A 461,373-nucleotide genomic window follows, 5' to 3' on the forward strand; every position below is an offset into this window, starting at 1 on the left:
TTGAGCTTGACGATATGGAAGCCCGCCGGACTTTGCACCGGATCCGCCACCGCACCGGTCTTGAGCCGCGACACGGCGCCACGCACCTCCGGCAGCAGTTGCTGCAGCGGTTGCAGACCGGCATCGCCACCGCGCTTGGCGCTGTCGCGATCCTGGGAATACTGGCCCGCCAGCGCGGCGAACTCGCCCGGTGCGGCCTGGGCCCGACGACTCAGTTCCACCGCCTGTTTACGCACGCTTTCCAGCGACTGCTGATCCGGCACGGCGAGGAAAATCTGGCTGACCCGGTACAACGGCGGCGTCTGCCAGGCCGATTTGCCGCTGTCATAGGCCTGTTGCAGCTCTTCGGCGCTGGGGTAGTCCGCCGGCACCTGGCTGACCGACGCCAGGTAGCTGCGAAAGACGATCTGCTCGGCGGCGGCGCGGGTCTGCTGCTCGATATCCGGGCGCTGCGGCCAGCCCTGGGCATCGGCCTGTTCGATCAGCGCCTTTTCCGCCAGGCGCGTCCGCAGCCAGCTTTCCAGGGCTGCACGATTGCCACGCAGTTGCTCACGGGAATCGGCCGGCAGGGCCGCAAACACGGCTTTCAGTTCCTGGGCATCGACTTGCTGGTTACCCAGGCGGGCCACGGCCGGGGCGTTCGACGTCGGTTGCAGCGTGGCGGTTGCCGGCTGCACCGCCGCCACCGGATCGCTGCCCGGGCGCATGACCAGGGCCAGCACACCGACCAGCACGGCCAGCGCACCGGCGCCGGCCAACAGGTTGCGTTTTTTCACAGGGTCGCCTCCTCCTCATGGGCCACAGGCTCGACACCGGCTTGCGGTTGGGCCTGCAACTGCGCCGCCCGCTGGCTGTAGTCACGCAGGTAGACAATGAACTCCTGCAGCAGGCGATCCCAGAGTTCCAGGTTGCCGCGCAGGTAGTTGGCGCTGACACCGGCGGCCACCACCACATCCATTTCCATCACCAGGAACTCGCCCTGTACCGACATGCGGGCAAAACGCCGCGAAGCATTCCACAACTCGGCCAGGCCGGCCGGCAGCTCACCTTGCACCCGCAGGGCACAGCTGTAGGTGAAGTCGACATAACCCCCCTCGCCGGCCGCTGGATTACCGAAGCGCACGGCGTAACCGATGCCCTGGCTGGCGCTGAGCAGTTGCACGATACCGTTCTGCTCGGTGCGATTGACCCGGTAGCCGGCGCCTTGCAGCAGTTCGGTCAGGCTGTCCGGGGTCACGTGCTCGATCAATTGTTCGCTCATAAATTGTTCTTCCTTGCAGGTCATTGATTGACGGATACGTGGGTCGCATCGAACTGGTTCTTGTAGAGGTTGTCGCCGAAGGTCTGCGCCATTTCCTCGAACTTGACCCGGGCCCCGCCGGCAAACGGCTGGCGAATCTTCATCACCTCGGCCACATCGATTTTTTCGTAGGCGGCGAGGATCTCCTTGGCGACCCCGTACATCTGTTGATTCTTGACCGAACATTGCTGCACTTGTGTGTCACGCTCGGTCAACTGCACCTGCAAGCGCGCGCGCTCGGCCTCCTTGGCCTTGGCCAGTACCAGCAGGTCGTCATAGGCTTTCTTGAACTTGCCCAACTGTTCGTTGCTGGCGGCGGCAAACGCCTGGGCCTGGTTTTGCAGGTTCTGTTGCTGGCCGGCCAACTGCTCGCTCAACCCCTTGGCCTTGGCCAGCTCTGCTTCGAGCTGCTTGATCTGCGCCTGGGCCGCCTTGGTCTGGTTTTCGGCGGCGATCCGTGCCGCGCCGGCCTGGGCCTGTTCGCTCTGCAACGCTTGCAATTGCTGGGTGGTGCTACGCAACTGGGTGCGCAGGCGCTCTTCCATGCCTTCGGCGGACGCGCCATTGGCCAGCGCCACGCCGACCAGCAGCAACAACGTCGACCAACGCACCTGGGCTCGCATGTTCATGGGGTCTCCCTCGCGCTTAGAAGCGCGTGTTGATTTCAAGCTGCATGACATCGATATCGAACGGCGCGCCATACACCGCCTCCGAGTTGAGCCAGCGCGCGGTGGCGATCACGTTCTTGTCCAGGCCGTAGTTGGCCCCGAGGAAGAAGCCCTTGGCGTTGGTCCCGCCGAGGTGGAACGAGTTGTCGTTGAAACCGTCGGGCAAGGCATCCGGCTGGATGTACTTGTAGCCGCCGAAGACGTTCCAGTCGCCCTGGCGCTTGAGGTCCAGGGCGTTGCCGAGGGTGAACTGGACCATCATGGCGTTGGCGCCGCTCTGGATTTTGCCGTCGTTGTCCAGGTTGTTGACGACCTGGCCCGCGGCTCGTCGGTTCATTTCGCCTTCGTCGTAGCCCAGGTTGTGCACGTAGTCGGCCTGGCTGCGCAGCTTGAAGTCTTCCGGCAGGTCGCTGTCGAGCACCAGGTTCAGGTCCAGCAGATTGAACTTCGAGGCCAGGCCGACGAATTGCGGTTGTGCCGTGGTGGTCGGGGTCAAAGGGTTGATGGCGATGTCCCGCAGCAGGAACACCGTGTTGCCCTTCTGCATGAACGCGGCGCGGGTGCCGTCGGAGCTGCAACCCGGGTCCCCGGCCCAAGGTCTACAGGTGTCGGAGCGCTGGCCTTCGATGTCGTCGAAACGATAGTAGGCCAACGCCCCCTTGAGCTTGTTGTGCTCGCTGAACTGCCAGGTCGCCCCGGCTTGCAGACCGTAGAGCCACTTGTCGGCGCTTTTTTGCTTGTCGTAGCCGTTGCTGCTGGCGGTGTCGGAGCTGTACTCGATGGGGAACGCGCCAACGGTGCCGAACACACCCCAGTCGGCGTTGAGCTTCTGGTTGAAGATCGCCGCCACACCATCGAAGTTCAGGTCGGGGGAATACAAGATGTCGGTGGAGAAGAACGGGTTGGCGATACGCCCGCCGGTCAGGCTCAAGCGGTCGGAGTACTTCCAGGTCAGGTAGCCCTGGTCGAGCCAGAGGTCTTTCTTGGCGAAACCACCGCCGAGCACCTGGGTGGTCGAGACCGGGTTGTTGTCGGTACCGGTGCCGATGCGGATGCCAGCGGTCCAGTCCGGGGCGACAACCGCCTTCATACCCAGCCGGGCGCGGATGCGCAGGGAGTCGCCGCGGTCTTCGCGGGTGTTGAGCAACGGCGGCAGGCTGGTGCTGGTTTTCGGGTTGACGTCGTAGGGGCCGCTGGCATTGAGCTTGGCGAAGTCGACGATCTGGTTGCTGTTGCCGCTGGAGTAATAACGCGACTCGTCGCGCAGGCGCAGGTCGCCGTCGAAGCTGATGCGCGAGACCCAATCCGGGAAGGTATTGGGCTGCGCCCAGTTTTCCTGCTTGGCGGTGGCCATGACTTCGGCCTTGACCTGGTCGCGGATCTGATCGCGGACAATGGCCGGGACGTATTGCACGCGAACCTCGCCTGGCGTCGCAGGCGGCCCGCTGGCGGCAACGGCGCTGGCCTGGCGCGCCTGGACGGCTTCTTTCTCGGCCTGGGCGATCAGCCCGTCGGCCTGTTCCTGCTTGAGTACGCCCTGCTGCACCAGCAGGCGGATCAGGTTGATCGTGGCGTTTTCCGACGGCGCCGCGGGCGTTGCCGCTGCCGCCTGGCCGACCAGGGTCGCGATGACCAGGCCGACCGCCAGGCTCAATCGATTCACATTGGAAATCATTTGCACACAACTCCTATGACAAGACTGCGAATGGGGTGAACTAGCCGGGACGCCGGCCTTGCAAGGCAATACGCACCGGCAGGGTGATCGACGCCGGCGGCCGTTCGCTCAAACGCGGCGCGGCGCGCAGGGCGGCCAGTACCTGGGCATCGAGCTTCGGATCGCCACTGGACTTGACCAGCTCGGCCCGGGTGATCTCTCCGGCCGCGCTCAGCCAGATATCGGTCTGCAGCGCAAAAGCCAGGTTGCGCAGTTGCGGGTCTTCCTTGAGCAAACGCTGGAAGGAATAAGCCAGGAACTGGCTGTAGGTGCCGTTACCCAGCCGCCCTCCTCCGGCTCCGGCCATGCCGCCGCCCTTGCCCGCGCCGATGTTGAAGGCGTCGCCGCCAGACTGGGCGTCGCCGTCGATCTGCATCGGGTTTTCCAGGTCGTTGACCGGTGACGGCGGTGCTTCCTCCTGGGGCTTGACCTGTTCCGGTTCCGGGGTCGGTTCAGGGATCTTTTCTTCCACCGGGGTTTCCGGCTCCTTGGGCTTTTCCGGCTCGGGTGGCGGTGGCGGTGGCGGCGGCAACGGAATCAACATCGGCACCTTCGGCGCTTCCCGGCGCACACCACTCATATCGTGGGCCCACTGCCACAGGAACCAGGCCGCGACGGCCCCCAGCAGCAGCCCCGCGCCCCACTTCAACAGGCGCAACGGCGACTTCTTCAAGGGGTCGGGGCTGATCGGTAATTTCGCGGTCATGGTCAGCCCTGGGTCGGTTTGCCGGTGACCAGCCCGACCTGGGACAACTCCAGGCGCCGCAGCAGGTCGAGCACTTCGATGACTTTCTGGTACTGCACCGTGGCGTCGCCGCGCACGATGATCGGAAAGTCCGGACTCTGGGCCTTCTCGATGCGCAGGCGCTCCTCCAGCTCCGGCAGCGTCACCGGATAGGCGTCGAGAAACACCTGGCCACCGTCGTTGACCGAGATGGCCTTGGTCTTGGCCTGGGACAGCGACACCGAGGCGCTGGCCTTGGGCAGGTGGATCTGGATGCCCGAGACCTGGGCGGTGGCGGTGAGGATGAACATCACCAGCACCACCATCAGCACGTCCACCAGGGGCGTGATATTGATACTGTCCACTGGCGCGTCATCGTCATCGTCGTGGGAGGCATTTACGCTAGCCATGGCTGTTCCCCTCAGGCCGGAATCGACGTGGTTGGTTGATCGGCATGCAGGCCACGGCGCTGGGCGTTTTCGTGGGAGTGGCTCTCGCCGTGCATCTCGGCCAGGCGGGTGATGAACTCGTCGACGAACACCCGCATGTCGGCGCTGACTTCCTTGTTGCGGGTGATCAGGCGGTTGTAGCCGAACAGCGCCGGGATCGCGACAAACAGGCCCATGGCCGTGGCCAGCAAGGCCGCCGCCATGCCGGGGGCGATGGCGTTGATATTCACGTCACCGGCCATGGCCGTGCCGAGGAACACCACCATGATCCCCAGCACGGTGCCGAGCAGGCCGATATAAGGGCCGCCGGCGATGGCATTGGACAGGGTCGACAGCTTCGAGCTCAGTTGCTGGTTTTCCCGGGTGCGCACGCCGTCCATGGAGCAGCGGATCGCCTCGATGGTCGCCGCCGAGACCGTCGAGGTATCGGCGCCCTGGGCACGGCGAGTACGGATCTCCTTGACCGCCACCAGGTACAGGCGCCACAGCGAGGAATGCTCCAGGCGGCGGGCCAGGTCCTGGTCGTCGGCAAACATTTCCAGGCGGGTACCGATCTGGGCGAATTGTTCGCGGAAGATCTCGTTGGCCCGGCTGACCCGGCCCAGGGCGCTGTTCTTGCGGATCATGATGAACCACGACTGGAACATCATCAGCACCAGGACCGCGATGATCACCCAGGCGTCCGCCGGCACCGCCTTGAGCAGGAAGCCCAGGCTGCCGAAGCCGAAGCCCGACTGCTCTTCGTCTGCGCCATAGGCCACCAGCTTCGATTCGGCCCCCTGGGACATGGCATCGGCCAGCAACGCGGCGGCCGGACGCACGACCTTGGACAGGCGCAGTTCGTCGATGGCGCCCTGGAAGGGTTGGTAGAGCGCGGCGACCGGAGCCGCCGGATCGGCGGCGGCGACCGGCAACTCGGCACCCACGGCGATCGGCGAGTTGAACGCGGGGACTTCCTGGGCCAGGCTCGCGGTCTCGCGACCGTTGACGAACAGCGTCACCTTGCTGCCCTGGACGGTGACGGCCAGGTGCTGCCATTGCCCCGGGTTCAGCGCCTGGGTGGAAACCCCGCGCTGGCCATTGACCTCCACGAATGGCGTGCCCTGGCTGACACCGAGCACAAAGGCATGACCGCCTTCACGGCGGGTGATCACCGACTGCTCGCCCGTGGCCTGGTCCAGGCGCACCCAGGCGCTCAGGGTCAGGGCACCGCCGGCGCTGTATTGCAGCGACGGGCTGGCCGGCAGCGACAAGGCCTGGCCGCCCAACTGCAAGGCACCGCCGATCACGCCGTCGATACGGCTGCCAGTGGCGTTCTGCGCGTTGTTGGCGAAAGCAGTGGCATCCTTCGGCGGCGTGCCCGCTGCGCCGTCAAAGTGATAGACCGCGGTGTAGTTGGGATCGAACGCCAGTTGGCCGTTGCTGACCGCCGGTGCCTTCGCGTTGCCGTAGTACATCCACAGGTCCTGGCGTTGGCCCCCTTCGACCTTGGGCACATCGACCCAGATCAGCGCCATGCCCATCAGCGGGTCGAAGCTTTCGATCTGGTAGTTGAGCTGGGTCTTGTCGTCCGCCGCGACAAAGCGCAGGTCCGAGCCGTCCTCCTTGACCCCGTCGAAGGTGAAGTTGCCGGTATGCAGGCGCACCAGCAGGCTGCTACGGCCGGGAGCGTCGTTGATCGCCGCGCCTTGTGCCGTGGTGTCGACGGTAATCTGCTTGCGGTAGTGCCAGTCGTCCTGCCACCAGGCATTGGCGGTCGCCGGGAGCGCGAGGCCCAGGCAGATCAACAGGGATATCATCAGGCGCTGCATGAAAATTGCTCCGTAATTAGGTTCAGAAAGTCGCTTGCAGGCTGAAATGCAAACGCGAGTCCTGCTTCTGCGTGTTCGGTCCATTGACCAGCGGGTAGCCCCAGTCGAGGCTGCCGGACAGCCATTTGCTCAGGCTGGCCCGAGTGCCGAGACCGACACTGGCCAGGCTGTAATCGGCTTTCTGTTCAGGCAGCGGCTCGCGCAGGTACAACTGGGCACCCTCGGCGAAGGCATACAAGCGCCACTCCTGGACATAGCTGCCCAGGTACTTGGCCAGGGACGGCGTGCGCAGCTCCTGGGAAAACAGAAAGCCTTGATCGCCGGTGACTTCCGCGGCGAGGTAGCCGCGCACCGAGGTGGCGCCGCCGGCGGACATCTGCTCGTTGGAAATCAGTGGCCCGGAGGCCAGTTGGAACGAGGTCTTGGACGCGCTCTGCCACTCGCCGAAAATGTCCTGGGTGTAACTCAGGTCGCCTTTGAGCAGGGCGAAACTGGGGCTGGCGCGATAACGCTTGTTATCGAAGTCCTGGTCGTTGCTGCCGTAGCCGAAGAACGCCCGGGTGCCGACCACCAGGCTCAGGCCAAGGCCCAGCTGGGATTTCTCGGTGTAGCGGTAGCCGTTGTAGCCGAAGGTCAACGGCGCGTACTTGAGCGGCACGGTGTCGCTGCTGCCGCCGAGCTTGAGCTGTTCCTTGAAGTCCTTGAAGTCCACGCCCAGCGACAGCGAGTTGGACCAGATGCCGCCCCCCGGCACGGTGTAGATGCCCGAGACGCCATAGGAATGGCCCTTGCCCAGCACGTTGCTGCCGCCGATGGTGGCGACGTTGCTGTCGGACTGGTAACCGGAAAACTGCACGGCCCAGCGGTCGTTCAGCGGCGCGCTATAGGAGCCGGACCAGACCTTGGCGTTGCTCTGGTCCTCCGGTGCGGTGAAATAGGTCAGGGAGATGCTGTGACCCAACTGCCAGAGGTTGTCGTAGCCGATCGAGGTGACGGCGCGCAGGTCCTTGGTGTCGGCGCTGTGGTCGTTGTTCAGGCCGACACTGCCGTGCCAGGGGTTCTTGTCGTCCACTTGCAGGTCGACGTCCATGGTCCCCGGGCGCTGACCTTCGCGGACCAGCGGCATGACCTGGCGACCGGGGCTCTTGTTCAGCGCCGCCAGTTCACTCTGGACATGGGCAAAGTTGGGGACGTCGCCTTCCTTCAGGGCCGGGACATCGTCACGGATCTCCACGGGCGAATAGTGCTGGGCACCGACCACCCGGACCCGGCCGACCTTGGTTTCGCTGATCTGCAGGTAGACAATGCCGCCCTCGACCTTCTGCTCCGGCAACTCGACGTACACCGACTGGTAACCCTTGGCCTGGTAGCTTTTCTGCAAGGCCTCGCGGGCGCCCTCGATATCGCTCAGGGCTTTTTGCGGACCGAGGAACGGGTACACCGCCTCCTCGATATCCCGCGCTTGCAGCACGGTGTTGCCACGCACGACATATTCGTTGACGTCGACCAACTTGGCCGGCGCCTCATCGGCCAGCAGCGGACGCCCCAGCACCGCCAGGACCAGGCCGCCACACACCGGCAGCCAGTGCCCGGCCAGTCCCGGTCGTGCCCTTTTGAAGAACAAATGCTCCACACCGCCCCCTTGATTCAAAATGGCCACGAACGCAGTCGAGGCCGTATGGGCCCGGGTCAATACCCCGGGCACTTCAGTTATTCACGTTCGATATCGACGGGTGCCGGGCCAGCCAGGTATGCAGCTGGGCGAAGTTCAGGGAGAACTCCGGCATCTGCAGCAAGGCGCCGCAGAACACTTCACCGATGATTTTCTGGATCAGCAGCACCGCCTGCGGGTGATCCAGCAGCGTGGCGATGTCCTTGCTCAGCACACTGAAGTTCCAGACCTTCTGGTTCAGGTCGAGGCCGACGAACCAGCGGAACAGCAGGTTGTAATTGAGCTGCTCGTAGAGTTGCTGCTCGCTGGGTACCGAATACAGCAGTTGCAGCAAGAGAATGTGCATGACGGTCTGGGGGGCGATCTGCATGCCGGAGTCGGCATTCAGCGAGCGCAGGAATTCACGATCGTCGTCGAGCAGGTCGTCGATCTGCGGACGCAGCAACACCAGGGAATGGCCGGGCGGGATATAGCTGGAGACTTCCTTCAGGGCGCCCTGCCAATCGTCCTGGGAGACAATCCAGACCCAGGGCGCACCGTAGCGATAGACCGAGACGGGCTTCTTGCGTGCCGCCTCGACGATCTTCGACAAACGCTGATCCAGTTCCTGCATGCCTACCTTCGAGTAACGTTCCATAGTTCTCCTCGTCTCTCTGCCGGCCTTGCCATGGCATGGGGACAGGTCCCCTTGCGTGCCCTTGACCGCTTCACATATCCATGACCGGGCTGGCCTTGTGCTACCGAACTTTTGTCATAAAAGCTTCATTCCATGGCGGCGTTCGAGGTGTGTGGAAGACGGTCTCGCAGGCAAAAAAAAGGCGGCCATTACGGCCGCCCCTGAGGAGAAACATCAGTTGATTACAAGGTCAGATTGCCCCGCTCCTCCTCGGTCAGGCGGGCCCTGGCCTGCTCGCTCAACGTCCCGGCACCCAGCACCTGCACCGGGCTGTCGGGGTTGTAGCTCGGCGTGCCGCGGCTGGCACCGTCGCGCGAAGGTTCCAGGCGTTCCTGGCCGAAGCTCAGGACCTGCACGCTGAACACCGACGGTTGGTTCTGCCGCGCGCTGGCCTGCTGCTGGCGTGCAACGTTGTCGGCAGCCTGGACCGCCGAGGTGGCCGCGGCGCTGGCCGAGGTGATCGCCCCGGTATTGACCGAGGCCACCACCGGCACGCCCGAAGACTTGCCCTGCACCTGGATATTCGCCGCGTTCACCACCTGCAAGGCGGCGATGTTGACGTTGCCCGAGACGCGGATCCCCGCCTCCCCCGCATCGATGGTGCCCAGTGGCGCGATCAGGTCGATATCCCCCGGCAGGACCTCGGGAATCGGGTTCAACGTGGCGATACCGGCCCCGGTGCTCGGCACCGCCGGCGACAGGCTCACGTTGCCCCAGGAGTCATAGACCCGCTTGGGCGGCGTATAGACCACGGTGGTCTTGGAACCGCGACCGGCGTTGATGTCGCCGGCGGCCGACCAGGCGGTGATCGAACCGCCGAAGGTGGTCATGACCCGGCTCTGGCCCAGCAGGATGTTGTTCTGGGCAAACAACTGGATGTCGCCCTGGCCCTGGGTGATGATCCCCGCCGTGGACGGCGGTGCGGCGCCTTCGATACCGAACACCAGGCCGCCACCGGGGGCAAGCATCTGGATATCGCCGCCGAAGTTGGTGTGTACGCCCGATGGACCATAGAGGGTGATCGCGCCCTGGTAGAGGATCGGGTTGCCGGCGACGTCCTTCTCCGGGAACAGCGCGGCAATCGCATCTCGACCGCGCAGGTAGCTGCCCTGGCGGATACCACCGACCAGGTTGTATTCGCGGCCGGCGGCCTTGAGTTCGGCGAAGTAGACGCTGCGGGCGAAGATGTCCTGCTGCTGGGGCGGTAGCGCGGCGTAATAGGCTCGTGCTTCGTCGACGCTGCCGGTAAAGCCATAACGCTCGCCGAGCCAGGCCACCAGTTCGGTGTCGTAGGTCTTGGCCACCTTGCCCGGCTGGCTGGCCAGCGGCGTTCCGGCCTGGGCCTGATTCGACGGGTCCAGGTAGGGGGCGATAAAGGCCTGGTAGTCAGGACCGTTGGGGCCGACGCCGGCCTGCATGACGATGCTGGCGCCCGGGCGGGAGTCGCCAGGTACCACGGCGCCGAGGCTGGTGATGCTGGTCTTGTCCGCCATCAGGACATTGCGCCCCGCACTGACCACCAGGGTGCCGGGACCGGCGACATTGAAGTTGCTGTAGAGGATGTCGCGACCGGCCGAGACCAGGGAGATATCGGTGGGGTTGTTTTGGACGAAGAGGTTGCCTACGGTCAGGTAGTCGCCATTGGAAGGCTGTTGTGCTTCCCCAGCAGGGGAACTGCCACTGCTGACAATATCTCGCCCAGCCTGCATCCAGACCGGCCCTCCCCCTTCATACCAAGTCTGACCGTTACGAGAGTCGAATGCATAGGTATAGGTCACGGTACGACCACTTCTTACCCCGATCAGGTCTCCGCTCAGCGCATAGAAGCGTGCAGGTTCGGCATCCGCGTTCCACTGTCCAGAAGCGCTATCGGGACCGAACGCGAACAAAGGCCCGACGCTGCCGAAGAAGAGCCGGTTGCCATCCGCCGATAGATTGCTACTGCCAGCAATTGGAAGACCGCTTGACGATTGTGCAACAAATGCAGGCCGTTCAGGCGTGGCCGTTGCGTCCGGGTTTGCGCTGGATTGGCTGATCGTCAGATTACCGCCATAGATCGAATTGGCGGCCAGAAGCTGCAACTGCCCTTTGTTCGAGGGCGCCAGGGTTAGTGCGGCGGCAACGGTAGCAGCAGAGTTGCTGTTGGCCGCATCACCGTAATAAATACTGCCGTTCGCGGCAATGGTATTCAGGATAGAAGGATAGACCACGGCATTGTCGGAGGCCGCCCCTGCGAACACTGGCGTCAGGTTGCCGCCCGCTGAGAACAGGTTGATGGCCGTGTGGTCGGTCCACAGCGAGAACCAGCTCAGGCCATTGCCATGGCTGCCATCGCTGGCCAGGTAAGGCGACGCATTCAGCGCAACGACGCGCCCTGGGTCGCTCACCGTTTGTACGACCAGATCGCCCAACGTCGACAGGTCAAAGGTTGCATCTCCCGGTACCAACGTCAGGCCCCCGCCTGCAAGGCTTCGCGTTGAAGTGAAGGCTGTGTAGCCACGGGTTTCTCCCGGCGCCTGCTGTCTGTCGTTACTGCCATACAAGAGTGTCAATGCGCCAACAGTGGTGCTGTCCAATACGACGTGACCACGCAAGTTGGTAATTACCCCGTTCTGATCATCGGTGGCCTGATTGTTGATGGCGGCGCTCGCTGCCGGGTTCAGATCCCCCCCCACCCGCAAGGTCAGGTTGCCGCCCCCGGTCACCTGCACGCTGCCGTCTGCCGCGACCCGTCCGGTGCTGCCTACAGCCAAAACCAGCCCCTGAGTACGTGGATTGACACTGCTGGCGCCGATGGCATTACCAGCCAAGCTTTCCAATACCCCCGCATTGCCGGTGACCTGCACGTTCAGGTTGCCACCGCCAAGGGTACCGAACCCGGTGAAGCCGAGCATCTGATCGGCACCGGAGGTCATCGATGCGGCATAGGTTCCGAAATTGATCCACCAGGCCGTTGGTTGCGGCGAGGTTCCCGTGTTGACCGTGCCGCTGCCCTGGCGCCAAAGCCAGTCGGCGATATTGGCCGAATCATGGTCAGTGTCGCCGTTGGGTTTATTTATCCCGTTACTAGTGGGCAAGACAATATTCCCGCTCAAATCACCGCCGACCTTGAGCGTAAGGTTGCCTCCGGCCTCGGGATACCAGGCACGATATACACTGTCGGTGCCGCCATTGACCAAGCTCTCACTGCCACCGAACAAGGCATTGAGCACGGTTGTTCCTCCTGCAACCAAGGCCCGTGGTTGATTATAAGGATCATTGGCCGAGGTCGCGGTGGAAGACGTACCGGCCGTGTAGACGCCAAACAACGAATCCATGCTCAGATTGCCGCCGGACACCAGTTCAAGATCAGCGGCCCCTGTACGGATGACACTGAAGCGCGAGCTACTGGCCTGGACGGTGTAGGCTGAGCCCGGAATTGTCGTGCAAACTCCGGCATAGTCAGTACAGAACGTTGGACCTGTGTCATTGAAATTAATGGGTTGACCAGCATGGCTGAGGTCACCCCAAAAAAGAATAGACCCGTCTGCTGTGTAGACAATTGCCCCAACGCCATACATCCCATAGTGACTGTCGGCAAGGTGTATATCGCCATGGGCAGGGCTGACCTGTACAACGCGATTGTCCGCCGCCGAGGTATCCGCGCCTGCCACCAAGCGCAATGACCATGACTGTGACCCTTCGGCGAGCATCGGAGCAACCCCCCAGAGCTCGCCTTGACGTCCACCGACTTCAGGGCGCAGTTGCACCGAACCCACGCCGCCCGGCAGCAGCACATTGGTCCCTGAAGGAATCAGTGCGCCGCGGGCCAGGGCCAGATCACCATTGAGTGTGAGCACATTGGTTGATGACTGGGAACTGCCGGCGATGCTCGGCAACGCCACGCCCTTCGGCCAACTGAATGCACGCAGGGCGGTATCGGCGCTTAGTAGCGTGCCGGCATCCAGTTGTGTGCCGGCCGGCAGGTTTTGTGCCTGGGTCAACAGCGTACCGGCGGCGAACAACAGGTTGCCGTTGCTGTCGCGTACAGCGGCAGCCAGCACGGTGCCGGCGGGCAGCGACAATGGCTGGTCCAGGGTCACGCTGACGGGCAAACGCGTGCCCGACACCAGGGTCACGGCCCTGAGCGGTACATCGTAGTTCAGCGTCGAGCCCGCCGGGAAACGGGTACCGTCGGCCAGGGTCACGCCCGCCCCGGGCACCACGATATTGCCACCCGAGAAGTCGATCCCGGACAACAGCAACCAGCCTGTGTCGTCATCGGTCTTCGGGGGCGGCGCAAAGCCGTCGGTGATACTGCCGTAGATATTAAGGTCACCGCCGGCGCGCAAGGCCAGCTTGCCCACTTCGCCAGAGCCGTACACCCCGGTTTTCTGGGTGAAAGGGTTGAGGCTGGCGTAACGATAACCCGACAGGTCGATATCACCCTGGACCACCAGGTCGCCACCCGGCGTGGCACTGACAATCTCTACTGCAGGGCGCAGGTGCAGAACATCACCATAAGTGGCGTTATACAAACCCGCTAGTTTGTTCTGCAGCAGATTGTTGTTAAGCAGCGCCGCATCGACAAACGCGCTGTTTTGCCGGTCGATGCCATCCAGGTAAGACTGGGTGATCACCTGGTAAGGTCGGCCGCTGGCCGCAGGGTCGGTTCCCAGCGGCGCATCGCTATACTGCCAGGTGCCATTGACCGCGATGGAGCGCGCCCCGCGAATCGCCAGGTTACCGCTGGCATCGATGGCGATATCGCCGGCCGAGACCCCGCCCAGGCGCGGTGCATCGAGCTCCAGGGTGCCGCGTGCCCGGCCATCGTTCTGGCCCGGCCCGCTGCCCAACGCCACGCCAGTGCCGGCCCTTAGGTCGATGGTGGCGCCACTGGCCAGAGTCAACAGTCCCTGGCCGGAATTCAGCTCGACCATGGCGCGATTCGGCGAATCGATGATCTTGCCTTGGCTGTCGACTTGCAAACCGCTGCCGTGGGCATCCAGAACTGCGTTACCGGCCAGAGTCAGACCCTGGCTGGCCGACAGGTTGATACTGCCCACCTGAACGCCACTGGCATCGACCTTGCCGTTGACCAGCAGGCTGCCGTTATCCAGCGAAATCACAATGGCATTGGCCTTGAGGTCATTGCCGATGGTCAGGTTGCCCTGCTTGATCTGGAAGGTACGGGCGCCATAGACCTGCCCGGCGTTCAGGCGTTGGTTGAGGGCGGCGAATGAAGCGTCTTCAGCGCCATTTGCCCCCAGACGCTGCGCCTGGATATTGGCAAAACCGCCCAGGTAAGGCAGATAGGTACCTCCGGCATCGTAGAAGCCGCTGCTGCTGCCAAGGATGCTGCCCTGCAGGTCGACCAGTCCTTCCGCCGGGGCCACGGCCTGTGCGGTGAATTGACCGGCACGGTTGTTGTGCGCCGACAAGTCGATACGCGAACCTGCGGCCTGGTAGATATTGCCGGTGATGCTTTTGAGGGTGACATCGCCGCCCCAGCTGTATTGGGTCACATCATTGAATTTGATCGCACGGCCGGCCATATCGATCTGCGCGCCATCACCCAGCGTCAGGTCTTGCGTAGCGGTCAGGTTCAATTGACCGCTGGACAACACCACCGCTGTGTCGAGGAGCAAGCTGTTGGCGTTCAACGAGAGTTTTGCCCCCTGGCCGCCAGTGCGGGTCTGGATGCCGGACATTGTTGTCACGTTGAGCGCGCCACCGACATTGATGGTGTTCACCGAACCGGCCTCCCCCGTCAGCAAGGGGGTGGAGATATTCAGATTGCCACCGCTGTAGGCAAAGCCCGAGCCCGCCTGATAAGCACCCTGGCCCTGGTACACCGACAGACTGCCCTTGTGGTTGGCGGTCACCTGTTGGCTGGCACTGATATCGACTTGGGAAAAGCCAAGAAGCAGCCGGTCCAGGCTGGCGACCGAATTGGGTTGTGCGTACGGACCATAGCCGAACTCCAGGGTTTCGGTCTGCAGATTCAAGTGTCCGCTGCCTGTGCCAGCACCGCCGGCGACCACATTGCCGGCCGGGTTGGCCGCACCATTCCAGATCAGATCAGCCGTGTGGATGGTCGCTACATCAGCCGTACCGCCGGCGCCATAAATGGCCGGGGTACTGAGGATCAGATTGTTGAGCAGCGATTTGCCGGTCAGCGCGTCATAAGTGTCGAGAGTTGCGCTGCCATACATATTCAAACCGTCATGAGCAGCCAGTTCAAGGGTTTCCAGGGCCGGAGCGCCGTATTGGGTATCGCCCTTGAGCAAGCGTGTCAGCACGCTCTGGTTCAAGCTCAGGCCGGCCGGCAACAGGTTGCGGCTGGCGGCATCGGCCAGGGCCTGGTCGCTGCCCAGGTTGATGGCGCTCAGGGCCAGGGTCAGATGGCGTGTGCCATAACGCACGTTATCGGCAAGCACGAAATCATTGCCCGTGCCCACGACGATAGAGCCCGAGGAATACAACTCGGTCTGGCCCGTGCAAGGTGTCGAGTTGCAGACACCGACATGGATGCCTGCGGCACCTGCCGATGAAGGTGCCAGAACCTGAAGCAAGCCATTGGAAACCCCGAGGAAGTTGTAGCGCGCGGTGCTATTCGCCGGAGTCGTCAGATCGTAGATATAACCCTGGGTGGCATCGTACGCCGTGGGGCCCATGCTGAGTGTGTTGATCGAGGCGCCCTGCTCGACCGTGATCGCACCACCGCTGGACACCAACAACACCTCTGGAGCAGCCAGTTTCACGCCGCTACGCAACACCACGCTGCTGCTGAGGTTGGAGCCCAAGCCGATATAATTTCCTCCCTGTCCATAGGCGATCGTCGGCATGCCCCCAATCATCAGGCTCGCGGCACCCAAGGCATTCAGACTACGATCATCTACCGTGACACCGACAAAGGCTGTCGGAGCAAGTGTTCCTGCTGATACCACCTCAATTGCGCCTCCCGAACTGATCACCCCGACCGTCCCGGCATGGCCGCCTTCGGCGGCACCGAAGCGCCCGATACCGTCGAACGAAAAGGCGCTGCCAGTCGCACCTTGCACCAGGTTCAGTTGCAGGCTTTTCGCATCTGCTTCGATCATCGGGCGCGGTACGCCCAATCTGGCGGCATCGGCGATAGCAAACTGGTCGTAGCTGGTTTCGTTATATTGCGAATAGGTGCGCAATACATTCGCCGATGTCAGGATGACCTGGCTGGCAACGCTGTTGCGAATGCCAGTATTGGCGATCGACAGTTGCCCGGCAGTGCTCCAGGAACCGCTGCGCATGGCCTGTGCACCAGCCCCCGTGCCAACACCCGCCAGACCGTTCAATTCAACCCTGAAAGCGCCGGGCAGCAGTGCATAGGTGGAAGGCAACAGCGTATAGGTACCCGGCGCCAACCCCGGTACCCCGGCGCCAATGGTGATTTGCTGGCCGAGCACCGGATCCTGCGCGCCGGACTTGCCCGCCGACGGCGCATACACCTGCTGCACGCCAGGCACGATGGCATACACCGGGTTGGTCGCCAGGCCCGGCAAGACGAAGGTGCCGTTGGGGTTGACTTGCACCAGCGGGTTGTAGCGCGCGTCGGTGGAGCCGCCACGGCCGGAAACGAATCCGGCGCCAAGCAGGTCGCCACCACCGGAGAGGTCCAAAGTGGCACCGGCCGAAACCACGACCGATTGGCCGCCCATGACCACGCCGATCCCGCTGCCACCACTCAAGCCAGTCTGCCCATACAAGGTGACGTTCTGACCGTTGTACAGATAAGTCTGCCCGTCCGAGGTGCCGCCGTAAGGCATGATCAGGCCGTTGCCGCTGACGGAAGTGAGACTGCCGGGCAGCAACTCCACGCGTTTGGTGCTGCCATCGCCGAGTTGAATCAGCCCCAGCGGCGCGCGCACCACACCGCCTTGCTCAATATCGGGGGCAAGCAGGGTCAGGCTGCCAAACGCCGAATACGGCATTTCAGAAATAGACTGGGTGGTACGACCGATGGTCAGGAGGCGCGTCCCCAGAGTATCCCCTGCCCCTGCAATCACCCTCGCGATGCTGCCCGTGTCGGGATACAACTGCGCGGCGTTCAAATGCAGATCGCCAGCCGTGATCAGTTGCGTCGATGGAGTCGCGGTCCCTGTTGGTATACCCGCCAAAAAGCGCAAGTCACCCTGGCTTGTAAGATTCACCTGATCGAAACCGCGTCGCTCGACCTGCTGCACCACTGGGGCCCGGTCATCGCGGCTCTTGACAAAGGAGCCTTTGGAACCGAACACCACATTGTTGCGCAGGTCGATCACCGCCCCCTCGGCAGAAAAATCAGCTTGGCTCGGTAATAACGAACTGGAAAAACCTCCTGTGGATACGGGGGATGTATCGTATGAGAGGATTGGAGGCTGGACCCCAGCGAGCAGCAGGGAAGGCGCGGCAACATGGACGTGAATATTGTCCGACACATTTTCCGGCAACGTGAATGCACCAGCATAGAGTTGCAGGCTCTGGCCCAAGCGAAGGTCCAGATTACCGTTGAAGGACAGGAAACCCTGACTGTAGAGGGAGAGATTATCGAATCCACCCGTCTGGACCTGATCGGCGGCCAGTTGCCCGTGGCCGTAGACCAGCGCATTGAGGTCTGGAGCGAGGCCGGAGTCGGCGGTTTGCCCCAGTACCAGTTCTCGAACCTGCAACACGCGCTCGGTCGCTATCGGGACTGTGCCGCCAGTGAGCGAGTAAAGCGGCGTCTGCAATACCACCGACAGACTGCCGCCCGCCGCCCCCTGGCCGCCGGCACGGGCGGTGAAACTGCCCAACAGATAGAGGCCATTGTTGGACCCCAGGGAAATGCTGCCGCCATTACTGGCCACCAGCGTGCGGCCCTGACCGGCGATATCCAGGTTGGCCTGGGTGCCCGAGGCATCCAGGCGTGCACCTTTGCTCACCACGATAAAAAGATCGGCCGCCGTGGCGGTGCCGGCCGCCGCATTGATTGCACCGCCGCCGATGACAATGGAGCCGCCGCCGGACACCTGGCCGTAGACTTGCCCACGCATGTCCACCGCGGTGGCCGCCCTTGCCGCGACATCGATCAGCGCCTCATCGCCGAGTAGGATAGAGCGACTATTACCTGTGCCATTTACATCCTGCGAAGGGTCCACGGCACCGACTTCATTGAGGCTGACTTTCCCGCCCCAGGCATTCAGAGTGCCGTTCACGGTCAACTGGCCAATACTACCCAGGCTGATGGCCTGACCTGGATCGACAGTGATGACCGCGCCGCTACCCACGGTCAGTACAGTGGTCACCCGCTGTGCATCCGTGGGGTTGAGCGTACCGGCCTTCAGGCTCAAGCCGGCGCCGCGCCGTTGAGTCAGCACGCCCTTGAGCGGATCCTGTTGATAGAGGTCAGGTGTCCAGACTTGCAGCGCCTGCGCCGGGTCGCTACCGGAAGCGAGGGTGGTGGCATTGTCGCCCAGGCGATAAACCGGTTGGCTCACGTCCACCTGGGTACCGTCGGCGACGGTCAGCCCCTCGTTACCCGTGATGTCGTAGGCCGAGAAACCTTGCTTGAAGAAGTCACCGTCCAATTCGACCGCACCGCTTACCGGTGTTGTCGGCGTACCGATCACCACCTGGCTGCTTTGCAGGGTCAAGGTGCCGCCGCCGTTGACACCCACGGCACGAATATCGCCGCCCAGGCTCAGCACACCGCCCACGCCGAAGCCCCCGGCATTGGCCGCCAGGATCAGGCTGCCCCCCTTGCCGCCGAGGAGCTTGCCATTGGCCTGCAACGCCGCGCCGGACGACACATCGATCAGGCTTCCGGCCTGCAGGCTCAGATTGCCGCTGCTGCGCAGGGAAACCAGGCCGCCGTTGACATAGGGCAGGCCCTGGTTGTCGGTCGAGTCCAGCAGCTGGTTGGTCCACAGACCCGCGGTGTTAAGCGTTACACCCGCGGCCACGGTGGTACTGGCCACTGAACTGCCGGGGGCTGCGATCAACGTGTCTTGCAGCTTGAACGACTGATTGGGGTCGATCTGATTCAACACGTTGCCCAATTGCAGCGTACCGCCACGGGCCGTCAGGTCGGCATTCACCGTGACTTGCGGGCCATACAGGGTGATGGTGCCGCCATTGGTGACACTCAGGTTGTTATCGACCTCGATCTGTTGTTTGGCGGCGACCTTGATTGCGCCCAGTTGGAAACCGTTGAGCTGGTTGGTGTCCAGCACCAGCGTGCCCTGCCGGCTTATCGGGACCACTGAACTGAGGTCCACGCCCGCAGCGATGGCAGTCGGGTTGGCCGCGAAGCTGACCCGATTCAGGCTGGCGCCGAGGTTGTAATTGACCACCCCCGCGATCGGGTCGTAGATCGGTGTGTAGGTGCCGGCGATCAATTGCGCGCGGCGAGCCACCGCCGTCTGCGATTGCTGATAACCATCGAGGGTCGGATTGGCGGCCTGGTTCTGCTGCGGCCCGCGATACACCTCGCCGATCACCTGACCTTCAAGTACCGCGCTGCTGGTCGAGACCACCAGGTTGCCGGCGTCGCGACCCACGGTGTAACCCAGCTCGTAACGCTGGCGTGGAGCGATCAACGGATTGTAGTAATAATCCGTCTGCCCCCAGCGCACGCTCGTCTCGGCGAAACCCTTGTAGACCCCGGTGTAGAGCAGGTCGCCCGGGGCGCTGGACAACTCATACAGACGCCCGTCGGAGCCCGTCAGCCAGGTCTGCTTGATATAGCCACTCTGCACATCCAGGGTGCCACCGGACAGATTGATCTGGGCGCCCTTCTGGGTGACCACATCCTTGCCGGTGAAGGTCAGGGTACCGCCCTGGGCCATCCACTCACCGACGCCATGCCCTTGCGTGCCCAGGTAACCGCTGACTTCCAGCAGGCCACCGGCGGTATACCAGCGCGCCGTAGGGTAGCCGTCGGTGCCGGCCGGTACATAGACCAGATCACGCACATCGACCCAGACATCGCTGCTGCTCAGCTTGCCTGCATCACGGTTGCCAGAAGCGTCACGCAGTTCGTTGCCCTGCACGTTGACCTTGATCGAGTTGGCCTCCATGAACACCTTGACTCCGACCGCACCGGATACATCGATGATCGAGCCGTCGCGCACCAGGCTGCGTTGCCCTGCGCTGACCGCAACCTGTCCGCCGGTGGCGAGGGTCAGCGAACCGTTCTGGAAATCCACGGTACCGCCGCTGACGATCTCCACCCGAGACTGCTCGATGCGGTCGACCACGCTGCTCAGGTTATCGAACTTGCCGGTGATCAGGTTGCTCGGGCTACCGTTGAGTGCGGCCAGTGCGGCGGCGCGCTGGCTGTCCAGGCCGGTCGTGCTGGCATCGAGCAGGATAGCGGTGGTGCTGCCCGTGCCCAGGGTGATGCTGCCGGTACTGTCGCCCGCCGAGTTGAGCAAGTGCACCGTGCCACGGGTATTGGTCGAGGTGCTGCTGGCGATCACGCCGTTTTGCAGCACCTGGTGGCCGGTCAAGGTGATATCGCCGGTGGACGCAGTGATCAAACCGCTGTTGATCACCGTCCCGGAACGGCTGCCGCTGTTCAGGGTGCTGACCACCTCGTTTCCACGGGTGGTCGAACGCGGGTTGCCGGCAGTGGATAGCCCTTGGCGAATATAGAAGTTGTCGCCCGCCGCCAGGGTGACCTGGCCGTTCGGGGTAACCAGGCTGCCGTCGTTGAGCACCTCGCTGCCCAGCAGCAAGGCATAACCGCCCGAGTCGGTGGATGTCGCGGGATTCAAGGTCTGGACCTGCGCCCCGCGCTCTACCTGGATCTGCCCCACGGCATCGGTAAAGGTCGGTTGTGTGCCGGTGCTGTCGACATACAACCCCTTGCTGAACTGGGAGTCGCTGATGTTTGCGGCGGCGGCCACCAGGTTACGCACGTTGACCTGGCTGGTACCGCTGAAGATTACCCCGTTGCGGTTGACCAGCATGACCGTGCCATTGCCCTGGATCTGGCCCTGGATCTGGCTCGGTCGGGCCTGGGGGTCATTGATCCGGTTGAGCACGGCCCAGTTCGACTGCTGGGAGAAATCGACGGTGGTATTGCGCCCGACGTTGAAGGTTTCCCAGTTGAGAATGGCCTTGTCGGCAGTCTGGGTGATGGTCACGGTGGTCTTGCCATCGGCCTGGGTCTGCACCGGCGCCTTGGCATTGAGCCAGCCCTGGGTCAGTCCGGTATCGACCTTCAGGCCGCCCTCCCCCAGGCCGTCCGGCACCGTTGGCAGCCGAGCCAAGGCAGCTTGGCGCCCGGCCGCCTGCGCGGCCTGTTGTGCGGCAATCGCCGCAACGCTGTTATTGAAGTTGGCCAGCGATTGTTGCAACTGCTGATTGGCCTGCTGCTGTTGCGCCAGCGGCGGCGGCATGCCCGGCAACTGCACACCCGGCTGGCCAGCGTTTGCCGCCTGGGCGGCGCCCTTGTCGGCAAACCAACTGGCACTGAATGCAGTCTGCGCCTGGGCACTGCCGGCCACCAGCAACAGGGCAATCGCCTGGGCCACGGGCTTGAGCGCCAATATCGACGGTTCGCCATGGCGCGCTTGAGCATTAAGTCTTGCCGGAGGTTTGCAGCGGAGCATCACTACCCTTCCTTAGTCTGTTGCACAGTGGGCTGCCACACCAGCCTGTCGCAGGCCGGTGTCGCTTATATGACTAAGGCGGATACCGGGGATCAGGACCGAACCTTTGTCATGGAATATTCATCTGGGCGATATCGAGTTGTAGGCATATGCAAAAAATCAGCAACGGCTTGCACCGTTGCTGACCGGGTATTGCGCTACGTTGACGCGAGGGTTACAGCGGACGGCCGATAGCGTTGCAGACGCTGGTGTTACCTACGTACTGAGGGCTGGTGGAGGTCAGGAAACTGCCACGCAAGGCCAGCTTGAAACCCGACGACAGCGGAACGAAACGGTTGGCCGTTACAGCTGCATCGTTGGCACTGGTACCAGCGCCATATTGCTGAGTCAGGAACGAACGCACCAGACCAGTCTGGGTTGGATCGGCATAGCACTGGCTGAAGATCATGTTGGTGAAGCCGATGATCGGGTAGCCGGTCGTTGGGAAAGCAAAAACGCTTGGATCGCTAGGGTTGGTCGTTGCAGCGAAAATCGGTGCCCAAGCGTTAGGATCGGCACGGTTGGCCGCTGGAGGTGGAGTGACACCGGAGACGGCGGTACCGACGTTGGCGAGGTTGGGGGCAACGCTGTTGATGGTGGCGATTTTGGTCGCATCGTCCAGACCGGCCGTGGTGGTCACTGCAACGTCTGGGCTCATGTAAGTAATGGCGCCATCGGTGCTGTTTACCAGGGACATGACAGCCGGGCTGCCCTTGGCGGTGATGACGGTTGGAGGGTTGACGCCTTTGGCGGCGGTGTGGCTGCCAGCAAAGGTCGTGGTGATTGCGAAAGAACCATCAAGCGGATTGGTGCACTTGGCGTTCAGGTAACGGGTGAACAGTTCAGTGGTACCACTGCTGTCACTGCGATAGGCCACGGTGATGGTGCCGGTACGACCAGAACCTGTAACGTTGCTCCAGTCCGCCAGACGACCAGAGAAAATACCGCACAGTTGGTCAGTGGTCAGGTTCAGGTTGCCACCGGCCTTGTTGAATGGAATCGTCACCGCAGTCGCCATTGCAGGCACCTGAATCAGTGGGCCCCAGGCCGCGCCGTGGTTGGTATTGTAAGTGGAGATATCGGTAGTCGCGAGTTTCGAGTCGCTACCAGCCCAGTGCACGTTGGTGGTGGCGGGCAGGCCGAACTGGGTTGCATCGTTGTTCAGAAACGCGAGTTTACCCGCGCCGCTACCAACACCGATGTAAGCGGCAAAACCGGAAGGCAGAACACCGGAAGTGTTGTAGAACGGAGCCGCGAGAGTACCGCCACCGCCGTTGACAGCGGCCATGGCCGCTTGTGCGGAGCACAGGGCAGCGAGGGTCAGGGAAACCGCGAGAACATTGCGCTTAAACATGAAGAATCTCCTTTCGTCGTGTTCGTACGTTGAGTGACTTGCTCGTTCTTGACGCCATGGCGCTCGAGGCGTCGCCTTAGTTCCAGACGACTTGAGGGGTGAGGCCATGAATGAGAACTTCTCAAGTTCCGGTGACAGATAAAGGAAAAAACCTCGGGTGAATCTTATTGATTTTTAAATAAATTCTCGGGTGTTCGCGACGCTTTCACCACGTAATACCGGCACTTTTACGGGAGTGGCAAAGAGCCTTGCGCTGGAGGCGGCGAGACACGGGGCCGGGTCGCCGGGATATGACAGAACGAGGAACCCGAGTTCTTCGAACTCACTGCACGGGGGCGCGGCGATTCTGTATGACGAGGTCCATGTTAAGGTGCGCGAATACTTGAAAACAGAGCGCGCCAATGCCCCATCTCGCCCGAACCCATCCACGCTTGACCCTCTCCGCCCTCCTCGGCCTGGCCGTCGGCGCACTGGCTCCGGTCAGTCCGGTACTGACCAAGATCCTGATCGGCTGGAATGCCGGCGTCTGGGCCTATCTGGCCATGATGCTGTGGCTGACCGTGCGCTCCCGACCCGAAGACGTGCAACGCTTCGTCGAACGCGAAGACGAAAATGCCGGGACAGTCTTGCTGATGGTATCGATTGCCGCGATTGCCAGCCTGGCGGCGATCACCGTCGAACTGGCGGGCAGCAAGGACCTGGAGATGCACACGCGCCTGCTGCATTACGGCTTTACCGGGCTGACGGTGATGGGCTCGTGGCTGCTGATCGGGGTGATTTTCAGCGTGCACTACGCGCGGCAGTTTTATCTGGGCGAACCTGAAGAATCGCCCCTGCGCTTTGCCGATGGCGAGAAACATCCGGACTATTGGGACTTCCTGTACTTCTCTTTCACCATCAGCGTAGCGGTACAGACTTCGGACGTGGGCGTAGCCACCAAGGCATTGCGCAAGGTGGTGCTGGCGCAATCGTTGATCGGCTTTCTGTTCAATACGGCGATTCTGGGGTTTTCGATCAATATTGCGGCGGGGTTGTTTGGCTGAGCCAGAACACACCGTCCTGTAGGAGCTGGGCTTGCCCGCGAAGCTTTTAGCGTCCTTGAGAACGCCTTCGCGGGCAAGCCCTGCTCCTACAGGGGTTGCGTATGCCTTTAGAAAACGGGGCGTTACTCGGTCGCGAGTACACCACGGCGAACCTGGTCTCGCTCGATCGACTCGAACAGCGCCTTGAAGTTGCCCTCGCCGAAACCATCGTCGCCTTTACGCTGGATGAATTCGAAGAACACCGGCCCCATCAGGGTTTCCGAGAAGATCTGCAGCAGCAGGCGCTTGTCGCCTTCCTGGGAAGAACCGTCCAGCAGGATCCCGCGCGATTTCAGTTCGTCGACCGGTTCGCCATGGTTCGGCAGACGGCCTTCGAGCATCTCATAGTAAGTCTCCGGCGGCGCGGTCATGAAGCGCATGCCGATCTTCTTCAACTGATCCCAGGTCTTGACCAGGTCGTCGGTGAGGAAGGCCACGTGCTGGATGCCCTCGCCGTTGAACTGCATCAGGAACTCTTCGATCTGGCCCGCGCCCTTGGACGATTCTTCGTTCAACGGGATGCGGATCATGCCGTCCGGCGCGGTCATGGCCTTGGAGGTCAGGCCGGTGTATTCGCCCTTGATATCGAAGTAACGGATCTCGCGGAAGTTGAACAGCTTCTCGTAGAAGTTCGCCCAGTAGGCCATGCGCCCGCGATAGACGTTGTGGGTCAGGTGGTCGATGATCTTCAGGCCCGCGCCCGGAGGATTGCGGTCGACGCCATCAAGGTAGACGAAGTCGATGTCATAGATCGAGCTGCCTTCGCCGTAACGGTCGATCAGGTACAGCGGCGCGCCGCCGATGCCCTTGATCGCCGGCAGGTTCAGCTCCATCGGGCCGGTGGCGATATGGATCGGCTGGGCACCCAGCTCCAGGGCACGAGCATAGGCCTGCTGGGCGTTTTTCACGCGGAAAGCCATGCCACATACCGAAGGACCATGCTCGGCGGCAAAGTACGACGCCACGCTGTGGGGTTCGTTGTTGAGGATCAGGTTGATCGCGCCCTGGCGATACAGGTGCACGTTCTTGGAGCGGTGGGTCGCGACCTTGCTGAAGCCCATGATCTCGAAGATCGGCTCCAGGGTGTTCGGGGTCGGCGATGCGAATTCAATGAACTCGAAGCCCATCAGGCCCATCGGGTTTTCGAAGATATCGGTCATGGTGACGCCTCATCATTTTTATCAAGTAACGGTCAGTTAGTTGCTATCAATGCGGACGTCGGCGGGTGGCGCACAGGAAATGCCCCGCACACTGCGGGCCAGGAAATCGCCGTAGATCAGTTGGAACCCAAATATCTTCATGTCGACCCAGTCTCTCAGGGCGAGGCTTCTGCTGCCAGAAGACGTTATTCTTATATGCGTAACCAGATTCTACATGGCGTAACCCGGTTTGTCCGTATCCCTTTTTTATTTCGACCCGGGCAGCCGCAAAGCCGGTCGGTTGCACAGGTAGATGCCGCCCAGGATCAACCCGCCGCCCAGGCACATGATCAGCGTCAACTGCTCGCCCAGCAATAGCGCGCCACAGATCACCGCGGTCAACGGATTGAGGCCGATAAACACGCCAGCACGCGTTGCACCGATATGCTGGATGCCATCGTAATACCAGATATAGGCCAGCGCCGAACCTAGGCCGCCGAGGTAGACCAGGCTCATCATCTGTTGTGGATTCAAGGTTTCGATGAGCGCAAGACTCGCCTCCCCGCGCAGCCAGGTGGCCAGCCAGAGCATGGCCGTACCAAGCCAGATCGAATAGGTCACGGTGGTCAGCGGGCCCAGCACCCGGGTCAGGTTACGGGAGAACAGCGAGTAGACCGCCCAGGACAGCACGCAGCCGAAGATCAGCAGGTCACCGATCCAGGTCTGGGCCGCGCCATCGAACAGGCTGCGGTTGCCGCTGATAATCACCAGCCCCGCACCACACATGCAGACCAGGATGCCGAGCACCTTCGCTACGTTCAGCCGCTCCTTGAAGAACAGCCATGAAGCCAGCCCGAATACCGCCGGATTCAGCACGACGATCAATGACGCCCGCGAAGCATTGATGTAGTGCAGACCATAAAAGAAGCAGAGGTTGTAGAGAAAAATGCCGAAAAATCCCAGCAGCGCCAATTGAGCCAATTGTTTCCTGTCCGGCAGCACCAGCGTAATACGCGTCGCCACGATAAACACCAGCAGGATCACACTGGCCAGGAGAAAGCGCAGGCTGGCCAGCAACAACGGCGCGATATCGCTGGACAGGAAGCGCCCGGCGACAAAGGTCCCGCCCCAGATCATCGAGACTCCGGCAAGCTTGAAGTAGACCCGCAGGTCGCTGCCTGCGGCGAAGGTGGACACCTGTGTGTGCATGGTTTCTCCTGCTGATCGATTACGAGGGTTGTCAAACTGGCTGCATTATTTTATTTATGTCGACTCATCGTAAAATGAGTAAAAGCTCATGACCCTGACCCAGCTGGAAGTGTTTTCCCAGGTCGCCGAACTGCGCGGCTTTACCAGTGCGGCCCTGCGCCTGGGGATCAGCCAGTCGGCGGTTTCCCATGCCCTCAAGGGGCTTGAGCAGGAGTTGGGTGTCGAGTTGCTGCGTCGGCACCAGGGCCAGGTGGAACTGACGGATATCGGCGCACAGTTGCTGCAACGGGCCCGGGCCATGCTGGGCCTGGCGGACACCTTGCGCCAGGAGGCCGCCGATGCCCGAGGCATGAAACGCGGGACCCTGCGTATCGGCTCGTTCGGGCCCACTTCCTCGACCAAGCTGCTGCCGACGCTGCTGGCCCGCTACCGGCAGGCACATCCGGGTATCCAGGTGCAGGTCGACGAAGGTCCTGATCGACAGGTACTGCAATGGCTGGAAGAGCGGCGGATCGACGTGGGTTTCGTGGTGCTGCCGCAGGAGCGCTTCGACACCTTTGCCCTGGTGGAAGACCAGATGGTCGCCCTGCTCCCCGTCGGCCACCCGTTGTGCGAGCAGCCGGCCATTGAACTCAAGGCGCTGTGCCAGGATCCGTTCATTCTCACCGGAGCCGGTTCCGGGGAGTTGGTGTCCCAGCTGTTCGCGGCCCAGCGACTGGTTCCGGACATTCGCTACCGTACCGCGCAACTGCTCAGCACCCTGGCGACCGTTGCCCGTGGTGAAGGCGTGACCGTGGTGGCCGAACAATCCCTGCCGGAACACCCGGCCCCCGGTTACGTCAGCCGGCCGTTGTCGCCGCCGGTCATACGCCAGATCGGGATCGCCGTGCTCGACCGACGCCAGGTCTCACCGGCAACCCAGGCTTTTATCGACCTGGCCAGTCGATTCGAATATAGATAGCCTGTGGGAGCGGTGCTTGTCTGCGAAGCTTTTGGCGCTCTTACGGACGCCATCGCCGGCAAGCCAGCTCCCACAAGGTAGGTACTCAAGATTAAGTAAGTGAGCAGCATTACTCTTCCAGGCGCCCTTGCCCCTACAGGTTCCCTTCAATGCCATTGACCGCCAAAGGTTCTCGCTCCTGGATCGCCCGTTACGCCTTGAGCCTGCTGATCGGCCTGCTGCCGATTCTCTCCGGGATCGCCATCCTGCATTGGCAAGCCGGTCGGACCTTGAGCCAGAACGCCGGGAAAACCGCCGGCGAGGCCCTGAAACAGTTCGACCTGATGCTCGACAATGCCGCCGAGTCGGCCAATGTCATCCTGCCCCTGGCCGGCCAGCCCTGCGACGACGTCAAGCTGGCCCTGCGCGAACAGGTCACCCGGCGGCCCTTTGTCCGGGCCGCGAACCTGGCCTGGAACAACAACCTGTATTGCACTTCCTTGTTCGGGCCTTATCAGGAAGCGGTCGACCCGGCGGACTATGTCGACGGCACGCTCTGGTTGATGAACGGTAATCCGGTCACCCCCAAGTCCTCACTGCTGGTCTACCGCCTGCAGGACGGCAAAGGCGCTGCCATGGTCAGTATCGACGGTTATCACCTGGCCAATATCCTGCGCCTGATCGGGCGTGAGGCCGGCTTGTGCCTGCAGGTCGGCAATGTCTGGATCTCCGGCCAGGGCCAGGTACGCGAGGGTGAAGCCCCCGGGTTTGCCGTCGGTCAGGCGAGCTTGTCCTCCAGTCGCTTCCCCTTCAGCGTCAGTTCAGGCTTCCCGGCGGGAGAAGCCTGGCGTTACGTCGGCAAGGAATACCCGGCCCTGATGGTCTTGCTGCTGGTATTTGGAGTGCTGGCCGCGGCCACGACGCGCTGGTTGCAAAATCGCTCCAACGCACCGACCCACGAGCTGCGGCGAGCCCTCGAAGCCCGCGAATTCATTCCTTATTTCCAGCCGGTGGTGCGCAGCGATAGCCGCCAATGGGCCGGGGCGGAAGTGCTGATGCGCTGGCAGCATCCCCGTGAGGGGTTGGTGCGCCCGGACCTGTTCATTCCCCTGGCCGAAGACTCCGGCCTGATCGTACCGATGACCCGTTCATTGCTGCAACAGACCGCCACCCTCCTCGCCCCGCACGCGGCGGCCTTTGAACCCGGCTTTCACGTCGGCGTGAATATCACCGCCCGACATTGCCAGGATCTCGCACTGCTGGACGACTGCCGTGACTTTCTTGCCGCCTTTGCTCCGGGCCGGGTGCGCCTGGTATTGGAATTGACGGAACGGGAACTGATCGAACCCAGCGACGTTGCCCGGCAATTGTTCGCCCAGTTGCGTGAGATGGGCGTGATGATTGCCATTGACGACTTCGGCACCGGGCATTCAAGCCTCAGTTATTTGCGCCAGTTCAATGTCGACTACCTGAAAATCGACCAGAGCTTCGTCGCCATGATCGGCGCCGACGCGTTGTCCGGGCATATCCTGGAGAGCATTATCGAATTGAGCGCCAAGCTCGAACTGGGCATCGTTGCCGAAGGTGTCGAAACGCCACTACAACGCGACTACCTGAGCGCCCGAGGCGTCGAGTTTCTCCAGGGCTACTTGTTTGGTAAACCATTGCCGGCGGAAGACTTTCTTAACAATTTCAAACGACAGATCAGCGTGCAAGAGGATAAAGTCGCGCTGTCAGAATAAGTCACTGACACTTGTCTATCGGTATTTCTTCAACGTCTAACCCTCGTTATTTACTCTTGGCCTGATAACTACTACACTTTTTCATGCCTGCAGTAAATTGATAGGAAGCCCCCAGGCTTATAAGTAACTTTCCGCACTGCCACACCCAGGTGCATACGCGTGACGAAAGCCGTTGCAAGCATTGGCTTGTCGTTTTGTTTTAGGTGGTTGGCAGCCGAATACAACTCGTGGAGATAAACATCTTGTCCAAACTCGCCGTATTTCGTGCCGCAGAACAGGCCCTTAAAGAACAACTCGCCCAGCTGGAAGCCCTGAAGAATGACGCCGGACTCAAAAAGGAGATCGAGTTCGAGGAAAAACTCAAGGGCCTGATGAAAACCTACGACAAGAGCCTGCGCGACATCGTCGCGATCCTCGACCCGAACCCAAGCAGAACCGGCGCCGCGGCGCCCAAACAGCGGCGCGCCCGCGTGGTCAAGGTTTACCAGAACCCGCATACTGGCGAACTGATCGAGACCAAGGGCGGCAATCACCGTGGCCTGAAAGCCTGGAAAGAACAATACGGGGCAGCGACCGTTGATTCCTGGCTGCGCGGCTGACTTCACGCTTGAACGCGAAAGCCCTGCCCAGGCAGGGCTTTTCCTTGCAGCCCAAAAATCATACCGACCGGTATCATGATGGCGACAATCGGCGTCTGTCGGGGACAACTCTTTCAGGCAAGAGTTCCTACTCGGCGACAAACGTCGGAAATGCAGCACTCAAAAACGACACCGCGCCCGTTATTCACCGACCCCAAGCGTTCCGACTGTTCTTAATTGCATGTAAAAAATCTCTCACAGCCAGCGGAGGGAATGCGCTACCTCTATTACGTCTGTCGGATGAAAAACAAGCCATTCACGTTCTTCACACATTTTTCACATCGATTCTTACAGGATGCAGACTGCTAAAGGATTAGCGCCCCATGCCCGCTTCGGCGGGCTTCTTTATGCCTCTTCGGCAAGTTTTATACACTTCGCTATAACTTCCCGACAAAATCGAAGTAGCCCGCTATTACCCGGCATATCTGTGCCCGAGTCTAAAATCCGTCCGTCCGAATTTGGCGCCCGCGCCCCGCTTCAGTATGATCCTGTCCCACAGGATCGGAATCGGCGAGTCTGCCTGCCGCGTCCATGATCGCCCGCTTTTTTTCACCTGCTTTGCGGAGAGCCCATGAGCCTGCAAGACCTGAACACCTTCCCCGGCGTTACCGCCCAAACCGACGCCGCCACCCAGGGCTTCGTGTTCAACCACACCATGCTGCGGGTCAAGGATGCCACCCGGTCCCTGGACTTCTACACCCGCGTGCTGGGCTTCTCCCTGGTGGAGAAACGTGATTTCCCGGAAGCCGAATTCAGCCTGTATTTCCTTGCCCTGGTGGACAAGGCGCAGATCCCGGCCGACGCTGCCGAACGGACCCAGTGGATGAAGTCGATTCCCGGCATCCTGGAACTGACCCACAACCACGGCACCGAAAGCGATCCTGATTTTGCCTACCACAACGGCAATACCGATCCACGGGGCTTCGGCCATATCTGCATTTCGGTGCCGGATATTCGTGCGGCCTGCGCGCGCTTCGAAGAATTGGGCGTCGAATTCCAGAAACGCCTGACCGACGGTCGCATGAAAAGCCTGGCCTTCGTCAAGGACCCGGACGCCTACTGGGTGGAAATCATCCAGCCGGCGCCGCTGCAAGACATCTGATAGCGCCCGGTCAAGAAAAAGCCCCATGAATCAAGGATTCATGGGGCTTTTTAATACGCTTCCATATCAAGCCGGAGCGGAGCTGCGGATCAGATGGTCAAAGGCGCTCAGGGAGGCCTTGGCACCCTCGCCCACCGCGATCACGATCTGCTTGTACGGCACCGTAGTTACGTCACCGGCCGCGAAAATGCCAGGCAACGAGGTTTCACCACGGGCATCGACGATGATCTCGCCGCGCGGCGACAGCTCGACACTGCCCTTGAGCCAGTCGGTGTTCGGCAACAGGCCGATCTGCACAAAAATGCCTTCCAGCTCGACGGTGTGGAACTCACCCGAATCACGGTCCTTGTAGACCAGGCCGGTGACCTTCTGCCCGTCGCCCTTGACTTCACTGGTCAGCGCGCTGGTCACAACGTTGACGTTCGGCAGGCTGTAGAGCTTGCGTTGCAGCACGGCATCGGCGCGCAGCTTGCTGTCGAACTCCAGCAGCGTTACATGGCTGACGATACCGGCCAGGTCGATGGCCGCCTCGACACCGGAGTTTCCGCCACCGATCACCGCGACACGCTTGCCCTTGAACAGCGGGCCGTCACAGTGCGGGCAGAAGCACACGCCCTTGGCCTTGTATTCCTGCTCGCCCGGCACCCCCATTTCTCGCCAGCGGGCGCCGGTGGCAAGGATCACGGTCTTCGCCTTGAGGCTGGCACCGCTTTCAAAACGCACCTCGTGTAGTTCACCGGCATTCTTCGCCGGCACCAGGGCACTGGCCCGTTGCAGGTTCATGATATCGACATCGTACTGGCGAACATGCTCTTCCAGGGCGCTGGCCAGTTTCGGCCCTTCGGTTTCCTGGACCGAGATAAAGTTCTCGATCGCCATGGTGTCCAGCACCTGGCCACCGAAACGCTCCGCCGCGACACCGGTACGAATACCTTTGCGCGCAGCGTAGATCGCCGCCGCGGCACCGGCCGGGCCACCGCCGACCACCAGGACATCAAAGGCGTCCTTGGCGCTGATTTTTTCCGCCTGTTTCTCGATGGCGCCGGTGTCGAGCTTGCCGAGGATTTCCTCGAGGCCCATGCGGCCCTGGCCGAAGTTCACACCGTTGAGGTAGACACTGGGTACAGCCATGATCTTGCGATCGTTGACTTCGTCCTGGAACAGCGCGCCGTCGATGGCGACGTGGCGGATGTTCGGGTTCAGCACCGCCATCAGGTTCAGCGCCTGGACCACGTCCGGGCAGTTCTGGCAGGACAGCGAGAAGTAAGTCTCGAAGTTGAACTCACCCTTGAGCGAGCGGATCTGTTCGATCACTTCGACACTGGCCTTCGAAGGGTGGCCGCCGACTTGCAGCAGGGCCAGCACCAGCGAAGTGAATTCGTGGCCCATGGGGATACCGGCGAAACGCAGGCTGATATCGGCTCCCGGGCGATTCAACGAGAACGATGGCTTGCGCGCATCAAGGCCGTTGTCCAACAAGGTGATCAGGGTGGAAAGGCTGGCGACTTCTTTGAGCAGTGCGAGCATTTCCTGAGATTTCGCGCCGTCATCAAGGGAGGCGACGATCTCGATCGGTTGCGTAACCCGTTCCAGGTACGACTTCAACTGGGCTTTAAGATTGGCGTCCAACATGCGGGCGATTTCCCTTTTTCAATACTGTAGAAATAACAACGCCCAGGTGATTACCACCCGGGCGTTATGGGGCGGTGCGGCTGACTTATGAAGTGCGGATGACCGCCCTTGAATGACTCACGGACTTAGATCTTGCCGACCAGGTCCAGAGACGGAGCCAGGGTGGCCTCGCCTTCTTTCCACTTGGCTGGGCAGACTTCGCCTGGGTGAGCGGCAACGTACTGAGCGGCCTTGATCTTGCGCAGCAGCTCGGAAGCGTCACGGCCGACACCGCCATCGTTGAGTTCAACGATTTTGATCTGGCCTTCCGGGTTGATCACGAAAGTACCGCGGTCGGCCAGGCCAGCTTCTTCGATCAGTACGTCGAAGTTGCGGGAGATGGTCAGGGTCGGGTCGCCGATCATGGTGTACTGGATTTTGCCGATGGCTGGCGAAGTGTTGTGCCAGGCAGCGTGGGCAAAGTGGGTGTCGGTCGACACGCTGTAGATTTCAACACCCAGTTTCTGGAACTCGGCGTAGTTGTCAGCCAGGTCTTCCAGTTCGGTTGGGCAAACGAAGGTGAAGTCAGCTGGGTAGAAGAACACGACCGACCACTTGCCTTTCAGGTCAGCGTCCGAGACTTCGACGAATGCGCCGTTTTTGAAAGCGGTTGCTTTGAACGGTTTAACTTGGCTGTTGATGATAGGCATCGTTGACTCTCCGTCAGGGGTTAAGAAGTTGATGGGAGAATCCTAGCCATTCTTTTGCGTTCTGGCTCATTGGCAAAGCTGATGCTCGCGATTGGTTTTCGCTATGAGCAGACACTATTAATAGAAGAAATCTTATGCTCCTTGATCCACCGGCTTTTCGACGATGAGCCCCATGCCCGGAAACGGGCTGGCCTCTATATAACGCATGGCCGATTTCATGTCCTTCCAACCGACATAACTCATCAGCGACTTCAGGTCCCAGCCGCTGCGGTGCGCCCAGGTGGCGAAGCCACGGCGCAAGGAATGGCTGGTGTAGTGCTCGGCGGCAATCCCGGCGCGCTCCAGGGCCTGGCGCAGCAAGGGGATGATGCTGTTGGCGTGCAAGCCCTCCTCGCCCAGGTGCCCCCAACGGTCAATGGCGCGAAACACCGGGCCGCGCACCAGCGCGGCGCTGTTGATCCAGTCGATATAGGCCTGCACCGGGCACAGGCGCTGCAAGGCCGGGGCCTGGTAGGTCTGGCCGAGGTTGTCGCGGTCGCTTTTGCTGCGCGGCAAATACAGCGTCATGCCGGAGCCTGCGACAGCTCGGACATGCTCGATTTCCAGGCGACAGAGCTCGTCGCTGCGAAAGCCCCGCCAGAAGCCCAGCAGGATCAGCGCCTTGTCCCGTCGGGCGCGCAGCAGCATCGGCCGATCATCGGCGGCCAGGGCCAGGGTCGCTTGCCCATCGAGATGGGCGACGACTTGCTCCAGATGCTGCAACTGCAGCGGTTCGGCCTGTTTCTCCCGCGCCGGGTGCAGGGCGCGAATGCCCTTGAACACCTTGCGTACCAGAGGCGCCTTGGTCGGATCGGCGAAACCCTGGCTGTTGTGCCATTGCGCCAGGGCTGACAGCCGCAACTTCAGCGTGTTGATCGACAGTACGCCGGCATGGGCCATCAGGTAGCGCACCACGCTGTCACTGGTGGCCGGCAGGAAACCGCCCCAACTCACTTCGAAATGTTCTATGGCGGCCTGATAGCTGCGACGGGTGTTGTCCCGCGTAGCCGCCTGCAGGTAGCGGTCCAGCTCGTTCATGACCTCGATTCCCGGCATTCGTACTGATTCCCCGGGCAAAATCGCGAAAGCGGCTTATCACGCGGGGTAATACCAGTATATCCCGTGTGAATAATTTCAAATATCGGCTTTTTGTTTTTATCTATATGCTATGTAAATACATGGTACGTACCACAGTACGAAATCGTAGGAGAGAACATGGCTCGCGGCGGCGTAAACAAGGCAGTGGTGCAAACGGCACGCTTGGCGATCCTCGCCCGCGGCGAGCACCCGAGCATCGATGCGGTACGTATCGAAATGGGCAATACCGGGTCCAAAACCACCATCCATCGCTATCTCAAGGAGCTGGATGACGGTGATCTGCGCCGTGTGGCGCCCATGGAGTCAGTCGACGAAGAGCTGGGCGAACTGGTTTCGCGTCTGGCACAACGCCTCCAGGAACAGGCTCGGGAACCTGTCGAGCAGGCCCGGGCACAACTGGCGGCGGAAAAAGCCGAATGGCAGGCACAATTGGCCGAGATGGCCCGGCAGATGGAGCAACAGCAGCGCCAGTTCGAGATCCAGGCCGTGGCCCTGGCCGATGAGTCGCGCAACCTGCAAACCACCCGCTCGATGCTGCAGACCGAACAGACCCGCAACGCCGGGCTGAGCCAGGCCTGTAGCGATTACGAATTGCGCCTCAAGGACAAGGACCAGCAGATCCGCTCGCTGGAGGACAAGCATCTGCACGCCCGCGAAGCACTGGAGCACTTCCGCAGTGCAGCCAGCGATCAGCGCGACCAGGAACAGCGCCGACATGAGACGCAGATCCAACAGGTACAGATGGAGCTACGCCAGGCCCAGCAAAGTGCGCTGGTGCGCCAGGACGAGATCACTCAACTGAATCGTGACAATGAGCGGCTGCTGGCCGAGAGCCGGGGAACCGCGAAGGCCCTCAAGCTGGCGCAGGAGCAGTTGGATAAAGAGCAGCAGCGCACGGAGCGGCAGCTTCAACAGGCGCAAACGCTGGAGAATGCCGGCACCCTGCTTCAGGAACGCCTGCGGGTGGCCTTGGCGGAAAGTGAGTCGCTAAAGCTTGAACTGACGGATCAGCAGGGACGAAGCCAAGCGCTTGAACGCAAGCTGGCTGAATCCGAAACCGCACTGAAAGAGCTTCACGCCCCCCTGTAGCCCGACTGGCGATACGGCCTCAACAAGAAGCCGTATCCTCGCGAATCTATACGGATTCACCCCCTCATCCCCCCGCAAATCCCCACTCCCCTATCTCGATCGGCGGTTTCGCCGACCTGCGACATTCTGCCCCAGTGCAAAAAAGTACCGAACGAAGTGTCGTCAAGGATTTGTCAGGACGGCGTTTGAAGGCTGTAATCAATGCCAGATTCTTCCTGGACACCGGAAGACACAACAACAATAAACTGACCTTCAGCGCCTCCGTGCGTAATGAAGAGGAGTGTTCGATGAAAGCCATTGCCACCGCACTGCTTGTCACCACCGGTCTCACCCTCAGCGGCGTCAGTCTTGCCGCCCAGACCCTGACCATCGCCACCGTCAACAACAGCGACATGATTCGCATGCAGAAGCTGTCGAAAACCTTCGAAGCCGAGCACCCGGACATCAAGCTCAACTGGGTGGTCCTGGAAGAAAACGTCCTGCGCCAACGCCTGACCACCGATATCGCCACCCAGGGCGGCCAGTTCGACGTGCTGACCATCGGCATGTACGAAGCTGCACTCTGGGGCGCCAAAGGCTGGCTGGAACCGATGAACAACCTGCCCGCCGCCTACGATATCGATGACGTATTCCCGTCGGTACGTGACGGTCTTTCCGTCAAGGGCACCCTGTTCGCCCTGCCGTTCTACGCCGAAAGCTCCATGACCTACTACCGCACCGACCTGTTCAAGGACGCCGGCCTGACCATGCCCGAGCGCCCGACCTGGGAACAGATCGGCGAGTTCGCCGGCAAGCTCAACCACCCCGACAAGGAGCAATACGGTATCTGCCTGCGGGGCAAGGCCGGCTGGGGCGAGAACATGGCCCTGATCACCACCGTCGCCAATGCCTACGGCGCGCGCTGGTTCGATGAGAAGTGGCAGCCGGAATTCAACGGCCCGGAGTGGAAGAACGCCCTGAACTTCTACGTCGACACCATGAAAAAAGCCGGCCCGCCGGGCGCTTCGAGTAACGGTTTCAACGAAAACCTGGCGCTGTTCAACAGCGGCAAGTGCGCCATGTGGGTCGACGCCAGCGTGGCCGGTTCCTTCGTCACCGACAAGACCCAGAGCAAGGTCGCCGACCACGTCGGCTTTACCTACGCGCCGCATCAGGTCACCGAGAAAGGCTCGGCCTGGCTCTACTCCTGGGCCCTGGCGATCCCGACCAGTTCCAAGGCCAAGGACGCGGCGAAAGTCTTCAGCAGCTGGGCCACCTCCAAGGAGTACGGCGCGCTGGTGGCCAAGGAAGACGGCATTGCCAACGTACCGCCAGGCACTCGCGCCTCGACCTACAGCGATGCCTACATGAAGGCCGCGCCGTTCGCCAAGATCACCCTGGAATCCCTCAAGGCCGCCAACCCGAAAGACCCGAGCGCCAAGCCCGTGCCTTATGTCGGGATCCAACTGGTGACCATTCCCGAGTTCCAGGCCATCGGCACCCAGGTCGGCAAGCAGTTCTCCGCCGCACTGACCGGCCAGACCACCGTCGACAAGGCCCTGGCCGATGCCCAGACCTTCACCGAACGCGAAATGAAACGCGCGGGTTATCCGAAGTAACCCCATTCAGGGACAACACACCGTCCCTGTAGGAGCAGAGCTTGCTCGCGAAGCTTTTGACGGCCTCAAAGCCGTCATCGCCAGCAAGCCCGTCCTCCCGAACCCGCGCAATACCTGTTCGCTATTTGCCTTCCATTGGTTCTGATCACCATGAATACCTCCACTGCCAAAGCCCATATGGATATACCCCAGCCGCTGCGCAAAAGCCGTTTGCGCAACCCCGGCTGGTTTCTGGTCTCACCATCAGTCGGCCTGTTGCTGCTGTGGATGATCGTGCCCCTGGGCATGACCGTTTACTTTTCGCTGATCCGCTACAACCTGCTCTATCCGGGCGAGAACCAGTTTGTCGGCCTGGAAAACTACACCTACTTCCTGACCGACTCGGGCTTTCTCCCGGGCGCCACCAACACCCTGCTCCTGGTGGGCAGCGTGCTGCTGATCAGCGTGGTGTTCGGCGTGCTGATCTCGGCGCTGCTGGAAGCCAGTGAGTTCTTCGGCCGCGGCATTGTCCGGGTCCTGTTGATTTCGCCCTTCTTCATCATGCCCACCGTCGGTGCGCTGATCTGGAAAAACCTGATTTTCCACCCGGTCTCGGGGATTCTCGCCGCGCTGTGGCGAGTGTTCGGCGCACAGCCGGTGGACTGGCTGGCCCATTACCCGCTGCTGTCGATCATCATCATCGTCTCCTGGCAGTGGCTGCCCTTCGCCATCCTGATCCTGATGACCGCCATGCAGTCCCTCGACCAGGAACAGAAAGAAGCCGCGCGCCTCGACGGAGCAGGTCCCGTGGCGATCTTCTGGCACCTGACCCTGCCGCACCTGGCCCGGCCGATTGCCGTGGTGGTGATGATCGAAACCATCTTCCTGCTCTCGGTGTTCGCGGAAATTTTCACCACCACCAACGGTGGTCCGGGCTACGCCTCGACCAACCTGGCCTACCTGATCTACAACCAGGCCCTGGTGCAGTTCGATGTCGGCATGGCTTCGGCCGGCGGCCTGATCGCCGTGGTCATCGCCAATATCGCCGCGATCATCCTGGTCCGGATGATCGGCAAAAACCTGACAGACAAGCCTTGAGGCCCGCGCCATGACCCTCACACTCAAACAATCCCGGCGCCTGCAAAGCGTTCTGCTCGGCACCCTGGCCTGGGCCATCGCGATCCTGATCTTCTTCCCGATCTTCTGGATGGTGCTGACCAGCTTCAAGACCGAGATCGACGCGTTCGCCACGCCGCCGCAGTTCTTCTTCACCCCGACGCTGGAGAACTACCTGCATATCCAGGAGCGCAGCGACTACTTCCACTTCGCCTGGAACTCGGTGGTGATCTCCTTCAGCGCCACCTTGCTGTGCATGCTGATCGCGGTGCCGGCGGCCTACTCCATGGCGTTCTATGAAACCCAAAGGACCAAACGCACCCTGCTGTGGATGCTCTCTACCAAGATGCTACCGCCGGTGGGCGTGCTGATGCCGATCTACCTGCTGGCCAAATCCTTCGGCCTGTTGGACACGCGCCTGGCGCTGATCGTGATCTACACCCTGATCAACCTGCCGATCGTGGTCTGGATGATTTACACCTACTTCAAGGACATCCCCAAGGACATCCTCGAGGCCGCTCGCCTCGACGGCGCGACCCTGTGGCAGGAAATGGTCCGGGTGCTGCTGCCGATCAGCAAGGGCGGGCTGGCCTCGACCCTGCTGCTGTCGCTGATCCTGTGCTGGAACGAGGCTTTCTGGTCATTGAACCTGACCTCCTCCCAGGCCGCGCCGCTGACCGCATTGATCGCCTCCTACTCAAGCCCCGAAGGTTTGTTCTGGGCCAAATTATCGGCCGTTTCGACCCTGGCCTGTGCGCCGATCCTGATCTTCGGCTGGATCAGCCAGAAGCAATTGGTGCGCGGTTTGTCCTTCGGCGCTGTGAAATAAATACTTAAAAGGAGCCTCACCATGGCCAACCTGAAAATCAAGAATCTGCAAAAGGGCTTCGAAGGCCTGTCCATCATCAAGGGCATCGACCTGCAAGTGAACGACCGCGAGTTCGTGGTCTTCGTCGGCCCGTCGGGCTGCGGTAAATCGACCCTGCTACGACTGATCGCGGGTCTCGAGGAGGTCACCTCCGGCACCATCGAGCTGGACGGTCGCGATATCACCGAAGTCAGCCCGGCCAAGCGCGACCTGGCGATGGTCTTCCAGACCTACGCCCTGTACCCGCATATGAGCGTACGCAAGAACATGTCCTTCGCCCTCGACCTGGCCGGCGAGGCCAAGACCGAGGTGGAACGCAAGGTCAATGAAGCCGCGCGGATCCTGGAGCTCGGCCCGCTGCTGGAGCGCAAACCCAAGCAACTCTCCGGCGGCCAGCGCCAGCGCGTCGCCATCGGCCGCGCCATTGTGCGCAACCCGAAGATTTTCCTGTTCGACGAACCGCTGTCCAACCTCGACGCCGCCCTGCGGGTACAGATGCGCCTGGAACTGGCGCGCCTGCACAAAGAGTTGCAGGCCACCATGATCTACGTGACCCACGACCAGGTCGAAGCCATGACCCTGGCCGACAAGGTGGTGGTGCTCAATGCCGGGCGCGTCGAGCAGGTCGGTTCGCCCCTGGAGCTCTATCACGCACCGGCCAACCTGTTTGTCGCCGGCTTCCTCGGCACGCCGAAAATGGGCTTTCTCAAGGGCAAGGTCAGTCGCCTCGACGGCCAGGGCTGTGAAGTCGAACTGGAGGCCGGCACCCGCATCAGCCTGCCGCTGAGCGACCCCGGCCTCAGCGTCGGCAGCCCGGTGACCCTGGGGATTCGCCCGGAGCACCTGGAACTCGCCAAGCCCGGCGACTGCACCTTGCAGGTCACCGCCGATGTCGGCGAGCGCCTGGGCAGCGACACCTTCTGCCATGTGCGCACCGCCTCCGGCGAAGCCCTGACCATGCGTATCCGCGGGGACATGGCCAGCCAGTACGGGGAAACCCTCAAGCTGCACCTGGACAGCAGCCACTGCCATTTATTCGATGCCAACGGTGTAGCGGTCGCCCGTCCGTTGCGCGCTGCCGCCTGATTGCCGAGAGCCTTAGCCATGAAACTGAACAAGCAGAATCTGCATCGACTGGCCCCTGAAGTGCGCCTGCCCCTCTACAACCTGGCCGATACCCGCCAGGGCATCGTCCATATCGGCGTCGGCGGTTTCCATCGCGCCCACCAGGCGTACTACACCGATGCCCTGATGAACACCGGCGAGGGCCTGGACTGGGCCATCTGCGGGGCCGGCCTGCGCAGCGAAGACCGCCGCGCCCGGGATGACCTGGCCGGGCAGGACTACCTCTTTACCTTGTTTGAGCTGGGCGACAGCGACGACACCGAAGTCCGGGTGATCGGCGCCATCAGCGATATGCTGCTGGCCGAGGACGACCGCCAGGCGCTGATCGACAAGCTGGCCTCGGCAGAGATCCGCATCGTTTCGCTGACCATCACCGAAGGTGGTTACTGCATCGACGACAGCAACGGCGAGTTCATGACGCACCTGCCGCAGATCCAGCACGACCTCAGCCACCCCGAGGCGCCGCAGACCGTCTTCGGCTTTCTCTGCGCGGCCCTGGCCAAGCGCCGGGCCGCCGGTATCCCGGCCTTCACCCTGATGTCCTGCGACAACCTGCCCCACAACGGCGCGGTGGCCCGCAAGGCCCTGCTGGCTTTCGCCGCCTTGCGCGACGCCGACCTGCATGACTGGATCGCCACCCATGTGAGCTTTCCCAATGCCATGGTCGATCGCATCACGCCGATGACCAGCACCGCCCACCGCCTGCAACTGCACGACGAACACGCCGTCGACGACGCCTGGCCGGTAGTTTGCGAACCTTTTGTGCAATGGGTGCTGGAAGACAAGTTCGTCAACGGCCGCCCGGCCTGGGAAAAGGTCGGCGTGCAGTTCACCGGCGACGTCACGCCCTATGAAGAGATGAAGATCAAGCTGCTCAACGGCAGCCACCTGGCCCTGACCTACCTGGGTTTCCTCAAGGGTTACCGGTTTGTCCACGAGACCATGAACGACCCGCTGTTCGTCAAGTACATGCGTGTCTACATGGACCTGGATGTCACCCCGCAGCTGGCGCCGGTGCCGGGTATCGACCTGACCGAGTACAAGGACACCCTGGTGCAGCGCTTCTCCAACCAGGCGATTGCCGACCAGTTGGAGCGGGTCTGCTCCGATGGCTCGTCGAAGTTTCCCAAATTCACCATCCCGACCATCAACCGGCTGATCGCCGACGGTCGCGAGACCGAGCGCGCGGCGCTGGTTGTGGCGGCCTGGGCCCTGTACCTCAAGGGTGTCGATGAAAACGGCACGACCTACAGCATTCCGGACCCACGGGCCGAGTTCTGCCAGGCACTGGTGGCGGATGACACCTTGATCGTGCAGCGGCTGTTCGCTGTCGAGGAGATTTTCGGCACCGCGATTCCCCAGTCCGCCGAGTTTATCGCCGCTTTCGAACGCTGCTTCAACAGCTTGCGGGAAGTGGGCGTGAGCAAGACGCTGGAGCGTTTGTTGGCCAAGATTACGGCCTAGAGATCGAAACATGAACCTGTGGGAGCGGAGCTTGCCCGCGAAGCTTTTGGCGGTCTCACGGACGCCTTCGCGAGCAAGCTCAGCTCCCACAACGATGCAGTGATCCAGTTCCAACTCCGGGCACCGTCATGAATCAGAAACTCTATCTCGGTATCGATTGCGGTACCCAAGGCACCAAGGCCATCGTCCTCGACAGCGTCAGCGGTCAGGTGCTGGGCCAGGGCTCGGCACCTCATACGATGATCAGCGGCGCCAACGGTCGCCGCGAACAGGACACCGGGCAATGGCTGGACGCTTTCGTCCAATCCACCCGGCAAGCACTGGCCGCGGCCAGCGTCGACGGCCAGGCAATCCTCGCTATCGGCGTCTCCGGCCAGCAACACGGCCTGGTCCTGCTCGATGAACAAGGCCAGGTCCTGCGCCCGGCCAAGCTCTGGTGCGACACCGAAACCACCCCGGAAAACCAGCGTCTTCTGGAACAGCTGGGAGGCGAACAGGGTTCACTCGAACGCCTAGGCCTGGTCATCGCGCCCGGTTATACCGTGTCCAAGTTGCTCTGGACCCAAGAGCAGCACCCGCACCTGTTCGCCCGGATCGCCCATATACTGCTGCCCCACGACTACCTCAACTACTGGCTTACCGGCCGTAGCTGCGCGGAATACGGCGACGCCTCGGGCAGCGGCTATTTCGATGTGCGCAAGCGCTGCTGGGACCTGCCGCTGCTGCACGAGATCGACCCCAGCGGGCGCCTGCAAGCGGCCTTGCCGGAGCTGATCGAAGCCCATCAGCCGGTGGGCCGGATCCTTCCCGAGATCGCCGGGCTGCTGGGCATCAACCCCAACGCCCTGGTCTCCAGCGGTGGTGGCGACAACATGATGGGCGCCATCGGCACCGGCAATATCCAGGCCGGGATCATCACCATGAGCCTGGGCTCGTCCGGTACGGTCTATGCCTATGCCGACCAACCGCTGATCAGCCCCCACGCCTCGGTCGCGGCCTTCTGCTCCTCCAGCGGCGGCTGGCTGCCGCTGATCTGCACCATGAACCTGACCAACGCCACCGGTGCCGTGCGTGAGCTGTTCAATCTCGGGCTCGACGACTTCAATGCCCGGGTCGAGCAAGCCCCGATCGGCGCCGAAGGGGTCAGCATGCTGCCGTTTCTCAACGGCGAACGGGTCCCCGCCCTGCCACAGGCCACGGGCAGCCTGTCAGGCCTGACCCTGACCAACCTGACCCAGGCCAATCTCTGTCGCGCGGTGGTCGAGGGCACCACCTTCGGCCTGCGTTACGGATTGGACCTGCTACGCGAAGCCGGCCTGCGGAGCCACGGCATCCGCCTGACCGGTGGCGGTTCGAAAAGTCCGGTGTGGCGGCAGATGGTCGCCGATATCATGGACACCCCGGTGGTCTGCACCCGCCAGAGCGAAGCCGCGGCCCTCGGTGCGGCGATCCAGGCGGCCTGGTGCGAGTCCGCCGGCGTGCAAAATCTGGCCGAACTGTGCGAACGTTGCGTCAGTCTCGATCTGACGAGCGAAACCCGGCCAATCGCGGCCAACGTCGCCGCCTACCAACCCGTTTATCAGCACTACCGCCAACAGGTAGCGGCCCTTCAAGAGTGAGTACCCATGTATCTGGTCTGTGGTGAAGCGCTGTTCGATTTTTTTAGTGAGCCTGATGCGAGCGGGCAAACCTCGAAAGTGAATTTCAAGGCGATTGCCGGCGGTTCGCCGTTCAACGTCGCGGTCGGCCTGCGCCGTCTGGGGGTCGATGCGGCATTGTTTGCCGGGCTGTCCACCGACTACCTCGGGCGCCGCCTGCAGCAAGTCCTGCAGGAAGAAGGTGTACGCGCGGATTACCTGCTGGACTTCGACGCCCCCACCACCCTGGCGATGGTCGCCGTGGGCGCCGACGGCTCGCCCCATTACAGTTTCCGTGGTGAAGGCTGCGCCGACCGGCAGTTGCTACCGGGCCACCTGCCGAAACTCGGCGACGAGGTGCGTGGGTTGCATATCGGCTCGTTCTCCCTGGTGGTGCAACCGATTGCCGACACCCTGCTGACCCTGGTACGCCGGGAAAGCGGGCGCCGGCTGATCACCCTTGATCCCAATGTCAGGCTCAACCCGGAACCGAATATCGAACTGTGGCGCCAACGTATCGCGGCCCTGGCCGAACATGCCGACATGATCAAGGTCAGCGACGAGGACCTGGGCCTGCTCTATCCGGATCGCGACCCGCAGAGCATCGCCCAGGAATGGCTGGCCCAGCGCTGCCAACTGGTGTTCCTGACCCGTGGCACCCAGGGCGCCAGCGTCTACAGTCGCCGGCATGGTCACTGGTCGGTGCCGGCCCGTGAAGTCATCACCGCCGACACCGTCGGTGCCGGCGATACCTTCCAGGCGGCCCTGATCGCCTGGTTGACCGAGCAGCAGTTGGACTCGGTGCAAGGTCTGGAACGCCTGGACAAGCCCCAGATCGACGCGATGCTGAACTTCGCCGTCAGCGCCGCGGCCATTACCTGCAGCCGCACCGGACCGGACCTGCCCTATCGCCATCAGGTGGTGTAACAATGCCCCTGCCCAAGACTGCCGCCCTCGTGACCAGCAATAACGGGGGCTGCCGAAACCTGTCAGTCACGTCGGGACAAAGCATTCCAATCCGGCAACAGATTCAACCGCGCGGAGAGTTGCCATCCTCCACCAACCCCCAATCCTTGGCGTCCAGCTCCTTCGCCGCGACCGGCGGCGCGGGAGGCGTCTTCTGCACGGTGAGGGCCGCGGTATCCTGATGCAGTTTCAGGCGCAGGCGCAGGTTGTTCACCGAATCGGCGTTCTTCAGCGCCTCTTCCTCGTCGATCGCCCCCTCCACCACCAGCTCGAACAGCGCCGTATCGAAGGTACGCATGCCGATCAGCTCGGACTTCTCCATGATGCCCTTGAGCTCGGAGAACTCGTTGCGCTTGATAAAATCACGCACCGTCGGCGTGCCCAGCATCACTTCCACCGCCGCCCGGCGCTTGCCGTCAAGGGTCGCGACCAGACGCTGTGAAACGAAGGCCTTGAGGTTGTTGCCCAGGTCGTTGAGCAACTGCGGCCTGCGGTCTTCCGGGAAGAAGTTGATGATGCGGTCCAGCGCCTGGTTGGCGTTGTTGGCGTGCAGGGTGGAGATCGCCAGGTGCCCGGTATCGGCGAAGGCCAGGGCGTGTTCCATGGTTTCGCGGTCGCGGATCTCGCCGATCAGGATCACATCCGGGGCCTGGCGCAGGGTGTTTTTCAGCGCCGCGTGGAAACTGCGGGTGTCGACCCCGACTTCGCGCTGGTTGATGATCGACTTCTTGTGCCGATGGATATACTCCACCGGGTCTTCGATGGTGATGATATGGCCACTGCTGTGGCGGTTGCGGTAATCGATCAACGCCGCCAGCGACGTCGACTTGCCCGAACCGGTGGCGCCGACGAACAGCACCAACCCGCGTTTTTCCATGATGGTATCGAGCAGGATCGGCGGCAGCTTGAGGTCTTCGAAACGAGGGATTTCCAGCTTGATATTGCGCGCGACGATGGACACTTCGTTGCGTTGCTTGAAGATATTGATCCGGAAACGGCCGACACCCGGCAAGGACAGCGCCAGGTTCATTTCCAGTTCGCGCTCGAACTGCAGGCGTTGTTCGGCGTCCATGATACCGTCGGCAATGGCCGCCACTTCCCCGAGTTTCAGCGATTCACCGCCCAGCGGCTTGAGCACGCCGTTGAATTTGGCGCAGGGCGGCGCACCGGTGGACAGGTACAGGTCCGAACCGTCCTGGGCGGCCAGGGTTTTCAGCAGTGCGTGGATATCCATGGCAAAGGTGTCCGCAATACAGTCAAAAAGAGGTTTAGCGATTAAGCTTGTGTCATTTCAATGTGACGAATGTCTACAGCTTGGCGGGATAATAAGCCGCGGCGCAACCCAAAGCTTCACCTTCAAGGCAGGTTTATGAACGGATCTCAAGGCGACACCGCCACCCGACTCGGTACCTGGGACTGGGATATCGACCAGGATCTTTTTGTCGCCGATGCCCACTTCGCCCAATTGCACGGAGTCGACCCGGCGCTGGCCAGCCAGACGCCCATCAATGTCTACTTGGACAGTGTGCACCCTGAGGACCGTGCCCTGGTGGCCCACGGCATCAAGCAGTGCCTGGAGCAGCACACCGAGCACGCTGAAGAATACCGGGTATTGCAGGCCGACGGCCAGGTGCGCTGGGTCTTTGCCCGGGGCCGCTGCCACCTCGGCCCCCATGGTCGGGCACAGCGCTTTGTCGGTGCCGCGCTGGATATCACCGAACACAAACGCACCGAAGAGGCCCTGCGCAATCTCAACGAGACCCTGGAAGAGCGCGTCGCCCAGCGCACCCGGGCGCTGGCCGAGTCCAACCAGCGCTTGCAGAACGAGATGTTCGAGCGCGAGCGGGCCGAAGAAGCCTTGCGTCATGCGCAGAAAATGGAAGCGGTGGGACAACTCACCGGCGGCATCGCCCATGACTTCAACAATATGCTCACCGGCATCATCGGCAGCCTGGATCTGATGCAACGTTACATCGCCGCCGGACGTAGCGACGAAATCGGCCGTTTTGCCGACGCCGCCGTGAGCTCGGCGCAACGGGCCGCGGCCCTCACCCACCGGCTGCTGGCGTTTTCCCGGCGGCAATCGCTGGACCGCAAACGTATCGACCCCAACCAACTGGTGCGCTCGCTGGAAGAGCTGTTCAGTCGTACCAAAGGGGCCCATATCACCCTGAAAGTCGAGTTGGGCCAGGACGTGTGGCCGGTCAACACCGACACCGGGCAACTGGAAAGCGCCCTGCTCAACCTGGTGATCAATGCCCGCGACGCCATGCCCGACGGCGGCGAGCTGCGCGTCGTGACCAGCAACAGCTACCTCGACGGCGGCGATATCAGCACCCTGGAACCGGTCAAGGCCGGTGACTATGTGATGATCGGCGTCAGCGACAACGGCACCGGCATGAGCCCGTTGATCCTGGCCAAGGCGTTCGACCCGTTCTTCACCACCAAACCCATCGGCCAGGGTACGGGCCTGGGTTTGTCGATGATCTATGGCTTTGCCCAGCAGTCCGGCGGTCACGTCACCCTGGAAAGCGAGCCGGGCAAAGGCACCTGCGTACGCTTGTACCTGCCGCGCTATCACGCGCCGCAAACCGAGACGCCGCGACCGGCGCTGCAACCCGCGGAATCGCCGCTGGCCGAGGTCGACGAGTCGGTGATGGTGGTGGAGGATGATCCGGCGGTACGGATGCTGGTGCTCAATGTCCTCGACGAGCTGGGTTATACCGTGCACCCGGCGGCGGACGCGCGGACCGCCTTGCCGCTGCTGGAGTCGAGCCTGCGCATCGACCTGCTGGTGACCGATGTCGGCCTGCCGGGGATGAACGGCCGGCAACTGGCGGAAGTCGCCCGCCAGCACCGGCCGGGGCTCAAGGTGCTGTTCATGACCGGTTATGCGGAGAAGGCTGCCGAGCGCCAGGGTTTTCTTGAACCGGGCATGGATCTGATCGCCAAGCCTTTTACCCTGGATGCACTGGCAAACCGAGTGCGCGACATGATCGGGCAAACGTCCTGATCTTCGGGCATAATCCTGCGCCCGCCGCATGCCCCAAGGTTTCAAGGTAACGAATCGATGAAAGCCCAAGCCCGTCATATCCTGGTCAAGACCGCCGAGGAAGCCGAACAACTCAGGCTACGTATCGTCAAGGGCGAAGCCTTTGATGTGCTGGCCAAGAAGTACTCCACCTGCCCGTCCGGCAAGCGCGGCGGCGACCTGGGTGAAGTCCGTCCGGGGCAGATGGTCGGGGCTATCGACCAGGTGATTTTCAAGAAGCCGCTACGTACCGTGCATGGACCGATCAAGAGCAAGTTCGGGTATCACCTGGTGCAGGTTTTCTATCGCGATTGAACCGGGGGACCGCGTTATCGTTCTTCGCGGCGGTGCGGCGATCCGACAAGCCCTGCTCCTACAGCACTGCGTCGATCACAAACTTTGTGTACGACACCAACCTGTAGGAGCAGGGCTTGCCCGCGAAGAGGCCCGCAAGAACACTGTATTTTCCCGATCAGTCTCGCGGAATCAGCGCCCCACGCACCTGAATCACCCGACTCGCCAGCCGATGCCCGGCCAAGGCCGCCTCCTGTGGATCACCGCCCGTCAGGCGACTGGCCAGATACGCCGCACTGAACGAATCCCCCGCCGCCGTGGTATCGACCACCGTCTCGACCTTCTGCGACGGCACCTCGAACGCCGCGCCCTCGCAGTGAATCAGACAACTCTCCGCTCCCCGCTTGATCACCACTTCCGGGATGCCGATATCTTCATAGGCACGGAACACCGCCTCGCCATCGGCATAGTCGAACAGCGCCTGCTCGTCCTCCAGGGTCAACAAGGCCAGGTCGACATAGGGCAATACCGAGCGATACGCCTCGCGCGCCTGCTCGACATCCGCCCAGAGACGCGGCCGATAGTTGTTGTCGAAAACCACCCGGGTATCGCCCCGACGGGCCTCTTGCAGCACGGCAATCAGCTTTTTCCGCCCGAGCTCGCCCAGCACCGCCAGGGTGATACCGCTGAAATACAGCACGTCGTAATCCGGCAAAGCCGCCAGCACCGGGGCCGCTGTCGGCGCGGTGAAGCAGTCGCGCACGGCCGCTTCGTTGCGCCAGTAGAGAAAGCGTCGCTCGCCCTTGGCGTCGGTCTGGATGCAATACAACCCGGGCAAGCGCCCCGGCAGGCGTTGCACCAGGTCCAGGCCGATGCCTTCCTCGCGCCAGATCCGGCACATGCTGTCGCTGAAGCTGTCATCGCCCAGGGCGGTAACATAGTCCACCGAAGCCCGTCCGCCCAGTTCGCGGGACAGGTAGACGGCGGTGTTCAGGGTGTCGCCGCCGAAGCTCTGGTGCAGGCTGCCATCGGTGTGTTGTTGCAGTTCGATCATGCATTCGCCGATCAGGGCGATGCGCGGTGGGGGCAGGTTCAGGGTGGTCATTCGGAAAGTCTCGTGGTGTCAGGGCGGGCCTCTTCGCGGGCAAGCTCCGCTCCCACATTAAATCCAGGTTGAGCCGCAATGTTGCGAACAACCGAAAACCTGTGGGAGCAGGGCTTGCCCGCGAAAGCAATATCCGCTTAGAAACAGGTCTCGAAGGTTTCAATAACGCTCATCTGCTCATCGACAATGCAGCCGACCCGCCACTTGTCGAAGGTCAGGCACGGATGCGAAGTACCAAACGAGACGATATCCCCGACCTTCAGCTCACAACCCGGCGCCACCGTCATGAACGCATGCTGGTCCATCACCGCCGTGACCTTGCAGGCGCTGAGATCCTCGCCCACCGCCGGCAACACCCCCGGCTGATAACGCAGCAACGGCACCGGCAACCCGGCATCGAACGCCACATCGCGCTTGCCCAGGGCGATCACCGCAAACCCCGGCTCTGGCATCGATTGCACATGGGCCCAGACCTCCAGCGCCGGACGCAAGCCTCCGCTCAGATCACCCCGGCGATGCAGCACGCAGCACTGGGCATCCTTGTAGATGCCATGGTCGTGGGCAACATAACTGCCCGGGCGCAATACACTGAGAAAACGCCCATCGGCGTCCTGGGCCTCGAACTCCTCGGCGATCAGGTCATACCAGGCCGACCCCGAGGCGGTGATGATCGGCTTGCCGATATCAAACGCGCCGCTGTTCTGCAGGTCCACCGCCAGCCGCACCAGGGAACCGGCGAAAGCCCGGATCCCGCTCTCGGCCTGATCGCCGTGAATCACCCCTTCGTAACCTTCGATACCGGTCAGGGCCAGTGCCGGCTGGGCCTTGATCGCCCGGGCCAGGTCCAGCACCTCCTGTTCGCTGCGGCAACCGCAACGACCGCCGACCACGCCATACTCGATCATCACGTTCAAACGCAGGCCGCGTTCGGCGAAGAAAGCCCCCAGGGCCGCAACGTTGTCCGGGTGATCGACCATGCAGTAAAACTCGAACTGGGCATCGGCCAACAACTCGGCGATCAGCGCCATGTTCGGCGCGCCCACCAGTTGGTTGGCCATCAGCACCCGGCGGACACCCGCCGCGTAGGCGGCACGGGTCTGCACGGCGGTCGCCAGGGTGATGCCCCAGGCCCCGGCGGCCAGTTGCCGAGCGAACAGCGCCGGGACCATGCTGGTCTTGCCATGGGGCGCCAGTTCGGCACCGCTACGGCTGACGAAGTTCTGCATCCAGCGGATATTGTGCTCCAGGGCGTCGCGGTGGAGCACCAGCGCCGGCAGGCTGACATCGCTCACCAGTTGCGCGCCGACGTTGGCGGCGCCTTTTTCCACGGCGGCGAAGTTCAAGGCAGTAGACATTCCAAACTCCTTATCGGCGGCGCCCTTGGCGGCCGCGCTAGTCGTTGATGCGACGGGCCAGGTTGTTCGCGCTCTCGATCAGCACCCGGCGATAGTCGTTGTAGTTGGTCTTGGCATCGGCCCTTGGGGCAACGATGCACAGGGTCGCGATGCAAATACCCCGCTCGTCCTTGACGGGCGCGGCGAAGCAATGAGTAAAGGTGTCGGCGACGCTGTCGAAGGAAAAGAACCCGTCGATCCCGGCCTGGCGGATTTCCTTGAGGAACACCTCCAGCGGCAGGCGCTGGCCGTCCGGCAGGATAAAGTCATCGTGGTCGATCAGGTCGATGATCTGCTGGTCGCTCAGGTGCGCCAGCAGCAGGCGCCCGGAAGCGGTCCAGGGGATCGGCGCGTTTTCGCCGATATCCGAGGAAATCCGGAAATGCCGCTCCCCCTCCTTCATCAGCGCCACGGTGTACTTGCGCCCGTTGAGCAGGCACATCTGCGCGGTTTCCCGGGTCTGGCTGACGATTTCCTGCAAGGCGTGGTCGGCCTCGCGGGTCAGGTCGAAGTGCCGCAGGTGCGCCTGGCCGAGAAAATACAGCTGGCGGCCCAGGTAGACATGGCCCTCCTTGCCGACCGACTCGAGGATGCGCCGCTCCAGCAGTGATGCCACCAGCTCGTAGACCGTGGATTTGGGGCTGCCGATACCGCTGGCAATGTCGTTGGGACGCAGCGGCTGGCCGACCTCCTTGAGGTAATCGAGGATATCGAACGCCCGGTCCAGCCCTTTGGCCCGGCGCTTGATGGTGTCTTCGGTCATGTCAGTGCCATCCCATTGGAAAAATTGCCGGGGAGTTTACCCATTCATCACTTCTTCTTGTACGCGATGCAATCGATCTCGACCTTGCAGTCGACCATCATATTCGCCTGGACACAGGCCCGCGCCGGAGCGTGCTCGGGCGTGAAGTACTCGGAAAACACCTTGTTGAAGCTCCAGAAATCCCGCGGATCTTCCAGCCAGACACCGGCGCGGACCACATCTTCCAGGCCATAACCGGCCTCTTCGAGAATCGCGATCAGGTTCTTCATGGTCTGGTGAGTCTGCTCGACGATACCACCAACAATGATTTCGCCATCCAGCGCCGGTACCTGGCCGGACACATGCAACCAACCGTCGGCTTCGACGGCCCGGGCGAAAGGACGCGGCTGACCGCCACCCGCGGTGCTGCCGGTGCCATAACGAGTAATGCTCATACTGTTCTCCTTGAATAAAAAATTAAAAGCGGGTGTTTTTCAGAAATTCCGCGAGACGCGGCGACTGCGGGCGCTCGAACAGTTCTTTGGGTGGCCCCTGTTCTTCAATACGCCCCTGGTTCATGAACACGATCTTGTCCGAGACCTCAAAGGCAAAGCGCATCTCGTGGGTGACCAGCAACATGGTCATGCCCTCTTCCGCCAGGCCCTTGATCACCGCCAGCACCTCACCCACCAGCTCCGGGTCGAGGGCCGAAGTCACTTCGTCGAACAGCATCAGGCTGGGGTTCATCGCAATGGCCCGGGCAATCGCCACCCGCTGCTGCTGGCCGCCGGACAACTGCCCCGGAAAGTGATTACGCCGCTCCAGCAGGCCGACCCGCTCCAGCCACTTCTCCGCCAGCGCGACGGCCTGGTCCTTGGGTAGCTTCTTGACCTTGAGCAGGCCCAGGGTCACGTTCTGCAAGGCCGTCAAGTGCGGAAACAGGTTGAACTGCTGGAACGCCATGCCGGTCATGGCCCGGTGCTGGGCAATGACTTTTTCCGGGTGACGGACACGCTTGCCGTTCACTTCGCTGTAGCCGATGGACTCGCCGTCCAGGGTGATCTGGCCGCCCTGGAACTCTTCCAGCAGGTTTACGCAGCGCAGCAGCGTGGTCTTGCCCGAGCCGCTGGAGCCGATCAGCGTGACCACGTTGCCGCGCTGCATGTCCAGGTCGACGCCCTTGAGCACTTCGAGCTTGCCGTATTGTTTGTGCAGCCCGCGAATGCTGAGCAGTGCTTGGGAATCAGTCGTCATGGCAAGGCCACCCGCTTTTCAATATGCCGACCGAGCAACTCGATCGAGTAGTTGATGATGAAGAACAAGAAACCGGCGAACAGATAGAACTCCAGGGTCATGAAGGTCCGGGCGATCACCTGCTGGGTGCTGAGCAGCAGCTCGGCGACACCGATCACCGAAAGCAGGGTCGAAGCCTTGACGATCTCGGTGGACGAGTTGACCCAGGTCGGCAGGATCTGCCGCAGCGCCTGGGGTAGCAGCACATAGCCGAGGGCCTGGTGGAAGGTCAGGCCGATGGCCTTGCTCGCTTCCATCTGCCCGCGGGGGATGGCCTGCATCGAGCCGCGCACGATCTCCGCCACGTGGGAACCACAGAACAGCGTCAGGCCCAGGGCACCGGCCTGGAAGGCGCTGATCTGCCAGCCCAGGGCCGGGGCCATGTAGAAGCAGGCGAGGACCAGAACGAACACCGGGGTGCCGCGGATCAGGTCGACATACAGACGAAACGGCGCGCGCATCCAGAACTTGCCGTAGGTCAGCACCAGCCCGGCGACAATGCCGATCAGGGTGCCGCAGACAATCGCCAGGAGCGAGACCGCGACACTGGTCTGGAATCCCTCCCAGAGGGTTTCCCGGGCGATCCACAACTCATGCCACCAACTTTGCGATTCGTACATGAGTGCCTCCTATCGGCGGATCGCCAGACGCTGCTCGAGGTAACGCAGCATCAGGGCAATGAGGTAACAGGCGACCACATAGAGCGCCGTGGTGACCATCCAGGTTTCGATCACCCGGTAGCTTTCCACGTTGATCTTGCGGGCGTGATAGGTCAGCTCCGGCACGGCGATGGCCGCCGCCAGGGAGGTGTCCTTGAACAGGGAAATAAAGTTGTTGGACAGCGCTGGCAGCACGTTGCGCAACATCACCGGCACGGTGACATAGGCCCGCACCTGCCATTCGCCGAGGCCGATGGCCAGCCCGGCTTCGCGCTGGCCCTTGGGAATGCTCAGCAGGCCGGCGCGGAACACCTCGGTCAGGTAGGCCCCGGCATACAGCGACAGCGTGACGATAAACGAGGGAATCTTGTCCAGCCGGATGCCCAGGCTCGGCATGGCGAAGTAGATCAACAGGATCAACACCAGGATCGGCGTATTACGGATCACCGTCACATACACCGAGGCCAGTGCCCGCAATGCGCGATGCTTGCTGAGCAAGGCAAACGCCATCATCAGGCCGATCACACAACCGATGGCGATGGACACCAGGGCCAGTTCCAGGCCCAGGCCCAGTCCCGCCAGCAAGGTGTCGAAATCGCGCCAGACGGCGGCAAAGTTCAACTGATAGTTCATGGTTCGCAGTACCTTCGACGGGGCGCCGAGTGCGGCGCCCTGCCCTTAACGGATCACTTGAATTCGACAGGGAAACCGATTTCCGGCGAAGGAAGATCGACGCCGAACCATTTCTTGAAGGAGGCTGCGTAGGTGGGGAACTCGACGCCGGTCATGGCCTCATGCAGCGCGGTGTTGACGAAGTTCAGCCAGTCCTGGTCGCCGCGCTTGACCGCGCAGGCATAGGTCTGTGGGCTCCAGGCAAAGGCCGGGCTGCGATACATGCCAGGTTTCTGCACCATCAGGTACTTGACCGAGGACTGGTCGGTGGCGGCGGCATCGGCGCGACCGGTGCTCATGGCCTGGTACATCAGGTCAACGCTGTCGTACTGGTCGACCTTGGCCTTGGGCAATGCCTGGTGCACCAGTTCCTCGGCGTAGACGTTCTGCAGCACGGCCACGGTAACGCCGTCGCCGGCGGCACGCAGGCTGTCGATTTCCTTGTACTTGCTATTGGCCGGCAGCAGCAGCGCGACACCCTCGCGGTAGTACGGCAGGGTGAAAGCAACCTGCTGGGCACGGCTCGCGGTGACGGTGATGAACTGGCAACTGATATCGACCTTGTCGGTCAGCAGGTTGGGAATCCGCGCATCGGAAGACTGCACCACGTATTCGACTTTGCTGGCGTCGTTGAACAGCCCCTTGGCGATCATGCCGCCGATATCGATATCGAACCCCTGCAACTTGCCGTCGGCGCCCTGGAAGTGCCACGGCGCGTTGGTGCTGCCGGTGCCTACAATCAAGTGACCGCGTTTGAGCACGCTATCGAGCTTGCTGTCCGCCGCTTGCGCAGCAACCGCCGCCGAAGCCGCCAGAAGAAAAACACAGGCTTTAAACAAGGAAAGTCCACGCTGCATGACGTTGCACTCCGATGATGTGTATTCCGCTATAACGGAATCTAGTATGTAACAACGGAATAGACAGCAGAATCTGTGCCAGCAGATTCAGCGCACTGCAATCGAGGCTATAAACTCAATAAAAATCAATGAGATAAAATTTTCCGAAAAAGCAATGTCACAGGCGGTAGCACAGCATGGTGCTACGGAAGGCTACGAGGGTGTGGGTGTGAAGGCCCCAAGGCGGTGCGGGGGTGGGTGATTTGGGGGCGGCCTTTGGCAGTTCCGTTAGCAAGCTAATAGAAAGCCCAGCACTTAATTCCGCGTTAATCCTGCAGACGGAAAGTGAAATTGACCGCGCTCGCGCAGGCTTGCCCTGACGCCCTCCGCGGCATACCCCGCGCCACTCGTGGTGCCGGGGTGAACGCTCAAGCCGCTCAGGAGAAACACCATGAAACTACGAACCCTGTTGGTGATGGGTGCCCTGGCCCTCTCGACCTTCGCCGGCCTGGCCCAGGCCGACACCTCCAGCACCAGACAACCCGTGCCTTATCACTACGGCATGCCCCTGAACATCGCCAAGGTCACCTCGATGACCGAGCAACCGAGCCAGGACTGCAAAGTGGTTACCGCCGATATGAAGTTCATCGACACTGCCGGCAAGCCCGAGAACGTCAGCTACCTCAAGCTGTCGGACGCCTGTAACTTCAATAACTGATTCCGCCTGCAAAGGTGGCCTTGAAGACGCCACAAGCTTCGCGGGCAAGCCCTGCTCCTACAGTGCGACGTCGAATACAAAGCTTGTGTCCGACATAGGCCTGTAGGAGCAGGGCTTGCCCGCGAACCGCTGCAAACGGCCATTCACCATAGACTGCGGCGCCAGGCAATCGCTTCCGCAGACATGCCCGGCCCACGGAGTCGCGTCAACTCCTGCTCTGACATAGGGCACGACCGCTGGACAGCAATCACTTGCTGCATACACGGCATTCCCTCTTCTACCCCTCTCGTTCAGACACCATTCAGCAATTGGTAATCAAAACTGTTTAGTAATGAGTATCATTATGTTACAAATTACCATCTTCTCTAACAGTGGTGCGTTGCCGAATGCTGGTTCCCTTCCTGATCATGCTGCGCGAAGGCATTGAAGCCGCGCTTATCGTTGGCATTATCGCCAGTTACCTCAAGCAGACCGGCCGGGGTCAGTGGATGCCGGCGGTGTGGATCGGCGTGTTTCTCGCCGCCGCCCTTGCCCTGCTGGTCGGTGGTGGCCTGGAGCTGGTCAGTGCCGAGTTCCCGCAGAAACAGCAGGAACTCTTCGAAGGCCTGGTCGGGCTGGTCGCCGTCGGCATCCTCAGTTCGATGGTGTTCTGGATGCGCAAGGTCGCCCGCTCCATCAAGCACGCGCTGCACGAATCCCTCGACCAGGCACTCGCCGGTTCCAAACATCAGGTCTGGGCGCTGATTGCCATGGTGTTTTTCGCCGTGGCCCGCGAGGGCCTGGAAACCGTGTTCTTCCTGCTGGCGGTGTTCCAGCAGAGTGACGGTCCGGGCGCGCCCATCGGCGCCCTGCTCGGCCTGATCCTGGCGATTTTCATCGGTTTCGCCATCTACAGCGGCAGCATGCGCCTGAACCTGGGTCTGTTCTTCCGCTGGACCGGCCTGTTCATCCTGGTGGTCGCCGCCGGCATCCTCGCCAATTCGGTCCAGGCCCTGCATGAAGCCGGCCTGTGGAACCACCTGCAAACCGTGGTCTTCGATATCAGCGCCACGCTGCCGATGGACGGCCCGGCGGGCTCGGTCCTGGCCGGCATGTTCGGTTACCAGGATGCGCCGACGGTCAGCGTCCTCGGCGCCTACCTGCTGTACCTGGCGTTCACCCTGGTGCTGTTCTTCCTGCCGAGCACGGCACCGGCACCCAAGCACACTTCTTCCGTTCCCAACCAGTAAGGTTACCCATGTCCAACCCTGCAACTGGCAAACCGCCCCAGGCCCTGCGCTGGGCGGTAGCCGGCTCGGTGATCGTGATGATCGCGGCCGGTGGACTGTTCTATTACGCCTCGCAACTGGCCGCGAGCAAACGCCAGGCCCATCACAACGAAATCACCGTGACCATCCAGGCCCACGGCTGCGAGCCAAATGCCCTGAGCGTGCCGGCTGGGCAGAACAGCTTCCGCATCCTCAACAGTTCGCAACGCGCGGTCGAGTGGGAGATCCTCGACGGCGTACTGGTGCTCGAGGAGCGCGAGAACATCGCCCCGGGCCTGAGCCAGGTGATCAATGCCAACCTGCAACCCGGCGACTACGCCATTACCTGCGGCCTGCTGAGCAATCCGCGCGGCACCCTGCACGTCACGCCTACGGCGGCTTCCGAGGCCGCGGCCAAGGCGCGTCCGTCAATGACCGCCTTTATCGGGCCGTTGTCGGAGTTCCGCGTCTACCTGAGCAGCCAGGGCAACGCACTGATCAAGGCCGTCGATGCACTGGAACAGGCGATTGCCGCCGGTGACCTGACCCAGGCCCAGGTGCTCTATGCCCCGGCCCGTGCCGCCTATCAGCGCCTGGCCCCGGCCGCCCAGCGGCTCGCCGAACTGGATAACGCGATCAATGCCCGCGCCGACTATTACGAAAAACGCGAGCAGGACCCCGGCTTCGGCGGCTTCCACCGTATCGAGTACGGCCTGTTCCAGCAACGCAGCGTCGACGGCCTGGTGCCGGTCGCCCAGCACCTGCAAGCCGATGTCGCCAACCTCAAGCAGCAACTGCTGGCCCAATCGCTGCCGCCGGAACAACTGGTCAGCATCGTCGTGCGCAGCCTGCGCAGCATGGCCGATACCCGCGCCAGCGGCGGCGAAGAAGAGCGCTACAGCCACGTCGACCTGGACGGCTTCGCCGCCAACCTGCAAGCCGCACAAAAGGTCATCGACCTGATGCGACCGCTGCTGCTCAAGTCGTCCGGCGAGCTATTGGTGAAGATCGACAGCGCCGCCACGGCCCTCGACGCCGAATTCAACGGACTGCGCAACGCCGACGGCTATGTCACCTACGACACCGTAAGTGCCGCGCAACGCCAGCAGATCAGCAACAAGGCCAAGGACCTGGCCGATGCACTCGATGGAATCGATCCCGCCCTCAGCCTTTCCGGCCTGTAACCAAGCAGACGATACGAACATGAGCGACTCAGAACACAACAACGCCAAATTCTCCGCCCAACGCCGTCGCGTCCTGCTGGGCATGGGGGTGGCCGGTGCCGCCCTCGCCGGCAGCGCCCTGAGCTGCCCGGCCATGGCCGCCGGCCAGGCGCAAGCCCAGGTCACCGAAGCCCCGAGCAGCGACAAGACCGAGGACCGCCACGACTTCCACGGCAAGCACCAGACCGGGATCGTCACCCCGCGCCCGGCCGCCGGCATGATCGTCTCCTTCGACGTCCTGGCCAGCGACAGCGAGGAACTCGAACGCCTGTTCCGCACCCTGAACAAGCGCATCGCGTTCCTCATGAGCGGCGGCCCGGTGAAACAGGTCGATGAAAAACTGCCGCCCCTGGATTCCGGGATTCTCGGCCCGGTGGTCACCCCGGACAACCTGACCATCACCGTCGCGGTGGGCGAGTCGCTGTTCGACGAGCGTTACGGCCTGGCCGGCGTCAAGCCCAAGCACCTGATCCGCATGGTCGGCTTCCCCAACGACGCGCTGCAAGCGGAACTGTGCCACGGCGACCTGAGCATCCAGTTCTGCTCGAACACCCCGGACACCAACATTCACGCCCTGCGCGATATCGTCAAGAACACCCCGGACCTGCTGCTGGTGCGCTGGAAACAGGAAGGCACGGTACCGGCCCAGGCACCGCTCAAGGCCGGCGAACCGGCCCAGAGCGCACGCAACTTCCTCGGTTTCCGTGACGGTTCGGCCAACCCGGACTCCAACGATGGCAGCGCCATGGACCGTATCGTCTGGGTCCAGCCCGGGGCCAACGAACCCGCCTGGGCCGTGGCCGGCAGCTACCAGGCGGTGCGGATCATCCGCAACCTGGTGGAGCGCTGGGACCGCACGCCGTTGCAGGAACAGCAAAGCATCATCGGCCGGGTCAAGGCGACAGGCGCGCCCATGGGCGGCCAGAAGGAAAGCGATATCCCCGACTACAGCAAGGACCCGGAAGGCAAGCTGACCAAGCTCGATGCGCATATCCGCCTGGCCAACCCGCGCACCACCGAAACCCAACGCAACCTGATCCTGCGTCGCCCATTCAACTACTCCAATGGCGTGAGCAAGAACGGCCAGCTGGAAATGGGCCTGCTGTTCATCTGCTACCAGGCGGACCTGGCGCAAGGCTTTATCGCCGTACAAACCCGGCTCAACGGCGAGCCCCTGGAGGAATACCTCAAGCCTATCGGCGGCGGTTATTTCTTCACCTTGCCGGGGGTCACGGGCGATCAGGACTTTATCGGTCGCTCACTGCTTTCAGCTGCAAAACAAAAAACCACCGCTTAATCCTTAACTCACCAGGAAACGCCCCATGAAGAAGTCGCCTCTTGCTTTGTTGTTGGCCCTTGGCTTGCTCCACACGCCGCTTTCGGCTTTCGCGGCCACCGCGCCGCTGGATCTGGTGGGCCCGGTGTCCGACTACAAGATCTATGTGACCGCGGAGATCGATGATCTGGTCAGCAAGACCCAGCAGTTCACCGACGCGGTGAAAAAAGGCGACCTGGCCACCGCCAAGAAGCTCTACGCACCGACTCGCGTGCACTACGAGAAGATCGAGCCGATCGCCGAGCTGTTCAATGACCTGGACGGCGCCATCGACTCCCGCGTCAACGACCATGAAAAAGGCGTGAAGGCTGAAGACTTCACCGGCTTCCACCGCATCGAATACAGCCTGTTCTCGGAAAACACCACCGACGGCCTGGGCGCCCTGGCCGACGGCCTGAACAAGGACGTCAAGGACCTGCAGACCCGCGTTGCCGGCCTGACCTTCCCTCCTGAGAAAGTCGTCGGCGGTGCCGCCGCGCTGCTGGAAGAAGTCGCCGCAACCAAGATCTCCGGTGAAGAAGACCGTTACAGCCACACCGACCTGTATGACTTCCAGGGCAACATCGACGGCGCGAAGAAAATCGTCGACCTGTTCCGGCCGCAGATCGAGAAGCAGGACAAGGCTTTCGCCGCCAAGGTGGACAAGAACTTCGCCGCCGTGGACAAGATCCTGGCCAAGTACAAGACCAAGGATGGCGGTTTCGAAACCTATGACAAGGTCAAGGATGCCGACCGCAAGGCCCTGGTGGGTCCGGTCACGACCCTGGCTGAAGACCTGTCCACCCTGCGTGGCAAGCTGGGCCTGAACTGAGGCCGGTGGTTATCCCGGGGGATTGCGATCGCCCGGGATGACCTCATCCGCGCTTTACAACATCCGATACAACAACCGCTCGATCCGCACCCGACTGACCCGCCGCAGGAACTTGCCCACCGCTTCCGGATAGTCCACCAGGGTTTCCAGGCTCTTGAAGCTGTCGATCCGCTGGGTGTTTTCCATGATCAGCGCCAACTCCTCGGCCCGCACCTCGCACAACTCGCGACGTGGATCGTCGATCAGCAAGGCATTCTCCAGATCCAGCCGGAACGCCCGTGGATTGAGGTTGTTCCCCGTCAGCAAGGTATAACGCTCGTCGACCCACATGCCCTTGAGGTGATAGGTGTTGTCACCGTCACGCCACAGGTGCAGGTTCAACTGCCCGCTGTCGATCACCGGCTGGTGACGCTTGGCGAAACGCCGCAGGCTGATCTCGTAGAGATAGGGCAAGGCGGCGATCACCTTGAACGGCTGGCTCGGCGGGATATAGAAGTCGTTGGCGGTCTTGTCGCCGACGATGATATCGATCTTCACCCCACGCTCCAGGGCCCGGTTGATTTCCCGGGTCACCGCCAGCGGCATGTTGAAATAGGGCGTGCAGATAGTCAGTTGCTGCTGGCTGGAGGCGATCAGTTCGCAGACCAGGCGGTTCAGCGTATTGTTCTTGCCCAGGCCCATCACCGGGCTGACCGACAGGCCGAAGGTCGGCTCACTGCCGGCCGTGGTGTCGTAGCCGGCTTTCTTCAAGCGGCTGCGCAAATCGCCGATGTCGCCGCGCAGGCTGCGGGTCGTCGGCAGTTCCGGCACATCGAGACGGCGCACCGCCCGGGAGGCCAGCAGCTCGTTGCGTATCAGCCCCTGCATCGAGTCGGCCAGCGCGGCGTTTTGCAGCACGTGGTAACGGTCGAAGCGGTATTTGTCGAACTTGTGCAGATAGACGTTGTTCAGGCTGGCGCCGCTGTAGATCACGCAGTCGTCGATCACGAAACCCTTGAGGTGGAGCACGCCGAACAGTTCGCGGGTCTGCACCGGCACCCCGTAGATCGGCACTTCAGTGGTGTGGTCGCGGGTTTGCGCCTGGTACCAGGCGCTGTTGCCCGGCTGCTTGCCGGCACCGATCAAACCGCGCTGGGCCCGTAGCCAGTCGACCACGACGACAATCTCCAGCTGCGGATGGGCCGACTTGGCCGCATGCAGGGCATCGAGGATTTCCTGGCCGGCTTCGTCTTCCTGCAGGTACAACGCCACCAGCGTGATGCGCTGCCGGGCACCGGCGATCTTCTCCAGCAGGCAACGCCGGAACTCGGCGGCCGAAGGGAGGATGGTCAAGGCCTCGGCAGCCAGCGGGAAGCTGCGCAGTTTGGGCAACAGGGAGCGTTTGAAGAGCGACGGCATAGGGCTCGCTAGGGTCGAATGCGAAGGATCGCTGAGTCTACACCATGCGCCGCTCTCGGACGCGCCTTCGAAGAGGGCTTTGCTGCCAACCTGGAGTCGTTCCCCGATGCGCCCCCTGCCCGTCCTCCTGTCACCCGCCATGGATTTATTTGAAAAAGACGATTGACCATGGAGAACGATCGTTCTACTCTCTTTCCCATGAACGAAATCACTCCGAACCAGACCCGCGAAAACCTGCTGGATACCGCCGAGCAGTTGATCTATCAAGGTGGCATCCATGCCACCGGCATCGATCTTCTGGTGCGCACTTCCGGGGTGGCACGTAAAAGCCTCTACAAGTACTTCGGCACCAAGGACGATCTGACCCTGGAAGCCTTGCGCCGCCGGGATATCCGCTGGATGCAGTGGTACCGCGGCGAAGTCGACCAGGCCGAAAGCTCCGGTGCCCGCCTGCTGGCCCTGTTCAGCGTGCTCGGCGGCTGGTTCGCCAGCGAAGGCTTTCGCGGCTGCGCCTTTATCAACACCGCCGGCGAAACCGGCGACCCCCAGGACCCGGTGCGGCAATTGGCCCGGGAACATAAACAGAAGTTGCTCGACTATGTGGTCGAGCTCTGTGAAGCACATGGCATCGCCGATCCCCTGGCCACTGGCAAACAGTTGCTGATCCTGATCGACGGCGCCATTACCGTTGCACTTGTCATGGGCGACCCCGGTGCAGCCGATAATGCGCAATGCATGGCGCGAACGTTATTGGCGCTCTGAGTCGTGCCCCGAACCGCCATTACGCTCCGGATGAGCGAGTGGCGGGCGGGCCACCCACCGCTTGACCCAAGCGCGACAACTTGTCTGAACCCTACTCAATTGGAGACATTGCCATGTCATCTGACGCTGACGTTCGCCCGCCGCTTCCCCCCTTCACCCGTGAATCGGCGATCCAGAAGATCCGCCTCGCCGAAGACGGCTGGAACTCCCGTGACCCGCAGCGCGTGTCCCTGGCCTACACCCTGGACACCCAATGGCGTAACCGTGCCGAGTTCGCCCACAACCGTGAGGAAGCCAAGGCGTTCCTGACCCGCAAATGGGCCAAGGAACTGGATTACCGCCTGATCAAGGAACTCTGGGCCTTTACCGACAACCGCATCGCTGTACGTTATGCCTATGAGTGGCATGACGACTCGGGCAACTGGTTCCGTTCCTACGGCAACGAAAACTGGGAATTCGACCAGAACGGCCTGATGTCCAACCGGCATGCCTGCATCAACGACATGCCGATCAAGGCCGAGGAGCGCAAGTTCCACTGGCCGTTGGGGCGCCGCCCGGACGATCATCCAAGCCTCTCCGACCTGGGGCTGTAACCCCTCCCTCGATCATTCCCGCCCCGGGTGGGAATGATCGCCTTTGCAAAAAATCGCCTGATGGGCGATTTTTTTCTGCAGCCTTGAATAAATTCCCAACATCAGGTGTTCAATCCATAACAAGCATTGCGATCGACAGGCGACAGGCGTCGCAAATAAATTTCAGTGGCCACGAATAAAACCCGACGCATCAGTGTTTACTAGCCAACAGATACCGGAGCATTACCGATGAGCATCAAAGCCACCTTCGCGGTTCCTTTCCTGATGGCCAGTTGCATGGCCGCGACCCTGTCGAGCACGCCGGCATTCGCCTCGGGCGAAAAACCGGAATCGATGCCGCCGACCTGCCCCAAGGGGCAGGTGTGGAACAAAGCCAAAAAGGCCTGCGTGCCGTTTGTCAGCAGCCTGACCCCCGACGAAGACCGCACCGACTACGCTTACCGCCTGGCCAAGAACGGGGACTATCAAGCCGCCCTGGACCTGCTCGACACCCTCAAGCAGCCCAATACCGCCAAGGCCCTGAACTATCGCGGTTACGCCACGCGTAAACTGGGCCGTACCGACGAAGGCATCGGCTACTACCTGCAGGCCCTGGAGCTGGACCCGAACTACGCCCAGGTCCGCGAATACCTCGGTGAAGCCTACGTGATCAAGGGCCGCCTCGACCTGGCCCAGGTGCAGTTGCAGAGCATCAAGTCGCTCTGCGGCACCGGTTGCGAAGAATATGAAGACCTGGCCGACGCCATCGCGCACCCGATTCCCAGCTGATCACCGTTAAAGACGGAGGTTGTCATCGCCAGCGACAAGGAAATACGCACCGAGATGGGACAGCACCTGCCGCGCCTGTGGCGTTACGCGCTGGTGCTGTCCCGGCAACGCCATATCGCCGAAGACCTGGTGCAGGCCACCTGCGTCCGCGCCCTGGAGCGAGGCGATCAGTTCGTCTCGGGCACGCGTATGGACCGCTGGCTGCTGAGTATCCTGCATTCGATCTGGCTCAATGAAGTGCGCTCCCAACGGGTTCGCCGCGGCCAGGGCCTGGTGGATGCCGACGAAGCCCTGAGCTTCGACGGCGAACAGGTGGTGCAGACCCACGTCCTGGCCTCCCAGGTGATCCGGCGCGTCGACGCCCTGCCCGACGCCCAGCGCGAAACCGTATTTCTCGCCTATGTCGAAGGTCTGTCCTACAAGGAAGTGGCCCAGATCCTCGAAGTGCCCATCGGAACGGTCATGAGCCGGCTGGCCGCCGCACGGGTGAAGTTGGCGGAACATCCGCCCCTGCGTGCCGTGCCCAGCGCCAACAGCGGAGAACGGCGATGACCGACCAACTCTCGCACTACACCCCGACCGATGAACAGTTGGTGGCCTTTCTCGACGACGAAGTGGACGCCGAGGAGCGCAGCCGGATCGAAGCTGCTCTGGCCCGTGACGAAAGCGTGGCCGAGCGTCTCGAGTGGCTGATGCGCAGCGAACTGCCGTTCCAGCAAGCCTATGACGAACTGCTCGAACAGGCGCCCCAGGCTCGACTGGAGACCATGCTGCACAGCCTGCCGACAGAAAAAAAGGCCGCGACGCCGATGAGTCGACGCCGTTTCCTCACCGTGGCCGCCAGCTTCATGGTCGCGGGGATTGCCGCGGATCGACTGTTCCAGGTCTGGCAGACACCCCCGCCGTCGAGCGAAATCAGCTGGCGTGGGCTGGTGGCCGACTATATGGCGCTGTACACGGCACAGACCCTGGAGAACCTGCCCGGCGACGACGCCACTCACCGGGCCCAGCTGCAAAGTGTCCAGCGGTACCTCGGGCTGGCGCTTGACCCCGCCCAGGTGCAACTGCCGGTTGTGCAACTCAAACGCGCGCAGATGCTCGAGTACGAACATATACCGATTGCCCAGATCAACTACCTGGACCCGCAACATGGGCCGCTGGCGTTGTGCATCACCCACTCGAAAACCGGGACCCGGGCCATGGCCCAGGAAGTGCGCCATGGCATGAATGTGGTGTTCTGGTCCGGGCCGACCTATGCCTACATGTTGATCGGGCGCAACTCGGTGGCGGAGCTGAACGATATGGCCGACCTGCTCAGGCGGCGTTTCGCCAGTTGAACCAGGCGATGTGGCCGGGCGCCTGCCAGGCCAATAACCTACCCGCCTCGCGGCCGACCACCGACGGTCCGAGGCGGCGCCTGGCGCAAGCACAACGACTAGACTGTTCGAGGCCGAACCCAATTTCCAAGGAGGTCCCATGTCCCCGTCTCACAACCTGCCGCCCCTGAACGACCCGCGTTGCGCCCTGGTCGTGATCGATATGCAGAATGACTTCATTCCCGGCGGCCAACTGGCGGTCCAGGGCGGCGACGAGATCGTGCCACTGATCAACCGCCTGGGCGCCCGCTTTCGCAATGTGGTCATCGCCCAGGACTGGCATCCCCGCGGCCATGTCTCGTTCGCCAGCAGCCATCCGGGCCATGCGCCCTTCGACAGCGTGCAACTACCCTATGGCACGCAAACCCTCTGGCCGGACCACTGCGTGCAAGGCAGCCACGGCGCGCAGCTGCATGCGGACCTGGACCTGCCCCATGCGCAATTGATTGTGCGCAAGGGCTGCAACCGCGAGATCGACAGTTACTCGGCCTTCGTCGAAGCCGATCGGCGTACGCCCACCGGCCTTTCCGGTTATCTGAAGGAACGCGGTATCGATACGGTCTATCTGGTCGGCCTGGCGTTGGACTACTGCGTCGCCTGGTCGGCCCTGGATGCACGGACGGCGGGCTTCAGCACCCTGCTGATCGTCGACGCCTGCCGGGCCATCGACCTGGACGGCTCACTGCAGCGTGCGCTGGGAGAGATGGAAACCGCCGGGGTGAAACTCATCGACTCGATGGCATTGGCGGCCTGAGCCAACAGGTTGGAGACCCTGCGCCGGCGCGCAGGGCCCCACCCCGCAAGGATCAGCTCGTGACACCCGTGCCTTGGGGCTGATTGACCTCCTGCACCACCGCATACACGCTCAAGTCACTGAGCGTCACCTGTGCCAACGTCTCGCTCGGTAGCGCCAGCAGGGCCTGATGCGCCTCGTGCTTCAAGCGTGCGATCAGCAGCCGCTTGCCCTCGGTCGGGAAACGCTTGATGAAGTCCTGCAGGGCTTCGAGGCTGGTGCCGTCCAGGTCCGGTGACTCCTCCAGGCTGAGAATCACCGAATGCACGGCCTCACCTTGCTCGCGAACCCGCCGCGAGACGCTGCCAAGGATGCGTTCGGCGTTGGCGAAGAACAACGGCTCGCCCGGGCGCACGATCAGCACCCCGGGGACTTCCCGTGCCTGGGGATGCAGCTGGCAGTCGACGAAATCATGGCCCTCGGCAATATGCCCGAGCACCTGGACCGAGGCTGAAGACATCTGCCTCAACATCAGCATCAGGCTGATCGCCACCGCCGCCAGCAGACCGTCCAGCACCCCGAGCAGCAGCACCGCGGCCACCGCGCAGATCGCCAGGACACGGTCGCGGCGCCAGACGAAGTAGCGATGCAAGGGCTCCAGGCTCAGGGCCCGGGTCAACGCATGAATAACGATGGCCGCCAGCACCGGCTCCGGCGTCAGGGCGATCAGCGGCAACAGGGTCAGCACGATCACCAGCACCACCAACGCCGCGACCACCCCGGCCAACCGTGAGGTAGCACCCGCCGCATCATTGGCCGAGGTCGCCGAGTAGCCGGCACCGGCGGGCATGCCATGGAACAGGCCGGACAACAGGTTGGCGCCGCCCAGTACCAGCAGGTCGCGGTTGGAGTTCACCCGATCGCCGTGCTTGAGGGCAAAGGCGCTGATGGAACCATAGGACTCGGCGTAGAGGATCATCACCATGGCAAAGCCCAGTTCCACCAGCTTCAGCCAGTCGGAGAACGCCAGGCGCGGCAGCGACGGCACCGTCAGTTGCAGGTCGATCACACCGATCAGGTCGACGCCATAGCCGGGCAAATCCAGCCATTTGCCGGCAGCCACACCGAGCATCACCACCAGCAAGCCGCCCGGCAGGCGCCGGTAACGGCCCAGTACCGAGAGCAGCACCAGGGCGACCACCGCCACCGCGACCCCGGCCCAGTTCCAGCGCGGCAACTGGCTGAGCAATTCGGGCACGAAGCGGATCAGGTCGCTGTGGGCGGGACTCACATGGACGATGCTCGCGACCTGCTTGAGGATGATGGTCACCGCCAGGCCGAAGGCAAAACCGCGTAGCACCGGCTTGGCGATGAAGGACGTGACGCTGCCCAGCTTGAACAAACCGGCGAGCAGGAACATCAGGCCGGTGATCATCACCAGGCCGATGGCCATGGTCAGGCGCAGCGCCATGTCGGGCCCCGCCACCGAGACCGTCGCCGCCGCCAGCACCGCGGCCGACGAGGAGGTGGCGGAGACGATGGCGTAACGGCTGGTGCCGAACAGGCCGTAGCAGAACAGCCCGGCAAACAACGCGATAACCCCGGCCTGGGGTGGCACGTTGGCGATGCTCGAATAGGCGACCGCTTCGGGTAACAGCAAACCGGCAATCGACAGCCCGGCAATCAGATCCGCCCAGCCGCGTTTCGGTTGCGCGGCGGGCATCGGGGTGGGCAGTGCGGACGGCTCAGGCATCGATCGGACCACTCCAACCCGGCAGATAACGCGCGGCCTGACTGCGAGCCAGCTTGAGGGCGGTTGCCTGCAGGTGCTCGCTGGACGCATTGAGTTCAGCGACTGTGATCCGCGTGCGGAAGAAGTCGGCCCAGAGAAACTCGCTGAAGGGCGTGACATCCTTGGCGAACCCACCGACCCGGCGCAAGGCGCCGGCAAGGCTGCGATAGGGGTCGTCTTGCAGTTCGCCGATAGACCCGGGCACTTTGTCGTAACCGCGGCGAATGCCCTTGGCATCGTAGGGATGGACCCACTGGTGGAAGTCCATGATGGTCCAGAAGCTGGCGGGTTCGACGAACGAGAGGTCCTTGAGCACCACCAATGAGACCTTCTTCACCTCCTCCTGCATCAGCGCCAGGCCGAAGTGGTGGTGATCGACGATGTAGTGCCGGCCTTCAGGCCCGAGGACGCAGGGAAACCAGTGATTATCGAGGGCGGCTTCGCGCTCCTTGCGCTTGAGGGTCTGCCATTGGGCTTGCTTGAGGGCGACCTCTTGCAGGCCGACGGTGACTTGGGTGGGGTGCAGTTTTGCAAGCTTTGCGCTGATCAGTTGCGGGCGGGCACGAGCCATTGAACATCTCCGGGCAGACAAGTCCGAAACCTGGACTGATCGCAAGCTTAGCCCTGAATGGCCCGAGGAGACACCGCGCATTATCATTCTTCACGGACAGGCCCTGCCGCCAGCTTCCAGACCCGGGCAATGTCCCCGGCTCGCGCGCTCAACAGCCGTGGCGCGTCACGACAGGCCTGCTCCAGGCTCATCGGCCCGGACACCAGGGCAAAGGCCGCGTCGACCCCATGGGCGTACATCTGCTCATAACCTTCACCGAGGGTCCCTGCCAGCACGACCACCGGCACGCCCTGCTCCCGGGCAATCCGCGCCACGCCGAACGGGGTCTTGCCGCGCAGGGTCTGGGCGTCGAAGCGACCTTCGCCGGTAATCACCAGATCAGCGCCGCGCACCGCCTCGGCCAGCCCCACCAGTTCCGCCACCACCTCCACACCGGGACGAAAGCACGCCCCGAAGAAGGCCTTGGCGGCAAAGCCCAAGCCGCCCGCCGCACCGCTGCCCGGCTCATCACGCACATCCTGGCCCTGCACCTGCGCGCACAGATCGGCAAAATGCCCGAGGGCCGCGTCCAGTTCACGCACCTGGGCCGGTGTCGCGCCTTTCTGCGGGCCGAAGATCGCCGAAGCGCCCTGCTCGCCGCACAAGGGATTGTTTACATCGGCGGCGATCTCGAAACGCACCCGGTCGAGACGCGGGTCCAGCCCCTCAAGGGTCACCCGCGCGACACCGGCCAAGGCCAGGCCACCCGCTTGCACCACCTGTCCCCGGGCATCGAACAGCCCTACACCCAAGGCCTGCAAGGCACCGGCACCGGCGTCGTTGGTGGCACTGCCGCCAATCGCCAGGATGATCCGTTGCGCACCGGCATCCAGGGCCGCGCGGATCAACTCGCCGGTGCCGAAGGTGCTGGTGATGCAGGCATTGCGCTGTTCGCTCGGAACCAGCTGCAAACCGCTGGCCTCGGCCATCTCGATAATCGCCGTGGCGCTGGCCGGCAACCAGCCCCAATGCGCGTCCACCGGCGTGCCCAGGGGGCCGTGCACCCGCTGCTGGCGCAACTCGCCGTTGCACACGGCCAACACCGCCGCCACCGTCCCCTCGCCGCCATCCGCCATCGGGCATTCAATCAGCTGCGCCTCGGGCAGTACCTGGGCCAGGCCTTCGGCAATCGCTCGGGCCACACCTTCGGCGCTGAGGCTGTCCTTGAACGAATCGGGGGCGATGATGATTTTCATGGGGACGATCTCCAGTTCTTGTGGCGTCCATGCTGCCAGTTGAAACAGGGAATGACGCCGGTCTGCTGCACAAGCCCGGGAGGGCTTTATTGTTCATTCCTACAAAGCGCCCCCAGCGGCCGGCACCGGCGATTCGCTGTGGGGCAACAATTGCACCCCCAGGTACAACGCCAGCATCCCGTCCAGGCGCAGCGGGTCGACACCACTGATCTCGGCAATCCGCTCCATCCGATAGCGCAGGCTGTTGCGGTGAATCCCCAGCGCCTCGGCACAGCCCTGGCTCTGACCGTCATGCTCGCACCAACTGCGCAAGGTGGCGAGCAACTGGCCGTTGCTGTCCTTGGCGATCACCTTGCGCAGCGGCTTGAGCAACTCTTCCAGCGCATCGTCGCTGCGATGCCGCCAGAGCATCACCGGCAGGCGATAGCGATTGAGGTGCAACAAACGACTGTGGGGCAAGACCTCCCGGCCATAAGCAAGCAAATCACCGACCCGACGATAGCAGCGGCGCAAACCCTGCAAACCGTCAGCCTGCCCACCCGCGGCGACTCGGGCGATCTTCCAACCCAGGCTGTCGAGCTTCTCCAGCAGACGCTGATCGTCGAGGATCGCCGTCGCCGGCCGACACCACAGCAGCGAGGCGGTCGACCCACTCACGCACCAACTGTCGGGATAACGCGACTGCAACCAGGCCATCAGCGCTTCGGCACTCTGCCCCGGGTCCAGCTCGAACAGATAGGGAATCCGTGACAACTGCGGCTTGAGCCCCATCTGCCGGGCCTCGTCGATCAAACGCGGCGAATCGCCCTCGTCACTGAGCAACAAGGCCAGCAGATCATCACAGCGCTGGCGCCGCCACTGCTGTTCAGCCTGCTGATGGCGCTGGCCGACCAGCATTTCGGCGGTCATGCGCACCAGCTCGGCGTAAGTACGCAATTGCTCCGGCTCACCGGTAATGCCCAGCACGCCGATCAGCCGCTCATCGTGCATCAGCGGCAGGTTGATCCCTGGCTGCACGCCCTTCAGGCACTTGGCCGCCTGCTCGTCGATCACCACCACCCGGCCATTGGCCAAGACCAACTGCGCACCCTCGTGGCGGGTATTGATCCGCCCCGGCTCGCCACTGCCCAGGATCAGGCCCTGGCTGTCCATGACATTGACGTTGTACGGCAGAATGGCCATCGTACGATCGACGATATCCTGCGCAAGGTCATGGTCCAGTTCGAACATAGCGGTAGGGTCCTTGGTTCAGGGGGATCAACGAACGTTTGTTCAGCAGCACAGGGTACACCGGCAAACCCTGTGCACTGGCACAAAGACAGCAAGACCGGGGTGACCGAGACTCACAGGGCGATCAAGTTACCCTTGCCTCGCAAAAAATCATAATAAAGAGAGACCGCCATGTCACAGAGCGCCGCGATATCCCAGGCCACCGCTGACTTGAAAAACGCCGTATACAAGCGCATCACCCTGCGCCTGATCCCCTTTATCTTCATCTGCTACCTGTTCAACTACCTCGACCGGGTCAATGTTGGATTTGCCAAGCTGCAGATGCTCGACGCGTTGAAATTCAGCGAAACCATCTACGGCCTCGGGGCCGGGATTTTCTTTATCGGCTACGTGCTCTGCGGCGTGCCGAGCAACCTGGCGCTGAGTCGCTTCGGTCCGCGGCGCTGGATTGCCCTGATGATGATCACCTGGGGCGTGTTGTCGACCTGCCTGCTGTTCGTCAGCACGCCGATCCAGTTCTATACCTTGCGCCTGTTCACCGGGGCCGCCGAAGCCGGCTTCTTCCCCGGCGTGGTGCTGTACCTCTCGCAGTGGTTCCCGAGCTTCCGCCGTGGGCGGATCATGGCCCTGTTCATGTCGGCGATCCCGGTCTCGGGCCTGCTCGGCAGTCCTTTCTCCGGCTGGATCCTCAACCACTTTGCCGCCGGTCAGGGCGGCCTTGCCGGCTGGCAGTGGATGTTCCTGTTGCAGGGGATCCCGACCATTGCCCTGGGCATCGCGGCGTTTTTCCTGCTGGCGGACAAATTCGCCAACGCCAAGTGGCTGACTACCGAGGAACGCGCCGTACTCGAAGACGACCAGGCCGAGGATGCCGCGAACAAACCCAAGGCTGTCAGCGACTCCCTGGGTGAAGTGTTCAAGAACCCGGCGATCTGGGCCTTTGGCCTGATCTATTTCTGCATCCAGAGTGGCGTCTACGCCATCAACTTCTGGTTGCCGTCGATCATCAAGAACCTGGGTTTCAGCGACAACCTGGTCATAGGCTGGCTCAGTGCGATTCCCTACCTGCTGGCGGCGGTGTTCATGTTGCTGGTGGGCCGCTCCGCCGACCTGCGCAAGGAGCGTCGCTGGCACCTGGCGGTACCGATGCTGATGGGCGCCGTAGGCCTGTTGATCGCGGTCAATTTCGCCACTTCGCCGGCCATCGCGATTCTCGGCCTGACGATTGCGACCATGAGTGCCCTCACCGGCCTGCCGATGTTCTGGCCGGTGCCCACCGCCCTGCTCAGCGCCGGCGCGGCCGCCGGTGGCCTGGCGTTGATCAACTCCATGGGCCAGATGGCCGGTTTCCTCAGCCCGTACCTGGTGGGCTGGGTCAAGGATGCCAGCGGCTCCACCGATGCGGCCCTGTATGTGCTGGCCGCGGTGATCGTCGCCGGCAGCCTGCTGGCCCTGCGCATGACCCGCACCTTGCGGGCGGCGTGAAACAGCGGCCATAAAAAAGCCCGAGGCTCGACATTACTGTCGCCCTCGGGCTCGTCGCTCCCCCCAATGAATAAAATCAGGCGGTAGCGTTCACACTCACGCTTTGAGTCGTGGAGGTCATTGCTTTCTTGTGGTGTTTCTTTTTGTGGTGCTTTTTCTTGGCTGCCAACTGCATATCAGCCTTCTCGGAAGTGACCTTCTGGGTCTGAGTCGTTGGCGCAACCTGCGCCTGCGCCATCACCATCGGGACCACTCCCGCCTGGGCAACGACGATCGCCATGGCCAGCGCCTTAAGACGTTTCGAATTAAGCATCATCTCTCTCCATATTGAACGGGGTTATGTCCTGATGGCCTTTACAACTGTACCCGCCGGACAAGCGGGTCTCTTGGCTATATATGACTTTAGTTCGGGCTACTGTAACAACCTGTCAGAATTGACAGTTCCGACGAACGGTCAAGTAGTTGACATTGCCGTGCCCGTTCCCTGGAGAGCAGCGGACTACATGAAACTTTTGCGCAGTTTCCCCTGACAAGGCTGTCGGATATCGGTGAGTTGATTGAGGGATTGCTCAACAGCGGCATTCTGGTATCTGATGAACACCTTCTCTTTCGTGCAAAAGGATGTTGTTCATGAGTTACCGCACCCTCGGCCATTCCGGATTGCAAGTCAGCACCTTGACACTGGGCAGCATGATGTTCGGTGAACAAACCGACACCGAAACCTCCTTGCGCATCATCGACAAGGCCTGGGACCAGGGCATCAACTTTATCGACACCGCCGACGTCTACACCGGCGGGCGCTCCGAGGAAATCGTCGGCGAAGCGATTGCCCGCCATCGCCATGAGTGGATCCTCGCGACCAAGGCCGGTTTCGGCCCGGTGGACGGCAAGCCGAACCGCAGCGGCCTGAGCCGCAAGCACCTGTTCAATGCCATCGAAGCCAGTCTCGGACGCCTGGGCACCGACTACCTGGATATCTACTACCTGCACCGCGAAGACCACAGCACCCCGCTGGAGGTCACCATATCGGCCATCGGCGACCTGTTGCGCCAGGGCAAGATCCGCCATTGGGGCCTGTCCAACTATCGCGGCTGGCGGATTGCCGAAGTGATCCGCGTGGCCGAGCGCCTGGGAGTGGACAAGCCGGTGATCAGCCAACCGCTGTACAACATCGTCAACCGCCAGGCCGAGACCGAGCAGATCACCGCCGCTGCCGCCTACGGCCTCGGCGTGGTGCCCTACAGCCCGCTGGCCCGTGGCGTGCTCAGCGGCAAATACGCCCCGGATGTCGCGCCGGATGCCAACAGCCGGGCCGGACGCCAGGACAAGCGCATCCTCGAGACCGAATGGCGGGTGGAATCATTGCGCATTGCCCAGCAGTTGCAGGCGTATACCCAACAGCGTGGCGTCGGCCTGGTGGAGTTCGCGATTGCCTGGGTGCTGAACAATACGGCGGTCAGCTCGGCGATTGTCGGCCCGCGCACCGAGGAGCAATGGGACAGCTACACCAAGGCACTGACGGTGAAGATCAGCGCCGAGGACGAAGCCTTCGTCGACTCGCTGGTGACTCCGGGGCATGCGTCCACCCCGGGTTTCAACGATGTCAGTCACTTTGTCTCCGGACGCGTGCCACGGGGCGTTTGAAGGCGGGCCTCAGCCCGTCTTCAGGGGGAACCGATCCAGTGCCGCCTGCTGGAAATACAGTGCCTCTTCGACCGGCCTGGAAAGAAAGTAGCCTTGGGCCTCGTCACAGCCGAAGTGCTTGAGTATTTCCAGGCAGCCGAAACTTTCCACGCCCTCGGCCACCGTCCGGTAGCCCAGGTCGCGGGCCACGCCGATGATCGACTTGGCCACCCGCTGATGCTGGGCACTGTGCTCCAGGTCGAAAATCATCGACTGGTCGAGCTTGAGGATATTGGCCGGGATCTTGTGCAGATAAGAGAAGTTGCTGTAGCCGGTACCGAAGTCGTCGATGGCCACATCGACGCCCATATCCCTCAGTTGCTGAAGTTGCTCGATCACCCCGGCGCTGGAACGCAGCCACTCGCCTTCGGTGATTTCAACCTCGAGCATTGCCGGGTCGACCCCATGGGCCCCACAGCGCTGGGCAATGACATCGGCGACGTTGCGCCCGTAAAAATCCCGCGAGGACAGGTTGAGGGATATTTTCTTGTCCCGGGCATAACCGGTGTTGGCAATCAGCGTCACAACCCGCTCGATCACCCAATCCGTCACCGAATGGATCAGCGAGCTTTTCTCGACAATCGGAATGAACTCCGCCGGCGAAATAAAGCCATGTAACCGATGGTTCCAGCGAATCAGCGCCTCGGCACTCAGGTGCGCGCCATCGCGCAACGAGAAGCGCGGTTGATAGACCAGGAACACATCATCGGCCTTCAGGGCCGGCGTGATATCCGGCAACAGGCTGAACAGACGGCGGAAGGTCACGTCGTCCTGATGGTTGTAATAGGCATAGGGCTGGGCTTTCTGCCGGGCGGTCTCCAGGGCGAACAAGCCCTTGCGCAGTAGCTCCCGGGCCGTTTCCGAGCCCCCCTCGAACTCCAGCAACCCCGCGCAGACCGTGGGTACCATCGGCAGATTCTCGCTGATGGGCGCCCGGCGCAGCCAATCCACCAGCCGCGGTAAAAAGCCCCGCGCCTCGACGGCGTCCATCTGCATGGTGAAGGCAAAGCCCTTGACCATCACGTGATAGATCTTGATCCCGGTACCGATAAAGGCCTGGATCCGTGAGGCCATATCCCGCAGCACCGCTTCGAAGGGCACCATGCCCTCCGCCACGGTCAAACGGTGCGCCCAATCGGTGTCCAGGGCATCGACCGTCACCAGAACCCTCTTGCGGATCTCGCCGGCCTGGATCAAGCCCTGCAGGTCGGAGAGAAACTGCGTACGGTTGGGCAGGCCGCTGACCGCGTCCACACGCTTGAGCAGGTGCTGGCGTTCGATCAACTGCATGATCAGCGCGGCGAAATCTTCCAGGGCCGCGTGGTCTTCCGGCGTCAGGTCGTGGGCAACCGTATCGAGGATACACACGCTGCCGATGGCATAGCCGCCGTCGGTACGCAGGGGCGCGCCGGCATAAAACGTCAGCGCACCGTCGCCCTGGACCAAAGGGAAGTCGGCAAAGCGCGGGTCCAGGCAGGCGTTGTCGACCACGAACACGCCGCTTTGGCGGATCGTGTGGGCACAGAACGACAACTCCAGCTCGGGCGCTTGTTGAGCGGAAAAGCCGGTGGTGGCGAGGAACCACTGGCGGTCCTTGTCGATCAGGCTGACGATCGCCACCGGCGCTTGAAAGCGCGAGGCGACCAACCGGCAGATCCGCTCGAAACACTCTTCGCGGGCAACATCCATCAGGTCGAAGGCATGCAGGGCGGCCAGCCGCTCCTCTTCTTCGCGATCACGCAACAACATCTGCTCGACTGTCGTGAGTTTTTTCATCAGTACCTGTTGTCGTCAATCCGAGTCGTTCAGTCGGCCGGGGAAGATGGCCTTTTGCCGCTAATCATTGCGCGGGCACCGAATAATATCCAGAAAAATGCGACCAGTGTCTGACAGAGAGCAGAAAGCCGTGTACCCGATCGGTTACAGACGCCCCTCCTCACGCAGACGTCGACCGATATGGAGAATCTCGGCCTCGCCCCGGGCCAGCGCCGCGGCGCTGGTATGCACCGAATAATTGCCCAGCACCAGTTCATGGGGATGCTTGTACGCTGAGCCTAGCACGAAGGTGGTATCACCCCGGGCCACGAGATCGATGACCTCCTCGCGCTCCTCGAAAATCGCCAATTCACCCTCACCGAGCGGCCCGCCAGCGTCACCGGCGTCAAGCTGGCCGATATCGACCGCCAGCCAACCCACGCTGTGACCGGCCGGTGGTGTGTAGGTCCAGCGTTCACCGTCTTTCAAGTGCACGGCCAGGTAGTTCATCGGCGCGGGGACCGCGATCAGGCTTTGCGCCGCACCGTAGCGCCCCAGCAGCACCCGCGCCGGTCCTTCCTGTGGCACCTGCGACGGGGTCAGGTACTGGCTGCGTGCCAGAGCATTCTCATCGGCCGCCGGCAACGCCACCCAGAGCTGAAAGCCGCGCACATGGCTGACCTCTGGCACGATCGAACCTGTGTGCCAGACACCATTGCCGGCCTGCATCCATTCAACACCACCGGCCAGCAGGCGGCCTTTTTCGCCGGTGCTGTCTTCATAGAAAAACTCGCCTTCGCTCAAATAGCTCAACGTGGCGATGCCGGAATGCGGGTGCATGCCAAACCCCGGCTGACCGGCTTTCGTCTGGAAGCTGAAACGATCGAGGAAGACGAACGGTTTGAGCCACGCGCCCAGGTCGCCGGGACTTACCAGGCGCGTAATCGCCCCGTGGGTACTGCCGTGGGTCCGATGAACAATGGCCCGCCGCTGCGGGGTACGGGCAATGGCGGTACTTGCCAGCATGGGGAATGCTCCTGAAATATGATCGGATAAATCCCGGGACGGCAATCAATGCAAACGCGGTCCCGGGCCAGTTGCGACGCAGTATGGATTGCTCTCTATTACCGGACTAGATGGCATAATTGGATTTCACTCATCCATTTATGTGAGTAATTTCGCCATGCTCGACCTGAATGAAATTGCCATGTTCGTCCAGGTGGTACGCTACGGCAGCTTTGCCGAGGCCGCTCGGCACCTGGGTGTACCGGCCAATACCCTGAGCCGGCGAATCCAGCAGCTCGAAGCCCGGCTCGACACGCGTCTGATGCAGCGCTCCACCCGCAAGCTGACGCTGACCGGCGCCGGCCAGGCCTTCCATGCCCGTTGCGCCGGGGCCGTCGACGGTCTGCTCGACGCCAGCCACGAGCTGCAAGGCGGCAGCCAGGTTCCCAGTGGCCTGGTACGGGTGGCGGCGACCGCCGACTTCTTCGAGTTTTTCCCGATGGACTGGGTCGCCGAATTTCTCGCCCGTTACCCCCAGGTCAAGCTCGACTTCGTCCTCAGCGACGCCAAGGCCGACCTGATCGCCGAACAGATCGACGTCGCCTTTCGCGCCGGTCCCCTGCAGGATTCGGCCTTTGTCGGACGCCAACTGCTGGGGCCCCGTAGCGACGGCCTGGTGGCCAGCCCAGCCTATCTCGCGACGCATGGCGTGCCGCTGACCTTGCAGGCGCTGGTTCAGCATGACTGCATCAGTGCCCCACACCCCGGCGGCCACGCCACCTGGCGTCTGAGCAGCCCGGCCGGCGTCATGGAGGAAGTACAGGTCAGCGGCCGCTTCAGCGCCAACACCGCCCAGGCGCTGCGCAAGGCCGCCCTGGCGGGCCTGGGCATCGTCCTGTTGCCGCCGACCATGGCTCGCCTCGATGTGCAGGCCGGCCTGCTGGTGCCGGTATTGCCCGGTTACCAGCGCAAGAGCCAGGGCATGAACGTGATCTATCCGAGCCGGCGCCAGTTGCCCCTGGCGGTGTCGACGTTTATCGACACCTTCAAGGACAAACTCCATGGGCAGGATGGATGGCCTAAGCCTGTCCCTGACCTTGAGTGATATCCATCGTTCGCCGAAAGCCTTTTCCGTGGACATAAAAAAACACCCACTGGCCGGTCGCATGAGCGGGCAATGGGTGTTCTTCGGTTTACAGCGCCTCGCCGAAGCGAGGCCAGGTCTTTACAGCGCCATGTCAGCCGCTGGAGTGTCGGCTTTTGGCTTGTCAGTCGCAGCCGGTGCGGCTGGCGCAGCGGCGGTCTGACCGATCACCGGAGGCTTGGTCAGTTGCAGGATTTCAGCGGTGTAGTCCCATTCTTTCTGGACCGCTGCAGGGTTGCCGTTCAGCTTGGTGCCGTAGCTCGGCACGATCTGGTGCAGTTTTTCCTGCCAGGCAGGCGTCGCAACCTGGTCCTTGAAGACCCGTTCCAGAATGGTCAGCATGATCGGCGCGGCGGTGGAAGCACCTGGCGATGCACCCAGCAGGCCGGCGATGCTGTTGTCCTTGGCGGTGACCACCTCGGTGCCGAGTTTCAGGACGCCGCCCTTCTCTTCGTCACGCTTGATGATCTGCACGCGCTGACCGGCTTGCCACAGGCGCCAGTCTTCTTTCTTCGCTTCAGGGAAGTATTCTTTCAAGGCGTTGAAGCGGTCGTCATCCGACATCATCAACTGACCGGCCAGGTACTCCACCAGCGGGTACTGCTCGATCCCGACGCGGGTCATCGGCCAGACGTTGTGGGTGGTGGTACTGGTCAGCAGGTCGAAGTACGAACCGTTCTTCAGGAACTTGGTGGAGAAGGTCGCGAATGGCCCGAACAGGATCACGCGCTTGCCATCCAGCACACGGGTGTCCAGGTGCGGAACCGACATGGGTGGCGCGCCGGTCGAAGCAATACCGTAGGCCTTGGCCATATGCTTGAGGGCAATGTCCTGGTTATCGGTGACCAGGAACGAACCGCCGACCGGGAAGGCCGCGTAGTCGTTGGCTTCAGGGATACCGGACTTCTGCAGCAGGTGCAGCGCACCGCCACCGGCACCGATGAACACGAACTTGGCGTCGGCCGCGGTTTCGCTGCCGTCCTTCAGGTTCTTGTAGGTGACGCGCCAGGTGCCGTCGTCATTGCGCTTGATATCCTCGACTTCGCTGGACAGCTTCAGCTTGAAGTTAGGCTGGGCCTGCAGGTAAGCGACGTACTGGCGGGTGATTTCGCCGAAGTTCACGTCGGTGCCGATAGGCGTCCAGGTGGCCGCGATCTTCTGCTTCGGATCACGCCCTTCCATCATCAGCGGGACCCACTTCTTGATCTGTTCCTGATCTTCGGTGTACTGCATGCCGCTGAACAGCGGGCTGGTCTGCAGCGCCGCGTAGCGATCCTTGAGGAACTTGACGTTGTCGTCACCCCACATGAAGCTCATGTGCGGCGTCGAGTTGATAAACGAATGCGGGTTCTTCAGCACGCCCTGACGGACCTGCCAGGACAGGAACTGACGGGTGATCTGGAACGACTCGTTGATCTCGATCGCCTTGGAAATATCGATCTTGCCGTTCTTGTCGTACGGCGTGTAGTTCGACTCGGCCAGGGCGGAGTGACCGGTACCGGCGTTGTTCCAGCCATTGGAGCTTTCTTCGGCGACGCCATCGAGGCGCTCGACCATTTCCATCGACCAGTCCGGCTGCAACTCATTGAGCCAGATCCCCAGGGTCGAACTCATGATGCCCCCGCCGATAAGCAGCACATCGACTTTCTTTGTCTCGGCCGCGTGTACGGACATCGCGCCCATCGTCACTGCCAGCCCCAGCAGTGCTGTGTTCAGTTTCTTCAACATTCGGTAATACCTAGGATAGGTAGACATACAAGGCCCATGAAAAACCACCGGCCTCACGTTCATGTCCCTCCTGCGCTGACTTTTTATTAGTCATTGGCTTCAGCTACGTTGGGTGACACTCATTTTGTTTGCCTCTGCCCGGACCTGGTCGACAAGCGCAATCTGTCAGCTCATACGACTCAGCCAGTAAGGCTTTTTTCTCGATTCCTTCGACGTCCGGTCACCTCGGATAGGCACGCTAGACGCTTCCGTGCTGCGACATAATACCTCAGCTACGTGACTGGATGAAAATGCCTCGCCTTTACACAGAGAAAACCTACCGAAATTGTAGGATAAGCCGGCCAAGGTTCAAGTGCTCCTGCAGTGGGAAATCCGGCATGATGGGCGCAGTCCGTCCCAGGGAGATGCCCATGCGCTTCATACCATCGCTTATCGGTCTGGCCACGCTGACGCTGGGCCCGGTGTTCGCGGCCAACGCCGCCCCTGTTGATCAGGTGCAACTGGTTGACTCGATCAACCACTACCGCAGCCAGGTGCAGCGCTGTGGAAGCCAGGCCTCACTGGAGTTGCCGCCACTGGTCAGCGATCCCCGCCTGGTGTTGCCCATCAATAACCCGGGCGACTTGCAGCAGGCGCTGAGTGCCAAGGCGTATCCGATGGTCACCGTGCAGGCGATCAGCCTCTCGGGGCCACGTGACGCGGCGGCGGCGATGAAAGCGGTGGAGGAAAGTTTCTGCCAGGTGGTGCTGAACCCGCAGTTCGTCGATATCGGCGTCAACCGCGAGGGACGCGAATGGCGCATCGTGCTGGCGCGGCCGCTGCTGAGCGCGCGCCTGGGCGACTGGCAGGCGGAAGGCCAGAAACTTCTCGAGCAGATCAACAGCGCCCGCACGCAAGCGCACCAATGCGGCGGCCAGGCGTTCGCCGCCACCACGCCCCTGGCCTGGAACGCGGTACTGGCGAGCGCCGCTGAAGGCCATAGCCGGAATATGGCCAACAACAACTTCTTCGATCACAAGGACCGTGACGGACGCATGCCGGGGGATCGGGCCGAGCTGGCGGGCTATAACGGCCAGATGATCGGCGAAAATATCGCCGCCGGCCAGGACACCGTACGCAAGGTGGTCGACGGCTGGCTGGCCAGCGCCGGTCACTGCGCCAACCTGATGAATCCACGATTCCGCGAGCTGGGCGCGGCCTACGTGGTGGACCCGAAGAGCGATTCCGGGATCTACTGGACCGCGATGTTCGGCACCCCGTAACTATCAATGGTCGCCCAGCCGCTCCAGGACAAAAGCCCTGGCGTGGCGGGTCATCTGGTCGAGCTGGCGGTCACGCTGCTTCTCGGCGTCGACCATCGCGCGCTTGCCGTGTTGTTGCAACAGGTAGGCATGAATCTGTCGCACCTCCAGGGAACGATAGATCGGCGCGATATCCAGCACCGCCACCAGCCCGTCCGTACCGTGGTCACGGGTATTCATCAATACCTGCGGCCCGCGCACGGCCAGCACCTGGAAACCCAGGGCCTCGAACACTGGTACCTTGCCGACGACACAGGCCAGTTCCGCGTGGGGATAGCGCTGGAGCATCGGTTGCAACATCGCACGCGCCACACCCTGGCGCCGATGGCCTTCACGCACCGCCATATAAGCGATCGAGCAGGCTTGCGGATCATCCTTGACCGGTAAATACAGCAGGAAACCGATGACCTTCTCGGGATCCCGGGCATCGGTTGCCACGATCAATTCGACGGCCAGGCCCTTGGAGCCGTCCATCGCCTGCATATAGAGATGCACCTCATAACCGACGCCATACTGATACAGGTTGTAGAGCGGGTTGCTCGGCGCAATAGCCACCTGACTGACGTCGGTGACGTAATCCACGACCATCTGCTGGATCTGGCTATGGATCGACTCCGGGGGCGGGGTTTCAAACAAGGTGATCGTGGACATCGAACATCGGGCTCCGAGGGTTGAGGCGCACCCTCGGCAGTCGGCAGCGAAGGGCCGCGCATGATAACCGGTCTTGCCCGGGTCAGGCGGTGTGTCAGTTACCCCGCCCTCCCGCAAACGACCACTCATCGGCCTGGGTGGTGCTGATCACCACCATGACATCCTCAGGATCAATCCCCGGCGCCACACTCAGCCGCTCTACCAACCGCCGATAAAAGCACTGTTTCGTCGTGGTATCCCTGATGCGCCCGGCGGTAATCGCAATCAGCACAAAGTCCTCGCTGCGCGGCCCGCCCAGGTAGTCGCGATCGAAGATCAGCTCGCCCACCTCGTGCTGATGAATCACCTGGAAGCGATCGGTAGGCGGTACCTCGAAACTTTCCACCAGGGCCTCATGCAGCTCCTCGGACAATCGGCGAAGGTACTCGGGGGACTTGCCCCGATGCAGGGAAATACGGGCAAAAGGCATACAACCTCCAACAAAGCGTTGATTTGACGGAGGCAGGTTAACCAGCGACGATAGTTCCGAATATCAGATTAGATAGAACCCACAATCCCGAATAAGTGGATGATTACTCGTGCGTCACCCCACCTTCGACCTGGATGTACTGCGCACCTTTGTCACCGGTGTCGAGCTTGGCAGCTTCGCCAAGGCCGCCGAACGCCTGGGGCGCTCGACCTCGGCGGTCAGTGCCCAACTGAAGAAGCTCGAAAGCCAGGTCGGCAGCGCCGTGCTGGTAAAGTCGGGGCGCGGCCTGATCCTCTCGGCGGCGGGCGAATCCCTGCTCAGCCATGCCCGGCGTCTGCTGGAACTGAACGACGAGATCTTCAGCCGTCTGCAAGGCGCCCGTATCGAAGGCACGGTGCGCATCGGCTTGCAGGATGATTTCGCCGAACATCTGCTCAGCGACGTGCTGCGGCGTTTTTCCAGGGTCCACCCACTGGTCAGCCTTGAGGTCAGCATCGCCCGCAATGCCGAGCTGTTATCGATGATCGAGAATGGCCGCCTGGACCTGGCGCTGGCCTGGGAAGCCGGCGCCAGCACCCCGCACGCCACGCGCCTCGGTGAAACGCAGATGCACTGGATCGGCTCGCGCGAGTTGCCGGCGCCCTCTCCTGCCGACAGCCTGCCTTTGCCCCTGGTGGTCTTCGATGCGCCATGCATTTTGCGCAGCGCGGCAACCAAGGCCCTGGACCAGGCGCGTATCCCCTGGCGAATGGTGCTGACCAGCCCGAGTGTCAGTGGCATCTGGGCCGCCGTATCGGCCGGACTCGGTATCACTTTACGTACCCGCATCGGCCTGCCCCCTCAGCTTGCGCTGATTGAAAGCCTGCCGGCGCTGCCCACGCTCGGTTATGTCCTGCACCAGGCCGTGGCGGCGCCGACAGCGGCGGTACGACAGCTGTCCGAGTTGATCCAGGCAAGCCTCGCCGAACTGCGCTAACTGGCCGCCGCCCATTCAATTGCGTACCATCCGCCCCCTTCTTTTCGCCGCCGGTGCTGCCGGTTCGTCTTTCAGGTACGCCATGAAACCCCAACGCCTGCGCGCCGACGCCCTGGCCGGACTGACCACCGCCTTCGCCCTGCTGCCCGAATGCATCGCCTTCGCCCTGGTTGCCCACCTCAATCCGCTGATGGGCTTGTACGGCGCCTTTATCATCTGCACCCTGACCGCCTTGTTGGGTGGACGTCCGGGCATGATCTCCGGCGCCGCCGGGTCGATGGCCGTGGTGATCGTCGCGCTGGTGGTGCAACACGGCGTGCAGTACCTGCTCGCCACCGTGCTGCTGGGCGGGCTGATCATGCTCGCCTTCGGCCTGCTGCGGCTGGGCAAGCTGGTGCGCATGGTGCCGCACCCGGTGATGCTCGGTTTCGTCAACGGCCTGGCGATCATCATCGCCCTGGCCCAGCTGGAACACTTCAAGAGCGGCGAAACCTGGCTGAGTGGCAAGCCGCTGTACCTGATGAGCGGGCTGGTGCTGCTGACCATGGCCATCGTCTACCTGCTACCGCGCCTGACCCGCAGCGTGCCGCCGGCACTGGTGGCGATCCTTGGCGTGGGCCTGGCGGTGTACCTGCTCGACCTGCCGACCCGTACCCTCGGCGATATGGCGCATATTGCCGGTGGCCTGCCGGTGCTGGCCCTGCCGCAACTGCCATGGAACCTGGAAACCCTGCGGATCGTCGCCCCCTACGCGTTCCTGATGGCCATGGTCGGTCTGCTGGAAACCCTGCTGACCCTGAACCTGACCGACGAGATCACCGAAAGCCGCGGCTACCCGGATCGCGAGTGCGCGGCATTGGGCGTGGCCAATATGGTTTCCGGCCTGTTCGGCGGCATGGGCGGCTGCGCCATGATCGGCCAGACCGTGATCAACCTCAGTTCCGGTGGCCGCGGCCGGCTGTCCGGGATCGTCGCCGGGGTGATGATCCTGCTGTTTATCCTGTTCCTCTCACCCTTTATCGAGCGTATCCCGCTGGCGGCCCTGGTCGGCGTCATGTTCGTGGTTGCGCAACAGACCTTTGCCTGGGCCTCGCTACGGGTCCTGAACAAGGTGCCGCTGAATGACGTGTTGGTGATCCTCGCGGTGACCGTCATCACCGTGTTCACCGACCTCGCCACCGCCGTGCTCTGCGGGATCGTCGTCGCCGCGCTCAACTTCGCCTGGCAGCAGGCCCGGGAGCTGTACGCCGACAGCCATCTGGAGGCCGACGGCAGCAAGATTTACCGCCTCCATGGCACCCTGTTCTTTGCCTCCACGGCGCCCTTTCTCAATCAGTTCGACCCGGCCAACGACCCCGCCCAGGTGACCCTCGACTGCCGCCACCTGAACTTCGTCGACTACTCGGCCATTGCCGCCTTGAAGACCCTGCGCGAGCGCTACGAGAAGGCCGGCAAGCACCTGCAGGTTTTTCACCTGTCCGAACGTTGCAAGCGCCTGCTCAAGCGCGCCGGCGCGCACCAATAAGCCCCGCCGCGCAGCGCTGAGGCTCAGCGCTGCGCGATCAGGTGCTCGAGAAACAGTCCCGCGGCGACCGACAGCGCCTCGCGCGACCTCACACAGACACTGAGTTCACGGCAGGCCCAGGTCTCGTCGAGTCCGACCACCCGGGTCCCGCTCAGGTTGTAAATCCCCACGCTGCCCTGCGGCATGATGCCGATGCCCACCCCGGCCTGCACCATCAGGCACAGCGCGTCGTAGCTGGACACTTCCATGCGGATTTTCAACGAGCGGCCCAGGTCGTTGGCGGCCTTGATCAGCTGGAAATTGAGGTGGGTGCCGCTGCGCAAGGCGACGCATTCATAATCCAGGGTCTCACCGAAGCTGACCGACTCCCGCGCCGCCAACGGGTGATCGTCGGGCACCAGCAGCACCAGCCGGTCGCTGCGGAACGGGAAGACTTCGATATCCGCGCCATGGGGAAGACGGGTGAAAATGCCGATCTCGGCACGGTTTTCCGCCACCGCCTTGGTAATCGCCAGGCTCTGCTGTTCTTCCAGGCTGATATTGATCAGCGGGTACGCGGTCATGAAGGACTTGACCAGCCCCGGCATGAACTGGGTGATGGCCGAGATATTGGCCAGGACATGCACCGAGCCACGCCGACCATGGGAGTAATCGCGCATCTGCACGACGATTTCGTTGAGGTTGTTCAGCGCACTGCGGGCCATGAACAGCAGCGACAGCCCGGCGTCGGTGGGGGTGATGCCCTTGTTGGTGCGATTGAGCAGTTTCGACTCGAGCAGCTCTTCCAGCTCGCTGAGCCGCTTGCTCACCGCCGCCGCGGCGATATGTTCGCGCTTGGCGGCGGCGGCAATGGTGCCCTCTTCGATGACACTGACAAAGAGTCGCAAGGAGACGGGATCGAGCTTCATGGGCGGTACCGGGGCATACGGGCCTGAGTGGCGCCCATAGTACCCCGTCCGCTGCCGACTCAGAACGCCCCGGACAACAGATGCCCGGCGTTCGGCACCTGGGCCTTGAGGCCGAGATGTTTCAGCATCTGGTAGACCGTTGCCACCGACGCCGACAGCACCGGCTTGTCGAGACGATCCTGGACGATCTGGATCGCCGGCAGCGAGGGCATCTGCACGCAGCACGACAGCACCACGCCGTCGGCCTGGCCGATATTCAGCTTGTCGGCGTGGGCCACCAGGTTCATCGGGTCCAGGCGACCGACCGCCAGGTTATCGGAGACTTCCAGGCTGATGGAGTCGACCACTTCGATCCCGGCCGCCTCGATATAGTCGATGACCTGCTGGGTCAGGGGCTTCATATACGGCGTGATGATCGAGACCTTCTTGTATTCGAGCAGGTTCAGGCTGTCGATCAGCGCGCCGGCGGAACTCAGCACCGGGGCGTTCGAGTGGTTGCCGGCGACGGTCTTGCCCAGGCGCTCCTGGGAGACTTTGTGGTAACCCGCGCCCTGGCACATGATCGCCACCAGGCAGGCATAAGCCATGACATCGACCCGTGCATCGCTGAGCTCCAGCGCGCAGCGATCGCTGTCGATATCCATCTTTTTCAGCTCTTCGGGACTGACGTGCATCATGCGCATACGCGAGGAGTGGAACGTGAAGTGCTCCTCGGGAAACAGCGAGTAGCGCGAGGTCAACATCGCCGGGATCTCGGTTTCCATGGTGGTATTGGAACTGGGCACAATCTGGCCGATTCGGAAGTTTTTCATGGGTCGGTTCTCTATCAAGGGGGCGGATCAGTTGCCGCTGGTAAGTTGGACGCCTTTGGTTTCCTGCAGCGTGAACACCATGAGCGCGGCGATGGCATAGGAAACAGAGGCGAGAGAAATGGTCGCGGTGAAGCCGATCTGCGGAATCAGCACCGGCACCAGCTTGATCCCGGCAATGGCGCCGACCCGACCGAAGTTGAAGCAGAAGCCCGAGGCGGTGGAGCGGATGCTGGTCGGGAAGAGTTCCGAGTACCAGGCACCGAAGCCACTGAAGTAACCGGTGAAGAAACCCAGCAGTGCCGCCAGCGAACCCAGGGTAAGCACGTTGCCACTGGTGAACAGCAGCTTGCCGTCGGTCAATGGCATCAGGGTCGCCGAGTAGGCGAACACCGGCACCATGATCGCCATGCCGGCAAAGAAGATCGCGAATGCCAGGCGGCGGCCGATTTTTTCCGCCAGATAGCCGTAGGCCAGGTAACCGATGGTCGCGCCGATACCGATCCAGATCACGAACACCGGCGCCTGATCGATGCGCACGTTGAGGATGTTCTGCAGATAAGCCGGCATGAAGGTGGTGATGATCCAGTAGCCGTACATGCCCAGCACCGAAATGCTCAGGCCCAGCAAGGTCACTTTCAGGTACTGAGCCCCGAAGATTTCCATCAGGCGGCCCTTGTCGGCGTTACGCCGCATGAACTCGCGGTTGGCCAGCCAGACCGGCGACTCCTTGACGAACAGCCAGATGAACACCAGGGTGAAATAGGCCGGGATCGAGGCATAGATAAACAGCTTGCGCCATGATTCGGGGTTGCTGGCGTCGAGAAAGCTCCAGGCAAAAATCGCCGCCAGCAGGCCGCCGGCCGACCAGCCGGTCTGCATCACCGCAAAGGCCTTGGCGCGCCCGGCCGGCGGCCAGATTTCCGAGACCAGCGCCGCGGCCGCGGACCACAGGCCGCCGACGGCGATGCCGACGCAGAAGCGAAACAGGTTGAGTTGCCAGAGACTGTCGGCAAAACCGCAGAGCAAGGTGCCACTGCCATAGACGAACACCGAGAGCATCATGGTTTTCTTGCGGCCGATCTTGTCGGAGATATTGCCGAGGAAAAAACCGCCGATCCCGGTTGCCAGCAGAAACCAGGCCACCGTGGAGACCACGTCGTTCAGGCCGACGGAGAAGGTCTTGGCGATCGCCAGCAGCACAAAACCGAAAACCGTCGCATCCAGTGCATCAAACAGCCAGGCGGCCCATGAGCCACCCAGGGTGACATAGCGCTGGGAGCTGCTGAGCTTACCGTCAGCGTCTACCGGAACAGCATCGGCCGTGACCGTGGAAGCCAGGTTTTTCATGGAGGAACCTCATGGAGCCAATTTATTATTTTTAGAAGGTCGTCCACCAACAAACGACTGTTCAGGTGAAGCCGATCTTAATAAGGGCCCATTGAGGCGTATATCAGGCATTGGCGAGCCTGCCATCGCGGATGGCGATGGCAGATCGAAGCAGGCAGCAAGGGTCGTTTCATGCGGCACAACGTCGCTGAACGGCACACCGGCGTGGCAATACGCTACCCTCGGCGCTCTTGTGAATGTGGCGGAGCACGCAATGACTGACCGTGAAATCATCATCCCGGAATCCATGACCCTGATTGCCGAACGCGCGGGTTATGCACCTGCCGTAAAGGTCGGCGCCACGCTCTACTGCGCGGGCCAGGTGGGCCGCACGCCGCAACTGGAGGTCATCGAGGATCCCGCCCGGCAGTTCGCGGCGGCCTGGGAAAACCTGCGCCTGGTGCTGGCCGCCGGCGGTTGTACCTTCGAGGATGTGGTCGAGATGACCACCTACCACGTGCACATGTCCCGGCACATGGCGGTATTCCGCGAGGTCAAGAACCGGGTGTTCCCCAGGGGCCGGTGCGCCTGGACCTGCGTCGGCGTAACGGAGTTGGCCCACCCGGGGCTGCTGGTGGAAATCAAATGCGTGGCGGTACAACCCACAGCGAAATAGACGGATAGGGTTAGAATGCCGGCCCTTTTTCCTTGCCGGCACCGCCTGATGAACCCCGACGCCTTGTCCACCCTCCACACTCACCTGCTCACGGCCCTGGCGGCCGCCCCCGCGGAAACCCGGCGCCTGTTCCACGGCCGGGGCCGCTGCTGGCCGGGACTGGAGCAACTGACCGTCGACTGGCTGCAGGGCGTGGTGCTGGTGTCGCTGTTCAAGGAGCCGGAGCCCGAGCAACTGCAGGCCCTCAAGAACTTGCTGATGGAGATCAGCCAGTCACCCACTTGGCTGGCCAGCGGTGCACACACTTTATTGCTGCACCATCGTTACCTGCCCCTGAGCCCCGCCGAATGGCTGGTGGGCCAGGCCATTGAGGAATGGGTCATTACCGAAGGCGGCCTGCGCTATCAGGTCGACCTGGGCAAGAAACAGAACAACGGCCTGTTTCTCGATATGCGCTTCGGCCGCGACTGGGTGCGGGCCAATGCCCAGGGCAAGCGGGTGCTGAACCTGTTCGCCTACACCTGCGGTTTTTCCGTGGCGGCGCTCGCCGGCGGGGCCGCCCATGTGCTCAACCTGGATATGTCCCGCGCGGCCCTGAGCCGTGGGCGCGACAATCATCGCCTGAACGGCCACGACCTGGGCAAGGTCGGCTTTCTCGGCCACGACCTGTTCAAGTCCTGGGGCAAGGTCATCAGCAGCGGCCCGTTTGATCTGGTGATCATCGACCCGCCGTCCTTCCAGAAAGGCAGCTTCCTGTTGAGCAAGGATTACCAGCGGGTCTTGCGCCGTCTGCCGGAACTGCTCAGCGCCGACGGCCGGGTCCTCGCCTGTATGAACGATCCGGCCGTGGGTTCGGACTTCCTGATCGATGGCGTGACCCGCGAAGCGCCGGGCATGCTGTTCGAACGCCGCCTGGACAATCCGCCGGAGTTCCCCGATATCGACGCTGAAAGCGGGTTGAAGGCCTTGTTGTTCAAGCAGGGTGCTATCCTGCCGGAAAAAACCGAATCCACCGTTGCGTGAGGCTGTTGTGTCCAGAGGTATCGTTTTATCGGTGTTGGCGTCCTGCCTGTTCGCCATCATGTATTTCTATACGTCTCTGCTCGCGCCCCTCAACGGCGAGGAGATCTTCGGTTGGCGAATGCTCCTGACCGCGCCTTGCATGACGGTGTTCATGCTGGTATCCGGAGACTGGAAGCTGGTCCCCGCGATCCTCGTCCGAGTGCGGCAGCAGCCACTGCTGCTGCTCAAATTGCTGTTGTCTTCGGCACTGCTCGGTTTACAGCTTTGGGTGTTCCTCTGGGCACCGCTCAACGGGCATAGCCTGGATGTATCCCTGGGCTACTTCCTCTTGCCGCTGACCATGGTGCTCACCGGCCGCATCGTCTACGGCGAACGCCTGTCGCGGCTGCAGACCGTGGCCGCCCTGCTCGCCCTCTGTGGCGTACTCAACGAGTTGTACCGGGTCGGCAGCTTTTCCTGGACCACCCTGCTGGTAGCCATCGGCTATCCGATCTACTTCGTGTTGCGTCGGCGCAACGCCACCCACAACCTGGGCGGACTCTGGTTCGAGATGATGTTGCTGCTGCCGGTGGCGTGGTGGTTCGTACAACACGGCGAACAGGGCTTTGCCGTGGTCAGCCAACGGCCGGTGCTGTATGCCCTGATTCCCTTGCTGGGGGTGATCAGTACCGCCGCACTGATCTGCTACCTGTTGGCGAGCCGGATGCTGGCCTTCGGACTGTTCGGGCTGCTGGGGTATGTGGAACCCGTGCTGCTGGTGATCGTCGCCCTGTTGCTGGGGGAAAGCATCGGACCGGGAGAATGGTTGACCTACCTGCCGATCTGGCTGGCGGTGGCGGTATTGGTGCTGGAAGGGGTAAAGCGCCTGGTCAAGCAGCGGCGCAAGTAATCCAGCCGCAGCAGCGAAGCTGCTCTAGCAGGCCACGGTCGGCAACCACAAGCGGAAACGCGCCCCACCCAGCGGCGATTGCTCAGCGGTCAGGGTGCCGCCCTGGGCTTCCAGCGCCCGCCGGCTGATGGCCAGGCCCAGGCCAAAGCCGCCGGTGGCACGATCGCGACTGCGGTCCAGGCGATAGAACGGCTCGAAAATCCGCTCCCGATCCGGCTCGGGAATGCCAATGCCGTCGTCATCGACCCACAGCTCGCAACCTTCCGGGTTGACCCTGACGCCAATCTGGATCCGCCGCTCGCAATAACGCATGGCATTGCGCAAGAGGTTCTGTACCGCCCGCGCGGTCAGGCGCGGGTCCAGCACAAAACGGTCCAGCGAACCGTGCATCAAGACGTCCAGCACGGTGTCCGGGGCTTCCAGCTCCTCGTCGAAACTGCCGAGGATACTGTCGACGAACTCGTCCAGCGAGACCATGACCCGATCCGGCAATCGGGCCGGGTTCTGCAAACGGCTATAGGACAGCAATTCCAACACCAGCTCGTCCAACTCGCGGATATGCGCCACCAGCCCTTGCAGGCGCTCGCGGGACGCCGGCGGCAGATCCTCGGACAAGGCCAGGGCCAGGCCGAAGTCGAGGCGGGTCAAGGGTGTCCGCAGTTCGTGGGACACCGCGTTGAGCAAATCACGCTGCTGGTTGAGCAGGCCTTCGACATCGCCGGCCATGGTGTCGAACACCGCCGCCAGCTCGCCGATATTGGAGCGTGGCGGGATATTCGTGCGTTCGCTCAACTGCCCCTGGCCAAGGCGCCGAGCGGTCTGCTTGAGACGTTCCAGGTCGCGCCAGTGCGGGCGCAGCCAGAACAGCAGGCAGGCCAGCAACGCGGCACCGATCAGTACGTTCATGCTCCAGTACAACAGGTTCACGTCCAGCGGGTCGGGCGGGACTTGCAACGCCACCGCCCATTGCTCATCCAGCGGCGACACCGCCAGGGTCCGGGTGCCCCACTCGCCGAGGCGAAGCACATCCTCACCGCCGTGCAGGCGCTGTTGCTCCGGCGCGCTGAAGCTCGGGTCATCGACACGGGTCAAGCTGACCTGCAAGGGTCCGAAGCGCTGGTCCAGGCGCGTGGCCATTGCCGGCCACTGTTCTTTCGGTACCTGGCGAAACTGTTCGATCAGCAGGCTCTGCAAGCCCCGCGACTGGTCCATGTTGTAGCGCATGAAACGTTCGTGGAAGACCCCGATCACCAGCTCGGGCACCAGATAGATCGCCGCACTGAAGGTGACGATGGTGATCAGGTACAGCCGCACCAGGATCTTCAGCATGGTTTCAGTACTCCCATTCGGAGCGGCTGAACAGGTAACCCTTGCCCCAGACGGTCTTGATCTTGCGCGCCTCGCCGGCATGGTCGTCGAACTTGCGGCGCAACTTGGAAATCGCCACGTCCACCGAACGGTCGGTGCCGTTGAACTCGATGCCGCGCAGGCGCTGGAGGATCTGGTCGCGACTGAGCACTTCGCCGGCATGCCGGGCCAGCACCACCAGCAGGTTGTATTCGCCGCTGGACAGCTCCACCGGCTGTTCGCGCCAGGTCACGGTGCGTTCCGAGAGGTCGATGCACAGGTTGCCCATCAGGATCCGGTCGCTGGCCACCTGCGGATCGGCCAGGCTGCTACGGCGCAGCAGGGTCCGTACCCGGGCCAGCAATACCCGGGGTTCGCAGGGTTTGGTCACATAGTCGTCGGCGCCCATCTCCAGGCCCAGTACCTGATCATGGCTGTCATCACGGGCGGTGAGCATCAGGATCGGCAGCGTCGCCGAATCGGCGCGCAACAGGCGGCACACCTGCAGGCCGTCGAGGCCCGGCAGCATCAGGTCGAGGATCACCAGGTCCGGCGGGGTCTGTTTCGCCCGCTCGCGCACCTGGTCGCCACGGGCCAGCACATTGACCTGGTAGCCGTTGCGCTCCAGGTAGCTGGCGATCAATTCACTGAGGGCGCTGTCGTCTTCGACCAGCAGAATGTTAGGCATAGGTAAATTTACGAAGCGGAAAACCGTGAAGGATATACGCCTACGCACGTCCGAGAGCAGAAGCTTCACACTTTTTCACCAACGCCCTACATAGCTTCACAGCACCGCTTGACCACGGCCCTTAGCATGCGGGGGCCATTATTGGGACTCTGTTATGTTGAAGAAGCTGCTTGCCCCGCTCTGCCTGTCAGCCCTGGCGCTGGCCCTGAGCGCCTGTGACAAATCCGCGAATGCCCCGCAAACGCCGCCCCCGCCCAAGGTTCGGGTCGAGATCCTCAAGAGCCAAAGCCTGTCGATCAATAGCGAACTGAGCGGACGCATCGCCGCGCCGCGCATCGCCGAAGTCCGCGCGCGGGTGGCCGGCGTGGTGCTGCAGCAGGTGTTTCGTGAGGGCAGCGACGTGAAACAGGGCGACGTGTTGTTCCGCATCGACCCGGCGCCGTTCAAGGCCGACCTCGACAGTGCGGTTGCCAGCCTGCAAAAGGCCGAGGCCAATGCCTTCCAGACCCGCTTGCAACACCAGCGCTACCGCGATCTGGTGGAGAGTAACGCCGTCAGCCGCCAGGACTACGACAACGCCGAAGCCGCCGCGCGCCAGAGTGCCGCCGATGTCGCCGCGAACAAGGCCGCCGTGCAGCGGGCCCGGCTCAACCTTGGCTACGCCACCGTCACCGCGCCGATTTCCGGACGTATCGGCCGTGCGCTGGTAACCGAAGGCGCCCTGGTCGGCCAGAACGAAACCACCGCCCTGGCGCTGATCCAGCAGTTGAATCCGATCCACGCCGACCTGACCCAGTCGACCCGCGAACTGAATGACCTGCGCCGCGCCCTGCGCGCCGGGCAGTTGCAGCAGGTCGGGCAGAACCAGGCCAAGGCTACGCTGATCCAGGACGACGGCAGTGCCTACCCGCTGCCGGGCAAGTTGCTGTTCACCGATATCAGCGTCGACCCCGGCACTGGCCAGGTGATCCTGCGCAGCGAGTTCCCCAACCCGGACCTCGACCTGCTGCCCGGCAGTTTCGTCCGGGTCCGCGTCGAGCAAGCGGTCAACCGCGAAGCGATCACCGTGCCGCAACGGGCCATCCAGCGTGACAGCGCCGGGATCGCCCAGGTGCTGCTGGTGGATGCCGAACAGCGGATCAGCCAACAGCCGGTGCAGTTGGGCGCGGTGCAGAACGATCGCTGGATCGTCACCGACGGCCTCAAGGCCGGCCAACGCATCGTCGTCGAGGGCCTGCAACACGCCCGGCCCGGCGAGCGGGTGCAGGTCGACGACAGCCCTCTTCCCCTCGCCCAGTCCAAAGGACAGTGAGCATGCCGCATTTCTTTATCGACCGGCCGGTGTTCGCCTGGGTGGTCGCCCTGTTCATCCTGCTGGCCGGTGCCCTGGCCATCCCGCAGTTGCCAGTGGCCCAGTACCCCAACGTCGCGCCGCCCAAGGTGGAAATCTACGCCGTCTACCCGGGCGCCTCGGCGCAGACCGTGGATCAAGGCGTGGTCAGCCTGATCGAGCAGGAGCTCAACGGTGCCGATCACCTGTTGTATTTCGAGTCCCAGAGCAGCCTGGGCAGCGCCACCATCACCGCGACCTTCCAGCCCGGCACCAACCCGGAAATGGCCCAGGTCGATGTGCAGAACCGCCTGAAAGCGGTGGAGCCGCGCCTGCCCGCCGCCGTGACCCAGCAAGGCTTGCAGGTGGAAAAGGTTTCCGCCGGCTTCCTGCTGCTCGCCACCCTCACCTCCAGTGACGGCAAATACGACGAAAGCGCTCTCAGCGACTACCTGGCGCGCAACGTGATGAACGAGATCAAGCGCCTCGACGGTGTCGGCAAAGCCCAGTTGTACGGCGCCGAACGGGCCATGCGGATCTGGATCGACCCGCAGAAGCTGGTGGGTTTCAACCTGACCCCGGCGGATGTCAGCGCCGCCGTGGCCGGGCAGAACGCCCAGGTCTCGGCGGGCAGCATCGGCGCCCTGCCGGCGCGCCCGACCCAGGAAATCAACGCGGCGGTGCTGGTCAAGGGCCAGCTGAGCACGCCGAAGGAGTTCGCCGATATCGTCCTGCGGGCCAATCCCGACGGTTCCAGCGTGCGCATCGGCGATGTCGCCCGGGTGGAAGTCGGCAGCCAGGACTACCAGTACGGCACCCGCCTGAACGGCAAGCCGTCCACCGCCTTCAGCGTGCAGTTGAGCCCCGGAGCGAATGCCCTGCACACCGCCACCCTGGTGCGGGCCAAGCTCGACGAGTTGTCGCGCTACTTCCCGGCCGGGGTCGAATACAAGATCCCCTACGACACCTCGCCCTTCGTCAAGGTCTCGATCACCAAGGTGATCTATACCCTGGGCGAAGCCATGCTGCTGGTGTTCGCGGTGATGTTCCTGTTCCTGCAGAACATCCGCTACACCCTGATCCCGACCCTGGTGGTGCCGGTGGCGCTGATGGGCACCTTCGCCACCATGCTGGCCCTGGGTTTCTCGATCAACGTGCTGACCATGTTCGGCATGGTCCTGGCCATCGGCATCCTGGTGGACGACGCCATTGTGGTGGTGGAGAACGTCGAGCGGATCATGGCCAACGAGGGGTTGTCGCCACGGGACGCCACCCGCAAGGCCATGGGCCAGATCAGCGGCGCCATCGTCGGCATCACCCTGGTGCTGGTGGCGGTGTTTATTCCCATGGCCTTCATGCAGGGCTCGGTGGGGGTGATCTACCAGCAGTTCTCGCTGTCCATGGCCACCTCGATCCTGTTCTCGGCCTTCCTCGCCCTGACCCTGACCCCAGCCTTGTGCGCCACCCTGCTCAAGCCGATTGCCCCGGGCGAACATCACGCCAAGGGCGGTTTCTTCGGCACGTTCAACCGGCGTTTCGAACAGCTGAGCAATAAATATGAAGGCTGGGTGGTCTATGCGCTGAAACGCAGCGGCCGCTACCTGCTGGTCTACGGCCTGTTGCTGGTCGTGCTGGGGTTGTGCTTCATGCGCCTGCCCGCCTCGTTCCTGCCGGTGGAGGACCAGGGCTACACCATCACCGATATCCAGCTACCACCGGGGGCGAGCCAGAACCGCACGATCAAGGTGGTGGAGCAGATCGAGGCGCATAACGCCACGGAACCGGGCGTCGGTGACACCACCATGATCCTCGGCTTCAGTTTCTCCGGCAGCGGGCAGAACGCCGCCCTGGCCTTCACCACCCTGAAGGACTGGTCGGCGCGTAGTGCCAAGGACTCGGCGCAAGCCATTGCCGACCGCGCCAACCTGGCGTTGGGCGAGATCAAGGACGCCGTGGCCTACGCCATCCTGCCGCCTCCGGTGGACGGCCTCGGCACCTCCAGCGGTTTCGAATTCCGCTTGCAGGACCGCGGCGGCGTCGGCCATGAGGCGCTGATGAAGGCTCGCAGCCAGTTGCTGGAAGCGGCCGAGAAGAGCCCGGTGCTGGCCAATGTCCGTGAAAGCGCCCTGGCCGAAGCGCCACAGGTGCAGTTGGAGGTCGACCGCCAGCAGGCCAATGCCCTGGGGGTGTCCTTTGCCGATATCGGTGCCCTGCTCTCCACCGCCCTGGGCTCGAGCTATGTCAACGACTTCCCGAACCAGGGGCGCATGCAACGGGTGGTGATCCAGGCCGAAGGCGACCAACGCAGCCAGGTGGCCGATCTGCTGAAAATCAATGTGCGCAACAGCAACGGAAAAATGGTGCCGTTGTCGGCCTTTGTCCAGGCGCAGTGGACCCAGGGCCCGGCGCAACTGACCCGCTACAACGGTTATCCGGCAATTGCCATTTCCGGCGAGCCCAAGGCCGGGCGCAGCACCGGGCAGGCAATGGCGGAGATGGAACGGCTGGTAACGCAGTTGCCGACGGGGTTGGGCCTGGAATGGACCGGCTTGTCGTTGCAGGAGCGTTTGTCCGGTTCCCAGGCAACCACGCTGCTGGGGCTGTCGCTGCTGGTGGTGTTCCTCTGTCTGGCGGCGCTGTATGAAAGCTGGTCGATCCCGACTTCGGTGCTGCTGGTCGTGCCCCTGGGGGTGCTTGGCGCGGTGCTGGCAGTGACCTTGCGCGGGATGCCCAACGATGTGTTCTTCAAGGTGGGGTTGATCACCATCATCGGCCTGTCGGCGAAGAACGCGATTTTGATCATCGAGTTCGCCAAGAGTCTCTACGACGAGGGTCATGATCTGCTGGATGCGACGGTGCAGGCAGCGCGCCTGCGCCTGCGCCCGATCATCATGACGTCCCTGGCGTTTATCCTCGGCGTGGTGCCGCTGGCGATTGCCACCGGCGCCAGCTCGGCGAGCCAGCAGGCCATCGGCACCGGGGTGATCGGCGGGATGATCACGGCGACGCTGGCGGTGATGTTTGTGCCGGTGTTTTTTGTGGTGGTGATGAAACTGGTCAGCGGCACCACCACCACCACCACCACCACCACCCCGATCAATCCAGAGTGAAATCAATCACCACTCTGGCGGCCACATCGCCCTTTTCCAGCCGCTCGAAGACCTGGTTGATCGCCGACAGCGGCTGGCGCTCGATATCCGCCTTGACCTTGCCTTGGGCGGCAAATGCCAGGGCCTCGGCCATGTCCTGGCGATTACCCACGAACGAACCGCGTACCGTGATGCAATTGGCGACCACCCCGAACAAATCCATGGGAAAGTCGCCCGGCGGCAGGCCGACCAGGACGCAGGTGCCGAGCTTGCGGGTCATCGCCACCCCCTGCTTGAACGCCCCGAGCGACGGCGCGGTGATCAGCACCCCATGGGCGCCGCCGTCAGTGGCGGCAATCACCGCGGCCACTGCATCGTCGCCCTTGGCATTCACCACGGCGTCAGCGCCCAGTTCGGTGGCATGGGCCAATTTGCGCTCGTCGATGTCCACGGCACACACCCGCAGCCCCATGGCCTTGGCGTACTGGACCGCCAGATGGCCCAATCCGCCAATACCGGAAATAACCATCCACTGCCCCGGACGGACATCGGCCTCCTTGATGCCCTTGTAGCTCGTCACCCCGGCACAAATGATCGGTGCCGCCTCACAAGGATCCAGCGACGCCGGTATATGCGCGACATATTCCGGATCCGCCAGGATGTACTCGGCGAATCCGCCGTTGCGTGTGTAGCCACCAAACTCGGCTTGCGCGCACACGGTTTCCCAGGCCTGGAGGCAATACTCGCAATGACCACAGGCCGAATAAAGCCACGGCACCCCCACGCGCTCGCCCAATTGTACCGCGGTGACGCCGCTGCCCAGCGCCACCACCGTGCCGATGCCCTCATGCCCGGGGGTAAAGGGCAGCCCTGGCTTGAGTGGCCAATCGCCTCGCGCCGCATGCAAATCGGTGTGACACACACCGCAAGCTTCGACCTTGACCAGGATCATCCCCGGTCCGGCTGTCGGGACGTCCAGATGCCGGATAACCAATGGTTTTCCAAACGCTTCGACAACAGCCGCCAACATTTTACCTTCCATCGGACGCCCCTTCTTCAGAGTGGTGGTTGCTCGTCTGGCCGCTGCCAGGCAAACAGGAAAACAAATATCGACCGATCACTCAGGCCAAGCCCCTGACCGCCTCGATCATCTTGACCAGCACGGCCTGTGCATCGCCGTAAACCATGTTGCAGTTTTCTCCGTAAAACAGCTGATTCTGGATACCGGCATAGCCCTTGCCCTCCCCGCGCTTGACCACGTAGACATGATGGGCCTTATCGACATCGAGAATCGGCATGCCATAGATCGGCGACGACTTGTCGCTGCGCGCGGCGGGGTTGACCACATCGTTGGCACCGATCACCAACACCATATCGGTGTCGGGAAAGTCGCTATTGATATCTTCCAATTGGAAAATCAGATCGTAGGGCACCCCGGCCTCGGCCAGTAACACGTCCATTTGTCCCGGCATGCGCCCCGCCACCGGGTGCACGGCGAACTTCACCAGCACCCCGTGCGCCTGCAGCAATTTCACGAACTCATAGAGCTTTTGTTGGCCCTGGGCGACCGCCAGGCCATAGCCCGGAACGATGATGACCTTGTTCGCGTAACGCATCGCCACGCCTGCATCGCTTGCCGCTGTCGGCTTGAGCTCGCCCGAGATGGCGGTTCCCTTGCGAGTGGGCTGGTCGCCAAAACGGGCAAAGAGCACATGAGCGACCGAGCGATTCATCGCTTTTGCCATCAGCAATGTGAGCAGCACGCCAGCGGCGCCGACCAGCATGCCGGCGATCATCATCGCCGGGACCTGCAACACGAAACCCTCGAGGCCGACCGCCAGGCCGGTGAAGGCGTTGTAGATGGAAATGACCACCGGCATATCGGCACCGCCGATGGGCAGTGTCATCAACACGCCGAACAGCAAGGCACAGCCGAAGAACACGCCGATCAACCAGAGGACATTGCCCGGCGCACCACCTGCGTCTTGCATGAGCAGCATCAACCAGGCGCCCACCCCCAGGGTCACCAGCATCAACAGGGCGTTGATCAGTTGCAGCCCTTTCATGCGTAATGGCTTGTTCAGGCGACCGTCCAGCTTGGCCCAGGCGATCAGGGAGCCGGACAAGGAGATCGCACCGATCAGGGCGCCAAACAAGGTGCCCGCCAACGACGAGAGATCGAAAACCCGATGCCCGAACAACTCCATGGCGGCAATGGCCGCCGCTGCCCCGCCGCCCATGCCGTTGTAGATCGCCACCATCTGCGGCATGGCGGTCATGGCCGCCTTGCGTCCACTCCACCACGCCGCCCCGCCGCCCAGCAACAGGGCAAGGAGCGCCAGGCAGACGTTGACCGGCAGTTGCGGCCTGGCCGCTTCACTCACGGAAAATACGTAGAGAAAACTCACTATCACCGCGGCCAGCATGCCCCAGCCGGCCACATGAATGCCGCCCGCTGCCGTGACCGGCGAGGACATCCGCCACAACCCGAAGATCAATAAAAAGGCCGCGCCGAGATACACCAGCCCGATCAGCCATTGCGAAGTCATAATCAGCATGCTCAAGCCTCAGGCCTTTTCAGGCTTTCTGGTCGCGGAATGATGGGCCTTGCGCCGCTTGGGCTCAGGCGCGCTGGTCTGGAACATCGCGAGCATTCGGCCGGTTACGGCGTAGCCGCCTGCCGCGTTACCCGCCCCCAGCAAGACCGCGACAAAGCCTGCCGCTTGTTCGGCGACCGTCACCGCATCGAGTAATCCGATCAGGCCACCGACCACAACGATGCCATGGACAAAGTTCGAGCCCGACATCAACGGGGTATGCAAAATGGCCGGGACCCGGCCGATAATGACCCAGCCGGCGAAAGCGGCCAGCATGAAGATATAAAGACCGACGAAGCCAACACTGTTCATGAGCGCGTCTCCCTGGCGGCGTGGTCCGGTTCGGCATCGGCGTGGCTCGCTGGATCCATGAGCTGGCCGGCATGGGTCAGCACGGTCTGCGCCAGGATCTCATCGTCCCAGTCGATGTCGATGACATTGTTCTTCAGCATCAGCGCCAGCAGGTTGAACTGATTTTTCGCGTACAGCTGGCTGGCGTCCTGACTCAAGGATGAGGGCAAATTGAGCGGCGCCATCAAGGTCACCCCACCGACCATGACGGTCTGTCCGGGCACGCAGCCTTCGCAATTGCCTCCCCCTTCGGCGCCAAGATCGACAATCACCGCCCCGGGTTTCATCCCGGCCAGTTGCGCGGCGCTGACCAGGCGTGGAGAGGGTCGTCCCGGTACCGCCGCCGTGGTAATGACGAGGTCGGCCTGCTGGATATGTTCGGTCAGGACTTGCGCGACCTGGGCTTTTTCCGCTTCACTCAACTCCCGTGCATACCCGCCCTTGCCGCGCGCATCGATGCCGACATCGACGAAACCGGCCCCCAGGGATCGCGCCTGCTCCGCGGTTTCCGGGCGGACGTCGTAGCCTTCCACCACAGCGCCCAGCCGATGCGCGGTAGCAATGGCCTCCAGTCCGGCCACGCCCAAGCCAAGGACCAGCACATGTGCCGGACCGACGATGCCGGCCGCCGTGGTGACCTTGGGCAGTATCCGCGACATGTGCACCGAGCCCAGTTGTACCGCGTAATACCCGGACAACGCCGACTGACTTGAAAGCGCGTCCATCGACTGGGCCCGGGTGATGCGCGGCAAGCGCTCCATGGCAAAGCAGGTGATTTGTCGCTCCAGCAAGCGTTGCACCAGGGCCGGATTCTTTTGTGCATAGATGAAACACAGGAGCACCGCACCGGGTTTCAGCTTGCCGATGAGCTCCAGGGAAGGTGCCTGCACCGCCAGGACCACATCGGCCTCATGTACCAGTTGCCCGGCGCTGCTCAGGAACACAACGTCCGGATAGGCCGAGTCCGGGAGAAAACTCGCCTCGCCGGCCCCCGCCAGCATATGCAGCCTGGCGCCGAGTGCGCGCAATTTTGCACAAAGGCCCGGCACCAGAGCCACACGTCGCTCGTGCGGATGGGTTTCTTTCAGCACAGCCAGATTGACGTACATCACGCGCTCCATTGAAGGCGCCCGACCTGTGCCGGGCGCCGGTAATGTCTCCGGGCCAGGACTTCAGACGGGGGCCTGGGCCGAGACGTAGCGCACGAGCTTTTTATTGACGAACTGCTGGATGCCCATATTGCCGAGCTCACGGCCGTAGCCTGAGTTCTTGATGCCACCAAACGGCAGTTCGGCATCGCTCCAGCTGATGCTATTGATAAACATCATGCCGGTCTCGATGCGGCTGGCGACACGCTGCCCCCGGGCCAGGTCACGAGTGAACACCGAGCCCCCCAGGCCGAAGTCGGAGTCGTTTGCCAGGGCAATGGCCGCCTCTTCGTCAGGCACCCGGAAAAATAGCGCCACGGGGCCGAAGAACTCGTCGCGGAACGCCGGGTTGTCGGGTGCGATATCAGTGAGGATGGTCGGCGCCATAAATGCGCCGGGCCGATCGATCCGTCCGCCGCCGAGCAAAACCTTGGCACCGTGGGCAATCGCCGTCTGCACTTGCTCAAGCAGTTGCAACAACGCGGCTTCCGAGGACAACGGGCCCAGGGCGGTCTTTTCATCCATCGGATCACCGGGGAGCATCGCCGCGAGCACCGCCTGGAATCCCTCGAGGAACGCATCGGCCAGTTTGTCCACGACGATAAAGCGTTTGGCCGCGCAACAGGTCTGCCCGCAGTTATACATCCGCCCCCAGATTGCCCATTTGATCGCCAGGTCCAGATCGGCATCTTCGAGCACAATAAACGCGTCGCTGCCACCCAGCTCCATGGACGACGGCTTCAGGTTCTGTCCGGCCCAGGCCGCCAGGCTGCGTCCGGCGGCGACACTGCCGGTCAGGGCGACACCGCGGATACGCTCGTCGTCGACCACCTGCCTGGACTGCTCATGGGAGATCAGCAGGTTGGTGTACAACCCCGGGGGAGCTCCCGCATCGAGGAGAAGCTGCTCAAAGGCAATCGCGCATTGGGGCACGCAACCGGCATGCTTGATCACCAGCACATTGCCCGCCATCAAATGCGGACCGGCCACGCGAGCCAGCTGATAGAAGGGAAAATTCCACGGTTCGACGCCGAAAACCACACCGATGGGACTGCTCTCCATATGCGCTTCCCCCTCGACCGGGTGAAGGGCTTCCGGGGCCAGGAAGCGTTCGGCGTTTTTCGCATAGTAGGCCAGGATGTCGGCGCTGAATTTCACTTCGCCCCGGGCTTCATTGATGCGTTTGCCCATCTCCAGGGTGACCTTGCGGGCCAACTCGTCGAAGCGCGCATGCATCAGTTCGCCGGCCTTGGCAATGATCGCCGCGCGCTGGGCATAGGAGGTGTTTTTCCAGGTCAGGTAACACTGCGCTGCAGTGGCCAGCTTTTGCTCCAGTTGCTGATCGGTAAGCGTCTCGAATTGCGCGAGCAACTTGCCGTTGTAAGGGTTGATCGTCGTATAGGCCATAGCGGTTGCCTTCAATGAGGTTGAGTCAGCCAACGCATAACGGATCGGAACCATCTGTCACGCAGATCGAACACGCCGATACGATGTACCGTCTTGGCGGTGGCTGACCAGCCTCGGAATCTACCCATATGCCATTCACTCATCAGCGGCGTGTCTCCTGGAATAAAACCGCAGGGCGCCGGGCGTGCTTAAAGACGATCTAGATCGGTAGTTCTTTACATAGGTCAAATAAATCCCATCCCGGGCGGCGTAGCATCGAGAAATCGGTCCCTCAAAAACACCTCCTGTCGGGAATGTCAATCATGCGAGTAAGCCGATCGACCCAGGAACAATCATTGCCCCCATACCCTTCCAGCGCAGTACGTTGGCGCTGTCGTCCAGTCGTGTACCTGGTGGACGCCGACCTTGTTTTGCGCCGCAGCTTGCGCGCGGAGCTGGAGGCCCACGGCTATGCAGTCCAGGACTATTGCAACTGCGAAAGGTTTCTCGAGGGTTACGCCGGAGAGCAGGAGGCCTGCCTGATTGTGGATACACACCTGCCGGGAATAAGCGGACTTGAGGTGCTGAGCCGGCTCAGGGCCGAGGGTGACGAACTACCGATTATCATGACCAGCAGCAACAGCCGTGTTGCCACGGTCGTAGAGGCCATGAAAATTGGCGTCTGCGACTTTCTGGAAAAGCCGTTTCGTTACCAGGACATCCTGACCAGCTTGAACACGGCTTTGGTCATTCACAGGAAAACCGCCGGCGCCAAGGCCCGCCGCCAGTCCGCCCTTGAACATATTGCCACCCTCACGACACGCCAGCGTCAGATCATGGCCCTGGTACTGGCCGGCCAGCCCAGCAAAAATATCGCTGTCGACCTGGGGATCAGTCAACGGACCGTTGAAAAGCACAGGGCCTCGATCATGGACAGGACCGAGGCAAAATCCATTCCCGAGCTGGCCCGCATCGCCTTGGCAGCGGGTGAGCCAATACTTTGACCGCCGCGGGCCAGGCGGGCATGAAGCGCCCGCCGCCCATGTGAAAACAGCGCCTGCCGGCACCTGCCGCCGTTCTATATGCCTGGACTCTCGCTGGCCGCCGAGACCACCAGGTTATCGACAACCTTCAGCACTCCCGCAGTACCCGCCGCCGTCGAGCGGGCCATGTCGCGCTCGAGGAGCGATCCCACGGCGCCGGAAAGCGTGACCGCGCCGTCCTGCACGCGGACCTCGATCCCGTGGGCATCGATAATTGCCTTGCGCCTGAAGGCGGCTTCAATATCGGTCTTGATCGTATCCGAAGAGGCATGCGGCTTGACCACTATATCGTTGCTGATCCCCTTGATCCCCTGCAGATAGCGCACCGCATAGCCTGCCGTCTGGCGCTGATGCTCCGAATCCACTTCGCCGCCAAGCACCAGCCAGCCATCCGCCACACTGACCTTGACCTGCTGGTCGGCCAGCGACGTGTTCCATTGCAAGGCCGAGACCGCCGCCGCGACGAGATCACTGTCCGTACGCACATGCTGCGACGGCAGAACAACCTCGATATTGTTGATCAGATCCACCACCCCTGAAACATGGGTGACAGCCTGTTCGGCGTGCCATCTTTCGGCGTGGCTGGCGACATGGCCGGAAATCGTCACGATCCCGTCGGACACCTGCACCAGGATTTGCTCGGCCTTCAATGCCAAATCCCATTTCAGTTCGTCAAGTACCTGCTCTCGCAGTTTTTCATCCGTATCCATGTGACAGTCTCCGGATTTTCCAAGGAATTCACGCTGCTGGTCCGCTCGATAGTATCCCTTTGCAGAGTTCCCCAGCAGGTTCGGAAAATACCCATCCGTGGGAATACCGCCAGCAGTCCTTCGAAGCCCATCGCTTTCAGGCGTGCGTTATCCAGGTGGATCCGTGGCGGGTCACGACATCAGTTACTGCACCAACTGATTGATCTCGATGATCGGCAGCAACACCGCCATCACGATCAGCAGCACCACCGCCCCCATCACCACGATCATCAGCGGTTCGAGCAGCGCGGTCATGCCCATGGCCCGCCGCTCGATATCCCGCGACAGGGTCTGCGCCGCCCGCTCCAGCATCGGCGGCAACGAGCCGGTCTTCTCCCCGCTGGCGATCAGATGGATCAGCACCGGCGGAAACACCTTCTCCACCTTCAACGCCGCCGCCAGGTTCACCCCTTCACGGACCCGCGCCGTGGCCTCGGTCACGCTCAGGCTCAAACGATCATTGGACACCGTCTGCCGCGCCGCCTCCAGGGCCCGCAACAACGGCACCCCGGCACCGCCGAGAATCGCCAGGGTCGAGGCAAATCGCGCGGTGTTCAGTCCCAGCACAAAGCGGCCGATCAGCGGCAGACGCAAGATCCGACTGTGCCAGCCCAGCCGCGCCGCCGGATTGCGCAAATACAAGCGCCAGCCCCACAAACCGCCCACCAGGACGCCAAAACACAACCAGCCCCAGGCGCGGATAAAGTCACTGGCATTGAGCATCGCCACCGTCAGCCCCGGCAGATCCTGGCGCGCCTGGGAAAAAGCGCTGACCACCTGGGGCACCACATAACTGAGCAGGAAAATCACAATGGCCACCGACACCAGTCCGACCACTCCCGGATAGATAAACGCAGTGAGAATCTTGCCCCGCAGGTTGTTGCGTTCCTCGATGTAATCCGCCAACCGCTCCATTACCTGGGCCAGGTCGCCGGACTCCTCGCCCGCCGCGATCAGCGCCCGGTAGATATCGGGAAAGTCCCGTGGTCGCTTGGCCAGTGCTTCGGCCAGGCGCATGCCGCCGCGCACATCGGCGCGCACCGCGCTCAGGGTCTGGGCAATGTGCTTGCGCTCGGCCTGCTCCACCGTCGCGCTCAACGCGGCTTCCAGCGGCAGGCTGGCGCCCAGCAGGCTCGCCAGTTGCCGGGTGGCCCAGGCCAGGTCGTTGTCCGACAGTTTGGCGCTGAACATCCCGCTGGCGCTGCCACCGCCCTGGACGCCGTCGGCCTGGACCAGCAAGGCGGTCAACCCGCGACTGCGCAGCAGGCCCATGGCCGCGCCCTGGCTGTCGGCTTCCAGATGGCCGGTTTCGATCTTGCCCAGGGCGTCGGCGGCTTCGAAGCGATAGCGATTCATCAGGCGTCCCGTGTCACGCGAAGGATTTCTTCCGGCGCGGTGGCGCCGCTGCGTACCCAGCGCTCGCCGTCCTCGCGCATGCTCAACATCCCGGCGGCACGGGCGGCCAGGCGCAGGGCCTGCTCGCCGGCACCCTGGTGGATCAGGCTGCGGATATCGTCGTCAATGCAGAACAGCTCGTGGATACCGGTGCGGCCGCTATAGCCAGTGTGATTGCACACGCTGCAGCCCAACGGACGCCAGGTGCCGGGCGCGGCCGGGTCTTCCTGGCGACAGTGCTGGCACAGGCGCCGGACCAGGCGCTGGGCGAGCACGCCGAGCATCGACGAAGCCAGCAGAAACGGTTCCACGCCCATGTCGATCAGGCGGTTGACCGCCGATACCGCGTCATTGGTGTGCAGGGTCGCCAGCACCAGGTGCCCGGTGAGCGAAGCCTGCACGGCAATCTGCGCGGTCTCAAGGTCGCGGATCTCGCCGATCATGATGATGTCCGGGTCCTGGCGCAGGATCGCCCGCAAGGCCAGGGCGAAAGTCATGTCGATCTTGGCATTCACCTGGATCTGGCTGATGCCCGGCAGGTCGTATTCCACCGGGTCCTCGACGGTGAGGATATTGCTGGTACTGGCGTCGAGCCGCGCCAGGGCGGCGTAGAGGCTGGTGGTCTTGCCGCTGCCGGTGGGCCCGGTGACCAGCACGATGCCGTGGGGTTGACGGATCAGATGGTCGAGCCGGAACAGCACATCGGGGTCCATGCCCAGGGTTTCCAGTTGCAGACGCCCGGCCTGCTTGTCCAGCAGGCGCATCACCACCCGTTCGCCATGGCCGGTGGGCACGGTGGAAACGCGGATATCGATAGGGCGACCAGCCACGCGCAGGGCGATGCGACCGTCCTGGGGCAGGCGTTTCTCGGCGATATCCAGCTGCGCCATGATCTTGATCCGCGACACCAGCGCGCCATGCAGTGCCTTGCGCGGCGAGACCACGTCGCGCAGGGTGCCATCGACCCGGTAGCGCACCACCGAATGGGTCTCGAAGGGTTCGATATGGATATCGCTGGCCTCGTCCCGCGCGGCCTGGGTCAGCAAGGCGTTGATCATGCGGATCACCGGGGCGCCGTCCTGGGTGTCGAGCAGATCGGTGATTTCCGGGATGTCCTGCATCAGCCGGTCGAGGTCCACCTCGTTTTCCGCCGCACCGACCACCGCCGCCGCACTGCCGGTGTCGGCATAGGCGCTGGCGAGCAGGCCGTCCAGTTCCTCGTCGCGGACCTGTTCCAGGCGGGCCGGACCGAACTGTCGGCGGACTTCGCTGATGGCCCAGCCCGGGGTCGAGGGACAGGCGGTCAATACCGCCCCATCCTCACCGTCGCGCAGCAACACCCGCTGCGCCTTGGCCCAGGCGTAAGGCAGCGCACTCATGGCTGGGCACGCTCGTTGACCGACAACGGCACCGCGCGAATCGCCGCCCGTGGCGTTTGCGGGGCCGAAGGCGCGGAACCCGGGATCGCCTGGGCCGCATTCGGCAACTGCGGGGCCTGCATATCCGGCATGGCCCAACTGCGATCCGGTTGCAGGCTGCCCTGGGCCCGGCGAATAAAGTCATAACGGTTCAGGGTGATGCTGCGTCCCGCCGCACCGTCGCGAATGATATAGGGCCGCAGGAACACCATCAGGTTGGTCTTGTTGGTCTCGCGCCGCTCATGGCGAAACAGCGCACCGATCCCGGGAATACTCGACAGAAAAGGCACGCCGTCATTGGTCTGGGTATAACCGTCCTGCAACAGGCCACCGAGAACCATGATCTGGCCGTCATCCAGCAGGATGCTGGTGTCGATCGCACGCTTGTTGGTCACCGTGCCGGCCGCCGCCGCCGAAGCCCGGTCGTCCACCGTGCTGACTTCCTGGTAGATATCCAGCTTGACCGTGCCGCCTTCGGAAATCTGCGGCCGCACATTGAGCTTGAGACCGACCTCCTCGCGCTGGATGGTCTGGAACGGGTTGTTGCTGGAGCTGCTGCCGTTGGTAACGTACTGGCCGCTGACAAAGGGAATGGTCTGGCCGACGAAGATGCTCGCCACTTCGTTGTCCAGGGTCAGCAGGTTCGGCGTCGACAGTACGTTGGAGCCGCTCTTGGATTTCAAGGCCCGGGCCAGCACCTTGAGGTCCATGACCTGCCCCACGCCGGGGATATTCACCGATCCCTTGACCAAGCCGAGGCTCAGCCCCTGGGGCAGTACATCAATACTGTTCTTCGCGGTGCTGACCAGATTGGTGCCGCCCAGGTTGACCCCACCGATCACCCCATTGCCGGCCAGGTTGCCGGCTTGCCATTGCACGCCGAACTCATTGGCATCGTCTTCGCTGACTTCGACGATCAGGCTTTCGATCACCACCTGGGCGCGGCGCTGGTCCAGTTGGTCGATGACCTCCCGCAGGTTGCGATACAGCGGGTCCGGCGCGCTGATCAGCAAGGTATTGGTGGTGGCATCGGCCTGGATGGTCACCCCGCCTGCCGAGAAGGCCACGCTCTGGTCCGAGCCCTGATTTGCACCGCCCGCCTGCGAGCCCCCGGCGCGCGCGCCCTGCCCATAGGACGAACCGCCCGTGGTGCCGGTGCCACTGCTTGTGGTGCCGCTGCTGCTCTGCGTGCCGGCCTGGCCGTTCTGGCTGCCGCTGTTGCTGTTCATCCCGCCATTACTGAGCATGGCCCGGGTCGGGTCGCCCTTGCCATCACCGCTGTCGCTTTCCCCGGTGAGCAGCCCGCGCAGGGCCTGGGCCAACTTGCCGGCCTGGGCATTGCGCAGGTACACCACGTGCAGGTTGCTCGGGTTGCTCTGGGCATTGTCCAGCTTGTAGATCAATTCCCGTGCAAGCTGCGTGCGCTCCGGGCTGCCGGAGCGAATGATGATCGAATTGGAACGCGGGTCGCCGAGCACGATGATCTTCTGGGTCGGATCATTGCCGGGGCTGTCCAGCAATTCGGAGACCATGCTGGCGATATCGCTGGCAATGCCGTTCTGGATCGTCACCACATCGGTGTCGATGGCACTGGGGGTGTCGATACTGGCGATCAGCGTGGCGACCCGATCCAGGTTCTGCGCGTAATCGGTGATCACCACGGTGTTATTGCCCGGGTAGGCGTTGATCGGATTGTTCGGCGAGACGATGGGGCGCAGCACCGGGATCAGGTTCACCGCGTTTTCGTATTGCAGGCGGAAGGTCCGGGTCAGCATGCCGCCCTGGGCCGGACGGTCGGCGCTGTAGATCGGCCCACCGAGCAGCTTGGCATCGGCTTCCGGCACCACCTGGCTGACCCCGCCGACATCCACCACGCTGAAACCCTGCATGCGCAAGGCCGCCAGCAACATGTCATAGGCCTGATGGGCCGGTACTTCGCCTTCGGAAACCAGGGTCAGGTTACCCTTGACCCGTGGGTCCACCAGGAACTGTTGCCCGGTGGAACGCGACAAGGCACGGACCACCGCCTGGATATCGGCATCGACGAAATTCAACTGCACCGGCTGGTTGCCCAAGGGGCTGGGCGCCGGACTGCCCTTGGCCGCGCCCCGGCCCGCTGCGGGACTGATCGGCGCACGGGGCTGGCGATGTTGCTGTTCCACCTGGGTCTGGAGCCGCTGCCGATCGGCCACGGCATCGCCATTCTTGACCGTCGAGGCCAGGGGCCGGCCCAACTCGCTTTCCACCAGCAAGGGTGGCTGCGACTCCGGTGGGCTATTGCTGCAGGCACTCAAAGCCATCAACAACCAGGGCGCCGCGGCCTGCCGACAACGCAAGGCCGATAAAGAACCTGACCACTTCATGAAGCTTCCTTAGCGCCAAGCGCCTGATCCATGCGAACGGTTCCGGACAGTTTGCCTGCCGTGTCATCGGGTTCGGTCGTGCCTTTGCGCCGCAAGCGGGCCTCGACCACTTCCAGGGTGAATAAAGGGGGGGTGCCCAGCAGCCAGCCCACCAGGCCATCCGCCGGGACATCGTCGAAGGTCAGTAGCCAGCCGCCGCCGACACCTTGCAATTGGTAATGTCCGGCCAGCCCTCCAGCGTCCAGGCTGCTGCGCAATCCGGCCTCGACATTGCCGGCATTCGGGCCGGCAAGCCCGTGCAGCAGGCCGTCGAGGGTCTGCGCCTGGGTCCGCAACCTGGGCGTTTCCAGGCGCCAGAAGTCGATCTTCTGCAACGGTGGCTGGATCAGCACGAACCACACCAGCAGGCCCGAGACTCCCACCGCCATACCCAGCACCAACTGTCGCTCGCGCGGGGCCAGGCTTTGCCAATACAGACGGGCCTGGCTCGAAAGCTGGCGCCAGCGGTTTCGATAGCGATTGATAAAGGCCTTATTCACTGTCGTTCTCCGCCAGCGGTTGTGGGCCGGTGGTTTTCAGGACCCAACCATCGGCAACGGCCGTCGCTTCCACCCCGGCCTGGGTCAGGCTGAGTTGCCAGGCCTTGTCGCGACCGCCGCCCGGCGTGCCCGGCAGCGGGCTCAGGTGCAGTTCGCCGTGTTCGAAGACCAGGGTTCGCAGGCTGCCGACCATAAAGGGCATGGCACTGCCGGCCTGCTGGACCAACCGGGTAAAACCGCTGTCACCGGGCGCGCCGTTCTCGCGCAAGGCCAATTGCTGACGGGCCTGTTGCAATGGATTGAGGATCATCGGCAAGGCCGGGAATGCCTGCTTGACCCGTTGGGTCATCCAGGCCTTGAGTTGCTGGCCTTGTTCCACCTGGCGAGCGGCATAGAGGTTGAGACCCACGGCCCAGACCGCCACCGCAAGCACCATGCAGGCAACCGCGCGTCCCCAACCACCGGCGTTGCCGGCCATCGGCTGGACCGCACCGTGCAAACCCCAACCCGGCGCCTTGCCAGACCAGGCCCGGTCTTCGGGCAGGCTCTGGACCAGCGCGTTGTCCGGCGCCGCGGCACCGACCCAATGCACCACGCCACCGCTATTGAGCAGCTCCGTCAGTGCCGCGTCGACGGCCGGATGAACCTGGGCCTGGTCCTGGCTGCGGCGCATCAGCAGATGCTCGTCGCGCACCGCCACCACCGGCGCTTGGGTCGCGTCCACCGGCAAGCAGTAGGCCGCCGGGTACAGGCCACGCAACTTGAGCCCGGACTGACGCAGCACAGCGCCCAAGTGCTCCAGCAGCGCCCGTTGCAACCAGGCGACCTGCACCTGCCCTTCGGCATCCCGCGGGCTGTGGACGATATGCATCGACTCGCAACCGCCAAGGATCAGCGCCTGGGCCGCACAGCCCACCGCCGCCTGGATCCTGGCCGGCGGCAGGTTGGGTAATTCGAGACTGGCCAGCAGACTGTCGCGCGGATGCAGGTAACACTCTACGGCGACGCCTTTGTGCACCTGCCCCAACTGCGCCAGGCTGCCGCGGCCCTGGTCGGTCAGCTTGCCCTGGCGATCCAGCCAGGCAAACTCCAGCGAACTGTCCAGGGTCAGCGTCTCCAACGGCGGCAAGGCCAGGCGCAGGGCAGTCATACGCCCACCCGCGACCAGATCACCTGAGGCATCTGCAATTCCTGGCGATATAACAGCACCGCCAGGCTGACCCGGCGGCTGTCGCTGTGTGAACGGGCATTGAGGCGGAACCAGTCGCTGGTGATGCCGACCTTGATATCGCTGACTACCAGCTCGGGCATCCGCAGGCGATTGACGAAATCGCCCCGGTTGATAAACCAGCGTCCGGCATCACGCTCAGACACCAGATTGCGTGCACGCGACAACGACAGCCCCGGCACCTGGGAAGCCAGGACTTCGGCGCTGGCGGTATTGCCGTTGACCCAGGTGTTGGCCGGCAGGATCGTCACATGGGGTGCCAGCAGCGCCAGCACCGCGTCGTCCACACCCGCCAGGGCGCCGAGGTCATCCAGGCTGTGCAACATCGGCCGGGTCGCCGGCAGCGGCTTGAGCGCGGTTCCCGGAGAGGTCAGCCGACCGCTGTCAAAGCTGCCCTTGACCGGCGGCGCGACGGGCGCGTTATCCGGCAGCAACGCGTAAGCAGCGGTCACCCGCAGGACAATCCGCTGGCCCACGGCAGGCTTGACGCCGATCGACTCGCACAACTGCTGGAAAGCCCGCACCTGATCGGGATCGACCCGGCTGTCGCGGACCAGATTGCGCAGGTTGAACTTGCCCTGCTCGTCTTCCAGGCGCCCGCTGAAGTGCCCGCCGCGCTCGCTCAGGCCGGCGGCGGACAGCGGCTGGGCCCAGGCCTGGTCAAGACGGGTCAAGGGATCGTGCTGGCGGGCATCCCAGAGCAATTGCCGACTCAGCTCCAGGCCGCCGCGCAATAGCCAGGTGCCCTGGACCCGCGACTGCTCGGCTTCGAGGCTACGGGTGAAGACAGTCTGGCGCGCGAGCATGCCGCCGGCGATCACCGCGACCACGGCGGCAATCAGCAAGGCGCTGATAATCGCCATGCCGCGTTGCCCGGCGGCTGTCAGCGAAGGATTGGTCATGGCCCGGACTACAACTGCCAGGAGCCGATATCAGCATCGGTGCCTTCGCCGCCCGGCTTGCCGTCGGCGCCCAGGGAGAACACATCGACTTCACCGTTGGCCCCGGGGTTGAGGTACTGGTAAGGACGCCCCCACGGATCGTTGGGCAGGCGTTCGAGATAGGAGCGCCAGGTGCTGTCCTTGGCATTCGCCGGGCGCTCGGCCAGGACCTTCAGGCCCTGGTTCTGGTTCGGGTAGGTGCCGTGGTCGAGGCGATAGAGCTTGAGGGCCTGCATCAGGCTGCCGATGTCCTGCCGGGCGGCGGTGACCCGGGCCTGGTCGGGGCGGTCGAGAACCTTGGGCACCACAATGGCCGCGAGGATCCCGAGAATGACCACCACGACCATGATCTCGATCAGCGTGAACCCTTTCTGGGCGCCGATCCGCGAGCGGGAACTGATGTGCGCGATATCCATCTCGACATTCCTTGGCTTGATTCGATTCGCCGCGGATTGTTGCAAGAAGATATGTCACCGGTATTGAAAATCCTCGGGAGGAAATACCTGCCGCCCCGTTGCGCGTTTCTACCGCCAGCATTCAGTCTCGCGAGGCCCGGCCAGTCGTTTGGCGAGTGAAATCGCCACAACCTGTATATACAGCATGAATTTTCATCATTGCTTCCCCGCCTTTATCTCCCCGCGACACCTTGCCGGCCAAAGCGACCATCCGTTGCTCGCAAGCCTTGCTTCGCGAAAAACCCTACTGCCATTGGTTTCAATTCGCCCCAACAGTGTGCGAGAGGCGCAGTTTTGGTGCGGCTTTTGGTTACACATTCAAGATTCAACAGCCACTGTCATTTTTTCGCAAGCGACGGGAATCGGGTCTGAAACGCCACTCTCTGGGCGGAATAGCAGTTCTGGCCCGCATATTGCTCATCATGTATATACAGGAACATATAGCCACCTATTCCACCCACCCTCCGCCTTAGGACACTGCCATGCCCGCACCTCTGCAGCTCAAGCCCGGTCAACTCACCCTGGATCAACTGCGCGTCATCTATCAGAAGCAATGCGCGATCGAGCTAGACCCCGCCGCTCGCGAAAACGTCGACGCCAGCACCCGCACGGTGAACGAGATCATCGCCAACCAGCGCACCGTGTACGGCATCAACACCGGCTTCGGCCTGCTGGCCAGGACCTCGATTGCCACCGAGTCGCTGGCCAAGCTGCAACGCAACCTGCTGCTCTCCCACTGCACCGGCACCGGGCCGCTGCTCGATGATGCCAGCGTCGGCCTGATCATGGCATTGAAGGTCGGCTCGCTGGCCCGTGGTTTTTCCGGGATCCGCTGGGAAGTGATCGAAGCGCTGGTCAAGCTCTATCACGCCAAGGTCTATCCGTGCATCCCGTCCCAGGGCTCCGTGGGCGCCTCGGGCGACCTGGCACCGCTGGCCCATATGTCCGCCGTGCTGATCGGCGTTGGTCGCGTGCGCCATGAAGGACGGGAGATGGATGCCGTCGAAGGCCTGGCGATTGCCGGCCTGGAACCCATGGTGCTGGGGCCGAAGGAAGGTCTGGCGCTGATCAACGGCACCCAGGTCTCCACCGCACTGGCGCTGCGCGGGCTGTTTGCCGCCGAGAAGCTGTTCAGCGCCGCCGTGGTGGCCGGCAGCCTGTGCGTGGAAGCCTTGAAAGGCTCGGATGTGCCCTTCGATCCGCGGATCCAGGCGGTACGCGGCCAACCCGGACAAATCGACGTGGCCCAGTTCTATCGTGAACTGCTGGCTGACAGCGAGATTCGCCGATCGCATATCGACTGCGCGCGGGTCCAGGATCCTTACTCGCTGCGCTGCCAGCCACAGGTCATGGGCGCTTGCCTGGATCACCTGCGTTTTGCCGCCGGGGTGTTCCTGCGTGAATCCAACGCGGTTTCGGATAACCCATTGGTGTTCAGCGCCGACGGCGACGTGCTCTCGGGTGGCAACTTCCACGCCGAACCGGTGGCGATGGCCGCAGACGTGCTGGCCCTGGCGATTTCCGAAATCGGTGCCCTGTCCGAACGGCGGATCGCGCAACTGGTCGACCCGGCGCTCTCCGGTCTGCCGGCCTTTCTGGTCCGCGAAGGCGGCCTGAACTCGGGATTCATGATCGCCCAGGTCACCGCCGCGGCCCTCGCCTCGGAGAACAAGACCCTGGCCCACCCGGCCTCGGTGGACAGCCTGCCGACCTCGGCCAACCAGGAAGACCATGTGTCGATGGCGACCTTTGCGGCTCGCCGCTTGCTGGATATGGCCGGCAACAGCAGCGCCGTGGTGGCCATCGAACTGCTCGGTGCCGCCCAGGGCGTCGACCTGCATGCCCCGCTCAAGACCTCGGAAAAACTCGCTGAAGTCCTGGCGATGATTCGCCGCGAGGTCGCGCACTACGACGAAGACCGTTACTTCGCGCCCGATATCGCGGCGGCCAGGAACTGGGTCGAGTCCGCCGCCTTCGAGAGCTGGCTGCCCGCCGCACGTCTGTATGCCTGATTGACACCGGGTTGGCGCAGCCCTGCTGCGCCACTTTCTTCACGCCATAGGGATCGCCATGCGTCGCTACTATTCAGGGCCGGATTTTCACCGGGCACAGAGCATTGCCGAACTGGCCGTCATGGCCCGGCAACGCCTGCCGCATTTCGCCTGGGAATACCTGGAAGGCGGAGCGGAGGAAGAGCTGACGCTACGCCGCAATCGCCAGGCGTTTGCTGATATAGCGCTGTTACCGCGCACCCTGATGCCCTGCTCGGTGACGCAAACCCAGCGCTCGCTGTTCGGGCGAGAGCTGCCGCTGCCCATGGCCATCGGCCCCACCGGCTACAACGCGATGCTTTACCGCGATGCCGATATTCACTTGGCCCGCGCCGCCACGGAGCGCGGCCTGCCCTTTACCTTGAGTACCGTGTCCACCAGTTCCCTGGAGCAACTGGTCACGGCGGTGCCCGAGGTCAATCTCTGGTTCCAGCTCTATTGCCTGCGTGACCCCGCCGTTGGCGCGGACCTGCTGCAACGGGCCGACGCGGTCGGTTGCAGGACCTTGCTGCTGACCAGCGACGCCGTACTGCTGGGCAATCGCGAATGGGATCGGCGCAACTTCGTCCGACCCCGGCAACTGAGCCTGCGCAACAAGCTCGACGTGCTCTGTCATCCCCGCTGGATGGCCCAGGCGCTGTGGCCACGGGGCCTGCCGACCCTGGGCAATATCGAGCGCTATCTGCCGCCCGGACAACGCACCATCGAAGGCGCCGCGCACTTTATCGGCAGCCAGATGGACACCGGTCTCGACTGGGACGCGCTGGCCCGATTGCGCGAGCGCTGGCCCCATCGGCTGCTGCTCAAGGGCGTGCTGCACCCGGCGGATGCCGAAAAAGCCGTGGCGTTGGGACTCGACGGGTTGGTGGTCAGCAACCATGGCGGCCGTCAACTCGACGGGGTTCCCGCCAGCCTCGACTGCCTGCCGGCAATTGCCGCCGTGGCCAAGGGCAAGCTCGCGCTGCTGCTCGACAGCGGTATCCGGCGCGGCAGCGACATTCTCAAAGCCTGTGCACTGGGTGCCGACGCGGTGTTGCTGGGGCGATCTACCCTGTATGGAGTCGCCGTCGGCGGACAGGCAGGCGCCGGCCATGCCCTCGATCTGCTGGCGCAAGAGCTGCGCCTGGCCCTGTCCTTGCTGGGCACTGCGAACCTGAACCAGCTTGATCGTCGTGCCCTGGTCACGACGCCTTCTACCCTTTCCGACCGTGAGTTGAGCCGATGAGCGATTTACCACAAACCCTCGAACTGCTGCGCCAGGCGCTGGGGAATGACGCCGTTGTCACCGGCGCCGATATCAGTCAGCGTCACTACAGCGACTGGACCGGCCATGCGCCGGCCTGTCCCGCCGCGCTGCTGTTGCCACGAACCACGGCGGACGTGGCGAGTGCCTTGCGGATCTGCAATGGCGCCGGACAATCGGTGGTTCCCCAGGGTGGCATGACCGGGCTGGCGGGCGGCGCTGTACCCAGGGCCGACGATATCGCCCTGTCCCTGGAACGCCTGCGCGGCATTGAAGAGATCGACCCGGCCGCCGCCACCATCAGCGTCCTGGCCGGCACCACGCTGGAGGAAATCCAGCAGGCGGCGCTCAACGCAGGTTTTGTCTTCCCCCTGGACCTGGGCGCTCGCGGTTCGTGCCAGATCGGCGGCAATATCGCCACCAATGCCGGTGGCAATGCGGTGATCCGCTACGGCATGACCCGCGACCTGGTACTCGGACTGGAAGTGGTCCTGGCCGATGGCCGGGTGCTCGATCTGCGCAACAAGATGATCAAGAACAACTGCGGTTATGACCTGAAACAGTGCTTTATCGGCAGCGAAGGCACCTTGGGCGTGATTACCCGCGCGGTCCTGAAGCTCGCGCCGCAACCCGGCCAGACCAGCACCCTGCTCTGCGCCCTGCCCGACTACGCCAGCGCGGTCAGCCTGTTGCGGCGGATCCAGCGCAGTGTCGGCACGCCACAGGCCTATGAGCTGATGTGGCAGGACTTCTTCCGCCTCGGGGTGAGCTGGCTGGAAAACGCGACGGCACCGATGTCGCTGGAGCATCCGCTGTATGTGCTGCTGGAGTCCGCCGGTTCCCAGGAGCAGCTGGAAACCTCACTGGAAGAGGCGTTCGCCGCCGGTGAGGTCCTTGATGCGGTTCTCGCCAGCTCCCAGGCCCAGGCCCGGGGACTCTGGAAGATCCGCGAAGCCACCGGTGAGTTTCCTGTCCGCATGACCCCATTGAATTTCGACGTCAGCCTACCCATCGGCCTGATCGGCGACTTCGTCGAGCGTTGCCGCATACGCCTGGAACAGCACTGGCCGGGCAACCACAGTGTGTACTTCGGCCACATCGGTGACAGCAACCTGCACCTGACCCTGGACTGCGCGTCCCTGCCCCAACCCGCGCCGATCCTGGCCATCGAGGAGCTGGTCTACAGCGCGGTCGGCGAACTCGGCGGCTCGGTGTCCGCCGAACATGGCATCGGACTGCTCAAGCGCGAGTTTCTCCATCACTCGGTCGGCCCCGAGGCCCTCGCCGTGATGCGCCAACTCAAGGACTGCTTCGACCCCAACGGCATTCTCAACCCGGGCAAGATTCTCGCCTGAGGGCTGTATATACCGCAATGGCACGTTAACTGCTGTTACCAAGCTGAATCACCGCAGGAACACACACTCAACCTCGCTGCATCCCCTGAAGGAGTGACACCATGCAACTCGATTCTCTATTCAGTAAACGATTCAACGGCCTGTGCCTGGCGCTCACCCTGAGCGTCGCTTCCCTGGCGGCACATGCTGATCAACTGGCGGACGTCAAGAAAGCCGGTGAACTGGTGGTAGGTACCGAGCTGCAATTTGCGCCTTTCGATTTCACCGACAACGGCAAGCAGAAAGGCCTCAACTCCGAGCTGTTCGAGCAGTTGGGCAAGGAACTGGGGGTCAAGGTGAAATTCCTCGACCTGCCGTGGCCAAGCGTATTGCCAGGGCTTGAAGCGAAGAAATTCGACGTGGTCGCCGGCCCGATCATCGTCACCCAGGCCCGTAAAGAGCGTTATCACTTCATGCTGCCGATCGCCGAAGCCACCGTGGCCTTGATGATTGGCGCCAACGACAACAGCATCACCAAGCCGCAAGACATCGCCGGCAAGGCCGTGGGCGCGGGCAAAGGCTCGGCGCAACTCGAGGAACTGAAGACCTTCGCCGCGACGCTGCCGCAGAAGGTCACCATCCGTGAATACGTCGACAACAACCAGGCCTACGCGGACCTGGCGGCCAAGCGCATCGTCGCCGTCGCCAACTCGCTGCCGAACATCTCCTATGTCGCCGCCCAGCGCAGCAATGCCTTCAAAGTGGTCCAGCCACCGTTCGGCAAAACCTCCTACTTCGCCTACCTGGGACGCAAGGATGACGACGCCAACAGCCTGATCGCCGCACTCGATGCCGCCCTGCTGAAAATGCATGGGGACGGGCGCCTGGCGGCCTTGCAGAAAAAGTGGCTGGGTGCCGAGATGAATGTGCCGCAAGCCGACTTCACCCCAACCTGGTAAATCCGCCCGCCCATTGGAGGACCTGATCGCCGGCCAAGCCTGGCCGGCGATCAGCTGAGTTGGAGTCACTGCAATGTTCGATTGGCCTTTATTTTTGCAGAACCTGCCGTTGCTGCTGACCAGCCTGCTGGTGACCCTCGAGGTCTCCACCGCGGCCCTGGTGATCGGCTTTTTCATCGGCATCCTGATCGCCAGCCTGCGCCTGTCGCCGCTGCCGTTGCTCAGGCGCCTGGGGGGCGGCTACATCTTCGTGTTCCGGGGCATTCCGCTGCTGGTGCAATTGCTCTTTGTCTATTACTTCCTGCCACGGGTCGGGCTGCCCAATGTGTCGCCGCTGACGGCCGCGATCATCAGCCTGTCGTTGTGCGCCGGGGCTTATATCGCTGAAATCCTCCGGGGCGGCTTTCTCGCCATCCCCGGTGGTCAGCTGGAAGCGGCCGGGCTGCTGGGCCTGAGTACCCGGCAGATGCTGGTCCGCATCCGTGTGCCGCAAGCCGTGCGCCTGACCCTGCCGGCCCTGGTCAATGAAATGATCCTGCTGATCAAGGCGTCCTCGCTGGTGTCGGTGGTCGGTCTCGCCGACCTGACCCGTACCGCGCAGAACCTGGCGGCCAGCGACTACCTGTTCGTCCAGGACTATCTGATGCTGGCCGGTTTCTATTGCCTGATCAATATCCCACTGGCGTTCTGCGGCGGCCTGTTGGAACGACGCATGAAGGAGCAACAGACATGATCTTCGACTACCGGGTCATTACCGAGCACCTCGACGATATCGCCCAGGGCTTCACGGTCACCCTCGGCACCTGGTCCGCCGGGGTGGTCCTGGGGTTGTTCCTCGGCTTGCTGATTGCCGTGGCCCAATTGTTCGGCAACAACCTGATTCGTGCACCGCTACGGGCGTTTATCGAGGTGATTCGCAGCACGCCGTTTCTGGTCCAGCTGTTCCTGGTCTATTACGGCGGGCCGTCCTTCGGCCTCAGCCTGGACCCTGTTCCCGCCGGGATCCTCGGGCTGGGCATCTATGGCAGCGTGTACTTCGCGGAGATCTTCCGCACCGGCTTCGAGTCGGTGGCCCGTGGCCAACTGGAGGCGGCCGACTGCCTGGGCATCACCCGCTGGCAATGCATCCTGCGCATCCAGTTGCCGCAGATGCTGGTGATCATCCTGCCGGCGCTGGTCAACCTGGTGACCATCCTGTGCAAGGAAACCGCGGTGCTGTCGATCATCACCATCCCGGAGCTGACCATGGTCATGACCGGTATCGGCTCGCAAACCTTCGCCTTCGTCGAAACCCTGCTGGTGCTGTGTATCGGCTATCTGCTGCTGGTGGAGTTCTGTTCACGCCTGGGCATGGTCCTGGAGACCCGGGTCGGCCGCTTTATGAGCAGGCAGCCGCAATGACTATCCAACAACGCCCCCTGCCACCCATTGTCCCGAAACAAGGTGACCCCATGAAGACCTCCGAACAACTCCCCGGCGACTCGCAACCCATGGTGCGCCTGCACAATGTCGGCAAGAGCTTCGGCGCCCTGCGTGTACTCAAGGGGATCGACCTGCAGGTCCGGCATTCCGAAGTGGTGTGCCTGATCGGCCCTTCCGGCTCGGGCAAAAGCACCCTGCTGCGGAGCATGGCCTTTCTCGAAGAGTACGACGAAGGCGAGATTCATATCGAAGGCCAGTTGCTCGGCTATGTGCCGGACAACGGCAAAGGCCGCAAACGCGCGGCACAAGCCCAGATCAATCAGGTCCGGCGCAATGTCGGCATGGTCTTCCAGCAGTTCAACCTGTGGCCGCACATGACCGCGTTGGGCAATGTCAGCGAAGCCCTGCTGCGGGTGCGCAAGCTGCCGGCCGCCGAAGCCCGTAAACGCGCCCTGGCGATGCTCGACAAAGTCGGCCTGGCGCACAAGGCCGATGTCTATCCGATCCAGCTCTCCGGCGGTCAGCAGCAGCGCGTGGCGATTGCCCGGGCGCTGGCCATGGAGCCGCACATCATGCTGTTCGACGAACCGACTTCGGCCCTCGACCCGGAGCTGGTGGGCGAAGTCCTGCAGGTCATGAAGACCCTGGCCAAGGAAGGCATGACCATGGTGGTGGTCACCCATGAGATGGGTTTCGCCGCCCAGGTCGCCGATTCGGTGGTGTTCCTCGACCAGGGTCAGGTGGTGGCCCAGGGCACCCCGCAGCAAATCTTCCACAACACCGAACACCCCCGTCTGCAGCAATTCCTGCAGAACTATCTGGATCGCAATGCGTTCTGGCAAGACAACAAAGAGGCTTCCCCGGTATGAACGCTGCTGAACTGCAACTCCTCGCCCGCCCCCAGGTGCGTGATCTGGCCAGCTACAACGCCGGCCTTGGCACCGAAGCAGTGCGCAAACGTTTCGGGCTGACCCGGGTGGCCAAGCTGGGTAGCAACGAAAATCCCCTGGGCCCGGCACCGGCGGTCGCCGCAGCCATGACCCTGGCCTGTTCCAGCATCGCGCTGTACCCGGATGCCAGCTGCCTGGAACTGCGCGCGGCCCTCAGCGCCAAGCTCGGCGTACCGGGCAATCAGCTGGTGTTCGGCAACGGTTCCGAAGATTTGCTGAGCATCATCAGCCGGGTGTTCCTCGACCATGGCGATGAAGTGGTCACCGTGGTGCCCTCGTTCGGCCTGCACTTTATCTACCCCATCGCCGCCGGGGCCCGGGTAACGGGCGTGCCGATGACCGATGAAGGCCGTTTCGACGTGCCGGCAATGATTCAGGCGCTGACCCCGAAAACCCGTCTTCTGATGTTTTCCTGCCCTTCCAACCCGGTCGGCTGCACCCTCGATGCCGACGAGCTGCAACGCCTGTTGGCGGCACTGCCGGCCCAGTGCCTGCTGGTGTTCGACGAGGCTTATTACGAGTACGCGCAATTCGAAGAGGGTTATCCCGATTGCCTCGGTCTGATCCAGGCCAGCGGCAAGCCCTTTATCCTGCTGCGGACCTTCTCCAAGGCGTATTCCCTGGCCGGTTTGCGGATCGGCTACGGCATCGTCAGCGACCCGATGCTGGCCGACCTGATCGACCGCCTGCGCACGCCATTCAATATCAATCGCGTGGCCCAGGCTGCGGCGATTGCCGCACTGGCGGATGAAGAGCACCTGCAAGCCACCCTCGCCCACGTCGCCCATGAGCGCCGGCATATGGTGATTGCCTTGCAGAACATGGGGCTGGACACCGCGCCGTCGCTGGCCAACTTCCTCTTCTTCAGCACGCCCTATCCCGCTGAAACCATCAACCAGGCCTTGCTGGGCAAGGGCATTATCGTCAAACCCTGGCGTGAAGACGGCTACACAGAGTACTTGCGTGTCTCCATCGGTAGCTGTGAGGATAACGACCTTTTTCTCAAAGCCCTGGCAAGTGTTCTTGCCGCTCAAAAAGATGCGGACTGACCCATGATCAAAAATGCACCGCAAGCCCTCTATCGGCGCGCGAAGGACTTTGTGCAAGACAAGCTGCGCAGCGGCGAATGGAAGCCTGGCGACTTGATCCCCTCGGAAAACCGCCTGGTGCAGGAACTGGGCATTTCGCGCATGACCGTCAACCGGGCCTTGCGCGAGCTGACGGAAGAAGGTCATCTGTTACGCATCTCCGGCGTCGGCACCTTTGTCGCCGAAAGCAAGCCGCAATCGAACCTGCTGCGCATCACCAATATCGCAGATGAAATCATCGCCCGCGGGCACAGCTATTCCTGCCGGGTCCTGCACCTGGGCCGCGAGGCGGCCTCGATGCCGGTGGCCGCCGCGCTGGCGCTGCCTACCGGCTCGTCGGTGTTTCACCTGATCTGCGTGCACAGCGAAGAAGGCGTGCCGGTGCAGTTCGAGGATCGCTATGTCAATCCCGAGCTGGTGCCGGACTTTCTGCAACAGGAGTTCGGTGAACAACTGCAACCGGCACGCTACCTGTTGCAGGTCATTCGTCCCGACGAGATGGAGCATATTGTCGAGGCCGGTCACCCCAGCAGCGACGAAAGCCGGCATATGCAGATCGACGCCCTGGAGCCATGCCTGATCCTGGTACGGCGGACCTGGAGCCAGAACAAGATTGTCACCTACGTTCGCCTGACCCATCCCTCGTCGCGGTATCGCCTCGGCAGCCGCCTGCCAGTGAGTGGCGCCCACAGGGACAGTTAAGGGAAGACCTGTCATCGGCTGAAGGCGAATCAACGGCAAGCCGTTGCGAAAAGCTCGGGAGCTTTGGTCAGCAGGCGGTCAAACAAGCCCCCTAGTCTTGAGCCCGGGTTCCCCTCTCGAGTCGACTTGATGCCCCGTCCACACCACCAAGGTGGTTTCACCCTGATCGAAGTGCTGGTGGCCCTGACAATCATCGCCGTCGCGCTGTCCGCCGCCGTGCGCATGGCCGGGGTGATGACCCAGAGCAACGGGCTGTTGCGGGACAAATCCATCGCCTTGCTGGCGGCCCAGAGCCGTCTGGCGGAATTGCGCCTGGAAGGACGCCTGCCCGTCGGGCGCAAATCCTTCGAATGCGATCAGGGCCGGCTGATGTTGCGCTGCGACCAGATGATCGGCGCGTTCGGCGCCGGTCTGTTCAAAGTCGATATCCTGGTCCTCGATCGCAGCCGCGAGGCGCCACCGCTGGCCCAGTTGGAAACCGTGCTGAGCCCGGCCCAACCGGCACTCAAGGGCGGGTCAGCTTCGGCAGGAACGGCGCAGCACTGAGGCGGGTCACGTTCAGGTGGAGTTTTTCCGTGCCGCGTTCGACAACAATGCCCTCGGGCTCGATGGCCAGCAGGCGCACGCCCTGGCTCAGGGTTTCGCCCGCCAGGAAACTGCGCGGAGGGCCGTCGTTGAGACTGAGGATCGCCACCGCCCCGTGCACTCCGGCCATGACCCCGGAGACCTTGATATCGAGCACCGCCGGCTGGTTGGAAAACCATTCCAGGGCGGGGTTGTCGCTGCGGGTGCCGGCGGTTTGCGGCAGGCCTTCGGGTAACAGCGATGGCGCGGGCTTCAGCAACAGGCTGGACCAGGTCAGCGCACCGGCCAGGGCCGCGAGCAAGGCCAGCGCCTGAACGAACTGCGGCGGGGAAAAACGGTGACTCCATTGCATGCTTGAGGTCCTTCTCGACAGTGATCCGAAACAGAGGCTGCGCCGCAAATCCCTGTGGGAGCTGGCTTGCCAGCGATAGCGATGTATCAGGCGACAACGATGTCGACCATGAATTCGTATCGCCAGCAAGCCGACTCCTACAGAAACGCGCTCCCATCAGACTACCTGTCAATTCTCACGTTTTTATTTCACATGCTCATCATCTTCGCGGCGCAGCCTGTATCAACCCCCAAGGAGCCCTTGTCGAATGGATGTCGTGCGCCCCCAAGCCGGTTTCACCCTGATCGAACTGATGGTGGTGCTGGTCATCATCGGTATCGCCAGTGCGGCCATTGGCCTGAGCATCAAGCCGGACCCGTTGCACCTGCTGCGCAAGGACGCCGAGACACTGGCCCAGGCCCTGCAGGTAGCCCAGGCCGAGGTCCGGGCCGATGGACGGCCGATTCGCTGGCTGAGCGACAGCAAGGGTTATCGCTTCAGCCGCGGCGACGACCAGGGCGGCGTCGAGCAGTTCGCCCAGGACCCGCAGCTGCGCCCCCGCGCCTGGCAGAGCACACCGATGCAGGTGCGTATCGACCCGGGCAAAAGCCTGCTGTTGACCGCCGAGTGGATCGGCGTGCCGTTGCGCCTGTCGCTCTCCGACGGCCAGCACAGTATCAGCGTGCTGCGTAGCGCCACCGGCGAGGTGAAGGTGCAATGAACAGGCGCCAGCAAGGCTTTACCCTGATCGAAGTGATGGTCGCGATCATGCTGATGGCGATTGTCAGCGTGATCGCCTGGCGCGGGCTGGACAGCGTCAACCGCGCCGACGAACACCTCAAGGCCAGCGCCGGACAGACCCGCGAACTGCTGGCGGCGTTGGGGCAGTTGGAGCGTGATGTGGCGCTGCGCGCCAGCATTGAACTGGTGGAACCGGTGGTGGTGGATACCGAACACGAAGCCCCGCCCGCCCCCGTGGCCCTGAGCGTACGCAGCGCCGAGGGCAAGGGCTTTCGCCTGGAGCTGATCCGCGCCGCGCCGCAGCAGGACGGCGCTCTGCAACGGGTGCGCTGGTGGTTGCAGGGCGGCACTCTGTATCGCGCTGCTGGACCGGCGCGCACGCAATTCCCGTTGCCGGCGGCCAAGGAGGGTGTCGCGGTACTGGCTCAGGTGCGGGAAATGGACTTGCGGGTCTGGCAACCGGGCAAGGGCTGGCGCAACCTGGGCGGTAGTCATCAGGATAATCCCCAGGGTCTGGAAATCACCCTGGTGCGCGACACACCCCAGGGGCCGGAGCGTTATCGCCAGGTGCTGGGCCCGCTGGAATAGCGGGCCTCGCTAGCTCAGCAACACCACGCCACCCGGCAACTCGGTGCACTTGGCTCCGTAGGCATCGCGGATCAACAACGCCACCCCCGCCAACTGATCGAGACTGAAACGCGCCTGGACCTTGCGTTTGCCCAACTCGGCATTGAGCAACACCAGCATGCCCGGGCGATAGCGGTTGATCTCGTCGATCACCGAGGCCAGGGTCGCATCATTGAACACCAGCATCTTGTTACGCCAGGCGATCACGTTCGCCGCATCGACCGTTTGCGGCTCGCCGGTATGCTGGGCGTCATAGGTCAACTGTCGGCCACTCTCCAGACGAAAGCTGCGGCCCTGCACCTGTACCGTCAGCAGACCTTCGATACAGGTCACACAAACGCTCTGGTCAATATGACGCACGTTGAAACGCACCTGATCGGCATGCAACCAGCCCGGACCGGCCTGGACGCTGATCGACTCCCGTGAACGTGTCACCACCTCCACTTCGCCGCTGACCAGTTCGATCTGCGGGCTGCCGCCGACCGCCGCCAGACGATTGATCCGGGTCTGGGTGTTGAGCTCCAGGCGGATATCGCCGCTCAGGTCGATGCGCCGCTGCTCGCCGACTTCGGTGACGTAATCGGCACCCAGCCCGGAAAAACCGCCGGGTATCGTTTCGCGCACCAGGAAAAAAGCCGCCGACGCCGCAATGGCAGCGCCGAGAAAAGCCCTTCGGCCAAACTGCCGGGCACGGGGCGGATGCTGCAATTGCAAGGTGGCCGGCTTGAGGGAGTGCCACATCGACTTGCTGCGTTCGAACGCCTGGGCGTGTTCCGGGCTCTGCGCGCACCACTGGCGCAAGGCCCGGGCATCGCCGGCGGTGGCCCGCCCCGAGGTCAGGAGGATCAGCCAATCCTGGGCTTCGCTGTGCAATCGAGCGGTCTCGCCGGCCCGGGAATCAGTCATGGAAGTCGTGTTCAAGCGCGCAGGTACTCAAGAAAATTTTGCTGGTCTATTACCTAGACGGTTTTCCCGCACCGGGACCGAACCGCTGAATCACTTTTCTTTCAAGGCGTGCCGCGCAATGCCCCAGGGCGGCCTTCAATTCCTTTTCGACCATGCGCGTGGAAATCCCGAAACGTTGGGAAATCTCCAGGTGCGGCGCTTCTTCCAGACGCGCCGCGATAAAGATCCGCCGTCGCCGTGGCGGCAGTTCATACAGGGCGCTGAGCAGCAACTGGATCTCCTTCTGCCCCCCCACGACCCGCTCCGGGTCCTGGGATTCGTCGCTGACCTGCAACAGTTCCTCGATTTCCTCACCCGTCAACAAGCGCGCGTCGGCCTGACGGCGATCGGCGGCGATATTAAGCGCCATGCGGTACAGATAGGCGTTGGGCTGGGTGAGGTTGAGCGGCGCTTCCATGCGGTCGACCCGCAGATAGGTTTCGTGCAGGACGTCGTTGGCCAGATCCTCGGAACCCAGGCGTCGGCGCAAGCGCGCCTTGAAGTCGTCATAGGAGGTCAGGAACAACCGGACCATAGGACTCTGCCCGATATTCTTCATACTTATCAGGCTCCTTCCCGCTCTGTGCATTCCATGCTGCTTCCTGCTGAGTTCGGCGTTATTAGAAGGGTTATCGGTTGATGCAGCGACGTCGGCGCGGGACGCCTGACACGCACACCACTCAACCGTGCCACCAGCGCCCCGTCGCGCTGAATATCTCCGGTGGAACTGACCAGGCGGCTGTACTGGACATCACCGGCACGCCCGATCCACACCTGCAACACCGCCCGGTAAGTCCCCGGCCGGGTCAGCGGCAACGCACACAAGGCCTGCTCGATCGCCACCTGGATCGCCTGGGCATAACTGCTTGCCATGGCTCTCGCCGCCGAACCCTCGCTCCCCTTGCCCGTCGGCCGCTCGTTGACTTGCGCCACTTGCAGGGTGAAGGCATCGGCCCGGGCGTAACGCGCCATCAGGCCAGTGCCGGTGAGCAACAGGCTCAAGGCTTCGCTGGCCCGATAGCGACCCTGCACGGCAAAGGATCGACGTGCGCGGGTCAGGTCGCGGTCCACCAGCACCGCCATGCCGGTCAGGCGACTGAAGGTATCCAGTGCACCAGCCAGCTCCTGGGCGGCAATGTCCAGGTCCAGGCGCGCCTCGGGATCAAGCTGGACCGGTTCCGCCGCCAGGCACGAACAAATCCCGCCCAGCAGCCAGCCGGCCAGGACCAGGCTCGCCAAGGGATAGCGAAAGAACGACAGACGCACCGCCACGGATCGAAGTCCCTGCACAGCTGACGTGTTCCTGAAAATCGTCATCCTGAGGGCTGTTTATGAACCTGATGTTACGTTCACTGCAAAAAAACCATCACCTGGTGGCGAACGGCTTTGATCTAGACTAAAGGACCAGAGAAACCCTTCTTCCAGGGTCGCCAGGAGGCGTCAATGAAATGCTCATCAACCCTTACCGCGCTGTTGTTGCTCGCGCTATCGGGCTCGGCGCTGGCCGCTGAGCCGACCGCGCAACCGGTCGGTTGCATCGACGTCAGTGTCGGCGGCTACAAGGCCCCGGACTACAACTGCCTGAGCCAGCAGATGAGCGACCCGGAGCAGACCCAGGCGCGGCAGAAGAACCAGGAAGCACTGAACCCCGACATCAGCAAAAAAGCCCCCAACAAACTGGGCCTGGCGACGCCGGCCGCCACCAGCGTACGCATGGGCAATACCTTCGGCACCTCGGTGATGCCGCAGCGGCCACCAGCGGGCCAGTGACCCCTGGCCGCCCTTGTAGGAAATTCGAAGCCAGGCGCGGTCCTTGTAGGAGCCTGGCTTGCCAGCGAAGGGGTCCTCAAGATCGCCAAAAGCTTCGCGGGCAAGCCCTGCTCCTACAGTGCATTGTCGGCCACAGATTTTGTGTACGACACAGACCTGTAGGAGCCTGGCTTGCCAGCGAAGAGGCCCTCAAGATTGCCAAAAGCTTCGTGGGCTGGCCTTGCTCTTCCAGAGCATCAAGGCATGCCCAACCAGTGCGGCAGCGTCAACGAGATCATCGGCACGTAGGTCACCAGGATCAGGAACGCCAGCAGGATCATCAACCACGGCAACGCCGCACGGATAGTCTGTCCCAGGGTGAGCCCGGTTACCGCCGAGGTCACGAACAGGTTCAACCCCACCGGCGGGTGTACCAGGCCGATTTCCATATTCACCACCATGACGATCCCCAGGTGAATCGGGTCAATCCCCAGCTTCACCGCAATCGGGAAGAAGATCGGCGCCAGGATCAGCACAATGGCCGACGGCTCCATAAAACTACCGGCAACCAACAGCACCACGTTGACCATCATCAGGAAGCCGATCGGCGTCAGCCCTTCGGACACCACCCAGTTGGTGATCTGCTGCGGGATCTGCTCGGTGGTCAGCACATGGGCGAACAGGATGGCGTTGGCGATGATGAACATCAGCATGATCGCCAACCGGCCCGACTCCATCAGCACCTTCGGGCAATCGCGGATCTTCATGTCCTTGTAGATGAACAAGGCGACAAACGCCGAATACACCGCCGCCACCGCCGCCGCTTCGGTCGGGGTGAACAGGCCGCTGTAGATCCCGCCGAGGATGATCACCAGCAACAGCAACCCCCAGAAGGCACGGCGCGCCGCCGTCAACCACTCGCGGAAGGTCGCCCGTGGCTGCGCAGGTAATTTCTTGATCCGCGCAACAATATAGATCGCCACCATCAGCATCAGGCCCAGCAGCAGCCCGGGAATCACCCCGGCCATAAACAGCTTGCCCACCGAGGTTTCCGTGGCCGCCGAGTACACCACCATGACGATCGACGGCGGAATCAGGATGCCCAGGGTCCCGGCATTGCAGATGATCCCGGCACCGAACTCCTTCGGATAACCCGAACGGACCATCCCCGCCACCGCGATGGAACCCACCGCCGCCACCGTCGCCGGCGAAGAACCGGACAAGGCGGCGAACAACATGCAGGCCAGCACGGCGGCAATCGCCAGGCCCCCACGAATATGCCCGACACAGGCGTTGGCGAAATCGATCAGGCGCTTGGCCACGCCGCCGGTGGTCATGAACGCACCGGACAACAGGAAGAACGGAATCGCCAGGAAGGTGTAGGCGTCCGAGGTCTCGAACAGCTTGATCGCCAGGGAACTGAGGGAGTCCTGGCTGAAGATCAGGATCGACACCGCGCCGGACAGTCCCAGGGAAATCGCAATGGGCACGCCGAGGAACATGAAGGTGAACAACAGCAGAAACAGACAGAGAACGGCCATCAGTGCTGCTCCTTGTGTTCACTTGCCAGCTTGCTCGCTTCGCCGGCTTCATCGGCCAGGCCCAGACCGGCCTGGCGACGGGTGAAAATGCGGTAGAAGATTTCCAGGTAGCGGATCAGCACCAAGGCAAAACCCACCGGCACGATCACCACGATATAGCCGACCTTGATCCCATACTGGTCGAGGTCTTCGGCACCGATCCCGGCGGCGAGCACCGCGCTCAGCCACTTGTAGCTGGCCACCATGAACAGCCCGGCGTAGGCCAGGCAGCAGGCGCAGGCGAGCAGCGCCAGGTAGCGTTGCACCGGACGCGGGGTCAGCTTGACCAGGGCGTCGACCCCGAGGTGGCCGGCGGTGCGCACGCCGTAGGAGATACCGAAGAAGATCAGCCAGCCGAACATGGCCTTGGTCAGGGCCACGCTCCAGGTCATGTCCTGGGCCACGGTCATGGTGGCGTCGCCCAGGCTGTTGAAGAAGGCGCGGCTCCAGGCCCAGCGATCAGCCAGGTTGAAGAACAGCGTGTAGATGTTGTTGGCCATCACATAGACAAAGGTCACCAGCGTCATGGCCGCCAGCAGGAAAGCGATAAAGCCTTCCTCGAAATGTTCCCAGATGCGCCGCAAGGGTTGCGTTTGCATGGACAGGACTCCGCGAGAGGGAAAAGGAGGTATCAGGGCTGGTTGGACTTGTCCGCCGCATCGATCAGGTCGGCACCGATCTCACCCTCGAACTTCTTCCACACCGGCTTCATCGCCTCACGCCATTGCCCGCGCTCTTGGGGGCTCAGCTCGATGATTTCGCTGGTCTTGGCGTCGATGATCTTCTGCTTGGCGCTCTGGTTCAGCGCTTCGGCCTGCTTGTTCACCTCGACGGTGACCTCGGCCATGATCTTTTCCAGCTCGCTGCGAATATCCGGCGGCAGGCCATCCCAGAACTTGCTGTTGGTGATCACCATGTAGTCGATCAGGCCATGGTTGGACTCGGTGAAGTACTTCTGCACCTCGTTGACCTTCTGGCTTTCATAGTTCGACCAGGTGTTCTCGGTGCCGTTGACGGTGCCGGTCTGCAAACCCTGGTAGACCTCGGCGAAGCTCATCTTGCGTGGATTGGCGCGGATCGCCTTGAACTGCTCCTCCAGCACACTGGAAGCCTGGACGCGGAACTTCAGGCCACGGGCATCGCCCGGTACGTGCAGCGCCTTGTTCGCGGAAATCTGCTTCAGGCCGTTGTGCCAATAGGCCAGGCCGAGAATGCCCTTGCCCTGCATCGCAGTCAGCAGCGCCTTGCCCTGGGCCGCCTGGAAGCGGTCGACGGCGGCCATGTCGTTGAACAGGAACGGCAGGTCGTAGATCTGGATCTGCTTGGTGTACTGCTCGAACTTGGCCAGGGACGGTGCCAGCATCTGTACGTCACCCAGCAGCAGGGCTTCCATTTCCTTGCCGTCACCGAACAGCGACGAGTTGGGATAGACCTCGACCTTGACCCGGCCCGGCAGGCGTTCTTCGGCGAGCTTCTTGAACAGCAGCGCGCCCTGCCCCTTGGGTGTGTTTTCCGCGACGACGTGGGCGAACTTGATCACGATGGGCTCGGCCGCCTGCGCGAGGCCCACGGTGAGCAAGGTGGCGGCGCAGAACAGCGCCCGGGTCAACTTGAACATGTAAGTCACCTTCTTATTGTTGTGTTGTAGGCAGGTTGCCTAAAGCCATGCGTATAGAGAATTTCGAATTCTGAGTACCTGCGTTCGGCTCAGGTGAACGCTCCGTAAACTCTGGGTTTATTGCCGAAGGCTGAGTACGACGCGGTCTCCGATCAGCGGCCAAGGATCGGCCTGTCGAGCCTGCGGTGATGGCCTACACCAGCGCCAACAAGCGGCGGGCCCGCAACAAGACCGGGGCGTCGACCATCTGCCCGTCGACCTGATAGGCTCCGGCGCCGTCACTGCCGGCGTCCACCACGCGGCGGGCCCAGGCCAGGTCTTCGGCACTCGGCGCCAGGGCCGCGTGGATCACCGGCACCTGCCGGGGGTGAATGCACAACGCACCGGCAAAGCCCATTTCATAGGCATGGCGGATTGAGCGGCGCAGGCCCTCGGGGTCGTCGATGGCCGGATGTACGCCGTCCAGCGGAGCGACCAGGCCGGCGGCCCGTGAATGCACGATCACCGCCAGGCGTGCCTGGTCGAGGGCGAACTGCGCGGCGTCCGAGCCGCTGCTCAGGTTGAGGTCAAGGGCCAGGTCCAGGCCGCCGAAGGACAAGCGCTCGACGCCGGGGGCGCTGGCGATTTCAGCCAGGCTCAACAAACCGCGGGCACTTTCGATGATCGGCCAGACGGGTTTGCCGGTCGCCGCCACGGCGCCGACCTGGGCGGCGTTCTCAACCTTGGGCAGCAGCACGCCGCTGACGCCAGGGTGTTGCTTGCAGAACGCCAGGTCAGCGCTGTGTTCGGTGTGGTCCGGGCCGTTGATGCGGACCAGGACCCGGGCCTGGGGATTGGCGGTAAGGAATTGGCCGAGGTGGTCACGGGCGATTCGTTTGAGCGGTTCTTCGACGGCATCTTCGAAATCGACGATCACGGCATCGGCGCCGCTGGCCAGGGCCTTGGCGAAACGCTCGGGACGACTGCCGGGCACGAAGAGCGCGGAGCGGGCAATGGATGAAGACATGTTGTGTTCCTTGTTTTTTGGTTGCGCGGCCTGTCTGGGGGGACCGCGTTATCGTTCTTCGCGGCGGTGCGGCGTACCGACAAGCCCTGCTCCTACAGTCCTCTGTCGTTCCCCATATTTGTGTACGACGCCAAACTGTAGGAGCAGGGCTTGCCCGCGAAGGGGCCCTTGAGAGCAGCCCATTCTTTTCAAACCACCCCATCCACCCGCAGCCGCTCCACCGCCTCCGCGGAAAAGCCCAACTCACTGAGGATCGCCCCGGTGTGCTCGCCCAACCCCGGCACCGCCTCCATACGCGGCTCAAACGCCGCATTGCGCGCCGGCGGCAGCAACGCCGGGAGTTTCCCCGCCGGACTCCCGACCTCGCGCCAGCCATCCCGGGCCTTGAGCTGCGGGTGGTCCCACACACCCTGCATGTCGTTGACCCGGGCATTGGCGATCTGCGCCTCTTCCAACCGGGCAATCACCTGCTCGGTGCTGAGCCGGGCAAAGCTGTCGACGATGATCTGACGCAACACCTCACGGTTGGCCGAACGCTTGAAGTTGGCCGAAAAGCGCTCGTCCACCGCCAGCTCGGGGGTCAGCAGCACCCTGTCGCAGAACGCCGCCCACTCACGCTCGTTCTGCAACCCGAGCATCACGGTGCCGCCGTCGCCCGCCGGAAACGGCCCGTAGGGATAAATGGTCGAGTGCGCCGCACCGGCCCGTGGCGGCGGCGGCGCACCGTCGAAGGCGTAATACATCGGGTAGCCCATCCACTCCACCAGGCTTTCCAGCATGCTGACGTCGATGCGGCTGCCCTCCCCGGTTTTCTCCCGCAGCAGCAACGCCGAGAGAATGCCGCTGTAGGCGTACATCCCGGCGGAGATATCGGCGATGGAGCAGCCGGCCTTCGCCAGCTCTTCCTCACCCGGCCCACCGGTCACCGAAAGAAAGCCACCCTCGCTCTGGATCAAAAGGTCGTAGGCCTTTTTCTTCTCATAAGGACCACCTTCGCCATAACCGGAAATATCGCAGACGATCAGCCGTGGAAAGCGTTCATGCAGCGCCTCGAAGGACAAACCCATGCGCGCGGCAGCCCCCGGCGCGAGGTTCTGCACCAGTACATCGGCCTGCCCCAGCAGATTTTCGAGAATATCGCCGGCCTGCTCCTGCTTGAGGTCCAGGGTCAGGCTTTCCTTGGAACGGTTGGTCCAGACGAAGTGCGAGGCCAGGCCGCGAACACGTTCGTCATAACCACGGGCAAAGTCGCCGCTGCCGGGGCGCTCGATCTTCACCACCCGTGCGCCCAGGTCCGCCAGTTGCCGCGTACAGAACGGCGCGGCAATGGCGTGTTCGAGGCTGATCACCGTGATGCCGTCCAACGGGCGCGGTGCCGGGGTATTGCCTGCTGCCGTATTCATCAGCGCAGCTCCTTCAAGTCAGTGGTATTACGCAGGTCCCAGACCTGACGGATCAAACCCTCGGCCTGCTCGGCCGAGCGCGCCCCGGAGAACTGCAGCAGACGGCGGAATTTGTCTTCCAGCTCGGCCCGCGACAGGCTGTTGCCAGGATCACCCTTGGGCTCGTCGATGACGCCGTACAGGGTGCGCCCGTCAACCGTGGTGACCACCACCCGGCCCAGCCAGCGTTGGGGATAGGCGCCATCGACTTCCGGGTCCAAGGTCATGCTGACCTTCTCGCGAAACGCCGATACGGCCGGATCGGTCAAGGACAGTTGGTGGAACTCCGGCAGCCCGGCCTTGCCATGCACGGCGATCAGGCCCAGCACGGTGCCCATGGAGAACTTGGCCTGGTGCACCGTCTGCGGCACCTTGACCCGTCCGAGCACATCAATGGCACCCTGATGCACACGGGTTTCCACATGCCGAATATGTTCATGACTCAAGCCTTCCTGCCACATCAGCTCCAGCAACGCATCAGCGGCCGGATGGGTGTGGCGACAGGACGCGTGGAACTTGAACGAGGTTTCCACCAGCGCCCAGCGGCTGCCCAGGCGATCGGACAACTTCGTCGGATCGGCATCGCTGGACATCCCGGCGGCCAGCCCCTGGTCACCTTCGAGAATATTGCGCGCCCCGGTCAGGCCATCCGCCGTCAGGTAGGCGGCCAATAGGCCGTCCGCCGCAGCCTTGGCGGTGTGCAACTGCTTGGAATCGGCGGCATCCCGGAGGAACTCCCAGAGCCCGGCGGCCTGGGTGCCGGCGCTGCCCAGCAGGTTGCTGAACTGTCCCTGGTCGAAGTCCATCAGCTTGCCCACGGCCACGGCCGCCGCCAGGGTGCCGACGGTGGCCGTGGTGTGGAAGATCCGATAGTGCGAACGCCCGAGGAACTCGCCGATACGAATGCCAGCCTCATAGCCGGCCAGCGAGGCCAGCAACAGCTCGCGGCCGGACTTGCCGAGATCCTGGGCCGCCGCCAGGGCCGCCGGGAACACCACCGTGGCCGGGTGCAGCACGGAACTGTTGTGCAGATCGTCCTGCTCCACCAGATGGGAGGACGCGGCATTCACCAGGGCGGCGAAGTACGCCGAACTGCCCTGGCCATTGACCAGGATCCGCGCCGGGCCGCTTGCCGGGCCCATCTTGCGGGCATAGGCCTCGAACAACGGAATCGGATGGGCACCCTGGCTGGCCAGGGCCGAGGCCAGCCAATCGAGGAACAGATCTTCGGTGCGCTCGAACACCGCTTGCGGTACCTGTTCGTAACGCAGGCCGGCGAGGAATTCGCAGAGGGCTTGGGTATGGCTCATGCGCGGCGCCTCAGAAGCTGCGTGGCAGTTCGAGCAGATGCTCGGCCACGTAGGACAGGATCAGGTTGGTGGAGATCGGCGCCACCTGGTACAGGCGGGTCTCGCGGAACTTGCGCTCGACGTCGTATTCACAGGCGAAACCGAAACCGCCGTGGGTCTGCAGGCAGGCGTTGGCCGCTTCCCAGGACGCCTTGGCCGCCAGGTACTTGGCCATATTGGCGCTGGCCCCGGCGTTCTGCCCGCTGTCGTACTCCTCGCAGGCGCGCCAGCGCATCAGGTCGGCGGCCTCGATCTCGATATGGGCTTCGGCAATCGGGAACTGCACGCCCTGGTTCTGCCCGATGGGGCGGCCGAACACCACCCGGTCGCGGGCATAGGCACTGGCCTTTTCGATAAACCAGCGGCCGTCGCCGATGCACTCGGCGGCGATCAGCGTGCGCTCGGCATTCAGGCCGTCGAGGATGTAGCGAAAGCCCTTGCCCTCTTCGCCGATCAGGCTGTCGGTGGGGATTTCAAGGTTGTCGAAGAACAGCTCGTTGGTCTCGTGGTTGACCATATTGGCGATGGGCTGCACGGTCAGGCCGTTGCCGATGGCCTCGCGCAGGTCCACCAGGAAAATCGACATGCCTTCGGATTTCTTCTGCACCTCGGCCAGGGGCGTGGTCCGGGCCAGCAGGATCATCAGGTCGGAATGCTGGACCCGCGAGATCCAGACCTTCTGGCCGTTGATCACGTACTTGTCGCCGTGCCTGACCGCGGTGGTCTTGATCTTGGTGGTGTCGGTGCCGGTGGTGGGCTCGGTGACGCCCATCGATTGCAGGCGCAACTCGCCGCTGGCTAACTTGGGCAGGTAGAAACTTTTCTGTGCTTGGCTGCCGTGGCGCAACAGGGTGAACATGTTGTACATCTGGCCGTGCACCGTGCCGGAGTTGCCGCCGCAGCGGTTCACTTCCTCAAGGATCACTGAGGCCTCGGCCAGGCCCAGGCCGGAGCCGCCGTATTCGGCCGGAATCATCGCCGCCAGCCAGCCGGCATCGGTCAGCGCCTTGACGAAGGCTTCGGGGAAACCTTTTTCTTCATCGACCTTGCGCCAGTAGGCAGCATCAAATTCAGCGCACAGGGCACGTACGCCCTCGCGAATGGCATTGAGTTCTTCGTTGTTATTCGGATTCATCGGGTGACGGCCTTTTTATTGTTAGTCGAAGTGCACTTCAGCCTGCTGGGCCAGGCCGGCGGCGTTGCCGGCCCAGAGCTGGGCGACGCCGGGACTGAGGATCCGTCCGCCGACTTCGAAGGGTTGTGGTGCGATCAGCGGGCGCACGCCGCGATAGGAAAAACGCCGCAGGGTTGCCTGGGGATTGGCCCGGCAGAACGCCCGCAGGTTCAGGGTGGCGATCATCGGACCGTGCACCACCAGGCCGGAATAGCCTTCGGTGCCGGTGACATAGGGGTAGTCGTAGTGGATGCGGTGGCCATTGAAGGTCACGGCGCTGTAGCGAAACAGCAGGGTCGGCGTCGGCTCCACGGCTTCGCGCCAGCCGCCCTCGATCAGGGCTTCGCCGCTGCTCTGCTTCGGGGGGGTGGGCTCGCGGTAGACGATGTCCTGTTCTTCGCGAATCGCCAGCCGGCCGTCCTGGGAGTATTCATGCCGCACGGTGACAAACAGCAAGGCACCGCTACGCCCCTGTTTTTCCTCGATATGGCTGATGGTCGACAGCCGGGTGGCATCGTGACCGGCACGCAGGTGCTCGAAGAACTCCAGGCGCCCGCCGGCCCACATACGGTTGCGATTGTCCGCCGGCGGCAGGAAGCCGCCACGGGCCGGATGCCCGTCGCCGCCCAACAGGCTCTCGGCCAGCGGTTCCTGGAAGAAACACCATTGCCACAGCGGCGGCAACGCCTCGCCATGGGCCGGAGCCGGTTCGCCGAAGGTCGCGGCGATACGCTTGAGCAGGTTGCGGCTCAATTGGTCGTGGGCTTCTTCGGTCCGTCCTAGCCAGGCACTCAGATCCGTTGCACTCATGGAAGGTTTTCCCCTTGCCGGTTGTTGTCATGAACCGATGATGCAAGGTGCAGCCCGTTCCGAGAATTTGCATTTCTATAAGCCGGCGTTCAGTTATGCTGAACGCCAACGTCCTACCTGCACGCAGCCCCTGACCGGAGTCGCCCCATGCATTTCGACCTGGCGGATCTACGCCTCTTCATTCATATCGCCGAATCGCCGAGCCTGACCCAGGGCGCCCGGCGCGCCTTCCTCTCCCCGGCTGCCGCCAGCGCGCGGATCAAGGCCCTGGAAGCGCAACTCGACACCCGCCTGCTGTACCGCGACAGCCGTGGCGTGGAAGTCACCCCGGCCGGCCAGCGCTTGCTGCAACATGCGCGGCTGATCATGCGTCAGGTCGACTATCTGAAGAGCGAGTTCACCAGCTACGGCGGCGATTCGGCCGGGCATATCCGTATCTTTGCCAACACCACGGCGGTGACCGAGTTTCTCCCGGAGGTGCTGGCCGGTTTTCTCTCCCAGCGTCCCGGGGTCACGGTGGACCTGCAGGAACGGCTGTCGCGGGATATCGTTCGTGGCGTACTCGACGGCACCACCGACATGGGCATCATCGCCGGTCCCGTGGAAGCCAGCGGCCTGCAGGTGATGCACTTCAGCACCGACCGCCTGGTGCTGATCATGCCGGTGGACCATCCATTGGCGGCGCAGCCGTCGGTGACCCTCGGCCAGACCCTGGCGTTCCAGCATATCGGCCTGCATGAAGGCAGCACCTTGCTAAGCTTTCTGCGCGAGCATGTCGAACGGCTCGGCAAGACCCTGTCATTGCGTATCCAGGTCTCCAGCTTCGAAGCCATCTGCCGCATGGTCGAGGCCGGGGTGGGCATCGGTATCATTCCCGAGTCCGCCGCCATGCGGCACAGCCGGACCATGGAACTGGTGACCGTGGCGCTGGACGAGCCCTGGGCGATTCGCGAGCGTAGCATCCTGGTGCGCGAACTCGAAGCCCTGCCCGGGACCATCCGCGCCTTGATCGCCACGCTGATGCCCAGTGCACAAACCTGAACCGCCCGACAGTTTGGGTTGCACAAACCCCTGCTTCGGCGGCATTCTTGATGACATTCGACTGACCGAACTTTTCACCGCAGCCGCACTCAATCAGTGCATGGATCCACGCCCTTCCCGACAGAGACGCTCATGACTTCGAAGCTTGCACAACTCAAGCAATTCACCACCGTGGTCGCGGACACCGGCGACCTCGACGCCATTACCCGCCTGAAGCCGGTCGACGCCACCACCAACCCTTCGCTGCTGCTCAAGGCTGCCGCGCTGCCAGGCTACGCCGACCTGCTCAAGGCCGCCGTGTCCCACGCCAAGGGCGATGTGGGCCTGGCCTGCGACCATTTCGCGGTGTCCGTGGGCAGTGGCATTCTCAAAGTGATTCCAGGGCGGATTTCCACCGAAGTCGACGCACGCCTGTCCTTCGATGAAAGTGCCCTGCTGAGCAAGGCCCACCAATTGGTCGAGCTGTACGACAAGGTCGGCGTAGGCCGTGACCGCGTGCTGATCAAGCTGGCTTCGACCTGGGAAGGCATCCGCGCCGCCGAAAAGCTGGAAAAAGAGGGTATCCAGACCAACCTGACCCTGCTGTTCTCCTTCGCCCAGGCCGCGGCCTGCGCCGATGCCGGGGTGTTCCTGATCTCGCCGTTCGTGGGCCGGATCTACGACTGGTACAAGAAGTCCACCGGCAACGAGTACAGCGGTGCCGACGATCCGGGCGTGCAGTCGGTCACCCGTATCTACAACTACTACAAGTCCAACGACTACAAGACCGTGGTCATGGGTGCCAGCTTCCGCAACCTCAACCAGATCGAACAACTGGCCGGTTGCGACCGCCTGACCATCAGCCCCGACCTGCTGGAAAAACTGGGCCAGGACGAAGGCCAGCTGGAACGTCGACTGGTGCCGGGGGCCGCCGGTGAACCACGCTTGAACCTGAACGAGGCGCAGTTCCGCTGGGCCTCCAACGAAGACGCCATGGCCACCGAGAAACTGGCCGAGGGTATTCGTCAGTTCGCCCGTGACCAGGAAAAGCTCGAAGCCCTGCTGGCTCACTGATACGCCAATGACAACCCGGGCAGTCGGTTACTCCTCTGCCCGGGACAACGCTCTTTTCGAGTCCTCCTGCCACACGGCTAGTCAGCGACTCGCTTGATGCCTTTTCTCTCCTGACCCGGCCCGCCTCACCAGGCGTCAAACGCCTGTGGGGCGAACCGCTGGGCTGCTCGACCCGCACCGTCAGTTGGTGCGTTCGACGCTATCGGACGCCTGCTTGCCGGCCGCCACGGCCTGGGCCTTTTCAGCCTGCTGGTAATAGGCCATGGATGTATCACGGGCCGCGTCCATGCGGGCCATGACTTTATCACCGCCGCCTTCGGCCATCGCCGCGACGGAGGCGGTCATCAGGGTTACGATCAACAACGCTTTAAGGGATTTCATCAGTCACTCTCCAATAGTTTGAGTTCGTCAGCACGGGTTCCGGCTGACTTGGGCTCATCCTATCGATCGGTGCATTTCAGCCTGTTCCCCGCAGGATGAAATTTTTTACAGGAACATCAATTCGAGACGCGCCATCCCCGGAGCTGGATAAGCTCAAGTCAACGCCCTAGAATCGGCAAAGCATTGATTCTGGAAAAGAGACAATATGGATCGTATCGACTGCATGCGCGCCTTCGTCGCCACCGTCGGCGCCAATGGCTTTGCCGCGGCGGCCCGGGCCATGGATGTGCCGCGCTCGAAAGTCAGCAAGCAGATCCAGGCGCTGGAAGAGGCCATTGGCGTGCAACTGCTGCAACGCACCACCCGCAGCCTGCACCTGACCGAAGCCGGCGCGGAATACTACGAGGCGGCTCGCGAGCTGCTGGCGTCCCTGGATGAAACCGAACAACGGGCCCGCGACGGCGTCGGCGAACTGCGCGGCGTGCTGCGGGTCAACGCGCCCATGTCCTTCGGCCTGCGGCGGTTGGGGCCGTTGATCCCACTGTTTCACCAACAGCATCCGAACGTGGAACTGCAACTGGTGCTCAGCGACCAGCAAGTCGACCCGGTGCGCGGCGGCTTCGATGTCACCATCCGCATCGCCAGCCTGCCAGACTCGTCCCTGGTCGCCCGTTTGCTCGCTCCCGCGCCGCGCATCATGGTGGCCTCGCCGGCCTATCTGGCCCGAGCAGGCACACCGCAAACACCCAAGGACCTGACGGCCCACCAATGCCTGAACTACGGCTATCTGCAAAGCGGTGTCAGCCTGCAACTGAGCAATGGCAAGGAAACCCAGCGGGTCAATGTCACCGGCCCCCTGCATGCCAACAATGGCGACCTGCTGGCCCAGGCGGCACAAGCCGGCATGGGCATCGCCCTGCTGCCGGACTTTATCGTCGAGGACGCCCTGGCCGCCGGTACCCTGGTGCCGGTGCTGTGCGAGTGGCAAGCCCCGGCGATCAGCATCAACGCGGTCTATCCCTCGGCGCGCCGGGTGCCGCAGAAGACCCGGGCGTTTATCGAATTCCTGGTCAAGGCACTGGCGGTGGAAGTCACCGCCTGACCCCTATGCGGTACTGAAGATCGATTGCTTGCCGATGGAAATACCCGACCACAGTTCGTCCAGGTGCTTGAATCCCCACTTCTTGACCGACTCCAGGCTGACAATCGAGTCCTGTTCGCTGACAACGGCAAGATCGATAACACTCTGGGCAATGGGCATTCGCAGCTTCGCGGAGTAGAACACCTTCACCCGGGGCGTCAGCAATGAATGCTCGTGTTGCTCCAGGACGATCCCCAGGCGACCGCTGTGCAACAGCACCAGGGCTCCCACCGGATAGATGCCGATGCAGCGGACGAAGGCATGGAAGATCTGCTCATCGAACTGGCCTTTCCAATCGGCCATTTTTCGAATGGCCTCGGCCGCCGTCCAGGCCTGCTTGCCATGTCGCTCGGAGGTCACCGAGTCGTAGCTGTCACACACCGCGGCCATCCGCGAAAACAGGCTGATCTGCGTGCCGCAGAGTTTGTGCGGATAGCCGCTGCCATCGATTCGCTCGTGATGATGCAGGCAGACATCCACCACCCTCGGGCTGAAATGGTGGGTGTCGAGAATCATCTTCGCGCCGATCTCCGGATGGTGGCGCAGGATATCGAACTCGGCCTCAGTGAGTGGCGAGGTTTTACCGAGCAACTCGGCAGGCACCATCATCTTGCCCACTTCGTGCAGGATGCCCGCCATGCCGGCCTCCTTCACCAGGCCCTCGGGCAGGTTCAGGCGGTAGGCCAGGCTCATCATCAGCGCGCACACCGCCACCGAATGCATGTAGGTGTATTCATCGCTGGTCTTGAGCCGGGCCAGGCTGATCAAGGCGTCGGGATGGCGCATCAATGAATCGGAGATTTCCGCGATCAGGTGGGAGATCTGCTCGGGATGAACCGCCCTGCCCATGCGCAGGTCGCCGAACAGGCTCAGCACCGCGGCCTTGGTCCGGGCGCACAGATTCAGCGCATGGACCACTTCGTCGCTCATGGCAATCCGTGGGCGATTGCGTGGCCGCTCCTGCGCCGGAATCGCCAGTGCCTCGAGCTCCGGCGCAGCGGGTTCCTCGACCTCGACATCCAGACCCTTGTCGGTATCTATCCAGAGCGCGGCGAGGCCGGAAGCACGAATCTTTTGCAGATCAGCTTCATCATCCAGCAGAAAGTGACTGCGCCAGAACGGGTGGTCCATCCAGGAGCCACAGAAGGATTGCACATACATGCCGACACGAAGCTCGCTCACCTGTATCTGTCTTAGCATGATGGACATCCTGGTTTCTTGTCACACTCAAGCGCCTCCCCCCAGGGGCCTGGCTACAGTGAAAACCGCGCAATCAGGTGATTCAGGCCCCCGGCCAGTTTGGACAGTTCGCTGCTGGCAATCGACGTCTGGCTGGCGGCCGATGAACTCTGGATGGACAGATCGCGAATGCTCACCAGGTTGCGATCAACCGACCTGGCCACCTGCGCCTGTTGCTCGGACGCCGTGGCGATCAGCAGGTTCTTGTCATTGATATGGGAAATCGACAAGGTCACTTCCTTGATTGCCAGGCCCGTCTCATGGGCCAGCGAGCGGGTCACCCGGGTTTCTTCGCTGCTGTGGTTCATCGATTCAACAGCCTTCTTCGAGTCGACCTGGATGCCCTTGACCATCTGCTCGATTTCCTGGGTCGACTGCTGGGTCCGATGGGCCAGCGCGCGCACCTCATCCGCCACTACCGCAAAGCCACGGCCCTGCTCGCCGGCCCGTGCGGCCTCGATGGCGGCGTTCAACGCCAGCAGGTTGGTCTGTTCGGCGATGGAGCCGATCACGTCAAGCACCTTGGCAATGTGCAGGGCTTGCCCGGCCAGGCCTTCTATATCGCTCTTGGTCTGTTCGACGCGGCTGCTCAAGCGCTCGATGGAGTCGATGGTCTCGCCCACACGGTCCTGGACGACCCGCGCCGAGCGCTCCGAAGCCTGGGTCGACTCTGAGGCCGAAACGGCATTCCTGGCCACTTCTTCCACGGCCGCGGTCATCTGGTTGACGGCAGTGGCCGCCTGATCGGTTTCGATGCTCTGCTGCTGAATACCCGCCGTCGACTCGTGGGTAATCGCGCTCATCTGCTCCGCCGCGGAAGCCAGTTGCCGGGATGAGTCGGAGATATGTTCGATGGTGTTCTTCAGACTCGAACGCATGGCGGCGGCGACGGTCTGCAAGTCGGTGATTTCATCCCGTCCGCTGATCTCCACCTTGCTCTTCAGGTCGCCGTCGGCGATCTTCTGCATCGACAGGCGCAAGGCATTGATCGGCTGCGCGATGCTGCGGGTAAACAGCAGCGCCACGACGCAGGTGACCACCAGGGCCAGGACAATGAATATCAGCGTCAGCAGGAACGCACTGTTATAGCTGGCATTCGCCACCTGCCCCGAGCGCCCGGCGCCCTCCTCGTTGATGCTCATCAGCGCTTCAATCGACGTCTGCAGTTTTTTCGCCGCTTCGCTGCTGGTGTCACGAATGAAATGGGTCATGGCCTCGAAGGACGCGGTCTGGCTCATGCCCACCAGTTGATCGAGCAGGTCCTGGTAAGTGCGCACATTCACGATCACCTGGTCATAACGCTGTTTTTCCTCGGGGCTGGAAACCATCGATGCGTATTTCTCGGTTTCCTGGCTCAGGGTGGTTTTCAGCGCGGCCAGTTTGTCGAGGGAGCTTTTGCTCAGGCGGTCTTCATCCATGACGAAGCGGCGGCCATCGAGCCGGTAGAGCAACGCGGCATTCTGAATACGGGCGGCCTGGCGCACACTCGGCAACCAGTTCGTTTGCAACTCCAGGGAGGCATCGTGGATTTCTTTCATGCGGTACAGCGAGGTCAGCCCGAGGCTGATCAGCAGCAGACAGATCAGCCCGAAACCGAGCAGGGATCTGGAAGTCAACCTGATGTTCCTTGTTTTCATGAAACTACTCCGAGGCCAGGCTGCTTGAGCGTTCAAATGCGGCGGACGCCATCACTCCACCAGTGTAGTACGTCCCCCGCAAAAGATCGGTCTCAGCGCTCGCGCGGCATCAGGTCCCGATCAACAAGTTTACGAAACTCTATGGACAGGCCTTTGTGCCCATTGCCATCCAGGTTAATCCCCATACTTCCGACATGAGTGATCTGATCTTTCTGGTAAGTCTCACCTGACAATTGATAGACATGCCCTGGCCGAACTTGACAGTGGGCGTATTTTATTTCGAACTGACTTCCTGTTTTTCGACTCATGTCCATAATGATCGGCTGTGCGGGATCAGTGACATCCATCAGTTTGACCACCGTCACCCGATCTGGATCACGAGCTTCCCGGGTTGTCCAATCGCCAGTGCCCTCAAGAACCACCAGCCGGGTAACTGCAACGGGAGGCGGACTGGTCCTGGGATCCACGCGAATGACGATATCCCTTTGATCCTGATCGCCCAGTGTCACCGGGTGGTGTCCCTCATGGGTAAGCGTGTCGCCGAAATACACTCGGCTGAACAGTTCATAACGGCCCCTGGCCTGTCTTTGGCACAACGCGTATTTGACACTGAACAGCACGCCCTTTTGCCGGCTGGTATCCAGCGTCACCGGTTGATCGGGGTGAGTCAGATCGCGCAGGGTCACTACCGTAACAAGATCGGGGGCGGGTACTTTATGAGTGGCCAGGTCGCTGACGCTGGGGATATCGTTCCTGCCCTCAAGCAGGATAAGCGCGTTGTTGCTGACGGGTGCGTCGGTATTCATAAAACGACTCTCGATAAATAGAAAAACCGGTTGATGACCTAACGACAAGTCACAAAACTTGCGTTCGAGAGATCACTGTAACAACGGGTAATCGAGGAAAAGTCGTAGCGGGATAGTGCACGTCGAACGGAATGTTGAAGAGTGCGCAACAACTGACTTGCGACCCTGGACAGCGCCAGGATCAACAAGCCGGATAACAGCGCGACTCGCGGGCGACCTTGCGCCACCCGCGAGCCGACGGACTCAGGCCAGCAGCTTGCGCTCGGTCTTGCCGTACTTGATCGATTTCTCGTCCGGGATCATCAGGCCGGTCTGCTCGTCGCGGCCCTGCAGGATGAACCGCGCATCGGCCTTGCCCAACTGCTCGGCGGCCTTCTGGCTGTCGGCACCGATCTCGCCCTTTTTCATGCGGTTGACGATCACGCCCACGGCGGTGTCCTTGAAGTCACGCAGCATCCAGGCATCGCCGTCGCTGTCACCGGCCACCAGCACCGGGCCATAACCCTTCTTCGCCACCAGGATATTCTTGATCCCGATGGTCTTGCCCGGGCCGTAGTTGAAGTGCCAGTTCGGCAGGTAACTGCTGTCGTACTTGCCGTCGGTCATGGACAGGCGCAGGCCGATCACGTTTTCCGGCGGTACGCCGTAGCCGTAGTTGGGGTTGCCGGCGAACACCCGGACCACATCGTCGATGGACGCGGTGCTGACATACACGTCAATGCCGTTGGCCCGCAGCGTGTGCATCAAACCACGGATTTCCTCGTGGATACGGATACCGTGGAAGTGCGTATCGGCGACCACCCCGGCCTTGCCCGGCAGGCTGCTCGGGCTCTCGTACTTGACCTTGCGCAGGCCATCACCCAGGTCGTGGTTATTGGACGCCTCGGCCATCGCCTGCAACTCGGCGGTGCTCATGTTCTTGTAGAAGTAGATGATCCATTTGTAGCCGATCTCCACCGGATAGCTGTCGCAGATCGCGTCATACATGAAGTAGAGCTTGGTGAAAAAGTCCTTGAACTGGTCGGTGGCGTGGATTTCTTCCAGGCTCTTGCTGCCGGCCAGGCCCTTGTAGTTGGCGTGCAGCCAGCGGTAGTCGGCTTCGACGTCGGCGGCGATGTCTTCCATGTTCACCGGCTTGCCGTCGACCGTGAGGTAATCCTTCATGAACGGACCGTTGGGTACGTCCTGGCGCAGCACGGCGGCAAACTCGTCGGGGCTGAGTTTGTACTGCAAGTTGTTCATCTGGTAGACCAGCAGCGCCTCTTCGCAGTCGTTCATGATGCAGGTGTTGTCCCAGTCGAACACCGCGTACGGACGCTTGTCCGGGTGATAGGACGCACTCTTCACGCCATGCTGGTCAATCACCGCCTGCAGGCGCTTCTGGTTCAACGGCGACCAGCGTGCCGGGTCCAACTCGCTGGGCACGGCCTTGGTCGTCGCGGCCTCGGCAAGGCGGCCGCTCAACAACAAGGGACTGACAACGGAAACGGCGGCAAGGGTGTTCAGAAACTGGCGACGCTGCATGGCATAACTCCTGGAATTAGAAGAATGGTCGCAAACGGAGGCGACGGCGAGTGCGTGTTTCAAGGCAAGGGCGCAGGGGAACCGGCCGCCCGGCAATGAGGCTAACGCCAAATACACATAAATACAACAATGCCACAATATTACACATTTATGGCACATCGACACTTTCTCACCGATGGTGATGGGCCGCCGACTTGACAGCGCTGTCCCGTCTCCCACAATGCGTGCTCGGATACTGATCCCAACAGCAAGGACATGAGGTATGTGGCAAGAAGAGCGTTACCAGCGGATTCGTGCACTGCTGGCAACCTTGCAGCGCGTGACCACCGACCGCATCGTCACGGAACTGAATGTTTCCCGCGAAACAGTGCGGCGTGATCTGGTGGCGCTGGAAGCCCTGGGCGAGCTGAAACGCATCCACGGTGGCGCGATCATGGTCGAGGACGAGGCGCCGATAGCCGAGCGCGCGCATATCAACGTCAAGTTCAAGCGTGACCTGGCCCGTGCCGCGGTGGGTTTGCTCAGCCATGGGCAGACGATCTTTATCGACGCTGGCACCACCACTGAAATTCTTGCCCAGGAACTGGCCAAGCTGGGTGGGCTGACGGTGATTACCAACGCGTTCAACGTCGCGCTGCACCTGCGCGGCAGCGCACCGGGCAGCCTGCATAACGAAGTGATCATCCTCGGCGGTTCCCTCGGTGACCGTTCACCGGCCACGGTGGGCGCAACCACGGTGGCGGAAATCGGTCGCTATCGCGCCGACCTCGCGCTGCTCTCGCCGGTAGGCGTGGACGCCCACCACGGCGCCAGCAACTACGATCACCGCGAAAGCGAGGTGGCCCGGGCCATGGCCGAGCACGCCGAACGGGTGGTGATCCTTGCCGACTACAGCAAGCTCGGCGTACAGAGCCGTATCAGCTTCTGCCCGCCGGAACGCATCGATGTGCTGGTGACCAATCAGCGGGCCAGCGAAGAAGTGGCGTTCGAGGCACTGAAGGCCCGGCTCAAGGAAATCATCCTGGCCTGAGGGCCCAGGTTTCGCGCACGTTTGAAAGCAGCCAGGCTGCCCTACCAGCGGCCGGCGAGCTTGCCAGCGATGGTGCCCAAACAGGCACCACCGGCCTCGCTGGCAACCTTCTGTTTATCGGGGTCGACGGACAGCCCGGATCTTCCCACTGTTTCCGCCACCACAAAAAAACCGATCCTGGCCATCGGACTCAAGCCCCGACACCCCCACGCCAGCCGGCATATCGATCCGCTCCAGCAGCGCGCCCGTCTGCGGATTCACCCGCCGAACATCGCTCTTGTCGTCTTCCCAGGTACCGTGCCAAAGCTCGCCATCAACCCAGGTCACCCCCGTGACGAAACGCTTCGATTCGATAATGCGCAGAACCGCCCCGGTTTCGGGATCGACCTGATGAATCCGACGCCCCCGATGCTGCCCGACCCAGAGCGTTCCCTCGGCCCATGCCAACCCGGAGTCACCGCCATCGCCGGGGGCCGGTATGCTCGAAAGCACCTCGCCGGTCTTCGGATCGATCTTGCGGATGCGCCCCTCGGCAATCTGGAACAGGTACCGGCCATCAAACGCGGTGCCGGCCTGCGCGGCGACATCGATCGAGCGCACCACCGCCCCGGTTTCCGGGTCAAGGGCATTGAGCCTGTCACCCGAGGCAAACCAGACGTGCTGGCCGTCATAGGTCACGCCCGCAACCGAGTCGGCCCCTGGAAAAGGCCCGTATTCACGAAGAATTTCAGCTTGAGAGTTTTTCATGAGCTCAGTCTAGTCGCTGTCCAGCGGCCCCGGGAGTAACAACGTTGACGGGAACCCCGGCACGGACGGGAGCGTCCAGCGGCAGGCCGGCCCACGACCGAAAGCTTGCACCCTGCCTGTCGTCGCCAGGGCTTCGAGCGCCCGCTGCACCGTGCGCGGGCTGCTCCCCAACGCAATCGCCAGGGCCGAACTCGACCACGCTTCACCATCGGCCAAAAGGGCGAGCAGCGAACCATGCCGCTCCTCGACAGGCGGTGCCAGGATAACCACCTCATGGGCCTGTCGCGGCATGAGCACAAAGCCCTCGCCGGTCGCCCTCACCTGCGCGAACCCGCGAATCTCACCCCGCAACCGTCCTATTTCGACCCGCAGCCGGACCCGGTGCGATTCATCGGCCTCCTTGCCGCGAAATGCCCGGGCGATCAGCACCTGCCGCGAGACCGCACCCGGCCAGCTCTCGGCGAGGGCACGGAGCAACGCGAACAGGACCGGTCGCGTCGTCAGCGATACCTGGGTGTGACCTTCAACCACAGCGTAGCGGCAGGCATCCACCACCAACGCCGCGGAGGCAAACAGTTGCTCGACTTCCTCCAACAGCAGCAAACGCGCCTCACCCCCCGTGATCAGACGTGCCGCAGGTATCTTCAGGACCTGCGAGGCGCTTTCGACTTCAGCCGCCAATACGCCGATACCCGCCTCATGGGCGGCATTTTCCGCCCGCTGCAACGCAGCGCGTGCCGCCGCCGTGTGCAGGCGCCGGATGGCGATCCCGGCGCAGGCCAACTCGTAAGCGGCCCTCAAGGGCGGCGCCAGCAATCTCGGTTCAAGCGCGTCCAGCAGACGTTCGGCCTGGCCAAGATGACCGGTCAACAGCAGGCGCCGGGCTTCGAGATGACGCGCATGCGCGGCATTCAAGCGATCGCCATACCCCTCGAGAACCGCCCGCGCGTCGGCGAGTGCCTTGACCGGCCAGGCCAGGTCACGGGAGACCAGTGCAATCTCGGCTTCGGCGACAATGCAGCGCGCCCTCGCCACCGCCTCTTGCGGCCCGAAGGCACGGACTGCCAGCTTGAGCAGCGCCCTGGCACGCACCAGATCACCCAACTGCGCCATGGCAATACCGCGCAGCGCAAGCCCGGGCCCGTCGTCGCGCAGGGCCACCCGCTTCAAGGCGCCGAGGACATCCCCGCCGGCAAGCAGCCGCGCCGCCGCCGTGATCATCGCGTCCATGGGCATCCCGTCACACTTGTCACTCCCGCCATCTGCCAGGCCCGTCCTAGTCTGTTAACGACCACCCCGTAACCGCTCGCACAACCGATGGTACGACGAGCACTGGCAAATGGAGAACCCTGATGACCACACAGAAGATTGGCACACGCGAAGAATGGCTGGCGGCGCGACTCGACCTGCTAGCCGATGAAAAGGAACTGACCCGGCGCGGCGACGCCCTGGCCCGGCGACGCCAGGCACTGCCCTGGGTACGGATCGACAAGGCCTACCGCTTCGACACCCCGGCGGGCAACGTCTCACTGCTGGAGCTGTTCAAGGGCCGCTCGCAGCTCCTTGTCTATCACTTCATGTTCGGGCCTGACTACAGCGCCGGCTGCCCGTCCTGCTCGTCGATCGCCGATGGTTTCAATGGCATCGTTATCCATCTCGAACACCATGACGTCGCCTTTACCGCCATCTCGCGGGCACCGCTGGCCAAGCTGCAGGCGTTCAAGCAGCGCATGGGCTGGAGCTTCGACTGGGCCAGCTCGTTCGGCAGCGATTTCAACAGTGACTTCAATGTCTGGTTCAGCGAGGAGCAGCAGCGCGAAGGCGGCATCGTCTACAACTACCTGCGCGAGGCGCCTTTGGCGGGGCCACAGAGAGGCCAGACCGTCAAGGAGTGGCAGTTGCAAGGTAGTGAAAGTCCGATTGCCCGGACCGCCGCCGCCACCGGCACCGACATAGCCACCTTCATTCGCGAACGGCCCGGTCTCAGCGCCTTCGTGCTTGAAGAGGGCGAGATCTACCACACCTACTCCAGCTATGCCCGTGGGTTGGACGGTATCTGGGGCATGTACCAGTGGCTCGACCGCGCGCCCAAGGGCCGCAACGAGCAGGGTATCTGGTGGCGCCGCCACGACGAATACGATCAGGAGTAAGCAGCATGCTCTTGTCCAGTCGAACAAATGAAGATCGATCGAACGGAGCGCCAGCCGGCAATGCGCTGAGCATTGCCGACTGGATGTGCCTGGCCGCGGCCCCAACCTTCGCCGGCATGGCACTGCTCACGGCCCTCAGCCCGGGCACGCAGATGGCCTGCTCGTCGATGCAGGGAACCTTTGCCCTCGACGGCATGGTGACGATGTACCTGATCATGGGCGCCTTGCATCTACCGCCCTGGCTACGGCTGCTTTCCGGACGCTCCCGTTGATTCCACGACGGCGAACAGCAAGGATTCCGGCATCGGTGGGGACTACAGAATCCTATTGCTGTTTTATTATCATCATATGTTAATGTTATGCACATGACCCCCGTGGAGCAAGCGTCATGATCGCGATACGAGAAGCGTGGAAATCCGGATTGCTGGGGCGCAAGCACTGGTCTCGCAACCTGGTCGCGGGCGTCATCGTGGGGATCGTCGCGCTACCGCTGTCCATGGCCTTTGCCATCGCCTCGGGGGTCAAGCCCGAACAAGGCATCTACACCGCCATTGTCGGCGGCCTGCTGGTGTCCCTGTTCGGTGGCAGCCGGGTACAGATCGCCGGCCCCACCGGTGCCTTTATCGTGATCCTGGCCAGTATCAGCGCCCGCTACGGCATTGACGGCCTGCAGATAGCGACGTTCATGGCCGGGGCGATCCTGCTGCTGCTCGGGATCACCCGGCTCGGCGCCATTATCAAGTTCATCCCCGACCCGGTGATCGTAGGCTTCACCGCCGGTATCGGCGTGATTATCTGGGTCGGACAATGGAAAGACTTCTTCGGCCTGCCGAAAGTCGCCGCCGGTCATTTTCATGAACAGCTCTGGCACCTGCTTCAAGCGCTGCCGCAGCTTCACCCGGCGACAACCCTGCTGGCATGCCTGAGCCTGCTGCTGGTATTGCTCACGCCCAGGCTCCCCGGTATGAAACGCGTGCCCGGGCCATTGGTCGCGATGGTGGTCGCCACCGTCATGCAGTCGTTTTTCCAGTTTCCCGGAGTGGCCACGATCGGCAGCGCCTTCGGCGGGATCCCCCAGGGGTTGCCGACCTTGAGCCTGCCGGAAGTGACCCTGCCGCGAATCATCGAATTGATCGGCCCGGCGTTCGCCATCGCCATGCTGGGCGCCATCGAGTCGTTACTCTCGGCGGTGGTCGCCGACGGCATGGCCGGCACCCGGCATGACTCCAACCAGGAATTGATCGGCCAGGGCATCGCCAACCTGTTCAGCCCCTTGTTCGGCGGCTTTGCCGCGACCGGCGCCATCGCCCGAACGGCGACCAATATCCGCAACGGCGGCAACAGCCCCCTCGCCGGCCTGGCCCATGCGCTGACCCTGGTGTTGCTGATTTCCTTCCTGGCGCCATTGGCTTCGAATATCCCGCTGTGTGCCCTCGCGGCCATTCTGTTTGTCGTGGCCTACAACATGAGCGAGCTGAAGCACTTCAAGCGCATGCTCCAGCGGGCGCCACGGGCCGATATCGCGATATTGCTGATCACCTTCCTGCTGACGGTCTTCAGCGACCTGACCATCGCCGTGAATATCGGCGTCATTCTCGCCATGCTGCAATTCATGCGGCGAATGGCGTCTTCGGTGGAAGTGCAGAAAATGGTCGGCAAGGACCTGGAGGTCGAGCTGCGCCTCAACGGCCAGCTCGAGTTACCGCCCAATGTCCTGGTGTATGGCATCGAGGGGCCGCTGTTCTTCGGGGCGGCGGAGACCTTCGAACGGGTGCTGGCACAGACCCACACCGATCCCGGGACCCTGATCATTCGCCTGAATCACGTGCCCTTCATGGACATCACGGGTTTGCAGACCCTGCTCGAAGTCATCGAGCAGCTACATGGCCGAGACATTGTCGTGAAGTTGTGCGAAGCCAACGAGAAAGTCCTCGGCAAGCTGCGCAAGGCCGGGATACTCCAGGCACTGGGGCCTGGGCACTATCATGCCGACTTCAATTCGGCACTGACCGCAACCCGTGAACCCGGGCAGTAAAGCCTGTCTGCCCGGCGTCGAACGGCCGTGTCATTGCACCTTGCCGGCGGTCTTGCTCTGGGTCGAATAGGAAACACCGTGGGTTTCCAGGTAGTCGCGAATCAACTGGCGGACCACCTGGGACGGCGTCAGGTCCTGGGCAGCGCAAAGCTCCTCAAGGGCCTTTTTCTTGACCGGGTCAATGAGTACGGTCAAGCGTGCAGTCTTGCTTTCCATGGAGATACCGACACTCTGAAGCGGCTTATGATAATCAAATTATAATAAGCACGCTCCAGCTTGTCACGTCCTCACCCGGGCGGCCAGCGCACGCCACCTCATCATCTTGCTTAGACGCCGCTATCGACAGGGTTACTCGCTCGCAACAGCCAGCTTGTCCTGGGTGCGGGTAGCGAAATCGCTGGCATCGTGGCGCTCGCGCAACTGCCCGGAGAGCTCCCCGGACACCCGGTTGACCATGCGCCCACGCTGCACGGCGGGCCGTGCGTCGATAGCATCGGCCCAACGCTGGACATGCCGGTAATCCTGCACCGAAAGAAATTCCGCCGCCTCGTAGAGCCGACCTTTCACCAGACCACCGTACCAGGGCCAGATCGCCATGTCGGCGATGCTGTACTCGCTGCCCGCGATGTATTCGCTGACCGCCAGTTGCCGGTCGAGCACATCGAGCTGACGCTTGGTTTCCATGGCAAAACGGTCGATCGCATATTCGATCTTGGTCGGCGCATAAGCATAGAAATGCCCAAAACCACCGCCCAGGTACGGCGCGCTGCCCATCTGCCAGAACAGCCAGGACAGGCATTCGGCCCGGGCCGCGGGATCGGTCGGGAAGAACGCGCCGAACTTCTCGGCGAGGTACTGCAAGATGGCCCCCGACTCGAAGACGCGGATCGGTTTTGTACCGCTGTAATCCATCAGTGCCGGAATCTTCGAGTTCGGATTCACCCTGACAAAACCACTGCCGAACTGCTGGCCTTCACCAATATGGATCAACCAGGCATCGTATTCCGCCCCTGAGTGACCGAGGGCCAGCAGCTCTTCGAGCAGGATGGTGACCTTCTGGCCATTGGGCGTGGCCAGGGAATACAGCTGCAGCGGGTGACGTCCGACCGGCAGGTCCTGGTCGTGGGTCGCACCGGCAATCGGCCGGTTGATATTGGCGAATTTCCCGCCATTCTCGGTGTGCCAGGTCCAGACCTTGGGTGGCAGATACTCCGATGGGTTCGTCATGCTCGATAGACTCCTTGGGTTCAATGAGGTGCCGTGGTGCTGCCTGCTGCAGCCTGATTGACTGCAACCTCGGGCTTGCCGTTCAACTGCGTGATGTTCCAACCACCGCCCAGCGCCTTGATCAGGCCGACATTGGCGCTCAACTGCTGGGTCTGCAGTTCCAGCACCGAACGCCGCGCTTCCAGCGAGGCGACCTGCGCCGTCACCACATCCAGGTAAGCCACGGCTCCCTGACGGTAGCGGGCCAGGGACAGGTCTTCGGAATACTGTGCGGCCGCCGCTGCGTCTCGCTGATCGACCAGTGCGTTGTCGAGCCCGGCGATGGTCGAAAGGTTGTTTTCGACCTGTTCGAAGGCACCGAGCACCACGCTACGGTACTTGGCCGCCGCTTCATCGGTGGCCGCCTTGGCGATATCCACCTGGGCCTGGCGCGCACCACCGTCGAACAGGGTCGCCACCAGCGAAGGGCCAATCGCCCAGAACAGGTTCGGGGCCGTCAGCAGGTTGGCGAACTCGTCACTCTGATAGCCCCCTTGGGCGCTCAGGGTAATCGCCGGGAACCAGGCGGCCTTGGCCACGCCGATACGGGCGTTGGCAGCGGCGATCCGACGTTCGGCGGCGGCGATGTCAGGACGCCGTTGCAACAGCGTCGAAGGCAGGCCCGTGGGCACACTGGGCAAGGCAATCGGCGCGGTGTTCGAGGCAATGGCATAGGTCGACGCCGACTCCCCCAGCATCGCGGCAATTGCATGCTCGATCAGCGCCCGCTGGACCCGGTTCTGGCTCAACTGCGACTTGACCGACGACAACTGGGTACGGGCCCGCGCCACATCCAGGCCGGAGACGATCCCACCACTGTGCAGCCCCTCGGTCAGGCTCAACGCCTTGGTATAGGCATCGCGGGTTTCGCTCAGCAACTGGTTCTGCCAGTCGAGGCCGCGCAGGTGGATGTAGTTGTCCGTCAACTGGGCCTGCAGACTCAAGCGTACCGAGGCCAGGTCGGCCTGTGACGCCTGGGCTTCGCTGACACCGGCCGCGACCGTGTCGCGCACGCGGCCCCAGAGGTCGACTTCATAGTCGACCTCGATACCCAGCGTTGCCGAGTCGTAGACATTCGGCGACGTGGCCGAGCGCAACGGGCGCGTATCCGACTGGCGTATACGCTGGCCATTGCCGATCGCCTCGACCTTGGGAAACAACCCGGAGCGGGTCTGGTCGACGAACGCCCTGGCCTGGACATAATGCGCCAAGGCAGCACTCAGGTCCGGGTTGTTGACCAGCAACTGCTGCTGCATCGCATCCAGTTGCGGGTCCTTGTAGATCCGCCACCAGCCTTCCCGGCTGGCCTGATCGTCGGGCGTGGCCAGCGTCCACGGGCCCTGGGTATGGAACTGCCCGGGCTCCGGGGTCTTCGGCACTTTCAGCTCCGGCGCCAGCGAGCAGGCGCCCAGGCCAAGGCTGGCGATCAGGTACAGGCCCAATGGCCACAGCAGGCTGCGCTTAGCCATGGGGCTTGGCCTCCACCCGCACCGCATCGTTGTCGCCCAGGCCATCGGGCGGCGTGTCGATCACCCGGTCGCCGGCGTCCAGGCCGCTGCCGATTTCCACCGTATCGCCGAAGTCGCGGGCGATGCTGATGGTCTTGAACAGCACATGATCGTTCTTGTCGAGGGTCGCGACCCGCATGCCGTGCTCATCGAACACCAGGGCACTGGCCGGCAGGCGCAGCACATCGGCCTGGACCGGCAGGTCGAACTGCACGCTGGTGTAGCCACCCGGCAACAGGCGACCGCCGGGGTTGTCCACCAGCAGTTGCACCAGGGTGCTGCCGGAAGCCGCCGTCACCGCGTCGGCGGTGGCGATCACCCGGGCGTTGAACGACTCCTTGCGGTACTCGGGCACCGTGAGCCGGGCCGTGGTGCCGATGCGGATCTGCGGCGAGAAGGTCTGCGGCACTTGCACATAGACCCGCAGGCGGCTGACATCCGAAACGGCAAACAACTCCCGCCCGGCGCTGCCACCGGCGCTGATCAGGGCGCCGACATCGGTGGAGCGCGCGGTGACCACGCCGTCGAAGGGTGCCGTCAGGCGCTGGAAGCCCTTGGTCGCGACCAACTGCTCGACACTGGCCTGGGCCGATTTGACGTTGGCCAGTTTCGCCGCCAGGTCGCCGGTGCGCTCATCGACATCCTGGCGCGACACCGAATCGGACGCCAGCATCGCCTGCCAGCGCTTGGCCGTGGTTTGCGCCAGCGTGGCATTGGCCTGGGCCGAGGCCAGGTTGGCACGGGCCTGTAGCAGTTGCTGGTCGAGCTCGGGGGTATCGATCTCGGCGAGCAGTTGCCCGGCCTTGACGTGGGCCCCGATATCGACCTTCCAGGACTTGAGGTAACCGTTGACCCGGGCAAAGATCGAGGCCCGCGAATACGCCTCCATCCGCCCGGGCAGATTGAGGACCGGCCCCTGGGGCTGGACGCCCGGGGTGATCAGGTTGACGCTGGGCAGCGCCTGGGCGTTGGTCCAGGTTTTCAGCTCCCGCGACTCGTTGGCCCGCACGCTGATGCCCAGCACCACGACGGCGACCAGCAACGCCAGTCCCAACACAAGAGCGATCAAACCACGGCGTGAGCGTGTGCGAGGGGGCGGATTGGGTACGGTGGTATCGGTGGACATGTCAGACCCCTTGAGCAGCAATGGCAGGCGATGCGGCGCGCGCATCGCGCCCATGGACAAGACTGAAAATCAGTGGAACCAGGAACAGCGTGGCGATGGTGGCGAAGCCCAGGCCGCCGATCACGGCGCGGCCCAGCGGTGCGTTCTGCTCACCGCCCTCCCCCAGGCCCAGGGCCATCGGCGCCATGCCGATAATCATCGCGATGGCCGTCATCAGCACCGGGCGCAGACGGGTAAAACCGGCTTCCAGGGCGGCCTTGAGCGGATCGCCGTGTTCGGCCAGGCGTTCGCGACAGAAACTCACCACCAGGATGGCGTTGGCGGTGGCCACGCCCATGCACATGATCGCCCCCGTCAGGGCCGGCACCGACAGCGGCGTGTGGGTCACGAAGAGCATCCAGACAATCCCGGCCAGGGCCGCCGGCAAGGCGGTGATAATCACGAACGGATCGCTCCAGGACTGGAAGTTGACCACGATCAGCAGGTAGATCAGCACCACCGCGCCGAGCAAGCCGAACAGCAGGCCGTTGAAGGCCGAGTTCATGGTCTGCACCTGGCCCTGCAACTGTACTTTCGAACCGGTGGGGATGTCGCTGGCATGGGCCGCGATGATCTTCTGGATATCCGCGGACACCCCGCCCAGGTCACGGCCCTGGATCGAGGTCAGGATCTCCACCACCGACTGGATATCCGACTGGGTCACCACCGAATTGCTATGGCTGCGCTCGATCGACGCCAGGGCGCCGAGGGTCTGGTCCGCGGCGGCGCTGGCGTTACCCGTCAACGGCAGGTTGTGCAGGGCTGCCAGGCTGTCGAGGCTGTATTGCGGTGTCTGCAGGACGATCGGGTAGGACACGCCGTTGGCCGTGTTGAGCCAGAACGTCGGCGCCACCTGGCTGGAACCGGCGAGGTTGACCACCAGGCTGTTGGTGACGTCACGCTCGGTCAGGCCGACCAGTTGCGCCCGGGTCCGGTCGACATCGATCTTGAAGGTCGGCAGTTGCTGCGACTGCTGAAGACGCGCATCCACCACGCCGGGGACCCGGCGGATATCACGCAGCAGGCTGCTGGCATAGGTGAAGTTGGCCGCCAGGTTGTTACCGCTGATCTGCAGGTCGATCGGCGCCGAAGAGCCGAAGTTGAGGATCTGCCCGACAATGTCCGAGGCCGGGAACGAGAACACCGCATTGGGGAACTCACGGGGCAGGGTCTCGCGCAGTTCCTTTATGTACTCGGCGGTTGGCCGATGTCCCTCTTTCAGGCTGATCTGGATATCGCTGTCCTGGGAGCCCACGGTCCCGGTGTTGTTGTAGGCGGTGTTGATACCGCTGATGGGCAAGCCGATATTGTCCACCAGCGCGGCCAGTTGCTCGGGCTCGATTATCGTGCGGACCGACTTCTCGATCTCGGCAATCAGCTGCGCGGTGCTCTCCACCCGTGTGCCCACCGGAGCGCGCACGTGCAGCAGGATCTGCCCGGAGTCGACCTCGGGAAAAAAGTTGCGCCCCAGGAACGGCACCAGGGCGAACGAGGCCACGACAAAGGCCAGCATCGCCACCACGACCGTACGCCGATGCTGCAAGGCACCTTCCAGGGCTGCGTGGTAATGCCCGCGAAAGGTCTCGAAAGCCGCCTCGAAGCCGCGCTGGAACTTCACCAGCGGATTGTTCGACGGCGCTACATGGGGCTTCCCGTCATCCCCATGTACATGGGGTTTGAGCAGGTAGTTGGCGAGGGTCGGAACCAGGGTCCGCGAGAGGATGAACGAGGCGATCATGGCGAAGATCACCGCTTCGGCCATCGGCACGAACAGGAAACGCGCAACCCCGTCGAGGAAGAACATCGGTACGAATACGATACAGATACACAGTAGCGAGACAAACGCCGGCGTGACGATCTGCGCGGCGCCATCGAGTATCGCCGTCTCCACCGGCTTGCCGTGCTCCAGATGCCAGTTGATGTTCTCGATGGTCACCGTGGCATCGTCCACCAGGATCCCCACCGCCAGCGCGAGCCCGCCCAGGGTCATGATGTTGAGGGTCTCGCCGAGCATCGACAGGGTGGCAATCGAGGACAGGATCGCCAGCGGAATCGACACGGCGATAATCACCGTCGAACGCCAGCTGCCGAGGAACAGCAGGATCATCAGGCTGGTCAGTGCCGCGGCAATGATCCCTTCGCGAGCTACACCGCTGATGGCCGCACGGACGAACAGCGACTGGTCGCCGATCAGGTCGATATTCAGGTTCGGCGGCAAGGCCGCCTTGGATTCGGCCAGCTTGTCCTTGATCCCGGCGATCACCCCCAGGGTCGAGGCCGAACCGGTCTTGAGCACCGGGATCAACACCGAGCGGTTGCCGTTGACGTGGACGATATTGGTCTGCGGCGGGTTGCCGTCGCGCACCGTCGCCACGTCACGAATCAATACCGTGGTACCGTCTGCGGTCTTGATCGGCAGGTTTTCCAGGTCGCGGAAGTCCGAAGGCGCGTTGTTCAGTTGCAGCATATATTCGTAGCTGCCGATCTTTTGCGTGCCCACCGGGGTGATCACGTTCTGCGTCGCCAGGGCGGTGGCGACGTCCTGGGCCGAAAGCCCGCGGGCCTGCATCCGCGCTGAATCGAGGTCGATCTGCACCTGGCGGGTTTTACCGCCGAACGGATAAGGCACGGCCGCACCGGCCACCGAAGTGAGCAACAGGCGTACGGTATTGAGCCCCAGGTCGCCGAGCTTCTGTTCGCTGAGCCCGTTACCCGATAACGCCAGTTGCACGATAGGGACCGTCGAGGCGCTGTAATTGAGAATCAAGGGCGGCACGGTACCGGGTGGCAGGTTGCGCAGGATCGCCTGGGACACCGAGGTCAGTTGCGCGTTCGCGGTGCTGATATTGACCCCCGGCTGGAAGTACACCTTGACGATGCCGAAACCGTTCAGCGACTGCGCCTCGATATGGCGGATGTCGTTGACCGTGGTGGTCAGGACCCGCTCGAAGGGCGAGGTGATACGGCCGGCCATCTGATCCGGTGGCAACCCGGTGTACTGCCAGATCACGGCAATCACGGGGATGCGGATTTCCGGAAAGATATCGGTCGGCGTACGCCAGGCGGCCAGCGGCCCGACGATCAGGATGAAGATAGCCAACACCAGGAAGGTGTAGGGGCGCCGTAATGCAATGCGCACAAGGCTCAGCATAGGTGTGATCCAGACAGGGGATTGAACACGGAAGAAGGTACGTGATGCAGGCGAGAGGGACGCTGGCCGTAGCGCCCTGCTTCTGCCCTGTCGCCTTTTCCACCCGGGCAAATTGCCCTGACATCCAGGTCATAAAGAGGTATATGCCACGATATAGATCTTAGAGGCATACGCAAGTATATTTCTTGTCAGATAGGCCGTTTTCGGCCATGACCTGAAAAAACCTTGTTCTCGAGGCGGTCACAGGCATAATTACTGGCTCGACCTTTGCATTAGAGAGTGATCAGTCCTTGAAATGTGCGCCACCCAGTCTTGACAGCCCCCAGACCAGCAGTTGCGCGAACGGTGCTGTGCGCCGTGCGTCCCGGCGCCTGGGACAAATCTATGACGAAGCGTTCGCAGCCTGCGGCCTGAAAGCTACCCAGTATTCCCTGCTGTCGCATATCGCCCGCGCCGACCGGCCGAAAATGCGTGACCTGGCCCAGTCCCTGGTGATGGACCTTTCCGCACTCGGCCATACCCTCAAGCCGCTGGTGCGCGACGGGTTGGTGGTGTTGCAGGTGGACGAGCTCGACCGGCGCAGCCGGCGCGTGCTGCTGACCGAGGAAGGCCAGCGCAAATACGAAGAAGCCCGGCAGATCTCCCAGCGGATGTCGTGCCGTTTCGAGCAGGCATTCGGTGCAGAGGAATCCCTGCAACTGCGCAAGACCCTGGATTTTATAGCCTCGGATGACTTCGCCCGCTCATTGCTGGAAAGCGATTGACGCCCAGGATCAGCGCTCAACCACCCTCGCGAGCCAGCGGGCTCTCGCTCCTGCGGGCATAGAGACACTCCTGCGCGAGGGTCGCACGCAACTGCACCGCCTCCTGCTCCAGCCGCTCGCACATGAAGTCCACGAAGACGCGAATCTTGCGCGACAGCTGGCGGCTCGAAGGCCAGACGATGCTCATGCTGTCCGGAGGGATCAGATAGCCATGCAGCAGGCAGCGCAACGAACCGTCGGCCAGGGCCTCGCGGGCGAGGAAGTCCGGGATGGTCCCCAGGCCAAAGCCCTTGACCAGTGCCGCAAGCACCATTTCCATATTGTTGCTGATCATCACCGTGCGGGTCCGTGGCTCCCGCGCGCCCTCCTCGCGCATCAACGGAAAGTCCAGCAGCTTGCCATTCTTGAAATAGCGAAAACGCACCGCCAGGTGATCGTCCAGTTCAGCCGGGGTCTGCGGCGTGCCATGGCGTTCCAGATAAGCCGGCGCAGCGCACAGCACTGGTTGCACGCCCGGCAACGGTCGGCTCATCAGCCGCGAGTCCGGCAGTTCGCCGCTGCGAATGGCGATGTCCACGCCTTCCTCGATCACATCCACCAGTTTGTCGCTGAAGTCGAGGTCCAGTTCGATATCGGGATATAGCGCCATGAACGCCGTCAGTACCGACTGGAACAGATGATAGCTGGCCGCCGGCATGCTGATGCGCAAGCGCCCACGGGGGATTTCCGTGGACTGCGACAAGGTCGCCTGGGCGTCGTCGAGGTCATCGAGGATGCGCCGGCAACGCTCCTGGAACACCCGGCCCTCGTCGGTCAGGCTGAGGCTGCGGGTCGAGCGTTGAAACAGCCGCACGCCCAACTGCTGTTCAAGCCGGGTCACGCCCTTGCCGACGGCCGAAGCCGACAGCCCCAACGCCCTGCCCGCCGCGACGAAACTGCCCAGTTCGGCCGTGCGGATAAAGGCCATCAAGCCACTCAGTCGATCCACCTGCCGCCTCCTATTCGATCCTTTTATTCCGATATGGGCGGAATTTTTACCGCTTTTTGCCAGATTACCCGCTCATTAAAATCCTTGCATGTTCCGACAGCCCGGACAAACCAGCAAATCGCGGCCGTCGTCTCGCTTACCCAGGGCAGATACACCCGCCCGCTACAAGGATCTCTCAAGATGCCCACTCCACTCTTGCTTCAACAGAGGCTGATACTGCTGGCCGTCTGCATCACGGCCATCACCATGCCCTTCAACTTCACCGCGGCGGCCGTGGCCCTGCCTGCCATCGGCCGCACCTTCGGCGGTTCGCCGATGGAACTGAACTGGGTCACCAACGCCTTTATGCTGACCTTCGGCAGTTGCCTGATGCTGGCCGGCGCGCTGGCGGACAATTATGGCCGCAAGAAAGTCTTTATCGGCGGCGTCAGCGCTTTTGCCCTGCTCGCCGCGGCCTTGCCCTTCGCCCCGAGCCTGACGCTGTTCGACGTCCTGCGCGCAGCCCAGGGACTGGCCGCCGCGGCCGCCTTCTCCAGTGGCATGGCCGCCCTGGCCCAAGTCTTCGAAGGCCAGGGACGCATCCGGGCGTTCAGTTTCGTCGGAACCAGCTTCGGTATCGGCCTGGCCTTCGGCCCCGTGGCCGCCGGCGCGATGATCGAGGCGTTCGGCTGGCAGGTGATCTTCCTGCTGATCACCTTGCTGGCGGCGATTTCACTGATCCTGGCCACGCGCTATATGAACGAGTCGCGCAACCCCGAGGCGGCCGGTATCGATTGGCCCGGTGCGATCACCTTCACCTGGGCGCTGGGGATCTTCACCTTTGCCATCCTCAAGGCGCCGGAAAGCGGTTGGGCCGATCCGCTGGTGCTCGGGTTGTTCGCCGTCGCGCTGCTGTCCTTCGCCGCCTTCGTCATCATCGAACAGCGGGTCGCCCAGCCGATGCTCGACCTGACGCTGTTCCGCTTCCCGCGCTTCGTCGGCGTGCAGTTGCTGGCGGCCGCACCGGCCTATTCCTTCGTCGTGCTGCTGATCCTGCTGCCAATCCGCTTCGTCGGCATCGAAGGCATGAGCGAGGTCGCCGCCGGCTGGTTGCTGGTGGCGTTGTCGGCGCCACTGTTGGTATTGCCGATTGTCGCAGGCTACCTGACTCGCTGGCTGTCGCCCTCGACCTTGTGCGGCAGTGGCTTGCTGGTGTGTGCCGCCGGGCTGTTCTGGCTGGGCCATGTACCGGTGGGCAGCAGTACCACCGCGCTGGCCTGGCCCATGTTCGTCATCGGTGTCGGCATCAGCCTGCCCTGGGGCTTGATGGATGGCATGGCGGTCAGCGTGGTGCCCAAGGAGCGCGCCGGCATGGCCACCGGTATTTTCAGCACCACCCGGGTGGCCGGTGAAGGGGTGGCCATTGCCGTCGTCATGGCGCTGCTGTCGGCCTTCACCGCCAGCCACCTCGGCGGCACGGCGACACCCGATATCGTCGGCGCCGCACAGCATCTGGCCACCGGCGATCTTGCCGGCGCCATGCAATTGCTGCCCGCCGCCGGACGCGCGGCATTGGCCGAGGGCTACAGTGCCGCGTTCAGCACCTTGCTGTGGGTACTGACGGCTATCACCGTGCTGACGGCCGCCGTGGTGTTTCTGTTTCTCGACCGGAGCTCGGTCGAGAATAACAGCGATACCGAACGGGATGACCAGGTGCTGGATCAGGCGGCCTGATCCGACGAGGGCTGTCAACAGTGTCCGAGGCCTCGCAGGTAGGCGCAAAACATGTCGGCCATGGCATCCGCATAGGTTTCGATCTGCGCCGGGGTCCGTGGGCTTTCCGAAAACTGCTTGCCCACCGAACTGAGCGTCACCTTGATCAGATCGCCGGCCACGGCCCGGGTCGCGTCCGAGGCCTCGGGCAGTACCTCGCGCATGAACACTTCGACAGCCTGTTTGCCCGCCGCCCTTACCTCCTGCGCCTCGGGTGCATCGCGATAAAACGGCGCGGCGTCATCCAGTGCCACGCGCACCTCGGCCTCATCGCATTCGGAGCGGATAAAGACGTGAACCAGCAGACGCAACCGTTCCAGCGGCGGATTACGGGTGTCTTCAAGGATGCCGCGCAGCATCTCGCTGGTCTCGCGCCACTCATCGCTCTGCAGGCGAAAGAGGATCGCCGCCTTGTTCGGAAAATACTGATACACCGAACCGACGCTGACCCCGGCCCGTTCGGCCACCCGCGTGGTGGTAAAGCGGCGCATGCCCTCCTTCGCCAAAACCTGAATAGCCGCTTGCAGAATCGAATCGACCAGGTCATTGGAACGAGCCTGCTTGGGCTGTTTGCGTGAGGTAATCCGCGTACTTGGGTGATCGGTCATGGGCAAGGCTCGCAATGCGAATAGAAAACATGAAGGTTTATTCGCATTATAAACCCTCACCGACCCCACTTGGAAAACCCCATGAAAACCCTGACCCAAGCCCCCCTCGCGCCCCTGCTCGACCGCCTGTTCGCCGAGGCCGATGAAACCTGGCCAACCCTCGTCGCCGCCGCCGGCAATATCTCGGAAGAAGAGCGCGTGCGCCTGATGTGCAGCAAGACTGACTACCTCGAGTTCTATACCCGCCTGAAGGATTTTCCCCTGGCGGTCTCGCGAGAGACCGGGACACTCCTGTATATGCTGGCGCGCAGTTGCACGGCACGGACCATTGTCGAATTCGGCACCTCGTTCGGCCTCTCGACCCTGCACCTCGCCGCCGCCCTGCGGGACAATGGCGGCGGCCGCTTGATCACCAGCGAATTCGAGCCATCCAAGGTGCTACGGGCACGGAACAACCTGGCGCTCGGCGGGCTGCTCGACCTGGTGGATATCCGCGAGGGCGATGCCTTGCAAACCCTCAGTGTCGACCTCCCGGAAAGCATCGACCTGGTCCTGCTCGACGGTGCCAAGGCGCTCTACCCCGAGATCCTCGGCCTGCTGCAGAGCCGCCTGCGGCCTGGCGCGCTGATCATCGCCGACAATGCCGACCATAGCCCCGAGTACCTGGCACGGGTGCGCAATCCTGCCGAGGGTTACCTGTCCACGCCGTTCGCCGAAGACGTCGAACTGTCCATGTGGCAGGGCTGAACCAACCGGGGGGCTTGCGGACACGGATAGACCGGCTTGTCCCCCTGTCTCAGGATCGTCATCCGCTTGAACGATTCAGTGGCTATGCTGGTCAAGTTATTTCCTGCCCCATGAAACCCAAGGTGACGACGCCATGACCAAGACGTATAGCTACGCGGCCCAAAATCCCAAGGATTCACTCAAGCCTTTCACCTTCGAACGTCGCGCTCCCGGCGCCGACGATGTGCAGATCGAGATCCTCTACTGCGGCGTCTGCCACTCCGACCTGCACACCGCGCGTAATGAATGGCACAACACCTTGTACCCGTCGGTACCGGGGCATGAAATTGTCGGCCGGGTTACCGCAATCGGTGCCAATGTCAGCAAATTCAAGGTCGGCGACCTGGCCGGTGTCGGCTGCATGGTCGACAGCTGCCAGCACTGTGCATCCTGCGTCGAAGGTGAAGAGCAATATTGCGAGAGTGGCTTCACCGGCACCTACAACGGCCCGGTGTTCGGCGGTGAAAACACCTATGGCGGTTATTCGGACAATATCGTCGTCAAGGAAAAGTTCGTCCTGCGCATTTCCCACGGTGAAGCCAATCTGGCAGCCGTCGCGCCGCTGCTGTGTGCCGGCATCACCACCTATTCGCCGCTGCACCACTGGAAAGTCGGTCCTGGCAAAAAAGTCGGGGTGGTCGGTCTCGGCGGCCTGGGGCACATGGCGGTGAAAATCGCCCATGCCATGGGCGCGCATGTGGTGCTGTTCACCACCTCGCCGAACAAGCGTGAAGACGGCCTGCGCCTGGGTGCCGATGAAGTGGTGGTGTCGAAGAACGCGGATGAAATGGCCGCGTTCGCCAACACCCTGGACTTCATCCTCAACACCGTGGCCGCGCCCCACGACCTGGACGCCTTCCTCGCCCTGCTCAGGCGCGACGGCACCATGACCCTGGTCGGCGCCCCTGACAGTCCGCACCCTTCGCCTTCGGTGTTCAACCTGATCTTCAAGCGCCGCAGCCTCGCCGGCTCCCTGATCGGCGGCATCCAGGAAACCCAGGACATGCTGGACTTCTGCGCCAAGCACGGACTGGTCTCGGATATCGAGATGATCGATATCCAGGACATCAACGAAGCCTATGGCCGCATGCTCAAGGGCGACGTCAAATACCGTTTCGTGATTGACATCAAGAGCCTGAAGAAAGAAGCCAACGCGGCCTGATCGAGCCCTTCCCCCCGGCACCGCGATGACAGCGCCGGGCGCGCTGTCATCGCGGGCTTCCGAAGCCGACTATCCACTCCTGAACCTGGTGAGGTACTGTAGGAGCACGACGCGTGATCCATCGGTGGCTGCAAGAGCGAAAGCGAATGCCGGTGGCTAAGCAAGACAGGGTTGAACCGAAAGGCAAATCCCTAAATTCAAGATGAGATCAGAATGTTCAAGAAAGCTGTTTTTTGCCTGTCCCTCCTGGCAACTGCAAGTTCCGCCTACGCCAACGACGCCATTGCCTACAAAGACGAGTTCGAGAACCAATACAGTCAGTGCATTGAAAACAAGTTGGCCTCGGATTGCTGGAGCAAGGCTTTTTCCGGACACTTTGACAAGTGGCAAACCAAGGAGAAGGATCTCATCTCCAAAAGCCAGAACACACTTTCCGCCTGGCTCGGGAAACATGAAATATACAAAATACACTTGACCCCCAAAGAGACCAAAGGTGAAGTGTTTGAAAACAGAGCCTATCTGATCGAACGCGATGACGGGCAATTAATCGGTATTCATATCGGTTTCAGGCAAGTCCAAGGCCAGTGGTACGTGTCTGAACTCCTGGCCAACGCCGACGACGCCTTTATCAGATCCATACTGGATATGCCCAAGATAAAATAAGGCGGAAAAACAGGCCCCGTATGACGCTGAACTTCGTAAAGATGCATGCCCACGGCGACGATTTCGTTATTGTCGACCTGCGCGGCAAAGTCGATCCGATCACTCCCGAGGTGGCTCGTCGCCTCGGTGATCGGAATCGAGGCATCGGTTTCAATCAGTTGGCCGTGGTACTCGACTTCGAAGAGGCGGCGGCACGCTTGCTGTTCTGGAACGCGGATGGTTCCAGGCTCGAAACCTGCGGCAGTGCAACCCGTGGCGTGGCGGATATGTTGATGCGTGAGGCGAATAGCACTTCGGTTCTGCTCAGGACCGACCGCGGCTTGCTGACCTGTGTCCGCGAGTCGGATCAGCGGGTGTCGGTGGACATGGGCAAACCTTCGCTCGATTGGCAGTCGATCCCGCTTGCCGAAGAGGTCGACACCAACCGCTTGCCGCTGCCCGGAAGCCCCACGGCTTGCAGCATGGGCAATCCGCACTGCACCTTCTTTGTCGAGGATCTGGCAGCGGTCGACGTGGCGGCTTTTGGCCCCACGGTCGAAACCGATGCGTTTTTCCCCAAGAAGACCAATGTGCATTTCGTCCAGGTCATCGACCGTGGCCATATCCGTTTACGCATCTGGGAACGTGGCGGCGGTATCGCCCTGGGCTCGGGTTCCTGCTGCTGCGGGGCGGTCGTGGGCGGGATTCGTCGTGGCCTTCTGGACAATGCCGTCGAGGTGGAATGTGACGGTGGAACGGTGCGGGTGAAATGGGATGGCGTCGGCGGCGTGGTCCTGACCGGATCGGTTGAACCGATTTGCTCCGGAACCATTGCGAGCCATTTTCTGCAAACCTAGGTCCCTCTACTGATCATAGGGGCAAACACAATACCTGTGGAAGCAACTGTCTTGAGCTTTTTTTGAAAGTCATTTCAAAGGACGGTCAAGCTCCCACATTTCTAGGCCATGTAATTTCTTAAGGAAATAACCGCCGTCATATTAAACGACGTGCTCAGTCCACAATAAACAACTTGGCCCCGCTGGTAGTGGATGAGCGATGCCCCTCGTTATTGTTGCCGACCTGATAGCTCATCCCCGCAGACAGGATGAACCGACGGCCATCTTCCAGTTCGGTCTCCAGCTCGCCCTCCAGGCACAAGAGGATATGCCCTCTCCAGCACCAGTGGTCGGCCAGGTATCCGGGACTGTACTCGACCATCCGCACACGGGTAGCGCCAAACTGACAAGTCCGCCAATAGGCGGTGCCTGTCTGGCCCGGATGGGCGACGGGCTCGATAGTCGACCAATCAGTCGTACCGAAGGGGATAGCAGTCAGGTCCATGGAGCAGTTCCTTGCCGAGAAGAGCCTCAAACTCTATCAAGCCACCAGGGCGCCAGATAGATACAGATGAACAGGATCGCAGGCATACGCACCTCGAATACTGACGAGACACGAAACCTGTAAAGACTCATTCATCATCCCTTCTGGCGACTTTCCGTCCGCGCCCTTTTAGCCGCCACAAAAGCGACGATCTCTTCAACCTCCCGGGGTGTCAGGGTTCTCTTCAAGTACAACTGCGCAACCTCACACATCCGCTGGACCTCCAGGGCTTCATCGTTATCCGGTGTATTGGCCATCATCTGCTCCTGAGTCCAGCATCCTCGCGATGCCCAAACAGATAGCCTGTTTCAACCCAAGGCGCCAGCCCTGGACGGTTGGCGCCCTGCGCTTCCTGGTCGGCCTACACCGTCAAAAACAACGCCGAAGTCCAGACCCTCGACTGATCCCGCTGCCGTGCGCAGATGAACAACGGATGCTCGCGCCCCGCTTCCAGCTGCAACGCCGCCAGCTCGATCCGCCCTTGTACCTCTCGCGGCAACAACGCATCGGTGGTCCGCTCCAGGGAGACCTTCAACTCCGCCCCCGGCAGTTCCTCGATTACCTGCCCCTGGGCCAGCAGTTGCTCACCGGACAACTCCATCAGCACCGTCGGCGCATGCACATAAGGTTGTGGCTCGGACGGGTCGCCGACCTTGATGTAATTATCGATACGGCTGTGAATCTGCAAGGTCGCCCCCGCCAGTTGCGACAGGTCGATCTCGATGCTGTCGGTATCACCATTGGTATCGGTGCGAAACGCCAGTGTCGTTGCATCCTTGCGCCACACGGTCTGTTCGGGATGATCGAGACCCAATGCGCGGAAGCCCTTGATCACCGCGCCGGTGACCCGGATCTCACCCGTCCAGTAGGCACCGCGATAACGGTCCTTGATCCGTGCACCCCCCAACCGCAGGCGAATGCCGTGCCCCGAGAAACCCAGTTCCTCATGCAGGTTGCGCGACCAGACCCGCTGCTCGCCGTCGAACAACTCGACCTGCTCCCAACCCGCCTCCCCCAGCAAGCGATAATCCAGGCTCGCATCCGCCCGTGCAGTGAACACTTCACCCATAAAGTGCGCACCCTCGCGCAGGCTGGCGAACGAGCGCTCGCCGGTGGTGGCAAAGGTCCGACGGGCACGCAATGCCTTGCCGACGCTGTCACGGTCAAAGCTGTCGGCAACCACCCCGGTCAGCCCGCCACGGGAACCGAACACCGCCGTGGCTGGTACACCGCCACCGCAACGGCCCTGGTGTTCATCGCTGTTGGCGGCAGCTCCCACCCGATATCCACGTTGCAAGGCTTCGGCGTAGACCCAATGGAACTGCCCCCACGCCGAGCCCACTTCAATCAGACGTTCCAGCTCCGGATGATGCCAATCCAGGTTGCAACGACGCCCACCCACGTGCGGCATCATCAGATGGCCTTCGGGGTCCTTGGCATAGGCGGCATACAGCTCGTCCACCGGCCAGGCGCCGGGCTTGATGGTCCCGGCGGTAAACTCGTTCCATTCGAAGGAACGAACCAATCGCCCCTGGTTGTCGAAAGGAAACTCCGGCTTTCGACCGTGCAGGAACACCACATTGCGGTCACCGCCGGCGCAGGAATTGCCGCACCATTCGGTCCCGGGATAGCAGACAAAGCGACCCGGCTCATTGAGCTCGTGGATCAACTTGACCGCCTGGTCCCAGCGCTGCTCGGTGATATTGAAGTCGTTGGCGGTATAACCAAGCACATCGAGCCCGGCGACGTCACGGCCATAACTGAGGTTGTACAAGGTGTCATTGGTGCCCACGGTGTCGTCGGAATGCACATGCAGGTCCGCATAGAGCGGACGCAATGCCGTACCCGCCGGGTCGACCGTCACAAAGGCCCGGGCCCCGCGCACAAACGCCCCCTGCACCTCCGCTGACAAGCGCCACTCGCCTACCGCGCCGAACTTCAACCCCTCAAGCCGGGCAATCGCCCAACCTTCGGCCGCCAGGCGGAACGGCTGTTGCCGCTGTTCGCCTTCAGGACCGGTCAGGGTCAATAGCCCTTCCAGTGGCAGCTGGCGACAGGTATTGCCCCAGGCATCGTCGACCCGCAGCAGCACGTCGAACGCTTCACCCGCGCTGATCAGCCGCGGCACGATCAGTTGCACGCTTTGCGCCGGTCCCGGGACGATATCCAGCAACGGATCACCCGGCACTTCGGCAAACTTCGAGCTGCCCAGCGGGTCGATAAACAAGCGGAAACGGAAGTCCTTCTCGACGAAACTCTGCACCCGCGTACCCGCGCCGCCCTGGCGTCGGTCACCAAGGCGGATGACGATACGGTCGCCAGGATTGAGGTAGCCGTCGACGATATCGATGATCACGGCTTTCTGGAACGGCCGCTCATGGCCCTTCTGGTCAAAGCGCACCTTGAGGTGCTGCACCGTGGCCTGGCTCTGCCCCGGCACCAATTCACCGGCCTGATATTCGGCACTGACGTAGTTGGGACCGGCCGGGTTCGAGGTCTGGAACAACGCCCAGTCGGAGTAGAACTTGAACGCCAGCTTCAACCAGGCACCGTCCGCCAGCCCGCTGCCACCGACCTCGTAGACCAGGGTGATCTCGTCCCATTGGCCGGCCACCAGGGTCTGCCGATCACAGCTGATCGCCCCCAGGAACGGGCGTTGCTTGTTGCGTTCATACAGGCCTTGCGGGGCAATATAGTGCCCGGCTTCGCGGGGATCGAACTGATGACTCACATGACACCTCGTACGGGTTCATTGAAGGTTTGAAGGGGGCACCGGCGACTTATTGCTCGCGCCATTGCTGGTAATGACGCTCGATGCGCCGGAACACAAAGCTCTCCATCAGCCAGGCGGTCAGCCCGATCAGGACAATGCCCAGCAGCACCTGGCTGCTGTTGCCGATCTGGCCACCGGTGGAAACCATCCAGCCGATGCCCCGGGAGGCACCGATCATTTCCGCCGCCACCAGCGCCCGCCAACCCTGGCTGAAGCCGATGCGCAGGGCCGCCGTGACAAACGGCAGCGAGGCCGGCAGGTAGACATGGGCCAGCAACTGCCAGGGGCTGGCCCCCAGCGTGCGGGCCGCGCGGACTTCCCCGCCGCGAATGCCCTGCACGCCCTCCTGGATCGTCACCGCCATGGGGAACACCGCGGCGATAAAGATCACCAGCACGATGGACACATAACCCAGGCCAAAGATGATCATGATCAGCGGCGCCCAGGCGATCGGCGGGATGGCCATGAACAGGCTGTTGAGTGGCGCGATGAAGTCACGGAAGCGCGAAGACAGCCCACCCGCAGCCCCCAGCAGTACGGCGACAATCACCGCCGCGCAGAACCCGCCAAGCTCTTCCAGGACACTGGCTTGCAGGTGCTGCCAGAGCGAGCCGTCGCCCAGCCAACGCAGGGCCTCGCGGGCGACGTCCCAGGGTTGCGGCAAAATGTAGGTGGGAAAACGACTGGCCAGGGCCACCCAGATCAACAGCAGGAACGGCAGCGAGGCCCATCCCCAATTCGGTTTTGGCAAGGACATGGGCTGACTCAGCGCGAAGCTTTTTCCAGGTAGGAGGTGTCGACGATCTGCTCGGTCTTGAGCGTGGTGTCGATAAAACCCAGGTCATGGGAGTAGTTCATCAGGCGCTGGATAAACTGGATGTCCGTGGCCTCCAGGTCCGCCGACCACCCCAGCCGGGTACGGGCCTGGGCAACGATGGTTTCCGGGGCGATGGTCTTGCCGTCCGGCCCTTGTACCGCTTCAAGCTTGAATGCCTCGGCGATGATCCGGTTCGACTCGTCAGGATGTTCGTTGAGAAAGGCAATGGCCTTGCGATGCGCGCGCAGCAGTTTGACCACATCGTCCGGGCGCTCCTGCAAGGTTTTCGGCAGCGCGATCACCACGTACCAAGGGTACTGGGGCAAGGCCTGGTTGACATCGAACAGGACCCGGCTCGAACCCCGCAGCAAGGATTGGCTGACAAAGGGTTCCCAGGAGAACGCCGCATCGACGATGCCACGCTCCAGGGCCGCGTTCATATTGCCGGGGGGCATGTCGATAATATCGAGATCATGGTCAGGGTTGAGCCCGGCTTTTTCCTTGAGCACATAGCCGCGCAGCAGCACGTCCATGCCGCTGCCCTTCTTCACCCCGGCAAGTTTTTTACCCTTGAGCTCGGCCAGGGCGTTGATCGGACTTTTGCTGTCGACGATCACCGCCGCCTGGCCGTAATTGACCTTGGCCAGGATCCGGCTCTGCAAGCCTCGGGAAAACCACTGGTACACCGGTGGCGTACCGACATAGGCCACGTCCAGCTCACCGGCCGCCAGCGCCTGCTGGATCACCGGACCATCACCCAGCGCCCGGAGATCCACGTTCAGGCCTTCGTCACGGTAGTACCCCTCCTTGTCCGCGATCAATGCCGGGGCGTTGGCCATGGCAAAGACATACCCCACCCGTAGCGGCTTGGCTTCCCCAGCGACGGCCAATGAACTGCCGGCCATGGCGGCAACCGACAATGAAAGGGCAAGCAGCGTACGTTTGATCATCGGATCGACTCGAGTTCAAGGCAGGGAGAGGGAGAGGAAACACGGGCCTCGGACAGCGCCATGACCTGGGAAATACGCTCCATCAGTTCATTGCGGTAATCGAGGAAAGCCGGCAGGCGGCGGGTTTTCAGATTGGAGCGTGGCCGTGGCAGCCGGATCTTCAGTTCGCTGTGAATACCGCCCGGGGCAATATTGAGGACGATGACCCGGTCCGCCAGGAACACCGCTTCGTCGATATCGTGGGTAATGAACAATACGGTCTGGCCCAGTTCGGCCCAGATGCGCAGGGTTTCTTCATTCATGTGGTTACGGCTGATGGCATCCAGTGCGGCGAACGGCTCATCCATCAGCAAGACCTCCGGCTCCAGCGCCAGGGTACGAGCCAGCGAGACCCGTTGCTGCATCCCGCCGGAAAGCTGATGGGGCAAACGTTGCGCGGCCTGCTCCAAGCCGACCAGGCGCAGGTACTGCATGGCCTGTTCGCGCTGCTGCGACTCGCTGCTATCAGCGGCCATGCGCAAGCCGAAACGGACATTTTCCAGGGCTGTCAGCCAGGGAAACAACTGCGGCGACTGAAACACATAACCCAACTCCGAACGCTCCGGGCTCACCGTGGCCTGGTTCAAACGGATCTGCCCCGCCTGCGGTCGGACAAACCCCGACAACAGGTTCAGCAAGGTGGTCTTGCCACAGCCGGACGGCCCGAGAATTGCGACAAACTCACCGGGGGCGGCACTGAGACTGAAGGAGGAAAACACCCGATGACCATTGGGGTAGCTGAAGCTGATCTGCTCGACGCTCAATGCATCGGCTGGCTGCGGCGCACAAAGGAAGGTTTCTGGCATGGCAAGTGTCGTCAGGTCGTCTACAATGGGAATACATGACATAATACGTATTAATACAAGTCATCCCAATAACCGATTTTTATAACCTTAGAAGTGAAGGCTCCGCCGGGCGCCAGGCTTCTCAGATCACGGAACCCCGCAGTGTCCACGCCCATTCTTCGTGACAGCACCACCTCGCTCTACGAACAGATCGCCCATCAGTTGCTGGAAGAGATTCAACGCGGCGCCTACGAACCCAGTGGCAAGCTGCCCTCGGAGGCCGAGTTGGGCCAGCGCTTTGCGGTGAGCCGGGTGACCATCCGCCTGGCCGTGGGCAAGCTCAGCGACGACGGCGTGGTGGAACGCAAGCAAGGCAAAGGCACCTTCGTCGCGGCCAAGCAGGTTCGCCATGGTCTCGATGCCTTGCGCAGTTTTCATGAGGCGCTGTTGTTGCAAGGCCTCAAGCCGAGCATGCGGGTCCTCGATCATCAGTTGCAGCCGGTGCCCGAGGCGCTGCACGCCCTGTTTGCGGAGACCGACCAGTGCCTGCTGCTGGAGCGCCTGCACTTTGTCGACGACGACCCCATCGCCCTGGGCCGCAGCCATCTGCCGGCCGAACTGGCGAATGTAGTGTGGACGGCTGTCGAGAACCGCCCGATCTATTCGATCCTGGAATCGATCACCGGCGCCCCGGTCACCCGCGCCGATATGGCGATTCGCGCCCAGGAAGCCGACAAGCACCTGGCCAATACCCTGAATGTGAAACGTGGCGCGGCGCTGCTGGTGATGGAGCGCACCTCGTATTTTGCCGATGGCCGCTGCTGTGACCGGACCACCTTTTTTATCCGTCCGGAGCGCTATGCGTTTGTCCTCAGCGGTGTATTCAAATCCAGCCCCGCTTCTTGAAAGCAGAGCCTGGCAATCGACTTCGGTCTCCCCACTCTGCCCTCTCGGACCACCAGGATGCAGTCGCCGATCTCAAGGAATCAGGACTGAGCAAGCGGCTCAGCGCCGATGCGCCAGGGAACGTACCAATCGGTCACCCAGGCTTTGCACGCCCTGCACCAGAATCACCAACACGATCACCGTGGCGACCATCACCTGGTTGTTGAAGCGCTGATAACCATAACGAATCGCCAGATCCCCCAAACCGCCACCGCCGATGACCCCGGCCATGGATGAAAAGCCGATCAGCATCACCAGCGTCAGGGTGATCCCCGCCAGCAAGGCCGGCAGGGCTTCGGGCAACAGTACTTTGAAAATCACATGGCGAATGTCACCGCCCATGGACAGGATCGCTTCGATCCGTCCCTTGTCGACGTCATCCATGGCGTTCTCGACGATACGGGCAAAAAACGGAAAGGCACCGATGGTAATCGGCACCACGGCGGCGGTGCTGCCCAGGGTGGTGCCGACAATCAGCCGGGTCAGTGGAATCAAGGCGATCAACATCACCACGAACGGCAGCGAGCGGCCGAGGTTGACCAGCGCGCTGAGGCTGCTGTTCAAGCGGGGCATGGGGTACAGGCCACGGCGGCGGCTGACAAACAGCAGGACGCCGAGCGGCAAGCCGATCAGCAAGGTGAACAATCCCGCCAACAGCACCATATAAAGCGTTTCGCCCGTGGCATTGAGCAGCAGTTGGAAAATCTCGTTCCAGTCGACGGTTCGATTCATGACGGCTCAGCCCTGCCCCCGCGCTGCTTGAGAAAATCCACCACCTTGGCCAGTTTCAGCGCTGGGACGGCCCTCTTGAACGGCAGGTTGTAGCTCGACAGCAAGGAGCGATCGCGAGACGAATCCCGCTCGGCCGGTAATCTTTCCAGCGGCCCGGACTCCAGCAGCCGCCCCTGATCCAGCACAGCCGCGTGATCGCAGATCGACTTGATCACGTCCAGCTCATGGGTGATCAGCACAATGGTCAGCCCCAACCGGCGATTGATATCGCGCAACAGCTCAAGAATCGATGCCGTGGTTTCCGGGTCGAGGGCGCTGGTGGCTTCATCCGAGAGCAGATAGGCCGGCCGCGCAGCCAGGGCCCGGGCGATGCCTACCCGCTGTTTCTGCCCGCCGGACAGTTGCGAAGGAAACGCCTCGGCCTTGCCCCCCAGGCCGACCAGATCCAGCAGCTCGCGCACCCGCGCCTGGCGAGCGGCCTTGGGGAGACCGGCGATCTCCAGCGGCACGGCGATATTGTCGAAGACATTGCGCGAATGCAGCAGGTTGAATCCCTGGAAGATCATGCCGATGCGCTGGCGCTGTTGGCGCAATGCCTGGTCGGACAGCAGCGTCAGGTCCTGGCCGTCGATCACCACGCGTCCACTGCTGGGACGCTCGAGCAGATTGAGACAACGCAGCAAGGTCGACTTGCCGGCACCGCTACGCCCGACAATCCCGTAGATCGCACCGTCCGGAATGCTCAGGGACACCTGGTCGAGGACCGGCGCCTGTCCTTCGCCGTAGCTTTTGCTCAACTGCTCGACGCTGATCATGGCTGGCGGTCCGCGACCGTCACCGGAATCACAGAGCCCGAGTAAGTGTCGGTGATGAACTTCGCCACCTGGGCTGAGTTGAGGTCCTTGGCCAGCTGTTTGATCCGAGGGTCATCCTGCAGTTTCGGAGTGGTCACCAGGATATTCGCGTAGGGATTGTTCGCCGCCTTTTCCAGGCCCAGGGCATCCTTGGCCGGGGACAGTCCGGCCTCCAGCGCGTAGTTGCCGTTGATCACCACCAGGTCGACATCATCCAGGGCGCGGGGCAACTGCGGCGACTCGATCTCGAGGATCTTCAACTGTTTCGGGTTCTCGGCAATGTCCTTGGGCGTTGCCTGGTCAATGGCCGGATCATTGAAGCCGGGCTTGAGCTTGATCAGGCCATTGTCTTGCAGCAGGTACAGCGCGCGGCTGAGGTTGGTGACATTGTTGGGCAGCGCGACGGTACCTTTTTGCGGCACCTGGTCAAAACTTTTGTGCCGGTGCGAATAGATCCCCAGCGGCTCGATATGCACGGTCGCCGCCACCACGAACTTCTGCCCCAGGGCCTGCTCCTGGGACTTGAGGTACGGCAGGTGCTGGAAGTAGTTGGCGTCGACATCGCCATGGGCCAGCAGCTCATTGGAGTTCACACCGCTGGGAATCTCGATGATCTTGAGGTTCAACTGCGGGTCGATTTTCTGCACATACGCGAGGATCTGTGCGTGGGGCACCGGGTCCGCCGCCACCCGCAGCGGCTCGGCCGCCAGGGCGCCGAACGAAGAGAACAGGCCCGCCCAGACCGCCAGGGTCAATCCGGTTTTTTTCAACATGCTGATAGTCCTTGATCAAATGATGGGGGTCAGGCGCTCAGCGCCTTGGGGAGCAGTGCATCGGCGTAGAAGCGTTGGGCAACATCGGGGTGGGAACGCAGGCGGCCCTTGAGGTAGTTCCAGCCGACATCGCGTAACAGTGGATTGGCTGGATCGCTGGCCGGCCCCCGCGCTTCGCGCAACAGCGCCGTCGGCAAGGGATACAGCGGCACCACCGCATCCAGTTGCGCGCCGAGGAAAAAGGCAATCGACAGGCGCTCGCTGCCCAGTGGCGGAGACTGCACCCGGTGTACTGTGGCCCGCAGATAACCGTTGGTGGCCAGTTCGAGCAATTCGCCGATATTCACCACCAGGGTATTGTCCCGGGGCAACGCATCAATCCAGCGGCCCTCCTCGACCTCCACTTGCAGACCCGCCTGCTGGTCCTGCAAGAGGAAACTGAGGAAGCCGGAATCCTTGTGGGCACCCACGCCCTGGCGGCTTTCGCCTGGTGCGCGGCCGGGGTAGCGGATCAGCTTGATATGTTCATTGGGCCTGTCGCCATACAGCGGGTCGAAAGCCTGTTCGTGCAATGACAGGGCCTGGGCGAAAGCCCGCAGCAGGCGCAGCGACATGGCGGTCATCGCCTGCTGCCATTCCAGCAGCAACGGCTTGAGTCGCGGCAACTCGACAGGCCACAGGTTCGGGCCTTGCAGGCGTGCCCAACGGGGGGTGTTTTCATCCAGCGCCAGGGCTTCACGCTCGGCACCGACATCGAACTGTTCGCGCAGGTCCGGCTGGCCCCGGGTGATCTCCGAAGCCGCGCGGTTGTACCCGCGAAAGTGTGGCGAATGGATCATGCCGACCGCGTTTTTCGCCGCCTCGGGCAAGGCGAAGAGCTCTCGGGCATGGACCTGGACCTGCTGCAACAGCGCGCTGTCGATGCCATGTCCGGTCAGGTAAAAGAAGCCCACGTCCCGCGCGGCATGGCGCAGTGCATCGAGAAAGCCCTGACGCTGCTCGCAACTGCCCTCAAGCAAGGACAGGTCCAGCAAAGGCAGCGCGGTGATGTCCAGCGAGTTCGGCATGGTTCACTCCCCTGTGATTTGAAAAGGTATTCATCCCGCAATCAGTCGAACTGACACGCCGATAAACAGCTGCTCAAGGCAGGGGAAAGACAAGGAACCCAGCGATTGATCAGCACTGGGTTAAAGCTATACGATCTTAAAAACCCTCAATAAATATCTTTTTTGCATTAGCTTAGGCTGTCGTCAGCGGCCACCACAACGAAACCCACAACCCTCGCTGCGCCACCTCATCGCAGTACGCCAGGCGGATACGCGCTCCGGTACGCTCGGCAATGGCCTTGACAATGGACAGCCCCAGCCCGGAACCGACTGCCTGGCTGCCCAGGCTGCGATAGAAGGGATCGAACACCCGCTCGCGTTCTTCAACGCTGATACCGGGGCCGTTGTCCTTGACCTGCAATAGCACTCCACCCTGCTCCCGGCTGACCCATAGGTCGACACGGCCACCGGCGGGCGTATAACGAATGGCGTTGTCCACCAGATTCCTGACCAGCGCCAGCAGGTCGATCTCGCTGAGCGCCAGGTGCACGTCCTCTGCCCCTTCGACACCGATATCGATCTGCTTGAGTTCGGCCAGCGGCAATAAGTCCTCCAGTACCCGACGATAGACCGCGTGCACCGAGACCGGCGCGCTGGACGGCGTCGCGTTCGACTGGGCGGTGGCCAGCGCCAACAGTTGCTCGATCAGGCTCTTGCCCCGCTCGATGCCCCGCCGCAAGACAAACAGGCGCTCCCGGGCCAGCCCCGACATCTCGGTGGCAGCCAGCCGCTCGGCTTGCAGGGACAGTGCAGTCAGCGGCGAACGCAATTCGTGGGCGGCGTCAGCAACAAAACGCTGTTGGCTTTCCATCGACTGGGCGACCCGGCCGAGCAGGCGATTGATCGCCAGCACAAAGGGCCGGACTTCAGCCGGAACATGCTTTTCGTCAATCGCGTGGAGCTCCTGCTCGCCACGCTGGTCGATCTCCGCCGCCAGCACCGTGATAGGCCGGAACAACTTGCGCAACAGGTCAGCCACCACCAGCAGCAGCACGGGAAACAGGATCAGAAACGGCAACAGGCCGCGCCAGGCACTTTCACGGGCATCCCTGTCACGGATACCGGTTTCCTGGGCCACCGCGATGCGCTGACCGTTGCCCAAGGTCCTGACCAGCACCCGGAACGGTTCGCCAGCAACCGTCAGAGTCGACAGGCCATCGGCCAGGGTCGCCGGTAGCGGCAGCGGTCCACCGGTCTCGACATTGGCCGGGGCTCGCTTGTCATCGCCCAGATACTGCACGGTCACCCGGGACTCTTCATCGTCGCCGGCAACCACGCCCTCCGGCCGTGGATAGGTCAGCGTCATCTGCTGGCGCTCGAACAGCACGGCCACCTGATGCAGGGTGTTGTCCTGCATTTCGAGGGCCTCGTCGAAAGCCGAGACAAAGGCAAAGACCCCGGCCAGCACGGCGACGATCAGAATCGCCAGCGACAGCGAGACCGACAGCCTGAGCTGGACCGACTCACTCAGGCGTTTTTTGAAACCATCCATCCCATGCCCCTGACGTTCTTGATCACGTGGCTGCCCAGCTTGCGTCGCAAGCCGTGGATCAGAAATTCCACCGCGTTGCTTTCCACTTCGTTGTCCCAACCATAGATCCGGTCTTCCAGATCGCTGCGCGAGAGAATTGCCCCCGGTCGGATCAGCAGGGCCTGCAACAAGGCAAACTCGCGACTGGAGAGCTGGACCTCGGGGATTGCCTCGGTACTGGCTTGTTTCGAGATCAGGTCGAGGGAGACCACGCCGTTGCTCAGTTGCGACAGCGCGGTACCCCCCTTGCGGCGCAGGACGGCGCGCATGCGCGCGAGCAATTCCGCCATGTCGAAAGGTTTGAGCAGATAGTCGTCGGCACCACCATCCAGGCCCTCCAGGCGATCATCGAGGCTGTCGCGGGCGGTGATGATCAACAGCGGCACGCCGTTACCGCGAGCGCGAATACAACCCAGCACTTCGAGCCCGTCCTTACCCGGCAAGCCGAGGTCGAGCAGCACCAGGTCATAGTGCTGGGTGTCCAGCGCCGTGAGGGCGGTCGTGCCGTTGTTGACCCAGTCGGCGGCGTAACTGGCATCCATCAATGCGCCCTGGATCGCCTCGCCGATCATGGGATCGTCTTCGACCAGTAATACCCGCATATCCCTCTCCGCAAAAAAAAGACTCGGCGCTCATCCTGCGTGATGATTGCCGAGCCTGCATTGAAGCACCTGTTCACCCGTGCACGAAGCGATTTATCGGGTCTACAAAGCTCGAACCGGGTGACTCAAGATCATTTTTTACCTTGCATGGCGTTGAAGGTTTTCAGCAACTCATCCATCGTCGCCTTGCAGTCGGCCTGTTTCGGGCTGCCGGCACGCAGGGCTTCCAGCGAGTTGTCGATGGCCTTGTCGAGCACGTGCCAATCACTCGCGGCACGCGGCTTGAGGCCGGCTTCGGCGGAGTCCCAGGCCAGTTCCAGGTCCTTGATCCGCGTCTTGGCGCCCGCCAGATCGTTCTTCTCGACCAGGGCCGCGACATCGACGGCAATGTTCTGGAAGGCCGACAGGTCGCCGAGTTTCGAGGCCGTGGCCTGGCTTGCTGCCACAGGTGCGCTGGCCGTGCCCGGTGCCGCGGCAACCTTGGCCGCGTCAGTGGGTTTGGAGCAGCCGGCGGCCAGGCCGAGGACGGCAATCACGGAAAGAACAGCGGCTTTGCGCATAACGGTTTGAACGTTGAACATGACAATTCCTTGGGTGTATTTGAATGGGTTATTGAGTGGCGAGCTTGCGGTTGCCGACGCTGAACTGCGCGACGACCACCAGGATCAGGATGACGCTGAGGAAGATCGCGCTGGTCCAGGCGGCGCCCATGCCCAGGCCGCCGTAGGTCTTGGCCTGGGTCAGCAGGTCGCCCAGGGACGCACCGAACGGACGGGTCAGGATGTAGGCGATCCAGAAAGTCAGCACGGCGTTGCCGCCCAGGCGCCAGGCGATCAGGGTCAAGGCGATCAACCCGGCGAAAATCAGCGAACCGAGGGTGAAGCCAAGCCCCAGGGCCTCGGTGGCCAGGTCGCCCGCCGCCGTACCGAGAGCAAAGGTGCAGAGCACTGTCGTCCAGTAGAACCACTCCCGGCGCGGCGTGACGATTTCATTGATCGAAAGGTTGCGTTCGCGGGCATACCAGATGCCGAAATTGATCGCCAGCAACACCGAGAAGATCGCCGTGCTGACATACAGGCTGATGCCCAGCTTGTCCGTGAGCAGGTCGGTGATCTGCGTCCCGACCACACTCACCAGCACCACGCTGAGCCAATAGATCCAAGGGGTGTAGGCATGGGTTCGCAACTGGCCGAACAAGGCGATGGCCAGCAGTACGGCCATGCCGATGCTGGTCAGGCCCTGCCCCAGGCCGGCGTCGACGGCGAGGAAATCGGCCGCGGTTTCGCCCACGGTGGTGGACATGATCTTGATCACCCAGAAGGACAGTGTCACTTCCGGAACCTTGTTCAGCCAGTCGGCTGTGGTCAGCGCTTTCATCTGCGGGCGTCTCCTTAACGGCGCCACAATCGGCGCAGGGAGGAGACTACCCAGGTAAACTTAGCTGAGACTGAGGGGGCGGCGCTATCGAGCGGTTCCGTCAGGCCTGAGGGAGGAATGAAGAGAGCGGCGCTCTGATCCCATTACATCCCCCTGCGATTATCCCGAAACTCTTAATACGCCCTTAATCATCGAGGAAACTTGACCACTTGGCCGAGCCGACGAAAGCACAAAGCGTCAAAAATAAGTGATTTAATCGCCCTTGCGTCAAATTATGTTTTCTATTTGACACATATTGAAATGGTTTTCGGGCGATGCTATAAGTCAGACACACCCCATTTGGATCCATATAACAGAGCACATCCAGCCAACCGGAGCCCGCTTGTCATGCCTAAACTCCGCACAATCAAACATACGTTTGACTTGGTTAGAGAAGTTGAGAACAACATCCCTGGGGCCAGCACAAAAACCTATGTAGATGTCTTGACCTGGGTATTCTATAAACTGGAAATAACACGATTTGCCTATGTCTACCTCGATTCGCACTTAGTTGATAACGGTGATATCTCGATCCATAGCAGCTACCCCGCCGAATGGGTTGAGACCTACCGCAAGCAGGCGCTCTACAAGTCCGACCCGGTGATGGCCAACGCGGCCATCACTTCGCGGCCGTTCTTCTGGACGACGGTAAACGATTGCACTCATGCGCCCAGCAAAGTCTTCGAACAATCCGCGCGCTATGGCATTGATCAAGGCTTCAGCATTCCCCTTCATGAGCCCGGCAGCGCCTTTGGTTCCCTGCACCTGCCCTGTGTTGAGGGCGACCCTGACTTTGATCGTATCGTCCAGTCGAACATGTTCCTGATCAAGGCCATCGGAACCATTGCCCATCAATATCGACCGATTGAGGTGAGCCAGGAAGAGCTTCTCTCGCTGAGTCCCAGGGAAATTGAATTCCTCCACTGGCTGGCCCTCGGCAAGAATTACCAGGAAATCGGCCTGATCATGAATATCACTGAAAGGACGGTGAAATTCTACGCCAAGAAAATCACCGAAAAAATGGGCTGTACCAATGTCAAGCAGGCCATGGTCAAGGCCATTCGGCACAATATCTTTTAACTGTCCACGCTCGAGTCGCCCCCCTTCATCGCCGCACAGGTCTCGCACTTGCGGGGCCGACTCACGTGTTCTCATCACGCCAATATTACTTTCGAGGCCAAGTTATACAACGCCATACTGGCAAACAAACCAATGACCAATGAAACAAATCTATTGACCCGATTACCAGATATTATCGATGGCAGATTGCGCCCAAAGACCGTTCCCAGTCCCACCCAAACAATCCCCACGGGAAGAATAACCAGGGAGAAGATCGCCATGAATGAAAGATAACTTTCCAGGTGCATGAAGGTTCCGGCGGGGGCAACGAACGAAGCAAAAAACAGCCCTTTCGGATTGGTCAGTGTCGCCAGGAACAGCGCCGAAACCGAGATGGCAGCGGGCTTGCCTGACGTATCCAGATGCACCGAAAACCACAGCTTCAGCGAAATGTAGAACAGGAAAACCACCGCGAGGATCTTCGTCGCCACCACCACCCAGCCGTAATTGGCGGTCAGCGCATCGATGGATATACCCCAGGCGGAAATCTGGATCAGGTAGGCCATCCATTCGGCAAGAATCAACTTCAGCGAATAACCGCCCAGACCGCGACTGACCCCAGACTGCAGCAGCAGCGAATTGGTCGGCCCTGGCACCAGTAATACCGTGAGCATTGCAATTGCAATGTAATACATGACCCCCCCGAAAATCCAAAATAGATTTATTTTCCAGTCGACTTATTTTCCAGAGTGGAAAATCCGTTTTCTTATTAACAGCAAAAACACCCTTGCCTTTGTTGCAGCTTGATGAATTCGCGTCCAGACTCTTCAAATAGAAGGCCAACTCGTGAGCATTGCCACAGCGACGGGGACCACATTCTTATAATCCCCCACCCATCACAGTTATCGTACAACCTGCCAAACACCGATAAACAGGCGGGTCAGCGAAAGTCTCACGACGACAATTAAACAGTACTTTGCCCTCGCCAGCCACCTGCACTTAAGTACAGTTGCCGCGCTTATACAGGATCACTATAAATAAGCACCTCCTCCCTATCCGCGACGTACTTATGATCGGCTATTTCCCTCACTCGTACATTTTCTCCGAGCACTCGTACATTTTCTCCGACGTGCATATCGCTATCGCCAGCTACAGCGAACTGCCGACCCAGGCATTAGAGCAAATACTCAGTATCCGCAAAGCCGCTTTTATCGATCGCCGGAAATGGGATATTGAAAGCTACGCCGGCAGCGATTATGAATTCGATGAATATGACAATGATGATGCGATCTATATTTACTCCCACAAAGGGCCACTGGTGACCGGTTGTGTCAGACTTCGCCCCTCCTGTAAACCGACCCTGATGTGTGGCGCCTTGAGCTTCATGCTCAGTGACGATCTGTCCAGGCCCGACCCGTTTGACTGCTGGGAGGCCACCCGCTTTGCGCTGTTGAGCACCGACACATCGAGCAACGACTTCAGCAAGACCAAAGTTGATTTTCGTACCGCCGCACTGTTCATGGCAATGTTACAGTTTGCCCGTAGCCAAGAGGTCAGCACTTATGAGGTTATTGTAGATGCCATGATGGAAAAAATTCTAAGGCGCTCTGGCTGGGCCCTCCATCGACACAATGTGGCACAAGGCAGCAAGGGTGAGAAAGTCATCTATGGCACCTTGGAGTGTACGCCCAGAATCTATGACAATATGCTCAAGATAAATCATATGCAGTGCCTGACAGGCGATCAGCTGCCGTTGATTGCATTGCCTGCGGTCGATTACGGCGCGACTCATTTAAGCAACGCAACTCGTTATATGACCCAAATAAACTAATACGTACCAATAATCCTCATGGACCGTGGGCGGCGCTTGCCGATGTGCCCAGAATAAAAAAATGGAGAACGGATGAACTTGCAAAGACTTTTCCCGTCAGTCGGCAAAGTGATTGCCAGCACCGGCAACCGTAATTTTCCGCGCGTGCTGCATGACCTGATTGCTGCCCAACTGCCCGTCGACGCCACGCACATCACCGAGCTGCGGATCGACACCGCGAATGCCGCACAGTCGATCACCTCGAGTATCGGTGGCGTGGGCATCAGCCCGATCTGCACCGACACCCTGATGAATGCCTCGTCGGTCAAGCAGCCCGCCCAGCCAGGTGACGACACCTGGCCGGCACCTCAAACCGAGCTGGCCTGCTGCCAGCGAGCGTCCACGCAGCACGCTTCCCCCAACCACCTGCACCTGATATGCCGCACGAAAAATCGCTGCTACGCGCTGTCGGTCTATCGATCCAATCCGTCCCTGGGATTTTCCACGCAGGAACGCGCGCTCCTCCAGGATTTCTCCTGCCTGTTGCTGCCCATGATAGGCGAGCATATCGAAGCCCTGTTGCCGACGCCGGTCCGTCAGGAAGCCCTCTCGATCACCCAGGAGCTGGAAAACGGCGGCATGGATGCCTTGCGTCAGCGCTTTATCGAACGCCTGGAGATGTCCGGGTTGAATCTGTCCTCACGGGAAACCGAAGTCTGCGTCGGCCTGCTGGCCGGGCGTACGGCACCGGAACTGGCCGACCAGCTGGCGCTACGGGTCAATACAGTGGAAAGCTATCTCAAGCGTGCCTCCATCAAGATGGGCATCGGCGGCCGTCGTTCGCTGATCCGCTGGATGCATTCGGCGGACGCCAGGACGGGCCTGGAAAACACCCTCGCCCTGCAAAACGCCCTCTGACGTTTTGCTCTCATTCGTGAAAACACCTCGATAGCAGCCTGTTGCATCTATCGAGGTGTGCGAAAGAACCGCTTGACCCCTTCAAGCCCATCATCGACATACGTAAAGATCACCGGCACCACCAACAGACTGAGCACCGTCGAGGCCAACAGGCCGCCGATCACCACCACCGCCATCGGCTGGCGGAAACTCGACTCCCCTCCCCATCCCAGCGCCGTCGGCAGCATGCCCGCGCCCATTGCGATGGTGGTCATCAGAATCGGCTGCGCCCGTTTGTGGCAGGCATCGGTCAACGCCTCATAGCGGCTCATGCCCTGGTCACGACGGGCCATGATCGCGTACTCCACCAATAGAATAGAGTTCTTGGTCACGATCCCCATCAGCATCAGCAAGCCGATGACCGAGGCCAGGGAAAAGCTCATCCCACCGATCAACAGCGCCAACAAGGCTCCGCCCAACGACAGGGGCAAGGCCGAGAGGATGGTCAGCGGCTGCATGAAGTCATGGAACAGCAGCACCAGCACCGAATAGACACAGAACACGCCGACGGCCATGGCCAGGCTGAAGTTGCCGAACAACTCGCTCATCAACTGCAACTCGCCCTGCTCCACCAGTTTCACTTGGGCCGGCAGGTGCTGCATCACCGGCAACTGCCTGGCCTGCTCCATCACCTCGCCCAGATTGCGCCCATTGAGTTCAATGGACAGGGTGATATTGCGCAGGCGATCGAGCCGATCGATCTGCGCCGGGCCGCTGCCCATGCTGATCTGCCCCAGGGAAGCCAGCGCGACCTGGCCGTCACGGCCCTTGACCCGTAACTGGGCGATGGTCTCCAGGTCACTGCGCACCTGCGGTTGCATGCGCACCCGGACATCCACCTGGCGCTGGGACAGATTGATCTTGCCAAGGGACGATGAAAAATCGCCGTAGGTGGCCATGCGCAAGGTGTCGGCAATGTCCTGGCTACTGATACCTTGTTCGGCTGCGCGGACAAAATCCGGACGCATCTGGATTTCCGGGCGCTGCACCGCCGTGCTCGACGTCACGTTGCCGATGCCCTTGAGTTGCCGCAACTGCGGCTCAAGGGCCGCGGCGGTACGCTCGAGCAAGTCGCCGTCATCGCTGGCCAGGACGATTTGCAGGCGTTCGCCACTGCTGTCGCCGCCGACATTGACCCGCACCCCGGGCAACCCCCGCAGGGCGTCGCGCATCTTCGCTTCGACCGCCGACTGTTTGAGCTCGCGCTGGTTGCGCGGTAGCAGGTCGACGGTCAGGACCGACTTGCGATTACCACCGCCGGCAATATCGCCACTGCCCACTGCGGCGAAAACATGGGCCACTTCGGCGATGGCGCGCAGGCGCGCATCGGCCTGCAGGGTGATCGCCGCCGTCTGCGCCAGGCTGCTGCCCGGCGGCAATTCCAGGCTGATGGTGCTGCGGGCATTGTCCTGGGCCGGCAGAAAGCTGGTGGGCAGCAGCGGAATCAGCGCCAGGGAGCCGAGCAACAGCACACTGACCAGGGCCATGGTGGCCTTGCGCCGGGTCAGGCTGGCGTGGATCCAGCCCAGGTAACGAGTCATCAAGCGGCTGTCATGCTCGACATGCGGCCCGGCCTTGAGCACATACGCCGCCATCATCGGCGTCAACAAGCGCGCCACCAACAGGGAAAAGATCAACGCCGTGCTGGCGGTCACGCCGAACTGCCGGAACAGCTTGCCGGAAATCCCGCCCATAAAGGCCGTGGGCAGGAACACCGCCACCAGGGTCACGGTGGTTGCCAGCACCGCCAGGCCGATTTCGTCGGAAGCCTCGATCGCCGCCTGCCGTGGACTTTTGCCCATACGCAGGTGCCGCGCGATGTTCTCCACCTCGACGATGGCATCGTCCACCAGGATGCCGATCACCAGGGCCAGGGCCAACAGGGAAATGGTGTTGAGGGTGAAGCCAGCGAAATACATCACGCCGAAGGTCGGGATGATCGACAGCGGCAGTGCCGTGGCAACGACAATGGTGGCCCGCCAGTCCCGCAGAAACCACCAGACCACCAGGACGGCCAGCAACATGCCCTCGTACAACAGCGCCATGGAACCGCGATAGTTGTCCAGCACCGGTGCAACGGTGTTACTCGCCTCTTCGACGTGAATATCCTCGTGTTGCCCGGCAAACCGGCTCATCGCCTGGCGGACATCGGCGGTCACCCCGACGTCGGAAAAGCCCAGGGAGCGGATCACCTGGAAACCGATCAGCGGCTGGCCGTCGCGATAAGCCCGGGTGCTGCGCTCGGCATGGGTATCACGCACCGTGGCCAACTGCTGCAAGGCGAGCATGCGCCCGTCACTGATGGGAATGCGGATGGCCCCGAGCGCCGCCGGATCGTCGATAGCGCCGAGGATGCGCAAGGCCTGCTGGCCGCTGCCGAGGTCACCCTGGCCGCCGGAATTGTCTTTCTGCATGGCCCGCAGGCGGCTGGCCACGTCGTTCACGCTCAGGCCCAGGCCGGCCATCATCGCCGGGTCGAGGTCGACCTGGACTTCGCGGTCCACGCCACCGACCCGGACGATCTTGGCCACCCCGCGTACCGCCAGCAGTTGCTTGCTCAGTTCATTGTCGACAAACCACGACAAGGCCTCTTCGTCCATCCGCGGTGCGCCGATGACATAGGTCAGCAGCGCCGAGGTATTGGTGGTCAGGCGCGATACCGACGGCGTATCGAGGTTCGCCGGCAACTCCGGCGTGGCGCTGTCCACCGCATTGCGCACCTCATTGAGGGCTTCGTTGCCGTCCTTGTCGATGGCAAAGGTCACGTTGATGCTCACGCTGCCGTCGGCAATCAGCGTGGTGACATGTTGCAACAGCCGTAGCGAGGTCAGTTTGTCCTCGATCTTGCGTGCCACCTCGGTTTCCAGCTGCTCGGGCGCCGCGCCTTCCAGCGAGGCACTGATGACGACTGTGGGCAGATCGGTGTCCGGGAAGTCCTGGATGCCGAGGCGTTCCAGGCCGAACACACCGAACAGGGTAAGCAGCACGAACAGCATGACCGCCGGGACCGGATAACGAATCGACAACGCGGAAATATTCATCGGGCCAGGGCCTCGCTGCCGACCAGGGTCACACTCGCCCCGTCACTGAGGAATGCGCCGCCACTGCGCACGATCCGCGCCTGTTCCGCCAGGCCGCCGACGATCTCCAGCGCCTGCCCGCGACGGCGCCCGACCTCTACGCCCTGTTGGTTGACATGCATGTCCTGGCCCAGCACAAACACGTAGGAACGCCCATCGCGCAGGACCACGGCGGTGTCCGGAACGGTCAGCGCCGCACGGGTCGGCAGTTCGATACGGCCGCTGGCGTACATGCCGGCCCGCGCCATGGAGCCCCTCGGCAAGGACACATAGACCAGCGCCCGGCTGGTCTTGCTGTCGAGTACCGGCGAGACCAGCCGCACCCGCCCTTCGACCTGCGTGCCACCTGGCAGCGTCACGCGGGCGGGCTGGCCGGCCCGCACTCCCGACAACTGTTGCGCGTCCAGTTCAGCCTGCCATTCAATACGGCCATCACGAATCATCCGGAACAGTTCGGCGCCAGCCGCCACCACGTCGCCGAGCAAGGCCTTGCGGGCGGAGATGATCCCGTCGTCCACCGCGACGATGCGGGTCTGTGTCAGCTTGATGCGGGTGGTGCGCAGGTCGGCGTTCGCCGCCGCCAGATTGGCCTCGGCGGTCTGCACCTTGACCCGATATTCTTCCAGTTGCTGCTCCGACAAGGCCCCGCTCTGCCCGACCAATGCCGCACGCCGCGCATTGGAACGGGCCTCCTGCAACTGCGCAACGGCCTGGGCGACCGCGGCTTTCTGCTTGTTTTCCTCGGCCAGCACGCTGTCATCGGCCAAGGTCGCGAGCACCTGGCCCTGCTTCACCCGGTCACCGATATCGGCGTTCAAGCTGGCGATGCGCAGGCTGCCGGTTTCGGCACTGATCACGGCTTCCTGCCAGGGCGCGAGCGCACCGCTGGCCAGCAACTCCTGCGGCCAGTCTTCGCGGCGCGGCTGAACCGTCTCGACACTCAGGCTGGTGGCCGGCACGACCGCGGCAGCCGGTGCCGAGGCGGCGCGGCCAAACAGCAGCCACCCCGAAAGTGCCAGGGCGGCAACCGCCAGCAGCCCATAACCCAGGCTCGGCTTCATGCCCCGCCTCGCGTCGGCGCGGCGCCGGCAAGTCCCGCGCGATTATCCTGCCAGCCACCGCCCAGGGCCTTGTACAGCGCGATCCAGTAGCGCACCTGATTCTGCTGCAAGGTGATCAGCTCGATCTGCGCCGACAACGCCGAACGACGGGCCAACTCACGATCCAGCAGGCTGGCGTTGCCGGCGTGCCAGTTACGATCGATGGCCTGGAAATATTCCTGGTAACCGTCGGTGGCGCGCTGCGCATCGACTTCCGAATGCCGCGTGGCATCCAGGCGTACCAGCGATTGCTCGACCTCCATGACCGCCGTGCGCAGGGTCTGTCGATAGGTCGCCAGGGCCGCGTCGTACCCGGCCCGGGCCGAGTCCACCGCAGCCCGGCGCTTGCCACCATCGAACAGGGGCACGCTGAGTTGCGGGCCGAGGCTCCAGTTCCGGCTGTAGGCGCCGCTGGTGTTGCCCACGGCAAACGAGCCGACCAGGCTCAGGCTCGGTAGTCGGTCGGCCTGGGCAGCGCCGATCTGTGCATTCGCCGCGGCCAGCTCGCGTTCGCTGGAGGCCAGGTCCGGGCGCTGGCGCAACAGGTTGGCGGGAATTTCCCGCACGTCCAGCAACGCCGGCTCGGGCAGCCGCGCCGGCGTCTGGGCGAGCACTTCGCGCACCTGTTCTTCGGCGCCGCCGGTCAGGGCCACCAGGCTCTTGAGCAACACATCACACTCGCTTTGCTGATTGGTCAGGGTCGCGCTGCTGGCGGCGGCGCTGGCATCGGTCAGCGCGGCGTCGGCGGCGGAGGTGAAGCCGGCCTGGAACGACAGCCGGGTCAGGCGTGCGGTCTGGTCCTGGGATTGCGCCTGGTCTCGGTAAGCGTTCACCAGCATCTGGCAGCCGCGGTATTGCACGAAGTCATCACCGACCTCGGCGGCCAGCGACACCCGGGCGTCATGCCAGTCATCGACACGGGCCTCAAGCAAGTTGCGCGACGCTTCGTCGGTGCGCCGCAGCTTGCCGAACAGGTCCAGTTCCCAGGCCGCATCAAGGGTGGCACCGGAGGTGGTGCCGCGCTGCTTCAACCCGCTCTGGCGCAGGCCGGCCCGGGCCTTGGTCAGCCCGCCGTTGAGCTGCGGCTGGGCGTCGGCGATGCTGCCGGCCAGGGTTGCGCGGGCCTGGGCGATACGCGCCAGGGCCCGATCAAGGGAAGGGCTGTCCACCTCGGCCAGCTGCAGCAGGGTCGCCAGCGCCGGGTCATTGAACTGCTGCCACCAATCGTGCAACCCCACCACCGTTGCCCCATGGGGCAACGGCGCATGCCACTGGCGAGCCACAGCCACTGCCGGCAAGTGGTAATCCGGCCCCAAGGTACAACCGCCCAACAGCGTCGCGAACAACATCGACAGCAGGCGGTGGGCGGCAGGTTTGGCGATAGGCATAACGCTCTCGAAGACACCTAGGCACAGGCGTCCTGGGAAATAGGAAAACGGGTGATGGCGCAGACGGCTACGAGGGCCGGCGCGGTGTTTTCTTCCCGCGCCATAAAGTCCTTTCGTGGCACGCATTTAACCCCAGCAGCCACGGCCTGTCTGGCGTGGAAAACGGGGACATCCCGGACGCAATAAAGTGGCGATCACCGCAGGGCTCTTACAGAATCGGGCTCAGCTCGAAATGAGCCGCCAATGAATTCGCACCTGTGCCAATGAGTGATCGACTATGGAAGAGTTAAGTAATCTCAAGAAACTGGAGTCGAACGCGCGCACCTATGCAGCGACGTTCCAACGCCTGTTTGTCAGCGGCAGGGGCATGCGGGTCAAGGATGCCAACGGTCAGGAGTACCTCGACTGCCTGTCGAATGCCGGCACCCTCGCGTTGGGTCACAACCCAGCGGTGGTGCGTGATGCAGTGATCGAGTTCCTCAACAGCGATCACCTGCAGCAGGCCCTGGACCTGGCCACCCCGGCCAAGCACGCCTTCGTCCAGGAGCTGTTCGCGACCCTGCCGGCCGGCCTGCGTGACCACAGCAAGATCCTCTTCTGCGGCCCCAGCGGCTCGGACGCGGTCGAAGCGGCGATCAAGCTGGCCCGCCATTACACTCAACGCTCCCCACTGATGGCCTTCCATGGCGGCTACCACGGCATGACCGCCGGGGCACTATCGGCCATGGGCAACCTCAATCCCAAGGCGGGCCTGATAGCCCAGGGCACCCACTTCCTGCCGTTCCCCTACCGCTTCCGCTGCCCGTTCGGCACCGATGGCGAACACACCGACCGTCTCTCCATCGACTACATCCGCACCGTGCTCTGTGACCCGGAAAGCGGTGTGTCGAAGCCCGCGGCGGTGGTGGTCGAAGTGGTCCAGGGCGAAGGTGGCTGCATCGCGGCCTCGGCCGAGTGGCTGCGGGCCCTGCGCGAGATCACCCGCGAGCAGGGCATCCTGCTGATCATCGACGAAGTGCAGACCGGACTGGGGCGTACTGGCAGCCTGTTCGCCATCGAACATTCCGGGATCACGCCGGATATCCTGGTGCTGTCCAAGGCCATCGGTGGCGGCTACCCGATGTCGGTGATCGTCTATGCCGAGCACCTGGACACCTGGGGCCCGGGCATGCACGCCGGGACCTTCCGTGGCAACCAGGTGGCCATGGTCGCCGGGGCGACGACCATGCGCTACATCAGGGAGCACGACCTGGTGGGCAATGCCGCGCGGCGCGGCGAGCAGTTGCAAAGCGGGTTGGAGGATATTGCCCGGCACTTCCCCTTTATCGGCGATGTGCGCGGCCGTGGCCTGATGCTCGGGGTGGAAATCGTCAAGCCGGGCACCGGCTCGCGTCCAGGGCTGGGTGATGGCGCACGGGCGCGGGCGATCAAGCTGGAGTGCTTCGACAACGGCATGATGATCGAGACCGGCGGACGCCATAGCGCGGTCCTGCGCTTCCTGCCCCCCCTGAACATTACCGAGTCGGAAGTGGGCCAGGTCCTCGATCGCTTCGAACAGGCTCTCAAGAGCAGCAGCGCGGCACGGGTTACCAGCGTCAGCGCGGTAGGCTGAGCCCATCGGTGCTTGCCCGCGACGCTGAAAGCTTCGCGGGCAGGCACCGCTCCCACATGATCAGCGTCACCCCGAGAGATCAAAAAGGGCCCGTCGTACAAACGACGGGCCCTTCTTCTTAATCCCGCGCCAACGCCTCGATCGGATCAAGCCGCGCGGCATTGCGTGCCGGCACGAAGCCAAAGACGATACCGATCAGCGTCGAACAGATGAACGCGGTGACAATCGAGCTCACCGAGAACACCATCTGCCACTCCTTGACCAGCAGGGAAAACACATAGCCGATGCCGAACGACAGGCTGATGCCGATCACCCCGCCGATCAGGCAGACCATCACCGCCTCCACCAGGAACTGCTGGCGGATATCCGACTGACGAGCCCCCACGGCCATGCGAATGCCGATCTCACGGGTCCGTTCGGTCACCGACACCAGCATGATATTCATCACCCCGATGCCCCCCACCGCCAGCGAGATCACCGCGATCAACGACAACAGCAACGCCAGCGACTGGCTGGTCTTCTGTACCGTCTGCATCACGCTGTCGAGGTTGTAGGTGAAGAAGTCCTTGGTCCCGTGGCGTTTCTCCATCAGCTTGCTGACGTTGTCCTCGACCACCTTGCTCGGCTGGCCATCCTTCATCCGCACCGTGATGCTGTCCAGGAAGCTCTGGCCCAACACCCGACCCGCCGCGGTTTCGTAGGGCATCCAGATATTCAGGTTCTTGCTGGTGTTGAAGATGTTCTTCTTGTCCTCGGTCACGCCAATCACCGTACACGGCAGGTTATCCACCAGGATCACCTGGCCCAGCGGGTCCACCGTCGGGCCGAACAGGCGGGTGCGGGTGTTGTAGTCGATCACCACCACCTGCGCCTGGCGCCTGGCGTCGTCCTTGGTGAACGAAACCCCCGAGCCTATCTTGGTGCCGCGCACCTGGAAGTAGCTCGGGCTGACCCCACTGACCGTCGCCGTCACATCGAGGTTGCGGTAGCGCACCAACAGGTTGCGCCCGATATTCGGCGAGGCACTGTCGATATAGTACAAGCCGCTCAAGGCCGCGACATCGGACAGTGCCAGGGTCTCGATGGACCCCGCCTTGTTGTCGCCGAAGTCGCTACCGGGAAAGATCTCGATGGTGTTGCTGCCGATGGCCTGGATGTCCTTGAGCACATAGCGCTTGGCCCCTTCGCCAATGGCCACGATCGACACCACCGAAGTGATGCCGATAATGATCCCGAGCATGGTCAGCAAGGTCCGCATACGGTGCGAGATCAGCGCCACCCAGGCCATCACGAAGGCTTCCTGGAACAGCGCCAGACTGGCCATCAGCCGGTTGCCCTGCTTGGGCTTGGCCGGCAAGCGCTCGCTGGCTTTCTCGTTGACCACCGGGCGATTGGCGTTGACCCGGTCGGCGATGATCTCCCCGTCACGCATCTCGATGATGCGCTCGGCATGGGCCGCGACCTTTTCATCGTGGGTCACCAGGATCACCGTGTGCCCGGCGCTGTTGAGCTCCAGCAGGATCTTCATCACCTCCTTGCCGCTGACGCTGTCCAGGGCCCCGGTGGGTTCGTCGGCGAGGATGATTTCGCCGCCGTTCATCAACGCCCGAGCGATACTGACCCGCTGTTGCTGACCGCCCGACAACTGGCTCGGCCGATGTTCCAGGTGCCCCGCCAGGCCCAGGCGCACCAACAGTTCCTGGGCGCGGCTGTAGCGCTTGGTCTCGCCGGTGCCGGCATAGACCGCCGGCATTTCGACGTTGTGGGTCGCCCCCAGGTGCGGCAACAGGTGATAGCGCTGGAAAATGAAGCCGAAATGATCCCGGCGCAACTCCGCCAGCTCATCGTCACCGAGGGTGCTGGTTTCACGCCCGTCGACCTTGTAGCTGCCGCTGTTGGCGTGATCCAGGCAACCGAGCACGTTCATCAGGGTCGACTTGCCGGAGCCCGAGGCGCCGGTAATCGCCACCAGCTCGCCGGCATTGATCGTCAGGTTGATGTCATTGAGCGCGATGAAATCCTTCTCACCGGCGACGAAACGGCGGGTAATGCCCTTGAGTTCCAGCAGGGGTCGGCTCATGGTCAGGCTCCCGCTACCACAGGTGTTGCCGACGGCTCGCCGATCACGACTTTGTCACCCTCGGCCAGGCCGCTCTTGATCTCGACCCGCACATTGTTGTTGATGCCGGTCTGCACATTGCGGATCTGCGCCTGGCCCTGATCATCCACCACCCGTACCGGGAAGGTGCCGTCCTGGTTCTTGTCACCCAGTGCCGCCACCGGCACCGTCAATACGGTCTTGGCCTGGTCACGGACGATATGCACCTGGGCGGTCATGGAAATGCGCAGGCGATGATCCGGGTTCGGCACATCGAACAAGGCGTTGTAGAAGACCGCGGTGTTCTGCTTGCTGGCGCCGGTGGCCTGGGCATCGAGGAAGTTCTGCGGCGCCGGCTCAGTGCCGCGCAACTTGGCGTAATAACGTTTGTCGGCGTCACCGAGGATAGTGAAATACACCTCCTGGCCCGGGACGATATGAATCACGTCGGCCTCGGAGACCTGGGCCTTGATGGTCATGGTGTCCAGGTCAGCGAGCTTGAGGATCACCGGCGTCAGCTGGCTGGCGATCACGGTCTGGCCTTCCTGGGTCACGATGCCCACCACATCACCGTTGATCGGCGCAACGATGCGGGTGTAGCCCAGATTGATCCGGGCGGTCTCGACCTGGATCCGTGCGTCCCTGACCTGCGCTTCCAGCGACAGCAGGTTGGCGCCCTTGACCTCGAAGTTCGATTGCGCGGTCTCGAAGTCCTGCTTGGAAATCGCGTCGTCCTCACGCAGCAGCTTGTAGCGCTCGTAGGTCGCCTTGGCATCCTTGAGTTGCGAGGCCGCCGCCTGTTTCTGCGCGATCAGGTTCTCTTCATTGACCTGCGTCTGGCGCAGGGCGTTCTGCAGCACCACCGGATCGATTTCCGCCAGCCACTGGCCCTGGGTGACCTTGTCGCCCAGCTTGACCTTCAGCGACTTGAGCTGGCCCGAGACCTGCGCACCGACATCGACCTGCTTGATACCTTGCAGTACCCCGCTGGCCAGCACGGAGTTCTCGATATCCGTGCGTTCGACCTTGGCGGTCAGGTACTCCGGCGGTTTTGCCGGGGCCTGCACGCTGTAGAAAATAATCGCCGCCAGAACCAGCAGCACTACCACGATTACCACTTTGCGAAACTTCAACTTTTTCATAGAAAGCCACGAATGTGTTGAGGGTTGACCCGGCGGCCCCGCCGCCGGGCTTGAAGAGACTGTGTTATTGATGGGTTCGCCACCAGCTCGCCAGATGTTGCACATGCGGCGCCTTGAGGATGGTGAAATGGTTGCCCGGCCCACGCCAGACGGTGAGATCCGGTGCACAACGGCGCCAGCCGGCGACCATCGACTGCTGCTCGCGCTGGTTGCCCGCCGCGTCCAGCACCGGGTCGTCGGCCAGCACCAGGCGAACCGGCCCGGTGTAGATCGACGACGGTTGATAACGGGTACGCAAGGCCGTGCCGAAAGCCCGTGCCGGCCCACGCATCGAGTCCGGCGCCGAACGCTGCGGCAACAACCCGGCCCGCACCATCCCGGCATGTAGCAAGCGCATCTGGCCGGCATCGTCCTGCGCCGCGAAGGCGGCCTGATCGACCTCCATCGACTTGCCCGCGGCCAGTTGCATGGTCTCGATCAGGCGCTCCAGAACGCCCATCGCCGTATAAGGTTTACCCACCACACCGTTGCCCCCCGGCGACTCGCTGTCGATCAAGGTCAGCGAAGCCACCTCGCGACCCCGCGCCGTCAGGCGCTGGGCCATTTCAAAGACCACCCAGCCACCGAAGGAGTGACCGAGCAGATGCACCGGCCCGGTCGGATGCACGCTGTCGATGGCCAGCAGATAAGCCTCGGCGGCCGTCTCCACCAGGCTGTAGGGCACCGTGCGACCATCCAGCCCGCGCGGTTGCAGGCCATGGATCGGCCAGTGCGGACCAAACGCATCGGTCAGGCCGATAAAGCCCGTGACACTGTCGCCGGCCCCCGGCACGCAGAACACCGGCGTGTGATCGCGGCTCCCGCCCTGTATCGTCAGCAACGGTTGGTGAACACCGCGGGTCGGCGACGGACGACCGGCCAGACCGGCCAGCGCCGTGTTGATCGCCTGCGCCAGACCTTCGATATGCGGCGCCTGCATCAGGCTCTGGTGATCACCCGGCACCTTGATGCTGTGCAACTGGCTCAGCGGCAGCACATCATCCCAACCCAGGTAGCCGCTATGGGCCGGTGCGTCATGGGCCCGCTCGCTGGCGGTAAACAGATGCACCGGCACGCTGTTGGCGTACACCGTGTAGTGAGCTTGGGCATGACCGTGGGCGACTTCGCGATCCAGGTACTGCCAAAGATCCTGGGTCCCGTAGACATCGAGCTCCGGCGGCAGCACGCCCTGTTCGCGGCAGCGTTGCAGCAGGCCGTCGAAATCGAAGGACTGCAGTTGCGCACGCAACGCCTCCAACCGCGCCAGGACATCCGCAGACTCCGCGCGCCCCGTCCAGAACCGCTCGCAGTGTTCCAGCAGATGCTGTTGGTGCGCATTATCCGAATTCCAGCGGGCCCGGCCCTGATCCACCAGGCGCGGCAGATAAGTGTCGATCAAGCCGACGAACTCCACTTCCTCGTCGAGGCCAACCAACTGGATGGCGATCTCATAGGCCAACACCCCGCCGAACGACCAGCCGGCCAGGCGATAAGGCCCTTGCGGCTGGACCGTGCGCATCAGGTGCAACAGACGGGTCGCCAGGCATTCCATGGTCTGCAACTGCGTCTGCCCGAGGGCCACGCCAGGCAGGCCGTAGACCGGGATATCGCTGTCGATATGCTGACCCAGGGTCGGGAAGTACAGGTCCAGGCCGGTGAACTCGTGAACCAGGAACAACGGCCGTTGGCTACCGGTGGTGCGTACCGGCACCAGTTGCTCATTCGAACGCACTTCACCTGTGCGACTTTCCAGCAACCCGGCCAGCGCCGCGACACTGGCGCGCTGGAACAGCTCGGCCAGCGACACCGGCAACCCGGCCAGCGTCAGTTGGCTGACCAGGCGCACCGCCAGCAGCGAATGACCGCCCAGGGCGAAGAAACTGTCATGCCGCCCGATCCGCTCCAGGTCGAGCACCTCGGCCCAGACCTGCGCCAGACGATGTTCCAGATCGCCGTGCGGCGCCTCGAAGGCGTGGGTGGCGAACTGCTCCGCCTCCGGTGCCGGCAGTGCCCGCACATCAACCTTGCCGTTGAGCGTCAGGGGCAAGGCATCCAGGCGCATGCAGACACCCGGGACCATATATTCCGGCAAGTCGGCGGCCAGTTGCGCACGCAGAGCTTCGGACTCCGGGACTTCGCCGTCGGCTTGCACGGTGTAATAAGCCACCAGGTACTTGTCGCCCGGGCTGTCCTCGCGCGCCACCACCACGGCGTTGCGCACACCGGCACAGTGATGCAGGCAGGTCTCGATTTCCCCCAGCTCCACGCGGAAACCACGGATCTTCACCTGACCATCGTTGCGCGCCAGGTACTCGAGGTTGCCGTCCGGCAGCCAGCGCGCCAGGTCACCGGTGCGGTAGAGCCGGCCACCGAGATGCTCGGCGAACAGGTCGTCGCTGAAGCGTTCGGCGGTCATTTCCGGGCGATTCAGGTAACCCAGCGCGACCCCGGCACCGCCGATATACATCTCGCCGACCACACCCACCGGCACCGGCTCGCGCCGGGCATTGAGCACATAGATGCGCACGTTGGCGTTGGGCTGGCCGATCGGCAGGCCGAGGGTGCCCGGCAGTATGTCGAACACCTCGTAACGGCTGGCGCAGGTGGTGGCTTCGGTCGGACCGTAACCGTTGAACAGGCGGACCGTGGACGAGTGCTCGCGCACCCGCTGGAACGACGCCGGATCAGCCCGCTCGCCACCGCACATGACCATGCGCAGTCCCGCCAGGGCTTCGGGGATCAACCCGGCATACAGGTTGAACAAGGCCGTGGAAGTGATCAACACCGTCACTTCGCTGCGCTGCAGCAACTGGGCAAAGGCCGTCGGTTCAAGCAGCACCTGATGCTCGACAATCACCGACCGCCCGCCATTGAGCAAGGCACCCCAGATTTCCGGGCTGCTGGCGTCGAACGCCGGGTTGGAGGAGAAGGCCACGCGATCCTCGGGAGAGAAATCGTAGTAGCCATTGTCCTGGACCAGACGCGCCAGGCCGTTGTGACTGACGATCACACCCTTGGGCTGACCGGTGGAACCGGAGGTGTAGATGATGCAGGCCGGGGTGTCTCCCGCCGTGTTGCCCTCAAGTGCCGGTGGCGCCTGATTGACCGCCAGAGTGGCGGGCTCCAGGGTGTCCAGGTTCAAGCGTGGCGTGCCTTCGGGAGCCGACAGGTCGCTGCGGGTCAGCAGCACAATGGCTTCGCTGTCCTCGAGCATGAAGCGCACGCGCTCCTCGGGAGCCAGGCGATCCAGCGCCAGGTAGGCGGCGCCGCACTTGAGGGTCGCCAACAGGCTCGCCAGCAAGTCAATCGAACGATCCAGCAGGATCGCCACCCGGGTACCCGGCACCACGCCCTGCTCGCGCAGGCTGTGGGCCAAGGCATTGGCGCGGGTATCAAGTTCACCGTAGCTCACAGTCAACTCACCCTGACGAGCCGCGATTGCCTGTGGCCGTGCCGCCGCATGGGCCTCGAACAGCTGATGGATCAACTGGCCGTGGGGATAGGCACGTTCGGTCCGGTTGAAGTCGAGCAGCAACTGCCGACGTTCCGCCAGCGGCAGGATCGACAGATCATGCAACGGCATTTCCGGCGTGCGTTCCAGCGCTTCCACCAGGTTGTCCAGCGCCGCATGCATGTAGCCGCAGATGCGCTGGGCACCGATTTCGGCCACCACTTGCGCGGTCAGCACAAAGGCTTCGCCGAGGTCATCGATACTCAGGGACAGCGGGTAGTTGGTCCACTCATCGCCACCCAGGCTCTCGATCCCGTTCCACGCCGCCTGGGCTTGGTTGTCGAGCTGCCCGCCACTGTGCCGGTAGTTGAGCAAGGCACTGAACAGCGGTGCCGGAGCGGCGACGCCGCTGCAACGCTGGGCAAGGGCCAGGGAAGCGTGCTCGTGACCGAGCAAGGCGCTCAGGCGGGCATGGGTCGCCCGGACACCGGCCCGGGCACCCTGCGCTCCGACCTCGATGCGCAAAGGCAAGGTGTTGATAAACATCCCCAACGCCCGATCCGCGCCCTCGCCGCCTTGCATCCGGCCCATCAGCACGGTGCCGAACACCACGTCCTCGCGACCGCTGAGGCCGCCGACCACCTGGGCCCAGGCCTGGTGATGCAAGCTGGCGGCGCTGACGCCGAGCTGGCGTGCACATTGACGCAAGCGCAGGCTCAAGGTTTCGTCGACCATCAGGTGGGCCTGCTCGATGGCGCTGCCGTCACCCTGCACATCGGCCAGGCCGAACGGCAGGGTCGACTCGTCGACATCGCCGAGCATGTCGCGGAAGAAGGCTTCGTGAGCCGCCTGGCTGACACCCAGACGGGCCTGGGCCACGTAGTTGCGATACGGCACCGCCGCCCCCAGTTGCGCCTGCTGCCCCAGCAGATAGGCCTGCATCTCGTGGCGAACCACGTCCAGCGCGGTGTGGTCGAGGGCCATGTGGTGGAACAGCAGCAAGGCGACCCAACGCTGCTGAGCGGCGTCGTAGGCGCAGGCCAGGCGCAGTAATGGCGCCTGACGCACATCGAGCCGGTAGTGCAACGGATCGAAATGCCCACGCAGTTGGCTGGCGATATCACCGGCCTCAGGCGCAAAGGTCATTTCTTCCAGCACCATCGGTGCCCGACGCAGCACCACTTGCAACGGCTCGTCCAGGCCTTCCCACAACACGGCGGTGCGCAGGATATCGTGGCGACCGATCACACCCTCGAAGGCGTCGATAAACGCCAACAGCCGCGCGCGGTCTTCCAGGTAGAACAGCGCCTGCTGCACATAGGGATCGCCCTGCTCCGCCGCCAGGTGGTGATAGAGAATCCCCTCCTGCAACGGTGCCAGCGGGTAGATGTCCTGAATATTCACCGCGCCACCCGGTACGCTCGCCACTACCCGGTCGATCTGCACCTGGGTCAGATTGACCAATGGCAGCAGATCCGGAGTGATATGCGTGCAGCCTTCAACGATCAGGTTGGCCGGCACTACGATTTCCGTGCTGCCGCCCACCGCTGCCGCCAGTGCCGACAAGCTCGGCTGGCCGAACAACACCCGTACATCGGCGCTCAGGCCGACCTGGCGCATGCGTTCGATCAGCGTCACGGCCAATAGCGAGTGACCGCCGAGTTCGAAGAAGTTGTCGTGCCGCCCTACGCGCCCGACCTTGAGCAATTCCGCCCAGAGTTGCGCCAGTACGCTTTCCACTTCGCCTTGCGGCGCTTCATATTCGCGGCTGATCAGTGCCGTGCCATCCGGTGCCGGCAGGGCCTTGCGGTCCAATTTGCCGTTGGGCGTCAGTGGTAGAGCATCAAGCTGCACATAGGCCGCCGGGACCATGTATTCCGGCAGTGCGCCTTGCAGATGGCCACGCAGGCTTTCGATCTCCAACACGGTTTCAGGCTGCTGCGCCGTGACGTAGGCCACGAGGCGTTTTTCGCCCGGGTTGTCCTCCCGAGCCAGGACTACGCTTTCCTTGACCCCAGGATAAGCAGCCAGGCGCGCTTCGATTTCGCCCAGTTCGATCCGGAAACCACGGATCTTCACCTGGTCGTCGTTACGGCCCAGGTATTCCACCGTGCCGTCCGGCAGATAGCGACCCAGGTCGCCCGTGCGGTACATACGACCGACATTGAACGGGTCGTCGAGGAAACGCTCGGCGCTCAGTTCGGGGCGGTTCAGGTAGCCGCGAGCCACCTGTACACCACCGATATACAACTCACCCGCGACACCCAGTGGCACTGGCTGACGGCTGGCATCCAGCAGATAAATCCGCGTGTTAGCTACCGGCTTGCCAATTGGCGTGTTGTCCGGGGTTTCGTCCAAAGGACCGGCACAATCCCAAGCCGTCACGTCTACCGCAGCTTCAGTCGGACCATAAAGGTTGAACAGGCCGACTTCCGGCAACTGCTGCTTGAAGCGCCGCACCAGATGCCCCGGAAGCGCTTCACCGCTGCACATGACTCGCAGCAAACCGCTACCCCCGGCCTCGCCATGAGCGAGGAACAGATCCAGCATCGACGGCACAAAGTGCAAGGTGGTGATCTTCTGCTCGCGAATCACTTCGCGCAGATAGCCCGGGTCACGATGACCACCCGGACGCGCCATCACCAGCCGTGCGCCGTTGAACAGTGGCCAGAAGAATTCCCAGACCGACACGTCGAAGCTGAATGGCGTCTTCTGCAACACGCTGTCCGAAGCATTCAGGCCGTATTCGTCCTGCATCCACAGCAAGCGGTTGACCACGCCACGGTGTTCGTTCATCACACCTTTCGGCTGGCCGGTCGAACCCGAGGTGTAGATCACGTAAGCCAGATGCTCGGGACGGACTTCAGCGCGCAACGGGTTGCTATCTGGTTGTGCGAGGAAACCTTCACGCTCGGCATGCTCAGGATCGAGCAACAGCACCGGTACGTTGCTGGCTGGAAGCAGCGCACGCAAAGCCTCTTGGGTGAGAACAACCGCCGGAGCACAGTTCTCCAACATGTAGGCCAGACGATCAATCGGGTAATCCGGGTCCAGCGGCACATACGCAGCGCCGGCCTTGAGAATCCCCATCAACCCCGCGACCATTTCCAGGCTACGATCGACACAGATCGCCACCCGATCATCCGGGCCGATGCCCAGGCCGATCAGACGATGGGCGATACGGTTGGCCTGACGGTTGAGTGCGTCATAGGTCAGGCTGCCCTTCTCGTCCACGACCGCTATCGCGTCACCACTGGTTGCAACACGAGCCTCAAAGAGGCCATGCAAGGTCAGATCCTGCGGATAGTCGACTGCCGTGTCATTAAAGCCTTCCAACAAATGCTGACGCTGTTCCTCGTCCAGCAACGGAATCTCTGCAACCAGCGCCCGTTCATCGGCCGCCATCCCACGCAACATGGCTTCCAGGTAACCCAGGCAACGCTGCATGGTCGACTCGTCGAACAACGCCGTGGCGTATTCCAAAGTGCCGAACAGACGGTCGCCCACCTCGGTCATATCCAGCAGCACGTCAAACTTGGCCGTGCGACTGGTCACCCCGACGCCTTGCAGGGTCATATCGCCGAGCGCCAGATCGACGTCCTCGGTGTTCTGCCAGGACAACATCGCCTGGAAAATCGGGCTGTGGGACAGACTGCGCTGCGGACGAACCACTTCCACCACCTGCTCGAACGGCAAGTCCTGGTTGGCCTGGGCGGCCAGGGTCTGGCGCTTGACCTGTTGCAGCAAGGTTTCGACGCTCAGCGCCGCCGAGACCTCGACCCGTACCGCCAGGGTGTTGACGAAGAACCCGATCAGGTCCTCCACCTCGGCGCGCAGACGGTTGGCCGCCGGCGTACCGATCACCACATCATCCTGGCCGGACAGGCGGCTCAACACCGCAGCCCAGGCCGCCATGACCGTCATAAACAAGGTGGTGCCCTGCCGCTGGCTCAACGCCTTGAGACCACGGGTCAAGTCGGCATCGAGGGCCAGGCCCAACAGATGCCCGCTGTAGTCCTGCTGCGCCGGACGCGGCCGGTCGCTTGGCAGTGCCAGCAGGACCGGGGCACCGGTCAGGGCCTGTTGCCAGTATTGTCCTTGCTGTTGCAGCACTTCACCGCTCAGCCAGTTGCGCTGCCAAACCGCATAGTCGGCGTACTGCACCGGCAAGGCCGGCAACGGATCCTCCGCCCCCTGGCGGAAGGCCTCGTAGAGCACGCCCAGTTCGCGGGTCAGTACGCCGGCGGACCAGCCGTCGGAGATGATGTGGTGCAAGGTTACCAGCAACACATGGTCGTCATCGGCCATGCGCACCAGACGCCCGCGCACCAGCGGTCCACGCAGCAGGTCGAAGCTCTCGCGAGCCTCTTCGGCGGCGATGGACAGCAGCTCTTCTTCCGCCTCTGCCTGGCCAGCCAGTACGTGCAATTGCAGGTTGAAGCCGATGTCGGCCGGGGCGATACGTTGTTCCGCGTCATGCCCCTGCAGTTGCACAAAGGTGGTACGCAGTGATTCGTGACGAGCAACGATACGATCCAGCGCCCGTTTGAGGGCGATACGATCCAGGGCACCACGCAAACGCAGCCCGGCTGGAATGTGGTAAGCCGAACTACCGCCATCCAGTTGCGCCAGGAACCACAGGCGCTGCTGGGCAAACGACAATGGCAAGGCCTGGTCACGGGATACCGGCACGATCGGCGGCTGGCTGCTGCCGGCGGCTTGCGCCAGCACCTGGGCCAATGCCGCCAGTTCCGGTTGGGCAAAGATATCCGCCAGGCTCAGCTCGACGCCCAGGCGCTGGCGCACCTGGGAAATCAAGCGCATGGCCAGCAGCGAGTGCCCACCCAGATCAAAGAAGTGGTCATGACGCCCCACCTGTTGCAAATTCAGCAGGCTCTGCCAGATCTGCGCCAGGGCCGTCTCGGTGGCGCCTTGCGGGGCGACGTGCTCGCGGCTGGCAAAGGCATCGTCCGCTGGGGCCGGCAAGGCCTTGCGGTCGAGCTTGCGGTTCGGTGTCAACGGCAAGGCGTCGAGGATCACGAAGGCACTTGGCAGCATGTATTCGGCCAGCTGCGGTGCCAGTTCCGCACGCAAACCGGCAACATCCAGGTTCGCTTCAGGCTGGGCGACCACATAGGCCACCAGACGCTTTTCTCCCGGACGGTCTTCGCGAGCAATCACCGCCGCCTCCTTGACCCCGCTGCAACCACCGAGGCGTGCCTCGATTTCCCCCAGTTCGATCCGGAAGCCACGGACCTTGACCTGGAAGTCATTGCGGCCCAGGTACTCGATACGACCGTCGGCCATATAGCGGGCCAAGTCGCCCGTTTTGTACATCCGGGCATCAGGGCTGGTGCTGAACGGATCAAAGAGGAATCGCTCGGCGTTGACCTGTTCGAGGTTCAGGTAACCCCGGGCCACGCCGTCGCCACCGATAAAGATTTCACCGGCCACGCCGTAGGGCACCGGTTGCTGATGGGCATCGAGCAGATAGATACGGGTGTTGGCCATCGGCTTGCCGATGGTCGCGTTGCCACTGCCTTCGCTACCGGCCACCGCATCGTGGGTGACATAAGCGGCGGTGCAGGACACCGTTGCCTCGGTCGGACCGTAGGTATTGATCAAGCGGGTATGTGCCGGGCGGACTTCATCCCAGAGCTTGAGCTTTTGTGCCGACAGGGCGTCGCCGGTGACGTTGATCAAGCGCACGCCTTCCAGACGTTGCGCGGCAACTTGCGGCTGGCTGTGCCATTCGGCGGCCAGGGTGTGCCAGTGAGCGGCGGTCATATGCAGGAAGGTCGGGCGAATACCGTGATTCTCCGAGCCCTCGCTGCCGAAGATCTCGCGGCTTGGCGCCAGGGTGGCCCCGGCCAGCAGTGCCGGGAAGATTTCCTCCACCGACAGGTCGAAGTTCAGGGTGTTCTGTTGCAGCACGGTGTCTGTCGCAGTCAGGCCGAACAGGCGGGCGGCGTCGACGCTGTAGTTGACCAGGCCACGGTGTTCGATCATCACCCCTTTCGGATTACCGGTGGAACCGGAGGTGTAGATCACGTAAGCCAGGTTGCGCGAGCCAAGGGCCGGCACCACGGGGTTGTCGTCACGCTCGCTGAAGCCCTGGCGCTGATCGTCGTCGAGCAGCACCAGCGGCACGGCCAGTACGGGTAAATGGCTCTGCAATGCATGCTGGGTCAGCAAGGCCGACGGCGTACTGTCCTCGATCATATAGGCCAGGCGCTCGGCCGGATAAGCCGGATCCAGCGGTACATAGGCCGCACCCGCTTTGAGCACACCCAACAAGCCGACCATCATCTCCACACCGCGCTCGACACAGATCGCCACCCGAACGTCCGGGCCGATGCCCAGGCCGATCAGATGATGAGCCAGTCGGTTGGCCTGGCGGTTCAGTTCGCCATAGCTCAGGCGCTGCGCCTGGAACGCCACCGCGATGGCCTCCGGTTGCGCCCGGACCTGATCTTCGAACAGCTGATGAATCGTACTGTCCTGCGGATAAGGTACTTCAGTCGCATTGAGGTCCAGCAGCAAATGCTCACGTTCGCTGGCATCGAGCAACGGCACGCGTTCCAGCACCTGGCTGTCGTCGGCAACCATGGCTTCCAGCAGGCGCTGGAAGTAGCCGAGGTAACGAACCATGGTGCCTTCGTCGAACAGCGCCGTGGCGTATTCCAGCGAACCGAGCAGACGGCCTTGGGCCTCGCCCAGGTCCAGCGAGATATCGAACTTGGCCAGGGTCTGGGTCGAGCCCAGGCCTTCGAGTTGCAGATCGCCCAGGGCGAAGTCGCCACCGCCCATGTCCTGCCAGGTCAACATCGCCTGGAAAACCGGACTGTGAGACAGGCTGCGCACCGGCTTGATCACTTCAACCACCTGCTCGAACGGCAGGTCCTGATGCGCCTGGGCGCCCAGGGTCGCGGTCTTGACCCGTGCCAACAGGGCCTCGGTCGTCGGCTGCTCGCTGAGGTCGACGCGGATCGCCAGGGTATTGACGAACAGGCCGATCAGCCCTTCGACTTCACTGCGCATGCGGTTGGCCACCGGCGAACCGATCACCACGTCGTCCTGCCCGGCCAGACGGCCCAACAGCGCCGCCCAGGCGCTCATGACGGTCATGTACAAGGTGGTGCCGTGACGCTGGCCGAGGGCCTTGAGGCCACGGGTCAGGTTTTCGTCGAAGGCCACCGGCAGCGCGGCACCGGCATAGTCCTGCTGTGCCGGACGTACCCGATCGGTCGGCAACATCAACAGTGCCGGCGCCTCTGCCAGGGCTTGCTGCCAGTAACCGCACTGCTTTTGCAGCAGTTCGCCACTGAGCCAGCGACGCTGCCAGACGGCGTAGTCGAGGTAATGCAGTGCCAACGGCGCCAATGGGTCGTCCCGGCCCTGGCTGAACGCTTCGTACAACGCGGCCAGTTCACGGGTCAGTACGGCAATCGACCAGCCATCGGAGACGATATGGTGCATGGTCAGCAACAGGACATGGTGGTCCTCGGCCATACGGATCAGACGGCCACGAATCAACGGCCCCTGTTCCAGGTCGAAGGCTTGCACGGCCTCCTCGCTGGCCAGGACCTGGAGTTTCTCCTCGGCCGCCGCCAACCCCTGCAAATCGTGCAACTGCAGGCTGAAGCCGGCATCCGCCGAGGCGATCCGTTGCAGTGGCTGTTCGTCATCGCCCAGGATAAAGGTGGTGCGCAAGCCTTCATGGCGCGCCACGATGCGTTCCAGCGCCCGTTGCAGGGCCACGCGGTCGAGGCTGCCACGCAGGCTGAGACCGGCGGGCATATGGTAGGCCGCACTGGCGCCTTCCATCTGCGCGAGGAACCACAGGCGCTGCTGGGCGAAGGACAACGGCCAGGCCTGGTCACGGGCCACCGGCACGATCTCCGGCAGCGTGCTGCGCCCGGCCTGGGCGATCACCTGGGCCAGGGCCGTCAGTTCGGGATGGGCAAAGAGTTGCGCCAGGCCCACCTCAACCCCCAGTCGCTGGCGGATCTGCGAAATCAGACGCATCGCCAGCAACGAGTGGCCGCCCAGTTCAAAGAACTGGTCATGCCGACCGACCTGGGGCAGGCCCAACAGTTCTTGCCAGAGTTGCGCCAGGGCGACTTCGATATCGCCTTCGGGTGCTTCGTAGCCACGGCTGATCACCGCTTGCAGATCCGGTGCCGGCAGGGCCTTGCGGTCGAGCTTGCCATTCGGGGTCAGCGGCAGTGCTTCGAGCAGCACGTAGGCCGCCGGGACCATGTACTCCGGCAACTGCTCCCGCAGGTGCAGGCGCAGGCTGTCGATATCCACCGAAGTGTGCTCGGCGGCCAGGGTGTAATAGGCCACCAGGCGCTTGTCGCCCGGGATATCTTCGCGGGCCATGACCACGGCTTCATGGACGGCCGGGTGTCTGGCCAGACGGGCGTCGATCTCGCCCAGTTCAATACGGAAGCCACGGATTTTCACCTGGTCGTCGTTACGGCCCAGGTATTCGATATTGCCGTCCGCCAGATAACGACCGAGGTCGCCGGTGCGGTACATCCGTGCCGCCGGGGCCAGGCTGAACGGGTCCTGGAGGAAACGTTCGGCAGTCAGGTCATCGCGGTTCAGGTAACCCCGGGCCACGCCGGCACCGCCGATGTAGATTTCACCCGGAACACCCAGCGGGACCGGTTGTTGATGCTCATCCAGCAGGTAGAACCGGGTGTTGCCCACCGGTTTGCCGATATGCGGGGCGAAGCCGTCTTCGCGATTCATCGCTACCCAGCTTGAGTAGGTGGTGGTTTCCGAGGGACCGTAGAGGTTGCACAGGCGTTGGACGCCGGTCTGTTGGAACAGGGTTTCCACCAGGCTGCGCTTCAGGGCTTCGCCGGCGACGTTGATCGTGTGCACTGATTCCGGCACGCCACCGACTTCCAACAAGGCCTTGAGGGCCGATGGCACGGTGTTGATCAGGCCAATGTCGTGTTCGCCCTGTTGCAGTTCCAGGACGTTTTTCACCACCTCGATGCTACCGCCCGAAGTCAGGGGCGCAAAGCATTCGTAGACCGCCAGGTCGAAGTTCAGCGAAGTGGCGAACAAGGTCTTGTTCAGCGCCGAGCCGTCAAAAGCGACGTGAGCCCAGGTCAGGAAGTTCACGGTGTTGCGATGTTCGATCATCACGCCTTTAGGCAGGCCGGTCGAACCCGAGGTGTAGATCAGGTAAGCCAGGTGCGCCGAAGTCAGCCCCGGCACCTGCGGATTCCGGACGGATTCGTCCTGCCAGGTGCCCTGGTCGAGATTGATGACCGGCACCGAAATACCCGCCAACAGCTCATGGGTAGCCGAGTGGGCCAGCACCGCCGCCGGGGCACTGTCCTGCAACATATAGGCAATCCGTTCCGCCGGATAAGCCGGGTCCAGCGGTACATAACCGCCACCCGCCTTGAGGATCGCCAGCAAGCCGACGACCATCTCGACCCCACGTTCAACGCAGATCCCGACCCGCGAATCCGGCTGCACACCCTGCTTGCGCAACGCATGGGCCAAACGGTTGGCCTGTTCGTTAAGCTCGCGATAGCTCAGGCGCTTCCCGCCATGCACCACCGCCAGGGCCTGCGGCGTACGCTCGACCTGTGCTTCGAACAACCCGTGAATGGTCTGTTCAAGCGGATAATCCAGCGCCGTATCGTTGAACCCCACCAGCAACTGCTCGCGCTCGTCATCCGGAAGGATCGACAGGCTGTTCAATGCCGCCTGCGGCTTGTGTTCCAGTGCTTCCACCAGACTGGCCAGGGCCGCCTGCATATAACCGCCAACCCGCGCGGCACCGATCTGCCCGACGGCCTGGGTGGTGAGCATGAAGTCATCGCCCAGGTCATCGACGTTCAGGCACAACGGATAGTTGGTGCGCTCTTCCATGCTCAGGGTCTGGATACCCTGCCAGGCCGACAGCGCTTCGGACGAAGCCACACCGCTGGCACTGTGACGGTAGTTCAGCAGCGTGCTGAACAGCGGCAACGAACTCGGCACGCCACTGCAACGCTGGGCCAGGGACAACGAGGCATGCTCGTGGCCGAGCAGGGTCGACAGCCGCCCGTGGGTCGCCTTGACCCCGGCCAATGCACCCTGGGCGCCGACGCTCAGGCGCAGCGGCAGGGTATTGATAAACATCCCCAGGGCCCGGTCGGTGCCCTCGCCGCCTTGCATGCGGCCCATCAGCACGGTGCCGAAGACCACTTCCTCACGACCCGAGACCCGGCCCACCACCTGGGCCCAGGCCAGGTGCACCAGGCTCGCGGCACTGCCCCCCAGTTGCCGCGCGCTGCTGCGCAGGCGCTGGCTCAAACCGCTGTCAAGCATCTGGCGGATTTCGTCGACACCACTGCCGTCGCCTTGTACATCCTGGATGCCATAAGGCAGCGTCGGCTCGTCGATATCGCCGAGCATCTCGCGAAAAAACCCTTCATGTTCCTGTTGGCTGACGCCCAGGCGGGCCTGGGCCACATGGTTGCGGTACGGCACCGGCGCCGGCAATTGCCCGCCCAGGCCTTGCAGGCTGGCCTGCATTTCCTGCACCACCACTTCCAGCGCGGTGTGATCCAGGGCCATGTGATGGAACAACAACATCCCGACCCAGCGCTGGTTGGCCAGGTCCTGTGCGTAGGCAATGCGCATCAGCGGCGCCTGGCCAATGTCCAGACGGTAATGGCGCGGGTCGAAACGCTCGTGCAGTTGTTCCAGCACGTCACCCGCCGCCGGATCGACCGCCACTTCTTCCAGACTCAGTTGCGCGGTGCGCCAGACCACCTGCACCGGCTGGTCCAATCCCTCCCAGACCACGCTGGTACGCAGGATGTCATGGCGATCGACCACGCTCTGCAAGGCCTCGGCGAAACCACCCAGGCGCTCGCGATTGTCGAAGGCGAACAGCACCTGCAGGACATAGGGGTCACCCTCATGGGCTGCCAGGTGGTGATAAAGAATCCCTTCCTGCAACGGCGCCAGGGCGTAGATATCCTGCACATTGGCCACGCCGCCCGGCACGCTGGCGACAATCCGGTCGATGGCCGTCTGATCCAGATCGGCCAGGGGCAGCATGTCCGGGGTAATACGCTCACAGCCCGGAGCGATCAGGTTGTTCGGTATCCGCACCTCCTGATGCCCGCCCACCGCCGCGGCCAGGGCCGCCAGGGTCGGCTGGCTGAACAGCACCCGCACATCGGCGGCCAGGCCGACCTGGCGCATGCGCTCGATCAGTTTCACCGCCAGCAGCGAATGCCCGCCCAGTTCAAAGAAGTGGTCATGGCGACCCACCTGCTCCAGTTGCAGCAAGGATTGCCAGATCTGCGCGATGGCGATTTCCACTGCACCTTCAGGCGCCGCGTAGTCACGGCGCACCAGGGCTTGCGCATCCGGTGCCGGCAGGGCCTTGCGATTCAGCTTGCCGTTGGTGGTCAGCGGGAAGGCTTCCAGGGCTACGAAGGCACTTGGCACCATATAGTCCGCCAGGGACAGCAACAGTTGCGCACGCAGCTCGGCGGCAACCACCTCCTGGCCCGGCGCGGCGATCACATAGGCCACCAGGCGTTTATCCCCCGGCTCGTCTTCGCGGGCCAGCACCACCGCCTCGCGGACGCCTTCGCAAGCAGCCAGCGCCGCTTCGATTTCACCCAGTTCGATACGGAAACCACGGATCTTCACCTGGTCGTCATTGCGGCCCAGGTAATCGAGGCTGCCATCGGCCATCCAGCGACCCAGGTCGCCGGTCTTGTACAAGCGCGCCAGGGGCTCCTTGCTGAACGGGTTCGCCAGGAAACGCTCGGCGGTCAGTTCGGCACGGTTCAGATACCCCCGGGCCACCCCGGCACCGCCGACATACAGCTCGCCGACCACGCCTACCGGCACCGGCTCGCGACGGCTGTCGAGCACATACAATTGCAAATCGGGAATCCGTACGCCGATAGGGCTGACGCCCGCCCGCTGCGCATCCGCCGCCACCAATGGGCAGTAGGTCACATGCACCGTGGTTTCGGTGATGCCGTACATGTTCACCAATTGGGTGCCGGCGTTGGCCACCCGGGCGTACCACGGCTTGAGCATCCCGGTCTCCAGGGCTTCGCCACCGAAAATCACCTGGCGCAGGGAATGGCGCAGATCGCTCTCGCCCTGGGCGTTGAGCAACTGGCGGAAGGCGCTCGGGGTCTGGTTGAGCACCGTTACCCCGGCGTTGCACAGCAGTGCGTAGCAGTCTTCTGGTGAACGGCTGACCAGTTGTGGCACCACCAGCAAACGCCCGCCGTGCAGCAGCGCGCCCCAGATTTCCCAGACCGAGAAGTCGAAGGCGAACGAGTGGAACAAGGCCCAGACATCCTGCTCATTGAACTCGAACCAGCTCTGGGTCGCCGAGAACAGCCGCGCGACGTTGCGGTGCTCGACCATCACGCCCTTGGGCAGGCCGGTAGAACCGGAGGTGTAGATCACATAGGCCAGGTGATGCGGGCTGAGCCCGCTGACCCGTGGATTGCTGCTCGACTGGGCCTGCAGCGCCGGGCTGCGTAGATCGACCCGTGGACCGTCGAAGGTGCCCAGCAGCGCCAGGCCGGCGGCATCGGCCAATACCGCCACGGGAGCACTGTCCTGCAACTGGTAGGCGATACGCTCGGCCGGATAGGCCGGGTCGATCGGCACGTAGCCGGCACCCGCCTTGAGGATACCCAACAGCCCGACAATCATCTCCAGGCCGCGTTCGACACAGATCGCCACCCGGTCATCCGGACGCACGCCCAGGGTCAGCAAATGATGGGCGACCTGGTTGGCGCGGGCGTTCAGCTCAGCGTAGGTCAGCGTGCGCCCTTCATACTGCAGGGCCACGGCTTCCGGTTGCGCCACCACCCAGGCTTCGAAGGTGCGGTGGATCAAGGCGTCATCGGAATACAGCGCATGAGGAGTGTTCCAGCTTTCCAGCAATTGCTGGCGTTCGCCCGGCGGCAGGATATTGATCGCGCCCAGGGCCCTGTCCGGCGCCTGCTCCAGGGCCTGCACCAGGTTTTCCAGGGCGCAGTGCATATAGCCGCAGACCCGCTCGGCACCGATCTGCCCTTCGGCCATGACGGTCAGGTTGAAACCTTCACCCAGATCGTCCACCGACAAGGTCAGCGGGTAGTTGGTGCGTTCTTCGCCGTCCAGCGCCTGGATACCTTCCCAGGCGGCCAACGCCTGGTCGGTCACGTTGGTATCGCCGATCTGCCGATAGTTGAGCAAGGAACTGAACAGCGGCGTCGAAGCGGCCACGCCGCTGCAGCGTTGCGCCAGTACCAGCGACGCGTGTTCATGGGCCAGCAGCCCGCTGAGTCGGGCATGGGTGGCCTTCAGACCACTGCGCACGCCCTGCTCTCCCAGCGCCACCCGCAGCGGCAAGGTATTGATGAACATGCCCAGGGCCCGATCGGCCCCGGCGCCGCCTTGCAGGCGACCGAGCAAGACGGTGCCGAAGACCACATCGTCCTTGTCCGACACCACGCCCAGTACACGACCCCAGGCCAGGTGATAGAGGCTCGCGGCACTGACCCCGAGCTGACGGGCCTGCAAGCGCAGGCGACGGCTCAGGTCGTCGTCCACACGTTGCCGCACTTCCTCGATCGCATGACCGTCACCCTGCACATCCTGCAGGCCGAACGGCAGCGTCGGTTCCTCGATATCGCCGAGCATGTCGCGGAAGAACGCTTCGTGTTCCTCGCGGCTGACACCCAGCCAGGCCTGGGCCACGTAGTTGCGATACGGCACGGACGGCGGCAGCTCGGCCTGGCGGTCGAGCATATGCGCCTCGATTTCGCCGCAGAGAATGCGCAGCGAGGTGGCGTCGTCCACCAGGTGATGGAACAGCAGCATGCCGACCCAGCGCTTATTCGCCGGGTCCTGGGCATAACCGATGCGCATCATCGGCGCCTGGCGAATATCCAGGCGGGTATGGCGTGGATCAAGGCGTTCACGCAGTTGTTCGACCACTTCACCGTTCGCCGGGTCCAGCTCAAGCTGTTCAAGACCCAGGGTCGCTTCGCGCCAGACCACTTGCACCGGCGCATCGAGGCTTTCCCAGAATACCGAGGTACGCAGGATATCGTGTCGCGCCACCACGCCTTGCAGGGCCTGGGCGAAACTGTGCAGACGTTCGAGACTGTCGAAGGCGAACATCGCATATTGCAGGTACGGGTCACCTTGGGCCGCGGCCAGGTGGTGATACAGAATCCCCTCCTGCAACGGCGCCAGGGCGTAGATATCCTGCACATTGGCCAGGCCGCCAGGCACGCCGGCGACCACGCGGTCGATATCGTCCTGGCTCAGGGACACCAGCGGCAGCATGTCCGGGGTGATGCGCTCACAACCCTTGGTGATGAGGTTGGCCGGGACCTCGACCTCATGCTTGCCACCCACCGCGGCCGCCAGGGCGGACAGGGTCGGCTGGCCGAACAGCACACGGACATCGGCACTGAGGTTGACCTGGCGCATGCGCTCGATCAGTTTCACCGCCAGCAGCGAGTGGCCGCCCAGTTCGAAGAAGTGGTCATGGCGACCGACCTGATCCAGTTGCAACAGCTCCTGCCAGATCCGCGCAATGGCGATCTCGGTGTCACCTTCAGGGGCCTCGTAGCCACGGCTGGCCACCGCCGAGCGATCCGGGGCCGGCAGGGCCTTGCGGTCGAGTTTGCCGTTGGCGGTCAGCGGGAAGCTTTCCAGGCTGACAAAGGCGCTTGGCAGCATGTATTCGGCCAGGGACTGGCGCAGTTGCTCGCGCAGTTGCGCGGCGTCCAGCTCAACCCCCGCAGCGCCGATGACATAAGCCACCAGGCGTTTGTCGCCGGGTTCGTCTTCGCGCACCAGCACCAGCGCATCCCGCACGCCCTCGCAGGCACCAAGCCGCGCTTCGATCTCGCCCAGTTCGATGCGGAAACCGCGAATCTTCACCTGCTCGTCGTTACGACCGAGGTATTCCAGGCTGCCGTCGGCCAGCCAGCGACCCAGGTCACCGGTGCGGTACATGCGCGCATTCGCCTCGCGGCTGAACGGGTTGTCGAGGAAACGCTCGGCACTCAGTTCGGCACGGTTCAGGTAGCCCCGGGCAACCCCGGCGCCACCGACATACAGCTCGCCGACCACGCCCACCGGTACTGGCTCGCGACGGTCATCGAGGACATACAGCTGCAAGTCGGGAATGCGCTTGCCGATCGGGCTGGCGCCCAGGCGCTGGGCGTCTTCGGCCTGCAACGGGTAATAGGTCACGTGCACCGTGGTTTCGGTGATGCCGTACATGTTCACCAGCTGTGTAGCGGCGTTCAGGTCCCGGGCGTACCAGGGCTTGAGCAGTGCCGTATCCAGCGCCTCGCCGCCGAAAATCACCTGGCGCAACGAGTGTGGCCGGCCGTTTTCACCCTGGGCAGCGATCAGTTGGCGGAAGGCGCTCGGGGTCTGGTTGAGTACCGTGACTCCAGCGCTGCACAGTAGCGCGTAGCAATCTTCAGGCGAACGACTGACCAGTTGCGGCACGATCAGCAAACGGCCGCCATGCAGCAGCGCGCCCCAGATTTCCCAGACCGAGAAGTCGAAGGCGAATGAGTGGAACAGTGCCCAGACATCCTGCTCGCCAAAGCCGAACCACTCCTCGGTCGCCGAGAACAGTCGCGCAACGTTGCGATGTTCTACCATCACGCCCTTGGGCAGGCCGGTGGAACCGGAGGTGTAGATCACATAGGCCAGATGCGCGGCCGTCAGCCCCGGCACCTGCGGATTGCGCACGGATTCGTCCTGCAGATCCGCATCGTCAAGATTGATAACGGGCACCTGGACCGCCGGCAAGGCTTCCTGCACCGAATGCTGACTCAGCAAAGCCACCGGGGCACTGTCGCCGAGGGTATAGGCCAGGCGCTCACGAGGGTAAGCCGGGTCCAGCGGGACATAACCGGCGCCGGCCTTGAGGATACCCAGCAGGCCGACGATCATCGCCGGGCCGCGCTCGACACAGATCGCCACCCGATCATCAGGGCGCACGCCCAAGGCCAGCAGACGATGAGCAACCTGGTTGGCACGGGCGTTGAGTTCGCCGTAGCTCAGGCTTTCATCCTGGTACACCAGCGCCACGGCCTCCGGCCGTTCTTCGGCACGGGCTTCGAACTGCTGATGGATCAATGCCTCGGCGGCATAGTCCTGGCCGGACTGATTCCAGTCTTCGAGCAACTGCTCACGCTCGGCCGGCGGCAATATCGACACTGCGTGCAACGGCGTCTGTGGCGCCTGTTCCAGGGCCTGGACCAACCCGTCCAGGGCCGTCTGCAAATAACCGCAAACACGTTGCGCGCCAATGGCCGCGGCCACCAGCGTGGTGAAGTAGAAACCGTCGCCCAGATCGTCGACGTTGACGGTCAACGGATAGTTGGTCCGCTCTTCGCCCGCCAGGGCCTGCATGCCTTGCCAAGCGCTCTGGCCTTGCTCGGTCACCACCGTGCTGCTGTGGCGGTAGTTGAGCAATGCGCTGAACAACGGGGCCGGTGCAACCACGCCGCTGCAACGCTGGGCCAGGGCCAGGGAAGCGTGCTCATGCCCGAGCAAGGCGGTCAGCCGCGCATGGGTCGCCCTGACCCCTTCACGGACTTCCCGCTCACCCAGGTCAACCCGCAGCGGCAAGGTATTGATAAACATCCCCAGGGCCCGTTCGGCGCCCTCGCCGGCCTGCATCCGGCCGAACAGCACGGTGCCGAACACCACCTGCTCACGCCCGCTGACCCGACCCAGGACCTGGGCAAACGCCAGGTGTACCAGGCTCGCGGCACTGACCCCGAACTGACGGGCCTGGACCCGCAGGCGCTGGCTCAAACCGGCGTCCAGGGCCAGGTGGGCCTGTTCGATGGCATGGCCATCGCCCTGCACATCCTGCAGGCCGAACGGCAGCGTCGGCTCGTCGATATCGCCGAGCATTTCCGTAAAGAACGCCTCGTGGGCCTGCTCGCTGACCCCCAGGCGAGCCTGGGCGACATAGTTGCGATAGGGCACGGAGACGCCCAGTTGATCGGTCTGGCCCAGCAGCCAGGCCTGCATTTCCTGCTTCACCTGGTCCAGCGCGGTGTGGTCGAGGACCATATGGTGGAACAGCAAGGTCGCCAGCCAGCGCTGGTTGGCCGTATCCAGGGCGAAGACCAGGCGCAGCATCGGTGCCTGGCGGACATCCAGGCGTACCTGGCGCGGGTCGAAAAGCCCCTGCAACTGCTCGGCGATATCGCCGACACGGGGATCCAGATGGACCTCCTCGATGCTCAACTCGGCATGGCGCCAGACCACCTGCAACGGCTCGTCGAGGCTTTCCCAGTGCATGGAGGTGCGCAGGATGTCATGCCGGTCGATAACCGCTTGCAGCGCCTGGGCGAAATCGTTCAGGCGGGCGCGGCTGTCAAAGGCGAACTGCGATTGCAGCACATAGGGGTCGCCCTGCTCGGCACTCAGGTGGTGGTAGAGAATGCCTTCCTGCAACGGTGCCAGCGGGTAGATATCCTGCACGTTCGCCGCACCACCGGGCACCATGGCCACGACGCGGTCGAGGGTGGCCTGGTCCAGGCTGATCAGCGGCAGCATGTCGGGGGTGATGCGCCGGCAGTCCGCGGCAATCCCGTTGGCCGGAACCGCCAGGTCGCTGACCGCGCCCACCGACGCCGCCAGGGAGGCCAGGGTCGGTTGGCCGAAAAGCACGCGGACATCCGCCGCCAGGCCGACCTGGCGCATGCGCCCGATCAGGTTGACCGCCAGCAGCGAGTGGCCGCCGAGCTCGAAGAAATGGTCATGCCGACCGACGCGCTCGACCTTGAGCACATCGGCCCAGAGCCGCGCCAGGGTGATTTCGATATCGCCCTGGGGCGCTTCGTAGCCACGGCTGAGCAGGGCCGTCAGATCCGGCGCCGGCAGTGCCCGACGGTCGATCTTGCCGTTGGCGGTCAGCGGAAAACTGTCCAGGGCGACATAGGCCGACGGCACCATGTAGTCCGGCAGTTGCGTTTGCAGGTAGGCGCGCAGGGTTTCGATTTCCAGCGTCGCGTCAGCCGAGCTGTAATAGGCCACCAGACGCTTGTCGCCGGGGTGGTCTTCGCGGGCCAGGACCACAGCCTCCTGGATCTCAGGATGGCTGGCCAGGCGGGTTTCGATTTCCCCCAGTTCGATACGCAGGCCGCGGATCTTCACCTGGTCGTCGTTACGCCCCAGGTAGTCGAGATTGCCGTCGACCAGCCAGCGCGCCAGGTCGCCGGTCTTGTACATCCGCGCCTCGGGTTCGCTGCTGAACGGGTCCTTGAGGAAGCGTTCGGCGGTCAGTGCCGCGCGGTTCAGGTAACCACGGGCCACGCTCGCGCCACCGATATAGAGTTCACCGGGCACGCCCAGCGGTACCGGACGCAGTTGTTCGTCGAGTAGATAGACCCGGGTATTGGCCACCGGTTTGCCGATATGCAGCGTCGCGGCGTGTTCGTCGATCAACCCGGAAGTCGCCACCACCGTGGTTTCGGTCGGGCCATAGTTGTTGATCAGGGCGAAGCGCTGGCCCTGGGGGAACTGCCGCAGGCGGTCGCCGCCGATCAGCAGGGTGCGCAGGGTCGGGTGCTGCAACGACTGGCTGAAGGCATATTCGGCAATCGGCGTCGGCAGGAAGCTGACGTCCAGGGGCTGCGCCAGCCACCAGGCCAGCAGGCCGTCGACATCTTCACTGCCGGCAGAAGCCGGCGGCAGGTGCAAGGTAGCGCCGACACACAGCGTCGGCCAGACTTCCCAGGCCATCGCGTCGAAGCCGAAGCCGGCGACACTGGAGGTCTGGCTGCCTGCTTCCAGGGCGAACGCCTGGCAGTGCCAGCTCACCAGATTGGACAGCTGACGGTGCTCGACCATCACGCCCTTCGGCTCACCGGTGGAGCCCGAGGTGTAGATCACATAAGCCAGGCCGGACGGTGTCGCGATATCCGGGTTGCTCCGCGGTTGCGCGTCGACACCCGCGGCGTGGCGGGATTCGGCGTCGAGCAGCAGCACTGGCACGTCCTGCACCGGCAGGCGTTCAAGCAGCTCGGCCTGGGTCAGCAGCACCCGTGGGGCGCTGTCGCGCAGCAGGTAGGCCAGGCGTTCCGCCGGGTGCGACGGATCGATCGGCACATAACCGGCGCCGGACTTGAGGATCGCCACCAGGCCGACCAGCATCTCGAGGCTGCGCCCCGCACTGATGGCGACGCGGTCATCAGGCTGTACGCCAAGGCCGCGCAGATGATGGGCCAGTTGGTTGGCCTGGCGATTCAGCTCGGCATAGCTCAGGCCCTGGCCTTCATGGACCACCGCGAGGGCGTCGGGAGTCGCTAGAACCTGGGCTTCGAACTGCCGGGCAATGGTCAGGCCGGCGGGATAAGGCGCGGTGCTGCGGTTGAAGTCTTCCAGCAGCAGCTGGCGTTCGGCGGCCGGGACGACCGACAGTGCGGACAGCGGCGTCAGCGGCGCCTGCTCCAGGGCGTCGGCCAGATTGACCAGGGCCGTGTGCATGTAGTCGCAGATCCGTTGCGCGCCGATCGCCTCCGGAGCCAGGACACTCAGGGCGAAGTCTTCACCCAGGTCATCCACCGACAGGGTCAGCGGGTAGTTGCTGCGCTCCTCGCTGCCGAGGATCTCGATGCCTTGCCAGGCCTGCACGGCCTGTTCGGTAACCTGCTCCGAGGCACTGTGCCGGTAGTTGAGCAGGCCGCTGAACAGTGGTGTCGGTGCGGCCACGCCGCTGCAACGCTGGGCCAGGGCCAGGGAGGCATATTCATGACCGAGCAGCGCGGTCAGCCGCGCGTGGGTCGCCTTGACCCCGGCGCGTACGCCCTCCTCACCCACGGCAACCCGCAACGGCAAGGTGTTGATAAACATCCCCAGCGCCCGCTCGGAACCTTCGCCGCCCTGCATCCGGCCCATCAACACGGTGCCGAAGACCACGTCCGACTTGCCCGACAGCGCCCCCATCACCCGCGCCCAGGCCAGGTGGTGCAGGCTGGCGGCACTCACCCCCAACTGCCGGGCACGGGTCCTCAGGCGCAGGCTCAAGCTCGACGCCAGGACCTGCGAGGCTTCCTCGATCTGCTGGCCTTCGCCCTGCACTTCGCGCAGCCCGAACGGTAGCGTCGGTTCGTCGACATCCCCCAGCATGTCGCGGAAGAACACCTCGTGTTCCTCGCGGCTCAGGCCCAGGCGCGCCTGGGCCACATAGTTGCGATACGGCACCGGGCTGCCGAGCTGCTCGGCCTGCCCCAGCAGATACGCCTGGATTTCATGGCGGACCACTTCCAGGGTCGTATGGTCCAGGGCCATATGATGGAAGCGCAACATCGCCACCCAGCGCTGCCGGGCTTCATCCCGGGCAAACACCAGTTGCATCAGCGGCGCAAGGGTGACGTCCAGGCGCGAATGACGGCTGTCGAAACGCGCCTTGAGCTGGCCGGCGGCGTCACCGGCCCCAGAGTCCAGCTCCACGGCTTCGCATTGCAACCGAGCCTGGCGCCAGACCACCTGGACCGGCTCGTCCAGGCCTTCCCAGAGCACAGAGGTGCGCAGGGTGTCATGGCGGTCGATGACCTGTTGCAGCGCCTGGGCAAAATCGTCCAGCCGCTGACGCTCCTGCACCGTGAACATCATGTGCAGGACATAGGGGTCGCCGTCCACGGCTGACAGATGGTGGTAGAGAATGCCTTCCTGCAACGGCGCCAGCGGATAGATATCCTGCACGTTCGCCACGCCACCCGGCACGCTGGCGACAATACGGTCGATAGCGGCCTGGTCGAGATTGGCCAGCGGCAGCATATCCGGGGTGATACGCTCGCACCCTTCGCCAATCAGGTTGGCCGGCACGCTGATTTCACGGCCCCCGCCCACGGCGGCGGCCAGTGCGGCCAGGGTCGGCTGGCCGAACAGCACCTGGACATCGGCGCTCAGACCCGCTTGGCGCATGCGCCCGATCAGGCTGACCGCCAGCAACGAGTGGCCGCCCAATTCGAAGAAGTGATCGTGACGCCCCACCTGCTCGACCTTGAGCAAGTCGGCCCAGATCTGCGCCAAGGCGATTTCGGTTTCGCCTTGAGGGGCTTCGTAGCCACGACGGACCAACGCATCACTGTCCGGGGCCGGCAAGGCCTTGCGGTCCAGCTTGCCGTTGGGGGTCAACGGCAGCTTCTCCAGAACAACGTAGATACCCGGGACCATGTACTCCGGCAGCTTCTCCCGCAGATGCTGACGCAGGCTGTCGATCTCCACCGAGGTGTACCCGGTGGCCAGGGTGTAATAAGCCACCAGGCGTTTATCGCCCGGGATGTCTTCACGAGCGGTGACCACCGCTTCATGGACCGCCGGGTGTTTGGCCAGACGGGCGTCGATCTCGCCCAGTTCAATACGGAAGCCGCGGATTTTCACCTGGTCGTCGTTACGGCCGAGGTATTCGATATTGCCGTCCGCCAGGTAGCGACCCAGGTCGCCGGTGCGGTACATGCGGGCATTCGGCGTGCTTGCGAACGGGTCCTGGAGGAAGCGTTCGGCGGTGAGGTCGTCGCGGTTCAGGTAACCCCGCGCCACACCGGCGCCGCCGATGTAGATTTCACCCGGTACGCCCAATGGGACCGGTTGTTGCTGTTCATCCAGCAAGTAGAACTGGGTGTTGCCGACCGGTTTGCCGATATGCGGGGCGAAACCGTCTTCGCGGTCCATCGACACCCAGCTTGAGTAGGTGGTGGTTTCCGACGGGCCGTAGAGGTTGCAAAGACGTTGGACGCCAGTTTTTTCGAACAGGGATTCAACCAGGCTGCGCTTCAGCGCCTCACCGGCAACGTTGACCGTGTGCACCGACTCCGGCAAGCCATCCACTTCCAGCAAGGCCTTGAGGGCCGACGGTACGGTGTTGATCAGGCCGATATCGTGTTCGCCGTGTTGCAGTTCCAGGACGTTTTTCACCACCTCGATGCTGCCGCCGGAGGTCAAGGGCGCGAAGCACTCATAGACCGCCAGGTCGAAGTTCAGCGAGGTCGAGAACAACGTCTTATCCAACGCCGAACCCGATCCCTGTAGGAGCGAGCTTGCTCGCGATGGCGATGTTGGATTCACCGCCGTCATCGCTGGCAAGCCCGCTCCCACAGAGGTTGCGCCCGCATTGAAAGCGGCGTGGGCCCAGGTCAGGAAGTTCACGGTATTGCGGTGTTCGATCATCACGCCTTTAGGCAGGCCGGTCGAACCCGAGGTGTAGATCAGATAGGCCAGATGCGCCGAAGTCAGCCCCGGCACCTGCGGATTCTGGACGGATTCGTCCTGCCAGGTGTCCTGGTCGAGATTGATCACGGGCACCGAAACACCCGCCAAGAGATCTTGGGTAGCTGCCTGTGCCAAGACCGCCGCCGGAGCGCTGTCCTGCAACATGTAGGCAATCCGCTCCGCCGGGTAGGTCGGGTCCAGCGGCACATAACCGCCACCCGCCTTGAGAATCGCCAGCAGGCCGACGACCATCTCGGCACCACGTTCAACGCAGATCCCCACCCGCGAATCCGGCTGCACGCCCTGTTTACGCAGGGTGTGCGCCAGACGGTTGGCTTGCTCGTTAAGCTCGCGATAGCTCAGACGACGCTCGCCATGCACCACCGCCAGGGCCTGCGGCGTGCGCTCCACCTGCGCTTCAAACAACCCATGAACGGTCTGCGCCTGCGGATACTCCAGTGCCGTGTCGTTGAATCCCACCAGCAACTGCTCACGCTCGCTGGCCGGCAGGATCGACAGGCCTTGCAACGACGCTTGCGGCGTCTGCTCCAGAGCCTCCACCAAATGCTCCAGCGTCGTGTGCATATAGCCGCAAACCCGCTGCGCACCGATCGACGAGGCCACCAGGGCGGTCAGGTTGAAACCGTCGCCCAGATCGTCGACGTTCAAGGTCAACGGGTAGTTGGTACGCTCTTCGCCACTGAGGGCATGAATACCGTGCCAGGCCTGCACGGCCCGCTCGGAAACACTGCCGACGGCGCTATGCCGGTAGTTAAGCAAGGCGCTGAACAATGGCGTCGGCGCAGCCACACCGCTGCAACGTTGGGCCAAAGCCAGGGACGCATGTTCGTGGCCCAGCAACGCGGTCAACCGCGCGTGGGTCGCCTTGACCCCGGCGCGTACACCCTGCCCGCCCACGGCAACCCGCAGCGGCAAGGTATTGATAAACATCCCCAGTGCCCGGTCGGCACCCTCGCCGCCCTGCATCCGGCCCATCAACACAGTGCCGAACACCACATCCCGGCGCCCCGACACCTTGCCCAGCACCTGGGCCCAGGCCAGGTGCACCAGGCTGGCGACACTCACCCCCAACTGCCGGGCCTGAGCCCGCAGGCGCTGGTCCAACTGCGCATCCAACGCCCGGACCGCTTCCTCGATATCGCTGCCATCGCCCTGTACATCCTGCAAACCGAACGGCAGGGTCGGTTCCTCCACCTCACCGAGCATGTCGCGGAAAAACGCTTCATGATCGGCCGGGCTGACACCCAGGCGCGCCTGGGCCACATAGTTGCGATATGGCACCGGCGCCGACAAGGCCTCGGTCTCACCGAGCAGCCAGGCCTGCATTTCATGCTGCACCACTTCCATCGCCATATGGTCCAGGGCCATATGGTGGAACAGCAGCATCGCGGTGATCCGCTGGTTGAGCGGATCTTCGGCATAGGCCAGACGCATCAGCGGTGCCTCGCTCACGTCCAGGCGGTAGTGACGCGGATCGAAGCGGCTGTGCAGTTGCGCACCGATATCGCCGGCGGCAGGGTCGAGTTCAAGCGCGTCAAGGTGCAGGCGCGCCTGACGCCAGACCACTTGCACAGGTGAATCCAGGCCCTCCCAGACCACCCCGGTACGCAGGATGTCATGGCGGTCGATCACCATCTGCAAGGCCTGGACAAAGGCGCCCAGACGCTTGTGGCTGTCAAAGGCAAACTGGGTCTGCAGCACGTAGGGGTCACCGGCCCGGGCGGCCAGGTGGTGATAGAGAATCCCCTCCTGCAACGGCGCCAGCGGGTAGATATCCTGCACATTGGCAGTCCCGCCCGGCACCGTCGCCACCACCTGGTCGATCTGGGCCTGGGTCAGGTTGGCCAGCGGCAGCAGGTCCGGGGTGATCCGCTGGCAACCCTCGACAATCAGGTTGGCCGGTACGCTGATTTCACGACCGCCACCGACGGCAGCGGCCAGCGCCGCCAGGGTCGGCTGGCTGAACAGCACGCGCACGTCGGCACTCAGGCCCAATTGACGCATGCGCTCGATCAGGCTCACCGCCAGCAGCGAGTGCCCACCGAGTTCGAAGAAGTGGTCATGGCGTCCGACCCGTTCGACTTTCAGCAACTCGGACCAAAGCCGCGCCAGGGTGATTTCCAGCTCGCCCTCGGGGGCCTGGAACTCGCGACTGGCATAGGCGTCGGCGTCCGGTGCCGGCAAGGCCCGGCGATCCAGCTTGCCGTTGGCGGTCAGCGGGAACGACTCGAGGACGACAAAGGCACTGGGTACCATATATTCGGCCAGGGACGCCGCCAGCTCGCGACGCAGCTCCGGCACCGACAAGCTGCTGTCGGCCTCGGCAATCAGGTAGGCCACCAGACGTTTATGTCCGGGCTCATCCTGACGGGCCAGCACCACGGCTTCCTTGACGCCCGGGCAATCGGCCAGGCGTGCTTCGATCTCGCCCAGTTCGATACGGAAACCACGAATTTTCACCTGGTCGTCGTTACGCCCCAGGTACTCGACAACCCCGTCCGCGGTCCAGCGCGCCAGGTCGCCGGTGCGGTACAGCAGTGCTCCGGCCTCGGCGTTGAACGGGTCGGCGATGAATTGCGTGGCGGTCAGCTCCGGGCGGTTCAAATAGCCCTTGGCCACGCCCTGTCCACCGATATACAGTTCGCCGGCCACACCCACAGCCACCGGTTGGCGCAGGGCATCGAGGACGTAGACCTGGCTGTTGCCGATCGGCCGGCCGATGGGGATACCACCGTTGCCCACCGAGGTAATTTCGTAGGTCGTTGAGAAGGTGGTGGCTTCGGTCGGACCGTAGCCGTTGAGCAGATGTCGCGGCGCGCCCTCTTCCAATACCCGGGCGATCACCGCCGGGTCCAGCACGTCGCCGCCGACGATCAGGTAGCGCAAGCGGCCAAAGGCTTCCATCAGGCCGTCGGCATATTGATGGAACAGGCCGGCGGTCATCCACAGCACGCTGACCGACCGTGCCAGCAACAGCGCGCGGAACTCGTCCAGGGACAGCAACACCGACTGCTCCACCACAACCACGCAACCGCCATTGAGCAGTGGTGCCCAGACGTCCAGGGTGCTGGCATCAAAGGACGGGTTGGAAGCGAAGGCTACGCGGTCATCAGCGTTGAAATCGGCATAACCGTTGTTGACCACCAGGCGGCTGACGGCCCGGTGCGGCACCAGTACCCCTTTGGGCGTGCCGGTGGAGCCGGAGGTGTACATGATATAGGCCACCGACTCGGAGGACCCGGCCAGTGTCGGGTTCGGTACATCGGCGTCCAGTTCCAGGGTGTCCAGATCGACCCGCTGGATACCTTCGGGCACCGCGCTGCCGCTCAGGGTCAGGACCTGCCGCGCCGCGCTGTCGTTCAGCATGAAGGCCTGGCGTTCCGCCGGCGCATTGATATCCAGCGGCACATAGGCCGCGCCGCACTTGATAATCGCCAGTTGGCCGGCCAGCAGGTCGAAGGAGCGTGCCAGCAGCAACGCCACCCGTTCGCCCGGCTGTACGCCGAGGCCGATCAGGTGGCGGGCCAGGCCATTGGCCCGGCTGTTGAGTTGCTGGTAGGTCAGGCTCTGGCCATCCTGGACGGCAGCCACTGCGTCGGGCCGCACCGCCACTTGCAGTTCGAACAGGGCCTGCAGGCTGCTGTGCCGCGGATAGTCGCGCGCCGTGGCATTGAAGCCGTGCAGCACTTGTTGACGCTCGGCCGGCGGAAGGATTTCCAGGTGCTGCAAGGGTGTCTGTGGCTGTTGCTCCAAAGCCTCGACCAACCCACCGAGGGCCGCCAGCATATAGTTGCCGACGCGCTGCGCACCGATCTCCGCCAGGGCCTGGACCGCCAGGCTGAAGTCTTCGCCCAGGTCGTCCACCGACAGGGTGATCGGATAGGTGCTCTGTTCTTCACCGCCGAGGCTGTGCAAACCGGCCCAGGCCTGCAGGGTCTCGGCCGAAGCCACCGACTCGGCGGCGCTGTGGCGGTAGTTGAGCAGCGAACTGAACAAGGGCGCCGGCGCGGCCACGCCGCTGCAACGTTGGGCCAGGGCCAGGGAGGCGTGCTCGTGGCCGAGCAAGGCGGTCAGGCGCGCGTGGGTGGTCTTGACCCCTTCACGGACCCCGTGCCCCTCGAGTTTCACCCGCAACGGCAAGGTGTTGATAAACATGCCCAGGGCTCGATCGGCACCCTCGCCGCCCTGCATCCGGCCCATCAGCACGGTGCCGAAGACCACATCGGACTTGCCCGAAACGGCGCCCACCACCCGCGCCCACGCCAGGTGATGCAGGCTCGCGGCGCTGACCCCCAGCTGCCGGGCCTGGGCCCGCAGGCGCAGGCTCAAGGCGGCAGCGACCGGCACGCGAACTTCTTCGATCAGCGGGTCGCTGCCCGGGGTTTCGACCACGCCAAACGGCAACGTTGGCTCATCGACGTCCGCCAGCATGTCGCGGAAAAAACCTTCATGGGCATCGGCCCCGGCCCCCAGCCGGACCTGCGCCACATAGTTGCGATACGGCACCGCCTCGGGCAAGGCATGGCCTTCGCCGAGCAGGTAGGCCTGCATCTCGACCTGCACCAGCTCCAGCGCGGCATGGTCGATGGCGATGTGATGGAACAACAGGATCGCCACCCAGCGCGCATTGGCCCGGTCCTCGGCGCAGACCAGGCGCATCAGCGGGGCCTGGCGCAGGTCGAGGCGGTAATGCCGGGAATCGTAGCGTTCGCGCAACTGGGTTTCGATATCCCCGTCGGCGGCTGCCAGTTCAAGCTCTTCCACCGCCAGGGTGGCGTCGCGCAGCACCACCTGCACCGGCTCGTCGAGACCCTCCCAGACCATGGCGGTGCGCAGGATATCGTGACGCTCGATCACCGCTTGCAGGGCCTGGGCGAAATCGTCGAGGCGTTCGCGGTTATCGGCGCCGAACAGCGCCCGCAGCACATAGGGGTCACCCTGCCCGGCGGCCAGGTGATGATAGAGAATGCCTTCCTGCAGGGGCGCCAGCGGGTAGATATCCTGGACATTGCCGGCACCACCGGGCACCGCGTCGACGATACGGTCGATCGCCTCCTGGCTGAGGTCGGCCAGCGGCAGCATGTCCGCGGTAATCCGGAAGGCCGGGCTCAACCAGTCCCCGCCGTTTCGAGCCACCAGCTTGAGCAGTTCCGCCTTATGCACGCCGAGACTGTCGAGCACGGCGCTGTCAAGGCCCTCATCGTCACCGAGAATCACCAGATCGTCTTCTTCCTGTTGAAGACGGATCGCGTGCGTGGAAAGAACTGCCATCAATTCGCTGAAGTGCATCGAATAACCTGCTGTTTATCATTTCGGAGAGGGTGACAGCCCAAAGGCTCGGTGTCGGAGACAGCGTTTCGCGCGATAAAAGATCGGAGGGGCTTCGAAGCTCGAAGACAACACGGGAGTCCGGGCGCAGGCGTGATCGGGTCCGCAGCAACAAAGGGCTGCGGTCCACTGACACCAGCGAAACATCCCATTCGCCATGCTCCCCACAGGCCTCAAAAATTAGAGCATCCACGGGCGACTGTCTGTCATGGGAAGCCGGGACAAGGCGTGCTGAAAGCACGCCCTGCCGGGGGTTGCACAGGAGGGAGAAAAGAAAGGGGCGACGGCCCGACCGATTGCGAATCGGGCGGGCCGTGCCGGGGCTTCAGATACGGCGTTTGCGATTGAGCATCGGAATCTTCGTCTGCGGTACCTCCAGCCGTTGAATAGTGCCCACCGAGGCAGCCACCTGGATCAGCGTCGGCTGGCCGAAGAGCACCCGCACATCGGCTTCCAGATTGGCCTGGCGCATCCGCTCGATCAGGCTCACCGCCAGCAACGAGTGGCCGCCCAGTTCGAAGAAGTGGTCGTGGCGCCCCACCCGTTCGACCTTGAGCAAATCGGCCCAGAGTGCCGCCAACCGGACTTCCACTTCACCCACCGGGGCTTCGTAGACACGCGAGGCGTAGGCGCTGCTGTCCGGCACCGGCAGTGCCTTGCGGTCGAGCTTGCCGTTGGGAGTCAGCGGCAAGGCGTCGAGCTGCATATAGGCCGCCGGCAGCATATAGTCCGGCAGCAGTCCTTGCAGATAAGCCCGCAGGGTGCCGCTGTCCGGCACCACACCGACGTTGGCCAGGGTGAAATACGCCACCAGGCGGGTTTCACCCGGCACATCTTCACGGGCCATCACCACCGACTCCTGAACCTCGGGGTGTTTGGCCAGGCACGCTTCGATCTCGCCCAGTTCGATACGGAAACCACGGATCTTCACCTGGTCGTCGTTACGGCCCAGGTATTCGATATTGCCGTCCGCCAGGTAACGACCCAGGTCGCCGGTGCGGTACATCCGGGCATTTGGCGTGATGGCGAACGGGTCCTGGAGAAAGCGTTCGGCAGTCAGGTCATCACGGTTCAGGTAACCCCGGGCCACGCCGGCGCCGCCGATGTAGATTTCACCCGGAACACCCAGCGGAACGGGCTGTTGCTGCTCGTCCAGCAGGTAGAACCGGGTGTTGCCCACCGGTTTGCCGATATGCGGGGCAAAGCCGTCTTCGCGATCCATCGCCACCCAGCTTGAGTAGGTGGTGGTTTCCGAAGGGCCATAGAGGTTGCACAGGCGTTGGACGCCGGTCTTCTCGAACAGCGATTCCACCAGGCTGCGTTTAAGGGCTTCGCCCGCCACGTTGACCGTGTGCACCGATTTCGGCACGCCGCCCACTTCCAGCAGGGCCTTGAGCGCGGATGGAACGGTGTTGATCAAACCAATATCATGTTCGCCGTGTTGCAGTTCCAGGACGTTTTTCACTACGTCGATGCTGCCGCCCGAGGTCAGAGGGGCGAAGCACTCATAGACCGCCAGGTCGAAGTTCAGCGAGGTGGAGAACAATGTCTTGTTCAACGCCGAACCGTCGAAAGCCTTGTGGGCCCAGGTCAGGAAGTTGACGGTATTGCGGTGTTCGATCATCACGCCCTTGGGCAGACCGGTCGAACCCGAGGTGTAGATCAGATAGGCCAGATGCGCCGAAGTCAGCCCCGGCACCTGCGGATTCTGGGCGGACTCATCCTGCCAGGTGTCCTGGTCGAGATTGATCACGGGCACCGAAACGCCCGCTAACAGATTCCGGGTAGAGGTTTGGGCCAGGACCGCCGCCGGAGCGCTGTCCTGCAACATATAGGCAATCCGCTCCGCCGGATAAGCCGGGTCCAACGGTACATAACCGCCGCCTGCCTTGAGAATCGCCAGCAGCCCGACAACCATCTCAGCCCCACGCTCAACACAGATCCCCACCCGCGAATCCGGCCGCACACCCTGTTTACGTAGGGTGTGCGCCAGGCGGTTGGCCTGCTCATTGAGTTCGAGGTAGGTCAGGCGCTTCCCGCCATGCACCACCGCCAGGGCCTGCGGCGTACGCTGTACCTGCGCCTCGAACAACCCATGAATGGTCTGCGCCTGCGGATAATCCAGCACGGTAGCGTTGAGCCCGAACAACAACTGCTCACGCTCAGTCGCCGGCAACACCGACAGCCGTCCCAGCGGCACCTCCACGTTCTGCTCCAGCGCCCCCACCACACTCGCCAGCGCGACCTGCATATAACCGCAGACCCGTTGCGCATCGACGCCGGCAGTCGCCTGTACCGTCAGACTGAAGCCCACGTCGTTATCGTCCACCGAAAGCGTCAGCGGATAGTTGGTGCGCTCGCCGCCCCCCAGGCTTTCGATACCCTGCCAGGCATCCAGCGCCTGCTGGCTGACCTCACCGGCACCGTGCCGATAGTTGAGCAAGGCGCTGAACAGTGGCGTCGGCGCCGGCACCCCGCTGCAACGCTGGGCCAGGGCCAGGGACGCATGCTCATGGCCCAGCAGCGCCGTCAGCCGGCCATGGGCCGCCTTGAGCGCGGCCCGCGTGCCCATCTCGCCAAGGTCCAGGCGCAGCGGCAAGGTGTTGATAAACATCCCCAGCGCCCGATCCGCGCCCGCGCCGCCCTGCATCCGGCCCAGCAGCACGGTACCGAACACGACTTTCTCGCGTCGGCAGAGGCGGCCCAGCACCAAGCCCCAGGCCAGGTGCACCAGGCTTGCCGCGCTGACACCCGATTGCCGGGCACGGCCACGCAGGCGCTGGGACAGCTCAAGGTCCAGCGTCAGGTGGGCTTCGGCGATCGCCTGTTGGTCACCCCGCACTTCCTGCTGTTCGAACGGCAGGGTCGGCTCGTCGATATCGCCGAGCATCTCGCGGAAGAAGGTTTCGTGGGCCTCCTGGCTGACACCCAGGCGGGCCTGGGCCACATAGTTGCGATACGGCATGGCCGGCGCCAATGGCGTCGCCTGCCCACGCAGGCTGGCCTGCATTTCCTGCTGCACCACGGCTATCGTGGTGTGGTCGATGGCAATGTGATGGAACAGCAGCACGCCCACCCAGCGCTGGTTGAGCGTATCTTCGCTGACCGCCAGGTGCAGCAGCGGCGCCTGTTGCAGATTCAGGCGCAAGTGCGCCGGATCGAAGCGCTGCAGCAGTTGCGCCAGCGGTCCGGCGTCTCCCGGGGTCGACTCAAAGAACTCGACCATCAGCCGGGTCTGGCGCCAGACCACTTGCACCGGTGTCTCCAGCCCTTCCCAGACGATCGAGGTGCGCAACACATCGTGACGATCGATCACGCTTTGCAGCGCCCGGATAAAGTCATCCAGGCGTTGGCGGCTGTCGAAGCTGAACTGCGATTGCAGCACATAGGGATCACCTTCGCCGGCCGACAGGTGATGGAACAGGATGCCCTCCTGCAATGGCGCCAGCGGGTAGATATCCTGCACATTGGCGGCACCGCCAGGCACCGTTTCCACCACCCGGTCGATCTGTGCCTGGGTCAGGCTGACCAGTGGCAACAGGTCCGGGGTGATGTGTTCACAGCGTTCGGGGATCAGGTTGGCCGGCACCACGATTTCCGTGCTACCGCCCGCCGCCGCGGCCAATGCCGACAGGGTCGGTTGGCCGAACAGTACCCGCACATCGGCGCTCAGGCCGAACTGGCGCATGCGCTCGATCAGCGTCACGGCCAATAGCGAGTGACCGCCGAGTTCGAAGAAGTTGTCGTGCCGCCCTACGCGCTCGACCTTGAGCAGTTCCGCCCAGAGTTGCGCCAGTACGGTTTCGGCTTCCCCTTGTGGAGCCTCGTATTCACGGCTGATCAATGCGCCACCATCTGGCGCCGGCAACGCCTTGCGATTCAGCTTGCCGTTAGGCGTCAGTGGCAGTGCATCGAGCTGCACGTAGGCGGCTGGGACCATGTACTCCGGCAATGCGCCTTGCAGATGAGTGCGCAGGCTTTCGATTTCCAACATGGTTTCAGGCTGTTGCGCCGTGACGTAGGCCACGAGGCGTTTTTCGCCCGGGTTGTCCTCCCGAGCCAGGACTACGCTTTCCTTGACGCCAGGGTAAGCGGCCAGGCGCGCTTCGATTTCGCCCAGTTCGATCCGGAAACCACGGATCTTCACCTGGTCGTCGTTACGACCCAGGTATTCCACCGTGCCGTCCGGCAGATAGCGACCCAGGTCGCCGGTGCGGTACATGCGCCCGACGTTGAACGGATCATCGAGGAAACGCTCGGCGCTCAGTTCAGGGCGATTCAGGTAGCCGCGAGCCACCTGTACACCACCGATATACAACTCGCCGGCCACCCCCAGTGGCGCTGGCTGACGGTTGGCATCCAGCAGATAAATCCGCGTGTTCGCCACCGGTTTGCCAATCGGCGTGTTGTCTGGCGTCTCAGGCCCCGTGCAATCCCAGGCCGTCACATCCACCGCAGCTTCAGTCGGACCATAAAGGTTGAACAGGCCGACTTCCGGCAACTGCTGCTTGAAGCGTCGCACCAGATGCCCCGGAAGCGCTTCACCGCTGCACATGACTCGCAGCAAACCGCTACCCCCGGCCTCGCCATGAGCGAGGAACAGATCCAGCATCGACGGCACAAAGTGCAAGGTGGTGATCTTCTGCTCGCGAATCACTTCACGCAGATAGCCCGGGTCACGATGACCGCCCGGACGCGCCATCACCAGCCGTGCGCCGTTGAACAGCGGCCAGAAGAACTCCCAGACCGACACGTCGAAGCTGAATGGCGTCTTCTGCAACACACTGTCCGAGGCATCCAGACCGTATTCGTCCTGCATCCACAGCAAGCGGTTGACCACTCCACGGTGTTCGTTCATTACGCCTTTCGGCTGGCCGGTCGAACCGGAGGTGTAGATCACATAGGCCAAATGCTCGGGACGAACCTCGGTCCGAAGCGGATTGCTATCTGGTTGTGCGAGGAAACCTTCACGTTCGGCATACTCAGGATCGAGCAACAGTACCGGTACGTTGCTGGCTGGAAGTACCGCACGCAAAGCCTCTTGGCTGAGGACCACCGCCGGAGCGCAGTTCTCCAACATGTAGGTCAGACGATCAATCGGATAATCCGGGTCCAGTGGCACATACGCAGCGCCGGCCTTGAGAATCCCCATCAACCCCGCGACCATTTCCAGGCTACGATCGACACAGATCGCCACCCGATCATCCGGGCCGATGCCCAGGCCGATCAAACGGTGAGCAATGCGGTTGGCCTGACGGTTAAGCGCGTCATAAGTCAGGCTGCCCTTCTCGTCCACGACTGCTACTGCGTCGCCAGCGGTGGCCACGCGAGCTTCAAAGAGGCCATGCAAGGTCAGATCCTGCGGATAGTCGACCGCAGTGGCATTGAAGGCTTCCAACAACTGCCGACGTTCAGCCTCCGGCAGCACCGACAAGTCCTGCAATGGCGCCTGGGGCGTCTGCTCCAGGGCATCGACCAGGCTGTGCAAGGCCCGCTGCATATAGGCGCAGATTCGCTCAGCCGCAATCAGCGGAACAGTCTGGGCGGTCAACAGGAAGTCTTCACCCTGGTCATCGACGTTGAGGGTCAGCGGATAGTTGGTGCGTTCCTCACCGCCCAGGGCCTGCATGCCGTGCCAGGCCGTCAGCGCCTCGTCCGTCACGACAACGCTGCTGTGACGGTAGTTGAGCAAGGCGCTGAACAACGGCAGCGGCGCGCTGACAGCGCTGCAACGCTGGGCCAGCGCCAGGGACGCATGCTCATGGCCAAGCAACGCGGTCAGTTCGTCGTGGGTGGTCTTGACCCCTTCCCGTGCGCTGCGAGCGCCAAGGACCACCCGCAGCGGCAAGGTATTGATAAACATGCCCAAGGCGCGGTCGGCCCCTTCGCCACCCTGCATCCGGCCCATCAGCACCGTACCGAAGACCACATCGTCGCGGGCCGAAACCCGGCCCAGTACCTGGGCCCAGGCCAGGTGCACCAGGCTGGCGGCACTTACCCCAAGTTGACGGGCCTGGACTCGCAAACGGCGACCCAGCGCAACCCCAACAGGCAGACGGGCTTCATCGATACCTTGAACATCAGCCAGCTGCAAGCCAAACGGCAGGGTCGGTTCGTCGACATCCCCGAGCCGTTCGCGGAAGAAGCGCTCGTGCTCTTCCTGGCTCACGCCCAGGCGGGCCTGGGCGACATAGTTGCGATAGGGTACCGGCGCGCCCAGTTGCGCCTGCTGCCCCAGCAGATAGGCCTGCATCTCGTGCTGCACCACATCCATCGCGGTGTGGTCCATCGCCAGGTGATGAAACAGCAGCAAGGCCAGCCAACGCTGGTTTTGCGTATCCCAGGCCTGGATCAGCCGCAGCATCGGTGCCTGGCGAATATCCAGGCGGTAGTCCCGCGAGTCGAAACGCTGATGCAGCTGGCTCGCCACATCAACGCCCTGCGGGTCCGGTTCCAGGCTCTCGCGCACCAGCTGCGCCTGACGCCAGACCACCTGCACCGGCTCGTCGAGGCTTTCCCAGACCAGCGCGGTGCGCAGGATGTCATGGCGCTGGATCACGAACTGCAAGGCACTGGCAAATTCTTCCAGGCGCTCCAGGCTGTCGAAGGCGAACTGCGATTGCAGCACGTAGGGGTCGCCCTGCTCCGCGCTGAGGTGGTGATAGAGGATGCCGGCCTGCAACGGCGCCAGGGCATAGATATCCTGGACGTTGGCAACGCCCCCCGGCACCGTGGCGACGATCCGGTCGATGGCGGCCTGGTCCAGGTTCGCCAGCGGCAACAGTTCAGGGGTGATACGCGAGCAATCGAGGGTAATGCCATTGGCCGGCACGCGAATTTCACGACCACTGCCCACCGCCGCGGCCAGCGCGGCCAGGGTCGGCTGGCTGAACAGCACCCGCACATCGGCGCTCAGGCCGGCCTGGCGCATACGCTCGATCAGCGTCACCGCCAGCAATGAATGCCCGCCCAGCTCGAAGAAGTGGTCATGTCGACCGACCTGCTCGACCTTGAGCAGCTCGGACCACAACTGCGCCAGCAAGGTCTCGGTTGCTCCCTCGGGCGCCTCGTAGCCACGGCTGATCAGCGCCCGCTCGTCCGGCGCCGGCAGGGCCTTGCGATCCAGCTTGCCGTTGGCCGTCAGCGGCAGGCGCTCAAGGCGCACATAGGCCATGGGCACCATATATTCCGGCAACTGCCCGTGCAAATGCCCGCGCAACGCGTCGATCCGTTCCACCGCCCCGGCAAAGGCCGGGGTGAAATAGGCCACCAGACGCTTGTCGCCCGGGGTCTCTTCGCGGCACAGCACCACGGCCTCCTTGACCTCGGGATGTTCGGCCAGGCGCGCTTCGATCTCGCCCAGTTCGACCCGGAAGCCACGGATCTTCACCTGGTCGTCATTACGCCCCAGGTATTCCAGGTTGCCGTCGGCACGCCAGCGCGCCAGGTCGCCGGTGCGATACAAGCGCGCCTGCGGGTCGCTGTCGAACGGGTCGGCGACAAATTTTTCCCGGGTCAACTCATCCCGGTTCAGGTAACCCTTGGCCACGCCCAGGCCACCGATATACAACTCACCGATCACACCCAGGGGCACGGGCTGGGCCTGGGCATCGAGCACATAAAGACGACCGTTGCCCACCGGCCGGCCAATCGGCAGGCTGCCGCTGTCCGCCCGGGTGATTTCATAGGTTGCGGAAAAGGTCGTGGCTTCGGTCGGGCCGTAGCCGTTGAGCAGGTGCTCGGGAGCGGCGTTCGCCAGGACCCGGGCGATAACCGCCGGGTCCAGCACATCGCCGCCGACAATCAGATAGCGCAAACGCGAGAAGGCGTCGCCCAGGCCCGCGGCGTATTGATGGAACAGTCCGGCGGTCATCCACAGCACAGTTACCGACTGTTCCAGCAACAGGCGCTGGAAATTGTCCGGGGAGAGCAAGTCGACCTGGCCGATCACCACCACGCAGCCGCCATTGAGCAGTGGCGCCCAGACGTCGAGGGTACTGGCGTCGAATGCCGGGTTGGAGGCAAAGGCCACCCGATCCCGGGCATCGAAGTCGGCATAACCGTTGTTGATCACCAGGCGGCTGATGGCCCGATGCGGCACCAGAACACCCTTGGGGGTGCCGGTGGAGCCGGAGGTGTACATGATGTAGGCCACGCTTTCGCTGGACTGCGGTATCGCCAGGTCATCGCCGTCCAGGCGCTCCAGACTCAGATGATCGAGGTCCACACGTTGTACCTTGGTGACCAGCGGCACCTCGCGGCGAGTCAGCAGGACCCGGGCCTGGCTGTCCTCGATCATGAAACCCTGGCGCTCGACCGGGGCGTTGATATCCAGCGGCACATAGACCGCGCCGCACTTGAGCACCGCCAGTTGGCTGACCAGCAGCTCATGGGAGCGTTCCAGCAGGATCGCCACGCTGTCGCCCGGTTGTACACCGAGACCGCGCAGATGCCGGGCCAGGCGGTTGGCCCGGGTGTTGAGTTCGGCGTAGGTCAGCGACACGCCATCGTGGATCGCCGCGCAAGCCTCGGGACGCGCCCGCACCTGGGCTTCGAACAGGCCATGGACGGTTTGCGCCCGTGGGTAGTCGCGAGCACTGGCGTTGAACCCTACCAGCAGTTGCTCGCGCTCGGCGGCGGGCAGGATCGACAACTGCGCCAACGGCAAGGCCGGTGTTTGTTCCAGGGCCTCGACCAGGCTTTCCAGGGCGCTGAGCATATAGCCGCAGACCCGTTGTGCCCCGGTACCGGCCAAGGTACCGACGTGCAGGGCGAAGTCTTCGCCCAGATCGTCCACCGACAGGGTCAGCGGGTAGTTGGTGCGTTCTTCGCCACCAAGCATCTCGATGCCGTTCCAGGCCGGCAGGTCGCTGCTGCCACTCGCCAGGTGTCGATAGTTCAGCAGCGCGCTGAACAACGGGGTCGGCGCCGCCACGCCGCTGCAACGTTGCGCCAGGGTCAGCGGCGCATGTTCGTGACCGAGCAGAGCGGTAAGGCGTGAGTGGGTGGCCTTGACCCCTTCACGTACACCCAGCCCACCCAGTGCCACCCGCAGCGGCAAGGTATTGATAAACATCCCCAGCGCCCGGTCGGCGCCCTCGCCGCCTTGCAGGCGACCGAGCAGGACGGTACCGAACACCACTTCGTCCTTGCTCGAGACCGCACCGAGCACACGGGCCCAGGCCAGGTGGCAAAGGCTCGCGGCACTGACGCCCAATTGCCGGGCCTGGGTCCGCAGGCGGCGGCTGAGGCCGCTGTCCACGGCACAGCGGGCCTCTTCGATATCCTGGCCGTCGCCTTGCACATCCTGCAGGCCGAAGGGCAAGGTCGGCTCGTCGATATCGCCGAGCATTTCGCGGAAAAACTGCTCGTGCTCGGCCTGGCTCACACCGAGGCGCGATTGGGCCACATAGTTGCGGTACGGGATCGAGACCGGCAGTTGCGCCTGGCGATCCTGCATATGGGCTTCGATTTCGCCCACCAACGCCCCCAGGGAGGTGGCGTCGTTGACCAGGTGGTGGTACTGCAACAGGCCGATCCAGCGTTGGTTGGAAGGGTCCTGTGCATAGTCGAGCTGCAGCATCGGCGCCCGACGGATATCCAGGCGGGTCTGCGGAGAATCGAGGCGCCCGCGCAGTTGTCCGGCGGTATCACCGGCGAGCGGGTCCGGCGACACTTCGTTCAGCGCCAGGGTCGCCTGGCGCCAGACCACTTGCAGCGGCGTATCGAGGCCTTCCCAGACCACCGCAGTGCGCAGGATATCGTGGCGTGCAATCACTCCTTGCAGGGCCTGGGCGAAGGCGTCGAGCCGGTCGCGGCTGTCGAAGGCGAACAGCGCGTGTTGCAGATACGGGTCGACGTGGTCCACGGCCAGGTGATGGTGATAGAGGATGCCTTCCTGCAGCGGCGCCAACGGGTAGATATCCTGCACGTTCGCCGCGCCGCCCGGCACCTTAGCCACAACCCGGTCGATAGCGGCCTGGTCGAGAGTGACCAGGGGCAGCATGTCCGGGGTGAGGTGCGCGCAAGGGGTCGGGATGGCATTGGCCGGGACGACGATTTCACGCCCACCGCCCACGGCAGCAGCCAGGGCCGCAAGAGTCGGCTGGCCGAACAGCACGCGGACATCAGCGCTCAGGCCGGCCTGACGCATGCGTTCGATCAGGCTGACGGCCAGCAACGAATGGCCGCCCAGGTCGAAGAAGTGATCGTGGCGCCCGACCTGCTCGACATTGAGCAGTTGCATCCAGATCCGTGCCAGGGTGGTTTCGGTTTCGCCCTGGGGCGCTTCATAACCACGGCGGATCAGCGCATCGCCGTCCGGGGTCGGCAGGGCCTTGCGGTCGAGTTTGCCGTTCGGGGTCAGCGGTATGGCCTCAAGCAGCACGTAGATGGCGGGAACCATGTACTCCGGCAACTGCTCTTGCAGATGGCTGCGCAGAGATTCGATATCGACTGAAGTCTGCCCGGCCGCCAGGGTGTAATAGGCCACCAGGCGCTTGTCGCCCGGAATATCCTCGCGGGCCGTGACCACGGCTTCGTGGACGGTCGGGTGTTTGGCCAGGCGGGCGTCGATCTCGCCCAGTTCGATACGGAAACCGCGGATCTTCACCTGGTCGTCGTTACGGCCAAGGTATTCGATATTGCCGTCCGGCAGGTAACGGCCGAGGTCGCCGGTGCGATACATCCGCGCCGAGGCTTCCCGGCTGAACGGGTCGTTGAGGAAACGTTCGGCGGTCAGGTCTTCACGGTTCAGATAACCCCGTGCCACACCGGCGCCGCCGATGTAGATTTCACCCGGAACACCCAGCGGAACGGGCTGTTGCTGTTCATCCAGCAAGTAGAACTGGGTGTTGCCGACCGGTTTGCCGATATGGGGGGCGAAACCGTCTTCGCGGTCCATCGACACCCAACTTGAGTAGGTGGTGGTTTCCGACGGGCCGTAAAGGTTGCACAGGCGTTGGACGCCAGTCTTCTCGAACAGCGATTCCACCAGACTGCGTTTCAGCGCTTCGCCGGCGACGTTGACCGTGTGGACCGATTCCGGCAAGCCATCGACTTCCAGCAACGCCTTGAGCGCCGATGGCACTGTGTTGATCAGGCCGATATCGTGCTCGCCCTGTTGCAACTCCAGAACGTTTTTCACCACCTCGATGCTGCCGCCTGAGGTCAAGGGGGCGAAGCATTCATAGACCGCCAGGTCGAAGTTCAGCGAAGTCGAGAACAACGTTTTTTCCAACGCCGAACCGCCGAAAGCGGCATGGGCCCAGGTCAGGAAGTTCACGGTGTTGCGGTGTTCGATCATTACGCCTTTAGGTAAGCCGGTCGACCCCGAGGTGTAGATCAGATAGGCCAGATGCGCTGAAGTCAGTCCCGGCACCTCTGGATTCTGGACGGATTCGTCCTGCCAGGTGTCCTGGTCGAGATTGATCACGGGCACCGAAATACCCGCCAGCAAATCACGGGTAGCCGCTTGTGCCAGGACCGCCGCCGGGGCGCTGTCCTGCAACATATAGGCAATCCGCTCCGCCGGGTAAGCCGGGTCCAGCGGTACATAACCGCCGCCCGCCTTGAGAATCGCCAGCAAGCCGACGACCATCTCGGCCCCGCGATCGACACAGATCCCGACCCGTGAATCCGGCTGCACACCCTGTTTACGCAAGGTATGCGCCAGACGGTTGGCTTGCTCGTTAAGCTCGCGATAAGTCAGGCGGCGCCCGCCATGCACCACGGCCAAGGCGTCCGGCGTACGCTGCACCTGCGCTTCGAACAAACCATGGACGGTCTGCGCCTGCGGATAATCCAGCAGCGTGTCGTTGAACGTCACCAGCAGTTGTTCAAGCTCGTCAGCCGGCAGAATCGACAGGCTGCTCAACGGAGCCTCGGGGTTCTGCTCCAGCGTCTGGAGCAGATGCTCCAGCGCCGCCTCCATATAGGCGCAGACCCGCATGGCGCCGACTTCGGCGTTGACCTGCACATTCAGGCTGAAACCCTCGCCCAGGTCATCGACGTTCAAGTTCAGCGGGTAGTTGGTGCGCTCTTCGCCCCCGAGGGTCTCGATACCCTGCCAGGCCTGGGTGGCCTCTTCGGAAACACTGGCGACGGCACTGTGACGGTAGTTGAGCAAGGCGCTGAACAATGGCGTCGGCGCGGCCACGCCGCTGCAACGCTGGGCCAGGGCCAGGGACGCATGTTCGTGCCCCAGCAGCGTGGTCAGTCGCGCATGGGTCGCCTTGACCCCGGCACGCGCGCCCTGCCCGCCGATGGCAACCCGCAGCGGCAAGGTATTGATAAACATCCCCAGCGCCCGGTCGGCCCCCTCGCCGCCCTGCATCCGGCCCATCAACACGGTGCCGAAGACCACGTCCTGCTTGCCCGAAACCTTGCCCAATACCTGGGCCCAGGCCAGATGATGCAGGCTGGCGGCGCTCACGCCCAACTGCCGGGCACGAGCCCGAAGGCGCAGGCTCAGCGCCGGCGACAGCACGCGGGTGGCTTCCTCGATGGAATGACCGTCACCCTGCACATCCTGCAAACCGAACGGCAGTGTCGGCTCGTCGATATCGCCCAGCATCTCGCGGAAGAACGCTTCGTGTTCCTCCCGACGCCCACCCAGGCGCGCCTGGGCCACATAGTTGCGGTACGGCACCGGGCAGCCCAACTGCGCGGCCTGCCCCAGCAGGTGTGCCTGGATTTCATGACGGACCACTTCCAGGGCGGTGTGGTCCAGGGCCATATGATGGAAGCGCAGCATCGCCACCCAGCGCTGCTCGGCTTCATCTTCGGCAAACACCAGTTGCATCAGTGGCGCTCGGGTCACGTCCAGGCGCGAGTGACAGGTGTCGAAACGCTCCTTGAGCTGGCTGGCCACATCACCGGCACGCGGGTCAAGTTCCAGGGCCTCGCGGTGTAGGCGGGCCTGGCGCCAGACCACCTGGACCGGTTCTTCCAGGCCCTGCCAGAGCACGGCGGTGCGCAGGATGTCATGGCGATCGATAACCTGTTGCAACGCCAGGGCGAAAGCGTCCAGGCGCTGGCGATCCGGCACCGTGAACAGTGCATGGAGGACGTAGGGATCGCCGCTGCCGGCTGACAGATGGTGATAGAGAATGCCTTCCTGCAACGGCGCCAGCGGATAGATATCCTGCACATTCGCCGCGCCACCGGGCACGTTCGCGACAATTTGTTCGATGGCGGCCTGGTCGAGGTTGACCAAGGGCAGCATCTCCGGGGTGATGTGCTCGCAGCCTGCCGGAATGGCGTTGGCCGGAACGACGATTTCCCGCCCGCCGCCCACGGCAGTGGCCAGAGCGGCCAGGGTCGGCTGGCTGAACAGCGCCTGCACATCGACACTGAGCCCGGCCTGGCGCATATGGCCGATCAGGCTGACGGCCAGCAGCGAATGGCCGCCCAGTTCGAAGAAGTGATCATGGCGTCCGACCTGCTCGACCTTGAGCAGGTCGCTCCAGATCCGTGCCAGGGTGATTTCGGTTTCGCCTTGGGGCGCTTCGTAGCCACGACGGACCAGCGCATCGCTGTCCGGGGCTGGCAGGGCCTTGCGGTCGAGCTTGCCGTTGGGGGTCAGCGGCAGCTTGTCCAACACAACGTAGATGGCCGGGACCATGTACTCCGGCAGCTTTTCCTGCAGATGACGGCGCAGGCTGTCGATATCGACCGAGGTATGTCCATCGGCCAGGGTGTAATAGGCCACCAGACGCTTGTCGCCCGGGATATCTTCGCGGGCCGTGACCACGGCTTCGTGGACCGCCGGATGTTTGGCCAGGCGGGCATCGATCTCGCCCAGTTCGATACGGAAACCACGGATTTTCACCTGGTCGTCGTTACGGCCGAGGTACTCGATATTGCCGTCCGGCAGGTAACGGCCGAGGTCGCCGGTGCGATACATCCGCGCCGAGGCATCCTGGTTGAACGGGTCCTTGAGGAAGCGTTCGGCGGTGAGGTCGTCGCGGTTCAGGTAGCCTCGGGCTACACCGGCGCCACCAATGTAGATTTCACCCGGCACGCCCAGCGGAACGGGCTGTTGCTGCTCGTCCAGCAGGTAGAACTGGGTGTTGCCGACCGGCTTGCCGATATGCGGGGCGAAACCGTCTTCGCGGTCCATGGCCACCCAGCTTGAGTAGGTGGTGGTTTCCGACGGGCCGTAGAGGTTGCAAAGACGTTGGACGCCAGTTTTTTCGAACAGGGATTCCACCAGGCTGCGTTTCAGCGCCTCACCTGCAACGTTGACCGTATGGACCGATTCCGGCAAGCCATCGACTTCCAGCAACGCCTTGAGTGCAGATGGAACGGTGTTGATCAAACCAATATCGTGTTCGCCGTGTTGCAGCTCCAGGACGTTTTTCACCACGTCGATGCTGCCGCCCGAGGTCAAGGGGGCAAAGCACTCGTAGACCGCGAGGTCGAAGTTAAGCGAGGTGGAGAACAAGGTCTTGTTCAACGCCTCATCACCGAAAGCGACATGAGCCCAGGTCAGGAAGTTCACGGTATTGCGGTGTTCGATCATCACGCCTTTGGGCAGACCGGTCGAACCCGAGGTGTAGATCAGGTAAGCCAGATGCGCTGAGGTCAGCCCTGGCACCTGCGGATTCTGGACGGATTCGTCCTGCCAGGTGTCCTGGTCGAGATTGATCACGGGCACCGAAACGCCCGCCAACAATGCCTGGGTAGCTGCCTGTGCCAAGACCGCCGCCGGAGCGCTGTCCTGCAACATGTAGGCAATCCGCTCCGCCGGGTAGGCCGGGTCCAACGGCACATAACCGCCACCCGCCTTGAGAATCGCCAGCAACCCGACAACCATCTCGGCCCCACGCCCGACACAGATCCCGACCCGAGAATCCGGCTGCACACCCTGCTTGCGCAACGCATGGGCCAAACGGTTGGCCTGCTCGTTAAGCTCGCGATAGCTCAGGCGCTGTTCGCCATGCACCACCGCCAAAGCATCCGGCGTACGCTCAACCTGCGCCTCGAACAACCCGTGAATGGTCTGTTCCCGCGGATAATCCAGTGCCGTATCGTTGAACCCCACCAGCAACTGTTCGCGCTCATCGGCCGGCAGGATCGAGAGGCTGTTGAGCGCCGAAGTCGAAGCCCGCTCCAGGGCCTGGACCAACTGCTCCAACGCCGTCTGCATATACCCGCAGACCCGCTGCGCACCGATACCGGCAAGCGCCTGCACATTCAGGCTGAAACCTTCGCCCAGGTCATCCAGGGACAGGATCAGCGGATAGTTGGTGCGTTCTTCGCCCCCCAACACCTCGATCCCTTCCCACAGCTGCACCGCCTCCCCCGTCACCGCCTCAGCAGAACTGTGCCGGTAGTTGAGCAAGGTGCTGAACAACGGCGTCGGCGCGGCCACGCCGCTGCAACGCTGGGCCAGGGACAACGAGGCGTGCTCGTGGCCGAGCAACGCGGTCAGCCGCGCATGGGTCGCCTTGACCCCGGCCCGCACATCCTGCTCGCCCACGGCAACCCGCAGCGGCAAGGTATTGATAAACATTCCCAGGGCCCGGCGAACCCCTTCGCTGCCGCGCATCCGCCCCAGCAGCACGGTGCCGAACACCACATCGTTGCGCCCGCACAGGCGCCCGAGCACCTGGGCCCAGGCCAGGTGATGCAGGCTCGCCGCACTCACCCCCTGCTGCCGGGCCTGGGCCCGCAGGCGCCGGCTCAGCTCGACGGGCAGGGTCTGGGTCGCTTCTTCGACACCATGACCGTCGCCGCGCACATCCTGAATGCCGAACGGCAGGGTCGGCTCGTCGATATCACCGAGCATCTCGCGGAAAAACACTTCGTGCTGCTGGCTACTGACCCCGAGCCGGGCCTGGGCCACATAGTTGCGATACGGCACCGGCTCGCCCAGGGCCTGGGCCTGGCCGTACAGGTGCGCATGGATTTCCTGCTGCACCACTTCCAGGGCCGCGTGGTCGATGGCGATGTGATGGAACAGCAGCATTGCCACCCAGCGCTGGTTGGCCGCATCGTGGGCGAAGGCCAGGCGCAGCAAAGGCGCCTGACTGATATCGAGACGGTAGTGGCGCGGGTCGAAGCGTTGTCGTAGTTGCTCGCCAGCCGCGCCGGCAGCGGGGTCGATCTCGATTTCAGTGAGGACCAGCCGCGCCTGGCGCCAGACCACCTGCACCGGTTCGTCCAGGCCTTCCCAGACCACGCTGGTGCGCAGGATGTCGTGACGGTCGATCACCTGCTGCAAGGCCGTGGTGAACTCGTCGAAACGGGCACGGCTGGCAATCGCGAATTGCGCCTGCAAGACGTAGGGATCGCCCTGCTCGGCGGCGATATGGTGATAGAGGATGCCTTCCTGCAACGGCGCCAGCGGGTAGATGTCCTGCACATTGCCGGCACCACCGGGGACCGTCGCGACAATGTGCTCGATGGCCGCCTGGTCGAGCCGGACCAGGGGCAGCATGTCCGGGGTGATGCGCGCGCAGCCGGCAGGGATCGCCTGGGCCGGAATCTCCACTTCCCCGGCCTTGTCGCTGGAATACTCGCCGGCATTGATCAGTTCGATCAACACCGCCTTGTTCTCGCGCAACATCGCCAGCACGGCGGGCTCGGTGAGGGACTGTCGCCTGCCGCTGACGACCAGTTGGTCGCCCTTGACGGCAAGTTGCACATCTTTCTCTTTCAGTATTGCCAACAGTTCGATCACGCTCACAGAACAATCTCCATTCTTTCCGTCGTTGCCGCGTATTCCGAGAGGGTGGGGTGTTCGAACAGGGTCCTGACATCGGCTTCCAGGCCTTCCTGGCGCATGCGCTCCATCAGGCTCACGGCGAGCAGCGAATGGCCGCCCAGTTCGAAGAAGTGGTCATGCCGACCGACCTGGGCGATACCCAGCAAGGTTTGCCAGATCTCGGCGATCAGGGTTTCCGTCTCGCCTTGCGGGGCTTCGTAGCCGCGACTGATCAGCGCGCCGCCGTCCGGAGCCGGCAGGGCCTTGCGGTCGAGCTTGCCGTTGGGGGTCAGCGGTAGTGCGTCGAGTCGTACGTAGGCCACCGGGACCATATAGGCCGGCAGTTGCCCCAGCAGCCAGCCACGCAGGCTGTCGATGGCCGGCTCGCTATCCGTGGACTGGACGGTGTAATAGGCCACCAGGCGTTTGTCGCCCGGCACGTCCTCGCGGGCCATGACCACGGCTTCCTGCACCGCCGGATGTTTGGCCAGGCGCGCTTCGATCTCGCCCAGTTCGATACGGAAACCACGGATCTTCACCTGGTCGTCGTTACGGCCCAGGTATTCGATATTGCCGTCCGCCAGATAACGACCCAGGTCGCCGGTGCGGTACATCCGTGCCGAGGCGTCCTGGCTGAACGGGTCCTGGAGGAAACGTTCGGCGGTGAGGTCGTCGCGATTGAGGTAACCCCGGGCCACACCGGCGCCACCGATGTAGATTTCACCCGGTACACCCAGCGGAACGGGCTGTTGCTGCTCATCCAGCAGGTAGAACTGGGTGTTGCCGACCGGCTTGCCGATATGCGGGGCAAAACCGTCTTCGCGATCCATCGCTACCCAACTTGAATAGGTGGTGGTTTCCGAAGGGCCATAGAGGTTGCACAGGCGTTGGACGCCGGTCTTCTCGAACAGCGATTCCACCAGACTGCGTTTCAGCGCCTCACCTGCAACGTTGACCGTGTGCACCGACTCCGGCAGGCCGTCGACTTCCAGCAAGGCCTTCAGGGCCGACGGCACAGTGTTGATCAGACCGATATCGTGTTCGCCGTGTTGCAGTTCCAGGACGTTTTTCACCACGTCGATACTGCCGCCCGAGGTCAGAGGGGCAAAGCACTCGTAGACCGCCAGGTCGAAGTTCAGCGAAGTCGAGAACAACGTCTTGTTCAACGCCGAACCACCGTCGAAAGCGGCATGGGCCCAGGTCAGGAAGTTCACCGTGTTGCGGTGTTCGATCATCACGCCCTTGGGCAGACCGGTCGACCCCGAGGTGTAGATCAGGTACGCCAGGTGTGCCGACGTCAGCCCCGGCACCTCTGGATTCTGGACGGACTCGTCCTGCCAGGTGCCCTGATCGAGATTGATCACGGGCACCGAAACCCCTGCCAGCAAGTCACGGGTTGCGGCCTGCGCGAGTACGGCTGCCGGAGCACTGTCCTGCAACATATAGGCAATCCGTTCCGCCGGATAAGCCGGATCCAGCGGCACATAACCACCGCCCGCCTTGAGGATCGCCAGCAAGCCGACGACCATCTCCGCCCCGCGCTCGACACAGATCCCGACCCGCGAATCCGGCCGCACACCTTGTTTACGCAAGGTATGCGCCAGGCGGTTGGCCTGTTCATTGAGTTCGCGATAACTCAGACGCTGTTCACCATGGACCACCGCCAAGGCATCCGGCGTACGTTCCACCTGCGCCTCGAACAACCCATGGATAGTCTGCTGCTGCGGATAATCCAGTGCCGTATCGTTAAGCCCGAACAACAACTGCTCACGCTCGGCGGCCGGCAGAATCGACAGGCTGTCGAGTGCCGTGGCCGGTGACTGTTCCAACGCCCCCACCAGACTTTCCAACGCTGTCTGCATATAGCTGCAAACGCGCCCGGCTCCGACGCTGCCGGTGACCAGCACCGTCAGCTTGAAACCGTCGCCCAGATCGTCGACGTTCAAGGTCAACGGATAGTTGGTGCGTTCCTCGCCACTGAGCACCTCGATACCACGCCAGGCCTCAAGGGCCTCGCCCGATTGTTCCGCCGCGGCACTGTGCCGGTAGTTGAGCAGTGCACTGAACAACGGCAACGGCGCGGCCACCCCGCTGCAACGCTGGGCCAGTACCAACGGCGCATGTTCGTGGCCGAGCAGCGCGGTGAGCCGGGCATGGGTCGCCCGGACCCCGTCCCGCGCGCCCTGCTCGCCCAGGTCCACCCGCAGCGGCAAGGTATTGATAAACATCCCCAGCGCCCGGTCGGCACCCTCGCCGCCCTGCATCCGGCCCATCAGCACGGTACCGAACACCACCGTGCGCTTGCTCGACACCTTGCCCAGTACCTGGGCCCAGGCCAGGTGCACCAGGCTGGCGGCGCTCACCCCCAGTTGACGGGCCTGGGCCCGCAGGCGCAGGTCCAGCCGGCTGTCCAGCGCCAGGCTGCTTTCCTCGATATCGCGACCGTCGCCCTGCACATCCAGCAGGCCGAACGGCAGGGTCGGCTCATCGATATCGCCCAACATCTCGCGGAAGAACCCTTCATGGGCCTCGCGGCTCACACCCAGGCGGGCCTGGGCCACATAGTTGCGATACGGCACGGCGGCACCGAGCTGGCCGGCCAGGCCGAGCAGGTGCGCCTGCATATCCTGGCGCACCACATCCATCGCGGTGTGGTCCAAGGCCATATGGTGGAACAACAGCATCGCCACCCAGCGCTGGTTCGGCGCGTCCTCGGCAAAGACCAGGCGCATCAGCGGCGCCTGGGTCAGGTCCAACCGCGAATGACGTGCGTCGAAGCGTTCATGCAACTGCTCGGCGACATCGCCCTCGGCCGGATCGAGTTCGACCTGCTCCAGATACAGCCGGGCCTGGCGCCAGACCACCTGCATCGGTGTCTCCAGCCCTTGCCAGAGCACGGCGGTACGCAGGATGTCATGGCGTTCGATAACGCTTTGCAAGGCGTCGATAAAGGCACTCAGGCGCTCGCGACCGGCCATCTCGAACAGGGTCTGCAAGACGTACGGATCGCCCTGCTCGGCCGCCAGGTGGTGATAAAGAATCCCCTCCTGCAACGGCGCCAGCGGGTAGATATCCTGCACATTGGCCACCCCGCCCGGCACGCTGGCGACAATACGGTCAATGGAGGCCTGGTCGAGATCGGCCAGGGGCAGCAGGTCCGGCGTGATCCGGGTGCAACCGGCCTGGATGGCATTGGCCGGGACCTTGATTTCAGAGCCCCCACCGACGGCCGCCGCCAATGCGGCCAGGGTCGGCTGGCCGAACAGCACGCGCACATCGGCGCTCAAGCCGGCCTGGCGCATCCGTTCGATCAGGCTGACGGCCAGCAGCGAATGCCCGCCCAGTTCGAAGAAGTGATCGTGACGCCCGACCCGCTCGACCTTGAGCACCTCGGCCCAGATCGCCGCCAGGGTGGTTTCGACCACGCCTTCGGGCGCCTCGTAGCCACGGCTGACCAGTGCCTGGGCATCCGGTGCCGGCAGGGCCTTGCGGTCCAGCTTGCCGTTGGGGGTCAGCGGCAGCACGTCGAGACGCACGTAGGCCGCGGGCACCATATAGTCCGGCAGACAGGCCTGCAGATGATTGCGCAGGCTTTCGATATCCAGCGTCTGCTGCGACTCGCCCTGGGTGAAATAGGCCACCAGGCGTTTCTCACCGTCGTCCTGCCGTGCCAGCAACACCGCTTCCTGTACCGCCGGGTGCGTGACCAGAGCGGCCTCGATTTCACCCAGTTCGATACGGAAACCACGGATCTTCACCTGACCGTCATTGCGGCCGAGGTACTCCAGGTTACCGTCCGCGTTCCAGCGACCGAGGTCACCGGTGCGGTACAACAGCGCACCCTCCCGGGCGCTGAACGGATCGGCGACAAACTGCGTGGCACTCAATTCCGCCCGGTTCAAATACCCCTTGGCCACGCCCTGCCCGCCGATATACAGCTCGCCGGGCACGCCCACCGCCACCGGTTGGCGACGTGCATCAAGCACGTAGACCTGGCTGTTGCCGATCGGTCGACCGATGGGAATACCGCCGCTGCCCACCGAGGTGATCTCGTAGGTCGCGGAAAAGGTCGTGGCTTCGGTCGGGCCATAGCCGTTGAGCAGATGTTGCGGCGCGCCTTGCGCCAGTACCCGGGCGATGACCGCCGGGTCCAGCACATCGCCACCGACAATCAGGTAGCGCAAGCGGGCGAAGACCTCCATCAGGCCGTCGGCATATTGATGGAACAGTCCGGCGGTCAGCCACAGCACGCTGACCGATTGCGCCAGCAGCAGCGCCCGGAACTCATCCTGGGACAGCAATACCGAGTGTTCGACCACCACCACGCAACCGCCATTGAGCAGCGGCGCCCAGACATCCAGGGTGCTGGCGTCGAAAGCCGGGTTGGAGGCGAAGGCCACGCGATCCCGTGCATTGAAGTCGGCGTAGCCGTTGTCGATTACCAGGCGGCCGATGGCCCGGTGCGGGACCAGCACACCCTTGGGCGTGCCGGTGGAGCCGGAGGTGTACATGATGTAGGCGACCGACTCGGCGGTTGCCGCTCGGTCCGGGTTGGCCGCCGGCTCTGCGTTGACAGACCGGGTGTCGAGGTCAAGACGCCGTACACCCTGGTCCAGGGTTTCAGCGCTGTAGGTCAGCACCAGCACGGCCTGGCTGTCCTGCACCATAAAGGCCTGGCGTTCGCGTGGGGCATTGATATCCAGCGGCACATAGACCGCCGCGCACTTGAGCACCGCCAGTTGGCTGACCACCAGATCGATGGAGCGCGGCAACAACAGCGCCACGCTCTCCCCAGGCTGCACGCCGAGTTCCAGCAGTTCCGCCGCCAGGCGATTGGCCTGCCGGTTCAACTCGCGGTAACTCAGGCTCGTCGCGTCATGCACCACCGCCGCGGCTTCAGGCGTGCGCTGTACCTGGGACTCGAACAGAGCGTGCACCGTCGTATGCCGTGGCGAATCGGTGGCGGTGGCGTTGAAACCGACCAACACCTGCTCACGCTCCGCCGGCGGCAAGATCGACAGGCTGTCCAGCGTCGCCGCCGGGGTCTGTTCCAGCGCCTGGACCAGTTGCGCCACCACCGCCTGCATATAACCGCACAGGCGTTGCGCACCCACCTCGGCGGTGACCAGCACCGACAACTTGAAGCCATCACCCAGGTCGTCGACGTTCAGGGTCAGCGGATAGTTGGTGCGCTCCTCGGCGCCGAAAGCTTCAATACCGCTCCAGGCCGCTTCATGCTCGGCCGAGGGGGCGGCCACCACACTGTGGCGGTAGTTGAGCAGCGCACTGAACAACGGTGCCGGCGCGGCCACGCCGCTGCAACGCTGGGCCAGCACCAACGGCGCATGTTCGTGCCCGAGCAACGCGGTCAGTTGGCCGTGGGTGGCCTTGAGTCCGGCGAGCACCGTCTGCGTACCGATATCGACCCGCAGCGGCAAGGTATTGATAAACATCCCCAACGCCCGGTCAGCACCCTCGCCCGCCTGCAGGCGGCCCAGCAGTACCGTGCCGAACACCACCTGCTCACGGCCCGAGACGCTGCCCAGCACCCGCGCCCAGGCCAGGTGCATCAGGCTCGCGGCACTGACCCCGGCCTGGCGGGCCTGGGCCCGCAGACGCAGGCTCAACTCGGGCGCCAGGGCCAGGCTGGCCTCTTCGATTTCACGTCCGCCGTCCTGCACATCCTGCAGGCCGAACGGCAGGGTCGGCTCGTCGATATCGCCCAGCACCCCACGGAAAAACGCCTCGTGCTGCGCCTGGCTGACACCCAGGCGCGCCTGGGCCACATAGTTGCGATACGGCATCGCTTCGCCCAGGGTATGGGCCTCGCCGAGCAAGTGCGCCTGGATCTCATGCTGGACCACGTCCAGCGCGGTGTGGTCGAGGGCCATATGATGGAACAGCAGCATCGCCAGCCAACGGTCAGCGGCCGCATCGTGGGTAAAGACAATGCGGATCAACGGCGCCTGGCGCACATCGAGGCGGTAGTGGCGCGGATTGAAACGCTGGTGCAGTTGCTCAGCCAGCGGACCGGCCGCCGGATCGAGGAACAGCTCGGTGACTTCCAGCGTGGCCCGCCGCAGGACCACCTGCAACGGTTCGTCGAGCCCTTCCCAGAGCACGGCGGTACGGAGGATGTCGTGACGGTCGATTACCCCTTGCAGGGCGTTGCTGAAATCCTCCAGCCGCGCGCGGTCCCGCAGGCCGAACAGCGCTTGCAGAACATAGGGGTCGCCCTGTTCGGCGCTGATATGGTGATAAAGGATGCCCGCCTGCAACGGTGCCAGCGGGTAGATATCCTGCACATTCCGTGCGCCGCCCGGCACGCTCGCCAGCACCTGGTCGATCTGCGCCTGGGTCAGCTTGATCAGCGGCAGCAGGTCCGGGGTGAGGTGTGCGCAGTCATCGGCAATCAGGTTGGCCGGCACCACGATTTCCGTGCCGCCGCCCACCGCCGCCGCCAGCGCGGCCAGGGTCGGCTGGCCGAACAGTACGCGCACATCGGCGCTCAGGCCGACCTGGCGCATGCGCTCGATCAGGCTGACCGCCAGCAACGAATGGCCGCCCAGTTCAAAGAAGTGGTCATGACGCCCGACCCGCTCGACCTTGAGCACATCGGCCCAGATCGATGCCAGCAGGGTTTCCACTTCGCCTTGCGGCGCCTGGTAATCGCCACGGGCCAGGGCGTCCGATTCCGGCACCGGCAGCGCCTTGCGGTCGACCTTGCCGTTCAGGGTCAGCGGCAATGCGTCCAGTTGCACATAGGCGCTGGGCACCATGTACTCCGGCAACAGGCCTTGCAGGTAGCCGCGCAGTGCTTCCACCGTGGCCGGCTCGCCGGTCGTGGTGATATAGGCCGCCAGGCGCTTGTCGCCGGGAACGTCCTCGCGGGCCAGCACGATGCATTCGCGCACCTGCGGATGGGTGCTCAGGCGCGCCTCGATTTCCCCGAGTTCGATCCGGAAACCGCGAATCTTTACCTGGTCGTCGTTACGCCCCAGGCATTCCAGCTGGCCATCGACCAACCAGCGGCCAAGGTCGCCGGTGCGATAGAGCAAGGCGCCGGGCTCGTTGCTGAACGGGTCGGCGATAAATTTCTCGGCGGTCAGGTCGGCGCGGTTGAGGTAACCCTGCGCCACACCCTTGCCACCGATGCAGATTTCACCGCTGACGCCCAGGGGCAGCAATTGCTGGCGGGCATCGAGGACATAGACCTGGGTATTGCCGATAGGACGGCCGATCGGCACGCTCTCGGCGTCTTCGGCCACCGCGGTCACGTGATAGGTGGTGGCGTAGGTGGTGGTTTCGGTCGGCCCGTAGCAATGCACCAGGCGCAGTTGCGGCGCCAGCGCCAACAGGCGGCGGAACGACGCCGGGTCGCTGCGCTCACCACCGCACAGAAGGATCCGCAAACCCTTGATGGCTTCCGGGATCAGTTGCACGTACTGGTTGAATACCGCCGTGGTGACAAACAGCACCGTGGCCCCGGAGCTGATCAGCAGCTCGCCGAAACGCGCCGGTTCGAGCAGCGTGTCATGGTCCACCACCAGCACCTGGCCGCCATTGAGCAAGGCGCCCCAGACATCCATGGTGCTGGCGTCGAACGCCGGGTTGGAGCTGAAGGCGATCCGATCCTGCTCGTTGAAGTCGGCATAACCGTTGTTGATCACCAGCCGCGTGATGGCCCGGTGCGGCACCACCACGCCCTTGGGCACCCCGGTGGAGCCGGAGGTGTACATGATGTAGGCCGGGGTTTCGCTCGATTGCGCCAATTGCCGGTCATCCGTCGGCAAGGCGTCCAGCACCATGGTGTCGAGATCGACCCGCGTCGCCGTACCGCTGGCCAGCGCAAAACCGCCCCGGGTCAGCAGGACCGCGGCCTGGCTGTCCTCAAGCATGAACTGCTGGCGCTCCAGCGGCGCCTTGGTGTCCAGCGGCACATAGACCGCCGCGCACTTGAGAATCGCCAACTGGCTGACCAGCAGGTCCAGGGAACGCTCCAGCAGGATCGCCACCCGTGCCCCTGGCTGCACGCCGAGACCGAACAGATAAACCGCCAACTGGTTGGCCCGCAGGTTCAATTGCGCGTAGCTCAGGACCCGGCCATGGTGCACGGCCGCCGTCGCGTGTGGCCGCAGGCGGACCTGGTCCTCGAACAGGCTGTGCACGGTCCGGGTCATCGGGTAATCGGCCGCCGTGGCATTGAAGTCCTGCAGCAATAGCCGCCGTTCGTCCTCCGGCAGCACCGCCAGGTCACGCACCGCGGAGTCCGGCGCGGACTCCAGGGCCTCGACCAGCTGGGTCAACGCCGTCTGCATATAACCGCAGACCCGCTGGCCATCGACCCCGGCCGCCACCTGCACGCTCAGCAGGAAGCCTTCGCCCTGGTCGTCCACCGACAAGGTGCAGGGGTAGTTGGTCCGCTCACGGACGCCAAGTACCTGGGTGTCCGCCCAATAATCGCCGCCGCTGGCTTCAAGGGCCGGGCTGTGCCGGTAGTTGAGCAACGCGCTGAACAGCGGCGACGAGGCCGCCACCGCGCTGCAACGCTGGGCCAGCACCAAGGGCGCATGCTCGTGGCCGAGCAGTGCGGTGAGTCGGGCGTGGGTCTGGCGCACCGCCTGGCGTACCGCGCAGGCACCGACCTCGACCCGCAACGGCAAGGTATTGATAAACATCCCGAGTGCACGATCGGCACCCAGGCCGCTTTGCATACGGCCCAACAGCACGGTACCGAAGACCACGTCCTCACGGCCGCTGACGCTGCCCAGCACCCGGGCCCAGGCCAGGTGATGCAGACTGGCGGCGCTCACCCCCAGTTGCCGGGCCTGGGTGCGCAGGCGTTGACACAGTTCAGCCGGAAGATCGCGGCGGACCTCCTTGACGCCCTGCCCGTCGCCCTGCACCTGCAGCAGGCCGAACGGCAAGGTCGGCTCGTCGACATCGCCGAGCATTTCGCGGAAGAACGCTTCATGTTGCTCGCGGCTCACCCCCAGGCGGGCCTGACCCACATAGTTGCGGTACGGCATCGCCGCCGGTAGTTGTCCGGCCGCGCCATGCAGATGGGCGAGCATCTCTTCGCTCATCACATCCAGGGCGGTGTGATCGAGGGCGATATGGTGGAACAGCAGGATCGCGACCCAGCGCTGGTTGGCCGAATCCTGGGCAAAAGCCAGGTGCATCAGCGGCGCCTGGCCAAGGTCCAGGCGGCACTCGCGGGGATCGAAGCGACGCTGCAACTGGCCGAGGATATCGCCCGCGGCCGGGTCCAGCGCGATCTGTTCCAGCGGCAGTTCGACGTGGCGCAGGACCACTTGCTGCGGTTCTTCCAGAGCTTGCCAGACCAGCGCCGTGCGCAGGATGTCATGGCGATCGATCACCGCCTGCAAGGCTTCGGCGAAACCGCGCAGCTGTGCCAGGTCCTGCAGGGCGAAAGTTGCTTGCAACAGGTACGGATCGCCCGTTTCAGCAGCGATATGGTGATAAAGAATGCCTTCCTGCAACGGCGCCAGCGGGTAGATATCCTGCACGTTGCCGGTGCCACCGGGCACGCCGGCGACAATGCGGTCGATACAGGCCTGGTCCAGAGTGGTCAGGGTCAGCATGTCCGGGGTGATGCGTTCGCAGCCGGCGGGAATACCGTTGGCCGGCACCACGATCTCGATCCCGCCGCCCACGGCCGCCGCCAGCGCCGCCAGGGTCGGCTGGCCGAACAGCACGCGGACGTCGGCACTCAGGCCGGCCTGGCGCATGCGCTCGATCAACTTGACCGCCAGCAGCGAATGGCCGCCGAGTTCGAAGAAATGGTCCTGGCGACCGACCCGTTCCACACCCAGCACTTCGCACCAGAGCGCGGCCAGGGTGGTTTCGGTGTCGCCGAGCGGCGCCTGGTAGTCGCGGCTGACGAAGGCATCGGCCGAAGGCTCCGGCAGCGCACGACGGTCCAGCTTGCCGTTAGGTGAAACCGGGAGTTTTTCCAGGTGCACATAGGCCGCCGGAATCATGTAGTCCGGCAGCAGCGCCTGCAAATGCAGACGCATCTGGTCGGCTTCGGGCGCCACCTGTCCGGCCTGCACGCTGAAATACGCCACCAGGCGTTTTTCCCCCGGGCGGTCTTCGCGGGCCAGCACCGCCGTGTCCCGCAGGCCCGGGTACTGGCCGAGGCGCGCTTCGATTTCACCCAGTTCGATACGGAAACCACGGATCTTGATCTGGTCGTCGTTGCGGCCCAGGTAGTCGATCTGGCCATCGGCCTGCCAGCAACCCAGGTCGCCGGTCTTGTACAGCCGCGCCCCCGGGTTGGCGGCAAACGGATCGCGGATAAAACGTTCGGCGGTCAGTTCATCGCGGTTCAGGTAGCCGCGGGCAACACAGGCACCGCCGATGTAGAGCTCCCCCGCCACCCCCACCGGCACCGGCCGGAATTGTTCGTCGAGCAGGTAGACACGGGTATTGGCCACCGGCCGACCGATGCTCGGCAAGGTCGGCCAGCTCTGCGGATCGCCCATCAGGGTCAGCGCCGTGACCACGTGGGACTCGGTCGGACCATAGTGGTTGTGCAGCCGCGCGTCATCCAGGCGCTCGAAGAAACGCCGCATCGGTTCGGTGATCCGCAACTGTTCACCGGCGGTGATCACGTCCTGCAACGCACACTCGGGTTGCTCGACTTCGGCGACCATGGCTTCGGCCAGGGCTTGCAGGGCGATGCACGGCATATACAGGCGTTCGATGTGCTGCTCGCGGATATGCTGGAACAGGCGACGGAAATCCAGGCGGATATCGCCATGGATCAGCGACAGTTCGCCGCCGGCACACAAGGTGCTGAAGACTTCCTGGAAGGCCACGTCGAAGCCCAGGGCGGCAAACTGCAAGGTCCGTTGTCCGGGCCGGCCGTGCTCGACGGTCTGGGCGATCTGCCAGTGCATCAGGTTGACCAGCGGCCCGTGGGGCATGGCCACGCCCTTGGGCTGGCCGGTGGAGCCCGAGGTATAGATCAGGTACGCCAGGTGTTGCGCATTCAGCCCCTCGATCTGCGGATTGTGCCGGGGCGCGGCGTCGATGCCGCTCTCGATCCGCGCTTCGCTTTCCAGCAACAACACCGGCATCAGCGCCTGGGGGAAGCGTTCGCGCAAGCCGCGCTGGGTCAGCAGTACCTTCGGTGCACTGTCCTCCAGCATATAGGCCAGGCGTTCGGCCGGGTACGACGGGTCCAGCGGCACATAACCGGCACCGGCCTTGAGAATGCCCACCAGGCCGGCGATCATTTCCAGGCTGCGCTCCACACAGATCGCCACCCGATCGTCGGCGCCGATGCCCTCGGCGATCAGCCGATGGGCAATCTGGTTGGCCCACTGGTTCAGTTCGCTGTAGCTCAGACGCTGGCCTTCATAGGTGACAGCCACCGCGTCGGGCCGGGTCGCCGCGTGGGACTCGAACATCTGGTGCAGCAGCAGGTCCGTCGGATAGATGCAATCGAAGGCGTTGAAGTCTTCCTGCAACTGGCGGCGCTCGCTGGCCGGTAACCAGTCGAGGCTGTGCAACGGCGCTTCGGGCTGTTGCTCCAGGGCCTCGGTCAGTTGCTCCAGCACGGTATGCATATAACCGGCGATCCGTTTGGCACCGACCCCGGCCACGGCCTGGACGGTCAGGCCAAAGGACTCGCCGAGGTCGTCCACCGACAACGACAACGGATAGTTGGTCCGTTCCTCGCCGCCAAGCACCTCGACCCCGGCCCAGGTCCGGGCCTGGCCGGCGTCCTGCGGCGCCTGGGCGCCCACGGCGACATGCCGGTAGTTCATCAGGGCGCTGAACAACGGCGTCGGTGCCGCCACGCCACTGCATCCCTGGGCCAATGACAACGGCGCATGTTCATGGCCGAGCAAGGCCGCCAGCCGCGCGTGGGTGGTCCGCACCGCCGCCTGGACCCCCTGCTCGCCCGCGGCCACCCGCAGCGGCAAGGTATTGATAAACATGCCCAGGGCCCGTTCGGCGCCCTGGCCACTGTGCAGACGGCCCATCAGCACGGTGCCGAAGACCACGTCGCGACGCCCGGACAAGCGCGCCACCACCTGGCCCCAGGCCAGATGGTGCAGGCTGGCATTGCTCACCCCGAGGCGCCGGGCCTGGGCGCGCAGGCGCTGGGCCAGATCCGGGTCTACCGACAGCAGCGCTTCCTCGACACCGCTGCCGTCGCCCTGCACATCCTGCAGGCCGAAGGGCAAAGTGGGCTCGTCGACATCACCGAGCATTTCGCGGAAGAACGCCTCGTGCTGCTCGCGACTCACTCCCAGGCGGGCCTGGGCCACATGGTTGCGGTACGGGACCGAAGCTTCCAGTTCGGCGCCGCGGCCCCGGCTGAATGCCTCGATCTCCTTGCCCAGCAGGGCCAGGGAGGTGGCGTCATCGATCAGGTGATGGAACAGCAACACCGCGACCCAGCCGCCGTTGTCGGCGTCTTCGGCATAATGCAGGCGCATCATCGGTGCCTGACGCAAATCCAGGCGAATCCGTCGCGGATCGAAATGTTCTTGTAACTGAGCGGCCACATCACCCTGGTCCGGATGCGGCAGGAAGGCTTCGACCCGCAGCCGCGCCTCGCGCCAGACCACCTGGACCGGCTCATCGAGTTCTTCCCAGGCCACCGCGGTGCGCAGGATATCGTGACGGTCGATCACCGCCTGCAAGGACTCGGCAAAACCCAGCAACTGTTCAAAGGTGTCGACCCGCAGCAGGGCCTGCAACAGGTACGGATCGCCCTCGTCGCTCGAAAGATGGTGATAGAGGATGCCTTCCTGCAGAGGCACCAGCGCGTAGATGTCCTGCACATTGCCGACACCGCCCGGGACACCGGCCACCACGCGGTCGATCTGGGCCTGGGTAAGTTGAGCCAGGGGCAACATGTCCGGCGTGATGTGCTGGCAGCCGGAGGGGATCGCATTGGCCGGCACGACAATCTCGCCGCCCTTGCCGCTGGCGGCCGCCAATGCGGCCAGGGTCGGCTGGCCGAACAGCACGCGGACATCGGCGCTCAGGCCGACCTGGCGCATGCGCTCGATGAGTTTCACCGCCAGCAACGAATGCCCGCCCAGTTCGAAGAACTGATCATGCCGACCGATCTGCTCGACACCAAGCAACTCGGCCCACAGCCCGGCCAGGGTGGTTTCCACCGGACCTTCGGGGGCCTGGTATTCGCGTCGGGCATAGGCCTCGGCCGCCGGCACCGGGAGTGCCTTGCGGTCCAGCTTGCCATTGGCGGTCAGCGGGAAGGCTTCAAGGCTGACAAAGGCACTTGGCAGCATGTACTCGGCCAGGGACAGGCGCAGTTGGTCACGCAACTTCGCGGCGTCCAGTTCGACGCCGGCCGTGCCGATGACATAGGCCACCAGGCGCTTGTCGCCCGGTTCATCCTCGCGCACCAGCACAACGGCGTCACGCACACCCTCGCAGGCGGCCAGCTGCGCTTCGATCTCGCCCAGTTCGATACGGAAACCGCGAATCTTCACCTGTTCGTCGTTACGACCCAGGTATTCCAGGCTGCCATCGGCCAGCCAGCGCCCCAGGTCGCCGGAGCGGTACATGCGCGCCCCCGGGGTGGAGACAAACGGATCGTCGAGGAAGCGCGAAGCGTTCAGTTCCTCGCGGTTGAGGTAACCCCGGGCCACGCCCGCGCCACCGACGTACAACTCCCCCACCACGCCGGGCGGCAACGGATAGCCGTAGCCGTCGAGCAGATACAGGCGCAGGTCGGGAATACGCTTGCCGATCGGGCTTACGCCCACCCGTTGGGCGTCTTCGGCCTGCAGCGGGTAGTAGGTCACATGCACCGTGGTCTCGGTGATGCCATACATGTTTACCAGTTGCGTGGCGCTGTTCAGTTCCCGGGCGTACCAGGGCTTGAGCATCGCCGTGTCCAGCGCTTCACCGCCGAAAATCACCTGGCGCAACACATGCGCCTGCGGGTTCTCGTCCTGGGCAGCGATCAACTGGCGAAAGGCGCTCGGGGTCTGGTTGAGGACTGTTACACCGGCGCTGCAGAGCAGCTTGTAGCAGTCTTCGGGGGAGCGGCTGACCAGTTGCGGCACGATCAGCAAACGACCGCCATGCAGCAGCGCGCCCCAGATTTCCCAGACCGAGAAGTCGAAGGCAAACGAGTGGAACAGCGCCCAGACGTCCGTTTCATTGAAGCCGAACCAGGCGTCGGTGGTCGAGAACAGCCGCGCGACGTTGCGATGTTCAACCATCACGCCCTTGGGCAGACCGGTGGAACCGGAGGTATAGATCACATAGGCCAGGTGCGTGGGGTTCATCACCACCTGCGGATCACGCACGGACTCGTCCCGCAGATCCGCATCGTCGAGATTGATGACCGGCACCTGCACTGCCGGCAAGGCTTCCTGCACCGCGTGCTGGCTGAGCAAGGCCACCGGAGCGCTGTCACCGAGGGTGTAGGCCAGGCGCTCGCGAGGGTAAGCCGGGTCCAGAGGCACATAACCGGCGCCGGACTTGAGGATCCCCAGCAGGCCGATGATCATTGTCGGACCACGCTCGACACAGATGGCGACCCGATCATCCGGGCGTACACCCAGGGCCAACAGGCGATGGGCAACCTGGTTGGCGCGGGCGTTGAGTTCGCCGTAGCTCAGGCTTTCATCCTGGTACACCAGCGCCACGGCCTCCGGCCGCTCGGCGGCGCGGGCTTCGAACTGCTGGTGAATGGTGCGGTCTTCGGCGAAGTGTTGTGGCTCGGCATTCCAAGCCTGCAACTGCGCGGTTTCGCTGGCATTGAGCAGGGAGAAGGCGCGAACCGGCAACTGTGCGTTCGCCAACCCCTGGTCCAGCACGTGCTGCAGGCGCTCGGCCATGGGCTCGATCTCGCCCGCCTGGAAATACGCCTCGTTGTAGATGTAGTGCAGCCGGGATTCACTATCGTAAGCATTGGTCCGCAGATGGATCGCCAGCGGTGTCTGTTCGTGATTGTTCGAACACTTCACCGCACGGGCGCTCGCCGGTCCGAAGCGCAGCAGGGAGTTGTGTTGCTCGTAGGAGAAGGTCAGGTCGAACAGCTGCGTACGCTCGGTACGGCGCAACTCCAGCAGGCGGTTGAGATCGCTGACCGGGAAACGTTGGTTGCGGTAATCCTGCTTGAGCGCCCGACCGATGCCCTGGACCAGTTCGGCGAACGGCAGATCGGCGCTGAACTGCAAACGCACCGGGCTGAGCTGGGCAAACAGCCCCAGGGTCTTCTTGAAGCTGGCGTTGGAGCGGTTGAGGATCGGCAAGCCGATCACCAGCTCATCGCGCTGCTGGGTCCGAGTGAAGTAGACGTACAGTGCGGCCAGCAGGACGTGGAAACGCGAGGCCTGCAACTGCCCGGCCAGGTCGTCGATACGGCTCTCCAGGTCCCGGGCAAAATCGCGGGCGAAATGGCTGCTGCGGCTCGGGCCTTCAGCCTGGGCCTGGCGATAGTGCGGGAGCAGCAAGCGCTCGGGGATATCGCGGTATTTTTCCAACCAATAGGCCTGGTCGCGAACGAAACGCGGCGACTGGCGATAGTTGCGGTCGTCCTCAACGAAATCGACATAGGACGGCGCCGACAGATCAGGCGTGCGCTGATCGTGCAGGGCGTTGTAGATCTGGCAGAGGGAAGCAAAAAGCTCGTCGATGCCCCAACCGTCGAGCACGATATGGTGGGCGTGGATGACAAGGTAGAAGCGCTGCGCTTCGAGCTTGAGCAAATGCAGTCGGAACAGCGGGCCGCCATCGAGCTTGAAGGCCCGTTCGAACTGACGCTGCATCCAGCTCGCGGCAGCCTGGCGCGGGTCCGCCTGTGCTTGCAGGTCCAGCGGTGCCACCCATACCGGCAGTGTCGCGGCGAAGGCCTGCAACGGAACGCCCTGCTCGTCACGCTGCTCGAGCAGGACCATGCGCAGGGCATCGTGTTTATCGATCAACAGGTTCACGGCCTGCTGGAACACCTCGGGGTCGAGGTGCCCGTCAATCTCCAGGTAGCCGCCAATGTTGTACAACGGCGAGTCGCCCTGGGTCATCTGGTCCAGCCAGATATTGCGTTGGGCAGCGGTCAGGGCAAGTGCCATACATTTCTTCTCGCAAAGGGTCAGCCTCGCCACGCGCAAAAGGCGGCGACAACTGGAAATTGAGTCAGGTCCAGGGGCCGGCCGACCTCGCTCAGCTTCGCGAAGGGCCGGTCCTGGAAAAGTTAAACAGCGCTGGAAATCAGGCGCGCTTGCCCTGCACCGAGCAATTCACGTCGGAGACGATCTTCCCGTCCACCAACTTGATGATGCGGTCGGCCAACTGGAAGTACTGGTCATCGTGGGTGATGATCAGCACCGTCTTGCCGCGACGCTTGAGGTCCGGCAGCAGTTCCTCGTAGAAGAAGCGCTTGAACGGCGGGTCCTGGTCGGCGGCCCATTCGTCGAGCAGGTAGATCGGCCGGTCTTCCATGTAGGCGCAGACCAGCGCCAGGCGTTTCTGCTGGCCGTAGGACAGGGCCTTGGTGGTGGAATAACCGAGCCCTTCGATCTTGATCTTGTCTTCCAGGCCGAGGGTCGCCAGGTACTTCTGCGCCAGTTCGGTGCTGGCGTCCTCTTCTTCGTCGGGACCGATCAGCCGGTTGAACAGATGGAAGTCGGAGAACACCGCGGAGAACAGGTCACGGTAGTCGCTGCGTGACTCTTCGTTGATCAGCTTGTCGTCGAGCAGAACCTGCCCGCCCTGTGGGATGTACAGGCCGCAGATAACCTTGGCCAGGGTGCTCTTGCCGCAGCCGTTGCCACCAACGATGTAGATCAGTTCGCCGGCACGCACCGTCAGGTCGATGGGTCCCAGGCCGAACCCGGTGCCGGTGAGCAGGTCCTGATAGTTCATGTGCACGTCGCGCAACTGGATGCTGTCCCAGGACTTCTTGTGATCCAGGCGCAGCACATTGGCGGATTCGCTGGCGAGGGCTTCCGGCTCCGGGTGCGGGCCGTTGATCGAGAAACCGAAATCCGCCAGGCGGCTGCCGGCGATGCGGCCCTGGGCCAGCAACGGCATGGCGCCGATCAGCAGCGAAAGCGGGCCCATGATGTACAGCACCACCAGCACGCTGGCGGTCATGGTATTGGTATCGATCACCCCGAGCATGGGCGCGACGAACAGCAGGCAACCGATCAGCAGCGACAAGGTCAGCTGGCCGACGTTGTCGGCGGCGGTGTACCAGAGCCGTTCGATAAAGTTGTAGCGCGCCACCTGGGTCGAGGACTCCTGGATAGCCGAGCGGCTGAACCAGCGGCGCCGGATGCCGTTGAGCTTGAGTTCCTTGAGACCGAACACCAGGGCGTGGGTGTATTCGTTGAACGAGGTGAACTCGTCACGCACTTTGTGCGAGAAGGAGATACCGCCCAGGAAAAAGAACAGGTACAGCGCCACCCCGACCACCATCAGGCCGACGGTTACCGCGAACACCACCCAGGACAGGTAGGCCAGGTAGGCGATGCCGAACAGCAGCACCGCCAACTCCACCAGCACCGACGGCATGATCACCAGGGTACTGTTGAGTTGCGGAATATCGCTGGTCAGCATCGTCAGAACGTTGGGTGCCCCGCGGCGGTCGATCTCTTCCAGGGGCGTGGCGAGGATCTTGCGGCACAGGGCAATCCGCAGGCGGGTCATGATGCGCATGCTGGCGTAGGCCGGAAACAACGCGGCACCGTTGCGGAACAACAGCGACACCGCACTCAGGCCGACGAACCAGTACAACGACTGCAACTGGAAGCTTTCCTCATGAATCGCCTCGTTGATCACCTTGATCACCGCGATGGACGCCACCCCGCTGATGATCCCGGTCAACAGGGTCATCAGCGTCAGCCAGGGATGATTGCGCCACAGCAGACGCATGACCGAGCCAGGTTTGGCCTTCTTCTCTTGCTCGTTTTTCATTGGTTGCTGTCCTTGAATGCATTAGCCCGCGCAATGGCCGGTCGTTGAAAGTCCAGGGTCACTCGATTGCGATCACTCAGGTCGGTTGCCAGACGTCATCCCGGGCAGTCATTTCGCCCATGGCGACGACGATCAGACGGGGTTCTTCGTAGGGATCCCGGGCATGGGCGGCGAGCATGTTGTCGAGCATCACCACATCGCCCTTGCGCCAGTCGAAGCGCACCGCACAGGCCTCGTAGGCTTCGCCGATCAAGGCCATGACCGAGTCCTCGATGTCCGAGCCGTCGCCATAGCTGACCAGTCGTGGCAGGCGGTCGGCGCCGAACATGTCGAGCAGGTCCTCGCGCATTTCCTCGCCCAGGCAGAACGGGTGGTGCAGCTGCACCTGGTTGAAGAAGCAGCGCTCACCGGTGAACGGGTGGCTGATCACCGCCGGGCACTGGGTGCGAATCTGCAGGGTGTCGCTGTCGAGCCATTCGAAGTCGGTGCCCTGCTCGCGGCAACGCTGTTCGACGACGCTGCGTTCAGGGGTGCCGAAGAACGATTCCCAGCTCGGCTCGACGCCGGCGGTAAAGGTACGGCTGTACATCAGGCCCTTGCTTTCGAAACGCGCGACCACCTCGGCCGGCAGACGCTGGAGCACCTGGCGAATGTCCGCCAGCGGCGTCGCGCCACCGACCCGTGACGGCTGCTCGCAGAAGAACCATTGCTTGCGCGGCCAGCTTTCCAGGTGTGAGCTCTCGTTGTGATAGAGGATCATCTCGCGCTCGGGATAAGGCGTGGAGCGATAGACATTGCGCCCGCCTTCTTTCTTCGGCAGGTCGCCATAAGTGCCGTGCAACCCGGGCGACAGCGCCTCGGCAAAGGCCTCGAAAGCCGCCACCGAGCCCAGCTCGAAACCACGGAACAGCACCGCGCCGTGACGGCACAGCAACGCCTCGATCGCCTCGCGTTGCGCACTCGCCCACAACACCGGATCCAGGCCAGGCGCGGCCGGTTCGATCACCACGGGCAAACTGCTGTCGGCTGCCAGCAGGGACAAACGTACCGATGGATCCCCCGCCCGGTCTGGCCAGGCCGGCGCATCCGCCAGCGGTTCTTCGGTGAAAACAGGCGAAACGTTAGCTTGAAGACTCATGAACAAACTCCTGGACCACAGCCCCTCACATCCACGTTGTACGGGGCAAGATCAACAGGCTCCGCCGCCGCGCAAGGATAAAAACACCGATGGCGGGGGGCTGTCTGTCACCGCAAACCGGGACAGCGGTGACCCGGGCCGCGGATGCGTCGCGATCACCGTCGGCACGCGTTTGTCCCCATTTCCCGCGACAGACGCAGGCCCGCGGTCGGTGCTGAAATGCGGCAACTGCGGATCGTGCCGGCTCTTCGAATGGAGCCTCCAGGCCGCAGGGATGTCTCGAGTGCAACGTCTTTCGCCACGGCGAAAAGACGTTGCACCTGTTATTACACAGGAGCGTTAGTCATGCCGATCAAGAACACTGGCGAATCGGTTAACACCCCGCCAGCCCCTCTCACGCCCGGTGCCTTCCTGCATGAGATATTCAGTGCCCGGGCCCGTGAATTTCCCGAGCGAACGGCGGTGTCCGACGCCACTCGGACATTGAGTTATGCCCAGCTCGAGGCGCTGTCGTCGAAGCTGGCCGCACGTTTGCGTCACGAAGGCGTCAAGGATGGCGTGCGTGTGGGCATGTACCTGCCGCGCAGCGCCGACCTGATCATCAGCCTGCTCGGCATCCTCAAGGCCGGCGGCACCTATGTCCCGGTCGACCCGCAATACCCGGGCAAACGCGTTGAGCACATCGTCCGTGACAGCGGCCTGGGCCTGGTGATCGGCGATGCCGCGAACCTGCCGAAAAGCCCGTCCCTGCGTGTGCTGTCCCTTGAGCAGTTGCTGTCCGCGCCCGCGCTGGAACTGAGCGTTGACGGCAGCCGCCGCGACCCGGACCAGGCCAGCGCCTACGTCATCTACACCTCCGGTTCCACCGGTGAGCCCAAGGGCGTACTGGTTTCCCATGGCAACGTCAGCCGCCTGCTGGAAAGCACACAACGGACCTACGGCTTCAATGCCCAGGACGTCTGGTCGATGTTCCACTCCATCGGCTTCGATTTCTCGGTCTGGGAAATCTGGGGCGCCCTGGCCCACGGCGGCCAGGTCAGCGTGGTACCGTATGACGTCTCGCGCTCGCCTGCCGCCCTGCGCCAATGGCTGTCCGACCAGCGCGTGACCGTGCTCAGCCAGACCCCGTCGGCCTTCCGTGGCCTCGACGAGGCCGATCGCGGCGCCACCGCGCCCCTGGCCCTGCGTTATGTGGTCTTCGGTGGCGAAGCGCTGCCGGCCACCGTGCTGCGTCCCTGGGTTGAACGCCATGGCGACCAGAAACCGGCCCTGATCAACATGTACGGGATTACCGAAGCGACGGTGCACAGCACCTTCAAGCGCGTACTCGGCCAGGATCTGGAAAGCAGCGCGATGGTCTCCATCGGCAAACCCCTGGACGGCTGGCAGTTGCATCTGCTCGACGCCAACCAGGTCGCGGTGCCCCAGGGCACGGCAGGCGAGCTGTACATCGAAGGCGCCGGCGTGGCCCAGGGTTACCTGAATCGCAGCGAGCTCAACGCCGAGCGTTTCATCCAGTTGCCCGGCACCTCGATCCGTGCCTACCGCACCGGCGACCTGCTGATCCTCGACAATGACGGTGAGTACCGTTATGCCGGCCGTTGCGACGAACAGCTGAAGATCAGCGGTTTCCGTATCGAGCCGGGCGAGATCGAAGCCTGCCTGCAAACCAGCCCGAGCGTCTCTGCCGCCCATGTCGGCGCCCATGACTACGGCGATGGCGACCTGCGCCTGGTGGCCTATGTGGTCCCGACCCAGGGCCTCGGCGCCTGGACCGAGCAGACCCGCAGCGAAGTGGCCGCCCTGGTGGCCGCCAGCCTGCCGGACTACATGCGTCCCTCGGCCTACCTGGCGCTGACCCAACTGCCAGTGACCGCTCACGGCAAGATCGACAAGAAACAGCTGCCCTCGCCGACCGCCGGCGTCACCCCGTCGCACTCGGTGGACGCCCAGGGTCTCAGCGAACCGGAGCAGCTCGTACTCAAGGTCTGGAGCGAAGACCTGGGCCTGAAGAACATCGGCCTGAATGACGACTTCTTCGATTTCGGCGGCACCTCCCTGGCCTTGATCCGCTCCCTGAGCAAGCTCAAAAGCCATTACCAGATCAACATCGATCCCGGTGTCCTGGCCGACGGCGCAACCGCCAAGGTCCTCGCCGACTACATCTCGCGCATCGTTGCACCCGGGCAGTTCGTGCTCAAGGTGTGGGGTGAAGACCTGGGCCTGAGGAACATCGGCATGAACGATGACTTCTTCGATTTCGGCGGCACCTCCCTGGCCCTGATCCGCTCCCTGAGCAAGCTCAAAAGCCATTACCAGATCAACATCGATCCGGCTGTCCTGGCCGACGGCGCCACCGCCAAAGCGCTGGCCGATTACATCTCCCGCACTCTTGTTCAAGCCCATTGACCGAAAAGGAAAAGCCCGTGAGCAAAAAATTCGCCTTGACCCCGGAAGAGCGTGCCTCGTTCGAAAAGAACGGTTTTATCGGTCCGTTCGACGCCTACTCGCCGGAAGAAATGAAAGAAACCTGGAGACGTACCCGCCTGCGCCTGCTCGACCGTAGCGCCGCGGCCTACCAGGACCTGGACGCCATCTCCGCCGGTACCAACATCGCCAACTACGACCGCCACCTGGATGACGAATTCCTCGCCAACCACATCTGCCGCGCGCAGATCTGCGACCGCGTCGAAAGCATCCTCGGCCCGGATGTGCTGTGCTGGCGCACCGAGTTCTTCCCTAAATACCCGGGTGATGAAGGTACCGACTGGCACCAGGCCGACACCTTTGCCAACGCTTCCGGCAAACCGCAGATCCTCTGGCCGGACGCCGAAGAGTTCGGTGGCACCATCACCGTCTGGACCGCGTTCACCGACGCCAACATCGCCAATGGTTGCCTGCAGTTCATTCCTGGCACCCAGAACAGCATGAACTACGACGAAACCAAGCGCATGAGCTACGACCCCGAAGCCAACAACAGCGAGGTGGTCAAGGACGGCGTACGTCGCGGTTTCTTTGGTTACGACTATCGCCAGTTGCAGATCGACAAGGACTGGAAGCCCGACGAGGCAGCGGCCGTACCGATGCAGATGAAAGCCGGCCAGTTCATTATTTTCTGGTCGACCCTGATGCACGCCTCCTACCCCCACAGCGGCGAAACAGAAGAAATGCGTATGGGCTTCGCCTCGCGTTATGTGCCGTCGCACGTACAGATCTACCCGGACTCGGACCATATCGAAGAGTACGGCGGTCGCATCAGCCTGGAGAAATACGGCGCGGTACAGGTGATCGGTGAAAAGACACCGGAATACAACCGTCTCGTGACCCATACCACCCGCGGCAAGAAATTCGAAGCGGTCTGACCCACAGCGGCCAGGCGACAGTTGGCCTGGCAATGTGCCTACAGGAGTTGAAATCCATGACTATTTCCACCGACGCAGCGATGCGCCTGTGCGAGACCGTGAGGATGCTTAGGCACCTTGCCATCCATTTGCCCGATCCCATGTGCCTGAGTTTTCTCGCCCCGGACAACGGCCTGCTCCCCGAGCAGGCTTCCCCCAGCGTGAGAGCCACGGAACGGGCGATCAACGCCGCCTTTGCGCGGATCGGCGTGCGCACCGTGCAATACCTGCACGGTGGCGAGGCACAGCTGTCGTCCTTCGAGTTTTTTATCAGCCGGAAAATCTGCCAGGCGCTCGACTACCGCTACGACCACTTCGACGATACCGAAGAGGCCAAGGCGTTCGGGCGACTGCTCAAGCATTTCGAATTCAGCGGTGCCGTGCCGGAAGTCGAGACACTGCACCTGACCACCCGCGACAACGTTTCCCTGTCGGTGCATGCGGGCACCAACCGGGAACGTCCGGCGATTGTCCTGGCCCTGCCCTGCGGCATGCCTTTCGATCTTTGCCGCGACTGGTTCAACGTCCTCAGCGAGCGCTTCTTCGTGGTCACCTGGGAGACCCGCGGCCTGTTCGGCTCCTGCGCGTCCTTCGACCAGGTCGCGGTGGACACCGAAGCCCAGGTCGCCGACCTGATCAGCGTGATGAATCACTACCAACTGCCGACGGCGCACCTGATGGGCATCTGTGGCGGTGCGGTGATCGCCCTCAGCGCGGCCGCCGCCCACGACAACCGGGTCACCTCCCTGAGCCTGTGGCACGGCGACTACAACCTGGGCGACAACAACCTGCGCACCACCCATCAGCAGAACTTCGAATGGCTGATGGAAGCGGCGGCCTTTGACCGCCAGGAAGCCACCGACCTGCAGGCGATGTTCCTCGACCAGGCGACGCTGGCCACCACGCCGGAGCCGATCGCCCATGTGGTGCTCTACCCCTACGTCAACCCGGAACTGTTCTATCGTTATGCGCGCCTGAACGATGCCTTGAACAAGACCGAGCTGGCGTCGCGGCTGGCCCGCATCAACGTGCCGACCCTGGTGGTGGCCGGCGACGCGGATGAAACCACGCATATTGGCGGCTCACGCTATATCGCCGCGTCGATCGACGATGCCACCCTGCATGTCGAGCACAACGGCAGCCACCTGGCGTTCTTTGCCTCCACCCAGTACTCGAAACAGACCGCTTTCCGCTTCCTCGAAGAAACCCTCCAGCCTGTGGTCGCCTGACCGTCCAGAAGAGTGTCCCAGGACAGCCGGTAGAGACCGCCTTGACCCGCATCGCGCAGAAGCGATGCCTGGGTCAAATGGCCCGCCATGTGGAATTTGTCGATTGAGGTTTCTACCGAGGCGCAATGAGTACGGCCCGCAAGCCGGGCCTCTACAGTTTGTGGTTTTACAACAACCGTACTCTACCTGCGGAGCGGCCCGATCACTCGGCCCGCTCCTGTCGACCTCAGGTATCCATGTGTTTTTCACGATGGAACTCAAGATAGAGCACGGTACGGTGTGCCCGCGAAGCATTGACCGCGAAGTGGTCGAGGGAGCCGTCGAAGATCACCAGGTTGCCATTGGTGCTCTGGTTGAAGCTGCCGTTGACGTTGAGGTAGGCATAGTTCTGGGTGGCCGGCGCGTCGATGGTCAACTGCATGTGCAGCAGGCCTTCTTCCCAGGTGCCGGTATGTGAGTGCGTACCGAGGAACACATTGGGCTCCATGCGCAGCAAGGCGCACAGCTTGATCCCGGGAATCTGTTTCAACAGCTCGATGGTCCCCGGCATGGCGGCCTGGGCATAGGGGATCGGTGTGTCGTAGGCCACCAGGCCGTACTGGGTCCACTCGGGCATGACGTCCATGTCGTCGCCCCAACCCCAGAGCCAGCCATACTCGCCGCCAGCCTCCATATGGGCGGCCACTTCATCGACGATCTCGGTGATCGACTTGCCGACGCGGTTGATGGTCAGGGTCGGGGCATCGAGGGCGAGAAACTCTTCACGGATCACTTCCCAGTTGTCGGCAAGGTGCTTGAGCTTGGGAAAGCGCTTGGGTTCATAAAACGACGGACGCATAGGTCCTCCTTTATCGATTGTTGTCGGCTCGGATGGCGGTGCGGCGCAGTCCTGTCGAATCCGGGACGTTGCGCGGGAGCTTGCAAAGGTTGACCCAGGGGACCTGGCCTGTCTGTCACGGGAATCCGGTACAACCCACAAGGGCACCCCATCGCACAGGGGTGCCCCCACCCGCTTGTCACAGAGCGTCGGCCGGGGCCGTATCGCCGCTGCGCAGGGGCGCCGCTTCAGCCGGCGCACCCTCCAGGCGACGCATCGGCCCGTAGATCAGGACCGTCAGGGACAGCAACGCAAAGAATGCCCCTGCCACCACAAACAACATGCCCACGCCACGTCCCGCACCCACCCCGATCCAGTGGCCGATCGACTCTGCATAGGCACCGCCAGGCAGCAACGCTGGCTGGAACCAGTGATCCACCAGCAGACCGCCGACGAAGATCACCAGGCTCGTGGTGGCAATGGTCAACATGCTGATCAGGGCAAACACGCTGGCGCGATTGCCGGTGGGGATCTTGCGCATCCACAACGAGTTCACGCTGGCATCGGCGACACTCGCCGCGGTGATCGCGACAAAGGCCAGGGCACAATAGGCAACGGCATGGGAGACCGCGCCCATGGCAATGACGCAGATCGACAACAGCAGGTCGGCCACCGCCACCAGCACCATCAAGCGCCGCGGGTTGCCCATGGAAATCAGCAACCCGGCGCCCGACAATCCGCCCAGCGCCGCCCAGGTGTAGGCCAGGCCCAGGGTCTGGCTGCCCAGGGTGGACAACAGCAACGGCGTCATCATCAGCGTCGCCAATGACAACAGCGCGTTGCGCAACATGGTGTAGAACAGCAAGCCGGCCATCACGTGGCTGGCGGCAAAAAACTTCAGCGCCGCGGTGATATTGTTCAGCGAGCCGCGCAAGACCGAGCTCTTGCCGACAGCATCGGCACGCTCCGGTGCCGGCCGCACATGGGAAAACGCCTTGATCACCAGCAAGGTCCCCGAACAGAAGGTGATCAGGTCCACCGCCAGAATCGGCACAAACCCGGCCCTGGCCATGATCGCCCCGGCCAGCAACGGCGCCACCAGCGCCGAAGCGTTCTTGCTGATGCCCATCAGGCCCGAGGCCCGGGTGAACTTGTCCGGGGAGACGATCGAATTGACCGCAGCCTGATAGGCCGGCTTGCGGAACGCCGAGACGATCGAGGCCATGCAGTTGAAGATGTACAGGTGCAGCGGCTCCAGCCGGTCGAACCAGAGCAGGCCCATGACGCCGAACAGCAGCAGCGCCAGGCTGACGTCGCAACAGACAATGATCAGCCGGTGGCTGACCCGGTCGGCCAGCCCGCCGGCCAAGGGCAGGAACACCACCGCCGGCAAGGTCGCCGCCAGCACCACATTGGCAAACGCCACCGCCGAGCCGGTATGGGAGTAGACCCAGACGCCGAGGGCGAACTCCATCAGCGCCGTGCCGACGATCGCCAGGGACTCACCGCACCACAGAAAATAGAAACTTCGCCCCAGGTCGAAGGCCGGTAGACGGCGCTTGCGGCTCATGGGCGCACATCGCGCAGCGTGAACACCGACTTCACCCGCTGCCCCAGTCGCCAGGCCAGGGAGTAGGCCACCGCTCCCAGCACCAGCGGCGCCAGGCGGGAAAACAGATAGGTACGCAGTACCCGCCTGGCGATCGGCGAGCGGATATCGCCACTGACATGCAAGGGCGTCGGAAAGGTCGCGGCCACCGTCGCGCCAAATGCGTCATCCATCGATTGCACCGCATGCCACCAGTACACCGGGATATACAGCGCATCGCCCGGCTCCACCACCGTGCGCAACGCCTGCAGGCCACGGGTGCCGGGGAAACGCCGGGTATCGATGTCGTACAGGTAGCCGGCTTCTTCGACGACCGGCTGCAGCGCCCGCCAACTGGTCTCGTCCGGCGGCAGCAGAAGGACCTCCTTGGCCCCGACGACTTGAGCCATGAAGGTCTCGTCGACGACATGGAAATGCCAGTCGGTGTAGGAATTGCGGTACAGGAAACTGCGATGGGAGGGGTAGTGCCGGGACTTGGACAGCTGCGGCATGAACGGCAGGCCGCCGACATCATCCTTCATCTGCTCGATGGCCGAGCCTTCGGAAAAACGACAACTGTCGGCCACCAGGGGGTCACTCCCCTGGCCCAACTCATCGAGAAACTCGTGAAACGGCATTTCCCGGTAAACCGTGCCCGCATACTCGGTCAACGCCGCCTTGACCTCGGGGTTCGACCAGCCGATGACCTCCGAGACGATCTTTGAGCGCACCACCACCGGGTTGTTGCGCGAATGCGTCTTGAAGTAATCCAGGCGTTGCCATTTCTCGAACGCCGGCCAGTGGCGCACGGCATTTTTCACCAGGCAGGGACGGTTGTGGTTGACGTAGCGACGGGTGAATTCCTCCCGGGAAATCGTCAACGCATCGATCACCTCGACAGGTCCCGCCTGGGGGTGATTGGGAAACCGCGACAGACTCCAGAACTTCGACTCAGGGCGATCCACTTCGGCGATCAATGACATTGTGCGACCCTCGCAAGAACACTCAGGGCCGTTGATATAACAGACTCGCGCGCGCGGTCCCAAACGCGCCGATGGCCCCCGCACGGGGTTGTCCCTGCTTCCCATGACAGACATCGCCCAGTGGATGCTCTAGTTTTTTCCCACGCTTTTCCTTCGTCCCGCCGACAGGCAGTTGTCCTGACTCCTACGCACCACTGCGCTTCGAGCGGAGACGAACCCACTGATTCTGCAAACAGGTGCTCCGAAATGGATTCGTCGACCGACAAGCTGTCCGCGCAAGCCTGCGCGTCCCACGAACTGGCCTCGGTCCAGCAGGGCATCTGGCTCGATCAGATCGCACACCCGGACCTGCCCTACTACAACATCGGCATGTCCCTGGAGATCAAGGGCGAAGTCAACATCCCGTTGTTCGAGAAGGCCATTGAAATGGTCGCCAACCGCAATGACACCCTGCGCCTGAGCTTCAGCCACGAGGGTGGCACCGGCCGCCAGCGGGTCCTGCCCGAGGTCAAGGTCAAGCTGGAAGTGGTGGAGTTCTCCGAGGCCGACGACGATGCCGGACTGGCCATGGCCTACCTGCGCGATGCCTTCCGCCAACCCTTCGAATCGCTGACCGGACAACTCTGGGAAGCGCGCCTGGTGCGTTGCGGGCCGCAGCGCCATTACTGGCTCAACCGCTACCACCACCTGGTGACCGACGGTATCGGCGTGGCCTTGATCGGCCATGCCGTGGGCGCCGCCTACAACGGTCTGCTGGCCGGCAACGAAGAGGTTGCCGAAGGCCATTCCTACCTGTCGTTCCTTGAAGAGGACCGGGCTTACCTGCAGTCCTCGCGCTACGAGCGCGACCGCCAGTTCTGGCAGGACACCTACGCGCAATTGCCACCGTCGCTGCTGCAACGCCGGGCCGACTTCAAGGCCGGCAAAGCCAACGAACTGGCCCCCAGCGAGCAGGTCCAGGCCATGCTGCCGCGTGCCCTGTACAACGCCCTGACGCAGTTCGCCAGCGAACGCAGCCTGTCGGTGGCCCATGTGCTGATCAGCGTTGTCAGCACCTATTTCTGCCGCACCGTGGGCGTCGATGAAATCGTCATCGGCATGCCCGTGCACAACCGCACCACCGCTCGCCAGAAAGCCACCGCCGGGATGTTCTCCTCGGTCAGCCCGATTCGCCTGGCGGTGGATCCCCAGGGCTCGTTGCTGGACCTGATGAACGCCGCCGGCGGGCAACTGCGCCGCTGCTACCGCCACCAGCGCTTCCCCATCGCCGAGCTCAACCGCACCCTGCGCCTGGCGCAGAGCGGACGCCGGCAACTGTTCGACGTTTCGCTGTCGTTCGAAAGCCTGGACGGCGACGATCAGTTCGGTGGCACCTCATCGCGGGTGATCACCATGGACAACGGCTACGAGCAGACGCCGATGGCGATCTTTGTCCGCGACTACCACCCGTTCGAAGACGTCCACCTGGACTTCAACTTCAACACCGCCTATTACAGCCTCGAAGAAGCCCAGCGCCTGCAACAGCGCATGTTCGCGATGCTCGAAGCGGTGCTGGAACAGCATGACACGCCGGTGGCGCACTTCCCCCTGATGGGCGAGGACGAACGTCAGCGCCTGTTGCTCGAATTCAATGCCACCGCCCATGAATATCCCCGCGATGTGCTGATCCACCAGTTGATCGAACAGCAGGCCGCCCAGCGTCCGGACGCCTGCGCCGTACGCGGCGATGGCGGGCCGTTGCTCAGCTACGCGCAACTCAACCGCCGGGCCAACCAGCTCGCCCATCGCCTGATCGAGCTGGGCGTGGAGCCGGACAGCCGGGTGGCCGTCAGCCTGCGCCGTGGCCCGGAAATGGTCGTCGCGCTGCTGGGGATTCTCAAGGCCGGCGGCGCCTATGTGCCGATCGATCCGGACCTGCCGAGCGCCCGCCAGGCCTACATGCTGGGCGACAGCACCCCGCGCGCGGTGCTCACCACCCATGAATTGCTCGACGGCCTGGCATCCTTGAACGTACCGGTGCTGGTGCTCGACGATACCAACGACAGCGCGCAACTGGCCGCGCAACCCGCCTACAACCCGGACACCCAGGCCCTCGGCCTGCTGCCGACGCACCTGGCCTACGTGCTCTACACCTCAGGCTCCACCGGCACGCCGAAAGGGGTGATGAACGAACACCTGGGCGTGGTCAACCGCCTGCTCTGGGCCCGCGACGAATATGCCGTCGACGCCAATGACCGGGTACTGCAAAAAACCCCGTTCGGTTTCGACGTGTCGGTCTGGGAGTTCTTCCTGCCGCTGCTCGCCGGTGCCGAACTGGTCATGGCCCGCCCGGGCGGCCACCAGGAGCCGGACTACCTGGCCCAGGTGATGCGCGACAACCGCATCACCTTGCTGCACTTCGTGCCGTCGATGCTCGACCTGTTCCTCGAACACCGCGCGGCCCGTGATTTCCCTACCCTGCGTCGGGTGCTGTGCAGCGGCGAAGCCCTGCCCCGTGGCCTGCAACGGCGCTTCGAACAACAACTGCCGGGGGTCGAGCTGCATAACCTGTATGGCCCGACCGAAGCGGCCATCGACGTTACCGCCTGGCAGTGCCGTCCCACCGATCCGGGCGAAAGCGTGCCGATCGGCCGGCCGATTGCCAATATCCAGATGCATGTGCTGGATGCCCTGGGCCAGGTGCAGCCCCTGGGCGTGGCCGGGGAACTGCATATCGGCGGCATCGGTGTCGCCCGCGGTTACCTGAACCAGCCGGAACTGAGCGCCGAACGTTTTGTCGCCGACCCGTTTTCCAGCGATCCGCAGGCACGCCTGTACAAGACCGGCGACCTCGGTCGCTGGCTGGCCAACGGTGCCCTGGAGTACCTGGGCCGCAATGACTTCCAGGTGAAAATTCGCGGCCTGCGTATCGAGATCGGCGAAGTCGAAGCCGCCCTGGCCCTGTGTGCCGGTGTTCGTGAAGTGGTGGTGATGGCCCGCGAGGACGATCCGAGCCAACCGGACAGCAAACGCCTGGTCGCCTATCTGTGCGGCGAACCGGCACCGGCCGAACAACTGCGGGTCGAATTGCTCAAGCACCTGCCCGAGTACATGGTGCCCAGTGCCTTTGTGCACCTGGACAACCTGCCACTCACCTCCAACGGCAAGCTCGACCGCCGCGCCCTGCCCGCCCCTGGCGTGGAATCCCTGGCCAGCAAGGCCTATGAAGCACCGCAAGGCAATACCGAAGTCGCCATCGCCGAACTCTGGAAAAGCCTGCTCGGCCTGGATCAGGTCGGTCGTCACGACGGCTTCCTCGAACTGGGCGGCCACTCGCTGCTCACCGTGCAACTGCAAGCCCGCCTGCACCAGGACCTTGGCGTCGAGATCGACTTGCGCACCCTGTTCGGCCTGACGTCCCTGCGCAGCCTGGCCGAGTGCGTGGACCAGGCGGTCCGGTCGTCGGTCCAGACCATTGAAGCGGTCTCCCGCGACCAGGATCTGCCATTGTCCCTGGCCCAGCAACGCCTGTGGTTCCTCGACCAGCTGGACCATGCCGCCAGTGTCGCCTATCACATGCCGGCGGCCCTGCGCCTGCGTGGCCAGCTCGACCGCAATGCCTTGCAGCATGCCCTGGACCGCATTGTCGCCCGTCACGAAAGCCTGCGTACCACCTTCGAACGCCACGAAGGTGAAGTCCGCCAGCGCTTCGCCGCCCCTGATATCGGCTTTGCCCTGGGTGAGCACGACCTGCGTCTGCTGCCCGACGCAAGCCGCGAACAGGAGGTCGAGCAACTGACCCGGACCGAGGCCCTCAAGCCTTTCGACCTGAGCCAGGGCCCACTGATTCGCGGGCACCTGCTGCAGCTGGCCGAAGACGAGCATATCCTGCTGGTCACCCAGCACCACATCGTCTCCGATGGCTGGTCGGTGGCCGTACTGATCGGCGAGTTCAACCGCCTGTATGCCGCCTTCAGCCAGGGCCTCGATGACCCATTGCCGCCGCTGGCCCTGCAATACGCCGACTACGCGGTCTGGCAACAACAGCACCTGCAAGGCGAACGCCTGCAAACCCAGACCCGTTTCTGGAGCGAGCACCTCGGCGGCGCACCAGGCCTGCTGGAGCTGCCCACCGATCACCCACGGCCACAGGTGCAAAGTTACCTCGGCGCCACCCTGGCACTGGAACTGCCGACGGGGCTGAGTGCCAGGCTGCGCCTGTTCAGCCAGCAGCAGGGCCTGACCCCGTTCATGACCCTGCTGGCGGCCTGGTCGATCCTGCTGTCACGCCTGAGCAACCAGGCGCAAGTGGTCGTCGGTACCCCGGTGGCCAACCGTCCGCGCCAGGAAACCGAGGCGCTGATCGGCTTCTTCGTCAACACCCTGGCCCTGCGCGTCGACGTCCAGGCCGACAGTCGCGTCGACCAGTTGCTGGCGCAGATCAAGGCCACCACCCTCGACGCCTACAGCCATCAGGACCTGCCGTTCGAGCAGGTGGTCGAAGCCCTGCAACCGGAGCGCAGCCTTGGCCACAGTCCGTTGTTCCAGGCCATGCTGGTGCTCGGCAACACCCCCCGTGACCAGGCCCTGGCCCTGCCCGGCCTGGCACTGACCCCACTGCCCCAGGTCACCGGCACCACCCAGTTCGACCTGAGCCTGTCGCTCAACGACGACGGTGAAAGCATTCACGGCCAGTTCGAATACGCCACCGATCTGTTCGACGAAAGCACCATCGCCCGCTGGAGCCGTCATCTGCTGCACCTGCTTGACGCCCTGCTCGAGGATGCCTCGCAACCGCTGGCAAGCCTGCCATTGCTGGATCACCAACAGCGCCGCGAACTGCTCGGCAATTTCAACCCGGCCCTGGTGCCGTTCCCTGAAGGCCTGCTGTTGCAGGAAGTTTTCGAACAGCAGGTCAAGGCACGTCCCGAGGCGATTGCCGTTCAGGCCGAAGGTATCGCCCTCAGCTATGCCCAACTCAACGCCCGGGCCAACCGTATCGCCCATCGCCTGATCGCCGCCGGCCTGAACCCGGATGAGCGCGTGGCCCTGCTGGTGGAACGCAGCCCGGAAATGATCGTCGGTATCCTCGCCATCCTCAAGGCCGGCGGCGCCTACGTGCCGCTCGACCCGAACTACCCGCAGGACCGCCTGCAACACATGCTCGACGACAGTTCTCCACGGGTACTGTTGAGCCAGGGCAACCTGGCCGAACAGCTGCCGCCGCTGTCGATCCCCCAGCTGCGGCTGGAAGACACCCCGGGCAACGACGCCAACCCGCGGATCAGTGGCCTGACCTCACGGCACCTGGCCTATGTGATGTACACCTCCGGCTCCACCGGCAAGCCGAAAGGGGTCATGCTCGAACACCGTTCGGTGTGCAACCAGATCGGTGCCCTGCAAGAGCGCTACGGCCTCAATCCGCAGGACCGCGTCCTGCAATTCGCCACCATGACCTTCGACATGTCGGTGGAAGAAATCTTCGGCGCGCTGCTGTCCGGTGCCACCCTGGTGCTGCGCAGCGATGCCTGGATCGCCGGCACCGCGGCCTTTGCCGCCCTGTGCGAGCAGTACGCGATCACCGTGGCCAACCTGCCGACGGTGTTCTGGCAACAGGTCAGCCGCGACGCCGATGTGGCGCTGCCGACCTCCCTGCGCCAATTCATGATCGGCGGCGAAGCCGTGGGCAAGCAGGCCGTGGCCCAGTGGTTCGAACGTGAGGGCCATCGCCCGGCACTGTTCAACGCCTATGGTCCGACCGAAGCCACGGTCAACGCCTCGATCCGCCTGATGGAGCGTGACAACGAAGATTTCCGCTCCATCGGCAAGCCGGTGCGCAATACCCAATTGCATGTACTGGATGCCGCCGGCCAGCTGGCGCCGCTGGGTGTGGCCGGGGAACTGCATATCGGTGGCGTGGGCGTGGCCCGTGGCTATCTCAACCGTGCCGAACTGAGTGCCGAGCGCTTTATCGCCGACCCGTTCACCACCGACCCCGACGCCCGCCTGTACAAGACCGGCGACCTTGGTCGCTGGCGCGCCGATGGCACCCTGGAATACCTGGGCCGTAACGACGACCAGGTGAAGATTCGTGGTTTCCGTGTCGAACTGGGTGAAATCGAAGCCGTGCTCGCCGCCTGCGCCGGTGTCCGCGAAGCCGTGGTGGTGGCCCGGGAAAGCAAACCCGGCCAGTCCGACAGCAAACGCCTGATCGCCTACCTGTGCGGTGAACCGGTAGCGGTTGAACAACTGCGTGCCGCCTTGCTCGAAGCCCTGCCGGATTACATGGTGCCGAGTGCCTATGTGCATCTGGAAGCCATGCCCTTGACGCCCAACGGCAAGCTGGACCGTCTGTCCCTGCCCGCGCCGGGACAGGACGCCTTCGCCAGCCGTGCCTACGAGGCACCGCGCGGCGAGATCGAACAGATTGTCGCGGCTGTCTGGCAGGACCTGCTGGGCATCGAGCAGGTCGGCCGTCATGACCGTTTCTTCGAGCTCGGCGGCCACTCGCTATTGGCCGTCAGCCTGATCGACCGCCTGCGCCAGCACGGTCTCAACGCCAGCGTGCGCACCGTGTTCACCGCCCCCAGCGTGCGGGAAATGGCCCAGGCCATCAGCCGCGACGGCCAGGCCCTGTTCCAGGCCCCGGCCAACCGTATCCAGGCCGATTGCACCCAGTTGACCCCGGAGATGTTGCCGCTGGTGGCACTGAGCGCCGCCCAGTTGGAACGGATCGTCGCCGCCGTTCCCGGGGGTGCCGCCAATATCCAGGACATCTACCCCCTGGCGCCACTGCAGCAAGGCATCCTCTTCCATCACTTGCTGGGCCACGAGGGCGACGCCTACCTGGTGCGCTCACTGATCGAGTTTGATGATCGCCAGCGCCTCGATACCTTTATCGAAGCCTTGCAAACAGTGATCGACCGTCATGACATCCTGCGCAGCGCAGTGCACTGGGTCGGCCAGCCCCAAGCGGTGCAAGTGGTCCATCGCCGGGCCCAACTGCCGATCCAGACCCTCACCCTGACACCGGACGAAGACCCGCGCCGCCAGCTGGAGCGCCTGAGCGATCCACGCCACTTGCGCCTGGACCTGCAACAGGCACCGCTGATGCGTACCTGCATCGCCCGCGATCCGCACTCCGAGCGCTGGCTGCTGGCCCTGCTCGACCACCATATGATCAGCGACCACGTGTCCCTCGGGATCGTGCTCGAGGAAATCCGCGCCCTGATGCTGGGTCAGGCAACCGAGCTGCCGGCCCCGCAACCCTATCGCGAGTTTGTCGCGCAGATCCTCGCCACGCCGGCCGAGGTCCACGAAGCCTACTTCAGCCGCCGTCTGGCCACTGTCGATGAGCCGACCGCGCCATTTGGCATACTGGATGTCCAGGGCGACGGTGCCCGGGTAACGGAAACCAGCGTGCGCCTCGATCCGGCCCTGAGCCGCAAGGTCCGCGCCCGTGCGCAAGCCGCCGGGGTTACGTCGGCAGTGTTGTTCCATATTGCCTGGGCCCAGGTGCTCGGACGCTGCACCGACCGCGACGATGTGGTGTTCGGCACCGTGGTCGCCGGGCGTCTGCAGGGCTCGGCCGGGGCTGATCGCGCCCTCGGGGTGTTTATCAATACCCTGCCGGTGCGGGTGCAACTGGCCCAGCTCGGTGTCGCCGCGCTGGTGGACGAGACTTATCGCGACCTCAGTGAAATGCTGGTCCACGAACAGGCCTCCCTGGCCCTGGCCCAACGTTGCAGCGGGGTGGCCGCAGGCCTGCCGCTGTTCACCAGCCTGTTCAACTATCGTCATTCGAGCGATGGCGGCTCCCTGGCCAACCAGGATCAGGTACTGGCCTGGGAGGGCGTGCGCTTCCTGAGCAACGAAGCGCGCACCAACTACCCGATTGAAGTGGCGGTTGCGGATGAGGGTGTCGATTTCTCCCTGACCGCCCAGGCCATCGAAGGCATCGACCCGCACCGTATCGCCGCCTATCTTGGTCAGGCCGTTGCCGAGCTGGTCGAGGCGCTTGAGCAAGACCCGGCGCGTCTGGCCTGCAGCCTGGACGTCGTGCCCGAAGCCGAGCGGCAACTGCTGCTCAACAGCTTCAACAACACCGCTACCGCGTTTGCCCCCGCAGAGCCGATCCATGCCCTGTTCGAAAGCCAGGTCCGCGCTAACCCCGAGGCCGTGGCCCTGGTCTGTGAAGACCGCCAACTGAGCTATCGCCAGCTCAACCGTCGTGCCAACCACCTGGCCCGACAACTGCTCGCCCTCGGCGTACGGCCGGACGAACGCGTGGCCATCTGCGCCGAACGCAGCCTGGACATGATTGTCGGCCTGCTGGGTGTGCTCAAGGCCGGCGGCGCCTATGTACCCATCGACCCGGCGCACCCTGCCGACCGCATGGCCTTCATGCTGCAGGACAGCCAGCCGCGGGCGCTGTTGACTCAGACAGCGCTCACGCTACCGGCTGGCGATACGCCGCTGTTGCTGCTCGATACCGCCGAGTCGCTACGTGCCGCTGACGATGAGGCTTTCGATGCCAACCCAACGGTCGCGGGCCTGACGCCGGAAAACCTGGCCTATGTCATCTACACCTCCGGCTCCACCGGCCAATCCAAGGGCGTGATGGTCGAACACCGTTCGGTGTTCAACTTCTGGAACGTGCTGACCCGCACCACCCACCAGCATTGCCCGACACCAGCTACCGTGGCCCTTAACGCCGGGTTCTTCTTCGACATGTCGATCAAGGGCATCTCGCAGCTGTTCTCCGGCCACAAGCTGGTGATCATCCCACAACTGATCCGCGCCAGCGGCGGCGAGCTGCTGGACTTCCTTGAACAGCACCGGGTGCATGCCTTCGACTCGACCCCGTCGCAGCTCGATACCCTGCTCTCCGCCGGCCTGCTGGAACGCAGCAGCTACCAGCCGATCAGCGTGCTGCTGGGTGGCGAAGCGATCAATGCCAGCACCTGGGAAAAGCTGCGCAACTGCCCGACCATCCACTTCTACAACATGTACGGCCCGACCGAGTGCACGGTCGACGCCACCATCGACCTGATCCGTGATCTCGGTGAAAAACCGAGCATCGGCCGGCCGATTGCCAATGTCCAGGTGCATGTCCTCGATGCCCGTGGCGAACCCGCACCGCTGGGCGTGGCCGGGGAAATCCATATCGGCGGTGCCGGTGTGGCCCGCGGATACCTCAACCGCGACGAACTGAGTGCCGAGCGTTTTATCGTCGACCGGTTCTCTCAAGTCGCAAACGCCCGCCTCTACAAAACCGGCGACCTCGGCCGCTGGCTGGCCGACGGCACCCTGGAGTACCTGGGCCGTAACGACTTCCAGGTGAAGATCCGCGGTTTTCGTATCGAACTGGGTGAAATCGAAAATGTGCTGCTGAACTGTGCCGGCGTCACCGAGGCCGTGGTCATCGCCCGAGAAGACCAGCGCCTGGTGGCCTACCTGTGCGGCAAGCCGGCGTCCGCCGAACAGCTGCGCAGCGAGCTGCTCAAACACCTGCCCGAGTACATGGTGCCGAGCGCCTTCGTCCATCTGGACGCCCTGCCGCTGACCGCCAACGGCAAGCTCGACCGCCGTGCCCTGCCCGCCCCTGGCCTGGAATCCCTGGCCAGCAAGATCTACGAGGCACCGCAAGGCGACACTGAAGTCGCCATCGCCGGGATCTGGAAAAGCCTGCTCGGCCTGGATCAGGTCGGCCGTCACGACGGCTTCCTCGAACTCGGCGGCCACTCGCTGCTCACCGTGCAACTGCAAGCCCGCCTGCACCAGGACCTCAATGCCGAGATCGATCTGCGCAGCCTGTTCGGCCTGAGTTCCCTGCAAGCCCTGGCCGAGTGCGTGGACCAGGCGGCCCAGTCGCGGGTCCAGCCGATTGAAGCGGTATCCCGCAACCAGGACCTGCCACTGTCCCTGGCCCAGCAACGCCTGTGGTTCCTCGACCAGCTGGACCATGCCGCCAGCGTCGCCTACCACATGCCGGCCGCCCTGCGCCTGCGTGGCCAGCTCGACCGCACCGCCTTGCAACGTGCCCTGGACCGCATCGTCGCCCGGCATGAAAGCCTGCGCACGACCTTCGAACGGCAGGACGGCAAAGTCCGTCAGCGCTTCGCCGCTGAAGACATCGGCTTTACCCTGGTCGAGCACGACCTCCGCGCCCTGGCAGGCGAAGCCCGTGAACTGGCGGTCGAACAACTGGGCCAGGCCGAAGTCCACGCAGCCTTCGACCTGAACCAGGGTCCGCTGGTCCGCGGACGCCTGCTGCAACTGGCCGAAGACGAGCATATCCTGCTGGTCACCCAGCACCATATCGTCTCCGATGGCTGGTCCGTGGCGGTGCTGATCGGCGAGTTCAACCGCCTGTATAGCGCCTTCAGCCAGGGTCTCGACGATCCGCTGCCACCGCTGGCCCTGCAATACGCCGACTATGCCAACTGGCAACAACAGCACCTGCAAGGCGAACGCCTGCAGGCCCAGACCCGTTTCTGGAGCGAACACCTGAGCGGTGCGCCCGGCCTGCTGGAACTGCCGAGCGATCATCCACGACCACACGTGCAGAGTTATATCGGTGCGACCTTGCCGCTGGAACTCCCCGTTGCACTGAGTGCCAAGCTGCGCCAGTTCAGCCAGCAACAGGGCCTGACCCCGTTCATGACCCTGCTGGCGGCCTGGTCGATCCTGCTGTCGCGCCTGAGCAACCAGGCGCAAGTCGTGGTCGGTACTCCGGTGGCCAACCGCCCGCGCCAGGAAACCGAAGCGCTGATCGGCTTCTTCGTCAACACCCTGGCCCTGCGGGTCGATGTCCAGGCCCACCACAGCGTCGACCAGTTGCTGGCGCAGATCAAGGCCACCACCCTCGACGCCTACAGCCATCAGGACTTGCCTTTCGAACAGGTGGTCGAAGCCCTGCAACCGGAGCGCAGCCTGGGCCATAGCCCGCTGTTCCAGGCGATGCTGGTGCTCGGCAATACCCCTCACGACCAGGTTCTGGCCCTGCCCGGCCTGGAACTGACCCCACTGCCTCAAGTCACCGGCACCACCCAGTTCGACCTGAGCCTGTCGCTCAACGACGACGGTGAAAGCATCCGTGGCCAGTTCGAATACGCCACCGATCTGTTCGACGAAAGCACCATCGCCCGCTGGAGCCGCCATCTGCTGCACCTGCTCGACGCCCTGCTCGGCGATGCCGGACAACCGCTGGCGAGCCTGCCATGGCTCGACGCAGATCAACGCGAGCAACTGCTGACGACCTTCAATCCAGCGCAAACGCCCCTGGACGAACAGCCGCAGCGTCTGCCCCCGCGTGTCTTCGAGGCCCAGGCGGCACTCACCCCGCACGCGGTGGCACTGGTCTGCGCCGGACAAACCCTCGATTACGCCGAGCTCAATGCCCGGGCCAACCGTATCGCCCACCGCCTGATCGCTCTCGGCGTGCGCCCTGACGACACCGTCGGCCTTTGCGTCCGCCGCAGTCCGGAGATGGTCATCGGCCTGCTCGGTATCCTCAAGGCCGGTGCTGCCTACGTGCCACTGGACCCGCAATACCCGGCGCAACGCCTGGCCCATATGCTCGCCGACAGCGCGCCACGGGCCCTGGTGTTCCAGCAAGGGCTGGACGAACTGCCGCTGCCCGCGGGCCTGGCGACCCTTGAACTGAACGACCCGACGCTGCTCGACGTAGCGGATCACAACCCGCAGGTGCCGGCGCTGAACTTCAGCCATCTGGCCTATGTGATCTACACCTCGGGCTCCACCGGCCTGCCCAAGGGCGTGATGGTCGAACATCGCGGCCTGCGCAACCTGCTCGACTGGTACATCGAGGACCTGGCGCTGCATGCCGGGGACGCAGTGCTGCTGGCCTCCTCCTACAACTTCGACCTGACCCAGAAGAATATCCTTGCGCCGCTGATGGTCGGCGCGGCGCTGCACCTGGCCGAGGAACCGTTCAACCCCGCGGCCATCGTCGCGCAGATCGCCGAGGCCGGCGTCACCCACATCAACCTGTCACCGAGTGCCTTCCACGCCCTGGTGGACGCTGACCCACAACAGGCCCTGGCCTGCCTGAAACGCGTGGTCCTGGGGGGCGAGCCGATTCAGATCGCCATGCTGGAAAAACTCGCCCTGCCACGCCCGGCGGTGATCAACAGCTACGGCCCCACCGAGTGCAGCGACGTGGTCGCCTGGCACACGGCGGACATGGACCTGGCGACCTACCAGGAGCGTTCGATCCCGATTGGCCGGCCGATCCGCAATATGCAACTGCATGTGCTGGACAACCACGGTCAATTGCTGCCCGTGGGGGTCCGCGGCGAGATCCATATCGGCGGCGTCGGCGTTGCCCGCGGCTACCTCAACTTGCCGCAACTGAGTGCCGAGCGTTTTATCAGCGACCCGTTCTCCGCACTGGCCAACGCCCGCCTTTACAAGACCGGCGACGTCGGCCGCTGGCTGCCCGACGGCACCCTGGAATACCTCGGGCGCAATGACGACCAGGTGAAGATCCGTGGCCTGCGGGTCGAACTGGGGGAAATCGAGGCGGCCCTCGCCGCCCTGCCTGGTGTTCGCGAGGCGGCAGTCATTGCCCGCGAGCAGCAGGCCGGACAAGCCGACAGCAAGCGCCTGATCGCCTACCTCTGTGGCGAACCGGCCAGCGCCGAGCAATTGCGCGCCGAATTGCTGACCCGCCTGCCCAGCCATATGGTGCCGAGCGCCTTTGTGGTGCTGGATGTCCTGCCCTTGACCGCCAACGGCAAGCTCGACCGTCGGGCCCTGCCGGAGCCGGGCCAGGACGCCTACGCCAGCCGTACCTACGAGGCCCCTCAGGGCTCCGTGGAACAAGTTATCGCCACGATCTGGGAGCAATTGCTCGGTCTGGAACGTGTCGGTCGCCATGACGGTTTCTTCGAGCTCGGCGGCCACTCGCTGATGGCCGTCAGCCTGATCGAACGCCTGCGCGAACAAGGCCTGAACGCCGATGTGCGGCGGGTCTTCAGTGCCCCGAGCCTGCGCGAGCTGGCCCTGGCCGTGGGCCAGGCCAGTGAAGCGCTGTTCCAGGCACCGGCCAACCGGATTCCGGTCGATTGCACCCAACTGACCCCGGACATGCTGCCGCTGGTGACCCTGAACACCACGCAATTGGAGCGGATCGTTGCCGCCGTACCCGGCGGGGCCGCCAATATCCAGGATATCTACCCGCTGGCACCGCTGCAGGAAGGCATTCTCTTCCATCATCTGCTCGGCCATGAAGGTGACGCCTATCTGGTGCGTTCGATGCTCGAGTTCGACGACCGCCAGCACCTCGACGCCTTTATCAACGCCTTGCAGAAGGTGATCGACCGCCATGACATCCTGCGCACGGCCGTGCACTGGGATGGCCTGCCCCAGGCGGTGCAAGTGGTGCAACGCCTGGCGCGCCTGCCGGTGCACAGTGTCACCCTGGACAGCGGCAAGGACCCGCTGGAGCAGTTGCGCAACCTCAACGATCCACGGCAACTGCGCCTGGACCTGCGTCAGGCGCCGCTGATGCGTGCCTGTATCGCCCGCGATCCGCACTCCGAGCGCTGGTTGCTGGCATTGCTCAACCACCATATGGCCAGCGACCATGTGACCCTGGAAATCGTCCTGGAAGAAATCCACGCGATCCTCCACGGCCAGGGCGACAGCCTGCCGGTGCCACAACCCTATCGCGACTTTATCGCCCAGACCCAGGCCACCCCGGCTGAAGTCCATGAAGCCTACTTCCGCCGCCGCCTGGCCGATGTCGATACACCGACCGCGCCGTTCGACCTGCTGGAAGTCCAGGGCGACGGCAACCACATCGAAGAAGCCGAGGTGCACCTGAGCAGCGAGCTCAGCCGGCGTATCCGGGCCCAGGCCCGCGAACGCGGAATGACCCCGGCGGTGCTGTTCCATGTGGCCTGGGCCCAGGTCCTGGCCCGCTGCACCGGCCGCGACGACGTGGTCTTCGGCACCGTGGTCGCCGGTCGCCTGCAAGGTTCGGCGGGTGCCGAACGGGCCCTCGGAGTCTTTATCAATACCCTGCCGGTGCGGGTGCAACTGGCCGCGCAAGGGGCCCATGAGCTGGTCCTGGCGACTCACCGCGACCTCGGCGAGCTGCTTGCCCACGAACAGGCATCCCTGGCCCTGGCCCAACGTTGCAGTGGCGTGGCCAAGGCCCTGCCGCTGTTCACCAGCCTGCTCAACTACCGCCACCAGAGCGACGACAGCCAGTTGCAATGGCCGGGCATGCGCATGCTCGACAGCGCCGAGCGGACCAACTATCCGCTGACCCTGTCGGTCAACGACTACGGCGACGACCTCGGCCTGTTGGTGCAAAGCGTGCGGCCGGTGGACCCGCAACGCCTCTGCGCCCTGATGCAGCGTGCCCTGGAGCAACTGACCCAGGCGCTGATGTACACGCCGAAAATCCCCCTCACGCAACTCGATGTGCTGCCGCCCGCGGAGCGCACCCTGTTGCTCGAAACCTTCAACCAGAATCGCCTGGACTACCCGACGGACGCCTGCATCCAGCAACTGTTCGAAGAGCAGGTGTGCTGGACGCCGGAAGCCATCGCCCTGGTCGATGCCCAGGGCAGCCTCGACTATGCCGGACTCAATGCCCGCGCCAACCACCTGGCCCAACAGCTGATCGCGGCCGGCACCCAGCCAGGTGACCTGATCGCCATCTGTGTCGAACGCGGCGCGGCGATGATCGTCAGCATCCTCGCCATTCTCAAGGCCGGTGCCGCCTATGTGCCGCTGGACCCGACCTACCCGGCCGAACGCCTCGTCGCGATTGTCGAGGATGCCCAACCGCGCTTGCTGCTGGCCGATCCGCTCGGACGCGCGGCGGTGGGCGAACTGACTGGCACGACCCGCTACCTGGCGCTCGAACAGGCCGATACGCTGACGCCGGCAGCCGACCTGGAAAATCCACAGTTCGCCGCCGGCGCCCTGACCTCGGCGCACCTGGCCTATGTGATCTACACCTCCGGTTCCACCGGCAAGCCCAAGGGCGTGATGATCGAGCACCGCAACCTGGTGGCCTCGACCCTGGCCCGCTGCGCGGTCTACGCACCGAACGAAGACCGGCGCTTCCTGCTGCTCTCCTCGATTGCCTTCGACAGCTCGGTGGCGGGGATTTTCGGCACCCTGGTCAGCGGCGGCACCTTGTGCATCCCGGATGCCGAGACCGCTCGCGATCCCGAAGCCGTTGCCCGCTTCATCGAGGCCAAGGCGATTACCACCCTGCTCTGCGTACCGTCCCTGGGCCGCCTGGTGCTGGGCAGCCTGGCCAGCGGCAAGGGTCACGCCAGCCTGCGCGAGATGATTGTCGCCGGCGAAGCCTGCCCGCCGCTGCTGGTGCAGGAATGCGCCAGCTTCGAACCGGCCATCACCCTGTACAACGAATACGGTCCCACCGAAGGCACGGTCTGGGCCACGGTGCACCGCTGCTCCGGTGATGAACAGGGCACGGTGCCGATCGGCCAGGCCATTCCCAATACCCGCCTGTACCTGCTCGATCCGCAAGGCCAGCCGGTGCCCCTGGGGGTTTCGGGTGAGCTGTATATCGGTGGCGAAGGGATTGCCCGTGGCTACCTGAACCGGCCGCAATTGAACGCCGAGCACTTCCTCGCCGACCCGTTCGGCCTCAGCGACAACGCACGGATGTACCGCACCGGCGACCTGGTGCGGATGCGTCCCGACGGGGTGCTCGAGTTCCTCGGCCGTAACGACCAGCAGGTGAAGATCCGCGGCTTCCGTATCGAACCCGGTGAAATCGAAGCGCTGATGCTGACCCTGCCGGGGGTCCGCGAAGCGGCGGTGATCGCTCGCGAGGATGTTCCGGGCAGCACGCGTCTGGTGGCCTACCTGAGCGTCGAGCCGCACCTGGCCGGACGCAACGCCAGCCATACATTGCGGCCTTACCTCAGCTCGCAACTGCCGGACTACATGGTGCCGTCGGCCTTCGTGCTGGTCGAGCAACTGCCGCTGAGCCCCAACGGCAAGCTCGACCGTCGCGCCCTGCCGGCCCCGGCCGCCGAGGACTTCGCCCACCGCGAGTACGAAGCGCCCAACGATGAGACCGAAACCCTGCTGGCAGCGATCTGGGCCGACCTGCTGGGCCTGGAACGCATCGGCCGGCATGACGACTTCTTCGAACTCGGCGGCCATTCGCTGCTGGCGGTACAGGTCACCCTCCGGACCCGCGAGACCTTCGGTGTCGAAGTGCCCCTGAGGGGCCTGTTCGAACACCCGTCGCTGCAGGCCCTGGCCGACCTGGTCACCACCCTGCAACTGGCGCAGTACGAGTCGGACGAACTGCTGGACCTGCAACAAGAAATGGCTTCGCTGTCTGAAAGCGAACTGCTCGCTATCGTCTCCAAGGATGCTTGATAAATTGAACTCACATAACGATAGTCTCGACCAGTTGAAACGTGCCGCCATGCTGCGCCTGCTCAAGCAGCGCGGCGCCACGCGGACCGTCGATACCACCTCGGACGACATGGTTGCCGTGGACCGCGAAGGTCCGTTGGCGCTGTCGTTCGCCCAGCAACGCCTGTGGTTCCTCGATCAGCTGGACCCGACGGCCAGCGCCGCCTACCACATGCCGGCGGCACTGGTGCTGCGCGGCAGCCTTGACCACAACGCACTGAAGGCCGCCCTCGATCAACTGGTGGCCCGCCATGAAAGCCTGCGCACCACCTTCCGCCGTGACGGCGAGCAGCCGGTGCAAATCATCGCGCCGGCCAACTGCGGCTTCAGCCTGGCGGAGCACGATCTGCGCCACCTGTCCGTCGAGCTGGCGGCAGAACAGGCCGCCCAGTTGAGCGAACGCGAAGCCACGACGCCCTTCGACCTGCTGAGCGGGCCGCTGATCCGTGGCAGCCTGCTGCGCCTGGCCGACGATGAACACCGCCTGCTGATCACCCAGCACCACATCATCTCCGACGGCTGGTCCATCGGGGTGCTGGTCAAGGAGTTCGCCGCGCTGTACCAGGCCTTCAGCACCGGCCAGGCCGATCCCCTGCCGGCCCTGGCCCTGCAATACGCCGACTACGCGGCCTGGCAACGCCGGCACCTGGAAGGCGAACGCCTGAGCCAGCACGTCGAGTTCTGGCGCAGTCACCTGGCCGGCGCCCCGGCCTTGCTTGCGTTGCCCACCGACCGGCCACGTCCGGCGGTGCAGAGCTACCGTGGCGAGACCCTGAGCTTCGATTTGCCCGTGGCCCTGTCCGCGGCCATCACCCGCTTCGCCCAGTCCCGTGCCGCGACCCCGTTCATGACCCTGATGGCCGCCTGGGCGGTCCTGCTGGGCCGGATCAGTGGCCAGCAGGACGTGGTGATCGGCACCGTGACCGCCAACCGCGACCGCCAGGACGTGCAGGCGTTGATCGGTTTCTTCGTCAACACCCTGGCCCTGCGGGTGCGCCTGGACGCCAACCCGACCCTCGACCAGGTGCTGCAACAGGTCAAGGAACTGCTGCTGGAGTCCGCCAGCCGCCAGGACACCCCGTTCGAGCAAGTGGTCGAGGCCCTCAAGCCACCTCGCAGCGCCAGCTACAGTCCGGTGTTCCAGACCATGCTCTACACCAACGCCGGCGGTGCCGGCGGGCAGTTGCAATTGCCGGGATTGAACCTGGAGTTCCTGCCGTCGCACAAGGACAACACCCAGCACGACCTGTCGTTACATATCGACGAAGGCGGCGCGAGCCTGTCCTGCAGCCTGTCGTATTCCACCGCCCTGTTCGACGCCAGTACCGTCGAACGCCTGGCGGCGCGCTTCGAACGCCTGCTGCAGTGCTTCACCGAAGCCCCGCAAACCCGACTCGGCGCCCTGGAATTGGACGCCGCCCTGGCGCTACCCGAGGTCAGCGCGCTGGTGCCAGTCCCGGCACGGCTGCCGCTGTCTTATCACCAGGAACGGGTCTGGTTCGTCGACACCTTCGAAACCGGCTACCTGTACGAGGCCAACCCGGTCTATCACAACGTCGCGCTGCTGCTGGAGATCTTCGGCGAACTGCAGGTCCCGGCCCTGCAAACCGCCCTCGACGGGCTGCTGGCCCGCCACGCCATCCTGCGCTGCCGGGTGCATTCCGACGGTGCCAGCGCCTGGCAGAGCTTTGACGGCCCGGCGAGCCTGGTGCTGGAACAGCTCCAGGGTGCTCCGGGCAACCTGACGGCCCTGGCCCTGGCCGAAACCCGCCGTCCCCTGGACATGAACGGCGGCAGCCTGGTGCGTGCCAGCCTGATTCGCGCGGACGAGAAAAACGCCGTGCTGGCCCTGGCCGTGCACCACTTGCTGGCCGACCGCACGTCGATGCAATTGATCAAGCGCGACCTGCTGGCCCTCTATGAAGCCGCCTGCGCCGAGCGCGAAGCCACGCTGCCGGCGCTGTCCCTGGGTTACGGCGACTTCGCCGCCTGGCAGCGCCAGTTGCCGGCCGCCGTGCGCGAAAACCTGCGGGCCTACTGGAGCTATCAACTGCGCGGCAAGCTGCAAGCTCTGGAGCTGCCACTCAACCGCCCACGGGCGGCGGTGCATGTCTTCAGCGAAGCCACCCATGAGTTCGTTATCGAGGCGGCGCTGGTCAAGCGCCTCGGCGAGCTGGCCCGGGAAGTCGGCGTCAGTACCGACAGCCTGGCGCTGAGCGCCTTCACCGCCCTGCTGCGGCGCTATGCCGGGCACGACGAGTTGGTCATCGGCACTACGGCAGCCTGCCGCGAACCGGCCCTGCAAGACGTGGTCGGCCCGCTGGACAACCTGCTGGTGATCCGCGGTACCTGCGACAGCGACACCACTCTGCAAACCCTGCTGGAACAGACCGCCGGCACCCTGGCCGATGCGCGCCGCCATCGCCACATGCAGTTCGACCAGTTGGTACTGGCCCTCAATCCGGCCAAGGACATGAGCCGCACCGCGCTGTTCGACGTGCTGTTCAACTTCCAGCAGGTCAGTGACAGCCGCACCTTGATCGCCGGGCTTGCGGTCAACAGCCTGGAAACCAACCTGGGCTACGGCAAGAACGACCTGCACCTGTTGATCAGTGCCGGCGAGCAACACTGGAATGGTCACCTGGCCTACAACGCCGACTTCTTCGACCCTGAATTTATCCAGCAACTGATGCGTCACTACGTGCGCCTGTTGCAGGCCTTTGTCGACACCCCGCAACAGCGTGTCGACGACGTCGCCCTGCTGGATGCGGCCGAGCGCCAGCGGCAGGTCCTCGACTTCAACAATACCGAAGCCGCCTGGCCCGACAGCCTGACCCTGCACCAGATCTTCGAGGAACAGGCGCGCCTGACCCCGGACAACATTGCCGTCAACCTCGGCGAGGAACACCTGAGCTATCGCCAACTCAACGAACAGGCCAACCGCCTGGCCCACAGTCTGCGCGACGCGGGCGTGCAACCGCAGGAACTGGTGGCCATTGCCCTGGAGCGCTCGCTGGCGATGATCATCGCCACCCTGGCGGTGCTCAAGGCCGGCGCCGCCTATGTGCCGATCGATCCCGCTTCGCCGGCTGAACGTATCGCCTATGTGTTGCGCGACAGCGGTGCCAGCAAGGCCATCGCCGGCCAGGACATCAGCCCCGCGCTGCTGGCGCTCGGCATTGAAGTCTTCGCGCCCGAATCGATCCATGCGGCGCCCCACAACGCCCGGTATTCGGCCAACCTGCCCAACCTCAACGCCCCGGATCATCTCTGCTATGTGATCTACACCTCGGGATCCACCGGCGAACCCAAGGGTGCGCTGCTGGAACACCGCAACGTCGTGCGGCTGATGCACAACAATCGCTCGGAATTCGCCTTCAACGCCGAGGATGTCTGGTCGCTGTTCCACTCCAACGCCTTCGACTTCTCGGTCTGGGAGATGTACGGCGCCCTGCTCCATGGTGGCCGCCTGACCCTGGTCCCCGAAGCCCTGCGCCGCGATCCGGCGGAGCTGCTGGGTTTCCTCGAACGCGAACAGGTGACGGTGCTCAACCAGACCCCGTCGGCCTTCCTGCAGCTCAGCGGCGCCGCCCTGGCCCGCAGCGATGTGCGCCTGGAACACCTGCGTTATGTGATCTTCGGCGGTGAAAGCCTGGAGCTGGGCAAGCTCGACGCCTTCCATCAAGCCTTCGCCCATGTGGCGCTGGTAAACATGTACGGCATCACCGAAACCTGCGTGCACGTGACCTACAAGGCCATCGCGGCGGCGGATATCGCTGCCGGTATCTCCAATGTCGGCCGACCGATCCCGACCACCGTGGCCTATGTCCTCGACGCCCAGCAGCGCCTGCTGCCCATCGGCGTGGCCGGGGAAATCTGTGTCGGCGGCCTGGGGGTCGGTCGCGGTTACCTGAACCGTGAGCAGCTGACCGCCGAACGTTTTATCGCCGACCCGCTGCGTCCCGGTGAGCGCCTGTATCGCTCCGGGGACCTGGGCAAGTTGCTGGACAACGGCGAGATCATTCACCTGGGTCGGATGGACGCCCAGGTGAAGATTCGCGGTTTCCGTATCGAGCTGGGGGAAATCGAGGCCAAGCTGCTGGCCTGTGACGGCGTGCGCGAAGCCCGGGTCCTGGCTCGCGATGACGTGGGCCAGGGCAAGCGCCTGATCGCCTACCTGATCGCCAAGCCGTCGGTCCGCCTGGAAATCGCGGCCTTGCGCAAACAACTGGGCGCCACCCTGCCCGACTATATGATCCCCAGCGCCTTTGTCAGCCTGGCGGCCTATCCGCTGACCGGCAACGGCAAGCTGGACCAGGACGCGCTGCCGGCGCCGGACCTGGATGCCATGTCCGAGCGCGGCTACACCGCACCGCAAGGCGCCACCGAACTGGCCCTGGCGCAGATATTCCAGGAACTGCTGGGCCTGGAACGCGTGGGCCGGCATGACGGCTTCTTCGAACTCGGCGGCCACTCCCTGCTGGCCGCGCAACTGGTTTCCCGGGTACGTCAGCAACTGGGCGGCGAGATGATGCTGCGCCAGCTGTTCAGCCACCCGACCGTGGCCGAACTGGCGCGGGTGGTCGGCGGCCTGCAAGCGACCGAAACCGACAGCATCGAGCCGGTCGAGCGTAGCGCGCCCTTGGCGCTGTCGTTCTCCCAGCAACGCCTGTGGTTCCTCGACCAGCTCGATCCCGGCGCCAGCAGTGCCTATCACATGCCGATGTCGCTGCTGTTGCGCGGCAATCTCGACCACGTCGCACTCAAGGCCGCCCTCGACCGCCTGGTGGCGCGTCACGAAAGCCTGCGCACCACCTTCGAACGCCACGGCGAACAGCCGGTGCAGATTATCGCCCCGGCGGACTGCGGTTTCGCCCTGGCCGAGCAGGACTTGCGCACGCTGTCCTACGAGCAGGCCAGCCTCAGCGCCTCGCGCATTGGCAACAGCGAAGCCACGGCGCCCTTCGACCTGCGCCAGGGTCCGCTGATTCGCGGGCGCCTGCTGCGCCTGGCGGATGACGAACACATCCTGCTGATCACCCAGCACCACATCATCTCCGACGGTTGGTCGGTGGGGGTGCTGGTCAAGGAGTTCGCCGCCCTTTACCAAGCCTTCAACCAGCAGCAGGAAGACCCGCTGCCGATCCTGTCGATCCAGTATGCCGACTACGCGGCGTGGCAGCGCCGCACCTTCACCGGCGAGCGCCTGGCCGAACAGGCCGAGTTCTGGCGTGGGCACCTGGGCGGCGCCCCGGCGCTGCTGTCCCTGCCCACCGACCGGCCACGCCCCGCAGTGCAGAGCTACCGTGGCGGCGACGTACCGGTACAGATCGATGCCGCGCTGTACCAACGCCTGGAGCGCTTCTGCCAGGCCCACAACATCACCCTGTTCATGGGCCTGCTCAGTGCCTGGTCAGTGCTGATGGCGCGCCTGGGCAACGAGCGCGACGTGGTGATCGGCGTACCGACCGCCAACCGCGGCCGGACCGAAACCGAAAACCTGATCGGTTTCTTCGTCAACACCCTGGCCCTGCGCGTCGACCTCGGGCAGGACCCGAGCGTGGCGCAACTGCTGGAGCAGGTCCGCCAGACCACCCTGGCGGCCCACGAACACCAGGACATTCCGTTCGAGCAAGTGATCGAGGCCTTGCAGCCGCCACGCTCCCTGAGCCACAACCCGTTGTGCCAGGTCGCCCTGTCGCTGGACAATACCCCGGCTGGCGTCGAACTGAGCCTGCCGGGCCTGAGCCTGGTGCCCGTGGCCCAGGCCCATGAAACCGCGCAATTCGACCTGATGCTGACCCTCGGCAGCAGCAACGGTACCCTGGCCGGGGTGATCGAGTACGCCAGCGACCTGTTCGACCGCGCCACCGTCGAGCGCTTCGCCCAGCACTTCCAGATCCTGCTGGAAGCGATGATCGAAGATGTTGCGCAACCGGTACTCGGCCTGCCATTGCTCACCCCCGCGCAACGCCAGGCCTCGCCAGCGCTTCTGCCGCCGAAAGCGACGTTCGCTGTCGAGCAACTGATTCACCAGCGTTTCGAAACCCAGGCGGCCCATCACCCGCAGCGCACCGCCCTGGTGTTCGGCGAACAGACCCTGACTTACCAGGCCCTCAACCGCCGCGCCAACGGCATTGCCCGCGCCCTGCTCGCCCAGGGGGTGCGCCCGGATGATCGGGTGGCGATCCTCTCCCTGCGCGGCGTCGACATGCTCTGCGCAGTGCTGGCCGTGCTCAAGGCCGGTGCCGCCTACGTGCCGCTGGACCCGGCCTACCCGGCCGAACGCCTCGCCTACCTGCTGGACGACAGCGCACCGGTGGCGTTGCTCGCACAGACGGCCTGCCTCGATGCCCTGCTGGCGCATAACGTGCCGGTGCTGAAACTCGACGAGTTGAACCGCGAAGACGCCGCCGCTGACAGCAACCTGGACCTCAACCCGCAGGCCGACGAACTGGGCCTGGCGCCGCAGCACCTGGCCTATGTCATCTACACCTCGGGCTCCACCGGTTTGCCCAAGGGCGTGCTGGTGGAGCACGGCAATGTCGCGCGGCTGTTCGACACCACCGCCGAGTTGTTCGACTTCGACCACAGCGACACCTGGACGCTGTTCCACTCCTTCGCCTTCGACTTCTCGGTCTGGGAAATCTGGGGCGCCCTGAGTTACGGCGGCAAGCTGGTGATCGTGCCGAGTGACGTGGCCCGTTCGCCGGATGACTTCTATGCCCTGGTCTGCCAGCAGCAGGTCAGCGTGCTGAACCAGACGCCGAGCGCCTTCCGCCAGTTTATCGAGGCGCGCGGCCGCAGCGAGGCAGAACACAGCCTGCGCGAAGTCATCTTCGGCGGCGAGGCCCTGGACTTTCGCAGCCTGCGGCCGTGGACCGCGAGTACCCCGCTGTCGCGCACCCGCCTGGTGAACATGTACGGCATCACCGAGATCACCGTGCACGCCACCTACTACCCGGTCAGCCAGGCCGAGATCGACACCGCCGCACCGAGCCTGATCGGCCCGGCGCTGCCGGACCTGTGCCTGCGCATCCTCGATGACTACCAGCAACCGGTGCCGGTGGGCGTCAATGGAGAGATCTATATCGGTGGCGCCGGGGTCGCCCGGCATTACCTGAACCGTGACGCGCTGAACGCCGAACGCTTTATCGCCGACCCTTACTCCGATGTGCCGGGTGCCCGCCTGTATCGCACCGGCGACGTCGCCCGTTACCGCACCGATGGCGGCGTGGTCTACGTCGGCCGCAACGACTCGCAGATCAAGATCCGCGGTTTCCGTATCGAACTGGGTGAAATCGAGGCGCAACTGCTGGCCTGTGCCGAAGTCCGCGAAGCCCTGGTGATCGTCCGTGAGGACCAACCCGGCGACAAACGCCTGGTGGCCTACCTGATCGCCGAAGACGGCAGCGCTCCCGAGTCCTCTGCCCTGCGCGGCCAACTGGCCGGCGTGCTGGCCGAACATATGCTGCCGAGCGCCTTCGTGACCCTCGCGGCCTGGCCGTTGACCACCAACGGCAAGCTCGACCGTACGGCCCTGCCGGCACCGGACCTGTCCGCCGCCGTCAGCCGCCACTACGAAGCACCGCTGGGGGCGATCGAAACCACCCTGGCCTCTGCCTGGCAGGAATTGCTCGGCGTTGAGCGGGTCGGTCGCCAGGATCACTTCTTCGAACTCGGCGGTCACTCCTTCCTGGTGATCAGCCTGATCGAACGCTTGCGCCAGGCCGGTCTGCAACTGGATGTGCGCACCGTGTTCTCGGCGCCAACCCTGCAGGCCATGGCCACCGTCCTCGCCGGCGGCAGCCGTGCCGAACGGGTGGTCCCGGCCAACCTGATCCCGGCCGATTGCACCACCCTGACCCCGCAGATGCTGCCGCTGGTGACGCTGAGCCCGCAGGAGATCGAACAAATCGTCTCTGATGTTCCGGGCGGCGCCGCCAACGTGCAGGACATCTACCCGCTGTCGTCCTTGCAGGAAGGCATCCTCTTCCACCACCTGTTGCAGTCCGAAGGCGACGCCTACCTGATGCGCACCGTGGTGACCTTTACCACTCGCACGCTGCTGGACAACTTCCTCGCCGCCGTGCAGGTGGTGATCAACCGCCATGACATCCTGCGCACCGCCCTGCGCTGGCACGGCCTGCCGCAACCGGTGCAGGTGGTTCATCGCCGGGCCCAACTGCCGGTGATCAACCTGGAGACAGCACCCGGTGAAGACGCCCTGGAGACGTTACGCCAGCGTACCGACACCCATCATCTGCGCCTGGATCTGCAACAGGCACCGCTGATCGCCGCGCATATCACCTACGATGCCCGGCGCGAACAGTGGCTGCTGGCATTGCTCGACCACCACCTGGTCAGCGACAACGTCACCTTGCGCCTGATCATGCTGGAGATCCAGGCGGTGCTGGCCGGCCAGGCCGACAGCCTGCCGCCGTCGCAGCCCTACCGCAATTTCATCGCCCAGGCCGCCAGCGTTTCCCAAGCCGAGCATGAGGCCTACTTCCGCCGCCTGCTGGCCGATGTCGATGCCACCACCGCGCCTTATGGCGTGCTCGATGTTCGCGGCAACGGCGCCGGGATCCAGCGTGCGGTGCAGCACTTGAGCGAAGATCTCAGTGCCCGGGTCTATCGCACCGCGCGCGCCCAGGGCGTACCGACCTCGGTGCTGTTCCATGCGGCCTGGGGCCTGGTGGTCGCGGCCACCAGCGGGCGCGACGACGGGATCTTCGGTACCGTGTTGTCCGGGCGCTCCCAGGGCACCACCGGTGCCGACCATGCGCTGGGAATGTTCATCAACACCCTGCCGATGCGTATTCGCCTGCAACACCACAGCGTGGGCGATATCGTCCAGGACGCCTACCAGCAGCTCAGTGAACTCCTTACCCACGAGCAGGCGCCGTTGGCCCTGGCCCAGCGTTGCAGTGCGGTGGATGCGTCGTTGCCGTTGTTCACGGTGATCCTCAACTGCCGTCACGGCGACCTGGTGAATGCCTCCGGGGAGAACGTCGAGGACATGGGCGAGCATGAAGGTATCCACTTCATCGCCTCTGAAACCCGCACCAACTACCCGATCGAGATTGCCGTAGCGAACGTGGCCAGCGGTTTCTCCCTGACCGCGCAATCCATCAGTGGTATCGACCCCCACTGTATCGCCGCCTATCTTGGCCAGGCCGTTGCCGAGCTGGTCGAGGCGCTTGAGCAAGACCCGGCACGTCTGGCCAGCAGCCTGGACGTCGTGCCCGAAGCCGAGCGGCAACTGCTGCTCAACAGCTTCAACAACACCGCTACCGCGTTTGCGCCGGCAGAGCCGATCCATGCCCTGTTCGAAAGCCAGGTCCGTGCCAATCCCGACGCCGTGGCCCTGGTCTGCGAAGACCGGCAACTGAGCTATCGCCAGCTCAACCGCCGCGCCAACCATCTGGCCCGGCAACTGCTGGCCCTCGGTGTACGGCCGGACGAACGCGTGGCCATCTGCGCCGAACGCAGCCTGGACATGATTGTCGGTCTGCTGGGTGTGCTCAAGGCCGGTGCGGCCTATGTGCCTATCGACCCGGCCCACCCGGCCGACCGCATGGCCTTCATGTTGCAGGACAGCCAACCACGCGCTCTGCTAACTCAAACAGCCCTCACCCTGCCGGCTGGCGACACGCCGCTGTTGCTGCTCGATACCGCCGAGTCGCTACGTGCCGCTGACGATGAGGCTTTCGATGCCAACCCGACGGTTCCAGGCCTGACGCCGGAAAACCTGGCCTATGTCATCTACACCTCCGGTTCCACCGGCCAGTCCAAGGGCGTGATGGTCGAGCACCGTTCGGTGTTCAACTTCTGGAACGTGCTGACCCGCACCACCCACCAGCATTGCCCGACGCCAGCTACCGTGGCCCTTAACGCCGGGTTCTTCTTCGACATGTCGATCAAGGGCATCTCGCAGCTGTTCTCCGGCCACAAGCTGGTGATCATCCCGCAACTGATCCGCGCCAGTGGCGGCGAGCTGCTGGACTTCCTTGAACAGCACCGGGTGCATGCCTTCGACTCGACCCCGTCGCAGCTCGATACCCTGCTCTCCGCCGGCCTGCTGGAACGCAGCAGCTACCAGCCGATCAGCGTGCTGCTGGGTGGCGAAGCGATCAACGCCAGCACCTGGGAAAAGCTGCGCAACTGCCCGACCATCCGCTTCTACAACATGTACGGCCCGACCGAATGCACGGTCGACGCCACCATCGACCTGATCCGTGACCTCGGTGAAAAACCGAGCATCGGCCGGCCGATTGCCAATGTCCAGGTGTATGTCCTCGATACCCGTGGCGAACCTGCACCGCTGGGCGTGGCCGGGGAAATCCATATCGGCGGTGCCGGTGTGGCCCGTGGTTACCTCAATCGCGACGAACTGAGCGCGGAACGTTTTATCGCCGACCGTTTCTCCGACGCCCCGCATGCCCGCCTCTACAAAACTGGTGACCTTGGCCGCTGGCTGGCCGACGGCACCCTGGAGTACCTGGGCCGTAACGACTTCCAGGTGAAGATCCGCGGTTTCCGTATCGAGCTGGGTGAAATCGAAAACGCCCTGCTGGCCGTCCCGGGTCTGCGCGAAGCGATCGTCATCTCCCGCGACGACAGCCAGGGTGATTCGGAGAACCAGCGCCTGGTCGCCTATGTCTGTGGCGAGCCGGTTCCGGCCGAACACCTGCGCAGCGAGCTGCTCAAGCACCTGCCCGAGTACATGGTGCCGAGCGCCTTCGTCCATCTGGACGCCCTGCCGCTGACCGCCAACGGCAAGCTCGACCGCCGTGCCCTGCCCGCCCCCGGCCAGGACGCCCTGGCCAGCAAGGCCTACGAGGCGCCGCAAGGCGATACCGAACTGGCCATCGCCGAGATCTGGAAAGGCTTGCTGCACCTGGATCAGGTCGGGCGCAACGACGGTTTCCTCGAACTGGGCGGCCATTCGCTGCTGGCCGTGCAGTTGCTCTCGCGGCTGCGGCGCAAGCTCGGCGCGCGAATCACCCTGCGCGAGCTGTTCGACGCACCGACCGTGCGGGGCCTGGCCTCACTGGTCAACGCCTCGGCACCGAGCGAAGCGCAATCGATTCCCCTGGCCAACCGCTCGGGCCGCCTGCCGTTGTCGTTCTCCCAGCAACGCCTGTGGTTCCTCGATCACCTGGATCACGCCGCCGGCGCCGCCTACCACTTGCCGACGGCATTGCGCCTGACCGGCACGCTGGACAAGGCCGCCTTGCACGCCACCCTGGATCGCCTGGTGGCACGCCACGAAACCCTGCGCACACGCTTTGAACTGGTGGACGGCGAACCGCTGCAGAAAATCGCTCCGGCCGATACCCGCTTCCCGCTGGCACAAGAGGACCTGCGCGAATTGCCGAGTGATGAACGCGCGGCGACCCTGGCCCGCCTCGGTCAGGACAGTGCGACACAGTTGTTCGACCTGAGCCAGGGGCCATTGCTGCGTGGTTTGCTGCTGCAAATGGCCGACGAAGAGCACGTGCTGTTGATCACCCTGCATCACATCGTCTCCGACGGCTGGTCCAACAGTGTCCTGGCCCATGAGGTGAGCGTGCTGTACACCGCGTTCAGCCAAGGCCAAAAGGACCCGTTGCCGGCCCTGGCCCTGCAATACGTGGACTACGCCGCCTGGCAGCGCCAGTCCCTCGACGGACCGGCGCTGCAAGCCCAGGTCGACTTCTGGCGCCAGCATCTGGAAGGTGCGCCGAGCCTGCTGAACCTGCCACTGGATCGTCCGCGTCCGGCCATCCAGAGTTATGCCGGTGGGATCGTCAACTGCGCCTTCTCGCCGACCTTGAGCGCCGACCTGCGCGCCTTCAGCCAGGCCCAGGGCAGCACGCTGTTCATGGTCCTGCTGGCCGGCTGGTCGGTGCTGATGAGTCATCTGAGTGGCCAGAACGATGTGGTGGTCGGTACCCCGGTGGCCAACCGTCAACGTCCGGAACTGGAGCCGTTGATCGGTTTCTTCGCCAACACCCTGGCGCTGCGCGTTGCCGGCGGAGCCGACACCCGTGTCGCCGAGCTGCTCGTGCGGATCAAGGACCTGACACTGGCGGCCTACAGCCATCAGGACCTGCCGTTCGAGCAGGTGGTCAGTGCCTTGCAGCCGACCCGCAGCATGAGCCATAGCCCATTGTTCCAGGTGATGCTGAGCCTGGACAACACCCCGCCGGCACCGCTGCAACTGCCCGGCCTGCAGGTCGAGTCCCTGGACAGCGCGCACCGCACCACTCAGTTCGACCTGTCGTTATCGCTGGTGGACACCGCCGATCACATCGGCGGCAGCCTGCAATACGCCAGCGACCTGTTCGACACCGCGACGGTGGAGGCCATCGCCGGGCTGTTTGCCAAGGTCCTGGAAAACCTGGTGGCCGGCGCGCAGCAGACGATCGGCCAGGTGCTGGAGAACACCCCGACACTACCGCGTGCGGCCCATGCCGAGGCAGTCCCCGCCGCCGTTGAAGCACAGCCGTCCGAGGCTCTGCCTTACGAAGCGCCCCAGGGCGATACCGAAATCGCCATCGCCAACCTCTGGAAGGACCTGTTCAAGCTGGAGAACGTCAGCCGGCATGACGACTTCTTCAGCCTCGGCGGTATTTCGCTGATGGCGGTGCAAATGGCCTCGCGCTTGCGCAAGGTGCTCGGCAAGCCGATTGCCGTGCGCGATCTGTTCGTCGAACCGACCATCGCCGGTTTCGCCCGGACCCTGGACGGCCAGACGCGCCCCGGTCAGCACAGCAATCTGGTGCCGGTACGCCGTACCGGCTCGCAACGGCCGCTGTTCCTGGTCCACCCCCTGGGCGGCGAAGTGCAATATGTCCGCGACCTGGCCCCGGTGCTCGACCCACAGGTGCCGCTCTACGGCCTGGCCGCCAGTGGCCTGGTCGCCGGCGAAACACCCTTGTTCGAAGTGCCGGCCATGGCCGCGCGTTACCTGGCGGCGATTCGCCAGATCCAGCCGCAAGGGCCTTACCGCCTCGCCGGCTGGTCGGCCGGCGGCCTGATCGCCTATGAAATGGCCCGTCAGCTGCAAGCCGGCGGCGAGCAGTTGGAGTTCCTCGGCATCATCGACGCCTCGGCCCGCCCTGAACAGGCCGCGCCGGAGTCCTTGAGCGAAGGGCAATTCCTGATGGCCTGGCTGCCCGGGCAGGTCGACCCGGATGTGCGCCGACAACTGACCGAGCTGGCCCAAGAAGAAGCCATCGAGGCGATGCTGGCCCTGTGCATGAGCCACCGGCTGCTGCCGGAGGAGCTGCCCCAGGACGTCGATGCCGGCTTGTTGCGCAGCCACCTCGCGGTGGCCTATGCGACGCGCCTGGCCGTCGGCGCCTATGTCAGCCCGGCCATCCCGCTCAAGGTCACGCTGTTTACCGCCAGCGGGCAGGAACGCAGCGACCCGCTGCTGGGCTGGGGGGCGTTGCTCGGGACCCCGCCAAGCGTCACAGCGCTGCCCGGAACCCACAACACACTGGTCAAGGCCCCTTATGTCAGCGCGCTGGGGCAGGCGATTTCCCAGGCGTTGAAGACGGGGGCCCAGTCATGAAACGGATGGAGAAGCGCGTTTCATTCTCAAAAATGTCAGCGTCAGCTAAACAGCGCCGGACCGGAGGCGTAGGATGTCCCTGTTTTCCACTACAGACTTTTCCTACTTAACTGAGCTTAATTATCACTACTGACTGAATCGTTTTTGTGAAGGGATTCACGGGTGATACCTGAACTTCCAGGTATCAAGGCTAGAAATGGTTTGAGCGTCCCGGGGAGGCGGACGGACTTCGTACTCCCCGACGACAGGATTGCAAGCTACTTCTGATATGCAGGATCAGCATATGAACCAACAAACGAATGCCAAAGATGTAGAGAAAAGCCACATTTACCTGGAGCTGGGGAAACTGGTTTCCAGCGTCGGCAATGAAACATTCCTGACGAACATGCACCAACTGATCAACGCTTCGGTGGCGGTCAGCCGGGTTGAACTGAGCGAATGGACCGTCGACGACGCCCAATCGGCGGTTGTCGATGTCCAGTTGCTGGGCTACGCCGGTCTTGAGTTGAGCCCGCAGATGCAAGCGGTCTGCCCAACCAATGCCAAGCACCGCAACGACCATCCCTTGGTCAAGCGCGTGCTGGAAGTGGAAGACGCCCTGCTGATCCACCTCAATGCCCGGATGAAAAACGAGAAGGACAATAACTGCCTCGGCACATCCCATCAGTGCAGCCTGATTTCGCGCAAGGCCAATCGTTGCTGTGTGATTTCGCTGCACCGCCCACGGGTGGATCGCGACTTCACCCTGCAAGAGCTGTCCTTTCTGAAATACCTCTCCGAGACCTTGTTGCCCCTGACGGAGCGACATGCCCGTGCCCATCGCCAATCCAGCGCAAAAAGCCCGAGTGGGTCCAGCCCACGCAACCTGGTTGCCCTGGAACAGACGCAGTTGCAGCGCGAGTTCAACGAGCGTCTGAGTGCTTGCGAGGTCACGCTCTCGGTGCGGGAAAAAGAGGTCTGCCTGGGGCTGCTGGCCGGCGGCACCGTACCTGAGATCGCAGAAAAACTCTGCGTCAAGAACAGTTCCATCGAAACCTACCTCAAGCGTTCCGCGGCCAAGCTGGGTGTCAGCGGGCGACATGGGTTGGCCAAGTGGATGATAGGAGCATAATGAACAAATCCCTGAGCCCCTGGGTGGCCATGGCCTTTGCCCTGAGCGGCTGCTCGCTGATCCCGGACTACCAGCGCCCCGCCGCGCCAGTCGCCGCACAATACCCGCAGACACCCGCCTACGCCCCGGCTCTCTCCGGGACGATGGCCGCGGACGTGGGCTGGCGTGAGCTGTTCCGCGATCCGACGCTGCAACAACTGATCGAAAGCGCGCTGCTGAACAATCGCGACCTGCGTGTGGCGGCCCTCAATGTCCAGGCCTACCAGGCGCAATACCAGATCCAGCGCGCCGACCTGTTCCCGGCGATCAGCGCCAACGGCAGCGGCACCCGCCAGCGCCTGCCGGCCAGTCTCACGCAAACCGGCAGCGCGGTGACCAGCAGCACCTATTCGGCAACACTGGGGATCAGTTCCTATGAACTGGACCTGTTCGGACGCATCCGCGCCCTCAGTGACCAGGCCTCGTTGACCTATCTGTCCAGCGAAGAAGCCCGGCGCAGCACCCAGTTGAGCCTGGTGGCCAGTGTCGCCAACGCCTACCTGACCTGGCGCGCCGACCAGGAACTGCTGGCCTTGACCCAGGACACCCTCAGCTCCTACGAGAAGAGCCTGCGCCTGACCGAACGCAGCCAGCAAGTCGGCACCACCTCGTCCCTGGCCCTGGCCCAGTCGCGCACCTCGGTGGAAAGCGCCAGGACCAGCCTGGCGACCTTTCAGCGCCAGGTCGCCCAGGACCTCAACAGCCTGACCCTGCTGGTGGGCACCGCGGTCGCGGACACCCCGTCCAGCCGCCCACTGGCCTCCGACTGGCTCGCCGAAGTACCGGCCGGCCTGCCTTCGGACCTGCTGCAACGGCGTCCGGACATCCTCCAGGCCGAATATCAGTTGCAGTCGGCCAATGCCAGCATCGGGGCCGCCCGCGCGGCGTTTTTCCCGAGCATCACCCTGACCGCCAACGCCGGGACTTCCAGCAATGAACTGTCCGGGCTGTTCAAGGGCGGCTCGGGAGGCTGGCTGTTTCAACCGCAGATCAATATCCCGATTTTCAACGCCGGCAGCCTGCAGGCGAGCCTGGATTACTCGAAGATCCAGAAGGACATCCGCGTCTCGCAGTACGAGAAATCGATCCAGACCGCCTTCCAGGAAGTTTCCGATGGCCTGGCGGCACGCCAGACCTACAAGAACCAATTGAAAGCGCAGAACGATCTGGTACAGGCCAACCAGGAGTATTACCGCCTGGCGGAACGCCGCTATCGTATCGGCGTCGACAACAGCCTGACCTTTCTCGATGCCCAGCGCTCATTGTTCAGCGCCCAGCAGAGCCTGATCACCGATCGACTGTCGCAACTGACCGCCGAGGTCAATCTCTACAAGGCCCTCGGTGGGGGTTGGACGCAGCGGACACAAAAAACCTTGTAACCTTGTGAGGTCACTGATGATGGGCACATTCGAACCTGGTTCACATGTACGCCTGCGCTCGGGCGGCAAGATAATGGTGGTCAAGCACGGCTCAACGGCCGCCCATCTCCCGGAGACCCTGCTGGTGTTGTGCGAGTACCGGGCCAAGAATCGGTTGGTGCAGGGTTTCTATTCTGCGCGGGACCTGATTCTGGCGCCCAGGGAAGCGGTGCCCAATCAAGGCTGAACACGGTCCTGTAGGAGCAGGGCTTGCCCGCGAAACTTTTGGCGGCCTCAAGTACGCCTTCGCGGGCAAGCCCTGCTCCTACAAGGTTGTGGCGTTCTCAAGATCTCATTAACTGGCCGGCATCGGTGCAGCGGCGCTCGGCACCACTTTGCGGGTCTGGGCCGCACCGGTGCTGGCAACAAAATCCCCCTGACGCAACAACACCAGCGCAATCAGCGACACCACCCCCGTGCCGACATAGAAGTACCAGGGCGAAGTAATGTCCCCGGTCAACTTGATCAGCCAGGTGGAAATCAGCGGCGCGCTGCCACCGAATACCGCCACCGGAATGTTGTACGCCACCGCGATACCGGTGGAACGGATGCGCGTGGGCAGCAGTTCGCTCATCAGTGCGTAGGTCGACGAGGCATACAGCCCGAACAGGATCGCCACCGCCATCAGCGGCCAGAAAAACGAGGCCGCCGTGGCCGTCGGCGCCGACTTGAACAGCCAGAACATCGCCAGGGTCGCCAGGGTCCCCACCACCAGCAGAAACGGCTTGCGCCCGTAGCGGTCGGTGAACGCCCCGCCGAACGGCATGACAAAGGCCGCCGAGAAGCTGGCGGTAAAGACGTAGAGCAGGGTCGTGCCGCTGTCGAACTTGAGAATGCTCGACATGTAGGTCGAGGCAAAGGTCAGTACCAGGTAGAAGATCGAGCTGTGCAGGGTGATGATAAAGAACACCAGGGCAATCGCCCGTTTCCACTGCCAGACTTCCCGCAGTGGCGCCTTCGAGGTCTGCCCGGCCTGCAACAAGGCGATAAACTCGGGGCTGTCTTCCAGCTTCAGGCGAATGTACATCGAGATCAGGCCCAGGGGCGCCGCCATCAAAAAGGGAATGCGCCAACCCCAGTCCTGCATCAGCTCTGCGCCCAGGGTCCAGGTCATGCCGTTGGCCACCGCGCCACCGAGCAACAGGCCAAGCACCGCCGTGACCATCAGCCAGCAAGTGGCAAAGCCTCGCCGTCCTGGCCCCGCGTACTCGGAAATAAAGCTGGTGATGGTGCCGATCTCGCCGCCGGCGGAAAAACCCTGCACGCAACGAATCAGCACCAGCAGGATCGGCGCGGCAATCCCCAAGGTTGCATAGGTCGGCAACAACCCCAGCAGGCAGGTGGAACCGGCCATCATCACCAGCACCGTGATCAGGGTCTTGCGTCGACCGATCTTGTCCGCCAGCGGGCCGAAGAACAGTCCGCCCAACGGCCGGATGAAAAAGCTCAGGGCAAAGGCGGCGAAACTGGCGAGCAGGCTGGTGGTGGGGTCGTCGGAGACGAAGAACGACCGGCCGATATAGACGGCGAGAAAGCCGTAGACGCCGTAGTCGTACCATTCGATCAGGTGGCCGGAAGTTGCACCGATAAACGCCCGGCGTCGTTGCCGGGCCGGGTCTGTGTGTTGCATTCCCATGGAAGGGACTCCTGTCTGATGGCTATCCGTAAAAGGGTTGTTCAGGGAACGAGGGTGTCATTGGCGCTGTGCTTCAACCACAGGCGCAGTTCGGTCTTGAGGACCTTGCCATAGCTGTTTCTTGGCAGATCGCTGCGAAAGACATACTTCTTCGGCTTCTTGAACGAGGCCATGCGCTCGACGAACCAGGCATTGAGCGACGACTCGTCAAGCGTCCCGGCGATGCGCGCGACGACGAACGCTACCACCGATTCACCCCAGTGTGCATCCGTTTCGCCGACCACACAGACTTCAAAGACCCCCGGGTGCTGTGCCAGCACTTCCTCGACTTCCCGGGGATAGATGTTGCTGCCGCCGGAAATGATCACATCCTTGGAGCGGTCGGTGAGCGTCAGGTAACCGGCCTCGTCGACAAAGCCCACGTCACCGGTCAGCAGCCAGCCTTCCACCAGGGTCTGGCGCGTTGCGGCCTCGTTGCGCCAGTAACCTTGCATGACGGTGGGCCCGCGCACGGCGATTTCGCCCATCTGACCAACCGGCAGCGGCCGGTGCCCGGGATCGAGGATGCGGATTTCCACGCAGGACTGGGCGCGGCCCACGGACGCGGTCAGCGTCGCCCATTCGGGGTGTTTGCGATCGGCAATCACCTGGCGGGACAAGGCACTGATGGTCATCGGGCTCTCGCCCTGGCCATAGATCTGCACCAGTCGTGGCCCGAAAGTAACGAGGGCCTCCTTCAGGTCCGCCTGGTACATGGGAGCGCCACCATAGACAATCGTCTTGATGCCCTCCCCGCTATAACCTTGACGGCGGGCCTGCTCGACCATGCGCTTGAGCATGGTGGGCGCCGTGAACAAACTGACATTGCCCAGCCAGTTCGCCAGGCCGAACAGCTCGTCGGCCCTGAAGCCACGGGACTCAGGGACCACATGGCGCGCGCCACGGCGCACGTGGATAAAGTTGTAGAGACCGGCACCGTGGGACATCGGCGCCGCATAGACCACGGCATCCTCGGCACTGACCGGGTCCACATCCAGCGGATAGCACAGCGACATGGCCATAAGGTTGCCATGGCTCAGCATCACGCCCTTGGATCGACCGGTGGTGCCGGAGGTGTAGAACAACCAGGCCAGGTCATCGGCATGACGCAGACAAGGGGTATCCAGCGCCGTCGAAGCCACCGGCTCGAACTCGCCCATGTCTTCCCGATCCAGCTCTCGGCAACCCGGCAGCGGGATATCGGGCGCGAACACCTCGCCACCGTCAGTGAAAATCAGCCGGGCCTGGGCGTTCTCGACGATCCAGCTGACCTCGACAGGGTGCAGCTTGCAGTTGATCGGCACCGCCACGGCGCCGACCCACCAGATGGCGTAGAGCAGCTCGAGGTATTCACAGCAGTTCAGCATGAACAGGGCGACACGATCACCAGAGACGATCCCGTGCTCGTTGACCAGATACGCGGCCCGGTGCCGAACCAGGGCCACAAAGGCCCCATAGTTGGCGACTTGCCTCAGCCCTTCGAACAAGGCGGGTTGCTCCGGACAACGCAAGGCGGTGTCTTCCAGCCAGTTGGCGATATTCATGCTCAGCTCCTGCGTGCCTGAAGAACCGAAGCGTAGTTGGCGACCGCCATGCCACCCATATTGAATACCAGACCGAACTCGGGATTCTGGGCCGCGAGGCCAATCGGTTCGCCGGTCAGTTGCCGAAATGCCAGGGCATGCATCGAGACCCCGGTCGCGCCCACCGGGTGTCCCTTGGCCTTGAGTCCGCCGGACAGGTTCACCGGCAGCCGCCCACCCGGGCGCACGGTGCCGTCATCCAGAGCACGATGCCCTTCGCCCCGGGGCGCCAGGCCCATGGCTTCGTAGATCAGCAGCTCGGCGATGGTGAAGCAGTCATGGACTTCGGCAAAGCCGAGGTCGCCGAGGGTCACACTGGCGCTGCGCAGGGCCGAGTGGATCGCCCGCTGCGGCCCTTCGAAGGCGAGGATGTCACGGCGGGCTATCGGCAGCAGATCATTGACCTGGGCGGTCGAGCGGATCCGCACCTCGCGGCGGAACTGCTGCGCGCGCCGGGACGAGGCCAGCACAATGGCCGCCGCGCCGTCGCTGATCAGCGAACAATCGGTCAGGCGCAGCGAGGGCGCGACATAGGGATTGCTCCGGGAGACGTTGTTGCAGTGTTCGAAATCCATCACCCGATGCATCTGGGCCAGGGGATTGGCCATGGCATTGGCGTGGTTCTTGGACGCGATGGCGGCCATGGACGCCATGGGGCAGTGGTAACGCTGGCGGTATTGCTGCGCGGCAAGGCCGAACAGTTGCGGAAAACTCAAGCCCGCCTCCTCGCTATCGTTCTGGTACCCCGCACCGGCCAGGGCCTTGGTGACCTCGGCCGTGGAGTTGCCGGTCATCTTCTCGGCGCCCACTACCAGCACCAGCTCGGCGGAGCCCGAGAGAATCGCGTTGATCCCCGCCTGGATCGCCGCCGAGCCCGAAGCACAGGCGTTTTCACAGCGGGTGGCGGGTTTGAAGCGCAGCCCCGGGTCGGCTTGCAGCAGCAACGAGCTGGCAAAACCGTCCGGGACCAGGCCCGAATTGAAATGCCCGAGGAACAACGCATCGATCTCCGAAGCCGAGATCGCGGCATCCGTCAGCGCCTGACGGGTCACTTGAACGATCAGATCTTCCAGGGTGGAACCTTCAAGCCGGCCAAAGCGCGAGTGGCCGGCCGCAACAATGGAGACACAATCATGAATCATGGTGATTTTCTTCTTGGCATGGATCAGGCATTGCTTACAATGGCGCATCGCCGGTATCGCTCGCCAGTTAGTACAACTACCTACCTGGGTACGTAGCGATTCCGGGCCGGAAATCGCCAGTATCGGACTTACCTTGAGGCAGGATGCCAATGACCGTCTTCACACAACAACTGAAAGACCTTCAGCGCCTGGCCTTCATGGTCTCGCCCGCAGCGCAATTGATCACCGGCAATCGCCTGATGCTCGATTGCAACGAGGCCTTCCTGGAATTGTTCGGTTACCCGCGCGAAGAGCTCCTGGGGCAGTTGACCCTTCTGATCTACCCGTCCCAGGCCGACTACAAGACCATCGGCAATCGCAGCCGCAGTTGGCTGCGCCGTAGCAAGAGCGGCTCCTACGCCGACGAACGTTTTATGCAGCACAAGAACGGCGAGGTGTTCTGGGCCAGGTCCCAGGGCTATACCCTGACCCCGGACGATCCGTTCAAGCTGATGGTCTGGCACTTCGAACGCCTGGATCGGGCACACCACGCCACGGTGGACCTCACGCCGCGGGAACGGGAAATATCGATGCATATCGTCAACGGCCTGACCTGCAAGGAAGTAGCCCGCAAGCTGGCGATTTCCCATAGGACCGTGGAAGTCCACCGTGCCCGCCTGATGAAAAAGATGCAGGCCAAGAACAGCGCGGACCTGGTGTCGAAGATCATCTTTGTCGATTGAGGCAAAAGTCCTTCGGATTTTTTTCGAAAGCGGCTCAACCAGTGGTATCAGCCCGGACCAGGCAAAGCGATTATCCGGCGTATTGCTCGCGCTAAACCGGGCAGAGACTCCAGATGATGTGAACCTTCCTGGTTGGAGGCTACACGCGCTAGAAGGTGAAATGTCAGGATTCTGGCCAATCACCGTGACCGCCAACTGGCGTGTAATCTTCCGTTTCGTAGGAACGGACGTCGAATTGGTCAACTACTTGGACTACCACTGAACGGAGCTCCTTCATGGGCATGCCCCCATCAGCCCAGATCTTGCTGTAAGACTGGAGCGCGCTGGCATCAGTACTGCACGTCTCTGGCTGAGTATTCAGGCAGACGGTGGAGCATCGAGAACAGCCCACTATCGAACGTTATACCCAGGCGGGCTGATGCAAAGTTGGGGGCAACCTGCGCTCAGATCGTTCCCGGCGTTGCGGGAACGATCTGACAAAACCAGGCCCTAGCGCTTGGCCAGTTCCATGATCATGCGGCTCAGCAGATAGATCCGGGGCGACACGCTTTCCACCTCGGCGTATTCCTCGGGGGTATGGATATTACCGCCGACAATCCCGAAGCCATCCAGCGTCGGCGTGCCCACGCCCGCCGACAGGCTGGCATCCGCCGCCCCGCCGCTGCCCTCGATAGTCAGCTTGCGGCCCAGCTCGCCGTAGATCCCCTGGGCGATGGCCACCAGCGCATCCGACTCGGCGGTTTCCGGCATCGGCGGCAAACCGCGCAACAGGCTGGTCTTGACCTCGGTTTCCGGAATCAGCTTGTTGGCCGAAACCCGTGCCAGGTCCTTCTCGATCCGATCAAACTCCTCCGGCAATGCCGCCCGCACATCGGCCTTGGCGGTGGCCTGGTCAGGGATCACATTGATCCGGTCCCCGGCCTTGAGCACGGTGAAGTTGATGGTGGTCTTCTTCTCTTCATCGCCCAGCTTGCTCAGTTGCAGGATCTGGTGGGCTGCCTCCATCGCCGCGTTACGCCCCAGCTCCGGCGCTACACCGGCATGCGCGGCCTTGCCCTTGATCTCGACCACCGCGGTGGCGCTGCCCTTGCGCCAGACCACCAGGCCATCGGCCGGACGACCGGGTTCCAGGTTCAGGGTCACGTCGTGGGCCTTGGCGGTGTTCCGGATCAGTTCGGAGGCGATCTCCGAGCCGGTTTCCTCGCTGGCGTCGAGCAGGAAGGTGATTTGCGCGTAGTCCTGGAAGTTCTGGTTCTTCAACACTTTGAGGGCATAGATCCCGGCGACGATGCCGCCCTTGTCATCCATCACTCCAGGGCCGTAGGCGCGACCGTCCTTGATCTGGAATGGACGCTCGCTTGCCGAGCCTTCCTTGAACACGGTGTCCATATGCGCCATCAACAGGATTTTGGCCTTGCCGGTGCCCTTGAAGGTAGCGAGTACGTGGCTGTTACGGGCGTGTGCGTCGGGCACCAGTTCAATGGTCGCGCCGAGTTTTTTCAGCTCATCGACGGCGATATCGCGCACCTGGGTCAGGCCCGGCTCGTAGCCGGAACCCGAATCGATATTCACCAGGAGCTCCAGCAGCTTCAGGGCTTCGGCCTTGTACTGTTCGGCGTCGGCCTGGATTTGTTTATGGGGTTCGGCGCTCCAGGCCGGGGCGGTGAAACCGCAGGCGAGCGCCAGGCCGAGGGTGGTCGCCAGCAAGGTGCGGGGGAGATTGAACGTCATGAACGGGTCCTTGTTTTTTATTGGAGTGTTGCGTGTTGCTTGTCTACCGGTTGCTTCATCCTCGCTACATCTTGATGCCCGTCAGGGTGTAGCACATTGGCACAGCCCAATAGCCGTCTTCATAGATGTCATAGATCTCTTCCCGGTTGGAGTGCGGGTACTCCGAGAAATGACTGATGCGCAAACCGGCACTGATCGCGCCGGTGATGATTTCAGTCAAGGTATGAGGATGCCAGTAGCTACTGATGCCGTTGGCCTCGGCTTGGCCTTCGTAGACGATGGTTTTGTCTTCAACGATTGGGCCGGTCTGGAAGTAGGAGCTGGAGATTCTCCACGGGTCGGTAGACTCGGGGTCCAGCATCTCCAGAAAGGGATGGGTTTCGTAGATCACCAGCGTGCCGCCCGGCCTGAGCGTCTTCGCTGCGTGGACGAAGAACGCCTTGATGTCTGGCATCCAGTTCAGGACGCCGATGGTGATCAGGGCGATATCGAAACTTTCGTGAAGATCGGCTGGTAACTCATGCACATCGGACTCGACGAATGTCGGTGTATGGGGAGAGCGAGCGGTCAGCTCGCGTGCCTGGTCCAGAAAGGCAGAGGCCTGGTCCAGCCCCACGACGGTTCGGGCGCCCAGGGCAAATAACGAAAGTGATTCGCGGCCATTGTTGCAGCCCAGTTGGATAACATCCTTGCCGGCGATACCGACCTCACGCAAGCGCTCGGTCAGGGTTGCATCCAGGCATGAAAAGTCCGGCATGCCGACTGATTCGAGGAGAGTCGTCCAGGCGCGGCTGGTTCTGTGGTGGTCGGCGGAGGCGTTCCAGGCGTCTCGATTGCTGCTGATGACGCTCTTGGCGGATGACATGTTCTAGTTCCCTTAGAATGATTCTTCGTCTGCAATAAATCTCGACCGGGCTGTCTTGCCTGAGTCTTACGCAATGCTCATTGCGTCTAATACAGAGTTGAACGATCTTCAAAGCGTACGTGAATTGGCGGGTACAAGGAAGGCAGCAAGATTTGCGTTGGCCTTAAACGAAAAAGAGATCAAGCAGCCAAATACTTGATCTCTCTGAGTGGGGAAACGGGAGCAGATTTATTTGCTCACAGCCTCAATCAATCGACAGTTTGTCCACTGCGTGAGGACAGCTGATTGGACGGGGCCGCACCCTCAAGCAAGGCGTCCACCACTGCACGCGCCACCTCCACCGAATGCAGCATGCCCCAGAACAACGCCCGCTCGACGGGGTTGGTATGCAGGCTGATTTCGTCGCCATTGAGCTCCGCCGTTTCGAGCAGATTGGAAACGTAGGTCAGTGCGTCCTGGGCGTTGATGCCTGGTTGGATGGCGAACAGCGTAGGCTTGTACGGGGCTTCGGGGGTGACGGGTTTGGAGCAGGTGAACGCGAGGGTATCGAGCAACCGGGGTGTGCTTGCCGGGGCCGGCTCGGGTTCGTTGGAAAGTTTGCGCAGGTACATCGCCCTGTCGGCGGTACTGAGGGTTTTGCGAACACCCGGCGGATCTGGAGTGATTTTCTTGGTCACGGTAAAGCTCCTCTGTTAAGAAAAGGAACTCGTCACCCCACGCTGCAAAACGAAAGGTGGCAAGCTGTACACAGGTTTGCAGACCGGAACAGAGGACCGGCAGGCCGAAGCCTCCTGCGCACAGCTCGCCATAACGCGAGCACAAAAACCGCTTTCGCGGCGCTGTGCGCCTCTGTAGTTCCGGGCTGCAAAACCCGAGTCGCTGAATTTGCAGCGACAGCCGAACTGTAGCCCTGGGGTTTGGCGCACGCAATATTCTCCCATGCCTGTAGCGCGTGGGAAATATGAGTTTTTTCGGCAGTCCATTTCGCGTATTGATTGAGCGCTACTGAGCCGCGCGCTAAAGCGAAGACCCAAGCCTTACCCCATACTGATGAAAACACGTCGATCAGCAACGGAGGATGTCAGGAAAGCAGGCATCGGAAGAGAGTTAAGTGCCAATCAAATGCGTCCCCTTTTCCGAGGTACATCTGCGAGGCGGGATAAGCGCTTGATTGAATCGCTCCCGCACTGCACGCGGGAGCGACCGGAACCTTACTGAGCCTGGATCAACTTGCTTTCGCTGACACCGGCACGGCCGGTTTTGTCGTCGACAACTTGCAGGTTGTTGCGGGCCTTGATGAAACCTACTTTCACTTCCTGCCAGACAAAATAGTTCTTGCCGGCTTCAGCCGTAAGTTTCAACTCGGAATCGTTTTCTGCCGAAGACACCAACGTCTGCTGGCCCGCCGGGACAGAGAGCATCAGGTAAGACTTGGCAACGGTCTGCCCTACTGGCTTGCCGTTGAGCGCGACGGGCATTTTCACGCCGGCGCCCATGCTTTCGTTGCGATAAACGTAGATGTTGGCTTTGTCGGGGCTGACCTGAAACGTCTTGGCTTGAGCGTCCTGGTTGTCGTCAGCCATTTTTACCGAAGCGCAGCCAGCGGTAAGGGCGGTCAGTGCCAGCAAAGCGGTGAAGGTGAACTGCTTGAACATTGTGTATCTCCATTTTTTGATGAGTCCAACGAACCGTTATCGGCAGCGCTCGACAAAAGGCAATGAGCCATCATTGAAAAAACGGAAATAATTTCATCAGCGTGTGATGCCAGTGCCGCTAAGGAAACTCCGAACAAGCCCCCAAACGTGCTGAAATACAGTCTCATCAGCAAAGTCTGCTCATCGCCTCCTTTACCGCGAAAACGTCCCAACGAGGCATCCAAAACAGCACCGCTGGCGAGACAAACGATTCCCACCAACCGGCAGATGGGAAAGCCCAGCCCGGCTTTTTGCCCACAAGATTGCGGGTAGGCCTCTTGGTTGGCCGGTGTATCCGGCAGGGTGACCGTGGTGCCGTCCACGAGGCGCACAGGCCGCCCCCTCCAACGCCATGACGATGGAGCCTGGTTGCTCCTTGATGAACCCGTGGAACGCAATAATGTTGAAACCATCTCCACAGGTAACCGCGCTCTGGACTTGCAGTAAGCGCCGGTATGAACACTGTTGGGTTTCAAACCCGCGCAGGAGCGTTTGATAGACAAATCATTCACGGCATTCTGGCAGGACCGATCGGCGCTCATCGCCTGGGCCCAAAAAAACATCGACAGTGTTTCGGTCGGCGGGAATAGCCGCTGGCGATGCTTGGGTATCGACGACTCGATACCCCGCAGTAGCTCTGGATTGGTGAGCAGCTTGAAGAAAGCATGAGCATTGCTGTTCGTGGCGTGCTGGCGCATACGTTGCTGTTGATGCCGGACGATTTGGCGTCTACGATTCACTCGGGCTGTGTCCTTGCTTGATCGGTGTGTGTTCGCAACTATCACCGTAGACCAAGACCAGCCATTTTTCATTTTTTGCAGCTATATCAGTCAGTTAGCCGTTAAGTAAGTGCCATTCGGGACGGATTTATTTTCTGTTTATTCACTGCCGACCCTTGGCATCCACCGACAAAATCAAATAAATCCGTCCCCTTTTTAGAGCGAGTTGGCTTTTAGCCTTGACTCGAGACCGGCTAATGGGCGTCCCCTTTTTAGTTCAGCCGAAAAATTTTCCTTGATCCGCAGCAGGTTGACATCTCGGCCAGTGGTCTGGTGCAGATCGTACACGACCGCAAGGCTAGCGGATCCACCCGCCAACAGCTTGAGCTGTGCCCAGCGCCTCGATTTTCTTGATGCCACCCAACTGACTCGATTGAATGGTCATCCAACGTCCTAGTGTGGCTCTGGAAGCGCTCGGTGTTCTCCAGGGCGTTCACTACCCGCTCGATCACCTAGTCCTGGATCTTGCCATCCGTCTGGTGCGTCGCGCTCACCAGCCCCAGAGCCAGAGCCAGAGGTATCTGCGTCGCCGTGGCCGCCGGCCTGGGCATCACTTGTGTACCCGCATCGGCCTGCCGGCCGATCTCTGCCTGATCGACGAGCTGCCGCCGCGACAGTCCCAGGGCTACGTGCTAGCGCCACCTGAAGTAGAACAACTGGCGACGCTGATCCGTACGAGCCTGGGACGCCAGTCGTTCAGCCTGCCCATGATAGCATTTTGACCTGAAGCATCTGGCGCGGTTAAATCCATGCGCGGCGCGGCAGTCCTGTGGAAAGCCAGTTGCCATTTCTATTCGATTGCCCCGTGATGGAGACTTTATGCGCCCCTATGGCCTGTTCTACGTTCTACTTGGCTGGATGCTCGCCGGCTGCAGCATTCCTTATCAAACCCCTGAAGCCCAGAGACAGATCGAGCACGACCTGAAGATTCCCCAGGGTTCAGTGCAGGCCCTAAGCCAGACCAACTGGTGCTACCTACCCTATGGTTCGGACCATGGTGGTGACGGCCAGTGCAGGGCCATTCAAGGCCTGGGAATCCTAGCCGGTGACAGTTTGATACTGAGCACCTATTCAGGCGGCAGCTATCAACGCTTCATCACCCTGCGCACCAGCGACGTACTCTGCATCAAGACTATCCGCGGTCGCGAAGCCGCCGAGAGCTTCTTTGCGTTCACCCGGGCCGGTGTCGCACAGATCATCCCGTTGACCGACAATGGGCACCTCAACACCCCGGTAAAAATCCAGTTTCTGGATTACTTGATTGGCCAGAACCAGCCGAGCGCCATGGGCTCCGATAAGAGCTTTGTCCGCGACACCGGCAAAAAGTCCTACTCCGCCGGTATCATACCGGGCACGAAAATACCCTACTTTTCTTCAGTCGCAGTCACAGAGGTCTTCAATCCCTGCCCGGAAAACTAGGGCGGCACCAGTTTGTTTAATATCGACTCGGCGCCCCCCTCCCGCGCTTAAAGGGCAGGGGGCGCCGCACCACAAAACCCGAATCATCTCATTCCGGGACCGAACACCTAAGTCGGAAAAGCTCACTGGGCTCAGTGATAGGCAGTGATGGCCCAATTCAGCACATTTCAGGACTTGTTCGGAGACCCCTTAGGCATAACAAGTTTACTCCAATAATCATATGACTCTCGAAGTCGACTTCCAGTTTTCGAACCACGAACAATACCGAACGCAAGTGCATTTGCAACCCTTACCGGATTGATTGGCACAACACCTAGGCCAGATATTACAGGCTGCCCATAATCAGCAAGCTTCTTGCTGCCTTTTAGCTGCTCCCAGCTTAACAATGGATTATTTTTAATCGCCACTTGCCCATAGTACATCCCAACACAAACAGCCAAAGACTCGCTCTCACAGGTCAAGCCCCATGTAGTAACTTCTATTACGCTAGTCATCTTGCTTTTGATCTCGTCAATTTCTCCCGGAGTCAAGTCTCTTCTTTCAACTCTCGCTGCAAACCACTCACCAAGCATACCCAACGATTCTGGTGAGAAATCCGCACTCCAACTTTCAAACCCTGAAGTCTTCCAAACTGCCTGAATCAACTCATCCAAACAGTAAGGCAAATTAAGCATAAACCATTTATAAAAATCGCTCAGCTCTTTTTTTGTCATTGATGCGAATGCCATCGTGACAGGGGAGTAGCTTGTTGTAAATTCCATAATCAATGAACCAATACTTTTATGCCTGCATCGGTGAGTGCTTTGAGCAACGCAGTGGAAGGGCCGCCCTGACCAGTAACTGGACTAGTGAAAAAATTCCAAGTTACACCATCGACTGCCTCCGTATTCAACAGCTCAGCATCTTTAGAGATTTGTAGTGCTGTGGTCGCATCAAGCGTGGTGTAACCCACCTTAGCTTCATTGGCAATGTTGCTTGGATCAAGTTGATCGACCACACGTACTCCTTGGCTTGTCTGGAAGGAAACTTGCGAACGGCCGCCTAATTCCTTGAGTGCATTTTCTCCAATCTGACCTGTTGCTCCAATGCCTGCAGGCGGGTTAGGCGAAACAATCCTGGTTGAGCTGTCAGCAGTCAAGGTATAGTAGTTACCGTTTCCACTCAAGTATATCTGATTTCCGTTGGCATCCAGCGTCCCTGTGGCCTTATAGATACCGCCGCCTGGCCCGGTCACAGTGCCATCAAGGTTTTGCGTGTATCCTTTGGGTACTGTAAAGCTCGCATCGTTAGCCGCTGGTGCCCCATCACCTACTACTTTTGTTTCACCAGACGCTAAATCGGTCGCAGGTCCTTTTGCACCAGCATTCGTACTGTTTGCGGCAACTAAATCATCTCCCAACTGAGAAGACAAATTAGCCGCCCGTGCCGCTCCTGCCATCGTAGCCAAACCGTACAGCATTTCAGCCTGCCCAACCGTAATGTTCATTTGGCTAGACAGTAACTGCGCACCGAACGTTGGTACCTGCGTTCCATTGATCAGCGTGCCAAGGCCCGCAGCACCTTGGTCTGCGGCTACCACTACGAGCGGCACACCAATACCAAGCTCAGATGTCGCTGCACCTGCGCCGGCTAAGCCAAATGCGCCACCAATTTGCAGCAAGCCCCCCGCTCGAGTACCCACTTGATAGGTGTTATCAAATTGGGTAAAGCTATCAACCGATTGATTCCCAAGAGAATAGTTGAACAATCCTGAATCGCTGACCTGCTGCCGTTCAACAGCATAACTGTCGCTATTTCCCAACGTCTCAAGCCCGCTATAAAAGTTATAGGCGGCACTGCCCACCGGAAACTCAGCCGCACAGTGTGTGGCTGCGCAGGCAGCAGCAGTTAACCGTGCTTGGGCGATATCATCTCCGCCCTGCGCTTTGATCCAGGTTTGTTGATTGTTATGCAGCAAATAGTTGTACTGCGTTGCATTCTCGGCCACAGAAGCAGCGACCGCTGGATCGCCACCCGTTACCACGGCTGCAAGAATGCCTACTAGCCCCGACAGGGCCACAAGCCTCTGTTTCCCTTCCAAAGTAGTCACGATATTAGCTGTGGCGGGATCAGGCATGACCAAGTTGGCCAATGCCTGAACCGAAGCCTCATCGGCCCCCGCTGCTAATGCACCGGTTTTAAAATCACCGCCTTGAGCGACGGAGAGCACACCTCCGAGCAATGCATGCAGACCCACCTTGCTTAATGAGCCATTGGAGAACGAGGTCCCGCCAATATCGTTCGCGAGAGTGGCGCCTCCGACGCTAATAGCCGCACCAGCCAGCGAACTGGTCAGGTTGTCTTTCAAACTTCCGCCTTCAATAGCGGTTTTCGCGACTGAATTGACTACTGAAGTCAATGCCGCTTTTTCCACTGTCTCCGTGCTGAGTATCGCGGGGTTGTAGGGGACCAAATTGCCGACTCCGGCAGAGATCCCTGCTAATGCATAACCTTTCAGGCTGGAGGAAGAGGTCACATCGTTGAACGTTGCTCCGATATTTCCGCCATTATTGATAAAACTGACCGCAGCATTGCTGGCCATCGAGGTCATGGCAGCACTCAATGCCACGTTGGCCCAACCCGCAGCCGTATACTCAGCACCAGCCGCAACAGCGTCAGCCGTTGTGGCCGCAGCCATGGCCGTACCAGACCCGGCCTCCGCGCTAGCCATCGTGCCTACTGCACTGCTGGCAGCCCCCGCCGTCAGCACTGTCACAATAATGATGATCGCCAGCATCGCGCCTTCCCCAAGGCCGGAATGGCTGTAGCTGTAGGAGTCGTGCAGTTCCTTGATCTGCCGCCAATCCACATCACCGCGTTTCTCGGCGTCCTTGAGCCAGGCCAGTTGCGGATCGGCCTGGACCATGGCATCGATGGCCTGGCTTACCGTCTGTTCGTTGACCTGCTTGACGTCGATATGCAGCCCATCGACCGCCTTGATGACGACCTGTCCTTTGGCAGTCATTTCGGTCTGCTTCAAGGTTTCGTCGGTACTACCGCTACCGCTCATGCTGGTCCAGGCCATGCCGTTGTTACTCTTGGCGTGGTCTTCCTTGTGCAGGTCCTTCACACCCTCGAAGGTGATATCCCCGCCGCTCTGCAGGGTGAGGTCCTTGCCACTCGTAAGCTTCGCCGCCTGATAGAGCTGGTCGCCGCCGCTGATCGAGCCGAGATTACCGCCGGCCGTGATCTGGCTGCCGATGTTGGTGACCTGGGTGACTTCGTCGTGTCGGGTGCTGCTACCGCCCAGCCAACCACCGCTTTCATTCTTGTCGTACAGTGTGTGATCGGTGTTCTGCGCGGCCAGGACATCCAGTTTGCCGCCAGCCACCAGATAGGCGTCATTTCCGGCATTGACCTTACTGGAGACAAGGGCCATGTCCTGGCCTGCGCTGAGCCTGATATCGCCTCCGGCATTGACGCTGGTCGCCACTTGAGCAACGTGGTCCGTTTGGTGGGTGCGGTCGTTATATTCGGAGTAAAAGTGGTTTTCATTGGCCGCAGAGGCAAGCGTCAGGTTCTCTGCTGCGGCCATGGAAACGTCGCGTTTGGCATCAATCTGGCTGGCAACCGCCGTAATGTCGCGTCCCGCGTTAAGTGTCAGGCTGCCCCCACTGTCTACGCTGCCAGCGTATTGACTGACCGTCCCGTTGCGCAGTTGATCTTGAGTTCCGTTATTTGAAGCGGTGGTCGAGAGCAGGTTGATATCGCGTCCCGCCTTGATTGCGGTATCCGCGCCACTTTGCAGAACACTACCCACGTTGTTGACGTCACGTCCGGCGCTAATGCTCAGATTGTTGGCCACTTCAATACGTGCCGCGTTGTCGACAACATCCGTTCTAAAGCTGTCCGCACCAGAGGTGCCACTAAAAGTGCTCACGCTTCGCTCGTTGATCACGTCGCCCTGGACCGCCGTCAGATTGACGTCACGCCCGGCAATGATCCCCCCAGCCATATTGGTCAGGTTGTTGCCGGCCAGCATGTCCAGACGCGCGTAGGCCTGGGTCAGACCGCTGTTGACCAGATCGTTGCCTGCCGCCGCCGACAAGGTGTTGTTGGCGTGCAGGGTGCCGCTATTGCTCAGGTCCTGGCCGGCAATCAGGTTGACATCGTTGCCCTCGATCAACGCGCCATTAGGGGCCAGGCGATTGTTGGCCTGGGCCAGGTAGAGCACCGGCACCATGACCTCTTGACCATCCACCACCTGTTTTTCCATCCAGACGATGTCATGAGTCAGGGCTGCAACCTGCTCGCTGGTGAGGCCGACGCCGTAGCTGAGGTTGAGCTGCTTCTGGCTGCTGATGGCGTTGTCCATCAGGTATTTGAACTCGGCGTCGTCCGAGGTCTGGCCGTCGATGAAACGTTGCCCCGTACGGGCCGTGACGGCCTGGTCGATCAGTCGCTGCTCATAGAGTCCGTCACCCAGACGCTTGGCGCTTTCATCCGGGTTGTAACCCAGGTTGGACAGCAGGTAATCCGAACTCATGAACTGCTTGAGGTCGGTAAGTACCGGGTTGGTTTCGATCAGATATTTCTGCGGGTTGGTCCTGGCCGAGGCGTCGGGCAAGCCCTGCACGCGAGCTAGAGACTGGGGACTATCGGCGACAGTGATCTGAGCCGGGGCCGCAAGGCCTGCCGGCACGGATTGTCGCTGGGTAGCATTGATGATCGAACCCCCAACACTCCAGGCAGGCGCAGTGCTGGTTGTTACGGCGCCCTGCCCGCTCAGACGGAACAGGCCGTTTTGCCCGCTGGGTAGGCTGAAGCCTGGTAACGTGAGTGGGTTGACCTGCTGTTGGGCAAGGTCCGGTGATAGTTGGCGATTGATATTGATGAGGGCCACTACATCACTGCCCACTTGTGTCGAGCCTACACGCGAAGCATCGCTGGAAAGCACAACACCTTGGCGAACGACACTGTTGGTGAGGTTTTGTGTTGCACTGATATTCACCGCGCCGCCGGCCTGGACTACCGCGTTGACGGAGTCTGATGAGCCGGTCGTTGTGGTATCAAAAGGCATTGCGTACTGAATCAACGCCGGTGCCTCGGTACGCACACCAGAGTTGTAGCTAGGCCGGGCGAAGTCGACCCAGAGATCCTCGTGAGGCTCAACATTCAGAGTGCCGAACCTGATAAAGGTGTCACCGTTCTTGCCGCCCGGGTGTGGCATCACCTGAATGATGGACTCGACACCAGAGCTGTTCCAGAAGTGCATATTGGGACGTGAAAACGTCGGATCACTGCCGCCGACATAACCCAAAGCACCCGAATCATAGAAGGGGTCATTGGCAGCGTTGTAAGCCATGATCGTCATCCAGGGATCCATGGCATATTTCCCCTGGCTGGGGGGAGCAACATAAGATCGCCGTACGATGTAATCGCCTACAGAGGCCCCCTGATTGGTAAAGTTCTGCAGATTAAGTGTCAGGTTGTTGCCGGCACTGAGGGTCGACTCCTGGTTGATGAGGTCACCACCGACAGCGGTAAAGTTGCGCCCGGCGGTTATGCTGGATGCAGCCGAATCCTGAGCGATCTGCGACTTGTAGTTTTCCACCCATACTAAGTAGCCATCACTAGCGGATGAGAGGAAGTTATGATCGATATCAGAGCAGTAGTAACACTGCACCCCGATATAGCCGGACACCAGACCGCCCGTGGCCTGGAACACATCCTTGCGATTCTCGATATGACTGGCCGACAGGCTCAGATCACCGCCGCTTTCCATCGTCGAGGAGATGTTGTTGATCGATGAACTCAGACCGTTGCTGTCATCCTTGGCAATGCTGAGGTTGCCAAAGCTGTACACATCCGCATAACGGTTGGTGAACACATCGGTGCGCAACGCCATGTCGCCGCCGCTGAAGATCAGACTGTTCTGGTTCAGCAGGTTCGGTGCGCTCAGCAGCAGGTTGCCGTTGCTGCCCAGGGTCCCGTAGTTGTTGATTGAACCGGCACTGACGCTCATCCCTCCAGCCGACGTGATGCGACCATAGCTGTTCAGCGGACCAGCGACACTGATCGTGGTATCGCCGCCGCCGGCTATGCTCGCACTACTGCTCAAGTTCACCTGTGCGGCACTCAGACCCAGGGTACTCAAGCTGGTGTAGCGTCCATTACCGCCGTAGCTGCCACTCAGATTCAGGCTGGCCGTACCATCACTGGCTATCAGCCCGTCGTTGTTCCAGTTGCCGCCGTTGCCGATCAGGCTGCTAGACGCCAGCAGTTGACCGCCCGCCGTCTGGTTGAGGGTATTGACGTTCAGCGTCAACCGACCGGCCTGGATCACGCTGCTATTGGTCCAGTTGTCGGCAGTGAGGGTCAGGCCACCACGAGTGACAAAACTGCCGCCCGCGTTGGTAATGTTGGCCGTCGCGGTATCGAAGGTGCCGGTACCGGTATGCAGCACACTGCCGCCCTGGTTCAGGAAGCTGCCAACGCCCAGGGTCAGGTCGCTGTTGGCGGTTTCCAGCTTGCCGTTGCTGTTGTCGAACAGCCCGCCAATCTGGAATTCGGTCTTGCCGCTGCCGCCCAGTGCTCGCAACTGGCCGGTCTGGTTATCCAGGCTCGCGGCGGTAATCGCCAGGGTGCTGCCACTTTCGATAATGCCCAGGCGGTTGTTCAGAGCGCCCGCGAGATTCAGGCTGATCTGGTTGCCGCCGATCTGCCCATCGCTGTCACCGCTGTTGTCGAAGTTATGGCCCGTGACCTGGACCAAGCCCTTGGCATAAACGCCGCCATTGCGGTTATCAAAATCCCCCGCCCCGGTGGCGATCAGCGCATCACCGGTTTGCGCGGTGAGATGACCACCGTAGTTGTCGATACCACCCCAGGCTTGCAGGTCCAGACGCTGGGCCTGAATCTGGCCGCCTTGGCCGTTGTTGTTGAGGTCGTAGCCGTTTTTCAGCACGCCGACAACGCGAGCCTGCAGCGCCCCCGCGATGCTGGACAGCAGGCCGCCACGGCTGTCGATGTTCGCCGCGTTGAGGGTCAGATCACCGTTCTGGGCGATGACCTTACCGCTCTGGTTGTCGATATCGCCGCTGACATCGAGGTTGACCGAGCCCATCCCTTGCAACGAACCTTTGCCGTTGCCGAGGCTGGCGGCGCTCAGTTGCAGGTCGGCGTTACGACTGGCGATCAAACCGCCATTGCCGTTCTGCACCGTACCGGTCGAGGTGACCAACAGCTTGTCACCGGAGCCGATGGTGCCGCTGTTGCTGTTATCCAGGCCGCCGGTGAGCAAGGTCAACAGACCCTGGCTGGAGAGTTGACCGCCCTGGTTTTTGACCTGGGTGGAACGCTGAACCAGCAGTGGGCCGACGGCGGAGAGCTTGCCATTGGTATTGGTCAGCGTACCCAGCAGATCCAGGGTAACGGCAGCACCACCGCTAAGCGTGCCGTTGCTGTTATCGAAGTCGGTACCGGTGAAGGTCAGCGCCTGTTGTACGTTGATCGTGCCGCTGCTGGTCAACGCCATCGTGTTCAGGGCCAGGGTCGCACCGCTGTCGATCAGGCCGCCCTGGGCGTTGTTCAGCAGGCCGCTGACGGTCAGCGATTGCCCCGCCCCGCTGGAAAGGATGCCCTTGTTGCTGTTGTCGATACTGGCCGCGTTGACCGTCAAGGTCTGCTGGCTGGCCAGTGCGCCGGCATTGCTGTTGAGCAAGGCACCGCTGAGGGTCACACCGACGTTGCCGCTACGGCTGGAAACCGTACCGCTGTTGCGGTTGTCCACGCTGCTGCCCGTGAGTGTCACACCCTGCCAGCCGGAGAGCAGACCACCGTTCTGGTTGATCAGGTCAGTGGCCGTCAGGCTCAGCAGATTGTTGCTGATCAGTTGACCGCCGTTGCTGTTATCCAGGGTCCGCGCTGTCAGGTTGAGGCTCTGCGTGCTGGAGAGCGTACCGCCCTGATTATTCAGGTCGCGCAGGTGATTGATCGTCAGGTTGCCGGCCGTGGTGATCTGGCCTGCGGCGTTGTTCAAGTCGCCCGTTGCCGCACCGAAATCAAGGGCAATGGCGCTGCCCAGCAAGCTACCGCCCTGGTTGTTGATCCCGGCGCTGCTGATGGTCAGGCCACTGGTGGCGTTGATCAGTCCTTGATTCTGGTTGGTGAGCTGACCACCAACGGTCAGCCCCAGATCAGCGCGACTGGTGAGGGTACCGCCCGTGTTGTCCAGGCTGCCCGCCTGCGCATCAACCGAAGCGGCCGAAATCATGCCCTTGATATTGCTCAGCGCCTGGTCGATACGCAGGGTCAGGGCCTGGTTGCTGAGCAACTTGCCGTTGTCGTTGCTCAGGCTTTCAGCAGCAAAGGTGTAGGCCTGGGCGCTGGAGATTTCACCGCCCTGGTTGTTCACGCCCTTGAGGTTGTTCAGCACCAGCAATGGTGCGTTGATATAGCCGTTCTGGTTGTTCAACTGGCCGTGATTGAGGTCCAGGGTCAGGGCGCTGGTGCTGAACAGCTGGCCGCCTTGCTGGTCCAGGCCACTGACACTGGCGGTCAAGGCATGGCTGCTGGCAATGCTGCCGCCGTCCTGGTTGGTCACCTGCCCTGCGTTCAGATTCAGAGTGTCGTTGCTGCTTAGACGACCGCCGTGGCTGTTATCAAAAGTACCGGTCGTGACCCGGGTTGCGCCCTTGCCGGTCAGCACGCCACTCTGACTGTTGTCGAGGCTCGCGCTGGTGAGACCCAGGGTGGTGTCAGTTGCGATCGTGCCACCCTGGTTGACCACCGCCCCGTTACTGGTCACTGTCAGGGCAGTGCCACTGGAGAGATTGCCGCCGCTGTTGTCGAGACTGCCGACGTTGAGACTCAGACTGCCGTCACTGGCGATCAGGCCCTTGAGGTTGCTCAGTGCACCGTCCAGGGTAACGACCACAGCGGATTGACCGCTGAGCGTGCCACCGCTGTTGTCCAGGCTGCTGCCATTGAGTGTGGTGGTGCCCGCCTTGCCGAGTAGCTGACCGCCGTTGCGATTGGTGACTGCCGCGACGCTCACGTGCAGATCGGTGTCGGCCAGGACCTTGCCGTTGTCGTCGTTGTTGAGTTGCTGGCCCACCAGGGTCACGGCCTGGGTGCTGGACAGCTCGCCACCCCGGTTATCGATCTGTCCGACGGTGAGGGTGGTGCCTTTGACGCCTCCGATCAGGCCGGCGTGTGTGTTATCGAGACTATTGCCGCTCAGGCTCAGATTGCCTTGACTGACCAGCACACCCGCCTGGTTGCCCAAGGTCTGGACCGTGCCGGAAAGATCGCCCTGGCTGGAGATCGTGCCGGCGCCATTCTCAAGGTTATCGACCGTCAGGTTGAGCGTACCGTCCGTACTGAGCTGGCCGTTACTGTTGACCAGATGGCCCAAGGTGGCCGTAAGCGCGGTCGAACTGTTGATCAGGCCGCCCAGGCCGTTGAGCGCCGTATCAACGGTCAGGTTTAGTTGCCCGGCACTCAGTACCCGGCCCTTGTTCTGGTTGTCGAGGGTGCCTGCGGTGACGGTGGTTTGCCGCTGCCCACTCAAGGTCCCGCCCTGGTTGCCAAGGGTTTGCGTGGCCGTGACGCTCAAGTCGCGACTGGCAATCACGCTCTGCCCGTTGTTGACAATGTTCTGCGCCGTGACGCTGACGTCCCCCGTGGTATTGCGCGAGTTATCGGCATTGACCCCGGCCTCGATGATGCCGTGATTGCTCAACTGACCGCCGCTGTTGAGGGTGATGCTGTCCCTGGCCGCCAGGTTGTTCTGGCTATTCAGATCCCCCGTGGTCTGCACGTTCAAGCTGCTGCCGGCGTAGACCGGACCTTGCGCATCCAGGCTGGCGGCCTTCACATTGACGGCGCCGCTGGCGGTGGCCTGGGCCAGGCTCAGTTGGCCGTTGGCATCGAGCTGGATATCGCCGCCACTGGCGGCCAGATTGCCGGCCAGTTTGACCCCGACCCCGGCTTCGGTACCCACCAGCTTGATGGCGCCGGCATACATGCCGCCCAGTACCGAGGAGTCGATGGCCACTTGTGGCTTGGTGCTGCCGTCGTCGGCACGCGCTGTGGCCTTGAGAGTTTGGGCGTCGACATCGTTACGGCCAGCGATAACGGTCAGTTGCTTGGCGTTGATCTGCGCGTTGATGGTGGCGGCACGGGTGATGATTTCAAACTGGTCGATATTGCTGGCATTCAGGCCTGCGCCGTCGATGGACACACTGCCCTGGTCGACCTGATACCCCGTGACCTGACCGTTTGTGATGACGGCCTTGCCGGTGGTCAACGTGGCCTGCGGCGTGTTGATAAAGCCGCAGCCGTTACAACTGATGCCATACGGGTTGGCCACGATCACATGGGCGGACTGCCCCGCCACTTCGGTGTAACCACGTAACTGGCTCGGGCTGCCGCCATTCACTTCATTGAGGATGACGTTGGCCGCAGCACCATTGAAATTCGGGTTGCCGAGAATGATCCCGCCCAGTTGCGTGGACTGGGTTCTATTCGTGGCGTTGTTGAGAATGACCCCATTGGCCCCGACGTTGTAGTCGCTGAACTGGTTGTGCGACAGCCCCTGGGCATTCGGCGCGGCGATATTGACGATGGGGACGCCATTACCCGCCTGACCAAGGGTCGTCCCCGGCGCGTTGACCACGATCCCATCCGCCTGGGCCAGCAACGGCTGCCAGAACATCGCGTTAGCCAGAATGAACGCCAACCCGCGCTTGGGCAGTCCCCAAAAATGCTCACGGTTTTTCAGGGCAGCAGAAGGCTGGCGGGCCAGGAAGACAAGCTGACGAACGTCCATGTCGAGATCTCGATACATCGCAGGCGACAAGGCGCCCTTCAGATGGCGCTATGCCATCAACCGGCGGCGATACTAGGACGCCAATCCAATGGCGTCAATTTGTCCAACGTTAAATATTTTCAAAATATTTCAAAGCGTTGCGCTGGCCGGCAAGGCCACTTCGCCAAAATGTACGGTAATCCATTGATAAGTATCGATTTCAATACCAAACTAGGCCGACCTCTCGCCCAGCGCCTGGTCAAGCCGCCGCCATTGCCTGCGTCAAGGAATCCGCGCATGTCCACACTTGAAATCATCGCCGTCCTGGTTAATGTCCTCGGCGTCTGGCTCACCGCCCGGCGCATTCGCTGGTGCTGGCCGGTCAGCGTCGTTGCCGTGCTGCTATACGCCTGGATCTTCTACGACGCCAAGCTGTATTCCGATACGCTGCTGCAAGGCATTTTCGCCGTATTGCAGGGTTATGGCTGGTGGCGCTGGAGCCAGGGCGGGCTGAGCGAGGGCAAGGTCCATGTGGCCCGGTTGTCCTTGCGCGAAGGCTTGCTCGGCCTGCTCTGTGGAGCCGTGGGCGCGGTGCTGCTGGGGGGACTGATGGTCCGCTTTACCGATGCGGCGGTGCCGTGGGTCGACGCCTCGCTCACCGCCTTCAGCCTGGTGGCCAGTGTCTGGGCGGCGCGCAAGTATGTCGCCAGCTGGTGGCTGTGGATCGTGCTGGACGTGATCTACGTCGGCCTGTTCCTGTTCAAGGACCTGCAACTGACGGCCGCGCTGTACGCCGGCTTCGTGGTGCTGGCGATCTATGGCCTGCGGGCCTGGCAGCAGGACCTGAAGTCCCAGGAACAGCCAGGGCCGGTGGACTCGACGAGCGGCGAGCTGATTCGTTAGTGTAGAGACCCAGCGCCGCACGCCGAGAACCGAATGCCTCCAGGGGCGCCTGCTGCGCGAGCGTTTTTCGCGGGTGCAGTCGCGTTGCGAGCTGGAGATGCATATCGGCACGGTCAACGAGGAACAGGCGCAGTTGCTGCAACTGTCGACGGGTTCCGCCAGCGTCTACCTGGAGCGGCTGAACTTCGGCGAAGCGAACCAGCCGGTGGAGTTCGACCAGGAATTCTGGCGACCCGATGCGTTGTCGATCGTGATGGAGACACGGTATCCGGGGACAGGCGCTTGAATCCCTCTATTACAAAGGCTCAGTGCACTGGACAACAGTTCTCCGGCCTGCCGCTGACGCCCTAAAGTTATTTGTGTCGTCGTCGATACACTCCTGTACATAGAATAATTCTCTTGCCCCAGGAGGTTCCATGACAGGGATATCGTCGATCAATGTTTTGACGCTGAACCCTTCCCAGCTTGTCGGTAATACGCCGGCTGGCGCCCAGCCTGTCGAAACAACCGCGGCTGTTTCCGCACCGGCGTCCACCGTGCTTCTCGGCCAGAACAACGTGGTCGAAATCAATACCTACAATGCCCGTGGAACCTTGCCTAACGCCGCGCAGGCACCTACCTGGGAAAGCAGCCCGCTGGACAAGGTGTCGTTCACGATGGGCGGCAACCTCAGCAATAGCTCCAACTCCAACGCCGCCCGCTTTGCCGGCTTGGGTGCCGCGCTGATGTCACAGTTGGCCGACGGCAAAAAGAACATCTCGCAATCGGTTGTCCAGCAGTCCGACATCAGACCGCTCAACGCCGCCGGGATCGCCGCTGCACAGTCCAAGCTGCACAGCAGCAATGCCGACAGCACGATCAGCCTGACCCTCAAGACCGCCAGCGGTAAAACCGTGACCTTGAGCCTGGCGAACCAGAACGATGGAATGGCCGTGCAGGCCCAGGTGGAAGGCGGCGACCTCACGGCTGAAGAGAGTGCGGCCCTGGCCAAGATGGCCAAAGGTTTCCAGGCGGCAATCGACGGTTTGACCGCCGAACCGCCTCAACTGAAGCTGGATGCCCTGACCCAGTTCGACTCGAAGGTATTTTCCTCGGTCGACCTGAGCACCAAGCTCAAGATTGACGACAAAAACAACCAGACCCTCGAGTTCCACGCCGACAGCCAGAAACGCTCGGTCAGCATGAGCGGCCCTTCAGGTGATCTGCAACTGTCCGTGGACCTGAAGAGCCAGGCGATTCTCGGCAATCCCATCCAACAGGCCAAGGCCCTGCAGAGCTACCTCAAGCAGATTGATGCCGCAGCCGCCCGAGGTCACGCCGATCGCGACATGATGTCGATGTTCAAGGATGCGTTCTCCTCCCTGAACAGCAACTATCCCGTCAACAGTGCGACCTCCACGCCGGCAACCGTCGATCCACTCGCCCCCACCAATCTGGATCGCAAGCTGTTGACCGGCCTGGCGGATTTCTCCGCGTCGATGACGCAGGCAAGCCAGGCGAGCAACCCGATGCGTCCCAGCGAGCGGGATACCTTTGCTTATAACCTGTCCCAGACCACTCAACTCAAGGGCAATGATTCGCAGAATCGCTCCATTGAGCAGAACCAGCAATCGAACCTGACCGCCAGCTATCACCAGGCGCTGTCCACGGGCCAGAAGCTGAAGCTGAGCAGCAACGCGGACTCGCAGAACTACCTGTTCTACCAGATCAGCGACAACGCCAGCAGCCAGACCAATATCGCTTACAAAGACGGTAAGTTGACCAATGCGGCGGTGACCCAGTCGGCCAGCCAATCCACAAATATCTTCAAATACGTGATGGGGCACCTGGTGGATCACACCTCAACCCCCGTCAACACATCGAAAACCCAGAGTTTCATGGCCGTGCTGGAACGGGCGTTGCACCCGGACAAGACGGACAAGACGCCAGAGGGCGCCGCGCGCTTGAAGGAACTCCTGGACGGTCTCCAGGACAAGGTACTGCTGGATTCGTACCCGAAAAAACTCAACAGCTGATCCAGGGGGTCAGCTTGACCCCTGTCACCTGGGCAAGAGGGCGGGTATTTACCCGCCCTCTTGCCGTGGATTTACCCGCGATACTCCTGACCCGTCCTCGGCGGTAAGGTTGGGGCATATAGATGCCGCCCCCCCTCAATCCGGATATCCGAATATGAAAAACTTCGCATTCAAAGCAGCCATGCCCGCTGTGTTGATGCTGGCCGTCCTCAGCGCTTCTTTCTCGGCACCGACGATGGCCGCGAGAAGTTCTGACGCTGTCTCCCAAACGGCCGCCCGTCACGCCAAAAAATACGAAGACCTGGTAGAGAAGCGGATCAACGAACTGCGCGCCAAACTGAAGATCACCGACAAGCAGTCCGCCCAGTGGGACGCCTATGCGAAAACCATGCGTGACAATGCGCACGGTACCGACAAGGCCTACCTGGATCAGGCGCAGAAGCTGCCCTCATTAAATGCCGATGAGGCGATGCAGTCCTATGCCAGGCTGGCACAGATGCACGCGGACAATCTGCACAAGCTTGCCACTTCGTTCAGCGCGCTGTACGGCACGCTGTCCGCCGACCAGAAAAAAACCGCCGATAAACTGTTTCGCAGCGAGCGCGGGGAGCGGCACGAAGTCGCGGATAGATTTCATTGATGCGCAAAGAGTCCCAGTGGACACCGAGCCTATTGGCGATCAACCACTCATGTGTGCCGAGCGCTTTGAGCGAGGGTAACGTCGCAATCCAGCCGTTCACGCAAGAACTCGATCAGCGCCCGCACCGGTCGAGAGCCCTGGCGATGCTGCGGATAAACTGCCGATAACGCCAACGGTTCAGGACAGAAGTCAGCCAGTACCGGCACCAGCCGCCCATCCCTCAAGGCCGAATCGACAATGAAGGTCGGCAAATAGGTAATACCCATGCCGGCGATGGCGGCGTCCTTGAGCAACTCACCATTGTTGACCCGCATCCGTCCCGTGACATTGACGATCAATGGCTTGCCCTGCCCTTCGAAACGCCATTGCACCTGGCGGCCATGGCCGTAAGGCAGGCAGTCATGGGCCTGCACATCCTCGGGTTTGACCGGGGTGCCGCGCTCGGCCAGGTAAGCGGGACTGGCGCAATACACCCGCTGGATGGACCCGATACGCCGGGCAATCAGCGTCGAGTCTTCCAGCACCCCGATACGCAATGCCAGGTCGTAACCCTCACCGAGTAAATCTACCGGTCGGTCGCTGAGATCCACTTCAACCGTGACGTCGCAATAGCGCTGCAAGAAAGCCGGCAACACCTCGCTCAAATGCGCCATCGCAAACGACAGTGGAGCGCTCAGGCGAACAGTGCCACGGGGCTCTACCGTCTGACCGGCGATGCCCTGCTCCACTTGCTCGACCTCACTGAGCAGGCGCAAAGCCGACTCGTAATAACTCTGCCCCAGGGGCGTCATGTCCAGCCGCCGGGTCGAGCGATTGATCAGTCGCACGCCCAGACGTTCCTCCAGTTGCATCAGACGCCGGCTGACAAACTGCTTGGACAGGCCCAACTGATCCGCCGCTGCGGTGAAGCTGCCGGAGTCCATGACCTGGCAAAAAATACGCATATCTTCGAACGGGTTCATTGTCACTCTCTGGTTGACAGCCAAACACGTTATAGCGACTTTTTCCTTTTTTGACAGCCCATTAATCGGTGATGAGACCTTGATTGAAAGGCCCGCTGGGTGACTGCAGAAACGTTGATCCAAAAAAATGCCCGCACAGTGGCGGGCATTCATTCGAACCAGCAGTGCACCAGAACTTATCTGGAGGTCAGGGCCGAATAGCTGTTCATCAAGTTGCGATAATTCGGAATGCGCGGCGACAACAGGTTCGCCAGGCCTTCCATGTCGTTGCGCCAGTCGCCTTGCAGCTCGCAGGCTACCGAGAACCAGTTCACCAGTTGCGCACCCGCCGCCGTCATCCGTGCCCATGCCGCCTGCTGCACGGTTTCGTTAAACGTGCCCGACGCGTCGGTGACCACAAACACTTCAAAGCCTTCCGCCAGGGCAGACAAGGTCGGGAACGCCACACACACGTCGGTCACCACACCGGCAATGATCAGTTGCTTGCGACCGGTCGCCTTTACCGCCTTGACGAAGTCGGCGTTGTCCCAGGCATTGATCTGGCCAGGGCGTGGAATGTACGGCGCATCCGGGAAGAGCTCCTTGAGCTCCGGCACCATCGGGCCGTTCGGGCCGTTTTCAAAGCTGGTGGTCAGGATGGTCGGCAGTTTGAAGAACTTGGCCAGGTCTGCCAGCGCCAGTACGTTGTTCTTGAATTCGTTGGGTGAGAAATCCTGCACCAGCGAGATCAGCCCGGTCTGGTGATCGACCAACAGCACAACGGCATCATCTTTGTTCAGACGCTTGTACGGAACGTTGCTCATGTAAAAACTCCTTGGTGGATGGATATTGCACAGGGATGCCGACGGCTTTGGCCGGCATTTTTTTGATCGTCAGAAAGCAAAACACGAGCAGCCGAACGCGCCCCAGAACCCCTGGAAGTCACTGACCGGTGCGTTCGACAGACGCGCCCGCTCATGGCTGTGGGAGTGAACGGCACAGGGTCCGCTGCAATGGTGAACCTGAGCCTGCATCGGCGACGTCGGGCGCCAATGACCAGGAACCTTGGCTACCGGCGACCAGTCCGGCAGCACTGGCACGCTGGCTGGCCCGAGCTTTTCGAAGTCCCCGGCGGCATACACCACCTTGCCGCCGACCACGGTCAACAGCGACTCGATCCACTTGATGGCCTCTTCTTCGACCTGGAAGAAATCCGCGGTCAGGGCGACAACGTCTGCCAGTTGCCCGACCTTGATCTGGCCTTTCTTGCCCTGCTCGGAAGAGAACCAGGCGCTGCCATGGGTGAAGAGCTCCAGTGCGGTCTGCCGGGAAAGCCCTTCGCGGTGCAATTCCATGCCGCCCACGGTACGCCCGCTGACCATCCAGTACAGTGAGGTCCACGGGTTGTAGCTGGAAACCCGCGTGGCATCGGTGCCCGCGCCGACAGGGACACCCTCGGCCAGCATCCGTTTGATCGGCGGCGTGGCTTCGGCAGCCTTGGCGCCATAACGCTCGACGAAGTATTCGCCCTGGAACGCCATGCGGTCCTGAATCGCAATACCGCCGCCCAACGCCCTCACCCGCTCGATGTTCTGCGGGGTAATGGTTTCAGCGTGATCGAAGAACCAGGGCAAGCCATTGAATGGAATGTCGCGATTGACCTTCTCGAACACATCGAGCATGCGGCTGATGGATTCGTTGTACGTCGCATGCAAACGGAACGGCCAACGTTGCTCCACCAGATGGCGGACAACCGGTTCCAGCTCTTCTTCCATGGTCTGCGGCAGGTCCGGGCGCGGTTCGAGGAAGTCTTCGAAGTCGGCGGCGGAGAACACCAGCATCTCCCCGGCACCGTTGTGCCGCAAATAGTCGTCGCCCTGGTGCAAGGTGACGCTGCCGGTCCAGTTCTTGAAATCGCTCAGTTCTTCCTTGGGCTTCTGGGTGAACAGGTTGTAGGCGATGCGAATGGTCAGTTGCTGGTCCTTGGCCAACTGCTCGATCACCGCGTAGTCATCCGGGTAATTCTGGAAACCGCCACCGGCATCGATAGCGCTGGTCAGGCCGAGACGGTTGAGTTCACGCATGAACTGGCGAGTCGAGTTGACCTGATACTCCAGGGGCAGCTTTGGTCCCTTGGCCAGGGTCGAGTAAAGAATCATCGCATTGGGTCGCGCCACCAACATGCCCGTCGGGTCGCCTTTGGCATCGCGGACAATCTCGCCGCCCGGCGGGTTCGGCGTATCACGGGTGTAGCCGGCGACCCGTAGCGCAGCGCGATTGAGCAAGGCGCGGTCGTACAAGTGCAAGACGAATACCGGTGTGTCCGGTGCGGCCTGGTTGAGTTCTTCCAGGGTCGGCATACGCTTTTCGGCAAACTGGAATTCGTTCCAGCCGCCCACCACCCTCACCCATTGCGGCGTCGGCGTGCGGTCGGCCTGCTCCTTGAGCATGCGCAGGGCATCGGCCAGGGAAGGCACACCCTCCCAGCGCAGCTCCAGGTTGTAGTTCAAGCCACCACGGATCAGGTGCAGGTGCGAGTCGTTGAGGCCAGGGATGACGCAACGGCCCTTGAGGTCGATGACCTGGGTACTCGAACCGCGCAAGGCCATGGCTTCGGCATCCGTGCCCACCACCACAAAGCGGCCATCGTGGATCGCCACCGCACTGGCGAGGGGCTTGGCACGGTCAACCGTGTGGAATTGACCATTGAACAAAATCAGATCGGCGTTCATCGCGTTTCCTCGGACAAAGTGGAATGAGACGGGGCGGCAGTCAACCAGGGGGCAAACAGTCGGGTCGCCAGGGGCATGAACAGGTACACCACCGAGAGCACGATGGTCAGGGTGATCAGGAAGGTGGAGATCAGGTAATTGGAGAGGAACGCGTCGAGCCGCAGTACCGGTCCCCAGATCAGCGGCACCAGCAGGGTGTGCGGCAGGATCACCATCAATGTCAGCACCGCCTGCTTCCAACGCGGGGGTGGTGAGGTGGCATCCGCCGGCGGTGAAAACCAGAACGCATTGACTGGATGGACCTCGGTCCGATCACCGTCGGCGAGCATCGGGGCGGCTTCGTTGACCAGCTCCAGCCGCTGCGGCGAATCAAGCCAGCGCTGCATCGCCTCGGTGGAGCAGAAGCGCAGCACGCAGGTGAACAGGTCGAGACCGGCACTTCTGCCACGAATCACGTCCACGCCCAAATGCCCCTCGCGCTGCCCGGCAATGCCGACAATACGCCGTAGCCAAGCTTCATAGGGGGCCTCAAAGCCGACCTTGACCCGGTGTTTGACGATCAGTGTCACGACTTCATCAGCCCCCCGCACCGGGCGACCGACGGGATCGAGGCGATTGGAATCAGGCATGATACGAAGCTCCGGTGAGAGGATCAGGGATGTTCAACGGTTCAGACATGTACTGGCTGATCCGCGAACGTAACCAGCGCTCCGCCGGATCGTTGTCGTGCACGCCACTCCAGGCCATCGACAGTTGCGCCGCTTCGATGGGGAACGGCGGTTCTTCCGCTCTCAAGGCACCGCCTTCAACCAAGGCGCAAGCCGCGTAGTCGGGCACCGTGGCGATCATTTCGGTACCGGCGAGCATCGCCCGCAAACCACTGAACTGCGGAACCCCCAGCACCACACGCCGGGTACGGCCGACCTTGGCCAGGTCGAGATCGATATTGCCGCTCAGGTCGCCGGAAAACGACACCATGGCGTGGGGTCGCTGACAGTATTCATCGAGCGTCAGCTGACCGGGGCGATTGTCACCGCGCAACACTTTGCAGGCGATATCACGCAGCCTCTTGCGCTTGGCGTTGGCCGGCAACTCGGTGGTGTAACTGACCCCGACGGAGATTTCCCCGGATGCCAGCAAAGCCGGCATCAACAGATAATTGGCCCGACGCACCACCACAACGACCGCCGGCGCCTCCTCCTGCAACTGCCGGAGCAATGGCGGAAACAAACCGAACTCGGCATCGTCCGAAAGGCCGATGCGAAACACCTCGCAGCTGGTTGCCGGGTCAAACGCCTTGGCCCGGCTGACCGCCCCCGAAATGGTGTCCATCGCCGGTTGCAGCTCTTTGAGGATCGCCAAGGCCCGCGCCGTCGGCTCCATCCCACGACCGTTGCGCAGCAGCAGCGGGTCGTCGAACAGATCCCGCAGGCGTCCCAGCGCGGCGCTCACGGCCGGCTGCCCCATGAACAGTTTTTCAGCCACTCGGGTCAGGTTCTTTTCGAACATCAGGGCCTCGAAAATCACCAACAGGTTCATGTCGACGCGACGCAGATCGTTACGGTTCATCAGTACGCGCTCACAAGCAATCAACCCTTGAGGAACGCCAGCAGATCGGCGTTGAGTTGATCCTTGTGGGTGTCGGTCAGACCATGGGGGGCACCGGGATAGACCAACAGCTTCGAGCCTTTGATCAGTTTGGCCGAGGCGATGCCGGCGGCCTCGATCGGCACGATCTGATCAGCGTCGCCATGCACCACCAGGGTCGGCACGTCGAACTTCTTCAGGTCTTCGGTGAAGTCGGTTTCCGAGAACGCCTTGATGCAGTCATAGGCGCTTTTGTGGCCAGCCATCATCCCTTGCATCCAGAACCAGTCGATCATGCCCTGCGAAGGTTGGGCACCCGGCTTGTTGAAACCAAAGAACGGCCCGCTGGCGACATCCTTGTACAACTGCGAACGGTCGGCCAGGGAGCCCTGGCGCAGGCCGTCGAACACCTCGATCGGCAAACCGCCCGGGTTGGCTTCGGTCTTGAGCATCAGCGGTGGCACCGAAGAAATCAGTCCCGCTTTGGCGACCCGTCCGGTACCGTGACGACCGATGTAGCGCGCCACTTCGCCACCGCCGGTGGAGAAACCGAACAGCACCACGTTATTCAGGTCCAGCAACTCGATCAATTGGGCCAGGTCGTCGGCGTAGGTGTCCATTTCATTGCCAAACCAGGGTTGGCTGGAGCGGCCATGGCCACGACGGTCATGAGCGATAACCCGATACCCCCTGGAGGCCAGGAAGATCATCTGCGCCTCCCAGCTGTCGGCATTCAGCGGCCAGCCGTGGCTGAAGACGATGGGCTGACCGGTACCCCAGTCCTTGTAGTAGATCTCGGTACCGTCACGGGTGGTAAATGTGCTCATGGCGATTGCTCCTCGGGGTTGTCGTTGCAAGAAGGCTGAGCTTTGCGTTGAACTTGAAGGATTGGATTTTTGAACGTAGAACGGGCACAGGACGAGTTAAACGTTGTTAATTTTCCAGAGGAGTAATCTGTTGGCCCTTCCCCCCGCGCAGGCCGTGCTTTTCGGCCCCTACCGGATCTACCCCGGACAACGCCTGGTCATGGAGGGCGATCAGCGCCTGCGCCTGGGGCGGCTCGCCCTGGACATTCTGTTGATCCTGCTGGAGCACGCCGGGAATGTGGTCAGCAAGCAGCAATTGATCGCCCGGGTCTGGCCCAGAAGCGTGGTTGAAGACACCAATCTGCGCGTGCACATCGCCGCACTGCGCAAAGCCCTCGGCGACGGCCAGGCTGGCCAGCGCTACATCATCACGGTCGCCCAGCGTGGCTACAGCTTTGTCGCGCCCGTCTCTCTCGAGACTATCGAGCAAAGCCCCGGAAGTGCCTCGGACGAGCCGAAGGGTCATAACCTGCCGATACGTCGCACCCGCATGATCGGGCGTCACGCCTTGCTGGACAGCCTCGTGACACAACTGCCCGACCTGCGCTTCATCACCCTGGTCGGCCCCGGTGGCATCGGCAAGACCACCGTGGCGCTGCGCGTTGCCGAACAGCTGATCGGTCACTACCGCGACGGCATTCGACTGTTGGACCTGGCCCCTATCCACGACCCGCGGATGATCAGCGCTCATCTGGCAACGCTGCTGGACCTGGCGCTGCATGACGGCGAGCCGATGAACTGCCTGGCGACGTGCCTGCGCGAGCGGCAGATGCTGCTGGTCATCGACAACTGCGAACACCTGGTCGAGGCCATCGCGTTGCTTTGCGAAAGCATCCTGCGCGCGGCGCCACAGGTGCATATCCTGGCCACCAGCCGCGAGAGCCTGCGGGCCGAAGGCGAATTCGTGCAACGCCTGGAGTCGCTGGACTGCCCGCCACCCATCGCCACGCTCAACCGCACTCAGGCCTTGGGCTTTTCGGCTTTGCAATTGTTCGTCGAGCGGGCGATGGCCAGCCACGACAGTTTTGAATTGGCCGACCACGAGTTGCCGATGGCGATCGAAGTCTGTCGGCGCCTGGACGGTATTCCCTTGGCGATCGAGCTGGCGGCGGCGCAAGTGGCCAACCTGGGGATCGAGGGATTGCTGACGCAACTGCAAGGCAGTTTTCGCCTGCTGACCCAGGGCTCCCATACGACACTGGGCCGTCATCAGACCTTGCGTGCCACGCTGGATTGGAGCTTCGAACTGCTCAATGCCTGCGAGCAGGCCTGTCTGCGCCGGCTGGGCATCTTCAGGGGAGGATTCACCCTGGCATCGGCGGCAGCGGTGATCGTCGGCGAACATATCGCTCCCGACCGGGTTTTTGCCTCGATCACCCAACTGGTGGCCAAGTCCCTGCTGAACGTGGAAGTCGGTGACGAGGAGGTGTTTTATCGCCTGCTGGACACCACCCGCAGCTACGCCCTGGAAAAACTCGACCAGGCCGCCGAGCTGGCGGAGGTCCGCGAGCGTCACGCCGAACGTTGCCTGGCCTTGATGCACCAGGCTCAAGAGGACTGGGAACTGACCCTGTCCGAGCTATGGATCGAACGTTACGCCCGAGGCCTGGAAGACATCCGCGCGACACTCGACTGGGGCTTGAAGGGCGATGGTCCGTCTTTGTTGGCGATCCGTTTGACAGCCGCCTCGACGCCGCTTTGGCAGGAACTGTCGCTACTCAAGGAACACGGCGGGTATGTACGCAAGGCTCTGGCACGGCTGGAGGCGGCCGCGCAACCCTGCCCTCGCTTGACCATGACCCTCAAGCTCGCCCTCGGCAGCTCCTGCTACCACGCCCAAGGCGGTACCGCCGAAACGGTCGACGCCTTCGTGAGCGCCCACGCCCTGGCCGAAAGCTGTACCGATGTGGCTGGCCAGCTCCGGGCGGTATCCGGGCATATGGCGGTCAACCTCAGTTGCGGTAACTACCAACAGGCCCTGGAGCAAAGCCGGCAGTTCGACCGATTGGGTCTGCTCGGCAACGGGACCGCCGCGATGTCCCTCAGCACCCATCGCTTGCGGGTGCTGGCCCTGCACTTTGCCGGGGACCAGCCACAAGCGCGGGAGAATGCCGAGCAAGTCATCCAGCGCATGGCCCAGAGCGGCCACCTCAATCGCTTTACCCGCGGCTTTGGCGTGCAATACGACCAGAGCGTCGCCGCCCTGACGATCCTGGCGCGGATCCTCTGGCTGCAAGGCCATCCGGAAAAAGCCTGGCACACGGCTCGCCAGGCCCTGGATATCGCGACCCAGATCAACCACGGCACCTCCATCTGCTACACCCTGGCGCTGTCCGGCTGCCTGATCGCCCACTACAACGGCGACACCGGGACAGCCCGTGAACTGTTGCGCCAGTTGCTGGAGCAGGCACAGAAGCACTCGGTGCTGCTGTTCTACACCTGGGCCCGGCGCTATGCCCTGGTGATCGATAACGCCGCGCAGTACTCGTCGCCGCCACCCGGCACAGGGCTGATCAAGGACATCATGGTGACCCTGGACACCGGCTTTCTCGATGACGCCTTGCTGGAACGCGCCGAAACCGGCATGGCCGGCTGGAGTACGGCGGAAATCCTTCGAGCCAGGGCCAATACGCTGCTGACAGCCAACTGCACGAGCGCGGCCGAGACGGTTCTGCTCAAGGCGCTGGCCGTGGCAAAAGCCCAGGGCGCACTGGCCTGGGAGCTACGTAGCGCCACCTCACTGGCACAGCTTTGGCAGCGCCAGGGTCACTTCCAGCAAGCTCATGAGCTGCTCGCCCCACTCTACGCCCGATTCACCGAAGGCTTTGCCACACCGGACCTAACCAAAGCTCGTCAGTTGCTCGACGAATTGCAACGACACCGGGCCCCGTGATGCCCAATGTGCCGGGCTGAAGTAGCGGGCGTAGCGCATTTCAAATGCCCGCAGCAGTCCACCGTGCTCAAGCTTTTCCAGAGCGAAGGCGCGGGTGGTGTTGAGCAACCGGTAACGTGTCACGCCGTTGCGCTGTTCGACCGACAACAGCGATTTGCGCGCCAGGCGTTCCACCACGTCCACCAGACTGGCGGGGCGCAGTACCGTACAGCTGATGGCGCCGACGGCAGCCTCCAGGGTAAAGGCCATTTTGAACACCGCCAGACCCTGCAACACGGTTTGCTCCAGCGGGCTGAGGCGCTGATAACTCCAGTCCAATGCGGACTTGAGGGTCTGATGCCGTGGAACGGCGGTACGCCGGCCTTGGGTCAGCAGTTGCAGGCAGTTGCCCAATTGGGCTTGCAGTCCCACCAGTGCCAGCGCATCGATCTGCGCCGCCGCCAACTCGATGGCCAACGGCAAGCCATCGAGTCGACGGCAGATTTCGCGCACGGCCCGAAGGTCCCGCTCGCGCAAGCAAAAGGCTGGCTGACGGGCTCGGGCCCGACTGACAAACAGCTGCACTGCCGAATAGCCCATGACATCGGCCACACTATGCAACGCCGATGTGGGCGGAACGACCAGGGGCGGCACGTGCAGCACTGTTTCAGCCAGTGCCCGCAGCGGTTCGCGGCTGGTGACCAGGATCGACAGTCGTGGCGCCGAAACCCGCAATGTCTCGACGATTGCTCGACAGCCTTCGAGCAGATGCTCGCAATTATCGAACACCAGCAAGGCGTGCCATGACCTCAGGGCGTCCACACCGCTGTCCAATTCAAGGGTGTGCGCCAGATACTCGATGATCCGCGCGGGATCATCGATTGCCGCAAGATCAATCATCCAGACACCGTCGCGGTAGTGCTGCAGCAGCAATTCAGCCACACGCAACGCCACGCTGGTCTTGCCGATGCCTGCAGGGCCGGCCAGGGTCATGAAACGGTGGACGGGCAACTGCCGGACCACACTGCCGACCATCGCGTCTCGACCGATGACGGGGGTCAGCCGCGCAGGCAGGTTGTGCTGGCGCTTGGGCGAGGTGTCGATCGCGACCGCCGTACCGTGCGCCATCCGCTGCACCGGGGCGATAAAGACGTAACCACGCTGGGGAACGTTGACGATGTAGCGTTGCCCCTCCTGGCCGTCACCGAGGGCCCGACGCAGGGCGGCGATGTGCACCCGCAGATTGATTTCCTCGACCACCGAGGTCGGCCAGACCCGCGCAATAAGCTCATCCTTGCCGACCACATTGCCGGCGCGCTCGACCAGCACCTGTAGAATGTCCAGCGCCCGCCCGCCCATGCGCAGGGGCCTGTCACCGTCGAGAATCAACCTTTGCCAGGGGTGGAACATATAGGGACCGAAGCGCAGCGGCCCATCGCGGTTTAGATCTCTGAGGTCGTTCATGCACGCTCACGTGCTGAAAACCTGGTCCGGCCCAAAGGTACTGCATGCTCCGTTGCGCACGTTGACCCAGGCTCCCGCACCTCCATGGCTAAAAATTCATGGATATCTTGGCAGGCATGGGTGACGGTACAACCACCACGGGAGGAGCGCTACGGCCATCCCAGTGCGCGGGACGGACAAGAGCGCTCTAGCTGAACTGTTCGCGGTACTGGCTGGGGGTCAGGCCGAGTTTCTCACTGAACAGAAAGCGCATGTGCCGTACGCTGCCGAAGCCGCTTTTGTAGGCCACGGTCTTAAGTGGCAAGTCGCTGGTTTCCAGCAGACGCCTGGCGCAATCGATGCGTGCATTTTGCACAAACGCCATCGGCGTCATGTTCACTTCCCGGGTAAATATCCGGGCAAAATGCCGCGCACTCATATTCGCCAACCCGGCCATGCGTTCGACGCTGAAGCTTTCATCGAGGTGTTCGAGCACATGATGCTGAACCCGGGTGACCGGGGTTTCATGGGGTGACACCGCCGCCATCAACGGACTGTACTGCGCCTGTCCGCCCTGGCGCGTCATCGCCACCAGCAATACCTTGGCCACGTCCTGGGCGACTTTCTTGCCGTGGTCCCGGGAGACCACCGCCAAGGCCAGGTCTATGCCGGCAGTGACGCCGCCAGAGGTGATCAGGTTGCGGTCCTGGACGTAAATCTGATCGGTCTCCACCGCCGCCTTGGGGAAAGCCTTGATCAACCGTTCCGTATAGTGCCAATGAGTCGTCACGCGATAGCCATCCAGCAAACCGGCATGCCCCAGCACGAAGGCACCCGTGCAGATCGAGCCATAACAGGTCACCCGCCGGACAGCGTCCTGGAGCCAGGCGAGCAGCGACGGATTTTTTTCGTTATAGGCGCCGGGGCCGCCAGGCACCAGCAACAGGTCATAGCCCCCATCCGCCTGATCGATGTGCGTGTCAGCCTGTACCCGGACACCGTTGGAGGCCCGCACCGCCTCGTGCTCAGTGCCAATCAGCGACAGCTGATAGTGGTCGTCCGGCCCCAGATAACGATTGGCGATGGAAAACACCTCCATGGGCCCGGCCATGTCGAGCAGGAGAAAGTCCGGGAACAGCACCATCGCCACTGTTTTCATGGGTTTTAACTCATTGATATAAAAAGAATAGAAGCTTCACGCCGACATAGGACAGTATGACCGGATATGGCACGAACGGCGGCCGAGAATACGTGATTTCCCGCACAAAACTGTCAACCTGAAAGAGACAGTATTTCAACTTCCATCTACTTATTGCTCCCAGCGGTAAACATTAACCTTCTCCTCACTCGGACGAATTCTCGTCCCTACGGGAGATCTCATCATGCTGACCCTTCGCAAAGCCTCTGATCGTGGCGCCGCCAATCACGGCTGGTTGAAGTCGTTCCATACCTTTTCCTTCGCCAATTACCGCAACCCGCGGGAGCAGGGTTTTTCCGACCTGCTGGTGATCAACGACGACCGGGTGGCCGCCGGCAAGGGTTTCGGTCAACACCCGCACCGGGACATGGAGATTTTCTCCTATGTGCTCGAAGGCGCCCTGGAACACAAGGACACCCTGGGCACCGGTTCGGTGATCCGCCCCGGCGACGTGCAACTGATGAGCGCGGGCAGTGGCGTGGCCCATAGCGAGTACAACCACTCGGCAAACCGGCCGGTGCACTTCCTGCAAATCTGGATAGTGCCGGACGTCGTCGGCGCCAAACCGCGTTATCAGCAAGAGCACTTCAGTACTCAGAAAAAACGCGGTCGGCTGCAACTGATCATCTCGCCTGACGGGGCCAACGGCTCACTGAGCGTGCGTCAGGATGCGCGGGTTTATGCCGCGCTGATTGACGGCAAGGAAAGCGCCACCCTTGAGCTGGCCGCCGATCGCTATGCCTACGTGCATGTCGCCCGGGGCAATGTCGAACTCAACGGCGTGCAACTGCAGGAGGGCGATGGCGTGCGGGTTCGGGATGAACAGGTGCTGACCTTGAGCAATGGCGCGGATGCCGAAGTGCTGGTGTTCGACCTGCGCCCTCAAGAACTGCCGCAAATGCCATGAGTGCAGTGGGCCCGGGCCTGTGCCCGGGCTTCACCCATGTTGCCCATCATTCACAATCCTTGGCTTGCCCACTCCCTCACGGCCTGGGCAAACAATCTGAGCGCCATGGGCGGATGTCGATTGGCCGGGTAATACAGCCATGGGTGAGCGTTATCCCGCGCACTTGCAGCATCGCGTCAACCGCTGAGTCCGCGCCCACAAGAAAATTCACTTGACTTAACGGTCATTAAATCAGCAATTAGTCTTCTGCCGGGCAGTAGCGTCTCGGGCCCGGCGCTACCCTCCTCTCGCAGTTTGCGCATAAATCGTCGCTCAAGGAGGCAAAGGGCGCAGGCTTGATCTATTCATAAACTAACTAATGGATTAACTAGAGAGCCCATGAAAGAGCAACCCCGGCGGCAGGCGATTTCTCACACCTGGCAGATGCTTGCTCCTGCCGGTGTACTTTGCATCGCCCTGCTCACGGGCTGCGCCGTGGGCCCGGACTTTACCCGGCCTGGTGTCGCTAAAAATGCCGGTTATTCGCAGGAGAAGCTGGCGACGACGACCGCCTCGGCGGACGTGGCGGACGGAGGTGCCGCGCAAAAGCTGGTCGAGGGCATGGATATTCCCGGCCAATGGTGGACGCTTTTTCGCTCGCCGACATTGAACGCGCTGGTGGAAGAGGCGCTGAAGGCCAATTCGGACGTGGCCGCCGCTCAAGCAGCCCTCCGCCAGGCCAATGAACTGGCTTATGCCGAGCAGTCTTCACTGTTTCCCTCCCTGAGTGGCAGTGCATCCAAGACACGGCAGCTGCCATCGACCGCCAATACCTTTGGTTCGCCCGCGCGGATTCTCACCGTCAATTCAGCATCGCTGAGCGTCTCTTACGACCCGGACGTGTTCGGGGGCGGCCGGCGCCAGATAGAATCCTCCACGGCGCAGGCCGAGTATGAACGCTACCAACTGGAGGCGACTTACCTCACGCTGACCTCCAATGTCGTCAACACCGCCGTGACCCTGGCTTCCCTGCGCGATCAGGTGACGGCCACCCAGGCAATCATTCGCCTGCAGAGCGATCAGCTCGATCTCCTGCAGTCGCAACGGCGGCTGGGGGCGATCGCCAATACCGACGTGCTCACGCAGCAAGCGGCACTGGCCCAAACCCGCGCGACCTTGCCGCCCTTGCAAAAGCAGCTCGCCCAGACCCGTAATCAGTTGATGGCCTATCTCGGCCGTTTTCCCAATCAGGATCAGGGGGAGAATTTCGACCTGGCCTCCCTCCATCTGCCCGAGCAGTTGCCGCTCAGCCTGCCCTCGACCATCGTCGAGCAGCGACCCGATGTGCGCTCCGCCGAAGCGCAACTGCACCAAGCCAGCGCCAATATCGGCGTGGCCGTTGCCAATCAACTGCCGCAATTCAGCATCAGCGGAACACTGGGCTCCAGTGCGCTGGGTGGCACCCGGCTGTTTTCGTCGGGCACAGGATTCTGGAGTCTCGCAGGCTCAGTCAGCCAAACGATCTTTGACGCAGGCACACTGGAGCATCGCAAGCAGGCCGCTGTGGCCGCCTACGATGAATCGGCGGCACGTTATCGCAGCACCGTGATCGCCGCCTTCCAGGATGTCGCCAACGCACTCCGGGCACTGCAAGCGGACGCCGATACGCTCAACCAGCAGGTGCAAGCCGAACAAGCTGCCCACCAAAGCCTGGATCTGGCACAGGCGCAGTTCCGCCTTGGCGCCGTGGGTTACCTGAATCTGCTGACAGCGCAACAGACCTATCAGAACGCGGTACTCACCCGCGTCAAGGTGCAGAGCACCCGCTACAGCGACACTACCGCCCTCTTCCAGGCACTGGGCGGCGGATGGTGGAACCGAACCGATGTGGCCCCCGCCTCCCTGGGCAACCCCGACCGTTTTTGAAACAGCGAGAAAAAACCATGGCTGATGCCAACACTGCCGCTGCTCCATCGCCCCAGCCGACTGAACCTGGCGGTGCACGCAAACGCCGGCTACTCAAGCCCATGCTCATCATGATCGCGGTGGTCCTGGTCATTGTCGCCATCATCGCCGGGGTGAAATTCACCCAGATCTCGAAGCTGATCGCCCAATCCAAGATCCCGCTGCCCCCTGCCGTGGTGACGGTCATGCGCGCCGAGTTCGCCGATTGGCAGCCGAGCGTTTCCAGCGTGGGGTCGATCAAGGCGGTACGGGGTGTCGATGTCACCACCGAGGTCGGCGGTATCGTGCGCACCCTCGGCTTCAAACCGGGACAGCAGGTGGCGGCCGGCGACCTGCTCGTCCAATTGAATGCGGATTCGGACATCGCCCAGCTTCACTCCCTCGAAGCCACCGCCAGCCTAGCCGGCACGGTCCTCAAACGCGACAAGGCACAACTGGCAGTGAGCGCCGTGTCCCAGGCGCAGGTCGAGGCGGACGAGGCTGACTTGAAAGCCAAGATGGCGGCTGCAGAACAGCAGCGGGCGTTGGTGGCGAAGAAAACCATCCGTGCGCCCTTTGCCGGCAAGATCGGGATCACCGGTGTCAATCCCGGTCAGTTTCTCAACCCCGGCGACAAGATCGCCACCCTGCAAACCTTCAACCCCATCTATATCGACTTCAACGTACCGCAAGCCCAAGTGGGGGCGATTGCCCTCGGCCAGTCCGTCGCCGTTACGGCGGGTGGACTGCCCAAGCAGACCTTCGCCGGCAAGATCACGGCCATCGACACCAGGTTCGATCCGACCACACGCAATATCGTCGTGGAAGCCACCGTCGATAATCCGAAGCAAAGCCTGGTGCCCGGCATGTTTGCCCAAGCCGTCGTGCAGTCCGGAGAGAAGCAGCGCTACCTCACCGTGCCGCAGACCGCCGTCACCTATAACCCTTACGGTACGACGGTGTTCACCGCGGTGCAGAAGAACGACCAGGGCAACGATGTGCTCACGGCGCAGCAGACGTTTATCCAGACCGGGCCGACCCGCGGTGACCAGGTGGCCATTCTGTCCGGCGTGAAGGAAGGCGACCAGGTGATCACCAGTGGCCAGATGAAGCTCAAGAACGGCTCACCGGTGAAGGTCGATACCCAAGGCGCGCCCTTGAACGACGCGGCCCCCAAGCCGCAAGAACAATAGGTCGCCACCCCCATGAAGCTTACCGATATCTTCATCAAGCGACCGGTCTGGGCCGTTGTCATCTCGCTGTTCATCCTGATACTGGGGTTGCGCTCGATCTTCGGGCTGCCGGTCAACCAGTGGCCACGCACTGAAAACACCGTGGTCACCATCACCACCAGCTACTACGGTGCGGATGCCGCCACCGTGGCCGGCTTTATCACCCAGCCTCTTGAGTCGGCCATCGCCCAGGCCCAGGGCATTGATTACCTGGCCTCCTCGAGCATTACCGGGATCTCGACCATTACCGCAACCCTGCGGCTCAACTACGAGGCCAGCAAGGCACTTACGGAGATCAACACCCAGGTCAACTCGGTGAAGAACCAGTTGCCGGCCCAGGCCCAGGAGCCGGTGCTCACGGTGGCGGTCGGACAGACCACGGACGCCATGTACCTGGGTTTCTACAGCGATGTACTGCCCACCAACAACATCACCGACTACCTGTTGCGGGTCGTCAAGCCGAAGCTCGACTCCCTCGAAGGCGTGCAGACGGCCGAGATCCTTGGCGGGCGCCAATTCGCCATGCGCGCCTGGCTCGACCCGGGCAAGCTGGCCGCCCACAACGTGTCGGCGCAGGACGTTTCCGTCGCCCTGGCCAACAACAACTACCTGTCGGCCCTGGGTTCGACAAAAGGCCAGATGATCACGGTCGACCTGACCGCCGGCACCGACCTGCACACCGTGGATGAATTCAAACAGCTGGTCATCAAGCAGAACGGCGATGCGCTCGTGCACCTGGAAGATGTGGCCACGGTGACCCTGGGGGCGGAGAGCTACGACACCAGCGTCGCGTTCTCCGGCAAGCGCTCGGTGTTCATCGGGATCAAAGTGGCACCGAACGCCAACATCCTGACCGTCGCCGCCAGCGTCAGGAAGGCCTTCCCCGACCTGCAATCGCAACTGCCGAGCGGCGTCCGGGGCGAGATCGTCTACGACTCCACCGAGTTCATCAATACCTCGATCTACGAGGTGGTGAAGACCCTCGTCGAGGCGATGATCATCGTCTCGATCGTCATCTATCTGTTCCTCGGCTCCTTTCGCGCGGTGATTGTTCCGCTGGTGGCAATACCGCTGTCGCTGATCGGGACCTTCTTCATCATGTTCCTGCTGGGGTACTCGATCAATCTGCTGACCCTGCTCGCCCTGGTATTGGCCATCGGCCTGGTGGTCGATGACGCGATCATTGTGGTGGAGAACGTCGACCGGCATATCAAGGAAGAAGGCAAAGGCGTAATGGAAGCGGCCATGATCGCGGCCGGGGAACTCGGCGGTCCGATTGTCGCCATGACGGTGGTGTTGATTGCCGCGTACGTCCCCATCGGGCTGCGCACGGGGCTCACCGGCGCGCTGTTCAAGGAGTTCTGTTTCTCCCTGGCGGGCGCCGTGACCGTGTCGGCCGTGGTGGCGCTGACCCTCTCGCCGATGATGACTTCACGGTTATTCAAACCGGGACAGGAAGAGGGTCGCTTTGCCCGCCTGCTGGATCGCTATTTCGACCGGCTACGCCACCGCTATCACCGGGTCCTGTCGGCCGGGCTGGACAGCTGGCCGGTGCTGGTCACCTTTGGCTTTATCCTGTTCCTGCTGGTGGCCGCCAGCGGCATGACCGCCAAGAGCGAGCTGTCGCCGACCGAGGACCAGGGGCTGGTGTTCATGCAGATCAAAGGGGCACCGACGGCCTCTCCCCAGCAGATGGAGCGGCTGGCTGACCAGGTCTTCCAGATCGCGAAAACCGAACCCGAGTACGCGCAGATGTTCCAGCTCACCGGGGTGCCCGCGCTCAATCAGGGGCTCGGCGGCGTGCTGCTCAAGCCCTGGGGAGAGCGTGGTCGCTCGCAAGCGGAATTGGTGCTGGACCTGCAACAGAAGTGGAACCAGGTGGCCGGCGCCAAGATGGCGGCCTTTCCGCTGCCGTCGTTGCCAGGTGCCCAGGGTTTGCCGGTGCAGTTTGTGATCACCACCACGGAGTCCGTCGAGAACTTGAATGAAGTCGCCCAGGCGGTCATGGCAGAGGCCCAGAAGCAGCAGCTGTTCTGGTTCTCGGACCTGGACCTGAAGATCGACAAGCCACAAGCCAAGCTGATCGTCGACCGTGACAAGATCGCCGCCCTGGGGATGACCCAGGCCGATGTCGGCGCGGCACTCTCGGCGGCGCTGGGTGGGAATTACGTGAACTATTTCTCCACCGCCGGGCGCTCGTACAAAGTCATTCCACAGGTCCTGCAGGTCGACCGTCTCAACCCCGATCAGATCCTCGATTACTACATTCGCACGCCCTCCGGCGCCATGATCCAGGCGCGCACGGTGGCGCATATCGAGACCACCACGGAAGCGGAGTCCATCAACCACTTCCAGCAGCTCAACTCGGCCACCCTTTCAGGCGTGAGTGGTGTGGCCCAGGGTGAACTGCTGGCGAAACTGGACAGCATCCTGCACAACGTCGCGCCATCGGGCTACACCTCCGATGCGTCGGGTGAGTCGCGTCAGTTCATGCAGGAATCGGGCGGATTCGTCGGCCTCCTGCTGTTCTCCATTCTGATCGTCTACCTGGCGCTGGCCTTCCAGTTCGAGAGCTACCGCGACCCCGTGGTGATCCTGTTTTCGGTGCCACCGGCGCTCTTCGGCGCGCTGGCCTTTATCACCATGGGCTTCGCCTCGATCAACGTGTACACCCAGGTGGGCCTGGTGACCCTGCTCGGGCTGATCACCAAGCATGGGATTCTGATCGTGCAGTTTGCCAACGAACTGCAGCGCGCCGGTCGCAGCAAGCGCGAGGCCATCGAAGAAGCCGCGGCGGTACGCTTGCGACCGATCCTGATGACCACCGCGGCCATGGTGCTGGGCGTGGTGCCGCTGGTCTGGGCCTCCGGGGCCGGTGCGGCCGGGCGCCACGACATGGGCCTGGTGATCTTCGCCGGCCTCTCGATCGGTACCCTGCTGACGCTGTTCATGGTGCCGGCCATGTACATGTTCATTGGCACCACCCACCATCAGGAGGCCCCCGAACAGCCGCTGTCTACACCGGTGGCCTAGCGGTCGCCACGCTCACGCCAGGCGTGCGCGAAGAAACTCGATGAAACGCTGGGTCTTGGCCGGCAGCAAGCGGGTCTCGGTGACGGCATAAACCGTCACCGGCTTGCCCTGCCACTCAGGCATGACACGACGCAGTTGGCCATTACGCAGTTCATCGGCAATGATCTCCTCGTTCATCAGCACGATGCCCTGGTCGAGCGTAGCCAGCCGCCGCAGCATCCCGACGCTGTTGACCATGAAGCGCCCGCCCACCGCTACCGAGAGGGTTTGTACGCCATCGTGCAGCGTCCAGTTCCCGGCCTTTTGAATATTCAGGCACTGATGCCGTTCGAGATCACTCGGTGTACGGGGCTCGCCCGAGACTTCGAGATAACGCGGCGAGGCGTACAAATAAGGCACCAGGGTGATCAAGGGGCGTGCGATCAGTTGCGAGTCCTCCGACTCGCCAATCCGAATGGCGACGTCAAAGGGTTCGCTCACCAGGTCGACGCGCCGGGAGGTCAGGTCGAAATCGAAGCTGATGCCCGGATAGAGCTCGGCAAACTCGGCAATCAGGGGCGACAGGTAAGTGACCGCAAAGTCCACGGGGAATGAGACCCGCAGCACCCCGCTGGGTTGCGCGAGCATTTCGCCAAGCTGCTCATGGGCCAGCCGGGCCTCATCGACAATGCGCTTGCAGCGCTCGAAATAGATCTGCCCGGCTTCAGTCACCTCGACCTTGCGCGTGGTCCGATGCAGGAGCCGCAAACCGATCGCCTTCTCCAGGGCACTGATACGCCGGGACAAGGTGGAGTTCGGCATGCCCAGCACCTCGGCCGCCCCGCGAAATCCTTTGGCTTTGACGACCTCGACAAACAGCGCCATATCGTTCAGAAGTTCCACGCCAATTGCTCCATATATGGATCAGTCAAATCCGTAATGTCGTATTTATCCCAAAAATAATAAAGCTGATGATGCGTCTCCAGCAACACACACTTTCGAGGATCGCACCATGAGCTCACTCTTCAGCCCCATACACGTCGCCAACGCCACCTTTTCAAACCGCCTGGTCATGGCCCCGATGACCCGCAGCCGCGCGGAGTTCGATGGCACCCCGGGGGAACTGGCGGCCGAATATTATGCCCAGCGCGCCAGCGTCGGCCTGATCGTTACCGAGGGTACACAGCCGTCCGACGATGCTCAGGGCTACCTGACCACGCCGGGTATCTATAGCGATGCCCACGTGGCCGGCTGGAAGAAAGTCACCGACGCGGTACACACCCACGGTGGGCATATTTTTATCCAGTTGATGCATGCCGGTCGCATGTCCCACCCCGATAACACGCCCCATCATCGCCAGGGCGTGGCACCGTCCGCCATCGCACCCAATACGCCCATGTTCACCGTCAAAGGCATGCAGGACATCCCGGTGCCACGGGCGCTGAGCACCGAGGAAGTACGTCAGACCGTCGCTGATTTCCGCTTCGCCGCGCGCCGGGCCATTGAAGCCGGGGCCGACGGTGTCGAAATTCACGGCGCCAACGCCTACCTGGTCCAGCAGTTCCTGGCCCCCAGCGCCAACACCCGAACCGATGAATACGGTGGCTCGATCGAGAACCGCGCGCGTTTTGCCATTGAGGTCGTGACCGCCATCGCCGAGGAAATCGGTGCCGATAAAACCGCCCTCCGCCTCTCGCCCGGCATCACGATGTGGGGTATCGATGAAGGTGAGGAAGGTCCGAACCTCTACCGCTACCTGGTGACCGAACTGAACAATCTCGGCCTTGCTTACCTCCATGTCATACATAAAGGCGATGACGCGCTTCTGGCGGACATCCGCAAGGCCTGGGACAACACCCTGATCGTCAACCGCCCTGGCCGCCCGCGGGAACAGATTGGCGCCGACCTGGCTTCAGGGCTTGCGGACATGGAGGCCTACGGCCAGATGGTTCTGGCCAATCCGGACTTTGTCGAGCGCTTGAAGACTGATGCGCCGCTGAATAACGCGGACAACACCACCTTCTTCGGCGGCACTCAGAAGGGATACACCGACTACCTGGCCTTGAGTGTTTGAAGGCAATGAGAGGAAACAGCCAGGGCATTCTGCTGCCCTGGCTAACCCCGCTAGGCTGGAGATTGCGAACGCACCGCCGGTTTTTTCAGCATCACCGGGATCGACAGGGCAATCAACGCGGCGATCACGCAGAGCAACCCGGCGATAAAAAACGCCGGCGTGTAGGTGGCCAGCAAGGTCCGCGTCAGCCCGGCGCCGTAGGCGGCAAAGGCCGCACCCAGTTGATGGCCGGCAAATACCCAGCCGAAGACGATATTGGCCCGCTCGCCGCCGAACTTCTGCGCCACCAGCTTGACGGTGGGTGGCACGGTGGCGATCCAGTCCAGGCCATAAAGCACGGCGAAAAACGACAGGCCGAACACGGTGAAGTCGGTAAACGGCAGGAGCATCAGCGAAATGCCGCGCAAGCCGTAATACCAGAACAACAGCCAGCGGTTATCGAAACGATCCGACAACCAGCCCGAGCCCACGGTGCCGAAAAAGTCGAAGATCCCCATCATCGCCAGGATACCCGCCGCAGTGGTGGCAACCAGGCCGAAGTCGCCGCACATGCTGATGAAGTGGGTCTGGATCAGCCCGTTGGTGCTGGCCCCGCAGACGAAGAACGTCAGGAACAGCACCCAGAATCTCCAACTGCCCGACACGTCGCGCAGCACCTTCAGCGGGCTGATCAGCATCTGCAGCAAGCTGCCCCGGTGGGCGGGTGCCGGCAGGACCTCTTTCTCCCCATACAGCGGCAAATCCAGGTCCACCGGACGATCACGCAGCAGGGCCAGCACTGCCAGCACGACCACCGCCATGGCGCAGCAAATGAAGCTCAGCGCCAAGCGCCAGCCATAGTGTTCCGTCAAGGACGCCATCAGTGGCATGAACAGCAGTTGGCCGGTAGCGGAGCTGGCCGACAGCAACCCGACCACCAGGCCGCGACGATGGGAAAACCAGCGGGTCGCCACCGTGGCCCCAAGCACCATGGCGGTGAGTCCCGTGCCGACGCCAACCACCACGCCCCATAACAGCACCAGTTGCCAGAAGCTGTTCATGAACATCGACCCGATCATGCCGCCCAGCACGATCACCAGCGCCACCAGCACCACCCGGCGCAGGCCGAAGTAGTTCATGAACGCTGCCGCGAAAGGCCCCATCAGCCCGTACAGCATGAAACGAATCGCCAGGGCCCCGGAGATCTGCGCACTGCTCCAGCCGAACTCATGCTCCAGGGGCACGATAAACACCCCCGGCGCCCCCATGGCGCCGGCCATCACCAGCATGGTCAGGAAAGTGACGGCGGCCACCACCCAGCCATAGTGAACCTGACGCCGCGCCAGGCGGTTTGCGACCAATGTAGACAGCATGGAGTGTTCCTCAGGCTTGCGGGACGTGCCGCATCTCGTCGGGGGAAGGACAGAATAGATTAGTTACAACCTTTATTTAATAGATGTTTTACATCATGTATTTTGAGCTGACAAGGCCCTCGCCTCAATGACAGGGAGGATCGGCATTCTGTTTTTCTGATCTTACGCGAGGCGAACACGCCCCGGCGCTGCAGGAAACAGCGCCGGCTCGATGTCACGCACAAAGTCATGGGTCACTACAATTGGACTTTATGAGCACGCAGCTGACTGGCCCTCTCGACCATGCTCACTATCGTCTTGAAGAGCTCGTCGGTAGCCTGCCAGGCTTCAATTTCTCCAGTCGCCGCCGCATGCGACAGCGCCTCGGCCGCCCCCAGCATCGCTCGAAGACTGGCATGGGAAATTTCACCGCCGCCGGCGTAAGGAAGCAGAACACTTCGGCACTTTGCCAAGAAAATCGCTTCGTATTGCCTTTTGATTTTTTCGAGCTCCGGTGACCCCACCAGCGCGGCAATAACGCCAGGGATTTCGTTGCCCTGGGTCAGGACACAATCGACGTACGACGTTGCAATTACACGCGCGGCATCGGAAAGCTCGGGCTTGAGCTGCTGAAGAGCCGCGTCCATCAGTGATGTTTGTTTCGCATCAAAATCCTGGTAGAGCGCCGCCAAAAGCCCCGCCCGGGTTTGGAAATGGTCGTACACAACCGGTTTGGTCACCCCTGCGCGCTCGGCCAGCCGTCCCAGCGACAGTTCCTCGGTGCCTTCATTGCGCACCAACTGCCAAGCCACCTCCAGCAACTGACGCAGCCGATCCTCCCGCAGCATACGTACCCGGGGCGACGAGCGCCCCTGTGCTTCCCCTTCAGCGCTTGACATCACTATATACCAATAGTAGGTTTAAAAACTTACCAAAAGTATATAAGCCCCTACTCCGAACCTCAACCTCCAGGAGGTAGATTCAAATGCATGCACTCATCGTCGTCGCCCACCATGACCGGGACTCCCTCACCCATGGGATAGCAGCTAGAGTTGGGGAAGGTCTGTCAACGACCAATCAAGGCAGCACCTATGCCATCGCCGACCTCCACGCTGAAGGCTTTGATCCGCGTTTCACTGCGGGGGACTTGGCGGTTCACCATAACGAGGCACTACCGCCCTCTGATATTCGCGTTGAACAGCAACGGATTGACCGGGCGGATGCGCTGGTCCTTGTCTACCCCGTTTACTGGTGGTCGATGCCAGCCCTGCTCAAGGGGTGGATTGATCGGGTGTTCTCGAATGGCTGGGCGTTTGAGTTTCGCCCCAACGCCCCGCTGATCAAGAAACTCGGTCACCTTTCCATTCACCTGCTGGGGGTTGGCGGAGCAGACCCGGACACCTATGACAGGCATGGCTATGCGACCGCGATGAAGACGCAAATTGATCATGGCATCTTCAACTACTGCGGTGCCAAGGTCATGACCTCGGAGCTGATGCTTGAGTCCGAGACAGAAAATCCCATGGTGCATCTGGCCTCTGCGTTCAGCATCGGCCGCCAGCTATTTGATGTGAAAACCTGAATCACACGCCTGCGAACCCCGTATCCGATGATGGGACACTCCGTTCAAGAACGAACCACCGAGCCCGAAACCGGCAGCTGATCCAGCAGCTTGAGCCCGGTGGTTTTCACGAACGTCTCATAGTCCATCGGCTTTTCGATACGGGTTTCCGCGTTCGGCAGTACATAGGCCCAGGCGCGCCTGGACGATACGTCGTAGACCAGCTTGAACAAGCGGGTGGGCACCCAGACCTGATCATCGCCAATGGTCCCATGGCCCTCGTCGAAGATCGGACCGGTAAAGACAAACACATTGCCCTCGGCACGCGCCGCGAACTTTCTGACATCGGCCTCGACCTTGCTCCAGATCTTGCGGTTATTGGTCGGGTCCTGCGGGACCATGTTCGACAGCGCAAAGGACTGCGCCATGGCATTCGCATTCGGCGCATCGGCCGCCGGCGCCTGATGGCCACGGTCCACGGCCGGATGTTGGGCCCGGTAGTCGCTCAGTTCCGCTCGCGCGCCCTTGGGGATGCGCGGGTCCGGGTAGAACTGGTTGGTACGCTCCTCCCCCTTTGCATCCTGTAGCTGGGCAGCGCTCAGGCGTTCCACCACCACAAGCGGGGTCTTGCTGGTTTGCGAGTAGAGCACCGCAAAGCTGTCGGAACACAGGGCCATGGGTTTCATGGTGGCCGGCACACTGGCGGTGCTGATCGGCTTGGCACCCGGGAACAAGTCGGCACAGCCGTCAAATGAAGCCTGTTGCTGTTGGCTCGAATACAGGTCGATCGCCGCGCCCTGGCTGATGGAACCCGAACGGTGCCCTTGTTTCTCGTGTTGGTTGGGTGGATCGATAAGATCCAGCAGGTTGCGCGCTTGTGCGGCGCTGGCAGAAAACAACACAAGGGCGGACAGCCCCACTGCGATACGGCGTAGGTTCATGCTTGGATTCTTTGGATTGGAGTGCGGGGATACAGATGACAAAGCCCTCTGGACGAGGGCTTGGAGAGGCGTTTTACGCGTTATGAGCGGAAATTGCCAGCCGCCCAAGCCTAAGGCACCGAGCTATCGGAAGGGTGGGAGGCACCCGACGTAATGTATCAATGCGCTCCTGACACGATCCGCAGCCTTTGATCCTCCAGATCGAACAGGTTCCATCGCGCCCCTTCGTCCGATTCGACCAGCAGACGGTTCAATGGCCCGAGAAACTTCGTGAACTCCTCATCGGTGCAGGTGGGCGGGAAGACCGATAAAACCCGTGGATCGTAATACCGAAACATCAGCAGCTTTTTGTCTTCGGTTCGCACGCGAAGAAATTTCTTCAGATGTAAACGTATGGCGGACATCGGCAATCCTGCCGGGGCAAAGATGAATATCCCCCAAGCGCGGCCCCAACCTCGATCCAGCAGTTCCCGGGAGGCAGGCGACGTGGACGTCAGTTGGGATTCGGGTTGAGCGGGAGGTGGCAAGACAGGTGCTAGCGTATCCGTTTCCACACTGGGCTTTTTTGCCGGACGGCGAACCGCGGGCCTTGCGGCCGGCGCATCAATCCGACCCGCGGCCTCCGACGCCGGTACCCGGGTGCGCGCCATGGGGACGTAGGGATAAACGTAGGCACACAAATGCCCATTCTGGAGGTTGCGAGAGAATTGTCTCAGCACCTCCGCGTCGGGTAAGCGATGGCTATGCGCCAACTGGCTGGAGAGCAAGGAGCGCAGACGATGCATCTCTCCGGCACCCTGGAAATATCGGCGAACAAAACGCTCCACCTGCCACGTCTCACCCAGGTCCATTCTGACCGCTCGCTGGTCGTAGGTTCGGTTACCCGTCCTCGTATCGAACGGGTCATGAGCAAACCCGGCCCTGTCGGCAATCTCGATGCGGTCCAGTCCGTCAAAAAAACATAACCGCATAGGCTGAAGGCCCTTAAACGGGATAAGGCGTCATTTGTAGCATAAGTGGCCAGGCAGGCGGTCCCGAAAATCCCTGTGTGCTCGACGATTCCCGGGCAGCTTCCTGACATCCGGGAAGGAGGCCAGACCGCACAAAACCGATAGCAGAACAGTCCTGCTTTTGTGTAGGACGTCACTGCATGCCTCCCGGCGAGTGGATCCGACAGGCCTCGAGAAAATCTTCGAAGCCCTTATAAGACGCGGGATAGAGCGGTTTTATAGAAACAAAAATGACCGCCCATCCTGGGACAATGCAAACTTAAAGATACTAATAACAATGATTATCATTGGTTTTCGTGTTTTAACTCGCTATCCTTCGCGTGCTTTCACTCAAGACCGTGCACAAGGAGTCAGACTTGAAAAATGGATACAGCAAGAAACCGCAAGCCCTGCTGAGTCGCTGGAGCGAAGCGCTCGGCACCCCTCTTTTCCAAGCCAACCACATCACTCTCGACGCGCTGGTCAACACCCTTGCACCTGCCGCCGAGCGCAGTTTCCAGCGCTTGATCCAGGCGCTGTTCCGCGAAGGTCTGCTGGACGCCGGCGCGCTCGAATACGACGAGCCCCCTCGATGCTGGTTGACCCTCGCCGACCGCACCCGCCTGTGCTTCGACCATCTGCGCCCTGGACGCATGAGCAGTTGGGACCTGCGGGGCGACATCACGGCGTACGGCGATGATCATCCCCCGCACAAGATCCAGTTTCCCTCGGAGCTGCTGAGCCTGCTCAACCATGGCCTCGAGTCGCCTGCCGACGCCGAGGTGCTGCGCCGCCTCAACGAAGAACTCGACGACAGTTTCGCCAACGACACCCTGTGCCTGGCCTTCCACGAGCGCTGGACACTCCAGTTGCATGAATCCATGGACCCGGCGCACAGCGACAATCTGCTGGGCTGGCTCAAGGATGAGCCGAGCATCGCCAACCCCACTTCCCTGCTGGAACAGTGGGGCACGCTGGGCCATCCCTGGCACCCCAACTACAAGACCAAACTGGGCTTGAGCACAGACCAGGTCATCGACTTCTCACCGGAATTCGAAGCCCGTTTCCCGGTGATGCTCTGCGCATTGCACCACCAGTTTGCCCATGTCGAATCACTGGCTGGCACCATGGATTACTGGCAGTGGTGGCAAGCCCACTTCCCCCAGGCCGCGCAACAGTTGACCGCTGAATTGACCCGCCAGGGCCTTGAAGCCGGCGACTACCTGCCGCTACCGGCCCATCCCTGGCAGGCACGCCAGGAGTTGCCGCAGACCTTCGCCAACGAAATCGGTGACCGCCTGCTGGTCCTGACCGATATCGTCGCGTTCACCGCCCACCCGACCATGTCGTTCCGCACCGTATTGCCTGAAGGCCGCCGTGACGCGCCGATGGTCAAGCTGCCGGTGTCACTGCGACTGACCAGCGTGCAGCGCACCGTTTCACCACGCTCGGCGCGCATGGGCCCGCGCATCAGCCACCTGATGCAAAGCATCCTGGCGCGCGAGCCCGGGATCCGGAACATTCTCGGTATCGTTCCCGAACGCATCGGTGTGCATTTCAAGCCACAACCGGTTGACGACGAACGTTCCCGCCACCTGGCCGTACTGTACCGGGACAACCCGCTGAGCCAGTTGCAACCAGGCGAAATGGCCATTCCGGTCGGCAGTCTGTTTGCCATCGACCAGCACGGCCAACCGCTGTTGAGGCAGTGGGTGCGCCTGGCCAAGGGCACGGACGATAGCGCCGCCATGCAATCGTTCTTCCACGACTACGCGTCGATTGCGGTCCCTGCCCTGCTCGGCATGTACCTGCGCTACGGCGTGGCGTTCGAGGCCCACCAGCAAAACAGCTTCATGATCATGGCCGCGGACGGACAGTTGAGCCGCCTGTTGCTGCGTGACTTCGGCGATATCCGGATCGACCGCAAGACCTTGCACGCACAGGGCCTGGACATCGAACTGCATGATCCGAAGATGACCCTGTATGACGATGCCGGCTTCGTGCGCGACAAGCTGCTGCATACGGTCTTCATGTGTCATCTGGGCGAACTGGTGCTGCTCAGCGCCCGCCACTTCGACATCCCCCAGGCCCTGCTCTGGAGTGAACTGGCAACCCAGGTCCGCCAGTGCTTCGACGACTTGCGCGAGCAGGTCGAACCGCAGCGCTGGGCGACCGAGCGCCAGGCCCTGCTGGAACAGGACTGGCCCGCCAAGTCGTTTATGCGCATGCGCCTGCTCGAGAGTCACGCCGATATCGTCGGGCGCCTGCGCAACCCGCTGAGCGTCAACGCCGATGGCAGCTAACGACACGGCGCTGCGGTTGCTGGTCGGGATTCAACTGGTGTCCATGGGGGCCATGGAAATGAGCGGCCCCTTCTGGCCCCTGCAGATCCAGAAGCTGCTCGGTGCCGCCGGTGCCCAGTACACCGGCCTGCTGTCTTCGCTGGTGTACGCCGGGCCGATGATGGCGGCGATGATCCTGACCCCGATGTGGGGGCGACTGGGCGACCGCACCGGGCACAAGCCGATGATCATTCGGGCGCTGCTGGCGTTGGCGGTGTGCCAGGCGCTGGCCGCGATCACCTTCGATCCCTGGCTGCTGGTGGGCATCCGGGTGGTTCAAGGTGCCCTGGCCGGGTTTATCGCGGCGGCCCAGGCCTACGCATTGGCCTGCTGCGGCGCCGGCGGGCGGGGGCAGATTCTCGCCCGCCTGCAATCGGCCACGGCGGTCGGCTCGCTGGCCGGGCCGGTGCTGGGCGGCTGGTTGATGGATATCTCGGGGTTCGCCTTGCTGTGCTACAGCGCTACCGCGATTTGCCTGTTGTGTGCGGCGATCAGTCTGTTTTTACCCAGTGACACACAGCGTGCGCCGGCCAAGCAAAAACCGGCGCACGCAGCGCTGCCCAAGGGTTGGCTGGGGGCCATGCTCGGGGTCATCGTGCTGATCCAGGCCGCCAAGATGATGCCGCAACCGTTCTATGCCTTGTACGTGGCGGACGTCCTGCACGCGCCTGGATGGTTGATCGGCGCCAGCTATGCCGCCAGTGCCGCCACCCTGGCCTTGTCCGCGCCGCTGTGGGGACGACTGTTCGACCGCCATCAGCCCGCGCACACCTTGCGGGTCATCGAATGGGTTGCCTGGGCCTGTGCCCTGACCCTGGCCTTTACCGCCGTGGCCAGCGAATGGATGGGCTTTCTCGCCAGCCGGCTGCTGTGGGGCGTGTGGCAAGGCGCGCTGCTGCCCGTCGCCTACACCTTGATCGCCAACACCGTTGCCCCCAGCCAGCAAGGCTTTGCCCTGGGCCTGGGCAACAGCGCCGCCAAAGCCGGCGCGTTGTGCGGGGTTTTGCTGGGGGGCATCGGCATGGGAATCGTCGGCGTGGCCCACAGCTTCTGGCTCGTCGCCCTCACCTACGCCATTGCCGCCCTGGGTATCCGCGCCATCCGATCATTTTCACGAACGCCGGAAACCGGCGTTTTATCGACCCACACTTCTGCGAATCAAACAAAGAAAGAGCCATGAAAAAAATACAACTTTCCATCCTCCTGCCCTTTATCGGCTCGCTGAGCACACCGGCCTGGGCCGATCAGAGCGAACCCGCCCAGGCGGCACCCGGTACCCTGCAACTGCAGGAAATGGTGGTGTCCGCCACCCGCAGCGAAACCAGCATTGCCTCGATTCCAGGCTCCGTGCAGGTGATCAACGAAGAGCAGATCCGCCAGCAGACCGGTGCCGGTCGGCGGGTCGCGGATATCCTCGGGCAACTGGTGCCGGGCATCTCCCCTTCCACCGGTGGCATGAGCAACTTTGGCCAGACCCTGCGCGGACGCAACACGCTGATCCTGATCGACGGGGTCTCCCAGAACGCGACACGGGACAACTACCGCCAGCTCAACAGCATCGCCCCGGAAAGCATCGAGCGCATCGAAGTGGTGTCCGGCGCCAGCAGCGTCTACGGCGCGGGCGCGTCGGGCGGCATCATCAACATCATCACCAAGCGCAACAAGGGTGAGGAACTGGCGTTCAGCAGCAAGATCGGCATGACCACCGGCAACAACCTCAACAACAAGGGCTTCTCCTACGAAGCCTTCCAGAGCGCCACGGGGCACAAGGACGCGCTGGACTGGTACGTGTCGGCCAACACCGTGCAACGCAACGACCAGTTCGACGGCAACGGCAACCGCATTCCCCAGGACACGTCCCAGGGCAGCAACATGGACACCAGCACCTACGACCTGCAAGGTCGTTTCGGCTACGCGCTGGATGCCGACAAGAAGATCAGCCTGTCGCTGCAGGACTACAAGGACCAACAGGACACCGACTACACCAAGGACCCGCGCATCACCAACAATGCCGTCGCGGTAAAAGGCCTGAAGCTGGATGACCAGCCCTACACCCATAACCAGGCGGTCAACCTCAACTACACCGACAAGGATTTCCACGGTCAGGGCCTGCAGGTCGAAAGCTACTGGCGGCGTGCCGATGCGCTGTTTTTCCCGGACCTGTCACGGGGCCTGGCCGGAGTCTCCGACAACAACAGCATCCAGGATGTCTACGGCCTGCGGGCGGCGATCGAAAGCAAGATGCCGGACATCGGCCCGGCCACCGGCACACTGGTCTGGGGCGCCGACTATGATCACGAAACCTCGCGCCAACGCGGCGATCAGTACCGGGTCAATGGGCTGACCTACACCAAGACCGGTACCACCTTTGAAATGGGCCCGGACACCGTGACCGCCACCAAGGCCATTTTCGGCCAGCTGTCCTACGACGTCGGCGACTGGACCTTGCGTGGCGGGGTGCGTCGCGAATGGATCGAAAGCGAGATCGCCGACAGCATCGCCTATGGCGAAATCGTCCAGACCGGCAATCGCGCAACGCTGCCCGGCGGCACCCTGAATTACAACGACACGCTGTACAACCTCGGGGCGGTCTATCACCTCAACGAAAACCAGGACCTGTTCGCCAACTTCAGCCAGGGCTTTTCCCTACCGGATATCCAGCGCTTCCTGCGTGACGTCAGCAGTACCTACAACATCCATGACCTCAACGCCCAGGCCATCAAGGTCAACAGCTATGAACTGGGCTGGCGTGGCAACTGGGACAAGTGGCAGGCCAGCGTCACCGCGTACGAAAACACCTCGGACGTCACCCAGTTCTATGATGCCAACAACCGCGTGCTGCGTCTGATCAACCAGAAGGAACGCGTGCGCGGCGTGGAAACCAGCCTGAGCTACAACGTGACGGATCAATGGTCGGTGGGCGGCACTTACGCTTACGCCAAGGGCGAGACCGATCAGAACGGCAAATGGATCGACCTGCCGGCCACACGTATTTCCCCGGCCAAGACCACCGCCTTCGTCGGTTATGAGCACGGCGACTACAACCTGCGCCTGCAAGGCATGCGCCTGTCGGACTACGACGCGGCCTTCAAGGACAACAACGGTCGCGATATCAAGGGCTACACGTTGTTCGACCTGCTGGGTTCGGTAGCGTTGCCGGTGGGTCGCCTGGAAGGTGGTGTCTACAACCTGACGAACCGTAACTACCAGAACATGTTCGCCCAGGCCAATGCCCGCGCGCCTTATCCGAATGCTGAAGGCCGGACCTTGAGCGTGAGTTACGCGGTCGATTGGTAAAACGCGGCTCTCTGGAGCGTCAGTCTTGAACCCTTGCAGTGGACTGCCCCCCCCCCTGGGACACCTGACTGAGGGTCATCGGCGCAATGGCAGAGCCTGCCAGGGCAGCGGCCTGCAACGCGGTGGTGCACAGCATGGTCCTGTGCTGGGCGATGCCGGCCCAGGCATCCCGATTGAGCGCCAGAATGCCCCGGGCATAGGCCAGGATGAGCGAAAATCCTGGCTTGCCGCTCATTTCGCTTATCAGGCCAACCGCAATCGGCGTTGATGGGACAAACCCGCCTGCAAGGCAAACGCAACTATTACCGTAGAGGGTGCGGAAAAACTGCTCAGGGCACTGCCGGAAAACATTAATGCAAGCCCCAGGGCAGTCGAGCCAAACCAGGCCGTCAAGCCCACTGGATTGAATGTCGCAACGCGTTCCAGCGCCGCGATATCACTGCGGCCGTAGAGAATCTGCGCCAATGCCACGCCGACCCAGGCCACCACGAAAATGCCCTGATAGGCCAATGCCTTGAGCAAGTAGGCAAATACGTCGGCGAGCATCAAGCCATAAACGATCACCCCGACCGCCAGCGCCCACATCAGGTACGAACCGCGGATGCCAAAACGCCCAAAGAATGCCTGCATGTTCAGTGTCGCCAAGTAGTAATTGGCCGTGTTGATCCGGGTTTGCGTGGCCCAGACAAACAACAGCCCCCACAGGCCCATCAACTGCAGGATCGCCATCACCACCGAGACTTCGTTCAGTGCCCCTTCATGGGGAATGCTGCTGACCAGGTAAATGCCCGCCGCGCCGTTGAGCAGAAAGGTCACCCCATAGAACGGCATGCCGAAGTTCCAGCGACCGTGATACTGCGCATCCTCAGGCTTGCCGAAACGGGCGTAATCGAAGGTGAACAGCATCAAGACCCAGACGCCCATATAGGCGCCGAAGCAATCCCACCAGCCGAACGCATTGGGCGTTGCCGGGCCGAAATCCAGCCATTGCGGCTGATAGCCATAACGACCGATCGACAAGCCCACCGCCACCAGCAAGCCGCCCAGATACACCGGCAGCAACACACCGTTGAGCTTGTCCAACCAGTGCTGCACGCTGCCCAGAATCATCGGCACGCTGTACAACACCACCAACAATGCGGCCAGCGGATAGACCAGTTCCGGGTACAGATGATGGAGGGCCACGGCAATAACCGAACCTTCAAACACTGCGTAATAGATGGCGGTTGAAAAGAAGATCAACGTTGCCAGACAGGCCCCCGTACTGCCGAACAGTAACCGTGAAAACAACGCCACCGACAGACCGCTGCGGATCGCGAAGCGACTGAGCACGCTGTTGACCAGTCCATAGCTGATCACCGACAGGACCATGCCAATCAGCGCGTTGCGAGCGCCGTAAGACAACGCCAGCGAAGCGCCCACCACGATGTAGAACATCGCACTGCACACGGCCCACCAGGCCATGGTCAGGGACAGTCGCCCCATGCGCGCTGTCGGCGGAACAGGGTGATTGGCCGGGTCTTGCCCGGTTTGACTCGATTGCGATAAAGCAGCCATCTGCGTGAACTCCAGGACCAGTCAAGGATTGAAGCGCGGGCAGCCGCCACCACACCCACGTGTGGTATTGGCTTACCGTTTGGCATTACCCGCGCGATGCGGCGGGCAGAATCAGGAAGGGAACAGCTTGCTCAGGCAACTGAGCTTTTTCTTATAGGATCGTCGCGCTTCCAGCGCCTCCTCCAGGGTGACCGCTGTGAAGCGGGCCTTCTGGTTCGGTTGCATCTGGCCAATCAAATCGAGGTCGGCACTGATCACCGTGCCGATCATCGCGTAGCCACCACCGGACACCGCGTCGCGGTGCAGGACGATGGGTTCTAGCCCGGCAGGCACCTGGATCGAGCCGATCGGATAGCAACTGTCGACGATGTTCGACGGGTCGGAGCCGGCCCCGAACGGTTGCTCACGGGGTTGAAAACCCAGGGCGCTGCCGCCCTTGAAGCGATAACCGATGCGGTCGGCTTCCGAGCCTACCGTCCACGGCTCGGCGAAAAAGCTCTTCGCCGCGGAGTCGGTCAGGCGTTCGTAGTACAGACCCGGCACGACGCGCAGGGTGATTTCGCCCCCCAACGACTGCCGTAACGCCATGGGCAAACTGGTTCCGGCGCGGCCCTTGCCACCGGCCATGCCGACGGGCAGCTCATCGCCGGCCACCAGCCTGCGCCCTTCAAAACCACCGAGCGCGCCCAGCGCATAGGTAGATCGACTGCCGAGGACCAGCGGTACGTCAATGCCGCCGGCCACGGCCAGATAGGTGCGAGCGCCAACCCTGGGGAAGTCAAAGCGCAGTACCTGGCCGGCCTTCACCGTGAACGCGGTGTCTTGATGCTTCTCCACGCCGTCGACCCGCGGCGTCATGTGCGCACCGCACACCGCCACCAGGGCGTCTTGCTGAAACTCCAGTTCCGGACCCAGCAGCGTGCATTCCAGCGCGGCGGCACCTGCCGGGTTACCGACCAATTGGTTGGCGGCACTCAGGGCGTATTGATCCAGCGCACCGGAAGGCGGAATGCCCAGGTGGTAATAACCTTCACGGCCCAGATCCTGGACGGACGTGGCAAGACCGGGTTTGAGTACCTTGATCATGCCAGCACCTCCTGCAACGACTTGGCATAGCCCACGGGATCGGCCAGAAAGGCGTCCAACGAGAACTCCAGCGGACGAATTCGCAGATCGAAACGCCCGGCCTCCACTTCGTCCACCGCCTGGTCATACGCCTCGCGGCTCATCGGTTTGAACTGCACGATGTCACCGGGGCGGAAAAACACCATGTGCTCTTTCAGGTAGGCCAGCTTCTGCTGAGGGTCATAGATCGGTGCCGGCGTGACCCCAAACATTTGATAACCACCGGCGCCGCGTACCGAGTAAATGCAGCCAAAGCAACCGCCGTGCCCCAGGGTCAATTTCGGGGTGTCGGTGCGTGGGCGCAGGTATTTGGGCACCTGCAACTGACGCTCACGCTCAACCATCTGGAACATGAACGGCAGCCCCGCGACGAAACCGACCATCGAGACGAACCAGGGTGCACCGCTGTGGGCCGCGATGAACGCGTCGACGTCCGCCAGGCCGTTGATCCGCGCGGCGTACTCCAGGTCGGTGACACTCGGGTCCTGATGACGGTCGCGAAAGCGCATCAGCGTTTCGTGTGTCCAGGGGTCGTTGTAGAGCACCGGAATCTCGATGATGCGTGTGTGCAGGGTGCGCTCGGCGACCGCTTCGGCCTCGGCCTTCTTTACGGCTTCGAGCAAGGTATGAGGGGCAATGCGGTCCGGGTCAAACCGGATCTGGAATGAGGCATTGGCCAGGCACACATCGAGCACACCCTCGAGCGCCAGACGCTCCACTGCACGAGTGACCGCCATGCCCTTGAAGAATGCTTCAAGAGACATGCTGTCGCTGACTTCGGCAAACAGATGCTCGTCAGCGCCAAAGCTGTAGCGGATCGAATGACTCATGCTTCACCTCCACTGCGGCGCTCGGCCAGCCAGGCTTCCAGGGTGCCGGTGTGAAAGTCGGCGCTGTGCAGCCACGGTTGCTCCAACAGCTCGCCGTGCAGCGACAAGGTGCTGGCCATACCGGCAAGCGTGGTCTGCTGCACCGCTGTTCGGGCCCGGGCCAACGCCTCGGCGCGATCAGCGCCATGCACGATCAGCTTGGCCAGCAGCGAGTCATAGTACGGTGGAACGCGATAACCCTGATACAGATGAGTGTCGACACGCACGCCTTCACCGTGCGGCCAGACGAGTGCCTCGACCAGACCCGGGCTGGGAAAGAAATCCCGCGCGGGGTCTTCAGCGTTCAAGCGCATTTGCAGCGCGGCACCGTTGAGCCGGATATCGCTCTGCTTGAAGCCCAAGGGCTCACCGCCGGCAATGCGCAACATGGCCTGTACCAGATCGATACCGGTGATCAGTTCGCTGACCGGGTGCTCAACCTGGATTCGCGTGTTCATCTCGATAAAGAAGAACTCACCCGTCGCGTCGTCATACAGGTACTCCAACGTCCCGGCGCCCTTGTAGCCCAGGGACTCCGTCAGGCGCACGGCACTGGCGCAGAGCGTCTCGCGTTGTTGCTGGCTGAGTACCGGCGATGGTGCTTCTTCAAAGATCTTCTGGCGCCGACGTTGCAGCGAGCACTCACGTTCAAACAAGTGCACGGCGTGCTGACCGTCGCCCAACACCTGCACCTCGATGTGTCGGGCCTTGCTGATGAAGCGCTCCAGATACACCGCGCCATTGCCAAACGCCGCCTGGGCTTCGCGCTGGGAACGGAGAAATTCCTCGCTCAGTTGCCGAGGGTTTTCCGCCAGGCGAATACCCCGCCCGCCGCCACCGGCCGAGGCTTTGATCAGCAGCGGGAAACCGACTGACTCTGCCGCCTTCAGTGCCGACTCGACATCGAACAGCTCGCCGGGCGAGCCTGGGACCACCGGTACCCCGGCTTCTTGAGCCGTGCGCCGCGCCTCAGCCTTGTCGCCCATGCGCCGGATGGTGTCCGGGCTGGGTCCAACGAAAATAGCGCCGGCCCCAAGGACGGCCTCGGCAAAGTCCGCGTTCTCCGAGAGAAAACCGTAGCCTGGATGTACCGCGTTGGCCCCCGTGGCGCGCAAGGCGCCCAGCAATGCCGCGACATTGAGGTAACTTTTATCAGCGCGGGCCGGGCCGAGAACGTGCACCTCGTCGGCCATGCGCGCGGCCTGGGAATCGATGTCCGCTTCGCTGCAGGCGGCAACGGTGGGGATACCCAGCGCCTGGGCAGCGCGGATAATCCGCACGGCGATCTCGCCACGGTTCGCGATCAGTAGTTTACGAATGCCTTGAGTCATGATCGCCCCCTCACTCGCCGTCGAGTGTTGCGATGACCTGACCCGGCTCCACCGGATCGCCGTCTTCCACCAGAAATACGCCAAGGCGACCCGCTGCCCCGGCGGTCAGTTCGGAAAACTGCTTCATGACCTCGATCAAGCCAATCACTGTATCGGCGCTGACCTGCGCGCCCTCCTCGACGAAATTCGCCGACTCCGGGGTGGCTTTGCGATAGAAGGTCCCGGGCAATGGGGTAATTACAGAGTGTTCGGCCATGTCTGTTCCTCTTGGAATAGTTGTAGAAAGGCAGGCAAAAATGAAAGAGTGTTCAAACCCTGGCGTCTCGGCGCCGGGTGTTTCGTAAAAGGTCAGCGCGGTGCGCGAACGTTGATCCCGACGCTATCGAGCGCCTTGCGAGTGGTTTCAACCAATGCCAGTGCCCCCGGCGTATCGCTGTGCAAACAGATGGAGTCGAACTCGATCGCCAGATCCTGTCCCTCGACCGTGCGCACCACGCCTTCCTGGCAGGCACGCACCACCCGGGCGGCGACCTGGGCCGGATCGTAAGCACGCACGTTGCGGGTAAAGACGATGGAACCGCTGAGGTCGTACTCCCGGTCGGCGTAGAACTCGCGAATCACCGGCTGACCCAATTCGTTGGCGACGCGCCAGATCACCGAGCCGGGCATGCAATACAGCAGCAACTCAGGCTCCAGAAGCTGGAGGTTTTCCACCAGCAGACGAGCCGCCTCCTCGTCCCGGGCCAGGTGCATGTAAAGCGCGCCATGGGGTTTGATGTGTTGCAGCGCTACACCTTGAACCCGAGCCAGTTCACGCAGGGCACCCAACTGATAAAGCATGTCGTCGACCAGTTCCTGTGCCGGGGCGTTGATGTGCCGACGGCCAAAACCCACCAGGTCGCGGAACCCCGGATGTGCGCCGATGCCCACGCCCAGGCGCTTGGCCTGCTCGACGGTACGGCGCATGGTGCTGGGGTCGCCGGCATGAAAACCGGTCGCGATGTTGGCCGAGCTGATAAAGCCCATCAGTTCATGGTCGACGCCATCGCCGATGGTCCATGGGCCAAAACCTTCGCCCATGTCCGAGTTGAAATCTACTGCCTGCATGCCGCTTGCTCCTGACACTTGTGACTTCATGCAGGCCACGTTAGATTCCAGGCACCCCCCTTGGGAAGATCTATTAACAGATAGGGTATCTTCTGAAAAACAGATACCCCATCGTTCGGAGTGCTCATGTCACTGACCCTGCGCCAGATCCGTTATTTCGTCGCCACCGCCGAGATCGGGCAAATATCCCAAGCAGCAATTCATTTGAATATTTCCCAGTCGGCCGTCACGACGGCGATCAAGGAACTGGAAGCCATGCTCGGCACGCTGTTGTTCCAGCGTTCGGCCCAGGGCATGAGCCTGACCGATGCCGGGCGGCACTTTCTCAACCGGGCCTACGTGATTTTGCGCAGCGTCGACGACGCCCTCAACAGTCCGCTGCCCGACATTCGCGCCAGTGGGTTGTTACGGGTGGCCGCCAGCTATACCGTGATCGGCTACTTCCTGCCGCACCATCTGCAACGGCTTGAACACTGGCATCCGGACGTGGCCATCGAGGTCCACGAACAAGAACGGCAAGCCATCGAACAGGGCCTGCTGGAAGGTCGATTCGACATGGCCGTGGTGCTCACTGCAAACCTCACTCACCCGGATATCGTTTCGGAAATTCTCTTCAACTCGGAACGTCGACTTTGGCTGCCCAGCCATCACCCACTGTGCGAACGCGCGGCCGTCAGCCTCGCCGATGTCGCGAAAGAGCCCTATATCCTGTTGACCGTCGATGAAGCCGAGCAAAGCGCCATGCGCTATTGGGAACACGCGCACCAACAACCCAACGTGCGGGTGCGTACCAGCTCGGTGGAAGCCGTACGCAGCATGGTTGCCAATGGCAGCGGCGTGGCAATCCTCTCGGACCTGGTGCACCGGCCCTGGTCCCTGGAAGGCAAACGCATCGAAACCCTGACGGTCACCGACAAGGTCACCCCGATGAGCGTCGGCCTGGCGTGGCATCGCGAACGTGATTTCAGCCCGGCGATGCACGCATTCCGTAATTACTTCCACGATGCGTTTCTGGCGCCGCAACAACTTTCTGCACGACGTTGAACATAACGAAAACCGTGGCGCGTAGAGTCGACTCGGGATACGGGCTCGGGAGTACGTAAGGCGTCAACACCTGAGGGTGTCGATCACTATTACCTGCCACGTAATTGAGCAGCATGAATGCGACCTATAGATTCATTCAACGCGACTCAACCATGACTCGCGTCATGAAACTTGGAGAAACAAACATGCTCAATTTCAAAATTTATACAGTCGAGTCTGCTCCACAACAATCGAAACCCGCTCTGGAGACCTTGCAACAAGCCTTTGGTTTTATCCCGAATATTGCAGGCGCAATGGCCGGTTCTCCGACGCTGATCAACAGTTTCATTAGCGTTTTTCAAAACGCACACCGTGGAGGTTTCACGGAAGATCAACTCCAAACGTTGCTGCTGACGAATGCCGTGACAAACGCCTCATCGTGGCCCGTTGCTTTTCACACTTTCCTTGCCTTGAAGGAAGGCCTGGACCCTGCCGACGTGGAAGCGATACGTGCTGGGCGTCCTCCCAGGAATACGAAACATGCCGCACTGTCCAACTTAGCGAAGAGCCTTATCGAAGCGCGCGGTCATGTCAGCGAACAAACGTTACACGCTTTTCTTGACGCGGGGTTCAACAACGAACAGGTTCTGGAAGTGATCAATGTGGTTGCTGCATCGGCCATCACCAATTACGTCGCAAGCGTAACCCATCCACCGTTGGAGGAATCGTTCCAGGCCCATGCCTGGAACCAGTGAATATCGACGCTTGCCTGGGTGGATGAGCTTATAATTCAGCGACGCCGTTGATAGTCCCCATGGGTATTTTTATAGTTAGGCACACCCCAGATGACCCCAGCGAACCGAAAAGAAAAATCACCGCCCAGCCAACTCGGAGAGTTGCTACGTCAATGGCGGGGAGCCCGGGGTAAAAGCCAGCTTGATCTATCGTTGGATACTGGGGTGTCACAACGTCATATCAGCTTTATTGAAAGTGGTCGCAGCGTTCCCGGGCGAAAAACCTTGATGGACCTTGCGCAGGTATTGGATGTTCCGTTACGCGAGCGAAACGGACTGCTCCTGGCAGCGGGCTATGCGCCGATCTACTCCGAAGCCGCCTGGGATTCGGGGGAAATGCAACACGTCAACAAAGCACTGGAACGTATATTGAGGCATCACAATCCCTACCCTGCGATAGTGATGGATCGATACTGGAATGTCTTTATGGCAAACGAGTCGTCTCTGCGTTTTTTCAATAATTTTATTGATATGAATGCTCGCAGAGGCCCTCGCAACATCTTGCATCTTATGTTTGATCCGGAGGGTATGCGCCCCTTCATCATCGGATGGGAGCGCGTGGCGAAAAGCCTGCTTCAACGGGTTTTACGCGAATCGGTCGGTCGTGTGATAGATGATAATACGAAAGAACTGCTTGCCTCATTACTCGCTTACCCGAAGGTTGAGACCGAATGGCAAAAGCCTTTGCTCGGTACGGACGCAAACGATATTTTACCAGTCATACCATTGAGCTTTGTGAAAGACGGTGTGATTTTCAACTACTTCTCGATGGTGTCCACCGTGGGCACCCCTCAAACCGTCGCGGCTCAGGAGTTGCGGGTCGAGTGCCTGTTTCCGGCCGATGACATAACAGAGCGTCATCATGATTCACTCATGGCTCTGGCCCCTAGCCCTCCCGCAAGCGTGTGAGGTCACGGATACCGGTCCTGCACGCCTTTGCTCGGTAATATTCGGCATCACTTCTTGCTTGATAAAGCAGATAACACCCGCTAAGGCACCTCCATCCAAGTACAACTTTCCGATACTTATCTCTTAAATCAACCACTTATACAGTGAAAACGCCTGTAGTCCGCTTTTTATACTTCCCATCCCGCTGATCTCGCAGGTGTTGCCCTGCAAGACCGGTCGCCCAAAAAGTCGACCCGGTTGAGCGAGTACGGGCTATCCGTCGGTACTTCCAACGCTCGGTGGTTTATATCCAATAACAAGATGAGGTTGTATTTCTATGCGCGCAGACAACCATCTGCCCAACGGGGGGACTGCTCAAGGCGGTCCGCTCAAACGTGAACTGGGTGAACGACATATTCGTTTGATGGCCCTCGGCGCCTGTATCGGTGTCGGGCTATTCCTCGGTTCGGCCAAGGCCATTCAAATGGCCGGTCCGGCCATCATGCTGTCCTATATCATCGGCGGCCTGGCGATCCTGGTGATCATGCGCGCCCTGGGCGAAATGGCGGTACATAACCCCGTCGCCGGCTCGTTCAGCCGTTATGCACAAGATTACCTGGGCCCGTTGGCGGGATTTCTCACCGGCTGGAACTACTGGTTCCTGTGGCTGGTGACCTGCGTGGCGGAAATCACCGCGGTGGCGGTGTACATGGGCGTCTGGTTCCCCGATGTGCCGCGCTGGATCTGGGCCCTCGCCGCCCTGGTCAGCATGGGCACGGTCAACCTGATCGCGGTGAAAGCCTTCGGTGAGTTCGAGTTCTGGTTCGCCCTGATCAAGATCGTCACCATCATCGCGATGGTAGTGGGCGGGATCGGTGTGATCGCTTTCGGTTTCGGTAACGATGGCGTGGCACTGGGGATTTCCAATCTGTGGAACCATGGCGGCTTTATGCCGAACGGCGTCACCGGCGTGCTGATGTCGTTGCAAATGGTGATGTTCGCCTACCTGGGCGTGGAAATGATCGGCCTGACCGCCGGAGAAGCGCGCAACCCGGAGAAGACCATTCCCCAGGCGATCGGCTCGGTGTTCTGGCGCATCCTGCTGTTCTACGTGGGGGCCTTGTTCGTCATCCTGTCGATCTACCCCTGGGGCGAAATCGGTACCCAGGGCAGCCCCTTTGTCATGACCTTCGAGCGGCTGGGCATTAAGACCGCTGCCGGCATCATCAACTTCGTGGTGATCACCGCGGCGCTCTCCTCCTGCAACGGCGGGATCTTCAGCACCGGGCGCATGCTCTACAGCCTGGCACAGAACGGCCAGGCGCCAAAAACCTTCGGCAAAACCGCCGGCAACGGTGTGCCGCGCAATGCGCTGCTGTTGTCCATCGCGGCGTTGTTGCTGGGTGTACTGCTGAACTACCTGGTGCCGGAAAAGGTCTTCGTCTGGGTCACCTCGATTGCCACCTTTGGTGCGATCTGGACCTGGGCGATGATCCTGCTGGCCCAGCTCAGGTTTCGCAAAGGCCTGAGCGCAGCGGAACGTGCAGGCCTGAAATACCGCATGTGGCTGTACCCGATCAGCTCCTACCTGGCATTGGCGTTCCTGGTGCTGGTGGTGGGCCTGATGGCCTATTTCCCGGACACCCGCGTGGCGCTCTACATAGGACCGGCGTTCCTGGTGCTGCTGACGGTGCTGTTCCATGTATTCAGGTTGCAACCAGCCAATTCCCCCCGAGGTGCTGTGCGCTTGGCCCCTTGATGGTGTAACGCGAGGAAAAACAGAAGCCTTGGCCAAAGGATCGCACTGCTGCTGCCCCAGGAGCAGCAGTGCGCGCTGGCGACTCCCCATTGAATGCAGGCGCATAACTCGTTTTTTCCGACTTCCTGGCCCACCTGTACTAGCCTCTTGGACAGCTCAAGCATTTTCCTGGAAACGAGGAAGCCCGTATGCGCCTTAGAAATCTCAATGTAGCCCCGCGCTCAGCGCTGTTTTTCGCCTTGATCATTGCCTTGGTTTTTATCCTCGGCGCAGTCGCGGTAGTGCAGATGGGCGGCCTGCGGGACTCGGAAAAAGATGTCGAAATCAATTGGATGCCCAGCGTCCGACAAACGGCATTGATGAGCCTTGGGGTGATGCGCCTGAGACTCGAAGTCCAGCGCAGCATTGCTGACCCCGAAGGTATTCAAAAGACGGCTGAAGCCTTCCCGGGCTTCCGAAAGGCTTTCATGGAGGCGGTGGCCAATTATGAGCCTCTGGTTGCGAGCGACCAGGAGCGCGCGCTTTATCTGAAGGTAAAGGCATCCGCCGAGGCGTACTCCAGGCAGTTGGACAGTCTCGAACCACTGATGAAACGCGCTGACTTGCCTGCGATAGCCAGCCTGAATGCGACAAGCATCCGGCCTATCACCACCTTGATGGAGGGGCAGATCAAAGACCTGACCGACATCAATAACGAGGGCGCGGCACTGGCGGGTCGAAATGCAGCCCATCTCTACTCCACGGGACTTTGGCTGGTTGTCGGTCTGATTGCAGGTGTAGTGATTCTGACTGTCGGGTTGGCAATAGTTCTGACCAGGAGCATCACCTCCCCCATCAGCGATGCCTTGTCCGTCGCCGAGCGTATCGCCAGTAGCGACCTGTCAAAGGAAGTACGGGTGAGCGGGACCGATGAAGCCGGACGACTGTTGAAAGCACTGGCGCAGATGCAGAAAAACCTTCGCAATACCATTGTGCAGATCTCCGAGTCCTCCACCCAACTGGCCTCCGCGGCCGAGGAAATGACAGCAGTCACCGAGGAGTCCAGCCGAGGCCTTGTTTCACAAAACGACGAAGTCAATCAAGCCGCTACGGCCGTCACCGAGATGAGTGCTGCGGTTGATGAGGTCGCGCGTAACGCGGAGTCAGCCTCCGAAGAGTCCAGGCGCACCCAGGGCTTTACCGAGGTTGGCCTGAAGCGGGTGGCTCAGACATTGAAATCCATTCAAAAGCTGAGCGGTAATGTTGAAAACACCAGCGAGCAGATTCAAGGTCTGTCAAATCAGGCCCAGGGTATCAATAAAGTCGTCGAAGTGATTCGGGCGATCGCGGAGCAGACCAACCTTCTGGCGTTGAACGCCGCCATTGAAGCCGCACGAGCCGGTGAACAAGGGCGTGGTTTTGCGGTGGTTGCCGACGAGGTCAGGGCTTTGGCCCACCGAACCCAGCAATCGACCCAAGAGATCGAGCAGATGATTGCGGCGATTCAGAACGATTCGGAGCACGCCGTGGAAGCCATGAATACCAGCAAAGCATTGGCAACCGAATCCCTTGGCGTGGCTCAAGAAGCCAGTAGCTCCCTGGATCAGATTGCCAGCGCCATGATTCAGATCAATGAACGTAGTCTTCTGATCGCGACCGCTTCTGAAGAGCAGGCCCACGTGGCCCGTGAGGTCGATCGCAACCTGGTCAGTATCCGCGAGCTTGCCGCACAGAGCTCCGCAGGCGCCAGCCAAACGGCCAGTGCCTGCAATGAGATGTCAAAACTGGCGGTCAATCTCAATCAGTTGGTGAATCGCTTCGTGGTGTGAAAGGCGGACCACTCAGGATTTGGCACCCAGTTCCGCGGAAATCCGTGCGGCGGCGCTTTTGATCTGCGGGATCAACTCGGCCATTTTCTCCAGTGGCATATAGGGCACCGTACTGGCGATACTGATACCGGCAACGATTTTCCGGCTGGCATCCCGTATAGGCGCGGCCACACAACGGATCGACGGTTCATTGTCTTCCAGGTCGAAGGCATAGCCCCCCGCCACATACTCCTGCATGCGCGCACGGAACTGCTCCCAGGTCTGTTCCACATGCTGGGGCCACAGGGCGTTCTTGCCGCCCACCGGCAGGCTGATCTGATACAGGCGCTGCCATTCTTCCGGCGAGCAATCGAGCATCAGCGCCTTGCCGATCCCGGTCCGCGCCAGCGGCATGCGATGGCCGACCCGCGAACGCATTTCCGGGCCATTGCGCCCCGGATTCTTGTGCAGATACAGCACGTCATCGTCTTCACGAATGGCCAGGTGGATGGTGTCGCCGGTCAGCGCCGACAATTCATCCAGGAATGGCGTAGCCAGGGTCACCAGCGGCAGGGCTTCGCGGGCCTGGAAACCCAGCTCGATCAGCTTCGGTCCCAACAGATAGCCGACTTGCGGCACCACCCGCAGATAGCGCTCGTCCACCAGGCAACTGGCCAGGCGATGGGTGGTGCTGCGCGTGGTCCCAATCAGCCGGGCAATCTCCTTGAGATCCCGGGCGCCGTTGGCCACCGCCTGCACCACGCCCAGGCCCCGGAGCAGCGTCTGGGTGCCGGTGGGTGCAGAGTCCTTGGCGTTTTTCAGGGTGTCGTCCAGCATATGCAGCCTTATAAAAGGGTCTACGAAAACGAAGGTCATTATGGCCGCTCACTGGCCCGCCTGCATGTCACTTTTCAGGCCTTCCGCTCACTGCGCCGAGAAGCGGATCAAGGTGGTCTGGCGATAGACCTCCCCCGCCTCGATCCAGGCCCGGGGAAAACCGGGTTGGTTGATGCCATCGGGACAGTTCTGGGTCTCCAGGGCAAAACCGGCCCAACGCGGATAAGGCTTGCCCGCCTTGCCCTGAGCGCTGCCGTCGAAGGCATTGCAGGTATAGAACTGCACCCCGGGCTCGGTGGTGTGCAACTGCAATCTGCGACCGCTTTGGGGATCGTGGATATCGACGGCCAATCGGCTCAGATCACCCTCGGCATCCAGCCTCCAGTGATGATTGAAGCCCTGCTGCGCGGCACCGCTGATGCGCAATTGCGGATGGTCATCGGTGATGTGCCGGCCAATCGGCGTGGCCTGGCGAAAGTCCATCGGCGTACCGGCCACAGGCGCCATCTCATCGCGGGGTATCAGTTGCTCCGTTACCGGCAGGTAATGGCTGGCATGGAGCGTCGCCACCTGCGAGAGGATATCGCCGTTACCCGCGCCGGCCAGGTTGAAGTAGGCATGCTGGGTCAGGTTGACCGCCGTCGGTGCATCGCTGACCGCCTGATACTCGATGCGCAGCTGGTTGTCATCGTCGAGGCTGTAGGTGACCTGGGTCCGCAGGTTGCCGGGAAAACCCATTTCGCCGTCGACGGACAGGTAACTGAGCTTCACACCCACCCAATCGCTGCCCTGGACGGGCTGCGCCTCCCAGACCTTCTTGTCGAAACCGTCGGGGCCGCCATGCAAGGCATTGGCGCCGTCATTGAGCGGTACCTGATAAATCCGCCCCGACAACTCGAACCGACCTCCCGCCAGCCGATTGGCGTAACGCCCGATCAGCGCGCCCAGGTACAAACGCTGATGCCGCTGATAGCCCGCGATATCGTCGAAGCCCAGCACCACATCCTCGTAGCGGCCGTTTCTGTCCGCCACCAGCAGCGCCTGGAGAATGCCGCCGTAGGTCAGCACACTGGCCTGCATGCCGTGACGGTTGCCCAGTTGGTACTTGTGCACCGGCGTACCGTCCTCCAGATGACCGAAGAGACTTTCCCGGCAGGTCAATTCCGGCACTGGCGTACTGTTCATCCCCGCGCCCTCAGCGTTGCTTGAGGCGGTCGATGATCACCGCCCCGAGAAGAATCGAACCGCGAATGACGTACTGGTAGAAGGTATCGATATTCTTCAGGTTCATCGCGTTCTCGATGATCGCCAGAATCAGCACGCCGGCAATCACATGGCGGATCAGCCCGATCCCGCCGCTCAGGGAAACCCCGCCGAGCACACAGGCGGATATCACCGTCAGCTCGAAACCCTGGCCGATCATCGGCTGGCCCGAGGTCATGCGCGAGGCCAGGATCACCCCGGCCAGGGCCCCGATCAGCCCATGCACGGCGAAGATGATGATCTTGGTCCGGTCCACGTTCACGCCGGCCAGCAGCGCGGCTTCCGGGTTACCGCCGATGGCCATGGTGTTGCGACCATAGGTGGTGTAGTTGAGCAACCAGCCGAAAAAGATGAAGCACAGCACGGTGATCAAAATCGGCACCGGCACACCGAACAGCTGGCCGTTGCCGAAGACGAAGAAGCCTTCGTCCATCACCCCGACGGCCTTGCCATTGGAGAAGATATAGGCCAGCCCGCGCACGATCTGCATGGTTGCCAGGGTGGTGATCAGTGCGTTGACCCGCAGCTTGGCGATCACGATCCCGTTGATCAGGCCCACGCACAGCCCCATGGCCAGCGCCGCCGAGACCCCGAAAAACACGCTGTCGGTATCACGAATGACAATCCCGGCCACCACCCCCGCACAGGCGATCACCGAACCGACCGACAGGTCGAAGTGCCCCGAGGCCAGGCAGAACAACATGGTGCAGGCGGCAATCCCCGTGGTGGAAATCGCCAGGCCCAGGCCGCGCATGTTCAGGGAGGACATGAAGTTATCGATAAACAGCGCGCAGAGCACAAAGATCCCGATGGCTGCGAGCAGCATCACCCAATCATCGAAGAACTTGCGCTGATTGAAGCCGAGCCAGAATGCGTGTGTATTTTTGACCTGTGACATAGACACCTCAATAGGTTTTCAGTCCCGCGAACGCGGGAGGGCCAGTTGCAACAGACTGGCTTCGTCGGCTTCGCTGCGTAACCGTTCACCGGTAATCGCGCCTTCGCTCATGACCAGGATGCGGTCGGAAATGCCCATGACCTCCATCAGGTCGCTGGACACCACGATCACCGCAATACCCTGCTCGGCGAGGTTGTAGATGATCTTGTAGATCTCGGCCTTGGCACCGATATCGATGCCGCGAGTCGGCTCATCGAGCAGCAGCACTTTCATCGGCATCGACAGCCAGCGCCCCAGGATCGCCTTCTGCTGGTTGCCACCGGACAGGTAGAGGATCGGTTGGCTGGCCGAAGGCGTACGGATATTCAGCGCGGCGATTTGCTGTTGGGCATTGTCCCGCTCCCAAGCGCCGCGGATCAGCCAGCCGAAGCCGGCGTGATGAGTCCGGGCGCTGATATTGATGTTCTCCGCCACACTGGCACGGGGCACGATGCCTTCCTTCTTGCGATCCTCCGGACACAGCAGCACCCCCGCCGCAATGGCATCACGCGGCGATTTGAACGCCACCGTCTGCTCATCCAGCACCAGTCGTCCAGCCTTGCTGCGGGACAGGCCGGCCAACAGCCGCAAGAGTTCGGTGCGCCCGGCGCCGACCAGGCCGAACAGCCCGAGTATCTCGCCCTTGTTCACGCTGAAACTCGCCGGTTCCAATACGCCCGGCCCGAGCAGGCCTTCGACCCGCAGGGCCTGGCCACCTTGCGGGCGAGGACGGTAGTCGTAGATGTCCTTGATATCGCGCCCGACCATGCTGCTGACCAGCCGGTCGATGCTCAGCTGTTGCATGTCCTCGAAGGTGCAGACAAAACGGCCGTCCTTGAACACCGTCACCGCATCGCAGATGCGGAACACCTCTTCCATGCGATGGGAGACATACAGAATCACCCGCCCCTCATCCCGCAGCCGGGCAATGATCAGCATCAGCCGCTCGATCTCCCGCGCCGACAGGCTGCTGGTGGGTTCATCGAAGGCAATCACATGGGCATTACGCGACATGGCCTTGGCAATCTCGATCATTTGCCGCTGGCCCAGGGACAGGCTGCCCAACCGCGCATTGGGATCGATCTCGTCGGCCAGGCCCTTGAGCAGCTGGCGGGCGCTGCGCACCATTTCCCGGCGATTGACCATGCCCAGGCGCGAGGGCATGTGTCCCAGCAGCAGGTTTTCGGCCACGGTCATTTCCGGCACCAGATGCAGTTCCTGGTGGATCACCGCGACGCCATGGGCAATGCTGTCGGCCGCCGACCTGAAACTCATGACCTGCTCGCCGATCTGCAGGTTGCCGCTGTTGGGCGAATAGAACCCGCCGAGGATCTTCAACAGGGTCGACTTGCCCGCGCCGTTCTCGCCCATCAGCGCATGCACGCTGCCGGGCCGCGCCTCGAAACTGATCTGCGCCAGCGCCCGTACCCCGGGAAACTCCTTGCCGATGCCGTTGAAGCGCAGGCTCGCGGCCGCCTTCGAGTGTTCCAACATAACCTATCTCCCGCACCGGGCCGCGCACTGCGCAACCCACAGGGTGGACGTCAGGTGCAAGGTCCAGCCCTTGCGCCGAAGGCGTGTCATTTCCACAGCCCGATCTTGGTCAGCTCTTGCTGGAAGTTGGCGCGGGTAATCAAGGTCACGGTATCCAGGGCGGTGTACTTGGCCGGTTCCTTACCGGTGCTGACCCAGGTAAACATCTGGCTGGCGGTTTCATAACCCGAGGTATCGGGACTCAACAGCATCGAACCGTAGAAGCCGCTGTCGGCCTTCTTCAGCTCGCCGATGGCATCGGTGCCGTTGATGCCGACACCGATCACATTGGCCGCCTTGAAACCGGCGCTTTCGGTGGCCCGCACGCCGCCCAGCACGGCACTGTCGTTCATACCGCCGACGATCAGGTTCTTCGCCGTGCCCGGCAGCTTGACCAGGGCCGAGTTGGTGGAGTCCATGCTGCCAGGGACATCGAGGGTTTTCTGCGCCGTGAAGAGGATATGGTCCGCCGGCAGGCCCGCGGCCTTGAGTGCGTCGACCGAACCGTCGGTGCGCTTCTTGCCAGTATCCAGTTCGTCGAAGGTGTTGATCACCGCGTAAGTGGCGCTCCAGTCCCAGCCGCGTTTTTTCGCTTCATCGGCCATCGCCGTGCCTTGCTTCTGGCCGATCTTGAACGCCGCCAGGCCGACATAAGGAACGTCTTCCATGGGCTTGCCGTGGGCATCGACAAAGCGGTCATCGACGGCCAGGACTTTCAGGTCGTTAATCTTGGCCTTGGCCATGATCGCCGGGCCCAGCGAGGTGTCCGGCGGGCAGATGACAAACCCCTTGGCGCCGCTGGCGGCCAGGGTATCGATGGCCGCCAGGGTCTTCTCGCCATCGGGCACGGCGATCTTGATCACCGTGAAACCCTTGTCCTTGCCGGCCTTTTCGGCAAAGGCCCATTCGGTCTGGAACCAGGGCTCCTCGGCCTGCTTGACCAGAAAGCCGATCTTTACTTCTTCGGCCGAGACCCAACCGCTGAAACTGCTGGCGGCGACCAGCGCCGCGGCGCAGGTCAGAGAGCGGATGTTGCGCTGAATAAACATAAGTAACCCTCTTGTTGTTATTGGTTCGTTACGTACGGAAAGACTGCCCGGCCCAACGGCCGGCTGGGCGTTACTCGTGGTACAGCACTGAACGGCCGCCATCGATCATCAGGCAGGTGGCGTTGATAAACGGTGCCTCGTCGGTCGCCAGGAACAGCGCCGTCATGGCCACCTCGACCGGCTGGCCGATACGTCGTGGCGGGTGCAGGTCGAAGGCCCGTTGCCGTTCGGCGTGGGGATCGTCGAAGCCGTTCCAGTAGTCGACATTGAGCTGGGTCTCGATATAGCCCGGGGCAATGGCGTTGACCCGAATGCCCTTGGGCGCGTACTCGATACCCAGCGCCCGCGTCAGCCCTAGCAGGCCATGCTTGGCCACCGGGTAGGGAAAGCAGCCCGGAATGATGTGGCTGGAATGGGTCGAGGCGATATTGATGATGTTGCCGATGCCTTGTTCGATCATGTGTGGCAACACGGTGCGGCAACCAAACCAGGCGCCGTCCAGGTCGATGGCGAAGCAGCGGCGCCAATCCTCGTCGCTCATCTCCAGCGGATCGCGAAACACATTCACGCCGGCACAGTTGACCAGTACATCAACGCGCCCGAACTTTTCAATGGCCAGGTCCACCAGGGAACGCCATTGTTCCTTGGAGGTAATGTCCACGGCCTGGGCATGGACCTGGGCGCCACGTTCACGCCAGCGGGCCGCCACACGCTCGACTTTCTCACCCTGGATATCGCCAATCACCAGCCGCGCCTGTTGTGCCTGGAAGCAGGCGACAATTGCCTCGCCGATCCCCTGGGCCGCCCCGGTCACCACCACCACTTTGTCTTTCAGCCGGTCGCCGTAGGTGGGCTCCGGAACCTCGGGTAAAGACAGCGCTTCAGCCATTTCAAATACTCCTGTCAGTCAGATGTTCAGCCGGAAAAACGCTGGCAGGCCAAGCCTTTCACGCCAACGTCGGCCATCAATAACGCGCCGTCCAGAGCCCCATCTTTCCCTTCCCTGCTGCCCGCCGGCCGGGCGCTGGTGACGTAAAGCGTGGACAGATCGGGCCCGCCGAAAACACAGCTGGTGGGGTACTCGAGGGGTAACTCAATGACCCGGTCGAGCGTGCCGTCGGGGGCATAGCGAATCAGGCAATGACCGCCCCAGCGGGCATTCCAGACATAGCCCTGGCTGTCCATGGCCGAACCGTCCGGCACACCACGGCTGGATGGTTGGCCCCAGGGGCTGCGCGCGCCCAGGGAACCATCGGCCTCGATGGCATAACGATAGAGTTGGCCATCAAGGCTATCGGCGCAGTAGAGCTGCGTGCCCGTGGCGTCCCAGAGCAAGGTGTTGACGATGCCCTGCCCCTCCAGCAAAGGAATGACGCGAGCATCCGGATCGACCCGGAACAAGCCGCCTGAACGCCGGGTGATCGGCAAGTCGCTGCCATCGGCGGCCAGGTTGTTCTGCATGCTGCCCAACCATAGTCTTCCCTGCGCATCGCAACGGGCTTCGTTCGCACGGTTGCCGCTCACCGGGTCGGCCACGCAGAACAGGCTCAGGACCGGCTGCTGCGACGGCGAGTCGAGATCAAGGCGATAAACGCCACTGGCCAGGGTTAACAAGGCATCACCGCGCTCGCACGGGATGAATGCCGACACGGCTTCGGGCAACTGCCACTGCTGGTAGTGCCCGCCACTCAGGCGGCAGGCCAGCCGAGCGGCGATATCCACCCAGTACAGGGCCTGGGTCGGACCGTCCCAGAACGGGCCTTCCGACAACATGAAGCGCTGTTCGCTCACCGCTTGCCATTGCATGACTAATCCTCCTGTCTGATCCATGGCCTTACCACTCGGCAAAGCTGCCGTCGGCATGGCGCCAGATCGGGTTGCGCCAGCGGTGGCCGATGGCCGCGCGTTCGATGACGTACTCCTCGTTGATCTCGATGCCCAGGCCCGGGCCGTTGGGGATCTTCACGAAGCCCTTGTCGTAATCGAACACCCGCGGATCCTTGACGTAGTCCAGCAGGTCGTTGCTTTCGTTGTAATGGATGCCCAGGCTCTGCTCCTGGATAAACGCGTTGTAGCAAACCGCGTCCAGCTGCAGGCACGCCGCCAGCGCGATCGGACCCAGCGGGCAATGCAGCGCCAGGGCCACGTCATAGGCTTCGGCCATATTGGCGATCTTGCGGGTTTCGGTGATGCCGCCGGCATGGGAAGCATCCGGCTGGATGATGTCGACATAACCTTCGCTGAGCACCCGCTTGAAATCCCAACGGGAAAACAGGCGCTCACCCAGGGCAATTGGCGTGCTGGTCAGCGGCGCCAGTTCTTTGAGAGCTTCGTAGTTTTCGCTGAGCACCGGCTCTTCGATAAACATCAGCTTGTAGGCGTCGAGCTCCTTCATCAGCACCTTGGCCATGGGTTTGTGGACCCGGCCATGGAAGTCCACGCCGATACCGACATTCGGCCCCACCGCATCGCGCACGGCGGCGACGTTGGCCAGCGCCAGGTCGACTTTTTCGAAACTGTCGACGAACTGCAGTTCTTCAGTACCGTTCATTTTGACGGCGGTGAAACCCCGCTCGACGGCTTCCCGGGCAGCCCGAGCGGTGTCGGCCGGACGGTCGCCACCGATCCACGAATACACCCGGATCTTGTCGCGAACCTGCCCGCCCAGCAGATCGCTGACCGAGACCCCGAGCGCCTTGCCCTTGATGTCCCAGAGCGCCTGGTCGATCCCGGCCAGGGCGCTCATATGCACCGCGCCACCACGGTAGAAACCGCCGCGATAGAGCACGGTCCAGATATCTTCGATATTGCGCGGGTCCTTGCCGATCAGATAGTCCGACAGCTCATCCACGGCCGCCGCGACGGTATGGGCGCGGCCTTCGACCACGGGCTCGCCCCAGCCGGTCACGCCCTCGTCGGTTTCGACCTTGAGGAACAGCCAGCGTGGTGGAACGATAAAGGTGGTCAGTCTGGTGATTTTCATCGTGTTGTCTCTCTTGTTCAGAGGCAGCGCCCACGGCGCCGGAAAGTCTTAACGCAATGCGTTCCAGGCCTGCACATAAGCCTTGGCGCGGACAGCCACTTCGTCAGGTGTCAGGCCCGGCTTGAACAGCCCGGAACCGAGGCCGAAACCGCTGACGCCCGCCTCGACAAACACCCGCATATTGTCCGGTGTGATCCCGCCGACCGGGATCAGCAAGGTTCCTGCCGGCAGCACCGCCAGCCAGGCCTTGACCACCGCCGGGCCCATTTGCTCGGCCGGGAACATCTTCAGGACATCGGCGCCTTCGGCCAACGCGGCAAAGGCTTCGGTCGGCGTGGCGACACCCGGCGACAGGTACAGGCCCGCCGCCTTGGCCGCGCGCAAGACCTTGGGGTCACTGTGGGGCATGACGATCACCTGGCCGCCGGCCGCCTTCACTTGCCCGACCTGTTCCGGGGTCAGCACCGTACCGGCGCCGATCAGGCAATCGGCGGGCAACAGGCTGCGCAGGATGCGAATACTTTCGTAGGGTTCAGGCGAATTGAGGGGCACTTCAATAACGCGAAAACCGGCCTGGTAAAGCACCTCGCCGATGGCCGCCGCCTCCTGCGGACGCAGGCCGCGAAGGATCGCGATCAGCCCGTTTTTCGCCAGTGCTTGCTTGAGCATGTCAGACCTCCTGGTAGTTGAACGCAGACGCTCAGCCGAGCAGCCCGGCCGCTTCGGCCAGGTGCCATAACCCGCGCTCGGTGGCCTGTTCGGCCAGGCTCACCGGGGCAAAGCCGCAGGCATCGAGCGCCCGGCTGTAGCGGGCACAAAGTTGGGAATTGCCGATAAGAATGATCGAGGGCAAGTGGCTGCCGTTGCGTCGACGACGCTGTACGTCGGCGAGGGCCACGAGTTCGTGACCGATCAACAAACCCGACAGGTAGTCGACTTGCCCGGTGGCACTCAGCTCGCCGGTCAGGCCAAGGCTGCGGGCACTGAACAAGGTCGAAAGCGGGCCGATCTCGCCGTCAGTGGACAATGCCACCTGTACGCCGCGATCAAACGCCAGCCCATCAAAGGTCGCACCGCGTTGTTGAGTGCGGCCCAGAATGCTGTGTTCGCTGAGGATGGCGAACAACTCGCCGGTCATGAAGGTGTCGAAATGCACGATACAACCGTCGGCCACTTCGACCCATTTCGAATGGCTGCCCGGCAAGCCGATCAGCAGATTGTCGCCAGCACCCGCCGACAGGCTTTGCAGGACACCGAGGACCTGGGTCTCTTCGCCGCGCATCACATTCGGCAGCGGTGAGCGCTGGATGACGCCGGGCACGATATGCACCTCGACGCCGCGCAGGCTGCGCAGGGTTTGCAAGGAAGTACCGAGGTTGGCGACATTCGCCGGGGTGTCGCAGTAAGCGGCTTCGCGCCAGCCCTGGGCGCTGCCGACCATGCCACAGGCGATCACTGGCAGCTCGGGCTGCGCCTCCAGCCAGTCGCCGCAGGCGTCGTCGAACGCCAATTCGAAACCATCGGTGCACATCTGGCTGGCGATCATCCGCGGCCCACTGGGCAACTGCATGATCCCCGACGACAGCGAGCGCTGTTCGAGCACCTGGCCGCCAGCAGCGAGTTTGTAAGCCCGAAGTGAGGTGGTTCCCCAATCGAGCGCGATCAATTGCGCCTGCATCGCTTCACCTGAATTTATTTTTGGACAGTGAGTGCGTAGAGCTGATGGGGCGACTATAGACCCTGGCTTAAACAAATCTCAATATATATTTATACATCCCACATATAGGGATATTTGTTTTAAATTGAACGAACTTAACCAACCACTGCTTGGTGCCGTGGCTGGTCAGCTTTCCGAGGGTTTATGAGTGATCGCAGAATTGTGCGCGGGGCTGGAAATATGGCGTTTCGTAGATGAGCGCCGTCACCAGGACTCACGCTCGACGAGCGGGCATGCAACCCTGTGAGTCGAAGGGTCGTCCCGGCCTTGAATCACATGCTCGGCGGCACGGCGCCCCATCTCGTAGTACGGTAGTTGCACGGTACTCAGCGGCGGATAGAACAACTCGGCCACCCCGATCATGTTGTCGTAGCCAAGGACCGCCACATCCTCTGGAATACGCAGGCCACGGCTGAGCAGGTATTGATAGGCGACCAGCGCAATGCGGTCGTTGCCACAGATAAGCAGGTCAAACGCCGGCTTGCCCTCCGGGCCGCGCAATTGCTGTTCCAACGCGACCATTGTTTCCTGATAGGCGTCGTCGGTCGACAGATTGTATTGGGGAATATCGTCCGCCGACAGGCGGACCTCGGCGAGGGCGCGAACCAACCCGCGCTGACGCCACTCCCAGGCCAGGCTGCTTTGCGGCAGGCTGATGCACAGCGGACGCCGGTAGCCACGTTTCAATGCGTTTTTTACCGCCAGATACTGCCCCTCTTCATCGTCCGGTATGTAGCACGCAACGCCGGGTTCCGCACTTATGCAGTTGCTCAGCACCAGAGGCAGGCTGTGCAGTACCTGGGGGATTTCGACCGTGCGTAACTGCATGGCGCTGAAGATGATTCCGTCGGGCTGATGCGACAGCATCAGATCGATGGTTTGCTGGTCCGGCGGCGCTTCGAACACGTTGAGGATGAAAACGTTCCAGCCGTTTTCCCGTGCCGTGCGCTCCATTGAAAGGAGCATTTCCACGGCGAAAGGCGTTGTCGCGGTATCAAGCGCGAAGACGCCAATGGTCTTGCCACTGGAGTGACCACCACGGATCTTGCGAGCTGAAAGGCTGGGCACATAACCCAGGGTCTCAATCGCTTGACGAACCTTCGCCAGGGTTTCCCGGTTCAGTTTTTCCGGGGTGTTGAGTGCCCTGGAAACGGTCATGAAGGAAACCCCCGCCAGCCGTGCGACATCTTTAACTGAAGCCATTCGCGGGTGCCATTGCTTGTCTGGCCGGGCATCATGTCATGCTTGGTAAATGCATAACAACACCATGACCGGCGGCCGACGGCCGCCCATGGCACATCCGCTGTCATCAGAGCCGCAGATCGGCGAGATCCCAGACAGCAGTTTCCCCGAACCGCCCTGCCCCATTGACCGCGAATGCACTGACGGCGAGGCTGTCGGGCCGTGGGTAAATCCGACTGGTCAGGCTATAGGTGCCATCGTCGACGAACACCTCGATGGACGAACGATCAAGAAAGACCCGCAGGGCGATTTGCTGCTGCCCTGGCGCCACCGGTACGCTGCGAACACCGCTTACGCCGGTGCCCGAGCATTGCCTGTCGAGCACCAAACGTCGGGCCATGGCATCGAAGTACAGCAATGTGCGTTCTTGCTGGTCTTCACTGCAGCGCAGCGCCAGGCCAAAGCGCTCGGCGGTGCTACCCGCGAGGTCCAGTTCGAGTTCAAACTCCAGCAGTGCACCGCGAACATCCAGTGAGCAATAGCGTGATTCGATCACGCCGATCTGCAGCGTTCGCCTGGCTTGCCGTAGCGCTTTCAGTTCTCGGGCCGGGCGCATGCGCAACCGTTCACCGTCGCGACTCAACTCGCGCGGCAACGAAAGCGCGCCGCACCAGTGTTGCGCCTGGCTCGGCATCGGGCTGTCCCACATATCCATCCACGCCCAAAGCAAACGTCGCCCGTCTGGCGCCAGCAGTGTCTGTGCGGCATAAAAATCGTGACCGTGGTCAAGCTCGTACAGCTTGCCGCACTCGCTCAAATGCCCGCGGTCATCCAATTGACCCAGCCGATAGCTGTTCTGGAACTTGTTCCAGTTATCGTAGCCGTCGGGTTTCAAACCTTGCGGCGAATAGAGAAAGACGTCGCACCCGCCGAGCTCGAACAGATCCGGACACTCCCACATGTAGCCGTCCGACTCGCAAACACCTTTCAGGGCGCAGCCCAGGTATTGCCAGTGCCGCAGGTCTTCCGAGCGATAAAGCAGCAACTGCGGGTCGTCTCCCTGGCGTGCCCCCAGAGCCATCCACCATTGCTCGCCTTGCCGCCAGACCTTGGGGTCACGGAAATGCATGATGTCCGGATCCGGTGCCGTCTCGATCACCGGCCCGTGTTTCGTGAACGAGAGACCATCTGTGCTGCTGGCCAGGCATTGGACCTGGCGGATGTTCCGGTCATCACCCGAAGCACCCAACCAGGTGTGCCCGGTGTAGATCAGATAAAGCCTGTCATCCATGACCACCGCCGATCCTGAAAAACACCCGTCCCGATCGTAGCTATCACTGGGCGCCAAGGCGATGGGCAAATGCTCCCAATGCACCAGGTCGCGGCTCTTGGCATGCCCCCAGTACATCGGGCCCCAGTGCGCAGAGTATGGGTGATGCTGGTAGAACACATGGTATTCACCGCGAAAATGAACCAGCCCGTTCGGATCATTCATCCATCCCGCCGGAGGCGACAGGTGATAGCCGAGGCGATAGTCATCGCCGCGTTCGGGTATTGTTCTTTCGATGGCGCGATGCGCTTCATCCAGCAGTGCAGCGTGCATGGTGTGATCCTTACTAGGGTTCGTAACGAGTGGCGGATTGAACAATGGCCGGAAGCTCCAGCGGTTCGGTAACCTTGGCGGGAGAAGAGGTGCCGGCTGGATCGGTGCGCAACAAGGTCCATGACAACAGCAGGCACCCGCCGACCAGGCCAGCCATCAGCACGTAAACACTCGAGAAACCGACATGGTCGTAGCCGTAGCCCACCAGAGGCGAAAGCAGCATCGCGGTCAATTGCTGGGCGAACTGGAAGCCCACCAAATAGATCGAGGCGGACAGGCGCGAATCGAAGTTGAGCGATATGTACTTGAATACCGAAACCAGGAGGATGGGCACTTCCAACGCGTGCAACATCTTGCAGGCGGCGATGGTCCAGGCTTGCATGGCCAGCCCGGAGCCCAGGATCCGCACGAACATGATGCTGCCCGCCAGAATCAGTCCGTACTTGGCGCCTGTACGGCTGACCACCCATGGCGCGAACAACATCAATACGGCCTCAAGCAGCACCTGCGATGAATTCAGGTAGCCATAAGCACGGGTGCCCTCCTCCGGGGTCGGGAAGAAAGAGGAGAAATACACCGGAAACTGTTGTTCGTAGATCATGTAGATCCCGCACACACCGGTCAGGTACAAGCTGAATGCCCAAAAACGCGGTAGCCTCAGCAACTTCCAGAGATCGTGCACGCGCACGGGCATCGCTGCCCCCTTTCCGGCTACGCCGGGTTGACTGAAGCGGCTCAAATCCAGCCTGGAGAGGATCAACAAGAACGCAACGCCGGCAGCGCTGCTCAGGTAAAACGCGATATCCGGGTCAATGTTGAAGACCACGCCAACCACACCCGTCGCGCTGGCCCAGCCCAGCGAACCCCACATTCTGGTGGTCCCGAACTCAAGGCCCGCGTGACGCGACAATCGCTCCGTGTAGGACTCGATCACGCCCACGCCCGCGAGCATGGCCAAGGCCAGAAAAGCCGCTCCGACCAAAGCCCCCAACACCACGTTCTGAGCCAGCAGGTGGGCATATACGTAAATCGCAAACGGGGCCGCCGCGCAGAGCAGGATGCCAATCCACACCAGCAGTTTTTTCGACAGGCCAAGCCGATCCTGCAGCGCGCCATAGAACGGCTGAATCAGCAGCGCCGCAATGGCGTTGGCCGCGAAAACAAAGCCGATTTCCGTGCCATTCAGGCCGATGACTCGATGCAGCCAGATCGAGAACAGCGAGTAGCTGGATGACCACGAGAAGAAGAAGAAATACAGCAAACCACTGATGAGCCAGTACTCACGTTTCATTGAGATCGACATGGAACAGTCCTCTTGTTTTTATTTTAGTTAACGTTAACATCGCACCACATTACGCGTCCTGGACGGGCTCGTTGTCAAGTGGGTTGAGTGCAACTGCCGGTGATATCGCGATACGCAAACTGGGTAAAAGCCGCGCTGCCGGCGACTCCAGGAACACTTGCGATCTCTCGCAAATGCCTGCTCGACCAGGGACAAGGACTCGTTTGAAAGGTGTGTAGTGCCCCAATACAAAAACAAGAGGGTCAGCATGCGTAATACGCCGCTTCTGGGTATCTTTGCCCTGCTTTTTTCAACCACCAACCTGCTTGCCGAACCAGCCTTGACCGTTGAGGAGCGTCTCGCTCAGTTGGAGGCCAGGACCGCCACCGCCGAGAAGCGGGCAGCGACGGCTGAAACCGACGTTGTCCAATTGCACAGGGAGGTCGAGCGCCTCAAGAGTCAGCTCGCCGTCAATGCCGCGTCACCCACGACAACGCAATTGCCTCCAGGCGAGAGAGTCGCCGGGATTGAAACACGCCAGCAGTCCATGGAGCAGCGCACCTCGCCCCTCGCCTCTTCGGTTGATTCGATCCAGGACGTCGCGCAAGGTTTCTCCTTTAGCGCGTATGCCCGTTCCGGGATGATGACCGATGGCGGCGGCGCCGGTCGGGGCGGCCCCAACATCACCCCCGCAGGGTCGATTGGTGGGTCGGTTGGGCGCCTTGGCAATGAGGTGGACACCTACGCAGAGGCGAAATTCTCGAAACAAAGCCAAGCCGATAACGGCACGCGCTCCAAGTACCTGTTTGAGATCGCGGACGGTGTGGAAACCCCCAACGATTGGACCGCGGCGCAAAGCTCGCTCAATGTGCGCCAGTCCTATGCCGAGCTCAGCCATCTGGCGTCATTCCAGAACACCCCCATGCTGCGCGACGCGACCTTATGGGCCGGCAAGCGCTTTGATCGAGACAATTACGACATCCATTGGCTTGACCGGGGCATTGTGTTCCTGGCCGGGACCGGTGGCGGGATCTACGACGTCCGCCTTGCCGATAACTGGCGCATCAATGCCTCCCTGATGAGCCGTTCCTACGGTGATTTCGGTACAGAGGAAAACAAGGACATCCGGAGCTATGTCGCGACCCTCAACCAATTTTTCGATGATGGTCGCTGGCAGCTCATGCTCAATGGTATTACTTCAAGCCAGAACGACGCCAGGCTGATGGACGGCGGCACCCGGCTGAATGCGGCGGGGTTCAGCCCTGCCGAAAGCGGCTCCCATGGCCTGTTCGCCTACCATCGACCAGACTTTTTCGGTCGTGAAGGCTATTTCAAAGCCGCGTTGCTGTACGGCAAAGGACTGGGAGCGGAGGTCAACAACATTGGCGCCGATGGCGACTTGCTTGAGCAGGCCCAGACGTTGCGGCTGGCACTCTATGGTCATACTCGCCTGAATGACGATTGGCGCATCGCACCGACCCTGATTGCCGAACATAGCCAGGATCGCTATGTCCCCGGCGACGACTATCGCTACTTGACGCTCAACGTGCGATTGGCCAATGAACTGAGCCGCAACTTCGAAATGCAATATGAGCTGAGCTGGCAGACCATGGACCTGGATGCGCGGGGCTATGCCGGCCGCCATACAGCCGACGGCGACTATTGGAAACTCACCTTGGCGCCCACCTTCAAGCTGCAAACCGGCGACTTCTTCACCCGCCCTGAATTGCGCCTGTTCGCCACCTATATGAACTGGTCGAGGAACCTCGATAACTTCAGCTCAACCGATGATTTCGGCCAGAAGGGCTTCAGGTCTGGAGGCGTCTGGCAACTGGGGGTGCAAATGGAAACCTGGTTCTAGCGGACGAGCTTCGGCTACATGATGGCGCCTGAACTGATCGAACTGTTGCAGGCCAGGGTGAGCCGCTTTCTACCCGTCTGATGGTCAGCTGGCTGAACCAGCTGCTACGATCTGCGACAGACGGCCCAGCCACCGGAGAATGAAAAGTCTATCGGCCGGGAGCTTGATGACAGCGTGTCGGCTGGATGCAGCCTGTTCTCTGATCGATTTTATTGGCCCTACGTAAACGCCGGGGTCCCCACACGCAGGATCCGCAACGCTTTGCCGAGGACTGCACGGCTCATCCTGTACTTGCCGGCTGCAAGGTTTATCAAGATATTCAGGCCGGGGCCACCGCCGAATCCCGGCAGCGCTTGTCGAGTAATTTAAGCGACCCGCGCGTGGCCGCCATCGTTTCATTGGACCTCGGCCTGTCCCGAGGCTTCACCGATAAAAGCCTTGCAGACCTGCACCGACCAGTACTGGTGATTGCCGCTGGTTGGCCCTCGGAAGAACTGCCGGCAAGGTTGGAGTCAGCCGACTTGGCCAGGCGCCTGCCTCAAGCGTCAGTGCGCTACCTGGAAATCAGCGACGCCACCCACTTCAGCTTCATGGCCCCCTGCAAACCGGGCGCTGTGCAACTGATTGAGCAAAACGACCCCGGTGACGGGATCATCTGCCGGGATGGTGATGGGGGCCGCCCACGGGCGCTGATCCAGCAGCAAGTGCTTGGTGTGATCAGCGAGTTCCTGACGCAATCGCTCTAAGTGTTTGGTTCCAGGATGAGAGGGTGCGGATTAATTGTGAAACGGTCTCGATCCAAGGCTCACCCGCCTTGCTCTGGGTCAGTTGAACTCAAAGAAAGCGCCTCAAATCGCTTTTACATTCGTCATGGCTTTGAGTTCGTCGAAAGTGGTGAGTTTGATAATTATTATGTCCGCGCCAGCAGGCATGCTGTCAGCTGGAGCGGCTAGACGGATCTCGGTAAGCCAATGGCAAACACACCTAAGTGAGCGATCCATCTTCAACCTCTAAAAATCATCGACTTTTTGAAATTACACCCTTCATATATTGATTTAAATCGCGAAAATCCTGAACCTTCCAAGCGAATGGCGATAGTTTTACACCATTCTCTCGCAACGTTTTTGGAATCAAGTCTCCATTTGGACGAAGTATTATCGATGACACAATAACGCCCGGATAATCATTTAGTCGTTTTTTGAAAACGGATGTTGTGAGGTCAGGTGCAGGAGGATTGCTTTTATTAGCCAATGGTCCTGTTCCCTTGAGATCTGCTCCGTGGCACATGGCACATCTCTGTGAATAGAGATTTTTTCCATTGGCGTTATCCGCAAAAGACAGTGATGCTTGAATGAGCGATAAAATGCCCAGCGACGCGATGAATAATATTTTCACTTTCATTTTCCATATAGCCCTGTTGTATCAATCAGATCACAACCCGCCACTCACAAACTGGTTACGTCCGAACGCCTTGGCGTTATAGAGAGCCTGATCTGCCACCTCAATCAACCCTTGCAAATGGTCCAGTTGAGACCCCGTGGCTGTGGCAATCCCAATGCTCACACTCAGCCGTCCGAATGGGCTGGTGTTGTGCGCAATGTTTTCTTGCTTCAAACGGTCGAGGATAAGTTGCGCCACCACCGCGGCACCGTCACTGTCGGTGTCAGGCATGATGATGCCCATCTCCTCTCCGCCATAACGTGCCACCAGATCTGACGGTCGCCTTACGCACGCCTCGAAGATTCTGCCAACCGTCTGCAGGCATGCGTCTCCTGCCACATGCCCGAACGAGTCGTTAAAGCGCTTGAAGTAGTCGATATCGATCATCATCAATGCCAGCGTCGTACCCTCACGCTGTGCTCGCCGAGCCTCCATGGCGAGGCTCTCATCAAAGCAGCGCCGATTTGCCAAACCGGTCAGGGCATCCTTCATCGCGAGCAACTCAAGCTGCCGATTCGATGAGAGCAACTGTTGCTGAGCTCCACGCAACTGATCTTCCGCCTGGGTTCGCCGACGGATATCCAGGATCAAGAACCAGCCGATAACACCGGTGAGCCCCAACAACCCCGTCACCACCACCGCCGACAGCAGTGCCTCCGTTCGCCACGCGGCGAGGGCTTCGCGCTTGCCTAGTGCCACAGTCGTTATCAGCGGCAGCCGGTCACTCTTTCGGAAAGCGTAGAGCCGCTCCACGCCGTCCAGACTGGAGGTAAACGACGCAGTGCCGACTGATCGATCGACAAGATACTTTGCATAGATGGGCGACTTGGAAAAGTTGCGTCCCATGTCCTGCTCACGGAAAGGATAGCGAACCAGCAACGTACCGTCGGTATAGGACAAGCCGATAGCGCCCTCCTGCCCTAGGTCGATCGTTCCAAACAACCGCAGGAAGTTTTCGATCCCCAAGGTGACCGCCACTACCCCGGCAAAGGCACCGTGAGGATTATTGAAACGGCGGCTGACGGTGATCACCCATTCCTGATTAGATCGGCTCTGGATTGGCGGACCGATAAAGATCTCACGGGATGGATCGTCACGGTGATGAATGAAATAGGCACGATCAGTACTGTTCGCCCCGACTGGAATCGGCCGGTTGGAGGACATCAACCAGCGGCCCTGATTATCGTAGATCGCAATACTACTGAGCTGTGGCATCAGCGGCTCCTGGCGGCTGACCAATGCACTCAGCCGTTGAATCTGCGCAGGCCCGCTACCTTCGGTTTCCAGCCGTTCGACCAGCCCGAGCAAAAGCAGCGAGCTTTGGCGGACGATGCCTTCGGAATAAGTAGCAAGCGCCTGGGTAAGGTTCAAGCCATGGACGTTCACTTCTTCCAGCGCTCGATCTCGAGAGGCCAACACCTTCCAGACCGTCAGTGATGCCAGGGAGCAACCGATAACCAACAGCAAAAGCACAACCAGATGGGTATCACGCTTCACATTACAACCTTATGGAAAGTCCGGTTTTCCGTTTCAGCGACTATTGGACCAAGGCAATAGCGGCAGCCATTCGTCCTTTTCTTGAACAAGGATACAAGTAGTCGTGGATCGCTGCAGCAACAGAGTGATGAGGGAGGAAGATGCAGACTGCCGAGCTGATCAGCAGGACAAGCAAACCGATGAGTTGCATCCCCCTGGCGAGCGCATCCTCGCTTCAAGGTGAGTCTTCCCACTCGAAAAGCATTCAAGAACTTAAAGAGGTCGCCGACACAGGAAGTTGCTACCCGCGCCTCGAAAAAGGCGGATCCAATGAATGGCTTCCCATGGACGCCTTCTCATGGAATCGATGACCCTCCCTACAAAGAGATGAACGCCATATGGAAGGGTTAAAAGCCTTTTTCATCGACACTTCAATCGATATGCCCTATGTGCACGGCTCCCACAATTCGGGCCTGGTGCTGCTCTCGATTCTGGTGTCGATCTTTTCGGCGACGATGTCGTTGCAAACGGCACAGATCGCGCGCAAAGCTGAAAACGCCTGGTATCGGCACGTCGCCATCAGCACTGGCGCAATCGCCTTGGGTGGCGGCATCTGGACCATGCACTTCATCGGCATGCTGTCATTCGACCTCCACACCCACGTCAACTACGCCACCGCCCTGACCCTGCTCTCCCTGCTACCCGCCTGCGTGGCGTCCTGGTTCGCCTTGCTGATGCTGACAAGGCGGGAAGTGACGCTGCCGCACCTCGTCATGAGCGGCACCCTGGTGGGTTTAGGCATTGGCACGATGCATTACATCGGGATGGCCGCGATGCAAACATCGTTGCAGATGCGCTATGACCCCCTCACCTTTGCCCTCTCTATCTTGCTGGCGATCAGCCTCGCGGTGTTTGCGCTGTGGGTGAGTTACGGACTGCAACACACCGCGCTCAACTCAATCAGGCGGCTACTGATCAGTGGCACCTTCATGGGCTCGGCGATCGCCGGCATGCACTACACCGGCATGGCCGCCGTACGCTTCATCGGCACCCCGGACAACGCCACCGCCAGCGTACTGATCAACGCGACCTTCGCCTCGTTTGCGCTTTCCACCTTCACCGTCACGGTGACTGTGCTGGTATTTGCGCTCAATGGACTGATGCACTCACGCAAGCTGTACCAGACGATGGAGGAGAACAACCTCAAGATCGAGGACAGCAAGTCACGCATGCGTGCCATCCTCGACACCGCCGTCGACGGCATCATTACCATCGACAGCCATGGATTGATCCAGAGCTTCAACCACTCGGCGGAACGGCTGTTCGGCTGGACGGCCGAGGAAGTCTTCGGCCGTAACATCAAGATGCTGATGCCCGAACCCGACCAGTCTCGGCATGACAGTTACCTCCACAATTACCAGACATCCGGCACACCGAAGATCATCGGAATAGGTCGAGAAGTCATGGGCTTGCGCAAAGACGGCAGCCTGATGCCGATGCGCCTGGCCGTCGGTCGTGTTGATCTGCCCAACGAGCTGCTGTTCGTCGGTTTCGTGACCGACATCACCGAACGCCATACACTGGAGGCATCGCTGCGCGAGACCGCTGAACGGGCCGAACGCGCGGCTACGGCCAAAAGTACCTTTCTGGCCAATATGAGCCACGAAATCCGCACGCCGATGAACTCCATCATCGGCTTCACCGAGCTCTTGTTGCAGGGGGATCTGACATCGATCCAACGCAACCACCTGAACACCGTACGGCAATCATCAAGATCCCTGCTCGGGTTGATCAACGACATCCTCGACACCTCGAAGATGGAACATGGCAGCTTGGCACTTGAGGCCATAGATTTCTCGCTCAAAGGCCTGGCACTGCAGATCGAGTCCTCCCTGCGACTGGGGGCACACGCCAAGCACCTGACCCTCTCCACGCACTACCCGAGCGACATGAATGAATACTTCCGCGGCGATCCGCTGCGCATCCTGCAGATACTGACCAACCTGGTCGGCAATGCCATCAAGTTCACTGAACACGGTCGCGTCGATATCTCGTTCAGCCATGAGCCCGACGGTGTGCATGTGAAGGTCAAGGACACGGGCATCGGTATGACGCCCCAGCAGGCCGAGTCGATATTTGCACCGTTTACGCAGGCCGATGCTTCCATCAGCCGTCGTTTCGGTGGCACGGGGTTAGGCACCACGATCGCGCGCCAGTTGGTCGAGCAGATGAGCGGCCGTATCGAGGTCGAAAGCGCGCTCGGATGCGGTAGCACCTTCCACGTGCTGCTGCCCCTGCCCATCGGACAAAAACCCGCGGCCCTTAAACCCACGACCTACCATCAGGCACTGCCGCCCCTGAAGATCCTGATCGCCGACGACGTCGCCCAAAACCTGGAGCTCCTGACACTGACACTGGGCGCCGGCGGACACACCATCGTGATGGCTCATGATGGGGATGAGGCGGTAGAGAAATTCAGGACTGAACACTTCGACCTGGTGCTGATGGATGTCCATATGCCTCGCACCGACGGCCTGCAAGCCACCCGGCTGATCCGCCAGTACGAACGCACCCACTCTCGCCCTCACACCCCCGTCATTGCGCTTACCGCCAGCGTGATGGCCGAGGACCGGAAAACCGCACGCCAGGCCGGAATGGACGGCTTTGCCGTAAAGCCACTGGACGCGCCACGGTTATTCGATGAGATCGCGCAGGTGCTGAACCTCGAACGTCGCCCCTCGTCCTCCCGCGAGCAGGATCGAACCCCACCGCCATCCCAGTTGATCGATTGGATAGCCGGCACCTCGCTATGGGGCAGTAAAACGAGATTGGCCAAAGCGCTTGAGCAGTTCCTGAGCGCAACGGCGGTCAACCATCCACTCCCGGATGAAGCAGAGCGCTCAGTTGATTGGGAGGCGACACTGCTCAGTCTCCATAGCATTCACGGCGCAGCGGGTAATCTTGCCCTACCGGCCGTGACTGAGTTGGCCAGCACACTGGAGGACATGGTCAGGACAGGATGGCGCGAGGAAGCACGACCGCAAATCACCCAACTGCGCCTCTTGCTGCAGTCAGCCGCCAAGGAGCTACAGGCCAGTGAGGCACTCGTCGTCGATAACAAAGTACCTCAACCGCCCATGCTGGAGCCCGAACTCCTCGCCCACATGCAGACTCTGCTGACATGCTTTGAGCACAGTGAATTGAACGATGCGGTACTGGAGAAGGTGTGCACGGGCCTGGAAAGTCTCGGCGAACGTGCGCAAGTCCAAGCTTTGCGGACTGCGGTTGATACCTTTGAGTTAGACCACGCTCACACGCTGCTGCTGCAGCTCGTCACCACCCATGCCACGGAACCCCAAGCGTGAGCCGGCTATGAAGCGAATGACAGACCAACGCCCGACCTTGCTGCTGGTCGATGATGAGGCAATCAATCTTCAGGTCCTGCGCCACACGCTGCAGGATGACTACCGACTACTCTTCGCCAAAGACGGGTACAAGGCCCTGGAACTTGTGCGCACTGATCGCCCGGACCTGATTTTACTCGACATCATGATGCCAGGCCTTTCAGGCTACGACGTCTGCACAGCACTCAAGCAGGATCCCTGCACAAGCGCCATCCCCGTGATCTTCGTCACCGCGCTGAGCGAGGTCGACAACGAGACACGCGGCCTGGAACTGGGCGCGGTCGACTACATAGGCAAGCCCTACCATCCCGGTATCGTCAAAGCCCGCGTGCGCACCCACTTGTCGCTCGTGCAGGCACAGGAGCTGCGCGATACACGCTTGCAGATCATCCAGCGCCTGGGCACGGCGGCCGAGTTCAAGGACAACGAGACCGGCCTGCACGTCATACGCATGAGCCACTATGCGCAGACGCTGGCCCTGGCCGCGGGCTATAGCCGCTACGCAGCGGATGATTTACTGCATGCCGCGCCGATGCACGACGTCGGCAAGATCGGTATCCCCGACGCCATCCTGCAAAAGCCTGGCAAGCTCACGGACGATGAATGGCAGATCATGCGCCAGCACACCGTGATCGGCGCCAAAATTATCGGTGACCACCCTTCAGGGCTGCTGCATACGGCGCAAATTATCGCGCTGAGCCATCACGAAAAATGGGACGGCAGCGGCTACCCCAGTGGACTCGCCGGTGAAGATATTCCCCATGTCGCCCGTGTGGTCGCCATAGCCGATGTGTTCGATGCCCTCACGAGTGAGCGGCCCTATAAACGCGCCTGGTCTGTCGAGGACGCCGTAGGACTGATACGCCAGCAATGCAACCAGCATTTCGACCCTGAATTGGTAGGGATATTTCTGGACTGCCTGCCTGAAATCCTCAAGATACGCGAACGCTGGGCCGATGCTGAATCCTGAGCGCTTGCGCCTGGCTTCCCGCTCAGTTGAATCCGAGTGTCACGAAGGGCTGCCTGGTCCATAACGTCATGAGCAAGGATGATAGGGAAATATTAATGAGCACCTCATCACGAGTATCCCTCACCCCACAAGGGGCGGAGTTTTCGCGGATCATCTTTGGCATGTGGCGTTTGAGCGAGTGGTCGCTGTCCGTCCATGAGCGCCGGCAACTGATTGAAGCCGCGCTCGAACTCGGAGTGACAAGCTTCGATCACGCGGACATCTACGGCAACTATCAGTCTGAAGCCTTGTTTGGCGAAGTGCTCGCCGCCGCCCCGCATTTGCGCGAACAGATGCAACTGGTCAGCAAGTGCGGAATCAAGTTGCTCTCGTCTCGGCGGCCGGAGCATCGACTCAAGACCTATGACACCGGTTTCGAGCACATTGTCGCCTCGGCCGAGCACTCACTGCGCGCCCTGCATACCGAGTACCTGGATGTGCTGCTGATCCACCGTCCCGATCCGTTGATGGATGCGGATGAGGTTGCACGGGCCTTCAAGGCGTTGCATCAGGCAGGAAAAGTACGGGATTTCGGTGTCTCGAACTTTACCCCCTCCCAGTTCGCCCTGCTCCAGGACAGAATGGTCGCCAACGGTCTGTCACTGGTGACCAACCAGGTCGAATGTTCGCTGCTGCAACTGGCCCCTCTCTATGATGGGACCTTCGACCAGGCTCAACAGCTCAAGTGCGCGCCCATGCTCTGGTCGCCGCTCGGTGGCGGGCGTATTTTTACCGATTCGGACCCCGTGGCCAGCCGAGTCAGGGAGACCCTGACGCACCTGGGAGAGCAACTGGGTGCGCCTGCTACAACGATCCTGATGGCTTGGCTGCTTGCACTGCCCAGCCGGCCACTGCTCATCTCGGGCTCGAGACGCATCGAGGTGCTACGTGAGTCGGTAGATGCCTGCCAGCTAACGCTGACGAAAGATCACTGGTTCGAGCTTCTGAGCTCGGCACAGGGCCATGAGGTGCCGTAGATGGGCGATAACCGCACAGGTTTTCTCTGACTCAAACGGCTCTCCCAAACCCGGCACCAGAGCCGAACCTCCCTGCCCATCACGCTTTGCGGCCGACGTGTGCCCTCTCGTTGGCTTTTCGGCCTTCGCTCAGGCTCAACATCGATGCGCCACCCCGTTGACGAAATTAACCATTTAGTACATTTTCACGACGCCTGCTTGGCTGCCTCTGCCGATGCGTGAAAAAAACAATGGAGGTCATTGCAATGACTCATGTAATCCTGGTGCTCAATGGCCCGAACCTGAACATGCTGGGCACTCGTGAGCCGGCCACTTACGGCTACGAAACACTGGCTGATGTCGCCGATCTGTGTGAACGCACGGCCGCCTCTCACGGTCTGCAAATCGAGTTTCGCCAAACCAATCATGAAGGTGAACTCATCGACTGGATTCATCAGTCCCGAGGTCGCTGTGGAGGCATCGTGATCAACCCGGCAGCCTGGACCCATACCTCCGTGGCGATCCGCGACGCCTTGATCGCCGCAGAGTTACCGGTGATCGAAGTGCACCTGTCCAACGTGCACAAACGTGAAGAGTTCCGCCATCACTCATTTGTCTCGGCCATTGCTGTCGGCGTGATTTGCGGAATGGGAACCCACGGCTACCGTCTCGCCCTTGAACATTTCGCCCACTTATTGAAAGTCTGATCGCCATGAACCTGAACAAGAAATCCGTACTGGCCGGCCTGATTGGTGCTGGTATCCAAGCCTCGCGTACACCGGCCATGCACGAACAGGAAGGTGATGCCCAGGGCATTCGCTATGTGTATCGGCTGATCGATCTGGATGCCTTGAAACTCGACGTCAACGGGCTGCCCGAACTGCTCAAGAGCGCTGAACGGATGGGTTACACCGGGCTCAATATCACCTATCCCTGCAAGCAGGCCATCCTCCCCTTGCTCGATGAGCTTTCTGACGAGGCGCGCGGTATTGGCGCGGTCAACACGGTGGTGTTCAGGGAGGGCAAGCGTATCGGCCACAACACCGATTGCCTTGGGTTTGCCGAGGGGTTTCGCCGTGGTCTTGCCCAGGCCGCACGTCACCGTGTGATACAGATGGGGGCCGGCGGCGCCGGTGCGGCGGTGGCACATGCGTTGCTGTCCGAAGGGGTCGGGCAACTGGCGATATTTGAAGTCGATCCGAGTCGCGCCCAGGCTCTGGTTGATAACCTGAACGCACACTTCGGAGCTGGACGGGCAATTGTCGGGCGGGATCTAGCAGCAGCCCTTGCGGCGGCCGATGGCGTGGTCAATACCACCCCGGTGGGCATGGCAAAACTGCCTGGCACGCCACTGCCGGTGACACTTCTGCACGCCGGGTTATGGGTGGCCGAGATCGTCTACTTCCCACTCGAAACCGAGCTGCTCAAACAGGCTCGCGCCTTGGGTTGCCGCACGCTGGATGGCGGCAGCATGGCCGTGTTCCAGGCAGTCAAGGCCTTCGAGCTGTTCACTGAGTGCCCGGCCGACGCCGAGCGCATGCAGGCGCACTTTAACAGCATGAACAGCTGAGCCCGAAAAACCGAGGCGGTGCGTCTATCAATCGCGCCGCCGCGGGTCTTCGCGCGGGAGCGTGAATATCAGATGCCGGCCTGCAAGTAGTGCAGCACCGACTCGCAAATCATCGCCTTGTGCCGATGCTTGATCTGTTCCTCGGAGAGATCGATCTGGAATATCTCACTGAAGGTATGCCGGTTGGAGACTCGATAAAAACAGAAGGAACTGATCAGCATATGCAAATCGATGGCCTCTACGCCCCGACGAAAAACCCCTTGGGCTTCACCGCGCAGTAACGTTTCCTTGATTGTCTCCAGGACGTGATGGCTCATCGAGCGAATCGCCGGGGACTGCTTGACGTTGGCACCGTTGTGGATGTTTTCGATGCCGACGATGCGTACGAAATCGACATTGCGGTCATGGTGATCGAACGTGAACTCCACAAGGCGCTGGATGGCTTGCAGTGGTTCCAGCTCGGCCAGCTGCAGCTGACTTTCTGTTCGCCTGATGTCGCCGTAGAGCTTCTCGAGGACTTCAACGTAGAGCTGTTCCTTGCTACCGAAGTAGTAATAGATCATGCGCTTCGATGTTTTCGTGCGCTCGGCGATGGCGTCGACCCGCGCACCGGACAAACCCAGGCTGACAAACTCGACAATGGCTGCCTGGAGGATGTCCTTGCGGGTTTGTTCCGGGTTGTTTTTTCGGCCTTTGTGCCGTGCTTCGAGGGGTTGAGGTGCACCGGCATCGGCGAAATTCGTCATTCTGGGCTCACGACCGCGTTGGAGTCGCCCGATTATGGGCTGAGCGTCTCCCGGAAGGAAGTCTCATTCAGAGCCTGGCCTGGCGCACGGCACCTCTACGGGACTTGGCCATCGCGGCCAGTCGCACCGCTACGTTGGCCGCGCCATAGCCGACATAACCCTTCTTGCGTTGCAGGATCTCGAAGAAAAAGCGGTCGCCGAACGGCTCCGTGTAGACGTGGAACAACTCGCCACCCTGGGCATCGCGGTCATAGAGCACGTTGAAATAGGCCAGCTCGCTGAGGAACTCATCGTCGAAGTCGAAGCGCGCCGCCAAGTCGTCATAGTAATTGAGCGGGATATCCAACAGCGGCACCTGAGCCGCCTTGGCGCGGCTGACTTCAGCAAAGATATCCTCACAGGAAAATGCAATATGGTGCACCCCTGAGCCCTGATAACTGGACAGTGCATGGGAGATCGCCGTGTTACGATTTTCCGAGATGTTCAGCGGCAAACGCACGGTGCTGCATTGGCTGCGCAACGCCCGGCTTTTGACCAGGCCGTAGGGATCGGGCAGCACCACTTCGTCGTCGGCCTCGAAGTCCAGCAAGCTTTTATAGAACAGTACCCAACTGTCGAGACTGTCCGCAGGCAACGCCATCGCCATGTGATCGATGCGCTGCAAGCCTCCTCCCGGCATCGCTTGTGGGTCCAACTTGAAATCGCTGTCGTAGATCGACTTGCCCGCCTCGGTCGGTTCAACCAGATAGATCAGGCTGCCATCCGGCGCACGTACGGAAGGAATCTCGCGTTCGTTGGGACCGACCAGGCCACGGTATGGCTGCCCCTTGTACATCTGCGCGCGTTCCAACGCCGCACTGCCGTTCTCGACCCGTAACGCCATGGCACATAGCGAAGGGCCGTGCGCCTCGAAAAAATTATGGGCGAACGAATAGGGTTCGGCGTTGAGCACGATCTTGATATCGCCTTGACCCAGCAGGCTGACCGCTTTCGAGCGATGCTGACCGAGACGGGCAAAGCCGAGGTTCTCCAGCCAGGTGGACAGCCGTGCGCCCTGGGCTTCATCTACCGCGAACTCGAGGAACTCAACGCCGTCATAGCAGCTTGCCGAAGGTGGGTTGAAGAGTATGTCGGTGTTGATCGGCTCGACGTCTTTTTCCAACAGCCTGCGGGTTTTTTCTTCCAGGTACAGCAGCGAGCGCAGGCCGTCCGCAGCGTTGGCTCGAGGCGGCGCGGCACGGAAGCCATCGTTGAAGATTTCCAGCGACAACGGCCCGGTGTAACCGCTACGCAGGATTGGCGCGAGGAATCCGGCCAGATCAAACTCCCCCTGGCCGGGGAAGCAGCGGAAATGTCGGCTCCACTCCAGCACATCCATGGCCAACAGCGGCGCATCAGCCATCTGCACGAAGAAAATCTTGTCGCCGGGAATCTGCGCAATGGCACTGGGGTCGCCCTTGAGTGACAAGGTGTGGAAGCTGTCGAGCAGCACGCCAAGCGCCGGGTGATCGACCTGGCGTACCAGGTTCCACACCTGCTGCCAGGTGTTGACATGACGCCCCCACGCCAGCGCTTCGTAGCCAATCCGCAGGTTTCGAGCGCCGGCGCGCTCGGCGAGCAGGCTCAGGTCATCCAGTAGAATGCGTTCATCGCCCAGCGAATCCGTAGCGGTGTTACTGCACACCAGAACCAGGTCGGTGCCCAGCTCCTGCATCAAGTCGAACTTTCGCTCGACGCGGTCGATATTGCGCTGCAAGCGATCACGACGGCAGCCTTCGAAGTCGCGAAACGGTTGAAACAAGGTAATGGCGATACCCAGATCAGCACACATCTGCCGGATGTTGCGCGGACTGCCATCATCGTAAAGGAGATCATTTTCGAAGATTTCCACACCGTCAAAACCCGCGGCCGCAATGGCTTCGAGTTTCTCCGGCAAGGTGCCGCTCAAGGAAACGGTGGCAATCGAACGCTGCATGCTGCGGGCTCCTGGATGAATGCGGCTACTACGGGCCGCCCTGTTAAAGCACCGGATTGATCAGCCTGTTCGGGGCCATGCTGGGTGCTGCAGCGAATTATTCGCTTGAGAAATTAGCACGACAATCACAAATGTACTAACCAGTTAGTTTTGTGTTCGATTATCGAACAGAAGCCGCCTTTGCCAATTGACGCTGTTTCGCTCGCTGCTCAAAACTAGCTGCACATTCATAGGACGAGCCCGCAACACCGTTAGCCAATGCCTTGGGAATTTAATCGTCCCCGGTCGTGTCACCCGCCAGCTCATAACAATTTCAAGAATAGGGCCTTAGCCATGTTTCAAACCGAAGTAACTTCCCGCACAACTGCGGCGCCCCCGGGTATCGGTGAAAAAATCCGCGATGCCATGGCCGTCGGCAAAACCCGCTGGGGCATGCTCGCCCTGGTATTTTTCGCCACCACACTGAACTACATCGACCGCGCCGCCCTTGGCATCATGCAACCGCTCCTCGCCAAGGAAATGAGCTGGACGGCGATGGATTACGCCAACATCAACTTCTGGTTCCAGGTCGGTTATGCCATCGGCTTTGTGCTGCAAGGCCGCTTCATCGATCGGGTCGGGGTCAAGCGTGCATTCTTCCTGGCCGTGTTGCTGTGGAGTTTCACCACGGGCGCCCATGGCCTGGCGACCTCTGCCGTCGGCTTCATGGTCTGCCGTTTCATTCTCGGCCTGACCGAAGCCGCCAACTACCCGTCCTGCATGAAGACCACGCGACTGTGGTTCCCAGCCGGTGAGCGCGCTGTCGCGACCGGCATATTCAATGCCGGGACCAACGTTGGCGCGATGATGACCCCTGCCCTGCTGCCCTTGATCCTGTCCGTATGGGGCTGGCAAGCGGCGTTCATCTGCATGGGCCTGCTGGGCTTGATCTGGGTGGTGTGGTGGAGCTTGAAGTACCACAACCCCGAAGATCACCCCACCGTGCGCCAAAGCGAGCTGGATTACATCAATAAGGACGTCGAGCCGGCGTCGGCCAAAGTCCCCTTCTCACGCATCCTGCGTATGCGCGGCACCTGGGCGTTTGCCTTGGCCTATGCGCTCACGGCTCCCGTGTTCTGGTTCTACCTGTACTGGCTGCCGCCGTTCCTCAATCAGCAATACAACCTGGGCATCAGCGTTACCCAGATGGGCATTCCGCTCATGCTGATCTGGTTGACGGCCGACTTCGGCAGTATCGGCGGCGGGATACTTTCTTCCTGGCTGATCGGTCGCGGCATGCGTGCGACCACATCGCGACTGCTATCGATGTTGATATTCGCGATCACCATCATCAGCGTGATTTTCGCCGCCCATGCCAGCGGCTTGTGGATTGCGGTACTGGCCATCGCCCTGGCCGTCGGCGCACACCAGGCCTGGACTGCGAATATCTGGAGCCTGGTGATGGATTACACGCCCAAGGACCTGATCAGTACCGTGTTCGGTTTCGGTGGCATGTGCGCTGCGATTGGCGGCATGTTCATGACCCAGATCGTCGGCGCGGTACTGACCGCGACGAACAACAACTACAGCGTGCTGCTCATGATGATCCCGGCGATGTACTTCATCGCCCTGATCTGGATGTACTTCATGTCCCCCCGCAATGTTGAAGTCATCAAGGACTGATCACCCTTGATTGTTGGTAAAAGAGGCCGTCCTCCAGGCCTCTTTTCTTGAAGCATTCCCCGCAAGAAATGTTCAAAAGCACTAACCCGCCCCGAATTCGATGCCCTCATATAACTATAAGAAGGTCCCTTGCCATGCCCGAAATTCGCCATCTCATCAGCGCACTTCCAGCCGCTATCGCCGCCAGCGTCCTTGTTCCAGTCACCACCCAGGCAGCCGGATTTATCGACGATGCCAACGTCAATCTGAATATTCGGAACTTCTTCATCAATCGTGATTTCGTCAACCCCGCCAACGCGCAACGCACTGCCCAGGAGTGGACCCAGAGCTTCATCCTCGACGCCCGCTCCGGCTTCACCCAAGGCACTGTCGGCTTTGGTGTCGATGTGCTGGGGCTGTATTCAATGAAGCTCGATGGCAGCAAGGGCACGGGGGGCACGCAGTTGCTGCCCATCCACAGTGACGGCTCTCCGGCAGATGATTTCGGACGTACTGGAGTGGCCGTCAAGGCGCGCTTTTCCAAGACGGAGTTGAAGGTCGGGGAATGGATGCCCGTACTGCCCATCCTGCGCTCCGATGACGGCCGCTCGCTGCCGCAAACCTTTCGCGGGGGACAGATCACGTCCAGGGAAATCGATGGCCTGACGCTTTATGGCGGCCAGTTCCGTGGCAACAGCCCACGCAACGATGGCCTCATGGAGGACATGTCGCTATTCAACGTGCCGAAGGTGACGTCCGACCGCTTCAACTTTGGTGGTGCCGAATACACCTTCAACGACAATCGCACCCAAGTCGGCGTGTGGCATGCCCAATTGGAAGATATCTACCAGCAGCAGTATTTCAACCTGACTCACCGTCAGCCGATGGGCGATTGGATACTGGGCGCCAACCTCGGTTTCTTCACCGGAAAGGACGATGGCAGCCATCTGGCAGGTCATCTTGATAACAAAACCTGGTCAGGGATGTTTTCGGCAAGGTACGCAGCCAACACCTTTTACCTCGGCCTGCAAAAGGTCAACGGCGACAACTGGATGCGGGTCAATGGCACCAGCGGCGGCACACTGGCCAACGACAGCTATAACTCCAGCTTCGACAACGCCGGCGAGCACTCCTGGCAACTGCGGCATGACTACGACTTCGCCGCCCTCGGCATCCCCGGCCTGACGATAATGAACCGCTACATCCGTGGCGACAACGTGCACACCACCACTACCAGCAACGGCCGGGAGTGGGTGCGGGAGTCGGAGCTGGCTTACGTCATTCAGTCAGGCACCCTCAAAAACCTGTCGCTGAGGCTACGTAACTCAAACATGCGTCGAGACTACAGCACCAACGAGTTCGACGAGAATCGGTTGATTATCAGCTACCCGCTGTCGCTGCTGTAACAAGACGAAAAAAGCAGGGCGCCGGTCAACTGCGCGCCCTGCCGAGTTGCAGTCTGTGGCGCAGTTCCCCCCGATATCACCTCACGCAGTATTGCCCCCCCTATCCAAATGGTTACGGATAACGTCCATCTCGATACTCCTGCCCGACCTCGCGCAGCACATCCACACACCACTGGGCCGCCAATGACATCGGCAGGGCCGGATTGCTGCACAGCCCCACCGAACCACCGGGCTCGCGAATCCCCAGCTCCAGCTCCACCAACTCACCTCGACTCAGGTCTTGCCGTACAGCGTCGAATGGCGCCACCCAGATCGCCTGGCTGCACTGCACGTAACGTCGGCTCAAGGTTAATGACAGGGTTTCCAGTCTCTGGCTTGGCGGGCTGATGCCATGCTGCACAAACAGACTGTCGGCGAACTTGCGAATCGTCGTCCCCGCCAATGGCAATACCAATGGGTAGTCTTCAAGATTTTTAGGCGCCCGCGAATCGGCCAATAGCGGATGGCCGTTACGCACCACCAAGGTCATGGACTCGCTGTACAGATGTTCGAATGCCAGCCCAAGAATCTGCGGACTCTCGGTCATGCGGCCGACCACCAGGTCCAACTCACCGACCCGCAGTTGGGACAGCAGGTACGCACTCGGCCCAGTGACCACACTGACGACCAGCGCAGGATGTCGAGCGTGCAAACGGCAGACGACTTCCGGTACCAGCAAGCTTTCCACGGTGGAGAGTACGCCGAGCCTCGCGGTGACAGGTTCATGCTCGCCGGAACGCAGGCTGTTCACCCCCTCGCGTAGCGCTTGTACACTCGGCCCCGCATAACGCAGAAAAGCCACCCCGGCTTCAGTCAACACCGCACCGCTTTTACTGCGCGCGAACAGAGTTGTGGCCAGCAGGGTTTCCAGCTCTTTGAGGGTTTTGGAAAGCGCCGGCTGGCTGATCGCCAGTTTGTCCGAGGCGCGCGTCAGACTGCCTTGGCGGGCCACTTCGAGAAAACACAGCAGATGGCGGAATTTGATGCGGGTATCGATGTTCACTATGGACCTTGCCTGTCGGGTGAATGGATGAAACTGTTCGACCTGGAGGTGGATGACCGTCGCCAGTACTATCTGTGCCGACGCTCAGGTAGCTAACTGTCGAGGGATGGCGCCAACCTTTATGACTGGATCAAACGTTTGAAACAATAGCCCTGTATTCATATAGAGGTGGGCAACCTTGACCTCCATACTTGTCATCGGTGTAAACCGTTGCCCCTCAACAGCATCGCTCACTCCCCCCTTCCCGGCGCAGCACTCTTGAGGTGTATCGATGGACGTTGAACGCGCTCCCCGTACCAATATTTTCCGGGTTCTGTGGGGGCGCCTGAAAGAGCACCCGCTGTCGAAGCTGGGCCCCGGGCTCATCACCGGCGTGGCCGACGACGATCCCAGCGGTATCGCCACCTACTCACAGGCGGGCGCCCAATTCGGCTTGAACATGCTGTGGACGATGCCGCTGACCTTTCCCCTGATGGCCGCCGTTCAATCGATGTGCGCCAACCTCGGCCGAGTCACCGGCAAGGGACTCGCGGCCAACATCAAGACGGCCTTTCCACCCATTGTGCTACAGAGCGTCGTTCTGCTCCTGCTCATCGCCAATACCCTGAATATTGCCGCTGACGTGGCCGCCATGGGAGAGGTGGCGGAACTGGTCAGTGGCATCAACCGACACCTCATGACCGCGCTCTTCGTCTTCGGGACACTGGCACTGCAGATGTTCGTCCCTTACCACCGCTACGTGTTTTTCCTGAAGTGGCTGACGCTTTCGCTGCTGGCTTACGCCGCCGTACTGTTTACCGTGCATATCCCGTGGGAGCAGGTCGCCCTGCGTACCGTCTGGCCCCACTTCACCCCGGACGCGACCGCTGCCGCTGTGGTCGTCGCGATGTTCGGTACGACCATCAGCCCTTATCTGTTTTTCTGGCAGACCTCTGAAGAAGTCGAGGACATGCAGAACCCACCCCTGAATGCACCGCTCAATCAAGACCCGCGCGAAGCGCGCAAGGAGTTGCAACGTATCCGCTGGGACACCTGGAGTGGCATGCTCTACTCCAACATCACCGCCTACTTCATCATTCTCGCGACGGCCGTAACCCTGAACGTGGCTGGCGTGACCGACATCAACACCGCGGCACAAGCCGCCAGCGCCCTGCGGCCACTGGCCGGTGACTTCGCCTACCTGCTCTTCGCCCTCGGCATACTCGGCGTTGGCATGATCGGCGTACCGGTGCTCGCGGGCTCTGGCGCCTACGCCCTTTCCGAAGCGTTGGGCTGGAATGAAGGCCTCGAACGTAAAGTGCGCGACGCCTGGGGGTTCTACGGCATCATCGCCATCAGCGTACTTGCCGCACTGGCCATCCAGTACTCGCCCATCAGCCCCATGAAAGCGCTGTTCTGGAGTGCCGTGATCAACGGGGTCGTGGCGGTGCCGCTGATGGTGGTCATCATCATGCTGGTGTCGAAGAAATCGGTGATGGGTGACTTCACGGCAAGCCGGCCGTTGATTGCCCTGGGCTGGGTGGCGACGGCCGTGATGGGGGTGGCGGCGGTGGCGATGTTTGTTCTGGGGTAGGACTCAAGGGTTTGAAGAGGCCTGTGCCCTCAGGTAGCCGGAGGTATCGGTGTGCGCTCGGTTGATTGAACCACCCGCTCCGTCACGCTAGCGGGCGAAGAACGACGACTGCATGGAGACATCAGCCCTCTGTTGTCCGGGATCTAGTCCCGGAACTGGCGCAAGAATCAAAGGTCAGTCGCGAGGGCTTCCATCTTGGGAGTCCTTCAACGCCAGAAAGGGGTTGTCGTACGGTTTCTCGGTGAAAATCAGTCGTGGGTCCTTGAGCAAATAGCCCTTGATACCTCGAGTTTTGCGAGGACCTTTGACCTCACAGACCCAGATATTCAGGCCCTCTTCACTCTTATGGTGCAGGCCCAGTCTCTCAAAACAACGCTGAACCCAACGCCAGTCGCTGGTCCCCTGCTCCTTGGCCATTCGTGCAGTTTCGGGGTGTTCCTGGGCATAACGCTGAAAGATCTTCGGCGTAACCAGAAAGGCCGTCTCGGCGACGCTATGGACCGAAGCGTGAGCGTCGTTAATGGTGATTGTGTGCTTCAGAATGCCTTGGCGCAGCCATGTCATGAAAGCCTCTCCCAGGTCTTTCACTTTCACGTCTGGGATTGGCAAACGAACTGGCGAGGAAGGTTGGCGTGAAAGCGGGGATTGGCGCACGGGCGATGGACGGGGCTCGGCAGTGGCCGGTTCATCAGCCTCATGGTGATACACCTCCATTGAGCTGCCCTCGTCCAACATCCGAAACCACTCCGGTGGTTCCTCCTCTAGCGCCCCCTCTTCTAAACCGCAGGGTGCATCCGCCTCCAAGATGAAACTCGCCTGAGCAGATATCTGCATCAGGTCAGACTCCATCTCCCAAGGTGGAGAGAGTCCAGGCGATGAGCGATCCCCGGCCGTTGTTTCATTTCGTTCCCTCGTTGTTTCGACTGCCGTTTCAACCGTGATCGAACCGCTAAATACCGGAGGGCGTTTACCCTCCTCCCAGAGCAACGACGGCGAGACTTTGAGGAACGTCAGGGTCTTTTTCCATTTGCCACTCTCAACGGTGGCAGTCCAGATCGCCTTGCCATCAGTGTTGACCTGAATGATCGCGTTGTCCTGCAGGACGTTGAACAGCGTGGCATTCGAGGACGGAATCCCATCCGCACCTTGAGACAGCAAGTGAGCGCGCAGCTTGTCCGCTACCGTCTTGCTGACCAGCCACACGCTGTCATCCGTGAGCCAGCCGTCTGAAGCACGAGCCTGGTTCAGCTTGAGCCGCTCGTTGACGAGATAGCGCAGCCCTTCAATCAATTGACGCTGCAGGGAGCTCTTCGGCGCGGCCAGTGCCCGAACGGGATTGCCCCCCAGTTCCTGCGCCACCGACGCCTGATCAGCCTGACTGACCAGTTCACCCAAGGTACCGGCATGTTCGTATTGCCCGGCCAGCACATAGATCAGTGCGCCCCAGGGTTCTGGATAGGTGCTCAGCCAATCGAGAATCGACGGTGGCAGCACTTGCATGGAGAGCAAGCCCGTCGCGGCGCAGTGGAGCTTGTAGGGGCGGCCCTTCAGGTACTTAAAGCGATACGCGCGGCTGACCGGGCCCTGCCACGGATGCCAGATTGTTCCGTCGTCCAGGTGCACCTCCACGTCGACCGCGATTTTTCCAAGGTCATGCAAAAGAGCCGCGTACGCGACGGTGGCGCTCCAGGCCTCCGTTTGCGCTGCCTGGGTTTCAGGAGGAGCCCCCATGGGCAGCAGGTGGAACTGCCGAATTTTCAAGGCATAGGCCACGATCTCAAGGCCGTGATCAAGCATACCGCCAGGGTAAGCGTGGTGATGATTTTCGGAGGCCGGCAGTTGCTGAACCAGTTCGGCGTAGCGCTCGATGGGGCTCAGGTAGAGTTCGGAAAACTGTTTACGGGACAGCGAGGTGCGCTGCCAGATGTGTTCCAAAAGCTTTCGCCGGCGCGGAGTCGACAGCAGCTCGGCGGCAGTCTGCGGTGTGAAATAGTTGGACGCCCCGGTCTTGCGAGTTGGCTCGTGATCAGCCGCCTTTTTCAGCTTGAATTGCCAGAACATTCAGCCTGCCATCCGTGTGGTGTGAGGGAGCCTTTTGGCTGTTCAGTGCACGGATGACCGTTTGTGGGTAAGCCCTTTGCCCTTCGTTTTGCTTCCCTTGGCCCCTTCCGTTTCGCCTCTCCTTTTATGACCTTTTTTGGGCGCGGAATGCCAGGGGAAAACAGGATTACGTCCCACTGCATTTATTTTTCGAAGGTGGGGCCGAGGTGTATCAGCTAGAAGAAGCATGGGAAGTGACACAACGCGGGATGCTTCGCCAAGCTGACGGAGCTCAAATTGAAATATCCGACACACTCCGTCTGAAAGGGAGGACTAGACCAACTAGGGTTCTTTTTCTCATGCTGAAAGGGTGTCCTGCTGACGTTGTCGGCAACATGCCCAGGTAGCCCGGATCTAAAAGGCTACGACGCGATGATCGCGTTGATCACCACCGGACCGCTCTCGCATTCATCATCGCGGTCAGTCGTCAGTGCCTTTGACGGCCGAATGCCTACTGCACCACCACCCAATGGGGAATCACTTTCCCCTTGAGGATGAGTGTTTCCCCATTTTCTATTGAAATTGGAGACACTCATGACGACTCAAACTCAACCCGTTGCTGAAGAAAAAAAGCATTTCAACATGTACCTTGACTGCATCGGCTATCTCAACAATGTCAGCACGATCACATATCATAAACAATCGTACCTGAAGGTTTCCGTTACCGTGCTCATGGGCCCTGCCGACAAAGTCGAATACAGGTACTTTAGTTGCACCGTGGTCGGTACCGAGGCCAAACAGCTCATCAGCCACTGCGCACAAGAGATCAACTCAGGTCAGACCGTCGTGGCATGCTTCAAACTCAGCGGCCTTTGGACCAGGTCTTTCACCCATCAGACAGGTGAGTTCAGAGGTCAGCCGGATACCAGACTGATAAGCAATTTACTTTCTCTGTCCTTGATCAAAATCGATGGTGAAGTGGTGTACCACGCGCCCAAGGAAGAGGAATCAGACGTCGATTCGGCGAATGTAGCGCAGACATCCAATCCGCTAGATACAACAAATGCACCAGAGACTGCCTATGACTCTGCCTCCAGCGATATCGGTGATCTAACCGACATCACGGAAGCTGCAACGGTCGCGCACCACGCGGTCTGATCCATCACCCAGGCGCCCTGACCGGCGCCTTCTTTCACCTTCGGGGGCATACGCGTCCCTCGGGGATGGCGTGCCTCCATGATTGGAAACAGAGGTTGACGTCATGAGTTCTACCCACGCCCCAAACGACATGCGGGCTCTAGCTGCACTAAGCCCAGCCCAGGAAGATGTGTTGATCGAAAAGGCCATGCGGATTCTGGATCGACGGCTATTTGCTCGGGGCCCTAAGCTCGAAAGCCCACCAGAGGTCGGCCGCTTCCTCAAACTGAAACTGGCCGGGATGGATCGCGAGGTCTTTTCCATCCTTTTCCTGGACACCAAACACCAAGTCCTCGCGTTTGAAATACTGTTTCAAGGAGACATTGATCAAACCACTGTTCATCCCAGGCAGGTGGTCAAGCGTGCAATTGCCCACAACGCCTCAGCGGTCATCGCAGCTCACAATCATCCTTCGGGGTGCACCACACCCAGTCAGGCTGATCGCATACTGACCCAACGACTACGTAAGGCCCTGGCGCTAATTGATGTGGTGTTGCTGGACCACATCATTGTCGGTGCCGGTGATCCATTGTCCATGACCCAACATGGACTGATGTAACCCTTATCAAGGCGCCCTCCCCGGGCGCCCGCCTTCTGGTTTCACTTCAGCCCCTGCCGTGGCAGATCTGCCCCCTGGCTGGAGGCTACCTGCGACCAGACGGACTCTTGCCCACGTCTTCATCTGAACGACAACCGTCGATAGAAACCTGATGCAACTCACCTAACGGGGAATCACTTCCCCTAGGGGACAGTGTTTTCTCCGCACCCTGTTCTGCAGGAGGAACACCATGTCCACACTCAGCTACAACATTGGCTTCGCACTCGGCGCTGTCACACGGGAATTCCTGAGTGCAGTGAAATCAACGAGTGTATTGCCTGTCACCCAGCCCAAGGCTAGCCCTCCAATTCAGCTACCACCTCCCTGCGTCCCAGATTCTCTGGTTCGTGAAATGGATCGCCTGCCAGCAATGGTTCGCATCAAAGGCATCGACCTGAATCACTGGTATTCGGCAAACACTCGACTGGTCCCAAAGGCGCCTCGTAAGCGCCGTACCAGGCCAAAGAGTGTTGACCCTGCAAGACCAGATTTCGTCGGTCCGCAGATGCCTTCTGCTTGTTGAGTGGGTTCCACCTACCCTTGCTGGGAATCCTCCCGCAGGGGGGCTTTGCTGAATTTCAGCCAATTAAGTCACGGTGATGTCATCTCCTGAATCAGGAAAACGAATCAAGCATTTCGCTGTTCAGTCGTCGAGATTTTCAGCCAGGAGAGCGACCAGTTCCATGGGGCTGCGGCTGTTGATCACGTTGTAGATCAAGTCGCGCTTAGACCGTGGCAACTTCTTCACGCAGCTCTTGGCCGATGCCCTCACCGCTTCATCCGTACCATGAATACGTGCGGCCAAGAGCAGCACTAGAACGACGTCAGAGAGATTCATAGCGGGGTCCAAAACAGAGAGCGGGAAGTGTAGCGACTCTTGGACGATCGTAAATCACCATACATCGTGTCCTCCCAGCCTCAACATGCTATTCGGGCATCTTGGGGAATGAAGATGTCAGTATACTGAAGAGTCCCTTTATCCAAGTCCGTGGGTTGCCATGCAGAGTCGCAAAAGCAGATCACTCGCACCGTCTGTTAGCTGGACCCCACCGGCCACAGAGGAACAACGCGCATGACGACAGCCGCCTCCCTCACCGCTCGTGAAGTTTATCAGGTGCTCAAAGAGGTCGCCCTGGGGGTACGTGCCCTGCGTCGACTGAGTACACAATGCTGGAACGAGATCCATACCGGACCTATGCCCGTTGAGGTAGATCACTGGACGCTCACGCTGTTCAATGACGGCGACACCCTCACTTACTGTGAGGCCGCGACGTGCCCTGCCGGAAGAACAGGAATACTCGACGATTGGCAGCGTTACGGTACCAATCCCGTTGATCTACTGAGCGCTTGGGAGCATCGGCAGTTGGAGCTCACGCTCACCCGTCTTTGATGCCCCCATCACTCTGCTTCGTCATCCGAAAAGCTGCTCACTGAAGCGCCAGTTCTTCCAGGCTGAAAAACTGGTTGCCCTCTCGAAACCGCCCAAACAGCTGACGCCTAATGCTGCGGTGTCCCTTCCAGCAGAAGGTCACCTGAAAAATCACATCGACCCAAATCCTGTTTGTTTGCTGCGCCGATTGCTCTGATTTGCAAATGTGTTCTTACCAATGCGTGAGGACACATGGATGTTTTTCTCCCCTACTCGGCCTTTGGCCACTGCTGTAAAACTCGCCTTGCCACTGACGGTGATCGCGCTGTCGGGCTGCAACTCGTTGATGACTTCGTCTCCCCAGAGAGAGGTTGTGCGGCCTTCGGTGTCGAAGGTTTCACGTTCGTCCCAGGTTCAATGGCTACAGCCAGAACGCTCGCCGGCTCAGCGTGAGGGGCGCTATACCCTCGCCAGCACGTTTCCCCGAACCGAGCAGCTGGATTTACTGAGCCAAGTGATCGATATCCGATTGCCGGAGACGCTGAACCCGACGGTTCACGAAGCGATGCACTACATTCTGCGCCATTCCGGCTATCGGTTGTGCCCGGCGATCGCCGCAGAGACTGGCGGCGTACAGGTGCTGTATGCCCATCCGCTTCCAGCGGCGCACTACCGGCTTGGGCCTATCACCGTACGCAATGCACTGCTGACGTTGGCTGGCCCAGCCTGGCGTGTGGAGGTGGACGAAAAAGCCCGCAACATCTGCTTTGCGGCGCGAGACGATGTGACTGATCAGCTACCGACAACCGTGGTGGTTGGTCCGGTGGCGGGTACAACGGGAGCGTTTTCCTCACCTATGGCGCAGCCGTTGGGAGGTGAGCAATGAAACGTCCTACGGTGTATTCGGCCATTCAAGGTGTCACGCTGATTTTGCTAGCCGGCACAGCGGTCTACCTGGGAAACAAGCTCTCGATGCTTTCCGACGCTGTGGAGTCAATGCCCTCTCACGAAGGTCTGGAAAGCATCCAGTTGCACCTGAAAAGGGTGGATACCGAACTCGATGGTTTGCAGTCATGCGTGACAGAGGCCGACTTTCAAGTCGCGCAAAAGACGCTTCTTCAACGTATTGAGACGCTGGCCGCGGATCGTTCTGTAACGACCGTCGTCTCAGGCCTCGCTGCGCTGACCACCCAGGTGGAAAACACCGAGGGCGCGCTGCTGGCGCTCAAAGCGGCCGTAGAAACGCCTCCCTCCCCGACCACTGCGCCGGTACCGTCTTCTGCCGCCGCACTGAGGCCCTCATCGACGGCGCCCAAGGCCGTACACCCTCGCAAAACCAACACAACTGCGTCCGCCCGAATGCCGTTCACCGTCGTGGGTCTGGAGTCACGCGGCGGTGAGTTGTTTTTAGCGGTGGCGCTCACAGGGGTGCGGCGACTGGAGGACATCGAACTGCTTCGGCCGGGCCGGGTGTTCTTGGGCTGGCGTTTGGAAGCGCTGGAGCCAGGCAAAGCCCAATGGATTCGGCCTGACGGTGGTTCGCTCACCGTCTCGATCCCCTGAGGGTTGCGCCATGAACATATCCCCTCTTTGTCTGTGGTTGAGCGGTGCCTGTCTGTTACTGCCTTCAGTGGTACAGGCCGAAACGCTCACTCCCCTGACGATTGAAAGCACACCACACACCCAAAACCAGGAGCACCCAACTCAAGCGATTGAGCTGGCCCGGGCCACCGAGTGGGGCCTCAAGCCAGAAGAGTGGCAACGCTATCGCCGCTTGATGCAAGGACCGCTCGGTGTGTACTCGCCCAACCTTGATCCGCTGACGGCATTGGGTATTGAGGCGCGAGATCCACAGGAACAGCAGCGCTATGCCGAACAGCAGGTGCAGGCGGAGTTCGTCCGCGTGCAAAAGCTGCTGACTTACCAGAACGCCTACAACGAGGCCTATCAGCGTTTGTACCCCGGGCAACTGCCGGTGAACCTGATCGGCACCGAGAGCACGGCCCAGGCGTCTCCTGTGATTTCATCGGCTCGGTTGGCAGTGTTTGTCACTTCGGACTGCAAAGGCTGCCCAGAGCGCGTCAGACAGCTTCAGCAAGCGGCACAGGGTTTTGATCTGTACCTGGTCGACAGCCGGGGCAAAGACGACCGCCTTCGGGCCTGGGCCAAGCGGGCCGGTATTGAGCCGAAGAAGGTGCTCAACCGCGACATCACCCTCAATCACGACACCGGACACTGGGCACGTCTGGGCGACAACGGGGCCTTTCCTGCCGTCATGCGGCAGGTCTTTGGCCAATGGCAACGGCAATGAGCCGGGGCCGTTTGTGGTCGTGTGCCGGTTTGGTGAGTGGCGGCCTGTTGGCCTTGCAGGTCGGCGCGGCTGCCTTACCGCCGCCCGCTTACCAGTGGGCCACCCGGGGCACGCTGGTTCCCCCTCCGGTGTTGTACGCGCTGGCCCTACAGGAAAGCGGTGCCCGTGTACGTGGCCGGCTGGTTCCCTGGCCCTGGACCCTGAACGTGGCGGGCCAGTCGTACCGCTTTGCGGATCGGCGCTCGGCGTGCGGTGCACTGCTCCAAGCCCTCCGGACAGTCAGTGCCAAACAGGTGGATGCGGGCTTGGGCCAGATCAACCTGGGCTGGAACGGCGAGCACTTCACGCATCCCTGCGAAGCCCTGGACCCGTACCGCAACCTGACCGTGGTCACCGCGTTGCTCCTGAAACACAAATCCCCGAACAACAACTGGACCACTGCCGCAGGCCGCTACCACCGCCCCGCTGGCGGTGCACCCGCCAAACGGTACCGCCAAGCCTTTGCTCGGCACCTCACTCGTCTCACCCGCCCCAACCTTCAAGGAATGAAGACCCCATGAACCCGACACAAACACCACACGCGTCTTTTATCTCCCGCGCACCACTGACCGCTTTGATGCTGGGCGCAGTGGCGGGCCTGTTGTGCAAAGCCACCCACGCCGAACTGATCGTCGTTGATGACCGGGGCGGCACCTCAACCCTGGCGTACTACCGCTCGCTCAACCTGTTGCCCGATGAGCAACCGGCAAGGGCCATGACCTTGCCGCCAGTGCGCACCACCGCGTACAGCGAGGCGGACATGTTGCCAGTGAAGTCCCCTTCGCTGAGCCCTGGGCCCTTCGAGAGCCGTACGCACAATGCCGCCGGCTTACAGCCCGTGTTCCTGGTGGGCGATGACGAGCTGTCACGGCAGTGGCTGCAGCGTCGTGGCGATGTCTTGCGTGAAATCAAAGCCGTCGGGTGGGTGGTCAATGTTCAGCGGATGACAGCCCTCACAGAACTACGCGCTTTGGGTGCCGGACTGGAGATGGTGCCAGCGGCGGCGGATGACCTGGCGCAGCGACTGGGGATTGAGCACTACCCCGCGCTGGTGACGGCCACCGGTATCGAGCAGTAGTCATGACCCAGTCCCATACCATCGAGGCCCTGCTGCGGCCTGCGGTGGAGCTGTACACCGTGGCGGTGTGTGGCATCGGAGCTTACTTGAGTCTGTTCGCACCCTGGTCGCTGGCGATGACGCCGCTGTTCGGGGTCGGGGCGGCGGTGTTCTTTCTGGGGTTCGGCGGGATGCGCCTTCGTCAGGCGCTGGTGGTGTTGCGCTACCGGCGCAATATCCGCCGGCTGCCGCGCTATGTGATGACGAGCAAGCAGGTACCCGTGAGCAACAGCCGACTATTTATCGGCCTCGGTTTCAAGTGGGAGCAACGGCACACCCAGCGTCTGATGCAGACCTACCGGCCCGAGTTTCGTCGCTACGTGGAGCCCACCGCCGGATTTCAGGCCGCTCGCCGTTTGGAAGTACGCCTGGAGGTGGCGCCTTTTCCGTTGAGCTTGGTGCCCCGCGTTACCGCCTGGGACAGCCCGTTTAACCCGGTGCGTCCTCTGCCGCCAGTAGGCGGCTCTCCTCGCCTGCATGGCGTTGAACCCAATGAAGTCGAGGTATCCCTGCCGTTGGGAGAGCGTGTCGGCCACAGCCTGGTCCTGGGCACGACACGGGTCGGTAAAACCCGGTTGGCAGAGCTATTCATCACCCAGGATATCCGCCGCAAGAAGATGGTTAACGGGTTGCCTGAGTTCGAACCGGTGATCGTGTTCGACCCCAAGGGCGATGCAGATCTACTCAAGCGTATGTACGTCGAAGCCAAGCGCGCCGGGCGTGAGGACGAGTTTTATGTCTTTCACCTGGGTTGGCCGGACTTTTCGGCGCGCTACAACGCCGTAGGTCGTTTTGGGCGCATCTCCGAGGTGGCCAGCCGCATCGCTGGTCAGCTCTCGGGCGAGGGCAACAGCGCAGCCTTCAGGGAGTTCGCCTGGCGCTTTGTCAACATCATTGCCCGAGCGTTGGTGGAACTGGGAATCCGCCCGGACTACCTGAAGATCCTACAGCACGTCATCAATATCGACGCGCTATTCATTGAGTACAGCGGTTACTACTTTGCCAAACACGATCCCAGGGCTTGGGAAGTGATTGTCACGATTGAAGGCACCCTCACTGAAAAGAACACGCCCTACAACATGCGAGGCAGGCAGAAGCGCGTAACGGCCATTGACCAGTACCTGTCGCAAACCAGAGTAGCGGACCCCGTGATGGACGGACTGCGCTCGGCGATCCGCTACGACAAGACCTATTTCGACAAGATCGTTGCCTCGCTCCTCCCGCTGCTGGAGAAGCTCACAACTGGGCGTATGGCCGAGCTGATCTCGCCCAACTACACGGACCTCAACGATCCTCGGCCGATTTTTGACTGGATGCAGATCATCCGTAAGCGGGCGATTGTGTACGTTGGGCTCGATGCTTTGTCCGATCCAGAGGTGGCCGCCGCCGTGGGCAACTCGATGTTTTCGGACCTGGTGTCCGTGGCAGGCCACATCTACAAGTTCGGCATTGATGACGGCCTGCCGGGTGCTGTCCACGATCAGAAAATCCCCATCAACCTTCACGCCGATGAGTTCAACGAACTGATGGGTGATGAGTTCATTCCGATGATCAACAAGGGCGGCGGTGCCGGTATCCAAGTCACTGCTTACACCCAGACCCTTAGCGATATCGAAGCCAAGATCGGCAACCGAGCCAAAGCCGGTCAGGTAGTGGGCAACTTCAACAACCTCTTCATGCTGCGGGTGCGCGAGACAGCTACAGCCGAGTTACTGACCCGGCAATTGCCGAAGGTGGACGTCTACGCCACCACGCTGGTCAGCGGCGCGACGGACAGTTCGGACCCGACTGGCAGTACCGACTTCACCAGCAACACTCAGGACCGGGTCAGCTCCACCAGCGTTCCGCTGATAGAACCGGCCCACATCGTCAGTCTGCCGAAGGGGCAAGCCTTTGCCCTGATCGAAGGTGCCAACCTTTGGAAAATCCGTATGCCCCTACCCGCCCCCGATCCTGACGAATGCATGCCCAAGGACCTGCAAACCCTGGCCCAGCACATGCGCAAGCGCTACATCGATGGCGGTGGCGAGTGGTGGATGAGCAGTGGAACACGGGTACTGGATGAATCACTACCGGCGGATCTGCTGGAGCAAGCGCACCAGGCCAAGACCGCTTCGACAACTGCAGAGGAAGCTCAACCATGAAAGGAAAAATCCGTGTGAAGCTGCGTTTCGTTCACCTTCGGGCACTCACGTCGGCGACTCAGACGGTCTCCCACGTCTTGCACCAGCTACTGATCGCTGCTCGATGGGGGGCTCATGAGGGGAATGATCTGTTTGACCGCTTTAGCAAAAACGGTCTCTCTCCACGCTGGATCAACGTGCTCCAGATTCGGGTAGTGGACCCGGTTGCTGGTCCACTGTTGGTCTGCTTCGAGCCCGTGATCGTCACGGAGTCCTGAGCAGGAGAGAACCATGGCCACCAGCACCGACACCGCAAAAAGCCAACAACCACACCGTGATAAGAGCCTGATCAGCAAGATCTTGGGGCTGCCTTTCACCCTCCTCGGCATTTTGTTGGTGTCGTTGTTTTTCAGTGTGGTGACCGAGTGGATCGGGCTGTATTTCTTCTGGCCGGAGGAAGGCTGGCATCACTCGCGCGACATGCTGAACAGCGAGCTGGAGTGGTTGTCGGCAGCCTTTGTCCAGAGCCTGCTGATTGAGCAGCCCGGGCAAACCGCTCGTTGGATCATCGGCCTGGCGTACGAATGGTGTTTCGAGAAAACCGGTTTGATCCACTGGATCACCCAATCCGCCGAGCAGGCCCGATTGAACAGTAACCGAGGGGCAGGGTTTCAGTACTACCTGGGGCTGGTCTATGTGCACCTTGAAGACTACGGGCTGGCGGCGGTCTATGCAGCGCTGACCTTTCTGGCGCGAATCCTCATTTTGATACTGACGCTGCCGTTGTTCCTGATGGCGGTCTTCACGGGGCTGATCGATGGCCTGGTGCGTCGGGACTTGCGGCGCTTTGGCGCGGGGAGAGAATCTGGATTCATCTACCACCGAGCGAAGCGGATGATCGTGCCGCTGTGGGTCGCTCCCTGGATCATCTATCCCGCGTTGCCGATGACCGTGAGCCCTCTGCTGATATTGCTGCCCAGTGCGGCGGCACTGGGTGTGGTGGTGAGTATTTCGGCCGGCAGTTTTAAAAAATACCTGTAAACGATATGATTTTGCCATTATCCAAAATTCAGGCGGTCTCTCGCTCATGGAAGAACAAGTTTTTCTGCACGGTATCGCACTCGCAAACTACAAAGGCATTGGAAAGGAAACCGTTTTCATAGCGCCCTTTAGAAAATTCAATTTTTTCATTGGACCTAACAACGCGGGAAAATCCTGCGTGCTAAATTTCATCGCGAATCATTTAGATTTATTATTTACAAACAAAACTCTTACACAGCTAAAACAACTTTCCGCGTTAGACGTCCATCTCGGAGCCACACCAAACCAAGTTATCACGGCTAAAGGAATATCCGCCGAATCTTTGAAAATCAAAGCAAGCTCAATAAAAAAACTTCGCGACTCAGAACTTGAAACCCTATACAAAATAATAGACATTATAAAGCTTCAAGATACGATTTGGTTGAAAACCGATGACAAGGGAACATCTTTATTCAAACAGCCAAATATAGAGGAATATGGAAAAAAAATAAAAAAACAAGACATTTTCGACCTCTGGGCCGTTTGGAGCAACGGTAAAAAAGAGAGCTTTGAGTTCGACTGCATCCCCGGAATTATCTCCGCGCTGATGTCTTTAGCCAATTTAGACAGGCCTAAAGTTGACCTCATTCCTGCCATTAGAGATATTTCTGCGAAGGGAGACGCTTTCACAGACAGGAGCGGTAAAGGACTTATCGAAGAACTTGCCAAGCTGCAGAACCCTGGCGTTCATGATCGTCATTTACTCAAGAAATTCAATCGCATTAATGACTTTCTTAAAAGTGTAACCGAGACACAAAGCGCGGAGATCGAAATCCCTCATGATAGAGAACACATTCTTGTCCATATGAATGACAAGACGCTCCCTATTGAGTCTCTAGGCACAGGCATCCATGAGGTTGTGATGTTGGCCGCTTTTTGCACGTTGGCCGAAGATCAAGTTGTTTGTATCGAGGAACCCGAGCTTCATCTGCATCCCATCCTTCAACGTCGGCTCGTGAAATATCTGGAAGACAACACCTCCAATCAATATTTTATCGCTACTCACTCACCAAGCATCATTGACACCGTTGACGCCTCTATTTTCCATGTCTCCAACATAAATGGATGCACTAAAATCGAGCTCTGCCTCTCCTCAAACAGTAAATCTAACGTCATCAGAGACCTAGGCTACAAGGCCTCGGACCTGCTCCAAGCCAATGTAATCATATGGGTAGAGGGGCCTTCAGACAGGATTTATATTAATTATTGGATCCACCAGGCCGCACCCGAATTCGTAGAGGGTATTGACTACTCGATCATGTTCTATGGTGGCAAACTACTGAGCCACCTCTCCGCTGAAGACACCGAACCGAACGTGGAAGACCTTGACGCTCTCATTGCGGTGAGACGACTCAACCGAAATTTGGCGATCGTTATCGACAGTGATAAAACCTCGCAAGAAGACACTTTGAATTCAACGAAACTACGAATCAAAGAGGAAGTCGAAGAACATGGTGGTTTCGCATGGATCACTGCCGGCAGAGAAATTGAAAACTACATCCCTAAAGAAAAAATGACAGCAGCGCTCAACCAGTCTTACAGAACATTTGAAAAACGTTCAAAAACAGGAAAATTCGACCATGTCCTGCCATTCAAAACCAAAGCAAAGACAACCTTCACCAACGTAGACAAAGTCAAAATTGCAAAAGCACTATGTGAAGACATTAGCGACCTTCACACGCTAGATTTAAAAGAGCAAATAGACGCACTAATCGCCCTAATCAAACAAGCCAACCCAGCATAAGCCAACACTAACAGCAACATAAAACATCCATCCCAACAAGCTCTTGATTCAACTCAAGAGCCCAAAACACCCACCAGACAAACAGTAACATTTAGAAACAACACTGCCGAAGCACCGCCGTTTAGCGGCTAACGATTTCGCCATTCGACACTTCATGAACCGAAAATAAAATCAATCGGACCAAATCCTGTTTTCCTGCTGTCATGCGCCTCGTCTTTTGGCAGGCTCGTTGAACCTTCTTCGAGCGGACGAGCCCATGCCCTACCCCCAACCTCTTCGATGTATCGCCTTCGTGGCAAGTCTCACCACCCCCTTAGCGATGGCTGAGCCAACGGCCCATGAACGCGCTCAACTGAGTCTGGTGCTGCGCCAACTGGAGGCCGTCACACGACAGGTAAACGCCCATGCGGCCGTGCCCGCCGATGAGCACGCGCGCTTCACCTTCGACTACGCCCGCCTCTCTGCCGACCTGGAGCAGGTTCGCGGCGGCATTGAGGGCTACCTCACGCCGTCACGTGCTCAACCGCGTACGCCGCCGGAACTGACCGGCCACTACACCCGGTCCGTCGGGAGGTCCCCATGAGCATGAGTGCATCACAGCTCAACGCCTTTCAGGCCATGGGCGGTTTTACCCCGCAACAAAGCACCACCTTGCTGATCGGCCTAGCTCTGGCCGGCGCGCTGATCTTCGCCGCCTGGGCCCTCGTCACCGGTTACCGGGGTTGGGCCACCGGCCAACTCTCCCAAGGAAAGTTCGTCGGACTGACTGTGAAGGTGATGTTGATTTACCTGCTGCTCACTTTTCTGTTGCTGCACTGACCTGTTTTTTTGGATTACCCCTGCCATGGAGGCACCTCATGAAAACCCGTATTGGTTTAAACCGCATCACCCACTTCCTCTCGCGCTGCAGCGTGGCTTGTTTGGCCGCCTGGTCGTACTGGGCGCTCGCGGCACTCCCGGAAATGGAAGCCCCGAGCCGTGGCGATTCTGACAACACGATCCAGACGCTGCAGAACCATGCCTTCGACATTGTCACCCTGATCGCCTTGCTCATCTCTGCCGCCTCGTTCTGTGGAGTGGCCTATCACGCCTACACCACCTACTCCGAGGTGCAAAACGGCAAGAAGACCTGGGGCCAGTTCGGGCTCACCTGCGGTGTGGGCGCCATTTTGCTGGTGATCAGCATCTGGCTGCTGACCAAGGGCACGGGCATCTTGTGAGGAGATCTGGCGATGACACACGACACGGATCACCTACTGCCCGACGGCACCCTTCGGTTTCTGCCGTCACGCCTCAATCGTCAACCGGTCATTGTGCTGGGACTCACGGCCGATGAGATGTGGATCTCCGTCGCCGTCAGCGCGGTAATCGGCGCTGGCCTGGGGGTTGGCATTGCAGTGATGTTTCAGAGCGTGGCACTGGCGCCCACGACGCTGATGCTGTGCACCGCTCTGGGTCTGCTGGTGGGCGGCAAACTGCTGCGCCGTCACAAACGTGGCAAGCCGGAGACATGGCTGTACCGCTACCTGCAATACGTCCTCGCAATGCGATGGCCGGTGCTCACCGCCTGGGTCGGCGGCGCTGACCTGGTCAGGCGCTCGGGGCGCTGGAGCACCCGCCGGAGCCGGCGCCTATGAGCCGCTTCAAGAACGAGGTGGCCCGGCTGGAGTCCCACCTTACCTCGCTGCGCATCGGCTGTGGGTTGCTCTTCGGGGTGGCCCTGGTCATGGGATTGGGGTGGTGGGACGCCCCCCGAAATATGACCATACACCTCCCACCGGACCTGCGCTCAGGCAGCACCCGCAAATGGTGGGAGGTGGGACCAGAGTCGGTGTACACCTTTGGCTTCTACATCTTCCAGCAGCTCAACCGCTGGCCGGTCGACGGTGAGAAGAACTATCCGCGGGCCATTCAGAGGCTCTCGGCCTACTTGACCCCGCAGTGCAGATCCCAGCTCGAAAGCGACGCCCAGAAACGCCAGACCGCCGGTGAACTGCGTGGCCGGACCCGGGGCGTGTTCGAGATGCCCGACCGGGGCTACGGCGATGATCCAGAACAGCGAGTCAAGGTCCTGGGGCGGGACAACTGGGTGGTGAACCTGGACTTGGTGACCGAGGAGTTTTACGGCTCAGAACGGGTCAAGCAGGCCTTCGTGCGCTACCCGCTCCAGGTGGTGCGCTGGGACGTCGACCCGGAGAAAAACCCCTTTGGCCTGGCCTTGGACTGTTACGACAGCGCGCCACAACGCATCACCCCACCACCCGCCTCTACAAACAATCCTGCCACTGCTATGCAAGGAAGCTAGCCATGCGTCGATTGAACCTCTTTCTCCCTCTCTGGCTGGGCTGCGTCACAGCCCAAGCCATCGAACTCATGCCGTGGGAGCGATTACCCCTCGCGGTGCCGCTGCACGTCGACCAGGAGCGCATCGTCTTCATCGACCAGAACGTCAGGGTCGGTGCTCCTCGCGCTCTGGGTGACACACTACGTATCCAGAGCACCGGCGGTGCGCTGTACCTGCGGGCCAGCGCGCCGATCGAGCCCACCCGTCTGCACCTGCAAGACGTGCGTACCGGTGAAATCATTCTGATCGACATCACGGCAACGGATGGCCAGGGACAGCCTGCGCTCGAACCCGTCAAAATCGTGAAAGGCACTGGTACCTCCATGGGCTACCTCGAGACGCCTGAGACCGACGCCTCAGACAGCGACGCTGACCCGTCCCTCACCGCCTCGGAGAGCCCTCCCGTTTCACGGCAAACGCCAATCCCGGTGGTCCTGATCCGCTACGCAGCGCAAAACCTCTATGCCCCTTTGCGTACGGTAGAACCCCTGCCCGGCGTATTGGCGGTCAAGTCACGGCGTGACCTGGACCTGACGGACCTGATGCCCACGCAACCGGTCACCGGCCAATGGCTGGGCGCCTGGCAGTTGGAGGACCACACCGTCAGCGCCGTCAAACTGCAGAACAGAGCTGCCATGCCCATCGCCCTGGACCCACGTGAACTGCGGGGCGACTTTATCAGCGCGGCCTTTCAGCACCCGCACCTGGGGCCGACCGGGTTCGCGAGCGACACCACAGTGGTCTATCTCGTCACCCGGGGCCGAAGCTTGGCGCAGGCTCTGCCACCGGTTCTCAGTCCGGTGGACGCCAGTACGGCCCTCACCGTCTCTACCGTGCCCGGAGGTGACCATGACCAGTAATGGACTGCTCAAGTGGTTGCTCCTGCCCCTGATCCTGCTGGTAGTGTTCGGGGTGATCAAAGCCTGCTCCCCCAAGGATGTTCCCGCAGCCAAACAGGTCAGTACCGGGCAGCCTCTGACCCCGGAGGACATGAAACAGCTCGGCATTGACGGCGACACGCCCCATGACACCGTGGCCACCCTGGTGGCCCAGACCAAGGCCATGCGCGCGGAGCTCAAGGCCTTGCTCACGGAAAACAAAGACCAACAGAAAGAGAACGCCCGCCTGCGTCAGCGCGATAGCGACATCGATCAGCGCATTCAGAAAGCCCTGAGCACTGAGCTTGAGAAAGCGCCACCAGCAGGCTCGCAACGTCTGAGTTCGCAGGACGCCCAGAACCTGCTGGAAGACCTCAAGCAACAGCTCTCAACCTCGTTTCTGAGCAAGGGCAGTGCCGATCTGCCCATTGGCCTGGGCCTGGAGCCCGGTGACGAGGCGTCCTTCCCCGGAGCCCACACTGACCTCGTCTGGACCGAGCCTCAAGACGCCACCGCTGTCGATGCCAAGGGCCAACCGCTGCCAGCGGGTTCTGGCAAACCAGCGAAGGGCTTCAGTTTCCCGACGGCCTTCAGTGATGAGATCAACAGGGGCCAGCAGGCCCTCAAAGCCAATACCGGCGCCGTTGGCCGCCACATCAAAACCACTGACGACAAAGCCCCGGCCAAGCCCGTCTACACCCTGCCGGAAAACAGCACCCTCACCGGTTCCATTGCCATGACTGCGCTGATTGGTCGGGTACCGGTGGACGGGGTGGTGAACGATCCCTACCCCTTCAAGGTACTGATCGGCCCGGACAACCTCACGGCCAATGGCATAGATCTACCGGATGTAGCGGGTGCAGTGTTCAGCGGTACCGCCGCCGGGGATTGGACACTCTCCTGCGTGCGTGGGCAGATCGTCAGCCTGACCTTCGTGTTCAACGACGGGCGCATCCGCACGCTCCCCGCACCGCAAAAACTGACCAGCCGCCAAAGCAGCGGCCAGACCGGCCAATCGCAACTGAACAAGATCCAGGGCGGCATCGGCTGGCTCAGCGATCCGTATGGCGTGCCGTGCATTGCCGGTGAGCGACGCTCCAACGCCCAGCAGTACCTGGGCACCAAAAGCCTGCTCACCGCAGCCGGCGCCGGGATGGCCAAGCTACTCGAAGCCGATAAGGCCGATGTCAGCACCGTGCTCACGCCAGGCGGTGCCGCCGTCGGGGCCGGTCCATCGGCGCTGAACAGCATTCTGTCTGGGGGCGTGAAAGACATCGGCGACTGGGTGAACAAGCTCTACGGCCAGGCCTTCGCCGCCGTCTACGTGCAGCCCGGCGCATCCGTGGCCGTGCACCTGGACCGGCAGCTGGAAATTGACTACGAAACCCTCGGCCGTCAGGTGCGGCATGTGACAGGAGGTCACCATGCATCAACCCTCGATTAATCCCATGGCCAGCCTGTGGCTGGTCATGTTCCTGGTCGGTGGCTGCACCACTGACAAGGACGACCTGCTCCCCCACGGCTCGCAGACCATGACCGATATCTGGGATCGCCATGCGGGGCCTGCCCCTCAAGGAGCCCTGAGCCAGCCGCTTCAAGAGGCCCGCCTGGCCTTGCGCCGTCCCCTCGACGATACCGGTTCTGATCAGCCAGCCTATACCCGCACAGCCCGCAACGAGATCCACAGTCAGTTCAAGCGTCTGCCCAATCCGGACATCGTGATGTACGTCTTCCCGCATCTGGCAGGGTCTGACCCGGTGCCAGTGCCGGGCTACAGCACGGTCTTCCCCCTCTACCAGCGGGTGCAGTACGCCCTGCCCGGCGAACGCACGGAGGCCTACTGATGGAGACGGACCCGACTGATCCCTGGGAATTGCACGTTGAACAGCTGAAGGCCCACGGCATTCCGGAACCCGGCGCTTGGCGCAGAACACGAAAGCGCCCCGCCACAAAGGCTGATGAACAAGCTCTCTACGACGTAACACCCAGTTTTGTCGACCTGTTGCCCTGGGTGGAATATTTACCCGACACCCAGTGCCTGCTACTGGAGGACGGCGAATCGGTGGCGGCTTTTTTTGAGCTGACGCCGATCGGCACCGAAGGCCGAGAAGCGAGTTGGCTGTGCACCGTGCGCGACGCCCTGGAAAATGCCCTGCAAGACAGCTTCGACGAGCGAGAGGAACAGCCTTGGGTGGTGCAACTCTACGCCCAGGATGAGACCGACTGGGACAGCTACCTGAAAACCCTCAGGGATTACGTGCAAGCGCGCGCTCAAGGGACAGCCTTTACCGAGTGCTACCTGGCGATGTTTGGCCAGCACCTGAAGGCGCTGTCCAAACCTGGCGGACTGTTTGAAGACACCGTGGTCACCCAACTGCCCTGGCGTGGCCAGCGGCGCAAAGTGCGGCTGGTGGTTTACCGACGCAGCAAGGGCGCTGATGGGCGTCGGGGCCAAACCCATGAGCAAGCCCTCAACAGCGTCTGCGACCGCCTACTGGGAGGCCTGGGCAATGCCGGCGTCAAAACCCATCGTATGACCGGTGCGCAGATCCACGCCTGGCTGCTGCGTTGGTTCAACCCGCACCCACGTCTGCTGGGCGAAACCCGAGCGGACCGGGAGCGGTTCTATCAGTTGACGTCCTACCCCGATGGCCCAGCAGGCGATGAGCTGGAACTGGCCAGCGGTACCGACTTCGCCCAGCGCCTGTTCTTCGAGCAACCACGCTCGGACCTGGACCAGGGGCTCTGGTCTTTCGACGAGCAGCCCCACCGCGTGGTGGTCCTTGATCGCCTGCGCACGCCGCCGGTCATTGGCCACCTGACCGGGGAAACGCCCAAAGGCGGTGATGCCATCAACGCCCTCTTCGATCAGATGCCGGAAGAGACTGTGCTCTGTATCACTCTGGTGATCTGCCCGCAGGACCAACTGGAAGCCCATCTCAATCACCTCGCGCAGAAGTCGGTTGGAGACACCTTGGCTTCTGAGCAAACCCGCGCGGACGTGCATCAAGCACGTAAGCACCTGGGCAGCGCCCACAAGCTATACCGGGGCGCGGTGGCGTTTTACCTGCGAGGCCAGGATGTCGAGGAGCTCGACCGCCGTACCTTGCAGCTTCACAACGTGATGCTCAACGCCGGACTGCAGCCCGTGCGCGATGAGCACGAAGTGGCGCCGCTCAACAGCTACCTGCGCTGGTTGCCCGGGGTGTTCGACCCGGGGATGCGTCAGAGTGAGTGGTACACCCAGCTCATGTTCGCGCAGCATGTGGCCAATCTGGCGCCGATCTGGGGTCGCAGTGAAGGTACAGGGCATCCTGGATTCACGTTCTTCAACCGGGGTGGCGGCCCGCTCACTTTCGACCCCCTCAACCGCCTAGACCGGCAGATGAATGCGCATCTGTTTCTATTCGGACCGACAGGGGCCGGCAAGTCGGCCACCCTCAACAACCTCCTCAACCAGGTCATGGCCCTGTACCGGCCGCGCTTGTTCATTGCCGAGGCCGGCAACAGCTTCGGGTTGTTTGCGGACTTCGCCAAGCGCCTGGGGTTGACGGTCAATCGGGTCAAGCTGGCGCCGGGCTCCGGGGTAAGCCTGGCGCCCTTCGCCGATGCCTACCGACTGGTGGCGACACCCGACCGTGTCATGACCCTGGATACCGAAGATCTGGATGAAGCTGAATCCACGGAAGACGATGAGCGCGATGTCCTGGGCGAACTGGAGATCACCGCCCGCCTGATGATCACCGGTGGCGAAGACAAGGAAGAGCAGCGCCTGACCCGTGCCGATCACAGCCAGATTCGTCAGTGCATTCTCAACGCTGCCCACACCTGCGTAAACGAGCACAGAACGGTGCTGACCCAGGACGTGCGCGACGCTTTGCGGGACATGGGCAATGATCCCCATCTGCCGGAGCCGCGGCGTCTGCGGTTGCTGGAAATGGCCGATGCCCTGGATATGTTCTGTCAGGGCTCCGAGGGTGAGCTATTCAACCGTGACGGCACGCCTTGGCCTGAAGCCGATATCACCTTGGTGGACCTGGCCACCTACGCTCGTGAGGGCTACAACGCCCAGCTCTCCATCGCCTACATCTCGCTGATGAACACCGTGAACAACATTGCCGAGCGAGATCAGATGCTGGGCCGGCCCATCATCAACGTCACGGACGAAGGCCACATCATCACCAAGAACCCGCTGCTCTCTCCCTACGTGGTCAAGATCACCAAGATGTGGCGCAAGCTCGGAGCCTGGTTCTGGCTCGCCACCCAGAACATCGATGACCTGCCCAAGGCCGCCGAGCCGATGCTCAATATGATCGAGTGGTGGATCTGCCTGAACATGCCGCCGGATGAGGTCAACAAGATCGCGCGGTTTCGGGCGCTCACTGAGGCGCAGAAAGCGCTGATGCTGTCCGCCAGGAAGGAGTCCGGAAAATTCACCGAAGGGGTGATCTTGTCAAAATCGATGGAGGTGCTGTTTCGGGCAGTGCCGCCGAGTCTCTACCTGGCCACGGCCATGACGGAGCCGGAGGAAAAAGCGGAGCGGTTCGCACTGATGAAAGCGTGGGGCATCACAGAGCTGGATGCCGCGATGGCCGTGGCGCAACGGATTGATCAGAAACGCGGAATTTCAGGCTCAATCGTGGATAGTGACCCTGCCCTGGGATAAACGCCTCTACTGCAAGGCGCTCATATCAGTATTCACCTTAGCGCCTTGCTATTTTACTGGCAGCCCCTGTGGTTCATGGGTAAACATCAACACCGATAGAAGCTTTATCTGAGTGCACTCAGTCTCAACCAACCTTGAAGGGTTGTGAGACCAGAAAGTACGGGAGCGAAGGGAGCAACTGGCCGCCACTACCGCCACCCCATTTGAGTGGATAGGTAAATCCAACAACAGCCACCAGGCAGAATTGATGAACGATGTATTTATTTCTTCGAAAACCAGCGTTTCGGTTCATATTGAGTAGGAATACAACACACATGGAGAAAAATACTAATAAATGCGACCCACCCAACCACATCATTACCTTTAAAAAGCACTTCTAACGCGGGAAACATAATATCATACCCATACTTCACAGTACTCATATGAAATGAGCCGAAGAAAACAGCCAGCACAAGGCATAACAAAAACCACCCCCACCTAAATTTTTCACCAGAAAAATACCTTGATAAAAAATACAAAAAAGAGAGCACCATCAAAGAAAACAAAAAATACAAAACCGAAACCATCAAACTACTTATCATTAGACCTGTACTCCAAATACATAGACCTTCCGGTCAAAGCATCACTAACCCCCTCAAAAACGAGTGAACTCTTACCAATTGCTTTATATGCCCTGATGTAATCAGTGTTCACATACCTGAATAGACGCCATGAGTCCGGCTTCAACACCATTCGTCCGACACCATAGGCAGACATTGTTAAATCCATGGCGCCATACGCCATATTGCCCTCTAGCTCTCCACCACCCAACGTTTTGGCGATCGCTTGGTAACCCTTCCGGACAGGGCCCTGCGTATCGGAACGCCCCCGCAAGAGGTTGCGCCCATTCTCATACATGTTATTTGTACCGTGGGCCATCATGGGAACACCCGCGAACAGACACAACGTACCAGCAGAGGCATAGCATATCCCTGCCCCGGTTGCGAACTGGAAGGCTCCGGCAATGGCGCCGACGCCTTTTTGAGCAACCTCCAATGACTGGCTTAGGAGGCTTTTTTGTTCGTCTTTCAGCTCCTTCAGACCCTGCTCAGGGCTTTTTTTGCCCAGCTCAACATCAATAACAATACTTCTAGCGTAATACGACACCTCGCGATTGAATTGTAAACGCAACGCACCGTCTTTAATGTGCCGTGCACCTAATGTGCTGGCTTGACTTCCCAGTTTTCTGGCCGCTTGGCTAACCATCCAATAATCGCAACTGCTAGGTTTGCAACTATCATTCACCGGCTTCACTCGTAAGTCCCCCACGTACTGTATCCGCTGGTTCCGGCGACGTGGTGGGTCCAGGTAATTTCCCGGTAACGAAGAGCCACATGTTCTTGCGGCTCAGCGTCGTGTTGCAAAATAGCATGAGGCATTTCAAGCGTAAGGTCAGCCACAACCCCGCCTTTGATCGAGACAGAATAAAATTTTTCCTGTGCGCCAAAGGAAGACACTCGATAGAAGCTAATGGTACAGTTTATTTCCTCTCTATTTGAAAGCGCCTGAGCGAGAAGCGGTGAGGATTTGTCCACGTTCTTAGTAATGACAATCGGATTGTGTGTTGCCCCATTAATATTCCCCACATTGGCCATATTGTGACTGTAAGACAGCACCATGATTTCGTCCGCATGTGCAGCCTGACATTTGTTACCAATAGAGTCCTGGGTTGAACAACCTGCCGAAATCAGTCCCTGAGCCTTGCCGGTGATCGTCATGTAACCGTGATTAGCCATCGCGCCACTCCTTTAATTTGGCCGCCCATCTTATTACAAGATTTATAATCAGCTCGTAGGAAACTTCTGAAAACACAATACGAAACTATCGAGGCGCACACCGCTCTCTGTGTGCCCCACTAGTGGCTCGCACGGGCAGCTCATTAATCTCAACATCCCGAAAACAGGCGACCATTCAATTTAAATAGATAAATGAACTAAACAAACCGCCGGCTAGGCGCACCGGCCATAGGAAACGTTCAAGCTGTTAAAGGCATGAAGCATCAGCGATGCCGGGGGCCAGGATGGTTGCCGCGCAACGGATTCATCGCTTGGGGGTCGACCTTTTGAAAGCAGAGTATTTTGCCCCCCCCTGCGACAACTTGCTTACCATTCACTGCGCCGTGTGCTATCGGAATCCGTTCGAATCGTCAGCGGTGCCTACTGGCAGACAGGGTAATTCAAGCATCCTCAGCCCATCCGGATCCTCTGCGGCGTTCCAGCTCCACCAACCTTCCGTTCCGTAGACACGGTCGTACCATTGGGTTTTCCGGGCCTTCTGTGCAAGGTACTCAGGGGAGCTCATCCCGAAGACTTCCACGGGGAAATCCTGCTTCATGTCCAAGAGCCAGAAGTCTGGGAAAAACTCGCACTCATCTGCGTCATAGCGAAGCGGTTTTTCAAAGCACCGGCCAGCGCCGAACAACTTAGCCTCCAGAGTAGATTCGTAATCGGAGTCCAACGGTATCCAGCGTTCACTGACGTGCATCAGGGCCAGGTCCAGCACCTGGGCGCGGGCACCGGTGTTGCCTTTGCCTGGCTCTACATTGAGTTGAGCGATCACCATGACCCGATCACCGCGCTTCCAGGCCGCAATCTCCTGCTTGAATCGCCTCCCGGTGTCCGCCCAGACCTCGGTAGGCATGCTCAGGTATGGCATGCCAAAGGGGCCCGCCAACGGCAGCTTGAGGACCGCCCCGTCGTGCTTGTTCTTGTCGAAGCGCGCCAATGGCGAAACCGCTATCGCTCGTCGGTTGCGCTGGATCGCATCCAGCACCACACCTTCGTTGGTGACTTCAGCTTTGGAGCGAGGGGTGGCACTGACCAGCAACACATCACTCAGCCTCATGCGCCCCACTTTGATCCGGCTCGCTGTTTGACGGAGGGCGCTATGGATCAACCCACTGTTGCGCTTGCCCTCCATTGCCGGGTACCAGACGTTCAGCCGAGCCTCTTGCCACAGCAGGTGGAGCAGCCCCAGCAGGGTCATCGCTGGTTTACGGGTTCCCGCGGTCGGCGCATAAATGACAATGCCTTTATCGGCACGCTCTCCCTTTGCCGCTTGCTCAAGCAGGCCACGCGCCAGGCGTACACGCAGAGTGCCGTCATCGCCCTCCTCGACCACTCCCTGCTCATAGCCCTGCATGCCCGAGCGCTCAGGTGCTGGCGCGTAAAAACGGCACTCGTTGGCATGCTCAGGACCTGTACCGGCGAACCGGGCCAGGTGGAAGTCATCGGTAGTTTCCCGGCGTTTGATCGCCAGCTTGCGCTCACCCTTACCTGGGCAACGGCACGTGGCGTGAGTGCGGCCGTAGGCCTTTTCCAGCACTGACTTCCAGCCCTTGGCGAACTGATCTTCCGTTTGAAAGGGTTTCGAGAAGGGCTGGCCGTCGATCACGACCGTGAAGCGCTCATTGAGCATGGGAACACTCTCCTTGTGCAGGCCCTTCGCGTTGGGCCTTTGTCCTACCTGTCAGCATTCGCAATCAGGGGCATGGGCAACCCCGTAATGGCGGTCTCACGCGATCTGCCCCCTACCCTGCATCGACACCGCCCAGACGCGCTGGGCCTCCCATCATGTTCGAGTGCACCTGGGCGTCAAAGGCCAAAGTTGTCACTGAATGAAAGGGGCTAACCGGATACCTCTCAGCCCGCCGCTAACGCCGGAAGCCACGCCTCCCAGCGCCCAGGATCACTGCCCCTCAAAACACTAGGCATAGACCCACGCAACGCAAGGAAACGTCTGACTATCTCATCCAGTGGGTTTGGATCGACTATCTGGGCTGGTTCGCTGTCGTTGGCAGCACCTTCCCCGGTAGCCAGGACCTTCAAGGCTACGATGGGTTTTCAAGCCCATGGGTCATCTGTAGTTCGCTCAGCATTCGGAAGCGCGAACAATCGTCGAGTCTCTCGACGACCGAATGCCTCAACCCCACCGTGACGGAAATCCACCGTCAGGTGGGTCTCCTGATCGACTTTCCGCACAGGAGACAACATGACACTTGCGATAACGATCTACGACGCGTTGACGACCGCCAACGTTACCCCTGACAAAGCCAAAGCGGTGGTACACGCTTGGGAGGCCGAAGTGGAAAAGCTGGCTACAAAGGCTGACCTCAAACAGGTCGAGACTCATTTGACACAGTCCATCACAAACCTAGGCGTTGAGCTGAGGGCAGAACTCAAGGAGCAACGGGCTGACCACCGATCATCCATTCGGCTCCTACAATGGGGGAATGGTTTAACGCTTCTCTGCGTGGCAGTACCCTTTATACGCAACACGCTCGGGGTGTAGACCAGGTCTTCTTGGTTTGAGACACAGTATCAATCTTCAGCCGCCCGGCCTTCACCGGTGGCCCATTCGTAACAAGGCGTCGGCACCCGCCGCGTCCTGATTCACCACCTATTCAGCCCATGCGGGGAACACTCCCCCGTACGGGTGCAGTGTCTCTCCGTGTTGGGCTTTTCTGGAGAGATCCCATGCAACTGAATGCCCTTACCCCGCTGCAACAGCAACTGATCAAACTGCCGATCGTGCTCAGTGCGCGCACCTGGCAGGAAGCCGTTTACACCGAGCATCCCTTTGAGTGGGAGGACTTTGAGCAACGCCTGACTGAGGTCATTAGAGCCAGCTATCGGGCCATTCTCCAACGGCCCGAGGTATCGGTCCTTTGCAGTTACACCTACGACTTTGGCTTCTTTCGCTTGCCACCTAAGCATCTGCAGGATCAGTTTCACTGGCTGGACCTGCGCATGATCGTCGAACGAGAGCATGACACTCCAACGCTGCTACGGATCATGCTCAGGAGCGAAACTAGTCAATCGACTCGGCACACTCAAAGCATGCTCTTTGAACCCGGTCGACTGTTGAAGACCCAAAGTGTCAGTCAGCTCGAGCAACAAGGGCTGCTGGACATAGCCCCGTACCTGGGCCGGCACCTTGCCGGTGACTGGGGCGAGCTGGACGAAGACGACAAACTGAGCAACGAACAGGCGTTGCACAACGGCACCTGGCTGTTCTCGGCCTACGACATTGACGCTGGAGACAACAAAAGGCTCTACATCATCACCGAGGCAGACAGAAGCGCCACTACCGTGCTGCTGCCCTACGAGTACTGACTCATTTCCCCTGCCCCAGCTTGACTGAGGCCCATCAACCGTCTGCTCACCTTCACGGGTGAGTAGACGGTTTCCCCTTGCTGCACGTTGTGAGTCCGAGGTGCTGGTTCAATGGCGGTGCGGCCCTCGCATCCCACGCCATTTACCCGGATGCCTTGATCCGTGAAGACGGCGCAAGACCTCTGACAGCACCGCGGACTTCCTCTGAAACCAGGAGGTCTTCTATGCCCAGCTCCGTAGCAAGAGCGCGCGCTTATGCGTTCTACCGCCAGGAAGGTCGCTGCTATTACTGCGACTACCCCATGTATGTCACCTCGCCCCGAAAATACGCGCAGCTCTATGGCTGCTCGCGCCAGCAGGCCCTGCAGATGCAATGCACGGCCGAGCACCTGGTGGCCAAGTGTGAGGGTGGCTCAAACCGCCCCTCAAACATCGCCGCCGCCTGCAAGGTGTGTAACGTACGTCGGCATCAGGGCAAGGTCGCCCTGCCGCCGCAAGCCTATCGGGAGCTCGTCCAGAGCAAGGTGATGGAAGGCCGCTGGCACCCGTTTCGTCTGATGGGGTCAGTGGTTCAGCCATAGGCAGGACACAGCAACCACCCCATGGTCGTACTCGCGATCATGGGGGGTGTCTTGGCTTAACCGTGAATACGGTGCTCAGTGAACTCATAATCTTCCTGGCAATCGCCGGAAGGGTCTGATGCCACATTCACGAAATGCACCGTGTCGGCATCGATCACCTTGTAGGTGTAGACATCTGGCAAAGGCACGCCATCGGTTCTCAATTCTCTCTTGCCATTGGTAGCAGACCAACGGCCATATTCGGTGTGAATCAGTTGGGTCTGCTGGGCATCCCAGAAAAAGGTGACGGAGAAGCTGCCGTCGGGCTTGAATTCATTGTTCCAAGATAGGAATTGGCATTTACCGTTTTCTGCCCGCTGACCTGTCCATGAACCCATGAAGTAGGGATCGTTGGCCGGCTTGTTGGCGGCGCAGCCACCTAGAGTTGCAGCCAGGACGATAAGGACCAGGGAGAAATTCCGTTTCACGTAATGCTTCCTTCTTAAAATAAATTCTGTGCGTTGCGAACGCCCAGCGTTGACCTTAATTGTAACGGCTTCCGGCAAGGAATAGCTCACCTGGAGAGCTATTCCCAGCCCCCGACAGAGAACGAACCAAAGCTACCTAAAGATCCTGTTCCCCGTGCCGACACTGCAACATCAAAGAATGGATTCAGAGAGGCATACCTGTGCGCGTTTCCCCCCATCTCCTGCTGCTCTGTGGCGTTATTAGCCTGGCAGGCTGTTCGACCAATGCCCGCCTCATCGACCGCGGATTGCAAGCAACGTTGTCCCAGCCCTTGGTGCAGGACAGCATCATGCGCGAAGACGACACCCTGAGCTTCCAGGTGTTGGTCCCGAAGTCCAACAACACAGTGCGCACCACCGCTCAGTTCGAGGCAGCGTGTTCGTCATCGAGACTGTATTTCTTGTATCTCGATGGTGCTCAGCGTGTCTATCCGATGGGCCCAGGTCAATACAGTTCGGCCAGCGCGTTGACCCCGGAGTTACATGCAACGTTGGCCACCAACCCGACATTTATCCAGGCGTGCGCGCAGACGTCGAAGCCTGATTGGCGACGAGTCAAAACCGACGACAAGGGGAACTGGGTGTTGCTTGACCGCAACAGCGTCAGCACGGTCAACGGAGAAACCCGCTTCTGGGGGGCCTTCGACAATCTCGTGGTACTCAACGATTTACCCTACAACGCCCCCTACGCTCAAAAGCGCGAGCACTTTACCGTGTCCTGCACCGCAGGGACCTTCAAGCTGTTGGCCGGCTATGATCTGGATGTGCGCAATCGGGTCAGCGACGGACGAGTCGACGTATCGCCGACTTCCCAGCCTATCGCCGGCGGTAACGCCGACTACCAGGCGTTGTTCGCCCAAGCGTGTGGTAGCGCGCAACAGACCGCTCAGTTGGAACCGTTCAAGCCACGGCATAAAGCGCCGTTGGCTATCACCCTGCAATCCGTCCAGCCTCAGGTTCTAAAGGCTATTGGTCAGCTTAACCTTGGGCAGCCAAGCCACTCGTTGAAATATCTGCGTATACAAGGCACCTCGAACTTCAAGGGTAAAACCAATACGGCGAACGCAGAGAAATTTATCGGCACCGATGGCCCAAGCGGGCAACTGAGCATCACAGAACGTGGAGAGAACTATGAAAGCCAGATGCTGAACTGGCGTGGTCTGATCCCTCTGGTTTCCAAGTCAAGCTTCAACCGAGGCCGTGGCATGGCCACGAGTGGTGCAGCCACCCAGTTGAGCTTCAGCGGCAATTGGGAAAATCTACCCATTGGCGAAACTGTGGGTTACACCGTCAGCAGTACGTCGCTCAACAGCATTGCTGGGGCGTATGTCGATCCCCCAACAACTACACATTGCAAAGTCGAGCGCGAGCTGAGTGCAAGTGAGCTCAATCCCGCTCTTTCGGGTAAAGCTAAGGCATTGACCTGCAGTGCAGAACCTGATGAGTATCAACGGGTAACCCACACCTACTATCTGACTGACTATGGTTATTTTTTCCAGGCCAGCACGGATAAAAACCGCTTTTTCTACAGCGACTATCACATCGATGCGGTGGAGTAGCCGGTTATCGTGATGCAGGACTCAGGGCGGTGTTAGGTGATCAAGGCTTTATCGCATCCGCCTCGGCAGGCTCAACATCAAGCTGCTCCACCAGTCAAAAAAGGTGTCGCCGTCCAATCGCTCGGCAACCTACAACACCCGTTTGTTTGAAAGGAAGCACAATGTTCAAAGGTAATAAGTCTTGGCGCTTTTCGCTCATCATCCTGTTCGCGCTGCTCGGTGGCTGTATTGCCCATTCAAGCTTTGTCCCTGAGGAAAATACGCTTCACCAACAGCGGGTAGAGATTCAAAACCTCTATGTATATTCGTTCCTTGATGCGAGGGCCGACTTCTTCGGTGAAGCTTTTCTGAAGGAGCTCGAGGCACAGATCAATCGCCGCCTCACGGTCGAAGGAGTGAAGTCCGAGTGGTTGTGGTATCAAGCCTCAACGATCGGCTCGACAAGTTCGCTACAGGAGGTCGCCTCTCAAACAGGCAGTACCGTCCAATTGCCCGTGGCAATGACCGTATTGACGAACCTGCGCGCTGAATCCCAAGCAAAAGCGACTCATCGGCTGATTATCTTTCCTCGCAGCGTAGGCCTGTCTGGCGTGCAGATAGCCGAAAGAGCTTACGCGGCGACCATTGCCTGGACATTGACCGACATCAGCACCGGAAAACTCGTGCTACGCGGCCGGTCAGACACTTGGGGCAAGCCGGTACAGGCTGATAGCCAAATTGCGGATCAGGTAGCGCGAGTGGTCAATGATTTCATGGCCGTGCCATTTCCCGCTTCGGGGCAGACCAAACCGTAGTTGAGTGCGGGTAACCGTGCGCAAACAGGGAAAATCGCAATGACCACGAGTGAGAACAAGGCGGAGCTTCGCCGGTTAATGCTTGAAGCGGCTGAAACCGGGCTGAGTATCAACGATATCGAGCCCATGGAAACACGACTCGGGATCGCCCCTCGTCAGCTTGTGAACGAGCTTGCACTCGCGGTGGCGAACGGTTTCAACGCGATGACCCTCGACTTCGATTTCTGTAGCCAGGTCATGAATGGACTGGAAGGCGTTGTGGCTCAACTGGCCGTCGATGGCGAAACGCCAGAACCTGCCCTGTCCATCTACCGGGCTTTCGATGCCGGCGAGTTCAAACGGCTCGACGAGCCGGCAGAGGTCTGCCCTGCTGAGAAATACACGAGGCCGATGATTGAGCGAATCTTGCTTGAACATATCGATGACCGGGGCTGAGCCACGCCATCGTTACGACTCTTATCGCCCGGGTTTGACCAGTGACGCCCCATGAACTGACTCGAGTCCCCTGAGACATCTACTCAATCGACAGTAAGCGCCTCGGATAAAATGACGTCTTCTGCCAACACGTTGAAGGCTAAATTTTCTGACAAAAAAAGAATGCAGAAATGCCTCAGTAGCGGTGGCGCATGGCTCGATACCGAGCGCCATGCCTCAGTCGTACGCTCCAAGAATTCTGACTCTTCAAACTCCGTCAAATCACCCAGTCTCAATGCATCCGGCTTACCAGACAGCTCAAACATTGGGTCCCCTGGGAAAGGTGTCTTCATAAAGCTTCGGGCGCCCTTGAATCTGAGCTCTCGCGTCAAAGAAGGTATTTCTTCCGCCCCATCAGTACCGATATCAGCACCGTCATACTCAATCTCCAGCACGACGTCTGCCCCAACAGATCGAAACGAAACCCGAGACTCCCCATAGCCAGGCAACCACTCATAAGGGTCGAGAATTCGCTTGGGCTTTCCTATTTTCATGCGCTCTACCTTTCGTTTCAGTGCCTGTGGCACTGCGAAAAACAGCATACCGAATCTAGGTGAGCGAGACGGCGAAATGTCCCCCCTACTTGGGTTTATCCGCGCAGTGGCATTTGGAAGCCGCGCAAGGTTCACCATTCGGGTGATGTTCGGCGCACGCCTGGCAACAGTAGTGCTTGCCGTGACGCACGACCGCATGCTCGCCAATCTTGCAGGTGCAGTGCGGACAGGCACAGGTTTGTTCATTCATGATCGGACTCCGGTTGTCGGGTGGTCGCCAAGCGTTGTGATGCAACGCGCATGAACAACTGACTGACGAAATCCATGATCGGCTTCCACCCACGCCTTCGCAATGCTCTTTTGTCATTGCCCTTGAACCATCGAGAGGCTCAGCCGTCGCAAACCTACTCCATCAGCAGAGAGGGGTCACAGCTCAACATCGATATGAGTGTATCGAGCTCTTCTTTAGCGCATTTCCCGGTCCGAAAAAGCTTGTAGCAGTTGAGTTTTGACAACCCACACGCGCATTTCCCATCCTGTGCCAGTGTCTCGCTGACGCCATCAGCCACATGCCTATGTCGCCTGGATCTGCGGGGCTACGGTGCATCTCAATGGCCATGCTCCGTATGTGTATCTGAAGGATGTTCTCACTCGCCTGACGACGCAGCGGGCGAGTGAGATTGCGGAGTTACTGCCGCACAAGTGGCCTCCCGCTTAGCCACGAAGTGTGCAACTGATGGATACTCACCTAGATCCTGGGGAAATAATGCTCCCTGGACTCAGCATCGCTGCATAAATTGCGGACTCCATTACGACGACCAAACTCTTCGCCGGTGCCACTATGTCTTTGACTTCTTCAATTACGCACCCAACAAAGTGAGCTGTAACAGCTGGCCATAACTCGTACGGGACGAAAAATAGCTGTCTTGGTGTGAGCCCTTGATATCGGGCTGGCACAGGCGCATCTCCGATCAGACACATCGTTACAACCGACCAGAGTGACTTTAATAGAAGTTTTGGCTCTACCTGAGGAGGATGGTCTATCACGACGGAGGATACGCCTTCCCATTCACCATCAAGAGACGTGACCACAGAGTTGATGAGTGCGGCAAATGTCGGCAGCTGCTCTATACAAAGGCCACTACGCGTTGCGGCATTTATCGTGACTGGCCATAGTCGCGTGCTGGCCATACAAATGTCAGAAGGTGCAAGGATATCATTCAGAGGGAGTCCTTGGAGGAACTCTCCGGTTCGGAGCGTCACAGTAGATAACTGATGCAGTCCAAGATTGTCCTCTTTCAGGGCATCAACCATAAACCACGACCGCTGCGCGGCGAATCCGGCGAGTAAACCGGAGGCCACCAAGTATGTTTCGGTATCGGGGCTGCCGTTCAATAAAAGTTGTGGTCGAATATGACGCAATAGCTTAACCAGAGCCAAATAGCAGGCATCACACTCAGGCTGACTTTCCCACGGATACAATACGCGCTCCCGCTTGCGTCCTGAGGAAGGGCTTGGGTTGTCAATTATGTCGCTCATGCTGTGGAGTCCTTCAGCACTGGTTATTACGGCAGCATATACGACGTAACAATGCTATGAGCGAAATATCGCCCCCCCCATGATGAGCAGACGACCACGCCCCGGGCAGTCGCAAACCCATAGGGCAAAAGCGGCCGGAGCAACGCGGCTTTCCTCGGTGGTGAACTTCCCTTCAGTGCATCTAAAACCGTGGCCATGCATTGCATCCACGCTCGAGAGCTGCATGATGGCCCCAGAGCAGTGTCTTGCGTTTCCGAGGAGGGCAAGATGACTTCGCCAGGCGGATACGAAAGAAGATACGCAGGAATATCTATAAACGACTGGCGGCCGAACCACCCTCACTGGCATCATTCGGCCACTATTTCGAAGCCAAGAGCCAGGACGCCGTGCGTAATCTAATGGATGATGAACAACTCCGCCTCGCCTGCACGACCCTGCTGGACAGTACGGTGCCACTCAAGGGTAACCAGCATTGGATTGGCGAACTCCTCCACTGGATGCAACGCATCCACAGCATTGCCCACGATGAATTCGTCGGCGCGCGTTTCCAACTCGAACTGTGGAATACTCAAGCCGTATCGGCCACCGGAATGGGCCATGTCGATATATCCCAAGTGGCAGCCAATGCCGAGATCGCCGAACGCCTATGGCAACTGAAGGTCGCCTATGCTGCTAGCTCAAACTCAAATGATCGAGAAGCGCTGATAAGCGATGCCTGGTCCAAGCTTGTTATCAGTGTTGCACCGCTGTGCAAACGCCAGCCCCGACTGAAGATGTACCGGCTATTTGCCTTGCTGTGCCCCGGCGCCTTCACCACCATTGCGCATTTTCGCAAGCTGCGCGAACTGGCCTTACACCTGGGCCTGAAATACTCTGCCGAGCCTCGCTTGGTTTTGCACAGGCTGGTGCTCGAACGCCTTGATCAGGTGCTTGGGCCGGCCCCTGCCCCCCTTACCCGTGAGGGCGCCACCCGACTGACCCTGCCCTGGTTGCTCTATGTGACCCACGTACAGAATCCCGAACTGGAAGCCACCGAAGTTTCCGACCCGGAAAGCCGCGATGAACGCCTCAATCCATTACCTGCCGAGCGCCGTCGGCGCGGCATGGTGGCAATCGGCGGCGGCCTGGCAACGATCCAGGCAATGATCGAGTTTTTGGTTCAGAGCAGCACCCGTGACGACTTCATTGACCACCTACAGTCGATTAGCCCACAGTCCAAACGCTCGACCCTACACACCCAACTTAATGCGCTGATGGCTGAGTGGGGTGTGATTCGCGCCAATGGGGCCAGCCTGCACCTGACCTCGCGCGGCGAAGCCCTGCTGGAGTCCGGCGACCCGGACGAAGTGATCGACTGGATGATCACTCGCATACTGGGCTTCGATTATCTGCTGGCCGCTCTATCCGAAAATCCGCTTAGCCGGCGTGAAGCCCTCCTCACACTCCGTCAGGCCAACCCCAACTGGACATCGGACTTTGCGCCGTCAAGCCTGTTCGGCTGGCTGCGCTCGCTGCAACTGATAGAACTCAATGACAAATGGGTCCGCCTGACTGATCGTGGCGAACAATGGGTCAAACGCATCCACTGGACACCCAAACCGCTCCCCCCTCAGGATGGCACCGATCCTTTGGTCGCCATCACCCAGGCCACGCCTTCTGCTGAATTAGCCGAGCGCCCCAAGCTCAAGGACATCATCCAAGGCTTCGACACACTCTTGCCCTTCCCGCCAGCCTTGATCGGCCAATTGGACGCCGGTCTCTGGAGCCACCCACGCCGACATTTTGCGGTGCTCACCGGTTTGAGCGGTGCGGGAAAAACTCAACTCGCCCGCGGCTATGCCCTAAGCCTGTGGCAAGCTGAGCCAGACCCGTCCGAAGGGCTACTCATCGTTCCGGTGCAACCTGGCTGGCATGACTGTTCGAGCCTGCTCGGCTACGTCAATCCACTGGAGAGCGAGTCCTACGTACGCACCCGCGTATTGGACTTCATCCTCCAAGCAGCCTCTGACCCTACTCGGCCCTACACGCTGGTGCTCGACGAGATGAACTTGTCTCACCCCGAGCAATACCTGGCGCCCTTTCTCTCGGCTATGGAAACCGGGGAGTCTATCGACCTGCACGGCCAGATCGAAGCCATAAACGGAGTGCCCGCCGCCATCGCCTATCCGGCCAACCTAGTGATCATTGGTACCGTCAACATGGACGAGACCACACACGGCCTGAGTGACAAGGTACTGGACCGGGCCTCGGTGATTGAGTTCTGGAACATCGACGTGCAAGCCTACCCCGGTTGGGACCAAGCGGATCTTGAACCTGAACAACTGGCAACCCTGCGTGAACTGATGGATCGGTTGATGAACGTCCTACGCCCGGCCCGCCTGCACTTCGGTTGGCGAACCCTGCACGACATCATTGGATACCTGCAACAAACCCGGCGCGGTGAAGTCATCGACTTCAAGGCGGCTCTGGATCAGGCCATTTACTCCAAGGTCTTACCCAAGCTACGTGGAGAGGACAGCCCACGGCTACAGAAGGTGTTCGAAGGGCTGCATGAAACGCTACACCTGCACGGCCTGGCGAGCTGCACGGACAAGGTGAACGACATGCTGCAGGACCTGCTGCACAGTGGCTCAACGCGGTTCTGGCGGTGATACATGATGCGACTTCATTGCCGCACCGCCAGTGATGCGGCGCCCTTCGAGTTAGTCCCCGGGGCGCTCAGCGCTGGATTCACCGAACAAGGTGAATATTTTATCCAAACGCTACCCGATACCGAGCTGTACATAGACGACGTTCGCCTTGAGACCGTCCTCTATAGCGGCTATCGCGCCTGGCATTGGTTGGTGGGCTATTACGCCGGCGAAGTAGCCGCCGAACTGGTCGACGCCAGTGGCAGCCAGATGGTGACCTACCGCCTGGACGTTTCTCCTCACGCGAGCAAGCTGGGGGGCGATATTTTCGCGGGCATGGTCCAGGACATCGCTGACTTCGATCCGCAGCTACTGTACGGTTCTGAACAGGCCCAGAGCACGATTGGTACCGAAGGCGCACTGTCCAATCCACACCTGCAATACGCTCGACTGCGCCGGTATTGCACACGAATCCTCAGTGCCTATAGCCAAGTTCTGCGCAAGCCGCTAACTAACCTTCGCCGCGAGCGACAGCCTGTCTCAGCCCACCAGATCAAACGCCTGGACGTGACCTCCATACGAAAGGCGCTGGCGTCCCCCAACGGCGTCGCCCTGCTGCACCCCGACGCGACCATCCGCCCAGCGCTCAACGCCGTACGACTGGACGTGGCCACTGCCTATGAGAGCCTGGACAACCCCGCCAACCAGGCCCTCGGCCTGGTACTGCATGAGACTTTGCGTCGCTGCAACAAAGTCATACATTACTTCACCGAACTGGCTGATAAGGAAAAAATCAGTAGCACCCGTTCGCCCTTGGCCCCACGCCTGACCCGCCGTATCCAGTTTCTGAGTCAACTGCGCCAGCGCCTGGAGCGCCTCACCAACGCCCCGCTGTTTCGCCAGCTCAGCCGCAGGCGACTTTCGGCTGCCGGACTCAATGCTATTTCCGCACACCCAGACTACGCACGAGCCTATCGTTTCACTTGGTATGCCCTACGCACGGGCCTGCAAGGTCAGGCGACAGCAGAATCACTCTGGATCAGTCCGACGTGGGAGATCTATGAACGCTGGTGCTACGTAAAAATCCTTGAACAGCTACGTCTGCGCTACTCGCAACTTAGCTGGACACGGCATACACCGTCACAGAAAACTGATCGCCTGTATTGGCGGGGCAGAGACGAGCACCAAGTGATTGAGGTGTGGTTGCAAGCGCGATGCCCAGCGGTCGATCAACCTTGCAGGGAGGGTTTCTCCAGTCTGTCTCGCGAACGCAGCCCTGACATCGTTATCACTCAAACTCGGCAACAGCAGCCTACACGCTTCATTGTCTTGGATGCCAAATACCGGACATCCCGCTCTAACGTCTTGGACGCCATGGGCTCCGCTCACCTGTATCACGACAGCTTGCGATGGAACGGGTGTAAACCAGACGCATCCTTGCTATTAATCCCTCGGGCCGACCAGGTACGTATGCTGCAGGAGCCCGCATTCCACACTGAGCATGGTGTAGGGGTCATTGAACTGGGTAACGAAAACGATGCCCTGGCTTTGGTCGACCGTCTGCAGCATTGGATAGAGGCTCGGCACTGATGCCAACAGCCGAAAGCAGGTAGCGATGCCTAAACAAGGAGTATCGCGATGACCATGAGTGAGAACAAAACGGAGCTTCACCGATTAATGCTTGAAGCGGCTGGAACCGGGCTGAGTTTCAACGATATCGAGCCCATTGGTACCCGGCTACCTGAAAGCCGAGCAAGGAGCACAACTGGACAAGGTGCTGACCGACCGCGGCGGTCATCGGCGCAGCCACTCCATTCCACCTGGTGCGCTGGCGGCAGAACAAGAGGCGTGGATTCGCGCCATGGGCGAGGCGTTGGCCAATCCGGCCTTTCGCGAACTGATTCGCCAGACCGAAGATATTTTCGTCCAGGCGATCATCGATTTCAGTGTGCCGAGCATGGTTTTCGATCACGTGCTACTGACGGGAGACGCCGCCTTCGTACCGCGCCCACACACCGCTGGCAGCACGGCTAAGGCTGCGGCCAATGCCCTGGCGCTGGCCCAGGCCCTGGATGGAAAGACTGACCTGGATGCTGCGCTGAAAGCCTGGCAGCGCCAACAGTTGGTCGAAGGCCGGCGCATGGGCGAATGGGGCGTGCGGATGGGTAACCGGATCATGGGCATCGCCCAATAACCTCTATTTTTGGGAGAAGCGAAATGAGCACTGCGACGCTGCATTACCTGTATGACCCATTCTACGGTTGATGCGATGGCGCGGCTCCCCATGATCAGCCAAGCCGCCAGCACTCCCGGATTGGAGATCCAGGCCCATGGTGCCGGCATCAGGGCAAGGTAGCCCTGGCACCACAAGCCTATTGCGACAACACTTAATCAGCCTCCGCTTGTCACCGGCCCCAGGGTATTGATGCACACCACTTTGGGCTGAGTCATTTCCTCATAGGCGAAGCGCACCCCTTCCCGCCCCAGGCTGCCGTACTTGAATCCACCAAATGGCATGGCATCGAAGCGATAGTCGGAGGAGTCGTTGATCATCACACCGCCTGCTTCGATCCTGCGCGCAGCACTCATGGCCGTTGCCAGATCCTGGGTGAAAATCCCCGCATGCAGGCTGTACTCTGGTTGATTGGCCAGCGCGATAGCCTCATCAAAGACCTCAAATGACTGGAGCACCACGACCGGGGCAAACACCTCGTCGCGCCAGAGCCGGCTTGAGTGATCGACGTTTTCCAATACGGTGGCGGCGTAGCAAGAGCCTTGACGACGATGCCCGCAGAGCAAGGTAGCTCCTTGCGCCAATGCTTCGGTCACCACTTGCTCGGCATTCTGCGCCGCCTGCGGGGTAATCATCGGCCCCATATCGGTACTGGCAAGCATCGGGTCGCCGGCCACCAACGCCTGAGCCTGACTGACGAAACGTTCGCGAAAGACCTCATAGATTGAGGACTGGATCAGCAAACGCTGAGTGCCAATGCAGTTCTGCCCCGCCGCCCAGAACGCACCGGACAGGCAACTCTCGACGGCAGCCTCGAGATCGCAGTCCCCCATGACAATCACGGGAGCGTTGCCACCCAGGTCCATGGCCAATTTTTTCAGGCCCGCCGTGCGGGCAATCCTCTCACCCGTGACGAAGCCACCGGTAAAAGAAATCATCCGCACCTCGCGAGCCGCTACAAGCGCCCGACCCAACTCTGCCCCGCCAGTGGCGACCGTGACCACCGACTCCGGCAGTCCAGCCTCGACCAGATACTTTACCAACCGGATGGCCGACAACGGCGCCAGCTCGGACGGTTTGAGAATCACCGCGTTGCCGCCGGCAATGGCCGGACCGAGTTTATGCGCCACCAGATTCAACGGATCGTTATACGGGGTGATCGCCACAATTAGGCCCAGGGGTTCGCGAGAGAACCAGCCTTGGCGCGATTCAGAGCCCTCATAGGCGTCGAAAGGCAACACCTCGCCGGCATTGCGCCGGGCCTCTTGCGCAGACAGTTTAAGGGTGTTGACGCAACGTTTGACTTCTTTTTCCGCCTGTTTGAAGGTCTTGCCGGCTTCTTCGACGATCAGTCGCGCAAACGCCAGGGCATCGCGTTCAACGTTCACCGCCGCCTGTTCGAGAATACCTGCCCGTCGATGACGCGATAATCCAGCACAGGCTCGTGCGCCGTTGCGCCCCTGCTCCAGCACCCCCGCAACCTGCGACACACAAATATCCGGCACAGTCCCGATGACAGAGCCGTCAAAGGGGTTCAAGACATCGATTTGATTTTCCACTATGGCCAGGGCCAGATTCGATGAATTCACAGGTATTCTCCTAGTTGTGCGTCGCACGCTGATGCAGGCTGATGATGTCCGATAGCAATGCGAACGCTGTTTCCGTGCGTCCAGCCCCCGGCCCCGAAACCGTCACCGTACCGAGCAGATCGGTCGTAAACGACACCGCATTAGTGGCGCCGGAAATTCCGGCCAACGGATGATCGTTATTCAACAGTCGCGGCTCAACACTGGCGCTGACCGAGCCATCGGCATGCCGTGTGGCAGCACCGATGAGCTTCCAGCGTGCGCCGTCCCTGCGGGCACTTTCGATGTCGCCCAGATTGAGTGAGGAAATACCACTGCAACTGACATCGCTGACCGTCAGCTTGGCGTCCAGCAATTCGTTGGCCAGGATCACCACCTTGAGGCGCACGTCATGGCCCTCGACATCCGCCGTCGGATCGGCTTCGGCATAGCCCAGTACCTGAGCCTGGCTGACCGCCTCGGCAAATCCCAGGCCGCCTTCCATGCTGGTGAGAACGAAGTTGGACGTGCCGTTGAGAATCCCCTCGAAGCCCACCATCGAACTGCCTGCCAGCGACTGCTTGGCCAGACGTATCACCGGCGTGCCGCTCATCACCGAACCTTCGTATTCAAAGGCCACGTTATTGCGTCGGGCCAGAGCCTTGAGCTCGGCACCATGGAGGGCAATCGGTCCCTTGTTGGTGGTGACCACATGCTTGCCGCCTTCCAGCGCCCAACGACAGAACGAAGTGGCTGGCTCGCCGTCGACCGGGTTGGTAAACGTCGCCTCAACAACGATGTCAGCACCCGAGTGTTTGATCACCGACTCATTAAAGGCTTCGCTATCCCCTCCCGGCACCTGCGCCAGGGCACCCTTTACCGCCGGCAGGCTGGCCAACAGTCCGGCATCCAGCCCTTTGCGGCCAATCACTGAACCGAGGAACAGGTCGGTGACACCGACGATTTTCAGAGTAAAACCCAATTCTTTTTTCCAGCGTTCATTACACTCGGCAATCAGCTGAGCCAATGCTCGGTTGACGCCACCGAAGCCGACCAGCGCAAGTTTGTATTCAGTCATTGTTATTGCCCTTAATCCAAGTGAGGGGGTGTTGGGCACTAGATTAGGTGGGCGGCCAAGGCAGTAAAATATGCCTATTTGCTCTATTTTATGGGCGTTTTGACCAACGCACGGACAAAGCGTCAGGCATAAAAAAAGCCAACAGACGTTGGCTTTTTTAGCGCAGTAAAGAGGCTAGACCACAGACGATAAAACGAATGAGGTCACGGTGTTTTCCACCCCAGCCAGGGCAGAGATTTCATGCCAGACCTTATGCACGCGCTCCGGAGTCGCCGCGCCTACCCGTAGCATCAGATCGAACTCGCCGCTCATGACATCACACTGGATGACTTCCGGTATTGCACGCAGGGCCTGCAGCACGTCCGCACCTCGCATACGGTCGTAGCGATAGACGAAAATCACCGCATTGATGTTCGATGACGCCTGCCGCCCCTCTCCCGTGCGCACTGTATAACCCTGTATCGCGCCATCACGCTCCAGGCGCTCGATACGCTGACGCACGGCATTGCGTGACAGATTGACCTTGGCCGCCAACTCGGCGTGCGCGGCTCGAGCATTGACCCGAAGTTCAGCGATGATGCGCTCATCGAGAGGGTCCAGAATTCGCTTCACCTGACCTCCTGGTACGGTGTCTTCACAAGTTACCGAGCAGTTGATAAAGGGTGTCGAGGTCATCGTGCTCAATCCGGTAGAGCTGTTCCGGCCCGGGCTCCACGAGCGGCCGGTGATGCAAGGGCACACTGATCCCCAGCTCGCCCAGCAGCGCTGTCGACTTGGCGGGCGATATCTCGCCCAGGGTGACCATCGGCGCCACCAGGCTTCGGCGGTACAACCTGGCCGCAAGGACGCCAGTAGCCGTATGTGGATCAATCACATAACCCGTGTCACGATACAGCGAGGTGATTTCCTCAAGCGTCTGCTCATCACTGACCGCGTAGGAGTCGATGATCATCCGCGCCTGCAGCCAGCATTCGTTGGAGAGGGTCATTTCACCGCTGGATTCAAACGCTGTCATCAGAGCCCTCACCGCCTGATCGTCATGCTCATAAAGCTCCCAGAGAAAACGTTCCAGGTTGGAAAAGATCGACAGATCCATAGCCGGCGACAGGGTTCTGTTGGCTCGCACCTTCGAGTAGTGGTTCTTCAGGAACAACTGATGCAACGCGTCATTCTGATTGGTCACAACGATCATCTGGGTGATCGGCAGACCCATCTTCTGCGCAATGTAACCGGCATAGACCTCGGCAAAACTCGCCGCCGGCACGCTGAATCCGATCGGACGCTGCCCCCCGCCTAGCTGCAGAACAGCGTGGAAATAAAACACCAGTTGCGCCAGTACACTGACCCAGTTGCTGGAGTTGAAACTGATCACCTCGCGCTCTGCGCACGGCCACTGCCGCAACAGCCGAGAGATGAGTGTCTGGCAGTCGTCGAAGCTGCCATTGACCACTACTTTATGAACCCTGGGGTGCGCCACTGCTTGCAAATGCTGGAGCTGATCCATCGGCACGCCCGCCTGCGGGTAAAGCACCACCACGTCCGCTTCCTCGCAGTGTTTGAATGCCTCGATCGCGGCCAGCCCGGTATCGCCATTAGTAGCGCCGAGCACAACCCCACGCCGTCCACGTTTGCGCAGAAAGTAGTGCACTAACTGTGCCTGCAACTGGGCAGCAAAATCCTTCGAAGAACGCGTCGGTCCATGGAACAGTTCCAGCACCCATTCATTGCGGTCGACCTGATGCAAAGGCGCCAAGGAGCGATGGCTGAAGTGGGTGCCCGCCTCCTTGAGCAGGCGCTTGAAGTCTGCCTCGGGAATCGCCTCGCCAACAAACGGGCTCATGACCCGATAGGCCAGTTCGTCATAGGGCAAGGTCGACCAGTTGGCGATGTCCTGCGGTTCGAACAGCGGCAGCTCGAGGGGTACGAACAACCCGCCGTCCTCGGCCGTTCCGGATAACACGACCTGTTCAAAATTAACCTGCACGGTCGAATTTCGTGTGCTCACATAGCGCATGGTTGGCTCCGTACCTCATTTGAAACGATGTGCCTGCTCGACCAGCCAGGTGGAAAACATGACAGCGTCGGGATGCTGGTCGGCCTCGGAACCGCGGACCAGGTAAAACGACTCGCTGGCTTCGATGCGCTGGGCGAAGGGTTCAACCAGTCGCCCGTCTGCCAGCATCTCGTCGACCATCGAAGACCGGGCCAGAGCAATGCCCTGCCCCAATTCGGCCATACGCAAGGTGGATATCAACGTGTCGAACTGCAGGCCGGTCGAAGAATCAACAGCGTGCGCTCCGACCCTGTTGAGCCAGTAACCCCAGCCCTCTTCGTAGCCCAAGACGTGCAGCAACGGGTGGTGAGCCACGTCCGCCGGCACCTTCAGGGGTGAACTCTCCATCAGAGCGGGCGAACAGACCGGAAACAAGGTGTCCCAGGTCAGGCGCTGCGACACCAGGCCAGGCCATTGACCGTGCCCCCAACGAATCTCCATGTCGTCCTCACCGTCGAGCTCCTTGACCCATATATTGCTGATATAGCGGATGTCGACATGCGGATGGGCCTGGCGAAAATCCACCAGCTTGGGCGCCAGCCAGTGCACAAAAAACGACAGGCTGCCGCGTACCTTGATCGGCCGGCGCTTGTGCTGACCAAAGATCTCGTTAGTGCCCACCGCCAACCGGGTGATCGCATCCTGCACCACCGGCAGATAGGCCTGGCCTTCCTCCGTAAGCCCCAAGCCTCGGGGCAAACGCTTGAACAGCGCCACCCCCAGGTGACTTTCCAGTTGGCGGATCTGCTGGCTGACCGCGCCCTGAGTCAAACACAGCTCTTCAGCGGCGTGAGTAAAGTTCAAGCAACGGGCAGACACCTCGAATGCTCTCAGCCAGTTCAACGGAGGTAATGTCTTTTGCTTCATGGCCTGGACCTCACTGACACCTTCCGCACCGAGCACGCTTGCCCTCCCCGTCAGCGATGCCTAGAACGCATCAGACGGTTGTGCCAAAGGAGCAAGCGACAAGCGGCGCTCGCGACTTTTGCGGGTAATGTAATACACGAAGTAGCACCAGGCGATGAATGGCACCCCGAAGTACAGCGCCACACGCTGCTCAGGGTCGAAGGCAATCCCGACACAGGAGAGGCTGCAGCAGACCAACGCCCCCAGAGGTACCCACGGGTAGCCCCGCACACGGAACTTGAGGTCGCGGACATCACCGCCGTTGGCCACAAAATGGCGGCGGAAGGCGATCTGGCTGGCGGCAATGCTCATCCATACCACCACCACTGCCAACCCGGAAATCGACACCAGTGCCAGGTAAATGGTGTCGGCGGCAAACACGCTGCTGAGCAACGAGGCCGCACCACCGACCATGCTCAACACAATCGCATTCAACGGTGTGCCCATGCGGGTCAGGGCTGAAAACTGCTTGGGCAGGTGACCCTGGTCGCTCAAGGTCCAGAGCATCCGCGAAGCGGCGTACAACCCCGAGTTGGCGGCGGACAGCAAGGCACTGATGATCACGAAGTTCATGATGTCAGCGGAGTATGGAATCCCGATATAGGTGAACACCGTGACGAACGGGCTCTCCACCAACCCGGCCTGCTCCCGGGGCAGCAAGGTCGCCAGAACGAAGATGGTACCGACAAAGAAGATAGCCAGGCGCAGCACCGTGGTGCGAATAGCTCGCGGCACGTTGCGTTGCGGGTCCTTGGTCTCACCGGCGGCGATACCGATCAGCTCGGTACCCGAGAAGGCAAAGGAGACGGCCAGCAAGGTCATGGCAATCGACATGAAACCGGTGGGGAACAAGCCCTCACGGGTGAAGTTGCCCAGGCCGATGCTATGAGCCTGATCAATGTGCAGCAGCCCAAGAATCGCCCCGCCGCCGATCACCAGGAACATCACCACTGTCACCACCTTGACCAGGGATAACCAGAACTCGGTCTCGGCGAACAAACGGACCGAGATCACGTTACTTAGAAACACCACACCCGCGAACAGCGCACTCCAGATCCACACCGGAGTGTGCGGGAACCATCGCGCCATCAGGATACCGGCGGCGGTGAACTCCGACCCGATGGCCACTGCCCAGGTCAGCCAGTACAGCCAGGCCACCGTGTAGCCGGTCCCAGGGCCGAGAAAACGTGTGGCATAGGTGCTGAACGAGCCGGTTTCCGGCATCTGTACCGCCAGTTCCCCAAGGCACATCATGACCATGTAAACCATCAGCGCGCCGATGATATAGGCGATGACCGCTCCTAACGGACCGGCCTGGTTGACCGTGTACCCGGACGTTAGGAACAGCCCGGTCCCAATAACGCCCCCCAATGCCAACATGACAATATGGCGGGTCTGCATTTCCTGTTTAAAACCGGCACGCGTATCGAGTTGTTGTTCTTTTATGGACATGGTTATTCTCATGAAAGTGGTGAGGGCACGTATTAACGTCTGCGATTAATAGCTGGGCAGAGTAAAAACAAATTGCCACTACGTTTTATTATTATTGCTCTTCATGAAGGCCTCATAGACCGCCGGGTCATGAGGTATTAACGCGGTTACTTCAGCTTGCGGCCTCAGTGCAAGATGCATGGATTGAGAGGGGGGTGTGTTTTTGTGTCTTTTCACTCCGTGAATGCCTGACAAAGGCAAATGCCTGCTTCAGATCGTCAAGCAGATCATCGGTGTCTTCGATGCCGACCGAGACCCGCACCAGCCCTTCGGAAATACCCAGGGCTAAACGTTCTTCCAAGGTGTTCTCCACATGGCTGGTGGTCCTGGCCGGACCGTAGAGGGTTTCCACCGAGCCCAGATTTCCCGCGCAGTGGGCAAATCTCAGGCGTGGCAATAGGACCTTGACCGTGGCCATGCCACCGACCAGGACAAAACTGACGATGGCGCCAAAACCGCGCATCTGCGCACACGCCACCGCGTGGTTGGGGTGGTCGGGCAAGCCGGGATAGTTCACCGACTCCACCAGCGGCTCGCTGCTCAGGAACTCGGCCAGGCAACGCGCACTGTGTTGCTGCTGACGTATGCGCAGTGCCAGGGTTTTCATGCCGCGGATGATCAAGTAGGCCGAGAAGGGATCGAGCGCCGCACCGTTGATTTCCCGGTAATGACGCACCTTGTCCATCAAGGATTCAGCGCCGCACACCAGCCCGCCAAGCACATCACCATGACCGCTGAGGAACTTGGTCGCACTGTGCACGACCACGTCCACGCCCAATGCCAGGGGGGTCTGATTCAGCGGTGTGGCAAAGGTGTTGTCCGCCACCACCAAAGCCCCGACGCGCTTGGCTGCACTCACCAAACGTTGGATATCGAGTATTTTCAGGGTCGGGTTGGTCGGCGTTTCCAGATAGAGCAACTGGCAGCCCTTGGCAACCTCACGCTCGATCTCCTCGTGATCGAAGGTCTCGCATAAGGTCACCTCCACGCCCATGCGCGGCAGAAATTCTTCGAAAATCTTGTTGGTGCCGCCATAGCTGTCCTTGGTGGACACCACCCGATTGCCGTGGCTGAGGAAGGTATAAAGCACACTGCTGATTGCCGCCATGCCGCTGCTGAAAGCTACAGCGGATGCAGCTTTTTCCAACTCGCAGATTTTGGCTTCGAGGATCTCAACGGTCGGGTTGCTCATGCGGCTGTAGATAAAGCCTGGGGCTTTGCCCAGCGCAACGTCGTACCAATTGTCGATGTCGTCGTAACCGTAAGCGGCGCTGACCACAATCGGGGTTTGCGTGGCATTGTAAGGGTGCCTGACTTGCTCCCCACCCCAGACCGCACGGGTCCCCATACCGGCGTTATCAAGCCCTGCGCTATCAGTTTTATTGTTCATTGAGACTTCTCGCACTGAGGGGGTGAATGTTGATTTACTCACCGGATCTGGCGGCCAATATATTCAAAACCCGTACGCCCGAGAAACGATGTTATCGGTGCCAAAGGGCTGCTTTTTTTAATGGCAGTCTTTATAAAAAACCTTACTCACGATCCAGTTTTCTTAATGTGATCGGTCACCCGGGCATTGCGGCGTTCAATGCCTTTGCCAACGGGTCTGCTTGTAGGTGTGCCTGAGCCGGTTGCCCCTTCGGTGTCGTCTACGAGCTGTCTGGAGTACCAGGTCGTTGGGGTCTGCTATTGGCTGCGATGTCCCTCCTTCGGCTGTAATATCAGGACGTCGGCCAAGGTCCGGCATTACGTACCCGATGCCGAGGTCTCCAGCTATCCCTCAACGGGCGAGAATCCCAAGCGAGAGGGACAGACCTTCCTCGGTTGCACCGGCCCCCAGATACGTTTTTCCCGTCTTTGCATCGCCTTTTACGAAACGGAGTTCCCCCTCATGACTCGGATGTCAGTGTTTCACCCTTCCTCAGCCGCTCCCTGGGTGATCCTCCTCACAGCCCTGTCGAGCCCCTTCACCTTCGCAGCACCTCCCAGTTTCAGCAGCTCCGGCAGTGTGATCGATCAGGTCAGGTGCTCACTTTGCGTGGCATTTTTGTGGTTTGTATTTAGTATGCTGTTCCAACTGCAACACAAAGGTGCCCCCATATGCTGGGCCAGGTAATGAAACCGGAGAAAATACTGTGAGGCTCGACAAGCTGCGCCTGCAGAACTATCGCTGCTTTGGAGCGTTCGAGATCGACTTCGATCCGCATCTGACCATATTGATTGCCTCTAATGGTGGCGGTAAAACCACCATTCTGGATGCGGCTCGGGTTGCGCTATGGCCTTTCATCAAAGCGTTCGACGTGGGCAGCCAAGCCGGTAACTCAGCCACGATCCAGATTGAGGATGTGCGACTCGCGCAGTTCAGCAGTGGCAACATGGAGTCTCAGGTCCCCTGTACGATCGAAGCCTGGGGGGCTTGGTCGGACAGTGCTCATCAGGAACACTGGCTACAGCAGCGCATCAGCTTGAAAAAGTCCACAAACACCCTGGGTGACGCAGGTGTCAAGGCCCTAAACACACACGGCAAAAGGCTTCAAGAGCAGGTGCGCAGCGACGCGCCGGTGACACTGCCGATGGTGACCTACCTGGGAACCTCCCGACTCTGGTACGAGGGGCGTTTCACTTCCACAGCTGCTCAAACGACACTCGACAAGAGCGAATACTCCAGAACATCCGGGTACCTGAACTGCCTGGCCTACTCGTCCAGTTTCAAGACTTTCACCGCCTGGTACGGATGGATATATCGCAGCTACCGTGAAGCCCAGTTGATTGGGTTGGAGCGCAACACTCGGTTGTCCGACACCGGGCAGCGTTTTGAGCAAATCATCACCGCCATCAAGGGCGCCATTGATCAGTTGCTCAAGGCCTCCACTGGCTGGCACAGCCTGGAGTACAGCGCCAGCCATCAACAGCAACTGGTCATGCACCACCCTGAGCAAGGGGTGTTGCCTGTAGACATGCTCAGCGATGGACTGCGCAACACCATTTCCATGGTTGCCGATCTGGCTTTTCGTGCCTGCAAACTCAACCCCCATCTCGGGGAACGAGCACCTCAGGAAACCCCAGGCATCGCATTGATCGATGAAGTCGACATGTTTCTGCATCCCCACTGGCAGCAGACAATCATCGGGTCATTGCGAACAGCTTTTCCCGCCATGCAATTCATCGTCACGACGCATAGCCCGCAAGTACTCAGCACCGTGCGTCGTGAAAATATCCGAGTCATCGGTAAAGATGCCGAAGGCCAGTTCATGGCGTCCCAGCCACTTGCCATGACCTACGGCGAGCCGAGCAATAGCGTGCTCCACAGCGTGATGCAAGTTGATCCGCAACCACCGGTGGATGAAAAGCAGGACCTGCTGAAACTCACGGAGTGGGTGGACAAAGGCCGCTATGACGAGGGGCCGGCAGTTGCATTGCTGCACAAGCTGACGAGGGAATTGGGTGAGCAGCACCCTCAGCTTCAGCGCCTGCAACGCAGCATCAGACGGCAAAAGGCATTGAAAGGATGAGGGTGATTCGAAAGCTTGTAGAAATTCCGCCCCTGTTGATCCAGGCACACGCCAACCCGCCAACAACCCCTGATACAGCCTCCAGCCGGTGGAAAAGTTTTCGCAGAAATAAGAAGCCGGTTCTGGACGCCCTGCTGATTGAGCAGTACGGGTTGTGTTGCTACAGTGAAATTCGCCCGGATCGGTTGGGCTTGGGTTTCCACATCGAACACGTCGAGAACAAAAGCCAGCACCCCCAGCGCACCTTCGACTACAGCAACCTGGCGGCCAGTGCCCTGGATAGCGAAAGCGATTTACAAATACTCACTACTCAAGGCACTGAAGCATTCGGTGGCCACGCACTCGGCAAGTCAAAAGGCGTCAATTTGACCCTTTTTGTATCGTGTCATCAGGCAGACTGCTCGCGCTTCTTCGCCTACCTGTCCGATGGTCGTGTGGTACCGGCTGACGGGCTGTCCCCTCAGGATGAGGACCGTGCTCGCTACACCATCAACCTGCTCAATCTCAACAGCCCCTATCTTCAAGATTTACGTCAGCGCTGGTGGGAAGAGCTGGAAACACTTATCGACGAACACCTTGAGGACGACATGGACCTGCATTGTCTGGCGGGTGTTGACCTCATCCCAATCGGTCAAGACCTGAGCCCGTTTTTCAGTATCACGCGCAATCTTTTCGGGCGCATCGCCGAGGAGGTCCTTGAGCAGGACGCTCCTGATTTGCGATGACCAGGATGAATGTACTGTTTATCTGCGGTAAAAATCGGCTCCGTAGTCCGACCGCCGAGCATGTGTTTGCGTCCTGGCCGGGCGTAGAAACGGCATCGGCCGGTGTTGGCAATGACGCTGATGTCCTTGTGGATGGCGAGCTTCTGGAATGGGCCGATCTTATATTTGTCATGGAGCCCGTCCATCGCAGAAAACTCGCAGCCCGATTCCGCTCTGAGCTGGCCAGCAAACGTGTGATCTGTCTCGACATCCCGGATGACTTTGACTACATGGCGCCTGAGCTGATCGAGCTGTTGCAGGCCAGGGTGCGTCGGTTTCTACCCGCTTGATGATCAGTTGGCTGGACCGACGGCTACGATCTGCGGCAGACAGCCCGCAGGTGAATTTGGATAGCCGTGTCTAAGAGGTGAATCGCAATGACCACGAGTGAGAGCAAGATGGAGCTTCGTCGGTTAATGCTTGAAGCGGCTGAAACCGGGCTGAGTATCAACGATATTGAGCCCATGGGAACACGACTCGGGATCGACCCTCGTCAGCTTGTGAACGAGCTTGCACTCGCGGTGGCGAGCGGTTTAAACGCGATGACCCTCGACTTCGACTTCTGCAACCAGGTCATGAATGGACTGGAAGGCGTTGTGGCTCAACTGGCCGTCGATGGCGAAACGCCGGAGCCTGCCCTTTCCATCTATCTGGCTTTCGACGCCGGCGAGTTCAAACGGTCCAACGACCCGATAGATGTTTACCCCACTGAGAAATACACGAGGCCGATGATTGAGCGAATCTTGCTCGAGCACCACGAACGACGTGATGGAGCCTGAGTGGGGCCCTTGTCTCTCGTGCCGGTTGAATAATGCCTTTGACAGCCACGTCGCCCCCTCCCGGCGGAGCAACCCAACACATCAACAGATGTGGCCTAACCTTCGGTCACCACTGACTGGCCCGCGAAAGTTGCTCGCCGATCTCTGGTATCAAAAACGCGAAAAGTCGATCGAACTGTTGGTCCGGTCGATAGACTTCATCACGACTCTGCAAACCACGACGAATCGCCTCACGCTGCCTCGCCCAGGTACCCTTGGTCCTGCTCCAGCAGTAGCTCATCGTGCTCAAACGCCTTCAGCGTCCAGCCAAATGGTCGCAGGTAGGTGGACACCATGGCCTTCGGCGGTGGAATCGAGAAGGTGTGTTGGCCGGACGAATACGTTTACACCACTCAGCCGGCGACGGCGAAACAGCGAGTGATTGAGTCTGGATGGCTCCAGCCAGAGGAGATCGAAATCTTATGACCTCCTCTCGCAGCTGGCTGGCCGGTAACAGAGCTGGGGTTATTTCCCTGCTGTGGAGTGCGCCCCCTTGCGGCTTGGCAGGCTATCTAATCTCGGCAGGTTGAAACTCCCCGCCTAGAGCCTGCCAACTCGCTTGGTATAGACCGTAATATAGTCTTTTTCCGGCTTGATCTTGCCTACAAAACCACGATCATTGAGCGCCAGAGCAAGGCGAATATCCAGCTCTGAATTCGGCAGCCGCACCGTTCGTTTATCCCCCAACAGCTCAGCGTACCCACCGGAGAGCGAAACCAGTATCGATGAGGTCGTAGCCCAATCGACGTGCAGTTTCAGAGCTTGATGAAGTAGTTCCAGCTTTTCGTGTTGCGGAAGACTGGCATCGCACGCGCGCGACGCAATTATGCTTCTGCAGTTTCTGGGTAGGATTACATCCTCGGCATTGGCCTTAGCGCACACCAAACCAAGCTTCCCGATTACAGCCCCGTCCCCAACCTCCTCTCGCTCAACCAAACCCTCCCACATTCTAGAAATGTCACCGATAGGCACATTGGGTGCGCCACAAATAGAGCTGACGATCTTCGGATCAAGCTTTCGCACTTCTATCTGATCACGCGCGTCAGCCCAGCACCTGATTAGATATGCCGCCTCCGCAGTTGGAGCATTGTTGCTGATTTCCTCCTGAATCTGACCGTCAAAGGGCACGAACGGGGCTTGAGCCAAAAACTTCCATCGTTCAGCCGATATGTTCAGGCCTACGAGTGATTCCGGGCCGACGGTGGTGCTCGCGAAAATTTCCCCTAGTGAGTCATCGTCAAGATCCGAAGCCAGCAGATAGGCTTTCAGGTCATCCGCCTCGTCCCTCGCATCATCCCAAAGCCGCTGAGCTTCGCGGGCGTTCCTAGCAAGGAATGCTGTAAAAATGTCTTGGATACGAGCCTGCTTTTCCTTGTCATTCGATTCAGATGTAATTTCTATTGGTCTTACAATCATGTCGATATAGTAGCTCCACGCAGCATCTGGGACGGAGGTCACACGATCTAGTTCAAGAGTTTTCTCCCAAATGTTATCGGTGAACCCTTCCAAGTCATCGATCAAACATTCGGTGTGCTGGAACAGATTCTCCTGCGCCTCTTGATCATCCTCTACTAGGCCGAGAATGTACCTAAGCGATTCAGTGTTTTCCTGAAGCTTGCTCGTTTGCTTCATCAACTCGAAGATGAAGTCCTCAGGTGCAACCTCAATCAATGAATCAAGTCCCGCGAGACTCAGTGCTTTAAGACGCCGGTAGGAGATATCTCCGTCTTCGGTCGTGAATGTTTTCAGTATCAGTGCCATCATCGGTAGCGTCAGTTGCAAGCAGCCCCAATTGATTAACTGCCGCAGCGAACTCTCACCGACATCTGCGGCAAGATTGTTGAATTGGACAGGCTCACGGCGAAGCCATGCCCAGCCATCGATGTTCGACTCCAAACCTGCGATCAGGTGATTGATGTCTGTAAGACTGGCAATAGTATCAAGCAGAGGCTTCCTATGGGCAAAGGCTTGCAGCTTTTGTTGAGACAAGCTGTCCATAATCCCGCATATCAAGATCTGTCGAGCGTCAGCTTCCTTGAATCGCTCGGAACTCAAGATCACGGTGAAAAGGTCAGGAGCCAATGCATACACAGCGCGGATGAGCGGTACCTTGGCATAACCTGCAAGGATGATAAATACAGCCTCAGCCAAACGGCTCATATTCTGATGACCGCTCTGCAGGATAATGTCCAGCTTCTGTGTTCTTGCGTCAGACAATTCAGTCAGTGGCGCCGAGAGTGAGAGCTCGACAATCAGGTCAACGATAATGCCTTTGCCATCCCCAAGAGCATCGTGCTCCAGTTTGCCGGCTACTCGCTCAGGATTCCGGACTGGCGAGGCGACGTCAAGGCTGGCACGGCGCCTGAGTGCAAGGATCAAATTCTGATCGTCACGGGTCAACGAACCTTCGTAGAAAAATCCAAGATAGTCTGTGTAATCGGTGTCGAGGTATCCGGCACGCATCAGGTAAACGACTATATCCATTCCTGCCAGACGCTGTTCTATGATTGTTCCGTATTCACCACGGGCAGCTTCGCGAAAGGAAACCGTCTTGAGCTCGGCAAGTTTTCTCTCGGCAGTCCTAATGGACTCTTCTATCGACTTCACGGACTGATGAAGCCATGCTAGGCGCTGATTATAAGAGGCTCGCGCAAGTGCATCTTCAGGGCTAACAACATGCCCAGTTGGTGTATAGTTTGACCACTGCGACACCATCATGCTTTCGAGCCGTTCTGCCTCGCAGACTCGGGTAAAAGCATCTTCCTGGAGGAATTCGGTGAGGCTTACTTGCTGATTACCGTTGATTCGAAGGTAATTTGCCCCCTCTACCCCGCTCGCTTTAATTACCTCAAACCAAACTCTTAGCCTCAGATCGATTAAGCGCTCTTCGCCATGTTGCTCACGCCGGGACTTTTCTTCAGTCAATCGGTTGAGCTCAGCGAGCGCCTGCGATGGTTGGCTAACCCAAGCGGACAACCCCGTGAGCAAGCCGTACACCTTCCCCCTCCGCCTACTCAGCTCTGCAAATTCTTCCGGGTAGAGGTTTCTGAGCACCACGATGGCAAACAACTTGTTCTGATCCAGGTTGAGGCCACCATGGGAAAGCAGGCTCGCATAAATATCATACTCATTGACGATATTCTTGATTAGCCGCATCTCGTCTATGTAATAGCAAACGGTCTCCACGAGGACTGGGTCAAGTTCAGCACCTAGTGTCTTGCCATCAACAATCCGCTTCCTCATCAACTCGTCAAGTTTCTCCCTTGAGTTCTCAGAGTTAACGACAGGAATAACCGGGACAATTAGATCAAAAAATTTAGTCTTGTCGGTAACCGTAAACAACTCGTCACGAATAGCGTAAATAAAGTGAACAGGTCGAGTTATTTGGGGTGAATTCCGGATAGTAAAATTGATCTCACGCAAGCGAAAAAATATTTCCTGAGTTCCGAAACGATCCAGATCCTCAATCACTACGACGCGAACATCGCTTCTTTCAAAGCAGTAGATAATTTCATCTACGTTTTTGTGAAGTACGGATCCGTGATTCACGGCCTCGAGCTTCCCCCCCTTCAGGGTCAAGCCGTCGATGCTGAACATAGACAGAAATTTGAGGCTTGCGTAGAGAAGATAAAATCCACCTAACCCCGCTACCAAAACTGCCAGCCAACTCGGAATCATTAACAGGCTCGTCAGCAACCAAGCAGGATCTAATGCAGGCACCTCTTTCAATGTAGGGACGTAGAGTCGCATGCATGCGATGAGCATTACGCCCAAAAAAATCGTGCGCCTGGCGATGCTACGCCCTGATGTCTGGACAATTCGCTTGAGCCTGGTTTTGGGTACGCGTGCAGCTGGCACGGCGTAAAGGAGCTGCTGAACTATCGTCTCCTCGATCCTTGCGATCAAATCGCTTGAGGTACTACTCTCGCCAGAATCCTGTATTGCCGACTGAGAGTCCCTCGCTGGGGTCTTAGGGGGCTCAGCACCCGAGAGGGACAAAGGTGGTGGGGCATCTTTGCTGAAAGTAGCGAGTGAAACATAAGCCGTTTTAAATTCTGGATGTCTCTCAAAGAAGGTCTTGAGGACACTGCTCTTGCCTGCCCCATAGCCACCGGTGAGTGCGATGTTTAGAACCTCATCCTTGCAGAGGGCGCCAAGCAGTTCGCGCTCATAGCGGTCAAAATGATCGCTGTCGATCAGGACTGGCGTGAGAGGTTCAAATGTACCCGATGAGGAGGACGCTGAGCATAACGAGCGGAAAACACGAATCCCTTCTTTAGCCGCGACCGAAAAAGCGGCGCATTTCGATCTGATACTGGCTAACAATCCCTGAGACATTGGCAATCCTGATTCTAGACATCCATGCTTTCAGGCTTGGGCATCCGCAAAGTAATTGAGCACCAGCTAGGCCAGCGCCGTCCTGTATAGCGGCTATATGCCACATTTGTTAGGCTCTGATCCAGTAATACGTAACGAACCCTATATCTTCAGCTTGGTAGCGAACCCAATAGTGGCAGCTGATCAACCCGCTTTGCCCAAGGACGGCATTAAAGTCACGACTCGCATAGGGCAGCTGACATGAACCAGCCTGACATAGCGCCCACAGAAAACACTCTGTGCACTTCTCACAAAAAAGCCAACGCCCGGGATCCTGTTTCCTTGATGTGATCGCGCGTCGTTTTAGAGAGGATTGGGGTTTCTGTTATCTGGACCTTTGCCATGACGTTATTGCCCTCTCTCCAGTCGCTCGGCCTGTTTGCCCTGCTGGCCGTTGCCCCCATCTGTTTCGCCAGCACCTGGGTCATCACGGACTCAGCCCATCCCGTTGAAGTGACGGCGGACGTCCGTCTGGTCCACTTGGATCGACTTGATCAGTTGGAGGCGGAGCTTTCCAGTTTGCTGCCGGACGACCCGGCCCAGGTGCAGGTCCTCTTTCGGGAAAGCCTCACCGCCGAGGCTGCTGCCGAGATCAGTCAAGCTCACCAGGACGTGGTGGATGCCTGGAGCCTGGGCGTCACTAAGATGCCGGCCGTTGTCGTGGACCAGCGCTACGTCGTCTACGGCGACCCAAACCTTGAACAAGCGCTCGCGAAGATCGAGCAGTTCAGGAGGGGTCAGCCATGAATCTGGATTTGTCGCGTAAGCGCGTGAGGTCATGGGTACCGGTCCTATTGGCCCTTCCCTATTCGACCCTAAGCCTCGCCCTGGACACCGCCACCATCGTCCCATCGGTGTCGTCCCCGGATTGCATGAACTACCAGGTCGTGGGGGTGTGCTATTGGCTGCGGTGCACCACCTTTGGTTGCGACGTGAACACGTCTTCCAAGGTTCGGCATTACGTGCCCGATGCCGTTGTCTCCAGCTACTCCTCCACGGGTGAGAATCCCTGGACTGAAGTCAAACTGCTGAGCCCGACCAATCCAACTGCCCAGGGCGGTGGCAGCGGCACCACCAACAACTCCAACGAGAACAACCTCGCCGTCTTCAAGAACGTCGATGTGATCGGCCACCCAGGTATCGCGGCGTTCAATGCCTTTGCCAGTGGGTCGGGTTACACCTGCGCCGGAGCCGGTACACCCTATGTGCCCAACCTGCTCAGCACCCTGGATCCTCTCGGCTGGCGCCACGGCATTCCGGAAAGCCTCTACCCGCCTTCACTGATCCCGGGCCTGCGTGAAATCGGCAGCCGGTTGGCGTTGAACCTGTGGGGCAGCGTCTATCCGCGCAGTGGCTTTCTGCATCAGTCTGACGACTACAAGGCCTCTGCCGTGACAGCTCAACGTGCGGGCGACATCGTCACCCGTCCGGGCCAGTTGCATGTCTACCAGCCGCTCCTGGCCCTGCCCAGCCCGGGCTACTGGCCCGCGGGGGAACTGCGTGAGTCCGATCCCAGCACGGGCAAATGGCAGTCGCTGACGCCGGTGCTCAGTCAATCCTGTTCAGTCTTCCCTCATCCAGGCCCTCTCCCTCAGGCCCGGGACGGCGGTTATGCCTGGTCACTGTGGCGCCCCTACACCTGCTGCAAACGAGAGGGCCAGACCTTCCTCGGTAGCACCGGTCCTCAATAACGTCTTTCCCCGATTTTCGATCGTCTCTCACGAAATGGAGCTTCACCCATGACTCGGATGTCATTGTTTCACCCCTCTTCAGCCACCCCCTGGCTGGTCCTCCTCACGGCCCTGTCGAGCCCCCTCACCTTCGCAGCGCCCCCCAGTTTCACCAGCACCGGCAGCGTGATCGGTGACGATGTGCTGTACCGCATTGGCGGTGGTAATGCGGTCTCCATGGGACGTGCCGGCAACATGCGCAGTATCGGCGTAGGTGTCGGCTGGAACAGCAACCTCATGTGCGGAAACATGGACCTCTCCACCACCCTGCACAACCAACTCAACGGACTCACCGATGGCTTTCAAAGCATCATGGGCAGTTTGATTCAGAACGCCACCGGTGCCGTGGCATCCTTGCCAGCGCTGATCATCCAGCGGGCAGACCCAGCCCTGTACAACCTGCTCACCAACGGCATCCTGCAAGCTCGTCTGGACTTCGATCGCTCCAAGAGCACTTGCCGCGCCCTGGCCGAGCGCATGATCAACGTGGCCGGCAGCCAGAGCGGCTGGGGCTCACTTGCCGAAGGCCAGGCCCTCAAGGAAGCCATGGGCCAGAAAAGCGATGCCGTCGCGGTGACGGCCCAGGCCGAGTCGGACAAGGGCAATACCGGCATTCCCTGGGTGGGTGGTGACAAAGCCGGTGGCCAGGGCCAGCCACCGATCCGGGTGGTGAACACCGTCACCAAGGCCGGCTACAACCTCCTCAACGGCCGAGGCGCCACGGAGACGGGGAGCATTGCTCCGGTCGACTGCAACAACGGGATGCTCTGCGGTGTCTGGCGCTCACCCGATGAGGCCGCCACGTTCGCCAACCGTGTTCTGGGCGAAGTGGAGCAGCAAACCTGCGAAAACTGCACCAAGAGCACCACCACGGCGGGTGTGGGCCTGACGCCGATGATTCAGGAGGAGTACGAAAGCAAACTCCAGTCGCTCCAAGTGCTGATTGCCGGTACCCAACCGCCCAGCCTGGAGAACCTCGCCGCCGCCGGCAGCAGCTCAATGCCGATCACCCGGGGGGTGATCACCGCCCTGCGTGATGAGCCTGACCAAGAGCTGCTGGCCCAGCGCCTGGCGTCAGAGATCGCCGTCACCAGCGTGTTGGAGAAAGCCCTGCTGCTACAGCGCGCCCTACTGGCCGGCAACAAGGAACCCAACGTCGCCGCCAATGAGATCGCCACGGCAGCGGTGAACCAAGAACGTGAGTCCCTGCAACAAGAAATCACCAACCTGCGGACCGAGCTGGAGCTGCGCCGCGCCCTGACCAGCAACTCCCCCGCCGCCATCATCGCCCGCCACACCGAGCGCAAGGACAACTCCCGCACCATCTACGAAGGCGACCCGGACACCAACCGCCTTGAGAGCGTGGAGAAGGACGTCAACAGCCGTCGGAGGACGCAGCCATGAGCACACCCTCTTCTTCCCGCTTCAAAAGCCTGGGCATCTGGGTCCCCATCGCTGTCGCCTTGTTGGTCATCGTCATCGCCGCCGCCTTCAACCTGGGCGGCGTGTACGTGATGCAGGGGTTACCGGCCTGGCAGACCTGGAGAGCCCACACCTACTGGTATTTCTTTGCCTGGCGCATGGCG

Annotated in this window: 316 protein-coding genes and 8 pseudogenes (2 of these 324 running past the window's edge); 151 read left to right on the top strand and 173 right to left on the bottom strand. The window is 61.8% G+C overall.

Annotated elements, in window-relative coordinates:
- The 11 genes from M5C71_RS02310 to M5C71_RS02360 form a co-directional block, all read right to left on the bottom strand.
- On the bottom strand, positions 1–776 hold the 5' portion of the coding sequence (locus M5C71_RS02310; protein WP_248767105.1) for a peptidylprolyl isomerase. 178 nt of this gene lie to the left of the window's left edge; 776 of the gene's 954 nt are visible here — the first part of the coding sequence; the start codon lies at positions 774–776; the stop codon falls past the left edge of the window.
- Positions 773–1,261, bottom strand: a complete 489-nt coding sequence (locus M5C71_RS02315; protein WP_248746508.1) for a YbjN domain-containing protein — start codon at positions 1,259–1,261, stop codon at positions 773–775. Before M5C71_RS02315 ends, M5C71_RS02310 begins: the two co-directional genes overlap by 4 nt.
- Before the next feature lie 20 nt (positions 1,262–1,281).
- Positions 1,282–1,929: a DNA repair protein gene (locus M5C71_RS02320; protein ID WP_248767106.1), complete on the bottom strand. Its 648-nt coding sequence runs from the start codon at positions 1,927–1,929 to the stop codon at positions 1,282–1,284.
- 16 nt (positions 1,930–1,945) lie between these two features.
- Positions 1,946–3,643: a putative porin gene (locus tag M5C71_RS02325; protein ID WP_248767107.1), complete on the bottom strand. Its 1,698-nt coding sequence runs from the start codon at positions 3,641–3,643 to the stop codon at positions 1,946–1,948.
- Between the two features lie 40 nt (positions 3,644–3,683).
- Positions 3,684–4,388 (bottom strand): energy transducer TonB, encoded by a 705-nt coding sequence (locus M5C71_RS02330; RefSeq protein WP_248767108.1) that lies wholly within the window; start codon positions 4,386–4,388, stop codon positions 3,684–3,686.
- Between the two features lie 2 nt (positions 4,389–4,390).
- On the bottom strand, positions 4,391–4,816 hold the full coding sequence (locus tag M5C71_RS02335) for a biopolymer transporter ExbD (protein ID WP_103495630.1): 426 nt from the start codon (positions 4,814–4,816) through the stop codon (positions 4,391–4,393).
- 11 nt (positions 4,817–4,827) lie between these two features.
- Positions 4,828–6,666 carry a MotA/TolQ/ExbB proton channel family protein gene (locus M5C71_RS02340; RefSeq protein ID WP_248767109.1) on the bottom strand — a complete coding sequence of 613 codons (1,839 nt, stop codon included), beginning with the start codon at positions 6,664–6,666 and terminating at the stop codon, positions 4,828–4,830.
- Positions 6,667–6,688: 22 nt separating this feature from the next.
- The gene (locus M5C71_RS02345) at positions 6,689–8,299 is read right to left on the bottom strand and encodes a ShlB/FhaC/HecB family hemolysin secretion/activation protein (protein ID WP_248767477.1); all 1,611 of its coding nucleotides are present in this window, start codon (positions 8,297–8,299) and stop codon (positions 6,689–6,691) included.
- 73 nt (positions 8,300–8,372) lie between these two features.
- A complete protein-coding gene (locus tag M5C71_RS02350) occupies positions 8,373–8,975 on the bottom strand; it encodes a transposase (RefSeq protein WP_177098958.1) in 603 nt (200 codons plus the stop codon).
- A gap of 221 nt (positions 8,976–9,196) precedes the next feature.
- On the bottom strand, positions 9,197–21,607 hold the full coding sequence (locus M5C71_RS02355) for a filamentous haemagglutinin family protein (protein ID WP_248767110.1): 12,411 nt from the start codon (positions 21,605–21,607) through the stop codon (positions 9,197–9,199).
- Positions 21,608–21,821: 214 nt separating this feature from the next.
- Positions 21,822–23,000: a substrate-binding domain-containing protein gene (locus M5C71_RS02360; RefSeq protein ID WP_103495634.1), complete on the bottom strand. Its 1,179-nt coding sequence runs from the start codon at positions 22,998–23,000 to the stop codon at positions 21,822–21,824.
- A 401-nt stretch (positions 23,001–23,401) separates the two neighbouring features.
- Here M5C71_RS02360 and M5C71_RS02365 point away from each other — a divergent pair, with 401 nt between their 5' ends.
- The gene (locus tag M5C71_RS02365; protein WP_103495635.1) at positions 23,402–24,043 is read left to right on the top strand and encodes a DUF1345 domain-containing protein; all 642 of its coding nucleotides are present in this window, start codon (positions 23,402–23,404) and stop codon (positions 24,041–24,043) included.
- A gap of 122 nt (positions 24,044–24,165) precedes the next feature.
- On the opposite strand, the gene hppD is transcribed toward M5C71_RS02365, so the two are convergent.
- Together hppD and M5C71_RS02375 are read right to left on the bottom strand one after the other, a co-directional pair.
- Complete coding sequence (gene hppD / locus M5C71_RS02370; RefSeq protein WP_152738881.1) at positions 24,166–25,242, bottom strand: 4-hydroxyphenylpyruvate dioxygenase; 1,077 nt, start codon at positions 25,240–25,242, stop codon at positions 24,166–24,168.
- A 246-nt stretch (positions 25,243–25,488) separates the two neighbouring features.
- Positions 25,489–26,430, bottom strand: coding sequence for an EamA family transporter (locus tag M5C71_RS02375; RefSeq protein WP_248767111.1), 942 nt, complete (start codon positions 26,428–26,430; stop codon positions 25,489–25,491).
- An 88-nt stretch (positions 26,431–26,518) separates the two neighbouring features.
- Between M5C71_RS02375 and M5C71_RS02380 the strand changes: the two genes are divergently transcribed.
- From M5C71_RS02380 to gloA, 4 genes are all read left to right on the top strand, one after another.
- The gene (locus M5C71_RS02380) at positions 26,519–27,391 is read left to right on the top strand and encodes a LysR family transcriptional regulator (protein WP_152738877.1); all 873 of its coding nucleotides are present in this window, start codon (positions 26,519–26,521) and stop codon (positions 27,389–27,391) included.
- A gap of 149 nt (positions 27,392–27,540) precedes the next feature.
- Entirely contained in the window at positions 27,541–29,112 is a 1,572-nt protein-coding gene (locus M5C71_RS02385; protein WP_248767112.1) for an EAL domain-containing protein, read from the top strand.
- Between the two features lie 242 nt (positions 29,113–29,354).
- Positions 29,355–29,711: a histone-like nucleoid-structuring protein, MvaT/MvaU family gene (locus M5C71_RS02390; protein WP_103495640.1), complete on the top strand. Its 357-nt coding sequence runs from the start codon at positions 29,355–29,357 to the stop codon at positions 29,709–29,711.
- Positions 29,712–30,321: 610 nt separating this feature from the next.
- Positions 30,322–30,852 (top strand): lactoylglutathione lyase, encoded by a 531-nt coding sequence (gene gloA / locus M5C71_RS02395; protein ID WP_248767113.1) that lies wholly within the window; start codon positions 30,322–30,324, stop codon positions 30,850–30,852.
- 66 nt (positions 30,853–30,918) lie between these two features.
- On the opposite strand, the gene ahpF is transcribed toward gloA, so the two are convergent.
- The 3 genes from ahpF to M5C71_RS02410 all read right to left on the bottom strand — a co-directional run bounded on the left by ahpF (position 30,919) and on the right by M5C71_RS02410 (position 34,250).
- Positions 30,919–32,484 carry an alkyl hydroperoxide reductase subunit F gene (ahpF, locus tag M5C71_RS02400; protein WP_248746500.1) on the bottom strand — a complete coding sequence of 522 codons (1,566 nt, stop codon included), beginning with the start codon at positions 32,482–32,484 and terminating at the stop codon, positions 30,919–30,921.
- Between the two features lie 125 nt (positions 32,485–32,609).
- The gene (gene ahpC, locus M5C71_RS02405; protein WP_100941167.1) at positions 32,610–33,173 is read right to left on the bottom strand and encodes an alkyl hydroperoxide reductase subunit C; all 564 of its coding nucleotides are present in this window, start codon (positions 33,171–33,173) and stop codon (positions 32,610–32,612) included.
- Positions 33,174–33,305: 132 nt separating this feature from the next.
- The gene (locus tag M5C71_RS02410; protein ID WP_248767114.1) at positions 33,306–34,250 is read right to left on the bottom strand and encodes a site-specific integrase; all 945 of its coding nucleotides are present in this window, start codon (positions 34,248–34,250) and stop codon (positions 33,306–33,308) included.
- 177 nt (positions 34,251–34,427) lie between these two features.
- On the opposite strand from M5C71_RS02410, the gene M5C71_RS02415 reads away from it, so the two are divergent.
- The 8 genes from M5C71_RS02415 to M5C71_RS02450 all read left to right on the top strand — a co-directional run bounded on the left by M5C71_RS02415 (position 34,428) and on the right by M5C71_RS02450 (position 44,113).
- Complete coding sequence (locus tag M5C71_RS02415; RefSeq protein ID WP_248767115.1) at positions 34,428–35,399, top strand: DNA-binding protein; 972 nt, start codon at positions 34,428–34,430, stop codon at positions 35,397–35,399.
- 287 nt (positions 35,400–35,686) lie between these two features.
- Positions 35,687–36,997 carry a sugar ABC transporter substrate-binding protein gene (locus tag M5C71_RS02420; RefSeq protein WP_103495653.1) on the top strand — a complete coding sequence of 437 codons (1,311 nt, stop codon included), beginning with the start codon at positions 35,687–35,689 and terminating at the stop codon, positions 36,995–36,997.
- A 177-nt stretch (positions 36,998–37,174) separates the two neighbouring features.
- A complete protein-coding gene (locus M5C71_RS02425; RefSeq protein WP_248746557.1) occupies positions 37,175–38,074 on the top strand; it encodes a sugar ABC transporter permease in 900 nt (299 codons plus the stop codon).
- A gap of 10 nt (positions 38,075–38,084) precedes the next feature.
- Positions 38,085–38,921, top strand: coding sequence for a carbohydrate ABC transporter permease (locus tag M5C71_RS02430; RefSeq protein WP_100941163.1), 837 nt, complete (start codon positions 38,085–38,087; stop codon positions 38,919–38,921).
- 21 nt (positions 38,922–38,942) lie between these two features.
- The gene (ugpC, locus tag M5C71_RS02435; protein WP_103495647.1) at positions 38,943–40,046 is read left to right on the top strand and encodes a sn-glycerol-3-phosphate ABC transporter ATP-binding protein UgpC; all 1,104 of its coding nucleotides are present in this window, start codon (positions 38,943–38,945) and stop codon (positions 40,044–40,046) included.
- An 18-nt stretch (positions 40,047–40,064) separates the two neighbouring features.
- Positions 40,065–41,549, top strand: coding sequence for a mannitol dehydrogenase family protein (locus M5C71_RS02440; RefSeq protein WP_248767116.1), 1,485 nt, complete (start codon positions 40,065–40,067; stop codon positions 41,547–41,549).
- 128 nt (positions 41,550–41,677) lie between these two features.
- Positions 41,678–43,168 carry a xylulokinase gene (gene xylB, locus M5C71_RS02445; protein ID WP_248767117.1) on the top strand — a complete coding sequence of 497 codons (1,491 nt, stop codon included), beginning with the start codon at positions 41,678–41,680 and terminating at the stop codon, positions 43,166–43,168.
- A gap of 6 nt (positions 43,169–43,174) precedes the next feature.
- The gene (locus M5C71_RS02450; protein WP_248746496.1) at positions 43,175–44,113 is read left to right on the top strand and encodes a carbohydrate kinase; all 939 of its coding nucleotides are present in this window, start codon (positions 43,175–43,177) and stop codon (positions 44,111–44,113) included.
- A gap of 103 nt (positions 44,114–44,216) precedes the next feature.
- Here M5C71_RS02450 and M5C71_RS02455 read toward each other — a convergent pair whose 3' ends face one another.
- The gene (locus M5C71_RS02455) at positions 44,217–45,386 is read right to left on the bottom strand and encodes a PilT/PilU family type 4a pilus ATPase (RefSeq protein ID WP_103495651.1); all 1,170 of its coding nucleotides are present in this window, start codon (positions 45,384–45,386) and stop codon (positions 44,217–44,219) included.
- Positions 45,387–45,521: 135 nt separating this feature from the next.
- Here M5C71_RS02455 and M5C71_RS02460 point away from each other — a divergent pair, with 135 nt between their 5' ends.
- Positions 45,522–47,165 (top strand): ATP-binding protein, encoded by a 1,644-nt coding sequence (locus tag M5C71_RS02460; RefSeq protein ID WP_248767118.1) that lies wholly within the window; start codon positions 45,522–45,524, stop codon positions 47,163–47,165.
- A gap of 57 nt (positions 47,166–47,222) precedes the next feature.
- Positions 47,223–47,498 (top strand): peptidylprolyl isomerase, encoded by a 276-nt coding sequence (locus M5C71_RS02465; RefSeq protein ID WP_103499111.1) that lies wholly within the window; start codon positions 47,223–47,225, stop codon positions 47,496–47,498.
- Positions 47,499–47,655: 157 nt separating this feature from the next.
- Here M5C71_RS02465 and M5C71_RS02470 read toward each other — a convergent pair whose 3' ends face one another.
- From M5C71_RS02470 to M5C71_RS02505, 8 genes are all read right to left on the bottom strand, one after another.
- The gene (locus M5C71_RS02470) at positions 47,656–48,582 is read right to left on the bottom strand and encodes a sugar kinase (RefSeq protein WP_248767119.1); all 927 of its coding nucleotides are present in this window, start codon (positions 48,580–48,582) and stop codon (positions 47,656–47,658) included.
- A gap of 137 nt (positions 48,583–48,719) precedes the next feature.
- On the bottom strand, positions 48,720–49,937 hold the full coding sequence (locus M5C71_RS02475) for an amino acid deaminase (RefSeq protein ID WP_103499109.1): 1,218 nt from the start codon (positions 49,935–49,937) through the stop codon (positions 48,720–48,722).
- A 37-nt stretch (positions 49,938–49,974) separates the two neighbouring features.
- Positions 49,975–50,739: an IclR family transcriptional regulator gene (locus M5C71_RS02480; RefSeq protein ID WP_100941154.1), complete on the bottom strand. Its 765-nt coding sequence runs from the start codon at positions 50,737–50,739 to the stop codon at positions 49,975–49,977.
- A 47-nt stretch (positions 50,740–50,786) separates the two neighbouring features.
- Positions 50,787–51,173 (bottom strand): RidA family protein, encoded by a 387-nt coding sequence (locus M5C71_RS02485; protein ID WP_103499108.1) that lies wholly within the window; start codon positions 51,171–51,173, stop codon positions 50,787–50,789.
- A 22-nt stretch (positions 51,174–51,195) separates the two neighbouring features.
- The gene (locus M5C71_RS02490) at positions 51,196–51,972 is read right to left on the bottom strand and encodes an amino acid ABC transporter ATP-binding protein (protein ID WP_100941152.1); all 777 of its coding nucleotides are present in this window, start codon (positions 51,970–51,972) and stop codon (positions 51,196–51,198) included.
- Positions 51,969–52,631, bottom strand: a complete 663-nt coding sequence (locus M5C71_RS02495; protein WP_100941151.1) for an amino acid ABC transporter permease — start codon at positions 52,629–52,631, stop codon at positions 51,969–51,971. The genes M5C71_RS02490 and M5C71_RS02495 overlap by 4 nt, the downstream gene beginning before the upstream one ends.
- 9 nt (positions 52,632–52,640) lie before the next feature.
- Positions 52,641–53,303: an amino acid ABC transporter permease gene (locus M5C71_RS02500; protein ID WP_152738858.1), complete on the bottom strand. Its 663-nt coding sequence runs from the start codon at positions 53,301–53,303 to the stop codon at positions 52,641–52,643.
- A 53-nt stretch (positions 53,304–53,356) separates the two neighbouring features.
- Positions 53,357–54,199, bottom strand: coding sequence for a transporter substrate-binding domain-containing protein (locus tag M5C71_RS02505; RefSeq protein ID WP_103499106.1), 843 nt, complete (start codon positions 54,197–54,199; stop codon positions 53,357–53,359).
- Positions 54,200–54,629: 430 nt separating this feature from the next.
- Between M5C71_RS02505 and M5C71_RS02510 the strand changes: the two genes are divergently transcribed.
- The 5 genes from M5C71_RS02510 (at position 54,630) to efeO (M5C71_RS02530) (ending at position 59,513) form a co-directional block, all read left to right on the top strand.
- Positions 54,630–54,896 carry a DUF2790 domain-containing protein gene (locus tag M5C71_RS02510; RefSeq protein WP_152738854.1) on the top strand — a complete coding sequence of 89 codons (267 nt, stop codon included), beginning with the start codon at positions 54,630–54,632 and terminating at the stop codon, positions 54,894–54,896.
- A 386-nt stretch (positions 54,897–55,282) separates the two neighbouring features.
- Entirely contained in the window at positions 55,283–56,125 is an 843-nt protein-coding gene (gene efeU, locus M5C71_RS02515) for an iron uptake transporter permease EfeU (protein WP_103499104.1), read from the top strand.
- Between the two features lie 8 nt (positions 56,126–56,133).
- The gene (gene efeO / locus M5C71_RS02520; protein ID WP_248767120.1) at positions 56,134–57,327 is read left to right on the top strand and encodes an iron uptake system protein EfeO; all 1,194 of its coding nucleotides are present in this window, start codon (positions 56,134–56,136) and stop codon (positions 57,325–57,327) included.
- 19 nt (positions 57,328–57,346) lie between these two features.
- The gene (efeB, locus tag M5C71_RS02525; RefSeq protein ID WP_248767121.1) at positions 57,347–58,663 is read left to right on the top strand and encodes an iron uptake transporter deferrochelatase/peroxidase subunit; all 1,317 of its coding nucleotides are present in this window, start codon (positions 57,347–57,349) and stop codon (positions 58,661–58,663) included.
- 25 nt (positions 58,664–58,688) lie between these two features.
- The gene (efeO, locus tag M5C71_RS02530; protein ID WP_103499102.1) at positions 58,689–59,513 is read left to right on the top strand and encodes an iron uptake system protein EfeO; all 825 of its coding nucleotides are present in this window, start codon (positions 58,689–58,691) and stop codon (positions 59,511–59,513) included.
- A 54-nt stretch (positions 59,514–59,567) separates the two neighbouring features.
- On the opposite strand, the gene pssA is transcribed toward efeO (M5C71_RS02530), so the two are convergent.
- Entirely contained in the window at positions 59,568–60,911 is a 1,344-nt protein-coding gene (gene pssA, locus M5C71_RS02535; RefSeq protein ID WP_248767122.1) for a CDP-diacylglycerol--serine O-phosphatidyltransferase, read from the bottom strand.
- Positions 60,912–61,109: 198 nt separating this feature from the next.
- On the opposite strand from pssA, the gene M5C71_RS02540 reads away from it, so the two are divergent.
- From M5C71_RS02540 to pncA, 6 genes are all read left to right on the top strand, one after another.
- Positions 61,110–61,673, top strand: a complete 564-nt coding sequence (locus M5C71_RS02540) for a TetR/AcrR family transcriptional regulator (protein ID WP_103499100.1) — start codon at positions 61,110–61,112, stop codon at positions 61,671–61,673.
- 113 nt (positions 61,674–61,786) lie between these two features.
- Positions 61,787–62,266, top strand: coding sequence for a nuclear transport factor 2 family protein (locus M5C71_RS02545; protein ID WP_152738839.1), 480 nt, complete (start codon positions 61,787–61,789; stop codon positions 62,264–62,266).
- A gap of 228 nt (positions 62,267–62,494) precedes the next feature.
- Entirely contained in the window at positions 62,495–63,034 is a 540-nt protein-coding gene (locus M5C71_RS02550; RefSeq protein ID WP_248767123.1) for a tetratricopeptide repeat protein, read from the top strand.
- A 54-nt stretch (positions 63,035–63,088) separates the two neighbouring features.
- A complete protein-coding gene (locus M5C71_RS02555; RefSeq protein ID WP_248767124.1) occupies positions 63,089–63,586 on the top strand; it encodes an RNA polymerase sigma factor in 498 nt (165 codons plus the stop codon).
- Positions 63,583–64,371, top strand: coding sequence for a transcriptional regulator (locus tag M5C71_RS02560; RefSeq protein ID WP_248767125.1), 789 nt, complete (start codon positions 63,583–63,585; stop codon positions 64,369–64,371). Before M5C71_RS02555 ends, M5C71_RS02560 begins: the two co-directional genes overlap by 4 nt.
- Before the next feature lie 139 nt (positions 64,372–64,510).
- The gene (gene pncA / locus M5C71_RS02565) at positions 64,511–65,164 is read left to right on the top strand and encodes a bifunctional nicotinamidase/pyrazinamidase (protein ID WP_103499095.1); all 654 of its coding nucleotides are present in this window, start codon (positions 64,511–64,513) and stop codon (positions 65,162–65,164) included.
- Between the two features lie 52 nt (positions 65,165–65,216).
- Here the strand turns inward: pncA and M5C71_RS02570 are convergent, their stop codons facing one another.
- The 4 genes from M5C71_RS02570 to M5C71_RS02585 all read right to left on the bottom strand — a co-directional run bounded on the left by M5C71_RS02570 (position 65,217) and on the right by M5C71_RS02585 (position 69,971).
- A complete protein-coding gene (locus M5C71_RS02570) occupies positions 65,217–66,866 on the bottom strand; it encodes a SulP family inorganic anion transporter (RefSeq protein WP_248746555.1) in 1,650 nt (549 codons plus the stop codon).
- 22 nt (positions 66,867–66,888) lie between these two features.
- Positions 66,889–67,506, bottom strand: coding sequence for a ParB-like protein (locus tag M5C71_RS02575; RefSeq protein ID WP_103499093.1), 618 nt, complete (start codon positions 67,504–67,506; stop codon positions 66,889–66,891).
- A gap of 83 nt (positions 67,507–67,589) precedes the next feature.
- Positions 67,590–68,741 carry a glycerate kinase gene (locus M5C71_RS02580; protein WP_103499092.1) on the bottom strand — a complete coding sequence of 384 codons (1,152 nt, stop codon included), beginning with the start codon at positions 68,739–68,741 and terminating at the stop codon, positions 67,590–67,592.
- Positions 68,742–68,840: 99 nt separating this feature from the next.
- Positions 68,841–69,971, bottom strand: coding sequence for a sugar diacid recognition domain-containing protein (locus M5C71_RS02585; protein ID WP_103499091.1), 1,131 nt, complete (start codon positions 69,969–69,971; stop codon positions 68,841–68,843).
- 171 nt (positions 69,972–70,142) lie between these two features.
- Here M5C71_RS02585 and M5C71_RS02590 point away from each other — a divergent pair, with 171 nt between their 5' ends.
- Positions 70,143–71,456, top strand: a complete 1,314-nt coding sequence (locus M5C71_RS02590; RefSeq protein WP_248767126.1) for an MFS transporter — start codon at positions 70,143–70,145, stop codon at positions 71,454–71,456.
- Positions 71,457–71,532: 76 nt separating this feature from the next.
- Here the strand turns inward: M5C71_RS02590 and M5C71_RS02595 are convergent, their stop codons facing one another.
- Entirely contained in the window at positions 71,533–71,769 is a 237-nt protein-coding gene (locus tag M5C71_RS02595) for a hypothetical protein (RefSeq protein WP_103499089.1), read from the bottom strand.
- Between the two features lie 317 nt (positions 71,770–72,086).
- Between M5C71_RS02595 and M5C71_RS02600 the strand changes: the two genes are divergently transcribed.
- Positions 72,087–73,100 (top strand): aldo/keto reductase, encoded by a 1,014-nt coding sequence (locus M5C71_RS02600; protein ID WP_177098931.1) that lies wholly within the window; start codon positions 72,087–72,089, stop codon positions 73,098–73,100.
- 9 nt (positions 73,101–73,109) lie between these two features.
- Here the strand turns inward: M5C71_RS02600 and M5C71_RS02605 are convergent, their stop codons facing one another.
- Positions 73,110–74,915, bottom strand: a complete 1,806-nt coding sequence (locus M5C71_RS02605; protein ID WP_247263187.1) for a sensor domain-containing phosphodiesterase — start codon at positions 74,913–74,915, stop codon at positions 73,110–73,112.
- 144 nt (positions 74,916–75,059) lie between these two features.
- Complete coding sequence (locus tag M5C71_RS02610) at positions 75,060–75,920, bottom strand: pirin family protein (RefSeq protein WP_248767127.1); 861 nt, start codon at positions 75,918–75,920, stop codon at positions 75,060–75,062.
- A gap of 157 nt (positions 75,921–76,077) precedes the next feature.
- Here M5C71_RS02610 and M5C71_RS02615 point away from each other — a divergent pair, with 157 nt between their 5' ends.
- Positions 76,078–77,004, top strand: a complete 927-nt coding sequence (locus M5C71_RS02615) for a LysR family transcriptional regulator (RefSeq protein ID WP_248767128.1) — start codon at positions 76,078–76,080, stop codon at positions 77,002–77,004.
- A gap of 120 nt (positions 77,005–77,124) precedes the next feature.
- Here M5C71_RS02615 and mqo read toward each other — a convergent pair whose 3' ends face one another.
- Positions 77,125–78,771 carry a malate dehydrogenase (quinone) gene (mqo, locus tag M5C71_RS02620; protein ID WP_103499085.1) on the bottom strand — a complete coding sequence of 549 codons (1,647 nt, stop codon included), beginning with the start codon at positions 78,769–78,771 and terminating at the stop codon, positions 77,125–77,127.
- 410 nt (positions 78,772–79,181) lie between these two features.
- On the opposite strand from mqo, the gene M5C71_RS02625 reads away from it, so the two are divergent.
- Positions 79,182–80,033: a CAP domain-containing protein gene (locus M5C71_RS02625; protein ID WP_248767129.1), complete on the top strand. Its 852-nt coding sequence runs from the start codon at positions 79,182–79,184 to the stop codon at positions 80,031–80,033.
- Positions 80,034–80,036: 3 nt separating this feature from the next.
- Here the strand turns inward: M5C71_RS02625 and M5C71_RS02630 are convergent, their stop codons facing one another.
- The gene (locus M5C71_RS02630; RefSeq protein WP_248767130.1) at positions 80,037–80,723 is read right to left on the bottom strand and encodes a GNAT family N-acetyltransferase; all 687 of its coding nucleotides are present in this window, start codon (positions 80,721–80,723) and stop codon (positions 80,037–80,039) included.
- Between the two features lie 94 nt (positions 80,724–80,817).
- On the bottom strand, positions 80,818–81,192 hold the full coding sequence (locus M5C71_RS02635) for a tautomerase family protein (protein ID WP_248767131.1): 375 nt from the start codon (positions 81,190–81,192) through the stop codon (positions 80,818–80,820).
- Between the two features lie 109 nt (positions 81,193–81,301).
- Here M5C71_RS02635 and M5C71_RS02640 point away from each other — a divergent pair, with 109 nt between their 5' ends.
- Together M5C71_RS02640 and M5C71_RS02645 are read left to right on the top strand one after the other, a co-directional pair.
- Positions 81,302–82,168, top strand: a complete 867-nt coding sequence (locus tag M5C71_RS02640) for a LysR substrate-binding domain-containing protein (protein WP_248767132.1) — start codon at positions 81,302–81,304, stop codon at positions 82,166–82,168.
- An 82-nt stretch (positions 82,169–82,250) separates the two neighbouring features.
- Positions 82,251–83,693, top strand: coding sequence for a SulP family inorganic anion transporter (locus M5C71_RS02645; RefSeq protein WP_248767133.1), 1,443 nt, complete (start codon positions 82,251–82,253; stop codon positions 83,691–83,693).
- 23 nt (positions 83,694–83,716) lie between these two features.
- On the opposite strand, the gene M5C71_RS02650 is transcribed toward M5C71_RS02645, so the two are convergent.
- The 3 genes from M5C71_RS02650 to M5C71_RS02660 are packed head-to-tail and all read right to left on the bottom strand — an operon-like array spanning position 83,717 to position 86,760.
- Positions 83,717–84,601, bottom strand: coding sequence for a LysR substrate-binding domain-containing protein (locus tag M5C71_RS02650; protein ID WP_177098925.1), 885 nt, complete (start codon positions 84,599–84,601; stop codon positions 83,717–83,719).
- A gap of 59 nt (positions 84,602–84,660) precedes the next feature.
- The gene (locus tag M5C71_RS02655) at positions 84,661–85,413 is read right to left on the bottom strand and encodes an Asp/Glu racemase (protein WP_103499078.1); all 753 of its coding nucleotides are present in this window, start codon (positions 85,411–85,413) and stop codon (positions 84,661–84,663) included.
- A 27-nt stretch (positions 85,414–85,440) separates the two neighbouring features.
- Positions 85,441–86,760: an MFS transporter gene (locus M5C71_RS02660; RefSeq protein ID WP_248767134.1), complete on the bottom strand. Its 1,320-nt coding sequence runs from the start codon at positions 86,758–86,760 to the stop codon at positions 85,441–85,443.
- A 253-nt stretch (positions 86,761–87,013) separates the two neighbouring features.
- Between M5C71_RS02660 and M5C71_RS02665 the strand changes: the two genes are divergently transcribed.
- The 3 genes from M5C71_RS02665 to rarD are packed head-to-tail and all read left to right on the top strand — an operon-like array spanning position 87,014 to position 89,327.
- Complete coding sequence (locus tag M5C71_RS02665) at positions 87,014–87,415, top strand: RidA family protein (protein WP_248767135.1); 402 nt, start codon at positions 87,014–87,016, stop codon at positions 87,413–87,415.
- A 48-nt stretch (positions 87,416–87,463) separates the two neighbouring features.
- Positions 87,464–88,438, top strand: coding sequence for a class I SAM-dependent methyltransferase (locus M5C71_RS02670; RefSeq protein ID WP_248767478.1), 975 nt, complete (start codon positions 87,464–87,466; stop codon positions 88,436–88,438).
- 7 nt (positions 88,439–88,445) lie between these two features.
- Positions 88,446–89,327 (top strand): EamA family transporter RarD, encoded by an 882-nt coding sequence (rarD, locus tag M5C71_RS02675; RefSeq protein WP_248767136.1) that lies wholly within the window; start codon positions 88,446–88,448, stop codon positions 89,325–89,327.
- Positions 89,328–89,351: 24 nt separating this feature from the next.
- Here rarD and M5C71_RS02680 read toward each other — a convergent pair whose 3' ends face one another.
- Both M5C71_RS02680 and M5C71_RS02685 read right to left on the bottom strand, forming a co-directional pair.
- Positions 89,352–90,656, bottom strand: coding sequence for an ATP-binding protein (locus tag M5C71_RS02680; RefSeq protein WP_248767137.1), 1,305 nt, complete (start codon positions 90,654–90,656; stop codon positions 89,352–89,354).
- A gap of 4 nt (positions 90,657–90,660) precedes the next feature.
- A complete protein-coding gene (locus tag M5C71_RS02685) occupies positions 90,661–91,362 on the bottom strand; it encodes a response regulator transcription factor (RefSeq protein ID WP_103499074.1) in 702 nt (233 codons plus the stop codon).
- Between the two features lie 154 nt (positions 91,363–91,516).
- Between M5C71_RS02685 and M5C71_RS02690 the strand changes: the two genes are divergently transcribed.
- Together M5C71_RS02690 and M5C71_RS02695 are read left to right on the top strand one after the other, a co-directional pair.
- On the top strand, positions 91,517–92,674 hold the full coding sequence (locus tag M5C71_RS02690) for an efflux RND transporter periplasmic adaptor subunit (RefSeq protein ID WP_103499073.1): 1,158 nt from the start codon (positions 91,517–91,519) through the stop codon (positions 92,672–92,674).
- Positions 92,675–92,676: 2 nt separating this feature from the next.
- Positions 92,677–95,802 carry an efflux RND transporter permease subunit gene (locus tag M5C71_RS02695; RefSeq protein WP_248767138.1) on the top strand — a complete coding sequence of 1,042 codons (3,126 nt, stop codon included), beginning with the start codon at positions 92,677–92,679 and terminating at the stop codon, positions 95,800–95,802.
- Here the strand turns inward: M5C71_RS02695 and adhP are convergent.
- The 5 genes from adhP to M5C71_RS02720 form a co-directional block, all read right to left on the bottom strand.
- Positions 95,789–96,823 carry an alcohol dehydrogenase AdhP gene (adhP, locus tag M5C71_RS02700; RefSeq protein ID WP_177098922.1) on the bottom strand — a complete coding sequence of 345 codons (1,035 nt, stop codon included), beginning with the start codon at positions 96,821–96,823 and terminating at the stop codon, positions 95,789–95,791. The two genes, M5C71_RS02695 and adhP, sit on opposite strands and share 14 nt — an antisense overlap.
- A gap of 79 nt (positions 96,824–96,902) precedes the next feature.
- Positions 96,903–98,339: an NAD(P)(+) transhydrogenase (Re/Si-specific) subunit beta gene (locus M5C71_RS02705; RefSeq protein WP_103499070.1), complete on the bottom strand. Its 1,437-nt coding sequence runs from the start codon at positions 98,337–98,339 to the stop codon at positions 96,903–96,905.
- Between the two features lie 9 nt (positions 98,340–98,348).
- Positions 98,349–98,690 carry an NAD(P) transhydrogenase subunit alpha gene (locus tag M5C71_RS02710; protein ID WP_103499069.1) on the bottom strand — a complete coding sequence of 114 codons (342 nt, stop codon included), beginning with the start codon at positions 98,688–98,690 and terminating at the stop codon, positions 98,349–98,351.
- Positions 98,687–99,838: an NAD(P) transhydrogenase subunit alpha gene (locus M5C71_RS02715; RefSeq protein ID WP_248767139.1), complete on the bottom strand. Its 1,152-nt coding sequence runs from the start codon at positions 99,836–99,838 to the stop codon at positions 98,687–98,689. The genes M5C71_RS02710 and M5C71_RS02715 overlap by 4 nt, the downstream gene beginning before the upstream one ends.
- Positions 99,839–99,901: 63 nt before the next feature.
- A complete protein-coding gene (locus M5C71_RS02720) occupies positions 99,902–101,284 on the bottom strand; it encodes an NAD-dependent succinate-semialdehyde dehydrogenase (protein ID WP_103499067.1) in 1,383 nt (460 codons plus the stop codon).
- Between the two features lie 392 nt (positions 101,285–101,676).
- On the opposite strand from M5C71_RS02720, the gene M5C71_RS02725 reads away from it, so the two are divergent.
- Positions 101,677–102,267, top strand: coding sequence for a response regulator (locus tag M5C71_RS02725; protein ID WP_177098919.1), 591 nt, complete (start codon positions 101,677–101,679; stop codon positions 102,265–102,267).
- A gap of 74 nt (positions 102,268–102,341) precedes the next feature.
- Here the strand turns inward: M5C71_RS02725 and M5C71_RS02730 are convergent, their stop codons facing one another.
- From M5C71_RS02730 to gspG, 8 genes are all read right to left on the bottom strand, one after another.
- Entirely contained in the window at positions 102,342–103,016 is a 675-nt protein-coding gene (locus M5C71_RS02730; protein WP_248767140.1) for a BON domain-containing protein, read from the bottom strand.
- A gap of 183 nt (positions 103,017–103,199) precedes the next feature.
- On the bottom strand, positions 103,200–104,411 hold the full coding sequence (gene gspF / locus M5C71_RS02735; RefSeq protein WP_103499064.1) for a type II secretion system inner membrane protein GspF: 1,212 nt from the start codon (positions 104,409–104,411) through the stop codon (positions 103,200–103,202).
- A complete protein-coding gene (gene gspE / locus M5C71_RS02740) occupies positions 104,411–105,829 on the bottom strand; it encodes a type II secretion system ATPase GspE (RefSeq protein WP_248767141.1) in 1,419 nt (472 codons plus the stop codon). Before gspE ends, gspF begins: the two co-directional genes overlap by 1 nt.
- Entirely contained in the window at positions 105,826–108,231 is a 2,406-nt protein-coding gene (gene gspD / locus M5C71_RS02745) for a type II secretion system secretin GspD (protein WP_248767142.1), read from the bottom strand. The genes gspE and gspD overlap by 4 nt, the downstream gene beginning before the upstream one ends.
- Entirely contained in the window at positions 108,228–108,770 is a 543-nt protein-coding gene (gene gspM, locus M5C71_RS02750) for a type II secretion system protein GspM (protein ID WP_248767143.1), read from the bottom strand. The genes gspD and gspM overlap by 4 nt, the downstream gene beginning before the upstream one ends.
- A complete protein-coding gene (gspL, locus tag M5C71_RS02755; protein WP_248767144.1) occupies positions 108,763–109,920 on the bottom strand; it encodes a type II secretion system protein GspL in 1,158 nt (385 codons plus the stop codon). Before gspL ends, gspM begins: the two co-directional genes overlap by 8 nt.
- Positions 109,917–110,900, bottom strand: a complete 984-nt coding sequence (gspK, locus tag M5C71_RS02760; protein ID WP_248767145.1) for a type II secretion system minor pseudopilin GspK — start codon at positions 110,898–110,900, stop codon at positions 109,917–109,919. The genes gspL and gspK overlap by 4 nt, the downstream gene beginning before the upstream one ends.
- A gap of 8 nt (positions 110,901–110,908) precedes the next feature.
- Positions 110,909–111,355: a type II secretion system major pseudopilin GspG gene (gene gspG, locus M5C71_RS02765; protein ID WP_103497932.1), complete on the bottom strand. Its 447-nt coding sequence runs from the start codon at positions 111,353–111,355 to the stop codon at positions 110,909–110,911.
- 521 nt (positions 111,356–111,876) lie between these two features.
- On the opposite strand from gspG, the gene hutH reads away from it, so the two are divergent.
- The 10 genes from hutH to gspI all read left to right on the top strand — a co-directional run bounded on the left by hutH (position 111,877) and on the right by gspI (position 121,689).
- Positions 111,877–113,406 carry a histidine ammonia-lyase gene (gene hutH, locus M5C71_RS02770; protein ID WP_248767146.1) on the top strand — a complete coding sequence of 510 codons (1,530 nt, stop codon included), beginning with the start codon at positions 111,877–111,879 and terminating at the stop codon, positions 113,404–113,406.
- A gap of 58 nt (positions 113,407–113,464) precedes the next feature.
- Positions 113,465–114,670 (top strand): alpha-hydroxy acid oxidase, encoded by a 1,206-nt coding sequence (locus M5C71_RS02775; RefSeq protein ID WP_248767147.1) that lies wholly within the window; start codon positions 113,465–113,467, stop codon positions 114,668–114,670.
- Entirely contained in the window at positions 114,667–116,043 is a 1,377-nt protein-coding gene (locus M5C71_RS02780) for an FAD-binding oxidoreductase (protein ID WP_248767148.1), read from the top strand. Before M5C71_RS02775 ends, M5C71_RS02780 begins: the two co-directional genes overlap by 4 nt.
- A gap of 101 nt (positions 116,044–116,144) precedes the next feature.
- Entirely contained in the window at positions 116,145–116,981 is an 837-nt protein-coding gene (locus tag M5C71_RS02785; protein ID WP_248767149.1) for a transporter substrate-binding domain-containing protein, read from the top strand.
- Between the two features lie 73 nt (positions 116,982–117,054).
- The gene (locus M5C71_RS02790) at positions 117,055–117,714 is read left to right on the top strand and encodes an amino acid ABC transporter permease (RefSeq protein ID WP_103497936.1); all 660 of its coding nucleotides are present in this window, start codon (positions 117,055–117,057) and stop codon (positions 117,712–117,714) included.
- Positions 117,711–118,382, top strand: a complete 672-nt coding sequence (locus tag M5C71_RS02795) for an amino acid ABC transporter permease (protein ID WP_103497937.1) — start codon at positions 117,711–117,713, stop codon at positions 118,380–118,382. The genes M5C71_RS02790 and M5C71_RS02795 overlap by 4 nt, the downstream gene beginning before the upstream one ends.
- A 50-nt stretch (positions 118,383–118,432) precedes the next feature.
- On the top strand, positions 118,433–119,272 hold the full coding sequence (locus tag M5C71_RS02800; protein WP_283093899.1) for an amino acid ABC transporter ATP-binding protein: 840 nt from the start codon (positions 118,433–118,435) through the stop codon (positions 119,270–119,272).
- Positions 119,269–120,402 carry a histidinol-phosphate transaminase gene (gene hisC / locus M5C71_RS02805; protein WP_248767150.1) on the top strand — a complete coding sequence of 378 codons (1,134 nt, stop codon included), beginning with the start codon at positions 119,269–119,271 and terminating at the stop codon, positions 120,400–120,402. Before M5C71_RS02800 ends, hisC begins: the two co-directional genes overlap by 4 nt.
- 3 nt (positions 120,403–120,405) lie before the next feature.
- Positions 120,406–121,143: a histidine utilization repressor gene (gene hutC / locus M5C71_RS02810; RefSeq protein ID WP_100941096.1), complete on the top strand. Its 738-nt coding sequence runs from the start codon at positions 120,406–120,408 to the stop codon at positions 121,141–121,143.
- Between the two features lie 129 nt (positions 121,144–121,272).
- Positions 121,273–121,689 (top strand): type II secretion system minor pseudopilin GspI, encoded by a 417-nt coding sequence (gene gspI, locus M5C71_RS02815; RefSeq protein ID WP_103497940.1) that lies wholly within the window; start codon positions 121,273–121,275, stop codon positions 121,687–121,689.
- On the opposite strand, the gene M5C71_RS02820 is transcribed toward gspI, so the two are convergent.
- Positions 121,649–122,080 carry a general secretion pathway protein GspC gene (locus tag M5C71_RS02820; protein WP_248767151.1) on the bottom strand — a complete coding sequence of 144 codons (432 nt, stop codon included), beginning with the start codon at positions 122,078–122,080 and terminating at the stop codon, positions 121,649–121,651. The genes gspI and M5C71_RS02820 overlap by 41 nt on opposite strands.
- Positions 122,081–122,327: 247 nt before the next feature.
- On the opposite strand from M5C71_RS02820, the gene M5C71_RS02825 reads away from it, so the two are divergent.
- Together M5C71_RS02825 and M5C71_RS02830 are read left to right on the top strand one after the other, a co-directional pair.
- A complete protein-coding gene (locus M5C71_RS02825; RefSeq protein ID WP_248767152.1) occupies positions 122,328–122,780 on the top strand; it encodes a GspH/FimT family pseudopilin in 453 nt (150 codons plus the stop codon).
- Complete coding sequence (locus tag M5C71_RS02830; RefSeq protein ID WP_103497943.1) at positions 122,777–123,388, top strand: prepilin-type N-terminal cleavage/methylation domain-containing protein; 612 nt, start codon at positions 122,777–122,779, stop codon at positions 123,386–123,388. The genes M5C71_RS02825 and M5C71_RS02830 overlap by 4 nt, the downstream gene beginning before the upstream one ends.
- Before the next feature lie 9 nt (positions 123,389–123,397).
- Here the strand turns inward: M5C71_RS02830 and M5C71_RS02835 are convergent, their stop codons facing one another.
- From M5C71_RS02835 to M5C71_RS02845, 3 genes are read right to left on the bottom strand one after another with little or no spacing between them, the layout of a single operon-like run.
- Positions 123,398–124,333 (bottom strand): DUF4880 domain-containing protein, encoded by a 936-nt coding sequence (locus tag M5C71_RS02835; RefSeq protein ID WP_248767153.1) that lies wholly within the window; start codon positions 124,331–124,333, stop codon positions 123,398–123,400.
- 49 nt (positions 124,334–124,382) lie between these two features.
- Positions 124,383–124,931 (bottom strand): sigma-70 family RNA polymerase sigma factor, encoded by a 549-nt coding sequence (locus M5C71_RS02840; protein WP_100941089.1) that lies wholly within the window; start codon positions 124,929–124,931, stop codon positions 124,383–124,385.
- 5 nt (positions 124,932–124,936) lie between these two features.
- A complete protein-coding gene (locus M5C71_RS02845; RefSeq protein WP_248767154.1) occupies positions 124,937–125,662 on the bottom strand; it encodes a TonB-dependent outer membrane receptor in 726 nt (241 codons plus the stop codon).
- 153 nt (positions 125,663–125,815) lie between these two features.
- Between M5C71_RS02845 and M5C71_RS02850 the strand changes: the two genes are divergently transcribed.
- Positions 125,816–126,142, top strand: coding sequence for a hypothetical protein (locus M5C71_RS02850; protein ID WP_103497945.1), 327 nt, complete (start codon positions 125,816–125,818; stop codon positions 126,140–126,142).
- Between the two features lie 236 nt (positions 126,143–126,378).
- Here the strand turns inward: M5C71_RS02850 and dctM are convergent, their stop codons facing one another.
- The 8 genes from dctM to M5C71_RS02890 all read right to left on the bottom strand — a co-directional run bounded on the left by dctM (position 126,379) and on the right by M5C71_RS02890 (position 135,100).
- The gene (dctM, locus tag M5C71_RS02855) at positions 126,379–127,662 is read right to left on the bottom strand and encodes a C4-dicarboxylate TRAP transporter large permease protein DctM (RefSeq protein WP_100941087.1); all 1,284 of its coding nucleotides are present in this window, start codon (positions 127,660–127,662) and stop codon (positions 126,379–126,381) included.
- A complete protein-coding gene (locus M5C71_RS02860) occupies positions 127,662–128,300 on the bottom strand; it encodes a TRAP transporter small permease (protein ID WP_103499830.1) in 639 nt (212 codons plus the stop codon). The genes dctM and M5C71_RS02860 overlap by 1 nt, the downstream gene beginning before the upstream one ends.
- Positions 128,301–128,332: 32 nt before the next feature.
- Positions 128,333–129,319 carry a TRAP transporter substrate-binding protein gene (locus tag M5C71_RS02865; RefSeq protein ID WP_152738741.1) on the bottom strand — a complete coding sequence of 329 codons (987 nt, stop codon included), beginning with the start codon at positions 129,317–129,319 and terminating at the stop codon, positions 128,333–128,335.
- A gap of 193 nt (positions 129,320–129,512) precedes the next feature.
- Positions 129,513–130,325, bottom strand: coding sequence for a CoA ester lyase (locus tag M5C71_RS02870; protein ID WP_248767155.1), 813 nt, complete (start codon positions 130,323–130,325; stop codon positions 129,513–129,515).
- Between the two features lie 188 nt (positions 130,326–130,513).
- Positions 130,514–131,728: a CaiB/BaiF CoA-transferase family protein gene (locus tag M5C71_RS02875; protein ID WP_103499833.1), complete on the bottom strand. Its 1,215-nt coding sequence runs from the start codon at positions 131,726–131,728 to the stop codon at positions 130,514–130,516.
- Positions 131,728–133,077: an MmgE/PrpD family protein gene (locus tag M5C71_RS02880; RefSeq protein ID WP_103499834.1), complete on the bottom strand. Its 1,350-nt coding sequence runs from the start codon at positions 133,075–133,077 to the stop codon at positions 131,728–131,730. The genes M5C71_RS02875 and M5C71_RS02880 overlap by 1 nt, the downstream gene beginning before the upstream one ends.
- 10 nt (positions 133,078–133,087) lie before the next feature.
- Entirely contained in the window at positions 133,088–134,251 is a 1,164-nt protein-coding gene (locus tag M5C71_RS02885) for an acyl-CoA dehydrogenase family protein (protein WP_248767156.1), read from the bottom strand.
- A gap of 21 nt (positions 134,252–134,272) precedes the next feature.
- Positions 134,273–135,100, bottom strand: a complete 828-nt coding sequence (locus M5C71_RS02890) for a MaoC family dehydratase N-terminal domain-containing protein (RefSeq protein WP_248767157.1) — start codon at positions 135,098–135,100, stop codon at positions 134,273–134,275.
- A gap of 147 nt (positions 135,101–135,247) precedes the next feature.
- On the opposite strand from M5C71_RS02890, the gene M5C71_RS02895 reads away from it, so the two are divergent.
- Positions 135,248–136,141, top strand: coding sequence for a LysR family transcriptional regulator (locus M5C71_RS02895; protein WP_103496113.1), 894 nt, complete (start codon positions 135,248–135,250; stop codon positions 136,139–136,141).
- A 132-nt stretch (positions 136,142–136,273) separates the two neighbouring features.
- Positions 136,274–137,194, top strand: a complete 921-nt coding sequence (gene tal / locus M5C71_RS02900; RefSeq protein ID WP_103496114.1) for a transaldolase — start codon at positions 136,274–136,276, stop codon at positions 137,192–137,194.
- 180 nt (positions 137,195–137,374) lie between these two features.
- On the opposite strand, the gene M5C71_RS02905 is transcribed toward tal, so the two are convergent.
- Complete coding sequence (locus M5C71_RS02905) at positions 137,375–137,575, bottom strand: co-regulatory protein PtrA N-terminal domain-containing protein (RefSeq protein ID WP_103496115.1); 201 nt, start codon at positions 137,573–137,575, stop codon at positions 137,375–137,377.
- A 205-nt stretch (positions 137,576–137,780) separates the two neighbouring features.
- On the opposite strand from M5C71_RS02905, the gene M5C71_RS02910 reads away from it, so the two are divergent.
- Positions 137,781–138,677 carry a LysR family transcriptional regulator gene (locus M5C71_RS02910; protein ID WP_103496116.1) on the top strand — a complete coding sequence of 299 codons (897 nt, stop codon included), beginning with the start codon at positions 137,781–137,783 and terminating at the stop codon, positions 138,675–138,677.
- Positions 138,678–138,680: 3 nt separating this feature from the next.
- On the opposite strand, the gene M5C71_RS02915 is transcribed toward M5C71_RS02910, so the two are convergent.
- The 4 genes from M5C71_RS02915 to M5C71_RS02930 form a co-directional block, all read right to left on the bottom strand.
- Positions 138,681–139,916: an HD-GYP domain-containing protein gene (locus tag M5C71_RS02915; protein ID WP_248767158.1), complete on the bottom strand. Its 1,236-nt coding sequence runs from the start codon at positions 139,914–139,916 to the stop codon at positions 138,681–138,683.
- Positions 139,917–139,969: 53 nt separating this feature from the next.
- Positions 139,970–141,592 carry a methyl-accepting chemotaxis protein gene (locus tag M5C71_RS02920; protein ID WP_103496117.1) on the bottom strand — a complete coding sequence of 541 codons (1,623 nt, stop codon included), beginning with the start codon at positions 141,590–141,592 and terminating at the stop codon, positions 139,970–139,972.
- Positions 141,593–141,684: 92 nt separating this feature from the next.
- Positions 141,685–142,398, bottom strand: coding sequence for a hypothetical protein (locus M5C71_RS02925; RefSeq protein ID WP_248767159.1), 714 nt, complete (start codon positions 142,396–142,398; stop codon positions 141,685–141,687).
- Between the two features lie 243 nt (positions 142,399–142,641).
- Positions 142,642–143,922: an HAD family hydrolase gene (locus M5C71_RS02930; RefSeq protein WP_103496119.1), complete on the bottom strand. Its 1,281-nt coding sequence runs from the start codon at positions 143,920–143,922 to the stop codon at positions 142,642–142,644.
- Positions 143,923–144,184: 262 nt separating this feature from the next.
- Between M5C71_RS02930 and M5C71_RS02935 the strand changes: the two genes are divergently transcribed.
- Complete coding sequence (locus M5C71_RS02935; protein WP_152738713.1) at positions 144,185–144,952, top strand: DeoR/GlpR family DNA-binding transcription regulator; 768 nt, start codon at positions 144,185–144,187, stop codon at positions 144,950–144,952.
- Between the two features lie 114 nt (positions 144,953–145,066).
- Here the strand turns inward: M5C71_RS02935 and M5C71_RS02940 are convergent, their stop codons facing one another.
- Positions 145,067–145,699: a PQQ-binding-like beta-propeller repeat protein gene (locus M5C71_RS02940; RefSeq protein WP_248767160.1), complete on the bottom strand. Its 633-nt coding sequence runs from the start codon at positions 145,697–145,699 to the stop codon at positions 145,067–145,069.
- 9 nt (positions 145,700–145,708) lie between these two features.
- On the bottom strand, positions 145,709–146,929 hold the full coding sequence (locus tag M5C71_RS02945; RefSeq protein WP_103496122.1) for a helix-turn-helix domain-containing protein: 1,221 nt from the start codon (positions 146,927–146,929) through the stop codon (positions 145,709–145,711).
- A gap of 122 nt (positions 146,930–147,051) precedes the next feature.
- On the opposite strand from M5C71_RS02945, the gene M5C71_RS02950 reads away from it, so the two are divergent.
- From M5C71_RS02950 to M5C71_RS02960, 3 genes are all read left to right on the top strand, one after another.
- The gene (locus tag M5C71_RS02950) at positions 147,052–147,849 is read left to right on the top strand and encodes a thioredoxin family protein (RefSeq protein ID WP_103496123.1); all 798 of its coding nucleotides are present in this window, start codon (positions 147,052–147,054) and stop codon (positions 147,847–147,849) included.
- Between the two features lie 5 nt (positions 147,850–147,854).
- Positions 147,855–148,121 (top strand): hypothetical protein, encoded by a 267-nt coding sequence (locus M5C71_RS02955; RefSeq protein ID WP_103496124.1) that lies wholly within the window; start codon positions 147,855–147,857, stop codon positions 148,119–148,121.
- Between the two features lie 116 nt (positions 148,122–148,237).
- Positions 148,238–149,884 carry a SulP family inorganic anion transporter gene (locus M5C71_RS02960; RefSeq protein WP_103496125.1) on the top strand — a complete coding sequence of 549 codons (1,647 nt, stop codon included), beginning with the start codon at positions 148,238–148,240 and terminating at the stop codon, positions 149,882–149,884.
- 30 nt (positions 149,885–149,914) lie between these two features.
- Here M5C71_RS02960 and M5C71_RS02965 read toward each other — a convergent pair whose 3' ends face one another.
- The 5 genes from M5C71_RS02965 to M5C71_RS02985 form a co-directional block, all read right to left on the bottom strand.
- Complete coding sequence (locus M5C71_RS02965) at positions 149,915–150,100, bottom strand: ribbon-helix-helix protein, CopG family (RefSeq protein WP_103496126.1); 186 nt, start codon at positions 150,098–150,100, stop codon at positions 149,915–149,917.
- A 132-nt stretch (positions 150,101–150,232) separates the two neighbouring features.
- A complete protein-coding gene (gene yghU / locus M5C71_RS02970; RefSeq protein ID WP_103496127.1) occupies positions 150,233–151,111 on the bottom strand; it encodes a glutathione-dependent disulfide-bond oxidoreductase in 879 nt (292 codons plus the stop codon).
- Positions 151,112–151,131: 20 nt separating this feature from the next.
- A complete protein-coding gene (locus tag M5C71_RS02975) occupies positions 151,132–152,619 on the bottom strand; it encodes an efflux transporter outer membrane subunit (RefSeq protein WP_248767161.1) in 1,488 nt (495 codons plus the stop codon).
- Positions 152,612–153,784, bottom strand: coding sequence for an efflux RND transporter periplasmic adaptor subunit (locus M5C71_RS02980; protein WP_103496129.1), 1,173 nt, complete (start codon positions 153,782–153,784; stop codon positions 152,612–152,614). Before M5C71_RS02980 ends, M5C71_RS02975 begins: the two co-directional genes overlap by 8 nt.
- Position 153,785: 1 nt before the next feature.
- Entirely contained in the window at positions 153,786–156,974 is a 3,189-nt protein-coding gene (locus M5C71_RS02985) for an efflux RND transporter permease subunit (RefSeq protein ID WP_247263192.1), read from the bottom strand.
- A 350-nt stretch (positions 156,975–157,324) separates the two neighbouring features.
- Between M5C71_RS02985 and M5C71_RS02990 the strand changes: the two genes are divergently transcribed.
- Positions 157,325–157,738, top strand: coding sequence for a MarR family transcriptional regulator (locus M5C71_RS02990; protein WP_103499444.1), 414 nt, complete (start codon positions 157,325–157,327; stop codon positions 157,736–157,738).
- A gap of 16 nt (positions 157,739–157,754) precedes the next feature.
- Here the strand turns inward: M5C71_RS02990 and M5C71_RS02995 are convergent, their stop codons facing one another.
- The gene (locus tag M5C71_RS02995; protein ID WP_103499445.1) at positions 157,755–158,726 is read right to left on the bottom strand and encodes a LysR family transcriptional regulator; all 972 of its coding nucleotides are present in this window, start codon (positions 158,724–158,726) and stop codon (positions 157,755–157,757) included.
- Between the two features lie 180 nt (positions 158,727–158,906).
- Between M5C71_RS02995 and M5C71_RS03000 the strand changes: the two genes are divergently transcribed.
- A complete protein-coding gene (locus M5C71_RS03000) occupies positions 158,907–160,439 on the top strand; it encodes an MFS transporter (protein WP_103499446.1) in 1,533 nt (510 codons plus the stop codon).
- Positions 160,440–160,453: 14 nt separating this feature from the next.
- Here the strand turns inward: M5C71_RS03000 and M5C71_RS03005 are convergent, their stop codons facing one another.
- Positions 160,454–161,086 (bottom strand): TetR family transcriptional regulator, encoded by a 633-nt coding sequence (locus tag M5C71_RS03005; RefSeq protein WP_103499447.1) that lies wholly within the window; start codon positions 161,084–161,086, stop codon positions 160,454–160,456.
- Between the two features lie 81 nt (positions 161,087–161,167).
- Here M5C71_RS03005 and M5C71_RS03010 point away from each other — a divergent pair, with 81 nt between their 5' ends.
- The 4 genes from M5C71_RS03010 to dapF all read left to right on the top strand — a co-directional run bounded on the left by M5C71_RS03010 (position 161,168) and on the right by dapF (position 164,533).
- Complete coding sequence (locus tag M5C71_RS03010) at positions 161,168–161,833, top strand: O-methyltransferase (protein ID WP_248767162.1); 666 nt, start codon at positions 161,168–161,170, stop codon at positions 161,831–161,833.
- Positions 161,834–161,966: 133 nt separating this feature from the next.
- Positions 161,967–163,034 (top strand): NAD(P)-dependent alcohol dehydrogenase, encoded by a 1,068-nt coding sequence (locus tag M5C71_RS03015; protein ID WP_103499861.1) that lies wholly within the window; start codon positions 161,967–161,969, stop codon positions 163,032–163,034.
- 213 nt (positions 163,035–163,247) lie between these two features.
- Positions 163,248–163,697, top strand: a complete 450-nt coding sequence (locus tag M5C71_RS03020) for a hypothetical protein (RefSeq protein ID WP_103499859.1) — start codon at positions 163,248–163,250, stop codon at positions 163,695–163,697.
- A gap of 20 nt (positions 163,698–163,717) precedes the next feature.
- Positions 163,718–164,533, top strand: coding sequence for a diaminopimelate epimerase (gene dapF / locus M5C71_RS03025; protein WP_103499860.1), 816 nt, complete (start codon positions 163,718–163,720; stop codon positions 164,531–164,533).
- A gap of 154 nt (positions 164,534–164,687) precedes the next feature.
- Here dapF and M5C71_RS03030 read toward each other — a convergent pair whose 3' ends face one another.
- The 5 genes from M5C71_RS03030 to M5C71_RS03050 all read right to left on the bottom strand — a co-directional run bounded on the left by M5C71_RS03030 (position 164,688) and on the right by M5C71_RS03050 (position 170,441).
- Entirely contained in the window at positions 164,688–165,017 is a 330-nt protein-coding gene (locus M5C71_RS03030) for a DHCW motif cupin fold protein (protein WP_103498106.1), read from the bottom strand.
- Between the two features lie 400 nt (positions 165,018–165,417).
- The gene (locus tag M5C71_RS03035; RefSeq protein ID WP_103498107.1) at positions 165,418–167,787 is read right to left on the bottom strand and encodes a hypothetical protein; all 2,370 of its coding nucleotides are present in this window, start codon (positions 167,785–167,787) and stop codon (positions 165,418–165,420) included.
- A gap of 49 nt (positions 167,788–167,836) precedes the next feature.
- Positions 167,837–168,586, bottom strand: coding sequence for an ABC transporter permease (locus tag M5C71_RS03040; RefSeq protein ID WP_103498108.1), 750 nt, complete (start codon positions 168,584–168,586; stop codon positions 167,837–167,839).
- An 8-nt stretch (positions 168,587–168,594) separates the two neighbouring features.
- Positions 168,595–169,596 (bottom strand): ABC transporter substrate-binding protein, encoded by a 1,002-nt coding sequence (locus M5C71_RS03045; RefSeq protein WP_152738659.1) that lies wholly within the window; start codon positions 169,594–169,596, stop codon positions 168,595–168,597.
- Positions 169,593–170,441 (bottom strand): ABC transporter ATP-binding protein, encoded by an 849-nt coding sequence (locus M5C71_RS03050; protein ID WP_103498110.1) that lies wholly within the window; start codon positions 170,439–170,441, stop codon positions 169,593–169,595. The genes M5C71_RS03045 and M5C71_RS03050 overlap by 4 nt, the downstream gene beginning before the upstream one ends.
- A gap of 141 nt (positions 170,442–170,582) precedes the next feature.
- Between M5C71_RS03050 and M5C71_RS03055 the strand changes: the two genes are divergently transcribed.
- The gene (locus tag M5C71_RS03055) at positions 170,583–171,326 is read left to right on the top strand and encodes a GntR family transcriptional regulator (protein WP_103498111.1); all 744 of its coding nucleotides are present in this window, start codon (positions 170,583–170,585) and stop codon (positions 171,324–171,326) included.
- 99 nt (positions 171,327–171,425) lie between these two features.
- Here the strand turns inward: M5C71_RS03055 and M5C71_RS03060 are convergent, their stop codons facing one another.
- From M5C71_RS03060 to M5C71_RS03095, 8 genes are all read right to left on the bottom strand, one after another.
- Positions 171,426–172,097: a methionine ABC transporter permease gene (locus M5C71_RS03060; protein WP_103498112.1), complete on the bottom strand. Its 672-nt coding sequence runs from the start codon at positions 172,095–172,097 to the stop codon at positions 171,426–171,428.
- The gene (locus M5C71_RS03065) at positions 172,094–172,912 is read right to left on the bottom strand and encodes an ATP-binding cassette domain-containing protein (RefSeq protein ID WP_103498113.1); all 819 of its coding nucleotides are present in this window, start codon (positions 172,910–172,912) and stop codon (positions 172,094–172,096) included. The genes M5C71_RS03060 and M5C71_RS03065 overlap by 4 nt, the downstream gene beginning before the upstream one ends.
- On the bottom strand, positions 172,909–173,724 hold the full coding sequence (locus M5C71_RS03070) for a MetQ/NlpA family ABC transporter substrate-binding protein (RefSeq protein ID WP_248767163.1): 816 nt from the start codon (positions 173,722–173,724) through the stop codon (positions 172,909–172,911). Before M5C71_RS03070 ends, M5C71_RS03065 begins: the two co-directional genes overlap by 4 nt.
- A gap of 29 nt (positions 173,725–173,753) precedes the next feature.
- Entirely contained in the window at positions 173,754–174,791 is a 1,038-nt protein-coding gene (locus M5C71_RS03075) for an isopenicillin N synthase family oxygenase (protein ID WP_177100468.1), read from the bottom strand.
- 172 nt (positions 174,792–174,963) lie between these two features.
- Positions 174,964–176,322: an ATP-binding protein gene (locus M5C71_RS03080; RefSeq protein ID WP_248767164.1), complete on the bottom strand. Its 1,359-nt coding sequence runs from the start codon at positions 176,320–176,322 to the stop codon at positions 174,964–174,966.
- Positions 176,298–176,963, bottom strand: coding sequence for a response regulator (locus M5C71_RS03085; protein WP_103498117.1), 666 nt, complete (start codon positions 176,961–176,963; stop codon positions 176,298–176,300). The genes M5C71_RS03080 and M5C71_RS03085 overlap by 25 nt, the downstream gene beginning before the upstream one ends.
- Before the next feature lie 131 nt (positions 176,964–177,094).
- Entirely contained in the window at positions 177,095–177,544 is a 450-nt protein-coding gene (locus tag M5C71_RS03090) for a hypothetical protein (protein WP_248767165.1), read from the bottom strand.
- A gap of 28 nt (positions 177,545–177,572) precedes the next feature.
- Positions 177,573–178,340, bottom strand: coding sequence for a hypothetical protein (locus tag M5C71_RS03095; protein ID WP_103498119.1), 768 nt, complete (start codon positions 178,338–178,340; stop codon positions 177,573–177,575).
- A gap of 387 nt (positions 178,341–178,727) precedes the next feature.
- Between M5C71_RS03095 and M5C71_RS03100 the strand changes: the two genes are divergently transcribed.
- Positions 178,728–179,459 carry a LuxR family transcriptional regulator gene (locus tag M5C71_RS03100; protein ID WP_177100490.1) on the top strand — a complete coding sequence of 244 codons (732 nt, stop codon included), beginning with the start codon at positions 178,728–178,730 and terminating at the stop codon, positions 179,457–179,459.
- 74 nt (positions 179,460–179,533) lie between these two features.
- On the opposite strand, the gene M5C71_RS03105 is transcribed toward M5C71_RS03100, so the two are convergent.
- On the bottom strand, positions 179,534–180,133 hold the full coding sequence (locus tag M5C71_RS03105) for a threonine transporter RhtB (protein WP_103498121.1): 600 nt from the start codon (positions 180,131–180,133) through the stop codon (positions 179,534–179,536).
- Positions 180,134–180,507: 374 nt separating this feature from the next.
- Here M5C71_RS03105 and M5C71_RS03110 point away from each other — a divergent pair, with 374 nt between their 5' ends.
- On the top strand, positions 180,508–181,269 hold the full coding sequence (locus tag M5C71_RS03110) for an acyl-homoserine-lactone synthase (protein WP_103498122.1): 762 nt from the start codon (positions 180,508–180,510) through the stop codon (positions 181,267–181,269).
- Positions 181,270–181,341: 72 nt separating this feature from the next.
- The gene (locus M5C71_RS03115) at positions 181,342–182,166 is read left to right on the top strand and encodes a helix-turn-helix transcriptional regulator (protein ID WP_152738637.1); all 825 of its coding nucleotides are present in this window, start codon (positions 181,342–181,344) and stop codon (positions 182,164–182,166) included.
- A 47-nt stretch (positions 182,167–182,213) separates the two neighbouring features.
- Here M5C71_RS03115 and M5C71_RS03120 read toward each other — a convergent pair whose 3' ends face one another.
- The 3 genes from M5C71_RS03120 to M5C71_RS03130 are packed head-to-tail and all read right to left on the bottom strand — an operon-like array spanning position 182,214 to position 187,773.
- Entirely contained in the window at positions 182,214–185,246 is a 3,033-nt protein-coding gene (locus tag M5C71_RS03120; RefSeq protein WP_248767166.1) for an efflux RND transporter permease subunit, read from the bottom strand.
- A complete protein-coding gene (locus tag M5C71_RS03125) occupies positions 185,243–186,346 on the bottom strand; it encodes an efflux RND transporter periplasmic adaptor subunit (protein WP_103498125.1) in 1,104 nt (367 codons plus the stop codon). The genes M5C71_RS03120 and M5C71_RS03125 overlap by 4 nt, the downstream gene beginning before the upstream one ends.
- The gene (locus M5C71_RS03130) at positions 186,343–187,773 is read right to left on the bottom strand and encodes an efflux transporter outer membrane subunit (protein ID WP_177100502.1); all 1,431 of its coding nucleotides are present in this window, start codon (positions 187,771–187,773) and stop codon (positions 186,343–186,345) included. The genes M5C71_RS03125 and M5C71_RS03130 overlap by 4 nt, the downstream gene beginning before the upstream one ends.
- Before the next feature lie 277 nt (positions 187,774–188,050).
- Here M5C71_RS03130 and M5C71_RS03135 point away from each other — a divergent pair, with 277 nt between their 5' ends.
- The gene (locus M5C71_RS03135; protein WP_152738625.1) at positions 188,051–189,385 is read left to right on the top strand and encodes a diaminobutyrate--2-oxoglutarate transaminase family protein; all 1,335 of its coding nucleotides are present in this window, start codon (positions 188,051–188,053) and stop codon (positions 189,383–189,385) included.
- A 118-nt stretch (positions 189,386–189,503) separates the two neighbouring features.
- Here M5C71_RS03135 and M5C71_RS03140 read toward each other — a convergent pair whose 3' ends face one another.
- The 7 genes from M5C71_RS03140 to M5C71_RS03170 all read right to left on the bottom strand — a co-directional run bounded on the left by M5C71_RS03140 (position 189,504) and on the right by M5C71_RS03170 (position 259,513).
- Complete coding sequence (locus M5C71_RS03140; protein WP_248767167.1) at positions 189,504–191,465, bottom strand: MacB family efflux pump subunit; 1,962 nt, start codon at positions 191,463–191,465, stop codon at positions 189,504–189,506.
- Positions 191,466–191,467: 2 nt separating this feature from the next.
- Positions 191,468–192,625, bottom strand: a complete 1,158-nt coding sequence (gene macA, locus M5C71_RS03145; RefSeq protein ID WP_103498129.1) for a macrolide transporter subunit MacA — start codon at positions 192,623–192,625, stop codon at positions 191,468–191,470.
- 64 nt (positions 192,626–192,689) lie between these two features.
- Entirely contained in the window at positions 192,690–223,685 is a 30,996-nt protein-coding gene (locus M5C71_RS03150; protein WP_248767168.1) for a non-ribosomal peptide synthase/polyketide synthase, read from the bottom strand.
- Positions 223,686–224,049: 364 nt separating this feature from the next.
- Positions 224,050–240,417, bottom strand: a complete 16,368-nt coding sequence (locus tag M5C71_RS03155) for a non-ribosomal peptide synthetase (RefSeq protein ID WP_248767169.1) — start codon at positions 240,415–240,417, stop codon at positions 224,050–224,052.
- A complete protein-coding gene (gene sypA / locus M5C71_RS03160; RefSeq protein WP_248767170.1) occupies positions 240,414–256,529 on the bottom strand; it encodes a syringopeptin non-ribosomal peptide synthetase SypA in 16,116 nt (5,371 codons plus the stop codon). The genes M5C71_RS03155 and sypA overlap by 4 nt, the downstream gene beginning before the upstream one ends.
- Before the next feature lie 139 nt (positions 256,530–256,668).
- A complete protein-coding gene (locus M5C71_RS03165) occupies positions 256,669–258,375 on the bottom strand; it encodes a cyclic peptide export ABC transporter (RefSeq protein ID WP_248767171.1) in 1,707 nt (568 codons plus the stop codon).
- Positions 258,376–258,451: 76 nt separating this feature from the next.
- Positions 258,452–259,513 (bottom strand): TauD/TfdA family dioxygenase, encoded by a 1,062-nt coding sequence (locus M5C71_RS03170; protein ID WP_103499708.1) that lies wholly within the window; start codon positions 259,511–259,513, stop codon positions 258,452–258,454.
- A gap of 345 nt (positions 259,514–259,858) precedes the next feature.
- Between M5C71_RS03170 and M5C71_RS03175 the strand changes: the two genes are divergently transcribed.
- The 3 genes from M5C71_RS03175 to syrC are packed head-to-tail and all read left to right on the top strand — an operon-like array spanning position 259,859 to position 264,143.
- The gene (locus M5C71_RS03175) at positions 259,859–261,922 is read left to right on the top strand and encodes an amino acid adenylation domain-containing protein (protein WP_248767172.1); all 2,064 of its coding nucleotides are present in this window, start codon (positions 259,859–259,861) and stop codon (positions 261,920–261,922) included.
- A 17-nt stretch (positions 261,923–261,939) separates the two neighbouring features.
- Positions 261,940–262,875 carry a syringomycin E biosynthesis L-threonyl-[L-threonyl-carrier protein] 4-chlorinase SyrB2 gene (gene syrB2 / locus M5C71_RS03180; RefSeq protein ID WP_103498869.1) on the top strand — a complete coding sequence of 312 codons (936 nt, stop codon included), beginning with the start codon at positions 261,940–261,942 and terminating at the stop codon, positions 262,873–262,875.
- A gap of 56 nt (positions 262,876–262,931) precedes the next feature.
- Positions 262,932–264,143 carry a syringomycin E biosynthesis aminoacyltransferase SyrC gene (syrC, locus tag M5C71_RS03185; RefSeq protein ID WP_248767173.1) on the top strand — a complete coding sequence of 404 codons (1,212 nt, stop codon included), beginning with the start codon at positions 262,932–262,934 and terminating at the stop codon, positions 264,141–264,143.
- A 226-nt stretch (positions 264,144–264,369) separates the two neighbouring features.
- Here syrC and M5C71_RS03190 read toward each other — a convergent pair whose 3' ends face one another.
- The 3 genes from M5C71_RS03190 to M5C71_RS03200 all read right to left on the bottom strand — a co-directional run bounded on the left by M5C71_RS03190 (position 264,370) and on the right by M5C71_RS03200 (position 267,531).
- Complete coding sequence (locus tag M5C71_RS03190) at positions 264,370–264,981, bottom strand: aspartyl/asparaginyl beta-hydroxylase domain-containing protein (protein WP_103498871.1); 612 nt, start codon at positions 264,979–264,981, stop codon at positions 264,370–264,372.
- A 178-nt stretch (positions 264,982–265,159) separates the two neighbouring features.
- Positions 265,160–266,530 carry an MFS transporter gene (locus M5C71_RS03195; RefSeq protein ID WP_248746414.1) on the bottom strand — a complete coding sequence of 457 codons (1,371 nt, stop codon included), beginning with the start codon at positions 266,528–266,530 and terminating at the stop codon, positions 265,160–265,162.
- Positions 266,527–267,531, bottom strand: a complete 1,005-nt coding sequence (locus tag M5C71_RS03200) for a cupin-like domain-containing protein (protein WP_103498873.1) — start codon at positions 267,529–267,531, stop codon at positions 266,527–266,529. Before M5C71_RS03200 ends, M5C71_RS03195 begins: the two co-directional genes overlap by 4 nt.
- Before the next feature lie 246 nt (positions 267,532–267,777).
- Between M5C71_RS03200 and M5C71_RS03205 the strand changes: the two genes are divergently transcribed.
- The 5 genes from M5C71_RS03205 to M5C71_RS03225 all read left to right on the top strand — a co-directional run bounded on the left by M5C71_RS03205 (position 267,778) and on the right by M5C71_RS03225 (position 300,278).
- Positions 267,778–283,917 carry a non-ribosomal peptide synthase/polyketide synthase gene (locus M5C71_RS03205; protein WP_248767174.1) on the top strand — a complete coding sequence of 5,380 codons (16,140 nt, stop codon included), beginning with the start codon at positions 267,778–267,780 and terminating at the stop codon, positions 283,915–283,917.
- Between the two features lie 4 nt (positions 283,918–283,921).
- On the top strand, positions 283,922–297,523 hold the full coding sequence (locus M5C71_RS03210; protein WP_248767175.1) for a non-ribosomal peptide synthetase: 13,602 nt from the start codon (positions 283,922–283,924) through the stop codon (positions 297,521–297,523).
- Positions 297,524–297,806: 283 nt separating this feature from the next.
- Entirely contained in the window at positions 297,807–298,634 is an 828-nt protein-coding gene (locus M5C71_RS03215) for a helix-turn-helix transcriptional regulator (protein ID WP_103499344.1), read from the top strand.
- Positions 298,634–300,052 (top strand): AdeC/AdeK/OprM family multidrug efflux complex outer membrane factor, encoded by a 1,419-nt coding sequence (gene adeC / locus M5C71_RS03220; protein WP_247263495.1) that lies wholly within the window; start codon positions 298,634–298,636, stop codon positions 300,050–300,052. The genes M5C71_RS03215 and adeC overlap by 1 nt, the downstream gene beginning before the upstream one ends.
- A 19-nt stretch (positions 300,053–300,071) precedes the next feature.
- Positions 300,072–300,278 carry a hypothetical protein gene (locus M5C71_RS03225; RefSeq protein ID WP_103499346.1) on the top strand — a complete coding sequence of 69 codons (207 nt, stop codon included), beginning with the start codon at positions 300,072–300,074 and terminating at the stop codon, positions 300,276–300,278.
- Positions 300,279–300,386: 108 nt separating this feature from the next.
- Here the strand turns inward: M5C71_RS03225 and M5C71_RS03230 are convergent, their stop codons facing one another.
- From M5C71_RS03230 to M5C71_RS03240, 3 genes are read right to left on the bottom strand one after another with little or no spacing between them, the layout of a single operon-like run.
- Positions 300,387–301,727 (bottom strand): MFS transporter, encoded by a 1,341-nt coding sequence (locus M5C71_RS03230; protein WP_247263496.1) that lies wholly within the window; start codon positions 301,725–301,727, stop codon positions 300,387–300,389.
- A gap of 41 nt (positions 301,728–301,768) precedes the next feature.
- Positions 301,769–303,310 (bottom strand): AMP-binding protein, encoded by a 1,542-nt coding sequence (locus tag M5C71_RS03235; protein WP_248767176.1) that lies wholly within the window; start codon positions 303,308–303,310, stop codon positions 301,769–301,771.
- 2 nt (positions 303,311–303,312) lie between these two features.
- Positions 303,313–304,491: an acetyl-CoA acetyltransferase gene (locus M5C71_RS03240; protein WP_248746008.1), complete on the bottom strand. Its 1,179-nt coding sequence runs from the start codon at positions 304,489–304,491 to the stop codon at positions 303,313–303,315.
- 149 nt (positions 304,492–304,640) lie between these two features.
- On the opposite strand from M5C71_RS03240, the gene M5C71_RS03245 reads away from it, so the two are divergent.
- The 3 genes and pseudogenes from M5C71_RS03245 to M5C71_RS03255 form a co-directional block, all read left to right on the top strand.
- Positions 304,641–305,213, top strand: coding sequence for a LuxR C-terminal-related transcriptional regulator (locus M5C71_RS03245; protein ID WP_103499341.1), 573 nt, complete (start codon positions 304,641–304,643; stop codon positions 305,211–305,213).
- Entirely contained in the window at positions 305,203–305,475 is a 273-nt protein-coding gene (locus tag M5C71_RS03250) for a type II toxin-antitoxin system RelE/ParE family toxin (RefSeq protein ID WP_248767177.1), read from the top strand. Before M5C71_RS03245 ends, M5C71_RS03250 begins: the two co-directional genes overlap by 11 nt.
- Positions 305,476–305,632, top strand: a pseudogene (locus tag M5C71_RS03255) (addiction module antidote protein, HigA family); the annotation flags it as partial.
- 70 nt (positions 305,633–305,702) lie between these two features.
- Here the strand turns inward: M5C71_RS03255 and M5C71_RS03260 are convergent.
- From M5C71_RS03260 to M5C71_RS03285, 6 genes and pseudogenes are all read right to left on the bottom strand, one after another.
- Positions 305,703–306,944, bottom strand: coding sequence for a M20/M25/M40 family metallo-hydrolase (locus M5C71_RS03260; protein WP_248767178.1), 1,242 nt, complete (start codon positions 306,942–306,944; stop codon positions 305,703–305,705).
- A gap of 64 nt (positions 306,945–307,008) precedes the next feature.
- A complete protein-coding gene (locus M5C71_RS03265; RefSeq protein WP_177100530.1) occupies positions 307,009–307,809 on the bottom strand; it encodes a class I SAM-dependent methyltransferase in 801 nt (266 codons plus the stop codon).
- A gap of 248 nt (positions 307,810–308,057) precedes the next feature.
- Complete coding sequence (locus tag M5C71_RS03270; protein WP_218171284.1) at positions 308,058–308,420, bottom strand: hypothetical protein; 363 nt, start codon at positions 308,418–308,420, stop codon at positions 308,058–308,060.
- A 600-nt stretch (positions 308,421–309,020) separates the two neighbouring features.
- Positions 309,021–309,464, bottom strand: a complete 444-nt coding sequence (locus M5C71_RS03275; protein ID WP_103496604.1) for a DUF2846 domain-containing protein — start codon at positions 309,462–309,464, stop codon at positions 309,021–309,023.
- Positions 309,465–309,631: 167 nt separating this feature from the next.
- Positions 309,632–310,243 (bottom strand): annotated as a pseudogene (locus tag M5C71_RS03280) (IS4 family transposase); the annotation flags it as partial.
- Positions 310,244–310,528: 285 nt separating this feature from the next.
- Positions 310,529–310,761: pseudogene (locus M5C71_RS03285) on the bottom strand (hypothetical protein); the annotation flags it as partial.
- Here M5C71_RS03285 and M5C71_RS03290 point away from each other — a divergent pair.
- Positions 310,660–311,004 carry a hypothetical protein gene (locus M5C71_RS03290; protein ID WP_248767492.1) on the top strand — a complete coding sequence of 115 codons (345 nt, stop codon included), beginning with the start codon at positions 310,660–310,662 and terminating at the stop codon, positions 311,002–311,004. The pseudogene M5C71_RS03285 and the gene M5C71_RS03290 sit on opposite strands and share 102 nt — an antisense overlap.
- Positions 311,005–311,101: 97 nt before the next feature.
- Positions 311,102–311,701, top strand: a complete 600-nt coding sequence (locus M5C71_RS03295) for a hypothetical protein (RefSeq protein WP_248767179.1) — start codon at positions 311,102–311,104, stop codon at positions 311,699–311,701.
- A gap of 167 nt (positions 311,702–311,868) precedes the next feature.
- Here M5C71_RS03295 and M5C71_RS03300 read toward each other — a convergent pair whose 3' ends face one another.
- Both M5C71_RS03300 and M5C71_RS03305 read right to left on the bottom strand, forming a co-directional pair.
- A complete protein-coding gene (locus tag M5C71_RS03300) occupies positions 311,869–312,462 on the bottom strand; it encodes a hypothetical protein (RefSeq protein ID WP_248767180.1) in 594 nt (197 codons plus the stop codon).
- A gap of 2 nt (positions 312,463–312,464) precedes the next feature.
- Positions 312,465–322,514 carry a filamentous hemagglutinin N-terminal domain-containing protein gene (locus M5C71_RS03305; RefSeq protein WP_248767181.1) on the bottom strand — a complete coding sequence of 3,350 codons (10,050 nt, stop codon included), beginning with the start codon at positions 322,512–322,514 and terminating at the stop codon, positions 312,465–312,467.
- Between the two features lie 276 nt (positions 322,515–322,790).
- On the opposite strand from M5C71_RS03305, the gene pnuC reads away from it, so the two are divergent.
- The 4 genes from pnuC to M5C71_RS03325 all read left to right on the top strand — a co-directional run bounded on the left by pnuC (position 322,791) and on the right by M5C71_RS03325 (position 326,051).
- Complete coding sequence (pnuC, locus tag M5C71_RS03310; protein WP_248767182.1) at positions 322,791–323,396, top strand: nicotinamide riboside transporter PnuC; 606 nt, start codon at positions 322,791–322,793, stop codon at positions 323,394–323,396.
- A 52-nt stretch (positions 323,397–323,448) separates the two neighbouring features.
- A complete protein-coding gene (locus tag M5C71_RS03315) occupies positions 323,449–323,682 on the top strand; it encodes a UTRA domain-containing protein (protein ID WP_283093928.1) in 234 nt (77 codons plus the stop codon).
- 130 nt (positions 323,683–323,812) lie between these two features.
- The gene (locus M5C71_RS03320; protein ID WP_248767184.1) at positions 323,813–325,411 is read left to right on the top strand and encodes a lactate dehydrogenase; all 1,599 of its coding nucleotides are present in this window, start codon (positions 323,813–323,815) and stop codon (positions 325,409–325,411) included.
- Between the two features lie 154 nt (positions 325,412–325,565).
- Positions 325,566–326,051, top strand: coding sequence for a Spy/CpxP family protein refolding chaperone (locus M5C71_RS03325; RefSeq protein ID WP_152740396.1), 486 nt, complete (start codon positions 325,566–325,568; stop codon positions 326,049–326,051).
- A 47-nt stretch (positions 326,052–326,098) separates the two neighbouring features.
- Here the strand turns inward: M5C71_RS03325 and M5C71_RS03330 are convergent, their stop codons facing one another.
- The 6 genes from M5C71_RS03330 to M5C71_RS03355 all read right to left on the bottom strand — a co-directional run bounded on the left by M5C71_RS03330 (position 326,099) and on the right by M5C71_RS03355 (position 332,138).
- Positions 326,099–327,013: a LysR family transcriptional regulator gene (locus M5C71_RS03330; protein ID WP_248767185.1), complete on the bottom strand. Its 915-nt coding sequence runs from the start codon at positions 327,011–327,013 to the stop codon at positions 326,099–326,101.
- Between the two features lie 176 nt (positions 327,014–327,189).
- Positions 327,190–327,816: an isochorismate family cysteine hydrolase YcaC gene (ycaC, locus tag M5C71_RS03335; protein ID WP_103496609.1), complete on the bottom strand. Its 627-nt coding sequence runs from the start codon at positions 327,814–327,816 to the stop codon at positions 327,190–327,192.
- 69 nt (positions 327,817–327,885) lie between these two features.
- A complete protein-coding gene (locus M5C71_RS03340; RefSeq protein ID WP_103496610.1) occupies positions 327,886–329,724 on the bottom strand; it encodes an amidohydrolase in 1,839 nt (612 codons plus the stop codon).
- Entirely contained in the window at positions 329,721–330,353 is a 633-nt protein-coding gene (locus tag M5C71_RS03345) for an antibiotic biosynthesis monooxygenase (RefSeq protein WP_248767186.1), read from the bottom strand. The genes M5C71_RS03340 and M5C71_RS03345 overlap by 4 nt, the downstream gene beginning before the upstream one ends.
- Positions 330,346–331,293 carry a LysR substrate-binding domain-containing protein gene (locus tag M5C71_RS03350; protein WP_103496612.1) on the bottom strand — a complete coding sequence of 316 codons (948 nt, stop codon included), beginning with the start codon at positions 331,291–331,293 and terminating at the stop codon, positions 330,346–330,348. Before M5C71_RS03350 ends, M5C71_RS03345 begins: the two co-directional genes overlap by 8 nt.
- Positions 331,294–331,313: 20 nt before the next feature.
- On the bottom strand, positions 331,314–332,138 hold the full coding sequence (locus tag M5C71_RS03355; protein WP_248746017.1) for an alpha/beta hydrolase: 825 nt from the start codon (positions 332,136–332,138) through the stop codon (positions 331,314–331,316).
- A gap of 130 nt (positions 332,139–332,268) precedes the next feature.
- Between M5C71_RS03355 and M5C71_RS03360 the strand changes: the two genes are divergently transcribed.
- Complete coding sequence (locus M5C71_RS03360; protein WP_248767187.1) at positions 332,269–335,070, top strand: winged helix-turn-helix domain-containing protein; 2,802 nt, start codon at positions 332,269–332,271, stop codon at positions 335,068–335,070.
- Here M5C71_RS03360 and M5C71_RS03365 read toward each other — a convergent pair.
- Complete coding sequence (locus M5C71_RS03365) at positions 335,017–336,513, bottom strand: winged helix-turn-helix domain-containing protein (RefSeq protein ID WP_248767188.1); 1,497 nt, start codon at positions 336,511–336,513, stop codon at positions 335,017–335,019. The two genes, M5C71_RS03360 and M5C71_RS03365, sit on opposite strands and share 54 nt — an antisense overlap.
- A 187-nt stretch (positions 336,514–336,700) precedes the next feature.
- Positions 336,701–337,651 carry a GlxA family transcriptional regulator gene (locus tag M5C71_RS03370; RefSeq protein WP_248767189.1) on the bottom strand — a complete coding sequence of 317 codons (951 nt, stop codon included), beginning with the start codon at positions 337,649–337,651 and terminating at the stop codon, positions 336,701–336,703.
- 223 nt (positions 337,652–337,874) lie between these two features.
- Here M5C71_RS03370 and M5C71_RS03375 point away from each other — a divergent pair, with 223 nt between their 5' ends.
- From M5C71_RS03375 to M5C71_RS03390, 4 genes are all read left to right on the top strand, one after another.
- Entirely contained in the window at positions 337,875–338,597 is a 723-nt protein-coding gene (locus tag M5C71_RS03375; protein ID WP_103496617.1) for a pirin family protein, read from the top strand.
- A gap of 378 nt (positions 338,598–338,975) precedes the next feature.
- Entirely contained in the window at positions 338,976–340,502 is a 1,527-nt protein-coding gene (locus M5C71_RS03380; protein ID WP_248767190.1) for an efflux transporter outer membrane subunit, read from the top strand.
- Positions 340,503–340,603: 101 nt separating this feature from the next.
- The gene (locus M5C71_RS03385; protein ID WP_247263065.1) at positions 340,604–341,713 is read left to right on the top strand and encodes an efflux RND transporter periplasmic adaptor subunit; all 1,110 of its coding nucleotides are present in this window, start codon (positions 340,604–340,606) and stop codon (positions 341,711–341,713) included.
- A gap of 12 nt (positions 341,714–341,725) precedes the next feature.
- Positions 341,726–344,785 (top strand): efflux RND transporter permease subunit, encoded by a 3,060-nt coding sequence (locus tag M5C71_RS03390; RefSeq protein WP_103496621.1) that lies wholly within the window; start codon positions 341,726–341,728, stop codon positions 344,783–344,785.
- A 12-nt stretch (positions 344,786–344,797) separates the two neighbouring features.
- On the opposite strand, the gene M5C71_RS03395 is transcribed toward M5C71_RS03390, so the two are convergent.
- Positions 344,798–345,667 carry a LysR family transcriptional regulator gene (locus M5C71_RS03395; protein ID WP_248767191.1) on the bottom strand — a complete coding sequence of 290 codons (870 nt, stop codon included), beginning with the start codon at positions 345,665–345,667 and terminating at the stop codon, positions 344,798–344,800.
- 109 nt (positions 345,668–345,776) lie between these two features.
- On the opposite strand from M5C71_RS03395, the gene M5C71_RS03400 reads away from it, so the two are divergent.
- Positions 345,777–346,838, top strand: coding sequence for an alkene reductase (locus tag M5C71_RS03400; protein ID WP_248767192.1), 1,062 nt, complete (start codon positions 345,777–345,779; stop codon positions 346,836–346,838).
- 50 nt (positions 346,839–346,888) lie between these two features.
- On the opposite strand, the gene M5C71_RS03405 is transcribed toward M5C71_RS03400, so the two are convergent.
- Both M5C71_RS03405 and M5C71_RS03410 read right to left on the bottom strand, forming a co-directional pair.
- Positions 346,889–348,190: an MFS transporter gene (locus M5C71_RS03405; protein WP_248767193.1), complete on the bottom strand. Its 1,302-nt coding sequence runs from the start codon at positions 348,188–348,190 to the stop codon at positions 346,889–346,891.
- A 236-nt stretch (positions 348,191–348,426) separates the two neighbouring features.
- A complete protein-coding gene (locus tag M5C71_RS03410; RefSeq protein ID WP_248764352.1) occupies positions 348,427–349,068 on the bottom strand; it encodes a TetR/AcrR family transcriptional regulator in 642 nt (213 codons plus the stop codon).
- 86 nt (positions 349,069–349,154) lie between these two features.
- Between M5C71_RS03410 and M5C71_RS03415 the strand changes: the two genes are divergently transcribed.
- Positions 349,155–349,751, top strand: coding sequence for an NAD(P)H-dependent oxidoreductase (locus M5C71_RS03415; protein ID WP_177100566.1), 597 nt, complete (start codon positions 349,155–349,157; stop codon positions 349,749–349,751).
- A 44-nt stretch (positions 349,752–349,795) separates the two neighbouring features.
- On the opposite strand, the gene M5C71_RS03420 is transcribed toward M5C71_RS03415, so the two are convergent.
- Together M5C71_RS03420 and M5C71_RS03425 are read right to left on the bottom strand one after the other, a co-directional pair.
- On the bottom strand, positions 349,796–350,671 hold the full coding sequence (locus M5C71_RS03420; protein ID WP_152740383.1) for a DNA/RNA non-specific endonuclease: 876 nt from the start codon (positions 350,669–350,671) through the stop codon (positions 349,796–349,798).
- A gap of 158 nt (positions 350,672–350,829) precedes the next feature.
- Positions 350,830–351,522: a DUF4123 domain-containing protein gene (locus M5C71_RS03425; protein WP_248767194.1), complete on the bottom strand. Its 693-nt coding sequence runs from the start codon at positions 351,520–351,522 to the stop codon at positions 350,830–350,832.
- Positions 351,523–352,037: 515 nt separating this feature from the next.
- On the opposite strand from M5C71_RS03425, the gene M5C71_RS03430 reads away from it, so the two are divergent.
- The 3 genes from M5C71_RS03430 to M5C71_RS03440 are packed head-to-tail and all read left to right on the top strand — an operon-like array spanning position 352,038 to position 357,299.
- Positions 352,038–353,963 carry an IucA/IucC family protein gene (locus M5C71_RS03430; RefSeq protein WP_177100572.1) on the top strand — a complete coding sequence of 642 codons (1,926 nt, stop codon included), beginning with the start codon at positions 352,038–352,040 and terminating at the stop codon, positions 353,961–353,963.
- Positions 353,953–355,182 (top strand): MFS transporter, encoded by a 1,230-nt coding sequence (locus M5C71_RS03435; RefSeq protein ID WP_177100574.1) that lies wholly within the window; start codon positions 353,953–353,955, stop codon positions 355,180–355,182. Before M5C71_RS03430 ends, M5C71_RS03435 begins: the two co-directional genes overlap by 11 nt.
- A complete protein-coding gene (locus M5C71_RS03440) occupies positions 355,179–357,299 on the top strand; it encodes a TonB-dependent receptor (RefSeq protein WP_248767195.1) in 2,121 nt (706 codons plus the stop codon). The genes M5C71_RS03435 and M5C71_RS03440 overlap by 4 nt, the downstream gene beginning before the upstream one ends.
- Positions 357,300–357,354: 55 nt before the next feature.
- On the opposite strand, the pseudogene M5C71_RS03445 reads toward M5C71_RS03440, so the two are convergent.
- The 7 genes and pseudogenes from M5C71_RS03445 to M5C71_RS03475 form a co-directional block, all read right to left on the bottom strand.
- Positions 357,355–357,483: pseudogene (locus M5C71_RS03445) on the bottom strand (LysR family transcriptional regulator); the annotation flags it as partial.
- Positions 357,484–357,542: 59 nt separating this feature from the next.
- A complete protein-coding gene (locus M5C71_RS03450) occupies positions 357,543–358,856 on the bottom strand; it encodes an allantoin permease (RefSeq protein ID WP_152740374.1) in 1,314 nt (437 codons plus the stop codon).
- A 111-nt stretch (positions 358,857–358,967) separates the two neighbouring features.
- Positions 358,968–359,942: a biotin-dependent carboxyltransferase family protein gene (locus tag M5C71_RS03455; protein WP_248767196.1), complete on the bottom strand. Its 975-nt coding sequence runs from the start codon at positions 359,940–359,942 to the stop codon at positions 358,968–358,970.
- A complete protein-coding gene (locus M5C71_RS03460; protein ID WP_248767197.1) occupies positions 359,939–360,811 on the bottom strand; it encodes an allophanate hydrolase subunit 1 in 873 nt (290 codons plus the stop codon). Before M5C71_RS03460 ends, M5C71_RS03455 begins: the two co-directional genes overlap by 4 nt.
- Entirely contained in the window at positions 360,808–362,181 is a 1,374-nt protein-coding gene (locus M5C71_RS03465) for an acetyl-CoA carboxylase biotin carboxylase subunit (RefSeq protein WP_248767198.1), read from the bottom strand. The genes M5C71_RS03460 and M5C71_RS03465 overlap by 4 nt, the downstream gene beginning before the upstream one ends.
- Before the next feature lie 10 nt (positions 362,182–362,191).
- Complete coding sequence (locus M5C71_RS03470; RefSeq protein ID WP_152740370.1) at positions 362,192–362,437, bottom strand: acetyl-CoA carboxylase; 246 nt, start codon at positions 362,435–362,437, stop codon at positions 362,192–362,194.
- Positions 362,438–362,529: 92 nt separating this feature from the next.
- Positions 362,530–363,288 (bottom strand): 5-oxoprolinase subunit PxpA, encoded by a 759-nt coding sequence (locus tag M5C71_RS03475; protein WP_152740369.1) that lies wholly within the window; start codon positions 363,286–363,288, stop codon positions 362,530–362,532.
- Positions 363,289–363,414: 126 nt separating this feature from the next.
- On the opposite strand from M5C71_RS03475, the gene M5C71_RS03480 reads away from it, so the two are divergent.
- From M5C71_RS03480 to M5C71_RS03500, 5 genes are all read left to right on the top strand, one after another.
- Positions 363,415–364,332, top strand: coding sequence for a LysR family transcriptional regulator (locus tag M5C71_RS03480; protein WP_152740368.1), 918 nt, complete (start codon positions 363,415–363,417; stop codon positions 364,330–364,332).
- Between the two features lie 185 nt (positions 364,333–364,517).
- Entirely contained in the window at positions 364,518–365,066 is a 549-nt protein-coding gene (locus tag M5C71_RS03485; protein WP_177100589.1) for a carboxymuconolactone decarboxylase family protein, read from the top strand.
- A 90-nt stretch (positions 365,067–365,156) separates the two neighbouring features.
- Positions 365,157–366,014, top strand: a complete 858-nt coding sequence (locus M5C71_RS03490) for a helix-turn-helix transcriptional regulator (protein ID WP_248767199.1) — start codon at positions 365,157–365,159, stop codon at positions 366,012–366,014.
- Positions 366,015–366,330: 316 nt separating this feature from the next.
- Positions 366,331–367,752, top strand: coding sequence for an amino acid permease (locus M5C71_RS03495; protein ID WP_248767200.1), 1,422 nt, complete (start codon positions 366,331–366,333; stop codon positions 367,750–367,752).
- A gap of 188 nt (positions 367,753–367,940) precedes the next feature.
- On the top strand, positions 367,941–369,560 hold the full coding sequence (locus M5C71_RS03500; protein ID WP_248767201.1) for a methyl-accepting chemotaxis protein: 1,620 nt from the start codon (positions 367,941–367,943) through the stop codon (positions 369,558–369,560).
- A 12-nt stretch (positions 369,561–369,572) separates the two neighbouring features.
- On the opposite strand, the gene M5C71_RS03505 is transcribed toward M5C71_RS03500, so the two are convergent.
- The 13 genes from M5C71_RS03505 to M5C71_RS03565 all read right to left on the bottom strand — a co-directional run bounded on the left by M5C71_RS03505 (position 369,573) and on the right by M5C71_RS03565 (position 383,946).
- Complete coding sequence (locus M5C71_RS03505; RefSeq protein WP_103496636.1) at positions 369,573–370,376, bottom strand: IclR family transcriptional regulator; 804 nt, start codon at positions 370,374–370,376, stop codon at positions 369,573–369,575.
- A gap of 87 nt (positions 370,377–370,463) precedes the next feature.
- On the bottom strand, positions 370,464–371,561 hold the full coding sequence (locus M5C71_RS03510; RefSeq protein ID WP_248767202.1) for an aldose epimerase family protein: 1,098 nt from the start codon (positions 371,559–371,561) through the stop codon (positions 370,464–370,466).
- Between the two features lie 10 nt (positions 371,562–371,571).
- The gene (gene araH / locus M5C71_RS03515; protein WP_103496638.1) at positions 371,572–372,537 is read right to left on the bottom strand and encodes an L-arabinose ABC transporter permease AraH; all 966 of its coding nucleotides are present in this window, start codon (positions 372,535–372,537) and stop codon (positions 371,572–371,574) included.
- An 18-nt stretch (positions 372,538–372,555) separates the two neighbouring features.
- Positions 372,556–374,070, bottom strand: coding sequence for an L-arabinose ABC transporter ATP-binding protein AraG (araG, locus tag M5C71_RS03520; protein WP_248767203.1), 1,515 nt, complete (start codon positions 374,068–374,070; stop codon positions 372,556–372,558).
- A gap of 86 nt (positions 374,071–374,156) precedes the next feature.
- The gene (locus M5C71_RS03525; RefSeq protein ID WP_177100601.1) at positions 374,157–375,158 is read right to left on the bottom strand and encodes a substrate-binding domain-containing protein; all 1,002 of its coding nucleotides are present in this window, start codon (positions 375,156–375,158) and stop codon (positions 374,157–374,159) included.
- Positions 375,159–375,228: 70 nt separating this feature from the next.
- Positions 375,229–376,047: an SDR family oxidoreductase gene (locus tag M5C71_RS03530; RefSeq protein WP_177100603.1), complete on the bottom strand. Its 819-nt coding sequence runs from the start codon at positions 376,045–376,047 to the stop codon at positions 375,229–375,231.
- Positions 376,048–376,073: 26 nt separating this feature from the next.
- Complete coding sequence (locus M5C71_RS03535; RefSeq protein ID WP_248767204.1) at positions 376,074–376,964, bottom strand: SMP-30/gluconolactonase/LRE family protein; 891 nt, start codon at positions 376,962–376,964, stop codon at positions 376,074–376,076.
- 28 nt (positions 376,965–376,992) lie between these two features.
- Positions 376,993–378,141, bottom strand: a complete 1,149-nt coding sequence (gene dgoD, locus M5C71_RS03540; protein WP_103494860.1) for a galactonate dehydratase — start codon at positions 378,139–378,141, stop codon at positions 376,993–376,995.
- 48 nt (positions 378,142–378,189) lie between these two features.
- Positions 378,190–378,810, bottom strand: a complete 621-nt coding sequence (locus M5C71_RS03545) for a 2-dehydro-3-deoxy-6-phosphogalactonate aldolase (protein WP_103494861.1) — start codon at positions 378,808–378,810, stop codon at positions 378,190–378,192.
- 31 nt (positions 378,811–378,841) lie between these two features.
- On the bottom strand, positions 378,842–379,819 hold the full coding sequence (locus M5C71_RS03550) for a 2-dehydro-3-deoxygalactonokinase (RefSeq protein ID WP_103494862.1): 978 nt from the start codon (positions 379,817–379,819) through the stop codon (positions 378,842–378,844).
- A 243-nt stretch (positions 379,820–380,062) separates the two neighbouring features.
- Positions 380,063–381,061: a LacI family DNA-binding transcriptional regulator gene (locus M5C71_RS03555; protein WP_103494863.1), complete on the bottom strand. Its 999-nt coding sequence runs from the start codon at positions 381,059–381,061 to the stop codon at positions 380,063–380,065.
- A 106-nt stretch (positions 381,062–381,167) separates the two neighbouring features.
- Positions 381,168–382,643 carry a glycoside hydrolase family 32 protein gene (locus M5C71_RS03560; RefSeq protein ID WP_103494864.1) on the bottom strand — a complete coding sequence of 492 codons (1,476 nt, stop codon included), beginning with the start codon at positions 382,641–382,643 and terminating at the stop codon, positions 381,168–381,170.
- Between the two features lie 13 nt (positions 382,644–382,656).
- Positions 382,657–383,946 (bottom strand): MFS transporter, encoded by a 1,290-nt coding sequence (locus M5C71_RS03565; RefSeq protein WP_248746046.1) that lies wholly within the window; start codon positions 383,944–383,946, stop codon positions 382,657–382,659.
- 247 nt (positions 383,947–384,193) lie between these two features.
- Here M5C71_RS03565 and M5C71_RS03570 point away from each other — a divergent pair, with 247 nt between their 5' ends.
- From M5C71_RS03570 to M5C71_RS03580, 3 genes and pseudogenes are all read left to right on the top strand, one after another.
- Positions 384,194–385,786 (top strand): carbohydrate porin, encoded by a 1,593-nt coding sequence (locus M5C71_RS03570; protein WP_248767205.1) that lies wholly within the window; start codon positions 384,194–384,196, stop codon positions 385,784–385,786.
- 248 nt (positions 385,787–386,034) lie between these two features.
- Positions 386,035–386,532: pseudogene (locus M5C71_RS03575) on the top strand (dienelactone hydrolase); the annotation flags it as partial.
- Positions 386,533–386,607: 75 nt separating this feature from the next.
- Positions 386,608–386,739: pseudogene (locus tag M5C71_RS03580) on the top strand (GNAT family N-acetyltransferase); the annotation flags it as partial.
- Positions 386,740–386,803: 64 nt separating this feature from the next.
- Here M5C71_RS03580 and M5C71_RS03585 read toward each other — a convergent pair.
- Positions 386,804–387,187 carry a c-type cytochrome gene (locus M5C71_RS03585; RefSeq protein ID WP_152740353.1) on the bottom strand — a complete coding sequence of 128 codons (384 nt, stop codon included), beginning with the start codon at positions 387,185–387,187 and terminating at the stop codon, positions 386,804–386,806.
- A gap of 30 nt (positions 387,188–387,217) precedes the next feature.
- The gene (locus M5C71_RS03590; protein WP_177100618.1) at positions 387,218–388,723 is read right to left on the bottom strand and encodes a diguanylate cyclase; all 1,506 of its coding nucleotides are present in this window, start codon (positions 388,721–388,723) and stop codon (positions 387,218–387,220) included.
- Positions 388,724–389,100: 377 nt separating this feature from the next.
- Here M5C71_RS03590 and M5C71_RS03595 point away from each other — a divergent pair, with 377 nt between their 5' ends.
- The 5 genes from M5C71_RS03595 (at position 389,101) to M5C71_RS03615 (ending at position 395,641) form a co-directional block, all read left to right on the top strand.
- On the top strand, positions 389,101–392,067 hold the full coding sequence (locus M5C71_RS03595; RefSeq protein ID WP_248767206.1) for an MHYT domain-containing protein: 2,967 nt from the start codon (positions 389,101–389,103) through the stop codon (positions 392,065–392,067).
- Positions 392,068–392,083: 16 nt separating this feature from the next.
- Entirely contained in the window at positions 392,084–393,076 is a 993-nt protein-coding gene (locus M5C71_RS03600; RefSeq protein WP_218586094.1) for an HD domain-containing phosphohydrolase, read from the top strand.
- A 95-nt stretch (positions 393,077–393,171) separates the two neighbouring features.
- Positions 393,172–394,092, top strand: coding sequence for an aldo/keto reductase (locus tag M5C71_RS03605; RefSeq protein WP_248767207.1), 921 nt, complete (start codon positions 393,172–393,174; stop codon positions 394,090–394,092).
- Between the two features lie 245 nt (positions 394,093–394,337).
- The gene (gene aroQ / locus M5C71_RS03610) at positions 394,338–394,778 is read left to right on the top strand and encodes a type II 3-dehydroquinate dehydratase (protein WP_103494873.1); all 441 of its coding nucleotides are present in this window, start codon (positions 394,338–394,340) and stop codon (positions 394,776–394,778) included.
- A gap of 5 nt (positions 394,779–394,783) precedes the next feature.
- On the top strand, positions 394,784–395,641 hold the full coding sequence (locus tag M5C71_RS03615; protein ID WP_152740350.1) for a shikimate dehydrogenase: 858 nt from the start codon (positions 394,784–394,786) through the stop codon (positions 395,639–395,641).
- Positions 395,642–395,709: 68 nt separating this feature from the next.
- Here M5C71_RS03615 and M5C71_RS03620 read toward each other — a convergent pair whose 3' ends face one another.
- Together M5C71_RS03620 and quiC are read right to left on the bottom strand one after the other, a co-directional pair.
- Positions 395,710–396,387: a TetR family transcriptional regulator gene (locus M5C71_RS03620; RefSeq protein WP_103494875.1), complete on the bottom strand. Its 678-nt coding sequence runs from the start codon at positions 396,385–396,387 to the stop codon at positions 395,710–395,712.
- Positions 396,388–396,454: 67 nt separating this feature from the next.
- The gene (gene quiC / locus M5C71_RS03625; RefSeq protein WP_248767208.1) at positions 396,455–398,362 is read right to left on the bottom strand and encodes a 3-dehydroshikimate dehydratase QuiC; all 1,908 of its coding nucleotides are present in this window, start codon (positions 398,360–398,362) and stop codon (positions 396,455–396,457) included.
- 333 nt (positions 398,363–398,695) lie between these two features.
- Between quiC and M5C71_RS03630 the strand changes: the two genes are divergently transcribed.
- Entirely contained in the window at positions 398,696–400,024 is a 1,329-nt protein-coding gene (locus tag M5C71_RS03630; RefSeq protein ID WP_248767209.1) for an MFS transporter, read from the top strand.
- A gap of 134 nt (positions 400,025–400,158) precedes the next feature.
- Positions 400,159–401,409 (top strand): OprD family porin, encoded by a 1,251-nt coding sequence (locus M5C71_RS03635; RefSeq protein WP_248767210.1) that lies wholly within the window; start codon positions 400,159–400,161, stop codon positions 401,407–401,409.
- Between the two features lie 112 nt (positions 401,410–401,521).
- Here M5C71_RS03635 and pcaQ read toward each other — a convergent pair whose 3' ends face one another.
- Positions 401,522–402,451 carry a pca operon transcription factor PcaQ gene (gene pcaQ / locus M5C71_RS03640; RefSeq protein ID WP_248767211.1) on the bottom strand — a complete coding sequence of 310 codons (930 nt, stop codon included), beginning with the start codon at positions 402,449–402,451 and terminating at the stop codon, positions 401,522–401,524.
- A 271-nt stretch (positions 402,452–402,722) separates the two neighbouring features.
- Between pcaQ and M5C71_RS03645 the strand changes: the two genes are divergently transcribed.
- Entirely contained in the window at positions 402,723–404,024 is a 1,302-nt protein-coding gene (locus M5C71_RS03645; protein WP_248767212.1) for a divalent metal cation transporter, read from the top strand.
- A gap of 174 nt (positions 404,025–404,198) precedes the next feature.
- On the opposite strand, the gene mobH is transcribed toward M5C71_RS03645, so the two are convergent.
- Complete coding sequence (gene mobH, locus M5C71_RS03650; RefSeq protein WP_248767213.1) at positions 404,199–406,085, bottom strand: MobH family relaxase; 1,887 nt, start codon at positions 406,083–406,085, stop codon at positions 404,199–404,201.
- A 573-nt stretch (positions 406,086–406,658) separates the two neighbouring features.
- Here mobH and M5C71_RS03655 point away from each other — a divergent pair.
- Positions 406,659–407,222 carry a DUF3577 domain-containing protein gene (locus tag M5C71_RS03655; RefSeq protein ID WP_178129932.1) on the top strand — a complete coding sequence of 188 codons (564 nt, stop codon included), beginning with the start codon at positions 406,659–406,661 and terminating at the stop codon, positions 407,220–407,222.
- Positions 407,223–407,325: 103 nt separating this feature from the next.
- The gene (radC, locus tag M5C71_RS03660; RefSeq protein ID WP_103498432.1) at positions 407,326–407,820 is read left to right on the top strand and encodes a DNA repair protein RadC; all 495 of its coding nucleotides are present in this window, start codon (positions 407,326–407,328) and stop codon (positions 407,818–407,820) included.
- A gap of 682 nt (positions 407,821–408,502) precedes the next feature.
- Here the strand turns inward: radC and M5C71_RS03665 are convergent.
- A complete protein-coding gene (locus M5C71_RS03665) occupies positions 408,503–408,697 on the bottom strand; it encodes a hypothetical protein (protein ID WP_103498434.1) in 195 nt (64 codons plus the stop codon).
- A 234-nt stretch (positions 408,698–408,931) separates the two neighbouring features.
- Between M5C71_RS03665 and M5C71_RS03670 the strand changes: the two genes are divergently transcribed.
- The 19 genes from M5C71_RS03670 (at position 408,932) to M5C71_RS03760 (ending at position 425,530) form a co-directional block, all read left to right on the top strand.
- Positions 408,932–409,249: a hypothetical protein gene (locus M5C71_RS03670; RefSeq protein ID WP_248767214.1), complete on the top strand. Its 318-nt coding sequence runs from the start codon at positions 408,932–408,934 to the stop codon at positions 409,247–409,249.
- Positions 409,250–409,484: 235 nt separating this feature from the next.
- On the top strand, positions 409,485–410,114 hold the full coding sequence (locus M5C71_RS03675) for a PilL N-terminal domain-containing protein (RefSeq protein ID WP_248767215.1): 630 nt from the start codon (positions 409,485–409,487) through the stop codon (positions 410,112–410,114).
- Positions 410,111–410,791, top strand: a complete 681-nt coding sequence (locus M5C71_RS03680) for a hypothetical protein (RefSeq protein WP_248767216.1) — start codon at positions 410,111–410,113, stop codon at positions 410,789–410,791. Before M5C71_RS03675 ends, M5C71_RS03680 begins: the two co-directional genes overlap by 4 nt.
- Positions 410,792–410,801: 10 nt before the next feature.
- Positions 410,802–411,539, top strand: coding sequence for a TIGR03759 family integrating conjugative element protein (locus M5C71_RS03685; RefSeq protein WP_248767217.1), 738 nt, complete (start codon positions 410,802–410,804; stop codon positions 411,537–411,539).
- A complete protein-coding gene (locus tag M5C71_RS03690) occupies positions 411,536–412,099 on the top strand; it encodes a lytic transglycosylase domain-containing protein (RefSeq protein ID WP_248767480.1) in 564 nt (187 codons plus the stop codon). Before M5C71_RS03685 ends, M5C71_RS03690 begins: the two co-directional genes overlap by 4 nt.
- Positions 412,096–412,656 carry an integrating conjugative element protein gene (locus M5C71_RS03695; RefSeq protein ID WP_248767218.1) on the top strand — a complete coding sequence of 187 codons (561 nt, stop codon included), beginning with the start codon at positions 412,096–412,098 and terminating at the stop codon, positions 412,654–412,656. Before M5C71_RS03690 ends, M5C71_RS03695 begins: the two co-directional genes overlap by 4 nt.
- Positions 412,657–412,658: 2 nt before the next feature.
- On the top strand, positions 412,659–414,839 hold the full coding sequence (traD, locus tag M5C71_RS03700) for a type IV conjugative transfer system coupling protein TraD (protein WP_248767219.1): 2,181 nt from the start codon (positions 412,659–412,661) through the stop codon (positions 414,837–414,839).
- Positions 414,836–415,096: a hypothetical protein gene (locus tag M5C71_RS03705; RefSeq protein ID WP_248767220.1), complete on the top strand. Its 261-nt coding sequence runs from the start codon at positions 414,836–414,838 to the stop codon at positions 415,094–415,096. The genes traD and M5C71_RS03705 overlap by 4 nt, the downstream gene beginning before the upstream one ends.
- A 13-nt stretch (positions 415,097–415,109) precedes the next feature.
- Positions 415,110–415,859 (top strand): TIGR03747 family integrating conjugative element membrane protein, encoded by a 750-nt coding sequence (locus tag M5C71_RS03710; RefSeq protein WP_248767221.1) that lies wholly within the window; start codon positions 415,110–415,112, stop codon positions 415,857–415,859.
- 46 nt (positions 415,860–415,905) lie between these two features.
- On the top strand, positions 415,906–417,642 hold the full coding sequence (locus M5C71_RS03715; RefSeq protein ID WP_248767222.1) for an AAA family ATPase: 1,737 nt from the start codon (positions 415,906–415,908) through the stop codon (positions 417,640–417,642).
- Between the two features lie 256 nt (positions 417,643–417,898).
- Positions 417,899–418,225, top strand: a complete 327-nt coding sequence (locus tag M5C71_RS03720) for an RAQPRD family integrative conjugative element protein (protein WP_248767223.1) — start codon at positions 417,899–417,901, stop codon at positions 418,223–418,225.
- A complete protein-coding gene (locus tag M5C71_RS03725) occupies positions 418,222–418,461 on the top strand; it encodes a TIGR03758 family integrating conjugative element protein (RefSeq protein WP_248767224.1) in 240 nt (79 codons plus the stop codon). The genes M5C71_RS03720 and M5C71_RS03725 overlap by 4 nt, the downstream gene beginning before the upstream one ends.
- Before the next feature lie 38 nt (positions 418,462–418,499).
- Positions 418,500–418,862 (top strand): TIGR03745 family integrating conjugative element membrane protein, encoded by a 363-nt coding sequence (locus M5C71_RS03730; RefSeq protein ID WP_248767225.1) that lies wholly within the window; start codon positions 418,500–418,502, stop codon positions 418,860–418,862.
- Positions 418,863–418,874: 12 nt separating this feature from the next.
- Positions 418,875–419,279: a TIGR03750 family conjugal transfer protein gene (locus M5C71_RS03735; RefSeq protein ID WP_248767226.1), complete on the top strand. Its 405-nt coding sequence runs from the start codon at positions 418,875–418,877 to the stop codon at positions 419,277–419,279.
- The gene (locus tag M5C71_RS03740; protein WP_248767227.1) at positions 419,276–419,947 is read left to right on the top strand and encodes a PFL_4703 family integrating conjugative element protein; all 672 of its coding nucleotides are present in this window, start codon (positions 419,276–419,278) and stop codon (positions 419,945–419,947) included. The genes M5C71_RS03735 and M5C71_RS03740 overlap by 4 nt, the downstream gene beginning before the upstream one ends.
- 2 nt (positions 419,948–419,949) lie before the next feature.
- Positions 419,950–420,846: a TIGR03749 family integrating conjugative element protein gene (locus M5C71_RS03745; protein WP_248767228.1), complete on the top strand. Its 897-nt coding sequence runs from the start codon at positions 419,950–419,952 to the stop codon at positions 420,844–420,846.
- The gene (locus tag M5C71_RS03750; protein ID WP_248767229.1) at positions 420,836–422,308 is read left to right on the top strand and encodes a TIGR03752 family integrating conjugative element protein; all 1,473 of its coding nucleotides are present in this window, start codon (positions 420,836–420,838) and stop codon (positions 422,306–422,308) included. The genes M5C71_RS03745 and M5C71_RS03750 overlap by 11 nt, the downstream gene beginning before the upstream one ends.
- A complete protein-coding gene (locus tag M5C71_RS03755; protein WP_248767230.1) occupies positions 422,289–422,708 on the top strand; it encodes a TIGR03751 family conjugal transfer lipoprotein in 420 nt (139 codons plus the stop codon). Before M5C71_RS03750 ends, M5C71_RS03755 begins: the two co-directional genes overlap by 20 nt.
- Positions 422,708–425,530 (top strand): conjugative transfer ATPase, encoded by a 2,823-nt coding sequence (locus M5C71_RS03760; protein WP_248767231.1) that lies wholly within the window; start codon positions 422,708–422,710, stop codon positions 425,528–425,530. The genes M5C71_RS03755 and M5C71_RS03760 overlap by 1 nt, the downstream gene beginning before the upstream one ends.
- A gap of 570 nt (positions 425,531–426,100) precedes the next feature.
- Here M5C71_RS03760 and M5C71_RS03765 read toward each other — a convergent pair.
- The 3 genes from M5C71_RS03765 to M5C71_RS03775 all read right to left on the bottom strand — a co-directional run bounded on the left by M5C71_RS03765 (position 426,101) and on the right by M5C71_RS03775 (position 428,986).
- Positions 426,101–426,775: a DUF4225 domain-containing protein gene (locus tag M5C71_RS03765; RefSeq protein ID WP_248767481.1), complete on the bottom strand. Its 675-nt coding sequence runs from the start codon at positions 426,773–426,775 to the stop codon at positions 426,101–426,103.
- A gap of 44 nt (positions 426,776–426,819) precedes the next feature.
- Entirely contained in the window at positions 426,820–427,305 is a 486-nt protein-coding gene (locus M5C71_RS03770; protein WP_248767232.1) for an Hcp family type VI secretion system effector, read from the bottom strand.
- 388 nt (positions 427,306–427,693) lie between these two features.
- Complete coding sequence (locus M5C71_RS03775) at positions 427,694–428,986, bottom strand: DUF1173 family protein (RefSeq protein WP_248767233.1); 1,293 nt, start codon at positions 428,984–428,986, stop codon at positions 427,694–427,696.
- Between the two features lie 1,058 nt (positions 428,987–430,044).
- On the opposite strand from M5C71_RS03775, the gene M5C71_RS03780 reads away from it, so the two are divergent.
- Both M5C71_RS03780 and M5C71_RS03785 read left to right on the top strand, forming a co-directional pair.
- Complete coding sequence (locus M5C71_RS03780) at positions 430,045–430,683, top strand: hypothetical protein (protein WP_152740739.1); 639 nt, start codon at positions 430,045–430,047, stop codon at positions 430,681–430,683.
- 224 nt (positions 430,684–430,907) lie between these two features.
- On the top strand, positions 430,908–431,264 hold the full coding sequence (locus tag M5C71_RS03785; RefSeq protein ID WP_248767234.1) for an HNH endonuclease signature motif containing protein: 357 nt from the start codon (positions 430,908–430,910) through the stop codon (positions 431,262–431,264).
- A gap of 56 nt (positions 431,265–431,320) precedes the next feature.
- Here M5C71_RS03785 and M5C71_RS03790 read toward each other — a convergent pair whose 3' ends face one another.
- Complete coding sequence (locus M5C71_RS03790) at positions 431,321–431,731, bottom strand: hypothetical protein (protein WP_248767235.1); 411 nt, start codon at positions 431,729–431,731, stop codon at positions 431,321–431,323.
- A gap of 329 nt (positions 431,732–432,060) precedes the next feature.
- Here M5C71_RS03790 and M5C71_RS03795 point away from each other — a divergent pair, with 329 nt between their 5' ends.
- The 3 genes from M5C71_RS03795 (at position 432,061) to M5C71_RS03805 (ending at position 434,558) form a co-directional block, all read left to right on the top strand.
- Positions 432,061–433,329 (top strand): hypothetical protein, encoded by a 1,269-nt coding sequence (locus tag M5C71_RS03795; RefSeq protein WP_248767236.1) that lies wholly within the window; start codon positions 432,061–432,063, stop codon positions 433,327–433,329.
- Between the two features lie 161 nt (positions 433,330–433,490).
- Entirely contained in the window at positions 433,491–434,123 is a 633-nt protein-coding gene (locus tag M5C71_RS03800) for a hypothetical protein (RefSeq protein ID WP_248767237.1), read from the top strand.
- 39 nt (positions 434,124–434,162) lie between these two features.
- A complete protein-coding gene (locus M5C71_RS03805; protein WP_248767238.1) occupies positions 434,163–434,558 on the top strand; it encodes a hypothetical protein in 396 nt (131 codons plus the stop codon).
- A gap of 83 nt (positions 434,559–434,641) precedes the next feature.
- On the opposite strand, the gene M5C71_RS03810 is transcribed toward M5C71_RS03805, so the two are convergent.
- A complete protein-coding gene (locus tag M5C71_RS03810; protein WP_248767239.1) occupies positions 434,642–435,139 on the bottom strand; it encodes a hypothetical protein in 498 nt (165 codons plus the stop codon).
- Positions 435,140–435,176: 37 nt separating this feature from the next.
- Positions 435,177–435,341, bottom strand: coding sequence for a metallothionein (locus M5C71_RS03815; protein ID WP_248767240.1), 165 nt, complete (start codon positions 435,339–435,341; stop codon positions 435,177–435,179).
- A gap of 357 nt (positions 435,342–435,698) precedes the next feature.
- Between M5C71_RS03815 and M5C71_RS03820 the strand changes: the two are divergent.
- Positions 435,699–435,809: pseudogene (locus tag M5C71_RS03820) on the top strand (transposase domain-containing protein); the annotation flags it as partial.
- Between the two features lie 26 nt (positions 435,810–435,835).
- On the opposite strand, the gene M5C71_RS03825 reads toward M5C71_RS03820, so the two are convergent.
- Entirely contained in the window at positions 435,836–436,630 is a 795-nt protein-coding gene (locus tag M5C71_RS03825; protein WP_248767241.1) for a hypothetical protein, read from the bottom strand.
- Between the two features lie 398 nt (positions 436,631–437,028).
- Between M5C71_RS03825 and M5C71_RS03830 the strand changes: the two genes are divergently transcribed.
- From M5C71_RS03830 to M5C71_RS03840, 3 genes are all read left to right on the top strand, one after another.
- Positions 437,029–439,281 (top strand): hypothetical protein, encoded by a 2,253-nt coding sequence (locus M5C71_RS03830; protein ID WP_248767242.1) that lies wholly within the window; start codon positions 437,029–437,031, stop codon positions 439,279–439,281.
- A gap of 3 nt (positions 439,282–439,284) precedes the next feature.
- Positions 439,285–440,850 carry a DUF2357 domain-containing protein gene (locus M5C71_RS03835; protein WP_248767243.1) on the top strand — a complete coding sequence of 522 codons (1,566 nt, stop codon included), beginning with the start codon at positions 439,285–439,287 and terminating at the stop codon, positions 440,848–440,850.
- 136 nt (positions 440,851–440,986) lie between these two features.
- Complete coding sequence (locus M5C71_RS03840; protein WP_248767244.1) at positions 440,987–441,454, top strand: hypothetical protein; 468 nt, start codon at positions 440,987–440,989, stop codon at positions 441,452–441,454.
- Between the two features lie 197 nt (positions 441,455–441,651).
- Here M5C71_RS03840 and M5C71_RS03845 read toward each other — a convergent pair whose 3' ends face one another.
- From M5C71_RS03845 to M5C71_RS03875, 7 genes are all read right to left on the bottom strand, one after another.
- The gene (locus M5C71_RS03845) at positions 441,652–443,082 is read right to left on the bottom strand and encodes an aldehyde dehydrogenase family protein (RefSeq protein WP_248767245.1); all 1,431 of its coding nucleotides are present in this window, start codon (positions 443,080–443,082) and stop codon (positions 441,652–441,654) included.
- Between the two features lie 10 nt (positions 443,083–443,092).
- Entirely contained in the window at positions 443,093–444,136 is a 1,044-nt protein-coding gene (locus M5C71_RS03850) for a homoserine dehydrogenase (protein ID WP_248767246.1), read from the bottom strand.
- Between the two features lie 174 nt (positions 444,137–444,310).
- Positions 444,311–444,748 (bottom strand): Lrp/AsnC family transcriptional regulator, encoded by a 438-nt coding sequence (locus M5C71_RS03855; RefSeq protein WP_248767247.1) that lies wholly within the window; start codon positions 444,746–444,748, stop codon positions 444,311–444,313.
- Between the two features lie 22 nt (positions 444,749–444,770).
- Positions 444,771–446,150: a threonine synthase gene (thrC, locus tag M5C71_RS03860; RefSeq protein ID WP_248767248.1), complete on the bottom strand. Its 1,380-nt coding sequence runs from the start codon at positions 446,148–446,150 to the stop codon at positions 444,771–444,773.
- A gap of 15 nt (positions 446,151–446,165) precedes the next feature.
- A complete protein-coding gene (locus M5C71_RS03865) occupies positions 446,166–447,056 on the bottom strand; it encodes a LysR substrate-binding domain-containing protein (RefSeq protein ID WP_248767482.1) in 891 nt (296 codons plus the stop codon).
- A gap of 60 nt (positions 447,057–447,116) precedes the next feature.
- Entirely contained in the window at positions 447,117–448,547 is a 1,431-nt protein-coding gene (locus tag M5C71_RS03870; protein ID WP_248767249.1) for an amino acid permease, read from the bottom strand.
- Between the two features lie 151 nt (positions 448,548–448,698).
- Positions 448,699–449,976: a cystathionine gamma-synthase family protein gene (locus M5C71_RS03875; protein WP_248767250.1), complete on the bottom strand. Its 1,278-nt coding sequence runs from the start codon at positions 449,974–449,976 to the stop codon at positions 448,699–448,701.
- 198 nt (positions 449,977–450,174) lie between these two features.
- On the opposite strand from M5C71_RS03875, the pseudogene M5C71_RS03880 reads away from it, so the two are divergent.
- The 5 genes and pseudogenes from M5C71_RS03880 to M5C71_RS03900 form a co-directional block, all read left to right on the top strand.
- Positions 450,175–450,384, top strand: a pseudogene (locus M5C71_RS03880) (hypothetical protein); the annotation flags it as partial.
- Positions 450,385–450,721: 337 nt separating this feature from the next.
- Positions 450,722–452,098, top strand: a complete 1,377-nt coding sequence (locus tag M5C71_RS03885) for an AAA family ATPase (protein ID WP_349294008.1) — start codon at positions 450,722–450,724, stop codon at positions 452,096–452,098.
- Positions 452,095–452,823, top strand: coding sequence for a retron system putative HNH endonuclease (locus M5C71_RS03890; RefSeq protein WP_248767251.1), 729 nt, complete (start codon positions 452,095–452,097; stop codon positions 452,821–452,823). The genes M5C71_RS03885 and M5C71_RS03890 overlap by 4 nt, the downstream gene beginning before the upstream one ends.
- A gap of 5 nt (positions 452,824–452,828) precedes the next feature.
- On the top strand, positions 452,829–453,152 hold the full coding sequence (locus M5C71_RS03895; protein WP_248767252.1) for a low molecular weight protein tyrosine phosphatase family protein: 324 nt from the start codon (positions 452,829–452,831) through the stop codon (positions 453,150–453,152).
- Positions 453,153–453,239: 87 nt separating this feature from the next.
- On the top strand, positions 453,240–453,641 hold the full coding sequence (locus M5C71_RS03900; RefSeq protein WP_248767253.1) for a hypothetical protein: 402 nt from the start codon (positions 453,240–453,242) through the stop codon (positions 453,639–453,641).
- A 579-nt stretch (positions 453,642–454,220) separates the two neighbouring features.
- Here the strand turns inward: M5C71_RS03900 and M5C71_RS03905 are convergent.
- Entirely contained in the window at positions 454,221–458,018 is a 3,798-nt protein-coding gene (locus M5C71_RS03905) for a hypothetical protein (RefSeq protein ID WP_248767254.1), read from the bottom strand.
- A 381-nt stretch (positions 458,019–458,399) separates the two neighbouring features.
- Here M5C71_RS03905 and M5C71_RS03910 point away from each other — a divergent pair, with 381 nt between their 5' ends.
- The 4 genes in view from M5C71_RS03910 to M5C71_RS03925 are tightly spaced (at most 48 nt apart) and all read left to right on the top strand, a layout consistent with a single transcriptional unit that may run on beyond the window.
- A complete protein-coding gene (locus tag M5C71_RS03910) occupies positions 458,400–458,804 on the top strand; it encodes a TIGR03757 family integrating conjugative element protein (protein WP_248767255.1) in 405 nt (134 codons plus the stop codon).
- Positions 458,801–459,748, top strand: a complete 948-nt coding sequence (locus M5C71_RS03915; RefSeq protein WP_248767256.1) for a TIGR03756 family integrating conjugative element protein — start codon at positions 458,801–458,803, stop codon at positions 459,746–459,748. Before M5C71_RS03910 ends, M5C71_RS03915 begins: the two co-directional genes overlap by 4 nt.
- 48 nt (positions 459,749–459,796) lie before the next feature.
- Entirely contained in the window at positions 459,797–461,191 is a 1,395-nt protein-coding gene (locus M5C71_RS03920) for an integrating conjugative element protein (RefSeq protein ID WP_248767257.1), read from the top strand.
- A protein-coding gene (locus M5C71_RS03925) for a hypothetical protein (protein ID WP_248767258.1) crosses the window boundary here: on the top strand, positions 461,188–461,373 show its 5' portion. The gene runs 159 nt beyond the window's last position; only the first 186 of its 345 coding nucleotides appear in the window; it begins with the start codon at positions 461,188–461,190; its stop codon lies off the right edge, out of view. Before M5C71_RS03920 ends, M5C71_RS03925 begins: the two co-directional genes overlap by 4 nt.

It is taken from the genome of Pseudomonas sp. MWU12-2345 (assembly GCF_023242385.1).
In the GTDB taxonomy this organism is placed as follows: domain Bacteria; phylum Pseudomonadota; class Gammaproteobacteria; order Pseudomonadales; family Pseudomonadaceae; genus Aquipseudomonas; species Aquipseudomonas gingeri_D.

Coding starts and splice junctions, on each gene's coding strand:
- M5C71_RS02315 (WP_248746508.1), bottom strand. CDS start 1,261: ATGAGCGAACAATTGATCGAGCACGTGACCCCGGACAGCCTGACCGAA.
- M5C71_RS02320 (WP_248767106.1), bottom strand. CDS start 1,929: ATGAACATGCGAGCCCAGGTGCGTTGGTCGACGTTGTTGCTGCTGGTC.
- M5C71_RS02325 (WP_248767107.1), bottom strand. CDS start 3,643: ATGATTTCCAATGTGAATCGATTGAGCCTGGCGGTCGGCCTGGTCATC.
- M5C71_RS02330 (WP_248767108.1), bottom strand. CDS start 4,388: ATGACCGCGAAATTACCGATCAGCCCCGACCCCTTGAAGAAGTCGCCG.
- M5C71_RS02335 (WP_103495630.1), bottom strand. CDS start 4,816: ATGGCTAGCGTAAATGCCTCCCACGACGATGACGATGACGCGCCAGTG.
- M5C71_RS02340 (WP_248767109.1), bottom strand. CDS start 6,666: ATGCAGCGCCTGATGATATCCCTGTTGATCTGCCTGGGCCTCGCGCTC.
- M5C71_RS02350 (WP_177098958.1), bottom strand. CDS start 8,975: ATGGAACGTTACTCGAAGGTAGGCATGCAGGAACTGGATCAGCGTTTG.
- M5C71_RS02355 (WP_248767110.1), bottom strand. CDS start 21,607: ATGCTCCGCTGCAAACCTCCGGCAAGACTTAATGCTCAAGCGCGCCAT.
- M5C71_RS02360 (WP_103495634.1), bottom strand. CDS start 23,000: ATGTTTAAGCGCAATGTTCTCGCGGTTTCCCTGACCCTCGCTGCCCTG.
- M5C71_RS02365 (WP_103495635.1), top strand. CDS start 23,402: ATGCCCCATCTCGCCCGAACCCATCCACGCTTGACCCTCTCCGCCCTC.
- hppD (WP_152738881.1), bottom strand. CDS start 25,242: ATGACCGATATCTTCGAAAACCCGATGGGCCTGATGGGCTTCGAGTTC.
- M5C71_RS02375 (WP_248767111.1), bottom strand. CDS start 26,430: ATGCACACACAGGTGTCCACCTTCGCCGCAGGCAGCGACCTGCGGGTC.
- M5C71_RS02380 (WP_152738877.1), top strand. CDS start 26,519: ATGACCCTGACCCAGCTGGAAGTGTTTTCCCAGGTCGCCGAACTGCGC.
- M5C71_RS02385 (WP_248767112.1), top strand. CDS start 27,541: ATGCCATTGACCGCCAAAGGTTCTCGCTCCTGGATCGCCCGTTACGCC.
- gloA (WP_248767113.1), top strand. CDS start 30,322: ATGAGCCTGCAAGACCTGAACACCTTCCCCGGCGTTACCGCCCAAACC.
- ahpF (WP_248746500.1), bottom strand. CDS start 32,484: ATGTTGGACGCCAATCTTAAAGCCCAGTTGAAGTCGTACCTGGAACGG.
- ahpC (WP_100941167.1), bottom strand. CDS start 33,173: ATGCCTATCATCAACAGCCAAGTTAAACCGTTCAAAGCAACCGCTTTC.
- M5C71_RS02410 (WP_248767114.1), bottom strand. CDS start 34,250: ATGAACGAGCTGGACCGCTACCTGCAGGCGGCTACGCGGGACAACACC.
- M5C71_RS02415 (WP_248767115.1), top strand. CDS start 34,428: ATGGCTCGCGGCGGCGTAAACAAGGCAGTGGTGCAAACGGCACGCTTG.
- M5C71_RS02420 (WP_103495653.1), top strand. CDS start 35,687: ATGAAAGCCATTGCCACCGCACTGCTTGTCACCACCGGTCTCACCCTC.
- M5C71_RS02425 (WP_248746557.1), top strand. CDS start 37,175: ATGGATATACCCCAGCCGCTGCGCAAAAGCCGTTTGCGCAACCCCGGC.
- M5C71_RS02430 (WP_100941163.1), top strand. CDS start 38,085: ATGACCCTCACACTCAAACAATCCCGGCGCCTGCAAAGCGTTCTGCTC.
- ugpC (WP_103495647.1), top strand. CDS start 38,943: ATGGCCAACCTGAAAATCAAGAATCTGCAAAAGGGCTTCGAAGGCCTG.
- M5C71_RS02440 (WP_248767116.1), top strand. CDS start 40,065: ATGAAACTGAACAAGCAGAATCTGCATCGACTGGCCCCTGAAGTGCGC.
- xylB (WP_248767117.1), top strand. CDS start 41,678: ATGAATCAGAAACTCTATCTCGGTATCGATTGCGGTACCCAAGGCACC.
- M5C71_RS02450 (WP_248746496.1), top strand. CDS start 43,175: ATGTATCTGGTCTGTGGTGAAGCGCTGTTCGATTTTTTTAGTGAGCCT.
- M5C71_RS02455 (WP_103495651.1), bottom strand. CDS start 45,386: ATGGATATCCACGCACTGCTGAAAACCCTGGCCGCCCAGGACGGTTCG.
- M5C71_RS02460 (WP_248767118.1), top strand. CDS start 45,522: ATGAACGGATCTCAAGGCGACACCGCCACCCGACTCGGTACCTGGGAC.
- M5C71_RS02465 (WP_103499111.1), top strand. CDS start 47,223: ATGAAAGCCCAAGCCCGTCATATCCTGGTCAAGACCGCCGAGGAAGCC.
- M5C71_RS02470 (WP_248767119.1), bottom strand. CDS start 48,582: ATGACCACCCTGAACCTGCCCCCACCGCGCATCGCCCTGATCGGCGAA.
- M5C71_RS02475 (WP_103499109.1), bottom strand. CDS start 49,937: ATGTCTACTGCCTTGAACTTCGCCGCCGTGGAAAAAGGCGCCGCCAAC.
- M5C71_RS02480 (WP_100941154.1), bottom strand. CDS start 50,739: ATGACCGAAGACACCATCAAGCGCCGGGCCAAAGGGCTGGACCGGGCG.
- M5C71_RS02485 (WP_103499108.1), bottom strand. CDS start 51,173: ATGAGCATTACTCGTTATGGCACCGGCAGCACCGCGGGTGGCGGTCAG.
- M5C71_RS02490 (WP_100941152.1), bottom strand. CDS start 51,972: ATGACGACTGATTCCCAAGCACTGCTCAGCATTCGCGGGCTGCACAAA.
- M5C71_RS02495 (WP_100941151.1), bottom strand. CDS start 52,631: ATGTACGAATCGCAAAGTTGGTGGCATGAGTTGTGGATCGCCCGGGAA.
- M5C71_RS02500 (WP_152738858.1), bottom strand. CDS start 53,303: ATGAACTATCAGTTGAACTTTGCCGCCGTCTGGCGCGATTTCGACACC.
- M5C71_RS02505 (WP_103499106.1), bottom strand. CDS start 54,199: ATGCAGCGTGGACTTTCCTTGTTTAAAGCCTGTGTTTTTCTTCTGGCG.
- M5C71_RS02510 (WP_152738854.1), top strand. CDS start 54,630: ATGAAACTACGAACCCTGTTGGTGATGGGTGCCCTGGCCCTCTCGACC.
- efeU (WP_103499104.1), top strand. CDS start 55,283: ATGCTGGTTCCCTTCCTGATCATGCTGCGCGAAGGCATTGAAGCCGCG.
- efeO (WP_248767120.1), top strand. CDS start 56,134: ATGTCCAACCCTGCAACTGGCAAACCGCCCCAGGCCCTGCGCTGGGCG.
- efeB (WP_248767121.1), top strand. CDS start 57,347: ATGAGCGACTCAGAACACAACAACGCCAAATTCTCCGCCCAACGCCGT.
- efeO (WP_103499102.1), top strand. CDS start 58,689: ATGAAGAAGTCGCCTCTTGCTTTGTTGTTGGCCCTTGGCTTGCTCCAC.
- pssA (WP_248767122.1), bottom strand. CDS start 60,911: ATGCCGTCGCTCTTCAAACGCTCCCTGTTGCCCAAACTGCGCAGCTTC.
- M5C71_RS02540 (WP_103499100.1), top strand. CDS start 61,110: ATGAACGAAATCACTCCGAACCAGACCCGCGAAAACCTGCTGGATACC.
- M5C71_RS02545 (WP_152738839.1), top strand. CDS start 61,787: ATGTCATCTGACGCTGACGTTCGCCCGCCGCTTCCCCCCTTCACCCGT.
- M5C71_RS02550 (WP_248767123.1), top strand. CDS start 62,495: ATGAGCATCAAAGCCACCTTCGCGGTTCCTTTCCTGATGGCCAGTTGC.
- M5C71_RS02555 (WP_248767124.1), top strand. CDS start 63,089: ATGGGACAGCACCTGCCGCGCCTGTGGCGTTACGCGCTGGTGCTGTCC.
- M5C71_RS02560 (WP_248767125.1), top strand. CDS start 63,583: ATGACCGACCAACTCTCGCACTACACCCCGACCGATGAACAGTTGGTG.
- pncA (WP_103499095.1), top strand. CDS start 64,511: ATGTCCCCGTCTCACAACCTGCCGCCCCTGAACGACCCGCGTTGCGCC.
- M5C71_RS02570 (WP_248746555.1), bottom strand. CDS start 66,866: ATGCCCGCCGCGCAACCGAAACGCGGCTGGGCGGATCTGATTGCCGGG.
- M5C71_RS02575 (WP_103499093.1), bottom strand. CDS start 67,506: ATGGCTCGTGCCCGCCCGCAACTGATCAGCGCAAAGCTTGCAAAACTG.
- M5C71_RS02580 (WP_103499092.1), bottom strand. CDS start 68,741: ATGAAAATCATCATCGCCCCCGATTCGTTCAAGGACAGCCTCAGCGCC.
- M5C71_RS02585 (WP_103499091.1), bottom strand. CDS start 69,971: ATGTTCGAACTGGACCATGACCTTGCGCAGGATATCGTCGATCGTACG.
- M5C71_RS02590 (WP_248767126.1), top strand. CDS start 70,143: ATGTCACAGAGCGCCGCGATATCCCAGGCCACCGCTGACTTGAAAAAC.
- M5C71_RS02595 (WP_103499089.1), bottom strand. CDS start 71,769: ATGCTTAATTCGAAACGTCTTAAGGCGCTGGCCATGGCGATCGTCGTT.
- M5C71_RS02600 (WP_177098931.1), top strand. CDS start 72,087: ATGAGTTACCGCACCCTCGGCCATTCCGGATTGCAAGTCAGCACCTTG.
- M5C71_RS02605 (WP_247263187.1), bottom strand. CDS start 74,915: ATGAAAAAACTCACGACAGTCGAGCAGATGTTGTTGCGTGATCGCGAA.
- M5C71_RS02610 (WP_248767127.1), bottom strand. CDS start 75,920: ATGCTGGCAAGTACCGCCATTGCCCGTACCCCGCAGCGGCGGGCCATT.
- M5C71_RS02615 (WP_248767128.1), top strand. CDS start 76,078: ATGCTCGACCTGAATGAAATTGCCATGTTCGTCCAGGTGGTACGCTAC.
- mqo (WP_103499085.1), bottom strand. CDS start 78,771: ATGTTGAAGAAACTGAACACAGCACTGCTGGGGCTGGCAGTGACGATG.
- M5C71_RS02625 (WP_248767129.1), top strand. CDS start 79,182: ATGCGCTTCATACCATCGCTTATCGGTCTGGCCACGCTGACGCTGGGC.
- M5C71_RS02630 (WP_248767130.1), bottom strand. CDS start 80,723: ATGTCCACGATCACCTTGTTTGAAACCCCGCCCCCGGAGTCGATCCAT.
- M5C71_RS02635 (WP_248767131.1), bottom strand. CDS start 81,192: ATGCCTTTTGCCCGTATTTCCCTGCATCGGGGCAAGTCCCCCGAGTAC.
- M5C71_RS02645 (WP_248767133.1), top strand. CDS start 82,251: ATGAAACCCCAACGCCTGCGCGCCGACGCCCTGGCCGGACTGACCACC.
- M5C71_RS02650 (WP_177098925.1), bottom strand. CDS start 84,601: ATGAAGCTCGATCCCGTCTCCTTGCGACTCTTTGTCAGTGTCATCGAA.
- M5C71_RS02655 (WP_103499078.1), bottom strand. CDS start 85,413: ATGAAAAACTTCCGAATCGGCCAGATTGTGCCCAGTTCCAATACCACC.
- M5C71_RS02660 (WP_248767134.1), bottom strand. CDS start 86,760: ATGAAAAACCTGGCTTCCACGGTCACGGCCGATGCTGTTCCGGTAGAC.
- M5C71_RS02665 (WP_248767135.1), top strand. CDS start 87,014: ATGACTGACCGTGAAATCATCATCCCGGAATCCATGACCCTGATTGCC.
- M5C71_RS02670 (WP_248767478.1), top strand. CDS start 87,464: ATGAACCCCGACGCCTTGTCCACCCTCCACACTCACCTGCTCACGGCC.
- M5C71_RS02680 (WP_248767137.1), bottom strand. CDS start 90,656: ATGCTGAAGATCCTGGTGCGGCTGTACCTGATCACCATCGTCACCTTC.
- M5C71_RS02685 (WP_103499074.1), bottom strand. CDS start 91,362: ATGCCTAACATTCTGCTGGTCGAAGACGACAGCGCCCTCAGTGAATTG.
- M5C71_RS02690 (WP_103499073.1), top strand. CDS start 91,517: ATGTTGAAGAAGCTGCTTGCCCCGCTCTGCCTGTCAGCCCTGGCGCTG.
- M5C71_RS02695 (WP_248767138.1), top strand. CDS start 92,677: ATGCCGCATTTCTTTATCGACCGGCCGGTGTTCGCCTGGGTGGTCGCC.
- adhP (WP_177098922.1), bottom strand. CDS start 96,823: ATGGAAGGTAAAATGTTGGCGGCTGTTGTCGAAGCGTTTGGAAAACCA.
- M5C71_RS02705 (WP_103499070.1), bottom strand. CDS start 98,339: ATGCTGATTATGACTTCGCAATGGCTGATCGGGCTGGTGTATCTCGGC.
- M5C71_RS02710 (WP_103499069.1), bottom strand. CDS start 98,690: ATGAACAGTGTTGGCTTCGTCGGTCTTTATATCTTCATGCTGGCCGCT.
- M5C71_RS02715 (WP_248767139.1), bottom strand. CDS start 99,838: ATGTACGTCAATCTGGCTGTGCTGAAAGAAACCCATCCGCACGAGCGA.
- M5C71_RS02720 (WP_103499067.1), bottom strand. CDS start 101,284: ATGGCCTATACGACGATCAACCCTTACAACGGCAAGTTGCTCGCGCAA.
- M5C71_RS02730 (WP_248767140.1), bottom strand. CDS start 103,016: ATGGATACGGATGAAAAACTGCGAGAGCAGGTACTTGACGAACTGAAA.
- gspF (WP_103499064.1), bottom strand. CDS start 104,411: ATGAATCGCTATCGCTTCGAAGCCGCCGACGCCCTGGGCAAGATCGAA.
- gspE (WP_248767141.1), bottom strand. CDS start 105,829: ATGAGTGCGCTGCCTTACGCCTGGGCCAAGGCGCAGCGGGTGTTGCTG.
- gspD (WP_248767142.1), bottom strand. CDS start 108,231: ATGAAGTGGTCAGGTTCTTTATCGGCCTTGCGTTGTCGGCAGGCCGCG.
- gspL (WP_248767144.1), bottom strand. CDS start 109,920: ATGACTGCCCTGCGCCTGGCCTTGCCGCCGTTGGAGACGCTGACCCTG.
- gspK (WP_248767145.1), bottom strand. CDS start 110,900: ATGACCAATCCTTCGCTGACAGCCGCCGGGCAACGCGGCATGGCGATT.
- gspG (WP_103497932.1), bottom strand. CDS start 111,355: ATGGATATCGCGCACATCAGTTCCCGCTCGCGGATCGGCGCCCAGAAA.
- hutH (WP_248767146.1), top strand. CDS start 111,877: ATGCCCGCACCTCTGCAGCTCAAGCCCGGTCAACTCACCCTGGATCAA.
- M5C71_RS02775 (WP_248767147.1), top strand. CDS start 113,465: ATGCGTCGCTACTATTCAGGGCCGGATTTTCACCGGGCACAGAGCATT.
- M5C71_RS02780 (WP_248767148.1), top strand. CDS start 114,667: ATGAGCGATTTACCACAAACCCTCGAACTGCTGCGCCAGGCGCTGGGG.
- M5C71_RS02785 (WP_248767149.1), top strand. CDS start 116,145: ATGCAACTCGATTCTCTATTCAGTAAACGATTCAACGGCCTGTGCCTG.
- M5C71_RS02790 (WP_103497936.1), top strand. CDS start 117,055: ATGTTCGATTGGCCTTTATTTTTGCAGAACCTGCCGTTGCTGCTGACC.
- M5C71_RS02795 (WP_103497937.1), top strand. CDS start 117,711: ATGATCTTCGACTACCGGGTCATTACCGAGCACCTCGACGATATCGCC.
- M5C71_RS02800 (WP_283093899.1), top strand. CDS start 118,433: ATGAAGACCTCCGAACAACTCCCCGGCGACTCGCAACCCATGGTGCGC.
- hisC (WP_248767150.1), top strand. CDS start 119,269: ATGAACGCTGCTGAACTGCAACTCCTCGCCCGCCCCCAGGTGCGTGAT.
- hutC (WP_100941096.1), top strand. CDS start 120,406: ATGATCAAAAATGCACCGCAAGCCCTCTATCGGCGCGCGAAGGACTTT.
- gspI (WP_103497940.1), top strand. CDS start 121,273: ATGCCCCGTCCACACCACCAAGGTGGTTTCACCCTGATCGAAGTGCTG.
- M5C71_RS02820 (WP_248767151.1), bottom strand. CDS start 122,080: ATGCAATGGAGTCACCGTTTTTCCCCGCCGCAGTTCGTTCAGGCGCTG.
- M5C71_RS02825 (WP_248767152.1), top strand. CDS start 122,328: ATGGATGTCGTGCGCCCCCAAGCCGGTTTCACCCTGATCGAACTGATG.
- M5C71_RS02830 (WP_103497943.1), top strand. CDS start 122,777: ATGAACAGGCGCCAGCAAGGCTTTACCCTGATCGAAGTGATGGTCGCG.
- M5C71_RS02835 (WP_248767153.1), bottom strand. CDS start 124,333: ATGACTGATTCCCGGGCCGGCGAGACCGCTCGATTGCACAGCGAAGCC.
- M5C71_RS02840 (WP_100941089.1), bottom strand. CDS start 124,931: ATGAAGAATATCGGGCAGAGTCCTATGGTCCGGTTGTTCCTGACCTCC.
- M5C71_RS02850 (WP_103497945.1), top strand. CDS start 125,816: ATGAAATGCTCATCAACCCTTACCGCGCTGTTGTTGCTCGCGCTATCG.
- dctM (WP_100941087.1), bottom strand. CDS start 127,662: ATGGCCGTTCTCTGTCTGTTTCTGCTGTTGTTCACCTTCATGTTCCTC.
- M5C71_RS02860 (WP_103499830.1), bottom strand. CDS start 128,300: ATGCAAACGCAACCCTTGCGGCGCATCTGGGAACATTTCGAGGAAGGC.
- M5C71_RS02865 (WP_152738741.1), bottom strand. CDS start 129,319: ATGTTCAAGTTGACCCGGGCGCTGTTCTGCGCCGCCACCTTGCTCACC.
- M5C71_RS02870 (WP_248767155.1), bottom strand. CDS start 130,325: ATGTCTTCATCCATTGCCCGCTCCGCGCTCTTCGTGCCCGGCAGTCGT.
- M5C71_RS02875 (WP_103499833.1), bottom strand. CDS start 131,728: ATGAATACGGCAGCAGGCAATACCCCGGCACCGCGCCCGTTGGACGGC.
- M5C71_RS02880 (WP_103499834.1), bottom strand. CDS start 133,077: ATGAGCCATACCCAAGCCCTCTGCGAATTCCTCGCCGGCCTGCGTTAC.
- M5C71_RS02885 (WP_248767156.1), bottom strand. CDS start 134,251: ATGAATCCGAATAACAACGAAGAACTCAATGCCATTCGCGAGGGCGTA.
- M5C71_RS02890 (WP_248767157.1), bottom strand. CDS start 135,100: ATGAGTGCAACGGATCTGAGTGCCTGGCTAGGACGGACCGAAGAAGCC.
- M5C71_RS02895 (WP_103496113.1), top strand. CDS start 135,248: ATGCATTTCGACCTGGCGGATCTACGCCTCTTCATTCATATCGCCGAA.
- tal (WP_103496114.1), top strand. CDS start 136,274: ATGACTTCGAAGCTTGCACAACTCAAGCAATTCACCACCGTGGTCGCG.
- M5C71_RS02905 (WP_103496115.1), bottom strand. CDS start 137,575: ATGAAATCCCTTAAAGCGTTGTTGATCGTAACCCTGATGACCGCCTCC.
- M5C71_RS02910 (WP_103496116.1), top strand. CDS start 137,781: ATGGATCGTATCGACTGCATGCGCGCCTTCGTCGCCACCGTCGGCGCC.
- M5C71_RS02915 (WP_248767158.1), bottom strand. CDS start 139,916: ATGCTAAGACAGATACAGGTGAGCGAGCTTCGTGTCGGCATGTATGTG.
- M5C71_RS02920 (WP_103496117.1), bottom strand. CDS start 141,592: ATGAAAACAAGGAACATCAGGTTGACTTCCAGATCCCTGCTCGGTTTC.
- M5C71_RS02925 (WP_248767159.1), bottom strand. CDS start 142,398: ATGAATACCGACGCACCCGTCAGCAACAACGCGCTTATCCTGCTTGAG.
- M5C71_RS02930 (WP_103496119.1), bottom strand. CDS start 143,922: ATGCAGCGTCGCCAGTTTCTGAACACCCTTGCCGCCGTTTCCGTTGTC.
- M5C71_RS02935 (WP_152738713.1), top strand. CDS start 144,185: ATGTGGCAAGAAGAGCGTTACCAGCGGATTCGTGCACTGCTGGCAACC.
- M5C71_RS02940 (WP_248767160.1), bottom strand. CDS start 145,699: ATGAAAAACTCTCAAGCTGAAATTCTTCGTGAATACGGGCCTTTTCCA.
- M5C71_RS02945 (WP_103496122.1), bottom strand. CDS start 146,929: ATGGACGCGATGATCACGGCGGCGGCGCGGCTGCTTGCCGGCGGGGAT.
- M5C71_RS02950 (WP_103496123.1), top strand. CDS start 147,052: ATGACCACACAGAAGATTGGCACACGCGAAGAATGGCTGGCGGCGCGA.
- M5C71_RS02955 (WP_103496124.1), top strand. CDS start 147,855: ATGCTCTTGTCCAGTCGAACAAATGAAGATCGATCGAACGGAGCGCCA.
- M5C71_RS02960 (WP_103496125.1), top strand. CDS start 148,238: ATGATCGCGATACGAGAAGCGTGGAAATCCGGATTGCTGGGGCGCAAG.
- M5C71_RS02965 (WP_103496126.1), bottom strand. CDS start 150,100: ATGGAAAGCAAGACTGCACGCTTGACCGTACTCATTGACCCGGTCAAG.
- yghU (WP_103496127.1), bottom strand. CDS start 151,111: ATGACGAACCCATCGGAGTATCTGCCACCCAAGGTCTGGACCTGGCAC.
- M5C71_RS02975 (WP_248767161.1), bottom strand. CDS start 152,619: ATGGCTAAGCGCAGCCTGCTGTGGCCATTGGGCCTGTACCTGATCGCC.
- M5C71_RS02980 (WP_103496129.1), bottom strand. CDS start 153,784: ATGTCCACCGATACCACCGTACCCAATCCGCCCCCTCGCACACGCTCA.
- M5C71_RS02985 (WP_247263192.1), bottom strand. CDS start 156,974: ATGCTGAGCCTTGTGCGCATTGCATTACGGCGCCCCTACACCTTCCTG.
- M5C71_RS03000 (WP_103499446.1), top strand. CDS start 158,907: ATGCCCACTCCACTCTTGCTTCAACAGAGGCTGATACTGCTGGCCGTC.
- M5C71_RS03005 (WP_103499447.1), bottom strand. CDS start 161,086: ATGACCGATCACCCAAGTACGCGGATTACCTCACGCAAACAGCCCAAG.
- M5C71_RS03010 (WP_248767162.1), top strand. CDS start 161,168: ATGAAAACCCTGACCCAAGCCCCCCTCGCGCCCCTGCTCGACCGCCTG.
- M5C71_RS03015 (WP_103499861.1), top strand. CDS start 161,967: ATGACCAAGACGTATAGCTACGCGGCCCAAAATCCCAAGGATTCACTC.
- M5C71_RS03020 (WP_103499859.1), top strand. CDS start 163,248: ATGTTCAAGAAAGCTGTTTTTTGCCTGTCCCTCCTGGCAACTGCAAGT.
- dapF (WP_103499860.1), top strand. CDS start 163,718: ATGACGCTGAACTTCGTAAAGATGCATGCCCACGGCGACGATTTCGTT.
- M5C71_RS03030 (WP_103498106.1), bottom strand. CDS start 165,017: ATGGACCTGACTGCTATCCCCTTCGGTACGACTGATTGGTCGACTATC.
- M5C71_RS03040 (WP_103498108.1), bottom strand. CDS start 168,586: ATGTCCTTGCCAAAACCGAATTGGGGATGGGCCTCGCTGCCGTTCCTG.
- M5C71_RS03045 (WP_152738659.1), bottom strand. CDS start 169,596: ATGATCAAACGTACGCTGCTTGCCCTTTCATTGTCGGTTGCCGCCATG.
- M5C71_RS03050 (WP_103498110.1), bottom strand. CDS start 170,441: ATGCCAGAAACCTTCCTTTGTGCGCCGCAGCCAGCCGATGCATTGAGC.
- M5C71_RS03060 (WP_103498112.1), bottom strand. CDS start 172,097: ATGAATCGAACCGTCGACTGGAACGAGATTTTCCAACTGCTGCTCAAT.
- M5C71_RS03065 (WP_103498113.1), bottom strand. CDS start 172,912: ATGATCAGCGTCGAGCAGTTGAGCAAAAGCTACGGCGAAGGACAGGCG.
- M5C71_RS03070 (WP_248767163.1), bottom strand. CDS start 173,724: ATGTTGAAAAAAACCGGATTGACCCTGGCGGTCTGGGCGGGCCTGTTC.
- M5C71_RS03075 (WP_177100468.1), bottom strand. CDS start 174,791: ATGCCGAACTCGCTGGACATCACCGCGCTGCCTTTGCTGGACCTGTCC.
- M5C71_RS03080 (WP_248767164.1), bottom strand. CDS start 176,322: ATGGATGGTTTCAAAAAACGCCTGAGTGAGTCGGTCCAGCTCAGGCTG.
- M5C71_RS03085 (WP_103498117.1), bottom strand. CDS start 176,963: ATGCGGGTATTACTGGTCGAAGACGATCCCATGATCGGCGAGGCGATC.
- M5C71_RS03090 (WP_248767165.1), bottom strand. CDS start 177,544: ATGTTCAACGTTCAAACCGTTATGCGCAAAGCCGCTGTTCTTTCCGTG.
- M5C71_RS03095 (WP_103498119.1), bottom strand. CDS start 178,340: ATGAAAGCGCTGACCACAGCCGACTGGCTGAACAAGGTTCCGGAAGTG.
- M5C71_RS03100 (WP_177100490.1), top strand. CDS start 178,728: ATGCCTAAACTCCGCACAATCAAACATACGTTTGACTTGGTTAGAGAA.
- M5C71_RS03105 (WP_103498121.1), bottom strand. CDS start 180,133: ATGTATTACATTGCAATTGCAATGCTCACGGTATTACTGGTGCCAGGG.
- M5C71_RS03110 (WP_103498122.1), top strand. CDS start 180,508: ATGATCGGCTATTTCCCTCACTCGTACATTTTCTCCGAGCACTCGTAC.
- M5C71_RS03115 (WP_152738637.1), top strand. CDS start 181,342: ATGAACTTGCAAAGACTTTTCCCGTCAGTCGGCAAAGTGATTGCCAGC.
- M5C71_RS03120 (WP_248767166.1), bottom strand. CDS start 185,246: ATGAATATTTCCGCGTTGTCGATTCGTTATCCGGTCCCGGCGGTCATG.
- M5C71_RS03125 (WP_103498125.1), bottom strand. CDS start 186,346: ATGAAGCCGAGCCTGGGTTATGGGCTGCTGGCGGTTGCCGCCCTGGCA.
- M5C71_RS03130 (WP_177100502.1), bottom strand. CDS start 187,773: ATGCCTATCGCCAAACCTGCCGCCCACCGCCTGCTGTCGATGTTGTTC.
- M5C71_RS03135 (WP_152738625.1), top strand. CDS start 188,051: ATGGAAGAGTTAAGTAATCTCAAGAAACTGGAGTCGAACGCGCGCACC.
- M5C71_RS03140 (WP_248767167.1), bottom strand. CDS start 191,465: ATGAGCCGACCCCTGCTGGAACTCAAGGGCATTACCCGCCGTTTCGTC.
- macA (WP_103498129.1), bottom strand. CDS start 192,625: ATGAAAAAGTTGAAGTTTCGCAAAGTGGTAATCGTGGTAGTGCTGCTG.
- M5C71_RS03150 (WP_248767168.1), bottom strand. CDS start 223,685: ATGCACTTCAGCGAATTGATGGCAGTTCTTTCCACGCACGCGATCCGT.
- sypA (WP_248767170.1), bottom strand. CDS start 256,529: ATGGCACTTGCCCTGACCGCTGCCCAACGCAATATCTGGCTGGACCAG.
- M5C71_RS03165 (WP_248767171.1), bottom strand. CDS start 258,375: ATGAAAAACGAGCAAGAGAAGAAGGCCAAACCTGGCTCGGTCATGCGT.
- M5C71_RS03170 (WP_103499708.1), bottom strand. CDS start 259,513: ATGAGTCTTCAAGCTAACGTTTCGCCTGTTTTCACCGAAGAACCGCTG.
- M5C71_RS03175 (WP_248767172.1), top strand. CDS start 259,859: ATGCCGATCAAGAACACTGGCGAATCGGTTAACACCCCGCCAGCCCCT.
- syrC (WP_248767173.1), top strand. CDS start 262,932: ATGACTATTTCCACCGACGCAGCGATGCGCCTGTGCGAGACCGTGAGG.
- M5C71_RS03190 (WP_103498871.1), bottom strand. CDS start 264,981: ATGCGTCCGTCGTTTTATGAACCCAAGCGCTTTCCCAAGCTCAAGCAC.
- M5C71_RS03195 (WP_248746414.1), bottom strand. CDS start 266,530: ATGAGCCGCAAGCGCCGTCTACCGGCCTTCGACCTGGGGCGAAGTTTC.
- M5C71_RS03200 (WP_103498873.1), bottom strand. CDS start 267,531: ATGTCATTGATCGCCGAAGTGGATCGCCCTGAGTCGAAGTTCTGGAGT.
- M5C71_RS03205 (WP_248767174.1), top strand. CDS start 267,778: ATGGATTCGTCGACCGACAAGCTGTCCGCGCAAGCCTGCGCGTCCCAC.
- M5C71_RS03215 (WP_103499344.1), top strand. CDS start 297,807: ATGAACCAACAAACGAATGCCAAAGATGTAGAGAAAAGCCACATTTAC.
- adeC (WP_247263495.1), top strand. CDS start 298,634: ATGAACAAATCCCTGAGCCCCTGGGTGGCCATGGCCTTTGCCCTGAGC.
- M5C71_RS03225 (WP_103499346.1), top strand. CDS start 300,072: ATGGGCACATTCGAACCTGGTTCACATGTACGCCTGCGCTCGGGCGGC.
- M5C71_RS03230 (WP_247263496.1), bottom strand. CDS start 301,727: ATGGGAATGCAACACACAGACCCGGCCCGGCAACGACGCCGGGCGTTT.
- M5C71_RS03235 (WP_248767176.1), bottom strand. CDS start 303,310: ATGAATATCGCCAACTGGCTGGAAGACACCGCCTTGCGTTGTCCGGAG.
- M5C71_RS03240 (WP_248746008.1), bottom strand. CDS start 304,491: ATGATTCATGATTGTGTCTCCATTGTTGCGGCCGGCCACTCGCGCTTT.
- M5C71_RS03245 (WP_103499341.1), top strand. CDS start 304,641: ATGACCGTCTTCACACAACAACTGAAAGACCTTCAGCGCCTGGCCTTC.
- M5C71_RS03260 (WP_248767178.1), bottom strand. CDS start 306,944: ATGACGTTCAATCTCCCCCGCACCTTGCTGGCGACCACCCTCGGCCTG.
- M5C71_RS03265 (WP_177100530.1), bottom strand. CDS start 307,809: ATGTCATCCGCCAAGAGCGTCATCAGCAGCAATCGAGACGCCTGGAAC.
- M5C71_RS03270 (WP_218171284.1), bottom strand. CDS start 308,420: ATGTACCTGCGCAAACTTTCCAACGAACCCGAGCCGGCCCCGGCAAGC.
- M5C71_RS03275 (WP_103496604.1), bottom strand. CDS start 309,464: ATGTTCAAGCAGTTCACCTTCACCGCTTTGCTGGCACTGACCGCCCTT.
- M5C71_RS03290 (WP_248767492.1), top strand. CDS start 310,660: ATGGTCATCCAACGTCCTAGTGTGGCTCTGGAAGCGCTCGGTGTTCTC.
- M5C71_RS03295 (WP_248767179.1), top strand. CDS start 311,102: ATGCGCCCCTATGGCCTGTTCTACGTTCTACTTGGCTGGATGCTCGCC.
- M5C71_RS03300 (WP_248767180.1), bottom strand. CDS start 312,462: ATGGAATTTACAACAAGCTACTCCCCTGTCACGATGGCATTCGCATCA.
- M5C71_RS03305 (WP_248767181.1), bottom strand. CDS start 322,514: ATGGACGTTCGTCAGCTTGTCTTCCTGGCCCGCCAGCCTTCTGCTGCC.
- pnuC (WP_248767182.1), top strand. CDS start 322,791: ATGTCCACACTTGAAATCATCGCCGTCCTGGTTAATGTCCTCGGCGTC.
- M5C71_RS03320 (WP_248767184.1), top strand. CDS start 323,813: ATGACAGGGATATCGTCGATCAATGTTTTGACGCTGAACCCTTCCCAG.
- M5C71_RS03325 (WP_152740396.1), top strand. CDS start 325,566: ATGAAAAACTTCGCATTCAAAGCAGCCATGCCCGCTGTGTTGATGCTG.
- M5C71_RS03330 (WP_248767185.1), bottom strand. CDS start 327,013: ATGAACCCGTTCGAAGATATGCGTATTTTTTGCCAGGTCATGGACTCC.
- ycaC (WP_103496609.1), bottom strand. CDS start 327,816: ATGAGCAACGTTCCGTACAAGCGTCTGAACAAAGATGATGCCGTTGTG.
- M5C71_RS03340 (WP_103496610.1), bottom strand. CDS start 329,724: ATGAACGCCGATCTGATTTTGTTCAATGGTCAATTCCACACGGTTGAC.
- M5C71_RS03345 (WP_248767186.1), bottom strand. CDS start 330,353: ATGCCTGATTCCAATCGCCTCGATCCCGTCGGTCGCCCGGTGCGGGGG.
- M5C71_RS03350 (WP_103496612.1), bottom strand. CDS start 331,293: ATGAACCGTAACGATCTGCGTCGCGTCGACATGAACCTGTTGGTGATT.
- M5C71_RS03355 (WP_248746017.1), bottom strand. CDS start 332,138: ATGAGCACATTTACCACCCGTGACGGTACCGAGATCTACTACAAGGAC.
- M5C71_RS03365 (WP_248767188.1), bottom strand. CDS start 336,513: ATGAACGACCTCAGAGATCTAAACCGCGATGGGCCGCTGCGCTTCGGT.
- M5C71_RS03370 (WP_248767189.1), bottom strand. CDS start 337,651: ATGAAAACAGTGGCGATGGTGCTGTTCCCGGACTTTCTCCTGCTCGAC.
- M5C71_RS03375 (WP_103496617.1), top strand. CDS start 337,875: ATGCTGACCCTTCGCAAAGCCTCTGATCGTGGCGCCGCCAATCACGGC.
- M5C71_RS03380 (WP_248767190.1), top strand. CDS start 338,976: ATGAAAGAGCAACCCCGGCGGCAGGCGATTTCTCACACCTGGCAGATG.
- M5C71_RS03385 (WP_247263065.1), top strand. CDS start 340,604: ATGCTCATCATGATCGCGGTGGTCCTGGTCATTGTCGCCATCATCGCC.
- M5C71_RS03390 (WP_103496621.1), top strand. CDS start 341,726: ATGAAGCTTACCGATATCTTCATCAAGCGACCGGTCTGGGCCGTTGTC.
- M5C71_RS03400 (WP_248767192.1), top strand. CDS start 345,777: ATGAGCTCACTCTTCAGCCCCATACACGTCGCCAACGCCACCTTTTCA.
- M5C71_RS03405 (WP_248767193.1), bottom strand. CDS start 348,190: ATGCTGTCTACATTGGTCGCAAACCGCCTGGCGCGGCGTCAGGTTCAC.
- M5C71_RS03410 (WP_248764352.1), bottom strand. CDS start 349,068: ATGTCAAGCGCTGAAGGGGAAGCACAGGGGCGCTCGTCGCCCCGGGTA.
- M5C71_RS03415 (WP_177100566.1), top strand. CDS start 349,155: ATGCATGCACTCATCGTCGTCGCCCACCATGACCGGGACTCCCTCACC.
- M5C71_RS03420 (WP_152740383.1), bottom strand. CDS start 350,671: ATGAACCTACGCCGTATCGCAGTGGGGCTGTCCGCCCTTGTGTTGTTT.
- M5C71_RS03425 (WP_248767194.1), bottom strand. CDS start 351,522: ATGGACCTGGGTGAGACGTGGCAGGTGGAGCGTTTTGTTCGCCGATAT.
- M5C71_RS03435 (WP_177100574.1), top strand. CDS start 353,953: ATGGCAGCTAACGACACGGCGCTGCGGTTGCTGGTCGGGATTCAACTG.
- M5C71_RS03440 (WP_248767195.1), top strand. CDS start 355,179: ATGAAAAAAATACAACTTTCCATCCTCCTGCCCTTTATCGGCTCGCTG.
- M5C71_RS03450 (WP_152740374.1), bottom strand. CDS start 358,856: ATGGCTGCTTTATCGCAATCGAGTCAAACCGGGCAAGACCCGGCCAAT.
- M5C71_RS03455 (WP_248767196.1), bottom strand. CDS start 359,942: ATGATCAAGGTACTCAAACCCGGTCTTGCCACGTCCGTCCAGGATCTG.
- M5C71_RS03460 (WP_248767197.1), bottom strand. CDS start 360,811: ATGAGTCATTCGATCCGCTACAGCTTTGGCGCTGACGAGCATCTGTTT.
- M5C71_RS03465 (WP_248767198.1), bottom strand. CDS start 362,181: ATGACTCAAGGCATTCGTAAACTACTGATCGCGAACCGTGGCGAGATC.
- M5C71_RS03470 (WP_152740370.1), bottom strand. CDS start 362,437: ATGGCCGAACACTCTGTAATTACCCCATTGCCCGGGACCTTCTATCGC.
- M5C71_RS03475 (WP_152740369.1), bottom strand. CDS start 363,288: ATGCAGGCAGTAGATTTCAACTCGGACATGGGCGAAGGTTTTGGCCCA.
- M5C71_RS03480 (WP_152740368.1), top strand. CDS start 363,415: ATGTCACTGACCCTGCGCCAGATCCGTTATTTCGTCGCCACCGCCGAG.
- M5C71_RS03485 (WP_177100589.1), top strand. CDS start 364,518: ATGCTCAATTTCAAAATTTATACAGTCGAGTCTGCTCCACAACAATCG.
- M5C71_RS03490 (WP_248767199.1), top strand. CDS start 365,157: ATGACCCCAGCGAACCGAAAAGAAAAATCACCGCCCAGCCAACTCGGA.
- M5C71_RS03495 (WP_248767200.1), top strand. CDS start 366,331: ATGCGCGCAGACAACCATCTGCCCAACGGGGGGACTGCTCAAGGCGGT.
- M5C71_RS03500 (WP_248767201.1), top strand. CDS start 367,941: ATGCGCCTTAGAAATCTCAATGTAGCCCCGCGCTCAGCGCTGTTTTTC.
- M5C71_RS03505 (WP_103496636.1), bottom strand. CDS start 370,376: ATGCTGGACGACACCCTGAAAAACGCCAAGGACTCTGCACCCACCGGC.
- M5C71_RS03510 (WP_248767202.1), bottom strand. CDS start 371,561: ATGAACAGTACGCCAGTGCCGGAATTGACCTGCCGGGAAAGTCTCTTC.
- araH (WP_103496638.1), bottom strand. CDS start 372,537: ATGTCACAGGTCAAAAATACACACGCATTCTGGCTCGGCTTCAATCAG.
- araG (WP_248767203.1), bottom strand. CDS start 374,070: ATGTTGGAACACTCGAAGGCGGCCGCGAGCCTGCGCTTCAACGGCATC.
- M5C71_RS03525 (WP_177100601.1), bottom strand. CDS start 375,158: ATGTTTATTCAGCGCAACATCCGCTCTCTGACCTGCGCCGCGGCGCTG.
- M5C71_RS03530 (WP_177100603.1), bottom strand. CDS start 376,047: ATGGCTGAAGCGCTGTCTTTACCCGAGGTTCCGGAGCCCACCTACGGC.
- M5C71_RS03535 (WP_248767204.1), bottom strand. CDS start 376,964: ATGCAATGGCAAGCGGTGAGCGAACAGCGCTTCATGTTGTCGGAAGGC.
- dgoD (WP_103494860.1), bottom strand. CDS start 378,141: ATGAAAATCACCAGACTGACCACCTTTATCGTTCCACCACGCTGGCTG.
- M5C71_RS03545 (WP_103494861.1), bottom strand. CDS start 378,810: ATGCTCAAGCAAGCACTGGCGAAAAACGGGCTGATCGCGATCCTTCGC.
- M5C71_RS03550 (WP_103494862.1), bottom strand. CDS start 379,819: ATGCAGGCGCAATTGATCGCGCTCGATTGGGGAACCACCTCACTTCGG.
- M5C71_RS03555 (WP_103494863.1), bottom strand. CDS start 381,061: ATGGCTTCAGTTAAAGATGTCGCACGGCTGGCGGGGGTTTCCTTCATG.
- M5C71_RS03560 (WP_103494864.1), bottom strand. CDS start 382,643: ATGCACGCTGCACTGCTGGATGAAGCGCATCGCGCCATCGAAAGAACA.
- M5C71_RS03565 (WP_248746046.1), bottom strand. CDS start 383,946: ATGTCGATCTCAATGAAACGTGAGTACTGGCTCATCAGTGGTTTGCTG.
- M5C71_RS03570 (WP_248767205.1), top strand. CDS start 384,194: ATGCGTAATACGCCGCTTCTGGGTATCTTTGCCCTGCTTTTTTCAACC.
- M5C71_RS03585 (WP_152740353.1), bottom strand. CDS start 387,187: ATGAAAGTGAAAATATTATTCATCGCGTCGCTGGGCATTTTATCGCTC.
- M5C71_RS03595 (WP_248767206.1), top strand. CDS start 389,101: ATGGAAGGGTTAAAAGCCTTTTTCATCGACACTTCAATCGATATGCCC.
- M5C71_RS03600 (WP_218586094.1), top strand. CDS start 392,084: ATGACAGACCAACGCCCGACCTTGCTGCTGGTCGATGATGAGGCAATC.
- M5C71_RS03605 (WP_248767207.1), top strand. CDS start 393,172: ATGAGCACCTCATCACGAGTATCCCTCACCCCACAAGGGGCGGAGTTT.
- aroQ (WP_103494873.1), top strand. CDS start 394,338: ATGACTCATGTAATCCTGGTGCTCAATGGCCCGAACCTGAACATGCTG.
- M5C71_RS03615 (WP_152740350.1), top strand. CDS start 394,784: ATGAACCTGAACAAGAAATCCGTACTGGCCGGCCTGATTGGTGCTGGT.
- M5C71_RS03620 (WP_103494875.1), bottom strand. CDS start 396,387: ATGACGAATTTCGCCGATGCCGGTGCACCTCAACCCCTCGAAGCACGG.
- quiC (WP_248767208.1), bottom strand. CDS start 398,362: ATGCAGCGTTCGATTGCCACCGTTTCCTTGAGCGGCACCTTGCCGGAG.
- M5C71_RS03630 (WP_248767209.1), top strand. CDS start 398,696: ATGTTTCAAACCGAAGTAACTTCCCGCACAACTGCGGCGCCCCCGGGT.
- M5C71_RS03635 (WP_248767210.1), top strand. CDS start 400,159: ATGCCCGAAATTCGCCATCTCATCAGCGCACTTCCAGCCGCTATCGCC.
- M5C71_RS03645 (WP_248767212.1), top strand. CDS start 402,723: ATGGACGTTGAACGCGCTCCCCGTACCAATATTTTCCGGGTTCTGTGG.
- mobH (WP_248767213.1), bottom strand. CDS start 406,085: ATGTTCTGGCAATTCAAGCTGAAAAAGGCGGCTGATCACGAGCCAACT.
- M5C71_RS03655 (WP_178129932.1), top strand. CDS start 406,659: ATGACGACTCAAACTCAACCCGTTGCTGAAGAAAAAAAGCATTTCAAC.
- radC (WP_103498432.1), top strand. CDS start 407,326: ATGAGTTCTACCCACGCCCCAAACGACATGCGGGCTCTAGCTGCACTA.
- M5C71_RS03665 (WP_103498434.1), bottom strand. CDS start 408,697: ATGAATCTCTCTGACGTCGTTCTAGTGCTGCTCTTGGCCGCACGTATT.
- M5C71_RS03670 (WP_248767214.1), top strand. CDS start 408,932: ATGACGACAGCCGCCTCCCTCACCGCTCGTGAAGTTTATCAGGTGCTC.
- M5C71_RS03675 (WP_248767215.1), top strand. CDS start 409,485: ATGTTTTTCTCCCCTACTCGGCCTTTGGCCACTGCTGTAAAACTCGCC.
- M5C71_RS03680 (WP_248767216.1), top strand. CDS start 410,111: ATGAAACGTCCTACGGTGTATTCGGCCATTCAAGGTGTCACGCTGATT.
- M5C71_RS03685 (WP_248767217.1), top strand. CDS start 410,802: ATGAACATATCCCCTCTTTGTCTGTGGTTGAGCGGTGCCTGTCTGTTA.
- M5C71_RS03690 (WP_248767480.1), top strand. CDS start 411,536: ATGAGCCGGGGCCGTTTGTGGTCGTGTGCCGGTTTGGTGAGTGGCGGC.
- M5C71_RS03695 (WP_248767218.1), top strand. CDS start 412,096: ATGAACCCGACACAAACACCACACGCGTCTTTTATCTCCCGCGCACCA.
- traD (WP_248767219.1), top strand. CDS start 412,659: ATGACCCAGTCCCATACCATCGAGGCCCTGCTGCGGCCTGCGGTGGAG.
- M5C71_RS03705 (WP_248767220.1), top strand. CDS start 414,836: ATGAAAGGAAAAATCCGTGTGAAGCTGCGTTTCGTTCACCTTCGGGCA.
- M5C71_RS03710 (WP_248767221.1), top strand. CDS start 415,110: ATGGCCACCAGCACCGACACCGCAAAAAGCCAACAACCACACCGTGAT.
- M5C71_RS03715 (WP_248767222.1), top strand. CDS start 415,906: ATGGAAGAACAAGTTTTTCTGCACGGTATCGCACTCGCAAACTACAAA.
- M5C71_RS03720 (WP_248767223.1), top strand. CDS start 417,899: ATGCCCTACCCCCAACCTCTTCGATGTATCGCCTTCGTGGCAAGTCTC.
- M5C71_RS03725 (WP_248767224.1), top strand. CDS start 418,222: ATGAGCATGAGTGCATCACAGCTCAACGCCTTTCAGGCCATGGGCGGT.
- M5C71_RS03730 (WP_248767225.1), top strand. CDS start 418,500: ATGAAAACCCGTATTGGTTTAAACCGCATCACCCACTTCCTCTCGCGC.
- M5C71_RS03735 (WP_248767226.1), top strand. CDS start 418,875: ATGACACACGACACGGATCACCTACTGCCCGACGGCACCCTTCGGTTT.
- M5C71_RS03740 (WP_248767227.1), top strand. CDS start 419,276: ATGAGCCGCTTCAAGAACGAGGTGGCCCGGCTGGAGTCCCACCTTACC.
- M5C71_RS03745 (WP_248767228.1), top strand. CDS start 419,950: ATGCGTCGATTGAACCTCTTTCTCCCTCTCTGGCTGGGCTGCGTCACA.
- M5C71_RS03750 (WP_248767229.1), top strand. CDS start 420,836: ATGACCAGTAATGGACTGCTCAAGTGGTTGCTCCTGCCCCTGATCCTG.
- M5C71_RS03755 (WP_248767230.1), top strand. CDS start 422,289: ATGCATCAACCCTCGATTAATCCCATGGCCAGCCTGTGGCTGGTCATG.
- M5C71_RS03760 (WP_248767231.1), top strand. CDS start 422,708: ATGGAGACGGACCCGACTGATCCCTGGGAATTGCACGTTGAACAGCTG.
- M5C71_RS03765 (WP_248767481.1), bottom strand. CDS start 426,775: ATGGTTAGCCAAGCGGCCAGAAAACTGGGAAGTCAAGCCAGCACATTA.
- M5C71_RS03770 (WP_248767232.1), bottom strand. CDS start 427,305: ATGGCTAATCACGGTTACATGACGATCACCGGCAAGGCTCAGGGACTG.
- M5C71_RS03775 (WP_248767233.1), bottom strand. CDS start 428,986: ATGCTCAATGAGCGCTTCACGGTCGTGATCGACGGCCAGCCCTTCTCG.
- M5C71_RS03780 (WP_152740739.1), top strand. CDS start 430,045: ATGCAACTGAATGCCCTTACCCCGCTGCAACAGCAACTGATCAAACTG.
- M5C71_RS03785 (WP_248767234.1), top strand. CDS start 430,908: ATGCCCAGCTCCGTAGCAAGAGCGCGCGCTTATGCGTTCTACCGCCAG.
- M5C71_RS03795 (WP_248767236.1), top strand. CDS start 432,061: ATGCGCGAAGACGACACCCTGAGCTTCCAGGTGTTGGTCCCGAAGTCC.
- M5C71_RS03800 (WP_248767237.1), top strand. CDS start 433,491: ATGTTCAAAGGTAATAAGTCTTGGCGCTTTTCGCTCATCATCCTGTTC.
- M5C71_RS03805 (WP_248767238.1), top strand. CDS start 434,163: ATGACCACGAGTGAGAACAAGGCGGAGCTTCGCCGGTTAATGCTTGAA.
- M5C71_RS03810 (WP_248767239.1), bottom strand. CDS start 435,139: ATGCTGTTTTTCGCAGTGCCACAGGCACTGAAACGAAAGGTAGAGCGC.
- M5C71_RS03815 (WP_248767240.1), bottom strand. CDS start 435,341: ATGAATGAACAAACCTGTGCCTGTCCGCACTGCACCTGCAAGATTGGC.
- M5C71_RS03825 (WP_248767241.1), bottom strand. CDS start 436,630: ATGAGCGACATAATTGACAACCCAAGCCCTTCCTCAGGACGCAAGCGG.
- M5C71_RS03830 (WP_248767242.1), top strand. CDS start 437,029: ATGGATGATGAACAACTCCGCCTCGCCTGCACGACCCTGCTGGACAGT.
- M5C71_RS03835 (WP_248767243.1), top strand. CDS start 439,285: ATGATGCGACTTCATTGCCGCACCGCCAGTGATGCGGCGCCCTTCGAG.
- M5C71_RS03850 (WP_248767246.1), bottom strand. CDS start 444,136: ATGACTGAATACAAACTTGCGCTGGTCGGCTTCGGTGGCGTCAACCGA.
- thrC (WP_248767248.1), bottom strand. CDS start 446,150: ATGCGCTATGTGAGCACACGAAATTCGACCGTGCAGGTTAATTTTGAA.
- M5C71_RS03865 (WP_248767482.1), bottom strand. CDS start 447,056: ATGAAGCAAAAGACATTACCTCCGTTGAACTGGCTGAGAGCATTCGAG.
- M5C71_RS03870 (WP_248767249.1), bottom strand. CDS start 448,547: ATGTCCATAAAAGAACAACAACTCGATACGCGTGCCGGTTTTAAACAG.
- M5C71_RS03875 (WP_248767250.1), bottom strand. CDS start 449,976: ATGAACAATAAAACTGATAGCGCAGGGCTTGATAACGCCGGTATGGGG.
- M5C71_RS03890 (WP_248767251.1), top strand. CDS start 452,095: ATGAGGGTGATTCGAAAGCTTGTAGAAATTCCGCCCCTGTTGATCCAG.
- M5C71_RS03895 (WP_248767252.1), top strand. CDS start 452,829: ATGAATGTACTGTTTATCTGCGGTAAAAATCGGCTCCGTAGTCCGACC.
- M5C71_RS03900 (WP_248767253.1), top strand. CDS start 453,240: ATGACCACGAGTGAGAGCAAGATGGAGCTTCGTCGGTTAATGCTTGAA.
- M5C71_RS03905 (WP_248767254.1), bottom strand. CDS start 458,018: ATGTCTCAGGGATTGTTAGCCAGTATCAGATCGAAATGCGCCGCTTTT.
- M5C71_RS03910 (WP_248767255.1), top strand. CDS start 458,400: ATGACGTTATTGCCCTCTCTCCAGTCGCTCGGCCTGTTTGCCCTGCTG.
- M5C71_RS03915 (WP_248767256.1), top strand. CDS start 458,801: ATGAATCTGGATTTGTCGCGTAAGCGCGTGAGGTCATGGGTACCGGTC.
- M5C71_RS03920 (WP_248767257.1), top strand. CDS start 459,797: ATGACTCGGATGTCATTGTTTCACCCCTCTTCAGCCACCCCCTGGCTG.